Below are 323,916 nucleotides of genomic sequence, written 5' to 3'. Positions count from 1 at the left end.
TGTGTCCGCTTGATTTCTATGCAACGGCCCGGGGCATGGCTATTATGCGGGCCTCATTGTGAGGCGATACCTGCATGCTGACGTTGTTGAATCTACTGAAGGATGGACGATTCCATTCCGGACAGGACCTGGGCGTTGCCCTGGGAATAAGCCGAAGTGCTGTATGGAAGCAGCTACAACAGCTTGAAGCTGAACTTGGTCTGTCGATCCATAAAGTTCGCGGTCGCGGATATCAATTGTCGACGCCTCTGACGCTCCTTGATCCTCTGGAAATAACCAGGAAGATGCCTCAATGGCCGGTGCGTGTGTTCGACTCTGTTGACTCGACAAATGCCGAAGCTCTGCGCTCCATCAGTGACGGCGCCGCCGCGCCGTTTTTGGTGCTCGCGGAGCGACAATTGGCAGGCCGTGGTCGTCGAGGTCGTAAGTGGGTAAGCCCATTTGCAGAAAATCTTTATTACAGCCTTGTACTCCGCATCGAAGGCGGCATGCGTCAGCTTGAGGGATTGAGCCTTGTTGTTGGCTTGGCGGTGATGCAGGCCTTGCGAAACACCGGTGTGCCCAATGCCGGTTTGAAGTGGCCCAATGATGTTTTGGTGGGTAACAAGAAAATAGCTGGCATTCTGCTCGAACTCGTCGGCGATCCGGCGGATGTGTGTCATGTTGTATTGGGTATAGGAATCAACGTGAATATGCAGGTTGCCGATGAGGTCGACCAGCAATGGACTTCTATAAAACTGGAGTCAGGCAAAGCCTGCGATCGCAATGCTCTGGTGGTTGAATTGAGTAATCAACTCAAGACTTATATCCATAAACACCAGCTCAACGGGTTCGCGAGTCTGCAGGCAGAATGGGCGGAAAATCATCTGTGGCAGGGGCGCTCCGTGTCGTTGATCGCGGGTAACAGCCGTATCGATGGAGTAGTGCTCGGGATTGATAACCAAGGCGGGTTGCGCTTGATTGTAGATGGTGTCGAAAAGGCCTTTAGTGGCGGAGAGCTCAGCCTGAGGTTGCGTGATGATTCTTGAGCTTGACTGCGGCAATAGCTTTATAAAATGGCGCGTGCTGGATGCGTCGGCGAGCGAGCTGGTCTCGGAAGGAGTTGTAGATTCCAATCAGGCTTTGCTTGAGAGCCTACGCATCATAAAGTCACTCTCGCTGCGCAAGTGTCGTTTGGTAAGCGTCAGGACCAGCGAGGAAACCAGTGCTTTAACCGAAATGCTTGAGCGCGAGTTCAGTATTCCTATCTCGTGTGCGAAGCCCGCTCGCGAGATGTCTGGTGTTCGAAACGGCTACGAAGACTATGAGCGTCTGGGGCTCGATCGCTGGCTGGCGATGCTTGGCGGCTTTCACCTGGCTGCCGGGAGTGCTTGTCTGGTTCTCGACTTCGGTACCGCGGTTACTGCCGATTTTGTGGGGCCTGACGGTGAGCATCTCGGTGGGTTCATTTGTCCAGGCATGCCTTTGATGCGAAACCAGCTTCGCACCCATACCCGTAAAATTCGTTATGGTGATGAGGCGGCAGAGCGCGCCCTTTCCAGTCATGTCCCGGGGCGTACCACCGTGGAAGCGGTGGAGCGCGGTTGTTCTTTGATGCTGAGGGGCTTTGTTCTCACTCAATTAGAGCTGGCTCGAGCGTACTGGGGAGAGCAATTCACCGTCTTTATTACGGGAGGGGATGCCGAGTTGGTTAAAGGCGTCGCGCCTGACGCCAGGGTCGTGCCCGACCTGGTTTTTGTCGGCTTGGCGATGGCGTGTCCCTTGTCCTGAGGTTTATATGCGTTGGTTGTTCCTGCTCCTAGTGGTTCTCAATGTTTTTTACTATGTCTGGCATCAGCAGGAAGCGCCCTTGCGAGCCAAAGATGTAACGCCCCTTAGTCTGTATCGCGGTGCGCAGCAGGATATCCGTCTACTGAGCGAAACTGCTGGTGAAAGCGGGAGAGGGCAGGTGGTGCCGCGTCAACAGTGTCTCTTCGTTGGTGGATTTTCTGAAGAGGATTCAATTGCCAGGTTGCAACAGCGCCTGGTGGCGATGAAGGTCAATGCTCAATCCGTGCCGAAAGCTGCTGCAGGAAGCGGTTACTGGCTTGCAGTTGCGCCGGATGGCCAGCCGTTGTTGGGCGATCAGCAGTTGCAAAACCTTTCCAAGGAATTCAATGGGTTAAAACATAAAATAATGCTGTGCGAAGGGGTTGCACCTGCTCAATAGTTTGCATAGAATGGCGCCCGCTCCACAGCGAACACCTTAAGCGGGATTCGAAGTGAAGCGTGTCAACGCAGCTAACCTCAGGTTTTTAAATGAGAAAATGCTTGACAGGGGTTGGGCATGATATAGAATGCCGGCCTGATTAGGAGGGGTTCCCGAGCGGCCAAAGGGATCAGACTGTAAATCTGACGTCTACGACTTCGAAGGTTCGAATCCTTCTCCCTCCACCAGATTTAAGCGTGAGCTGCAGGCTCCGCGGGTATAGTTTAGTGGTAGAACCTCAGCCTTCCAAGCTGATGATGCGGGTTCGATTCCCGCTACCCGCTCCAAGTTTGCAGGTTGTGCAAAAGGGTTTTGCTCTTGTAGCTCAGTTGGTAGAGCACACCCTTGGTAAGGGTGAGGTCAGCGGTTCAAATCCGCTCAAGAGCTCCATATAACAAGGCAGATATGAAAATATCTGCCTTTGTTTTAATGGTTGATATTGTTTGTCTAATTTCTTCTGTAGAGGGTGATATCGATGGCTAAGGAAAAATTTGATCGTTCCCTGCCCCACGTCAACGTTGGGACCATTGGTCACGTTGACCACGGTAAAACCACTCTGACTGCTGCTCTGACTCGCGTTTGCTCCGAAGTTTTCGGTTCTGCAATCGTTGACTTCGACAAGATCGACAGCGCACCAGAAGAAAAAGCTCGCGGTATCACCATCAACACTGCGCATGTTGAGTACAACTCGAAGATCCGTCACTACGCTCACGTTGACTGCCCAGGTCACGCTGACTACGTGAAGAACATGATCACCGGTGCTGCTCAGATGGACGGCGCTATCCTGGTTTGCTCGGCCGCTGATGGTCCGATGCCGCAAACCCGTGAGCACATCTTGCTGTCCCGTCAGGTTGGCGTTCCGTACATCGTGGTCTTCCTGAACAAGGCTGACCTGGTAGATGACGCTGAGCTGCTGGAACTGGTTGAGATGGAAGTTCGTGACCTGCTGTCGACTTACGACTTCCCGGGCGACGACACTCCGATCATCATCGGTTCGGCTCGTATGGCGCTGGAAGGCAAAGACGACAACGAGATGGGCACCACTGCCGTCAAGAAGCTGGTTGAAACTCTGGATGCCTACATCCCAGAACCAGTTCGTATGATCGATAAGCCATTCCTGATGCCAATCGAAGACGTATTCTCGATCTCGGGTCGCGGTACCGTTGTGACTGGTCGTATCGAGCGCGGTATCGTTCGCGTTCAGGATCCGCTGGAAATCGTTGGTCTGCGTGACACCACCGTTACTACTTGCACCGGTGTTGAAATGTTCCGCAAGCTGCTGGACGAAGGTCGTGCTGGCGAGAACTGCGGCGTTCTGTTGCGTGGTACCAAGCGTGACGACGTTGAGCGTGGCCAGGTTCTGGTCAAGCCAGGTTCGGTCAAGCCGCACACCAAGTTCACTGCAGAAGTTTACGTTCTGAGCAAGGAAGAAGGCGGTCGTCACACTCCGTTCTTCAAAGGCTACCGTCCACAGTTCTACTTCCGTACTACTGACGTGACTGGTAACTGCGAGCTGCCAGAAGGCGTTGAAATGGTAATGCCAGGTGACAACATTCAGATGACTGTTACCCTGATCAAAACCATCGCGATGGAAGACGGTCTGCGTTTCGCTATCCGTGAAGGCGGTCGTACCGTCGGCGCTGGCGTCGTAGCTAAAATCATCGAATAAGCGGTTGTAATGTATTTTTCGGGCCGGCATAATGGTCGGCCTGATTTTGTTTTAGGTCAGTAGCTCAATTGGCAGAGCGACGGTCTCCAAAACCGTAGGTTGGGGGTTCGATTCCCTCCTGACCTGCCAGATTCACTCGGTGTGTCTGGCTTTCTTTTCACAGGATCTTCATAGATGACTCCTAAAGCTGAAGCTCAAGGCTCTCGCTTCGATCTGCTCAAGTGGCTTGTAGTAGTCGCTTTGGTAGTTGTTGGCGTTGTTGGCAATCAGTATTACGCTGCGTCGCCGATCCTGTACCGTGTACTCGCTTTGCTTGCCATTGCTGCTGTAGCTGCCTTTGTAGGCCTGCAGACCGCGAAGGGCAAGTCTTTCTTTGTACTGGTTAAGGAAGCTCGCACCGAGATTCGTAAAGTCGTGTGGCCAACTCGCCAAGAAACCACGCAAACCACGCTGATTGTCGTGGCTGTTGTTCTGGTTATGGCGTTGCTGTTGTGGGGTCTTGATTCCCTGCTCGGCTGGCTTGTTTCCTTGATTGTCGGCTAAGGGTGTCCCGTGGCTAAGCGTTGGTATGTTGTGCATGCTTACTCGGGTTACGAGAAGCATGTGATGCGCTCGCTGATCGAGCGCGTAAAGCTGGCTGGCATGGAAGATGGCTTCGGCGAGATTCTGGTTCCCACTGAAGAAGTGGTAGAGATGCGTAACGGCCAGAAGCGCAAAAGCGAACGGAAGTTCTTCCCGGGCTATGTGCTGGTCCAGATGGATATGAACGAGGGTACTTGGCACTTGGTCAAGGATACTCCTCGGGTGATGGGGTTCATCGGCGGTACTGCCGACAAGCCTGCACCAATTACCGATAAAGAGGCAGAAGCGATTCTGCGTCGCGTTGCTGATGGTAGCGACAAGCCGAAGCCGAAGACGTTGTTCGAGCCGGGCGAGACGGTACGTGTCAATGACGGTCCATTCGCTGATTTCAATGGCGTTGTGGAAGAAGTTAACTACGAAAAGAGCCGGATCCAAGTGGCAGTGCTCATTTTCGGTCGCTCTACTCCGGTGGAGCTCGAGTTCAGTCAGGTCGAGAAGGTCTAACTGGACAAGCAATCCCAACCCCGCAGCCTTAGGCTGTGGGGTTTTGTCGTCACTGGGATAAACGCGCAAGTAACCGGGGAGCCTTTCGAGGCGTTCGAACCCGTAATTGGAGTGCCTCATGGCCAAGAAGATTACCGCTTACATCAAGCTGCAAGTGAAGGCCGCTCAGGCTAACCCAAGTCCACCGGTTGGTCCTGCTCTGGGTCAGCACGGCGTGAACATCATGGAATTCTGCAAGGCTTTCAACGCCCGTACCCAGGGTCTTGAGCCAGGTCTGCCGACTCCAGTGATCATCACTGTCTACAGCGACCGTAGCTTCACTTTCGAAACCAAATCCACCCCTGCTTCGGTTCTGCTGAAGAAGGCGGCCGGTCTGACCAGCGGTTCCGCTCGTCCGAACACCGTTAAGGTTGGCACTGTTACCCGTGCTCAGCTGGAAGAAATCGCGAAAACCAAAAACGCGGATCTGACTGCAGCTGATATGGATGCAGCCGTGCGTACTATCGCCGGTTCTGCTCGTAGCATGGGCCTTAACGTGGAGGGTGTGTAATGGCTAAGCTGACCAAGCGTCAAAAGGCTATCGCCGGCAAAATCGAAGCAGGCAAGGCCTACAACATTGTAGACGCCGCTGCTCTGCTGGCCGAGCTGTCGACTGTCAAGTTCAGCGAGTCGTTCGACGTTGCTGTAAACCTGGGTGTAGACCCGCGTAAATCTGACCAGGTTGTTCGTAGCGCTACTGTGCTGCCACACGGCACTGGCAAGACCGTTCGCGTTGCTGTGTTCACCCAGGGTCCAGCTGCTGAGGCCGCTCTGGCTGCCGGCGCTGACCGTGTAGGTATGGACGACCTGGCTGCCGAAATGAAAGGCGGCGACCTGAACTATGACGTAGTGATCGCATCCCCGGATGCCATGCGCGTTGTAGGTCAGTTGGGTCAGATCCTCGGTCCACGTGGCCTGATGCCTAACCCGAAAGTCGGCACCGTAACTCCAGACGTAGCCAACGCGGTCAAGAACGCCAAAGCTGGTCAGGTTCGTTATCGCACCGACAAAAACGGCATCATCCACACTTCCGTTGGCAAGATGGGCTTCGACGCCGTCAAGCTGAAGGAAAACGTTGAAGCCCTGATCGCTGATCTGAAGCGTATCAAGCCGGCTTCCTCGAAAGGCATTTACGTCAAGCGCGTTACCCTGAGCACCACCATGGGCCCAGGTCTGGTTATCGACCAGAGCTCGCTCGACGCGTAAGACAAAGGTTGGCGCGGTTTGCCGCGCCAATTGAAAGATTGGGGTCCCTGCCTGGCGGGGGCTATCCAAGACCGTAGGCGGCGCAAGCCTTAAACCTCAAGCCTACGCAGATGGTGCTCCCGGTTCCTTACCGAATCAGACACCAAAACGACATTCGGTTCCGATCGAATGAAACGGTAACAAGCAGGAGTTAAACCCGTGGCAATTAATCTCGAAGACAAGAAGGCCATCGTCGCTGAAGTCAACGAGGCTGCCAAAGTCGCTCTGTCCGCTGTCGTGGTTGATGCACGTGGCGTAACAGTAGGCGCAATGACCGGACTCCGTAAAGAGGCTCGTGAAGCTGGCGTTTACGTACGTGTTGTACGTAACACCCTGCTCAAGCGCGCTGTTGCTGACACTCAATACAGTGTCCTCAACGACGTGTTCACCGGCCCGACCCTGATTGCATTCTCGAACGAACATCCGGGCGCTGCTGCCCGTATCTTCAAAGAGTTTGCCAAGGGTCAGGACAAGTTCGAGATCAAGGCAGCTGCGTTCGAGGGCAAGTTCCTCGCAGCTAATCAGATCGACGTACTGGCAACTCTGCCGACCCGTGACGAAGCAATTTCTCAGCTGATGAGCGTGATTCAAGGCGCAACCAGCAAATTGGCTCGTACTCTGGCGGCAATTCGCGACCAGAAAGAAGCTGCCGCAGCCTAAGGCTCGTCACTTCTCGCGTTTTTTGTTTATTTCGATGGTCGCGTAGGCCGTCCCCCAATTCAGGAATTGAGTCATGTCTCTGACTAACGAACAAATCATCGAAGCAATCGGCCAGAAATCCGTAGTGGAAATCGTTGAGCTGATCAAAGCGATGGAAGAAACCTTCGGTGTTACCGCTGCTGCCGCTTCGGCTGGCCCAGCTGTAGCTGCTGCTGCTGTTGAAGAGCAAACCGAGTTCAACGTTGTTCTGCTGGAAGCTGGCGAGAAGAAGGTTAACGTGATCAAGGCAGTTCGTGAACTGACCGGTCTGGGCCTGAAAGAAGCCAAAGAGAAAGTAGACGGCGCTCCTCAGGTTGTAGCTGAAGGCGTTTCGAAAGAAGCGGCTGAAGACGCCAAGAAGAAGCTGGAAGAAGCAGGCGCTAAAGTCGAGCTGAAGTAAGCATCGACTTTGCTCCTCCAGCCCGAGCGTCAAGCGACAGGCTGATGGCTGGTGGCTCTTGCCACCGGCCTTTTTCCGTTATTGGCAGCCGACTGGGTCGGTGCTGATAAAGGCGCTGTAACCACCCGATGCGGTGGCGCAAACCATGGGGTTTGCACGATTTTCTGGCTGCTCCCGTCGGGAGGGGCCAAACAAGCAGGTGACCAAGCTGGGGAACGCTGATGGCTTACTCATATACTGAGAAAAAACGTATCCGCAAGGACTTTAGCAAGTTGCCGGACGTCATGGATGTGCCTTACCTCCTGGCCATCCAGCTGGATTCGTATCGTGAATTCTTGCAAGCGGGAGCGACTAAAGATCAGTTCCGCGACGTGGGCCTGCATGCGGCCTTCAAATCCGTTTTCCCGATCATCAGCTACTCCGGCAATGCTGCGCTGGAGTACGTCGGTTATCGCCTGGGCGAACCGGCATTTGATGTCAAAGAATGCGTATTGCGCGGTGTGACTTTCGCCGTACCTTTGCGGGTAAAAGTGCGCCTGATCATTTTCGACAAAGAATCGTCGAACAAAGCGATCAAGGACATCAAAGAGCAAGAAGTCTACATGGGTGAAATTCCCCTGATGACTGAGAACGGTACCTTCGTAATCAACGGTACCGAGCGTGTTATCGTTTCCCAGCTGCACCGTTCCCCGGGCGTGTTCTTCGACCACGACCGCGGCAAGACGCACAGCTCCGGCAAACTGCTGTACTCGGCTCGCATCATTCCTTACCGCGGTTCGTGGCTGGACTTCGAATTCGACCCGAAAGACTGCGTCTTCGTGCGTATCGACCGTCGTCGCAAACTGCCGGCTTCGGTACTGCTGCGCGCACTCGGTTACACCACCGAAGAAGTGCTGGACGCGTTCTACACCACCAACGTATTCCACCTGAGCGGCGAAACCCTCAGCCTGGAACTGGTGCCGTCGCGCCTGCGTGGTGAAGTTGCGGTTCTGGACATCCAGGACGAGAAGGGCAAGGTCATCGTTGAGCAAGGCCGCCGTATTACCGCGCGCCACATCAACCAGATCGAAAAAGCCGGTATCAAGACGCTGGACGTGCCACTGGACTACGTCCTTGGCCGCACCACCGCCAAGGCTATCGTGCACCCGGCTACCGGAGAAATCCTGGCCGAATGCAACACCGAGCTGAACACTGAAGTCCTGGCAAAAATCGCCAAGGCTCAGGTCGTTCGCATCGAGACCCTGTACACCAACGACATCGACTGCGGTCCGTTCGTCTCCGACACGCTGAAGATCGACTCCACCAGCAACCAATTGGAAGCGCTGGTCGAGATCTATCGCATGATGCGTCCAGGCGAGCCGCCAACCAAAGACGCTGCCGAAACCCTGTTCAACAACCTGTTCTTCAGCCCTGAGCGCTATGACCTGTCTGCGGTCGGCCGGATGAAGTTCAACCGTCGTATCGGTCGTACCGAGATCGAAGGTTCGGGCGTGCTGTGCAAGGAAGACATCGTCGCGGTCCTGAAGACTCTGGTCGACATCCGCAACGGTAAAGGCATCGTCGATGACATCGACCACCTGGGTAACCGTCGTGTTCGCTGCGTAGGCGAAATGGCCGAGAACCAGTTCCGCGTTGGCCTGGTACGTGTTGAGCGTGCGGTCAAAGAGCGTCTGTCGATGGCTGAAAGCGAAGGCCTGATGCCGCAAGACCTGATCAACGCCAAGCCAGTGGCTGCGGCGGTGAAAGAGTTCTTCGGTTCCAGCCAGCTGTCGCAGTTCATGGACCAGAACAACCCGCTGTCCGAGATCACCCACAAGCGTCGTGTCTCTGCACTCGGCCCTGGCGGTCTGACTCGTGAGCGCGCAGGCTTCGAAGTCCGTGACGTACACCCGACTCACTACGGTCGTGTCTGCCCGATTGAAACGCCGGAAGGTCCGAACATCGGCCTGATCAACTCCTTGGCTGCGTACGCTCGCACCAACCAGTACGGCTTCCTGGAAAGCCCGTACCGCGTGGTGAAAGAGGGTGTCGTCACCGACGAGATCGTGTTCCTGTCCGCTATTGAAGAAGCCGATCACGTGATCGCGCAGGCTTCGGCGACCATGAACGAGCAGAAAGTCCTGATCGACGAACTGGTTGCCGTACGTCACCTGAACGAATTCACCGTCAAGGCGCCGGAAGACGTCACCCTGATGGACGTTTCGCCGAAGCAGGTTGTATCGGTTGCAGCGTCGCTGATTCCGTTCCTCGAGCACGACGACGCCAACCGTGCGTTGATGGGTTCGAACATGCAGCGTCAGGCTGTACCGACTCTGCGCGCTGACAAGCCGCTGGTAGGTACCGGCATGGAGCGTAACGTAGCCCGTGACTCCGGCGTTTGCGTCGTGGCTCGTCGTGGTGGCGTGATCGATTCCGTCGATGCCAGCCGTATCGTGGTTCGTGTTGCCGATGACGAAGTTGAAACCGGTGAAGCCGGTGTCGACATCTACAACCTGACCAAGTACACCCGCTCGAACCAGAACACCTGCATCAACCAGCGTCCGCTGGTGCGTAAAGGTGATCGCGTTCAGCGTAGCGACATCATGGCCGACGGCCCGTCCACCGACATGGGTGAACTGGCGCTGGGTCAGAACATGCGCATCGCGTTCATGGCATGGAACGGCTTCAACTTCGAAGACTCCATCTGCCTGTCCGAGCGTGTGGTTCAGGAAGACCGTTTCACCACGATCCACATTCAGGAACTGACCTGTGTGGCCCGTGACACCAAGCTTGGCCCAGAGGAAATCACTGCGGACATCCCGAACGTGGGTGAAGCTGCACTGAACAAGCTGGACGAAGCCGGTATCGTTTACGTAGGTGCTGAAGTAGGCGCAGGCGACATCCTGGTTGGCAAGGTCACTCCGAAAGGCGAGACCCAACTGACTCCGGAAGAAAAACTGCTGCGTGCAATCTTCGGTGAAAAAGCCAGCGACGTTAAAGACACCTCTCTGCGCGTGCCTACCGGCACCAAAGGTACTGTCATCGACGTACAGGTCTTCACCCGTGACGGCGTTGAGCGTGATGCTCGTGCACTGTCGATCGAGAAGTCCCAGCTGGACGAGATCCGCAAGGATCTGAACGAAGAGTTCCGCATCGTTGAAGGCGCGACTTTCGAGCGTCTGCGTTCCGCACTGGTAGGCCACAAGGCCGAAGGCGGCGCCGGCCTGAAGAAAGGTCAGGACATCACCGACGAAGTACTCGACGGTCTTGAGCACGGCCAGTGGTTCAAACTGCGCATGGCTGAAGATGCTCTGAACGAGCAGCTCGAGAAGGCTCAGGCCTACATCGTTGATCGTCGCCGTCTGCTGGACGACAAGTTCGAAGACAAGAAGCGCAAACTGCAGCAGGGCGATGACCTGGCTCCAGGCGTGCTGAAAATCGTCAAGGTTTACCTGGCAATCCGTCGCCGCATCCAGCCGGGCGACAAGATGGCCGGTCGTCACGGTAACAAGGGTGTGGTCTCCGTGATCATGCCGGTTGAAGACATGCCGCACGATGCCAATGGCACCCCGGTCGACGTGGTCCTCAACCCGCTGGGCGTACCTTCGCGTATGAACGTTGGTCAGATCCTCGAAACCCACCTGGGCCTCGCGGCCAAAGGTCTGGGCGAGAAGATCAACCGGATGGTCGAAGAGCAGCGTAAAGTCGCTGAACTGCGCACCTTCCTGGACGAGATCTACAACCAGATCGGCGGTCGTAACGAAGATCTGGACAGCTTCTCCGATCAGGAAATCCTCGATCTGGCGAACAACCTGCGTGGCGGCGTTCCAATGGCCACTCCAGTGTTCGACGGCGCCAAGGAAAGCGAAATCAAGGCCATGCTGAAACTGGCAGACCTGCCGGAAAGCGGCCAGATGCAACTGACCGACGGCCGTACCGGCAACAAGTTCGAGCGTCCAGTTACCGTTGGCTACATGTACATGCTGAAGCTGAACCACTTGGTAGACGACAAGATGCACGCGCGTTCTACCGGTTCTTACAGCCTGGTTACCCAGCAGCCGCTGGGTGGTAAGGCGCAGTTCGGTGGTCAGCGTTTCGGGGAGATGGAGGTCTGGGCACTGGAAGCATACGGTGCTGCTTACACTCTGCAAGAAATGCTCACAGTGAAGTCGGACGATGTGAACGGCCGTACCAAGATGTACAAGAACATCGTGGATGGCGATCACCGTATGGAGCCGGGCATGCCCGAGTCCTTCAACGTGTTGATCAAGGAAATTCGTTCCCTCGGCATCGATATCGATCTGGAAACCGAATAACACGTGACGCGAATCGAGAGCGGGGCAGGAATGCCCGCTCTCTGCTCCGCCAGGAGGAAAGGCCTTGAAAGACCTACTGAATTTGCTGAAAAACCAGGGTCAAGTCGAAGAGTTCGACGCCATCCGCATCGGATTGGCCTCGCCGGAGATGATCCGTTCGTGGTCGTTCGGTGAAGTTAAAAAGCCGGAAACCATCAACTACCGTACGTTCAAACCCGAGCGTGACGGCCTGTTCTGCGCCAAGATCTTTGGTCCGGTAAAGGATTACGAGTGCCTGTGCGGTAAGTACAAGCGCTTGAAACACCGTGGTGTGATCTGCGAGAAGTGCGGCGTTGAAGTTGCACTGGCCAAGGTTCGTCGTGAGCGCATGGCGCACATTGAACTGGCTTCGCCGGTTGCCCACATCTGGTTCCTGAAATCGCTGCCGTCGCGTATCGGCCTGCTGATGGACATGACCCTGCGTGATATCGAACGCGTTCTCTACTTCGAGAGCTATGTCGTTATCGATCCAGGCATGACCACCCTTGAAAAAGGTCAGCTGCTGAACGACGAGCAGTATTTCGAAGCGCTGGAAGAGTTCGGTGACGATTTCGACGCCCGCATGGGTGCCGAAGCTGTCCGTGAACTGCTGCACGCTATCGACCTGGAGCACGAGATTGGCCGTCTGCGCGAAGAGATTCCGCAAACCAACTCGGAAACCAAGATCAAGAAGCTGTCCAAGCGTCTGAAGTTGATGGAAGCCTTCCAGGGTTCCGGCAACCTGCCAGAGTGGATGGTGCTGACCGTTCTGCCGGTTCTGCCGCCAGATCTGCGTCCACTGGTCCCGCTGGATGGCGGTCGTTTCGCGACCTCCGACCTCAACGATCTGTATCGTCGAGTGATCAACCGTAACAACCGTTTGAAGCGCCTGCTGGATCTGTCCGCGCCGGACATCATCGTGCGCAACGAAAAGCGTATGTTGCAGGAAGCGGTCGATGCACTGCTCGACAACGGTCGTCGTGGCCGCGCTATCACTGGTTCCAACAAGCGTCCTCTGAAATCCCTGGCTGACATGATCAAGGGTAAGCAAGGTCGTTTCCGTCAGAACTTGCTCGGTAAGCGTGTTGACTACTCCGGTCGTTCGGTAATTACCGTAGGCCCGACCCTGCGTCTGCACCAGTGCGGTCTGCCGAAGAAGATGGCTCTCGAGCTGTTCAAGCCGTTCATTTTCGGCAAGCTGGAAATGCGTGGTCTGGCGACCACCATCAAAGCGGCCAAGAAAATGGTCGAGCGCGAGTTGCCAGAGGTTTGGGACGTTCTCGCTGAAGTGATTCGCGAACACCCGGTTCTGCTCAACCGTGCACCGACCCTTCACCGTCTGGGTATCCAGGCGTTTGAACCGGTACTGATCGAAGGTAAGGCTATCCAGCTGCACCCTCTGGTCTGCGCCGCGTACAACGCCGACTTCGACGGCGACCAAATGGCCGTGCACGTACCGCTGACGCTGGAAGCCCAGCTCGAAGCGCGTGCGTTGATGATGTCGACCAACAACATTCTATCGCCAGCCAACGGTGAGCCAATCATCGTTCCGTCGCAGGACGTTGTATTGGGTCTGTACTACATGACTCGTGAAGCGATCAACGCCAAGGGCGAAGGCCGTGTGTTCGCGGATCTGCAGGAAGTCGACCGTGTGTTCCGTGCCGGCGAAGCCGCACTGCACGCCAAGGTCAAGGTTCGTATCAACGAAACCGTCAACGACCGTGACGGCAACAGCGTGAGCGGTACCCGTATTGTCGACACCACTGTCGGCCGTGCGCTGCTGTTCCAGGTTGTGCCAAAAGGTCTGTCGTTCGACGTCGTCAACCTGCCGATGAAGAAAAAGGCGATCTCCAAGCTGATCAACCAGTGCTACCGCGTGGTTGGTCTGAAAGAGACCGTGATCTTCGCTGACCAGTTGATGTACACCGGTTTCGCTTACTCGACCATCTCCGGCGTTTCCATCGGTGTTAACGACTTCGTTATCCCGGATGAAAAAGCCCGCATCATCGGTGCAGCCACCGACGAAGTGAAAGAGATCGAGAGCCAGTACGCCTCCGGCCTGGTAACCCAGGGCGAGAAGTACAACAAAGTGATCGACCTCTGGTCGAAAGCGAACGACGAAGTTTCCAAGGCGATGATGGCCAACCTCTCGAAAGAGAAAGTCATCGACCGTCACGGCGACGAAGTCGACCAAGAGTCTTTCAACTCGATGTACATGATGGCCGACTCGGGTGCGCGGGGTTCCGCAGCACAGATTCGTCAGCTGGCCGGTATGCGTGGTCTGATGGCCAAGCCGGACGGTTCCATCATTGAAACGCCGATTACTGCGAACTTCCGTGAAGGTCTGAGCGTACTTCAGTACTTCATCTCGACTCACGGTGCTCGTAAAGGTCTGGCGGATACCGCGTTGAAAACCGCTAACTCCGGTTACCTGACTCGTCGTCTGGTAGACGTGGCGCAGGATCTGGTAGTAACCGAGATCGATTGCGGCACCGAACACGGTCTGCTGATGACTCCGCACATTGAAGGCGGTGACGTTGTAGAACCGTTGGGTGAGCGCGTATTGGGTCGTGTCATTGCCCGTGACGTATTCAAGCCGGGTACCGAGGACGTTATCGTTCCTGCCGGCACTCTGGTTGACGAGAAGTGGGTCGAGTTCATCGAGCTGAACAGCATCGACGAAGTGATCGTGCGTTCGCCGATCAGTTGCGAAACCCGCTACGGCATCTGCGCCAAGTGCTACGGCCGTGATCTGGCTCGTGGTCACCAGGTGAACATCGGTGAAGCGGTCGGCGTTATCGCTGCTCAGTCCATCGGTGAGCCGGGTACCCAGCTGACCATGCGTACGTTCCACATCGGTGGTGCGGCAAGCCGTACTTCCGCAGCCGACAGCGTTCAGGTGAAGAATGGCGGTACCGTCCGTCTGCACAACCTGAAGCACGTTGAGCGAGTGGATGGTCACCTGGTTGCTGTGTCCCGTTCCGGTGAGCTGGCAATTGCGGACGACTTCGGTCGTGAGCGCGAGCGTTACAAGCTGCCGTACGGTGCTGTGATTTCGGTTAAGGAAGGTGACAAGGTCGACGCTGGCGCAATCGTGGCCAAGTGGGATCCGCACACTCACCCGATCGTTACCGAAATGAAAGGTACCGTGACCTACGTGGGCATGGAAGAAGGCATCACGATCAAGCGTCAGACTGACGAATTGACCGGTATGACCAACATTGAAGTACTCGACGCGAAAGATCGTCCAGCTGCCGGCAAGGAAATCCGTCCAGCAGTGAAGATGGTCGACGACAACGGCAAGGATCTGTTGCTGCCAGGCACTGACGTTATCGCTCAGTACTTCCTGCCAGCCAACGCCCTGGTCGGTGTGGCTGACGGTGCGAAGATTGCGATCGGTGACGTTATCGCTCGTATCCCGCAGGAAACTTCGAAGACCCGTGACATCACCGGTGGTCTGCCGCGTGTTGCCGACCTGTTCGAAGCCCGTCGTCCGAAAGAAGCGTCGATTCTGGCTGAAGTCAGCGGCACCATCGCGTTCGGTAAAGAGACCAAAGGCAAGCGCCGTCTGGTCATTACCCCGAACGACGGTAGCGATCCGTACGAAGAGCTGATTCCGAAGTGGCGTCACCTGAACGTCTTCGAAGGCGAACAGGTAAACCGCGGCGAAGTTATCTCCGACGGTCCAAGCGATCCGCACGACATCCTGCGTCTGCTGGGTGTAAGCGCGCTGGCCAAGTACATCGTCAACGAGATCCAGGACGTTTATCGTCTGCAAGGCGTGAAGATCAACGACAAGCACATCGAGACCATCCTGCGTCAGATGCTGCGTAAAGTTGAGATCTCCGAGTCCGGCGATTCCAGCTTCATCAAGGGCGACCAGATGGAACTGACTCACGTTCTGGTAGAGAACGAGCGTCTGAGCGCGGAAGACAAGTTTGTCTCCAAGTTCACTCGCGTTCTGCTGGGTATCACCAAGGCGTCGTTGTCCACCGAATCGTTCATCTCGGCGGCTTCCTTCCAGGAAACCACCCGCGTACTGACCGAAGCGGCAGTCACCGGCAAGCGCGATTACCTGCGCGGCCTGAAAGAAAACGTAGTCGTGGGTCGTCTGATCCCGGCCGGTACCGGTCTTGCCTATCACAGCGAGCGCAAGCGTCGCCGTGATGCCGACAAGCCGTTGCGCGTAAGCGCCAGTGAAGTGGAAGCTGCACTGACCGAAGCGCTGAACTCGAGCGGTAACTGAGTTCTGCGATAAACGAGAGTGAGGCCCTGATCGCTCCGTTCGTCGAATCGAGACATCAAGTCAAGGTTCGATGGGCGGGGAGGTCGGGGCCTTGCCTTGACTGGAATCAAGATCCTCTTTAGACTCTTGATCCCCTAAATTTGGCGGGAATTCGTTCCTGCCATTTTGCTTTTCTTGCAAGACAATAGCGTCGCAAGACAACAGTGGAGCTAGTAGATGGCAACTATCAACCAGCTGGTACGTCAGCCGCGTAAGCGTATCGTCGAGAAATCCGACGTACCTGCGCTGCAGAACTGCCCGCAACGTCGTGGCGTGTGCACCCGTGTGTACACCACCACGCCGAAAAAACCTAACTCGGCACTGCGTAAAGTATGCCGTGTGCGTCTGACCAACGGTTTCGAGGTTTCCTCGTACATCGGTGGTGAAGGCCACAACCTGCAAGAGCACAGCGTGGTACTGATCCGCGGCGGTCGTGTAAAAGACTTGCCAGGTGTTCGTTACCACACCGTTCGCGGCTCCTTGGATACTTCCGGCGTTAAAGGCCGTAACCAGGGTCGTTCGAAGTACGGTACCAAGCGTCCGAAGTAATCGGCCGTTTTGCAGATTTTTATTTTATTGAGTCGATAAGAGTAAGGTCGGGCACGCATCCTCTGGATCTGTCCCGAGCTAACCTGAAGACCGCTTGAGGGCTTATCATGCCAAGACGTCGCGTAGCAGCAAAGCGTGAGATTCTGGACGATCCGAAATACGGAAGCCAGATCCTCGCCAAATTCATGAACCACGTTATGGAAAGCGGCAAGAAAGCCGTTGCCGAGCGTATCGTTTATGGTGCCCTGGAAACCGTTGCGGCCCGTAAGGCTGGCACCGATCCCCTGGAACTCTTCGAAAAAGCACTCGACGCCATCGCTCCGCTGGTCGAAGTGAAGTCGCGCCGCGTTGGTGGTGCTACTTACCAGGTTCCGGTCGAGGTTCGTCCTTCCCGTCGTAACGCTCTGGCAATGCGCTGGTTGGTAGACTTCGCCCGTAAGCGCGGCGAGAAGTCTATGGCTCTGCGTTTGGCTGGCGAACTGCTGGATGCTGCTGAAGGTAAAGGTGCTGCTGTTAAGAAGCGTGAAGACGTGCACCGTATGGCCGAAGCTAACAAAGCTTTCTCGCACTACCGCTTCTAATTTTAGCTTCACTAATTTTGCGAGGGCTTTATGGCTCGTACTACTCCGATTAGCCGCTACCGTAACATCGGTATCGTCGCTCACGTGGATGCTGGTAAAACCACCACCACCGAGCGCGTACTGTTTTACACCGGCAAAAGTCACAAAATGGGCGAGGTGCATGATGGCGCCGCGACCACAGACTGGATGGTTCAGGAGCAGGAGCGTGGTATTACCATTACTTCTGCTGCCATTACCGCCTTCTGGAAAGGTTCCGAGAAGCAGTACTCTCACGAGCACCGTTTCAACGTAATCGATACCCCGGGCCACGTTGACTTCACCATTGAAGTTGAACGTTCCCTGCGCGTACTCGACGGCGCTGTCGTTGTGTTCTGCGGTACTTCGGGTGTTGAGCCGCAGTCGGAAACCGTATGGCGTCAAGCCAACAAATACGGCGTTCCACGTCTTGTTTACGTAAACAAGATGGACCGTGCCGGCGCCAACTTCCTGCGCGTGATCGGTCAGATCAAGCAGCGTCTGGGTCACACTCCGGTGCCGATCCAGTTGGCCATCGGCTCCGAAGACAACTTCCAGGGTCAGATCGATCTGATCAACATGCAAGCTGTCTACTGGAACGACTCCGACAAAGGTATGGTCCCTGTTCGCAAGGACATTCCTGCCGAGCTCCAAGAGCTGGCTGAAGAGTGGCGCAACAACATGGTTGAAGCTGCTGCCGAAGCCAACGAAGAGCTGATGAACAAGTACCTGGAAGGCGAAGAGCTGTCGATCGAAGAGATCAAGGCTGCTTTGCGTCAGCGTACTATCGCCGGCGAAATCGTTCTGGCCGTTTGCGGTTCTTCGTTCAAGAACAAGGGCGTTCCGCTGGTTCTCGACGCCGTTATCGACTACCTGCCTGCTCCGACCGACATTCCTGCTATCAAGGGTTCCAACCCTGATAACGAGGAAGAAGAGATGGAGCGTCATGCAGACGACAACGAGCCTTTCGCGGCTCTGGCGTTCAAGATCGCTACCGACCCATTCGTGGGTACTCTGACCTTCGTCCGCGTTTACTCGGGCGTGTTGAACTCCGGCGACGGCGTGATCAACTCGGTCAAAGGCAAGAAAGAGCGCGTGGGTCGTATGGTGCAAATGCACGCAAACGCCCGTGAAGAGATCAAGGAAGTACGCGCTGGTGACATCGCGGCCCTGATCGGCATGAAGGACGTCACCACTGGTGAAACCCTCTGCAACGCTGACAAGCCAATCATCCTGGTTCGCATGGACTTCCCGGAGCCGGTTATTTCGGTTGCCGTAGAGCCTAAGACCAAGGATGACCAGGAAAAAATGGGTATCGCTCTGGGCAAACTCGCTCAGGAAGACCCGTCTTTCCGCGTTAAAACTGATGAAGAGACTGGTCAGACGATCATCTCCGGCATGGGCGAGCTGCACCTGGACATCCTGGTTGACCGGATGCGCCGTGAGTTCAACGTCGAAGCCAACATCGGCAAGCCTCAGGTTTCGTATCGTGAGCGCATCACGAAGAACTGTGAAATCGAAGGCAAGTTCGTTCGTCAGTCCGGTGGTCGCGGCCAGTTCGGTCACTGCTGGATCCGTTTTGCTCCTGCTGACGAAGGTCAGGAAGGTCTGCAATTCGTGAACGAAGTTGTAGGTGGTGTGGTTCCTAAGGAATACATCCCGGCTATCCAGAAGGGTATCGAAGAGCAGATGAAGAACGGCGTTGTTGCCGGCTATCCGCTGATCGGCCTGAAGGCTACCGTGTTCGATGGTTCTTACCACGACGTCGACTCCAACGAGATGGCGTTTAAAGTGGCTGCTTCCATGGCGACCAAGCAACTGGCCCAGAAGGGTGGTGGTGAGTTGCTCGAGCCGATCATGGCGGTAGAGGTTGTTACGCCTGAAGACTATATGGGTGATGTGATGGGCGACCTTAACCGTCGTCGCGGCATGATCCAGGGTATGGAAGACACAGTGTCCGGCAAGGTTATCCGTGCCGAGGTTCCACTGGGTGAGATGTTCGGTTATGCGACCGACGTTCGTTCCATGTCCCAGGGTCGCGCAAGCTACTCTATGGAATTCAAAAAATACGATACGGCTCCGTCGCACATCGTCGAATCCGTAACCAAAAAACAAGGCTGATTCAGCCCCTTTAGGCTAGGAGTTAATTGTCGTGGCTAAAGAAAAATTTGATCGTTCCCTACCGCACGTCAACGTTGGCACCATTGGTCACGTTGACCACGGTAAAACCACTCTGACTGCTGCTCTGACTCGCGTCTGCTCCGAAGTTTTCGGTTCGGCCGTCGTTGAATTCGACAAGATCGACAGCGCACCAGAAGAAAAAGCTCGCGGTATCACCATCAACACCGCTCACGTTGAGTACAACTCGACTATTCGTCACTACGCTCACGTTGACTGCCCAGGTCACGCTGACTATGTGAAGAACATGATCACCGGTGCTGCCCAGATGGACGGCGCGATCCTGGTTTGCTCGGCCGCTGATGGTCCGATGCCACAAACCCGTGAGCACATCCTGCTGTCCCGTCAGGTAGGCGTTCCGTACATCGTGGTTTTCCTGAACAAGGCTGACCTGGTAGACGACGCTGAGCTGCTGGAACTGGTTGAGATGGAAGTTCGTGACCTGCTGTCGACCTACGACTTCCCAGGCGACGACACTCCGATCATCATCGGTTCGGCTCGTATGGCGCTGGAAGGCAAAGACGACAACGAAATGGGCACCACTGCCGTTCGTAAACTGGTTGAAACTCTGGATACCTACATCCCAGAACCAGTTCGTATGATCGACAAGCCATTCCTGATGCCAATCGAAGACGTATTCTCGATCTCGGGTCGCGGTACTGTTGTGACTGGTCGTATCGAGCGCGGTATCGTTCGCGTTCAGGATGCTCTGGAAATCGTTGGTCTGCGTGACACCACCACCACCACCTGCACCGGTGTTGAGATGTTCCGCAAGCTGCTCGACGAAGGTCGTGCTGGCGAGAACTGCGGCGTTCTGCTGCGTGGTACCAAGCGTGACGACGTTGAGCGTGGCCAGGTTCTGGTCAAGCCAGGTTCGGTCAAGCCGCACACCAAGTTCACCGCAGAAGTTTACGTTCTGAGCAAGGAAGAAGGCGGTCGTCACACTCCGTTCTTCAAAGGCTACCGTCCACAGTTCTACTTCCGTACTACTGACGTGACTGGTAACTGCGAGCTGCCAGAAGGCGTTGAAATGGTAATGCCAGGTGACAACATTCAGATGACTGTTACCCTGATCAAAACCATCGCGATGGAAGACGGTCTGCGTTTCGCTATCCGTGAAGGCGGTCGTACCGTCGGCGCCGGCGTCGTAGCCAAAATCATCGAGTAAGACTTTTAAAGTCAGCTTGATGGATTGAAAAAGCCCCCGCTCAGCGGGGGCTTTTTTATTGGGTTGACACCTATCGGGGGCGTCTATAGAATTGCGCCTCCTTTTAACGGGCGTATTGCGCCCGGTGGGAATAGCAGCCGGAGTCTGAAATCCAATGCAAAATCAGCAAATCCGTATCAGGTTGAAGGCTTTTGACCATCGCCTGATCGACCAATCAACCCAGGAAATCGTGGAAACCGCGAAACGTACTGGTGCTCAAGTGCGTGGTCCAATTCCACTGCCTACCCGTAAAGAGCGGTTCACCGTTCTGGTTTCCCCGCACGTCAACAAAGACGCGCGTGACCAGTACGAGATCCGCACTCATAAGCGTGTTCTGGACATCGTCCAGCCAACGGATAAAACCGTTGATGCGCTGATGAAGCTTGATCTTGCGGCCGGTGTGGAAGTGCAGATCAGCCTCGGCTAAGACTCGGTCTTGGTCGTGTAACGCTCTGAAATGGGCGGCCATAGCGGGTGAAAGCCCCGTACACTCATGAGGTTTACAACATGACTATTGGTGTAGTCGGTCGTAAATGCGGTATGACCCGTATTTTCACCGAAGAAGGTGTCTCCATTCCGGTCACGGTCATTGAGATCGAGCCGAATCGCGTCACCCAGTTCAAAACTGAAGAGACCGATGGCTATCGTGCAGTGCAAGTCACTGTCGGCGAGCGTCGCGCTTCGCGTGTAACAGCAGCTCAGGCTGGCCACTTCGCTAAAGCGAACGTTGCCGCTGGTCGCACCACCATGGAATTCCGCCTTGAAGAAGGCGAGTACCAGGCTGGCGATCTGATCAACGCTGAAATCTTCGCCGCTGGTCAACTGGTTGATGTAACCGGTCAGTCCAAGGGTAAAGGCTTCCAGGGTACGATCAAGCGTTGGAATTTCCGCGGGCAAGATAACACCCACGGTAACTCCGTATCCCACCGCGTCCCAGGCTCTATCGGCCAGTGCCAGACTCCTGGTCGTGTATTCAAGGGCAAAAAAATGTCCGGTCATATGGGCGCTGAGCGCGTGACCGTGCAGTCCCTGGAAGTAGTGCGCGTGGACGCTGAACGCAATCTGTTGTTGGTCAAGGGTGCTGTTCCTGGCGCTACTGGCGGCAACCTGGTTGTACGTCCAGCAGCCAAGGCTCGCGGTTAAGGGGAAGCTGACATGCAATTAAATGTAAATGACGCTCAAGCGATCGAAGTTTCCGAACTGACATTTGGCGGCGAATTCAACGAGACGCTGGTTCACCAAGCAGTCGTGGCCTACATGGCCGGCGGCCGTCAAGGTAGCAAGCAGCAGAAGACCCGTTCCGACGTTCGTGGTGGCGGCAAGCGCCCATGGCGTCAGAAAGGTACTGGCCGTGCTCGTGCCGGTACTATCCGTAGCCCAATCTGGCGTGGCGGCGGTACCACTTTCGCAGCTCGTCCACAGGATCACTCCCAGAAGCTGAACAAGAAGATGTATCGCGCAGCAATGCGTTCCATCCTTGCTGAGCTGGTGCGTACTGATCGTCTGGTCGTGGTTCAGGATTTCGCTGTTGAAACTCCGAAAACCAAAGATCTGCTGGGCAAACTGAACAACATGAGCCTGACCGACGTTCTGATCGTGTCGGACGCTGTTGATCAGAACCTGTACCTGGCTGCTCGCAACCTGCCGCACGTAGATGTACGTGATGTGCAAGGTTCCGATCCAGTTAGTCTGATCGCATACGACAAGGTGTTGATCACCGTGTCGGCCGTGAAGAAATTCGAGGAGCTGCTGGGATGAACCAGGAACGCGTATTTAAAGTTCTGCTTGGCCCGCACGTTTCCGAGAAGGCTACGGTTCTGGCAGACAAGAAAGGCCAGTTCGTTTTCAAGGTTGCTACTGATGCAACCAAGCTGGAAATCAAGAAGGCCGTCGAAAGCCTGTTCAGCGTGAAAGTAGAGCGCGTCACTACCCTGAACGTTCTGGGTAAGAGCAAGCGCACTGCTCGCGGTCTGGGCAAGCGTAATGACTGGAAGAAGGCAGTTATCTCCCTTCAGCCAGGCCAAGATCTCGATTTCAGCAGCAGTGCTGAGTAAGGAAGGGGTGCATCATGGCAATCGTTAAATGCAAACCGACTTCCCCTGGCCGCCGTTTTGTGGTCAAGGTGGTCAACCAGGAGCTGCATAAAGGCGCTCCTCACGCACCGCTGCTCGAGAAAAAATCGAAGTCTGGTGGTCGTAACAACAATGGCCGTATTACCACTCGTCACATCGGTGGTGGTCATAAGCAGCATTACCGTATGGTCGATTTCCGTCGCAACGACAAAGATGGCATCGTCGCCACTGTCGAGCGTATCGAATACGATCCAAACCGTACTGCTCACATCGCACTGCTCTGCTACGCAGACGGCGAGCGCCGCTACATCATCGCCCCTAAAGGCGTGAGTGCTGGCGACCAGCTGATCGCAGGCGCTCTGGCTCCAATCAAGCCAGGCAACGCTCTGCAACTGCGCAACATTCCAGTCGGTTCTACCGTACACGGCATCGAATTGAAGCCAGGTAAAGGTGCACAGATCGCTCGTTCCGCTGGTGCTTCGGCTCAGCTGATCGCTCGTGAAGGTGTCTACGTGACCCTGCGTCTGCGTTCCGGTGAAATGCGTAAAGTCCTGGCTGAATGCCGTGCGACCCTGGGTGAAGTCTCGAACTCCGAGCACAGCCTGCGTTCGCTGGGTAAAGCTGGTGCCAAACGCTGGCGTGGCGTTCGCCCAACCGTTCGTGGTGTTGCCATGAACCCGGTTGACCACCCACATGGTGGTGGTGAAGGTCGTACCTCTGGTGGTCGTCATCCGGTATCGCCATGGGGCTTCCCGACTAAGGGCGCGAAGACTCGTGGTAATAAGCGTACCGACAAAATGATCGTCCGTCGTCGCAAGTAAATAGAGGGATACGACAGTGCCACGTTCTCTGAAAAAAGGTCCTTTTATTGATCTTCACCTACTGAAGAAGATCGAAGTGGCGGCGGAAAAGAACGATCGCAAACCAATTAAAACCTGGTCGCGTCGTTCGATGATCCTGCCACAAATGGTCGGTCTGACCATCGCAGTACACAACGGTCGTCAGCACGTCCCAGTTCTCGTTAACGAAGACATGGTCGGCCACAAACTGGGCGAGTTCGCCGGTACCCGCAACTATCGCGGGCACGTGGCTGACAAGAAAGCCAAGCGTTAAGGGGTAAGGAAATGGAAGTAGCCGCTAAGTTGTCGGGCGCTCGAATCTCCGCCCAGAAAGCCCGCTTGGTCGCCGACCAGATCCGCGGGAAGAAGGTGGGCGAAGCGCTCAACCTGTTGGCTTTCAGCAGTAAGAAAGCCGCCGAGATCATGAAGAAAGTGCTGGAGTCGGCCGTAGCCAACGCCGAGCATAACGAAGGCGCAGACGTTGATGACCTGAAGGTCAGCACCGTTTTCGTCAACGAAGGGCGTTCGCTGAAGCGCATCATGCCACGTGCCAAAGGCCGTGCTGATCGCATCGTCAAGCGGTCTTGCCATATCACTGTCAAGGTTGCTGACAAGTAACGGAGTCGAAGAGATGGGTCAGAAAGTACATCCCATTGGCATTCGCCTGGGAATCGTCAAGGAGCACACCTCCGTCTGGTACGCAGACGGTCGGACTTATGCGGACTACTTGTTCGCAGATCTGAAAGTGCGTGAGTATCTCCAAGACAAACTAAAAAGCGCGTCCGTAAGCCGTATCGATATCCATCGTCCGGCCCAAACTGCACGCATCACCATCCACACCGCTCGTCCAGGTATCGTTATCGGGAAGAAAGGTGAAGATGTTGAGAAACTGCGTCAGGACCTGACCAAGCAAATGGGTGTGCCTGTGCACATCAATATCGAAGAGATCCGCAAGCCGGAGCTCGACGGTATGCTGGTTGCGCAGAGCGTAGCTCAGCAGCTGGAGCGTCGTGTAATGTTCCGTCGCGCTATGAAGCGCGCTGTACAGAACGCCATGCGCATTGGTGCCAAAGGCATCAAAATCCAAGTGAGCGGTCGTCTCGGCGGTGCTGAAATCGCACGTACTGAATGGTATCGCGAAGGTCGTGTGCCACTGCACACCCTGCGTGCCGACATCGACTATGCCAACTACGAAGCTCACACCACTTACGGTGTGATCGGTGTAAAGGTTTGGATCTTCAAAGGCGAAGTTATTGGTGGTCGCCAAGAAGAACTGAAACCACAAGCACCAGCGCCTCGTAAAAAAGCTGCTAAGTAAGGGGTACGCCAAATGTTGCAACCAAAGCGTACGAAGTTCCGCAAGCAGATGACCGGCCACAACCGTGGTCTGGCACTGCGCGGTAGCAAAGTCAGCTTCGGCGAGTTCGCGCTGAAGTCTGTTGCTCGTGGTCGTCTCACCGCTCGTCAGATCGAGTCAGCGCGTCGTGCTCTGACCCGTCACGTAAAACGTGGCGGCAAGATCTGGATCCGTGTATTCCCGGACAAGCCGATCTCCAAGAAACCTCTCGAGGTTCGTATGGGTAAAGGTAAGGGTAACGTGGAGTACTGGGTTGCCCAGATTCAGCCAGGCAAAGTCCTGTATGAAATCGAGGGTGTTTCTGAAGAGCTGGCGCGTGAGGCTTTCGCCCTGGCTGCTGCAAAGCTGCCGCTCGCCACCTCCTTTGTTAAACGGACGGTGATGTGATGAAAGCGAATGAACTTCGTGAAAAATCCGCACAGCAGCTGAACGAGCAACTGCTCGGCTTGCTGCGCGACCAGTTCAATCTGCGCATGCAGAAAGCAACTGGCCAGTTGGGGCAGTCTCATCTGCTCTCGCAAGTTAAGCGTGACATCGCTCGCGTGAAGACTGTGCTCAACCAGCAGGCAGGTAAGTGATCATGGCTGAAGCCGAAAAAACTGTCCGTACGCTGACTGGCCGTGTTGTCAGCGACAAGATGGACAAAACCATCACCGTTCTGATCGAGCGTCGCGTAAAGCACCCGATCTACGGTAAATACGTTAAGCGTTCGACTAAGCTGCACGCGCACGACGAAACCAATCAGTGCCACATCGGCGACAAAGTCACTATTCGTGAAACTCGTCCGATGGCCAAGACCAAGTCTTGGGCGCTGGTTGATGTTCTCGAACGCGCTGTGGAAGTCTAAGGGCTAGGGGTCGGAGAAATTATATGATTCAGACTCAATCCATGCTCGATGTGGCCGATAACAGCGGCGCTCGCCGTGTTATGTGCATCAAGGTGCTGGGTGGCTCCCATCGTCGTTACGCTGGTATCGGTGACATCATCAAAGTTACCGTGAAGGAAGCAATTCCTCGCGGTAAGGTGAAAAAAGGCCAAGTGATGACTGCTGTTGTAGTCCGCACTCGTCACGGCGTACGTCGTGCTGATGGCTCCATTATCCGCTTTGATGGCAACGCTGCTGTTCTTCTGAACAACAAGCAAGAGCCGATCGGCACCCGTATCTTTGGGCCAGTGACCCGTGAACTTCGTACTGAGAAGTTCATGAAGATCGTCTCGCTCGCCCCAGAAGTGCTGTAAGGAGATCCGACATGCAAAAGATTCGTCGTGACGACGAGATCATCGTGATCGCCGGCAAAGACAAAGGTAAGCGCGGTAAGGTGCTGAAGGTTCTTGCTGACAACCGTCTGGTTGTTGGTGGTCTGAACCTGGTCAAGCGTCATACCAAGCCTAACCCGATGTCGGGCGTACAGGGCGGTATCGTCGAGAAAGAAGCGCCACTGCACGCTTCCAACGTCGCCATCTTCAACGGCGAAACCAACAAGGCTGACCGCGTTGGTTTCAAAGTAGAAGACGGTAAGAAAATTCGTGTCTTCAAGTCGACCCAAAAAGCGGTTGATGCTTGAACACTGCTAGGTAGAAGACCATGGCACGACTAAAAGAGATTTACCGGAAGGAAATCGCTCCGAAACTTAAGGAAGAACTTAAGCTTTCGAACGTGATGGAAGTTCCGCGCGTTACCAAAATCACCCTGAACATGGGTCTGGGCGAAGCGATCGGCGACAAAAAAGTCATCGAGCACGCTGTTGCTGACCTGGAAAAGATCACCGGCCAGAAAGTCGTTGTGACCTACGCTCGTAAATCCATCGCTGGCTTCAAAGTCCGCGAAGGATGGCCGATCGGCGTCAAAGTGACCCTGCGCCGTGAGCGTATGTACGAGTTCCTGGATCGTCTGCTGTCGATCTCCCTGCCTCGGGTTCGCGACTTCCGCGGCCTGAATGCCAAGTCCTTCGATGGTCGTGGCAACTACAGCATGGGCGTGAAAGAGCAGATCATCTTCCCGGAAATCGACTACGACAAGATCGATGCTCTCCGCGGTCTGGACATTACCCTGACCACCACTGCCAAGAACGATGATGAAGGCCGCGCTCTGCTGCGTGCTTTCAAATTCCCGTTCCGCAACTGATTGGAGTAGGAAAATGGCCAAGAAGAGCATGAAGAACCGTGAGCTGAAGCGTCAGCTCACCGTTGCCAAGTACGCCACCAAGCGTGCAGCGCTGAAAGCTATCATCGTCGATCTGAACGCAAGTCCAGAAGCGCGTTGGGAAGCTACCGTAGCTCTGCAGAAGCAACCACGTGACGCTAGCGCTTCGCGCATGCGTAACCGTTGCCGCCTGACTGGTCGTCCGCACGGCGTGTACCGCAAGTTCGGCCTCGGCCGTAACATGCTGCGTCAAGCTGCAATGCGTGGTGACGTACCAGGTCTGGTTAAAGCCAGCTGGTAACAGTTGTCAAAGTCTCGATGTTCGGGTTCGCAAGAACCTGACCATCGGTGGCCTTGAATCTGAATCAAGCCCCTTTTGGGGCTTGATTCATTTCTGGGGTGTGTCTAGAATGACCGGCTCGCCTGAGCCCGTGTTTTTCTGCCCGGAAGTTCTCGGCGACAAGTAGTAGCCGCAAGGCTAATTTTTTTGTATTAGGAGCGTCTAGCCCATGAGTATGCAGGACCCGTTAGCGGACATGCTAACTCGAATCCGTAATGCCCAGATGGCTGAAAAGTCTGTCGTAAGCATGCCGTCTTCCACGTTGAAGGCTGCTGTAGCAAAAGTCCTGAAGGACGAAGGTTACATCGCGGATTTTCAGATCACCACCGACGCCAAGCCGTCGCTGTCCATCTCGCTGAAGTACTTCGAAGGCCGTCCGGTTATCGAAGAAGTGAAGCGCGTTAGTCGTCCAGGCCTGCGTCAGTACAAGTCCGTTGAAGATCTGCCGAAAGTTCGTGGCGGTCTTGGCGTGTCTATCGTCTCCACCAACAAAGGTGTGATGACGGATCGTGCTGCGCGCGCTGCCGGTGTCGGCGGCGAAGTTCTTTGCACTGTGTTCTAAGGGGGGATAAGCATGTCTCGCGTCGCTAAGAACCCCGTTAAGCTGCCAGCCGGTGTCGAAGTCAAATTCGCAGGCCAACAGCTTTCGGTGAAGGGTGCCAAGGGTACTCTTGAACTGAACATCCATTCGTCCGTTGAGATCGTTGAAGAAGCTGGTGAGCTGCGTTTCGCTGCTCGCAATGGCGATCAACAAACTCGCGCAATGGCCGGTACCACGCGTGCGTTGGTAAACAACATGGTCCAGGGCGTAAGCCAAGGCTTCGAGCGCAAGCTCCAGCTGGTCGGTGTTGGTTACAAGGCGCAAGCAAAAGGTCAGGTTCTGAACCTGGCTCTTGGCTTCTCGCACCCAGTGGATTACGAACTGCCGGAAGGCATCACCGCTGAGACTCCTAGCCAGACCGATATCCTGATCAAGGGCATCGACAAGCAGCTGGTAGGTCAAGTGGCCGCCGAGATCCGCGACTTCCGTCCACCAGAGCCGTACAAAGGCAAAGGTGTGCGCTACGCGGACGAAGTCGTCCGTCGTAAAGAAGCCAAGAAGAAGTAGGGCATAGCAAATGACCGACAAAAAAGTTACTCGACTGCGTCGCGCTCGCAAAGCACGCCTGAAAATGCACGAACTCGAAGTCGTGCGTCTCTGCGTGTTCCGCTCGTCGCAGCACATCTACGCCCAGGTCATCTCGGCCGACGGCAACAAAGTCCTGGCAAGTGCCTCGACTTTGGATAAAGAACTGCGTGATGGTGCCACTGGCAACATCGACGCGGCCACAAAGGTTGGCCAGCTGGTCGCTACGCGTGCTAAGGCCGCTGGCGTATCGCAAGTGGCTTTCGACCGCTCTGGCTTCAAGTACCACGGCCGCGTTAAAGCGCTGGCTGATGCTGCTCGTGAAGCTGGGCTGGAGTTCTAAGTTATGTCAAATAACGACCAAAAGCGCGACGAAGGCTACATCGAGAAGCTGGTTCAAGTTAACCGCGTAGCCAAAACCGTTAAAGGCGGCCGTATCTTCACTTTCACCGCGTTGACCGTGGTTGGTGATGGTAAAGGGCGTGTTGGCTTCGGCCGTGGCAAGTCGCGTGAAGTGCCTGCTGCGATCCAGAAGGCAATGGAAGCTGCTCGCCGCAACATGATTCAAGTTGACCTGAACGGCACCACTCTGCAGTACGCAATGAAGTCCGCTCACGGCGCTTCGAAGGTGTACATGCAGCCTGCTTCTGAAGGTACCGGTATCATCGCTGGCGGCGCTATGCGTGCTGTCCTCGAAGTTGCTGGCGTTCAGAACGTTCTGGCCAAGTGCTACGGCTCGACTAACCCGGTAAACGTGGTTCACGCCACTTTCAAGGGTCTGAAGGCTATGCAGTCTCCTGAGTCCATCGCTGCCAAGCGTGGCCTGCGTGTTGAGGAGATCAAGTAATCATGGCTACCGTTAAAGTTACGCTGATCAAAAGCATGACCGGCCGCATCCCTAACCACAAACTGTGCGTTAAGGGTCTGGGTCTGCGTCGCATCGGTCACACTGTAGAAGTTCAGGATACTCCCGAGAATCGCGGGATGATCAACAAGGCTTACTACATGCTGCGTGTCGAGGGTTAATCGATGAAACTCAATGATCTGAGTCCAGCGCCGGGTTCCCGTCGCGAAAAGCATCGTCCGGGCCGTGGTATCGGTAGTGGTTTGGGCAAGACTGGTGGCCGTGGTCACAAAGGTCAGACCTCCCGCTCCGGTGGCACCATCGCTCCAGGCTTTGAAGGCGGTCAACAGCCGCTGCATCGTCGCCTGCCTAAGTTCGGTTTCGTTTCCCTGAAAGCCATGGATCGCGCAGAAGTGCGTTTGTCCGAGCTGGCCAAAGTGGAAGGCGACATCGTTACTGTGCAGTCCCTGAAAGATGCCAACGTGATCAACGTCAACGTACAGCGTGTGAAAATCATGCTGTCCGGTGAAGTGACTCGCGCTGTCACTATCGGCAAGGGAATCGGCGCCACCAAAGGTGCGCGTGCGGCTATCGAAGCAGCTGGCGGCAAGTTCGAGGAATAAATGGCTAAGCAAGGTGCTCTCTCTGCGCTCGGCAAAGGCGGTATGTCTGAACTCTGGGCTCGTCTGCGTTTTCTGTTCCTGGCGATTATCGTCTACCGAATAGGCGCACACATCCCGGTTCCAGGTATCAACCCGGACCGACTCGCAGACCTGTTTCGACAGAATGAGGGGACCATTCTTAGCTTGTTCAACATGTTCTCCGGCGGCGCGCTGGAACGGATGAGCATCTTTGCACTGGGGATCATGCCGTACATTTCGGCATCGATCATCATGCAACTGATGACCGCCGTCAGCCCGCAGCTGGAGCAGTTGAAGAAGGAAGGTGAAGCTGGCCGTCGCAAGATTAGCCAGTACACCCGCTACCTCACCGTCGCTCTCGCTCTGGTCCAGGCTATTGGCATGTCCATTGGTCTGGCGGGGCAGGGCGTCGCGTTCACTGGTGACTTTGGCTTCCATTTCGTCGCGGTAACCACATTTGTGGCTGGTGCGATGTTCATGATGTGGCTGGGTGAGCAGATTACTGAGCGTGGTGTTGGCAACGGTATCTCGATGTTGATTTTTTCGGGTATCGTCGCCGGTCTTCCGAGAGCAATCGGGCAGTCTTTCGAGTCTGCGCGTCAGGGTGATATCAACATCTTCGCCCTGGTTGCCATCGGTTTGCTGGCAGTAGCGATTATCGGTTTCGTGGTGTTCATTGAGCGTGGCCAGCGTCGTATCGCTGTTCACTACGCCAAGCGTCAGCAGGGCCGCAAGGTTTTTGCTGCGCAGACAAGCCACTTGCCGCTGAAGGTGAACATGGCCGGTGTTATTCCGGCTATTTTCGCGAGCAGCATCTTGCTGTTTCCGGCTTCGTTGGGTGCCTGGTTCGGTCAGTCTGAAGGTATGGGCTGGTTGCAGGACATCTCGCAGTCGATCGCTCCTGGTCAGCCGTTGAATATTCTGCTGTTTAGTGCAGGGATTATTTTCTTCTGCTTCTTCTATACGGCGTTGATGTTCAATCCGAAAGACGTAGCGGAAAACCTGAAGAAGTCCGGTGCCTTTATTCCGGGCATCCGTCCAGGTGAGCAGTCTGCGCGCTATATTGATGGCGTTCTGACCCGCTTGACCCTGTTCGGTGCTCTTTACATGACGGCCGTGTGCCTGTTGCCCCAATTCCTGGTGGTTGCAGCAAACGTTCCGTTCTACCTTGGCGGGACCTCGTTGCTGATCGTGGTCGTGGTTGTGATGGACTTCATGTCCCAAGTACAATCGCACCTCGTTTCGCACCAGTACGAATCCCTGATGAAGAAAGCCAACCTGAAGGGTTACGGCAGCGGCATGTTGCGCTGAGTACCCATAAGGTTCGAGGAGTTGGTGATGAAAGTTCGTGCATCGGTGAAAAAGCTGTGCCGTAACTGCAAGATTATTCGCCGCGAAGGTGTTGTTCGAGTAATTTGCAGCGCGGAACCGCGTCACAAACAGCGCCAAGGCTGAGTGTGATTGTGCTTCAAGCCCGGTAGCTAGTGCGCTACCGGGTTGATTATTTGTTATTACAGCGATATTATCTCGCGCCCTATTTCTTGGCTTCCGGGGCGTAGGTAGCTGTCAATTGGAGTCCCACTGAATGGCCCGTATTGCAGGCGTTAACATTCCAGATAACAAGCATACTGTTATCTCGCTGACCTACATCTATGGTGTTGGTCGCACTACTGCGCAGAAGATCTGTGCAGTGACTGGGGTAAACCCAGCAGCAAAGATCAAAGATCTGAGCGACGAGCAAATTGAACAGCTGCGTGGCGAAGTGGCGAAGTTCACCACTGAAGGTGATCTGCGTCGCGAAATCAACATGAAAATCAAGCGCTTGATGGACCTCGGTTGCTATCGCGGTCTGCGTCATCGTCGTGGTCTGCCAGTACGCGGTCAGCGTACCAAGACCAACGCGCGTACCCGTAAAGGTCCGCGTAAGCCGATCCGCAAGTAATCGCCCCAGCGAATCGACAGGAATTTAATCATGGCAAAACCTGCTGCTCGTCCTCGTAAAAAAGTTAAAAAGACAGTGGTTGATGGCATCGCCCACATCCATGCATCTTTTAACAACACCATCGTGACCATCACCGACCGTCAAGGTAACGCTCTTTCCTGGGCTACCTCCGGTGGTTCGGGTTTCCGCGGTTCCCGCAAGTCCACCCCGTTCGCTGCTCAAGTAGCTGCTGAGCGTGCTGGTCAAGCTGCGCTGGAATACGGCCTGAAAAACCTCGACGTCAACGTCAAGGGTCCAGGTCCAGGTCGTGAATCCGCAGTCCGCGCTTTGAACGGCTGTGGCTACAAGATCGCCAGCATCACCGACGTGACGCCAATCCCGCACAACGGGTGCCGTCCGCCGAAGAAGCGCCGCGTGTAATCCAGGAGATTGTAAAGAATGGCTCGTTACATTGGTCCAAAATGCAAACTCGCTCGTCGCGAAGGCACCGATCTCTTCCTGAAGAGCGGCGTGCGCGCGATCGAATCGAAGTGCAACATTGAAGCAGCACCTGGTATCCACGGCCAACGCCGCGGTCGCCAGTCCGACTACGGCACCCAACTGCGTGAAAAGCAGAAGGTCCGTCGTATCTACGGCGTTCTCGAGCGTCAGTTCAGCGGCTACTACAAAGAAGCTGCTGGCAAGAAAGGTGCAACCGGTGAAAACCTGCTGCAACTGCTCGAATGCCGTCTGGACAACGTTGTATACCGTATGGGCTTTGGTTCGACTCGTGCCGAATCCCGCCAGCTGGTATCGCACAAGTCGATCAGCGTAAACGGTCAGACCGTAAACGTTCCGTCGTATCAGGTTCGTGCTGGTGACGTGGTTGCAGTTCGCGAGAAAGCAAAAAACCAACTTCGCATTGTCCAAGCTCTCGATCTGTGTGCCCAACGTGGCCGCGTAGAATGGGTAGAAGTAGACACTGAGAAGAAGTCGGGCGTTTTCAAGAACGTTCCTGCTCGCAGTGATCTGTCCGCCGACATCAACGAAAGCCTGATTGTCGAGCTCTACTCCAAGTAAGGGCTAGAAAATAGGTGCATCCATGCAGATTTCGGTAAATGAGTTCCTGACACCCCGCCACATTGATGTGCAGGTTGTCAGTCCAACCCGCGCCAAGATCACTCTCGAGCCTCTCGAGCGTGGTTTTGGCCACACCCTGGGCAACGCGCTGCGCCGCATCCTGTTGTCCTCAATGCCCGGCTGCGCAGTAGTCGAGGCCGAGATTGACGGTGTGCTCCACGAGTACAGCGCCATCGAAGGTGTACAGGAAGACGTAATTGAAATCCTGTTGAACCTTAAAGGTCTGGCCATCAAGCTGCACGGTCGTGACGAAGTTACGCTGACCTTGTCGAAGAAGGGTTCGGGGGTGGTTACCGCTGCCGATATTCAGCTGGATCATGATGTCGAGATCGTTAATCCCGATCACGTAATCGCTAACCTGGCGTCTAACGGCGCCCTGAACATGAAGCTCACCGTAGCTCGTGGTCGTGGTTATGAACCAGCCGACTCGCGTCAGAGCGATGAAGACGAAAGCCGCAGCATCGGTCGCTTGCAGCTTGACTCTTCGTTCAGCCCGGTTCGCCGTATCGCTTACGTGGTGGAAAACGCCCGTGTCGAACAGCGTACCAACCTGGACAAGCTGGTTATTGATCTGGAAACCAACGGTACCCTGGATCCTGAAGAGGCTATCCGTCGCGCTGCAACCATCCTGCAACAGCAGCTGGCTGCGTTCGTCGACCTCAAAGGTGAAAGTGAGCCGCTGGTTGTCGAGCAGGAAGACGAGATCGATCCGATCCTGCTTCGCCCGGTTGACGATCTGGAACTGACTGTACGTTCGGCTAACTGCCTTAAGGCGGAAAACATCTACTACATCGGCGACCTGATTCAGCGTACCGAAGTAGAGCTGTTGAAGACTCCGAACCTGGGCAAGAAATCCTTGACTGAAATCAAGGACGTTCTGGCCTCCCGCGGTCTGTCCCTCGGCATGCGCCTCGACAACTGGCCGCCTGCAAGTCTTAAGAAGGACGACAAGGCGACTGCCTGATCGTCGTAATCACCGAACGTAGTGTTTGGTAAGGAATGAACCATGCGTCATCGTAAAAGTGGTCGTCACCTGAGCCGCACCAGCTCGCACCGCAAGGCCATGTTCCAAAACATGGCGGTGTCGCTGTTCGAGCACGAGCTGATCAAAACTACTCTGCCAAAAGCCAAAGAACTGCGCCGCGTTGCCGAGCCGCTGATCACTCTGGCCAAGACAGACAGCCTGGCTAACCGCCGTCTGGCTTTCGACCGTACTCGTTCGAAAGCTATCGTTGGTAAGCTCTTCAACGACCTGGGCAAGCGTTACGCTACCCGTGAGGGTGGCTACCTGCGCATCCTCAAGTGCGGTTTCCGCGCTGGCGACAACGCGCCTATGGCGTACGTCGAGTTGGTTGATCGTGCTACTGCTGGCGAAGCTGTATCCGCCGAGTAAGACGTCAGTCTGAAACAAAGAACCGGGCCTAGTGCCCGGTTTTTTGTGCCTGTAAGAAATGCGCCGTCCGTACAAGTTTCTGACGTGGTTGAACTGCCACTATGTGCCGGGAAAACATAATTAGTAATTATCTATCGATGCCTGCAAGTTAATGAATTTGTAGCTGTAACGTCGATGATCAATACTTCCCGCCAAGCCCATTAGCCGGCAGTTCAAGACTGACAGAGGAAGAAGACCGCATGAGCCAGACCAAGACGCTTACAACCGCCAGTGGCGCGCCAGTCGCTGACAACCAGAATTCCCGTTCCGCCGGCCCACGCGGTCCGCTGCTTCTCGACGATTTCCATCTGATCGAAAAACTTGCGCACTTCAACCGTGAAAACATTCCAGAACGCCGTGTCCACGCTAAGGGCTCGGGCGCTTACGGTACGTTCACCGTCACCCGTGACATCACCGAATACACCAGTGCAAAGTTGTTCGAATCGGTAGGCAAACAAACGCCAACCTTTCTGCGCTTTTCCACCGTAGGTGGCGAGCGTGGTTCGGCCGACACTGAGCGCGATCCGCGCGGCTTCGCCTTGAAGTTCTACACCGAGGAAGGCAATTGGGACATCGTCGGCAACAACACGCCAGTGTTCTTCATCCGCGATCCTCTGAAATTTCCTGACTTTATCCACACGCAAAAGCGTCTGCCGCAAAGCAACCTGAAAAGCGCGCAGATGATGTGGGATTTCTGGTCGCATTCGCCTGAGGCGCTGCACCAGGTCACCATCCTGTTTTCTGATCGTGGCATCCCTGACGGCTACCGTCACATGCACGGCTTCGGTAGCCACACCTACAGCCTGATCAACGCCAAAGGTGAGCGTCACTGGGTGAAGTGGCACTACAAGACCCAGCAGGGCATCAAGAACCTGGCGCCAGCCGAGGCCGCCCGTTTGGCCGGTACCGACCCGGACTATGCGCAGCGTGACCTGTTCGAGGCCATCGAGCGCGGTGAATTCCCGAAATGGCGCGTGTGCATTCAGATCATGACCGAAGCGCAAGCGGCGGCTCATTACGAGAATCCATTCGACGTGACCAAGACTTGGTCGCAGAAGGAGTTTCCGTTGATCGAAGTTGGTGAGCTGGAGTTGAATCGCAACCCGTTGAACTACTTCGCTGAAGTTGAACAGGCGGCGTTTGGCCCGAGCAACATGGTGCCAGGCGTCGGTCTGTCGCCAGACCGCATGCTGCAAGGCCGTGTATTCGCATACGCTGACGCGCACCGCTACCGTGTGGGCACCAATCACCAGCAATTGCCGGTGAACGCTCCGCGCAGTCCGGTGAATACTTATCAGCGTGACGGCTCCATGGCGTTCGGCAGCAATGGCGGCGCGGCGCCGAACTATGAACCGAACAGCTACGTTGAGTCACCGAAGCAAGCGCCGCATTACGCGGAGCCAGCGCTGGCCTTGAGCGGTGCCGCTGATCGTTATGATCACCGCGAAGACACCGACTACTACAGCCATGCCGGTGCCTTGTTCCGCTTGATGAGCGACGAGCAGAAAGCATTGCTGGTCAGCAACATTGCCGGCGCAATGGCGGGCGTTTCCAGCGACGTCGTCGATCGTCAGTTGCAGCATTTCTACAAAGCCGATCCTGCGTATGGAGAAGCAATCGCAAAGCTGCTCAACTGACAGCTTAACGTAGTCTAAACGAGAAGCAGAACCGCCCTCATTTGGGCGGTTTTTGCGTTATTTGGCCCGCTTTTCTCAGAATATCTTCGCTTTTATTGCGCGCGGTGAGTGACCTTCCGGTCAGGTTGGTTCAAACTACAGACTTTCAGGAAGGGAGATGTAGGGCGATGCAAGGCCACCCAGATGTAATCGATTACCTCAATACGTTGCTGACCGGCGAACTGGCCGCGCGTGACCAATATTTCGTTCATTCGCGGATGTATGAGGACTGGGGGTTCACCAAGCTCTACGAGCGCATCAACCACGAGATGGAAGAAGAAGCCGGCCACGCCGATGCGTTGATGCGGCGGATTCTGATGCTCGAAGGCACGCCGCGCATGCGTCCGGATGATCTGGATGTCGGCACCACGGTGCCTACGATGCTCGAAGCTGATCTGCGCCTCGAATACAAAGTCCGCGCTGCGCTGTGCAAAGGCATCGAACTTTGCGAGCAACACAAGGACTATGTCAGCCGCGAAATTCTGCGGGTTCAGCTCAACGACACCGAAGAAGATCACACCTACTGGCTGGAAAAGCAGCTGGGCCTGATCAAGCTGATCGGTCTCGAGAACTACCTGCAATCCCACGCGTCCTGATTGCACGGCTACAAAAAAGCCCCTGTCACTTCAACGGTGACAGGGGCTTTTTCATGCCTGGCAGTTAAGCCCGATCGCGGATCAGCAGCGGCTTGAGGTAATGGCCGGTGTGAGATTGCTTCATCTCGGCAACTTCCTCCGGCGTACCGGTGGCAATGATCTGCCCGCCCTTGGAACCGCCTTCAGGACCGAGGTCCACCAACCAGTCAGCGGTCTTGATCACATCGAGGTTATGCTCGATCACCACCACGGTGTTGCCGTGATCGCGCAGACGATGCAGAACATCGAGTAACTGCTGGATATCGGCGAAGTGCAGGCCGGTGGTTGGCTCATCGAGGATATACAGGGTTTTGCCCGTATCGCGTTTGGACAGCTCGCGCGACAACTTGACCCGCTGTGCTTCACCGCCGGACAGGGTCGTCGCCGACTGCCCGAGCTTGATGTAGGACAGGCCGACATCCATCAGCGTTTGCAGCTTGCGCGCCAGTGCCGGCACCGCATCGAAGAACTCCCGTGCTTCCTCGATGGTCATTTCGAGGGTTTCATGGATGCTCTTGCCCTTGTATTTGATCTCAAGGGTTTCGCGGTTGTAGCGCTTGCTCTTGCACACATCGCAGGGCACGTAGATGTCCGGCAGGAAGTGCATTTCCACCTTGATCAGGCCATCGCCCTGGCACGCTTCGCAGCGACCGCCCTTGACGTTGAACGAGAAACGCCCCGGGCCGTAACCACGGGAGCGTGACTCGGGCACGCCGGCAAACAGTTCGCGGATCGGCGTGAACAGCCCGGTGTAGGTCGCCGGGTTGGAGCGCGGCGTACGGCCGATGGGGCTCTGGTCGATGTCGACGACTTTGTCGAGATGTTCCAGGCCTTTGATGCTGTCATGCGCAGCCGCTTCCAGCGTGGTCGCGCCATTCAGTGCAGTGGCGCTGAGCGGGAACAGCGTGTTGTTGATCAGGGTCGATTTGCCCGAACCGGATACGCCAGTCACGCAAGTCAGCAGGCCGATCGGGATGTCCAGATCGACGTTGCGCAGGTTGTTGCCACGCGCACCTTTGAGCGACAGGTTGAGCTTCTTGTTGCGCGGCGTGCGTTTGGCCGGCACTTCGATCTTCACCCGGCCGGACAGGTATTTGCCGGTCAGCGAATCCGGGTGCGCCATGACTTCGTCCGGCGTGCCTTCGGCAACGATCCGCCCGCCGTGCACACCGGCGCCCGGGCCGATATCGACGACATAGTCAGCCAGACGAATCGCGTCTTCATCGTGCTCGACCACAATCACCGTGTTGCCGATATCGCGCAAATGCTTGAGCGTGCCAAGCAGCCGATCGTTGTCGCGCTGATGCAGACCAATGGATGGTTCATCGAGGATATACAGAACGCCGACCAGGCCCGCGCCAATCTGGCTGGCCAGACGAATCCGTTGCGCCTCGCCACCGGACAATGTGTCGGCACTGCGATCCAGCGACAGATAGTCGAGACCGACGTTGACCAGAAATTGCAGACGCTCGCGGATTTCCTTGAGGATCTTGTCGGCGATCTCGCCGCGGCGACCGGTCATCTTCAGCGCACCGAAGTATTCGCAGGCATCGCCGATCGGCAGATTGGTCACGGCCGGCAAGGTTTTCTCGCCGACCCAGACGTGCCGTGCTTCGCGGCGCAGACGTGTGCCACGGCAATCCGGGCAGGCCTGATGGCTGAGGAATTTGGCCAGCTCTTCGCGCACGCTCGCCGATTCGGTTTCGCGATAGCGACGCTCAAGATTCGGCACGATGCCTTCGAACGGGTGCGAGCGTTTGACGATGTCGCCACGGTCGTTGAGGTATTTGAAGTCGACGTTCTGCGAGCCGCTGCCATGCAGGATGAACTTCTGCTGCTCGGCGCTCAGCTCGTTGAAGGGCTTGTCCAGGCTGAACTTGTAGTGCGAGGCGAGTGAGCCGAGCATCTGGAAGTAATAGACGTTGCGCCGGTCCCAGCCGCGTATTGCACCTTCGGCCAGGGTCAGCTCGCCATTGACCAGACGCTTGATGTCGAAGAACTGCTTCACACCCAGGCCATCGCAGGTCGGGCAGGCGCCGGCCGGGTTGTTGAAGGAAAACAGCTTGGGCTCCAGTTCGCTGATTGCGTGGCCGCAGATCGGGCAGGCGAAGCGTGCGGAGAAGATCATTTCTTCGCCAGGCTCGTCGTCCATCGGCGCCACCAGGGCAATGCCGTCGGCAAGTTTCAGCGCGGTCTCGAAAGACTCGGCCAGACGTTGCTGCAGATCGGCGCGAACCTTGAAGCGGTCGACGATCACATCGATCGAATGCTTCTTCTGTTTATCCAGCTTCGGCAGCTCGTCGAGCTCGCAAATGCGTCCGTTGACCCGGGCGCGGACGAAACCCTGCGCACGCAATTCTTCGAAGACAGACAGGTGTTCGCCTTTGCGTTCGCGGATCACCGGTGCCAGCAACATCAGTTTGCTGCCTTCCGGCTGCGCCAGCACCAGATCGACCATCTGGCTGACGGTCTGCGCCTCCAGTGGAATGTCGTGATCCGGGCAACGCGGCGTACCCACGCGGGCATAGAGCAAGCGCAGGTAGTCGTAGATTTCGGTGATGGTGCCGACCGTGGAGCGCGGGTTGTGCGAGGTCGACTTCTGTTCGATGGAGATCGCCGGCGACAGGCCTTCGATGGTGTCGACGTCGGGTTTCTCCATCATCGACAGGAACTGCCGGGCATAGGCCGACAGCGATTCGACATAGCGGCGCTGACCTTCGGCATACAGCGTGTCGAACGCCAGGGACGACTTGCCGGATCCGGACAGGCCGGTGATGACGATCAGTTTGTCCCGTGGCAGGGTCAGGTCGATGTTCTTCAGGTTGTGGGTACGGGCCCCACGTATCAGGATCTTGTCCAAAGTGGCCTCGCTTGGCGGGCGTCGAAAACGTAGGAGTATACGGGCAAATACTGGATGGATGCACACTATCAAACGAAGGGCGTTTTGCCGTTCATGAAGAGAGTTTCATCTATACGCGTCATAGCGTCGCGATATACCCCGTCTTCCGATGGGACTGGTAGAATCGCCGCCGGTTCACACGAGGTTTTTCCATGCACGATCCCCACAGCGAACGCATGAGTGGCAGCGAGACCCGCGCGGCGAGCGGTCTGGCCCTGGTGTTCGCCTTCCGTATGCTTGGCATGTTCATGGTGTTGCCGGTGCTGGCGACCTATGGCATGGATCTGGCGGGAGCGACCCCGGCCCTGATCGGGCTGGCGATTGGCGCTTACGGTCTGACCCAGGCAATCTTCCAGATTCCGTTCGGGATCATTTCCGACCGCATCGGTCGCCGGCCGGTGATCTACCTCGGCCTGATCGTCTTCGCTCTCGGCAGTGTTCTGGCTTCCCAGGCCGATTCGATCTGGGGTGTGATCGCCGGGCGGATCCTGCAAGGCGCCGGGGCGATTTCCGCAGCGGTGATGGCGCTGCTTTCCGACCTGACTCGCGAGCAGCATCGGACCAAAGCCATGGCGATGATCGGCATGACCATCGGCCTGTCGTTCGCCGTGGCCATGGTGGTCGGGCCGTTACTGACCAGTGCGTTCGGGCTGTCCGGGCTGTTCCTCGCCACTGGCGCCATGGCGCTGGTCGGCATCCTGATCATCATGTTCATGGTGCCGCAGTCCACCGGGCCGTTGCAGCACCGGGAATCCGGCGTGGCCCGGCAGGCACTGATGCCGACGCTCAAGCACCCGGACCTGCTGCGCCTGGATCTGGGCATCTTTGTGTTACATGCCATGTTGATGTCGAGCTTCGTCGCCTTGCCGCTGGCACTGGTGGAAAAAGCCGGTCTGCCCAAGGAACAGCACTGGTGGGTCTACCTCACCGCGCTGCTGATTTCGTTCTTCGCCATGATCCCGTTCATTATCTACGGCGAGAAGAAACGCAAAATGAAACGAGTTTTGCTCGGCGCCGTCATGACATTGATGCTGACTGAACTATTCTTCTGGCAGTTCGGCGACAGCCTGCGTGCTCTGGTGATCGGTACGGTGGTGTTTTTCACCGCGTTCAATCTGCTCGAGGCATCGTTGCCGTCGCTGATCAGCAAGGTTTCACCGGCAGGCGGCAAGGGCACGGCCATGGGCGTGTACTCCACCAGCCAGTTCCTCGGTTCGGCACTCGGCGGGATACTCGGCGGCTGGTTGTTCCAGCATGGCGGTCTGTCGGTTGTGTTCCTCGGATGCGCCGCGCTGGCTGCACTTTGGCTGGCCTTTGCTGTTACCATGCGCGAACCTCCCTACGTGACGAGCCTGCGCTTGCCGTTGTCGCCCGAAGCGATCCGCGAAGCGGGTCTGGTCGAGCGCCTCAAGGCCCTGGTAGGGGTAACAGATGCAGTGATAGTCGCCGAAGAGGCGGCTGTTTACATCAAACTGGACAAAGAATTAGTGGATCGCAGCACCCTCGAACGCCTGGTCAACAACCCGGCCGGGGCTGCGTGCGACGCTTAGGAGAACGTTATGGCCCGTGGGGTTAACAAAGTCATATTGGTCGGCACTTGCGGCCAGGATCCCGAAGTTCGCTACCTGCCTAACGGTAACGCCGTGACCAACCTGAGTCTGGCCACCAGCGAACAATGGACCGACAAGCAGACCGGTCAGAAGGTCGAGAAGACCGAATGGCACCGCGTATCGATGTTCGGCAAGGTGGCCGAGATCGCCGGTGAATACCTGCGCAAGGGTTCGCAGGTGTACATCGAAGGCAAGCTGCAGACCCGCGAGTGGGAAAAGGACGGTATCAAGCGTTACACCACTGAAATCGTGGTCGACATGCAAGGCACCATGCAACTGCTCGGCGGCCGTCCACAACAGGGCGATCAGCAAGGCGGCGGCAACAACTACCAGCAGCAGGCGCCACGTCAGCAGGCACCGCGCCCGCAGCAGTCGGCTCCACAGCAGCGTTCGGCTCCGGCGCCTCAGCAGGCCGCACCGCAACCAGCTCCGGATTTCGACAGCTTCGATGACGATATTCCGTTCTGATTTACCGCTGTAACCGTCTTAAATGAAAAAGGCCCGTCGCTTAAACGACGGGCCTTTTTTGTTCAGGAAATTCCTGGCTACTCGCAATTTCCTGTGGGAGCGAGCCTGCTCGCGAATGCGTCAGATCAGTCGATGCACCTGTAACTGACAGGACGCTTTCGCGAGCAGGCTCGCTCCCACAAGGTAACTTCGTCTTAATCCAGAATCAGATGCGGCAGGAAGCGACTTGAATCCTTGGTGATCAGACTATTGTCCTCGCGCACACCAATCCCTGCCGCCTCATCACCAATCACCCACGAGCCAATCAGCGTGTAGCTGTCGCCAAACTTCGGCAGCGGCGCGAACTCCTGCAGGATGAACGGCGCATCGGTGTAAGGCCCGTCCTCTTTGACGATCAGACCTTCCGCCGTTTGCAGTTCGATGTTGGCGCCTTCGCGGGAGAAGTACGGCTTGCGCACCCAGCCCTTCGGCACGGCACTCTGCGGATTCGGATCAAGGTGCGCGGCGAGCAGATTCGGATGTCCCTTGTGCATTTCCCACAGCAGCGGCAGCGCACCTTTGTTCGACAGGATCGCCTTCCACGCCGGTTCGAAAAATTGCGTATCGCACTCGGCGATTGCCGCGCCGAACGGTTCGTGGAAGATGAACTCCCAGGCGTGCAGCTTGAACAGGTGCGGGATCCAGCGATCCTGCAGATCGACGAAACGACCCTCAGCCGTCAGGCCGATGTCTTCGATATCGATGTGGCGTGATTCGATGCCGACCTTTTCCGCGATCAGCCGCAGATAGTCGGTGGTGCCTTTGTCCTCGACCGAGTCCTTCATCGAGGCAAAGTAGAACGGCCGCTTCAACTGCAATTCGGCGAAGGCCTGATGCAGCTTGGTGTCGATGCTGTTGAACTGGTCAGCATGCGGCGGCAGCGTGCCACGCTCGATGCATTGCTCCAGCCAGCCCCACTGAAACGCCGCCGCTTCATAGAGGCTGGTCGGCGTGTCGTAGTTGAGCTCCAACAGTTTCGCCGGCCCGTTGCCGCTGTAGGAAAAGTCCATGCGACCGTACAGATGCGGATGACCCTCGCGCCAGGAGGTGCGGATCATGTCGTAGTACGCCGCCGGGATGCTGAGGCGATCGAGCAACTCCTCGCTGTTGACCACGCGATCCACTAGGTCCATGCACATCTCATGCAGTTCGGTGGTCGGGTCTTCCAGATCGTTTTCGATTTGCGCGAGGCTGAACTGGTAGTAGGCGCTTTCGTCCCAGTACGGTTCGTCGTCGATGGTGTGGAACAGGAAACCGAGGCTTTCGGCGGTGTGTTTCCAGTCGGGGCGCTCGGCGCAGTGGATCTTTTTCATGTCAGCTGCTCGAGCGTCCGGAACTGCTGCCCCAGCCACCCCAACCGCTGCGGGCGCTGGACTGGCTGCCGAAGCCGCCGCGCGAAGTCGACGACGCAACATTCACCGGCTTGCTCTTGCTGCTCTCGTAATCCGACTGGCTGCGCGAGGTCGTGTCAGCTCGGCGGTACTGCGTTGAGGTGTTGTACGGCTGGCGCGTTTCGCGATCACGGTAAACGGTGCGTTCGGCGTTGTTGCTCATTGCGTTGCCGATCAGCCAGCCGGTCAGCCAGCCATTGCCGCCGCCACCTGAGCCACCGGAATAGTGCGAGCCGCCGTGGCTTGCGCTGCTGCTAGTGGTGGAGTCGCCCGCCGGCATTTGCGAATTGGCGATGGCATCGAGATCCTGCGGCGTCTCGGCATTGCCCGGCACTTTGAAGCCGCCGAGTTTCGGCACGAAACGGCCATCGGAATTTTTCTGACACCAGCCAGCGGCAAAGTCTGCGTCGCACTTGGCCTTGTCGGTGTAGGGCGGGGCGATGCGCCGGTGTTCGTTCAGGGCGGCGACGTAGGCGCTGGAGCAGAGATCGGCGGCCACTTCGGCGTCGACACACTGTTCAACGCTTTGGAAGTTGCGCGGCTGATCCATCGCCGCTGCTTCACCGGAAATCGCCATCGCCACCGACGCGGCGAGGGACAATTGCACGTATTTGCTGCGTTTCATCGAGAGGCTTCCTGCCGGTCAGTGGGACGGGGTCATGCACGCGGCATTGAGCATGCCGACGCTGATCGCCACGGCGGCGACATAGATGCCGGCGGCGACTTCGCCGTTGGCGATGCGCTGGGAAGTGCCCTTGAGCACCAGCCCGGTAGCGACAAACGCCAGCAATTGCACGACGGCGGCGATGACCGCCCAGAGGACGAAGTCGAGCACGTTGACCGAGTAGGCGATCACGTTGCTCGCCGGAATCGCGAAACCGATGATCGCCCCGGACAGGGCAATGGCGGCGGCAGTGTTGCCGGCACGGATCAGTTCGAATTCCTTGTGCGCGGTAATGCGCGTGTAGACGAATTGAAACAGCATGAACAGCAACACGGCGCCGATCAGGTAGACGACAAAACCGACCAGCGCGGTTTTGTTCAGGGAAACGGCCAAGACTTCCAGCATGAAAAACTTCCTTTTTTAAATGGCGCTCAAATCAGTCGTGTACAGCGAGATGCCCAGCGAGGTGCTCAGGCTGACGGTGCCTTCTTCGTCCTGTTCGACGGAGAACAGCAGCAGTTCGCGGCGATCGGTCAGGCCGGTGTCGCGGGCATACAGCATGGCGTGGTGCTTGATGGTGTAGGACTCGTCCGGGTTGACCACGTGTTCGGTCATTGGCACCAGTTCGGTCTGATGCAGTTCGGTGCCCCATTCGCGGGTGTATTCAACACCGTCGTGGTGGTAGGTCGGCAGACCGATCAGGCTGTTCGGGCCGGCCAGACGCTGCAGTTCGGCGTCACTGTTGACCGTTACGTAGCTGAGGTAATTGAACAGGGTGACCGACTCGACCTGATCGTCGCCGGTGACGTGGATCTGCACCCAGAAATCCTCGTCATTCATGTAATAACGGTGCAGTTTGTTGGACTGACCGAGATCGACCCAACCGGCGCTCCACACCGCTTGATCGAATGGCACCCGCACCGAAGTCGAGCCTTCCAGCAGCAATGCCAGGGTCGTGTCGAAGCGCACGCCTTTGCCTTGTGCCATGCCCAGCGGGCCGCTGGCGCCAGTGCTCGTTGGCGCAGCGGTCTGCCAATTGCTGGTGCCGAGCAAGTCTTTAAACCATCCCATGGGTACGTTCCTTGAAGCGGGTGGAGGTGTTCGGGGGTGAAAAAGTGGCGGTAGTGTACCGGGCGAAGCGGTGAACGAGCAGAGGCAATTACGCCGTGAAACCATGTGGGAGCGAGCCTGCTCGCGAATGGGTTGTGTCAGTCACTCGATTATTTGACTGTCACGACGCTTTCGCGAGCAGGCTCGCTCCCACAAGTTACCGTTCAGTCATTACTGCGCGGACTTCTGCTTCAGCCGCTCAAGGATCGCATTGGCGCTGCCTTCGTTCGGCGTGATGCCGGCGTCGCGCAGTTTGCGTTCCAGATCGTTGCCGGTGGAGGCGTCGGCCAGTTCGTCTGCGGCGTTCAGTTCGGCAGCGCGTTGCTGCTGCTTGGCTTGCAGGCGGTTCAGGGTGCCGACCGCAGTTTCCAGTTTGCCGTTGGCGCCGCCGCTGGCAATCGAGGCGCTGACCTGGGCTTTCTGCACGCTATCGCGGGCCTTGGCCATGTCCACTTGCTGGCGCAGGCTCTTGATCCGCGATTCGGCTTTGCTGATGTCTTTGCGCATGTTGTCGGCGTAGGCGCCGAATTCATCGCTGAGTTTCTTCTCGGCAGCGAGGTCGTTGGTCAGGGTCGAAATCGCTTCGGCCACTTCCAGCGCCAGGTCTTCGCGGCCGGCGTTCAACGCGGCCACAGCCTTGGCTTCGAGGTCCTTGATCTTGGCGTCGTATTCGCTGACGCGGTCGGCGGCCAGTTTGTGCTTGGCCATGATCGTCACCAGTTCGCGGCGGGCATTGGACAGCGCGGTGTCGGCGTCGCGGATTTCCTGATCGAGGATGCGCAGGGCCTGCTGGTCGGCGATGGCTTCGCCGACTTCATTGGCGCCGCCGCGCAGTGCGGTGAACAACTTGCTCCAGATGGACTGAGTCATTGGATATTCCCTGTTGATTACTTGAAGAAGTGTTCGAAGGCTTCGCTGGCGCGCTGCACGTTGTCGACCAGGGTTTTCACCTCGGTGACCACGTTGGTCAGGCTCGAATCAGCACTGAGGGCGCCGAACATGTTGTAGACGGTCTGCCCGTTCGGCATCGACTCGATCCCGATCGACGACAGCGGGAACATCTCGCGGCTGCGCAGCACGGCATCGTTGAACGCCTGGAAGTTGCTGATCGAATCGATGTCCACCAGCACGGTGTCGACGATGATCTGCTGACCGGCCAGGGCGATGTGAATCGGCAGGCCGCCGAATTCGTTCATTTCCAGCTTGATGCTCGGCTCGGAGCTCTGGATCAGGGACAGCGAAATCTCTTGGGAAGCCACCTCTTCCAGCGCCTTGAGGGCATTGAAGAGGCTGTCGATGGTCCAGTTGTTGCCTGCGCTCATGTATTTCTCCGACATGAAAGAGCCAGCCAGAATCGGTTGGCGTAGCTGTTGCTCCATTTGCTTGAGCAAGCTTCGGTTTTCCGGAAGCACCCAAGTTTCGTGTTTCACATAACCGGCGGCGGCCAGGCCTGCGCGCATCTGCTTCATGTAGAAGCTCGATGGTTTTTTCGCCGACGTCTTGCCACGCTCGCCCTTGGGGCTGGCTGCGGCAGTCGTCCGAGTGCGGCTTGTCATGGCTGGAATCCGGTTATGAGCGTCTCACGCGTGGGCCACACTACAACCAATGCAAAGTGCCATCAATGACTCACGCGTGAGATTTTCGTGACAGACGCAAAAAGGCCCGCAACGCGGCGGGCCAGGGGATTGCGCAGTTGTTGCTAGGCGTTGCTGCTGAGGAACTCGTCAGTGGATACCACGCTGGCATAGGCGAAACCCAGCGCGGCCATGAATGCTGCGTGCACATGGGCGGCCGGCACCGTCAGGCCGTTGAATTCCAGATCACGGCTGGCGCAGGCATCGTGAATCACGGTCACGCTGTAACCCATGTCCGCCGCCGCGCGGGTGATGCCATCGACGCACATATGGCTCATGCTGCCGACCACCACCAGGTCGGTGATGCCGTGTTCGTCGAGCACCGCTTTCAGTTCGGTTTCACGGAACGAGTTGACGAAGTGCTTGAGCACCACCGGCTCATCGGCATGGTTGAGCACTTTCGGATGCAGTTTCGCGCCCTCGGAGCCGGGAGTGAAAAACGGTGCCTCGTCGGAAGTGAATTCATGCCGAATGTGCACCACCGGATCGCCCGTTTCGCGAAAGGCTGCGATCAGCCGTGCGGCGTTGTCCGCAGCGGCGTCGGCGCCGACCAGCGGCCACTTGCCTTGGGGGAAGTAGTCGTTCTGGATATCGACTACGATGAGCGCTTGCTTGGCCATGGGATTGTCCTCGAGGCAGTGATTGGGTGTGGCCTCAGTATTGACGCTGGCCGAGGATTCGAGGATTGGCCGCACCGACAATAGACGGGGGAAAACTGACAATGGCTGCACAAAGAGCCGCCACCGCTGAACTGGGCGTGCTGATTTACCCCGGCGCGCAACTGGCGGCGGTGCACGGTCTGACCGACCTGTTCGCGGTGGCCAACCGCATTGCCGCCGAGTATCAGGCTGTGCAATTGCCCTTGCTGCGGGTCAGTCACTGGCAGGTCGAGGGCGAGCAGTTGCCGACGCGGGTTTACGACAGTCATCCCGGCGCCGAAGACGCCTTGCTCGCCGTGCTGATTCCGCCGTCCCTCGGCGGGTTCGATGCGGCGCAGATGACCGCGAGTCTTGCGCAATGGCTGCGCGATCAGCATGCGCGCGGCGCAACCCTTGGTGGTGTTTGTGTGGGCTCGTTGATGCTCGCTGAAAGCGGCTTGCTCGACGGTCGCAGCGCCACCACCCACTGGACCTCGGCCCAGGCGTTTGCCGAGCGTTACCCGAAGATCAAACTCAAGGCCGACACGCCGATTGTCGACGACGGTGACCTGATCACCACGGCCGGGCTGATGGCCTGGTCGGAACTGGGACTGCGCCTGGTCGATCGCTTGCTCGGCCCGAGCATCGCCACCGCGACCGCGCGTTTTCTGGTGATGGAACACAGCGACAGCGCCAGTGAATGCGGGAGCAATTTCGCGCCGATTCTCAGTCATGGCGACGCGGCGATTCTCAAGGTTCAGCACTGGCTGCAAAGCACCGGGGCGACGGATGTTTCGCTGAACGCGATGGCCGAGCGCGCGGGCCTTGAAGAGCGCACTTTCCTGCGCCGATTCCGCGCCGCGACAGGCTTGAAACCGACCGAATATTGCCAGCACCTGCGGGTCGGCAAAGCGCGAGAAATGCTCGAGTTCACCAATGGCACGATCGACCACATTGCCTGGACGGTGGGCTATCAGGATCCGGGCGCGTTTCGTGCGATCTTCAAGAAGATTACCGGGTTGGGGCCGAGTGAGTACCGGGGGCGGTTTGGTCTGACGCGGTAAGCTGAATCAATGAGCTTCCTGTGGGAGCGAGCTTGCTCGCGAATTCAGTGTGTCAGACATATCAGCTTCGATTGACACCCCGCATTCGCGAGCAAGCTCGCTCCCACAATAAACTCTGCAAGGATGAGAGATCGTGCAATTTGCCGGAGTTTTGCGCGCCGTCGTGCAGTTTGAAACAGGCCTCATGCCAGCACATTCACGGCAAACTCCCGATTATCGGGCGGTTCGGCGGGATCGTTGTTTGGCCTGATCTCTGCAATTTCCTTTGAGAACCCATCGACTGATAAAAGGGGAACGCATGACCCCGACACCCAGCAACAAAATCGTCGTGGCCCATTCGGTGCGTGCCGAGGCGCCGCAACATGAAGTCGAGACCAACAAGGCTCTGGCGCGTTGGATGGCGCAGATTCTCGGCTGCAAATTCGGCGGCAGTTACGATCCGGCCAAACATCAGGGCCGCGAGCTGTATCTGCTGCCAACGCAAACCATCGTTGGCGCCGCCCACGCTCAAGCGCTGGGCATCAAAGGCCCCGATGACTTGTGGGGCGGTTACGTCGAATACGATTTCATCTGCACCAAAGCCATCAGCCACGGTTTGCGCAGTCATCTGGCGCACGCGCCGCAGGGCTGGTCGCCGCTGTTTTCGGAGCGGGTGCGCAACGTTGTGCTCGACGGTCTCAGCGTATTTGCCCTGGAAGATGCACGGCCCGCCGCCGAACATCTGCTGTACGCCGGGCCGATTCGCTTGAAGCCGGTTCACGCTTGCGCCGGTCGCGGTCAGGAAGTGATCAAGAGCCTCGACGCGTTCGATGAAATCCTCGCGCGGCCCGAGTCGCAAAATCTGTTCAAGGACGGCGTAGTGCTGGAGCAGGACTTGAGCAACGTCGTCACCCACAGCGTCGGCCAGTCGTTCATCGGCGGCAAAGTGTTGAGCTATTGCGGTGATCAATACTTGACCGAGGACGGCCAGGGCGAAGAGGTCTACGGCGGTTCGAATCTGCTGGTGGTGCAGGGCGGCTATGACCAATTGCTCGCGCTGGATCTGCCTGACGATGTGCGTCTGGCCATTGAGCAGGCACAGGTCTTCGACAGCGCCGCCAACGAAGCCTACCCGCGCTTCTTCGCCTCGCGGCGCAATTACGATATCGCCCAGGGCCTCGACGCCAGCGGTAACCCGCGCAGCGGCGTGCTCGAACAATCCTGGCGCATGGGCGGTGCCAGCAGCGCTGAAGTGGCGGCGCTGCAAAGCTTCGTCAACGATCCACAGATGCGCGCGATTCGCGTGTCGTCGGTGGAAACCTATACCGATCAGGCGCTGCCGGCGGACGCCATCGAAGTCTATCGCGGACCGGCGGAAAACAGCGCATTTCTTCTCAAATATGTGACGGTCCAATCCTATGACGGCTAGAAGCGAAAGCATTCAAATCGACATTGATGACGAACAGATGAGCGGGACTTTTCTCAGTCCCAAATCGAAAGTCCCGGGGGTGTTGTTTGTTCACGGTTGGGGCGGCAGTCAGGAGCGTGATCTGGAACGGGCCAAAGGCATCGCCGGCCTGGGTTGTGTGTGCCTGACCTTCGACCTGCGCGGGCACACCGGCGGCACCGGAATTCCGCTGACCCGGGTGACCCGTGAAGACAATCTGCGTGATTTGCTGGCGGCCTACGATCGCTTGCTGGCGCACCCGGCCCTCGACACTTCGGCAATCGCCGTGGTCGGCACCAGTTATGGCGGTTATCTGGCCTCGATCCTTACGTCACTGCGCCCGGTGCGCTGGCTGGCGCTGCGCGTGCCGGCGCTGTACCGCGACGAGCAATGGCACACGCCTAAACGCGATCTGGACAAGGCCGACCTGCGCGATTATCGCGGCACGCTGGTGCGCGCCGACAGCAATCGCGCCCTGCATGCCTGCTCGCAATTCACTGGCGACGTGCTGTTGGTGGAATCGGAAACCGACGATTTCGTGCCCCACGCGACGATCATGAGTTACCGCGCCGCCTGTCAGCAGACCCACTCGTTGACCCACCGGATCATTGATGGCGCGGATCACGCGTTGAGTGACCCGGTGTCGCAGCAGGCCTACACCTCGATTCTGGTGGACTGGATTACCGAGATGGTGGTGGGGGAGCGGTTGAGCATTATCCAATCCAGATGATCTGTCGCGTGTACCGGCCCCCTTCGCGAGCAGGCTCGCTCCCACAGGTTGAACGCATTTCAAATGTGGGAGCGAGCCTGCTCGCGAAAGGGCCATCAGCAGCAATGCTTGGTCAGGACGGTTTCTTCTCAATCCGCAACGCCTTGGCCTTGGCTTCCACCACCAGATACATCACCACCGTAATCAACAGCGGCAGCAGAAAATAGATCGCCCGATACGCCAGCAATCCCGCGACCAGACTGCCGCGCGATGCCTCGTGCTGCAGCAGCGCCACGAACACTGCCTCAAGCACACCCAGCCCCGCCGGAATGTGCGTGATGACCCCGGCAATCGCGCTGATCAACAGCACGCCGAGCACCAGCGGATAATCCAGTTTGCTCGGCAGCAGAGTGAAGATCACCGCCGCCATCAGCGACCAGTTCAACGCGCCCAAAAGCAATTGCAGCACCGCCATGCGCAGCGATGGCAGGTTGATTTCCACGCCGCGAATCGACCACTCGCGGCGCTTGGAAAACTGACACGCCGCCAGATAGCCGGCGCTGACCAGCAGCAATAACACACCGACCAGTTGCAAGGCCGAACTGCTGAGCTTCCAGCCCGGCGGCATCGTCACCAGACCGCTGCTGAACACTACGCCGGCGATGGTCATGTAGCCGAACCAGTTGGTCGCCAGGCTCAGGCCAAGAATCTTGGCGATGTTGCCTTTGCTTACGCCCAGCCGCGAATACAGGCGATAGCGCATGGCGATGCCGCCGACCCAGGCGCTGAGATTGAGGTTGAAGGCGTAGCTGATGATGCCCACCGGCAGGATCTGCTTCCAGGTCAGGTCCTGACGAATGTAGGTGCGGCCGATCAGGTCGAAACTGGCGTACACCAGAAAACTCAGCAGGGTCAGGCTGGCGGCGATGATCAGCGTGCGCACCTTGAAATCGGCGAGGGTCTCCAGCACCTCGGCCCATTCGATGCGGGTGGCGAACATCGTCAGCAGGACGATCAGCGCGAGGAAAAACAGGATGGTCAGCGGACGTTTCCAGCGGCTCCATTTCGACGGCGCCGCTTGTGCCGAATGGCTATCGGAGTGCACTTCGGAATGACTCATGGACGCGCACCTCGGAAAGGCTTCAGACGCGGTTTATGCGCCGGCAGCCAACCGGCCATGGCCGGAAAGTGCCGCAGGAAGTGGAACACCAGAAAACCCACGGTCATGTGCCAGATGCGCCCACGCGGCAAGAGTTTGGCGTCCATGGCTTTGCAGTGGTTCTGGCTGAGGTCTTCGAGGCGTTCGTACAGGTGCTGATTGAACGCTCGATCGCGGATCAGCACGTTGGCTTCCAGATTCAGCGACAGGCTCAGCGGGTCGAGATTGCTCGAGCCCACGGTGCTCCAGTCATCGTCGACCAGCGCGACCTTGCCGTGCAGCGGGCGCTGGCAGTATTCGTGGATCTGCACGCCGGCACGCAGCAGATAATCGTAGGTCATGCGCGCCGCCAGTTTCGCCACGAGCATGTCCGGCTGGCCCTGCAGGATCAGCCGCACCTCGACGCCACGGCGGGCGGCGTTGCGGATTTCGCGCAGCAAACGGTAGCCGGGAAAGAAGTAGGCGTTGGCTATGATTACCCGGCGCTTGGCCTTGCGCAGCACCTGCAAATACACGTCTTCGATATCGGTGTTGTGTTGATCGTTATCGCGGAACACCAGGCGCACCTGGCCGTCGTGGTCGGTGAAGGCCATTTCCTCCAGACGCTGGCGCCGGCGCTGCCACCAGAACCGCGCGCGTCCGGGACGACCGCTTTGCAGCAGGGCGAAGTGATGGATATCGGCGACCACCGGGCCCTGGATCTCCACCGAGTAATCCTGCTTGGCTTCAGGGCCGAAGTCGGCCAAGTGATCGCCGGAAAAGTTGATCCCGCCGATGAACGCGATCAAGCCGTCGACCACCACGATCTTGCGGTGCAAGCGGCGGAACCAGTTGGTGCGGATGCCCAGGTGCTTGGGCGCCGGATCGAAGATTTGCAAGTGCACGCCGGCATCGCTCAAGGCCGACAGATAGCCGGTGCTCAGCTCGCCACAGCCGAAGCCGTCGAGGCTGACCGTGGTGCGCACGCCACGCTGGGCGGCTTCGATGAGGATTTGCTGCAACTCGGCACCGACCTTGTCTTCGAAAACGATGAAGGTCTCCAGCAGGATTTCGCTCTTGGCTGCGCGCATCGCTTCGAACACGCGGGGGAAATATTCCTCGCCGTTCTCCAGCAGCTCTACGCGGTTGTTGCTGTGCCATTGATACTCGACGTCAACGTGGCCGGGCTCGCGCACGGGCGGGTTCAACGGGACCGGGTCGACGGCAGATTTTTCCAGTGGCGCACTGTTCATAGTTCAATCTCCACCGATAACGGTGCGTGGTCGGAAAGGTGGGACCAGGGCCGGTTGGTCAAAACTTTCGGCCGGCTGGCCTTGAGGTTGCGTACGTAGATGCGGTCGAGTCGTAGCGCTGGCAACCGCGCGGGAAAACTGCGCGCCGGCTTGCCGTACTGCTCGGCGAACACTTCGCGCAGGCCACAGGGCTTGAGCTGCGCATCGGCACGCTGGCGCCAGTCGTTGAAATCGCCAGCGACGATCACCGGGGCGTCGGCGGGCAATTCGGCGAGACGTTGCATCAGCAGATCCAGTTGCGCGTTGCGGTGGCTCTCGCGCAGGCCCAGATGCACGCAGATCGCATGCACTTCGGTGCCGTCGCCAGGCAGGCGCAGCACGCAATGCAACAGGCCGCGGTTTTCATGGCCGCTGATCGACACATCGAGGTTGTCGTGGCGGATGATCTGGAATTTCGACAGCAGCGCATTGCCGTGATCGCCCGCCGGGTACACCGCGTTGCGCCCGTAGGCGAATTGCGGCCAGAGGCTGTCGGCGAGAAATTCGTATTGCGGCATCGTCGGCCAGTTGTCGTAGCGTTTCGGATGCTGCTCGTGCGTGCCGTGGACTTCCTGCAGAAACACCACGTCGGCGGCGACACTGCGCACCGCTTCACGCAGCTCCGGCAGAATGAAACGCCGGTTCAGCGCGGTGAAGCCCTTGTGGGTGTTGACCGTCAGTACGGTGAAGGTGCGCACCGAGGGCGCAACCACGGAGCCTTCGTCGGTAAAACCGACCGGTTCGGGAATGCTCATGACAGAACTCCTTCTGCGGCAACTTGCCCGGGAGTCGTGGCGAGGTCTTTATCGAGGTCGAAGCGCTGCAAGAGGTTGCGTGCGTCGTAGGGCGCGCGGACTTTGATGTCGTTGTCGAAGTAGCAGAACACTTCGCGGGATTTGCGGGCGCGGGGTTTCAGGCGTGGCGCTATCAGGTGTGCATCCTCAGGCTGTTTACCGTGATGCCAGGCGTCGATGCGCTCGGCCCAGCGCTTGAGCGCTTGTTCGGAATAACCGCTGGCGTAGAGCTCTTCAGCGCCGTGCAGGCGTAGATAGACAAAGTCGCTGGTGAGGTCTTCGCGGTACGGCCATTTGCCGGCGGTGTCGGCGACCACCAGCGCGGTGTTATGGCGCTTGAGCAGGCGTACGAACTCCGGGTCGATAAAACTCTCGTGACGAATTTCCACGGCATGGCGCAACGGCTTTTTACTCCAGGCTTTGACGCTGGCGTGGCCGGGCAGATGCGAATCGTGCTGGCGGGCGAGGGCTGCTGCGGCTTGGGTGTCGTGGGGCAGTTGCGCGAGAAACTGGTCGAAACGCTCGGCGTCGAATTTGAAGTTTGGCGGAAACTGCCAGAGGATCGGCCCGAGTTTTTCCTTCAGCTCCAGCACGCCCGAGGCAAAGAAATTCGCCAGCGGTTTTTCGATTTCGCGCAAACGGCGCACGTGGGTGATGAAGCGCGGTGCCTTGACGCTGAAGACGAAGTCATCAGGGGTTTCGGCATACCACTGGGCGTAACGTTCGGGGCGTTGCAGAGCGTAGAACGATCCATTGATTTCAATGCTGTTGACCGCGCGGGAGGCGAACTGCAATTCGCGCTTCTGCGCCAGTCCCTTCGGGTAGAAATCCCCGCGCCACGGGGCGTAGCGCCAGCCTGAAATACCGATGTGAATCGTCGCCATCCCATCCTCCCGTAGAAAGTCCTCGTGTTGCCGATGTTCTGTGATGACTGCGGTGGGGGCGGGAAAGTTTCTGTGGAGTTACGGACGGTCGCGGGTGAAGCGAAGATCAAGAGCTTACCCCCTCACCCCAACCCTCTCCCCCAAGGGGGCGAGGGGGAAGGGAGCAGATCTTCATGGTCTTCAGGACTTGAGTTCGACTCAAGACGTGCAGTTGGTGATTTTGGTCATGCAACTCGGTCGGCTCCCTCTCCTGGGGGAGAGGGCTGGGGTGAGGGGGCTCTTGAACTTGCCGCGCAATTACCGATCAGTTCCTTACCAGGGTCAGCCACGGGAGATCGGAGCTTTGCGCAATTTCAGGATCGCCATTCTGCTGGGAGCGCTGCTGTGCTTGGGCGTCAACACATCGCAAGCCGTTGCGCTGCCGGGCGTTCCGGCTGCCGCCGATACGGCGGAAAAACCTGCCGAACCGGAACCGCTGGTGCAGGGCGGTCTGCTCGGGGCGATCAGTACGAGCATCGACGATGTGCAGGAAAAACTCGATCTCAACGAACACCTGGTCGATGCCTGGCGGCTGCGCGCCGACCGTGCGGCGGATGAGGTCGACAGGCTGGTCAAGCAACCGTCGAACCGCTCGGGCTGGAGCGTGGCCGGGGATTTCCTCACGTTGTCGGGAGTCTGGCTGGGCAGTTTCGCCCTGCTGACCGTGCTCGGCAGTCTGTTGGCCAAGCGTCTGCGTGAGGGCCGCTGGTTGCGCACCCGTCAGCGCAGTCAGGATCTGCTCGGTTACGTGCTGCCTTACACCGTGCCGGCGCTGATCTGCCTGCCGCTGACGCTGTATGTCAGCCACTTTCTGCAAGCTTCGGTGGGGCGCGCGCTGGCGCTGTGTCTGGCCTACGCCACCAGCAGCGGCATTTTTTCCACGTCGATGTTGTTGTGCGTGGTGGTGATGTTCAACGTCGGCCACAAGCGCGCCGCCGCGCGAATCATCCGTGAATACTGCCCGCGACCGCTGTTCCTGATCGGCTTTCTCGCCGCCCTCAGTGATGCCCTGACCAGCCCGCAGATCGCCCGACAATTGGGCGGCAATATCACCAGCAGCATCGCCGTGTTCACCGGGCTGATCGCCTCGGTGATTTTCGGTTTGCTGGTGATTCGCCTGCGCCGGCCGGTGGCACATCTGATCCGCAATCGCCCGCTCAGCCAGCGTTTGAAACAACCGTCGCTGCAGGAGTCGCTGCGGATATTTTCCGGGTTGTGGTACTGGCCGATCGTGCTGATGGTGCTGGTCTCGGCAGTCAGCCTGATCGGCATTGGCGAGGACAATCAGAAAGCCCTGCGCTGCGCCTTGTTCACTACCGTGCTGCTGATCGCCACGGTGTTTCTCAGCACGGTGTTGCAGCACCTGTTCAAGTCGCGCAAGGCCGAGGCGATCCAGCGCAGCAGTGCCTACAAGGAACGTTTTCTCAGCCTGTTGCATGCGTTGCTGCGGATTGTCATGGCGATTGTGTTCATCGATATTCTCGGGCGGATCTGGGGCGTGTCGTTGCTCGATTTCGCCCAGAGCAGCACCGTCGGTCGAGCGATCAGCAATGCCTTGAGCAGCATCGGTCTGATCTTCCTGGTGACGTGGCTGCTGTGGGTGGTGCTCGACACGGCGATTCAGGAAGCGCTGAAACCACCGCTGAGCAAACGCGCGGCACGCCAGCCGAGCACGCGGGTGAAAACCATCCTGCCGCTGCTGCGCAATGCGATCAAAATCATCCTCGTGGTGATCTGCGCGATTACCACCATGGCCAATCTGGGGATCAACGTTGCGCCTCTGTTGGCCGGTGCGGGGGTGGTCGGTCTGGCGATCGGTTTCGGTTCGCAGCAATTGGTGCAGGACGTCATCACCGGGCTGTTCATCATCATCGAAGACACCCTGTCGATCGGCGACTGGGTGGTGCTTGATTCCGGCCACGCCGGCACCGTGGAAGGTTTGACCATCCGCACCCTGCGCCTGCGTGACGGCAAGGGTTTTGTGCACTCGGTGCCGTTCGGCCAGATCAAGGCTGTGACCAACCAATCACGCCAGTTCGCCTTCGCATTCTTCTCGGTGCAGTTCACTTACGACACCGATGTCGACAGAGCCATCGAGCTGATCCGCGAGGCCGGCGATTCGATCCGCGAAGACCCGTTCCTCAAGTACAACCTGCAAGGGCCGCTGGATGTGTTTGGCGTGGACAAAATGGATCTCAACGGCGTGGTCTTGACGGCGCAATTCCGCACGGTGTCCGGTGGGCAATATGCGGTGAGCCGCGCGTTCAACCAGCGCTTGAAGAAGCTTGTGGATAACACACCGAATGTGCATTTTGCGCAGACTTATCCACAGCAGGTGTTATTGCCGAAGCGGCAGGAGGAGGGGGCGGTGGTTGCGGGTGAGGTGCCGCAGGAGTCGCGGACCTGAAGCATGATTTTGGGGTGCAGGGCCGGCCATTCGCGAGCAGGCTCGCTCCCACAGGGGAAACGGGATTGAACTGTGGGAGCGAGCCTGCTCGCGAAGACGCCGGTGCGAACACTCTCAATGCCGGATCAGCTTGGCATGCAGTTGTCCCATGGCTATCGGATCCAGCTCTACCCAAACCTGCTGCTTGCCGGCAATCACCGCCGCCACCGGCACGCCATCGCGATACACCAGCCGATTGCTCACCAGCGCCGGCACTTTCACCCCGGGCAACAACGTCCCGGCCAGATTCAGCGGATCAACCCCACACACCGCCACCAGGCTGCCGTCCTGCGGGCGTCGGCGTACTTCGCGCAGCAAGGGAATGGCTTCGGGCAAGGCAAACTGCTCGCCAGCCAGACCACTGACAAACCGCCCGCCACGAATCTCGCCCCGCGCCTCCAGACGATGAAAGGTGCGCAGCAATTCCCGCCAGCTCGGCAACCAGTCCGCTTCGCGTTCCAGCAGACGCCAGAACACCACGCCGTAGCGGCGCAGCAGGGTCATGGCGACGTGTTCGAGTGTCTCGGCGGCATCGGCTGACGAACCCCGGCGCAGTAATGCCCAGCGCCCGGCATCGTCCATGCCGCCGATAAACGCCCCGCGTCCGCGTCGACTGCTGCGCTGCTGGCGCTTGCTTGCAGGAGTGATTAGCGCACGCAAGCCGGCGAAGCTGTCGGCGTTCACCAAACCTGCGGCGACCAGTTCCTGCAGGGCGATTTCCAGTTCGCTGCGCAGCAGGCGCGCTTCATGAATCAACTCATCGAAAAACAGCGCGCCATGCTGACTCAGCGCCTCAAAGACTTTCTGTGTTTTCGGCGATAACTCGCTCACTGGCGTTCGTTCCGCCAATGCACTCCACAAACCCACCTGGCTACGCGGCAGCAGCACAATCGGTGTACTGCGCAATGCCGAGCCGCTGACCTTCTGCCGCGCATTGATGCGCGTCCACACCAGTTTGCCGTTGCGGCACAGTTCGTCCAGCCAGCTCGGCGAATAGTCCTTGAGGCGCGCCGGCAGGATGTCGCTGTCCCACGCCGAAGCTGCCGCCGGGTAGCCTTCGAACTGGCCGACAATCGCCGGCAGCACCGCACTGCCCTGACCTTGGGTGGCCGGCGTCAGATGCTGCCAGTCGAACAGAAAACGCATGAAGTCCTGCAATGCCACCGGTTCGATTTCCCGACGCAGGCGCTTGACCGTGTAGCGATGGATGCGCGCCAGCAGATGGCGTTCGCACCATTCTTCAATCGCGCTGTTCGGCGTGAACTGGCCGCGCAACACATAGCCTTCGCGTTCCAGTTGCGCGAGGGCCTGATTGACTTGCGCGGCTGGCAGCGCGAGCGGCTCGGCAATGGCGGGCAACGGGAGTGGCCCAAAGGCGCCGAGGCGGGCGCGGATCACTTCGACCAGCGCCTCATCGAATGCCCACGTATCGTCGAATCCGGGCAGCGCCACCGCCTCAGTCAGCAACGTCGCCTGTGGATAAAGTGCTTGCAGGCAACTCAAGCGTTCGCGGGCCAGCCATAACTGATGCTCGGCGTCGATCTGCAACCGGCAGGCGCGCCCGCTGGCCATCAGCGTTTGCAGCCAGTCCGGCCAACCCGCGTTGGCGCGCGCTTCGGTGTCGCTTATGCAGGCGAGGCTCATCAGCGCTTCGTGCATCTCATCCAGGGAGTTGGGCGACGGCCAGGCTTCTTCGCGCACTGCGGTGATCGCATCGGCGTCCAGCGCGCCGAGATCATCGGTCGACTGCGGATCGCTCCAGCGTCGATTGATCACCGCTTGCGTGCGGCGTTCCTCCAGCGGCGCGTCGTCGAGAAACGTGTACGGCCGGGCGCTGAGGATTTCTGCCGCCAGTGGTGACGGAGCAGGCAGATCACGGGCGATCAGGCGCACCTCGCCACGCTCCATGCGCCGCAGCAGGGTCAGCCAGCCTTCGCTGTCCATCGCTTCGTGCAGGCAATCGTCGAGGGTCTGTTCCACCAGCGGATGTTCGGGGACTTCACGCTCGCCGGCGAGGTTTTCCAGGCAGGCGATCTGGTCGGGGAAGACGCTGGCGATGAGGTCTTCGCTCTTCATCCGTTGCAGCTGCGGAGCGACTTTGCGCCCGCCGGTGAAGCGCGGCAACGCCAGCGCCACCCCGGCATTCCAGCGCCAGCGCACGCCGAATAACGGAGCATCAAGCACGGCTTGAATGAGCGTGTGTTCAGCGCTGTTGCTGTGCAGGTAACGCCAGACTTCGTCGAGCTCGAAGCTGTGGCTGGTGGACAGCGACAGCACGATCGCGTCTTCGCTGGCGGCGGCCTGCAATTCGAAGTTGAAGGTGCGGCAGAAACGCTTGCGCAGCGCCAACCCCCAGGCGCGGTTGATGCGGCTGCCGAACGGCGTGTGAATGATCAATTGGGTGCCGCCGGACTCGTCGAAAAACCGCTCCATCAACAGCGTGTCCTGCGAGGGCAGGGCGCCGAGGGTTTGCCGCGCGCGCGCCAGATATTCGACCAGTTGCTCGGCGCTGGCGAGGTTGAGGCCGAGTATGGTGGTCAGCCAGTCGAGCGCCGGTTGCAGATTACCGGGGCTGGCGCTGAGCAATTCGTCCAGCTGCGCTTGCAGGCGCGCGACGGCCGCCGACAGTTCATCACTGCGCCCCGGCGCTTCGCCGAGCCAGAACGGAATGGTCGGCGGCATGCCCTGCGCATCCTCGACGCGCACTTTGCCGCTTTCCACCCGCAGGATGCGGTACGAGGTATTGCCGAGCTGGAACACGTCGCCGGCGATACTTTCCACGGCGAAGTCTTCGTTGACGCTGCCGATGTTCAAACCCTGGGGTTCGAGCAGCACGCTGTAGTCGGCGTTGTCCGGGATGGTGCCGCCACTGGTCACGGCGGTCAGTTGCGCGCCACGCCGGCCACGCAAGGTGCGACTGACGGCATCGCGGTGCAGGTAGGCGCTGCGGATGCCTTGGCGGCCGTTGTAACCCTCGGCGAGCATGCTCAGCAGGGCCTGATAGTGTTTTTCATCGAGGTCGCGATACGGCCAGGCTCGGCGGAACATCGCCAGCAATGCGTCCTCCGACCATTCCTGGCAACTGACCTCGGCAATGATCTGCTGCGCCAGCACGTCCAGCGGTTTTTCCGGAATGTGCAGCGTATCGAGCTCGCCCCGACGCACGCAGTCGAGCAGGGCGGCGCATTCGATCAGATCGTCGCGGGTGGTGGCGAACAAACGCCCCTTGGGCGTGCCGCCGACCTGGTGTCCGGAGCGACCGACCCGTTGCAGAAACGCAGCAATCGAACGCGGCGAACTGATCTGGCAGACCAGGTCGACTTCACCGATATCGATGCCCAGTTCAAGTGATGCCGTGGCGATCAGCACCTGCAGCTCGCCGCGCTTGAGCCGTTGTTCGGCGTCGAGGCGAAACTCCTTGGCCAGGCTGCCATGGTGCGCCGCCACGGCCTGCTTGCCGAGGCGTTCGCTCAGATGCCGGCTGAGGCGCTCGGCAAGGCGTCGGGTGTTGACGAAAATCAGCGTGGTGCGGTGCTCGCGGGCGAGTTTGGCGAGGCGCTCGTACACCAGTTCCCAGACATCGTTGGCCATTACTGCCGACAGCGGCACCGGCGGCACTTCGATGCCGAGGTCTCGTGGACGGGCGTGGCCTATGTCGACGATTTCGCAGGGGCGATCGTGACCGACCAGGAATTGCGCCACGGCTTCTACCGGCTTCTGCGTGGCGGACAGGCCGATGCGGGTCAGCGGTTCGGCGCAGAGTGCTTGCAAACGCTCGAGGCTCAAGGACAGATGACTGCCGCGCTTGCCGGCGGCCATGGCGTGGATTTCGTCAATGATCACCGTGCGCGTGGTGCCGAGCATCCTGCGCCCGGATTCTGAGCCGAGCAGCACGTACAGCGATTCCGGGGTGGTGACCAGAATGTGCGGCGCGCTCTTGCGCATGGCGGCGCGGTCTTTCTGCGGCGTGTCGCCGGTTCGTACGGCGGCAGTGATGGTCAGCTCCGGCAGGCCCATTTCGCGCAATTGCGCGGTAATGCCAGCGAGCGGATTCTGCAGGTTGATCTGAATGTCGTTGGACAGTGCCTTCAGCGGTGAGACATAGACCACCAGGGTTTCGGCGGGCAGACCATCGGGCTGTTCCAGACCTCGATGGACAAGCTCATCAAGCACGACGAGGAACGCGGTCAGGGTTTTGCCCGAGCCAGTGGGCGCGGCGATCAGCGTCGACCGGCGCTGGCGGATCAACGGCCACGCACGGGCCTGAGCGGCGGTGACCGCCGGGAAAGTCTTGTTGAACCAGGCGCTGACGGCGGGGTGGAAACCGGCCAGCGCACTGTTGGCGGGGAGGGGCAGATTCATGACTGAAGTTATGCGGGCGGGGGCGGGAAGATGCAAGTACCACTGGGGATCTTCAGCGACAGTCAGGCCCTTATCGTCGGCAAGCCAACTCCCACAGGATTCATGCCTGGCACAAAACTGTGGGAGCTGGCTTGCCAGCGATGAGGCCGGTTGCCTCAATACTAATCCCCGCATCTACACTTTACGGATGACGGTTGCGCACTAAACCCGCAAAATGCAACGATTCCGGCAATTATCGACGACGGTTCCACGAGAACCGTCGCCAAAGCCATCGTTCCAATCAGACTGGGCCTGCTGACTCTATGCGAATGCGCCTTATGTTACTGGGCGGCGGAAATGCCCTTGGGCAGGCGCTGATTCGCCTCGGTGCGGAAGAAGACATCGGTTTCCTCGCCCCCCGCCCGCCCGAAAACGGCTGGGATGCCGCGAGCCTCACCCAATTGCTCGACGACACCCGTCCCGATGCGTTGATCAACCTCGCCTACTATTTCGACTGGTTCCAGGCCGAGAGCGTCAGCGAAAGCCGCATGAGCGGTCAGGAACGCGCCATCGAGCGTCTGGCCGAACTGTGCCAGCACCACAACATTGTCCTCGTGCAGCCGTCGAGCTATCGCGTGTTCGACGGCTCGCGGGCCACGGCCTACAGCGAAAAAGACGAACCGGTGCCGCTGGGCCTGCGCGGTCAGGCCTTGTGGCGCATCGAGCAAAGCGTGCGCGCGACCTGCCCGCAACATGTACTGCTGCGTTTCGGCTGGCTGCTCGACGACAGCCCGGACGGCACGCTCGGGCGCTTCCTCGCCCGTGCGGAACAACCCGAAGAGTTGCTGCTGGCCGATGATCGGCGCGGCAATCCGACTCCGGTCGATGACGCCGCGCGAGTGATCATCTCCGTGCTCAAGCAACTCGACTGCGCCGCGCCGCTGTGGGGCACTTACCATTACGCCGGCCACGAAGCGACCACACCGCTGGCGCTGGGCCAGGCGATTCTCACCGAAGCACGCAGCCTGCATCCGCTGGCGATCGAAGCACCGACCGCGCAGGCCCACGCCGCGCGCCCGGACGCCGCCGAAGAACCGCAACACGCGGTGCTGGCCTGCAAGAAAATTCTCCACACTTTCGGGATCAAGCCGCGCGCCTGGCGTGCCGCGCTCCCGGGTCTACTGGACAGGTTTTACCGACATGGCTGAAGCAACGGTTCTAATCACCGGCGGAGCAGGATTCATCGGCTCGCACCTGACCGACGCCTTGCTCGCCAAGGGCTATGCGGTACGCGTGCTCGACGATTTGTCGACCGGCAAGCGCAGCAACCTGCCGCTGGACAATCCCAAGGTCGAACTGGTGGTCGGCGATGTCGCCGATGCCGCTTTGGTCGCCCGCGCCATGCAAGGTTGCAACGCTGTCGCGCATCTGGCGGCCGTGGCTTCGGTGCAGGCCTCGGTGGACGATCCGGTGAAAACCCACCAGAGCAATTTCATCGGCACCCTGAATGTCTGCGAAGCCATGCGCCTGGCCGGGGTCAAACGTGTGGTGTACGCCTCCAGCGCGGCGGTGTACGGCAACAATGGCGAGGGCGAGTCGATTGATGAAGACACGCCAAAAGCGCCGCTGACACCCTATGCCTCGGACAAACTGGCCGGTGAGCAGTACTTCGATTTCTACCGTCGCCAGCATGGCCTGGAACCGGCAATTTTTCGCTTCTTCAACATCTTCGGCCCCCGCCAGGATCCGTCCTCGCCGTATTCCGGGGTGATCAGCATTTTCAGCGAGCGCGCCTCGAAGGGTTTGCCGATCACAGTGTTTGGCGATGGCGAGCAGACTCGCGATTTCCTCTATGTCGGTGATCTGGTCGACTTGCTGGTGCAGGCGCTGGAAAAGCCTGAAGTGCAGGAAGGTGCGGTCAATGTCGGCTGGAATCAGGCGATGAGCCTGAAGCAGATGCTCGAAGCATTAAAATCAGTGGTCGGTGAACTGCCGCCCGTGAGCTACGGGCCGGCGCGTTCAGGTGATATCCGCCATTCGCGAGCCGATAACCGACGCTTGCAGCAGCGCTTCGAAATGCCGCCGCAGACGCCGATGAGTGTGGGCTTGGCGCGCTTGCTGGGGCGCTCCTGAGAAGCCCCTCACCCTAGCCCTCTCCCAGGGGAGAGGGAACTGACTGAGGTGTTTGTGAGAAGTACGCCGACTTGCGATACCCAGTCGAACTCAGGTTTTGAACAACACACAAATCGGCTCCCTCTCCCCCGGGAGAGGGCTGGGGTGAGGGGCCCGGGCCTCCAACGCCCCACATGACTCAGCACCAAATGAAAAAGGCGCCTTTTTCAACAGGCGCCTTTTTCACGGCCGGAATATTGCTATCCCTGTGGCGAGGGGATGTTATCCCCCGATCGACTGCGTACGGTCTTCGTCAGGTCTGTGCCTGCCCGCCACCAAGCCTCATTCACCACCACGTGAACGTTCAGTAAAAAATCGACTTAGAACTTATAGCCCAGACCGACCATGTAGATGAACGGATCGACGTCCACATTTACCCGCGCGCGGGTGCCGGGGGCGACGGCGTTGTTCTCGACGGTCGCGCGGGTGTCGATATCGATGTAGCGCACCTGGGCGTTGAGCATGATGTTGTCGGTGATCATGTAGTCGGCGCCGACCTGCCAGGCCAGGCCCCAGGAGTTTTTCGCCTTGAAGTTGCTGAAGCCGTTGGCGCTGGCTTCGCTGCCGACGTGTTCGTCGTAGATCCAGGTGTAGTTGATGCCACCACCCACATACGGCTGGAAGGCCGATTTCGAATCCAGCGGGTAGTAGACCACGCTGAGGGTCGGCGGCAGGTGCTTCAACGTGCCGAGCTTGCCGTTGGCGGCGGGCAGGGCGGTGCCCTTGAGCTTGACGTCATGCTCGAACGGCGTGGCTGCCAGCAGTTCGATACCGATGTTGTTGGTGAGCATGTAGGCGAAGTTCAGGCCCAGTTGGGTGTCGCTGCTCATGGTCGCCTTGCCGCCCAGATTGGTGCCGCTCAGCGGACCCTGGTCGACCTTGACGCTGGAGCTGTCGGCCTTCGGGTTGACGGTGATCGCACCGGCGCGCACGAGGATGTCACCGGCTTCGTGGGCGTGGGCGAGCGGGGCTGCGAGCGCGAGGGCAAACAGCGGGGCGCTGAGCAAGGACTTGTTCATGGGGGCTCCGAAAGGACATAAAAATTCGATGTCCTAGGGTACGAAGCCGTCTGATACGGTGTTTTGACTCAGCTCAATGAAACAGTGAAGGGGCTGGGTTTCTGTGAAACCTTTGAAGTCCTATTCGCGAGCAGGCTCGCTCCCACCTTGGAATGTGATCACCTGTGGGAGCGAGCCTGCTCGCGAAGACGATAGACCAGCCAATACAAAACTACCGGGAATTACTCCGGCAGTTCATACGCATAAATCTTCTCCGCCTCCATCTGATACCCGGCATCGGCCAGCTCACTGCTCGAGGCTTTCACCTGCAACGGTCCTTCAACCCAGTACGGCTGATACAGCTCATCAAGCTTCACGCCCAGTTCGCTTTTCACATGGACGATCTGGTTCGACGGCGGTGGCGGTACGTGGATGCAGGCGCCGAAATACGGCACCAGCAAAAAGTCCGTGGTGCGCCCCTCTTCGCTGACTTCCAGCGGCACGATGTAACCGGGCAGGCGAATGTTCTGCCCGTCGAGGCTCTTCACTACCGGTGCGTTGGGCATGTCCTGCTTGGCCGCCGGCGCGGACTCGGCAGAGAGTGCGTCGCCCATCTTCGACAGGTCGTGCAGCGGGGTCATGTTCGGCACTTCCGGCGCGGCGTCCGGCGGGATCATTTCCGACCAGGTCAGGTCTTTCGGCGCCGCTGCCCACACGGGCAGGGCGACCAGCATCAGCAGCGCAAGCAGGGCGCGGGGCATGGTGAACATCCTCATAAACGGATCGACAGGCCATCGGCCAATGATTGGCGATACGCGCGCCAGGCCGGCACGCTGCCCATCAGCAGCGCGGCCGCCAGAATGCCACCGAGCAGCGTCCATTCATACTCGCTCGGCCATGCCAGCGGCAGATACAAACCGTAATTGGCCTGCACGTACCCTTGCGCAGCGGCGATGCCGATGTACAGCAACGCCAGCCCGGCAATCACCCCGGTCAGCGCCAGGGCGAAAGCTTCCAGCACCAGCAGACTTGCGATGTGCCACGGCCGCGCGCCCACCGAACGCAGAATCGCCATCTCGCGGCGACGTTCGTTGAGGCTGGTGAGAATCGCCGTGAGCATGCCGATCAGCCCGGTCAGCACAACGAACAGCGAGACCACGAACAAGGCTTTCTCGGCCGTGCTCATCAGGCTCCACAATTCCTGCAAGGCCACGCCCGGCAGGATCGCCAGCATCGGTTCGCCACGGTACTCGTTGATCTCGCGCTGCAAGGCAAAGGTGGAAATCTTGCTGTTGAGGCCGAGCATGAACGCGGTGATCGCTTGCGGGGTCAGGTCCATGTTGCGCGCCTGATCAGCGCTGATCCGCCCGTTGCCGCGCGCCGGCACACCGTTGTGCCAGTCGATGTGGATCGCCTCCATGCCGCCGAGGCTGATGTGCAGCGTGCGGTCCACCGGGGTGCCGGTACGCTGGAGAATGCCGACCACGGTGAAGGGTTTGTCGTCGTGCTTGACCAGGCTGATCGCCGCCACGCCGTGGGCCAGTACCAGTTTGTCGCCGAGCTTGTAGCGCAGCGCTTCGGCGACTTCGGCACCGAGCACCACTTCGAAAGGATCGGTGGCAAACGCGCGACCGTCGGCCAGCGCCAGGTGTTGCTGGCGCCCGTACTGGTAGTGCTCGAAGTAGGCTTCGGTGGTGCCCATCACGCGATAGCCGCGATGGGAGTCGCCGAGGGACATGGGGATTGCCCACTTCACTTTCGGGTTGTTGGCGAAGTGTTCAAAGCTGTCCCAACGGATGTTGTTGGTAGCGTTGCCGATGCGGAACACCGAATACAGCAGCAGGTTTACCGACCCCGAACGAGCACCGACGATCAGGTCAGTGCCGCTGATGGTACTGGCGAAACTGGCCTTGGCTTCGGTGCGCACGCGCTCGACAGCGAGCAGCAGGCACACCGAAAGAGCAATGGCGAAAGCGGTGAGCAGTGCGGTGAAGCGGCGGTTGGCCAGGCTGGCCATGGCCAGACGAAACAGATACATCTCAGACCTCGGCGGACGTGGCGGCGCGATTGAGTTCGGCCAGGGACAGATGACGGTCGAACAGCGGCGCCAGGCTCTGGTCGTGGCTGACGAACAACAGACTCGATCCGGCCTCGCGGCACTCGGCAAACAGCAGGCGAATGAAGTTCTCGCGGGCGTCGTAATCCAGTGCCGAGGTCGGTTCGTCGGCGATCACCAACTCCGGTTGGCCGATCAACGCGCGGGCGGCAGCGACCCGTTGTTGCTGGCCGATGGACAAGGAGTCGGCGCGGCGACTGAGCAGGCTTTCGTCCTTCAGACCCAAGTGCGCGAGCAGGGTGGCGGCGGCCTGATCGACGCTGCCGTGGCGCTGTTTCGCCCGTTGCGCACGCAGTTTCGAGAAGTGACACGGCAACTCAACGTTCTCGCGCACCGAGAGAAACGGCAGCAGGTTGAATTGCTGGAAAATGTAACCGGTGTGATCGACGCGAAACGTATCGCGCTTGCCGGCAGAGAGCTCGGTCAGCTCCTGGCCGAGCAGGCGAATGCTGCCGCGACCGGGCTTCTGCACCCCTCCGAGCAGGCCGAGCAGGGTGGTCTTGCCGCTGCCGCTGGGGCCTTTGAGAAACAGGGTTTCGCCGGCTTCCAGACGAAACGCCGGGATGTCCAGCAGCGGCGGGTGACCGGGCCAGTTGAAGCCAAGGTCGGAAAGTTCGATGAGTGCTTGGGTCATGGCACCGATTTTCATGAAGTGAACACATAACCCTGTGGGAGCGAGCCTGCTCGCGAAAGCGCTGGGTCAGATACCCACATGTCAACTGACACGCCGCCTTCGCGAGCAGGCTCGCTCCCACAGGGGATTTCGGTGGATCCTAGAATTTCAGCGCAGCTGACTTGGCCGTCACTTCGGTACCTTGCTGGCCGGTCGCGCTGATCAGTTGTACCTGAATCTTCTGCGTCGCCGGGAAGGTCTTGAAGATGTTCGTCAGGTTCAGCGTGGTCAGTGCCCCCGGTGTGGAGCAGCTGAATTGGTAATGCGCATGGATTTCGCTGTGGTCGTGGTGATGCTCGTGACCGTCCTTGTCCGCTTCATCTTCGTCGTGATTGTCGGCGTCCGGTTTGTCGCCGAACAGCGGGCTTTCCAGTTCCTGACTGACCACCTTGCAGCCGGCCGCAGCGGGCAGGCTGAACAGAGCCAATGGTTTTTCCAGTTGCGCCCGAGCGGCAGCGACTTTGGCCTTGTCGGCATCCGACGTGGCGGCGTGTTCAAAACCGACCAGATTCATCGCCGGGCTTTCCAGCTCCAGCTCCAGGGTCTGACCATCGAGCGCGGCGTTCAGGCGACCCACACCATGTTCGTGAGCGCCGAGGCTGCCGTGCTCATGATCATGATCGTGCTCATCAACCGCATGGGCAGCGGCCAGCGGCAACAGGGCAAACGGCAAAGCGAGCAACAGACGACGCATGACGGACTCCGAGAAAAATGAAAAGTTTGTTATGTAATCTTATAACGAAAGTCCGCAGAGTGTGCCCGTGCGCTTGAGATTGCGCAAGACATGGCTAAGCACTGCCCGGGATGAGTTCGCGGGCGGTGCTGGGATTGGATGTCATGCTTGCAGAATCAGAAGCCTGCGCCGGGATAGTCGAACCAATAGTGTCCCGAAAGAACATCGTTGATCAGATTTGCGTCGAGCACGCTCGGCGCATCGCGACTGAAACGCTGTCGCCAAGCCGGAAGCCACCAGTAGTTGATGGCTGTTCCGCGCGGAAATACCACCAGAGTCAGCACCTCCTTATCCATTTTGCCCTGCGTGTAGAGTTGATGACTGCGATCCATCAGGGCCATGTACTGGTCGATTGGCAGTCTGAACATAAGTGCCATGGTGAAGATTTTTTCACTCTGACTGAACGCCGGACTCTGGAGTACCCGCAATGCTTCGCAAGTGTGTGAATTCGGTTGACTCGCTATGCTCTGGCCTTCGGGGGTTGAAAGTATGTCGAAACGATCATCCATGTCTCGCCAGTCGGTCCGGCTATTGCGCTCAAAGTAATCACGAATAACAAGGGTCAGTGGACCTGCAGTTTCCCCGTCAGCGGGACAAGCCGAAAGATCGGCAGGCAACCAGATGCGCCATGCCACGATGAGCAAGAGTGGGGTCATCAATAGGGCGTAGTAACTTCGTTTCATTACAGGGTGCTGTGAGAAAAAGGACACTGTAGATGAATGCTCGATAACCGCCACACTGGACAACGTCGCTTGGCGTTGCACAAGTCCCATGGGAGCATGCAGGTCAGAAAAATGCAGGAGCGAACTTGATGTTGCGGATACGCGGAACGGTCGGCGAGGTGCCGGTGGATTTGACGGTGGAGCTGGATGACAGCGATTGGGCGAGGCTCGGTTCGGCGCTGAGCGGGCAGGCGCCGATTGCGCAGTCTGAGGCAGTGGCGTCGGCCCCGGCGGCGAAGCCGGTGAATCAGGATGATGCGCTGTGGCAGGTGGCCAAAGACTTGTTGCGCAACGCCGGGCAACTTAGCGGGCCGGATCTGCTCGATCAGTTGGAGGCGCTCACCGGCAGTGCGGTAGCGGGCAAGCGTTTGCTCGTGCGTTTGCGCCACAGTGCCGATGTGAAAGTGGCGAGCGGCGGGGATACGCCGCTCTATAGCTGGATCAGGTGAGGCCTTAATACAGCGCCGCAAACACTTTGCGACGGTAAGCCGTCACCAACGGATGATCATTGCCCAGCAGCTCGAACACCTGCAGCAAGGTCTTGTGCGGCAAGCCTTCGCCGTAGCTGCGGTTGCGGATGAACAGTTTGAGCAAGGCGTCCAGCGCCGCTTCGTATTGCTGGCGCGCCAGTTGCTGGATCGCCAGTTGGTACACCGCTTCATCGTCCTGTGGATTTTGCGCCAGGCGGCTTTTCAGGTCGGCGGCGTCCGGCAGGTCGCGGGCGAGGCCGAGGAACTGGATCTGCGCCTTGGCCCCGGCGAGTGCGGCTTTGTGCTCATCGCTCTTGACCGCGTCGAGCACGGTTTGCGCTTCGCCCAGCTCACCGCGCTCGGTCAGGCAGCGTGCGTAAAGGATCAGCGCTTTGGCGTTGGTATTGTCTTCATTGAGAATGGTCACCAGCACCGCTTCCGCCTCGGCGAAGTGGCCTTCGTCGAACATCGCCTGAGCCTGTTCGAACGGGTCGGCAGCGGCCGGTGGCGGCATCTGCACATGCGGTTCCAGCAGCGCGCGCACGGCGGATTCCGGTTGTGCCCCGGCAAAGCCGTCGACCGGCTGACCGTCCTTGAACAGCACCACGGTCGGCAGGCTGCGAATGCCGAAGCGGGCGACGATGTCCTGCTCGATGTCGCAGTTGACCTTGGCCAGCAGCAACTCGCCCTGATAGCTCTCGGCAATGCCCTGCAGCATCGGCATCAACGCCTTGCACGGCGCACACCATTCGGCCCAGAAATCCACCAGCACCGGTTTGTTGAAGGAGGCTTCGATCACCGACTGGTCGAAATCGGCAGTCGTGGCGTCGAAGATGTACGGCGTTTGCTGACTCATGGGGGATCTCGTCGAAGAAGCTTGGAATGGGGCAACTATACGGCTTGGTGGGGGGGGGCCGGAAGCGGGGCGGGTTTTGAGATATGTGTCGCCTGGAAGGACGCTATCGCGGGCAAGCCCGCTCCCACAGTGTTTTGGGTATTACACAAAATCTGCGGACGACTTCAGACCCTGTGGGAGCGGGCTTGCCCGCGATGCTTTTAGCTAGCGCCGCGCATGGTAGAGGCTGACATGTCTGAATTCCTCAGGCTCGGCCAGATCCGGCAAGGTCATCGCCTCGAGCATTTCAATTCGCTCATACAACGGATGACGAAAATCCCGCACCCGTGAATCCGCCACCAGCGCCTCGCGGCCGCGAGTGAGAAACGCGTCGAGCAGCGGCAGGTTGGCCCGGTCATACAACACGTCCGCCACCAGAATCAGATCGAAGCGATCGGCCTCGGCAAAGAAATGCGTCGAGTAGCTCATCTGCACATCGTTGAGCTCGGCGTTCGCCTTGCACGCGGCGATCGCCAACGGATCGAGATCGCAGGCCACCACTTCCAGCGCCCCGGCCTTCACCGCCGCGATGCCGGCGATCCCGGAGCCGGCGCCGAAATCCAGCACGCGCTTGCCGCGCACCCAGTCGGGAAACTGTGCCAGATAACGCGCCACGGCCAAGCCGCTGGCCCAGCAAAAACTCCAATACGGCGGTTCATGCAGGATGCGCTGGGTTTCTTCCTGGCTGAATTCGCGGGCCATGTTGTCGCCGTCGATCAGCCACAGCTGCAAATCAGTGCCCGGCAACGCACAGGCTTTCAGTCTGGCGTCGCCGAGCAATTCCCCCAAGGCCTGTTGCAGGTCGAGCGGTGCTGTCATGGCGCTTTGACGAATTGCAGCTGGCCCAAAGCCTGAGTGGTCGGTTGAGTGATGGTCTGCGACGGCAGGTGCAGAATCAGTTGCCCGGACTGGCTGGCGCGACCGCGCAGCTCAACCCGTGCGCCGGCCGGAAATGCCTCGGGGTTGAAGCGCAGATGAAACGGCAGGATCTGGTTGTTGCCGATCAGGCTGGAACTGGCGAGCAATTGTTGCGGGCGGTCCTTTTCATCAATCACCAGCAGCGCCAATTCGACTTCGGCGCCGGTTGGCACGCCTTGCAGGGTGCCGCTCAATTCGCGCTGATGGGCTGGCAGCGGGCCGAGTTCGGCGGCCTCTTTGGCTTTTTTCTGCGCCTGTTGCGGCGCGGGGCCCGGCGTCGGCGGTTGCGGCTTGGGTGCGTCGCTGCCACAGGCCACCAGCAGGCTGAAAAGACTGAGCAGAACAAGCGGACGTAACGGCATTGGAGGCTCCGGCAGAATGAATTCCATGGATCAGACGATCATGCCGTTCTGTATACCGCAAAGCCTATGGCTTGTCTTGCCACGGGGATGCGCTACCATGGCCCTCCCATTTTTTGTTGCCAGCCACCATGCACTGTCCCTTCTGCGGTGCCAACGACACCAAGGTCATCGACTCGCGTCTGGTCGCCGAGGGCGAACAGGTGCGCCGCCGGCGTGAATGCCTGGCCTGCGGCGAACGTTTCACGACGTTCGAGACGGCCGAACTGGTGTTGCCGCGCCTGATCAAAACCGACGGCAGCCGCCAACCGTTCGACGAAGAAAAACTCCGCGCCGGCATGCAACGCGCGCTGGAGAAACGTCCGGTCAGCGTCGAGCGCCTCGAATCCTCTCTGGTCCATATCAAGCACAAGCTGCGCGCCACCGGCGAACGCGAGGTCAAATCCCTCGTGGTCGGCGAGCTGGTGATGGCCGAGCTGCAAAAGCTTGATGAAGTCGCCTATATCCGTTTTGCCTCGGTGTACAAGCGCTTCCAGGACCTCAATGAATTCCGCGAAGAGATCGACCGCCTCGCCCGCGAACCGGTGAAAGAATGACCACCGCCGCCGAGCAGGCGATCCTCGACGCGCATTTCATGGCCCGCGCGCTGGAACTGGCGCGCAAAGGCCACTACACCACCCATCCCAATCCGCGAGTCGGTTGCGTGGTGGTGCGTGACGGCCAGATTGTCGGCGAAGGCTGGCATGAGCGCGCCGGCGAACCCCATGCCGAAGTCCACGCCCTGCGCGCCGCTGGCGAGCAGGCCCGGGGCGCAACGGCTTATGTGACCCTCGAACCTTGCAGCCACCACGGGCGCACGCCGCCGTGTGCCGATGCCTTGGTGACCGCTGGCGTTGCCCGGGTCGTGGCGGCGATGCGTGATCCCAATCCGCAAGTCGCCGGGCGCGGTTTGCAGCGCCTGGCCGAGGCCGGTATCGCCACTGAAAGTGGTGTGCTGGAGGGCGAAGCACGCAAGCTCAATCAAGGTTTTCTGAAACGCATGGAGCATGGCTTGCCATTCGTGCGGGTCAAGCTGGCCATGAGCCTCGACGGTCGCACAGCGACGGAAAGCGGCGAGAGCCAATGGATCACCGGCCCGGCGGCGCGTTCAGCGGTACAGCGTTTGCGCGCTGAGGCGGCAGTAGTGCTGACCGGCGCCGACACGGTGCTGGCCGATGGCGCACGCTTGACCGTGCGCGCGGACGAACTCGGTCTGGACAGTGAGCAAACCGCGCTGGCCATGAGTCGCCCGCCATTGCGCGTGTTGATCGACGGCCGCCTGCGGGTGCCGCTGGATGCGCCGTTCTTCAAGGCCGGGCCGGCGCTGGTCGCCACCTGTGTCGCGGTCGAGGAGCAATATGCCAATGGCCCGGAATGCCTGATCGTGCCGGGTGACGACGGCCAGGTCGATCTGCATCAATTGCTCATCGAACTGGCCAGCCGTGGCACCAACGAGGTGCTGGTCGAGGCCGGGCCGCGTCTGGCCGGCGCCTTTGCGCAACTGGGGCTGGTCGACGAATTCGTAATCTTCATTGCCGGCAAATTCCTCGGCTCCACGGCGCGTCCGCTGCTCGACTGGCCGCTGGCGCAGATGAAAGATGCGCCGGAACTGAAAATCACTGAAATCCGAGCGGTGGGCGATGACTGGCGGGTCACTGCGATCCCTGTCCCTTCAGCCCGCGTATAATTCCCGGCCATTGCGTTAGCGCTGGCCTCGTTCTCAAGGAGAACCCCATGTTCACCGGCATCATCGAATCCATCGGCAGTATCCGCGCACTGACCCCAAAGGGCGGTGATGTGCGGGTGCACGTCGCAACCGGCAAGCTCGATCTGAGTGACGTCAAACTCGGCGACAGCATCGCGGTCAACGGCGTTTGCCTGACCGCCGTCGAGTTGCCGGGCGACGGCTTTGCCGCCGACGTCAGCCGCGAAACCCTCGATTGCACCGCCATGAATGACCTGAAAAGCGGCAGCCCGGTCAATCTGGAAAAAGCCCTGACCCCGACCACTCGCCTCGGCGGGCATCTGGTCAGCGGTCATGTCGATGGCGTCGGTGAAGTGGTCTCGCGCAGCGACAATGCCCGCGCCGTGGAATTTCGCATCCGCGCGCCGAAGGAACTGGCCAAGTACATCGCCCACAAAGGCTCGATCACCGTCGACGGCACCAGCCTGACCGTGAACGAAGTCGATGGCGCCGAATTCATGCTGACGATCATTCCGCACACCCTCAGCGAAACCATCATGGCTTCATACAAGCCGGGCCGCCGGGTGAATCTGGAAGTCGACCTGCTGGCGCGTTATCTGGAGCGTCTGCTGCTGGGCGACAAGGCCGCCGAGAAGACCGCCGGCAGCACCATCACCGAAAGCTTTCTGGCCCAAAACGGCTACCTCAAATAATTCAAAAGAAGGGGGTGCCTTGTGGCGCTCAATAGCATCGAAGAACTGGTTGAAGACATCCGCCAAGGCAAGATGGTCATCCTCATGGATGACGAAGACCGCGAGAACGAAGGCGACCTGATCATGGCCGCCGAATGCTGCCAGGCCGAACACATCAACTTCATGGCCAAGCACGCCCGTGGCCTGATCTGCATGCCGATGAGCCGCGAGCGCTGCGAACTGTTGAAGCTGCCACTGATGGCGCCGCGCAACGGTTCCGGTTTCGGCACCAAGTTCACCGTTTCGATCGAAGCTGCCGAAGGCGTGACCACCGGCATCTCCGCCGCTGACCGTGCGCGCACCGTGCAAGCGGCTGCCGCCAAAGACGCCAAGGCTGAAGATATCGTCAGCCCGGGCCACATTTTCCCGCTGATGGCCCAGGCCGGCGGCACCCTCGCTCGCGCCGGCCACACCGAAGCCGCTTGCGACCTGGCGCGCATGGCCGGTTTCGAGCCGAGCGGAGTGATCTGCGAAGTGATGAACGACGACGGCACCATGTCCCGTCGCGCTGAACTCGAAGCATTCGCCGCCGAACACAACATCAAGATCGGCACCATCGCCGACCTGATCCACTACCGGATGATCCACGAACGTACCGTTCAGCGGATTGCCGAGCAGCCGCTGGACAGCGAACTGGGCCAATTCAACCTGGTGACCTATCGTGATTCGGTGGAAGGCGACGTGCACATGGCCCTGACGCTGGGCACTGTCTGCGCTGAAGAACCGACGCTGGTTCGCGTGCACAACATGGACCCGCTGCGCGATCTGCTGATGGTCAAGCAACCGGGCCGCTGGAGCCTGCGCGCCGCCATGGCTGCGGTCGCCGAGGCTGGCAGCGGTGTGGTGCTGCTGCTCGGTCACCCGCTCGATGGCGACGTGCTGCTGGCGCATATCCGTGAAACCGGTGAGCAGGCAGCGCCGAAAAAACCGACCACCTACAGCATTGTCGGTGCCGGTTCGCAGATCCTGCGTGACCTCGGCGTGCGCAAAATGCGCTTGATGTCGGCACCAATGAAATTCAATGCGATATCCGGTTTCGATCTGGAAGTTGTAGAATACGTGCCCTCCGAATAATGACCGGCTGTTTCCGGACTCCGATTCGCGGCAAATAATCACTGAGGGACGCGTAGCAGACGCGTCCCGGCTCTTTAAGAGAACTGACGAATGACCCTGAAGACCATCGAAGGTACCTTCATCGCCCCCAAAGGCCGCTACGCTCTGGTAGTGGGCCGCTTCAACAGCTTCGTGGTTGAAAGCTTGGTCAGCGGTGCCGTTGATGCCCTGGTTCGCCACGGCGTGAGCGAAAGCGACATCACCATCATCCGCGCACCGGGCGCCTTCGAAATCCCGCTGGTTGCGCAGAAAGTTGCCCAGAAAGGCGAGTTCGCAGCCATCATCGCCCTTGGCGCGGTCATTCGTGGCGGTACTCCGCACTTCGAATACGTGGCTGGCGAGTGCACCAAAGGCCTGGCCCAGGTCTCCATGGAATTCGGCGTACCGGTCGCCTTCGGCGTGCTGACCGTCGACTCCATCGAGCAAGCCATCGAACGTTCCGGCACCAAGGCCGGTAACAAAGGTGCCGAAGCTGCCCTGTCCGCTCTGGAAATGGTCAGCCTGCTGGCGCAGTTGGAGGCCAAGTGATTAGCGACGAAAGCGATCGTTTCAACCCACGCGATCCGAAACCTGCGGATGCCGGCAAGCCGTCGAAGAGCGCCAAGCGTCGCGAAGCCCGTCAGCTCGCGACCCAGGCGCTGTACCAGTGGCACATGGCTCGGCAATCGCTGAACGAGATCGAAGCGCAGTTTCGCGTTGATAACGATTTCACCGATGTCGACGGTGCCTACTTCCGTGAAATCCTTCACGGGGTTCCGCAGTTCAAGACCGAAATCGACACTGCCTTGACGCCTTGCCTGGATCTGGCGATCGAAGAGCTCGACCCGGTTGAACTGGCGGTTCTGCGCCTGTCGACCTGGGAACTGCTCAAGCGCGTCGACGTGCCATACCGCGTTGTGATCAACGAAGGTATCGAGCTGGCCAAGGTGTTCGGTTCGACCGACGGCCACAAGTTCGTCAACGGCGTGCTCGACAAGCTGGCCCCGCGCCTGCGTGAAGCTGAAGTGAAGGCGTTCAAGCGCTGATCGGCGCTTGAATACTTTTTCTCGGCCATGGGCGAGTTTGAGCTGATCCGCAATTTCTTCGCCGCCGCGCCTTGTGCGCAGGGCGGCGAAGGCGTTGCTCTGGGGATCGGCGACGACTGCGCCTTGCTGGCGGTTCCCGCTGGGGAACAGTTGGCGGTTTCTACCGATACGCTGGTGGCCGGTGTGCATTTCGCCGACCCCTGCGATCCGTTTCTGCTCGGTCAGCGCTCGCTGGCCGTCGCGGTCAGTGACCTGGCCGCCATGGGCGCCGCGCCCGTTGCCTTTACCCTTGCCCTGACCTTGCCGACGGTGACTGCCGATTGGCTGCAAGCCTATGCCCGGGGTTTGAACCGCATGGCGCAAAGCTGCGGCGTCGCGCTGGTCGGCGGCGATACCACGCGCGGACCGTTGAGCCTGACGGTCACCGTGTTCGGCCGCGTACCCGCTGGCCAGGCCTTGACCCGCAGCGGTGCGCAGGCCGGTGATCTGCTCTGCGTCGGCGGCGAACTGGGCAATGCCGCCGGCGCCTTGCCGCTGGTATTGGCCCAACGTGATGCCGAAGCGCATATCGCCCAGCCGCTGCTCGAGCATTACTGGTCGCCGCAGCCGCAACTGGCCCTCGGTCAGGCGCTGCGCGGCAAGGCTACGGCGGCGCTGGACATCTCCGATGGCCTGCTCGCCGATTGCGGGCATATCGCGCTGGCGTCGAAGGTGCGACTTGAGATTGAACGCGAGCGTGTACCGTTGTCGGATGCTTTAGTCGCGTTTCTCGGTCAGCGCGGTGCCGAGCGCGCGGCATTGAGCGGTGGTGATGATTACGTACTGGCCTTCACCTTGCCGTCCGCCGAGTTGCCGGCACTGTTGGCCGACGGCTGGCCGATCCATGTGATCGGGCGAGTGCTGCCGGGCCAGGGCGTGCTGCTGCTGGACCGCGACGGGCACGACATCACTCCGCAGATTCGCGGCTACCAACATTTTCAGGAGACACCGTGACAGATCACCCGAAACAGGTCCCTGCCGAATTCGTGCCTCCCTCGGTCTGGCGCAATCCGTGGCATTTCCTCGCGTTCGGCTTCGGCTCCGGCACCTTGCCAAAAGCGCCGGGCACGTGGGGCTCGCTGGTGGCGCTGCCGTTCATTCCGCTGTGGCAGATGCTGCCCGACTGGGGTTACTGGCTGATGCTCGGCATCACCATGCTGTTCGGCTTCTGGCTGTGCGGCAAAGTCGCTGACGATTTGCGCGTGCACGACCACGAAGGCATCGTCTGGGACGAAATGGTCGGCATGTGGATCACCCTGTGGCTGGTGCCGGAAGGCTGGTACTGGTTGCTCGCGGGTTTTCTGGTGTTCCGCTTCTTCGATATTCTCAAGCCGTGGCCGATCCGCTGGATCGACAAGCATGTGCATGGCGGCGTCGGCATCATGCTCGACGACGTGCTGGCCGGTGTGTTCGCCTGGCTGGCGATGCAAGGGCTGGTCTGGGTATTCGCCTGATTCGACTCACGTGAGGAAACACGCAATGCTGCGACGCGGGTTGGCGCTGCTGCTTCTGGCTCTGCTGGGCACGTTCGCCCATGCGCAGGCCGCCGCGCCTGTGCCTGGGGTGATCCATCTGGCCAGCGAAGACTGGGAGGATTACACCGCCGCCGATGGTCACGGTCTGGCCTGGGACGTGTTGCGCAAAGTGTTCGAGCCGGCCGGGGTCAAGCTGGATATCCGCACGGTGCCGTACACCCGTTCGATCGGGCTGGTGCAGTTGAAGGAAGTCGACGCGCTGGTCGGCTCCTACCGCGACGAAGCCGAGCACGTGCTGTACCCGCAATCGAAGTTCGATTCTGATCACATCTACGCGCTGGGCCTGGCGAGCAGCCCGCCGCCGACCCAGGCGACCTTGGGCAAATATCGTCTGGCCTGGGTGCGCGGCTATCGCTACGAGAACTACTTGCCGAACATCCAGCGTTTCAACCAGATCGAACGACGTACCGGCATTCTGCTGATGCTCAAGCAGGGCCGGGCGGATTACTACATCGATGCGCTGACCGAGATTGAAGCGGTCGTGCGCGATGCCGCGGATCCAGCGCAGTATCGCTATTCGCATCTGGCTGAGTTGCCGCTGTTTCTCGGTTTCGCCGATACCCCACAGGCTCGCGCGTTGATGGCGCTGTATGACCGGCGCATGGCGGAGCTGGTCAAGAGCGGAGAGTTGAAGCCGGTCTTCGAGAAGTGGCAGCAGCCGTATCCGTTTGATCCAAAATGATCACAGTGTCCTGTGGGAGCGCATGGCAGCTGTCATCAAACTTTTTGATGGTTATGCCCGATAATTCAGCCTAAGCGTCCACAGGAACCTGCTGTTACAATGCCCGCCTGCGAATTTTCAGTCTTCTAGATCAGGAGCACATCGGTGCCTGTCGTCTTCGTCGCCGCTTCCAAGCTGCCAACGCCTTTTGCGCAATTCACCATGCACGGCTTTCTCGATGAGAGCACCGGGCGTGAGCACGTCGTGCTGAGCCTCGGTGAAATTGCCGATGGCGCCCCGGTACTCGGTCGCCTGCATTCCGAATGCCTGACCGGCGATGCCTTGTTCAGCCAGCGTTGCGACTGCGGCTCGCAACTGGAAGCCGCGTTGCAGGCGATTGCCCGCGAAGGCCGTGGCGTGCTGCTGTATCTGCGTCAGGAAGGACGCGGCATCGGTCTGCTGAACAAGATCCGCGCTTACGAGTTGCAGGACGGCGGCGCCGATACCGTCGAAGCCAACGAGCGTCTGGGCTTTGCCGCCGATCAGCGCGACTACGCCATGTGCCTGCCGATGCTTGAGCATCTGGGCGTGAAATCCCTGCGCCTGATGACCAACAACCCGCGCAAGGTCAAAGCGCTGACCGACATGGGCATCGTCGTCGCCGAGCGCGTGCCGCTGCACACCGGCCACAATCCGCACAACAAACTCTACCTGGCGACCAAGGCCAGCAAGCTCGACCACATGATGGGCAACGAGCATCAGGGCGAGGTCGACCGCGCGTGACCCGCGGCCAGGTGCGGCGGCGGTTGTCGGTGGCCTGGTGGCAATACCTGGCGCTGGCGCTGTTGCCGCTGTTCGTGCTCAACGCGCTGTTCGGTGAAGGGCAGGGCCTGCTGCCAGTGCTGGCAATGCCTTTGTTCATCGCCGGCGTCGCCTCGATGTTTGTCAGCCTGAAGTATTTCGCCCGCTACAAACACGCCCTGATCGCCACGCAAAAAGCCCTCGATACCGCCGAAGAACCCGCCGCCTGGATTGCCCTTGCGGCGCGTCGGCGTACGGCGTTGCTGGTAGCGTCCTTGCCGGCCTGGATTGGCGCACTGGCGGTATTCGTCGGCCTCGAAGCCGTGCCGTTGATGTTGCTGGCGCTGTCCACCGCCGTGCTGTTCTACCTCTATCGTATTCCGCGTCAACTCGGTTGATGCCTCGCCTGTGGCTGGCGGTTGTGCTGCTCGTTCTGAGCAGCCCGGTGCTGGCTGCATTGCGGGTGGTCAGCCTCGCCCCCTCACTGTCTGAAATCGTCGTTGAACTGGATTCTGCTGACCTGCTGGTCGGCGTGCTGGATGCGGGCGAGCGGCCGGCTGCCATTGCCGATGTTCCATCTGTGGGCCGCTACGGCCAGCTCGACATGGAGCGCTTGCTCAGCCTGAAACCGGATTTGCTGCTGCTCTGGCCCGGCAGTGTTGGCGCCGGGCAGCGTGATCAGCTCAAGCGCCTGAACATTCCGACCTTCGTCGCCGAACCGCACACGTTGACGCAACTCGCGGCGCAGATCGAAGCCATTGCCGAACAGCTCGGGCGTCCTGAACGCGGGGCGCAACGGGCGGCCGAATTGCGCAAACAACTGGATGACCTTCGTCAGCGTTATCGTCGTGATGTGCCGCTGCGGGTTTTTTATCAAGTCTGGGACAAACCGCTATACACCGTGGGTGGTGGGCAGATCATCAGCGATGCGCTTGAGGTGTGCGGCGCGCGCAATGTCTTCGCCGAGCTGAATCTGCCGGCACCGCAGGTGAGTATCGAGGCGGTGTTGCAGAGTGATCCGGAAGTGATTGTCGCCGGTGATCAGGCGCAGCTAGGGGCGTGGAAAACCTGGCCGCAGGTGGCGGCGGTCAGGCAGGGGAGACTGCTATTGGTCACTGACAAAGGCCTTGAGCGACCGAGCGGGCAGATGATCAGCGCCACCGCCAAACTATGCCAATTGATCGCGCCGGATCGGTAGACCGCATCGCCTGTATTCGCGAGCAGGCTCGCTCCCACACTGGATTTTCGCTGAAAACAAACTGTGTGGCCGCACTCAGTCTACTGTGGGAGCGAGCCTGCTCGCGAAGAGGTCAGCCAGCCAATACAAATCTCAGCTCAGAGTTCAGGGGTCCACGTCACCCCGAACATCCACGCCCGACCTTCCTCACGATAGCCATACTGCGCGTCTTCATAGCTGTAATTCGCCCGGCTGTAGCCCTTGTCCAGCAGGTTATCCACCTTCAGATCCAGCTTGATCTCACGGTTCAGCGCCCAACTGCTGCGCAGCCCGAGCGTGCCGTAGCCACCCAGCGACTGGGTGTTGTTCAAGTCGTCGTAACTGCCGCTGACCAATTGCCAACTGGCGCCGAGTCCCAAGCGATCAAACTGCCGATCCACATCCCAACTGGCCGTGCGCCGCGCCCGCCGTGCCAGTGTGTGCCCGGTATCGCGATCACGTGGATCAATGATTGCCACGCCAAGATTGCTCTGCCAGCCAAACAGCTCCTGCTTCAACGCTGCTTCAAAACCGTTGATGCGCGCTGACGCAACGTTCTGTGGGCGTGAGTTGCTGCCGAAGATGATCGCGTCTTCCAGGTCGGTGCGGTAAATCGAGGCTTCCAGCCGCGCGCTGTCGCTCAACTGGCTGCGCCATTGCAGTTCGTAGCTTTTCGAAGTTTCCGGTTTCAGGTCGGGATTGCTGAAATCCGGGTAGTACAGGTCGTTGAAGGTCGGCGCACGGAACCCTTCGCTGTAGCTCAGCAGCACGTCGTTGTCCGAGTTCAGCGGCAGGGTGAAAGTGCCGCTCCAGGTGTTCTGGCTGCCGAACTGCTGGTTGTCGTCGTGGCGCAGGCCGATCTCGGTGGAGAAGCTGTCGGCCTGATAGCGATGCTGGATGAACGCTGCGCGATTCCAGCGGCTGTCCTCGTCAAACGCAGTGCTGCTGTTGACCCGGTCTTCGTACCAGTCGCCGCCCAGAATCAGGCTGTTGCGAGCGTCCAGCGTCAGGTCGTTCTGCCAGTTCACCGAGTCGCGATAGGTGTTGAACACCGTGCGCTCGTCGCTGAGCTTGTCGAAGGTCTTTTCGCGGTTTTCGCTGTGGCCGAATTCGACGCGGGTTTTCCAGGTTTCGTTGACCCGCGCATCGACATAACTGCTGAGGCTGCTGACATTGAAATCACTGTATGGCTGCTGTTGCACCGACTCGAAAGTGTCCATGTCGAAGCGGCCGAACGGGTTGTCGAATTCGCTCCTGCCACGGTTATCCAGCAGATTGGCGCCGACTTCGACGTCATCGGTCAGCGCGTGGCTGAGGCTCAGGCTCAGGGATTTGTTGCGGTAGGCGTCATGGTCGCTGTCGCTTGGATACGACTCGTGGGTACGGTCGAGCCCGGCCGTTTCGTCGAGGCTGGCGCCGAGGTCGAAGCGGGTTTTGTCGTCGCCGCCGGACAAGCCGAGGCTGCGTTCCCATGTCTGCTGACTGCCGAAGCCCAGATGCAGGCGTGGCTGCAAGCCTTGCTCGGTGCCGCGCCGGGTGAAGATCTGAATCACCCCGCCAATCGCGTCGCTGCCGTAAATCACCGAGCGCGAACCGCGCAGCACTTCAACGCGCTCGATCTGCTCGATGTTCAGATGCTGCAGGTTGCTGTCGCCGGAAGTCGAGTTGCCGATGCGCTGGCCATCGACCAGCACCAGGCTCTGCGCCGATTGCGTGCCGCGAATGTAGACCCCCGGCAGACTGCCGCGCCCGCCGGTCTGCGCCACTTGCACGCCGGGCACGCGCCGCAGCAGATCGGGCACGTCGCTTGGTTGCAGGCGATCGATGTCTTCGCGGGTGAACACGGTGTTGGCGGCGCTGCTGTCGTTGCGCGCCTCGACCTGACGATTGGCGCTGATCAGCGTGTCCGGCAGCTTCAGCGCCTGATCGCGTTCGAATGTATCGGCAAGGGCGCTGGCGGTTGGCAGCAGGAGGAAGGGCAGGGCGAGGCGCGAGAGGTTCATGGACAGTCCAACGGGAGTTTCAGGTGTACACAAATCAAATGTGGGAGCGAGCCTGCTCGCGAAGGCGGTGTATCAGTCAGTTCGTCTTTGACTGACAGTCCGCTTTCGCGAGCAGGCTCGCTCCCACAAGGGTATTGCGTTTATTGGGCGAGCAATGCCAGGCGCTGGCGAATCGACGCTTCGATCCCGGCCTCATCCAGCCCGCACTCGGCAAGCATCTGCGCCGGTTTCGCATGCTCGACGTAAATGTCCGGCAAGCCCAGATGCAGCATCGACTTGAGAATGTTCTCGCGGGCGAGGAATTCGCTGACCGCGCCACCGGCGCCGCCCATGATTGCGTTCTCTTCGATGGTCACCAGCAACTCGTGGCTAGCGGCGATCTCGCGTACCAGCGCTTCATCCAGCGGTTTGACGAAACGCATGTCGACCACGGTGGCATCGAGTTTCTCGGCGACTTTCAAGGCTTCGCTCAGTTGCACGCCGAACACCAGCATGGCGACCTTGCTGCCCTGACGACGGACGATGCCCTTGCCGATTTCGATCGGTTCGAGATCTTTTTCGATGATTGCATTCGGCCCGCTGCCGCGTGGGTAACGCACCGCCGCCGGGCCGTTGTAGAGGTGGCCGGTGGTGAGCATCTTGCGCAGTTCGTTTTCATCGCTCGGGGTCATGATGACCATGCCCGGGATGCAGCGCAGGTACGACAGGTCGTAGCTGCCAGCGTGGGTCGGGCCGTCTTCGCCGACCAGGCCGGCACGGTCGATGGCGAACAGCACGTCGAGGTTCTGCACCGCGACATCGTGTACCAGTTGGTCGTAACCGCGTTGCAGGAATGTCGAATAGATCGCCACCACCGGTTTCGCGCCTTCGCAGGCCATGCCGGCGGCGAACGTTACCGCGTGCTGCTCAGCAATCGCCACGTCGAAATAACGCTCGGGGAAGCGCTCGCTGAACGCCACCAGATCCGAGCCTTCCTTCATCGCCGGGGTAATTCCGACCAGACGAGCGTCAGCCGCCGCCATGTCACACAGCCACTCGCCAAACACCGCCGAATACTTCGGCCCGCTGACGGCTTTCGGCGCAGCGGCGGGAGCGTCCAAAGGTTCGAGTTTGGTGATGGCGTGGTAACCGATCGGGTCGACTTCCGCCGGGGCGAAGCCTTTGCCTTTCTTGGTGACGATGTGCAGGAACTGCGGGCCTTTGAGATCGCGCATGTTGCGCAGCGTGGCGATCAAGGTGGGCAGATCGTGGCCGTCGATCGGGCCGATGTAGTTCCAGCCCAGCTCTTCGAACAGGGTGCCGGGGACCAGCATGCCCTTGGCATATTCTTCGGTGCGACGGGCGATTTCCCACGCGCCGGGCAGGCGCGAAAGGACTTTCTTGCTGCCCTCGCGCATGCTCGCGTAGGTGCGGCTGGACAGGATCTTCGCCAGATAATTCGACAACCCGCCGACGTTGCGCGAGATCGACATATCGTTGTCGTTGAGGATCACCAGCATGTTGGCGTTGACTTCCGGCGCATGGTTGAGCGCCTCGAAAGCCATGCCGGCGGTCAGCGCGCCGTCGCCGATCACGGCGATAGCCTTGCGATCGCTGTCCTGCAGGCGGGCGGCAATGGCCATGCCCAGCGCGGCGCTGATCGAAGTGCTGGAGTGGCCGACGCCAAAGGTGTCGTACTCGCTCTCGGAGCGGCGCGGGAATGCGGCAATGCCGTCCTTTTGACGCAGGCTGGCCATGCGCTCGCGGCGACCGGTGAGGATCTTGTGCGGATACGCCTGATGCCCGACGTCCCACAGCAGACGGTCGTCCGGGGTGTCGAAGACGTAATGCAGCGCGATGGTCAGCTCGATCACGCCCAGGCCGGCACCGAAATGCCCACCGGTCTGGCCGACCGTGTAGAGCAATTCCAGGCGCAACTCATCGGCCAGGGTTTCCAGCTCGGCTTCGCCTAACCGGCGCAGGCCGTCCGGCGTGTTCGCGCGGTCGAGCAGGGGCGTGGTCGGGCGCTTGCGGGGAATCTCATGAAACGTCGTGGGCATCAGGCGAATCGTTATAGGTATAAAAGATGCGGCAGTTTACCTGATGCATCGCCCCCTGCCCACGCGTTGGTCTTTTTTGGCCGATACGCCGTCAGTTGCGCCGCTCGACGATATACCGGGCCAGCTCGCGCAACGGCTCGGCGGCCGCGTCAAACGGTCGCAGCGCCTGCAAGGCCTGATCGCGCAGTTCCAGAGCATAGGCCTTGGCGGCGTCGAGGCCGAGCAGGGCCGGGTAGGTCGGCTTGTCGCGGGCGATATCGGCGCCCTGACGTTTGCCGAGGGTCGCGGTATCGCTTTCCACGTCGAGGATATCGTCCTGCACCTGAAAGGCCAGACCGATGGCCTGTGCATAAGTCTGCAACGCCTGAAGCTGATCAGGCTGGGCGCGGCCGCTGGCCAGGGCGCCGAGCCTGACGCTGACTTCAATCAGCGCGCCGGTCTTGTGCCGGTGCATTTGTTCGAGGGCTGTTTGATCGAGTTTGAGACCGACCGAACCCAGATCGATGGCCTGACCACCGACCATGCCCGCAGGGCCGGCTGCATGGGCCAGCGCAGTGACCATCTGCAGACGGATTTCGCTGCTGCAATCGCTCAGGCGCGGGTCGAGCAGGGCGCTGAAGGCCAGGCTCTGCAAGCCGTCACCGGCGAGGATCGCGCAGGCTTCGTCGAATTTCTTGTGGGTCGTCGGCTGGCCGCGACGCAGATCGTCATCGTCCATCGCCGGCAAATCGTCGTGCACCAGCGAGTAGGCGTGGATCAACTCGACCGCACAGGCCGCGCCGCTGGCCTGTTCAGCCTTTGCGCCGAGGGCTTCGCACGCCGCGTAAGCCAGCAACGGGCGCACGCGCTTGCCGCCGTTCATCACGCTGTAGCGCATCGCTTCGTAGAGCCGCGCCAGTTCCGGCAGCGGCGCGTTGAACAGCGTTTCCAGCGCCGCGTTGACCCGGGCCTGACTGCTCGCCGAATACGCCGCGATCATTCTGGCTCATCCGCGTCGAAGGGTTCCTCGGCGAGCTCGCCATCACGCTCCAGCAGCACCTGCACTTTCTGCTCGGCCTGGGCCAGCGCCGCCTGGCAGTCACGGGTCAGGCCGATGCCCTGCTCGAAAGCGGTCAGCGAGTCTTCCAGCGACAATTCACCGTTCTCCAGACGCTCGACCAGTGTTTGCAGGTCGGCGAGGGATTGTTCGAAATCCAGTGCAGCTTTTTTGCGGGCCATGGCGGCAAATTCCGGTAGACGTTAAACCGGCGCGACACTAGCAGATAGGGGGGGTATGGGCAAATGAGCGGGCCGTCGCCAAGCCTCTCCATAACGGTCGGCGAGTCAATCCGGATAGTTGATTTTGTAACGCGTACTGCGTCCGCCGCCCGGCAGGCGTTGCAGGCAGCCCTTGTCCAGCAACTCCGCCAGATGCCGCGTCGCGGTGGCTTTGGAAACTTTCGCAACCGCTTGATATTGCCCTGCGCTGAGGCCCTGTTCGAAACCGCGCTCACCGCCATCGAGCAAGCGATTGAGCACTTTGATCTGCTCCGCTGAAAGGTCGGATTCGCGGTGCGCCTGCCAGAAGCGAGTCTTGCCCAACACCGAATCTATCCGGGTGATGGCTTGCTGCAGGCTGCGCAGCAGTGTCTGCAAAAACCAGGTCAGCCATTCGGTGATATCGAGCGTGGCCTTTTGGCTCGACTCCAGAATCCGGTAATAACCGGCGCGATCCTCGAGAATGCTTGCGGACATCGCGTAGAAGCGGATCGCCTGCGCTTCGCCTTGCGCCAGCGCCAGATCGGTGATGGTGCGGGTCAGACGACCGTTGCCATCGTCGAAAGGGTGCAGAGTGACAAACCAGAAATGCGCGATGCCAGCGCGTAACAGCGGATCCAGCGAAACCTGATCGCGGCTGGCTTCGAACCAGCTCAAAAAACGCTCAATTTGCTGTTCCAGCCCTAGGCGCGGTGGCGCCTCAAAGTGAACCGTTGGTCGGTCGAGTCGTCCGGACACCACCTGCATCGGTTCGTCGCCGCGCAAGGTACCGACGAGTATTGGCCGCGCGCTGAACATCGCTTCCTCGGCGGGGAAAAGCCAGGTGTGCCATTCCAGCAATCGGGCCAGGGTCAGCGGCTCGTCGAAGCCATGGGTGGCATCGAGCATCAATTGCGCCAAGCCCTCGCTACGCTGGCTGACGCTATCGCGATCAACCCATTCCAGACCCAGGCGCCGGGCCAGAGAAGAGCGCACGGAGCCGACATTCAGTTGCTCACCTTCGATGGCGGAGGAGGTGACGATGTTCTGAAGCAACGCATCAAGCTCGCTCTGTGCGCTCATCGAATCGCCCACTGAGCCGGCCATTCCCAAGAGTCGGCCCTGCGTCTGCACGCACTCGCGCAGCAGCGGGGCGAGGCGCTCGGCTTGCCAGTTGAAGTCGGGCCAATCGGGTTGTTGCCAGATCCAGTGCGCGGTCATTGATCACCTGTCATAGAAGCGTGAGCCGAATAAAAACGCTATTCGGCTCATTTGGTGAGCCGAATATGCCGGCTATTCGGCTCATCGTCTACCCGGATGGCGCGATTCCTACAGCAATCACACATGTATCCGATTGTTAAAAAACTGCCGAATCGCTACTCTTCGCCGCTTCTACGGCCCCGACAGTTGCGGGGCATTCAGACGAAACGCAGTTCACCGCTGTGAAGTACCGAGGATCGGGTGCAAGGTTTCGTTCAAGGCATGGCAGGAGGCGTCACATGCGTTCATTTCTTTTGCTGCTGATCGGCCTCGCCTGCGCGCCTGCGCTGTGGGCCGCGCCGACTGCGCAGTTGTCCGAGCCGGTCGGCGGCTGGCGTTATCACGGCCTGCTCGATCGTTCGGAAAATCCGCAGGTCGCCTACCCGACACCGCCGATCGATCGCGGCATTCAGCGCAATCGCACGATGATCCAGGGCCAGCTCAAAGCCCTCGGGCACATGCGTCCGCCGCACAGCCTCGCCGTCAACGGCAATCCATTGAATCTGTACACCGATGATCAGGGACGTTTTGCCCGGCCCTACGCATTTGGCGCCGGTTCCAACAGCGTCGAAGTGATCAGCGCCGAGGGCCAGTCGCTCAAGCGCGTGCAATTTTATGAAGCAAATAATCTGCGCACGCCGGCGAAGATTCGTCTTGTCTTGGGATGGGACGACCCGAAAGCCGAGCTGGATCTGCATATTGTCACCCCCGACGGTCAGCATGCCTTTTGGGCACGGCCGGCGCTGAGCAATGGCGGCGGCCTCGACCCGGATGGTGTCGACGGCCCCGGCCCGGAAATGTTCACCATGACCGCGCCGCTGCACGGCACGTATCTGGTCTACGTCAACTATTGGGGCAACTACGGCGATGGTGGCTATAACTTCGAGGAAACCAGTAATCAGAACGAGGTGATCACCTCGCAGATCACCCTGGTGCTCAACGAAAACACCGTCGACGAAAAACGCGAAACCTTCATCGTGCCCCTGCGGGCGATCGGTGATCTGCTGCTGGTCAAGACTTTCAACTATTAAGCATCCTGCCACGGATGAACTCGGATGTTGTGAACATGAGCGATAACACTGTGACTCCAGCTGCCGCGACACCGGCGGCCAAACCTTCGCGGCGCTGGCCGCTGGTATTGCTCGGCCTGTGCCTGGTGGCCGGTGTGGCGGGCGGTTTCGGCTGGCTGCTGCTCAAGCCCAAAGCGCCGCCGGCGACACTTGCCAGTGACAAGCTCGGCCTCGGCCGTCCGGATGCCTTGCTCGAAACCCGTTCACTGAGCCAGTTGCCCAAGGACCTGCTGACGGTGCCGTTTCTCAAGGCCACGCTCACCGAGGATTTCGTCTTCTATTACGAAACTCACGCCGACCGCCTCGGCCTGATCGGCAGCCTGCGCCGGATCATCTACGAGCATGACCTCAAATTGCAGGACAGCCTGATCGAGCAGCTTTTTGATCAACCGGCCGATGTGGCGTTGTGGCGCGGTGCGGATGGTCGCTTGAAGGATTTCCTGCTGGTGATGGATCGCGGCGGGTTGGCCAAGCTGATCGAGCCATTGGCGAAAGTGGCGCTGGATGACACTCAGCTCAGCATCTTCGGCACTCTCAAAGTCGGCGGCGATGACGTGCCGCTGTATCAACTCAGCTACAACGCCAGCAAATCACTGCTGTTCGCGTCGCGCGGCGACAAGCTGGTGGTGTTGTCCAATCCAGCCAAGTACTACGACCCCGAGAGCGGCGTCTCGGAAGAGTCGGGCCGCGTTTCCGCGCAAGCGCTGGCGGCGTTGCTCAACGGTGAAAAACTCTTCCCCGAAGCGTTCGGCTTGCCAGCGAAAAGTCCGGAAACCAAGCAGCGTCTGTCGGTCAATTCCAGCGTGCTCGCCATGGGCTATCAGCGCTTCATCCCGAATTTCGCCGGCCTGCGTTTCGACATGGACGACAAGGGTTGGCACAGCTATCTGGCCATGGATGAACTGGAAAACCAGCCGGACTTCGATTTCAAACCGGTCTGGCAGGCGATGCCGTTGGGGGCGAGCGCTTGCGTGACCCTGCCGGTGGCGGCCGAGCCGCAGAAACCGATATTGATCAAACTCGGTGCCGATGAAGCTGTTGCGCAAACGCTGACCGAACACGTCGCTGGCGCGGCCGGCCTGTGCTGGTACGCCGATTCGCGGTTGTACACACCGCTGCTGGTCGCCAGCCTCAAAGACGAGGACAGCAGCAAGCTTGACGGTGATCTGGGCAAACTGTTCGGCTCGATGGTCGGCGCGTTCGAAGCGAATGTCGCCGAAAGCGTATTCCCGGTGATCGACAAGCAGGAAGGCCAGAGCCACGTCTGGCAGCGTCAGGTAAGTTCCAGTTTCGGTCCGTACGCGGCGAAGACCGCTGAAAACCCGGAGGCGATTTCCGGCAAGGCGTTCATGAAAGTCAGCCTCGCCCGTCACGGCTCGACGCTGCTGTTCTCCCTCGACGACAAACTCGTCGACAAAGCCCTCGGCACCCTCGACAAGCGCTTCCCGCCGATGGCCGACGTTTTGCCAAAAGACGTACTGATGCCGATCTACTTCGGCCCGGACGCGATGGCGCAACTGATGCAGCGCGAAACCCTCGACAGCCTGCCCCAGGACATGGAGCCGGTGTTCTACAACGCTGCGCAAACCTACCTGATGCCGAAACTGCGCACCCTTGGCGGTTACGGCAAATATGCCCTGACCCTGCCTGAAGGCAGCGAGCCTGACGGCCACTGGCAATGGCTGCCGCTGGAATGGAAAGCGCTGTGAGCGCACTGATCCGCAGCCTCGGCTTGCTTGCGTTGCTGCTGAGCGCAGGCGCCCGTGCGGTTGAAGCTCCAGCGCTCGACCCGGCGCAATCCCAGGTATTCCGCGCCTGGTTTGTGCGCATCGCTCAAGAGCAGCTCAGCCAAGGCCCGAGCCCGCGCTGGTATCAGCAGGACTGCGCCGGGCTGGTGCGCTTTGCCGCCAACGAAGCGCTGAAAGTCCATGACGACAAATGGCTGCGCAGCAATGGTCTGTCCAATCGCTATCTGCCGCCGGAACTGGCGCTGAGCGACGCGCAACGCAAACTCGCGCAACAGTGGCAGCAGGGCGGCGGCAAGGTCGGGCCGTACGTCAACGCGATCAAACTTATTCAGTTCAACAGCCATCTGGTCGGCCGCGATGTGTCGCAGGCGAGGCCCGGTGACCTGATGTTTTTCGATCAGGGCGACGACCAGCACCTGATGATCTGGATGGGCCGCTACATCGCCTATCACACCGGCACCACCACCCCCACTGACAACGGCATGCGTTCGGCAAGCCTGCAGCAACTCATGACATGGAAGGACACCCGATGGATACCCGACGCAGCCAACCCCAACTTCATCGGCATCTATCGACTGAACTTTCTCTCCCAATGACCGGTGCCCGCATGTTGCGTATCTGTTCGCGAATTTCTTTGTTGTTGGCGTTGGTGCTGCCGTTTTCCTGCGTCAACGCCGAAGACTCGGTGGAGCCGAGCAATTACACGCCGGTGGCGGGTGAGAGTTTCTTCCTGCTCGCCGACAGCAGTTTTGCCAGCGACGAGCCGGCGATGGTCCGCCTCGAAGCCCCGGGTCGTGACTACCGGCGCTTTCGCATGGAGCCGTACGGCGGCGCCGACATTCGCGTATACCGCATCGACAAGCCGCTGGATTTCCTCAAGCGCCAGAAGAACCTGCATCGCGTCGTCAGCGACGGCCAGTTCAAGGGCGAAGGTCTGTCCAACACTCTCGCCTATCTGTGGGACAACTGGTATCGCAAATCCCGGCGGGTGATGCAGCGTGCGTTCTCCTACGAGTCGCGCAAGCAGGTCACCGAAGAAGTGCCGGAGTTGAAAATGGGTGAGGCCATGGCCGCACCGACGCCGTACGACGCGCAGCCGCAATTCGCGCTGATCCCGGGTCTGCCGGTGGTCAGCCAGTTCCGTTATCCACTGTGGCAGGCCAAGCCGATTCAGCCGCCGGCCGGTGTCAATCTGGCCGGATCGTCCAGCGACTTTGTCAGCGTCGCACCAGGCAACGTGTACATCCCGCTGGGCGACCTGAAACCGGGGCTGTATCTGGTTGAAGCGCTGATCGGCAAGTACCGCGCGACCACCATGGTTTTCGTCTCCAACACCGTCGCGGTGAGCAAGATTGCCGGTGACGAATTACTGGTCTGGGCCGCGCGCAAACACGAGGGCAGCTCGGTGCCGAAGGTCAATGTGCTGTGGACCGATGGCCTCGGTGTGATGAGCAGCGGTGCTACCGATGCCGATGGTTTGCTGCGCCTGAAACACGTCAGCCCGGAGCGCTCGTTCGTCATCGGCGAGGACGAAGAGGGCGGCGTGTTCGTCTCGGAAAACTTCTACTACGACAGCGAAATCTACGACACCAAACTTTACGCCTTCACCGACCGGCCGCTGTATCGTCCGGGCGATTGGGTGTCGTTGAAAATCGTCGGTCGCGAGTTCAAGAATGCCCGTGATTCGGTGTTGCCGGGTGCGGCGGATGTCAGTGTCAGCGTGCTTGATGCCACGGGGACCGAATTGCAGACCCTCGATCTGAAGCTTGATTCGAAAGCAGGTACCCAGGGCCGTTTCCAGTTGCCGGATAACGCCGTGGCCGGTGGTTACGAGATCCGTTTCAACTACAAGGATCAGGCCTACAGCAGTGCTTTCCGTGTGGCTGAATACATCAAGCCGCACTTCGAAATCTCGCTGAATCTGGCCAAGCAGGATTACCGTACCGGTGAGCCGGTGAAAGGCAGTCTGGTGTTGCTCTACCCGGACGGCAAACCGGTGGCCAACGCCAAATTGAGCCTGAGCCTGCGCGCCCAGCAACTGTCGATGGTCGACAACGAGCTGCAATACCTCGGGCAATTTCCGGTGGAGCTGACCAGCACCGAACTGACCACCGACAGCAAGGGCAACGCGACCCTCGATCTGCCAGCCGCCGACAAGCCCAGCCGCTACATGCTCACTGTGTTTGCCAGCGACGGCGCGGCTTATCGGGTCAAGACCACCAAGGAAATCCTCATCGACCGTGGCGCGGCGAGTTTCCGCTTGAGCGCGCCGCAGCGGTTCAGCGCGGTCGGTGACAAGGTTGCCTTCAGCTACGCGAATGAGGGTGGCACCGAACAAAGCAAAGCCGTAACGCCGAGCAGCTACGCCTGGGTGCGCCTGGAAGATCAGAGCACCGGCGAAGGCAAACTCGCCGCAACGGACAAAGGCTTCAGCCTCGCCTTCGAACGTCCGGGCACCTACAACCTGACGCTGAAGGATCAACACGGTCGCGTCCTCGGCGCCACCGGCCATTCGGTCACCGGCGACGGTGTGAAAGCGGTGCCGGGTACCGTGGAAATCGTCCTCGACAAGCCCGAGTACAAGGCGGGCGAAGAAGCGCTGGCGCTGATCACCTTCCCTGAGCCGGTCAGCGATGCACTGCTGTCGCTGGAGCGCGACAAGGTCGAGGCCACTGCGCTGCTGGCCAAGGGCGCTGACTGGTTGACGCTGGAAAAACTCAGCGACACTCAGTACCGCGCGCGCATTGCGGTGAAAGACAACTTCACGCCGAACCTGACCTTCTCCGTGCTCTACACCAAGGGCGGTCAGTACAGCTTCCAGAACGCCGGGATCAAAGTGGTCGCGCCGCAAATCGACGTGGCGATCAGCACCGACAAAGCGGTGTATCTGCCGGGCGATACGGTCACCGTCGACCTGACCACGCAGTTCGCCGGTAAAGCGGTTCCGGCGCATCTGACGGTCAGCGTGGTTGACGAAATGGTCTACGCGCTGCAACCGGAAGTCGCGCCGAGCATCGACCAGTTCTTCTATCACCCACGGCGCAACAACGTGCGTACCAGTGCCAGCCTGTCATTCATCAGCTACGACGTGGCATTGCCGGGCAGCCCCGGCGCACCGGGCAAGGCCAATCGCAGCGAGCGCGGCGTGAAAGTGCTTGAGCGTCCGCGCCGTGAAGACGTCGACACCGCTGCATGGCAGCCGGAGTTGTTGACCGGCGCCGACGGCAAAACCCGCTTCACCTTCAAGATGCCGGACTCGCTGACCCGCTGGCGCATCACCGCGCGGGCGATTGCCGATGACGGTCAGGTCGGCCAGAAGAAGCAGTTTGTCCGTTCGGAAAAACCGCTGTACCTCAAGTGGAGCGGGCCGAGCAGATTCCGCAAGGGCGATCAGCCGCAACTGGGCGTGTTCGCTTTCAGTCAGGCAGAGAAACCGGTCAAGGCTGAACTGGTGACTCACTATGCCGGTACCGAACAACGTCTGCCGGTGACTTTGAACAGCGGCATCAACTACCTGCCACTGCCGGCGTTCGCTTTGGCCTCTGGCGAGTGGACGGCGCAGTTGGTGCAGGATGGCAAAGTCGCCGATGCCCTGGCTGTGCGCTTGAGTGCCACCGGTGAAGGCTGGCAGGTCACCCAGACACAAAGCCTCGAAGTGGTCAGCGGCGATACGCCATTGAGTTTGCCGGCGGATGCCACGGATATCCGCCTGCGTCTGGATGACAGTCCGCAAGCGCTGTTCCGTTCCGCCCTCGATGATCTGCTGAGCTACCCGTACGGCGGCGTCGAGCAGACCGCCAGTCGCTTGCTGCCGTTGAGCATCGCCTATCCATTGCTGGCTTCGAACCCGCAGATTCGCGATCGCTTGCGCCTGATCATGCAGAACAGTCGTCTGCGCCTGGTGCAAATGGCCGGGCCGTCGGCGAGCTTCACCTGGTGGGGCTACGACGGCGAGCCGGATGCATTTCTCACCGCCTATGCCTATTACGCCGACTGGAACGCCAGCCGCGTACTCGAGCTGACCCTGCCGCCGGAGCACTGGCAGCGAGTGCTGGAGGTCTATGCCAAGCAAGCGCCGAATACACCATTGCTGCAACGGGCGCTGATTCTGTCGTTCGCCAAACAGATGCAGCTGCCAGTGAACACGCTGCTCAGCGGTTTGATCGACGATCTGGCCAAGGCCGGTGAAGGCGCTGCCGAAACCTTGCTCGACGACGGCCAGGACAGTCTGGTGATGAACGACCCGGATTCGGCACTTGGTCTGGCGACGGCACGGGTACTCACTGCATCGTTGGCCTCGCAGGTGAAAGTTGCTTTGCCGGAGGCATTCAATCGTCAACTGGGCGCAGCGCAACAACGTCTGGCGGTCAGCTCGCAGCCCTTCGTTGAAGCACTGAACCTGTCGCTGCAACCGTTTGATCAGGCTCGTGCGACGGCGTTGTTGCAACGCCTGTTGCCGCAGCAATCGACGCTGGAACGTGCACTGGCGCTGACCTGGCTGCAACGCAGCATCGCTCAGGCTTCGCCGACCATCGGGCTGATGCCGGGTGAGGGCTGGAAGAAAAACCACGGCGCCAGCGGCGAGATGTACTGGACATGGCAAGGTGCGACGCCGCTGCCGAGCGTGCTGAGCGTGTCCGGCACGCAAGAGCGGCCGCTGCGTGCGGCGCTGAGCTTCCAGACCCAACAGCCGCAGGTCGATCCGATGGCCGTGACCATCACCCGGCGCCTGTCGCTGCTGGTGCCGGGCGACGAAGCGTTTACCTTCAAACTCGAGCCGGTCGGTACAAAACCGTTGTCCAGCGACAGCCTGTACCTGGACGAGGTGATCCTCACCAGCAAGGCACCGAAACCGCTGCGCTACGGCATGCTTGAAGTGCCGCTGCCACCGGGCGCGGATGTCGAGCGCACGACGTGGGGCATCAAGTTGCAGGGCAATGATGGCACCGAACCGACCGCGCTGGAGAAGGCGCGTTTCGAACCGGGACAACTGGCATACGCGGTGCCGGTCGACGCGCTGAGTGGCGAGTTGCGCCTGCGTCATCTGGTGCGATTCTCGCAGAAGGGCCAGTTCAACCTGCCGCCGGTACGCTTCAAGCAAGTGTATGCACCGCAGCATCAGGCCCAGGAGGCGAAAGCCGCCCTCGGTCAGGTCACGGTCAACTGACATGCGCCGGCCGCTGTTGTGGCTGCTGATGGGTGTGATGCCTGCGCTGGCGACAGCGCAGGACGAGCCGTTGCGCTTGGCCTATCAGGGCGAGTTGTTGTCGTTGAGTCAGACGCAACTGATCAAGCGCGAACCGTTGCCAGCGTCGCTGGATGCGCCGCTGGGCAGTCTGTGGAAGTTGTTCGTCTACGCGTGGCTGGTGGATACCGGTGCACGGGAACCGGCGTATGAATGTCGCGGGCAGTCCAAAGAAGAAGTTTATTGCTGCTCGGCGGGCGGCAGGATAGAGCGGGATCAGGCGCTGGTGAAATCCTGCGGTCTGTATTTCGAACCGGCCCGGTTGGGCATTGCAGCGACGGATTGGCGAGCGTATTGGCAGGCGCGGCAAGCGCCGTCGTGGTTGCTGGATTTGCCAGCCGTGCAACCGGCAACAAGGGTTTCGGTTGCCGAGTTATTGAGCGTTCTGGCGTTGCTGCCAGCGCAGGAACAGATGCGCCGCGTGCTGCTCGATGTCGTGCTGAACGCGGCGGACGGCAATGTCGTCGGCGAGTTGGGCGGACGCCTGCGGGTGAAAACCTGGAGCTGGCTCGACGACCAGGATGCACAATCGCGCCAGGGTGGATTCGCCGGCTGGAGCGCCGACGGCGCACCGATCTGGGCGGGCGGGCGCGGCACCAGTCAGATGGTCCTGCGTCATTACGGCCAAGCGTTGGCCAGCGTATTGCCGACGGCTTGGCCGGTGGACGCGGGGCGTTGTGTGGAAGTCGGGCTGTTTTCGAAATATCCGGTTTCGAAGGTTCTGGTCGGGGATCGTGTCGCCACGTCCGGGCCATTGCGCGGCGACTACCGCGTCGAATTCGCCAACGGCAACGCGCTGGACATCCACAGCGACGGCGAATTGTTTCTGCTTAACGACAAACTCGTCGCAAGGCTTGATCGCGAAGAATATGTCGCCCGCGTCCTTGAGCGCGAAGCCAAACCGGAACCTGCCGAAGCCGCCAAGGCCCTGGCCGTAGCGATCCGCACTTATCTGCTGCAAAACGCCACACGCAACGGCGATTGCCTGGGCATCGACGACAGCAGCAATCGCCAGCGCGTCGCACCGCGCCCGGCCTCGGCCGAGTCACGCAACATCGCGGCGTGGACGGCGGACCTGGTACTGGCTGGCAGCACCGTCACCTATCACTCCGACCAGCCCGGCCCGGACAAACTCGCCTGGCAGCAAGCCGTCGAGCAAGCGAACGCCGGCCAACGTTACGACGCGATTCTGCTGCACGCCTATCCACGCGCCAGCCTCAGCCGTTGGGACAACCCGGTCGCCTCCTGCGAAGCATTGCCCGCCGCGCAAGACTGGCTGCAAAAGCAGCGACGCGGCTGGCGTCCGAGGCTTGAAAGCGAAACCGGCTACAACGAAGTCAGCACTTTCGCCGTATGCAAACTCGCCTTCGGCCGGCCCTTCGTCGACCGCGAGCGTCAGCGCATTTATGTGCGCGGCGTGCTGAGCCTGCAGGATCGCCTCGATCTGACCCACGAATATCTGCACCTGGCCTTTGAAGCACACCCCAACGGCCAGGATGAAATCTACATCGAAGGGCTCGCCCGTCACCTTTTGCTGGAATAGACCATGACACTCCGTTATCCACAGGTCTTGCTGCTGCTCTGTGCCCTCAACGTACTGCCGCAAGCGTTCGCCGCCGATGGCGTCAAACTCGACACCCCGGTCGGCGGCTGGCGCAGCGGCGCACCGCAAGGCGAGGGCGAGAGCTTTCGCCAGACCGTCAACTACCCGGCCTCGTCGGTCAACACACCGCTTGGCCAGGCCAATACCGCCAGAATCAGCGGCCAGATCAAAGCCGTGCCGAAGAACAACGAACCCGGCCGCCTGATCGTCAACGGCGTCAGCATGCCGCTGAAAATCGACCCCGCCGGCGGCTTCGATCGCCCGTTCTCCTTCCCCAACGGCAGCAACAGCGTCGAAGTGCGCAGCGCCGACGGCCAGCAACGCCACCGCACGCAATTCCTCAACGCCCGCGGCGGCGCCACCCCGGCCAAACTGCGCGTCCTGCTGGCCTGGGACAGCGACGGCACCGACCTCGACCTGCACCTCGTCACCCCCGACGGCGCCCACATCTGGTACGGCAACCGCAGCGCCGCCAACGGCGCCGCCCTCGACGTCGACGTCACCACCGGCTACGGCCCGGAAATCGCCGCCATGCCCGCGCCGATCAAAGGGCAATATCTGGTCTATGTGAATTATTACGGCGGCGGGTATCGCGGAGATGACGAAGGTGGGGATGAAGCGGTTCAGGCGCTGACCACGGCGCAGGTGACGGTGATTACTGAAGAAGGCACGCCGAGCGAGAAGATGGAAACGTTTGTAGTGCCGATGCGGACGGCGGGGGAGCTGACGTTGGTGAAGTCGTTCAGTTATCCGTGACGGAAATTGGGCAGCAGGTTGCTGCCCAATTTTATCGAGCGTCTTTCAGGCCGCTAATCCAGGCCGGAAAGTACTGGATGTCAGGCGCTTGAGCGCAATATCAAGGGCCTGATCATCGAACAGTTTGCTCTTGCGAGCCGCAGCACCGGCGCCACCTTCCCAATGCTTCAATGCTTCGCGTAGCGCTGGAACAGTCGCAGATACCCCTTCCTGGCTCAACAACCAATCGACCGTGGCCAATAACTCCATACCGAATGGCGATTCAAAACCGTCAATCAGTTGCGCCGTACGTTCCAACGCTTGCGAATATGCCTTGGCCTCAGTCTTGAGATACGTTTGTAAAAACGCTTTGCGATCTTGATCAAACCAGATCACATCATTAATGCCTGCGTCGCTGATGCGCTTGTCACAGTGCAGATAGCTGCCATCGAGGTTATCAAGCAGGTGTTCAAGCCGGTTGGCGTATGGGCCATATTTATGTGCGACGAACTTCAGGTTCAGAGGGTTCTCGGTATCTGGCAGCTGCTCGATAGCGCGCTCGAGAAACCAGGCGAGCTTCTGAATCTCCAGCAGACTGCACTCCATGCCTAAAACCCAGTAGCGACGAACCAGTTCGGCGATAAGCGCCCGGGCTGGCGTGAGCTTTTCTACGCCCGCGCGTTTGGCGACATTCAGGTACTGATTGGACGGCTCGAACACCAAGACATCAGCATCGAGATCTCCCAACACTTCGACAATCTGTTCACGGACGTCAGGCCACTTCAAACCGCCGTTACCAGCACCTAACGGTGGAACCGCAACGGATTTCACATCGTTTTCAAGCAGGAACCGCCGCAGGTCATGCAAACCTTCGGTGATCCATGCCATCTGCGACGGCGACCGCCAGTGTCGCTTGGTGGGGAAATTCACGATCCAGCGAGGGCCGTCGAGTTCGTTGGTGGCAGTCACATGCATTTTGCCGGTTTCTACTTCCCCGGCCTTACACGCCGCTGCATACACGCGGTAATTCTGCGCAAAGCGCTCTTTGAACATCAATGCGATGCCCTTGCCCATCACGCCTACGGTATTCACCGTGTTGACGAGGGCTTCTGTTTTGGCTTCCAGCAGGTTGCCTTGGGTGAATCTGATCATTGGAAATACCATTTGGGACGCGCATGGACAGGCAACGTCAGGCCTCTGGCTGCGACGTCTGCTTCTATGCGTACTTTCATTGCATCGGTGTGGCACATGATGCCCAGTAGTCCCGTAATCGGTAAGTGATGGTGGATCAGCGCCTCAGCCTGATAACGCTCCATTTTGCGAGGGTCATCAGGGTCGCGCTTGAAGTCGCGTCGTTGAAGGATAGACCAATCGATCTGGTCGAGATTCGCCAGATCACTGTAATAGTTTGTCCAACTCGGATAGGCATGTGCGTTGGTGAAGACAAACGGCAGGCCAAGCTCTTTAACGCGATACAGGCTTGAGACCAGAATCACGATCTCGTCGTTGCTGCGTTGCTGAACACTCCAGCCGGAGTGAATGTTCTGCATCATCACCGAGAAGGGTGTGAAATAGAAGGGCACGTAATCGGCCAGAACGCCCTCGGGTGCAATAGGCACCTGACGGGAACGGCGCTTGTCGATCAAGTCGACGTTGCCGATATTCACGTACTCAGGCGCCTGTGCTTCCGAGGTTGGGCAATGCAAACCGTTGTCCAGAATCCAGGGCAGGTTATCGCGATGGACGATACGCCAAATCAGAGCTTTCTCTGGATTCAGGCTGGTGTAGTTCATTTATAAGAACATTCCGGGATTCACGCTGATGGGAGTCGCAAGCTTTGCCACGCGCATTTTAGCCTCACAAAGCGAGCTGACTTCATCGTTGGGAGCATAAATCCTGGAAAAGTTTTTCGGGTTTACCACTTCCGGAGATAGGCATTCGGCCATGCAAACGCTTTTGCATTCCGGGTTCTGATAGTCCCGAGTACTCATCAGCTCCCAATTAATTGCTTCAAAACCTGCGTTGTAATCGAGCAGTTGGATCGCATCATCGGCGAGTGGGTGACGCGGAATAATCTTCCAGTCGTTTTGTTTGGCAAATGATCGAAAGACGGAGATGAGGACGAATTTCTCTTTGGGCCGACTGAGCTGTACACGTCCATCAAAAGGATTCGCAGCAAACCAGTGGAATGGAACATAGCGATCAAGATTGAGCGCTTTGCGCTTTTTGAGGATTTCGCTGTCTGCGACGTCGGTGAAATTTTCCAGGATGGCCCGAGGCTTTAGGCCTTCCTTGAAAATTCCATCCAGATTCTCAACGGAGGTGAGGTGGTAAACGAAGTATTTTTCCCTGATGTTTGCGTCCGACATTGTGGTCTCCTTGACCTGTACATCAACGTGAACTGGATTCAGTTCCCGCCTCGCCCCGCGTTGATGAAACCCTCGATCCGTGGGGGTTGGTAGAACAATCGCTGTGACTCTAGTGTGCCATCATTTTTAGCTGCAAGCATAACGGGGTAATTAGTGTTCATTTATCCGCGAGCCCGGCTAATCTGGAAAAACGCCGCAAAGTGCGTTGCCCTGATAACCATGCACAATCGGGCCCAGCATCATGAACGGCCCGCAGGCGTAGAATGGCGACGGCACCGTTTGTTTTGAATAGAGCAGAACAATTTCATTGCCGGACTCGTCACTGCCAAAGGACTGCTCGGAATACGACGTACACACGGGCAATTTCAGCGGAACAGGAATGATCAACGCCCAAACCGTGATGCCACACCATTCACGGGTAGGCGCTGATTGCGCGGTTCGGGTAATCGCTGGCGTGAGCGAACGAGCACTTAGAGCTTTGTACTCGTCAGTTCTGAGTGTGGTTTTCTCAGGCAAAGCCACGATGGCACCGACGCAGCCTGAGAGATAAAAACTCATCGCAGCGATCAGGATGACCGGTCCAAGCAGTGTGAAACGAGGGGCGAATCGCACGTTTTAACTTCCTTGTGAAGCGTTTCGGAACAGTGGTGCCCAGCTTGTTCGATTCCTTCCAAGCGAGAGGCGTAGCCTTTTTGCAGGCATTAAAAAGCCGGCTTGTGGCCGGCTTCTCGGGGACTGGCTTGGTTTATTTTTGGTAAACCGCGCCAGCCTTCAAAACGTACATCCGGATCTGCGTCCGGCTGTGGGACTTGGTCAGGCGTTGGTCTGCCGCGTCGGGCGTCATCCGAGCCGCTGGGCGGGTCGATGCGCGAATGTGGGGCGCAGGATACTGAGTTTTGCTCTGGATTCCCAGCCTCGAGTGCGGTTTAGAGCGACCGAAGCAGTACAAATCCTGGATTTGTACCGGTTATCAGGGCCCTCTTCGCGAGCAGGCTCGCTCCCACAGGGTCGAGTGAACTGTCATAGAAACGGCACCACCGGCCGGCGCTTGCCCAGTGTCGACCACCAGAACACCCAGCCAAGAATGTGAATCCGCTGCTCTTCGATCTGCGCCGGCCGGAAGACCTCGTCGGGGTATTCGGCGCTGTTGTGGCTGCGCATGCGCAGGCCGTTGCCGGGCATGCGGTGCAGGTATTTGATGCGCAGCATGCCGTCGTGCTCTACGGCGTAGATTTCGCCGTCGACGACCTGGGTCAGACCGCGGTCGATGGCGACGATGGAGCCGTCTTCGATGCGATCGGCCATGCTGTTGCCGATCATGTGCGCACAGATGGCGTTGGCGTGCTGGATGTCGAGTTGATCGAGGTGGGCGCGGGGCAGGCGCAGGGATTGGTCGGGATCGAGTATGACGTGGGTTTTGCCGTCGCCGTTGGCGATCGGGGTTTCCTTGAAAAATGCCAGGTCGATGTCGCTGGGGTTGATGACGGTGTAGACGCCGCAGATGGACTGGGCATCGAACGTGTCGCCGTTGCTGGCGGGTGGGTGCAGGCGCGCGACCTCCTTGACGCCTTCCCCGGTTTTCAGCCATTCACTATTGACCGACAACAGGCGTGAGACTTCTTCCATGCGATACGCCGGGACGCCCCGGGTGTACCAGTTATGAACGTTTTGGGCTTCCGTGCCCCAGAACCTTGCGAAATCCGTGGTGCTGATGTTCGCTGCTTCCAGGAGTGCCTTGAATCGTGGACCGCTAGTGTTCTTTCTCATAAACACGGAGTCTACGGCCGGACTAGAGCGGTTTGAATAAACCGGGCGTTCAAAAAAAGCCTGTATTTTGCGACGGGATGTAAGACGTACTTGTGGGAAATTAAACAGATTAAAACTGCATGTAGGAATTTAAACGGTTTGTTTAGTCGGGCTTTTTCAAGAGCCCCTCACCCAACCCTCTCCCGGAGGGAGAGGGGGCCAACCAAGGTGTATTTCGAGTTACATCGACCAGAACAACCGAGTCGATTATGCAGACGCCAATAACAAAAAACCCCGGAAATCCGGGGTTTTTTTCAAGCGTCACGCAAGGCGCAATGGCTTAGCCCTTGTAGGCGGCAACCGACTTGGTGATCGCTTCGCGGGCGGCGTCTGCACCGGCCCAGCCTTCGATCTTGACCCACTTGCCCTTCTCGAGATCCTTGTAGTTCGCGAAGAAGTGCTCGATCTGCTGGATCAGCAGGGGTGGCAGGTCGGTGTATTCCTTCACGTCGACGTACAGCTGCGACAGCTTGTCGTGTGGCACTGCGATGACTTTGGCATCGCCGCCGCCGTCGTCGGTCATGTTCAGGATGCCGACTGGACGCGCGCGGATCACCGAGCCTGGAGCAACCGGGTAAGGGGTCACGACCAGCACGTCGAGGGGATCACCGTCGTCAGCCAGGGTGTTCGGGATGTAACCGTAGTTGGCCGGGTAGAACATTGGGGTGGCCATGAAACGGTCAACGAACAGGCAATCGCTGTCTTTGTCGATTTCGTATTTGATCGGCGCGTGGTTGGCCGGGATCTCGATCGCGACGTAGATGTCGTTCGGCAGGTCTTTGCCAGCCGGAATCTTGCTGTAGCTCATTGGGCGTTGCCCCCGTAGTTGACCAAAAACACTTGGCCGGATTGACCAAAAAGTGGCGGCGATTATAGGCACATTCCTACGCCGACGCCACGTACCAGAAGTCGTGCAGAGCTTAGTCGTGCGCCTGATAGACCGGGTCTGTGGCCTGAAGTTGCCGCAGTCTGCCCAACGGATCCTGCCGGTAGAAAAGCTGCAGTTGCAAGTAGACCTGTGGATAAGCCTCGTGGAGCAGATCCGGGGCGCTGAAGAAGTATTCGCTGGTGACTGCGAAGAACTCCGCCGGGTTCTCGGCGGCGTAGGGATCAATGGCGGTTTCGGCGTCGGGATCGTGGTCGAGCTGGCGGTTGAGGTCGTCGTAGGCGGCCTGCATCACTTCGGCCCAGTCGCTGACGCGCATGTCGGTGTGCAGTGGCGGCAGGCCGTTGGCGTCGCCGTTGAGCATATCGAGCTTGTGCGCCAGTTCGTGGATCACCAGGTTGTAGCCTTCCCAGCCACCGCTGGCCTGTACGCCGGGCCAGGCGAGAATCACCGGCCCCTGCTGCCAGGCCTCACCGCTGTGTTCGCCGTCCCACTCATGCTCGACGCCGCTGGCATCGCGATGACGTTGCGGGCTGAGGAAGTCATCCGGGTACAGCACGATCTCGTGGAAACCCTGATACCAGTTCAGATCACCGAGATGCAGCAACGGCAACTGCGCTTGGGCGGCGAGCAGCAGGCGTTGTTCCTGATGCAGTTCGACGCCGGGCAGGGCGGTCAGGTGTTTGTCGTCGAGAAACAGCACACACGCTTCACGCAACCACTGGTCTTCAGCAGCGCTGATGCCATCGAGGAAGGAGAGTTGATGGCGCACCCGTTGCCACAGGTCGTCGGCAATCGGGTGCCTGGCCAGGAGGCGCCGGCGTCGCCAGGCGCTCAGTGACCACATCGGATCAGTGCGATTGCACTTTGGTGCCGCCGAACCGGCTGCGCACCACGCCGATGATCATCGGCACCAGCGACAGCAGGATGATTGCCACCACCAGCAGAGAGAGGTTTTTCTTGATGAACGGCACGTTGCCGAAGAAGTAACCCAAGGTGACCAGACCGCCAACCCAGAGGATGGTGCCGAGCACGCTGAAGCCGAAGAAACGCGGGTACGGCATCCGCGCCACGCCCGCGACGAACGGCGCGAAGGTGCGGATGATCGGCAGGAAACGCGCCATGGTCACGGTCTTGCCGCCGTGCTTGTCGTAGAAGTCGTGGGTTTTTTGCAGGTAGTCGCGACGGAAGATTTTCGAGTTCGGGTTGCTGAACAGCTTCTCCCCGGCCGTGCGTCCGATCACGTAGTTGGTACTGTCGCCCATGATCGCCGCCAGCATCAGCAGGCCACCGAGCAGCACCGGATCCATGCCGCCGCCGGCCGCCACTGCGCCTGCGATGAACAGCAGCGAGTCACCCGGCAGGAACGGCATCACCACCAGACCGGTTTCACAGAAGATCACCAGAAACAGGATGGCGTAGATCCATGGCCCATAGTTGTTCACCAGCAAATCGAGATACACATCGAGATGCAGGATAAGGTCGAGCGGGTTGAAATCCATGGGGGCACCTGTATGACGGCCCGACTCGGCAGGCCTGTGCGGATGACTTCGTGTAAGCCTACAGCGGGGTGTAGTTTTTCTTACAAGCCGGAAAGATCGGGATTATACGGTCTGAGCGATGAAAAGCGCGTCGGTTTTGTAGCGGGGAGTGTCGCGAAGTGAGCAATTGTCAGGGAAGGGGTGGCCGTGGCGAGGGAGCGAACTCCCTCATCACCGAAGCCGTTGGAGTCAGAGCTCGTCGCTGATTGGCAGTACGTAGTTCTTGAACTCGGTGTCTTCCTTGAAGCCGATTGATTCGTAGGTTTTCTGCGCCACTTCGTTGTTTGCGCTGGTCGATACGCGCATGCGCACGGCCTGGGTTTCCTTGGCCATTTTCTTCGCAGTGCGGATCAGGTTGTCGGCGACCAGTTGCCGGCGCGCATCTTCGGCAACGTAGATATCGTTGAGAATCCACACGCGTTTGAGCGACAGCGACGAAAAGCTCGGATAGAGCTGGCAGAAGCCCATGAGTTTCTTGTCGTCATCGTCGGCCAGGGCCAGATAGATCACCGACTCTTTGCGGCGCAGGCGCTTCTCGAGGAACGCGCGGGAGGAATCCGGGTAAGGCAGGGAGCCGTAGAACTCGCGATATTTGACGAACAAAGGAGTCAGCAAATCCAGATGTTCGAGGGTCGCTTGAATAATCCGCATGATAGGTCTCGTCTTCAAGTGGCTGTCTTCAACTGCTCTGACGGCGATGGGAAACCCGGGCGGCCGTGCGTCGATCCTGCCTGAAAGCAGCGCAGAAAGGCAATGCGGAAACGGTTCAGGCTGGCGGTGGATCGAGCAGGAAGTTGCCTTTCATGTCGACAGCGTCGTCCGCCTCCAATGTGTGCAACTGAGCTTCATCCTTCAGGTTGACCCCCGACAGCTGGCGCCGACACGCCTCGCGCATCAGATACAGCAAGCGATGCGCCGCCATGCCGTAGCTCAAACCTTCAAGCCGAACATTGGAAATGCAGTTGCGATAGGCGTCGGTCAGGCCGACCTTTGGCGCGTAGGTGAAATACAGCCCGAGGCTGTCCGGCGAACTCAAACCCGGGCGCTCGCCGATCAGCATCACCACCATTTTCGCCCCGAGCAGCTGGCCGATCTCGTCACCGATGGCGACGCGGCCCTGTTCCACCAGCACCACCGGCGCCACGGACCAGCCGTCGCCGCTCATCTGTTCTTCCAGGCGCGTCAGGAACGGTAGGGTGTGGCGGTGCACCGCCAGCGCCGACAGGCCATCCGCGACGACAAGCACCAGATCGACGCCGCCCGGGTGTTGGCTGGCGTAGTCGCGCAAGGTCTGCGCCGCTTCATCGCTGAGCTTGCGCCCCAGGTCCGGGCGTTGCAGATAGGTGTGTCGGTCCGGCGCGGCGCTTTGCAGCGCCAGGGTTTCCCGCCCGCGCTCGCTCAGTTGTGCGCTGATTTCGCTGTGATCGAAGGCCAGGTGCACAGCATCGCGGGCCTGGGCGTGGGCAAACTGAAAATCCAGCTGCGCCCGCGTCGGCAGACTGGTGCCGGTGCGGCCCAAGGCAATGCGTGCCGGGGTCAGGCGGCGCAGTTCCAGCCACGGGTTTTGCGGATCGACCGGAGGTTTTTCCATAAGACTCATCCCAAGTGCGCCAAGGCCTGGCGGAAGGCCGGCGGCAGGTTGTTGCCGAAGCGAACCTTGCCGTCCGCCTGGGTGAAGATGCCCATGTTGGCCAGCCATTGCTCGAACTCTGGCGCCGGTTTCAGGCCCAGGGTCTGGCGGGCGTACAAAGCGTCGTGAAACGAAGTGGTCTGGTAATTGAGCATGATGTCGTCGGAGCCGGGGATGCCCATGATGAAGTTGATCCCGGCGACGCCGAGCAACGTCAGCAGGGTGTCCATGTCGTCCTGATCGGCTTCGGCGTGGTTGGTGTAGCAGATGTCGCAGCCCATCGGCACGCCGAGCAACTTGCCGCAGAAGTGGTCTTCGAGGCCGGCGCGGATGATCTGCTTGCCGTTGTAGAGGTATTCCGGGCCGATAAATCCTACGACGGTGTTCACCAGGAACGGCTTGAAATGTCGCGCCACGGCGTAGGCCCTTGTCTCGCAAGTCTGTTGATCGATGCCGTGGTGGGCGTTGGCCGACAGCGCGCTGCCCTGACCGGTTTCGAAATACATCAGGTTCTGCCCGAGGGTGCCGCGCTTGAGGCTGAGCCCGGCGTCGTAGCCTTCCTGCAATACATTGAGGTTGATACCGAAACTGGCGTTGGCCGCCTCAGTGCCGGCAATCGACTGGAACACCAGATCCAGCGGCACGCCACGGTTGATCGCCTCGATCGAAGTGGTGACGTGGGTCAGCACGCAGGCCTGGGTCGGGATGTCGTAGCGCTGGATGATCGCGTCGAGCATTTCCAGCATTGCGCAGATCGAAGCGATGCTGTCGGTGGCCGGGTTGACCCCGATCATTGCGTCACCGTTGCCGTAGAGCAGGCCGTCGAGAATGCTCGCGGCGATGCCGGACGGCTCGTCGGTCGGGTGGTTAGGTTGCAGGCGGGTCGACAGGCGCCCGGGTAAACCGAGGGTGCCGCGAAATTGGGTGACCACGCGGATTTTCTGCGCGACCAGCACCAGATCCTGCACGCGCATGATTTTCGACACGGCGGCGACCATTTCCGGGGTCAGGCCGGGAGCGAGGGCGCGCAGGCTGGTTTCGTCCGCCGCATCACTGAGCAGCCAGTCGCGAAAGCCGCCAACGGTGAGGTGGCTGACCACGGCGAAGGCTTGCTTGTCGTGGGTGTCGATGATCAGCCGAGTGACTTCATCGGCTTCGTAGGGAATCAGCGCTTCTTGCAGGAAGTGGGTGAGCGGGATGTCCGCCAGGGCCATTTGCGCGGCCACCCGTTCGCCGTCGTTGAGCGCGGCGATCTCGGCGAGAAAATCCCCCGAGCGGGCGGGGCTGGCCTTGGCCATGACGTCTTTGAGGCTGTCGAAGCGGTAAGTCTGCGCGCCGACCGTGTGAGCAAAACTGGCCATTCAGCGTTCTCCGTGACGGCGCAGAATGCCTCTGCGCCGTGGTTTTCGACAATCAGTGCAAGGCTTGTTCAGCTTTTTGAATCGCCGCGAATTCTTCTTCCGGCGTGCCCGCTACCAAGTGATGCCGACTGTAGAAAGCAAAGTAAGCAATTAACACTCCATAGATGATCGCCGCGCCGATCACCACCCGTGGATCGACGAGGAAGCCCGCCACCACGGCGATGCACGCCAATACCAGCGCCACACCCGAGGTGAAAATGCCACCCGGCGTGCGGTACGGCCGGTCCATTTTGGGGCGACGGATGCGCAGGGTGATGTGCGCGGCCATCATCAGCACATAGGAAATGGTAGCGCCGAACACCGCGACCAGAATCAGCAGGTCGCCCTGGCCGGTCAGCGACAGACCAAAGCCGATGATGCCGGGAATCACCAGGGCCAGCACCGGCGCCTTGCTTTTGTTGGTCTGCGACAGTTTGCGCGGCAGGTAACCGGCCCGCGACAGCGCGAAGATCTGCCGCGAGTAGGCGTATATGATCGAGAAGAAACTGGCGATCAGTCCCGCCAAGCCGACGAGATTGACGAAGCTGCCCATCCACGTCGAGCCACCGTAGGCCTTGCTCAGTGCTTCGACCAGCGGGTTACCCGACGTCAGCAGCGAATTCGCACCGGCGCCGCCGGGACCGACGATCAGAATCAGCAGGGCAAACATCAGCAGCACCAGCATCGCCCCGATCAGGCCACGCGGCAGGTCGCGCTTGGGGTTTTTGGTTTCTTCGGCGGCCAATGGCACGCCTTCAACGGCAAGGAAAAACCAGATCGCATAGGGAATTGCCGCCCATACGCCGACATAGCCGAACGGCAGAAACGCACTGGCGCCGACCGCAGTGGTCACCGGGATGTCGAGCAGGTTGGCGACGTCGAAGTGCGGCACCATCGCCACCAGAAACACCCCCAGCGCCAGCGCGGCGACGGCGGTGATGATGAACATCAGCTTGAGCGCTTCGCCGACCCCGAAAATATGGATGGCGATGAAGATGATGTAGAACGCCAGATAAATCATCCAGCTGCCAATACCGAACAGCGACTCGCAATACGCACCGATGAACACCGCGATGGCAGCGGGGGCGATGGCGTACTCGATGAGGATCGCGGTGCCGGTGAGAAACCCGCCCCACGGTCCGAAAGCACTGCGGGCGAATCCGTAGCCGCCGCCAGCGGTGGGAATCATCGAGGACAATTCGGCCAGGGAAAAGCACATGCACAGGTACATGGTCGCCATCAGCAGCGTGGCCAGAAACATACCGCCCCAGCCACCCTGGGCGAGGCCGAAATTCCAGCCGGCGTAGTCGCCGGAAATCACATAAGCGACGCCGAGGCCCACCAGCAGCACCCAGCCGGCGGCGCCTTTTTTCAGTTCGCGTTGTTGGAAATAATCGGTGCCGACTTTTTCGAAGTCGACGGAGGAGCCGGTCGCCGGAGCGCCGGCCGGGGATTCGCTTGGCATAGGGTTCACCATTTTTATTGTTTTATTGGCCCGGCTACAGCCAGGCCATTGGGTTGAATGGCACAACGCTTTCGCGAGCAGGCTCGCTCCCACAGGGGGTTGCGTACGACCATGAATCACCTGTGGGAGCGAGCCTGCTCGCGAAGACACTCCAGAGGGCGAAGCAGGAAGCACCTGCCTCACCCCGTCTGGATCAGAAGAATCCCAACGGATTGATGTCGTAGCTCACCAGCAGGTTCTTGGTCTGCTGGTAATGGTCGAGCATCATTTTGTGGGTTTCACGCCCGACGCCGGACTTCTTGTAACCGCCGAACGCGGCATGCGCCGGATAGAGGTGGTAGCAGTTGGTCCATACGCGACCGGCCTTGATCGCCCGGCCCATGCGGTAGGCGCGGTTGATGTCGCGGGTCCACAGGCCGGCGCCGAGACCGAACTCGGTGTCGTTGGCAATCGCCAGGGCTTCGGCTTCGTCCTTGAAAGTGGTGATGCTCACCACCGGGCCGAAGATTTCTTCCTGGAACACGCGCATCTTGTTGGTGCCCTTGAGCAGGGTCGGCTGGATGTAATAACCGGTGGCCAGGCTGCCCTCGAGTTTTTCCACCTTGCCGCCGGTGAGCAGTTCCGCGCCTTCGCCCTTGGCGATTTCCAGGTACGAGAGGATCTTGTCGAATTGCTGCTCCGACGCCTGAGCGCCGACCATGGTATCGGTGTCCAGCGGGTCGCCACGTTTGATCTGGCTGACTTTCTTCATCACGGCCTGCATGAATTCGTCGTAGATCGACTCCTGTACCAGTGCGCGGGAAGGGCAGGTGCACACTTCGCCCTGGTTGAAGAACGCCAGTACCAGGCCTTCGGCGGCTTTTTCGATGAAGCTCGGCTCGGCCTGCATGATGTCTTCGAAGAAGATGTTCGGCGACTTGCCGCCCAGTTCCACGGTGGATGGGATGATGTTTTCCGCCGCGCATTTCATGATGTGCGAGCCGACCGGGGTCGAGCCGGTGAAGGCAATTTTGGCGATGCGCTTGCTGGTCGCCAGCGCTTCGCCGGCTTCTTTGCCGAAGCCTTGCACGACGTTGAGCACGCCCGGCGGCAGCAGGTCGCCGATCAGTTCCATCAGCACGCAGATGCCCAGCGGGGTTTGCTCGGCAGGTTTGAGTACCACGCAGTTACCGGCGGCCAGCGCTGGCGCGAGTTTCCACGCGGCCATCAGCAGCGGGAAGTTCCACGGAATGATCTGGCCGACCACGCCCAGCGGTTCATGAATGTGGTAGGCCACGGTGTTGCCGTCGATTTCCGCAGCGCTGCCTTCCTGAGCGCGCAGGCAACCGGCGAAATAACGGAAATGGTCAGCGGCCAGGGGGATGTCGGCGTTGAGGGTTTCGCGGATGGCTTTGCCGTTGTCCCAGGTTTCGGTGATCGCCAGCAGTTCGAGGTTTTCTTCGATGCGGTCGGCGATTTTCAGCAGGATCAGCGAGCGCGCCTGCACCGAAGTGGCACCCCACGCATCGGCGGCGGCGTGGGCAGCGTCCAGCGCCTTGTCGATGTCTTCGGCGGTGGAGCGGGGGAATTCGGCAATTGGCTGGCCATTGACTGGCGAGGTATTGGTGAAGTACTGACCTTTGACCGGCGCGACGAACTCGCCGCCGATGTAGTTGCCGTACTTGCTCTTGAACGAGACTTTGGCGCCGTCAGTACCGGGGTGGGCGTAACGCATGATGATGTTCTCCTTGGCTTTGTACTTATTAGAGAAACGCGCAAGTGCGCTTGCTATAAGCGTAGAGCAAGGCTCGGGCCACTGCCGTGCAGGTCAGGCAAATCAAGGGCTTGGCCAGTTTGTCTCGGACGAATGGAGTGGCGCTGTGACGGTTTCGGTACAGCACGGGTGACAGTTTGTACCGCTTGCGGCACAGCCCGTGACCGGGCGGTCTTGCCAGCATTGCATTGCCGGAGCCGCTGGAGGATGCTGGGCGTCACCTCATGCTTTGGGCCATCGCGCCCCGGGGAGAACAATAAGAAATGCACGACAACCATTTGAGTCGCCATGCCCGCCAGGTTCTCACCGTCACCCAGGGCAAACCGCACCTGCACGGCCCCGGCGCCGATCCATCGATCGCCCGTTCGTGGCTGCGTTGCCTTGAGGACTATCACCTCGATCCTTCTGTGACCATGGCGCCGACCGTGCTTGAGCATGGCCGGGTGCTGGAAAGTCGCGAACGTCTGCAACAAGTGCTGCAAATTGCCGGCACCGAGATGAGCAGCCTGCATCAGCAACTCTCCGGCGCCGGCCATGCGGTGCTGCTGACTGACGCGCGCGGTGTGATCCTCAATTGCGTCACCGCGCCGGCCGAACGGAAGATTTTCGAGCGCGCCGGGCTCTGGCTCGGCGCTGACTGGAGCGAAGCCTGCGAAGGCACCAACGGCATCGGTACCTGCCTGGTCGAGCGTCAGGCGCTGACCATTCACCAGGACGAACACTTCCGCGGCCGCCACACCGGGCTGACCTGTTCGGCGAGCCCGGTGTTCGATCCCCATGGTGAGTTGCTGGCGGTGCTCGATGTGTCTTCGGCGCGGCCGGACGTCTCGCGGCAGAGCCAGTTCCACACCATGGCGCTGGTCAACCTGTCGGCGAAGATGATCGAGAGCTGCTACTTCCTGCGCTGTTTCGACAATCAGTGGTTGCTGCGTTTTCATCTGCAGGCCGAGTCCGTCGGCCTGTTCAGCGAAGGGCTGCTGGCGTTTGACGGCGAAGGGCGGATCAGCGCAGTCAACCAGAGTGCGCTGAACCTGCTCGGGCATATTCGCGGTGGTTTGCTCGGTAAACCGGTGGAAGCGTTTTTCGATTGTTCGCTGGATGACCTGCTTGGCCGCGCGAGTGCCAACGCCAGCGCCAGTTGGCCGCTGCGCACCCGTGATGGCCGGCATCTGTTCGCGGTGTTGCGCGGCGAATCGCGCAAACCTACTGCCATTGTTCCAGCGCCAATCGCTGCTCCAGCGCCACGCCTGTCCGGCATCTGCCTCGGCGATGAAGCGTTGCAGGCGGGATTTCGCAAAGCCCTGCGCGTGTTTGAGCGCGACGTGCCGCTGTTGATCAACGGCGAAACCGGCTCGGGCAAGGAAGCGTTCGCCAAAGCTGTGCACCAGGCCAGCCAGCGCTGCGGCAATGCTTTCGTCGCACTCAATTGCGCGGCCATTCCGGAAAGCCTGATCGAGAGCGAACTGTTCGGCTATCGCGGCGGCAGCTTCACCGGCGCGCGCAAGGACGGCATGCGCGGCAAGCTGCAACAGGCCGATGGCGGCACCTTGTTCCTCGACGAAATCGGCGACATGCCACTGGCGTTGCAGACGCGCTTGCTGCGTGTGCTGGAAGATCGGCAAGTGGTGCCGATTGGCGGCGAGCCGCAAGCGGTAGACGTGCGCATCATCAGTGCGACGCACCGCAATTTGCTCGAACGAGTCGAGGACGGCAGTTTCCGTGAAGACCTGTATTACCGCTTGAACGGGCTGGAAGTGGCGTTGCCGGCGTTGCGCGAGCGAAGTGATAAATCGCAGTTGCTGGATTTTCTCCTGGCGGAGGAGGCGGGAGGCGAAACGATTCTGATCGACGAAGCGGCGAGGGACGCATTGCTGGCGTTCAACTGGCCGGGCAATGTGCGGCAGTTGCGCAATGTCCTGCGCACGCTGGCGGCGTTGTGTGATGGCGGCCGGGTCGGCGTTGAGGATTTGCCGGTGATGATTCGGCAGGCGCGGCCGGTGGTTGTGGCGGCGCAGCCATTGGAAGATGCCGAACGACTGGCCTTGCTCAATGCGCTTGAGCAGACGCGCTGGCATATGACCCATACCGCTGAACAGCTGGGCGTCAGCCGCAATACGCTGTACAGAAAGCTTCGCAAGCACGGCATCGCCCGCTCTGCCTGACCGACCTGATCGTTCCCACGCTCCGCGTGGTAACGCCTCCCCGGACGCTCCGCGTCCGCTTTGGGACGCAGAGCGTCCCGTGCTGCATTCCCACGCAGAGCGTGGGAACGATCAGGTCGAACAGGCCCGCCCCTCAGCTAAAGAGTGCCATTTCCCCCTCCCTACGCTAACCTGCGGCCATGTTTTACGAGGTCGACTATGCACATTCATATTCTGGGTATCTGCGGGACTTTCATGGGCTCGATGGCGGTGTTGGCCAAAGAGCTGGGCCATCACGTCACGGGCTCCGACGCCAACGTCTATCCGCCGATGAGCACGCAGCTCGAGGCCCAGGGCATTCAGCTGACGCAGGGTTATGACCCGGCGCAGCTCGATCCGGCGCCGGATCTGGTGGTGATCGGCAATGCCATGTCCCGTGGCAACCCGGCGGTGGAATATGTGCTGAACAAAGGCCTGCCGTACGTCTCCGGCCCGCAGTGGCTGGCTGACCATGTGTTGCAAGGTCGCTGGGTGCTTGCCGTTGCCGGTACGCACGGCAAGACCACCACCAGCAGCATGCTTGCCTGGGTGCTGGAACATGCCGGCATGAGCCCGGGTTTCCTCATCGGCGGCGTGCCGCAGAATTTCTCGGTGTCGGCACGCCTGGGCGGTACGCCGTTTTTTGTGATCGAGGCTGACGAATACGACAGCGCGTTCTTCGACAAGCGCTCGAAGTTCGTCCACTACCGTCCGCGCACCGCGATCCTGAATAACCTTGAGTTCGATCACGCAGACATCTTCCCGGATCTGCCGGCCATCGAACGTCAGTTCCACCACTTGGTGCGCACCATTCCGAGCGAAGGTCTGGTCATCCACCCGACCACCGAGCCAGCGTTGCAGCGCGTGATCGAGATGGGTTGCTGGACCCCGGTGCAAACCACCGGCGCTGGCGGTCAGTGGCAGGTCAAACTACTGAGCGAGGACGGCTCGGCGTTCGAAGTGATGTTCGAAGGCGTGTCCCAGGGCACCGTCGAGTGGGAGTTGACCGGTCAACACAACGTCGCCAACGCCTTGGCCGCGCTGGCTGCGGCGCGTCATGTTGGCGTGGTGCCATCGATGGGCATCGCCGGTTTGAGCGCGTTCAAGAACGTCAAACGACGCATGGAGAAAGTCGCCGAGGTGCGCGGCATCACCATTTACGACGACTTTGCCCATCACCCGACCGCCATCGCTACTACCCTCGACGGCCTGCGCAAACGCATCGGCGACGCGCCGCTGATTGCGATCATCGAGCCGCGCTCCAATTCGATGAAGCTCGGCGCCCACCGTGACGGTCTGCCGGACAGCGTGGTCGATGCCGATCAGGTGATCTGGTATGCCCCGGCCAACCTCGGTTGGGACCTCGGCGCCACCGCAGCGTTATGCACCGTGCCGTCCATCGTCAGCGATTCTCTGGAAGGCATCATCGAGCGCGTGAAGAGCCAGGCGCAGCCCGGTACTCACGTGGTGATCATGAGCAACGGCGGCTTCGGCGGCCTGCACGGCAAGCTCGCCGAGGCACTGCAATGAACACTTTTTCCCAGGCCGGCGGCCCGGAACGCATCACCCTGGCGATGACCGGTGCTTCGGGCGCGCAGTACGGCTTGCGCCTGCTCGATTGCCTGGTGCGCGAGGATCGCGAAGTGCACTTTCTGATCTCCAAGGCCGCGCAACTGGTGATGGCCACCGAGACCGATGTGTCCCTGCCGAACAAACCGCAGATGATGCAGGCTTTTCTGACCGAATACACCGGCGCCGCTGCCGGGCAGATTCGCGTGTATGGCAAGGAAGACTGGATGTCGCCGGTAGCCTCCGGCTCCGGCGCGCCGGCAGCCATGGTGGTGGTGCCGTGTTCGACCGGCACGCTGTCGGCGATTGCCACCGGCGCATGCAACAACCTGATCGAACGCGCGGCGGACGTTACGCTGAAAGAGCGCCGCCAGTTGATTCTGGTGCCGCGCGAGGCGCCGTACTCGAGCATTCATCTGGAGCACATGCTCAAGCTGTCGAATCTGGGCGTGACGATTCTGCCGGCCTCGCCGGGCTTCTATCACCAGCCGCAGACTATCGATGACCTGATCGACTTCGTTGTGGCGCGGATTCTTAACCTGCTCGGCATCCCGCAGGACATGCTGCCGCGTTGGGGCGAGCATCACTTGAGCAGCGATGAATAAGCTGCTGGTGCTCGTGCTGGCGCTGCAAATGGGCGCGTGCGCCACCGTGCGCACGCTGGATGCGGCCAAACCCGGCGCACCGGTGGTGTACGCCGGGACGCGCCTGGATTTGTATGCGTTGAACGGCGGCTGCTGCGCCATGGACCGGTTCGGTGCCGAGGCGCCCAGCTATCCGGGAGTGGACCTGCCGGCCAGCGCGTTGCTCGATACGCTGTTGTTGCCGTTGTCGTTGCTCACCGTGATTGGCGTAGGTTTTCAAGCGACTGGTGGATTGTAGGGGGGGCGCACAACCTCTGTGGCGAGGGGATTTATCCCCGCTGGGGTGCGAAGCGCCCCCCAAAAAAATATAAAAGCGACGACTGCTGCGCAGCCGAACGGGGATAAATCCCCTCACCACAAAGTCCCGGAGTTATTTGCCTAACTTCCTCAGTTCATCCGACTCGATCACCCGCACCCCATCCTGTTCTTCCAGCGCCAGGCGCCACATCGCTCGCGCCAACTGGCACGCTTCGATGCCGTGGTATTTGCCCGGAATCAGCTTTGACAACGGCCCGGCGAGTTGCTCGACCAGACGCGGTTCGGTGCGTTCGCCAAGCAACAGCGAAGGTCGGCAAATGGTCAGCTGCGGCCAGTTCTGCGCGCGCAGCGCCTGTTCCATTTCACCCTTGACCCGGTTGTAGAACACCGAGGAATTCGGATCGGCGCCAATCGCACTGATCACGATCAGGTGCCGCGCGCCCATCTCCCGCGCGCGCTTGGCAAACGCCACGACCATGTCCAGATCCACCGCGCGAAAGGCTTCTTCGGAGCCGGCCTGCTTGATCGTCGTGCCGAGGCAGCAGTAGGCGATATCGACCCGGCCACTGAGCTGCGGCAGAAACGCCTGCGGGTCACCGACCGGGTTTTCCAGATGCGGATGCTCGGCCAGCGGCCGGCGCGAAGGGGCGAGGACACGGGTAATGGTTGGCTCGTTGAGCAAACGGTCGAGCAGATGTTCACCGGTCAGTCCGGTAGCTCCGGCAAGCAATACGTGCTGAGGCGTCAAGTACATAGTGTCTCTCCCTTGATACTGTTCAGCTTAGTTGCCTTTTTTCGCCGCGTCGTTCAATGCGCTGCTGTGCAAAGCTTTGCGCGCTTGCTGTTTTCGCAGCAGTTGCCAGTGCGACAGCACGGTTTTCGGCGCCCAGATCTGCGGCTCCGAGGCTTCGAAGCCGTCGGCCAGCTCACGTTCGGCGACGGTGGCCTTGGCCAGTTTGAATGCCTGTTCGAGGTCGTCGGTCTGGTTCAGCGCCTGGGCGAACAGCGCGTCGCCGAAGTAGGTGAAGTTGGCTTCTTCCGAGCAACCGAACGACACCCGATCGGCGCGCGAGGCGGTCATGATCAGCGTGCGTTCGTCTTTCAGCGCCGGGATGAAACCGCCGGAATAGCAGGAGGAAATCACGATGACCTTGTCGCGATGCTTCAGCGGCGCGAGCACGGCGGCGAGCTCATCGGCGGGCAGGTCGGCCAGTTCCATGCGCGGCTGATCGAGCACCAGTTCGTGCTCGGCGGTGCCGTGGCTGGTCAGATAAATGAACAGCAGATCTTCCGGCCCGATGCGTTCGGCAAGGGCTTGCGCGGCGCGGCGCAGGTTTTCCCGGGTGGCCATCGGCCGGTCGCCGAGATGATCGCGATGATTGACCAGACGAATCTGGCCGAAGGCGCCGAAGCGCGTATTGAGCATGTTGGCGACATAGTCTGATTCACGCAGGAACACGCTTTGCTTGCCGTCGCCGCCGAGGGTCAGGGTGTACAACTCGACTGCCGGAGTCGAAGCGGGGATCGCCGCCAGTGCGTCGTCCAGCAACCGACCCTGGGCGAGCAAACCGAGCTCGAGGGTGTCGGGGAGCAATTTGCCGTCGGCGTCGCGCACGCGTTGGCCGTTGATCCAGGTGCCGCTGAGCACGCTGCCATCGGTCAGCACCAGCGTGCCGCGTCCTGAATAGCTGTCGTTGTCGAAGCCGCCGATGTAGAAGCTGCCATCGGCGAGGTTCAAACGGCCCTGGCCGGTAAAACGCCAGTCATTGAACACACCGATGTAATGGCTGCCATCCGCGCCGATCAATTCGCCCTTGCCGGTCAGCGCACCTTCCTTGAACTGGCCGAGCCAGACGTCGCCGTCGGCGTTCTCGTAGCGGCCCTTGCCGTGCAGTTGATTGTTCTTGAAACCGCCGACGTAGATATCGCCGTCGGCGCTGTTGTAGGTGCCGTTGCCTTCCAGTTGGCCGTTGACGAAATGCCCGCTGAACGAATTGCCGCTGGCATCGCCGCGCTGGCCTTCGCCGTTGGGTTTGCCGTGGGCGAACTGGCCTTGATAGGAGCTGCCGTCGTCCATTTCCAGACGGCCGAGGCCGGAATACTGGTCAGCCTTGAACTCGCCGCGATAGGTCATGCCGTTTTCTTTCAGCGTGCCTTCGCCATCGCGCCGGCCCTGCTTGAAGCCACCGGTGTAACTGCTGGCGTTGGTGCTCAGGCTGCCCTGACCATCGAACAGACCTTGCTGAAACTGGCCGCGATAGACCTCGCCGTTGCTGCCATGCCATTCGCCCTGCCCGTGCCACTGACCCTTGTCGAACTCCCCGGCGTACCAGCTGCCGTTGGGGTAGTCGACGCGGCCCTGACCTTGCAGCAAGCCGTCGACCAGTTCACCGCGATAGCGACCGCCATCGGGCAGGCGCGCATCCGGCGGCAACAGCGATTCGCCGTCGCCGCAAGCGGTGAGCATCAGGGTCAGGGCAAGGGGTGCAAGTCGAGCGATTGAGCGCATAGCGGGATCCGGGCAATTAGGCGACCGAGTATGCCGCAGCTATGCGTCGCATATATACAGACGTGACGCGAAACAGCGTGCGCTGCTTCGCATCCGGGATGATCAGACGAAGCAGAGTGACAGCGGCTCGGCGATGTAGGCCGGTTTGTCCGAGCCTTCTATCTCCAGTGTCGCGGTAGCCTTGAGCAACCACTGGCCGGGTTTTTTCTCGGTGACTTCGACCATGTCGACCTTCAGTCGGACTTTCGAGTTGACCTTGACCGGCTGGATGAAACGCACGCTGTCCAGGCCATAGTTGACGACCATCTTCACGCCTTCGGGCAGCACGAGGATGTCTTCCATCAGTTTCGGCATCAGCGACAGCGACAGGAAACCATGGGCAATCGTGCTGCCAAACGGCGTTTGCGCAGCCTTGACCGGATCGACGTGAATGAACTGAAAATCACCGGTGGCTTCGGCGAACAGGTTGATGCGCTCCTGATCGATGGTGAGCCATTCGGAACGTCCAAGTTCCTTGCCGACATAGTCTTTGAGCTCTGCAACGGGAACATAGGGCATTGAGACTCTCCTTGGGTTCATCGGTTTTATAGTTTTTCAGGGGGCGGATTTGACCGGCCTGCGAACCACTGTAGATCATCATGGCGATTTGCTCAGGTCAACCGACCATGCTTTTGGCGAATGCCGGTCCATAGCGCCGGCATGCTTATAATGCCGAGCCCCTGCTGGCTGAAAATGTAAGACGGAGATGTCGGATGTTGTTACGTGGCCTGACCCTGCTGGTGCTGTTCCAATTGCTTGGCACCGCGCTCAATCACTTGCTGTTGCCGATATTGCCGGGGCCGATCATCGGGCTGCTGCTGTTGCTGGTGTTCCTGATCATTCGCGGTGAAGTCGGCGAGCCGTTGAATCAGGCAGCGGGCAGTCTGCTGCGTTATCTGCCGTTGCTGCTGGTGCCGCCGGCGGTGGGCGTGATGGTGTATGCCACGGCGATTGCTGCGGATTTCTGGGCGATTGTCGGCGCGCTGGTGGTCTCGCTGATCCTGTCGATGGCCTTTGCCGGCGTGCTCATGCAGCGGCTGGTCAAACGTCACGCGCCACCGGCGGAGGAGTCCTGATGCTGTTTGACTGGCAAGGCGCGTGGGCGTCGGTGATTCATCATCCGCTGTTCGGCATCGGCATCACCCTCGGCGCCTATCAACTGGTGCTGGCGGCGTTCGAGAAAACCCGCTGGATCTTTCTGCAACCTGTGCTGGTCTCCATGTTGTTGGTGATCGGTGTGCTGGTCGGCTGCGGCCTGACCTACGCGGAGTACCGCAAGAGCACCGAGATCCTCAGCATTCTGCTGGGGCCGGCCACGGTGGCGCTGGCGGTGCCGCTGTATTTGAATCTGCGGCGCATTCGCCAATTGTTCTGGCCGATTTTTACTACGCTGGTGATAGGCGGGGTGGTCGCAACGGGCATGGGCGTGGCGCTGGGCTGGTGGTTCGGTGCCGATCACATGATCCTGATGACCATGGCGCCGAAATCGGTGACCTCGCCGATCGCCATGCTGGTCGCCGAGCAGATCGGCGGCGTGGCGGCGCTGGCCGCGGTGTTCGTGCTGATCACCGGGGTGATTGGCGCGATCTTCGGCCCGGCGCTGCTGACCCGCCTCGGTGTGCACAGTCCCGAAGCGCGCGGCATGGCGCTGGGCATGACCGCGCATGCGGTCGGCACGGCGGTGGCGATGCAGGAAAACGATGAGTGCGGCGCGTTCGCCGCGCTGGCAATGAGTCTGATGGGCGTGGCCACGGCGGTGTTCCTGCCGTTGGCGGTGTCGATGGTGGTGTAAGGAAATGTCTATGAGTCTGCCGCTTTTTCCGCTGAACACGGTGCTGTTCCCCGGCTGCAACCTCGATCTGCAGATCTTCGAGGCGCGCTACCTCGACATGATCGGCCGCTGCACGAAACAGGGCGTCGGTTTCGGTGTGGTATGCATTCTGGAGGGCAGCGAAGTCGGTGTGGCACCAGTAGGTTTCGCAATGGTCGGCTGCGAGGCGCGGATCACCGATTTCGATCAACAGGACAACGGCCTGCTCGGCATTCGCGTGCAAGGCGGGCGGCGTTTCACGGTGTTGCGCACCGAAGTGCAGCGCGATCAGTTGATTGTCGCTGACGTCGAATGGCTGGACGATGAGCCCGAGCAACCGTTGCAGGACGAGGACGCCGACCTGGTCGCGCTGCTCAAGGCGCTGGCCGAACACCCGATGGTCGAGGCGTTGAACATGGGCACCGAAGCCGCCGGGCAACAGGCGCTGGCCAATCAGCTTGCCTATCTGTTGCCTTTTGCCGAAGAGGACAAGATCGATCTGCTGCAACTCGACGACCCACAGCAACGGCTGGATGCGATCCAGGCATTACTCGATGAACTGCAGGGCGAACTGTTCGCCTAGTTTCACTTTGAATCAACTCAAGCTGCCTGCCAGTATTGTTTCGCTTTTGTCTTTGTCTTAATTTCAAGTTGCTCGCAGGATGCGAACAACTTGAAAACAACAAGGATAAATCATGACTTTATATGAAGATGAACGGGCATTCTGGGACGATATTGCTGGCAAGTATATCTTGAAGCATGCCGGTACTGATCATAACGTTGGCCACGTCATTGAGGCGGCAGCGATTTATGCGGATCGCATGGTAATGGCCCGGCGGAAACGAAAAACCGAAAACATTCCGGATGGCGATGTTCTGCGGATGTCGGCAACAGCCACAGTCGCTATCTGATCCTTTTCCTTTTTCAACTTTTCTGTCGCTGTCTTGAACATGACAGCAGAGTGTTTACCAATGGGTAGTTCTATGTCTTTGGCAAAAGTAAACAATGAAAGCTTCAGTGCCAATCTTTATCTGGACGGTCTTCCGGTAGTTCTTAATCAGCAACGCCTGCAACAGACCCTGCGCCACAAGCGCATAACTCAAGGCGAAAAACTCGATGCTGAAGTGGGGTTGGCCGACTCGCGGACATCCGCCCTTATCACCCTGGCTGACAATGAGGACGATGCTCCGTTACTGTTGAAGTTTGTTCCTGAAGGTAACTTTTACGCAATCCAAGTGATCCATCCGGGCGTGTTTGACGGAGCGCGATTATTCATCGAAGACAAGACACACAATTTGCTGGTCAGCACCAGTGCTCCGGCACAACTCTATTCAATCAGTACCTACGGCGTGGCCAAGGCTTCTTTAAGCAATATCGCATCCGGCCCGGCTTATATCGAATTGAACAGCGAGCCGAAAGATAAACCGCTGTATCGTCAGGTAAGCGATGGCATGAGCAAATTCCTCGACGCGAACCCCAACGGGACAGGGCATAACGCCTTCAATCCAAAACCTGCAAGGTTTGTGATCAGCGTGCTCAAATAGCGCAACGCCGCCATTGAAGGACAGACGCCATTCGTTATCGAATGGCGTCTGGATTTCACGGCCGATAATGTTCAGCAACGGGCCAGACTATATCGTTGGAACATGTTTTCCTGCCCTTGGGCAACCTCACTATGGGGCCCTTGGAGGCAGCTACGCGATCGATCAACTGGTCGTATGAATTGTTGTGATTGCCCCCGGCCCAAGTGTGCTCCTCGATATCCGCGGCATCGCCTCCGGCCTTCCTGAAAACATCCTCGACTCTTGCCGCCCGACTCAGGTCCGAGCGCACCAGCCATATCCGCTCGGCACTGATGCCCCGCGTGGGCATGGAAATACGTCCTTCGTGGCTGTCGCCATCAAAATCCCTGTTGTTCAGGTAAAGGTTTTCCACCCGTGGGACCACTTCGATGCCGCGGGTGTCGATGACATACAGGAAACCATGTGTCTGTTTGCGTCGCAGCAACGGATAATCGCGCGAATTATCCATTTCAAATGAGGTGTCTGACTCTTCACCCGAACTGTGTCGATTTCCGCTGGATGAGTCACTGTCGGAAAAATGCCCCGGATAGCGATTGGCCTGGCTGTTGTAGTGCCGAGGGTTGGAGTAGTAATCAAAACGCAGGTATTGAATGCCGTTGCCCAATGAAAACGTCGAGCTCAAGGCATGCCGGGTTGTCGAGTCGGAAGGGTTGCCCCGCAACTTCACCAAACGTTTGTCCCGCGCCAGTTCGAAGGGCGTGCGCAAATCGGCGCGGAACATTGCCGGAATATCCGTACGGTAAAGATAATCATGCTTGTTGCGCATGTAGCCGGCATGTTCCAGATAGCTTTGCAGAAAGTCTGCTTCGTAACGCTGTTGGACAGGCGGCAAGTCACCCTCAATGCTTTCACCTTCTTGCCGCAGTCTGAGACTGATGGGGCCAAGCTCTTCGGCAATCTGTTCGAAGCGTCTGGCATCCTGCACATTTCGGGTCAGGCTTTTGTGCTGTTCGGCCCATGCGGGAAAGCCGTTTTCCATGTCCGGACGCAAGCGTTTTTGTTGCGCGGTGCTGAGATTGTAGGTGCGCAAAAGCTCGGCGCACTCACTGCGAGTCTTTTGCGGGTGGGACCATTTCATGGAATCCAGAAGGAATTTGTAGTGACTTTTGATATCTCTGCGTCTTGCCCAGCCCGGCGGGCCCCCGATGGCCTCGGCCTCGGTACGAAAGGCAAGAATTTCTGCGCCGCGCAGGCTGTACACATCCCATAGTTCGCCATCGGTCCAGTGCGCCAGCTTCAGCGGCAAGGCGGCATCCGCGCGTGCTTCGTTCGGGTCTGCCTTGATCAGGCGGCCGTATTTGCCCTTGAATGCGAAGCCGACATTCAGCCGTGTAATCACTTGCCCTTCATAGGGATTTTCCGCCCATTCGTGTACCGCGTAATAACCTTGTTCGTTCGGCACCGGCTCGGAACGCGGCTTGGCCAACTCATACAGGGTGTAGCGGTCGGGCGGGTACTCTTCGATGGGCTTGTTCAAACTCCACAAATCAGTGTCCGCGACTCGATAAACAGGCGGTCCCGATGGCGTCCGTTCACTGGGCAATCTGGCGCGCCAGGCTTTGATCAGATCGTGGTACGCCACCATCACCGTCTGCCCTGCGGCCGATCCGTCGTCGTTGGCGATGTCTGCGAACTTGCGCCCCTTGTATTCTTTCAGGCCGTCTGCATCCGGGCGTAGAGTCCCGTCGATGTCTTGCAGGTAAGGCTCCAGCGGCGACATGGCAGACCGCTGAGTAGGCCTCTGCGCATCAAGGATCCGGCTCACCGTTATCACGGGTTCCGGGCTGGCGTGACTGCCGTGAGGACCGCGGGCGAGAATGTCCGGCGATGTGAGCGAGCCGTCCGGCCTGACGCGGCCAGGCAAGCGTGCATCAAGATCGATGGGACGATCCAGGCTGATCGGGCGGGAGGTCGAGGTGCCCGGCGTTTCCGGTGTCGGTAATGGGCGAAGTGTCCCGGGTTTCTGGCGCATAAAGGTCATTCCATGTAGTGAACCCGGCCAGTCATTGGCCGAGGTGATCAAGTGCCGGAATGGAGCTCAGGTCCATCCCGGCACGTTGTTGAAACCGGCAGCGCGCGGTCAGTTGATGTTGACGGGGATGAACAGGTCTTCGCGTTTGACGCGTGTCTGCCGATCAGTCAGCAGGCTCCAGTGGCTGTTTACCGAGTTGTAAACCAGCGTGCCCACTGTGTCGGGCTGGTAGCCGATGTGAGTCACGTAGACCCGCGCTGCCAACTCGTTGCGCTGCCGGTGTTGCTCGATATCGGCCAACAGCGCATCGACGCTGGCGTAGCCTTGGGCATTGATCACGTACAGCTGCAAGATCTCGAACAGCAGCGAGACTTGATAGAGATTGCCGGCGGTGGTCGCCACGCTGACCGATTCCACCGGTGTGTCATCGCCGATATCCGGCAATTGGACAGTCACGCTGGCGATGCGCAAGCGGTTGTCCTGCAATTGGATTTCGTCGCGAGTGACGGTTTCGTCCATTGTCCTGGTGTACAGATTCCAGCTTGAGGCGTTGGCCGTTTTTGCCGCAGCCCCAGGTGTGGCCAGGCGCACGATGCAGTTGCTGGCCAGGTAGATGTCGTATGTGGCGCTGTGACCCTCAAGCAGATAAATGCCGGTATGCGCCCGGGATTCGATGACGATTTTGCTGGGGCGATCGGTCAGCAGCGGCTTCTCACTGATGGCGGGCCGGGTGAACGGGTATTTGCCGTTGCGCCGTTTCAGCCAGCTTCGAGTGCTGACCTGCCGTGCGCCGGGGTTGTTGGCGTCCTCTTCGTAGTCCAGGTGCGGCAGTTGCAGGCGATAGGACACTCCGTCCCGCATGACCACAACGATGTCTTGCGCCAATTGCGGCGTGGTGACTTTGAGGCTGTTGCGCCCGCTGTACCCGGTGGCGGCAGCGATCGGTTGGATCACGCCCTTGAATGCCAGCACTTTTGCCGGCAACCGCAGCGACAGGCAGAAGTCTTTGTAGGTCAGGTGAGTATTGCCCGAAACGCCTTTGCGCACCTGGACGGCATAGCTGAGCTCGACGTCGATGATTTCGTCGTCGCCGTAGTCCAGAAAAACGCTGCGCGGCCTGGTGGCGCTGCGTGCGATGACGAACTCGACCTCGCGCTGAGTACGGGTGACAAAATGTCGGCCCAGGCTCTGATTGTCGATCGTCACCGTACCGCCATTGACGATCGCCGGGGCAGGGGCGGGCTGACCAATGACGGTCACGGCGACATCGATGTCCTGACTCAGCGCTGGACCTGGTTCCTGAGGGAGCTGAGCCAGCAGTTCGTAGCCATCCTGGGTGCGGAACAGCCATCGATCGTTATGCAACCGACGCTGGCCGTCGACCATTCGATAGACGTTTTCCAGGGTCAGCACGTGGTCTGGGTCGTCGCCGTCCTTGCCGCGCAAGGAATTGATCACCAGCGAGGTGCCGATGATCTGCCAGCGCTGAATCACCGCGTGCGGCCAGCCCATTTCGATCACGCTCGAATGCGCGCTGTCCTCGGTGATTGTCGTGCGTGCGTTGGTGTGAGCGATGTAATAGCGATCGACGCCGCTACCGCCGTCCACGTGACATTCGAGGCCGTAGATGGCAATCGTGTCGTTGCCGGCACCGGCGCTGACGCGATCATGGCCATGGGCGGAGATCTGGTTGGCCTCGGAACTGCCGATGACGTGGCTGCTGCCTTTGCGCAGCGTCGAAACGTTCTCGAACGATGTCAGGTGCGCGACTTCAATGCCTGGGCCTTCCGGGTCCAGACCACGCAGCGTGACCTTGCCGCTCGGCAGGTCAATCCGATGGCCGATGTATCGTGTATCAGTGGCCGGCCGCTGGCCTTCAAACGCAAACGTATCGCTACCGTCGCCGCCATCCAGCACATTGATGTGCGGTGGTTTGGTCAGCCGATCCAGTTCCTCGTCAGCGACCTGCTGATAGAACGCATCGTTTTTGTCGCCACCGCTGAGCGCCTTGTGTCCCTGGCGGTAGGTAAACAGGTTGGGCTGCGCCTTGACGCCAGTGACACGGTCATTGCCGTCGCCCAGGCGCCAGAACACGCCTTTGCCTTCGCCTGCACTGCCGTTGACAACGCCCTTGAGGTTGTCGGGTAATCCATGGCTTGCATCGATGATATCGTCGCCGCCAACGATCACCGCCTGGCTGTCGAGTCTGAACGGCAGCTGCCCGACGTTTTCGTCCCACTGGTAACGCCATAGTTCGACAGGGCGCAATTCGGCGCGAAACGCGCCATTGACCACTTGGGCGATGGAGTCGCTGTAAGCGCCGGCAAGCATGTCTTTGGCCGACAGTTCGAGCTGTTTTTCGTAGTCACTGGAAAGCCTGGACAGCTTGAAGCGATCCATCACTTCGGCGTCCAGTTCCTTGCCGGTAAAAGCGAACCATCCCGAGCGCAGACGCTCGAGTGTTGTCAGTTCGATGTAATCATCGATCTGGTCGACGACCCTGGCGGCTTGATAGATCAATGAACCGGAGATGAGCAGTGCGGCAGCCGCGAGGCCGAGCGGGCCGGCAACACTGCCGAAACCGGCCAGCGCGGCGACGCCCAGCACCAGGCTGATGCCAGCGCCCGCTACACTCAGGGCAGCGCTGAAATAATGGTCCTGAGCTTCTTTGCCCGATGACGCGGCGGCGGCGTTGAACGATTTGATCGCGTCGACAATGTCGAACGGCAAGGTGATCGCGCTGGCGAACATTCCCGCGCCACGGCTCATGTATTTGCCGATCGTGGTCAGCGCAAAGCCCCTCAGTACATTGCTGCCCTGAGTCAGCATCGCCTGGCCTGTTCTGGCCAGACCCCGCTCAATGATCAGCGAGCCGAGTTCTGCCGCGATGGATCCGCCGTAGTAGAGCATTTCCAGCGCCTCGCCTTTTTTGATCGCATCGGTCAGGGCCATGTAGCCGCTGTAGATGCCGAAGGCTTGCATGCCGACTCCTGCGCCGCTCATCAAATAGCTTTTGGTCTTGTTGATCCAGCCGGGCGCGTGTTCGATCGCGTCCGCCCGGTGGATTTCCAGCTTTTGCGCAGCCTTGCCCAATTTGTTGAGACGATCCATGGCGCTGCCCGAAACCAGCGGCGTATCACTGACGAACAATGGGCCGGCATCGACCGAGCGCTTGCAGGCAATCTCATAGAACAGCAGTGCCGCCATGTCATTGTCGGGAAAGTCCACAGCTTGCAAGCGGGACTGCACCTTTGCGGACTCGAAATGGAGTCCGTCCAGAAAAGCCTGATCCACGCGCTTCATGTTGGCATTCGCCGGACTGACAGGTTGACCGTCGACGGTCGCCCCCAGCGCTTGCAACTCGACCCGACTGATCACGACCTCGCCGATACGCAGTGGGCCCAGGTGTTTGTCGATTGCCTTCAGAGTCTGGCGAAGGGATGGGGGGCTGTCAGGCACCCCGCCTGGCACGTCCGCTCGATCGGCCATGGGTGGGGACGGCGTATGGGCATTGGCCGAGGCGTCTATGGGGGTAACTTGAAGCGCGCGCACGTGGGCGACATGAGCCGCGGGAACGATGAGTTTCGACACGTATTAATCCTTTAATGGTGTGCATGAGGAGCCGGTTTCCCTGGCGGCTTTACTTGAGCATTTGAAGTTCGGGCCAGGCGATGTCATGGGCAAACTCGTCCTTGTTGCCTGAGAGCCTGAGTATCGGCAGGCCCGCCGCCTCCACCTGGTCGATCAACTGGTCGTATTCGAACCGGTTGGAGTGCCCGGCATGGGTGGCCGCTTCGATGCGATCAGCGTTTGCCCCAGCCTGCTCTTTGATGTCTTCGACCCTGGCGCCCTTGGTCAGGTCTGTGTTCAGTAACCAGACACGCTCGGCTGAAACTCCGCTGCGCGTGACCGAGATCAGCCCTTCGAAATCGTCGGAGGGGAACCAGGTCGGCGGGGTGTCACGCGCAGCGGAATTGAACATCATGTTTTCTTCGTGGGGGACGACCTCCAGATCGCGCGTGTCGAGTGCGTAGAGAAACATTTCCGTCTGCCGCGTGCGCGTGGACCGGTAGCCGCGCTCGTGATCCCATGCCACAGGGCTGTCAGGATCCGACCAGTCTGACGAGGAGTCACTCGGTGTCTCACTGGCGTCGCTTGCGCCGCTTTCCGAACCGCTGTCGCCCGTGTCGCGTCCCGGGTATTTATGGGTCTGGCTGTTGAAACGCAGGTATTCGGGATCGGGGGTGCGGGCATATCCCTGTCCTGCCTGGAGACTGAACGTCGCGCTGATCGGCTTGTGTGTGGTCGCGCCGGGTTCGTGGTGATAGCGCGGCAGCATGGTGCCGTCGTTCGCCAGCTCGAACGGCGTGCGCTCGTCACCGCGAAACAGCGCCGGAATGTCCGTGCGGTACAGGCAGTTGTTCTTGTTGCGCAGATAACCGAGCTGTTTCAACAGCGCTTCGCGCACCTCGGGGGTCAGGCTGTTTTCTGCGTCATACCAGTCGTGGCGGGCATTGCGCTTGAGGTTGAGCTGCTCGAGCGCATCGGCGGCAAACTGGTCGAAGCGTTGCGGGTTGCTGACGTCCTCCAGCAAGCGCTTGTGCGCCAGTGCCCACGCCGGGAGCGTCAGATGGCTGGCCATTTCCTGCTGCAAACGCGACAGTTGCCTGGGCAGCAGATTGAACGATTGCAGAAAGGCTTCGCGCTCGGCAAAGCCCATCTGCGGGTGCAGCCAGCGCAACGAGTCGCGCAGCAGATCGGTCCGCGGATTTTCCGTGGTTGTGGGGTGTGCCCACTGTGGCGGCGTGCCGGTGGCCTGGGCTTGGACACGAAAGCGCGCGATGTCCTCGCCCTGTACCCCATATAGCTGCCATATCTCATGATCGGTCCACTGTTTGAGGTGGAGCGGCGACGCTGCGAATCCACCCGCTGGAGGATCAACCGCTATGTAATTGCCATATGAATCCCGGAAGGCGAACAGCATGTTGTCTTTGCGTGAGCCAAATAGCGGATTCATTTCGTAATAGCCCTGAGCATCCGGCGAACGCCAGGATGGGCTGTAACGACTTTGATTGATGGGTGTTGTCACGGGGGCGAGGCGCGGTCGCTTTGGCGCGGGTTGTTCGGTCAGGCGCCAGGTGGGGCTGTCTGCGTTTTTGTACAGGCGCGGTCCGGAGGGAACGCGCTCGGTGAGTAACTTGCTGCGCAATGCGCCGGTTTCATCCTCACCCACATGCGTGGTTTGCACAGCTCCCTGATATTCGACGTCTGCGAACTTTCTGCCAACGATCCAGCGAAATCCATCATTGTCGGCAGGCTGCATTCCACGCACAAAGGTCTCCGATAACCAGTAATCGTTTATTGAAGTGGAATGTTCCGAGCGATAGGCGCTGTGTGCCGGTAACTGAAAGATTTCAACCGCTGGTAACCGCGGATTTGCATCGGCAAGGGCGCTGTCGAAGTTGCTACTGTGCAGCGCAAGATCGGGGATGCCGGCTCTTGGCGATATTTCAATGCTGCTGACATCAAACATGGGCCGATGTGGCGTTGGCACGTTTGCATCAGTTTGATGCGTGGTTGTGACTGACGTCTTGCGGGGTATTTTTGGACTCATGAAAGACTCGATAAGAAATGGATTGTTGTATGACTCGGCAGAACTTCAATGCGTGGTTTGAATAAATATGGATAGCCAGCAAATGTCCGAGTCGGGCCCATCAATCTAACGGTTTTTCAAAAGCGCGAAACACTGAGCAGGCATGTTTCAACTTGAATATGTAACGCTAGTTTTGCGTCGATCGAGAATGCGGAAATGTCGGTTTTATAACCAGGAAAGTTAACCGGGAGGGAGGAAGTTTGCGTAGGTTGCAAGCGCCGCTCTTGTCGGAATGTTCCGAAAGAGCGGCGTATAAGAAATGTCGCTTGTAAATTGCCTGTTTTAGTAGGCGTAACGCAACAATGTATGTGGCAAGTGGCGCATAACGAAGAATCCGAACAGCGCGACCATGGACGGCAGGATCAGCCACCAGATCTTGAAAGGCATGGCGTTGAGCGGCGCCTGCCGCTGGTTTGACCACAGCATCGCGGCGCAGACGCAACTGGCAAGCATTGCACCGGCCAATATGTCGGTTGGCCAGTGCGCGCCGAGATAGACCCGCGACAAAGCAATGGAGAATGCCGGGATGCAGGCAATCAGCAGCCAGGTCAGGCGCATGCGTGGCGGCTGCCCGCGTCCGGCCAGGACACCCAGCGTCAGGAACAGGGCGAATGCGCCAGAAGCATGGCCGCTGGGCATGCTGTAGGTGGTCAATGGATCGCTGAGCACTTCCGGACGTACCCGGGCGAAAAAATACTTGGTGCCGGTGTTGGCCATGGCGGTGATCAGCATGGTGGCGCCCGCGAACACTGCCTGGCGCCACTGCTTGCACAGCAACAGCAAAATGACGAGCAGGGCGCTGAACAGCAGCATGTTGCGGAATTCGCCGATCAGGGTCAGCGTCACGGCGATTTCGTCCAGCGCTGGCTGGCGATGTTCCTGCACCAGAGTCATCACACCGTTGTCGAGCGCGCTGAGGTATGGATAGCCGATAAACAGCCCGATCAGGATCAACAGGCTCATGCCGCCGATCCAGATCGTCGCCCGACGATGGCGGCGCACGCTGCTGTTGACGCTCAGGCCGACCATCACCGCGATGCTGGCCGCGACAATTCCGGCTTCGAGCCAGAAACCTTCAGGCAACGGCAGGCGGAACGCCGCGCCCGTGGCCCAGCCCGGCAACAGATAAGCCAGGCTCCAGCCAGCAGCGGCCAGCAGGCTGACGGCGAAGAAACGCGGGAAGGGCATGTCGCACATCCCGGCGACCATCGGCAGCATCGGCCGCAGCGGGCCGATGAAACGCCCGACCAGCAGGCTGGCGATGCCATAGCGCTGGAAGTACGACTCGGCGCCGGCCATCCATTCCGGATGATGGCGTAGCCCGGGGAGGCGGCGGATGTTCTGGTGGAAATGGCGGCCGAGGAAGTAGGAAATCAGGTCGCCAAGAATGCCGCCAAGAAAGCCCAGCAGCAGCGTTTCGCTCAATGACAGCGCGCCGCTGCCGGCCAGCACCGCCACGGCAAACAGCAACACCGTGCCCGGCACGATCAGCCCGGCAATCGCCAGACATTCCACGCACGCCACGATGAACACCGCTGCGGCCAGCCACTGCGGATTGGCGCCGAGCCATCCGGTGATGCTATCGAGCCATGGGCCCATACAGAAAAACTCCATTCATTCTTTAAGTAATTGTTACGCGGTGGACTGCTGACCTGTGGGAGCGAGCCTGCTCGCGAATGACGCTGTGTCAGACGATAGAAGCGTTGGCTGGCACGACCCCTTCGCGAGCAGGCTCGCTTCCACAGGGGAGGTCATCATTCATTGACAGATGCGGCGTCGGTTACGGGAAGCAAAATATAATCCCGGCCTTCGACCTGACCCCGTCGCAGCGGGTTCCGCGTGCACCATTGCGCATACGCAGCGTCAACGAAGCGATACATCAGGTGTTCATCACGGCCCAGCGGAATGCCCAGCCGGGTGGTTTGAATAATCTGCGAAGGTGCCGGCCCCGTATCTTCGACCAGCAACAATTCATGGTCGAAACGCTTGGCGTCCCACATCGGTACTTTCAAACCCAATGCCTTGCACAACAACGTCTGCCCGGCGCACAACTTCTGCGTCGGCCGCGGTCGGCCCTGGGCATCGGGATTGTTCAGCAGCATCTGCGCCAGACTCGCCGGGCCGCTGACCTCGTCGACCCACGGATAGGCGGATTTGATCAGCACGGCATTGCCCGGACCTTGCGCACTGAAGTTCAGCGAATCACCGCCGCGTGCGTAGTACATATAGATGTGGCCGCCATCCAGAAACAAAGCCTTACGCTTTTCTGTGTAACCGAGCGAGGCATGACTGCCTTTTTCCGCGAAGTAATAGGCTTCAGTCTCGATGATTCGCGCACTCAGCCACAGGTCGCCGATGCGATGGCGGATGACTTTGCCGAGCAGGGCCTGCGCCAGCACCTGGGCGTCGCGGTCGAAAAAACTGTCCGGCAGGCCCACGGGCAGGCGTGCGGACTCGGGGCAAAGGGGCACGTTGGTCATGACGGGCAAGGTTTATCCAGGCTCAAGAGGTCGTGATCATAACAACGCTGAGCTTAATTACGTCTGAACGCCGGCCAAACGCAGCTCATTTCGACCATCCGCCCGTCACCGCTGTTAGTCCCGGGACGCGACAGCTATAATCTGCCGCTTTCCCCTTTGCCAAGACCCCAGCAGACCATGACTGAGTCCGTTCTTGACTACATGACCCGATTGGGTCGCGCCGCCCGCGCTGCCTCCAAGGTCATCGGTCGCGCCAGCACCGCGCAGAAAAACCGCGCCCTGCAGGCTGCCGCCAATGCTCTGGACGCTGCGCGCGCCGAGCTGGCCGCTGCCAATGAGCTGGATCTGGCTGCCGGTCGCGCCAACGGTCTGGAGCCGGCGCTGCTGGAACGTCTGGAACTGACCCCGGCACGCATCGACGGCATGATCGTCGGCTTGCGTCAGGTCGCTGCACTGGCGGATCCGGTCGGCGCGATCCGCGACATGAGCTTCCGTCCGTCGGGCATTCAGGTCGGCAAGATGCGCGTGCCGCTGGGCGTGATCGGGATCATCTACGAATCCCGTCCGAACGTGACCATCGATGCCGCCAGCCTGTGCCTGAAGTCCGGCAACGCGACCATCCTGCGCGGCGGCTCCGAGGCGATTCATTCCAATCGCGCGATTGCCGCGTGCATTCAGCGCGGTCTGGCCGAAGCCGAACTGCCCGCCGCCGTGGTGCAAGTGGTCGAAACCACTGACCGTGCCGCTGTCGGCGCGCTGATCAGCATGCCGGAATACGTCGACGTCATCGTGCCTCGTGGCGGTCGTGGCCTGATCGAACGCATCAGCCGCGATGCCCGCGTGCCGGTGATCAAGCATCTGGACGGCATCTGCCACGTTTACGTCAGCGAACACGCCGATCTGGCCAAAGCCCAGCGCATCGCTTTCAACGCCAAGACCTATCGTTATGGCATCTGCGGCGCGATGGAAACCCTGCTGGTCGATCAGGCTGTTGCCAGGGATTTCCTGCCGTCGATGGCTGCGCAGTTCCGCGGAAAAGGCGTTGAACTGCGCGGTTGCGAGCGCACCCGGGCGATCATCGAAGCGGTCGCGGCCAGCGAAGACGACTGGCACACCGAGTACTTGGCGCCGATTCTGTCGATCCGCGTGGTCGACGGTCTGGAGCAGGCGATCGAACACATCAACCATTACGGCTCCCATCATACCGACTCGATCGTCAGCGAAAACCTCGCCGACACCCGGCGGTTCGTGGCGGAAGTCGACTCGGCCTCGGTGATGATCAACACGCCGACCTGCTTTGCCGATGGATTTGAATACGGATTGGGTGCCGAGATCGGCATTTCTACTGATAAGCTGCACGCCCGCGGCCCGGTCGGGCTCGAGGGGCTGACCTGCGAGAAGTACATCGTTGTCGGTGATGGCCAGTTGCGCGGCCAGGCGACGGTCTGACTTGACCGACCTCGACCTGACAGCGCCGCACACCGGCAGCGAGTCGCGCCCGCAACGCATTGGCGTGCTGGGCGGTACGTTCGACCCGGTGCACATCGGCCATTTGCGTGGCGCGCTGGAAGTTGTCGAAGCGCTGGCGCTGGATGAGTTGCGCCTGATGCCGAACGCGCGCCCGCCACATCGCGGGACGCCGCAGGTGTCGGCGCAGGATCGGCTGGCGATGGTCGAGTGCGCGGTGGCCGGATTGCCGCCGCTGGTGGTGGACGCCCGCGAATTGCAGCGGGACAAACCGTCCTGGACCATCGATACCCTGGAGTCGCTGCGCGCAGAGATGCCCGCCGAGACCCAGGTTTTTCTGCTTTTGGGCTGGGACGCATTTTGCGGCCTGCCCACTTGGCACCGCTGGGAAGAGTTGCTCCAGCATTGCCACATCCTGGTGCTACAGCGCCCGGACGCCGACAGCGAACCGCCGGATGCCTTGCGCAACCTGCTGGCAGCGCGTTCGGTGAGCGACCCGCTGGCCCTGAAAGGGCCGAGCGGACAGATTGCATTCGTCTGGCAGACACCGCTCGCGGTTTCCGCCACCCAGATCCGTCAACTGCTGGCCAGCGGTAAGTCGGTACGTTTCCTGGTGCCCGACGCGGTCCTGGCCTACATCGATGCGCACGGTCTGTATCGTGCGTCGAACTGAACAAGGCGTGCTTCACTGATACGAATCACCGTATCCCCAAGCCGCCGAATACATGAGCAAAACGAGTTACATATGACTGATAAAGATCTACCGAAAGTAAAGCGCAAAGGCACGTTCAAGAGCGCACCACTGCCGGAAGCCGTCAACACCAACGAGCCGCTCAAGGGCGACGAACTGGTCAAGATTGCCGTCGCTGCGCTGGAAGACGTCAAGGCCCAGGACATCCAGATCATTGATGTGCGCGACAAGCAGAGCATCACTGACTACATGATCATCGCCACCGGTACCTCCAATCGCCAGATCAACGCGATGCTGGACAAGGTCCGCGAGGAAGTGAAGAAGCAGGGCGCCAAGCCACTGGGCGAAGAAGGCAAGGGCGACAGCGACTGGGTTCTGCTCGACCTCGATCTGGTGATCGTGCACATGATGACTGCCTCGGCGCGTCAGTTCTACGACCTGGAGCGCCTGTGGGCCGGTGCCGAGCAAAGCCGTGCGGCCGATGCCAAGCACCACAGCCCGGAAAACACCCACGAGCACTTCACCAAGCTCAACAAAGACCAGTTCTAAGGGATCGCTGTGCGACTGCGCCTGATCGCCGTCGGTTCACGCATGCCCAAGTGGGTGGAAGAAGGCTGGCTTGAATATGCCAAGCGTCTTCCGTCCGAGCTGGCGCTGGAACTGGTGGAAATTCCGCTCAATACCCGTGGCAAGAATGCCGACGTGGCCCGTTTCATCCGCCAGGAAGGCGAAGCCATGCTGGCCAAGGTCGGGCACAACGAGCGGATCGTCACGCTGGAGGTTCACGGCAAGCCGTGGAGCACCGAGCAACTGGCGGTCGAACTCGATCGCTGGCGCCTGGATTCGCGCACGGTCAACTTCATGGTCGGCGGCCCGGAAGGGCTGGCACCGGAAGTCTGTGCCCGCGCTGACCAGCGCTGGTCATTGTCGCCGCTGACCTTGCCGCACCCGCTGGTGCGGATCCTGATCGGCGAACAGTTGTACCGTGCCTGGACCGTGTTGTCCGGCCACCCTTACCACAAGTAAGCCTGCCCTCATGTCTCAGCCGATCCGCATCAAGGACCACGAAAAGGACGCCCGTCTGGTGCGCAGCCGTGTCGTGTTCGGTGCGATCGTGATCGTGGCGCTGATCTGTGTGTTGATCGCGCGTCTGTATTACCTGCAGGTGATCCAGTACGAGTACCACTCGACCCTGTCGGAAAACAACCGCGTCCATGTGCAGCCGATTCCGCCGACGCGCGGGCTGATTTTCGACCGCAACGGCGTAGTCGTGGCCGACAACCGGCCGAGCTTCAGTCTGAGCATGACCCGCGAGCGCTCCGGCGATTGGCAACAGGTGCTCGACGTCATCGTCGAGGTGCTGGAGCTGACGCCCGAGGACCGGGTGATCTTCGAGAAACGCATGCGTCAGGGGCGCCGGCCGTTCGAGCCGGTGCCAATACTGTTCGAGCTGACCGAAGAGCAGATCGCCCGGATTGCGGTGAACCAGTTCCGCCTGCCCGGCGTGGAAGTGGTCGCGCAGCTGGTCCGGCATTACCCGCAGGGCGCGCATTTTGCGCACTCGGTGGGCTACATGGGGCGGATCAACGAGAAAGAGCTGAAGTCGCTGGATCCGGTCAACTACAGCGGCACCCACCACATCGGCAAGACCGGCATCGAGCGGTTCTACGAGCCGGAATTGCACGGTCAGGTCGGTTACGAGGAAGTCGAGACCAACGCCCGTGGCCGCGTGTTGCGGGTGCTCAAGCGCACCGATCCGATTCCCGGCAAGGACATCGTCCTGAGCCTCGACATCAAGTTGCAGGAAGCCGCCGAGGCCGCGCTGGGCGGGCGCCGTGGCGCGGTGGTGGCGCTCGATCCGAAGACCGGCGAAGTGCTGGCGATGGTCAGTCAGCCGAGTTTCGACCCCAACCTGTTCGTCACCGGCATCAGCTTCAAGGCCTACGCCGAGTTGCGTGATTCCATCGACCGGCCGTTGTTCAACCGCGTGCTGCGCGGTCTGTACCCGCCGGGCTCGACGATCAAACCGGCGGTAGCGATTGCCGGTCTTGACGCCGGCGTGGTCACGGCTTCGAGCCGGGTGTTCGACCCGGGCTATTACATGCTGCCCAACTACGACCACAAGTATCGCAACTGGAACCGTACCGGTGACGGCTTCGTCGACCTCGACACGGCGATCATGCGGTCCAACGACACCTACTTCTATGACCTGGCGCACAAGCTCGGCATCGATCGGCTGTCGACCTATATGAACAAGTTCGGCATCGGCCAGAAGGTCTCGCTGGACATGTTCGAAGAATCCCCCGGCCTGATGCCGTCGCGCGAATGGAAACGGGCGACGCGCAAACAGGCGTGGTTCCCCGGCGAAACCCTGATTCTCGGGATCGGCCAGGGCTACATGCAGTCGACGCCACTGCAACTGGCCCAGGCCACGGCGCTGGTGGCCAACAAAGGCATCTGGAACCGTCCGCACCTGGCCAAGTCCCTCGACGGGGTGAAGCCGGTGGATGAAAACCCGATGCCGAACATCGTCCTGCGCGACCCGTCCGACTGGAACAAGGTCAACCACGGCATGCAGCAGGTGATGCACGGTGCCCGTGGCACCGCGCGCAAAGCGGCGATCGGCGCGCAATACCGCATCGCCGGCAAGTCCGGTACCGCGCAGGTGGTGGCGATCAAGCAGGGCGAGAAATACGACCGCTCCAAGGTCCAGGAACGCCACCGCGACCACGCCCTGTTCGTCGGCTTCGCCCCGGCCGATGATCCGAAAATCGTCGTGTCGGTGATGGTCGAGAACGGTGAGTCCGGTTCCGGCGTTGCCGCGCCGGTGGTGCGCCAGGTCATGGACGCCTGGCTGCTCGACCAGGATGGCCACCTGAAAGCCGAGTACGCCAGCCCAATCACTGCGGAGGCCCCGGCCCGTGATGAATAATTTCGATCGCATGCTCTCCAGCGAGGATGTGATGCGTCGCCGCGCGACGTTGCTGCAAAGACTGCATATCGATGGCCCGCTGTTGATCCTGTTGCTGATTCTCGCCGCCGGCAGCCTGTTCGTGCTGTATTCGGCCAGCGGCAAGAGCTGGGAGCTGCTCGGCAAGCAGGCCACATCCTTCGGCATCGGCCTGGTGGCGATGATTGTCATCGCCCAGTTCGAGCCGCGTTTCATGGCGCGTTGGGTGCCGCTCGGTTACGTGATCGGCGTGGTCTTGCTGATCGTCGTCGACATCATGGGCCACAACGCCATGGGCGCCACGCGCTGGATCAACATCCCCGGGGTGATCCGCTTCCAGCCCTCGGAATTCATGAAGATCCTGATGCCGGCGACCATCGCCTGGTATCTGTCCAAACGCACCTTGCCGCCGCAGCTCAAGCACGTCGGCATCAGCCTGATGCTGATCGGCGTGCCGTTCATTCTGATCGTGCGCCAGCCCGATCTCGGTACCTCGCTGCTGATTCTCGCCGGTGGCGCCTTCGTGCTGTTCATGGGCGGCCTGCGCTGGCGCTGGATTCTCAGCGTGCTGGCGGCGGCGGTGCCGGTGTCGGTGGCGATGTGGTTCTTCGTCATGCACGACTATCAGAAGCAGCGTGTCCTGACTTTCCTCGACCCGGAAAGCGATCCGCTCGGTACCGGCTGGAACATCATCCAGTCCAAAGCCGCGATCGGTTCCGGTGGCGTATTCGGCAAAGGCTGGCTGCTCGGCACCCAGTCACACCTGGACTTTCTCCCGGAAAGCCACACCGACTTCATCATTGCTGTGCTTGGCGAAGAGTTCGGTCTGGTGGGGATTTGCGCGCTGCTGCTGATCTATCTGTTGTTGATCGGTCGCGGGCTGGTGATCACCGCCCAGGCGCAAACGCTGTTCGGCAAATTGCTCGCCGGCGCGTTGACCATGACTTTTTTTGTTTACGTTTTCGTCAACATCGGTATGGTCAGTGGCCTGTTGCCGGTCGTGGGGGTGCCGTTGCCGTTCATTAGCTACGGAGGAACTTCGCTGGTGACGCTGCTGTCAGCGTTTGGGGTTTTGATGTCGATCCATACCCATCGCAAGTGGATCGCACAGGTTTGAATAAGGTGAAGAGTGCAATGCAAGTAATGCGTGGCTGGGCGACTCGATGCGCGCCGCTGGTTGGCCTGATGGGCCTGCTGGGGAGCGTGCAGGAAGCGCTGGCCGGCGACTATGAAGGCTCGCCGCAGGTGGCCGAATTCGTCGGCGAAATGACCCGCGACTACGGTTTCGCCGGTGAACAACTGATGGGTGTGTTCCGCGAGGCGCAACGCAAGCAGTCGATTCTCGACGCCATCTCCAAACCCGCCGAACGGGTCAAGCAGTGGAATGAATATCGCCCGATGTTCATCACTGACGCGCGCATCGCCCGGGGTGTCGATTTCTGGCGTCAGCACGAGGCGACCCTGGCCCGTGCCGAGCAGGAATACGGCGTGCCGGCACAAGTGATCGTGTCGATCATCGGCGTCGAGACCTTTTTCGGACGTAATACCGGTAATTTCCGCGTGATCGATGCTTTATCGACCCTCGGCTTCGACTATCCTCCCCGTGCCGAATTTTTCCGCAAGGAATTGCGTGAGTTCCTCCTGCTGGCCCGTGAAGAGCAGGTCGACCCGCTGACCCTCAAAGGCTCGTACGCCGGGGCCATGGGGCTGCCGCAGTTCATGCCGAGCAGCTTTCGTGCCTACGCGGTGGATTTCGACGGTGACGGCCACATCAATATCTGGAACAACCCGGACGACGCCATTGGCAGCGTCGCCAGCTACTTCAAGCGTCACGGCTGGGTCGCCGGTGAGCCGGTGGTCAGCCGCGCCGATGTGCGGGGCGAGCAGGCCGATGAAGGCCTGACCACCGGTATCGAGCCGGTGAAGACGGTCGCAGAGTTGCGGGCGCTGGGCTGGTCAAGTCATGATGCGCTGCGCGATGATATGCCGGTTACCGCATTTCGCCTCGAAGGCGACAACGGCCCTGAATACTGGATGGGCCTGCAGAATTTCTACGCGATCACGCGTTATAACCGCAGCGTGATGTACGCCATGGCCGTACATCAACTGTCTGAACAGCTGGTACAAGCACGGGGCGTCAAGTAATGCAGGCATTGCCTAACAATAAACCCCTGAAGCTGGTGGCTTTCGCTGCGTTGGCAGTCCTGGTCGCCAGTTGCACGACCAGCCGTACGCCGACGCAGAAAACCCCGTCCACCGCTGTCCGCGCCCAACCGGGCCTGGACATCAACCGCGCGCACAAAGACGGCGCGCCGTGGTGGGATGTCGATGTTTCGCGCATCCCGGATGCGACACCGACCCTGCACACCGGCCCGTACAAGGCCAACCCGTACACCGTGCTGGGCAAGACCTATTTTCCGTTGCAGGAATCCAAGACCTACGTGGCTTCGGGCACAGCGTCCTGGTACGGCACCAAGTTCCATGGCCAGAACACCGCCAACGGCGAAGTGTATGACCTGTACGGCATGAGTGCGGCGCACAAGACCTTGCCGCTGCCAAGTTACGTTCGGGTGACCAACCTGGACAACAACAAGACGGTGATCCTGCGCGTCAACGACCGTGGGCCGTTCTACTCCGATCGCATCATCGACTTGTCCTACGCAGCGGCGAAGAAGCTCGGCTATGCCGAAACCGGCACCGCGCGGGTCAAGGTCGAAGGCATCGATCCGCAGCAGTGGTGGGCGGCCAAGGGCCGTCCGGCGCCGCTGATGCTCAATGAGCCGCAAGTGGCGCAGAATAGCGCGCCAGTGATCACGGCGTCGGCCGGCACCGTCGAGCAATGGACACCGCCGCCGCAGCAACACGCCGCGGCCGTGGTGCCCGTGCAGATCGATGCAAAAAAAAACGCTTCTGCACCAGCGTCTGGCCAGTATCTGCAGGTGGGCGCGTTCGCCAACCCGGACGCTGCCGAACTGCTGAGGTCGAAGCTCAGCGGGATGGTGAGCGCGCCGGTGTTCATCAGCTCGATCGTGCGCAATCAGCAGACCCTGCACCGGGTACGCCTGGGGCCGATCGGCTCGCCGGGTGAGATCGCCCAGGTGCAGAACAGTGTGCGGCTGGCCAATCTGGGTTCGCCCAGCGTGGTCACCGAGTAACACGTAGACCTTGATTGACGGTTCACTTGCGGTATTCGGGGGGTGAACCAGGTTGTTGGCTCGTCGAAGAACAAAAGCCCGGCAAGGGTGACTGGAGTGAGCAACTGAACACGCGATGGCCCGTTAGAAGGCTGTCTGAATAAGTTTTGCCTTCGGGCAAGTTTCCATTAGCGATTTCGAGAGACGGATGAACATCACCACCTTTGCCAAACGCCTGTGTCTGCTAGTCCCGCTGCTCCTCTCGCCAGCCGCCTTCGCGGCCGAGATGATGCCGTCGCCACCACAACTGGCCGCCAAGGCCTATGTTCTGATGGACGCCAGCAGCGGCAACGTGCTGGTCGAAAACAACGGCGACCAGCGTCTGCCACCGGCCAGCCTGACCAAGCTGATGACCGCGTACATCGCGACCCTGGAAATCCGTCGCGGTCAGATCGGTGAAAACGATCCGGTGACCGTCAGCGAAAACGCCTGGCGCACCGGCGGTTCGCGGATGTTCATCAAGGTCGGTTCGCAGGTCACTGTCAGCGACCTGCTGCACGGCATCATCATCCAGTCCGGTAACGACGCCAGCGTCGCCCTGGCCGAGCACATCGCCGGCAGCGAAGACGCCTTCGCCGACCTGATGAACAAGACCGTCACCGAACTGGGCATGACCAATACCCACTTCATGAACCCGACCGGTCTGCCAAACCCTGAACACTACTCGTCGGCGCACGACATGGCGATTCTGGCCCGTGCGATCATTCACGAAGACCCGGCTCACTATGCGATCTACTCGCAGAAAGAGTTCTTCTGGAACGGCATCAAACAGCCTAACCGCAACCTGCTGCTGTGGCGCGACAAGACCGTTGACGGTCTGAAAACCGGCCACACCGATGAAGCCGGCTACTGCATGGTGTCTTCGGCTGTACGTGATGGCCAGCGCCTGATCGCCGTGGTGTTCGGCACCAACAGCGAAGTGGCCCGCGCGGCTGAAACCCAGAAGCTGCTGACCTACGGTTTCCGCTTCTTCGAAACCCAGACCTTCTACCAGAAGGGCACCGAACTGGCGCAGGCGCCGGTATGGAAAGGCACCACCAGCCAGGTCAAGGCCGGCCTGGCGCAAGACCTGACCATGACTCTGCCAAAAGGCCAGCTGAAGAAGCTCGCTGCCAGCATGACCATGAACCCGCAACTGGTTGCGCCAATCGCCAAGGGCGACGTGATCGGTAAAGTCGAAGTCAAACTGGAAGACAAGGTAGTGCACAGCGCCGACCTGATCGCTCTGGACGGCGTCGAGGAGGGTGGTATCTTCCGCCGCATGTGGGATAGCATCCGTCTATTCTTCTACGGCTTGTTCAACTGATTTTGTGTTGACCTGCATGGCCCCGCCCCGATCCGGTGCGGGGCCATGTGCGTTACCACGGCTTGCACTCTAGAGGCCGTTACGCCATGACCGATACCGAAGTAAAGGCGCCAAAGATCGAATTTCCCCAGACCGATTATCCGATCAAGGTGATCAGTGATACGGGTGTTGGCAACAAGGACAAGATCATCGCGATCGTCCTGAAACACGCGACCATCAATGATGAGCGCATCGACGAGCGTCAAAGCAGCAACGGCAAATACACCACCATCCAGTTGCACATCGTCGCCACCGACCAGGATCAGCTGTACAACATCAACAGCGAACTGCGGGCTTCCGGCATCGTGCACATGGTGTTGTGATGCACGGCACGCTGGGCTTTCGCGAGCTGGGCCAGATGGCTTACGAGCCGGTCTGGCATGCCATGCAACGCTTTACCAACGAACGCGGCAATACTGCCGCCGACGAAATCTGGCTCGTCGAACACCCGCCGGTGTTCACCCAGGGCCAGGCCGGCAAGGCTGAACACCTGTTGCTGCCGGGAGATATTCCGGTGGTGCAGGTCGATCGTGGCGGCCAAGTGACTTATCATGGCCCCGGGCAACTGGTGGCTTATCTGTTACTGGATGTACGCAAGCTGGGTTTCGGCGTGCGTGATCTGGTCAGCCGCATGGAAGCCTGCCTGATCGAACTGCTGGCCAGCTACGGCGTCACCGCCGCCGCCAAGCCAGATGCTCCCGGCGTATACGTCGATGGAGCGAAAATCGCTTCTCTGGGTTTGCGCATTCGCCACGGTTGTTCCTTTCATGGCCTGGCCCTGAACGTGGATATGAACCTGGAACCGTTTCGACGGATTAATCCCTGCGGTTACGCCGGGCTGGCCATGACCCAGCTGAGCGATCACGCAGGATCGATTGAATTTGCCGAGGTAAGTGCCCGGCTGCGCGCGCAGCTCGTCAAACACCTCGACTACGCTGAGCAGACGACCCTCACGGGCGGAATCGACTGATATGACTACTGATGCAGTGCAAACCATGATCCCGACGCTCGACGTGACCGAGCGCCCGGCCCCGCGTCCCAAGGTTGAAGCCGGCGTCAAGCTGCGCGGCGCCGAGAAGGTTGCACGCATCCCGGTCAAGATCATTCCGACCACCGAACTGCCGAAGAAACCCGACTGGATCCGCGTGCGCATCCCGGTTTCGCCGGAAGTCGACCGCATCAAGAGCCTGCTGCGCAAGCACAAGCTGCACAGTGTCTGCGAAGAAGCGTCGTGCCCGAACCTCGGCGAATGCTTCTCCGGCGGCACCGCAACCTTCATGATCATGGGCGACATCTGCACCCGTCGCTGCCCGTTCTGCGACGTTGGCCACGGTCGTCCGAAACCACTGGACGTCAACGAGCCGGAAAGCCTGGCCATCGCCATCGCCGACCTCAAGCTCAAATACGTGGTGATCACCTCGGTTGACCGTGACGACCTGCGTGACGGCGGTGCCCAGCACTTTGCCGACTGCATCCGCGAAATCCGCAAACTGTCGCCAAACGTGCAGCTCGAGACCCTGGTTCCGGACTACCGTGGCCGCATGGACATCGCCCTGGAAATCACCGCCGCCGAGCCGCCGGATGTGTTCAACCACAACCTGGAAACCGTGCCGCGCCTGTACAAGGCTGCGCGTCCGGGCTCGGATTACCAGTGGTCGCTGACCCTGCTGCAACGCTTCAAGCAGATGATGCCGCATATCCCGACCAAGTCCGGCCTGATGCTGGGTCTGGGCGAGACCGACGAGGAAGTCATCGAAGTCATGAAGCGCATGCGCGAACACGACATCGACATGCTGACCCTCGGTCAATACCTGCAACCGTCGCGCAGCCACTTGCCGGTGCAGCGTTTCGTGCACCCGGACACCTTCGCCTGGTTCGCCGAAGAAGGTTACAAGATGGGCTTCAAGAACGTCGCTTCGGGCCCGCTGGTACGTTCCTCGTACCATGCCGACGAGCAAGCGAAGCTGGTCAAGGCCGAGCTGCTGGGTTCCTGATTCACTGCTGATGTAAAAATGCCCGCCGAGGACGGTTCCTCGGCGGGCATTTTTTTGCCTGAGACAAGGGGCTTTTGTTTGTCTCTTCAGCTGACTACTGTGTGTGCATGACTTTACCGCTGGAGCCCAAGGATGACCGTTCGACCGAGCCACACCCTGATTGCCCACCGAGCCGTACCGGCGCTGCCCTCCGAAGGGACGATCGGCGTCATCGCGCCTGCAGGCCCCGGCGCCCTCGACACTGAAAAAGCGCTGCAATGGATGCGCGCGCGCGGCTATGGGCTGAAGGTGTTTCCAGGTGTCTATGAGAAGGACGGCTATCTGGCTGGCAGTGATGACGTACGCCTGCGCGATCTGCACGCGGCGTTCGCTGACCCCGAAGTCGACGCGATCATTTGCCTGCGCGGCGGCTACGGCACCCCGCGTCTGCTGGACCGAATCGATTACGACCTGCTCAGCCGGCATGCCAAGCCGTTTGTCGGCTATAGCGACATCACCGCGCTGCACTTGGCCATCAGTCGCTACGCCGGGTTTGTGACCTTTCACGGCCCGCTGCTCAATGCCGACCTGCTCGGCGACAAGGAGCCGCCGACCGTCACGTCATTCTTCGCCATGCTGCGCGGGCAACTGAAGTCAGGGAGTGTACTGAGCCATCCGGCGGCTTATCCGTTATCAACCGTCGAACCGGGCATCGCTCACGGGCGTTTGCTCGGCGGCAATCTGGCGATGATTGCTGCAACCCTCGGCACGCCCTACGAGATTGATGTCGAAGGCGCAGTTCTGTTCATCGAGGACATCAACGAGCCGCTGTATCGCATTGATCGCCTGCTGACCCAGATGCGTCTGGCCGGCAAGCTGGCCCGACTGCGCGGTGTGCTGGTCGGTGATATCGCCGGGGTGGAGGTCGACGCGCTGAATCGCCTGCTCAAGCAAACCTTTGAGCCGTTGCGGATTCCGGTGCTGTCGGGCTGGCGCAGTGGCCATTGCGACCCGAACCTGACGCTGCCGTTGGGCGCGCTGGTGCGCCTGGATGCAGGGAAGCAGGAGTTGCTGCTGGAGCAGGATGTGGTGATCAAAGTCTAGAAATTGGTCGCGTGATATTCAGTCATCGCGGGCAAGCCCGCTCCCACAGGTTTTGAGTCGAATACACAATTGTGTTTCAACCAGAACCCCTGTGGGAGCGGGCTTGCCCGCGATGCTTTTATTGAGCGCGCAGGCTCTCAAGCAACTTGTGCGTCGGATAGCCATCCGCCGGCCAGCCCAGCGCCTGCTGGGCACTGCGAATGGCCTTGCGGGTATTGGCGCCGATAATCCCGTCCGCTGTGCCGGCGTCGTAATTACGCGCGCTCAATAGCGTCTGCAGTTCGATGCGCTCGGTGCGGCTCAGCGGCAGATCATCTTTCGGCCAGTCGCCATTGATCAGGCCCGCGCCTTCAAAGCGCTCGGACAACAGGCTCACCGCCAGCGCATACGACGACGAATTGTTGTACTTGAGAATCGCCCGGAAGTTGTCGAGGATCAGGAACGCCGGGCCGCGATAACCGGCCGGCAGCAGCAGGGCGGCGGACAGTTGTTCGGAACCGGCCGGCACCTGCGCGCCATTGGGCAGGTTCACGCCCAGTTGCCGCCATTCGGCGACGCTTTTGCGAATCGCGCCATCGGCCAGCGTGTAGTTGAAACCGCTCGGCAATTGCACTTCGAAACCCCACGGCTGGCCGCGTTGCCAGCCCGAGCTTTGCAGGTAATGCGCGGTCGAGGCCAGCGCATCGGCGGGGCTGCCCCAGATGTCGCGGCGACCGTCACCATCAAAGTCCACGGCGTGGGTGTTGTAAGTGGTCGGAATGAACTGGGTCTGGCCCATCGCGCCGGCCCAGGAACCGAGCATCTTCTCCGGGGTGATATCGCCCTGTTGCAGAATCTGCAGGGCGGCGATCAGTTGCGCGTGAGCAAAGCCCGGACGACGGCCTTCGTAGGCAAGGGTGGCCAGCGAGTTGATCACCGACTTGCTGCCCTGAAACTGACCGAAATTGCTTTCCATGCCCCACACCGACACCAGTGCCTGGCGATCAACGCCATAACGCTGCTCGATGCTTTGCAGAATGTCGGCGTACTGATTGATCAACGCCTGGCCCTTGCGGACGCGCAATGGCGACAGCGCACCATCGAGGTATTCCCACACCGGGCGGGAAAACTCCGGCTGACTGCGATCGGCACGGATCACGCTGGCATCGAAGCTGATATTGGCAAATGCCTGATCGAACAGCTCGGGGCGAATCCCGGCGGCGAGGGCGTCCTTGCGGAAGCCCGCCTGCCATTCGGCAAAGGTCTGGGTCGGTTGAATATCGAGCGGGTCGGCGGACGGCACTACCGGCGGAATAATCGCTGGGGCCGTGGTAACCGGGGCGGCTTGAAGCGGTTGTGCATCGGCGGCGGTGGGTTTTTCCGCGCAGGCGACAAGCAGGATGAAGCTGGAGGCAGCGATCAATTGGCGCACGGGCCAACGACGGGAAAGACTTGGGGGCATGCACAGTTCCAGGGAAACGAATCAGGTGCAGACCTTAACATGAGCGAGGGGTAGTGCGCTTCAGGCAGCCAGAAAGTAAAAAGCCTCCCGGTTGTCAGACCGGAAGGCTTCGCGGCGGTAGCTGCCTTTGCCCTTGGCTGGTCGTTCCTGGCGGCTGCGGAACAAGGGCTGGGCGACGATGGATTTGGCCTTGTTGGGGCCATGCTTTGCTGGCTTTTTGCTCATGAGGGTTCTCTGGATTGAGTGGGTTTGGCGCGGCAAATAATCTGCCGATGTTGGGCGTCTGTCCAGTGCCTGTTGTGTAGGAATGTTCTGGCGCTTTCGCGAGCAAGCTCGCTCCCACATTTGGAATGCATTTCAATGTGGGAGCGAGCTTGCTCGCGAATGGCCGTTATGCGGGAAACAGGTTATTCGGCAGGAAGTGCCAGGCGCTGGCCTGCCATCAACAACGCCAGACGACTCAAGCTCATCCACGGCGAACCCGCCGCCTGGCCCTTGATCTGCGCGTCGATACGCTGCGCTTCAAGCAGCAATTGCGCCCAGCGTTGCGCCGAGTAGCGTTGCAAAGCCTTGCTCATCAGCGGCTTGCGCTTGTCCCAGACCGGCGGTTTCGACTGGCTGAAACACTTGTCCAGTGGCGTGCCCTGGCTGTATTGCAGGGAAATGTTGGCCAACAGGCGCAACTCCCGCGCCAGTGCCCAGAGGATCACCGGCGGTTCGACGCCTTCGCCGCGCAAACCCTCAAGCATGCGCAAGGCGTGGGCCGGTTCGCCGTTGAGTACCGCGTCGGTCAGGCCGAACACGTCAAACCGGGCACTGTCGGCCACGGCGGCCTGCACGGTTTCAACGGTGATCTGCCCACCTTCGGCCATCAGTTTGAGCTTTTCGATTTCCTGGGCGGCGGCGAGCAGGTTGCCTTCGACACGCGCGGCAATCAATTCGACGGCGTCCTGACAGGCCGACAAGCCTGCCTGGGACAGGCGCTGACGAATCCAGCTCGGCAGCTGATTGGCATCCACCGGCCAGATCTGCACAAACTGGGTCTGTTGGCCTTCGACCAGTGCCTTGCCCCACTTGGTTTTCTGCGCGCTGCCATCGAGCTTCGGCAAGCTGATCAGCAGGACAGTGTCTTCAGCGGGGCGTGAGCAGTATTCGATCAGCGCAGCGGCGCCTTTGTCGCCAGGTTTACCGGACGGCAGGCGCAGTTCCAGCAGGCGTTTTTCGGCGAACAGCGACATGCTTGCGCCGGCCTGCAGCAACGTCCCCCAATCGAAATTGGCGTCGGCGGCGAAGACCTGACGTTCGTCGAAACCTTGCTGACGGGCAGCGGTGCGGATGGCGTCGGCGGCTTCCTGACACAGCAACGGATCATCGCCGCTGATGATGTAGACCGGCGCGAGTGCGCCTTGCAGGTGTTTGCCGAGTTGCGCGGGAGCGAGCTTCATAAAGAAGGGCGAGCGGGGCGCCTGAGCGCCCCGACCGTCTTACTGCTGCGGGATTTCGAGCGGCGACTGACGCGGAGTTTCCGCTTCAGCCTTTTGCGCCGCTTCCAGCGCATCGGCTTCAGCCTTGGCGCGGTCGTTGGCGGTTTGCTGCAGTTGCTGCAACTGGCCCGGGGTCAGCTGCGACAGGCGCAGCATCATGCGTTGCACCAGCTCGCGACGGATTTCATGACGGGCGTCGTTGGCTTCCTGATCGGAGCCGACGAGGTTGTTGCCGTCGTGAATGAACACCTTCTGCACTTCGAGCTTGTCGCTAAGCAGGGACAGGTCTTTGTCGCCGCGGATGTCATAGCTCAGCACAGTGTTGACCTGATACTCGCCTGTGCGCCCGGCACCGGCATAGCTGAGAATGCGCTGGCTTTCCTGTTCGTCAGCCAGATACAGCTTGTACGGCGCGCCTGTGTAGACCTTGACGCCGCTGGACTCCAGCGTCTGACGCAGCTGTCTTACGGTTTCGCCATAAGCGTTACGCGCGCTCAGGTCGATTTCCTTGATCGACAGTTCGTTGGTGCCGGTACCACGCAACTGGAAACCGCAGGCGCTCAGCAGAACGGCGAGGCCCATCACCAGCAGATTGCGTTTGATCATTGTGTTGCTCCCCTTGAAACCAGGTGAGCCGACTCTGCGGCCCGAAAGGTTTTACTGGCTGCCAGGCGAGCCTGGCAGCCGATCCAATTTAGCTGGCGACGATGTTGACCAGTTTGCCCGGTACCACGATCACTTTGCGAATGGTCAGGCCGTCGACGAAACGCAGCACGTTTTCGTTGATGCGTGCAGCGGCTTCGATCTCTTCGCGGGTGGCGCTGGCCGGCATTTCGAGCTGCCCGCGCAGCTTGCCGTTGACCTGAATGACCAGGGTCAGGTTGTCCTGCACCAAGGCACTTTCGTCCACGGCCGGCCAGCCTGCATCGATCACCGCATCGGCGTGACCCAACTGCTTCCACAGTTCGTGGCTGATGTGCGGGGTGATCGGTGCCAGCAGCAGGGTCACCGCTTCCAGACCTTCGTGCAGCAGCGCGCGGTCCTGTTCGGTGCCTTGGGCGGCTTTTTCCAGCACGTTCATCAGCGTCATCACCTGAGCGATGGCGGTGTTGAATTTTTGGTTCTGGCCGACGTCATGGCTGGCCTGCTTGATCGCCAGGTGAATCGCACGACGCACGGTTTTCTGTTCGTCGTTCAGCGCGGCGATATCCAGCTTGCCCGGCAAGCCCTGGGTCACGTGGGCTTGCGCCAGACGCCAGACGCGCTTGAGGAAACGGTGCGAACCTTCAACGCCGGAATCGGACCATTCCGCGCTCATGTCAGGCGGCGAGGCGAACATCATGAACAGGCGGCAGGTGTCGGCGCCGAACTGGTCGATCATCGACTGCGGGTCGACGCCGTTGTTCTTCGACTTGGCCATCTTCTCGGTACCGCCGATTTCCACCGGCAGGCCGTCGGACTTCAGCTTGGCGCTGATGACCTTGGCTTTGCTGTCACGCTCAAGTTCCACGTCTGCCGGGTTGAACCAGGTGTAGGCACCGTTGGCTTCGCGACGATAGTAGGTCTCGGCGATCACCATGCCCTGGGTCAGCAGGTTCTTGAACGGCTCGTTGGAGCTGACCAGACCTTCGTCGCGCATCAACTTGTGGAAGAAGCGCGCGTAGAGCAGGTGCAGAATGGCGTGTTCGATACCACCGATGTACTGATCCACCGGTAGCCAGTGGTCGGCGGCGGATTTTTCTACCAGGCCACCTTCAAAGTGCGGCGAGGCGTAGCGGGCGTAGTACCACGACGACTCGACGAAGGTGTCCATGGTGTCGGTTTCACGTTTGGCCGGCGCGCCGCATTTCGGGCAGCTGCATTCGTAGAACTCGGGCATGCGCGCCAGCGGCGAACCGGCGCCGTCCGGCACCACGTCTTCCGGCAGAACGACAGGCAGTTGATCTTCCGGCACCGGCACGTCGCCGCACGTTGCGCAGTGGATGATCGGGATCGGGCAGCCCCAGTAGCGCTGGCGGCTGATGCCCCAGTCGCGCAGGCGGAACTGGGTGCGCGAGGCGCCGAGTTGTTTCTTGATCAGGGCCACTTCCATGGCGTCGAACGCGCCGGCGAAGTCGAGGCCGTCGAACTCACCGGAGTTGATCAGCGTGCCGTGCTCGCCATAGGCGTCCTGCCATGGCGCCGGGTTGGTATCACCGGAGCTGGTGCGCACCACCGATTTCACCGGCAGGTTGTACTTGTGCGCGAATTCGAAATCGCGCTCGTCGTGCGCCGGCACCGCCATGACTGCGCCGTCGCCGTAGTGCATCAGCACGTAGTTGGCGACCCACACCGGCAGCTTCTCGCCGGTCAGCGGGTGCTCGACGAACAGGCCGGTCGGCAGGCCTTTCTTTTCCTGGGTGGCGACATCGGCTTCAGCGACGCTGCCGCCCTTGCATTCAGCGATGAACGCTTGCAGCTCGGGATTGTTCTGCGCGGCCAGGGTGGCCAGCGGGTGCTCGGCAGCGACGGCGACGTAGGTCGCACCCATCAGGGTGTCCGGACGGGTGGTGAAGACTTTCAGGGTGCCGGCTTCGCCGATCGAATCGACGTTGTACGGGAACTGCACTTCCATGCCACGGGACTTGCCGATCCAGTTGCGCTGCATGGTCTTGACCTGTTCCGGCCAACCAGTCAGTTCGTCGAGGCTTTCCAGCAGCTCGTCGGCGTAAGCGGTGATCTTGAAGTAGTACATCGGGATTTCGCGCTTTTCGATCAGCGCGCCGGAGCGCCAGCCACGGCCGTCGATGACTTGCTCGTTGGCCAGTACGGTCTGGTCGACCGGGTCCCAGTTCACGGTGCCGTTTTTACGGTAGATCACGCCTTTTTCGAACAGGCGGGTGAACAGCCATTGTTCCCAGCGGTAGTAGTCCGGCTTGCAGGTGGTCACTTCACGGGACCAGTCCACCGCGAGGCCGAGGCTGCGCAACTGCGACTTCATGTAGGCGATGTTCTCGTAGGTCCACTTGGCGGGCGCTACGTTGTTTTTCATTGCGGCGTTTTCCGCCGGCATGCCGAACGCATCCCAACCCATGGGCTGCAGAACATTCTTGCCCTGCATGCGCTGGTAGCGCGAAATCACGTCGCCAATGGTGTAGTTGCGCACGTGGCCCATGTGCAGCTTGCCGCTGGGGTAAGGGAACATCGACAGGCAGTAGTAGGTTTCCTTGCCTGGCTGTTCACTGACTTCAAAGGACTTTTGCTCATCCCAGAACGACTGGGCGGCGGCTTCGATCTCACGTGGCTGATATTGTTCGTGCATGGCTACTTTTGTACTGGATAGGGGTGGCCTAATCCTCTTCGACGGCGGCATCCGGGATGGCCCGGGTGCGCTGGAAGTGGAATGACAGGAAGCGCCGTAGCATACATGACCGCGCTTGGCCGAGGGAAACCCTGATTACAGCTGTTTGCCCGAGCTTTTGGGCGACGAGGGCCGTTGGTCGCGGCGTGTAGCCGGTTCGTGCAGCGAAGCTAAGCTCTAATTGGGGAGTGAGTCTTATCTTCAATGAGGTGAGGGATGGTGGAGCAACGGAAAAAGAACGTAACGAAACCCGAGTTGTATGAAAGGTTGATCGATCGTCTGGGCATGGCGCTGGACGCCGTGAAAACCGCTGACCGGCTGCGCGACGAGCGCCCCCTGGAACTGGAATTGCGTGGCTTGAGTCCCGCCGAGTTCAAACTGGTCAAGGCCTATCTGGATCGCAGTGAACGTGAAACGCAGGGATGCCTGTCTCAAGCAGTGAAGCAGCTCGATGCAGCACATTCGGCCAAGGTCATCTGGCTCAAGGACAAGGCGCCGCGCAGAGACACCGGCAAGGTGCGTTCTGTGCAGGCCAAGTAAGCGCATGGCAGGTCATGAAACGGATCTTTTGCAACCGGATCCGGCCTACTGGTTGTAACGCGTAATCAACACTCTTAGGCTTCGGGCATCTTTGGAGATGCCCGATGCCCCTTCGCTATTTCATCAAACAACTTTTACTGCCGCCCGGCATTCTTTTGCTGCTGTTGCTGGCCGCCTGGTGGCTGCGCCGCTCGCGGCCGCGTCTGGCGGGTGTGTGTTTTGCCCTCGGTTTTGGCGGCCTGTGGCTGATGAGCCTGCCGGTGGTCGTGCAGTGGAGCGCCAAGGCGCTGGAACGAGAGCCGCCGCTGGCGCGGCAGGAATGGGCAACGCTGGCGCAACGCGCCGATGCGATTGTGGTGCTGGGCTCGGGGCGTGAGCGCGGTGATCTGGCCTGGGGCGAAGACCAGCCGACCGGCGTCGGCCTTGAGCGCCAGCGTTACGCCGCACGCTTGGCCAAGGCCTCGGGCCTGCCGATTCTGACCAGCGGCGGCCTGCATTACGGCACGCCCCCGACCGAGGCGAAGTTGATGGCGGATTCGTTGCGTGATGACTTCGACGTGAGCGTGCGCTGGCAGGAAGGCGAGAGCCGCACCACATGGGAGAACGCGAAGATGACGGCAGATATTCTCTTGCCGCAGGGGATCAAGCGCGTCGTCGTGGTGACGCAGGCGTGGCACATGCCGCGTGCGGTGTGGAGCTTTGAGCAGGCGGGTTTTGAGGTGGTGCCGGCACCGGTGGGTTTCCTCGGTACCGATAACGCACGGCCATTTGGCGGCTGGCTGCCGGAGTTCAAGTCGATCTGGCAGAGCGGGCAGTTGCTCAATGAAGCGGTGGGGCAGGTGGGGTATTCGTTGTTTTACCGCTGAAGATCATTGTGGCGAGGGGATTTATCCCCGATGGCGCGCGTAGCGGCCCCTCTCTTACCTTCAGAAGAGGGGACTGCTGCGCACTCCAGCGGGGATAAATCCCCTCGCCACATTTCTCAGAGGGTCTTCGACATGCGGCTGGCCATCAGCGCCCAGCCAAACAGCAGCAGGCACAACACGATCAGCGGCCACGAACGCCATTGCAGATATGGCGTCAGGTCGTGCATCGGCACCACTTCGCCATACAACACGCCTTGTTCGAACTGCGGAATCTGTTCGGTGATCTGCCCGAACGGATTGATCAGGCCGGTAACGCCGTTGTTGGTCGCGCGGATCATCCAGCGTCCGGCTTCCAGCGCGCGCATCTGCGCCATCTGCAAATGCTGCAGCGGGCCGATGGACGTGCCGAACCAGGTGTCGTTGCTGATCGTCAGCAACAGATCACTGCGTGCCGACAGGCCAGCGGCGAATTCCGGATAGACCACTTCGTAGCAGATAAACGGTGCGATCTGGTAACCCTTGGCTTGCAAGAGCGCTTGATCCGACGGGCCGCGCGCGAAGTCCGACATCGGCAGGTCGAAGAACGCGATCAAACCGCGCAACACATCCTGCAACGGCACGTATTCGCCGAACGGCACCAGTTTCTGCTTCAGGTAAGTGCCGTCGCCTTCGCCGACCACGGTGATGCCGTTGAAGAAGCGCCGTTCGTGATGCACGGTCTGGCGGATCGGCACACCGGTGATCAACGCTGATTTACGCTCGGCGGCGAAGTTGCCCATCATCGTCAGGTAGCCCTCGGCGGACTCCTTCAACACCGGCACGGCGGTTTCCGGCCAGATCAGCAGATCGACCGGTTTGGAGCGGAAACTCAGATCACGGTACAGCGCCAGTTGCGCGTTGAGCTCGGCCGGGTCCCATTTCATGCTCTGCGCGACGTTGCCCTGAATTGCGGCCACGGTCAGCGGTGCGCCGGACGGGCTGGTCCACGCGTGGCCTTTGAGGGCGATGCCTGCTACCCAAGGCCCCGCCAGAAGTACCACACCGGCCGCGATGAAACCCTTGCGTCGCGCCTGCAACAAGCGCGACGCGTTGTAGATCAGCGCTGCGGTAAGTGCCAGAACAAACGATACCAGCCACATGCCGCCCACCGGAGCGAGCCCGGCCAGCGGGCCGTCGAGCTGGCTGTAACCGGAATAAAGCCACGGGAAACCGGTAAGGAACCAGCCGCGAAACGCTTCCTGGCCGACCCACAGCGCAGCAAAGGCCAAGGCATCTGCCAGCGGTGCTTCGTTACGCCGCAACCAGCGCGCCCACAGCCACGCGGGCAGGGCGAAGAACCAGGCAATCGCCGCGGTGAACAGCAGCATCAGGAACCCGGCGAGCAACACCGAAGCGCCACCAAAGTGGTGGATGCTGTAATAGATCCAACTGGTGCCGGCACCGAACAGGCCGAAGCCGAAGCACCAGCCACGGCCGAGCGCCTGACGCGGGCTCAGCTCACGCAAACCGGCGTAGAACAAACCGACCGCGAGCAAAGCCAGCGGCCAGATGTTGAAAGGTGCCAGAGCGAAGGTGGTAATTGCACCGGCCGCCACGGCCAGCAGGTTACCGGGCCAGCCGGGGCGGGTTGTCCAGCGCATTTCAGTCCTTAGAATTAACGAGCGATAGGCGTCAGTCGCAGCAAATGAATCCGACGGCTGTCGGCGTTCAGGATGCGGAAACGATAAGCGCCGATTTCAGTGGTTTCGTTGCGTTTTGGCAAGTGGCCGAACGCGCTCATCACCAGACCGCCGACGGTGTCGAACTCGTCGTCGGAGAACTCGCTGTCGAAGAACTCATTGAAGTTCTCGATCGGCGTCAGCGCCTTGATCAGGAAGTCACCGCTGGGCAGCGGCTTGATGTAGCTGTCTTCTTCGACGTCGTGCTCGTCCTCGATGTCGCCGACGATCTGCTCGAGCACGTCTTCGATGGTCACTAGACCGGCGACGCCGCCGTACTCGTCGATGACGATCGCCATGTGGTTGTGGTTGGCGCGGAATTCACGCAGCAACACGTTCAGACGCTTGGACTCCGGCACGAAGGTGGCCGGGCGCAGCAGGTCCTTGATGTTGAAGCTGTCGCCGTTCTCCTTGAGGATCAGCGGCAGCAGATCCTTGGCCAGCAGCACGCCCATCACGTCGTCGTGGCTTTCGCCGATGACCGGATAGCGCGAGTGGGCCGAGTCGACCACGGCAGGGAGGAATTCGCGGGGTGTCTGGGTCGCCTTGATGCTGATCATCTGCGAGCGCGGCACCATGATGTCGCGCACTTGCAGGTCAGCCACCTGGATGGCGCCTTCGACGATGGCCAGCGCTTCGCTGTCCAGCAGTTTGTTCTGATGTGCATCACGCAGCAGCTCGAGGAGCTCCTGACGGTTCTTCGGCTCGTGGGCAAAAGCCTGGGTCAGTTTACCCAGCCATGACTTCTGCCCGTTGCTCGATCGATCTTCGCTCATAGCGATTACTCTGAATCCTTTGTTGTAACGATGGGGGAGTGTTCGGTTTCGTCATCCGCGTACGGATCGGGATAGCCCAGTTCAGCAAGCAACTCGCGTTCCAGTGCTTCCATTTCTTCGGCTTCGTCGTCATCTATATGGTCGTAACCGAGCAGATGCAAGCAACCGTGAATGACCAGATGTGCCCAGTGGGCCTTTAGTTCCTTGCCCTGCTCGGCGGCTTCGCGTTCGACCACGGCCACGCAGATCACCAGATCGCCGAGCAGCGGAATATCGAGAAACTCGTCAGGCACTTCCGCCGGGAACGACAACACATTGGTCGCGTAGTCCTTGTGGCGCCAGGTGTGATTGAGCTCGCGGCCTTCTTCCTCGTCGACCAGACGAATGGTCATTTCCGAATCAGCGCTGCGCTGGCGCAGGGCCAGTTCGCACCACTGGCGGAACTCGGCTTCACTCGGCGCGCTGGCCTCGGTGGCGATTTGCAGATCCAGCTCAAGCATCGCGCGAGGCTTCCTTCGCAGCTTCGGCACGGGTCTCGAAGCGCTCGTAGGCCTCGACGATCCGCTGCACCAACGGGTGGCGCACGACGTCTTTGGGCTGGAAATGGGTGAAGCTGATGCCCGGCACGTCTTTGAGCACTTCGATCACATGGTGCAGGCCGGACTTGGTGCCGCGCGGCAGGTCGACCTGAGTGATGTCGCCGGTGATCACGGCGGTGGAGCCGAAGCCGATGCGCGTGAGGAACATCTTCATCTGCTCGACGGTGGTGTTCTGGCTCTCGTCGAGAATGATGAAGCTGTTGTTCAGCGTACGACCGCGCATGTAGGCCAGCGGCGCGACTTCGATCACCTGTTTCTCGATCAGCTTGGCGACGTATTCGAAACCGAGCATTTCGTACAGCGCGTCGTAGAGCGGGCGCAGGTACGGGTCGATCTTCTGCGACAGGTCGCCGGGCAGGAAGCCGAGTTTTTCCCCCGCTTCGACCGCCGGACGCACCAGCAGGATGCGGCGGATCTGCTCGCGCTCCAGCGCATCTACCGCGCAGGCCACGGCCAGATAGGTCTTGCCGGTACCGGCCGGGCCGATGCCGAAATTGATGTCGTTGCCGAGGATTTCCTTCACGTAGCGCTGCTGATTCAAGCCGCGTGGGCGAATCATGCCTTTCTTGGTGCGCAGGGCGACGGTCGCTTCGGCAGGGGCCGGGTTGTCGATATCTGCTGATTCCTGAATGAACAGGTGCACCAGGTCTGGCGACAGCTCGGTACCCTTAGTTTCGCGGTACAGGCGGCGCAGCAGGTTTTCCGCGGACGTGGTGAGTTTTGGATCGCCAATCAACTCGAACTGGTTTCCGCGATTGCGGATCTCGATGGCCAGGCGCTGTTCGATCAAGCGCAAATGCTCGTCGAATTGCCCGCACAGATTGGCGAAGCGGCGAGCCTCAAAAGGCTCGAGGAGAAAACGATGTGGTTCGATGGGTGCGTTCAAGGTCGTATTTAGCCGCCCTGGGGCAATTAGGATGAAATCAAGGATAACGCCAGTGGCGTGGGTGCGAAAGCTCTTAAATATCTCAGCCGATCAGCGCCGCTGCGCTTTACCTGTGGGAGCGAGCCTGCTCGCGAAGGCGGCGACACATTCAAAATTGATGTGTCTGACAGACCGCCTTCGCGAGCAGGCTCGCTCCCACAGGAGAAATGCGGCGTTATTGAATTAAAGAACCACGCAGTGAGTGCGGTTGCGCGGCGTCGATGTGCACGTCGGCGAACTGGCCGATCAGAGTAGGATTGTCGCAGCGAAAGTTGACGATACGGTTATTCTCGGTGCGGCCCTGCAGCTCGCCCGGGTCTTTCTTCGAGTAATCGGTCACCAGAATGCGCTGGATCGAACCGACCATTTGTCGGCTGATTTCGAAGCCCTGCTGATTCAAACGATGTTGCAGCGCGTTCAGACGTTCTTTCTTCAATTCTTCCGGGGTGTCGTCGGCCAGATCGGCAGCGGGCGTGCCCGGGCGCTGGCTGTAGACGAACGAGTAGGAGAAATCGAAGCCGACATCGGCAATCAGCTTCATGGTCTGCTCGAAGTCTTTCTCGGTCTCGCCCGGGAAGCCGACGATGAAGTCCGAACTGATGCAGATCCCCGGTACGGCGGCGCGCAATTTGCGCAGCTTGGATTTGTACTCCAGCGCCGTGTGGTTGCGCTTCATCGCCGCGAGAATTCGGTCCGAGCCCGACTGCACTGGCAAGTGCAAGTGCTTGACCAGTTCCGGCACTTCGGCGTGGGCCTGAATCAGGCTGTCGGAGAACTCCAGCGGGTGCGACGTGGTGTAGCGGATGCGGTCGATGCCATCGACAGCGGCGACCACGCGAATCAGCTCGGCCAGGTCGGCCAGGCGACCGTCGTGGGTCTGGCCGCGATAGCCGTTGACGTTCTGCCCGAGCAAGGTCACTTCACGCACGCCGTGTTCGGCCAGGTGAATGATTTCCGCGATCACGTCGTCGAACGGTCGGCTGACCTCTTCGCCACGGGTATACGGCACCACGCAGAACGTGCAGTACTTGCTGCAACCTTCCATCACTGACACATAAGCGCTCGGGCCGTCGATACGCGGCTCCGGCAGGTGGTCGAATTTTTCGATTTCCGGGAACGACACGTCGACCTGCGGCAGCTTGCTGCTGCGCGCGGCGTCGATCATTTCCGGCAGACGGTGCAGGGTCTGCGGGCCGAACACCACGTCAACGTACGGAGCGCGATCGCGGATCGCCGCCCCTTCCTGACTGGCCACGCAACCGCCGACGGCGATGACCATATCGGGGTTGGCCAGCTTCAGTTCGCGCCAGCGGCCGAGTTGCGAATACACGCGGTCTTGCGCGCGTTCGCGGATCGAGCAGGTATTGAGCAGAATCACGTCGGCGTCTTCCGCGCGAGCGGTGACTTCCAGGGCCTGATGTTCGCCCAGCAGATCGACCATGCGCGAGCTGTCGTACTCGTTCATCTGGCAACCGTGGGTTTCGATGTAAAGCTTCTTGGCCATGGATTCGGGTCGTCACGTGATTCAAAGAACCGCGCATTATAGGGAACAAGCCATCAGGTTCCTACCGCTGTGCGTCCGGTGGCTATGCTATAGTTCGCGCCCTCATTTTTACCCCGATGTTATCCGCCCGCCATGACCAAACGCGAAGCTCCAATCTACAAGGTGATTTTCCTCAACCAGGGCCAGGTGTTCGAAATGTACGCCAAGCAGATCTATCAAAGTGATCTGTGGGGTTTCCTGGAAGTTGAAGAATTCGTCTTTGGCGAGCGTACGCAAATGGTCGTCGATCCGAGTGAAGAGAAGCTCAAGGCGCAATTCGAAGGCGTGGTGCGCAGCTTTGTACCGATGCATTCGATCGTGCGCATCGACGAAGTGGAACGTCTGGGCACGCCGAAAATCAGCGAGGCCCGGGGCGCGGTCGGCAATGTCATGCCGTTTCCGATGCCGATGCCTGAGAAGTAAGCACAGCTTTGGATTTGGAATGATGTTGTGGCGAGGGGATTTAGCGAAACGTCGCACCGCCCCGCTCGGCTGCGAAGCAGTCGCAATCCATCCAGCAATATGTGTCAGACAGAACCGGGTTGCAGGGTTTGGGGCTGCTTCGCAGCCCAACGGGGATGAATCCCCTCGCCACAGGTCATCTCCCCAGCCTTTAGGGCAGTGGGGAGAATGGCGTGCGCCCGTCGGCGTTCTGCAGTTCCATCAGGTATTTGCGGAAAATCTGCCCGAGCACCTGAGTGGCGGTTTCGAGATCTTCGCGGGACATTTTTTCCGAGACTTCGTCAGCCGTGTCCAATGCCTCTTCAGCACCGTTGACCGCTGCCATCTTCAGCACGATGTAGGCCTGGATATTGTTGGCCTGCACGCCTTCGCCGTGGAAGAACATGCTGCCGAGCTTGAATTGCGCCTGGGCGTGGCCTTGCAGCGAGGCCTTTTCGAAATAGCTCAGGGCTTGATTGAGGTCGCGCGGCGCGTTCTTGCCGTCGTAGTAGAACTCACCCAACTCGTACTGCGCTTGCGCGTCCCCTTCGTCCGCCGCTTTCTGGCAGGCGGCCAATGCCTGCGTGACGTCTTGCGGCTGAGTATTGAGGGTGCAACGACCCATCGCCGGGATCAACAACGAGTTGCCGCCTGCTTGTGCATGCGCGAGCAGGGGCTGAAGGAGCAACAGGCAGCCCAATGCAAGGGTGCGGCCGGTGCGGTTCATGGGAATCGACTTACCTCTGAAGGGCACGCGGACCCGTCGAGGGATCCAATAAGCGCGCATTATGAAATAAGCAGGGCCAACCTTACAAAGTCTTTACTCGTTTTTCTGCTGCGTGGGGAATATATCGCCCGATTCAGGCAGGATTTTCGCAGACGCGTCGGAAAAACCGAGCGGATGTAGGCGAAAGCTGACGCTGGCGATAGCCAACGTCAGCGGTACGGCGATTATTTCAATGCGGCGAAGGCACGCTCGGCGGCGTCCAGCGTCAGTTGCAATTCGGCTTCGCCATGGGCGATCGAGGTGAAACCGGCTTCGAAAGCGCTCGGCGCCAGGTACACGCCACCTTCCAGCATCAGGTGGAAGAAGCGACCGAACATTGCTGCGTCGCTGGCCATCACGTCGTCGAAGGTGACGATGTCGTCGGCGCCGCTGAAGTACAGACCGAACATGCCGCCGGCCTGAGTGGTCACGAACGGGATGCCCGCAGCATCGGCACGCTGTTGCAGACCGTCGAGCATGCGCGCGGTGTAGTCGGTCAGTTCGGCGTGGAAGCCCGGGCGGCTGATCAGACGCAGGGTCGTCAGGCCGGCAGCCATCGCCAGCGGATTACCCGACAACGTACCGGCCTGATACACCGGGCCCAGTGGGGCGATGCGCTGCATGATCTCGCGCTTGCCGCCGAAGCAGCCCACCGGCATGCCGCCGCCGATGATCTTGCCAAATGTGGTCAGGTCCGGCGTCACACCGTAGTGCGCCTGGGCACCGCCGAGGGCGACGCGGAAACCGGTCATCACTTCGTCGAAAATCAACACCACGCCGTGCTTGTCACACAGCGAACGCAGGCCTTCGAGAAAGCCCGGCGCTGGCGGCACGCAGTTCATGTTGCCGGCGACCGGTTCGACGATGATGCACGCCACGTCCTCGCCCACTTCGGCGAGCATCGCTTCAACCGCGTCGATGTCGTTGAACGGCAGGGTCAGGGTGTGTTTGGCGAACGCTGCCGGCACGCCGGCCGAGCTCGGTACGCCCTGGGTCAGAGCGCCGGAACCGGCCTTGACCAGCAGGCTGTCGGAGTGGCCGTGGTAGCAGCCTTCGAATTTGATGATGCTGTCGCGACCGGTGTAACCACGGGCCAATCGGATCGCGCTCATGGTCGCTTCGGTGCCGGAGCTGACCATGCGCACCATGTCCATCGACGGCACCAGCGAGCAGACCAGATCGGCCATCTCGGTTTCCATCGACGTCGGCGCGCCGTAGGACAGGCCGTGTTGCAGCTGATTGCGCACCGCGTCGAGCACGTCCGGATGGCTGTGGCCGAGGATCATCGGCCCCCACGAACCCACGTAATCGACATAACGCTTGTCATCTTCGTCGGTGACGTAAGCGCCTTCGGCGTGTTTGAAGAACAGCGGGGTGCCGCCGACGCTCTTGAACGCGCGCACCGGCGAGTTGACGCCGCCGGGGATGTGTTTCTGAGCATTGGCAAACAGGGTTTCGGAACGAGACATGATCGGGCTCTCAAATCAGATTTTCAGAAGTTCGTTGAAGGCGCGGGCGCGGCGGGTCACTTCGGCGCTGCTCTCGGCGCCGAACAAACCGTGGATCACGGCGAGCAGATCGACACCGTGCTCGACCAGCGGCGCGGCGTTATCGAGGGTGATGCCGCCAATCGCGCAGACCGGCAAGTGCAGCGTGCGTTTGGCTTCGTCGAGCAAGTCGAGGCTGCAACTCGGCGCACCGGGTTTGGTGGTGGAATTGAAGAAGCGGCCGAAGGCGACATAACTCGCACCTTCTTTGGCGGCTTGTTCGGCCAGAGCTATTTGCCCATGGCAGGTCGAACCGATGATGGCTTTCGAACCGAGCAGGGCGCGGGTCGGCGACAGCGGGCCGTCGGTCTGGCCCAAGTGCACGCCGACGTTGAGGCGTGCGGCCAGCTCGGCGTCATCGTTGATGATCAGCTGCGTCTTGTAGCGCTCGCACAGGTTGCGCAACGCCTCGGCCTCGCGCAGACGGCGGGCCTCGTCGCTGCTCTTGTCGCGGTATTGCAGCAGGGTGACGCCGCCGTCGAGCGCCGCCTCGACGTAAGACAGAAACTTGCCGGCCAGCAACTGGCTGTCGGTAATGGCATACAGGCCACGGAGTTTCATCGGGCAGACCTCACGACGTTACGAGCAGAAATCCAGCGGCAGGCGACGCGGCACGAACTGGCCTTTGCCCAGTTGTTCGGCATCGCGCAAAGTGCGCCAGGTGTAATCCAGCGCACTGCGCACGGCACTGGCCAGGTGTTCGCCCTGAGCGAGTCGCCCGGCCAAAGCGCTGGCCAGCGTGCAACCGGAGCCGTGATAGCTGCCCGGCAGGCGTTGGCAGATAAAGGTTTCGCGCAGGCCGTCGCGGCTGTACACGCGGTTGTGGATTTCAGTTTCGTCGCCATGGCCGCCGGTAATCAGCAGGTTTTTGACGAATGGCAGGAGTTTTTCCGCGCACTCGTCGGCCGTGCCTTCGGGCAGTTCGGCGAGGATGCGCGCTTCAGGAAGATTGGGCGTGGCAATGATCGACAGCGGCAGCAGACGTTCGCGCATCGCGTAGCCGACCTCGTCCTTGCCCAGGCGTCCGCCGCCGCCGGCACGCAGCACCGGGTCGCAGACCACTGGCAGGTGCGGGTGCGCCGAGAGCAGTTCGACCACGGTGTCGACCATCTCCAGCGAACCGAGCATGCCCAGTTTCACTGCGGCGACTTCGGAGTCGTTGAGCACGGCGTTGGCCTGGGCCAGTACCCACTCACGGTCGAGGACGCGGAAGTCAGTGACATTGACGGTGTCTTGCACGGTCAGGGCGGTGACGGCCGGAGCCGCATGGCAACCCTGCGCGAGCAGGGCTTCGATATCTGCCTGCAAGCCGGCGCCACCACTGGGATCGTGGCCGGAGAGACAGAGGACAACGGGGCGGGAGCTGTAGATATTCATGGTGCGCGAGCTTACCACCAAAGCTGATTTTGGGGTGTGGGTGGCAGAGCAAGATAAATGCAGGAGCTGCCGGAGGCTGCGATCTTTGACGTTCCTGACCATTCCAACAGCTCTATCTCGGTGCTTTGCCCTGGAACGCCCGTTCTAGAGCTGTTGTAGGAAAAATTTCCATGGTGCTCAATGGCCATCAACGGCTATGCTAGGCTGGATCCAAACAATCACAGGTAATACCGGTTTTACGTCTACTCAAAGGGAATGGGGGGCTTCCTGACACAACCGGACGAGCCACGCTGGGGCTTCAATGCGCTATTTGCTGATGTTGCTGTTCTGCTTGCCCCTTATGGCGAGCGCCGTCGAATTCGACGAATTCACCCAGAGCCTGCCACTGGGCCGATCGCTGCAAGTGTTCGAAGACCCGAGCGGTCAGGCGACGATTGCCGACGTCCGTGCGCAAGACGCCGCCGGCCAGTTCAAAGCCCACGACAAAGCCACGCTCAATGCCGGTTACTCGCGTTCGGCGTTCTGGCTGAAGATCGACCTGCATTACCGCCCGAGCAACCCGGCCGCCCAGCGCACCTGGCTACTGGAACTGGCCTATCCGCCGCTTGATCACCTCGACCTTTACTTGCCCGACGCCAGTGGCGCCTACCGACTGGTGCGCCAGACCGGCGATGCCTTGCCTTTCGCCAGTCGCGAGATCCGCCAGAACAATTACCTGTTCGACTTGCCGTTCAAACCGGATCAACAGCAGACGCTGTACCTGCGACTGGCCAGCGAAGGCTCGATCCAGGCGCCGGTGACGTTGTGGTCGAGCACCGCGTACCTCGAAGACCAACCGGTGCGCCTGTATGTGCTCGGCATCATTTATGGCGTGCTGCTGGGGATGCTGGTCTACAACCTGTTCATCTACCTGAGCGTGCGCGACACCAGTTACCTCTATTACATCTTCTATATCGGCTCGTTCGGCCTCTATCAATTGTCGGTGAATGGCGCGGCGGTCGAGTATTTCTGGCCGGACAACCCATGGTGGGCCAACGCCGCGACGCCATTCTTCATCGGTTGCGCCGGGCTGTTCGGCAGTCAGTTCGCCCGCAGTTTCCTGCAGACCAAGACCCACAGCCCCTGGCTGGATCGTTTGCTGATCGGCCTGATTGCCTTCAGTGCGCTGGTGATCAGCCTGTCGCTGATGACCAGTTACGCCCTGGCCCTGCGCCTGGCGACCACACTGGCGCTGACCTTCACCGTGGTGATCTTTGCCGCCGGGATTCTTGCCTGGTGGCGCGGCCTGCGCGTGGCGCGTTACTTCATCATCGCCTGGTCGGCGTTCCTGCTCGGCGGCATCGTCAACACGCTGATGGTGCTGGGGCTGCTGCCCAACGTGTTCCTGACCATGTACGCCAGCCAGATCGGCTCGGCGATCGAGGTGGCGCTGCTGTCGCTGGCGCTGGCCGATCGCATCAACGCCATGCGCGAACAACAGGCGCAGACCTTGTTCGACGCCGGGCAGAAACTTGAAGTGCTCAACCAGCAACTGGCCCACAGCAACAAGCTCAAGGATGAATTCCTCGCCACGCTGACCCACGAACTGCGCACGCCGATGAACGGCGTGATCGGTTCGCTGGAGCTGATGCAGACCGTCGACCTCGATCCCGAGCTTGAGCAATATCAACAGACCGCCGCCGGTTCCGCCCGCGACATGATGCGCATGGTCAATGGCATCCTCACGCTCACTGAGTTGCAGGCCGGCAAGCTCAAGGCGACGCCGGGCAGTTTCAGCCTGCGCGCAGTGGTCGAGGCGTTGCGCGTGCAGTTCGAAGGTAATGCAGCGAGCAAGTCGCTGGACTTCAAGGTAGAGGTGCTGCCGACCCTGCCGGATCGCTTGCTCGGCGACAGCGCGAAACTGGCGCAGTGCCTGGAATGCCTGCTGGACAATGCGATCAAGTTCACCCGCGTCGGCGGGTTGGCGCTGCGCGTCACCGGGCGGCCGTCGGCGGATGAGCGCATGGCGCTGTCGTTTGCGGTGATCGACACCGGTATCGGTTTCACTGATCTGGGCGAGGCGACCCTGTATCAGCGTTTCTTCCAACTCGATGGTTCGATGACTCGCGAATACGGCGGCCTCGGTGTTGGTCTGGCGATCTGTCGGCAACTGGTCGAATTGCTCGGCGGCAAACTCACCCATCGCTCCGAGCCGGGACGCGGCAGCCGCTTCCAGCTTGATGTCGAATTCGAACTGCCGGTGATCGAAGCGCCTGCGGATCAGCCGACCCGCGATTGCATTCGTGCGCCGCAGGACTGCACGGTGCTGCTGGTGGACGACAACAGCGTCAACCAACTGGTGATGCGTGGCATGTTGCTCAAGCTCGGTTTCCGCGTGCGCAGCGCTGATAACGGCGCCGCGGCGCTGGACTGCCTGCAACGGGAAAGCTTCGATGCGGTGCTGATCGATTGCCAGTTGCCCAGCCACGAAGGCGCATCGCTGTGCTGCCAGATCCATGCATTGCCAGGCTGCGCGCATTTGCCAGTGTTCATGTTGGCGCTGAGCGCTGACCGCGAGCAATGCGCCCCGGGCGCGCCTATCGACTATCTGCACAAACCGGTGAAATTCGAGGATCTGCAGGCTGCGTTGCAGCGCCGCGTGCTCAGTTGCTGATGGGGTAAAAGCGCCGCAAAAACGGCGCCTATGACACTTTGTTCAAAAAAGCACCAGTGCTTAACTGGTGCCATTGCTGAACACGGAGCGCCGTCATGAACCTGCATCAGTTCGCCGAAACCCACGAAGTCACCAATCAGCCGCCGTCGCTGGACGGCAGCAACCTGTACCGCATCGACCTGCCGCTGCGGGAGTGGTCGCGGCGTTTTGGTGCCGGTTGGGCCGAGTCGCGCATCGATGCCTATGGCGCACTCGCGGGTGGGCCTTTGATGGAGGCGGGGTTTCTCGCCAACCAGAACAAACCGGTGTTTGCCAGCCATGATCGCTACGGCCATCGCATCGATCTGGTCGAGTTTCACCCGGCTTACCACGAGCTGATGCGCACGGCGATCGAACATGGCCTGACCTCGCTGCCTTGGGCACACCCGCAGGACGGCGCGCATGTCGCCCGCGCTTCGATGACCTATCTGCACAGCCAGGCCGAGGCCGGCAGTGGTTGCCCGCTGACCATGACCTTCGCCAGCGTGCCGGCCCTGCGCTTGCAGCCGGAGCTGGCTGAGCAGTGGCTGCCGAAAGTCCTCGCCACCGAATACGATCCGCGCAACGTCGGCATGGCGCACAAGGCCGGCGTGACCATCGGCATGGCGATGACCGAGAAGCAGGGCGGCACCGACGTTCGCGCCAACACCACCAAAGCCTATCCGGTCGGCGCCAGCGGCCCGGGTCAGGCCTATGAACTGGTCGGGCACAAGTGGTTCTGTTCGGCGCCGATGTGCGACGCCTTCCTGACATTGGCGCAAACCGACAAGGGTTTGAGTTGCTTCCTGCTGCCGCGACATCGCCCGGACGACACGCGCAATCAGTTCTACATCCAGCGTCTGAAAAACAAACTCGGCAACCAGTCCAACGCCTCCAGCGAAGTGGAGTTTCGAGGGGCGCTGGCGTGGATGATCGGCGAAGAAGGGCGCGGCGTGCCGACCATTATCGAGATGGTGGCGATGACCCGTTTCGATTGCATGGTCGGCTCCAGCTCGCTGATGCGCCAGGCACTGACCCAGGCCAGCCATCACTGCGCGCACCGCAAGGTCGGCGGCAAACTGCTCAGCGAGCAGCCGCTGATGCAAAACGTACTCGCCGATCTGGCGCTGGAGAGCGAAGCGGCGTTGGCGCTGAGTCTGCGCATGGGCAAGGCGCTCGATCATCTGAATGATCGCCACGAAGCGCAGTTCGCGCGGCTGGTGACGGCAGTGGGCAAATACTGGATCTGCAAGCGCGCGCCAGGAATGATCAACGAAGCCGCCGAATGCATGGGCGGTGCTGGATATGTCGAGGACAGCATCCTGCCGCGCCTGTACCGGGAAGCGCCGGTGAATTCGACGTGGGAAGGGTCGGGGAATGTGCAATGTCTGGATGTGCTGCGCGCATTATCGAAGGAGCCGGGTGTGTTGGATGTGCTGTTCAGCGAATTGGGCGATGGCCATGGCGACAAGCGTCTCGCCGCACATATCCAGCAGTTGCAGGCGCAGTTCAAGGACACCAGTGACATTCAGTATCGGGCGCGGCAGTTGACCGAAGACATTGCCCTTGGATTGCAGGCCAAACTGTTGCTGGAGGCTGGGAATTCCGTGGTCAGCGATGCCTTCATTGCCAGCCGTCTGAGCGGTAGCGGTCGCGTCTACGGCGCGTTGCCGCGTGGGCTGGACGTTGAAGCGATCGTCGCCCGCTCGACTCCACAGCTTTTCTGACCCACCTCAAATCTCCCCCTGTGGGAGCGAGCCTGCTCGCGAAAGCGGTGTGTCAGTCGACATCTTTATTGGATGATCCACCGCATTCGCGAGCAGGCTCGCTCCCACAGGGGACATCATTGGTCTGCAGATTTAAGTATCGCCACAACGCCACTGTTCCCGTGCGTCCACGATGCAGGCAAGATGAAGCTCTGCAAGTCAGAACACAGGAAGCTGATCGTGACCGAAGCGTTTATTGTCGTTCAAACCGCTGAACAAGCCGTGGATCGTCTGGCCGAGCTGCATGAGCGGGCCACCACTGCGCTGAATTCTGCCCTCAAGCGTTACCTCAAGGACCGCGTCGAACCCGACGCCGAACAGCGTGCTCTGTTTCGTTATCCCGAACTGCGTCTGACCTACCACTGCCAGGGCGAAGTGCCGCAGACCACCCGCGCTTACGCCAAGGTGCAGTTGCCGGGCACTTACAGCGTCACCGTCACCCACCCGGCGGCGTTTCGCAAATACCTGCTCGAACAACTGACGCCGTTGATGCACGACTTCACCGTGACCGTCGAAGTCGGCGTCAGCCAGCAGAACATTCCGTATCCGTATGTGGTCGAGCAGGGCGATGAACTGGCCGGTTCCGGCGTCACTGCAGCGGTGCTGGCGCGGGTGTTCCCGAGTACTGACCTGTCCGCCGCCACCGATGGCATTGCCGACGGCCTCTACGACTGGGAAAACACCGATCCGCTGCCACTGGCGCTGTTTGATGCGGCGCGCGTGGATTTCTCGCTGCGCCGGCTGGTGCATTACACCGGCAGTGACTGGCGCCATGTGCAGCCGTGGATTCTGCTGACCAACTATCACCGCTACGTCGATCAGTTCATCGTTCATGGTCTGGAGCAGTTGCGCCGCGACCCGCGGTTCGTGCGCATGGTCCTGCCGGGCAACGTGATCATCGAGAAGAGCATGGACCACGGCGAAGCCTCGGCGATTGCCGCCGGTGTGGTCTGGCACCGTTACCAGATGCCGGCCTATCACCTGATCGCCAGCGATGGCCACGGCGTGACGCTGGTCAACATCGGTGTCGGCCCGTCCAACGCCAAGAACATCACCGATCACCTGGCCGTGCTGCGCCCGCATTGCTGGCTGATGATCGGCCACTGCGGCGGCCTGCGTCAGTCGCAGACCATCGGCGACTACGTGCTGGCTCACGCCTACATGCGTCGCGACGGCATTCTTGATCGTGTGGTGCCGCCGAATATTCCCATCCCGGCACTGGCCGAAGTGCAGCTTGCTCTGCAGCAGGCGGCGGCGAATGTCACCGGCGAGAAGGGCGACGATCTGAAGAAGCGCCTGCGCACCGGCACGGTTCTGACCTACGACGACCGTAACTGGGAACTGCGCTGGGCTCAGGAGCGGCCGCTGATCAACCTGTCCCGCGCGGTGGCGGTGGACATGGAAAGCGGCACGATTGCAGCGCAAGGTTATCGCCTGCGTGTGCCTTACGGCACGTTGCTCTGCGTTTCGGACAAGCCGCTGCACAGCGAAATCAAACTGCCGGGCTCGGCCAACGCCTTCTATGAGCGTGCGGTCAGCCAGCATTTGAAAATCGGCATCGAAGCGGTGGATCTGCTGCGTACCGAACTCAACTCGCTGCACTCGCGCAAACTGCGCAGCTTCGACGAGCCGCCGTTCCGTTAACGGTTAGTCGTGGTCATTTGGCGGTCGGGGCACTAGCATTGTCAGCCCTGATCGCTAAATGTTCTGTCTCTTATGTCCCGTCCCCCGCGTCCACCTTCCCGCCGTCCCGGCGTGAAGCCTCAGTCTTCTGCCCCGCGCCGTGTTGCCAAGGCACCACCGGCCGAGCCGAAACTGATCCTGTTCAACAAACCCTTCGATGTGCTGACGCAATTCAGCGACGGTGAAGGGCGGGCGACACTCAAGGATTACATCGATGTGCCGGGGATTTACCCGGCCGGACGTCTGGATCGCGACAGCGAAGGCTTGTTGCTGCTGACCAACGACGGCCAGTTACAGGCGCGCATCGCCGATCCGAAACACAAACTGGCCAAGACCTATTGGGTGCAGGTGGAGGGCGAGCCGACGGCCGAGCAGTTGCAGCGCCTGCGCGATGGCGTCGAGTTGAATGACGGCATGACCCTGCCCGCCGAAGCGCGGCAACTGGCTGAGCCGCAGTTATGGCCGCGCAATCCGCCGGTACGCTTTCGCGCGACCATACCGACTTCGTGGCTGGAACTGGTAATTCGCGAAGGGCGCAACCGGCAGGTGCGGCGCATGACGGCAGCGGTCGGATTGCCGACGTTGCGTCTGGTGCGGGTCAGGATTGGTGACTGGACGATTGAAGGGCTGGATCAGGGCCAGTGGCAGGAAGTACCAGCGCGCTTATAAGGCGCCGGATTCGATCAGGCCGATCACCACACTCTTGATGATGAACGCGGCTACGCCCAGGCCCAGCACGAAAAACAGAATGAACGAGCCGAACCGCCCGGCCTTGGACTTCTTCGCCAGATCCCAGACGATGAAACCCATGAAAATGATCAGGATGCTGACCAGACCGGTCATCATCCACTCTTCGAACAGTGCTGGATCCATTGGCGATCTCCGGCGCGGACAGGGCTGAAAGGGCGGCGGCGAGTATACGCCATGGTCGGATGGCGGGGCATTGATCTGCGTCGCCTGTGCCGGCCCCTTCGCGAGCAGGCTCGCTCCCACAGGTTGAAATGCATTCCCCTGTGGGAGCGAGCCTGCTCGCGAAGCGATTTCAGCTACGCAAATGAGTCAGCGGCAGTTCGGTGCTGTTGAGCACCTGGTTCAGCACAAAACTCGACCGCACGCTGGTGACCCCCTCGATCCGGGTCAGATGCCCCAGCAGCAATTTCTGGTAGTGATCCATATCCGGCACCACCACTTTCAACTGGTAGTCAGCATCCACTCCGGTCACCAGACTGCACTCCAGCACTTGCGGCAATGTGCGGATCGCCGCTTCGAAATTCTCGAAGCGTTCCGGCGTGTGCCGGTCCATGCCGATCAGCACATACGCGGTCAGGCTCAAGCCGAGCATCTTGCGATCGAGCAGCGCCACCTGGCGCGAGATATAGCCATCGTCTTCCAGTTGCTTGACCCGGCGCGAGCAAGGCGAGGGCGACAGACCGATACGCTCGGCCAGTTCCTGGTTGGAGATACGGGCGTCGCGCTGCAATTCCGCCAAAATACTCAGGTCATACCGGTCGAGTTTGCTCATCAATCTGTCCTTGGTCGTAACTATTGCGGCGGATTATCTATCCAGGGTTAAAAATTGCGCAAGCAGTGTTTAATTGAGCAATTTTCGCAATCCTCTGTCGCGGCTTCAGGCCTATTCTTATCACCAGAATCACTGCTCGGTAACACAGTCCACGCGGCCCGCCCAATCAGGCCCGCCGCGGCCGCCACCCCCACCGGGGATGTGCCGGCCCCCGAGCTGCACACTGTCCAGAAGACGGGGTGAAGTGAGCCGACGTCAAAAGCGTCGAGCCAGGACGAAGTTCTCCAGAAGGGAGGCCGACGGGTCTCCCTTTTTTCTTGCCTGCGATTTCATGTTGGCGCCTCAATAAATAAGTCGCGCGACTGATAACCTGTTGCAGAACCCGGTGGGGCTGTTTCGAGTCTCAGCAACAAGCCCTGCCAACGACAGGCTCCCGCAGTGAGGAAAAGCATGAATTCGCGCATCTGGCGTCTGGCCGGTGTTGGTTTGCTGTGTGTGGGTGTCGGTGCGCAAGCGCTGGCCGATGAGCCGCAGATTCGTGGGCCGGGCAACGGGCCGCAGAACGACGGGATCATCCGTGGCGACAACAGCCGTCAGTTCGAGCACAACGGCCAGCCGCATAACAATGACGGTCAATGGCAGAACCGCAACCGTGCCGATGAGCGTCCGCAACCGCCTCGCCAGCCCGGTAATAACCTGCCGATCCAGCCGCGACCCGACGCCGTGCGCCAGACCCAGGAACCGCGTCAGGGTTACTACCGCGACGAGCGCCCGCAGAACGGTTACCACAATCAGCAATGGCAGACGCAGCCGCGTCCCGATGACAACCGCTGGCCGGGACGGCCGAACGGTCATGGCAATGGCTGGGGTCCTGGCCCGCAGTATCGTCCGGGCCATGTGATCGACCGTTTCCCGGATCGTGATTACCGCGTGCCGTATCGCGGTCAGGATTACTTCTATTCCGGCGGCTACTGGTATCGCCCGCAAGGCCCGCGCTACATCGTCGTGCAACCACCGCGCGGGATCCGCATTCAGTATTTGCCGGATTACGCCCGTGAAGTGTGGATCGGCGGCTCGCTGTTGTTCCTCGCTGCCGGCTCGTATTACGCCTATCAAGAGGCGACGCAGGATTACGTGGTGGTCGAGCCGCCGCTGCAGCAACCGCCGCAACCGCAAGCTCCGGGCTATGACGTCGAAGCCTATCCGGCCAACGGCCAGTCACCGCAGCAGGTGCAGCAGGACGGTTACCAGTGCTCGCAGTACGCGGTGCAGCAAAGCGGTTTCGACCCGCGCGCCGCGACCTATCAACCGGCACCCGAAGTGGTTCAGGCCTATCGCCAGGCGCAGGGCAACTGCCTGAGCAGTCGCGGTTATCAGGTCAATTACTGAGTGCGGGCGGCGAGCACTACTTCCTGTGGGTCAGCGTGCACCAGCACTTCGGCCTTCGGATAGGCCTTGTGAATCGCCGCCGCCGCTTGGTCGCTGATGCCATGGGCGACTGACAGGGTCAGTTCGCCCGGCAATTCCAGGTGCAATTGCACGAACCAGTGGTTGCCGGAAATCCTCGTGCGCAGGTCATGTGCACCGAGCACCCCCGGCACGCTGCACGCCAGTTCGAGCATGTGCTGGCTGACATCGGTCGGCAGTTCCTCGTCCATCAGCACCGAAAAACTTTCCCGGGCGATCTGGATCGCACTCCAGAAAATGTACACGGCGACTCCCAGCCCGAACCACGCGTCCAGTTGCGCAAAACCCATCGCGGCCAACACCAGCGCGATCAGGATGCTGCCGTTGAGCAGCAGGTCCGAACGGTAATGCAGTGAGTCGGCACGCACGGCGTTGGAGCCGGTCTGCTTGATCACCCGGTGCTGCAACATCAGCAGCGCGGCCGTCAGCAGCAGGGAAAACACGATCACACCGATGCTCAGCCACGGTGCGCCAAGCGGTTCCGGTGTCTGCAAGCGTTGGTAGGCCTGAAACGCGATCAACACCGCGCTGCCACCGATGAACAACGCCTGGGCCATGCCCGCCAGCGATTCGGCTTTGCCGTGGCCATAACGGTGATCATCATCCGCCGGGCGCAAGGCGTAATGCACTGCCAGCAGATTGAGCATTGAAGTGACGCCATCCAGCGCCGAGTCGGTGAGGCCGGCGAGCATGCTCACCGATCCGCTGAGCCACCAGGCAATCGCCTTGGCGACGATCAGCGTGCAGGCGACCGCCACCGAGGCGCGGGTCGCCAGCCGCAGCAGGCGGGCGTGTTCGGGGCTGGAGGTCATTGAACGTCCTTATTCAAGCGGCCGGTTGCAGGCCGAACATCGCCAGTTGCTGAGTGCTGCCCTTGTGCTGGATCAGGCGCGGATCATCCAGAGGGAAATCTCGGCCCAGCTCGCTCTCGAGAATCGCCTGCAACTTTTGATTGTCGACCCGTCCATCCGGGCCAATGGCTTGCTTGAGCTTGGCCGGATCGATCTGCGCGGTGTGGCCCGGTTCGAAATAGATCGCCCCGGTGGCGAAGTCGACGGCAAACGCGATCAGCCCGGGAATGATGTAGAACAGCAGGCCGACGGCATCGAGCACGGCAATCGCCGGGTCGATCTTGCCGTCGATCTGGCCACGCCGGTCTGGGTAGAAAATCGAACCGCACGCCGACAGTTGCGTGAGCAGAGTGGCAACCAGAACACCGCCGATCAGGCGAGAGGGTAAGCGCATGGAAATGTCTCCTGAGTCATCAAATAACGAAGCTTCGTCTTGTGAAGTTAAGACCCTGACGAACGCCCGGCAGTTCGCCGTTATACTCGGCCCTCTGTTTGGGAGCCAGCATGATTTCTTTGCCGATCGACGATGTTTTACCCGCCCTGCGTGAAGCCCTCGCGTCACGCCACGAAGCCGTGCTCGAAGCACCGCCCGGCGCCGGTAAAACCACCCGCGTGCCCTTGGCCTTGCTCAACGAAGCCTGGCTGGCCGGGCAGACCATCGTCATGCTCGAACCCCGACGTCTGGCTGCGCGGGCGGCGGCGGAGCGTTTGGCCAGCGAGCTCGGCGAGCAGGTCGGTGAAACCGTCGGCTATCGCATCCGCCTCGACAGCAAGGTCGGCCCGAAGACGCGTATCGAGGTGGTCACCGAAGGCATCCTCACCCGGCGCTTGCAGGACGACCCGGCGCTGGAAGGCGTGGGCCTGCTGATCTTCGACGAATTTCATGAACGCAGTCTCGACGCCGATCTGGCGCTGGCCCTCAGTCTGAACGGTCGCGAGCTGTTTCGCGCTGAACAGCCGCTGAAGATTCTGCTGATGTCGGCCACCCTCGAAGGCGAACGCCTGGCGGGCTTGCTCGATGACGCGCCGATCCTGCGCAGTGAAGGGCGCATGTATCCGGTGACGATGCGCTGGGGCCGGCCGTTCCAACCGGGTGAATACATCGACCAGCGCGTTACCCAAACCGTACTCGAAGCGCTGCACGACGAGACCGGCAGCCTGTTGGTGTTCCTGCCGGGACAGGCGGAGATCCGTCGCGTACATCAGCAACTGGTCGACGCAATCGGCGAGCGCAAAGACGTTCTGCTGTGCCCGTTGCACGGCGAACTCGACCTCAATGCGCAACGTGCAGCGATCGATCCGGCGCCGCCCGGTCAGCGCAAAGTGGTGCTGGCAACCAACATCGCCGAGACCAGCCTGACCATCAACGGCGTGCGCGTGGTCATCGATGCCGGATTGGCGCGGGTGCCGCGCTTCGACCCGGGCAGCGGCATGACCCGCCTCGACACCCAACGCATCTCCAAGGCCAGCGCCACCCAGCGTGCCGGCCGCGCCGGGCGACTGGAGCCGGGCGTGTGTTATCGCTTGTGGTCACAGGATCAGCACGAACAACTGGCGGCTTATGGCAGCGCGGAAATTCTCTCGGCGGATCTGGCCAGCCTCGCTTTGCAACTCGGGCGCTGGGGCGTGACGCCGGGCGAACTGGTCTGGCTCGACGTGCCACCCGCCGCCGCGTATGCCCAAGCGCAGGATCTGCTGCAACGCCTCGGCGCCTTGCACGGCGACACGCTGACGGCCCACGGCCAGGCCATGGCCGAACTGCCGGCGCATCCGCGCATCGCGCATTTGCTGTTGCGCGGTCAGGCATTGGGGCTGGCGGCGATGGCCTGCGATGTGGCGGCGCTGCTCGGCGAGCGCGATATCCTGCGCGGCGCTGGCGCGGATCTGCACAGCCGGTTGGTCCTGCTTTCCGGCGAAGAACGTGCCGGTCGTGGCGCGCAGGGCGGGGTGCAACGCGCCCGGCAATTGGCTCGGCAGTATCGCGGCTACTTGCGCGGCAAGCCGAGCGAACCGGTAAACGATCCCGAGCATCCGCGCTGGCTCGGCGCGCTGCTGGCGCTGGCCTACCCGGATCGCGTCGCCCAGCAACGGCGTGCCGGTGGGGCCGAATACCGTTTGGCCAACGGTCGCGCGGCGCTGTTCGCTGAGGCCGATAGCCTGATGAAGCACGAGTGGATTGTTATTGCCGACCTCGGCAGCCGTCAGGGCCAGCGCGAAGAACGCATCTATCTGGCGGCGGATTTCGATCCGGCGCTGTTCGATTCGGTGCTCGCCGAGCAAGTGCGCAGCGTCGATCAACTCGATTGGGATGAACGCGAGGGCGTGCTGCGTGCCGAGCGCCAGCGCAAGGTCGGCGAGCTGATTCTCAGTCGCGAACCGTTGACCGGTCTGGATGAAAACGCGCGCAGTCAGGCGCTGGTCAATCTGGTGCGGCGCAAAGGTCTTGAGTTGTTGCCGTGGACGCCGGAACTGCGCCAGTGGCAGGCGCGGGTGGCGCTGTTGCGTCAGCTCGATCTGAACACTCAGGACGACAGCCAATGGCCGGATGTCAGCGATGCGGCATTGTTGAATACCCTGGAAGACTGGCTGATGCCGTATCTGGGCAAGGTCTCGCGGCTCAGCCATTTCGCCAACCTCGACCTGTCGAGCATCGTGCGTAATCTGCTGCCGTGGCCGCTGCCGCAGAAGCTCGACGAACTGGCGCCGCATCATTTGAGCGTGCCGTCGGGGTCATCGATTCGTCTGGATTACAGCGAACATCCGCCGATTCTCGCGGTGCGTTTGCAAGAGCTGTTTGGTCTGGCCGATACGCCACGAATCGCCGGCGGCCGGCAAGTGGTCAAGCTGCATCTGCTGTCGCCAGCGCGGCGGCCGGTGCAGGTCACGCAGGACCTGGCCAACTTCTGGCGCAGCACCTATGCCGAGGTGAAGAAGGATCTCAAGGGGCGATATCCCAAGCATTATTGGCCGGACGATCCCTTGGTCGCCGAAGCCACGGCGCGGGCGAAACCACGCGGCACCTGACCCGCAATGGCTGCGCGCCATTAGCCCATCCGTGCTAATTGCCCTTGGTTGTTCCGGCTCGCAAAATCGCCGCCTGAACAATAACAGCCTTGTTGCCTGGCAACTTGCGCCCAAGGAACGGAACTGCCCATGACCACTTTTTTCAAGCTGAAGAAGTTGATCTTCTTGTCGGCTGCGCTATTGGCCGCCTCCAGTTCGGCCATGGCCGAAGAGCCCGATCCGATTGGCGACTGGTGGATTATCTACGGCAACGGCGTGCCCCAGAAAAACATCATGTACGTCGCCGATGCGACGTCGGTGGTGCCTTCGCAGAAAACCAAAGGCGCGACCATGGTCGCGGTGACGCTGGTGTATGAAGAACCCGGCAAACCGATGATCGACGTCTACAACCTCGAAGCCCAATGCTCTACGGGCAAGGTGCGTTTTATCAATGGCCAGTCCATCGAGCGTCTCGCCTACACCATGCGTCATCTTAAAGTTGCCAACCAATGGCAGACCCCGAAAGAGTTCTGGGTCCAGCAAGCGCTGAAGTTTGCCTGCGCCCCTGGCAGTCGCGCGAAAAACGACATGGCCGCCGTGGGCAAGATGGAATACCTGCAGATGATCGAGATGCTGCAGCAGATGTTTTTCAAGCTCGCGCCGATCCAGCAAAAGAGCCAGATGATGGACAACATCGACAGCCTGCTCGAACTGAAGAAATAAGCCGAGGCATCCAATGACTTACACACGTTTATGGCTGGCAACCCTGCTGGCAGGATTGCTCTTGAGCGGCTGTTCCACTATCGCGCAAAGCCGCTGGGAAGGCCGTGATATGCAGGAAGCACTGGACCTGTTCGGCACGCCCGACTCGATGGCAAAGGAAACCGGCCCGAACGGCGAACCCTTGGCCGTACTGACCTGGCACAAGTCCGCGAGCTGGACCTCCACCGAAGCGGCCGGCACTTCGATGACCCATACCGGCAATGGCATGGTGTACACCGAGCACTACCAACAGGTCGGCCACAGTTCTACCTGCAAGTTGCAGGCGAAGATCAATCAACAGAAGAAGATCGCCCAGTTCCTGATTGAAGACGGGCGAATACTGCATGGCAAGTGCGCCAATGTCCGCTATGTTCCGGGCTACGTTCCGCCCGGCTTATAAGGGCAAAGCGCTCAGGGCGCAGCGGGCAGGAGGAACCGCGCAATCACCGGCAAGTGATCGGAGATGCGCAGGGTATCGTCCTGCCGCACCTGCGCTTGCAGGCGTTTGAGCTTCGGGCTGTAGAACAGATAATCCACTGTGCGATCCGGGCCGTTGAGGCCGGGGTCGTTGGGGTAATGGGTCAGCCATTTGGCCCGATCGATACCGCCGGCCTCGTTGTTGGTCGGGATCATCGGGTACTTGTCCCACAGCAGATGCAGTTCGCTGTCGGCAGAGTAGGGCGTGCGGCGCTCGACCGGCAGGCGTCGATACTGGCCCAGCGGCAGCAGATTGAAGTCGCCACCGATCAGCCACGGCAGGCCTTGGCTTTCATACTTGTCGAGCACCTTGGCCACGGCAGCCACTTGCGCCTGCACGTTGCCGTCCGCCTGGCTGGCGCGCTGCAAGTGGGTGTTGAACACGGTCAGTTGTCCGCCATCGCTGAGCGGCAGTTTGACTGCGAGCAAAGCGTCTTTGGGCTGGAACTGGCGGCTGATGAAGTTGCTCGGGGCCACGGGCAGTTGCAGGCGTTCGGCGTGTTCGATGCGATAGCGGCTCAGCGTGGCCAACTGGCGGCCGACGCTGCCGTAGATATGTGGCTCGGGGACGAAATCGGCTTTCCAGTCGAAGGCGCTGGCACTGCACGGATACAGGTCGGCGACGCGTTCCTGCAACAGCTTTAGCTGATTCTGGTAGTCACTGGCCTTGGCGCCGTCGTCGAGCTCCTGCAACAGCACCACATCCGGTTGTTCGTCACGGATCACCCGCGCTACTTCGTCGAGGCTGAAGGCCATGTCTTCGGCGGTCGGCGCTTCATCGTCGCCTTCAGCCAGATCATTCCAGAACACGTAGCGCTTGCCGGCGAGGAACTGCACGTTCCAGGTCATGACTTTCAGTGCTTGCCCGGGCACCAGTGTCGGCGCGGTGGTGCCGCAACTGACCGGCAGGGTTTCGCGGGCATCGGGGCGCCAGGTCAGGCTGAACAGCAGCACACCGCACAGGACGACGGCGAGGATGACGAGGAGCAGGGTGTAGCGCAGCAGACGGGTCATGGCTCGGCTTATAGCGTTACAGAAAGTGGCCCCGAGCATACCTGACGGCAGCGGCGAAGCCCAAGCACGGCGCGGTCAGACTGCGCCGTTACGTTTGTCAGGCAATTCGCTGATCAGCATGAACAGACGGAACAGCACCACACTGGTGAACAGTTGCAGAAAGCTGTGAGCGCTGTCGATCAGCCCGGCAATCAGCGGATTCTGCGGCTCGGGGTACACCGCCAGCGTCGCGCCCTTGAGCAGCCACAACGGTGTCATCACGCAGAGAATGCACAGCAGGATGCGCCAGAAGTGCCCACGGGTCAGGCGCAGACTTTCCTTCATCGCCTGCAACGGTCCGAGGCCGCGCAGCACCAGCAGGTATTCGGCGAAGGCGAGCATGACCATCAGCATCAGGCCAGGCAGGAAGTACAGCGACAGGCCGAGCAGGATCAGCAAGGTATTGAGCGCGGTCAGCACGGCGAAGCGCGGCCACAGGGTGGCGGCCATCGCCAGCAGGTCACGGTTGCGCGGCGACTCGCCACGGCTGCGTGCATCGAGAAACAGGATCAGCGCGGCGGTGTACAGCGGATACACCAGCAGGCCGACGATGATGCTGACGCCGGCGAAGGTGTCCGGCCCGGTGGCGTGATCGACCGCCTGCTGCAAGAAAGCTTCGACAATCACCAGCGGCAGGCACAACTGCACGATGCTGCCCAGATGGCGTTTGAAAAAATACAAAGAGTCGCGCAGTACTTCGAGGGCATTCATCAGTCGGTATCGCAGGTTGAAAACAGTGGCTCACTTTAACCGATGCAACGCGGGCCGACACAAACGTAAACATTCGGTAAAGGCCATTGAAACGTTTTGTCACTGTCTCCATTACAGGAGAGCATCGCGCTCAGAGTGGGCGCGGGCACGTTATTACCGGCAATCTACGAGGTCGCCATGAACAGCGAAGAGCAAACCCTGATCGATGGACTGTTTTCCCGGCTGCAACAGGCCGAGATGGAGGCAGCCCCGCGCGACGCCCAGGCCGAGGCGCGGATCAAGGAACACCTGACGCGCCAACCGGCGGCAGGCTATTTCATGACCCAGGCGATTCTGGTGCAAGAGGCCGCGCTGAAAAGCCTCGATGAGCAGAACAAGCAACTGACTCAGCAAGTCCAGCGTCTGCAGGCCGAACTGCAATCGGCCAAGGCCCAGAGCGGCGCACCGGCATCCAGCGGTGGCGGTGGCTTCCTGTCGAGTATCTTTGGCGGCGGCAATTCACGTCCGGCGCCGAGCCAGAGCGCCGCACCGTCGTCCTCCGGCGGCTGGCGTGAACCGGCACCGCAGCAGAGCTACCAGACTCCGGCACCGCAACAGAACTTCGGCGCCGCGCCGCCCAACTATGCGCAGCAGGCAGCCCCGGCGGCGGGCAACAGCTTCCTCGGCGGCGCGCTGAAAACCGCTGCGGGCGTAGCCGGCGGTGTGATGCTGGCGCAGGGCATCAGCAGCCTGTTCCACCACAATCAGCAACCGGAAGAAATCGTCGAGGTCATCAAGGAAGAACCGGCGCAGGTCGCCGACCAGAGCAACAACGGCTGGGGCGATGATCAGCGGGTGGCGGACAACGGCTTCTCGGGCAATGACCAGGGCGGTTTCAGCGACGCCGATTACAGCAGCGACAATTCGTCGTTCTTCGATGACGACGACTCCTTTGTCTGACATCGCCTCTGAAGGCTGACATGTACACTGTGGCGAGGGGATTTATCCCCGCTGGGCTGCGCAGCAGCCCCGCTTTTCCTGATTGGAGCGAGGACTGCTGCGCAGCCCAACGGGGATGAATCCCTTCGCCACACTCACCACTCGTCAGCAGCACCTTTGCGCCTGTGGCCGATTATTCGCGGAACCCTCCTTCGGGCTGGCATACTGAGCGCCTTTTTCAGGCCTGATCGCCTGACCCCGCTTCGTGCGCTTGCGCGCTCACAGGAACTCCGGTGAAAAAAATCGCAGTGTTCGCCGATGTGCAGAACCTCTACTACACCGTGCGTCAGGCCTATGGTTGCCACTTCAACTACGCCGCATTGTGGGCCGACATCAGCAAGAACGGGCAGATCGTCGAGGCTTACGCCTACGCGATCGACCGTGGCGACAGCAAGCAGCAGCAGTTTCAGCAGATCCTGCGCAACCTCGGTTTCACCGTGAAGCTCAAGCCCTACATCCAGCGCAGCGACGGCTCGGCCAAGGGCGACTGGGATGTCGGCATTACCCTGGACATCATGGACGCCGCCGACCATGTCGACGAAGTGGTGCTGGCCTCCGGTGACGGCGATTTCGACATGCTGCTCGAACGCATCATCAACAAGCACGGCGTGCAAGCGGTGGCCTACGGCGTCCCCGGCCTGACCGCCAACTCGCTGATCCGCGCCGCCAGCCGCTACGTGCCGATCGAAGGCGCGCTGCTGCTCAAGAGCTGAGCTGAACAACAGATTTGAACGGAGTACACCCCGGTTTGGAACGCATTGCAGTCATCGACTTTGAAACCACCGGCCTGTCGCCGAACAGCAGCTGCCGCGCCACGGAAATCGCCGTGGTCATGCTGGAAAACGGCCGCATCGTCGAGCGTTACCAGAGCCTGATGAACGCCGGCGTGCGCGTCCCCGCGTTCATCGAGCAACTGACCGGCATCAGCAACGCCATGCTGCGCACCGCGCCGCCGGCCGAGCGGGTGATGGAAGAGGTCAACGAGTTCGTCGGTTGTACGCCGCTGTTGGCGCACAACGCCTCGTTCGACCAGAAGTTCTGGGATTTCGAACTGGGGCGGATCAAACGCACCCGCCTGCAGAATTTCGCCTGTTCACTGCTGCTGGCGCGGCGCCTGATGCCGGCGGCGCCGAATCACAAGCTCGGCACGCTCACCACTTTCGCGCGGCTACCGCATACCGGTCAGGCTCACCGGGCCATGGCCGACGCCGAGATGGCGGCCAATCTGATGGCGCATCTGGCGCAAGAGTTGCGGGGCAAGCACGGGGTGCGCGAGTTGAATCACGACCTGTTGTGCAAGTTGCAGAAAGTCCCTGCGGCGAAAGTCGGCGAGCATTTGCAGCGTTATCGCTGATTCCAGGCACTCCGACTGATCGTTCCCACGCTCTGCGTGGGAATGAAGTCCAGGACGCTCGGCGTCCCTTTCAAAGCCGAACGCAGAGCGTCCGTTGAGGCATTCCCACGCGGAGCGTGGGAACGATCCAAGATGGATGTCTGCTGATGCACCGCCTTCGCGAGCAAGCTCGCTCCCACAAGGACCTTGTCGGTCTCAGCTGCTTTCATGCAAAAGTGTACCGGCGCGAAAAACAGGTTTTGTAACTTATTTTTGCGCGGCGGTCTTTCTAGAATGACCGGTCCACAGAAGTCTGACTGTCGAGCTGCCCATGCCTGCCTTGCGCCGTTTTTCCCTGCCATTGATCGCTGCGTTTTTTGCGTTGTACGTGATTTGGGGGTCGACCTATCTGGTGATCCGCATCGGCGTCGAATACTGGCCGCCGCTGTTGCTGGCCGGGGTGCGCTTTGTCATTGCCGGCAGCTTGATGTATGCCTGGCTGCGCTGGCGCGGGGCTGCGGCGCCGACCTGGGCGCAGTGGAAAGCGGCGGGGCTGGTCGGCATTCTGCTGCTCAGTTTTGGTAATGGCGCGGTCAGCGTGGCCGAGCACACTGGTGTGGCTTCCGGCGTCGCCGCGCTGGCGGTGGCGACGGTGCCACTGTTCACCTTGTTGTTCGGCTACTTCTGGGGCGCGCGCAATACGCGGCTGGAGTGGGCCGGTGTGGCGTTGGGGATTATTGGCATCGCCATGCTCAACATGGGTTCCAACCTGCAATCGAGCCCGCTCGGCGCGATGTTGCTGATCTTCGCGGCGGCGAGCTGGGCGTTCGGTTCGGTTTGGAGCAAGCATCTGCCGCTGCCAGCAGGGGCGATGGCCAGCGCTGTGGAAATGCTCGTCGGCGGCGTGGTCTTGCTGATCGGCAGTGCGCTGAGCGGCGAGCACCTGCAAGCCATGCCGCCGCTCGAAGGGTGGCTGGCGCTGGCCTATCTGATCTTCTTTGGCTCGATCATCGCCTTCAATTCCTACATGTATCTGCTCAAACACGTGCGCCCGGCGGCAGCGACCAGTTATGCCTACGTCAACCCGGCGGTGGCGGTGTTGCTCGGTGTGGTGTTTGTCGGCGAGACCATCGGCATCGAAGAAGCGCTGGCGATGCTGGTGATCATCAGCGCGGTGCTGCTGATCAGCCTGCCGCAGTGGCGTCGACCTGCGCAGCCACCCGTGGAAGAGGCGAAAGCCGTTCCGACGGAAGCGCGTACGAATTAGGGTAAACTGCGCGGCATTGCATCCCCGCGTCATTTTTTCCTACGGTACTCCCATGACTTTCGCCTCCCTTGGCCTGATCGAACCCTTGCTGCGCTCCCTCGAGACGCTCGGCTACCAGACCCCGACGCCGGTGCAGGCGCAAGCCATTCCGGCGGTGCTGGCCGGTCGCGACCTGATGGCAGCCGCCCAGACCGGCACCGGTAAAACTGCCGGTTTCGCCTTGCCGCTGTTGCAGTTGCTGGCCATGGAAGGGCCGAAAGTCACCGCCAACTCGGCGCGTGCGCTGATTCTGGTGCCGACCCGCGAGTTGGCCGAGCAGGTCCACGAAGCCGTGCGCCAGTACGCGGAAAATCTGCCGCTGCGTACTTACGCGGTGTATGGCGGTGTCAGCATCAACCCGCAGATGATGAAGCTGCGCGGCGGCGTCGATGTGCTGGTCGCCACACCCGGTCGCTTGATCGACCTGTTCCGCCAGAACGCGCTGAAGCTCAATCAGCTGCAAACGCTGGTGCTGGATGAAGCCGACCGTATGCTCGACCTGGGCTTCTCGGAAGAACTGGCGAACATTTACCGCATGCTGCCGAAAAAGCGCCAGACCCTGCTGTTCTCAGCGACCTTTTCCGATGACATCCGCCTGCTTGCCGGGCAGATGCTCAACGATCCTTTGAGCGTCGAAGTCAGCCCGCGCAACGTCGCTGCCAACACGGTCAAGCAGTGGATCGTCACCGTAGACAAGAAGCGCAAGGCCGAACTGTTCGTGCACCTGATGCGCAAGAACAAGTGGAAACAGGTGCTGGTGTTCGCCAAGACGCGCAACGGCGTCGATGCGCTGGTGGAAAAGCTTCAGGGCCTTGGTGTGAATGCTGACGGCATCCATGGCGACAAACCGCAGGCTACGCGCCAGCGCGCGCTGGACCGGTTCAAGCTCAGCGAAGTGCAGATTCTGGTCGCGACCGACGTCGCCGCTCGTGGTCTGGACATCGAAGACCTGCCGCTGGTGGTCAACTTCGATCTGCCGATCGTCGCCGAGGATTACATTCACCGCATCGGCCGGACTGGTCGCGCGGGTGCCACCGGTGAGGCGATTTCGCTGGTGTGTGCGGACGAAGTGAACATGTTGTCGGCAATCGAGATGCTGACGCGGCAGAACCTGAAGCGCCAGAACGAACCGGATTTCGAACCCGAGCACCGCGTGCCAGACACCGATGCCAGCGGTCAGGTGATCAAGAAGCCGAAAAAACCGAAGAAGCCGAAAGCGTCGGGCGGTGGCGGTGGTAAGCGTAATCTGGGCAAGTGGGTCGACAGCGGCGAGACCTCGGCACCGGAGCCATCGATCAAGCCGGTGCGCAAAGTGCCGGTGTTCAATACTGGACCGCGTAAGCGCAAGCCTTGAGATCAAAGATCAAAAGCCCTTCACCCTAACCCTCTCCCGGAGGGAGAGGGGACTGATTGGGGAATGCTTGAGAGTTACGTCGACGTGATATATCAGTTGTGAATCCCTAATCGACACGATCGTTCAGGTCGTGCATGACGTCAGACACCTCGGTCGGCTCCCTCTCCTAGGGGAGAGTTCTGGGGTGAGGGGCGAGGGCGACTCAGTTCCCGCGCCCTAACCAGCTCAACATCCCCAACCCAGCCGCCCGCCCGCTGGCAAAACACCCGGTCAGCAAATACCCTCCGGTCGGCGCTTCCCAGTCGAGCATCTCGCCCGCACAAAACACCCCCGGCAGGGCCTTGAGCATCAAGCGCTCATCCATCGCTTCGAACCTTACGCCACCGGCACTGCTGATCGCTTCGTCCAGCGGACGGGTTTTCACCAGAGTCAGCGGCAACGCTTTGATCGCTCGCGCCAACAGCACCGGATCGGCGAACGTTTCGGCGTCGGTCAGCTCGCGCAACAACGCGGCTTTAACCCCATCAATCCCCACCTGACTGTGCAGATGCTTGGCCATTGAGCGCGAACCACGTGGTTTGCTCAGCGCCGCCTGCAATTTATCCACAGGCCGGCCGGGCAGCAGGTCGATGTGGATAACCGCTGCGCCGTAGCGATTGATTTCCTCGCGTATCGGCGCCGACAGCGCATAGATCAGGCTGCCTTCAATGCCGGTGGCGGTGATCACGCATTCGCCCAGACGCGGGATATCGTCGTTTAACCCGATGGCGATGTTTTTCAGCGGTGCGCCGGCGAATTTGCTCACCATCAGCTCGCTCCAGGCTTGCACCTCGAAGCCGCAATTGCTTGGCTGCAACGGCGCCAGATCCACGCCGCGCTGCTCCAGCGGCAACATCCACGCGCCATCCGAGCCCAGGCGCGACCAACTGCCGCCGCCGAGGGCAAGCAGGGTGGCGTCGGGGTTTACGCTGATTTCGCCTTGCGGGCTGGCGATGCGCAGTGCACCGCTTGCGTCCCAGCCGAGCCAGCGATGGCGGGTGTGGATAACTACGCCGCTGTCGCGCAGGCGCTTGAGCCAGGCGCGCAACAGTGGCGCGGCTTTCATGTCGGTGGGGAACACGCGGCCGGAGCTGCCGATGAAGGTTTCGATGCCCAGTTCATTAATCCACTGGCACAGCGCATCGGCATCGAATGCGCGCAGCAGCGGGGCGATCTGCGGTGCGCGTTCGGCGTAACGGGAGAGGAACGCCGGGTAGGCTTCGGAATGGGTGATGTTCATGCCGCCGACCCCGGCCAGCAGGAACTTGCGCCCGACCGAGGGCATGCCGTCGTACACGTCGACGCGGATTCCGGCCTGGCTCAGCACTTCGGCGGCCATCAGGCCGGCGGGGCCACCGCCGATGATGGCGACGTGGGTGTTGGCGGGGGCGGAATTCTGGGTCATGGGCGTGCGCTGCGGTATGGCGGGACAAGGCGCGCATTCTAACAGCGCTGAACTCTGTGGGAGACACCATGTGGGAGCGAGCCTGCTCGCGAACGCGGTCTGTCAGTCAATTAGATGGTGTGGGTGCTAAAGCTTTCGCGAGCAGGTCGCTCCCACCGGGGCTGCGGTGTATTTCGAGGCTGGTTAAAAAATAAACAGTGCGCTGGGCGCCTTGGCCAGCATGGCCTGCAGTCCCTTTCACTCAGGTTATCCACAGGCAGTTCCACAGCGATTGTGGGTAACGCAGCACGTTTCAATGACAGCCGTGTGAATCCCACACTCGTTGCGCGCTGTGATGGAGGATGCCGTGGCGGCGGGCGAGGGCGTGGCGATCCTTGCTGTAGCCGCCGCCGATCACCCCGACCACCGGAATGTCGCGGCCCAGGCAATGGCGCATCACCCGTTCATCGCGCTCGCCTACGCCCTCGTCGGTCAGTTGCAGATAACCAAGGGCATCGTCCTTGTGCACATCGACGCCGGCGTCGTAGAGCACCAGATCCGGTTGATACAGCGGCAACAGGTAATTGAGCGTGTCATCGACCACCTGCAGATAGTCGGCATCGCCCATGCCTTTGGGCAGCGGAATATCCCAGTCACTTTCGGCTTTGCGTGCGGGAAAATTCTTCTCGCAGTGCAGGGAAACGGTAATCGCCTCCGGCGTGTCGTGCAGAATCCGCGCGGTGCCGTCGCCCTGATGCACGTCGCAATCGAAGATCAGCACGCGATTGACCCGGCCGCTCTGCAACAGGTACTGGCTGATGATCGCCAGGTCATTGAAGATGCAGAAGCCGGCAGGGTAATCGTAGTGAGCGTGATGGGTGCCGCCGGCCAGATGACAGGCGAGGCCATGCTCAAGGGCTTGCTCTGCCGCCAGGATCGAGCCGCCCACCGCGCGCACCGTGCGTCGCGCCAGCGCTTCGTTCCACGGCAGGCCGAGGCGCCGTTGGTCTTCGCGGGACAACTCGCCGCTCATGTAGCGTTCGATATAGCTGCGGTCATGGGCGAGGGCGAGGATGTCGTTGGGACAGATCTGCGGGCGCAGCAGGTCGGCGTCGCGGGTCAGGCCGCTGTCGACCAGGTGATCGCGCAGCAGCCGGAACTTGTCCATGGGAAAGCGGTGATCCGCGGGAAACTCGGGGCTGTAGTCTTCGTGATAGATCAACGGCAAGGGCATGGCTTGTTTCGCGCAGAACCAGGGAAAGAATGAACGATCCTACCAGCGATGTAGACTCAACGGCATGGAAATGGAGGGGACGATGGAGCCGATACTGGAGCTGCAAAGCGCGCGTTTGTTGATGCGTCAGTGGCAGGACGAGGATTTGCCGGCATTCGCCGCGATGTGCGCCGATCCACAGGTGATGCGCTACTTTCCAGCGCCGTTGACCCGGCTCGAAAGTGCCGCGCTGATCGGTCGCGTGCGCGGGCATTTTGCCGAGCATGGCTTTGGCCTGTGGGCGCTGGAGCGCAAAGACACGGGCGAGTTCATCGGTTTCACCGGGTTGGGCGTGGTCGGTTTCGATGCGCCGTTTACCCCGGCGGTGGAGATCGGCTGGCGTCTGGCCAAGGAACACTGGGGCCTGGGTTACGCCAGCGAAGCGGCGTGGACCGCACTGCGCGCGGGTTTCGACCAGTTGAAGCTGGAGGAAATCGTCTCGTTTACCGCCGGGCAGAATGCGCAGTCGGAGAAGGTCATGCAAGCGATCGGCATGCATCACGATCCGCAGGATGATTTCGATCACCCCAGGCTTGCGCTCGATCACCCGTTGCGCCGCCATGTCCTGTATCGCATCAGCCGCGAACAATGGCTGCAAACCTTGCATGAATAAGCCGACACGGACGTTTACAATGGCCGCCATCGTATTTGGCCCGTGCCAGAACCTGAATCGTCCGCCGCAGCCAAGACTGCGCGGCCATTGCTTTGTGTGAGGAGAGTCTGAATGAGCCAAGTGCTGGAAGATCTGGTCGATCTGCTGACCCTGGAACCGATCGAAGAAAACCTGTTCCGTGGTCGTAGTCAGGATCTGGGGTTCCGCCAGTTGTTCGGCGGTCAGGTGCTCGGCCAGTCGCTGTCGGCGGCCAGTCAGACGGTGGAAGAGGCGCGCCATGTGCACTCGCTGCACGGTTATTTCCTGCGCCCGGGCGATGCCAAGTTGCCGGTGGTCTATTCGGTTGATCGCGTGCGTGATGGCGGCAGCTTCAGCACCCGCCGCGTGACGGCGATCCAGAAGGGCCACCCGATCTTCACGTGCAGCGCTTCGTTCCAGTACGACGAAAAAGGCTTCGAGCATCAGGGCCAGATGCCGGCGGTGGTCGGCCCGGAAAACCTGCCCTCGGAGCTGGAACTGATCCAGCAGCGTGCGCATCTGATTCCCGAGCACATGCGTGAAAAACTGCTGTGCCCGAAACCGATCGAAGTACGCCCGGTCACCGAAAAGGATCCGTACAACCCGCAACCGGCCGATCCGATCAAATATGTGTGGTTTCGCGCCGACGGCGCCCTCGCCGATATTCCTGCGCTGCACAAATACCTGCTGGCCTACGCCTCGGACTTCGGCCTGCTGACCACGTCGATGCTGCCCCACGGCAAGTCGGTCTGGCAGAAGGACATGCAGGTCGCCAGCCTCGATCACGCGCTGTGGTTCCACAACGACCTGCGCGCCGATGACTGGTTGCTCTACGCGATGGACAGCCCGTGGGCCGGCAACTCCCGTGGTTTTTCCCGTGGCAGCGTGTTCAACCGCGCCGGGCAACTGGTCGCTTCGGTGACTCAGGAAGGCCTGATCCGCCATCGCAAGGACTGGGCATGAGCCTGACCGAGGTTCGTCATTGGGTGTTCGATATGGACGGCACGCTGACTGTCGCCGTGCATGATTTCGCGGCGATTCGTGTGGCGCTGGCGATTCCGCCAGAGGACGACATCCTCACCCATCTCGCTGCATTGCCAGCGGATGAAGCAGCGGCCAAGCATGCCTGGTTGCTCGAGCACGAACGCGATCTGGCGCTGGGCTCGAGCCCGGCCACCGGCGCGGTTGAGCTGGTGCGCGACCTGCATGCGCGCGGTTATCGCCTCGGCATTCTCACGCGCAATGCGCGTGAGCTGGCGCACGTGACGCTGGAGGCGATCGGCCTGGCCGACTGCTTTGCGGTCGAGGATGTGCTGGGTCGCGACGAAGCACCGCCGAAGCCGCATCCCGGCGGTTTGCTGAAACTGGCCGAAGCCTGGCAAGTGCCGGCCAGTAACATGGTGATGGTCGGCGATTACCGCTTTGATCTGGATTGCGGCCGAGCAGCGGGGGCGCGGACGGTGTTGGTGAATCTGCCGGATAACCCGTGGCCGGAGTTGACGGATTGGCATGCGAAGGATTGTGTTGAGTTGCGGCGGATGCTGTTTGCCTGACATCTTCGTCGCCTGAGCCGGCCCCTTCGCGAGCAAGCTCGCTCCCACATTGGATCTTCAGTGCACACATATTTTGTGCATGTCATAGAGCTATGTGGGAGCGAGCTTGCTCGCGAAGGGGGCGGTGGATTCAGAAAAAAACCTACTGATCAAACAACGCCTTCTGCCCCTCCGCCGACGTCAGCATGCCATCCCCGTCATGCCCGACTCCCGGCACTTCCACCAGCCGCTGATTGACCCCCTCGGGATGCCGGCGCAGTAAGTAGCCGAAATACATTTTTCCGCGCATCAACCGGTAAGCCCCTTGCGCCTCGGCCGCACAGCTCTTGTCCAGCGCCGGGTGTTCCGGATCGACGTCCTGCTGCCCGAGCAGATAAATCACCTCACGTTTGACGTAAGCGCTCTCGACCTGCAACGGCGTTTGCCCGCCGGCATACACCGGCATGTCCGCCAGGCCGTACTTCCAGCGATTGAAACCAGGACATTGCGCGTGATCGAACGCCACTGGCCGCTGCTCGTTGAAGTACGCATAAGAAGAAGGATTGGCTACCACATAGCGCAAGCGAATGCCGTTGGCCTTGAGCGCTGGCTGATCCTTGGCCAGCAGGGCGTAACGCTGCACCACCTGGCCCCCGCCAGAGTGGCCGAAGATCACGATCTGCTTCACGTCCGGAAACTGTTTGCGATCGCTGACCCGCGCGACGATTTCATCCAGCGCCGCGTAGGAACTCAGCGGATTCGGCCCGGTGGACAAGCCGCCGCCCATCCACTCGTTGCCCTGCCAGCGCAGCACTGTCGGCGGCAAGGAATACAGGGTGACGTCACTTTCATTGAGAAACTGCGGAGCGATCACCAGCGTGTGCGCAGTTTGCCCGGCGAGTTCGGCGGCACTTTCCGCGCTTTTGCGGTAGGTCTCGGCGTTGCGCAGGCGACCGTGAATGACGATCAGCACCCGCTCGATCTTTTCCGGTGCCGGGCCGATGCCCACTGCCATTTCCCCGGCCTTGAGTTGCAGGCGACCGGGGCTGATCGCATCGACGCCGGCCGCTTGCGCGGTGCCGACGATGAACAGTAACGCCACAAGCCATTTATGCATTTACAGGGTTTTCGCCGCGAAGGTGTCGCACTGGCTTACCTGGCCTTGCGCGAATCCGGTTTTGAACCAGCGCACCCTTTGCGCTGACGTACCGTGGGTAAACGAGTCCGGCACCACACGGCCCTGACCCTGTTGCTGCAAGCGATCATCGCCGATGGCGTTGGCGGCGTTCAAGGCTTCCTCGATGTCGCCCGGTTCCAGCCAGTTCAGGCGTTTCTGCGCGTTATACGCCCAGACGCCGGCGAGACAGTCGGCCTGCAATTCCTGGCGAACCAGCAAGCCGCCGTCGCCCTCCATCTGCCGGCCTTGCTGACGCGCCGCCTGCATCTTCGCCGAGACGCCCAGCAGCGTCTGCACATGGTGGCCGACTTCGTGCGCAATCACGTAAGCCTGAGCGAAATCGCCAGCGGCTTTGAAGCGCTGCGACATCTCCTGAAAGAAGGCCATGTCCAGATAGACCTTCTGGTCGGCCGGGCAGTAGAACGGGCCGGTGGCAGAAGTGGCCATGCCGCACGCGGAGTTCACCCGATTGCTGAACAGCACCAGTGTCGGGTCTTTGTATTGGCGTCCGGCCTGCTGGAAGATCGGACCCCAGGTGTCTTCGGTGTCGCCGAGGATAGAGCGGACGAATTCAGCCTGTTCATCGTTGGCCGGCGGTGCCTGACGGGTTTGCGAGGTGGGCGCCGGTTGTTCCATCTGCCCGGTCAACTGGCCGAGAATCTGCATCGGGTCCTGGCCGGTGAGCCAGCCGATGCCGACGATCAGCACAATAGCGGTCAGGCTCAGGCCCTTGCCGCCACCGAAGCGCATGCCGCCGCCACCGCCGGCATCATCACCCCGGGCGTCGACGACGTTGTCACTGCGTCGGCCTTTTTTCCATAGCATGTGGGAATCCTCTTTCTATTGCCGGTGATGAATCTGCTGGTGATGAGTGTTGCCGCTGTGTGAGTGTGGCGCCAGTCCGGTCGTCCGTCCATGCACACGCGCCCACATGGTGCGGGCCTGGTATTGACGGTCGAGCGGGCCGTGAATTCAATCCCGAGTGGAATTTCTTCCGTCGAATTCATGAACCCGCTGTTTCGACGGCAGTCTGTGATGTTGCACACTGGCCGGGCGCCGAAGTGGCGGGAATCTTGCGTCACGGTTTTGCTCAACGGCGGTTTCCCGGCGAAGAAGAGTGCAACCTGTGCGGTTGCTGAAAGCTCAGCCGACTATGATTGCCACAACGATTGCCGCCAGCGCGAACGCTCGCCCGGATTTTTTTCAGAGATTGCCAATGACCGTCAGCACCCCGCTCTCCGGTGTCAACCAGCCCTTCAAGGGGATTCTGCTGATTGTCGTGGCGACGTTCCTGTTTTCCAGCCACGACGCGTTGTCGAAATACCTCTCCGGTTTTTATCCGATCGTGATGGTGGTGTGGGCGCGCTATGTGGTGCACACCTTGTTGATGGCGGGGATTTTCCTGCCGCAGTCGGGTTTGCGCGTGCTGCGCACCAAGAAACCGTTATGGCAGCTCGCCCGTGCCCTGTGCCTGCTCGGCACCAGCCTGTTTTTCACCACGGCGTTGCTGTACATCCCGCTGGCCGAAGCCACGGCGGTCAACTTTCTCGCGCCGGTATTGGTGACGGCGTTATCGGTGCCGTTGCTCAAGGAACGGGTGACGCGCGGGCAGTGGATCGCGGTGATCTGCGGCTTCATCGGCGTGCTGATCATCGTCCACCCGGGCGGCGAACTGTTTACCCCGGCGATCCTGCTGCCGTTCTGTTCGGCGCTGTTCTTCTGCTTCTACCAACTGCTGACGCGCAAACTCGCCGAAGTGGACAGCCCGACCACCAGCAACTTCTTTGCCGGGCTGTGCAATACCCTGGTGATGAGCGCGCTGGTGCCGTTCTTCTGGCAGGTGCCGACGTGGACTCACGCCGCGCTGATGCTCGCGCTGGGCAGTTGCGGGATGACGGCGCATCTGTTCCTGACCCAGGCCTTCCGTCACGCCGCACCAGCCTTGCTGGCGCCGTTCGGCTATTGCCAGATCGTCTTTGCCGGGTTGTTGGGCTGGCTGCTGTTCAATCACACCCCGAGCGGGTTGACGGTGATTGGTATTGCGGTGATCTGTTGCAGCGGATTGGCGGCAGCGTGGCAGCAGAGCCGGCGCTGAGGAGCGGATCCCGGTACAACTTGTGGGAGCGAGCCTGCTCGCGAAAGCGGTGGGTCAGTCGCCATATTCAGCGGCTGACGTGACGCCTTCGCGAGCAGGCTCGCTCCCACAATGGGATGTATGCAGGCAGGTTATTCGACGGTCGGAATCTTGCGCGGTGCCATGAAGTACATCCACGTCAGTGCGAGGAAGTACATCGCCGGAATCAGCGTGAACAGCACCGTGTAGTTGTTGTTGGTGACGGTGAGGATGTGGCCGACGATCTGGGTCATGAACATCCCGCCGATCGCCGCGCACATGCCGCCGAAGCCGAACACCGTGCTCATCATGTGCTTGGGCGTGTAGTCCATCACCAGGCTCCAGATGTTCGCCGTCCAGGCCTGATGCGCGCCGATCGCCAGCGAGATCGCCGCCACCGCCACCCACAGGTTCGCCGAGCCGGCAGCCATCACCACGCCAATGATGCAGCAGGCAAACAGCAACATCGACAGCAGCCGCGCCTTGATCGAGTTCATCCCGCGACCGATCAGGAACGAGGACAGAATCCCGCCGCCGACACTGCCGAAGTCAGCCGTGACATAAATGATGATCAGTGGAATACCCATCTGCGTCACGTTGATGCCGAGGTTGTATTGCTGATTGAGAAACGGCGGCAGCCAGTACAGATAGAACCAGAACACCGGCGCGGTCAGCGAGTAGGCGAGGGCGAAGGCCCAGGTGCCGCGCATGCGCAGGATCTTCGAGAACGGCACGCGCGCCTGTTCCGGTTCGACTTGCTGCTGGATGTAATCAAGCTCCGACTGTTTCACCGTTGGGTGATCTTCCGGATTGAAGTACTTCAAGCCCCAGAACAACAGCCAGATGCCACCCAGTGCCGCCATGCACAGAAACGCGGCTTGCCAGCCCCACACATGCAGGACCAGTGGCAGCAGCATCGGCGTGAACATCGCGCCGACGTTGGTGCCGGCGTTGAAAATGCCGGTAGCGACTGCACGTTCACCGGCCGGGAACCACAGGCGCGTGGTCTTCACACAGGCCGGGTAGTTGGCCGCTTCCGTCAGGCCGAGGATAAAGCGGCAGACCATGAAGCCGACCGCCGAGGTCGCCAGGCCATGGGCGCCGGTCGCCAGGCTCCAGAGCAGCACGGCGCAAAAGAACACGCGCTTGACGCCGACCCGGTCGATCAGGCGTCCCTGCAGGACAAAACCGATCGCGTAGCCGACCTGAAACCAGAAGTTGATGTTGGCGTAATCCATCGCCGTCCAGCTCATTTCCTTGGCGAGGATCGGCTGCATGACGCCGAGGGCGGCGCGGTCGATGTAGTTGAGGGTGGTGGCGAAAAACACCAGCGCCAGCATGCCCCAGCGGGTCTTGCCGACAGCCATGGCGCCGCGGATCTTGTCGCCTATGCCACCCGTGGCAGTGCTCATGGCCGGAGCCATGCGGGAAGTCTGTGAAGGAATCATGTGTTCCACCCGTTTTTGGATTTGTTATTTGGTGTTCTTTTCTGTCGAACACCTTGCCCGGTGGTTAGTGGCCGGACTCGATGTGCAACCGATGTTGGGCAGTGAACAAAAAATCGTCAATTCGCCAAATCGCCTTAGTGTTCGATAATCGCACGCAAAACTAACCGGGTAGTACACTTTAAATTGCTGCGCGCAGGGATGCAGCCAATAATTTGCTCATCCTATAAAAGCGGCGCGGCTCACGCAGCCGCCGTCTCCAAACGGGAGTTGAAACATGCAGCGTTCCATTGCCACCGTTTCCTTGAGCGGCACCCTGCCGGAAAAACTCGAAGCCATTGCCGCCGCCGGGTTCGACGGCGTGGAGATTTTCGAAAACGACCTCCTGTACTACGACGGCAGCCCCCGGGAAATTAAACAGATATGCGCCGATCTGGGGATCGCCATCACCCTGTTCCAGCCGTTCCGTGACTTCGAAGGCTGCCGCCGCGATCGCCTGGCGCGCAACCTCGAGCGTGCCGAGCGCAAGTTCGATCTGATGCAGGAACTTGGCACCGACCTGGTGCTGGTCTGCAGCAACGCCTCGCCGGACAGTGTCGGCGATCAACAAATCCTCGTCGATGACTTGCGCCTGCTGGCCGAACGCGCCGGCGCCCGTGGCTTGCGCATCGGTTACGAAGCGCTGGCGTGGGGCCGTCACGTCAATACTTATCAACAGGTCTGGGACATCGTTCGTCAGGCTGATCACCCCAACCTTGGCGTGCTGCTCGACAGCTTTCACACCCTGTCGCTGAAGGGCGATCCCAGCGCGATCGCCGACATTCCCGGCGAGAAGATCTTCTTCGTGCAAATGGCCGACGCGCCGATCCTGGCCATGGACGTGCTGGAGTGGAGCCGGCATTTCCGCTGTTTCCCGGGGCAGGGCGAATTCGATCTGCCGGGTTTCCTCGCGCCGATCATCAAGAGTGGTTATACCGGACCGTTGTCGCTGGAAATCTTCAACGACGGCTTCCGCGCCGCGCCCCCGCGAGCCAACGCCGCCGACGGCTTGCGCTCGCTGCTGTATCTGGAAGAGAAGACCCGTCAGCGTCTCGAGCAGGAAGCGCCGCCGGTGGCCAACCGTGAAATTCTTTTCGAAACGCCGCCGGCCAGCCAATACAACGGCGTTGAATTTCTCGAGTTTGCCGTCGACGAAGCGCTGGGCGCGAAGCTCAGTCACTGGCTGCAACGCCTCGGTTTTGCCAAGGCCGGGCAGCATCGCTCCAAGAGTGTCAGCCTGCTGCGTCAGGGCGATATCAACCTGATCCTCAACTCGGAGCCGTATTCGTTCGCCCACAGCTTTTTCGAAGCCCACGGCCCGTCGCTGTGCGCCACGGCGGTGCGGGTCAAGGACAGCGCCAGTGCGCTGGCACGGGCGGTCGCTTACAAGGGGCAGCCCTATCGCGGGCTGGTCGGGCCGAATGAACTGGAGCTGGCGGCGGTGCGCGCACCGGACGGCAGCCTGATTTATCTGGTCGATGCGGACGCCGACGTGTACGGCACCGATTTCAATCTGTTGCCGGACGCGCAGACCGGCGGCGGCCTCAAGCGTATCGATCACATGGCCATGGCCCTGCCTGCCGACAGCCTCGACAGTTGGGTGCTGTTTTACAAAAGCCTGCTGGATTTCGAAGCCGACGATGAGGTGGTCTTGCCCGATCCGTACGGTCTGGTGAAGAGCCGCGCACTGCGCAGTCGCGACAGCTCGATCCGGCTGCCGCTGAACATCTCCGAGAACCGCAACACTGCCATTTCGCATGCGCTATCGAGTTATCGCGGTTCCGGTGTGCACCACATCGCCTTCGATTGTGACGACATCTTCGCCCAGGTCAGTCGCGCCAAAGAGGCCGGCGTGCCGCTGCTGGACATCCCACTGAATTACTACGACGACCTTGCGGCGCGTTTCGATTTCGACGATGAATTCCTCAGCGAACTGGCCTATTACAACGTGCTCTACGACCGTGATGCCCAGGGCGGCGAGTTGTTTCATGTCTACACCGAGCCGTTCGAGGGGCGGTTCTTCTTCGAGATCATCCAGCGCAAGAATGGCTATGCCGGCTACGGCGCGGCCAACGTCGCGGTGCGGCTGGCGGCGATGGCCAAATCCCGCAGTGGTGCGGTGCGTCAGGCGAAGTTGTAGGGAATTCGTAAACGCGGGATCAAACACCGGCTGCGCGGCTTCCTTCACTGTCCCGCGCGGCCCATAATCGCCGCTTGTGCAGTGATGGCCGTGAGCCCGCGATGACCATGAATTCAGAACTTTCCGCCGCTGCTGTCGAGTCAGAGGCAGTGCCGCGCAAGAGTCGCAAGAACAATCCGGAAAAGACCCGCGAGAACATTCTGCAGGAGGCGATCGTCGAGTTCGTCCAGCAGGGCTTGTCCGGCGCCCGCGTCGACGCGATCGCCGAGCGCATCCACACCTCCAAGCGCATGATCTATTACTACTTCGGCAGCAAGGAGCAGTTGTACGTCGAGGTGCTGGAGAAGCTTTACGGCGATATCCGCAGCACGGAAAACCGCCTGCACCTGGACGAACTGCCGCCCGAGCTGGCGATCCGTCGGTTGGTGGAGTTCACCTTCGATCACCATGACCACAACGTCGATTTCGTGCGCATTGTCAGCATCGAAAACATCCACAACGCCGAGTACGTAAAGCGTTCCGATGCGATCAAGGCGCTGAACAACACGATCCTCGATACCTTGGGCGGGATTTTGCAACGAGGCGCGGACGAGGGTTTGTTCCGGCGTGGCATCGATGCGCTGGACGCGCATCTGCTGATCAGTTCGTTCTGCTTCTATCGCGTGTCGAACCGCCACACGCTGGGAGAAATCTTCCAGATCGACCTGCCGGACGAAACCATCAAGCAGCGCCACCGCGAGATGATCTGCGAATCGGTGTTGCGCTACCTGAAGGCCTGAATCGATCTTCCCTGTGGGAGCGAGCCTGTTGTTCAGCCATTCATGCTCTGAAAATGCTCGAGCATGCGCTGCGCATCCGGCACCACGCCGCTGAACAGTTCAAACGCCTTCACCGCCTGAAACACCGCCATGTTGCCGCCATCCAGCGTGCGGCAACCCAAGGCGCGTGCGTCGCGCAGCAGTTCGGTTTCCAGCGGGAAATACACAATCTCCGCGACCCACATTGCCTTGCGCAGCAACCCGGCCGGCACCGGAGAGCCCGGCAGCTTGGCCATGCCCATCGGCGTGGTGTTGACCAGACCATCGGCCTGCGCCAGCGCCCTGGGCAAATCCGCTCCGGCCTGTGCGCGACTGGGGCCGAAATGTTGATTCAGATTGTTTGCCAGGCTCTCGGCACGCTCGCGGTCGACATCAAAAATCGTCAATTGCCGTACGCCTTCGCTGAGCAGCGCGTGGGCCACTGCCGCGCCAGCGCCACCGGCGCCCATCTGGACTACACGTTCTCGGGCAGCGTCTGTCAGACCCCGGCGAAAACCCTCGGCGAAACCGAGGCAATCGGTGTTGTGGCCGACACGCTTGCCGTCCTTCAGCACCACGGTGTTGACCGCGCCGATACCGCGTGCTTCCGGGGACAATTCGTCGAGCAGCGGGATGACGGCCTGTTTGCACGGGAAAGTGATGTTCAGTCCGGTGTAATTCATCCGCTCCGCCGCTTGCAGCAAGTCGGGCAGAGCCGTGCTGTCGAGGCGCAATTGATCGAGGTCGATGAGCTGGTACAGATACCGCAGGCCCTGCGCATCACCTTCGTGCTCGTGCAGTGCCGGCGTGCGTGAAGCCTGAATCCCGGCGCCGATCAGCCCGGCGAGTATCACCTTGGAACGCGACATGGTTCTTACCTCTGCAACCGCTGGCTGAAATGCTCCAGCGCCAGGCGATAGCCATGGCTGCCGAACCCGCACATCACCGCCGTGGCAATGCCGGAAACAAATGAATGATGACGAAACGGCTCACGGGCGTGGACATTGGACAGGTGCACCTCGATCACCGGCAATTCACTCGCGACCAGCGCATCGCGAATCGCCACGGACGTATGCGTCCACGCCGCCGGATTGATCACGATCCCGGCACAACGACCGCGCGCGGCGTGAATCCAGTCGAGTAACTCGCCTTCATGATTGGTCTGGCGAAATTCCACGGTCAGACCGAACTCGTCAGCCGCGCGACCACACAGCGCGGAAATATCCGCCAGGGTTTCATGACCATAAGTCGCCGGCTCGCGGGTGCCGAGCAGGTTCAGGTTCGGGCCGTTAAGCACCAGAACGGTAGGGGACATGGGGTAACTCCACTTCTTGTTTTTGGCATCGGCCGAGAGGTTCCGGCCTGTGGAGATAAAATGTACTAGATGGTTACATCGGTCAATTGCCGAGAAATGACCAAGGCGTTTTGTGTTCGGTGATCGCACAGGCGCGCAATCAGGCGAGCCGTGAGAACTTTGCTTACTCTTTTTCTGCTCCTGCCGCTGTTCCGGAACGGATGACCACGCTAGCCTTCGGCGCGCTATGACCCCGACGAAGACAAGGTGCTGCTGTCCTTGATCGGCAAGTTGGAAGGAGTTGAGATCGAATTATGAAAGTCATCAAGGCAAAACCGTCGGTGCATCGCCCCCTGACGGAAGAGATGCTCAATGCCGCCATCACACTTGGCGAAGCACGACAGGCCAATAGTTTGCAGGCCGTGTCAGTGAGCTTCGAAGAATCCTCTTTGGTCATTCGTTTCGAGGACGGCAGCGGTGTGTTGCTTCCGGTGAAGCTGTATCCCGAATTCGCGGGGTTTGAAGCGGCCGATTATGCAAGCCTGACGATCGGCTTCGCCGGCACTGCGCTGTGCCATGAGGGCAAGGATCTGGATATTTCCATTGCCGGCATGATTTCAGCGAGCCCGCCGCTTATGCGGATGGCCGCGTCGGTCGTCGCCTCGCGCAACGGGCGTCAAAGCAGCGCTGCGAAATCTGCGGCAGCGCGAGCCAATGGCAAAAAAGGCGGGCGTCCACGCAAAACTGATATCGCGCCATAGCACCCAAAAAAAAGCCGTCAATCACGACGGCTTTTCCGTATCAGCTACAGGAATCAACGCCGGGTCAGCAGCACACCGGATTCCATGTGATGGGTCCACGGGAACTGGTCAAACATCGCGCACTTGGTAATGCGGTGGGTGTCATGCAACTGGGCGATGTTGGCCGCCAGGGTGTCCGGGTTGCAAGAGATGTAGAGGATATTGTCGAAGCGCCGGGTCAGTTCGCAGGTGTCCGGGTCCATGCCGGCGCGTGGTGGGTCGACGAAGACGCTGCCGAATTCGTAGCTCTTCAGATCGATGCCGTGCAGGCGACGGAACGGGCGCACTTCGTTGAGCGCTTCGGTCAGTTCCTCGGCGGACAAGCGCACCAGCGTGACGTTATCCACAGCGTTTTCGCTGAGATTGCTCAGGGCCGCGTTGACCGAAGTCTTGCTGATTTCGGTAGCGAGCACTTTGCGCACGCGAGTTGCCAGCGGCAGGGTGAAGTTACCGTTGCCGCAGTACAGCTCGAGCAGATCGTCGCTGCGATCGCCCAAGGCTTCGTATGCCCAATTGAGCATCTTCTGGTTCACCGTGCCGTTGGGTTGGGTGAACGCGCCTTCGGGCTGGCGATAGCTGAAGGTGCGGCCGCCGACTTCGAGTTTCTCGACGACATAGTCCTGACCGAGCACTTCGCGCTTGCCTTTGGAGCGGCCGATGATGCTCACGCCCAGATCCGCCGACAACTGAGTGGCTGCCGCATGCCAGTGCTCGTCCAGCGGACGGTGATAGCACAGGGTGATCATCGCGTCGCCGGCCAGCGTGGTCAGAAATTCGACCTGGAACAGCTTGTGGCTCAGCGCCGAACTGGCTTGCCACGCGGCCTTCAACTGCGGCATCAACTGGTTGATGCGCAGGCTGGCAATCGGGAATTCTTCGATGAGTATCGGCGTGCGCTTGTCGTCCTGAGAGAACATCGCGTAATGCCGCTCGCCGCCCTCGCGCCACAGGCGGAATTCGGCGCGCAGGCGGAAGTTCTGCAGAGGCGAGTCAAACACCGTCGGCTCGGGTGCATCGAACGATGCCAGCAGATCACGCAAGCGCGTGACCTTGGCCTCGAGTTGTTCGGCGTAGGCTTGGGAATCGAAACTCATGCGTTGAACCAACCCAACTTGATCACAAACAGAATCGACAGAATCACCAGAGCCGGGTTCAGCTCACGGGCACGGCCGGACAGCAGCTTGATGGCGGTCCAGGCGATGAAGCCGAAGGCGATGCCGTTGGCGATCGAATAGGTGAACGGCATGGCCAGTGCGGTGACCACAACCGGCGCCGCCACGGTGATGTCGTCCCAGTCTATTTCCGCCAGGCCCGAAGTCATCAGCACGGCGACGAACAGCAGCGCTGGCGCGGTGGCGAAGGCCGGAACGCTGGCCGCCAGTGGCGAGAAGAACAGCGCCAGCAGGAACAGGATTGCCACGACGATGGCGGTCAGGCCCGTGCGGCCACCGGCACTGACGCCGGCAGCGGATTCGATGTAACTGGTCGTGGTCGAAGTACCCAGCAGCGAGCCGGCCATGGCCGCCGTACTGTCGGCGATCAGCGCACGGCCCATTTTCGGCATGTGGCCGTCCTTGCCCATCAGGCCGGCGCGCTTGGCGACGCCGATCAGGGTCCCGGAGTTGTCGAACAGGTCGACGAACAGGAAGGCGAAAATCACGCTGACCAGACCGATGTCCAGTGCGCCTTTGATGTCCAGTTGCAGGAAGGTTGGCGCCAGCGACGGCGGCATTGACATGATGCCGCCGAACTCGGTGACGTTCAGTACGATCGAGGCGATGGTTACGGCGAGAATGCCGATCAGCACCGCGCCGCGCACTTTCAGTGCTTCGAGGGCGACGATCACGGCAAAGCCGACGGTGGCCAGAATCGGCGCCGGTTTGGTCAGATCGCCGAGGCCGACCATGGTCGCCGGGTTGCTGACCACGATACCGGCGTTGTGCAGGGCGATCAGCGCCAGGAACAGGCCGATACCGGCGGCAATCGCCGAGCGCAGTGGCAGCGGAATGGCGTTGATGATCCATTCGCGGATGCGGAAGATCGACAGCAGGAAAAACAGCACGGCGGAAATGAACACCGCACCCAGCGCCACCTGCCAGGTGTGGCCCATGTGCAGCACCACGGTGTAGGTAAAGAAGGCGTTCAGGCCCATGCCCGGAGCGAGGGCGATCGGGTAGTTGGCGATCAGGCCCATCACGGTCGAGCCGATGGCGGCCGCCAGACAGGTGGCGACGAAAATTGCGCCCTTGTCCATGCCGGTCTCGCCGAGGATGCTCGGGTTGACGAACAGAATGTAAGCCATGGCCAGGAAAGTCGTGACGCCCGCAAGAATTTCGGTGCGCACGTTGGTGTTGTGTGCCTTGAGTTGAAACAGCCTTTCCAGCATGTCTGCTCCCCGTGGCGCGCGTGGCGCCGTGAATGTATCGACCTCAACAGCAAAGCACAGACCGTCGCAAGCGCCTGGGAAATTGTCGTGGGTCGGAAAAAGCCGCGCATCATACCAGCCGCGTGAGGAATTTGGCGGATGTTGGTGTCGATCGTCGGCGAAGTTTTGCGCAGCCGACAACTGCGCCATACTGCGCGCTGATTTTTTGGAGTGGGCAGGCATGCGCAACGGCGGGATCAGGATTTTCGGATGGATTGCAGCACTGCTGCTGACAGCTCCAGCGTTCGCGGCATCGGCGCCGCCGTTGACCGAGGTGAAGGTGATCAAAGTGCAGTCATCGTCCTGCGGCCTGGAAGATATTGCCGATAACCAGCCGCAAACCCAATGCAATCACAGCGGGCCGAATATCAAAGTCTATGTGCTGGAAGTCGGCTATGGCCAGAACCAGCCACACGTGACTTTGGATGGCTTCGAGGTCAACGGCACCCGAGGTCCGGTGTGCGCCTTCGATAATGGCAATCTCACTGAATGCACCCCTGGCAGCAAAACCGTCGGTTCTCTTTATACCTTCGATCTGGCCGGCAAACAGCAAGGCACCTTCAACTTCAGCAACACCTCGATCAACGCTCCGCGCAACACGCTTTCGACTCAGCTTTACATCAAGTAACGGCTGTCTGCGAACAAGGTGGGACAAAGCTGACTACGCTTGACTGACTACCCAGCGGAAAGCGCCCATGACTTCCAGAGCCCTGATTGCCCTCGCCGAAGGCATCGACGATTTGCAAAGCGTGACCTTGATCGACGTGCTGCGCCGCGCCGGCATCGAAGTGGTCGCCGCCAGCATCGAAGGCCGGCGCATGCTGACCTGCGCACGCGGCACCCGGCTGACCGCCGACGGCATGCTCGTCGATGTACTGGCACAGACTTTTGACCTGATTGTCCTGCCGGGCGGTGTCGTCGGTTCCCTTCATCTGGCGGCGCATCAGCCCTTGCAGCAGTTGCTCAAGGACCAAGCCAGCGCCGGCCGCCTGTTCGCCGCCATCGGCGAAGCCCCAGCCACCGCCCTCCAGGTATCAGGCGTGCTGCGCCAGCGACGCATGACCTGCCTGCCCGGCGCCAGCCATCAGTTGTCCGGCTGTACGTTTGTTGATCAACCGGTGGTGGTCGACGGCAACTGCATCACCGCCCAAGGCTCGGGCGCGGCGCTGGAATTTGCCCTAACCCTGGTTGAGCAGCTTGGCGGCAAGGCGTTGCGGGCGAGGGTGGCGGGGGAGTTGATGGCCTGACGGGTCAGCCGTGGGCTGCGAGGGGTTCTATCATGGGTTGCTCACGGTGCTCCGCTTGCCAAAGATCGTAGTCGGTTTGGACGCCTAGCCAAACGCGCGCCTTGCCGATCCCTGCACGCTCAAGTCGTACTGCCAGATCCGGGCTGATTGGCGCATGTCCGTGCAGTACGCGTGAAAGATGCGGGCGTGCAAAGCCAAGGTGCCGGGCCAATTCGCTCACGCTGATACCAAGCTCGGGCAAGACATCCAGCAGCAGGGTTTCACCGGGGTGTGGCGGGTTGTGCATGGGCATGAGCCTGCCTCCTGTCAGTGGTAGTCCAGATAATCGACCAATTCGATATCCGAACCGACAAAACGAAAGATCACTCGCCAGTTGCCTGAAACGCTGAGCGACCAGTATTCACTCAGCTCGCCTTTCAACGGATGCAGGCGCCAGCCCGGCAAGTCCAGATCGCCGGGAAGTGTTGCTCGATCCATGAACTGCAACATGCGCGACAGCCGTTTTGCATGGTCGGCACGAATTCCACGAGTCGTACCTGTTTCATAGAAGCCACGAAGGCCTTTGTGCTGAAAGGATTTGATCATGGCGGCGAGTGTAAGGCGATACATTACACTCAGTGCGGTAACTATGTACCGCACGTTGTCGCTTGATATGTGCTGAGCAGGTGAGTTTTTTCCAAAAACCTCAGACCTTCTCTTCCACCGGCACATGCATCCGGTCCCGATTCGCCAACGTCGGAAACAGTTTGATCCACGTCCCCGTCACCACCAGGGTGCCGATCCCGCCCATAACCACCGCCGGCACGGTGCCGAACCAGTGGGCGGTGAGGCCGGATTCGAATTCGCCCAGCTGGTTCGAAGCACCGATGAACAAGCCGTTGACTGCGCTGACCCGGCCGCGCATTTCGTCTGGGGTTTCCAATTGTACGAACGAGGCACGGATGACCATGCTGATCATGTCCGCTGCGCCGAGCACCACCAGCACCGCCAGGGAGAACCAGAACGAGGTCGACAAACCAAACGCGATAGTGGCGACGCCGAAGATGCCGACGGCGGTGAACATCACCCGGCCGACATTGCGTTCCACGGCAAATCGCGCCAGAAACAGTGACATCAGCAACGCACCCACCGCCGGCGCCGAGCGCAACAGGCCAAGGCCCCACGGGCCGGTCAGCAGAATGTCCTTGGCGAACACCGGCAGCAACGCCGTGGCGCCACCGAGCAACACGGCGAACAGGTCCAGCGAGATCGCGCCGAGGATGTCCGGGCGGCTGCGGATGAAGCGAATCCCCGCCAGCAGCGAGTCCAGCGTGGCTTTGCCTTTATTCAATGGCGTCTGGCGTGCCGGCAGGTTGAGCATCAGCGAACAGGCGATCACATACAGCAGCACGGTCGGGCCGTAGACCCAGACGCTGCCGAATGCATAGAGCAAACCGCCGAGGGCCGGGGCGACGATGGTGGCCGACTGTTGCGCCGATTGCGCGGCGGCAACTGCGCGGGGGAAAAGCGCACTGGGGACGATGCTCGGCAGCAGCGCCTGAGTCGTCGGCATCTCGAACGAACGGGCGGCGCCGAGCAGGAAGGCGAGGATGAAAATCATCTCGCGGGTGACGTGATCGGTTGCGCTGCCGATGGCCAGTGCCAAGGCAATCAACGCCTGCAACGACTGGCAAAGCGCGGCGACCTTGCGCCGATCGTAGCGATCAGCGACATGCCCGGTGTGCAGCATGAACAGCACCCGTGGGGCGAATTCGACCAGACCGACCAGGCCCAGATCCAGCACGTTGCCGGTCAGTTGATACAGGTTCCAGCCGATCGCCACGGTGAGCATCTGGAACCCGCTGGCGGTGAAAATCCGCGCCAGCCAGAAAGCCATGAACGGACGATGGTGACGTAACAGCAGGGGCTCTTGTGTGGGCATCTGAAGGCAGGTCTTGGACGAGTGAACGGCGAGATTATCACCAGTCTGTAACAGGAAGTTGCTACGAGAAACAATTCAGTTAGCCAGACATCGATCTTTCATGCTGACAATCAGCCCTGTGGTGAGGGGATTTATCCCCGTTGGGTCGCGCAGCGGCCCCAAAATCTCGAAACGACGACTGCTGCGCAGCCGGACGGGGATAAATCCCCTCGCCACAGGGGAGTGAGGCAACTTGTCACGCGGCAAACCACCACGCAGTTCATTGGCAAAAATGGGACTACTCTTTCAACGTTGCTTGATCCAGATCAAGACCCCGACCGGAACTGATCTGGCGGCCATTTGGCCAGACTCCCTGCGTTGCGATGGTTGCAAAAAAAGAACGAATCCGAATTCGCCGCACTCCATATCCGTGGGGGCAGTGGTGCAGGCCTCCGGGCCAGCTACCCGTATTACCTGACAGAGGAAGCCATATGTTCGGTTTAGAGGCTCTCGATCTCGCCCGAATTCAGTTCGCGTTCACCATCTCGTTCCACATTCTGTTCCCGGCCATCACCATCGGCCTGGCGAGTTACCTGGCAGTGCTCGAAGGTTTGTGGCTGAAGACCCGCAACGACACCTACCGCGATCTCTACCATTTCTGGTCGAAGATTTTTGCCGTCAACTTCGGCATGGGCGTGGTTTCCGGGCTGGTCATGGCTTATCAGTTCGGCACCAACTGGAGTCGTTTCTCCGACTTCGCCGGTGCCGTCACCGGGCCGTTGCTGACCTATGAAGTGCTTACGGCGTTCTTCCTTGAGGCCGGTTTCCTCGGCGTGATGCTGTTCGGCTGGAACAAGGTCGGGCGCGGCCTGCACTTCTTCTCGACGGTGATGGTAGCGATCGGCACGCTGATTTCGACCTTCTGGATTCTCGCCTCCAACAGTTGGATGCAGACCCCGCAAGGCTTTGAAATCGTCAACGGTCAGGTGATCCCCACCGACTGGCTGGCAATCATCTTCAACCCGTCATTCCCTTACCGGCTGATGCACATGGCCACGGCGGCGTTCGTCGCCACTGCCTTCTTCGTCGGCTCGTCGGCGGCCTGGCATCTGCTGCGCGGCAGAGACAACCCGGCGATCCGCACCATGCTGTCGATGGCCATGTGGATGGCATTGATCGTCGCGCCGATTCAAGCGGTGATCGGCGACTTCCACGGCCTCAATACGCTCAAGCATCAGCCGGCAAAAATCGCTGCGATCGAAGGCCACTGGGAAAACCATGGCGACGAAGCGACGCCGCTGATCCTGTTCGGCTGGCCGGACATGAAAGAAGAGCGCACCAAGTTCGCTGTGGAGATTCCCTACCTCGGCAGCCTGATCCTCACCCACTCGCTGGATAAACAAGTACCGGCGCTGAAGGAATTTCCACCGGAAGACCGGCCGAATTCGACCATCGTGTTCTGGTCGTTCCGGATCATGGTCGGCCTCGGTTTCCTGATGATCTTCACCGGGTTGTGGAGCCTGTGGCTGCGCAAGCGTGACTCGCTGTATACCTCGCGGCCGTTCTTGCATCTGGCGTTGTGGATGGGGCCGTCCGGCCTGATCGCGATTCTCGCCGGCTGGTTCACCACGGAAATCGGCCGTCAACCGTGGGTGGTCTACGGCCTGATGCGCACTGCCGATGCTTCGTCGAACCACAGCTTCATGCAGATGAGCATCACCCTGATCATGTTCGTCGTGGTCTATTTCGCCCTGTTCGGCGCCGGTCTCGGCTACATGATGCGCCTGGTGCGCAAAGGGCCGAAGATCAGCGAAGGCAGCGAAACACCGGACGGTGGTCCAGGCAAAAAACGCACCCCGGCGCGTCCGTTGTCCGCAGCCGACGATCCGGCCGAGGGCGAGCACGAAGACAACACTCGCTTGACCAAGGAGATTTGACTCATGGGTATTGATCTTCCGCTGATCTGGGCCGTGATCATCATCTTCGGCATCATGATGTACGTGGTCATGGACGGCTTCGACCTGGGCATCGGCATTCTCTTCCCGTTCGTACCCGGCAAGACCGATCGCGACGTGATGATGAACACCGTCGCCCCGGTCTGGGACGGCAACGAAACCTGGCTGGTGCTGGGTGGCGCGGCGTTGTTCGGCGCCTTCCCGCTGGCCTATTCGGTGGTGTTGTCGGCGCTGTACCTGCCGCTGATCTTCATGCTCATGGGCTTGATTTTCCGTGGCGTGGCTTTCGAATTCCGCTTCAAGGCCAAGGATGAAAAGCGTCACCTGTGGGACAAGGCATTTATCGGTGGTTCGATCGCGGCGACGTTCTTTCAGGGCGTTGCGCTGGGTGCGTTCATCGATGGTCTGCCGGTGGTCAATCGCCAGTTCGCCGGTGGTTCACTGGACTGGCTGACGCCGTTCACGCTGTTCTGCGGTGCGGCGCTGGTGGTGGCCTATGCCTTGCTCGGCTGTACTTGGCTGATCATGAAAACCGAAGGCAAGTTGCAGGAGCAGATGCATGACCTGGCGCGACCGCTGGCGTTTGTCCTGTTGGCGGTGATAGGTATCGTCAGCCTGTGGACGCCTCTGTCGCATCCGGAAATCGCCTCGCGCTGGTTCAGCATGCCGAATCTGTTCTGGTTCATGCCGGTGCCGATTCTGGTGCTCGTCACCTTGTACGGCCTGATCCGCGCGGTGGCACGCAATGCCAACTACACGCCGTTCCTGCTGACCCTGGTGCTGATCTTCCTCGGCTACAGCGGCTTGGGCATCAGCCTGTGGCCGAACATCGTGCCGCCGTCGATATCGATCTGGGACGCCGCCGCGCCGCCGCAAAGTCAGGGCTTCATGCTGGTCGGCACGCTGTTCATCATTCCGTTCATCCTGGGGTATACCTTCTGGAGCTACTACGTGTTCCGCGGCAAGGTCACCCACGAAGACGGTTACCACTAAGCGAAACCCTGTGGGAGCGGGCTTGCCCGCGATGGCGTCGCCAGCGGCGCCATCAATTTTGAAGAGGTTTGAAGAAAATGACCGGCAAACATTCCCTGCACGACATTGAAGAAGCCGAAAAAAAGCCGCTGTGGCAGCGGCTCGGCTGGTTGGCCCTGATCTGGGTTGGCAGTGTCGGCGTGTTGTTCATCGCCGCCAGCCTGATGCGCATGTTCATGAATGCCGCAGGTTTGACCACCCACTGAAACATCCCGTCCCGGCGCCTTCGGGTATGGACTTGCGACCCTCCTCACGGAGGGTTTTTTTATGCCGCAGATTTATTTGCGCGCCTTGAGGATGACGAATTTCGGCGTTGCCGCCACTTGCTCGACACCGCGGAACAGGCGCGCCAGTTTGCTGTGATAGCCCAGATGCCGATTGCCGACAATGTACAGCGCACCGCCGACCACCAGTGCCTCGCGCGCCTGCTGGAACATGCGCCAGGCGAGGAAATCGCCGACCACCTGCTGCTGATGGAACGGTGGGTTGCACAGCACCACGTCCAGCGACTGCGGTGCCTGCCCGGCCAGACCATCGCCAGCGCGCACGATCACTTCGCGATCGCCCAATGCCCCGCGCCAGTTTTCGGCAGCCGACTGCACTGCCATGAACGATTCGTCGACCAGCGTGTAGTGCGCATCCGGGTTCTGCAGGGCGCTGGCAATTGCCAGAACACCGTTGCCGCAACCCAGGTCCGCGACCCGTGCGTTGCCAAGGTTTTTCGGTAGATGCGGCAGAAACGCGCGAGTGCCGATGTCGAGGCCTTCGCGGCAGAACACATTGGCGTGGTTAAGCAATTCGATCGCCGGTTCGTCGAGGCGATAGCGAGTGGGGTAGGGCGATGTGGCGGGCGCTTTGCTTTCAGGTGTGGCGATCAGCAATCGCGCCTTTTTCACTGCCAGCGATGCCTGCACAGGACCAACGTAGCGCTCCAGCAAGTCGCCGGCAGCGCGCGGCAGATGCTTGACCATGGCGGCGGCGATCACTTGCGCGCCGGGAGCGAGTTGTCCTTGCAGGCGGATCAGCTGTTCTTCCAATAGCGCCAGAGTTTTGGGGACGCGGATCAGCACCCGGTCAAACGGCCCGACCAAGGGCTCACTGGCCGGAATCGGACGAATCGCATCGAACGCCTGACCATTGCGCAGCAGATTCTTTTCCAGCCCGACGAAACCCAGGAACGAGTCGCCGCTGCTGCTCACCTCGACCTTGCCCAGCAGGCTGATTGCCAAGGCGCCAAAGCTGTCATTGAGCACCAGCACGCGGGTGCTGCTCGCAGGTTGTTCGCTGGCGAGATGATTGAGCAGGTATTCGTCCGCCGCATCGAAGGCTTGCAGTGGTTCATTCTGCTGTTCAGGCTGGCGGATCAGGTCGAGCTGGGCGAAAGGCGTTTCGAGCAAAGGCATGGGGCGGGGACTCAGGATATTCGGCAGATATCCCGTTGCCGGCAGATGGTGCGACGGGATCCGATCGAGTGGACTGCGATGCAAGCAGGTTGCGTCATCACTCGGAAAGGCCTGAATGGTACGTTTTTTTGCGCCTAAATACTCGCAGGATTACCGCGCGATAACGCTCAGCTGTCAGATAATGCCGGCACGAGCGGCGGCAATCACTGCGGAAATCTTGTTGCAGACGTTGAATTTTTCGATGACGTTTTGTACGTGATAGTTAACGGTGCGTTCGCTCAGGCTGAGGATTCTCGAGATATCGTGAGCGGTCTTGCCTAAGGCGGACAGTTTCATGATTTCCAGCTCCCGGGACGATAGCCTGGGCTTGCTGGGCTTGGCCGGTGTGGGAACGGTGCGGGCATACAGGTCACTGAAGTGTCGGTTGGCAAAAAACAGATAACCGTAATGCTCGTACAGCTCGAGCGGGCTGATCGGGCAGTGGGTGCGCGCCAGGCTGATGATGCTGCACAAACCACTGGTGTCGTCATGAAAGGCCTGCGACCAGCCATGCTGCAGTCCATTTTGCTTTAACGCCAGCCACAATTCTGGCGCATCGGTGAACACTCTTTCTTCCCAGACGATCGGCAATACCGAATGATTGCAATGCGCTATTACCGGATCAATATTGCGGTAGTTCTCTTTGTTGTACTGAATGTTCCATTCTTTCGGATAGTTATTGATTTGCAAGGCATTCAAATGGACATCGCGATGGGGGGAGGTGACCGCTATCGCACAATAGTTAAAGCCCAGATTCTCGGCAAATCTCAGCAGTATCGGGTATGCCACCTCAATGCCTTTGGCAAATGTCAGTTGTTTCAATTGTGATTCCTTCCACGTTTCCATGAACTTTGCCTCCATCCTGATATAGGGGCGCCAAATGGATCCAAAAAATCCGGCACGAATCGAAGTGTAGGATCTTTCCTGCGAAACGCCTTACATTTTTTCGAGATTGAAACTTTGATGTTTTTTATAAAGTGTTCTTAGCAATACAGGCTGTTATATTTTAATTGGCATCTTAAAGTTATTGCTCTAGATTCAGCATTGCCAGCAAAACGAATGTCTAGCGCTGATCCCGTCAATACCATTACCAATCACGAGTGTTTGGCAGCGCGATTTTGCGGGACACTGTGGGCAATCGTTTCAAGGAGTGCCTCATGACTGCCAGTGCCGAGAAGTACACCACCCAGACCTTGCTCGATGTGCAACCGTTGACGCCGAACCTGTTCACGCTGCGCACCAGCCGTGATCCCGGCTTTCGCTTCCGTGCCGGCCAGTTCGCCCGGTTGGGCGTCACCAAGGCCGATGGCAGCACGGTCTGGCGCGCCTATTCGATGGTGTCGTCGCCGTTCGACGAGTTTCTCGAGTTCTTTTCCATCGTCGTGCCGGGCGGCGAATTCACCAGTGAGCTGAGCCGGCTACAGATCGGCGACACTTTGATGGTCGAGCGCCAAGCGTTCGGCTACCTGACGCTGGATCGTTTTGTCGACGGCCGAGACCTGTGGTTATTGTCGACCGGCACCGGGGTGGCGCCCTTTCTGTCGATCCTGCAGGACTTCGAGGTCTGGGAGAAATTCGAGCGGATCATTCTGGTTTACAGCGTGCGGGAGGCGCGGGAACTGGCCTATCAAGAGTTGATCGCCGGGTTGACGCAACGTGACTATCTGAGTGAATACGCCCACAAGCTGCAATTCATCCCCACTGTCACCCGCCAAGCCCACCCAGGCGCGTTGCAGGGCCGGATTACCACATTGATCGAAAACGGCGAACTGGAGCGAGCGGCAGGGGTTGAGCTCTCGCCAGAGCATTCGCGTGTGATGTTGTGCGGCAACCCGCAGATGATCGACGACACCCGCGCCTTGCTCAAACAGCGCGATATGCGCCTGAGCCTGACGCGCAAGCCGGGGCAGGTTGCGGTGGAGAATTACTGGTAACGAAAACGGCACCCGCGGGTGCCGTTTTGATGTGTAGCGAATGCCTCAGGGCCGCTCGTTCTGCGCCTTGAGCAGGTCGCGGATTTCGCCCAGCAGTTGCTCTTCCTTGCTCGGGATCGGCGGCGCGGTCGGCGCCACGGCTTCTTCGCGCTTGAGGCGGTTGATGGCTTTGACGCCCATGAAGATCGCGAATGCGACGATCACGAAATCCAGCACCGTCTGCAGGAATTTGCCGTAAGCCAGCACCACGGCGGGCGCATCGCCCTGGGCGGCTTTGAGCGTGACGGCCAGATCGCTGAAGTCCACCCCACCGATCAACAGGCCAATCGGCGGCATGATCACGTCGCCGACAAACGACGAAACGATCTTGCCGAACGCCGCGCCGATGATGATACCGACGGCCATGTCGACCACATTGCCTTTGACCGCGAAGGCCTTGAACTCGCTAAGCACGCCCATAGTTATTTCCTTGTTACAGATGAGTTTGGTGTAGGCAGTGTAAATCAGCGAAACGCCTCCTGCGCGAAACACCTTCTTACAATGCCCGTTTTTATCGACACATCAATTGACGATTAGTTTGCAAAATGCCAGCAATCGCGCGCGGAATACGCGCTAACCCGCTGACGGGAAAGCCAATTTCTTCAATCATCGCGTTACGTTCTTTCTATTTATGTTCCTCGGCACGGGCCTCTAGCCTTGCTGTGGCGCACCTGGATGCGCTCAATAAAACCAGAGGAACCTGATATGACTTCCGCTCTTGGACTGGGGGCTTTTCCCCATCGCCGCACTCTCGGCGTTTTCACCGCCAGCCTGCTGACCTTCTCGGTCAACGCCGCTCCGCTGACCCGCGACAACGGCGCTGCTGTCGGTGACAATCAGAACTCGCAAACCGCCGGCGCCACCGGCCCGGTGCTGCTACAAGATGTGCAACTGATCCAGAAGCTGCAACGCTTCGACCGTGAACGTATTCCCGAGCGCGTGGTACATGCACGCGGCACCGGCGCTCATGGCACCTTCACCGTGACCGATGACCTCAGCGACCTGAGCAAGGCCAAGGTGTTCGCCGCAGGCCAGAGCACGCCGGTATTCGTGCGGTTCTCGGCGGTGGTGCATGGCAACCATTCCCCGGAAACCCTGCGCGACCCGCGTGGTTTCGCCACCAAGTTCTACACCGCTGACGGCAATTGGGATCTGGTCGGCAACAACTTCCCGACCTTCTTCATCCGCGATGCGATCAAATTCCCGGACATGGTCCACGCCTTCAAGCCCGATCCGCGCACCAACCTCGACGACGATTCGCGCCGGTTCGATTTCTTCTCCCATGTACCGGAAGCCACCCGCACACTGACCGAGTTGTATTCCAACTACGGCACTCCGGCCAGTTATCGGGAGATGGATGGCAATGGTGTTCATGCCTATAAGCTGATCAATGCCAAGAATGAAGTTCACTACGTTAAGTTTCACTGGAAGAGTCTTCAAGGCATCAAGAACCTTACGCCAAAACAAGTCAGCGAAGTTCAAGGTCAGGATTACAGTCATATGACCAAAGACTTGGTGAGTAATATCAACAAGGGCAACTTTCCGAAGTGGGACTTGTACGTGCAAGTTCTCAAGCCGCAGGATTTGTCCAAGTTTGATTTCGATCCACTGGATGCAACCAAGATCTGGCCGGGTATTGCCGAGCGCAAAGTTGGACAAATGGTCTTGAACCGTAATCCGGCCAATGTCTTCCAGGAAACTGAACAAGTTGCCATGGCACCGGCCAACGTAGTTCCGGGTATCGAGCCTTCGGAAGATCGTTTGTTGCAGGGCCGAGTGTTCTCTTACGCCGATACGCAGATGTATCGCCTCGGTGCCAACGCTTTGCAATTGCCGATCAACGCTCCGAAAACCGCAGTGAACAATGGCAATCAGGATGGCGCGATGAATTTTGGCGCCAGCCAGTCCGGCGTCAACTACCAGCCAAGCCGCCTGCAACCGCGTGAAGAAACGCCAGCGGCGCGTTACAGCCAGTCGGCGCTGGCGGGCAGCACGCAGCAGGCGAAGATCCAGCGTGAGCAGAACTTCAAGCAGGCCGGTGATCTGTATCGCTCGTACAGCAAGCAGGAACGCCGCGACCTGATCGACAGCTTCGGCGGCTCGCTGGCCACCACCGATGACGAGAGCAAGCACATCATCCTGTCCTTCCTGTACAAGGCCGACCCTGAGTACGGCAGCGGTGTAACCGAAGTGGCCAAGGGCGATCTCAGCCGTGTGAAAGCACTGGCGGCCAAACTGACCGACTGATAGCGATGCGGCGCACGCGAGGGTCTGTCTTGCCTCGCGTGCGTTCAAGGAGAGTGCTCGATGCGTATTTTTCTTTTATGCCTGGCCGGGTGCCTGTCGTTCACCGCGTGGGCGGCACCGGTCGAGCAAAGCCCCGAGGCAATCAAGGCGCAGTTGCAGGATTACTACTTCGACGCCGCACGGCGTGGCGACGTGCCGATGCTCGAGACCTTTATCGAGTCCGGCTATTCCCTGGATACCCGCGACAGCAAGGGTTACACCGCGCTGATTCTGGCGGCCTATCACGGTCAGGCGCCGGCGGTTGAGCGACTGTTGGCAGCGGGCGCGGATGCCTGTGCTCAGGATCAACGCGGCAACACGGCGCTGATGGGCGCGATTTTCAAAGGCGAGTTGCAGATCGCCCGGCGCCTGATGGCCACCGATTGCAGCCCCGACCAACGTAACGGCGCCGGACAGACAGCGGCGATGTACGCCGGGCTGTTCAAGCGTCTGGAATTGCTTGATGCGTTGAAAGCCAAGGGCGCCGACCTCAATGCCGAGGATCCGCTGGGTAACAGTGCCGCGCGTCTGGCCAGCGGCGAAATCCGTACCGCTGCGCCGCGCTGATCGGCGATGGCTGCGTTATCATCGCGTCTTTTGTTCCGGGGGTTCTGATGGCCAAGGCCAAGCGCATGTACGGCTGCACCGAGTGCGGCGCAACCTTTCCCAAGTGGGCCGGGCAGTGCGGCGAGTGCGGTGCCTGGAACACCCTGACCGAAACCATGATCGAAAGCGGCGGCGCCACGGCTCCCACCGGGCGCACCGGTTGGGCTGGCCAGCAGGCACAGATCAAGACTCTCGCCGAAGTCAGCATCGAAGAGATTCCACGTTTTTCCACCGCGTCCGGTGAGCTCGACCGCGTGCTCGGCGGCGGGCTGGTCGATGGCTCGGTGGTGCTGATCGGCGGTGATCCGGGGATCGGCAAGTCGACAATCCTGCTCCAGACCCTGTGCAATCTGGCCAAAAGCATGCCGGCGCTGTACGTCACCGGCGAAGAATCCCAGCAGCAGGTGGCGATGCGCGCTCGCCGTCTCGGCCTGCCGCAGGATCAACTGCGGGTGATGACCGAAACCTGCATCGAAACCATCATCGCCACCGCCCGCCAGGAAAAGCCCAAGGTGATGGTGATCGACTCGATCCAGACCATTTTTACCGAACAACTGCAATCGGCCCCGGGCGGCGTGTCGCAGGTGCGCGAGAGCGCGGCGTTGCTGGTGCGCTACGCCAAGCAGAGCGGCACGGCGATTTTCCTCGTCGGCCACGTCACTAAAGAAGGTGCGCTGGCCGGGCCGCGTGTTCTGGAACACATGGTCGACACGGTGCTGTATTTCGAAGGTGAATCCGATGGTCGACTGCGTCTGCTGCGGGCGGTGAAAAACCGTTTCGGCGCGGTCAACGAGTTGGGCGTGTTCGGCATGACCGACAAGGGCCTGAAAGAAGTCTCCAACCCGTCGGCGATTTTTCTTACCCGTGCTCAGGAAGAAGTCCCGGGCAGTGTGGTCATGGCGACGTGGGAGGGCACCCGACCGATGCTGGTGGAAGTGCAGGCCCTGGTCGATGACAGCCATCTGGCCAACCCGCGTCGGGTGACGTTGGGGCTGGATCAGAACCGATTGGCGATGTTGCTCGCGGTGTTGCACCGTCATGGTGGAATCCCGACCCACGATCAGGACGTGTTCCTCAACGTGGTAGGCGGCGTGAAGGTGCTGGAGACGGCGTCGGATCTGGCGTTGATGGCGGCGGTGATGTCGAGTTTGCGCAACCGGCCGCTGCCCCATGATCTGCTGGTGTTCGGTGAGGTGGGCTTGTCCGGCGAGGTACGCCCGGTGCCGAGCGGGCAGGAGCGGTTGAAAGAAGCGGCCAAGCACGGCTTCAAACGCGCGATCGTGCCGAAGGGTAATGCTCCGAAGGAATCGCCTCCCGGCTTGCAGATCATCGCCGTGACCCGTCTCGAACAAGCACTTGACGCATTGTTTGAGTGAACGCCGGACCTCTGTGGTGAGGGGATTTATCCCCGTTGTGGCGCGTAGCGGCCCTGAAAAAACGGGTCTGCTGCGCAGCCCAACGGGGATAAATCCCCTCGCCACATCAATCCCCTCGCCACATAAATCCTCTCACCCCATAAATCCCCTCACCCTATAGATCCCCTCCCCACAGGAGCATTCCGAATCGGGATTGGGGGGGGCTAGATTTCGATCAGGGCACCCAGTTCGCGCTCCAGCTCGGCCTCATCCGCCAGATTCAGTTCGATGAAGCGGCGCAGGCGCTGGATCGATTCCAGGCTGATGTGCCGGCAGATGAACCCCAAGTGGCCGTTTTCCTCATGGGCCAGATGCACGTCCATTTTGATATCGACGTCTTCGCTCAGATGAATGTCGACGAAGAAGTCCTGCTCTTTATCTCCAAGCCACGGCTCCGGTCGCTCGATCAGCAGGCCCTTGAGCGACAGGTCGATCAGTTTGACCGGCCAGATGTACTCGCCCTGTTTCAGCTCGGTTCGGGCATCGAACGCAATACGTTTGAAACGACGTCGATTGGCGGGGTGCTCGCTCATGGCGCAATCCTCATGAAGGTTCGCTGACTATAGACCGCGAATGCGGGCGCCAGCCAATCGCTCAAGCGTCTAGACCTATGTCGGGGTATGGCCTTTGGCGCCGTAAGCGCTAAACTCGGGGTGGCTGTCTTTCTTGTCCACCCTGGCTGGAATAATAAAATGAAAAATAATAATAGCCTGCTGCGCCACTTACCCTGGCTCGTGCTGGCAATCGTAGGAGCGTGCGCCCTTGGCGTAGTGGCATTGCGCCGCGGCGAGGCGATCAACGCCTTGTGGATTGTGGTCGCTGCCGTGGCCATTTATCTGGTTGCGTACCGTTACTACAGTCTGTTCATCGCCAACAACGTGATGCAACTGGATCCGCGTCGGGCCACCCCCGCCGTGCTCAACAACGATGGTCTGGACTATGTGCCGACCAACAAACACATTCTTTTCGGTCACCACTTCGCGGCCATCGCTGGCGCGGGGCCACTGGTCGGTCCGGTGCTGGCGGCGCAGATGGGGTATCTGCCCGGCACACTTTGGCTGATTGCCGGTGTGGTGCTGGCGGGCGCGGTGCAGGACTTCATGGTCCTGTTCATGTCGACCCGACGCAACGGCCGTTCCCTGGGCGATATGGTGCGTGAAGAAATGGGCCGGATTCCTGGAACCATTGCACTGTTCGGCTGCTTCCTGATCATGATCATCATCCTCGCGGTGCTGGCGCTGATCGTGGTCAAGGCCCTCGCCGAGAGCCCGTGGGGCATCTTCACCGTGATGGCGACCATCCCGATCGCGATGTTCATGGGCATCTACATGCGCTACATCCGCCCGGGCCGCATCGGCGAAATCTCCGTGGTCGGTGTATTGCTGCTGCTCGGTTCGATCTGGCTGGGCGGGCAGATCGCTGCCGATCCGGTATGGGCCAAAGCCTTTACCTTCACCGGTGTGCAGATTACCTGGATGCTGGTCGGCTATGGTTTCGTCGCTGCATCGCTGCCGGTCTGGCTGATCCTCGCGCCACGCGACTACCTGTCGACCTTCCTCAAGATCGGCACCATCGTCGCCCTGGCGATCGGCATCCTGATCACCATGCCCGAGCTGAAAATGCCGGCGCTGACCCAGTTCGTCGACGGCACCGGGCCGGTGTGGAAGGGCGGTCTGTTCCCGTTCCTGTTCATCACCATCGCCTGCGGCGCGGTATCGGGTTTCCACGCACTGATCTCGTCGGGCACAACGCCTAAGCTGCTGGATAACGAAACCAACGCCCGCTACATCGGTTACGGCGGCATGCTGATGGAATCGTTCGTGGCGATCATGGCCATGGTTGCCGCTTCGGTGATCGAGCCGGGTGTGTACTTCGCCATGAACAGCCCGGCCGCAGTCGTCGGCAGTGACGTCGCTTCGGTGGCGCAGGTTGTCACCAGCTGGGGCTTTGCGATCACACCGGAAGCGCTGCAAGCGGTTGCCCATGACATCGGCGAAACCACCATTCTGGCTCGCGCCGGTGGTGCGCCGACTCTGGCGGTCGGTATCGCGCAGATCCTGCACAGTGTCCTGCCGGGTGAAAACACCATGGCGTTCTGGTACCACTTCGCGATCCTGTTCGAAGCGCTGTTCATCCTCACCGCTGTGGACGCCGGCACCCGTGCCGGGCGTTTCATGCTGCAGGACCTGCTCGGTTCCTTCGTACCAGCGCTCAAACGCACCGAATCGTGGGGCGCCAACCTGATCGCCACCGCCGGTTGTGTGGCGATGTGGGGCTGGTTGCTGTATCAGGGCGTGATCGATCCACTGGGCGGCATCAACACCTTGTGGCCATTGTTCGGCATCTCCAACCAGATGCTCGCCGGTATTGCGCTGATGCTCGGCACCGTGGTCCTGATCAAGATGAAGCGCCAGCGCTACATCTGGGTCACCCTGTTGCCGGCCACCTGGCTGTTGATCTGCACCACCACTGCTGGCTTCATCAAGCTGTTCGACGCCAACCCGGCGATCGGCTTCCTGTCCCTGGCCAAGAAGTACAGCGATGCGCTGGCCAACGGTCAGGTGCTGGCGCCGGCGAAAAGCGTCGAGCAGATGCAGCACGTGATCTTCAACGCCTACACCAACGCCACACTCACCGCGCTGTTCCTGTTCGTGGTGTTCAGCATTCTGTTCTATGCGCTCAAGGTCGGCATCGCCGCCTGGGGCAAAAAAGAGCGTACGGATAAAGAATCGCCATTCCAGGCCCTGCCGGATGCGTAACCAGAGGATTGCAGCATGTTCAATGACCTGAGTCGCCTCGGTAAATACCTCGGTCAGGCCGCGCGCCTGATGGTCGGCATGCCCGACTACGACACCTACGTCGAGCATATGCAAACCAAACACCCGGACAAACCGGTGATGAGCTACGAGATGTTCTTTCGCGAACGTCAGGAAGCCCGTTACGGTGGCAAGGGTGGGCCGAAGTGCTGTTGAGCTGACAGCATCAGGTTGAGGTAATCCCTGTGGGAGCGAGCCTGCTCGCGAATACGGAGTGTCAGTTGATGAATGATTTGACTGACACACCGCTTTCGCGAGCAGGCTCGCTCCCACATTTGTTTTTGTGTTCTTTTCAGGAGATCGGGTTTTGTCTTCTCCCATTCCGGTAACGGTCCTCAGCGGTTTCCTCGGCGCCGGCAAGACCACCTTGCTGCGCCATTTATTGAAAGCCGAGCACGGCCTGAAAATCGCCGTGATCGAAAACGAATTCAGCGACGCCGGCATCGACACTCAGTTGCTGGGTGACGAGCCGGTGCAAGTCATGACCCTGGCCAACGGCTGCGTCTGCTGCACCATTCACACCGACCTGACCAAGGCGCTGTACTTGCTGCTCGAGCGCCTGGACAGCGGCGAGATCGCCTTCGATCGTCTGGTGATCGAGTGCACCGGTCTCGCCGATCCGGCACCGGTGGCGCAGACCTTTTTCATCGACGAAGAGCTGCGCGAGCGTTATCTGCTCGACGGCATCATCACCCTGGTCGACGCCGCTCACGCTGACGTGCACCTGACCCAGACCATCGCCCAGGCGCAGATCGGTTTCGCCGATCGCTTGCTGGTGAGCAAGACCGATCTGGTCGATGAACCGACGTTCACTGCGCTGAGCGAGCGCCTTACGCGAATCAACCGCCGCGCGCCGATCCGCGTGGTCGAGCATGGCAATATCGATCTGGCTGAACTGCTGGATGTGCGTGGTTTCAACCTCAATGCTGACCTGGGCGGCGGTCTGAGCCTGCGTCCGGTGAGCAAGGCGCCGTCGATCGATCGCATCTCCAGCCTGGTGTTGCGCACCGATCAGGCGCTGGATATCGATCAGCTCAGCGAGTTCATGAACGAACTGCTGGAAGAGCACGGCAAGCAGTTGCTGCGCTACAAAGGCGTGCTGAACATTGCCGGCGAAGATCGGCGGTTGGTGTTTCAGGGTGTGCTGAAACTCTATGGTTTCGACTGGGACACCGAATGGGCCGAGGGCGAGGCGCGCGAGAGTGTGATCGTGTTTATTGCCGATGACTTGCCGGAAGAGAAGATTCGGGTGGGGTTTGCCAGGGTTGCAGCGCAACAAGCCTGATAATTTCAACAGCTCAAAAGGCCTCTTCGCGAGCAGGCTCGCTCCCACAGTAGAACGCATTCTGTCAGGAGGAATGCAATCCACTGTGGGAGCGAGCCTGCTCGCGAAGGCGGTCTAACCGACAGCACAATGCTCAAGGTCTGGACCGAGCAGTTTCTGCTCAAGATGATCCAGATGCCGATTCATCAACATGCCGGCCTTGGAAACATCACCTCGCTCCACAACCTCAACCAGCGCCAAATGCTCCTGCCATGCGCAACAGCTTCGCGTCGAAGCCTCACTCCGCGCAATCGCCAACGACGTCAAGGGCACCAGACTGCGCAGAAAATGCGCCAGCGGCAGATTTCCCGCCATCCGTGCCAATTGCAGATGAAACTCCCCCGACAACCGAATCGCCGCCCCGCGCCGAGCCTGCTCGATGGCGCGCTTCTCGCGCTCTATCAACGTGCGCAAACATTTCAGATCGTCTGGCTGCGGACGCTGACAGGCCAACCGCACCAAGGTGTGCTCAGCCAGCCGTCGCGCATGCAAGGTCTGCCGGATCAGCTCCCGATCAGGCGCGGCCACTCGTGGTCGATGATTGGCGCGCAATACCACGATCTGCTCGTGGGACAACTGCGTCAGCACCCGTCGTACATCGGCGCGGCTGGCGCTGAACATCGCCTTCAGGCTGTCTTCGGTGAATCGACTGGCTTCATCAATTCGCTGTTCGAGAATCGCGTCGAACAGTCGCGGATACAGGTCTTCCGTCGGCGTGCCCAGGCGAGAGACGGGCAGGGCGGTCGAATTGGCATGCGAGGCTGAAGCAAAACTGTTCATGGCCGTTCTCCTGGCAAATCAGGTGGGCAGGTTGTCGTCCGGGATGTTCAGCTCAACGCCCATGCGCTGGCCTTCGCGCAGAATGTGCCGACGCATTTCGGCGCTGGCCTGAGCGCTGTTCTTGCTGCGGATCGCGCGGACTACCGCTTCGTTTTCTTCCAGGCGTTCGGCCAGATGTTCCGGGGAATTGCGCAATACCTCGGCGCTTTGCTTGAGGGCGTTGCTGGTCTGCTGTACCACGCTCTGGAAAATCGGGTTCGAGGTCAGCGTGAACAGTTCTTCGTGGAAAGCGATGTAGGCACTGACTCCGGCCTCACTGTCACCGGCCTCGAGGGCTTCGCGCATGTCCATCAGGGTCAGGCGCAATTGGCCGACTTCCTTGCTGCTGATCGATTGCGCGACCAGCCCGACGATGAACGGCTCAAGGGTGTAGCGCAGTTGCAGCACGTCTTCGAGACTGGCGCTGGCCACCGCGCTATCGTGGCTCTGGCTCTGGCTCTGGCTGTCGCTGAGTTGTGCGTCGAGGACGACTACGCCTTTGCCCGGCATCGAGCGCACCAGGCCGAGGGTTTCGAGGACGATCACCGCTTCGCGCAGGCTCGGTCGGCTGATGCCCAGCTGTTCGGCCAGTTCGCGCTGGCCCGGCAGCATGTCGCCGGAGCGCCATTGCCCTCGAGCCAACGCGGCGCGGAGTTTTTCCACCACTGAATTGACGACGGTTGAAGTTGTAATCACGTATTGGCTCCCTGCGCCGTGCCTGCATATTGGCAGGCACGGCACTCATTCAGAATTCTTTCGCCGCCGCCTGAGCGACGGTTTTTCGCGGTTGAAAGTTATAGCCCTGCTCACCGTTGAGCACCTTGTTCGCGCGCTGTACATCGATGTCCTTTTCCCAGCGGGCGATGGCCACGGTGGCGACGCAGTTGCCGATCAGATTGGTCAGCGCGCGACCGATGCCCATGAACCAGTCCACGGCCAACACCAGCACCAGACCAACCACGGGAATCGCCGGGATCGCCGTCAGCGTCGCGGCGAGAATCACCAGCGCCGAACCGGGAATGCCGTGGGCGCCTTTGGAGGTGATCAGCGACACCAGCAGAATGGTCAGCAAATCGGTCATCGCCAGTGGCGTGCCGGTGGCGTTGGCGATGAACACGATGGCCAGGGTCAGGTAGATCGAGAAACCGTCGAGGTTGAACGAGTACCCGGTCGGGATCACCAGACCGACCGTCGAGCTGCCGATACCGAGGTGTTCGAGCTTGCGCATGATCTGCGGCAGTACGGCGTCGGAAGAGGCGGTGCCCATGACGATCAGCAGTTCTTCCCGCAGGTACTTGAGCAGCGGCCACATGCGCAGACCGGAAACGCGCATCACCAGACCGAGGATCAGCGCGACGAAGGCGACGCAGGTCAGGTAGAACAGACCGACCAGACTGCCCAGGTGCTGCAACGAATCCAGGCCGTATTTGCTGGTGGTGAAGGCGATGGCGCCGAACACGCCGATCGGCGCCAGACGCACGATCATGCCCATGATGCGGAAGATCACGTGGCTGAGTTCGTTGATCAATCGCGAAATCCCGGAAGCCGCTTCGCCAACCAGATTCAGCGCACTGCCGAACAGCACCGAGAACAGCAGCACTTGCAGAATATTGTTGTCAGCGAAGGCACCGATCACCGAGGTCGGGATCAGGTCCATCAGAAATTGGGTGGTGGTGTGCATGTGCTGGCCGCGCTCGGCGAGGTCGCCCATGTCGGCGCTGGAGAGTTGCTCCAGATGAATGTTCGCGCCGCTGCCAATGCCGGTGCTGAAGGCGAACACCAGACCGATCACCAAGGCGATGGTGGTCAGCACTTCGAAATAGATCACCGACTTGAGGCCGATGCGCCCGACCTTCTTCAGATCGCCCGCGCCGCTGATGCCGCTGACCACCACACAGAACACGATCAGGCCAATGAGCATCTTGATCAGTTTGATGAAGCCATCGCCGAGCGGTTTCAGCTGGGCGGAGTATTCAGGAAGGGTCAGCCCGCAGACGATGCCGAGCATCAGTCCGAGAACCACTTGAAGGAAGATTGAACGCGAGCACCATCTGAGCATGGGAGGAATCCTGGGTCGGTGTCCTGGCTGCCGTACGCGTGGCGCAGCGGATTCAGGACTTAATTATTGTGGTCTTACCGGTATGTCCAGTGCAGGCGCAGTCTAGGCGCAGGTTTTCCCGGATCGCAAGGGAAAATTAGAAAATTGGCATGACCGGTCTTACCAGTTGTCTGGATGGCCCGGTCTTGAGCATTTGAGAGAAAAATTGGCGGCTACGCCTTTTTTCGTGGGCGGGGTGTGAGTCACGTTTTGATGACTGGTACATGCCTTTCGACGATGCTCAGGATGAAAGTGATCTTTGAACGTTCTTCGGTTTTGCCCAGATAGACGTAAGGCAGACTTGTGATTTTTATACCGCCCAGATAGGCATGATTTTTCAGTTTGAGAGAAACAGCTGTATGTACACCCGTTAAGTTGTCCAGCGTAATAGCGGTGCCGCTATGGTCGACGAGAATAAACGTAGTCAAGTTGTCAGTGTCTGGCTTGACGGCCTCGACGGTGTCCAGCCAGTGATTGCTGATCACCTGATTGAAATAGTTGCCCTGGTTTTTCACGGTGAGGATGTAGCCGTCAGGGGTATGACCGAAATGCAGCTTCAGCGGTTTCATCCGGCCGCTCTGCTCGTTGCTCCGGATGCCGAGCAGGTGGGACTGATCCCGTGTTTGCGGGCGTCCGGTATAGAAACCGCCGCTGAACAGACTGATGGTAGCCATCGCCGGTTTGCCGTACAGCTGTTCAAGAAAGCCGACCCTGTGGTCGAACATTCTCAGCGTTGCGATGAAAGATTTTTCGATATTGCTCGTCATGATGAAATCCATTTATCAAGTCGGGTTTCAGACTAAGCGGTTTTCATTTATGGCGGTTTGCATGTGTGTTGCAAGAGTTTGGTTTGAACAACGAGATGAACAATCCTGCTGGACGGGATTAGCAGGTTGCTGCTTTATTCGGGTGGTATTTTTTTATTGAATTCATGGCAATAAAAAACCGGCCATCGTGGCCGGTTTTTTATTGCGGATTAACGAGGCATCAAGCGCCGTACACCGGCAGTTTCTTGCAGATGGCTTTGACTTTCTCGCGAACGGCGTCGATCACCGCTTCGTTGTTCAGGTCAGCCAGGATGTCGCAGATCCAGCCGGCCAGCTCTTTGCACTCGGCCTCTTTGAAACCGCGAGTGGTCACAGCCGGAGTACCGAAGCGCAGGCCGGAGGTGACGAACGGCGAGCGTGGATCGTTAGGCACGGAGTTCTTGTTCACGGTGATGAACGCTTTGCCCAGAGCGGCGTCAGCGTCTTTGCCGGAGATGTCCTGCTTGATCAGCGACAGCAGGAACAGGTGGTTTTCAGTACCGCCCGAAACCACGTCGAAACCGCGTGCGATGAACACTTCGGCCATGGCCTTGGCGTTCTTCACCACTTGTTGCTGGTAAGCCTTGAACTCAGGCTGCAGCGCTTCCTTGAAGCAGATCGCCTTGGCCGCGATCACGTGCTCCAGCGGGCCACCCTGGGCGCCCGGGAATACTGCGGAGTTGAGCTTCTTCTCGATCTCGGCGTTGGCACGGGCCAGGATCAGACCGCCACGTGGACCGCGCAGGGTCTTGTGGGTGGTGGTGGTCACGACGTCGGCGAACGGCACCGGGTTCGGGTACACACCCGCGGCAACCAGACCGGCGACGTGAGCCATGTCGACGAACAGGTAAGCGCCAACCTTGTCAGCGATTTCGCGGAAGCGCGGGAAGTCGAGGATCTGCGAGTAGGCCGAGAAACCGGCAACGATCATTTTCGGCTTGTGCTCGACCGCCAGGCGCTCGACTTCGTCGTAGTCGATCAGGCCGTTGGCATCGATACCGTATTGAACGGCGTTGTACAGCTTGCCCGAGGAGGAAACGCTGGCGCCGTGGGTCAGGTGACCACCATGGGCCAGGCTCATGCCCAGAATGGTGTCGCCACCTTGCAGCAGAGCCAGGTAAACAGCGGCGTTGGCCTGGGAACCGGCGTGCGGCTGAACGTTGGCGTAATCGGCGCCGAACAGTTCCTTGGCGCGGTCGATGGCCAGTTGTTCAACCACGTCCACGTATTCGCAACCACCGTAGTAACGCTTGCCCGGATAGCCTTCGGCGTACTTGTTGGTCAGGACCGAGCCTTGAGCTTCCATCACCGCTGGGCTGGTGTAGTTTTCCGAAGCGATCAGCTCAATGTGTTCTTCCTGACGCTGAGCTTCTTGCTCCATGGCGGCAAAAAGGTCGGCGTCGTACTTGGCAATAGTCAAATCACGGCTGAACATGGCGGTCCTCAAGGATCGGGGGCAGAAAAGGGGGGCATTCTAACCCAACCGCTTTTGGATGACATATGAAACGACGTCATGTCGCAGACAAGTGGCGTTCATGACAGATGTGCGGTGCTTTTGCCGGCCCCTTCGCGAGCAGAGGGGCATTGATCGTTCCCACGCTCTGCGTGGGAATGCAGCCCGTGACGCTCCGCGTCAACTGCCGAAGCGGACGCAGAGCGTCCAGTGAGGCATTCCCACGCGGAGCGTGGGAACGATCGAAGGCTGCGATCTTTTCGGGCGCGCCGCAGATCGTCAGTCGAACATGAACAGCGCGTCGTTACAGAACTGCGCTTCAAACCGTCCCGCCGGCATCGGCCGGCCGAACAGATATCCCTGCACCTCATCGCAGCCATGCTCACGCAGGAAGTCCAGTTGCTCATGGGTTTCCACACCCTCGGCGATCACCGCCAGGTTCAGGCTGTGGGCCATGGCGATGATCGCCCGGGCGATCTGCGCGTCCTGTTCCCCGGACGGCAGGCCGTCGACGAAGGTGCGGTCGATCTTCAGCACGTCGATCGGGAATTGCTTGAGGTAGTTCAGCGATGAATAACCGGTGCCGAAGTCGTCGACCGCGATGCTCAGGCCGAGGTTTTTCAGCCCGGCAAGAATCTGCATCGCCTCGCTGACTTCGCGCATCAGGATGCTTTCGGTCAGTTCCAGCTCCAGACACGCCGGCGGCAGGCCGGTTTCGCGCAGGATCGTCGCGATTCGCGTGCCCAACTGGCCGTCGGAGAACTGCCGTGCGGAAATGTTCACCGACACCTTCGGCACCCGCACCCGTTGCTGGTGCCAGGTTTTCAGCTGTCGACAGGCCTCGCTGATGACCCAGTCGCCAACGTCCACCACCAGACCGAGCTCTTCCAGCACCGGAATGAAATCCCCCGGCGGCACCAGCCCACGACGCGGATGGCGCCAGCGCAGCAGCGCTTCGGCGCCGGTCAGGCGCTTGCCGTCGCCACTGAACTGCGGCTGGTAATACAGGACGAATTCGTTCTGCTCCAGCGCATGGCGCAGATCGCTTTCCAGTTCCAGACGCTCCAGCGCACTGGCGTTCATGTCGGCCTGATAGAACTGGAAGTTGTTCTTGCCGCGCTCCTTGGCGTGGTACATCGCCGTGTCGGCGTTCTTCATCAACTGGCTGAGTTCGTTGCCGTCCTGCGGACTCAGGGCGATGCCGATACTGGCGGTGACGAAGAACTCGCGGCCCTCGAGCACGAACGGACGCACCAGGCTGGCGAGAATCTGCTCGGCGACATGAATCGCCCGGTTCAGCGCCAGTTCGCGGTTGGAGCGATGCTGCAGCAGCAAGGTGAATTCGTCGCCGCCCATGCGCGCCACGGTGTCATCGTCATCGACGCAGGCCAGCAGGCGCGTGGCCATGTCCTTGAGCATGCGGTCACCGGCGGCGTGGCCGAGGGAGTCGTTGATCGGTTTGAAACGGTCGAGGTCGAGGAACATCAGCACCACCCACGACTTCTGCCGTTCGGCCGCTTGCAGCGCGGTGTGCAGACGATCCTGGAACAGCGTGCGGTTTGGCAGGTGGGTGAGGGCGTCGTAATAGGCGAGGCGGTGGATGCGCTGCTCGCTGGCCTTGCGCTCGCTGATGTCGCTGAAGAAACACACGTAACTGGCCAGATCGCCCTCATCGTCGAGCACGGCAGTAATGCCGACCCACGCCGGGTAGTGCTCGCCGTTACGGCGCTTCATCCATACTTCGCCTTCCCAGGTGCTGTGCTCGTGCAACTGCTTGAGCACGTAGCGCAAGTGCGCGTCCTGCTGCTCGTCGACGGTGAGCATGTTCGGCAACTGGTCGAGCACTTCGCCGACGCTGTAGCCGCTGACCCGACTGAAGGCTTCGTTGGCCTGAACGATATAACCGGCCGGGTCGGTGATCAGGATCGCCGAGGTAGAGTGCTCGAATACCGTGGCGGCCATGCGCAAATCTTTTTCGGCACGGCGCTGCTGGCTGATATCGCGGCCGACGCCGAGCACGCCTTCGAACGCGCCGTGTTCGTCCCAAACCAGCACCAGGCGCAGTTCGATCGGAATCTTGCGGCCATCGGCACGCAGGCAATCGAAGAGGAACAGCTGCGTTTGCACCTGGCTGCGCAGCAATGCCAGTTGCTCGGGCTTGTCCAGCGCCTTGCTGACGCGGTCCATCAGCACATGAATGCCGTTCAGTTGCCCGGGATTGGCGATGATCGATTGCCAGCCGTTCTGGAAGATCCATTCGGCGTTGTAGCCGAGCACGGCCTGCACCGAAGGGCTGACGTAGTTCAGCGAGAGCTTGCTGTCGGTGGAGAAAATCACGTCGCTGATGCTTTCGGCGAGCATGCGGTAGCGCTGCTCGCTGTCACGCAGCGATTCGCTCGCCTCAATCTGTTCGGTGATGTCCTTGGCCACGCCGATGATCCGCGTGACCTGATCATGCTTGTCCCGCGCCAGCGCCTGTTCACGGATGTCGAAGCGCCGCCACTTGCCGTCGCGATGGCGGAAGCGCAATTGGCATTGCAACAACTGGCTGTAACCGGCGTGACGCTGCAACTGCCGCGAGCGATGGTAATAGTCGGCGTCTTCCGGATGCAGAAGGATTTCCCAGAAGTATTCGCCCATCTGATGCAGTTCAGTGCGGTTGTAGCCCAGGGTCTGGCCGAGGTGGTGGTTGCTGAAAATCATCCGCTGGCTGATCACGTCCTGCACATACAGATGATCGGGCACGGTGCGCACCACGTCCGACCAGAAGCCTTCACGCTCCAGCAGCGACAGCTCGATCAGCTTGCGGCTGGTGATGTCGTTGATGCTGAGAATCACCGCTTTATAGTCGTGCTGCTCGCTCGGCAGGCGCAGGACCATCCACAGGTGCTGGTCGCGGCCATTGCTGTTGGGCAGTTTGATCTCCAGTTCCAGCTGCTTCTGCTGCTGCAGGACGGCGTCGAGGATCTGCTGACCGATCGCGCACTGCGGATGGCGCTGGCCATCGATCAGCAGTTGCCAGGCATCGTCACAGGAGTGCACATCGAGCAGTTGCAGGGCGACCTGATTGACCTCGGTGACGCGCATTTCCGCGAGCAACTGCTGGCGCTGCTGCGGTTGGTCGAGCCAGGCCTTGAGCTGGTCGCTGGTCTGGATCTGCGCCTTGTCGAACGTCTGCTTGAGGCCGGACAGGTCGAGTACGCACAAGGCCACGCCGGTGCCTTCGAAAATATCCTGATAACGCCGCCGGCCTTCATGCACCTGGCGCTGACGCCGACGCATGTTCAGCAGCGCGATCACCGGCAACATCGAGAACGCCAGGCCGAGCAGGCATTTGCCGATGAACGCCGGCAGCAACTCTTCCAGTACGCGCTGGCGGTCGAACAGCCCGCGCAATTGCCAGTCGCTGCTGCTCAGCGGCACGGTCAGCACGGTATTGGCGACATCGTCGGGCGTCAGCCCACCAGCCTTGACCGAGGGCAGCCCGGCGTCGCGGCTGATGATCTGGTGATTGAGGCGGTTTTCCACCAGCCACAACGGGCGCAGGGCGGTGGCGTCCTGTTTGGTCAGCGAGTCGAAGAAGGTTGGCGTCAAACGCAAGGCCCAGTAACCGCGACTGCTGCCGCTGGCCTGATGCAGTAGCAGATGCACCACCGAGCCGTCATCGGCATTGCTGAAGTAATGCGCCTGGGCACGGCTGCGGCGCACCAGTTCAGTCAGGTAATCGGCGTCGGAGCTGTCGGTGGCGCTGTCGCTGATGATCCGGCCGGAGGGCGAGAGCAGGGCCATGCTGCGTAGATCTGGCAGCGAGCGTTGCAGTTTGCGCAGGAGCATCTGCTGTTCGTCGGCGGTTTGCGGTTGTTCGACGATCGGTAGCAGATTGAGGGCGATTTGCGCGTTCAGCGCCATGTTCAGGCTGACCTGGGCGGCGAGGTCGGCGGTGTAGTCGATGGTGTATTGGCGCTGATTTTTCTGAGTTTCGCGCAATTGATCGAGCAGTTGCCAGAACAGCAACGCGAGCAATAACAGCACGAGGGTGGCCAGCGCACCCTTTAATGTTCCGCGCAGGGGCGAGCCGGGCGCCGGTGGGGTGCTGCTCACAGAGGCTGGCGGAGTGACATTGGTCAAGCTGTGATCCTGCGATTTGGCTGGACTGGCGCGACGTGCACTATAAGCCGGACGCCCGAAGGGCGGCTAGCATGCCTTGACTCGTGGCGAAGTGCCAGCCCCTCTCGGCTGGACTGCCTTCCAGCATTAAGGTAGCTTTGCCGGTTAGACCGGGGGCGTTCCAGCCCCTACAATCAGACTTTTTCCAGCGCGCACGCATTGATTGCGATCAAGTGAACGACGCGCACAGTCTGGCCAGGCATCGCCTGCGCTCCAATCATTCATCTGTCACTGACCCAAGGTTCTCCATGGCTCAATACGTCTTCACCATGCATCGGCTGGGCAAAGTTGTTCCGCCGAAGCGGGAAATCCTCAAGAACATTTCGCTGTCCTTCTTCCCCGGCGCCAAGATCGGCGTGCTCGGCCTCAACGGTTCGGGTAAATCCACGCTGCTGAAAATCATGGCCGGCGTCGACACCGAGTTCGAAGGCGAAGCCCGTCCGATGCCGGACCTGAACATCGGTTACCTGCCGCAAGAGCCGCAGCTCGACCCTGCCAAGACCGTGCGTGAAGTGGTCGAGGAAGCGGTCAGCGTGATCAAGGATGCGCAAGCGCGTCTGGACGAGGTCTACGCGGCCTACGCCGACCCGGATGCCGACTTCGACAAGCTTGCCGCTGAACAGGCCAAGCTCGAAGCGATCCTGCAGGCCAGCGATGGCCACAACCTCGAGCGCCAGCTGGAAGTCGCCGCCGATGCGCTGCGTCTGCCGGCCTGGGACGCGAAAGTCGAACACCTGTCCGGTGGTGAAAAGCGCCGTGTCGCCCTGTGCCGTCTGCTGCTGTCCGCGCCGGACATGCTGCTGCTCGACGAACCGACCAACCACCTGGACGCCGATTCGGTGGCGTGGCTGGAGCATTTCCTCCACGACTTCCCGGGCACCGTGGTCGCGATCACGCACGACCGTTACTTCCTCGACAACGTCGCCGGCTGGATTCTGGAACTCGACCGCGGCGCGGGCATTCCTTACGAGGGCAACTATTCGGGCTGGCTCGAAGCCAAGTCCGATCGTCTGGCCCAGGAATCCAAGCAGCAGTCGGCTCATGAAAAAGCCATGAAGGAAGAACTGGAGTGGGTGCGCAAAGGCGCCAAGGCCCGCCAGTCGAAATCCAAGGCACGTCTGCAACGCTTCGAAGAAATGCAATCGCAGGAATTCCAGAAGCGCAGCGAGACCAACGAGATCTACATCCCGGCCGGTCCACGCCTGGGTGACAAGGTCATCGAGTTCAAGAACGTCACCAAGGGCTACGGCGATCGCGTGCTGATCGACAACCTGTCGTTCTCCATGCCGAAGGGCGCCATCGTCGGCGTGATCGGCGGTAACGGTGCCGGTAAATCGACGCTGTTCCGCATGCTGATGGGCAAGGAAACCCCGGATTCGGGCAGCATCGAAATCGGTGAAACCGTGCAGTTGGCCTGCGTCGACCAGAGCCGCGAAGACCTCGATGGCAGCAAGACCGTGTTCCAGCAGATTTCCGACGGTTCCGACCAGATCCGCATCGGCAACTACGAGATCCCGTCGCGTACCTACGTCGGTCGCTTCAACTTCAAGGGCGGCGATCAGCAGAAGTTCGTCAAGGATCTGTCCGGCGGTGAGCGCGGTCGTCTGCACCTGGCGCTGACCCTGAAGGAGGGCGGCAACGTCCTGCTGCTCGACGAACCGTCCAACGACCTCGACGTGGAAACCCTGCGTTCGCTGGAAGAAGCCCTGCTGGACTTCCCGGGCGCGGCGATTGTGATCTCCCACGATCGGTGGTTCCTTGACCGTGTCGCCACACACATCCTGGCGTACGAAGACGACTCACAAGCGGTGTTCTTCGAAGGCAACTACACCGAGTACGAAGCCGACCGCAAAAAGCGCCTCGGCGAAGCAGCGGCCCAGCCACACCGGGTACGTCACAAGAAACTGGCCTGATTCGGGTTGGTTGCACAAGAGCGGAGCCTTCGGGCTCCGTTTTTTTGCCCTGGGTTTTTCCTGATAAACCGAGTTGCGGCTTTCGCGAGCAAGCTCGCTCCCACAGGAGAATGCATTTCAAATGTGGGAGCGAGCTTGCTCGCGAAGACGGTGTAACTGTTGGTGCAAGTCTTGGATCTGAACTCCCCACTCAGGTGCAAAAACGGATCAAAAACCCCTTGGATTTATATCCTGTGCACCATTTAATTTCATAACTGCGACATCTTGCTCTGTTCCTGTGCGCAATTCGTTTGTTACAGTCCGGCCCAATCTCCTCCAACGACAATAAATTTGCCGAGACTTTGCCCATGATCGAATCCGTCGAATCCTTCCTAGCGCGCCTGAAAAAACGCGACCCGGACCAACCCGAATTCCACCAGGCTGTCGAAGAAGTCCTGCGCAGTCTTTGGCCGTTTCTCGAAGCCAATCCGCATTACCTGACTTCAGGCATTCTCGAGCGTATCTGCGAGCCGGAGCGCACGCTGGTTTTCCGGGTGTCGTGGGTCGACGATCAGGGCAAGGTCCAGGTCAATCGCGGCTTCCGTATCCAGATGAACAGCGCCATCGGCCCGTACAAGGGCGGCTTGCGTTTTCATCCGTCGGTGAACCTCGGCGTGTTGAAATTCCTCGCCTTCGAGCAGACCTTCAAGAACTCGCTGACCTCCCTGCCCATGGGCGGCGGCAAGGGCGGTTCCGACTTCGATCCGAAGGGCAAGAGCGATGCTGAAGTCATGCGCTTCTGCCAGGCGTTCATGAGCGAGCTGTATCGCCACATCGGTGCCGACGTTGATGTGCCGGCCGGTGACATCGGCGTCGGTGCGCGGGAGATCGGTTTCCTTTTCGGCCAGTACAAGCGCCTGAGCAACCAGTTCACCAGCGTCCTCACCGGCAAGGGCATAACCTACGGCGGCAGCCTGATTCGCCCGGAAGCCACCGGTTTCGGCTGCGTGTACTTCGCCGAAGAAATGCTCAAACGCCGCGGGCAGAGCGTGGAAGGCAAGCGCGTGGCGATTTCCGGTTCCGGCAACGTCGCGCAGTACGCGGCGCGCAAAGTGATGGACCTGGGCGGCAAAGTGATTTCCCTCTCCGATTCCGAAGGCACGCTGTACTGCGAAGCAGGACTGAGCGAAGCACAGTGGCTGGCGCTGCTGGAGCTGAAAAACATCAAGCGCGGGCGCATCAGCGAACTGGCAAGCGCCCATGGTCTGGAATTCCGCGCCGGCCAACATCCGTGGTCGCTGCCGTGCGACATCGCGCTGCCCTGCGCGACGCAGAACGAACTCGACGCCGAAGCCGCGCGCACGCTGCTGCGTAACGGCTGCGTCTGCGTGGCTGAAGGCGCGAACATGCCGACCACGCTGGCGGCTGTGGATATCTTTATCGAGGCCGGCATTCTGTTCGCACCGGGCAAGGCGTCGAATGCCGGCGGTGTTGCCGTGAGTGGTCTGGAAATGTCGCAGAACGCCATGCGCCTGCTGTGGACCGCGGGCGAGGTCGACAGCAAGCTGCACGCGATCATGCAGTCGATCCACCACGCCTGCGTGCATTACGGCGAAGACAACGGTCAGATCAATTACGTCAAGGGCGCGAACATTGCCGGCTTCGTCAAAGTCGCCGATGCGATGTTGGCGCAAGGCGTGGTTTAAGCCGGTTCGATGCGGATCACTTCGATCAGTTGATCGCCGGCAGGTCGCTGCCATAGCACTTCATCGTTGAGCCGGGCGCCGAGCAGGGCCCGGCCCAGCGGTGAGGCCCAGTTGATCAGGCCCTGACTGGCGTTGGCCTGATCCTCGCCGACCAGTTGCACGCGGTGTTCAGTGTCGTGTTCATCGGCAAAAGTCACCCAGCTACCGATCTGCACCTTGTCGGTGGAGGTCGCAGCGACTGCGACTTGGGCACTGCTCAGGCGTTGAGTGAAATAGCGCAGATCCCGTTGCAGATCGGCCAGACGTTGCTTGTCGGCTTGCTCGCCCTTGGCCGTTTGCTCGGCGTGCAGGCTCTGCAACTCGGCGACTTTCGCCTGCAACTGCGCCAGACCTTGCGGGGTGACGTAGTTGGGCTGCGTGCTGACCTGACGTTCGACCGGCTGATCGGCCTGCGCGGCGGCGTTGTCTTCGTTGACGAATGCGCGACTCATGAAGTCCTCCTGTTAAAGGATTTGGGCCATGGTTGCCGGCATTTGGTTTCAACGGATGTCTGCAAGCGACCTATTGCGAGCGATAGGCCCGCCCGATGTCCTGGTCCTTCTGCTGCTGCCAGGCGCGTTCGCGTTCGTCCCAATGCTCGTTGCGATATTGCTCGCGATCCCTGTTTTCGAGCATCGCCTGACATTGGCGGAAGCCGTCGACCCAGCCGTCGGCGTATTGCTGATCCTTGAGATAGCGCGGCACGTTCTTGCGAAACTCGCCGCTGATCGAGCCCGCCGCTTGCCGGCCGCTGACGCAACCGTCATCGAAACCGTCGGCGAAGGCCGGTGGATAACCCTTGGCGATCAAGTCTTCATGGGTGGTCTGGCAACCGCCCAGCGCCAATACAACGGCCAACAATCCCACGCACCGCCACATCGCACTCTCCCGCGCCGGTTTTCGGCTGATACGGGAAGTCTAGAAGGCGATTCATGAGGCGGCTGTCGAAGGCCTGTGAAAAATCCATTGCACACCACAAAGCACCTGTGGGAGCGAGCCTGCTCGCGAAGGCGTCGTGTCAGGCAACACTACTATTGACTGAACCACCGCTTTCGCGAGCAGGCTCGCTCCCACAGGAAGATTTACACAGGCTCGGGATCAGTAGTGATACCACTTCACTTCCAGCATGACTTCCGTTTCCGGGCTGGCGAGCTGGCTGAATTCGCGCTGCGCGCTCAGGCGCAAACCGAGGTTGCGCGACAGTTCCCACTGCTGATTCAGGCTCAGGCTGCGGCGCACTTCACCGTTGAAGAAGTAGTCGCCCTTGGCTTCCAGGCTCAGATTGCCCAGCGGGTTTTTCCATAGCACGCCGGTGTTGAAGCCACCGGCCGGGGAAACAAACTCGGCGAAGTCGTTGTTATGTTCCACGCGCACCGTGCCCAGCGCAAAGCCGAGCACGTCTTCGCCCAACTGCCACGTGCCGCCGCCGCCACCGTTGACATGGCTGACCAGCGTTTCGTCGTCATGCTTGCCCGGCACGCGCTCAAGGCCACCGGTGACTTGCCACGACAATGGTTGCAGCAGCTCGTTGCGCGGGGTCAGCGAACGAATGGTCGCCAGGTCCAGTTGCTGCAACTGCCAGTCATTGCCTTCGTATTGGCGCAGCTTCAGTTGCAGGATCTCGATCTGCGCGCCGAGAGGAAAGCTTTCGGCGTTGTCATTGAGGTCGTGATAAGCCATGCGCAGGCCATATTCGCCGAACGCGCGATCGCCGCGCGTACCGAGGCCGGCCTGCCAGGTGCGGGACTCGTGGCCATCTTCGGGCAGACCGGGTTGCGGTATTTCCAGCTCCGGCGCCGGGTTCTTGTTGATCGCCCGCAGCAATTCGAAACTGCGCTGCGCTCGTTGCGGGTCGCGCTCCTGACCGTTGGCGCGGTAGCGCTCCAGACGATAGGCGGCGTCAACGATCAACGCCTGACGTGCGCGCGGCAGCGCTTTGAACGTTGGCTCTTGCAGGACTTTTTGATCGGCGCTGACCTTGAGCACCCATTGTTGTTCGTCATCGCTCAACGGTTCGGCGCGGCTGAGCAGTTCACGTTCGCGGGATGGGCGATATTCGATTTGTTCGACCAGCCCGGCCTCTTTCACCGCTTTGACGGTGTCGGTGGGGATTGCGGTCAGCGGGAATTGCTCGGTCAGGCGCAGGCTCGGCCGCGCGACTTGCAGCAACTCGAGCAAGCGATAGGAGCAGTTTTCGTCGAAGAAGAAATAATCGAACTGGATCTGCTTGAGCTCCCACACATGTTCGACCATGCGTGCGGTTTCTTCCTGAGTCAGGTTGAGGCGGTATTCCCACAGATCGCGGTTTTCCAGGCTGCGGTATTCCGACAGTTTTTCCTGATACGGCACCAGCGCGAACAGCCCCGGGTAGCCGCCCATCAAGCCTTTCCAGGCATACAGAATGCTGTTGTCCGAGCCTTCGATGTAGGCACCGAAGTTGATCGCGTAGCTGAGCAGCGAAGTCTTGTCGGCCTGAACGTCCGCCTGATCGATGCGCAGCAGGGTGTGGCCGAACATCGACGACGGGCTGTTGAGATACGCCGCCGGGAAAATCATCACCGCACTGTGCGGCGAGACGTCCTTGAACCATTGCTTGTATTCGGCGCATTCCGGCGCTGGCAGGTCAGCGAGATTGAGCTGCGCTTTCAGCCAGCGCGTGCGCGCGGGGTATACGCATTGTGCGTGTTGCTCGCCGAGGCTGGCCGGGGCGTACAGCGCCTGCACGGTGGCGGCCAGTTCGCGGTCCGGATGCTCGTTGCCGTCGGGGGCGAGAAAGAACTTCTTGTCGCTGACATAGCTGCGCCAGCCGCCGAGTTTGGCGGTTTCGTAATGACCGAGGGAAATCCAGAAGCGGTCGTTGGCCAGTTGCTGCAAACGTTGAGGATCGATGTGAGGCGCGGCGGACAGCGGGGCGCAGACACAGAGCGCCAGCCAGGCAAGGCGTTTGAGCATAGGTGGCAACTTAAGTCGAAAGAAAACAAATCCCGGATCGGGGGTAATCACACACCCTGTGGCGAGGGGATTTATCCCCGCTGGGCTGCGAAGCGGCCCCATAAGCTGTGTCACCAATGCATCGGATACATCGCATGCACAGGTTTTACGACTGCTTCGCAGCCGAACGGGGATAAATCCCCTCGCTACAGACCGTATTCAAAATAAAACCCGCTTCCCGAAGGAAGCGGGTGGGGTCGAGCTTAAGCCTGAGTTGCGTACTTGGCCAGACGTGGGTCCGATTTCAGTACTGCCAGGGTGTTGGTATGCACGTCTTCAGCGGTCACGTCAGCTTTGCTGAAGATCTGCTGGAAGTGCTCGTGGGTCACTTGCGCGAAGTGCGCGCGATCTTCCGGTGCTACGCCCAGGACCACGGCATAGGTGGTCAGCGCTTCGCCGTTGCCTTTGGCCATGTCTTCGGACAGCTCGTTCATCATGCCATTCATGGCGAACCAGGATTTGCCGCCATAAGTCAGGGACGCGTTGGTCGAGCAGCCGTTGGTGCCGGAGGTCATACCGAAGGTAGCGTTACCGGAAGTGCCGTTGGTGGTGGAAGCAAGGAAGTGCGCCGGGGTGCCACGCTGACCTTCGAACAGCATGTTGCCCCAACCGCAATCCGGGCCGCCCGGGGCTTGCGCCATTGCGTTGATGGATACAGCGGTGAAGAGAGTACCGAGAAGAATCCGTTTCATAGCTTTGTTCTCTTTATGTGCATACCAATGGACAGGGTTCTGGCCCTTCGCGCTCTGCCCGAGGACAAAGCCGAAAGTGTCAGTGGGCCGGTATTAGTTCCAGCCGCGCAGTTTGGAGTTTAGGCACGTTCCAGCGGTTCCGTGACTTTTTGCAAAATATTTGGAATAAACCTCTGATTTATCGGGACGCGTCGGCCGGCCGCGCGCTTGTCTATGCTTTGTCATGTGGCGCGCCTTGCCAGTGGGGCACGGGCAGCGCCAGAATGCCGCTACCTGCCCCGCCTGATTGTTAAGGAAGCCCGATGCCTGATCCTGTTGCTGCCAGCCTGCGTCTTGCGCCCGAAGCGCTGACTCGTCCGTTTTCCGCTGAACAGTTCAGCTTCACTAGCACCAATGATCTGGAGCCCTTTCGCGGTGTGCTCGGCCAGGAACGCGCGGTCGAAGCCTTGCAGTTCGGTGTGGCGATGCCACGCCCCGGTTACAACGTATTTGTCATGGGCGAGCCCGGCACCGGCCGTTTCTCGTTCGTCAAACGCTACCTGAAAGCCGAAGGCAAGCGCCTGCAGACCCCGGCGGACTGGGTCTACGTCAACAACTTCGATGAGCCGCGCGAACCGCGCGCACTGGAGCTGCCATCGGGCACGGCGGCCTCGTTCATCGGCGACATCAACGGCCTGATCGATAACCTGCTGGCGACTTTTCCAGCAGTTTTCGAACACCCGTCCTACCAGCAGAAAAAAAGCGCCATCGACCGCGCCTTCAATCAGCGCTACGACAAGGCGCTGGACATCATCGAGCGCCTGGCCCTGGAAAAAGACGTCGCCCTGTACCGCGACAGCAGCAATATCGCCTTCACCCCGATGCTCGACGGCAAGGCCCTGGACGAAGCCGAATTCGCGCAGTTGCCGGAAGCCGAGCGCGAGCGTTTTCACGATGACATTTCCGGCCTCGAAGAGCGCCTGAACGAAGAACTCGCCAGCCTGCCGCAGTGGAAGCGCGAGTCGAACAATCAACTGCGTTCGCTCAACGAAGAAACCATCACCCTGGCCTTGCAGCCGTTGCTGGCGCCGCTGTCGGAGAAGTACGCGGAGAACGCCGGGGTCTGCGGTTACCTGCAAGCGATGCAGGTCTACCTGCTGAAAACCGTGGTCGAACAACTGGTCGACGACAGCAAGACTGACGCCGTCGCGCGCAAGTTGCTGGAAGAACAATACGCACCGAGCCTGGTGGTCGGGCATCCGGCCAGCGGCGGTGCACCGGTGGTATTCGAGCCACATCCGACCTACGAAAACCTGTTCGGCCGCATCGAGTACACCACCGATCAGGGCGCGCTCTACACCACTTACCGGCAGTTGCGTCCGGGTGCGCTGCACCGCGCCAATGGCGGTTTCCTGATTCTTGAAGCGGAAAAAATGCTCAGCGAGCCGTTCGTGTGGGATGCACTCAAACGCGCCCTGCAATCGCGCAAACTGAAAATGGAATCGCCGCTGGGCGAGATGGGCCGCTTCGCCACCATGACCCTGAATCCGCAGCACATCCCGTTGCAGGTCAAAGTCATCATCATCGGTGCGCGGCAGCTGTATTACACGCTGCAGGATCTCGATCCGGACTTCCAGGAGATGTTCCGCGTTCTGGTCGACTTCGACGAAGACATCCCGATGGTCGACGAAAGCCTCGAGCAGTTCGCCCAGCTCCTGAAAACCCGTACTTCGGAAGAAGGCATGGCGCCGCTGACCGCCGATGCGGTGGCACGACTGGCGACCTACAGCGCACGGCTGGCCGAGCATCAGGGGCGCTTGTCGGCGCGCATTGGCGATCTGTTCCAACTGGTCAGCGAGGCGGATTTCATTCGCCATCTGGCCGGCGATGAAATGACCGACGCCGGCCATATCGAACGCGCCCTGAAAGCCAAGGCCACCCGCACCGGGCGGGTCTCGGCGCGGATTCTCGACGACATGCTCGCCGGAATCATCCTCATCGACACTGACGGTGCGGCGGTCGGCAAGTGCAACGGGCTCACGGTGCTCGAGGTCGGCGACTCGGCGTTCGGCGTGCCGGCGCGGATTTCCGCCACGGTGTACCCGGGCGGCAGCGGCATCGTCGACATCGAGCGTGAGGTCAATCTCGGCCAGCCGATTCACTCCAAAGGCGTGATGATCCTCACCGGTTATCTGGGCAGCCGTTACGCCCAGGAATTTCCGCTGGCGATCTCGGCGAGCATTGCGCTGGAGCAGTCGTACGGTTACGTCGACGGCGACAGCGCATCGCTGGGCGAGGCGTGCACGCTGATTTCGGCGCTGTCGAAAACCCCGCTCAAGCAATGTTTTGCCATCACCGGTTCGATCAACCAGTTCGGTGAGGTGCAGGCTGTCGGCGGGGTCAACGAGAAGATCGAAGGCTTCTTCCGCCTCTGCGAAGCACGCGGCCTGACCGGCGAGCAGGGCGCAATCATTCCCCAGGCCAACGTCGCCACGCTGATGCTCGATGAAAAAGTCCTCGCCGCCGTGCGCGCCGGCCAGTTCCACGTATATGCGGTGCGTCAGGCCGATGAGGCGCTGAGCCTGCTGGTGGGCGAGCCGGCCGGGGAGCCGAACGCCGATGGCGAATTCCCCGAAGGCAGCATCAATGCGCGAGTGGTCGAGCGCCTGCGCGATATCGCCGAGATGATCAGCGAAGAGGACCTGAAAGAGGCTGAGAAGGAACTGGCGCAGGAGGCTCTCGCCGAAGCCAAACCGGCCTGATCAGTTCACGCCAGACCCTGTGGGAGCGAGCCTGCTCGCGAAAGCGCTGTATCAGTCGACGAATGAGTTGGCTGATCCATCGTCTTCGCGAGCAGGCTCGCTCCCACAGTGCTTTTCCAGATTGATCTCTGCGGGGATCTTCGGGGAATGTGCCACTACTCTGACGCCAATATTCACACAATGACCATTCGGCGCCTTCTGGTTCCATTTGGCTTGCGCGGGACACTTTTCTTCTATTCTCAGGTCAAGGATATCGACAGTATCACTGGATCGAGCCAGTCCTCCCGTGGGGGCTGAATACCGGCTTTACCGAGGGTCGCCGCCATGTCGCGCAACCTCTGTCTCACCCGTCAATGCCTGGGTCTGGTGACCCGGATCGAATGCGCCGTCAAGCCGCTGGCCGGCGACAACGGCATGTGGACGCTGCTCTTCGCGGCCGGCATGGCCGGCGAACAACCTTCCGCGATCAAAGCCCAAGGCCCGTTCCACGGCCCGGTGGCGGCCGAGTCGATTCTCGACACCATCGTTGAAAGCCTGACCTTGCATGGTTACGAACTGGCCGATGATCCGCAGATCTGGAGCTTGCATCTGCAAGCGCAGTTGCGGCAGATCAACGGCGGCCGTGGGCGCAGTCTCAACGGTTAAGGCGCTGTCTGGTCCACCTGCGCCTTGTCGAGCTTGACCTCAAAGCCGTATTGCACGGTCGCGAGGTCGGTGCGCTGATAGGTCTCCACGCGAGTCGGGCGACCATAAAAGTAGTGCACGCCGAGTAGCGCGGGGCCTTCGGTGCTGGCGTCGTGGCTGACCGAAAGAATCTGCTTGAGGTAGTGGCCACTGTCGTCCTTGACGAAGAAACGCCATTCGTTGGCCGGGAAGGTTTTCAGGTCGACTACCAGCGTGTTGTCCTTGATCGCCAGGCCTTTGGGCAATGACTGGGCGTCGTAGGATTGCTTGGCCACCGTGGCCAGAAACAACGGCATCGAGCCCACGGCAATCGCCGGGGTTTCCGGAAACAAGTTCAGATCATAAGTAATCGTCGCTTGCAGCGGATCGACCTGGTACGCCTCGGGCGGCAGTTCGATCGGCTCGTCGAGTTTGCCGCCGCGCTTTTCCGTGAAGAAGGTCACGGGACTGACGCCGGGGTTGAGTTCGTCGCCAAGCAATTCGTCATTGAAGGTGCGGCGGTGGGAAAACTCGATACGCGCCGCGCTCGGCTCTTCCACCGATTGATGAATGCGCACGCCGGCCTTCAATTGTTGCTCAGTCAGGTCCGCGCCTTTGAGCCAGTTGGCGGCGAGATCGTCATACACCACCACGGGCAGGTCCAGCGGCTGCACGGCTTTGGCCGTGGTGTGCGGATTGAAGGTGCGCACCGGCAGATCCAGGGATTTGCGCGTCACCGTCGCCGAGGAGAAGTCGAGCACGCTGACTTCCAGTGTCTCGATCGGGCCGTGGAAATACACCTTGTTGTAGCGACGCGGGTGGTCTTTCTCGAAGGCTTGCTGGTCGTCGCTGAGCTGTTTTTCCAGGGTGTCGCTCCAGCTCTTCTGCTTCTGTAACTGCGTGAGTTGTTTCTGGTAAAACGCGACCTGCTCCGGGCTTTCGTTGATCGAACCAGCGCGCACCAGGTATTGGCCGCTGGCGTCGCGGGCCTGGACGATCAGCGGATTGATCCGGGTTTCGGCGACTTCCGCTGCCAGCGGCAGGCTGTTGCTGACTTCGACCTCGGCATAGTTCTTTTCCAGCTTGAGCAATTTGACGCTGAGGTTGTCGTTCGTGCGAGTCTGGCCGACGTCTTTCTGCGTCAGGTCGAAGCTGTACAGCCGCCGGGGCGCGATGACTTCGACCTGGCCTTGCAGGCTGACCGGTTGCGGCAGGCTTTTTTTGTCGACATTGAGGCCATCGATGAACGGGTAGGTCACCGTCAGGTCATCGGGGTTGGTCACGTTGGAGCTGGACGGGCTGAGCTGAATGCCCGGATCGGTTTCCGACCACTCCGGCTGCCAGGCGATCACGCGTTTGTTGCTCAGCGTCACCGAATGCCATTCGATGCCGTGCGGAAACAGGAACCCGCCGGGAATGTTCAGGTTGAACGGGAATACCGGTTGCAGATCGGTCAGGTAATCCGAGCTGGCGTCCTTGTGCAGCACGAACAGACCGTTGATGAAGGTATCGACCAGCGCTTGCGGGGTAGGGTAGTGCTTGAGCACGGCGAGGGCGTCGGCACCGTATTCGGTGTGCGGCGCGATGTCGTCGAGCTTGAGCCGGGCGCGTTCGAGCAACAGCAGCGAGCCGCCGAGTTCGGTGATGGCGTCCTTGAGCTTGGGATCGCTGATCGTGTCCAGTGACTGTTCGAAGGTGGCGGTCTTTTCGTCGAGGTTGGCGACTTGTTTTTCATCGCCGGGCGAGCAACCGCCGATGAGCAAGGCGAGGCAGATTCCGGCAGTCGTCAAGGCTGATCGCACATCCATTTCCACGCGTCCTGTCCACTGTCATTGGGCTGTCAATGCTTTGGACACTAGCAGAAAAACTTTGTCACACACACGCAGGTGGCGGATTTTCCGGCGGTTTCTGGCTGTCACAGCGGGCTGTTATACTCGCCGCCATTTCCAGCCCCTTGTGTGAGAGTCAATGGAACGCTTTATCGAAAATGCAATGTACGCCACCCGCTGGCTGCTGGCGCCGATCTACATCGGCCTGTCCCTCGGTCTGCTGGCGCTGGCATTGAAGTTCTTCCAGGAAATCATCCATATCCTGCCCAACGTCTTCGCCATGGCTGAATCGGATCTGATTCTGGTGCTGCTGTCGCTGATCGACATGGCGCTGGTGGGTGGTCTGCTGGTGATGGTGATGATTTCCGGCTACGAGAACTTCGTCTCGCAACTGGACATCGACGAAGGCAAAGAGAAGCTCAGCTGGCTGGGCACCATGGACTCGTCGTCGCTGAAAATGAAAGTCGCGGCGTCGATCGTGGCGATTTCTTCGATCCACCTGCTGCGCATCTTCATGGATGCCAAGAACGTCGATCCCGAGCATCTGATGTGGTACGTGATCATTCACATGACTTTTGTGGTGTCCGCGTTTGCCATGGGTTACCTGGACAAGGTCACCAAGCACTGATCAGCCGATCAAGGCAAAAAAACCGCCCGTCTGTTGCGAAACAGACGGGCGGTTTCGTTTGTGGCTTGTGCTTTCAAGCGCAGCGGCCTATGCCTGTAACGGTGCGATTCGCCACGGTGTGAGGTGCTTCCATGAACCTGCAAGAGTTGAACGCGTTTGCTGTTGCCAAAAAGGTCGACGAGTTGAACCTGATCTCCATGGAAGGAGGCATTTACCTGTTGGAAGCGAGGATGCATGGGACGGCGTATCCGTTGAGCGATCTCAAGGGCAATATGCTGACGCTGCGCTCAGTGGAGCACGCGCGGGATCTGCTGCATGCTTTCCCGGTACTGCCCTTCAATCTTGTGCACACCTCGGTCCACGACGAAATGTGTGGCCTGGTCGGTGACCTCGATGAAAGCCTGAAAGTGCCGCTCGCCTGGCGCTCGGCCCTGTAGCCTCGGCCCCAAGTCCGGGGTATCTGTGCTAGTCTGCTCGCCCTTTTGGTTCCGGGCGCGCCGGGACGCGCTGTGCACGCACGGCAAGTCCTGTGGCCGTCCGCACAGCGGAGCAGTGTCATGTCCGAAGTAAATCTGTCCACCGACGAAACCCGCGTCAGCTACGGTATCGGCCGTCAACTCGGCGACCAGCTGCGCGACAACCCGCCACCGGGTGTCAGCCTGGACGCGATCCTGGCCGGTCTGACCGACGCTTTCGCCGGCAAGCCAAGCCGTGTTGGCCAGGAAGAAATGTCCGCCAGCTTCAAAGTGATCCGCGAGATCATGCAAGCCGAAGCAGCTGCCAAGGCTGAAGCCGCGGCTGGCGAAGGCCTGGCCTTCCTCGCCGAAAACGCCAAGCGTGACGGCATCACCACCCTGGCTTCCGGCCTGCAATTCGAAGTACTGACTCAGGGCGATGGCGCCAAGCCGACCCGTGAAGACCAGGTGCGTACGCATTACCACGGCACGCTGATCGACGGCACTGTGTTCGACAGCTCCTACGAGCGCGGCCAGCCTGCAGAATTCCCGGTTGGCGGCGTGATCGCTGGCTGGACCGAAGCCCTGCAACTGATGAATGCCGGCAGCAAATGGCGCCTGTACGTGCCGAGCGAACTGGCTTACGGCGCGCAAGGCGTGGGCAGCATCCCGCCGCACAGCGTTCTGGTGTTCGACGTCGAGCTGCTGGACGTTCTGTAAAACCGAGCCTGCCTTGATGGCGGGCTGAAAAATGTGGGAGCGAGCTCGCTCGCGAAGGCGGTTTTTCAGTCGACTCATTCGTTGACTGATTTATCGCTTTCGCGAGCAAGCTCGCTCCCACAGGTTTTTTTAATGCTGCTCATATTTCGATCTTGTTGTGCAGCTCATTGGTCGGGCGCAACGCCCGGGCATAGCAGAACAGGAACAGATTGCGCACCAGCTCCTTGAGCACCAGCGGCTCGCTGGAATTGAGGCTGCTGACGTCCAGATCGCCTTGATCCTGCAGCTCATGCAACGCTTCTTCTTCAAGCACCGCACAGACTTCGCCGGTTTCCCGATGGAGGATTCTGAGGTACGGGTGTGGGCGATCCAGCCAGGCGTCGATCAAATAAGTCATGGGGTTCATCTCCTTGAAAGGTTTCAATGAGAATAATTCTTATTCATCAAATAGCAAGTGCCTATTGGCGGATCGTGGAGTTTTCCGGGTAAAGGTTGTGTCAGGTCAAAATGGCTGGCTGATGGCCATGCGCGGATTCATTGAGCTGAAGCGGGGAGGGCAAAGCTCCATCCCACGGCTGGCGCAGGATGGATGACGCAAGGCTCAGACTTTTCTGACGAACTCGGATTTGAGCTTCATTGGGCCGATGCCGTCGATCTTGCAGTCGATGTCGTGGTCGCCATCGCACAGGCGGATGTTCTTGACCTTGGTGCCGACCTTGACCACCAGCGATGTGCCCTTGACCTTGAGGTCCTTGATCACGGTGATGGTGTCGCCGTCCTGCAGGACGTTGCCGACCGAATCTTTCTTCACGGCATCATCGGCCGCCACTTCGGCTTCGCCGCTGGCAGACCACTCGTGGGCGCACTCGGGGCAGACCAGTTGGGTGCCGTCTTCGTAGGTGTATTCGGAATTGCATTTCGGGCAGGGTGGCAACGTGCTCACTAAGGTTCCTTGGGTATCAGGAGGACTAAAGGGCGCACATTGTATAGGGTTTTACGCGGAGGAGGGCATAGCGCAGAAACTACTGTGGGAGCGAGCCTGCTCGCGAAAGCGCTGTGTCAGTCAACATTGAGTCGATTGGCAGATTGCTTTCGCGAGCAGGCTCGCTCCCACAGGGGATGAATCAGTGCGTGCGGGCTACCGCGAACTCGCTCAGTTCCACCAGCGCATCGCGGTATTCGCTGGCCGGCAGCGCCTCGAGGCACTTGATCGCACGGGCCACGTAATCGCGGGCCAGTTGCGCGGTGTACTCCAGCGAGCCGGACGCTTCGACGGCGATGCGGATGCTTTCGAGGTCTTCGATCCCGCCTTTCTGGATCGCCTGACGCACCAGTGCCGCCTGTTCGGCCGTGCCTTCGCGCATGGTGTAGATCAGCGGCAGGGTCGGTTTGCCTTCGGCCAGATCGTCGCCGACGTTCTTGCCCAGGGTTTCCGCGTCGCCTTTATAGTCGAGCAGGTCATCAACCAGCTGGAACGCCACACCCAAGTGATCGCCGAACGTGCGCAGGGCTTCGCTCTGCTCGGCGGTCGCGCCGGCGAGCGCGGCGGCGCTGTGGGTCGAGGCTTCGAAGAGCATCGCGGTCTTGCCGCGGATGACTTCCATGTAGGTTTCTTCGCTGGTGCTGGCGTCACGCACCTTGGACAGCTGCAACACTTCACCTTCAGCGATGATGCGTGTGGCCTGGGAGAGAATCTTCATCACCGGCATCGAGCCCAGTTCGACCATCATTTCGAACGAGCGCGAGTACAGGAAGTCGCCGACCAGCACGCTCGGGGCATTGCCCCACATGGCGTTGGCGGTCGAGCGGCCACGACGCATGCCGGACATGTCGACGACGTCGTCATGCAGCAGGGTCGCGGTGTGCAGGAATTCGATGGTGGCGGCCAGCAGGCGCATGTCGTCGCCTTCGCGACCCAGGGCCTTGCCACACAGCAACACTAATAAAGGACGCAGGCGTTTGCCGCCGGCCGACGTGATGTAATCGCCGATTTTCGATACCAGCGGCACTCGAGACGTCAGCTGCTTCTTGATGATGCCGTCGACGGCGCTAAAATCGTCCGCCACCGCGCGGTAGAAAGCTTGGGGTTGCATCAGCGAGAGTCGCTCCAGAAGGGTTGCGCGGCATGCTAGGACCCCCGTCCAGACCTGTCAAGGCGCGATGGACGGCCACTTGCGCGAGGCAGATTGCTTGCGTACAATCGCGCACCCTGAACTTCCTGGGCAGCACCTGCCTTACGCAATTGCACTTGGGCCGTTCCAGCCCCATGCAGCCATGCCAGCCAATACCTCTTCTTATAAAGAGCTGGGTGAGCAGGATTATCGGAGAAATACCATGTACGCAGTAATCGTTACCGGCGGTAAGCAATACAAGGTCGCTGAAGGTGAATACCTGAAGATCGAAAAACTGGAAATCGCTACTGGCGAATCCGTGACTTTTGATCGCGTTCTGCTGGTCGCCAACGGCGACGACGTGAACATCGGCGCACCAGTTGTTGCTGGCGCAACCGTCAAGGCTGAAGTGATCTCCCAAGGTCGTCACGATAAAGTCCGCATCATCAAGTTCCGTCGCCGTAAGCACCACATGAAGCGTATGGGCCACCGCCAGTGGTTCACCGAGATCAAAATCACCGGTATTCAGGCTTAATTACAGCCTAATTCCTCACTAGGAGAATTGAACTCATGGCACACAAAAAAGCTGGTGGTAGTACCCGTAACGGTCGCGACTCAGAAGCCAAACGCCTTGGCGTGAAGATGTATGGCGGCCAGGTCATCAAGGCCGGCAACATCATCGTGCGTCAGCGCGGCACCCAATTCCACGCTGGCTACGGCGTTGGCATGGGCAAGGATCACACTCTCTTCGCTAAAATCGAAGGCGTGATCAAGTTCGAAGTAAAGGGCGCCTTCGGTCGTCGTTACGTGAGCGTAATCGCGGCTTAATCGCGAGATCGCTGGAGAAGCCCTGTCTTGCGACGGGGCTTTTTCGTTTGTGGGGTGAGTCTCTTGCAAAGCTGTTTGTATGGGCTGTCGGCGTGCGATGCAGGTCGTGTCTTGGGGTCGCTGCGCTCATTTTTGCAAGAGTCTTATGTCTTGATTGTTTTTCGGCTCGTCCGTACGGCGAGAGGCGTTGGTTATGAAGTTTGTTGATGAAGTATCGATTCGCGTAAAGGCCGGTGACGGTGGCAACGGTGCCATGAGTTTCCGCCGGGAAAAATTCATTGAAAACGGCGGCCCGAACGGCGGTGATGGCGGTGACGGCGGTTCCATCTACATGATGGCCGACGAAAACCTCAACACCCTGGTCGACTACCGTTACACCCGTCACTTCGATGCCGAGCGTGGCTCCAATGGTGGCAGCACCGACTGCACCGGCAAGAAGGGCGAAGACCTGATCCTGCGCGTGCCGGTCGGCACCACCGTGATCGACTCTGCCACTCAGGAAGTCATCGGCGACCTGACCAAGGCCGGTCAGAAACTGATGGTAGTGCAGGGCGGCTGGCACGGTCTGGGCAACACCCGCTTCAAATCCAGTACCAACCGTGCACCGCGTCAGACCACGCCAGGCAAGCCGGGCGAGCAGCGCGATCTGAAACTGGAAATGAAAGTGCTGGCCGACGTCGGTCTGCTCGGCTTGCCGAACGCCGGTAAAAGTACCTTTATCCGTTCGGTCTCGGCCGCCAAGCCGAAAGTCGCCGACTACCCGTTCACCACGCTGGTGCCGAACCTGGGTGTGGTCAGCGTCGATCGCTGGAAGAGCTTCGTCATTGCCGACATTCCGGGTCTGATCGAAGGCGCTTCCGACGGTGCTGGCCTGGGCATTCGCTTCCTCAAGCACCTGGCGCGTACGCGTCTGCTGCTGCACCTCGTCGACATGGCGCCGCTGGATGATTCCAGTGCTCCGGACGCAGCTGAAGTGATCGTCAACGAGCTGATCAAATTCAGTCCGTCGCTGGCCGAGCGTGATCGCTGGCTGGTGTTGAACAAGTGCGACCAGATCCTTGAAGAAGAGCACGATGCTCGCGTCAAGGAAATCGTCGATCGTCTGGAGTGGACCGGTCCGGTGTACGTGATCTCGGCCATCGCCAAGATCGGTACCGAGCGTCTGTGCCACGACATCATGCGTTACATGGAAGACCGTGCCGATCGCCTCGCCGCAGATCCTGCGTACAAGGAAGAGCTGGCCGATCTCGATCAGCGCATCGAAGACGAAGCCCGTGCGCAGTTGCAGGCGCTGGACGACAAGCGTGCCTTGCGTCGCAGTGGCGTGAAGTCGGTCCATGACATCGGCGACGATGACTGGGACGAAGAAGATGTGGATGACGAAGACGGTCCGGAAATCATTTACGTGCGTGACTGATCCGTTGCGATAAACTTGAACGCCGCTCAATCGAGCGGCGTTTTAGTATCCGGAAATCGATCGTTGGTCAGCAATCGCCACGATTAACGTCACGGGCAGCGCCAGGTCGCGCTGCCCTCAAGCTAAGGTTGAAGATGATGCGGAGCAAGGTGACAGGTGCGCAGCGTTGGGTCGTGAAGATCGGCAGCGCTTTGCTGACAGCTGACGGCAAAGGGCTGGATCGCGCGGCGATGAGTGTCTGGGTCGAGCAGATGGTGGCGTTGCATGAAGCGGGCGTCGAGCTGGTGCTGGTGTCCTCCGGGGCGGTGGCGGCCGGCATGAGTCGCTTGGGCTGGACCGCACGACCCAGTGCCATGCACGAGCTCCAGGCGGCCGCTGCAATCGGTCAGATGGGGCTGGTGCAGGCTTGGGAGTCGAGCTTCGCCGAGCATGGCCGGCACACTGCGCAGATTCTCCTGACCCACGACGACCTCTCCGACCGCAAGCGCTACCTCAACGCCCGCAGTACCTTGCGTGCGCTGGTCGAGCTGAAAGTCATTCCGGTGATCAACGAAAACGACACTGTGGTCACCGATGAAATCCGTTTCGGCGACAACGACACGCTGGCGGCGCTGGTGGCCAATCTGGTCGAGGCCGATCTGCTGGTGATCCTCACTGATCGCGACGGCATGTTCGACGCCGATCCGCGCAACAATCCCGATGCGCAGCTGATTTATGAAGCACGCGCCGATGATCCGACGCTGGATGCGGTTGCCGGTGGTACCGGTGGTGCGCTGGGGCGCGGCGGCATGCAGACCAAGTTGCGTGCGGCACGCCTGGCAGCGCGTTCCGGTGCGCACACCATCATCGTCGGCGGGCGCCTTGAGCGTGTGCTCGATCGCCTGAAGGCGGGCGAGCGCATTGGCACGCTGCTATCGCCGGAGCGTGGCATGCTCGCGGCGCGCAAGCAGTGGCTGGCCGGTCACCTGCAAACCCGTGGCACTCTGGTGCTGGATGAGGGGGCGGTGTCGGCGTTGTCCAAGGGCAACAAAAGTCTGCTGCCGGTGGGTGTGAAACTGGTTCAAGGCAGTTTCCGTCGCGGTGAGATGGTCGTCTGTGTGGCGCCGGACGGTCGGGAGATCGCTCGGGGTCTGGCCAATTACAGCGCTCTGGAAGCGCAAAAAATCATCGGTCAGTCGTCGGATGCGATTGTCGGTTTGCTCGGTTACATGGCGGAACCGGAACTGGTTCACCGTGACAACCTGATTCTGGTCTAAGGAAAATTCGATGCGTGTAGCGAAAGGATTGTTGGGCCTGCTGATGGCCATGCCATTGCTGGCCTCGGCCGAGGAAATCGGTCAGGTGTCGACGGTGTTCAAGTTTGTCGGGCCGAATGACCGGATCGTGGTCGAGGCCTTCGACGATCCGAAAGTCGAGGGCGTGACCTGCTACCTGTCGCGCGCCAAGACTGGTGGAGTGAAGGGTGGTCTCGGTCTGGCCGAGGATCGTGCTGAGGCGTCGATCGCTTGTCGTCAGGTCGGGCCGATCAAGTTCAAGGGTGAGTTGAAGGACGGCGACGAGGTGTTCAAGGAGCGCACCTCGCTGGTGTTCAAGACCATGCAGGTGGTGCGTTTCCTCGACAAGAAGCGCAACACGCTGGTGTACCTGGTCTACAGCGATCGCTTGATCGAGGGCAGTCCGCAGAATGCGGTCACGGCCATCCCGATCCTGCCGTGGGTGCCGGTCCAGCAATAAGCGCCACCAATCCGAACTGTGGGAGCGAGCCTGCTCGCGAAGAGGTCATGTCGGTCGATAGAAATACCAACTGGCAGATCGCATTCGCGAGCAGGCTCGCTCCCACATTTTTTTGCCTGTAGCTTGTTAAATCACAGGCAATAAAAAACCGACCCTGAGGTCGGTTTTTTAATGACTACGTCGATTAAGCGGCTTCTTTCAGCGCTTTGACGTGGCCATTCAGACGGCTCTTATGACGAGCAGCCTTGTTCTTGTGGATGATGCCTTTATCGGCCATACGGTCGATAACTGGCACAGCCAGAACGTATGCAGCTTGAGCTTTTTCAGCGTCTTTTGCGTCGATGGCCTTAACTACATTCTTGATGTAGGTACGAACCATGGAACGCAGGCTGGCGTTGTGGCTGCGACGCTTCTCAGCCTGTTTTGCACGTTTTTTGGCGGAAGGTGAGTTGGCCACCGTCGAGCTCCTCGAAAGACTTTTTAGGAAATAGCAAACAAAATAGGCCGCGAATCATGCCGATGAAGACTTGTCTTGTCAAGGGCACTTGAATCGTTCCGCTAAGTGGTAGGTATAAAGAGGCGGGATATTTATTTCCGGCGCTTGACCTGTAAACTCGCGAGCTTTGGCTCTGTGCTGTTGCGGCGCGGAGTATCGCACAAGTAGGCGCATTGTTCGCCTGCTGTTTATCGACAGGCACAAACTCTCTCAATGAATCTGCTCAAATCGTTGGCCGCCGTCAGCTCTATCACGATGCTTTCCCGGATTCTGGGTTTTGTTCGTGACACGCTGATCGCGCGGACATTCGGCGCCGGGATGGCCACGGATGCCTTCTTTATTGCGTTCAAACTGCCCAACCTGCTGCGGCGCATCTTTGCCGAAGGGGCTTTCTCCCAGGCTTTCGTGCCGATTCTGGCTGAATATAAAAGCCAGCAGGGCGAAGAGGCGACGCGCACCTTTATTGCCTATGTGTCGGGCCTGCTGACGCTGGTATTGGCGGTGGTGACGGCGCTGGGCATGATCGCCGCCCCTTGGGTGATCTGGGCCACAGCGCCCGGTTTTACCGATACCCCGGAGAAATTCCAGCTCACCTCCGATCTGTTGCGGGTGACCTTTCCTTATATATTGCTGATCTCGCTGTCGTCGCTGGCCGGCGCGATCCTCAACACTTGGAACCGCTTCTCGGTGCCGGCCTTCGTGCCGACTCTGCTCAACGTCAGCATGATCGTGTTTTCGCTGTTCCTCACGCCGTACTTCGATCCACCGGTCATGGCCCTTGGCTGGGCGGTGCTGGTCGGCGGTCTGGCGCAGTTGCTGTATCAGCTGCCGCACCTGAAAAAGATCGGCATGCTCGTGCTGCCACGCCTGAACCTGCGCGACAGCGGCGTGTGGCGGGTGATGAAGCAGATGCTGCCGGCGATTCTCGGCGTGTCGGTCAGCCAGATTTCATTGATCATCAACACCATCTTCGCCTCGTTTCTGGTTGCAGGTTCGGTGTCGTGGATGTATTACGCCGACCGCTTGATGGAATTGCCGTCGGGTGTGTTGGGTGTGGCTCTCGGGACGATTCTGCTGCCGACACTGGCCAAGACCTATGCCAGCAAGGATCGTCACGAATACTCGCGAATCCTCGATTGGGGGCTGCGCCTGTGCTTTGTGCTGGTGCTGCCGTGCGCATTGGCGCTGGGAATTCTTGCTGAGCCGCTGACTGTTTCGCTGTTCCAGTACGGCCAGTTCAGTGGCTTTGATGCCGAGATGACCCAGCGTGCGCTGATTGCCTATTCGGTCGGCCTGCTCGGGATTATCGTGATCAAAGTGCTGGCGCCGGGCTTTTATGCGCAACAGAACATTCGCACCCCGGTGAAAATCGCGATTTTCACGCTGGTCTGCACGCAGTTGTTCAACCTGGCGTTGATCGGGCCGCTGGCCCACGCCGGCCTTGCCTTGGCGATCAGTGCCGGTGCTTGCCTGAACGCCGGGCTGCTGTTCTACCAACTGCGCAAGCAAAAGATGTATCAACCGCAACCGGGCTGGGGCAAATTCGGCTTCAAGCTGGTCGTTGCGGTGACCGTGATGTCGGCGGTCTTGCTGGCCGGCATGCATTTCATGCCCGCCTGGGATGAGGGCCATATGCTTGAGCGCTTCTTGCGCCTGGGCGCGCTGGTGGTTGCTGGCGTGGTGGCGTATTTCGGTATGTTGCTGCTGTTGGGTTTCCGCCTGCGCGACTTCAATCGCAAGGCCTTGAGCTGAGGTTTCAGCCTTCATGAGCAGGCATGGGCCGGCGGTTTTGTCGGCTCGTTCACTTTGCGTTACGGTGTTGCCTGTCGTCGGCCGTCGGGTGTGGTTATAATCGACCACTTTATGAGCAAGAAGCGCGTTATGCAGCTGGTTCGAGGCCTCCACAACTTGCGCCCCCAGCATCGGGGCTGCGTCGCCACTATTGGCAACTTTGACGGTGTTCACCGTGGTCACCAGGCTATCCTGGCCCGGCTGCGTGAGCGTGCGCTCGAGTTGGGCGTACCCAGCTGCGTGGTGATTTTCGAGCCGCAGCCGCGGGAGTTCTTTGCTCCCGACACCGCACCGGCACGTCTGGCGCGGTTGCGCGACAAGCTGCAGTTACTGGCCGCTGAAGGCGTCGACCGGGTGTTGTGCCTGGCTTTCAACCAGCGGCTGAGCAAGCTCAGCGCCAGTGAGTTCGTCGATACCATTCTGGTCGATGGCCTCGGCGTGCAGCATCTGGAGGTCGGTGATGATTTCCGTTTCGGTTGCGACCGCCTCGGCGATTTCGATTTTCTCATGCAGGCCGGGCAGGTTCACGGTTTCACCGTCGAAGCGGCGCAAACCGTCGAGCTGGACGGCATTCGCGTCAGCAGCACGCAGGTGCGCAACGCCTTGGCTGCGGCCGATTTTGCCTTGGCCGAACGCTTGCTCGGCCGTCCGTACCGCATCGCCGGTCGCGTGCTGCATGGTCAGAAACTGGCCCGGCAACTGGGCACGCCCACTGCCAACATTCAACTCAAGCGTCGTCGCGTGCCGTTTACCGGGGTGTATCTGGTGAATGTCGACATCGACGGCAAGACCTGGCCCGGCGTCGCCAATATCGGCGTGCGCCCTACGGTGCAAGGGGATGGCAAAGCCCACCTCGAGGTCCATCTGTTAGATTTTGCCGGCGATCTGTATGACCGGCGTTTGACGGTGGTTTTCCACCAAAAGCTGCGTGAAGAGCAGCGCTTCGCCTCTCTGGAGGCATTGAAAACGGCGATCAATGCGGATGTCGCCACCGCCCGTGCACTAGCCGCACCTAGCGCCCATCGCTAATGAAGAGCCTTAAATGACCGACTATAAAGCCACGCTAAACCTTCCGGACACCGCCTTCCCAATGAAGGCCGGCCTGCCACAGCGCGAACCGCAGATCCTGCAGCGCTGGGACAGTATTGGCCTGTACGGAAAGTTGCGCGAGATTGGCAAGGATCGTCCGAAGTTCGTCCTGCACGACGGCCCTCCGTACGCCAACGGCACGATCCACATCGGTCACGCACTGAACAAGATTCTCAAGGACATGATCATCCGCTCGAAAACCCTGTCGGGTTTCGACGCGCCGTATGTCCCGGGCTGGGATTGCCATGGCCTGCCGATCGAGCACAAGGTTGAAGTGACCCACGGCAAGAACCTCGGCGCGGATAAAACCCGCGAGCTGTGCCGTGCCTACGCCACCGAGCAGATCGAAGGGCAGAAGTCCGAGTTCATCCGTCTCGGCGTGCTGGGCGACTTCGCCAACCCGTACAAGACCATGGATTTCAAGAACGAGGCCGGTGAAATCCGCGCCCTCGCCGAAATCGTCAAGGGCGGTTTCGTCTTCAAGGGCCTCAAGCCGGTGAACTGGTGCTTCGATTGCGGTTCGGCTCTGGCTGAAGCGGAAGTCGAGTACGAGAACAAAAAGTCCTCGACCATCGACGTTGCGTTCCCGATCGCTGACGAGGCCAAACTGGCTGCCGCGTTCGGTCTGGCCTCGCTGAGCAAACCTGCTGCGATCGTGATCTGGACCACCACCCCGTGGACCATCCCGGCCAACCAGGCGCTGAACGTGCACCCGGAATTCAACTACGCCCTGGTCGATATCGGCGACAAGCTGCTGGTGCTGGCTGAAGAGCTGGTCGAAGCCTGCCTGGCGCGCTATGGCGTGGAAGGTTCGGTCATCGCCACCACCACCGGTAAAGAGCTGGAGCTGATCAACTTCCGTCACCCGTTCTACGATCGTCTGTCGCCGGTGTACCTGGCTGACTACGTTGAGCTGGGCGCTGGCACCGGCGTGGTTCACTCCGCCCCGGCCTATGGCGTGGACGACTTCGTGACCTGCAAGAAATACGGCATGGTCAACGACGACATCCTCAACCCGGTACAGAGCAACGGCGTATACGTGCCGTCGCTGGAATTCTTCGGCGGCCAGTTCATCTGGAAGGCCAACCCGGCCATCGTCGAAAAACTGACCGAAGTCGGTGCGCTGATGCACACCACCGTCATCGAACACAGCTACATGCACTGCTGGCGCCACAAGACCCCGCTGATCTACCGCGCCACCGCGCAGTGGTTCATCGGCATGGACAAGGAGCCAACCAGTGGCGACACCCTGCGCGTGCGCTCGCTCAAAGCCATCGAAGACACCAAGTTCGTTCCGGCCTGGGGCCAGGCGCGCCTGCACTCGATGATCGCCAATCGTCCGGACTGGTGCATCTCGCGTCAGCGCAACTGGGGCGTGCCGATCCCGTTCTTCCTCAACAAGGAAAGCGGCGAGCTGCACCCGCGTACCGTCGAGCTGATGGAAGAAGTCGCCAAACGCGTTGAAGTCGAAGGCATCGAAGCCTGGTTCAAACTCGACGCTGCCGAACTGCTGGGCGATGAAGCGCCGCAGTACGACAAGATCAGCGACACCCTCGACGTCTGGTTCGACTCGGGCACCACGCACTGGCACGTTCTGCGCGGTTCGCACCCGATGGGCCACGAGAGCGGCCCGCGTGCCGACCTCTACCTGGAAGGTTCCGACCAGCACCGTGGCTGGTTCCACTCGTCCCTTCTGACCGGTTGCGCCATCGACAACCACGCGCCGTACCGCGAACTGCTGACGCACGGCTTCACCGTCGACGAGTCCGGCCGCAAGATGTCCAAATCGCTGGGCAACGTGATCGCGCCGCAGAAGGTCAACGACACCCTGGGCGCCGACATCATGCGTCTGTGGGTCGCTTCGACCGACTACTCCGGCGAAATGGCGGTGTCCGAGCAGATCCTGCAGCGCAGCGCTGATGCCTATCGTCGTATCCGTAACACCGCGCGCTTCCTGCTTTCCAACCTGACCGGTTTCAACCCGGCCACCGACCTGCTGCCGGCCGAAGACATGCTGGCGCTGGATCGCTGGGCGGTGGATCGCACGCTGCTGCTGCAACGCGAGTTGCAAGAGCACTACGGCGAATACCGTTTCTGGAACGTCTACTCGAAGATCCACAACTTCTGCGTGCAGGAGCTGGGCGGTTTCTACCTCGACATCATCAAGGATCGCCAGTACACCACCGGTGCCGACAGCAAGGCCCGGCGCTCGTGCCAGACTGCGCTGTTCCACATCTCTGAAGCGCTGGTGCGCTGGATCGCGCCGATCCTCGCCTTCACTGCTGACGAACTGTGGCAATACCTGCCGGGCGAGCGTAACGAGTCGGTCATGCTCAACACCTGGTACGAAGGCCTCACCGAGCTGCCGGAAGGCTTCGAGCTGGGTCGCGCCTACTGGGATCGCATCATGGAAGTGAAAGTCGCGGTCAACAAAGAGATGGAAATCCAGCGTGCGGCGAAAGCCGTCGGTGGCAACCTGCAGGCCGAAGTGACGCTGTTTGCCGAAGAGGCGCTGAGCGCCGATCTGGCCAAGCTGAGCAATGAGCTGCGCTTCGTCCTGATCACCTCGACTGCCAGCGTTGCACCATTCGTGCAGGCTCCGGCCGATGCAGTGGCCACCGAAGTCAGCGGTCTGAAACTGAAGATCGTCAAATCGGCGTTCCCGAAATGCGCGCGTTGCTGGCATTGCCGCGAAGACGTCGGCGTGAACCCGGAGCATCCGGAAATCTGCGGGCGTTGCGTCGACAACATCAGCGGTGCTGGCGAGGTTCGTCACTATGCCTGATGCCATTGGCCGTTTCGGACGGCTGAGCTGGCTGTGGTTGAGCTTGCTGGTTCTGGTCATTGACCAGGCCAGCAAGTTCTACTTCGAAGCCAAGCTTGAAATGTTCCAGCAGATCGTGATCATTCCCGATCTGTTCAGCTGGACGCTGGCCTACAACACTGGCGCTGCCTTCAGCTTCCTCGCGGACAGCTCCGGCTGGCAGCGCTGGCTGTTTGCCCTGATCGCCATTGTCGTCAGTGCCGTGCTGGTGGTCTGGCTCAAGCGTCTGGGCCGCAACGACACATGGCTGGCCGTCGCCCTGGCGTTGGTGCTGGGTGGCGCGCTGGGCAACCTGTATGACCGCATTGCCCTGGGCCATGTGATCGACTTCATTCTGGTGCACTGGCAGAACCGCTGGTATTTCCCGGCGTTCAACATTGCCGACAGCGCGATTACCGTTGGCGCGATCATGCTGGCACTGGACATGTTCAAATCGAAGAAAACCGAAGAGGCCGCTCATGACTGAACCGCTATCGACTGAGCAACGCATCGGCCAGAACACCGAAGTCACCCTGCACTTTGCCTTGCGCCTGGAAAACGGTGACACCGTCGACAGTACCTTCGACAAGGCCCCGGCGACGTTCAAGGTCGGCGATGGCAACCTGCTGCCGGGCTTCGAAGCCGCACTGTTCGGCTTCAAGGCCGGCGACAAGCGCACCCTGACCGTCGAGCCGGAAAACGCTTTTGGTCAGCCGAACCCGCAGAACGTGCAGACCATCCCGCGTTCGCAGTTCACCGACATGGAGTTGTCGCCGGGTCTGCTGGTGATCTTCAATGATGCGGCCAATACTGAATTGCCAGGAGTGGTGAAGGAATTCGATGACACGCAAGTGACCGTTGACTTCAACCACCCGCTGGCGGGCAAGACGCTGACCTTTGACGTGGAAATCATTTCCGTCAAAGCGATCTAAAAATGCAGGAGTGAGCTTCTGTGGCGAGGGGATTTATCCCCGCTGGGGTGCGAAGCGCCCCAGACCAGTCAACGGATTCTGAGATAAGTCCGTTGACGGTCTACGACTGCTAAGCAGCCGAGCGGGGATGAATCCCCTCGCCACAACAAGCAGGTCTCCACAGTCTGTTTTCCATTGTTTTCGCGCGCAAGACACGAGGCACAGCATGCAAATCAAACTCGCCAACCCCCGTGGCTTCTGCGCCGGTGTGGACCGGGCGATCGAAATCGTCAACCGCGCCCTGGAAGTCTTCGGGCCGCCGATCTATGTGCGTCACGAAGTGGTGCACAACAAGTTCGTCGTCGAAGACCTGCGCAGCCGTGGCGCGATTTTCGTCGAAGAGCTCGATCAGGTACCCGATGACGTCATCGTCATCTTCAGCGCCCACGGTGTTTCCCAAGCCGTGCGCAACGAAGCTGCCGGTCGTGGCCTGAAAGTATTCGATGCAACCTGCCCGCTGGTGACGAAGGTGCACATCGAAGTCGCCAAATACAGCCGCGACGGTCGCGAGTGCATCCTGATTGGCCACGCCGGTCACCCGGAAGTCGAAGGCACCATGGGCCAGTACGACGCCAGCAATGGCGGCGCGATCTACCTCGTTGAAGACGAAAAGGACGTGGCCGCACTGCAGGTGCGCGATCCGGAAAGACTCGCTTTCGTCACCCAGACAACCTTGTCGATGGACGACACCAGCCGCGTTATCGATGCCCTGCGCACGCGCTTCCCGGCGATTGGTGGCCCGCGCAAGGACGATATCTGCTACGCCACACAAAACCGCCAGGACGCCGTCAAGCAACTGGCCGACGAGTGCGACGTGGTGCTGGTGGTCGGCAGCCCGAACAGTTCCAACTCCAACCGTCTGCGCGAATTGGCTGAGCGCATGGCGACTCCGGCGTACCTGATCGACGGTGCCGAGGATCTGCAACAGAGCTGGTTCGACGGCGTCGAGCGCATTGGCATTACCGCTGGCGCCTCGGCACCGGAAGTGCTGGTCCGGGGCGTGATCCAGCAATTGCAGGCCTGGGGCGCAACCGGTGCCGACGAGCTGGCTGGCCGTGAGGAGAACATCACGTTCTCGATGCCGAAAGAGCTGCGCGTCCGTTCGATCTGACGCTTCTGCGTTTGTCGCACAGCGCCTGTTCGGTCTCCTGACTGCTCAGGCGCACGCGACCGGTCGCCGCCAGCACGATCTGCCGCTGGCTGACCGGTTCGCGCGGCGAGCAGACGTGTATTGTCCCTGCCTGAAACCGCCTTCCCGGCATCAGCGGTTGCCCCAAATGACTGAACCGCACATAGCGGCTCACCCACCAGTTGCCGACAATCGGCACTTTCGCCTCACTGGCGCGTTCAACCAGCAGCGGATTGCTGCTGTCCTCCGGCCCCCTGCCGCTTCGATCCAGAATGATCCGCCAACCCTGACTCCAGTCACCGTCGATGCCATGGATCACCACGCTCTGATTGTGCGTAATCGCCAGTGTGCGAGCGTGGCGGATGCCTTCGAGCAGCGACTGCGCCGCGTGGTCGCGTTGAGTCGCCTGTTTGAGTGCGGCGAACGCCGGGCTGACCAGCAGCAGAACAATTGCGCCAATCGCCAGTCCCATAAGCAGTTCAATCAGGCTGAAACCGTGTTGCGGCATGAAAAATCCCTCCGTGGAATGGTATGAGCAGCGCAATCCGTGCGCCGCGCAGGGCAAATCAGTCGGCGCGTGCCGAGCGAATGTTCTAGCGTGTAAAAGCAGGTATAGCCGACGGCAACGGAGGGCATCGATGGATCTTCGTACAAAAGGTTTCACGCTGGTCGAGTTGCTGGTCGCCATTGCGGTGTTCCTGATACTGATCACGCTGGCGGTGCCGGCCTTTACCCGTACGATCCAGAGCAGCAAGGCGGATACCGAAGTCGGCGACTTGCAGCGCGCGATCAATTTCGCTCGCCTCGAGGCAATCAATCGCGGCGTGACCACGCGTCTGCGTCCGACCGCCGGCGGCAGTGTCTGGACCGGTGAGCTGGCGGTCTACGACAGTACTGGCAATCCGGCCAATGTGTTGCGGGTTGTTCCAGCGATGAGCAGCGGCGCAACTCTGACGCTACCCTCAGGAGTGACCGCACTGGATTTCAACAATCTTGGTGGTCTGGCGGCACCGTCGACGGCGGTAGTCATCGGTTACACGCTGGGCACGCAAAGCAGGACGCTGAACGTGTGTTTGAACGGACGCATTCAACTGGGTGGAAATTGCGGATGAGGGCAGGGAGCAAAAACGCACAGGAGGGCATGACGCTGATCGAAGTGCTGGTCGCGCTGCTGATTCTCACCGTCGGGCTGCTGGGCGCAGCGGCGGTGCAGCTCAATGCGCTGAAGTACACCGACAGTTCGCGGATGACCAGTCAGGCCAGCTTCATCGCCTATGACATGATGGATCGCATCCGCGCCAATTCCGGCGCCAACTACACCGTCACGCCACCGACCTCGGGCAATCTCAGTAATGCGCGGGATCAGGATCTCTACGATTTCACCACCAATATCGCCAACTTCGGCGGCCCGACCGCGACGGGCAGTATCACCCTCAACCAGCGGGTCTACACCATCACCATTACCTGGAGCGACGCGCGCGCGGCCAACGCTGCCAGTGCCCAGCGCAGTTTCGTCCTGACCAGCCGGGCGGCGGTCGATCCGGTGGCCACGCCATGAAGCGTGCCAGCCGTGGTTTCGGCCTGATCGAATTGCTGATTGCTCTGGCTTTGGGGCTGATCGTCGTGCTTGGTGTGGTACAGATTTTCATCGCCGCAAAAAACACCTACGTCAGCCAGAACAGCGCCGCAGCGATGCAGGAAGATGCGCGCTTCGTCCTCAGCAAGATGATTCAGGAAATTCGTATGGTCGGCATGTTCGGCTGCCTCGGCACCATCGTCGACTCCAGTTCGGCAGGGGACTTCAACGCTGCGCAACTCATCCCGATCAACTGGGATAACGCCAGTCTCAAGCTGACCCTGGTCACCGCCGATGTCGGCAGCGGCGGGGGGACGCCGACCTGGACGGTGATTTCCGATTGCCGCAACAGCGCGGTCGCCTACAGCGGATTGCGCAACCCGACCACGGGCCAGATCGCGTTCCCGATCCGGCGCCTGATCTACAGCTTCAGCAATAACCAGATCCTCATGGGCACCGGCAGCGGCAATCCGGCGCAGCAAGTGCTGGTCAACAATGTCAGCGCCTTCAACGTCACCTTCGGCCTGGCCAGTTCGGCGACCGACGTCGCAGCCTCGACCTACAGCAGCAACCCTGGCGATCCGGCGCGCATCCGCAGCGTGCGCCTGAGCCTGACCCTCACCGACCCGAACAATCGGGTGCGCAATCAAACCTTCAACGTGGTTGCGGCATTGCGCAACCGCTTGCCATGAGGGGGCGGCGATGAGGATTTCCTTGCAACAACGTCAGGCCCAGCGCGGCATGGTCCTGTTGGTGAGCCTGGTGTTTCTGCTGTTGCTGACATTGATCGGTTTGTCCTCGATGCAGAGCGCCAACCTGCAAGAGAAAATGGCCGGCAGCGTCAGCCTGCGCAATCAATCGTTTCAGGCGGCCGAAGCGGCATTGCGTGTCGGCGAAAGCGCAGTGCAACTGGACAGTTACTCGTTGGCGGTGTGCGGCGGCGCGAGCCAATGTCTGCCGCCGGCGGAATCGTCATCGGTCAGCTCGGCAGGTTTCAATTCGACCTCCGGGGTGGCATGGATCGCCGCCGGTAATGGCTTTTATGGCGTGCAGAACATCGGCACGACCCTGACGGCGGTGAACGTGCCGAGTAACACTTCGGCGACGTTGTATCGAGTCACTGCGGTCGGCATCGCCGGCAATTCGCGTAGCGTGGTGGAGAGTGTCTATGCGAAGTATTGAGCGCGGCGTGTCGCTGCTGATCGGCATGCTCCTGAGTTGTTACCTGGCGGCACCGGCCTGGGCGTTCACGCCTTCCGATTCGCCATTGCTGAGCGCGGCTGCGGTGGCGCCCAACGTGATGCTGCTGATCGACGACTCCGGCAGTATGAACAGCATCATCTACGCCGCCGGATTCGACCCGAACGTCAACCGCACTCCCGCCCGGCAGTGCAATGCCTTCCTCGGATTGTGCTCTGCACTCAATGCGCCGCAGATTACAGGCGACACGGTGTTTCTATCGAGCCTGCCGACTTCCGGGTGCTCGGGAGGCGCCTATGCGTTCTACAACAACAGCGTGGCGCCGTTGTGCCTGAAACTGCCCGACCCCGTGGGAAACGAGAACACTCGGTATTCCGCCGATTACATTTCCTACATAGTCAGCCTGGCCAACAGCAACGGCACCCGCGACTTCACCACGGGGGCGATTCCCAACGATTACCGGATGAACGTGGCGCGCAACGTTTCCACCGCACTGGTGAGCAGCAACCGCACCTTGCGCATGGGCCTGTCGACGTTCAACCCGGCCATCAGCAGCAACCCGGGCAACGGCGGTTTCATCGCCCGCTCGATCACCGATTTGTCACCCGTCGCGGGCAGCGTCACCCAGGCCCAGGCAGACACCAACTACAACGCGCTGATCTCATCGATCAACGGCTTGAACGCCGTGGCCAACACGCCATTGGCCGAGAGCTATTACGAAGTCACCCGCTACATGCGTGGCTTGGCGCCTTACTACAACGGCACGCCGGCGACCTATACCAGTCCGATTCAATACCGCTGCCAGAAAAACTACGGCGTGGTGATTACCGATGGCTTGCCGACCTATGACCGTACCTTCCCGACCAACGATCCGCTGGCAGGCAGTCGCTTACCGAACTGGGATGGCGTGAATAACGATGGCGACAACCTCAACGGTGACGGCGAAGGCGACACGCTTTATCTGGATGACATCGCCAAATTCGCCTTCGACATCGACATGCGTTCGACCGGCACCGACGCCGCCGGCAAGAGCTGGAACGCGGTGGATTTTCCCCGGCAGAACATGAACACCTACACCGTGGGTTTCGCGGCGGATAACGATATGTTGTCCGACGCCGCCAGTTACGGGCAGGGCAGGTATTACCAGGCGACCGACAGCTCCGGGCTCAATGCGGCGTTATCGTCGGCACTGAGCGATATCACTTCCAAGGCCGGCTCCGGTGGTGCCGGTGTTGCCAGCAGCAGTACGTTGACCAGCGGCAGCAGTTTCTACCAGACCACTTACGATCCCAAGGATTGGCGCGGCACGATCAGGTCGTTCGGCTTTACCTCGACCGGCACGGTAAATACCTCGACGGCGCAATGGTCGACCGACACCACCATCGTGCCCTCTGCTACAGCGCCGACTTTCCAGTCATGGAACACCTTGAGCAACACGCCCATTGCTCTGGCATTCGGCGGCTTTTCCCCAGCCCAGCAGAACACGCTGAATCAGGGCCTGCCCACCGGTGTCAGCGGCACTGAACTGGTGGAGTGGAGCAAAGGGACCAACAGGGCCGGGCTCAAAGTGCGCACTGCGCTGCTGGGCGACATCATCAATTCGCCGCTGGTGCTCGCGTCGCCTTCGGACAAGACCGCATCCGACTTGACGGGTGACAGCAGTTACACCAACTACCTGACCACCAAGGCTGCGAACATGAATGCCAGTCTGGTAGTGAACGCCAACGACGGTTTCGTCAATGTGATCAATTCGACGAACGGCACCCGCCGTTATGCCTACATGCCCTCCAGCGTGCTGCCCTCGTTGCGGCTGATTGCGGATACCAATTACGTCAACGGCGTCAGCCACAAGTTTCTCGTGGACGGTCAGGTCGGCGTGTTCGATGCGCAGGCTGGCACCACCTGGAGAACGCTGGCCATTGGCGGAACGGGGGCTGGTGGCAAAACCTTCTATGGGCTGCAACTGTTCGATGCCTCGGCGGGCAATGTCATCAGGGCATTGTGGGAGGTCAGTGCGCCGGTCACTGCCAATACGTCGAACGCTTTCAATGACCTGGGTTACGCTTACGCCCGTCCGGAAGTGGCACGCTTGGCCAATGGTCGCTGGGCGACATTCATCGCCAATGGTTACGGCAGCAATTCAGGGGTTGCGGCTTTGTATGTACTGGATGCAATGGATGGTTCGCTGATCAGGAAAATCGTCATCGACAGCACGGAAACCACTAACGGTCTGTCTTCGGTAAAAATCAGGGTCAATTCTTCGAACGTGGTGCAGGCTGCCTACGCTGGTGACCTGAAGGGGCGTATGTGGAAATTCGACTTGAGCGCACCCGGGGCAGAAAGCTGGGGGGTTGCGTTTGCCGGCAAGCCATTGTTCACCGCCCCGGGCGGGGCAACGCAGCCGATCACCGCGCAACCGCTGCTGGCGGACAACCCACAGGGCGGCAAGCAAGTGTTCTTTGGCACCGGCAAGTTCAACGAGACTGCCGACAAGACCAACAAGGATCTGCAAGCGTTCTATTCAATCTGGGATGCAGAGGGTGGGGCCGGACAAATCACCGTCAGCAGTTTGCAGGCACAGGCGATTACCGGTTCGTTCTCCGGCAGTTCCGGGCAGTTTCTGACCACCAGCCAGAATGAAACGACCTATCCGGCAGAGAAAGGCTGGTATCTGCCGCTGGTGTATAACAACGTGCTGACCGGCGAGCGAGTGATCAACCAGGCCAGCATCGTGCTGGGGCGAGTCGTTTTTACCACCGCCAGCGTCGATACCACTGACCCTTGTTCGAGCTTTGGTACGGGCAGGTTGGTCGAACTCGATGCGTTCAACGGTAAGATGCTCAACTATGCCGTGATCGACACCACCGGCGACCGTTTGGTCGATGGCACTGACACGATATCAAGTGGCGTGGTATTCACCGGTGGCATTCCGACCCTTAACGTCATTTCAGCCGGTGGTACGGGAAAGGTCGTGACCGACACCAGTGGCGTCATCACCACCATTGTAGAGAAGGGTGGCGGCGGCAGCCGTCGTATCATGTGGCGACAAATCCAGTAAGCGAGAATTTGAGGCATGCGCAGATCCAGCCGAGGTTTTACCCTGATCGAGATCATGATCGTCATCGCGATTATCGGGATCATCCTCACCATCAGCATTCCCAGCTACAACGAGTACGTGAAGAAGGGCCGTCGCGCCGAAGTGGTCTCGCTGCTCTCGGAGCAGGCGCAGACCCTCGAACGCTTCTATACCCGCAACAACGTCTACACCGGCGTCACCGGACTGAGCACGGGCAATGATTTCTACACCATCACCCCGACGCTGACCGACCAGACCTTTGTGCTGACCGCAACGCGTAAAACCGGCTCGGCCATGGCCACCGACAAGTGCGGGGATTTCACCCTGACCAACACCGGCGTACGAAGCATGAACAACGCGACCACCGGAGTGACCGCCAAGGATTGCTGGGGCCGCTGACGCATTCTTTTTCGGGCGCCTTTTGCGCCCACTGTCTTTTTACGGTTGGATCAAACATGACCAGGCAACAGCAAGTGGTGATTGTCGGCGGCGGGGTGATTGGCCTGCTCACTGCCTACAATCTCGCCTCCGAAGTGCGCAGCGTGGTGCTGCTGGATCGCTCGAATGTCGGCCAGGAATCGTCCTGGGCTGGCGGCGGCATCGTCTCGCCGCTATACCCGTGGCGCTACAGTCCGGCAGTCACCGCGCTGGCGCATTGGTCGCAGGACTTTTATCCACAGCTCGGCCAGCGCTTGTTTGCCGACACGGGGGTTGATCCTGAGGTGCACACCACTGGTCTGTATTGGCTGGATCTGGACGATGAAGCCGCAGCCCTGGCCTGGGCCGAGCGGGAAAACCGGCCGCTGCGGGCTGTGGATATCTCGGCGGCACATGACGCGGTGCCGGTGCTCGGCAGCGGTTTCAGCCGAGCGATCTACATGGCCGATGTCGCCAACGTGCGCAATCCACGGCTGGTCAAATCGCTGAAAGCCGCGCTGCTGGCGCTGCCGAATGTGACGATTCATGAGCAATGCGAAGTCAGTGGCTTCGTCCGCGAGGGCGAACGCGTGGTCGGCGTGCAGACTCCGACGGGCGTGATCAACGGCGACCAGATTGTGCTGACGGCGGGGGCGTGGAGCGGTGATCTGCTCAAGACGCTGAACCTGACGCTGCCGGTCGAACCGGTCAAAGGCCAGATGATTCTCTATAAGTGCGCGGCTGATTTCCTGCCGAGCATGGTGCTGGCCAAGGGGCGTTATGCGATCCCGCGTCGCGACGGTCACATTCTGATTGGCAGCACGCTGGAGCACGAAGGTTACGACAAGACCCCGACCGATGTAGCGCTGCAAAGCCTCAAGGCCTCGGCGATCGAATTGTTGCCGGCGCTGGCGGATGCCGAGGTGGTCGGGCATTGGGCCGGGCTGCGGCCGGGGTCGCCGGAAGGGGTTCCGTTTATTGGCCGGGTGCCGGGGTTCGAGGGGTTGTGGCTGAACTGCGGGCATTACCGCAACGGGCTGGTGCTGGCGCCGGCATCGTGTCAGTTGTTTGCTGACGTGATGCTGGGGCGGGCGCCGATTATTGATCCGGCGCCGTATGCGCCTGAGGGCCGGATTTAGTCAGAGGCGGGTAGACCGCCTTCGCGAGCTGGCTCGCTCCCACAGGAGTACTCATTCCAAATGTGGGAGCGAGCCTGCTCGCGAAGGGGCCTTTAATCCAGGCCCAATTTCTTCAGCCGATAACGCATCGACCTGAACGACAGACTCAACCGCTGCGCCGCCGCCGTGCGGTTCCAGCGGGTTTCCTCCAGCGCCTGCAAAATCAGCTTCCTCTCGACGCTCTCCAGATAATCCTCAAGATTGTCGACCTGCGTCAGATCGGCCATCGCCCCGTCCGCCGTGCAATTGCCTTCGCTCAAACGCAGATCCTGCGCTTCGATCGTGCGGTTTTCACACAGGGTGTGCGCGCGTTCGAGAACGTTCTCCAGTTCGCGCACATTGCCGGGGAAGCGATAGTTCTTTAGCGCCTCCAGCGCTTGCGGGTGCAGGCGCGCTTCGGGTTGTCCGGTGTCTTTGGCCAGGCGCTTGAGCACGTGCATGGCAAGCGCCTCGATGTCGTCACGGCGTTCGCGCAGGGACGGCACACGCAGTTCGATGACGTTGAGCCGGTAATACAGATCCTGGCGGAAGCGTTCGGCTGAAACTTCGGCTTCAAGGTCTTTGTGCGTGGCACAAAGGATGCGTACGTCGACCACCGTTTCCTGCTGGCCGCCGACGCTGCGCACGGCTTTTTCCTGAATCGCCCGCAGCAGCTTCACCTGCATCGACAGTGGCAGGTCGGCGACTTCATCGAGAAACAGAGTGCCGCCATGGGCCGCTTGAAACAGCCCCGGCTTGTCTTCGACGGCTCCAGTGAAACTGCCTTTGCGGTGGCCGAAAAATTCGCTTTCCATCAGCTCTGACGGAATCGCCCCGCAGTTCACCGGCACAAACGGCTGGCTGGCGCGCGGACCTTGTTCGTGGATCAGACGCGCGACCAGTTCTTTGCCGCTGCCGGATTCACCACTGATGTACACCGGTGCCTGACTGCGTGCGAGCTTGTCGATCTGCCTGCGCAGATTGGCCATCGGCGGCGAGTCGCCCAGCAAGCGTCGCTCGATTGCCGTGCTCAAGCCGCCCGCTGTCGGCAGGCGCAGCGCCGAGCTGACCAGTTCGCGCAAGCGCGGCAGTTCCACCGGTTTGGTGAGGAAGTCGAACGCCCCGGCCTTCAGCGCATTGATCGCAGTTTCCAGGCTTCCGTACGCCGTAATCATCGCTACCGGCAGGTGTGGATCGCGTTGCTGAATGTGTTGCACCAGCTCCAGCCCGGTGCCGTCGGGCAGGCGCATGTCGGTCAGGCACAGGTCAAAGTGCTCGCGCTGCAACAGCGCCTGAGCCTCGCTCAGATTGCGGGCGCTGAAGGTCTCGAGTTTCATCCGTCCCAGGGTGATTTCCAGGAGCTCGCGGATATCCGGTTCGTCGTCGACGATTAGAATTTTTTGCCGTGGGCTTGTATTCAACTTTGTTTCCGTCCGTGAGCAAAAGTGATGCAAAAGCAGCCGCCGCCTTGGCGTGATTTGAAGTCTAGGCGTGCCTGGTTGCTTTCGCACAGCTCACGGGACAGATAAAGGCCAAGACCGGTGCCCTGGCTGCTGGTAGTGAAAAACGGCTCAAACAGATGCGCCTGTTCCTCGGCCGACACGCCGGGGCCGTTGTCCTGGACCTCAAGCACCGCCAACTGGCTGTCCGGGTCGACGAACAGTGCCAGCCAGACGTCGGCCTGCTCGTGCAGTTGCGCACTGTGACGCCAGGCGTTGCGTATCAGATTGTCGAGAATCTGCCGCAATTGGTTGGGGTCCATCAGCGTGGTGAAATCGCCGGAATTGATCCGCAGATGAATGTGCTGGCGCTCGTTGGCCTGCTCGCGGATTTCGCCGACGAAGTCTTCCAGCCACGGCTTGAGGTCCAGCCGTTGCGGCGCGCTTTGCTGGCGGCGGGACAGTTGCAGGACGTTTTCGATGACTCGGTTCATGCGCTGGGAGTGGTCTTGAATAATCTGCGTCAGACGCCGATCTGCGCTATCGAGTTCCTCGGACTCGGCCAACAGCTGCGCGGCATGACTGATCGCGCCCAGTGGATTGCGAATTTCATGGGAGATGCCGGCGGTCAAACGCCCGAGCGCAGCGAGCTTGAGTTGCTGCGCCTGTTGGGTGATTTGCGCCAGGTCTTCGAGAAACACCAGCGTCTGCTGGTTCGGACTCTGCTCAAGGGCGATGAAGCTGGGCTGCAGCTCAAGGCCATTGCCGGGGATTTTCAGGCTCTGCGGGCGCAGGGTCGGGTTGTTGCGCCACAGTTGCAGACGCTCGACCAGTGCTGGCGAATATTCGTCGATCATATGACCTTGCAGGTGACTGTGGCCGAGCAGACTCTGCGCGCTGTGATTGGCCAGTTGCACCCGACGTTGCTCGTCGAGCACCAGAATCCCCGTGCGCATGCGTTGCAGGATCAACGCGTTCAGCGCCTCCAGGCTGACCACTTCGCTGGCGCGCTGTTCGGCCAGGGTCTCGCTGACTTCGAGGCGGCGGATCAACCCTTGCACCAGCAGCGATGCGGCAAAGCACAGCGCACCGAGGGTGCCGGCTTGCAAGTAGGCGTTGGCGCTCAAGGGGCGGCTGAGCCCCAGCAGAAAGCTCAGGCCGACAATGCCGATCGCCGCAATGGCGGCAATCAGCAGGCCGATGCGTCGGCGCAGCAGGGTGTTGCTGATCGCCACCGAGACCACCAGCAAATTGCCCAGCGCACTGGCCACGCCGCCCGCCGCGTAGAACAGGCCGCACAACAGCAGCACATCGACGAGCGCCAGGGTGAACAACTGCGCCGGGCGCCGGGTGTTTTCAAGGAACACCACCAGCAGCATGTTGATGATCAGGTACAGCCAGCTGCCGCCGCGCAGCAGGTCGTCGTTGGCCGACGTCAGCAGGCGGTTGTCCATGTTGCTGGAGATCAGCAGCACCAGAGTGATGCCGACACTTAAACGGTACAGGTGATAAAGGCGCAGCAGACGCTGCGCCTGTTTCTGATCGGCGTTGGCGACCTCAGCGACCACTGGCGCCCGGGCCTTGCTCGAGATGAGCCTGGCTGCAATACCACAGTTGCTGGTTGCCCAGCGCGCGGTCGCGCGGCAGGTGCACGCCGCAGTGGGCGCAGCGCACCATCGGCGGCGCGTCCTGTTCGCGCGGCGGTCGGGTGGACGAGGCGGGGGCCTTGAATTTGCGCCAGAGCCAGATGGCGGCGAAGATCAGGGCAATCCAGAACAATAAACGAAGCATGATGAGCGGCTTTTCGACTGATGATCCGGCAGTTTAGCCAAGGACCCGATCAGCGCACAGCCTATTAAAGCGCGGCAATAAAAAAGGGAGATCTGCAGATCTCCCTTTTTCGTACAGCCGGTGTGATCAGTCGAACACGCCGAAGGTCATGTAGCTGAACCACGAGCGATCGGTGTCGCTGGATTCCGGCTCTGGCTCTTCGATCACGTCGCCGTTTTCGTCCTTAGGCTTGAGCTCGTTCGGGATCGCATCTTTCGCGTCCTGGAACTGCTTCTGCACGTCCTGGTTGGCGCGGGTTTCGCCCGGCGGCAGCGGTGGACGCGATTCGATCAGGCCCAAAGTTGCCTTGCTCAGGAACGAACGGTTGTCGGCCTCGGCTACACGTGGCACGAACTGGCCATCTTGCAGGCTCGGGTGATCCGGGTAGTTGAGCTTCAGGGTTTCCAGGCTGGTGGCGGCCAGATCGTCGAGGTGCAGACGCTGGTAGGCTTCGGTCATCACCGCCAGGCCGTCGCCGACCGATGGGGTTTCCTGGAAGTTTTCCACGACATACTTGCCACGGTTGGCAGCGGCTACGTAAGCCTGACGGGTCAGGTAGTAGTCAGCAACGTGGATTTCGTAGGCCGCCAGCAGGTTGCGCAGATAGATCATGCGCTGCTTGGCGTCCGGCGCGTAGCGGCTGTTCGGGTAGCGGCTGGTCAGCTGCGCGAACTCGTTGTACGAGTCACGGGCGGCGCCCGGGTCGCGCTTGGTCATGTCCAGCGGCAGGAAGCGCGCCAGCAGGCCGACGTCCTGGTCGAACGAGGTCAGACCCTTGAGGTAGTACGCGTAATCCACGTTCGGATGCTGCGGATGCAAACGAATGAAACGCTCGGCGGCAGACTTTGCAGCTTCCGGCTCGGCGTTCTTGTAGTTGGCGTAGATCAACTCCAGCTGAGCCTGATCGGCGTAGCGACCGAACGGATAACGCGACTCCAGAGCCTTCAGCTTGGCTGTGGCGCTGGTGTAGCTGTTGTTGTCCAGATCAGTCTGAGCCTGCTGATACAGCTCGGCTTCGCTGAGGTTTTCGTCTACGACTTCCTTCGATGAGCAAGCAGCGGTCAATGCGAGGATGGCGATCAGCAGCAGGTGTTTCACTTGCATGGCGGCTTGCGTCCCTATGACGGCCGCTGTCTTGGGCGGGGCCGTCCTGTTATGATGAGCGCCCCGTTGAAAAGCCTCGGGGCAAAAGACGCCGTATTTAACCACAAGCGCGCAGCCGAAACCAAAGGCTGTGCCGACGCCCAGTCCGAGCATGTCCGATAAAATTGAACTTCGCGCAGAGGTGCCGTCCGAATTGGGCGGCCAACGCCTCGATCAAGTCGCCGCCCAACTCTTCGCTGAGCACTCACGCTCGCGCCTTTCCGCCTGGATCAAAGAAGGTCGCCTGACTGTGGACGGGGCGGTGATCCGCCCGCGCGACATTGTGCATGGCGGTGCCGTCCTTGAGCTGACTGCCGAGCAGGAAGCCCAGGGCGAGTGGATCGCCCAGGACATCGAGCTCGACATCGTCTATGAAGACGACGACATCCTGGTGATCAACAAGCCTGCCGGCCTGGTGGTGCACCCGGCTGCCGGTCACGCCGATGGCACCCTGCTCAATGCTTTGTTGCACCATGTGCCGGACATCATCAATGTCCCGCGTGCCGGTATCGTGCATCGTCTGGACAAGGACACCACCGGTCTGATGGTGGTGGCCAAGACCATTCAGGCGCAGACCAAGCTGGTCGCACAATTGCAGAGCCGCAGCGTCAGCCGTATCTACGAGTGCATCGTGATCGGCGTGGTCACCGCCGGTGGCAAGATCAATGCGCCGATCGGTCGTCACGGCCAGCAACGCCAGCGCATGGCAGTGATGGAAGGCGGCAAGCCTGCCGTCAGCCATTACCGCGTGCTCGAGCGTTTCCGTTCGCACACCCACGTGCGGGTGAAGCTGGAAACCGGTCGGACCCACCAGATCCGCGTGCACATGGCGCACATCAACTTCCCGTTGGTCGGCGATCCGGCCTACGGCGGGCGTTTCCGCATTCCGCCTGCGGCCAACCCGACCATGGTGGAATCGCTCAAGCACTTCCCGCGTCAGGCGCTGCACGCGCGCTTCCTTGAACTCGATCACCCGACGAGCGGTGAGCGCATGAGCTGGGAATCGCCGCTGCCGGAAGATTTCGTCTGGCTGCTGACCCTGCTCAAGCAGGATCGCGAGGCCTTCGTCGGATGAACTGGCTGACGCCGGACTGGCCTGCGCCGGCCAGCGTCAGGGCCTGTGTCACCACCCGCGAGGGTGGTGTCAGCGAGGCGCCGTTCGACAGCCTGAATCTGGGTGATCACGTCGATGATCGTCCTGAAGCCGTCGCCGAGAACCGTCGGCGTCTGACCGAGCACTTCTCTATACAGCCTGCCTGGTTGCAGCAAGTACACGGGATCACCGTTGCCCATGCTGATCCGGGCATCGTTGCGACTGCAGATGCCAGCTGGACCGCAACGCCGGGCATTGCCTGCGCAGCGATGACGGCGGACTGCCTGCCGGCGTTGTTCTGCGATCGTGCGGGCACTCGCGTAGCGGCGGCCCATGCCGGTTGGCGTGGTTTGGCGGTGGGGGTGCTTGAAGCGACCCTCGATAGCCTCAATGTTGCGCCTGAAGAGATTCTGGTCTGGCTCGGCCCGGCGATTGGCCCAAAGGCTTTCGAGGTCGGTCCGGAAGTTCGCGAAGTCTTCATCAATCAATTGCCGGAAGCGGCGACAGCCTTCATGCCGAGCCACAATCCCGGCAAGTTCATGGCCGACATCTATCAACTGGCGCGCCTGCGTCTGGCTGAGCGTGGTGTCACAGCAGTTTATGGTGGCGGTTTATGCACCGTGACCGATCCGCGCTTCTTCTCCTATCGCCGTGCGTCGCGCACTGGGCGCTTCGCCTCTCTCGTTTGGATCACCCGCTAGACTTGCCTGATCTGCATCAACCCTCCGACGCTTGAATCTTGCAGAATCGACCGCATCTATAGCGGTATCTGGCAGGTTTCTTTATTCAGGATGGTTTCTTAGGTCCGGCCTGCTCAAAAGGAAGGTGACCCATGCGTATTGACCGTTTAACCAGTAAATTACAGTTGGCCCTGTCCGACGCCCAGTCGTTGGCGGTTGGCCACGATCATCCGGCCATTGAGCCGGCGCACTTGATGCAGGCCATGCTTGAACAGCAGGGCGGTTCGATCAAGCCGCTGCTGATGCAGGTAGGCTTCGACGTCAACAGCTTGCGTAAAGAGCTGACCAAAGAGCTCGATCAACTACCGAAAATCCAGAACCCGACCGGCGACGTCAACATGTCGCAGGATCTGGCGCGTCTGCTCAATCAGGCTGACCGTCTGGCTCAGCAGAAGGGCGACCAGTTCATTTCCAGCGAACTGGTGCTGCTCGCCGCGATGGACGAGAACAGCAAGCTTGGCAAGTTGCTGCTCGGCCAAGGCGTGAGCAAAAAAGCCCTGGAAAACGCGATCAACAACCTGCGTGGTGGCGAAGCGGTAAACGACGCCAACCACGAAGAGTCGCGGCAGGCCTTGGACAAATACACCGTCGACCTGACCAAGCGCGCCGAAGACGGCAAGCTTGACCCGGTGATCGGCCGTGACGACGAGATCCGCCGCACCATTCAGGTTCTGCAACGCCGCACCAAGAACAACCCGGTGCTGATCGGTGAGCCTGGCGTGGGTAAAACCGCGATCGCCGAAGGCTTGGCCCAGCGCATCATCAACGGCGAAGTGCCGGACGGCCTTAAAGGCAAGCGCCTGCTGTCGCTGGACATGGGCGCGCTGATCGCCGGCGCCAAGTATCGCGGCGAGTTCGAAGAGCGCCTGAAAGGCTTGCTCAACGAGCTGTCGAAGCAGGAAGGGCAGATCATTCTGTTCATCGACGAACTGCACACCATGGTCGGCGCCGGTAAGGGCGAAGGCTCGATGGACGCCGGCAACATGCTCAAGCCTGCGCTGGCTCGCGGCGAGTTGCACTGCGTCGGCGCGACCACGCTCAACGAGTATCGCCAATATATAGAGAAGGACGCGGCGCTCGAGCGGCGTTTCCAGAAAGTCCTGGTGGACGAGCCGAGCGAAGAAGACACCATCGCGATTCTGCGTGGCCTTAAAGAGCGTTACGAGGTTCACCACAAGGTGGCGATCACCGACGGCGCGATCATTGCCGCGGCGAAACTCAGCCATCGCTACATCACGGATCGGCAGTTGCCGGACAAGGCCATCGACTTGATCGATGAGGCCGCCAGCCGTATCCGCATGGAGATCGACTCCAAGCCGGAAGTGCTCGATCGTCTGGAGCGGCGCCTGATTCAGTTGAAAGTGGAATCCCAGGCCCTGAAGAAAGAAAGCGACGACGCAGCGAAGAAACGCCTGGAAAAACTCCAGGAAGAAATCGAGCGTCACGAGCGTGAGTACTCGGATCTGGAAGAAATCTGGAACTCGGAAAAAGCCGAGGTGCAGGGTTCTGCGCAGATCCAGCAGAAGATCGAACAGTCGCGCCAGGAACTGGAAGCCGCACGCCGCAAAGGCGACCTGAATCGCATGGCCGAGTTGCAGTACGGGGTGATCCCCGATCTGGAGCGCAGCCTGCAAATGGTCGACCAGCACGGCAAGAGCGAAAACCAGTTGCTGCGCAGCAAGGTAACTGAGGAAGAGATTGCCGAAGTCGTGTCGAAGTGGACCGGCATCCCGGTGTCGAAGATGCTCGAAGGCGAGCGCGACAAGCTGATGAAGATGGAGAGCCTGTTGCACAAACGGGTGATCGGTCAGGAAGAAGCGGTCGTTGCAGTGGCCAACGCCGTACGGCGTTCCCGCGCCGGGTTGTCCGACCCGAATCGTCCGAGCGGCTCGTTCATGTTCCTCGGCCCTACCGGTGTTGGTAAAACCGAGCTGTGCAAGGCCTTGGCCGAATTCCTTTTCGATACCGAAGAGGCGATGGTGCGGATCGACATGTCGGAGTTCATGGAGAAACACTCCGTGGCTCGTCTGATTGGTGCGCCACCGGGCTACGTCGGCTATGAAGAGGGCGGTTATCTGACCGAAGCGGTGCGGCGCAAGCCGTACTCGGTGATCCTCATGGACGAAGTCGAGAAGGCGCACCCGGATGTGTTCAACATCCTTCTGCAAGTGCTTGAGGATGGCCGGCTGACCGACAGTCACGGGCGTACGGTGGACTTCCGCAACACGGTGATCGTGATGACCTCCAACCTCGGGTCGATGCAGATCCAGGAGCTGGTCGGTGATCGCGAGGCGCAGCGCGCTGCTGTGATGGACGCGCTGACGTCGCACTTCCGTCCGGAGTTCATCAACCGGGTCGACGAGGTGGTGATCTTCGAGCCGTTGGCGCGGGATCAGATCGCCGGGATTACCGAGATCCAGTTGGGTCGCCTGCGCAGCCGTCTGGCTGAGCGCGAGCTGAAGCTGGAGCTGAGCCCGGAAGCGATGGACAAGCTGATCGCCGTCGGTTACGACCCGGTGTATGGCGCACGTCCTTTGAAACGGGCGATCCAGCGCTGGATCGAAAACCCGCTGGCACAGTTGATCCTGTCGGGTCATTTCATGCCGGGCGACACCGCCACCGGCAAGGTCGAGAACGACGAAATCGTTTTCGGCTAAGCCTCAGCGGCAATGAAACCGGGAAGGCCTCGCATTGCGAGGCCTTTTTTTCGCCAGGCTGTTGAACTCAAAGGAAAAGGCTTGTAAAGTGCGCCCCGCAGTCAGTCACCGGCAGCGTTTCAACCCACCGGGTTGGAATCTGAAATAAGTTGCAAATCATTAACTTGAAAGCAATTTAGGGGGTTGACAGAGGTGTTCTAGGTTGTAGAATAGCGCGCCTCAGACACACGAACGCAGCGATGCGAACGGGTGGCGAGATGCAACAAAGCTTCACCGTTGTAAATTGAAATATATAGTTCCGTGATAGCTCAGTCGGTAGAGCAAATGACTGTTAATCATTGGGTCCCAGGTTCGAGTCCTGGTCACGGAGCCAATTTCAAACCGGGGTATAGCGCAGTCCGGTAGCGCGCCTGCTTTGGGAGCAGGATGTCAGGAGTTCGAATCCCCTTACCCCGACCATATTTGGGTCGTTAGCTCAGTTGGTAGAGCAGTTGGCTTTTAACCAATTGGTCGTAGGTTCGAATCCCACACGACCCACCATTTTTGAAACCAGTTTGCGCTGGGATCGAATCTTAAGATCAGAGGCCAAAAGCGCTGATCGAAGAAGGCGATCTTTGAAAGGTCGCCTTTTTTTTACCGGGGTATAGCGCAGTCCGGTAGCGCGCCTGCTTTGGGAGCAGGATGTCAGGAGTTCGAATCCCCTTACCCCGACCATATTGAAAATCCTCGTATCGAAAGATACGGGGATTTTTTTTGCCTGCCGAAAGCTGAATCCCTTCAAGTCGTCATACAACCTGCCGATAGCCCGCTAACACGAGGGGACTGCCAACGCTTCGCCCCTTGATCTGGCCATTACAAGAATAAGGGCGTTCGTCATGTTGCTTCGTCAGTTGAATATTGCTCCCCGGGCTGCCTTGGGATTTGCCCTGATCGCGGTGTTGGTGGCCTTGCTCGGCGTGTTTGCGCTGGGGCAGATGTCGAGCATTCGCGACAGTGAGGTGGCGGTGGAGAACCGCTGGTTGCCGAGCATCCGTGGCGGCGACGAGATCCGCGAACTGATGCTGCGCATCCGCACCATCTCCCTGCGCATGGCGCTCGATCAAGATCCGGCCAATATCGCCACCTATCGCGGCCAGATGGACACCCGCGACAAGGAACTGAGCGAGAAGATCGCCGCCTACGACAAACTGGTCGACACTGCCGAAGGCCAGCAGCTGTATGACCAGTTCAAGAAAACCTTCGCCGCCTATCGCACCGGCATTGCCCAGTCGTTCACCCTCGCTGAGCAAGGCAAGCGTGACGAGCTGACCAAATTGTTGCTGGTTGACATGAAGACCGTGGTCGACGGCTCCGGCAAACAGCTCAATGATCTCGCCGATCTGTTCGCCCGCCAGGTCGCCGCCGAAAGCGAGAAGTCCGCCGCGCATTATGAAACCTCGCGGACCATCGTCAGCCTGTTCATTGGTCTGGCAGCGCTGGCCACGGTGGCGCTGGCGATGTTGCTTACGCGCAGTATCGTGCGCCCGCTGAGCAGCGCTGTGGATGCCGCTGAAAGTGTCGCCAAGGGCGATCTCACGCGGCCGATCGAAACCCATGGCAACGACGAAGTCAGCCGCTTGCTCAAAGCCTTGGCGACGATGCAACAGAACCTGCGCGAGACCCTGCAGGGTATCAGCGGCTCAGCCACACAACTGGCCACCGCCGCGGATGAACTGAGCGCCGTCACCGTCGACAGCACCCAAGGCCTGCAAGAGCAGAACAACGAAATCGAACAAGCTGCCACTGCGGTCAACGAGATGACCGCTGCGGTGGAGGAGGTCGCGCGCAACGCGGTGTCGACGTCCGATGCCACGCGCCAGTCCAGTCAGTCGGCGCAATTGGGCCAGGAGCGCGTCAGCGAAACCGCCAGCGCGATCAATGCGCTGGCCAGTGATGTGCAGAACACCGGTGAACTGGTGCAGTCGCTGGCCAATCAGTCGCAGGACATCGGCAAGGTTCTGGACGTGATTCGCGCCATCGCCGAGCAGACCAATCTGCTGGCGCTCAACGCTGCCATCGAAGCAGCGCGTGCGGGCGAAAGCGGTCGAGGTTTTGCGGTGGTGGCCGACGAGGTGCGCGCGCTGGCGTATCGCACCCAGCAATCGACGCAGGAAATCGAACAGATGGTGCAAGGCATGCGCAGCGGTTCGAGCCAGGCGCTGGAGTCAATGCAGGCCAGCGCATCTCGTGCGGCGAGCACGCTGATTCTGGCAGAGCGGGCGGGTGAGGCGTTGGTGACGATCACGGCGTCGGTGCACGAGATTCACGAGCGCAACCTGGTGATCGCCAGCGCTGCCGAGGAGCAGGCGCAGGTGGCGCGGGAAGTGGATCGCAATCTGGTGAATATTCGCGACCTGTCGGTGCGTTCGGCTGCGGGGGCTGATCAGACCAGCGCATCGAGCCATGAGCTGTCGCAACTGGCCAATGCGCTGCAGGGCATGGTGCGACGCTTTCAGCTCTGATGAACAGAGATCAATTGCAGGCCTTCGCCTGCTGATTTGCGCACAACACGAAACAATGTGGGAGCGAGCTTGCTCGCGAAGGGGGCGAATCATTCAACGACAGTGTTGACTGACCCACCGCTTTCGCGAGCAGGCTCGCTCCCACAGATGTTGGCCTTAGTGCAGTTTCAGACGCGGCTCGGTGCCACGACCAATCTTGCTCCCCAGCATCAGCATCGCCGTGCGGAACGGGCCGTACAGTGCCATCTGGTGCATACGGTACAGCGACACATAGAACATCCGCGCCAGCCAGCCTTCGAGCATCACGCTGCCGGTCAGGTTACCCATCAAGTTACCCACAGCAGAAAAACGCGACAGCGAGATCAGCGAGCCGTAGTCGGTATACTTGTACTCCGGCAGGGTCTTGCCTTCGATGCGCAATTTCAGCGACTTGGCCAGCAGCGACGCCTGTTGATGCGCCGCTTGTGCACGCGGCGGCACGTTGCGATCAGTGCCCGGTTGCGGACAGGCCGCGCAGTCACCGAAGGCAAAGATGTTTTCGTCGCGCGTGGTTTGCAGAGTCGGCAGCACTTGCAGCTGATTGATGCGGTTGGTTTCCAGACCGTCGATGTCCTTGAGGAAACCCGGTGCGCGAATGCCGGCAGCCCAGACTTTCAGGCTGGCCTTGATCTCGTTGCCATCGGCGGTGATCAGGCTGTCGGCAGTCACTTCGCTGACTGCTGCGTTGGTCATCACATTGACCCCGAGCTTTTCCAGGGTCTTGTGCACCGGCCCGCTGATGCGCTCCGGCAGGGCAGGCAGCACCCGTGGGCCGGCTTCGATCAGCGTGATGTGCATGTTTTCCGGTTTGATCCGGTCCAGACCATACGCGGCCAATTCATGGGCGGCGTTGTGCAGCTCTGCCGCCAGTTCGACGCCAGTGGCGCCAGCGCCGACGATGGCCACGCTGATCTGCTCGACCACATCGGTCTGCCCGGCGTGGGCGCGCAGATAGTGATTGAGCAATTGCTGGTGGAAGCGCTCAGCCTGTTTGCGCGTATCGAGGAACAGGCAATGCTGCGCCGCGCCCTGGGTGCCGAAATCGTTGGTGGTGCTGCCGACGCTGATCACCAGCGAGTCATAAGCCACTTCACGCGCCGGTACCAGCTCGACGCCGTTTTCGTCATAGGTCGCGGCCAACTGGATTTTCTTCTGCGCACGATCAAGCCCGCTCATGCGCCCAAGCTGGAACTCGAAGTGGTTCCATTTCGCCTGGGCGACATAGTTGAGTTCGTCTTCGGAGGAGTTCAGGGAACCGGCGGCCACTTCGTGCAGCAGCGGTTTCCAGATGTGGGTCAGGTTCGCGTCGACCAGCATCACGCTGGCCGTGCCGCGCTTGCCCAGAGTCTTACCCAGACGGGTAGCCAACTCCAGACCGCCGGCGCCGCCGCCGACAATGACAATACGATGGGACATAGGGATAACTCGCAAGGTTTTTAAAGGAAATCGGTGCGGTTACCCGAGGGAGCGCAAGGCAGCTCATAACGTCAGGTAACTGATAAATCGGCTCAAAAGGCCCAGACCAATGGTCACTGCCAGCACCAGCACCAGGAGCATCCACGGCCGGAAAGGCCGGCGCTCGACACGGTGTTGGGACAGTTGCAGGTACTCTTCGACATGCTTTTGGTCTTCGGGGTTCAGGCGGCTGGTCATATTTGCCTCGTCAGGTAGACGTTACTGAATGAGCACAGGCTACAGCGGTTTTCAGCCCGGATTGAACGCAGCGTAGCCACTGTCCGGAACCGGTTCGACGCACACGCTATCGTCGAGGCGAATGATGCCGCTTTGTAACACCCGGGCGGTGATCCCGCCATGCCCGCGCACGGCTTGAAAAGTGCCCGGGCCGAGATTGTTCTGCAAGCGTGCACAGGGCTGACACCAGCCAGTGGTTTCGAGTATCGCCTGCCCGATGCGAAAGCGCCGCCCCTTCAGGCTAAACAAATTGATTCCGCTTATAACGAGATTGCGCCGCAGATCTTCAGGCCGGACCGGCTCGTCATCGGGACGGCCCATCAATGCGTTGATTACCGCCAGGTGCTCCCACTGAATCAGCGTCACCTGTCGCGCATTGCGAATGCCCGGGCGGGCGTGGTCGCCGGTGAGCCCGGCTTCCAGCCGCGCCTCGACCGCGTCGAGCTCAAGCATCGGCCCACGGGATTCTGGACGCACACCGATCCAGCGCACACGACCGGTTTGCGGAACCTCGGCGATCAACTGCTGCAGCGGCGTCACAGGCTGATACCCACGTCGAACACAATGCTGCGGCCGAGGTTACTGCGCAGAAAGTCCGGCGCGTCGGGATGAGCAAACAGCACCCTTGCGAATGTCGGGCCGACCAGCGATAGCGATCGCCAGCCCTGACGCAGGTATTCGGTCGGTGGCGGGAAGTGGCTGTTGAGATCCAGCACTTCGCGTTTGAGGCTGGCGAAGGCGATGATGTCCAGCTCACCCAGATCCATGCCGCGTTCCTTGTAGTTGTGCGCCTTCTTGCGCAGGGTTGGCGCCAGACGCAGGAGAAATTCATTGGCCGGGATGCGCTTGGGTTTGGCTTCGCGGCGCACCAGTTGGCTCAGGGAAAACGCGCTGCGCCGACGCTGCAATTCGTCGCGCCACTCGTCATTGAGACGGCGGCCTTCATCGAGGACGAAAAAAACTTCGAAATTGGCATCGCGGAACAACACGTCCGGCGGCTCACCGGCCGGGGCGAATTCGTCGGCGCGGTAGGGGATGTTCAGACCTTGCAGCAGGCGCTGGCAGACCCAACGCTCACGCTCCCATTTGCGGGCATTGGACAGGAACGCATTGGCCTGCTCGGCCGCGATGGTCAGCAGGCGTAAATAATCTGAATCATCCATAAGCCCAAGCTTAGCGTCCAAATGCGACAAGCAGATAGCTTTGCATCGGCCCACATAGAAACGTCGTGCAATTTCGCCCTTGTAGGAGCTGCCGAAGGCTGCGATCTTTTGCTCTTGTTCTTTCAAAGCCAGAAGATCGCAGCCTTCGGCAGCTCCTACAGAGGACGTGTCGTTGGAAAGGTGAAGGGTCATGATTGGAACTGAACTGCTGTCCTCGGCAAGCCTGACGCTCGGCTGGCTGATTTATCTGCCAGCGCTGCTCTGGGCGATCATGCGTGCGCCATGGGTCGAGCTGTTCAGCGACAGTCGCCGGCAGCACTTGCTGTTCGGCACGGTGTTCGCGCTGTTTCTGCTGTGGCTGGTGCGCAGGGATTTCGACACCGGCGTGTCTTATCACTTCCTCGGCATGACCGCGGTGACGCTGCTGCTCGATTGGCCGCTGGCGATCGTCGGCGGGCTGGTTGCGCAGATGGGGCTGGTGCTGCTGGGGCGTCAGGACCTGGCTGCGGTGGGTGTCAATGGCGCGTTGCTGATTCTGCTGCCAGTGCTGATCACCGAATGCGTGGCAATCCTCGTGGAGCGTGCGCAGCCACGAAATCCGTTCGTTTACATCTTCTGTTCCGGTTTCTTCGCCGCTGCGTTGTCAGGCCTGTTGTGCCTGATCCTCAGCCTGACACTGCTGTGGTACGACGGCCTCTTCGCCATGCCGGAATGGCTGGAAGATTTCGTCGGCTACCTGTGGTTGCTGCTGTTTCCCGAGGCCTTTATCAACGGCATGGTTGTCAGCGCGTTGGTGGTGTTCTGCCCGGAATGGCTGGAGACCTTCAACCGCACCCGTTACCTTTCAGCGCCGTGGAAGGACGACGATCCGAAGTCTTGATCCACATCAAACCGGCCATGCCGCAGAGATTTCATGCTCACGCAAATCCCTTCAGGAGCAGTGGCATGGGCGTGTACGAATGGGCGCGGCAGGAAACCCGGCAGAGTCTGGAGCTGGCGCAGGAAGTGGGCTTTGACCCGGGCCTGAGTTTGCGCGCCCTGCTCAGCGCCGTGGTGCAGCAGAGCAAGGCCGTGCGCAATGCCGAAGACCTGGCCGACGAGTTGCGCTTTCTTGCGGAGAACCTCGACGACAGTCAGGACTACGGCTTTATGCGGCCCTGATCAGCGATCAGTGACGCGGATCGAAATCGCCGGAAAACAGCTCGTCTTCGGCATCCGGGGCGACCGGAATCTTGTGCTCTTCCGAGGCCCAGGCGCCGAGGTCGATCAGTTTGCAGCGATCGGAGCAGAACGGACGGAATTTGTTCGCCGGGGTGAATTCGACGGGGGCGCCGCAGGTTGGGCATTCAACGGTTGGAATCTGGCTCATGCTTGGCCTCCGGATAAAGTCAGATAAAAGTGATGCAGACGCTCGACCTCGCTGTGCAGCCAGGCGAGGTCGCGGTCGTTGACGATCACATCGTCGGCACGGCTCACGCGGTCTTCACGGCTCGATTGCGCCTTGAGGATCGCCTGCACTTGTTGTTCGCTGGTCTGGTCACGCTGCAAGGTGCGTTCGATCTGCAGTTGTTGCGGCGCATCGATGACCAGAATGCGCTGGGTCATCGCGTATTGCCCGGACTCGATCAGCAACGGTGACACCAGAATCGCGTAAGGCGATTTTGCCTGCGCCAGATGATGAGCGATTTCCTCGCCGATCAACGGATGCAGCAGCGCTTCAAGCCAACGCCGCTGTTCAGGGTCTTCAAAAATCAGTTTGCGCAGGGCGGCGCGGTCCAGCGTGCCGTCGGCCTGCAACACGGCGGAACCGAAATGCTCGGCGATTTTCGCCAGCGCCGGACGCCCCGGTTCGACTACCCAGCGCGCCGCATGGTCGGCATCCACCACATGCACGCCGAGGTCGATGAAGTGCTGCGCCGCCGCGCTTTTGCCGCTGCCGATGCCGCCGGTCAGGCCGAGGATCCAGGGTTTTTCCACAGGGGTATTCATTTCAAACCGACAGACTGCCAATAGAAGTCGGTTATTTGACCACCCCAGAGCAAGGCAATCCAGCCGGCAATTGCCAGAAAGGGTCCGAAGGGGATCGGCGTCGAGGTTTCCTGGGCGCGCAGGCGCAGCATGACGACGCCCAAAATCGCCCCCACCAAGGATGACAACAGAATCGTCAGCGGCAGAATCTGCCAGCCACCCCAAGCGCCAAGCAAGGCCAGCAGCTTGAAATCACCATGACCGATGCCGTCCTTGCCGGTGAGCAGTTTGAACAGCCAGAACACCGACCACAGCGCCAGATAACCCGCGACTGCGCCCCACAATGCATCGGGCAACGCCACGAACACGCCGAAGCTGTTGACGATCAGCCCCAGCCACAGCAGCGGCAGCACCAGCACATCGGGCAGCAACTGATGTTCGCAGTCGATCAGACTCATCGCCAGCAAGCCCCACGTCAGCAAAATCAGCAAGCCCGCCGGCCAGCCGAAGCCCAGATGCCAGGCGATGAATGCCGACAGCAGGCCGCAGGCCAGTTCGGTCAGCGGGTAACGTTTACTGATCGGCGCCGAACAAGCCGAGCAGCGCCCGCGCAGGCACAGATAACTGAGCAGCGGAATATTCTCCCACGGGCGGATCCGATGTCCGCAATGCGGGCACGCGGAGTGCGGCAGCATCAGGTTGTAGGTCGGCACGGGCGTTTCAGTGGGCAGGCCGAGCACATCATGGGCCTGCTGGCGCCAGTCGCGCTCGAGCATTTTCGGCAAGCGCCAGACCACAACATTGAGGAAGCTGCCGACCACCAGCCCGAGCAGCAGCGCGCTGACCACAAAGGCCAGCGGATACACGGCAAACAGTTCATCGATAGGCATGTCAGATCGCTGAGCCGAGTTGGAAGATCGGCAGGTACATGGCCACCACCAGTCCACCGACGATGACCCCCAGCACCACCATGATGAACGGCTCCATCAGGCTGGTGAGGTTGTCGACCATGTTATCGACTTCCGCTTCATAAAAACCGGCGACCTTGTCGAGCATGTCATCCAGTGCCCCGGACTCCTCGCCGATGGCGGTCATCTGCACCGCCATGTTCGGAAACACACCGGTGCTGCGCATGGAGAAATTGAGCTGCATGCCGGTCGAGACGTCCTGCCGCACGCGCAGCACCGCGCGCTTGAACACCACGTTGCCGGTGGCGCCGGCGACCGAATCCAGCGCTTCCACCAATGGCACCCCGGCGGCGAAAGTGGTCGACAGGGTGCGGGCAAAGCGGGCAACGGCGGACTTGTACATCAAGGTGCCCACCAGTGGCAGCTTCAGCAGCCAGGCATCGCGCCGGTCGCGCAGGGCCTGCGAAGTCTTCAACGCGTGGCGAGTGCCGAAAAACGCTGCCACCAGCGCAAAAAGAATCGCCCACCACCACTGCTGCATGAATTCCGACAGGCTGATGATCATCAGGGTGAAGCCCGGCAGTTCGGCGCCGAACCCGGAGAATACCGACTGGAACTGCGGCACCACCTTGACCAGCAGAATGCCGGTCACCACCGCCGCCACCAGCACCACGGCGGTGGGGTAGGTCATGGCCTTCTTGATCTTGGCCTTGAGCGCTTCGCTTTTTTCCTTATAGGTCGCCACTCGTTCGAGCAACGTGTCGAGGGCACCGGACTGTTCGCCGGCGTCGACCAGGTTGCAGTACAACTCGTCGAAGTATTGCGGCTTCTTGCGCAGGGCCGTGGCGAAGCTGTTACCGGCCGCGACCTCCTGTTTGACCTCGTCGACCAGTTTGCGCATGGCCGGGTTTTCGAAGCCTTCGCCGATGATGTCGAAGGACTGCAACAGCGGCACGCCGGCCTTCATCATGGTCGCCATCTGCCGGGTGAACAGGGCGATGTCCTGCGGTTTGATGCGTTTGCCGAAGGTCAGCAGGGACGCGGATTTCTTGCGCACCTTGCCCGGGTTTATCCCCTGTTTGCGCAGTTGCGCCTTGATCAGTGCGGGGTTCTGTCCGCTAAGTTCGCCGCTGACTTTGCTGCCTTTGCGGTCGGTGCCTTCCCAGGCGTAAATGCTGACTTTTGCTGCCTTGACCGCCATGTTCAATCCTTGGTGACCCGGTTGATTTCCTCAAGGCTGGTGATGCCTTGCATGGCCTTGTGCAGCCCGGAAGTGCGCAGATCGGCGAAACCGTCGTGGCGCATCTGAATGTCGATTTCCAGCGAATTGCCTTCGGCCATGATCAACCGTTGCAGGTCCGGTGTGTTCTTTACCACTTCATAAATCCCCACGCGTCCTTTGTATCCGCCGTTGCAGTGATCGCAACCGACCGGCTCGTAGATCGTGAAATGACCGATGCGTTCCTCGGGGAAGCCTTCCTTGAGCAAGGTTTCGTGCGGGATTTCCAGCGGCCGCTTGCAGTGCGCGCACAATTTGCGCGCCAGACGCTGGGCGATGATCAGGCTGACCGAGGTGGCGATATTGAAACCGGGAATGCCCATGTTGTGCAGGCGCGTGAGGGTTTCCGCTGCGCTGTTGGTGTGCAGGGTCGACAGCACCAGGTGGCCGGTCTGCGCGGCCTTGATCGCGATCTCGGCGGTTTCCAGATCGCGGATCTCGCCGACCATGATCACGTCCGGGTCCTGACGCAGAAATGAGCGCAGCGCCTGGGCGAAGTCCAGCCCTTGGCGGGGATTGACGTTGACCTGGTTGATGCCTTCCATGTTGATTTCCACCGGGTCTTCGGCGGTGGAAATATTGATGTCGACGGTGTTGAGGATGTTCAGCCCGGTGTACAGCGACACGGTTTTACCGGAGCCGGTGGGGCCGGTGACCAGAATCATCCCTTGCGGCTGTTTCAGTGCGGCCAGGTACAAAGCCTTTTGCTCGGCCTCGTAGCCCAGCGCATCGATGCCCATTTGTGCACTGGACGGGTCGAGAATCCGGATCACCACTTTTTCGCCCCAAAGGGTCGGCAAGGTGTTGACGCGAAAATCGATGGATTTGCTTTTCGACAGGCGCATCTTGATCCGCCCGTCCTGGGGTTTGCGTCGTTCGGAAATATCCAGACTGGCCATGACCTTCAAACGTGCGGCAATACGCCCGGCCAACTGGATCGGCGGCTTGGCCACCTCGCGCAGCATGCCGTCGGTGCGCATGCGCACCCGGTAGTTTTTTTCGTACGGCTCGAAATGCAGGTCGGAAGAGCCACTCTTGATCGCATCGAGCAGCATCTTGTGCACGAAGCGCACGACCGGGGCGTCGTCGGCATCGAGGCCGCCGATCACGTCCTGTTTGTTGTCATCAATGGACTCGACGTCGAGGCCGTCGAGATCGACATCGGCCATTTCCTCCAGGCCCGAGGCGTGGCTGTCGAAGAACTTGTCGATGGCGTCGCTGAGCTTGTCGTCCTCGACCAGAATCGCTTCGGTACTCAGGCCGGTGCTGAACTGGATGTCGCTGATCGCCTGCTGATTGCTCGGGTCGGAAAGGCCCACGAACAATTTGTTGCCGCGCCGCCACAAGGGCAGGGCGCAGTGCTGACGAACCAGTTTTTCACTGACCAGGCCCCTGGGCTGAGTCTCCTTGTCGAGGCAGCTGAGATCGAGCAGGGCCATGCCGAAATGTTCCGAGGCGATCTCGGCGATCTGCCGGCTGTTGACCAGTTTGTTGTGTACCAGGTAATTGACCAGCGACACGCGATTGCGCTGGGCCTGCGCCCAGGATTGCCGGGCGCTTGTTTCCGTGAGCAGTTCGGCCTGGACCAATTGCTTGGCCAGACCGCTCAGAGCGATGTCATTCATGGGGATTCCGCACACTTGCCGTTCATGACTTATAGCCTAGTCAAGTGACAGCGCCAAACACGGCCGGTGCAGGTGACAAAAAGTGTCAGATAGTGCGGTTGCCGGTTGTAGGAAACGGCGCAGGGGATTGCGCACGTCCAGCAGGCCGGGCCTGAAAGGCGTTGGCATGGGCTGTGCTGAGCCTTGTTCAGATCATGAGATTTCGACTCATGCATGGAGCGTGTCTATGAAAAAACAACAAGGTTTCACATTGATCGAGCTGCTGATCGTTGTGGCGATCATCGGCATTCTGGCGACTATCGCCCTGCCTCAGTATTCGAAGTATCAGGCGCGGTCGAAGGTGACGGCGGGGTTGGCGGAGATCAGCGCGATGAAAGTGCCGTTTGAAGATCTGATCAATCAGGGTACAAATCCAACCTTGGCGGCGGTGAAAGGCGATAACGTCACCACGACCTCCAACTGCGCTCTGACTGCCTCAGGTACCGCTGCAGACGGAGCTGGAACGATTGTATGTACGTTGGCCAACGCGCCAGCGCCTGTAGTGGGAAAAACCATCACGCTGACTCGTACGGCGGCCGGCGGTTGGAGTTGTGGCACTACGGTCGCTCCTGACTACTCGCCAAAAGGCTGCGCTGCCAGCGGGACTTGATCCATCTGCTGCACCCAGAATGCCCCGCAGCGCGGGGCATTTTCATATCCCGGCACTTCACAAAAGCTCCAATAATTTCAGCAGCTTATGAACTTTCCAAAAAACCGCAACTTGCATGTGATTTTCACGCCCGTCATGCATTTTGCATGAAAACGAAAATAGCCTGCTTTCGTAACCCGTTGTTTTTAAACGATTTTGCATGCCAGAAAAAGTTGGCACAGCGTTCGCAATATCTCCGGTAACCCTGCTGACAAGCGTTACAGCAGACTTCCAGTAAAAACAGGAGTTACTCGTATGAAGAAGTTCGCTATCACTGCCGCTGCTACCGCTCTGACCCTGACCATGGCTGGTGGCGCTTTCGCCCAGTCCGCTCAGGCTACCCAAGCGCCAATGGTTCTGGCTGCCGGTGAAGTTACCGAAATGAAACAAGATACCAGCGACACCTGGATCACCACCAAGGTCAAAGCTGACCTGGTTACCGAAAAAGGCATTCCAGGCACCGACATCAAAGTCGAAACCAACAAGGGTGTAGTTTCCCTGTCGTCGACCACTGCGGTAACCGAGTCGCAGAAAGAAGTCGCCGTAAACATTGCCAAGAAAATCAAAGGCGTTAAAGCGGTCTCCGCTGACGGCCTGAAAGCCGAGTAAGGCAAGACTTCTCGCCTGAACCGGGAGAAGACGCGACAGACGGGCCGAGCAATACGTCTGCCGCAACTTTAGAGTTCATGCGAACGGTCACACGGATGTGACCATTACAGGCCCCGGCACTTGTGTCGGGGCCTGTTCTATTTGGAGAATCAAAAGATCGCAGCCTTCGGCAGCTCCTACAGGGAAATGCATTCCAAATGTAGGAGCTGCCGAAGGCTGCGATCTTTTGCTCTTCTCAGTTACCGCGTTTGCTGTTGATCTGCCGCAGGCGATTGCCTTCGAAGCGCAGGTATTGATACATGCCGTTGTTCGGGCCGTAGGTCCATTCCTCGACCTGAAACTCTTCGCGGCGATTGGCACTGCGCTTATAGCCAAGCACATCGCGACTGACCGGCTCGCCGCATTTCTGCAGCACTTCGCTGGCGCGATCGCCGAGGCTGATCAACTGGCTGCCGCAGCGCAATGTATCCGAAGCCGACGCGTGGCCGGCGGCGCAGGTCAGAGCGAGCACAGCCAGCCTGTTACGCACGGTCATTCGGCATCCAGGTGCATTTGCGTCACCACGCGGCCGTCGCTTTCGGCCTCGCCGAGGTTGGCGTCGATGAAGTACACGCGGTCATCTTCCAGCTTGCCCTTGTCGACCAGGTAATCCTTGATGGTGCTGGCGCGATCCTGGCCCAACTGTCGCAACAGCACCTCGCTGCCGCTCCAGAACGCGATCACGCCCTGGCGCATCTTCGCCGTGCGTTCTTCTTTGCCGAGGTCTTTCCATTCTGCCGGTGGCTGGGTTTTCAGGCGGGTGCGGTAAATCCCTTCGAGCAATGCGCCTTTCTCGCCTTCGGGCACTTGCAGCAGCGAGGCCTGGGCCGGGACCTTGTCGCCACGGCGCTGGAGCATCTTGTAGTAGTTGTATTGGTATTCGCGTTCCAGACGTTGCTCGGCCAGCAGTGGCCCATCGCTACTCTTCGCGGCAGTGCCTTCGATTTCCAGGCGCAGCGCCGGACGTTCCTTGAGCGCTTGCGACAGTTTCACCAGCGCCGCTTCGGCGTCTTTGCTCAGATCGCTGGAGCCCGGCGCGAAGGACACCGTGCCGAGGTCTTCGGAGCCGCCGCCACTGACCAGCCCGCCGATCATCTTGAACGGCGCGGCGGCCGCTTTGACGATCAAATTGCGCAGGGTCTGCCAGACGATCGGCATCACGCTGAACTGTGGATTATTCAGGTCGCCGGTCACCGGCAATTCGATGGAGATCTTGCCGTCGACGTCCTTGAGCAGGGCGATCGCCAGTTTCAGCGGCAGACTCACTGCATCAGGGCTGTCGACCTTCTCGCCCAGTTGCAGTTGCTCGACGACGACTTTGTTCTCGGCTTTCAGTTGGCCTTTGGTGATCAAGTAGTGCAGATCAAGGTTGAGCCGGCCCTTGCGGATGCGGTAGCCGGCGAACTTGCCGGAGTAGGGCGTCAGGGTGGTTAGCTCGACGCGCTTGAAACTGGTGGCGATGTCGAGGCTGGCCATCGGGTCGAACGGATTGACCGCCCCCTTGATGGTCACCGGCGCATAACGGTCGACCTTGCCTTTGATGTCGACGCTGGCCGGTTTTGCCTGACGGCTGTCGATGGTGCCGATCTGACCGTTGAGCTGCTGCACGGCGGTGGCGAAATTCGGCGTCAGGCTGAAGTCGGCAAAGTTGGCCGAGCCGTCGTTGATCGCAATCGCACCGATGTGAATGCCCAGTGGTTTGTCCTTGCCGGCCGGTTTGGCTGCGGTGCTTTTTGCACCGCTGTCGGCCGGTTGCGGGATCAGCAGGTCGTCGACGTTGGTGGTGCGATCGTCGTTGATCATGAAGCGCACATACGGCTGCAACAGGTTGACCTTGTCGATCGACAGGCTGTCGCCGTGCTGATAATTGATGCCGTCGACCACGACTTGCTGCCATTTGAGGAAGTCGCGGGTCTTCAGCGTATCGAGGGTGTGCAGTTGATTGATCTGCGCGCGGCCGGTGACGCTGAGGGCCAGCGGCTCGGTGCTTTTCAGATTGACCTTGAGGTCACTGCCGAGCATGCCGCTGCGCAGTTCCAGGCGAATGAACGGGTTGATGTAGGACTGCGCGACACGCAGGTCGACGTCCTCGGTTTTCACGTTGAGCTGCGCGTTGACCGGGGCCAGATTGACCGTGCCGTCGGCGCTGATCTTGCCTTGCTTGCCTAGGCCACTGTCGAGCTTGAGCTTGAAAGGCGAGCCGTTGAGGCTGTCGAAATCCTGCAGGTCGACGTTCAACGGAGTGATGTCCAGCGCCACCGCCGGTTGCGCCGAGCGGTCAGCGAGATGGACCGTGTAGTTGCGCAGTTGCACATCCTTGACCAGCACCTGCCATGGCTTGCTCGGGGCGCTTGGCTCAGGTTTCGGCGAGTCGGCGGCGGCCGGTGTACCCGTAGGTTCGGCAGCGGCTTTGGCCGCCGGTTTCGACGGTTGGCTGGCGAACAGCTTCTGCCAGTCCAACTGGCCGTCGGCTTCCAGCGCCGCCCAGGTTTCCAGTTTGTTGCTGCGGATCTTGCCGACCACCACTTGCTGCTTGGCCAGGTCCAGCGAGGTTTCGCTGACGTCGAGGCGTTCAAGCCTGGCCAGCGGACGTCCGTCCGGAGCCTTGATGGCGAATGGCGCAATGCTCACCGCGACGTTGTTCAGCAGCAGTTCGGTCTGTTTCGACAGGTTGAGTTTGTACTCGGTGCTGAGGCTGACCACGCCGTTTTCCAGCACTAGCGGCACGGCGTCGCGCACGTAGGGCCAGAAGGATTTCATCTGGCCATCGGTGACTTTCAGGGTGCCTTCGGAGGTGAACGGGATCAGGCTGAAATTGCCGGTCCAGTCGATCCGCCCGCCAGCGGGGCCGATGGCGACGAGGGTCATGTCGGCGCTGTCCTCGGGCAGGGTGCTGAGGTTTTTCAGCTCGAAACTGAGGTCGTCGTAAAGAAATTCGATCGGCTCGCTGGGCCGCATATCCTCGAAATGCACCACGCCGCCGGCCAGTTTGATGTTGTCGATACGCAGCGGGAATGGCTTGGCGTCGGGATCGGCGGGCGTCGGCTCGCTCGGCGGCAGGTTGAACAGGCCCAGCAGGTTGAGCTTGCCGTCCTTGGCGAAGAGGATTTCGCTTTTGGGTTTGTCCAGTTCGATGTCGGACAGATGCAGCGCTTTGGTCCACAGGCTGTCGATTTGCAGGTTGGCATAGAGGCGATCGAAGCCGACCTGCTCCTTGCCCGGTTCGCCGATGATCAGGCCCCACAGGGTGACCTCAAGGCTGAAGGGGTTCAGTTCGATACGCTGCAGATGCGCCGGCACCGTGGCGTAGTTGGCCAGTTGCTGGTTGGCCACGCGCAAGGCAATGCCCGGCAGGATCAGAAACCCCAGCAGGCTGTAGAGGGCCAGGGCTGTCAGCAGTGCGCCAATCGCGCGAATCAATCCTTTGGGCATGTGCGGCTTCATCTGTCTGAATCGGAGTGCCTTGGAGTATGGCACGCGATTCTGGTTCCGAAGTGCTTGATGTGGGACAGGATTGTTCAGAAATTTCTGTAGGAACAGATCTCCCTTGTGGGAGCGAGCCTGCTCGCGAATGCGGTGGTTCAGTGAAAAACAAGTCGACTGACACTGCGCTTTCGCGAGCAGGCTCGCTCCCACAGGGGAATGTAATCGCTCATGCCTGAGGGATCACAGCTGCAAGATCAGCGTCTTCAAGGGTGGCTGCTGGTCCCGCGAGGGGAAGTCGGCGCCCGGGGTCATCACGCTCCATTCGCGCACCGGGCGGCCGGCCTTTTCGGCGCAGCGCAACACTTGTTCGCGCCAGTCGTCCATGCTGACTTTCGCCAGGTTGTTGCAGCAGATCAGCACGCCGTTGTCAGCCGTGGTCAGCAGGGCCGGTTTGAGCAGGCTCTGATAATCGCGCAGCAAATCGACGGTGCCGAATGCGCTTTTGGCCCACGCCGGCGGATCGAGCAGGACCAGATCGTATTGGCGCTGTTCGAGGCGCTGATAGCTCGGCAGCTTCTGCCCGCGCCGCTGACTGATCGGCAGGCCGGCGAGCTGGCGGATTGCCGGGAAGTAATCGGACTGAATGAATTGCATCTCCGGCAGTTGCGGGTTGAGCAAACCATTCTCGCGACCGACCGCCAGATTGCCCTCGGCAAAATCGAGGTTGCACACCTCGCGCGCACCGCCTGCCGCAGCACTGAGACCAACGCCACAGGTGTAGGCGAACAGGTTGAGCACACTTTTGCCTTGCGCGTGATCCTTGACCCAGCCACGGGTGTTGCGCAGGTCGAGGAACAGCAGCGGATCCTGTCCGGCATGACGCCCGCGCACGCGGTAGTTCAGGCCCCATTCATGCCCGACCAGATCCGCCAGTGCGGCGTCATCGGCTTTATAGACGCTGTCCTCGCGATCGATCCGCGAATTGCCACGGGAGCGGTCGTTGTAGACCAGCAGGCTGTCGAAGCCCAGGGTCTGGTTGACCATGGCGTGCAGTTGCAGCAGGTCGTCACGTTCGAGCGTCTGGTGAAAACTCTGCACCAGCAGTTGCGGGCCGTAGCGGTCGATGGTCAGGCCGCCGGCGCCTTCCTGGCTGCCATGGAACAGCCGATAGCAATCGGTGCCCTGGCTGTCCAGCACAGCGAGCAGGTCCTGGCGTTGATCGAGGGCGGCGCGCAGCGCCTGATTCAAGGAAGACATGCGGGCGCCTTGCTGAAAAAACGCGAAGCTTAGCAGTCGGGGAGCTACAAGCGGCAAGTTTCTAGCTGCAAGCTAAAAGCGAAAAGCTGCGCGGACCGCTTTAGCTTGCAGCTTGTAGCTAGAAACTTGCAGCTCTCAAGTATTGAGCCGCTTGTCGACGAGGTCCTGCACCACACTCGGATCAGCCAGGGTCGAAGTATCGCCGAGGCTGTCGAGCTCATTGCAGGCAATCTTGCGCAGAATCCGCCGCATGATCTTGCCCGAACGGGTCTTCGGCAATGCCGGCGCCCACTGGATCAGGTCCGGTTTGGCGAAGCTGCCGATCTCCTTGCTGACATGCGCCAGCAGGTCTTTCTTCAGCTCTTCGTTGGCCTCGGTGCCGTTCATTGGCGTGACGAACGCGTAGATGCCCTGGCCTTTGACGTCGTGGGGATAACCGACCACGGCGGCTTCGGCGATGCTGTCGTGCAGCACCAGGGCGCTCTCCACTTCGGCGGTGCCGATGCGGTGGCCGGAGACGTTGATCACATCGTCGATGCGTCCGGTAATCCAGTAATCGCCGTCCTCGTCGCGGCGGGCGCCGTCGCCGGTGAAGTAATAGCCGGGGTAGGGTTTGAAGTAGGTGTCGATCATCCGCTGCGGATCGCCGTAGACGCTGCGAATCTGCGCCGGCCAGCTCGATTTGATCGCCAGCACGCCACTGCCGGCGCCTTTGATTTCCTTGCCGACTTCGTCAAGCAACACCGGTTGCACGCCAAACATCGGTTGCGTCGCGCAGCCCGGTTTGATCCGTTGCGCGCTGACCAGCGGGCTGAGCATGATGCCGCCGGTTTCGGTCTGCCACCAGGTGTCGACGATCGGGCAGCGCTGTTCACCGACAGCATTGAAATACCATTCCCACGCCTCCGGGTTGATCGGCTCACCGACGCTGCCGAGCAATCTGAGGCTGGCGCGCGACGTTTCCTTCAACGGTCCGGTGCCTTCGCGCATCAGCGCGCGCAGGGCGGTGGGTGCTGTGTAGAAAATGTTCACCTTGTGCTTGTCGATGACCTGCCAGAAGCGCGAACTGCTCGGGTAGCTCGGCACGCCTTCGAACATCAGTGTGGTCGCACCGTTGGCCAGCGGCCCGTAGACGATGTAACTGTGGCCGGTGACCCAGCCGACGTCGGCGGTGCACCAGAACACTTCGCCGTCGCGGTAGTCGAGCACATATTTGAAGGTCATCGCCGCTTGCAGCAGGTAGCCGCCGGTGGTGTGCAGCACGCCTTTGGGTTTGCCGGTGCTGCCGGAGGTGTAGAGGATGAACAGCGGGTCTTCAGCGTCCATCGGTTCCGGCGGGCAGTCGTCGCTGACCTCGCGCACCGCGTGGTGATACCACAGGTCGCGGCCCTCGACCCAATCGACCTGGCCCTGAGTGCGCTCGACCACCACCACGGTGCTGACGTTCGGGCAACTTTGCAGGGCTTTGTCGACGTTGTTTTTCAGCGGCACGAAGCGGCCGCCGCGCACGCCTTCATCGGCGGTGATCACGGTGCGGCAATCGGCGTCGAGGATTCGATCACGCAGGGAATCCGGGGAAAATCCGCCGAACACCACCGAATGAATTGCGCCGATTCGCGCGCAGGCGAGCATGGCGTAGGCGGCTTCGGGGATCATCGGCATGTAGATGCACACCCGGTCGCCTTTCTTCACGCCACGACTTTTCAGCACGTTGGCCAGACGGCAGACGTGGTGATGGAGTTTGTTGTAAGTGATCTGCGCCGATTCGGCAGGATCGTCGCCTTCCCAGAGCAGGGCGGTCTGCTCGCCACGGAGCTTGAGGTGACGGTCGATGCAGTTGTAGCTGACGTTGAGCTTGCCGCCGGCAAACCAGGCCGCTTCACCGGTTTTCAGGTCATAGCGCTGCACGGTCTGCCACGGCGTGCTCCAATCGAGGAAGCGCGTGGCCTGCTCGGCCCAGAAGGCACTGGGGTGTTCAATCGATTCGCGGTACAGGCGCCGATACTCGTCCTGGCTCAACTGAGCGGCCTGGCGCACGGCATCGGCTTTGGGGAACGTGCTGATATCGAACATGACGGTTCCTTATTCTTGTGGTGCGACACGAATAAAGATGCGCCGAGCGCTGCACAGGTTCAAGTCATGCGCCAAAACAACTGTGGGAGCGAGCTTGCTCGCGAAGGCGGCGGATCAGTCAACACAGTGTTGAATGACGCACCGATTTCGCGAGCAGGCTCGCTCCCACAGGGGAACAGCGTTGTGCCCGAAGGCTTTTATCAGCCGCGATGACGCCCGCGGAAGTAGTTGATCAGGCCTTGAGTCGAGGCATCGTCAGCCACGGTCTCGTCGCTGCCGACCAGGCGGTTGTAGACGCCTTTGCCCAATTCCTTGCCCAGTTCCACACCCCACTGGTCGAAGGCGTTGATGCCCCAGACCACGCTTTGCACGAACACTTTGTGCTCATACATCGCAACCAGCGCGCCGAGGCGACGCGGGCTGATGCGTTCGACCACCAGGGTGTTGCTCGGACGATTGCCCGGGATCACCTTGTGCGGCGCAAGTTTGCGTACGTCGTCTTCGCCCATGCCTTTGTCGCGCAGTTCGGCTTCGGCTTCCGGCAGGGTCTTGCCGAGCATCAGCGCCTGGCTCTGCGACAGGCAGTTGGCGTACAGCCACTGGTGATGGTCGGAAACCGGGTTGAAGCTGACGATCGGCACGATGAAGTCGGCCGGGATCAATTGGGTGCCCTGGTGCAGCAACTGGTGATAAGCGTGCTGACCGTTGCAGCCGACGCCGCCCCAGATCACCGGGCCGGTATCGGTCGACACCGAGGTGCCGTCCTGACGCACGCTCTTGCCGTTGGACTCCATGTCCAGCTGTTGCAAGTGCTTGGTGATGTTGCGCAGGTAGTGGTCGTACGGCAGGATCGCGTGGCTCTGGGCACCCCAGAAGTTGCCATACCAGACGCCGAGCAGGGCCAGCAGCACCGGCATGTTCTGTTCGAACGGCGCGGTCTGGAAATGCTGGTCCATGGTGTAGGCACCGGACAGCAGTTCCTTGAAGTTGGACATGCCGATGGCCAGCGCAATCGGCAAACCGATCGCCGACCACAGCGAGTAGCGCCCGCCGACCCAGTCCCACATCGGGAAGATGTTTTCTTCGCGGATGCCGAAAGCCACAGCGGCGGCGTTATTGCTCGACACAGCGATGAAGTGGCGATACAGCTCGGCTTCCGAGCCGCCCTGCGCCAGGTACCAGGCGCGTGCGGCCTGCGCGTTTTTCAACGTTTCGAGAGTGTTGAACGACTTCGACGAAACGATGAACAGCGTGGTCTCGGCGCGCAGTTTCTGCGTCAGCTCGTGGAATTCGCTGCCGTCGATGTTCGCCAGATAGTGGCAACGCACACCTTTCTGCGCGTAGGACAGCAGTGCTTCGGAGACCAGCTCAGGACCGAGGAACGAACCACCGATACCGATATTGACCACGTCAGTGATCGGCTTCTCGGTGTAGCCACGCCACAAGCCATCGTGAATGCGGCCGACCAGATCGGTGATCTGGTTCAGCACCTTGTGCACTTCCGGCATCACGTTGACGCCGTTGACCGACAACTTGTCGCCGACCGGGCGGCGCAGGGCGGTGTGCAGTGCCGGGCGGCCTTCGGAGGCGTTGACGATTTCGCCGTCGAACAGCGCTTTGATCGCGCCCTTCAGATCGACTTCATTGGCCAGGCCCACGAGCAGGTTGCGGGTCTCGGCGTTGATCAAATTCTTCGAATAGTCGAGAAACAGACCGCAGCTACTAAGGGTGAACTGATTGAAACGCTGCGGATCGGCGTTGAAGGCTTCGCGCATGCTGAAATCCTGCATGGCTTGGCGGTGATCTTTCAACGCTTGCCAGGCGGGCAGAGCGGTAACGTCGTGAGGAGTGCGGTAGTACGCCATCGCTGCGGTTTTCCTTTTTACTTGAACGGCCTTTTGAACACGGTACAGATCAACCACGAGTTTTAGCGCATGGGATCAACTGCGTCGATACGAGATCTGGACACAGGGCGAATACAGTAAACCTCGCGCTGCGTTCTGTCTTGACTTTGTCTGACCAGATCCCTGTACTTTTTTAACATCCGTTGAGGAATCTGGCCGACAAACGGAGGTGCCCGGAACACTTTCGCCCAACCGGCATGCACCGAAAACACCTGTGGGAGCGAGCCTGCTCGCGAAGGCGTGGTGTCAGGCAACTTATAAGTCGCTGATACACCGCCTTCGCGAGCAAGCTCGCTCCCACAGGGAAATTCGTTGCTGCTTAAATCGGGCTATCGAGATTCAGGTGCAGGTTGTCGATCAGCCGCGTGGTGCCGAGGAACGCCGCTGCCAGAATCACCAGATCGCGGTCTTCCGCCGTCGCCGGGCGCAACGTCAGGCCATGACGGATTTCCAGATAGTCCGGACGCAGCCCCGCCGCTTCCAGCACCTGCAACTGCGCAGTGATCAGCGCCGGGTAATCGCGCTCACCTTGCTTGATCGCTTCGGCAATGCTGCTCAGCACGCGATACACCACCGGTGCCACGGCGCGCTGGTCTTCATTGAGGAAGCCGTTGCGCGACGACAGCGCCAGACCGTCGGCAGCACGCACGGTCGGCTCGCCGATGATCTGGATCGGCATGTTCAGGTCATGCACCAGTGCGCGGATCACCGCCAGTTGCTGGTAATCCTTCTGGCCGAAGATCGCCAGATCCGGCTGGACCATGTTGAACAGCTTGCTGACCACCGTCGCCACACCTTCAAAGTGCCCCGGACGGCTGGCGCCACACAGGCCTTCGGACAATTGCGGCACGCTGACCCGGGTTTGTCCGGCCATGCCGTCCGGGTACATCTCTTCAACCGTCGGCGCAAACAGCAGGTCGCAACCGGCTTCGAGGAGTTTTTCCTGATCGGCAGCGAGGGTGCGCGGGTATTTGTCGAGGTCTTCGCCGGCGCCGAATTGCAGCGGGTTGACGAAAATACTCGCAACCACGAAATCGACTCGCTGGGTAGCTTTGGTGATCAGGGCGACGTGGCCGCTGTGCAGGTTGCCCATGGTCGGCACGAAGCCGATGCGCTTGCCTTCACTGCGCGCGCGGGCGACGGCGGCGCGCAGTTCGCGTACGGTTTTGACGGTGTTCATGCAGAGAATCCGTGTTCGATGCCGGGGAACGTGGTGGCTTTGACTTCGCTGACGTAAGCCTTCAGCGCGGACTGGATGCTGTCCTGACCTTGCATGAAGTTCTTGACGAACTTGGGTACGCGGCCGGTGATCGACAGGCCGAGCAGGTCGTGCAATACCAGTACCTGGCCGTCGGTGGCGTTGCCGGCACCGATACCGATCACCGGAATGCCCACGGCCTGGCTGATTTCTGCTGCCAGTTCGCTCGGCACGCACTCAAGCAGCAGCATGGCCGCACCGGCCTGCTCCAGCGCGATCGCATCGGCACGCATCTGCCGCGCCTGATTCTCGTTGCGGCCCTGCACCTTATAGCCACCGAGAATGTTCACTGCTTGCGGCGTCAGGCCCATGTGGGCGCAAACCGGCACACCGCGCTCGGCGAGCAGACGGATCGACTCCGCCAGCCACAGCTGACCTTCGACCTTGACCATGTGCGCGCCGGCCTGCATCAGCATGGCGCTGTTGGTCATGGTCTGTTCGAGGGTGGCGTTGGCCATGAACGGCAAGTCGGCGAGGATCAGGGCATCGCCATTGCCACGCTTGACGCTGGCGACGTGATAGGCCATTTCCGCCGTGGTCACCGGCAGGGTGCTGTCATGACCCTGCAGAACCATGCCGAGGGAGTCGCCGACCAGCAGCACTTCGACACCGGCCTCGTTGCAGGCGTGGGCGAAGGTCGCGTCATAGCAGGTCAGCATGGTGATTTTTTCACCTTTCTGCTTGAGGCTCTGGAGCGTGGTCAGGGTGATGGCTGGCATGTAAAAAATCCTCGTTCAGGCGCTCTGGAAACTGCTGCGAGTCACGCGCGTGATTCTTCATCTACTCAGGCGCACGGTCTTGTGTCGTGCTTTGAAAGGCCTGGATTGCGCCCGTTCATACCGGGTTGGCGGCAGCGGGACGCCTATAGTCGTGATGAGCCAACAGGAAGTCAATTGCGTGTGTTACCGCATTGTTACGCGGGCGGTGTTACCGGCGTTACTGATGCGATTCAGCGGCGCGGCGGGCCTGATTCGGGGGATTTTTGTCTGACAAAAACTGGAGATTGGCAGGTGACCTGTGGCGAGGGGATTTATCCCCGCTGGGTCGCGGAGCGGCCCCATGTTTGTATACGGCTTGGTCAGATTTGGGCCTGCTTCGCAGTCCAACGGGGATAAATCCCCTCGCCACATAACCACATTTCACAGAAGATTTTTGTCAGGGCTGGGAGAGGCGTTCAAGGCCGACGAACGGGCAGGCGGCCAGCAGGCCTGTCAGCGTGCGGCCATCGGCAAGACGCAGATCCTGCGGTGCCAGTTCAGCGAGGGGATAAAGAACGAACGCCCGCTCCTGAATCTGGTAATGCGGGATCTTCAGCCGTGGCTCATCGATCAGGCGATCGCCGAACAGCAGAATATCCAGATCCAGCGTGCGAGGCCCCCAGCGCTCAAGACGCTCGCGGCCCTGAGCGTTTTCGATCGCTTGCAAGGCGTCGAGCAGCTTGATCGGTGCGAGCGAGCTGTCGATCGCGGCGACGGCGTTGGTGTAACGCGGCTGGCCCGGCAGCAGCGAATCGCTTTGATAAAAGGCTGAAACGCCGGCAAGACTCGTCTGCGGCAATTGCCCCAGCGCCGCGATGGCGCTGCGCAACTGGTCGGCCGGGTCAGCGAGGTTGCTGCCCAGGCCGATGTAGATGCGTTCCATCGCTTACTCGCCCGTCGCGCTCGAAGCACCGGCGCGCTTGCGCTTGGAACCGCCGCTGCGGCGCCGTTTGCGCGGTGCGCCGCTGGCATCGTCACCCTTGCCGCTGAGGTCGCGGATCATGTCGCGACGCTCGCTGTCATTGGCGTCCTGATAATCGGTCCACCACTCGCCGAGGCCATCGGTCTCCTCACCGGCGCTTTCACGCAGCAGGAGGAAATCGTAACCGGCACGGAAGCGCGGGTTGTCCAGCAACAGATCGGCGCGTTTGCCGCTGCGCCGTGGCAGGCGTTCCTGCATGTCCCAGATTTCGCGGATCGGCATGGTGAAGCGCTTCGGAATCGCGATGCGCTGGCACTGTTCGGCGATCAGCTCATGAGCGGCTTCCTGCATCGCCGGAATCGGCGGCATGCCACGTTCCTGCAGACGCAACACTCGCGCCGGCAGCGCCGGCCAGAGCAGGGCGGCAAAGAGGAACGCCGGGGTTACCGGTTTGTTCTGCTTGATGCGCAGGTCGGTGTTGGTCAGTGCTTCGCTGATCAGCGTGTGGGTGTATTCCGGGTTGTATTCCAGCGCCTCGGCACTGGCCGGGAACAGCGGGGCGAACAGTTGCAGATCGACCAGCATTTCAAAGGTGATCGCGCCGTGCCCGGAGAGGAACAGCTTGAGCACTTCTTCGAACAGTCGCGCCGACGGAATCTCGCGCAGCATCGGCGCCAGCTCACGGATCGGCTGCACGGTGTGCTTCTCGATGCCGAAGTTGAGCTTGGCGGCGAAACGCACGGCCCGCAGCATGCGTACCGGGTCTTCCTGGTAACGCTGCTTGGGGTCGCCGATCAGGCGGATCAGGTGATTGCGGATGTCGTGCACACCATTGGCGTAATCGAGAATGCGCTCGCTGACCGGGTCGTAATACAGGGCGTTGATGGTGAAGTCGCGGCGTTGCGCGTCTTCTTCCAGGGTGCCGTAGACGTTGTCGCGCAGAATGCGCCCGCTCTCGTTGCGCGAAGACTGGTTGCTGTCTTCGTCGTCTTCGTTGACCGGGTGATTGGCGCGGAAGGTCGCGACTTCAATGATTTCGCGACCGAAATGGATGTGCACCAGCTTGAACCGGCGGCCGATGATTCGCGCATTGCGGAATTCGGCACGCACCTGCTCGGGGGTGGCACTGGTGGCGACGTCGAAGTCCTTGGGCGTGATGCCCAGCAGCATGTCACGCACGCAACCACCGACCAGATAAGCCTGGTAACCGGCACCTTGCAGGCGTTCGACGATATTCACCGCATAGCGGCTGAACTGCGTTTTCTGCAGCGAATGTTGGCCGCTGTTGAGCACTTCAGGTGTGCTGCGGATGTGTTGCGTACGACGCACGGGAGTTCGGAATGACTGGAACAGCTTCTTCAGCATGGGATGCACTGTTTGAAGGAATGTTCGGCCATACCAAAAGAATGACCGCATGATGGGCGCAGATTCTAGCATTTAGTCGGGGGATGGTGTAGGACGCAGCAGATATGAGCTGCAAGCCGCAAGCTGCAAGGGTCGAACGAGGGAAACAGGGGGATTTCAGCGGGGAGAGAAACTACAAGGGGAGCCGAAGCTCCCCAAGAAGTAGTTGCGTGCTCTTTTTATTATTGATTCGGGCTTCTTGTTTTTGTTGAGTGCCCTCGCCACGAAGTGTTCCTTCGTGACCCTCCCAATCGGGAGCCAAGAGCAAACGGATTGCTTTGGTCGCTGAATTGCAGTGATCTGTCGATCCAACCAGTACAGGCTCTGTCTTAGGACAGTTTTTGTTGTTCTCGGCCTGGTCGTGGGGCAAGCCCCAAATACAACGCCTCTCCAAAAGAATCAGTTAGCTGCGCCTCTCGCCGTCTTGTTTTTATTGTGCGTGAGTCGATTCGTCTTATTTTTATTGTCTTGTGCATTGCTTGTTATTATTCTTGTACCAAACATATAGCAGGGTGCGTGCCAACTTTTGTCTCGCCCAGTAAAACAAGGGGTTAGGTCGATATAACCGTTTTGCAGGGGCGAAAAAAAGCCGGGGTTTCGTTACCGATAACCCCGGCTTCTGTTACGTGAATCGACTGCGGTAACAGTTTTTTCACATCGTCATGCGTTACCCGCGCACGCGGTGGGTAACGCTCAGCTCTCGCTGGCGACCCCGGTCTTGCGCCGTGGAATGCCCAGACGCTGGCGGCGTTCCCACAGGCATTTGCGGCTGACGCCGAGTTTGCGTGCCAGTTCGGTTTCGGTCATGTGGTCCTGATGCTCGAGGACGAAGTGCTGGAAGTAATCCTCCAGCGACAGATCCTCGGTCGGCTCATGGCTGCTGTTGCTGGCGTTACCGCCGGTTTGCGGCGGCAGGCCGATGAACTCGTCGTCTTCCAGATCGCTCAGCTCGATGTCGATGCCCAGCAGGTCGGCCGAGATCTCCGGGCTTTCGCTGAGAATCACCGCGCGCTCGACAGCGTTTTCCAGCTCACGCACGTTACCTGGCCAGGAATAGTGCCGGATCGCCTGTTCGGCATCGGCGGCGAATTTCAGGTCGGTGCGATTGATCCGCGCGCTCTGGCGAGCGAGGAAGGCATTGGCGATTTCGTTGACGTCGGCGCCACGCTCGCGCAGCGGCGGCAGCTTCAGGGCAATCACGTGCAGACGGTAATAAAGGTCTTCACGGAACTGGCCGATTTTCGCCAGGCTCTTCAGATCGCGGTGAGTTGCAGCGATCAGGCGCACATCGACTTTCTGTGACTGCACCGAACCTACGCGGCGAATTTCGCCCTCCTGCAGAACCCGCAGCAAGCGAGCCTGGGCTTCGAGGGGCAGTTCGCCGATCTCATCGAGAAACAAGGTGCCGCCGTCCGCCGCTTCAACCAGACCGGCACGACCGGCGCTGGCGCCGGTGAACGCGCCTTTCTCGTGGCCGAACAGTTCTGATTCGATCAGGCTTTCCGGAATCGCCGCGCAGTTCACCGAAATCATCGGCGCCTTGGCGCGTTTCGACAGATTGTGCAGGGCGCGGGCCACCAGCTCTTTACCGGTGCCGGACTCACCCTGAATCAATACGTTGGAATCGGTTGGCGCGACTTTGCGGATCTTGCTGTACAGGTCCTGCATCGGTGGGCAGGAGCCGATGATGCCAATTTCACCATTGCTGTTATCCACAGCAGCTTTGCCATTGCCAGCGGCAGGCTTGCTCGCCGTAGCTTCGCCGGCAGCCGGCGCCGACTGGCGATCGCGCAGGATCCGCGCAACCGCCTGGAGCATTTCATCGTGGTCGAACGGCTTGGCGATGTAATCGACCGCGCCCATTTTCATCGAGTCGACCGCCGAGCGCAGGCTGGCGTAACTGGTCATGATCAGCACCGGCGTGCCTTGCCCTAGCTTGATCAGCTCGGTGCCCGGAGCGCCCGGCAGGCGCAGGTCGCTGACGATCAGATCGAACGTAGGAATGGTGAAGCGTTCTTGTGCTTCCTGCACTGATCCGGCTTCGCTGACCTGGTACTGGTTGCGTTCCAGCAGGCGGCGCAAGGCGGAGCGGATAATGGTTTCGTCTTCGACGATCAAAATGTGCGGCATTGATTCGATACTCTCGACGGTCTCAGTTCACAGCGGACGTCGCTTCGACATGACGCGGTAAGGTCACCCGGATACGGGTGCCGCGTTGGCTTTGTACATCAGCCGGGCTGTCGATGGTGATTTGTCCATAATGCTCTTCAACGATGGAATAGACCAGTGCAAGGCCCAGACCGGTGCCTTCACCCGGATCCTTGGTGGTGAAGAAAGGTTCGAACAATCGGTCCATGATGCTCGACGGAATGCCACTGCCTTCGTCTTCGACGATCAGATCGACCGTGTGTTCGCCGGCTTCGCTCTTGACCCGTACCGCACTGTGCGGCGGCGAGGCGTCGCGGGCGTTGGAGAGCAGATTGATCAGCACCTGGGCAAGCCGTTGCGGGTCGCCTTCGACCCAATGATCGGGATCGCACAGGTTGTAGAACTGCACTTCGAAATTGCGCCGGTTCAGCGCCAGCAGGCCGATGGCGTCCTGCGCGACTTCGGCCAGACACACCGGTTCGTCGTTGTGCTGATGACTGCCGGCATGGGCGAAGCTCATCAGCGACTGGACGATGCGCGAGACGCGTTTGGTCTGCTCGAGAATCTGCCCGCTGATTTCCGTCAGCTCGCCGTCGTCTTCGCGCTCTTCGCGCAGGTTCTGCGCCAGGCAGGCGATGCCGGTGATCGGGTTGCCGATTTCGTGGGCCACACCCGCTGCGAGTCTGCCGATGCTGGCCAGCCGTTCGGAATGCACCAGTTTGTCTTCGAGCATCTGCGTTTCGGTCAGATCCTCGACCAGTAACACCAGGCCACTGTTACCCGGGGCCAACGGCTCGTCGATTGCCGCTTTGTGCAGATTCAGCCAGCGGGTCTGACCATCGAGGGCTAGATGCTGTTTGTGCAAATGCTCGTCGGGCAGGTTGATGAAGCCTTGCAGCAGTTCTTTCCACGGGTTGGCGATAGTGCTCAGGCGCGAACCGACCACTCGCTGTGCGGCGATGCCGGTCAGCTCTTCCATGGCCTTGTTCCACATCAGGATCTCCTGATCCTTGGCCAGCGAGCAGACGCCCATCGGCAGTTCCTGCAAGGTCTGGCGGTGGTAGCGGCGCAGGGCGTCGAGCTCGGCGGCCAGGCCGGTGAGGCGCGAGTGGTAATCCTCGAGACGGCTTTCGATGAAGTGAATGTCTTCGGTGACGTAGTTTTCGCCGCCAGCCTTATAGGGCAGGAAGGTTTCCACCATATCCTGCGCAACGCTCGGGCCCATCAGGCCGGACAGGTTGGCCTCAATGCGGTCGCGCAACCTGCGCAAGGCATACGGACGGCGTTCATCGAAGGGCAGATACAAGTCGCGCAGCGCTTGCTCGACTTCTTTCTGCGCTGCCTTGGCGCCGAGCGGTTTGGCCAGTTGCGTGGCGAATTCCTGCGGCGAGGCGGCGTGCAGCTCGCGGCGTTGCGGGCGGCGCACGTTGTCCACCGCACAGGCTTCGGCGGCGCTGGCTTCTTCCGGGCTGGCGTTGGTGAACAGCGAGATCAAAGTGAACATCAGCACGTTGGCCGCCAGCGAGGCGATGGCCGCCATGTGCCAACTGGTGTCGTCGAGCACGTAGATCATGTTCAGCAGCGGAATATAGAAACCCTGCAGATTGCCGACCAGCGGCAGCAGCATGGTCACCACCCAGACCGTGATCCCCGCCAGCAGACCGGCAATGAAGCCGCGGCGGTTGGCGGTGGGCCAGTACAACACCGACAACACCCCGGGCAGAAATTGCAGGGTCGCCACGAACGCGACGATGCCGAGGTTGGCCAGATCCTGCTCGACGCCGAGCATCAGGTAGAAACCGAAACCGGCCATGATGATCGCCACGATCAGCGCCCGGCGGGTCCATTTCAGCCAGCGGTAGATATTGCCCTCGGCCGGCGGCTGATAGAGCGGCAGCACCAGATGGTTCAGCGCCATGCCCGACAAGGCCAGGGTGGTGACGATGATCAGGCCACTGGCGGCGGACAGGCCACCGACGTAGGCGAGCAAGGCCAGCGGTTTGCTGTTGGCGGCAATGCCGATGCCGAGGGTGAAATATTCCGGGTCGGTGGTGGCGCCGAGTTTCAGGCCTGCCCAGAGAATCAGCGGTACGGCAAGACTCATCAACAGCAGAAACAACGGCAGGCCCCAACTGGCGCTGACCAGCGAGCGCGGGTTGAGGTTTTCCGTAAAGGTCATGTGATACATGTGCGGCATCACGATCGCCGAGGCAAAGAACACCAGCAGCAGCGTGCGCCACGGACCTTCCTGCAACGGCGTGTGCAGGGCGGCGAGGGCGGTCTGGTTTTGCAGCAGCCACAGTTCGAGCTGTTGCGGGCCGTCGAACACACCATACAGCGCGTACAGGCCAACGCCGCCGAGAGCGATCAGTTTGATGATCGATTCGAAGGCAATCGCGAACACCAGCCCTTCATGTTTCTCGCGCGTGGCGATGTGCCGGGAACCGAAGAAAATCGTGAACAGAATGATCAGCGCACAGAACGCCAGCGCCACGCGGCTCTGCACACGTTCGCCGGTGAGAATGCCGATCGAGTCGGCCACTGCCTGAATCTGCAGGGCAAGCAATGGCAAGACGCCAATCAGCATGAAAATCGTGGTCAGCGCGCCGGCCCAGGTGCTGCGAAAGCGGAAGGCAAACAGATCGGCCAGCGACGACAGTTGATAGGTGCGGGTGATCTTCAGGATCGGATAGAGCAGCACCGGCGCCAGCAGGAATGCGCCGGACACGCCGAGATAGCTGGACAGAAAGCCGTAACCGTACTGATAGGCCAGGCCCACCGTGCCGTAGAACGCCCAGGCACTGGCGTAAACCCCCAGCGACAGGGTGTAGGTCAACGGGTGGCGAATGATCGCGCGCGGGATCATGCCCCGTTCGCTGACCCAGGCAACGCCGAACAACGCCGCCAGGTACGCGGCGCTGATCAGGATCATCTGGGTCAGGCTAAAGCTCATCGGCATCTTTTTGGCTCTGCAGGATGAAGGTCACGACAATCAGGATCAGCCAGAGCAGATAAGGGCGATACCAGGCGCCCGTCGCGTCGATCCACCAATCCATGATGGCGGGGGAGAACAGGTAGATCCCGACGACCAGAAGCAGGACCAAGCGATAGATGTACATCCCGGCCTCTCTTTTTTATGCGCGTGCCCGAAAACGTGCGGCGATGGTAACGGATGGGCGCGCGACTGCAAGTGTCGTCATTGCAGTTGCGCTTCGGGCAGGGTCAGTGTGCGCGGGATCCTTTCGGCATCCCAGTGCGCGCAGCCCCAGGCCAGCAGTTCGCGCGGCGAAGCGTGAGCCAGTTCGGTGCCGGGATTCTGCCCCAGCGCGCGCAAGGCCCGCAGCAGCAACGGCGTGGCCTGATCGGCTTCGAGCGGCGGCGAGCGGTAGGACTTGCCGAGTTTGTTGCCGTCCGGCTGGGTGATCAGCGGCAGGTGCAGATAGCGCGGCTGTTTCAGACCGAGCAGTTCTTGCAGGTACAGCTGACGCGGCGTCGAATCGAGCAGGTCGGCGCCACGCACAATATCGGTAATGCCTTGCCAAGCGTCGTCGAGCACCACCGCCAATTGATAAGCGTAGAGACCATCGCGCCGACGGATGACGAAGTCGCCTACGTCGCGGCCCAGGTGCTGGCGGTATTCGCCCTGCACGCGATCAATGAAGTGGTATTCCAGCTCCGGCACGCGCAGGCGGATCGCGGCGTCGTGCTGTTCATGCCCGGCATTGCGGCAAAACCCCGGATAAATCCCGTGATACGGCTCCAGTTGTTTGCGCGAGCAGGTGCAGGCGTAGGCAAGGCCATGGTTGAACAGGCTGTCGAGCACTTCGGCATAAGCCGCGTGTCGATCGCTTTGGCGGACCATTTCGCCGTCCCATTCGAAACCGTAGCTTTCCAGCGCCTTGAGAATCGCCGCTTGTGCACCGGGCTCTTCGCGCGGCGGATCGAGATCTTCCATGCGCACCAGCCAGCGCCCACCGACGGAGCGGGCGTCGAGGTAAGACGCCAACGCAGCGACCAGCGAACCGAAGTGCAGGTGGCCACTGGGGGTGGGGGCGAAGCGGCCGATGTAGGCGGGGGATTTGGCAGTCATGGAGGCGATAAAGGCTATTCAGAATTTAAGCAGGTTACCCCTGTGGGAGCGAGCCTGCTCGCGAAAGCGCTGTGTCAGTCAATAATGAGCTGTCTGAAGGGACGCTTTCGCGAGCAGGCTCGCTCTCACAGGTTCCGTGGGCAAAACACAGAAACAAAAACGGAGCGTTCGCACGCTCCGTTTTTCGTTCAGGTCGAGATTACTTGCCGACCTGCTTTTCCTTGATTTCCGCCAGGGTCTTGCAGTCGATGCACAGATCCGCTGTCGGGCGGGCTTCGAGGCGCTTGACGCCGATCTCGATGCCGCAGGACTCGCACCAGCCGTACTCTTCGTCTTCGATCAGTTGCAGCGTCTTGTCGATTTTCTTGATCAGCTTGCGCTCGCGGTCGCGGGCGCGCAGTTCGAGGGCGAACTCTTCTTCCTGGCTGGCACGGTCGGCCGGGTCAGGGAAATTGGCCGCTTCGTCTTTCATGTGATCAACCGTGCGGTCGACTTCCTGCATCAAGTCCAGTTTCCACTTGTTCAGGATCTTGGTGAAGTGCGCGCGCATTGGAGCGCCCATGTACTCTTCACCCGCCTTCGAAACGTAAGGTTCGAAGCCGCTGATCGTGTCTTTCTGCTGTTGCTTTGCTTGGGTGGACATGAAATAGACCGCCTCTACTCTTGTAATCCATTGCGCAGGATTGCTCCATCACCGACACCTGCCGGCCCTGCGGCTGCAAGCGGGCGAACTTACCAGATCAAACCAGCCTGCGCTACTCCCGGATGTCGAGCCCCCGGCGGGTGGCGCTTGCAGATGTCTGACAAGCCGTGTCTGTGGGAAGGGAGACCTGTTCAATCACTGATTTTAGTCAATCCTGGAGCGTACGTTCAGATCGTTACAGTCCAGCGTTCTTGAGGCTGTGACCTCCACGGGTTCTCGCTCGTTCCGGCAGACAGGTAGAATCGTCTCTTTTTTCCGTCGAAGGCATTCCAATGGGCCCCTACAGTGCGCGCAGTCGTGCGATCGAACCGTTCCATGTGATGGCGCTGCTGGCGCGGGCCAATGAATTGCAGGCCGAAGGCCACGACGTGATCCATCTGGAAATCGGCGAGCCGGACTTCACCACCGCCGAGCCGATCATCCGCGCCGGGCAAGCTGCGTTGAGCGCCGGCAAGACCCGTTACACCGCCGCCCGTGGCATTCCCGAACTGCGCGAGGCGATCGCCGGTTTCTACCAATCGCGGTACGGCCTGAATATCGACCCACGGCGGATTCTGATCACGCCGGGCGGCTCCGGCGCGCTGTTGCTGGCCAGTGCCCTGTTGGTCGATCCGGGTAAACACTGGCTGTTGGCAGACCCCGGCTACCCGTGCAATCGGCATTTCTTGCGGCTGGTCGAAGGCGCGGCGCAACTGGTGCCGGTCGGGCCGGAGGTGCGTTATCAACTGACCCCGGATCTGGTCGAGCGGCATTGGGATCACGACAGTGTCGGCGCCCTTGTCGCTTCGCCGGCCAACCCGACGGGCACTTTGCTGACCCGCGATGAACTGGGCGGATTATCCACAGCGATCAAGGCCAGGCACGGGCACTTGGTGGTGGATGAGATCTACCACGGCCTGACTTACGGCACCGATGCCGCCAGTGTGCTGGAAGTTGATGACAGCGCTTTTGTCCTCAACAGTTTCTCCAAGTATTTCGGCATGACCGGTTGGCGCCTGGGCTGGTTGGTGGCGCCAGAAGCGGCAGTCAGCGAACTGGAAAAACTCGCGCAGAACCTCTACATCAGCGCGCCAAGCATGGCGCAATACGCGGCACTGGCCTGTTTCGAGCCGGCCACCATTGCGATTCTCGAAGAACGCCGCGCCGAGTTTGCGCGCCGTCGCGACTTCCTCCTGCCGGCGCTGCGTGAACTCGGTTTCAACATCGCCGTTGAGCCGGAAGGCGCGTTTTATCTGTACGCCGATATCAGCCGTTTCGGCGGTGATGCCTTCGCGTTCTGCCGGCATTTCCTCGAAACCGAGCACGTTGCCTTTACGCCGGGACTGGATTTCGGTCGTTATCAGGCCAGCCATCACGTGCGCTTCGCTTACACACAAAACCTCGCACGTTTACAGGAAGCGGTTGAGCGCATTGCGCGCGGCTTGAAGAGCTGGCAAGGCTGATGCGCTTTTATCCTGCTCTGGAAGAAGCGCGACTGATTCGCCGATACAAGCGGTTTCTCGCCGATATCGAGACCGTTAGCGGGGAGTTGCTGACCATTCACTGCCCTAACACCGGTTCGATGCTCAATTGCCAGGTCGAGGGCGGGCAGGTCTGGTTCAGTCGCTCCAATGACCCGAAACGCAAATTGCCCGGCACTTGGGAAATTGGCGAAACCCCGCAGGGCCGGCTGTTTTGCGTCAACACCGGGCGCGCCAACGGCTTGGTTGAGGAAGCCTTGCAGGCGGGCGTGATCACCGAGTTGAACGGTTTTACCGCATTGAAGCGTGAGGTTGCCTACGGACAGGAAAAAAGCCGCATCGACTTCCGCCTCGAATACCCCAGCGGCCCGGCGTATGTCGAAGTCAAAAGCGTCACCCTCGGCTTCGACGGCACGGCGGTGGCGGCGTTTCCCGATGCGGTGACCCAGCGCGGCGCCAAACATCTGCGCGAGCTGGCGCATCTGGCGCGCGACGGCATTCGGGCGGTGCAGTTGTACTGCGTGAACCTCACCGGCATCGATGCCGTGCGCCCGGCCGAGGAAATCGATTGGGCTTACGCCGAGGCGCTGCGTGAAGCGGTCGCCTGCGGTGTTGAGGTGTTGGCCTACGGTGTGCGCCTTGACCACGAAGAAATGGTCATCGACCGCCGACTCGACGTGCGGCTAAACGGTTAAACGTCGACCCACACGCCTTGTGTATCTTCCCGGCATTCAATTGCCGTGAGCGACTGCCCGGCGCAGGGGCCTGCGACGCATTCGCCGTCCTCGATCAGAAACAGTGCGCCATGGGTAGCGCACTGGATCAGGCTATTGCTCGGATCGAGAAACTGGTCGGGCTGCCATTCCAGCCCGACGCCCCGGTGCGGGCAGCGATTGAAATAGACAAACACCTTGCCGCCACGACGCACGGCAAACAGCTTTTTGCCTTCGATTTCGAAACCGCGACTGCCACCTTCGGCCAGCTCACTGTCGGCGCAGAGAAACTTCATGGCTATCCTCAAATGTCCGCTCGTGTCTGGATATGTCCGAGCTTGACGTTCAAATGCAAACAATTATCAAATGGCGACCTTCTCCCACAGGGAGTCTGGCCGTTGCCGAGGATACTTGGCTCGCTGCGCCGATGCCCGGGAAACCTTGTTCAAGGAAGCTGCGTATGCGCCTGAAAACCCGCGTTGCCGTACTGTGCGTCGGCCTTTTTCTCAGCCATCAGGCGATCGCAGCGGATTTACCGCAACGCTGGGTCAGCGCCGGCGGTGCGCTGTCGGAATGGGTCAGCGCACTGGGCGGCGAATCGAAGCTGGTAGGGGTCGACACCACCAGTCAGCATCCCCAATCGTTGCAGGCGCTGCCGAGTATTGGTTATCAGCGCAGCCTGTCGGCCGAAGGCATCTTGAGCCTGCGCCCGGACATTCTTGTCGGTACCGAAGAAATGGGGCCGCCGCCGGTTCTGGCGCAAGTCAAAGCCGCCAAAGTGAACGTCGAGCTGTTCTCGGCACAGGCTGATCTGCCGACGCTGGAAAAGAATGTCACTCGTTTGGGCCAGTTGCTCGGCGCACAAAGCCAGGCAGCGCAGCTGCTGCAGAGTTATCAACAGCAGCTCCAGGCGCAGACAGTGCGAGTTACCCAAGTGCAAACCACACAGAAAGCCCCCGGTGTGTTGCTGCTGCTCGGGCACGCCGGCGGCAAGCCGTTGATCGCCGGCAAGGACACTGCCGCCGATTGGCTGCTGCAACAGGCCGGCGGGCACAACCTTGCTACTCATACCGGCTACAAACCGTTTTCTGTCGAATCCCTCGCCAGCCTCGATCCCGAAGTGCTGGTGTTCGCTGACCGAGCGTTGACCGGTGAGGCGGCAAAAGCCGCGTTGTTCAAGGAAAACCCCATCCTCAATTCCAGCCGCGCGGCCAAGAGCGGGCGGGTGATGGAGCTGGACCCGACGCTGCTGGTTGGCGGTCTCGGGCCACGGTTGCCGGCTGCTTTGCAAACCCTGACTGACGGCTTCTACCCGGCCAAGGGCGGCCAATGACCACACTGGTCAAACCCCGTGGCTTGTTTATCGGCCTGACATTGCTGTGTCTGCTCGCGATCTGGCTGTCGCTGGCGCTGGGGCCGGTGAGCCTGCCGCTGTTCGATACCTTGCGCGCGGCGCTGCGTCTGATCGGCGTGCCGTTGGCGCCGCAAGGGTTGGAGCAGGCTGAGCTGATTCTCGGCCAGATCCGCCTGCCGCGAACCTTGCTCGGCTTGGCGGTCGGCGGAGTGCTGGCGCTATCCGGGGTAGCGATGCAGGGCTTGTTTCGTAATCCGCTGGCCGATCCGGGGCTGGTCGGGGTGTCCAGTGGCGCGGCGCTTGGCGCGGCGATTGCGATTGTCGGCGGTTCGTTATTCGGCGGCCTGCCGGAGTGGTTCGGGCCGTATCTGTTGTCGGTGTGTGCGTTTCTTGGCGGGCTCGGGGTGACGGCGCTGGTCTACCGGCTGGGCCGGCGCAACGGTCAGACGCATGTGGCGACCATGTTGCTGGCCGGTATCGCTTTGACGGCGCTGGCCAGTTCGGCGGTCGGTCTGTTCACCTATCTGGCCGATGACGCCACGCTGCGCACCCTGACCTTCTGGAATCTGGGCAGCCTCAACGGCGCCAGTTACGCGCGGCTGTGGCCACTGCTGATCATCACCATCGGCGTGGCGCTGTGGCTGCCGCGTCGGGCCAAGGCATTGAATGCCTTGTTGCTCGGTGAATCCGAGGCCGGTCATCTGGGCATCGATGTCGAACGGCTCAAGCGCGAACTGGTGTTCTGCACCGCGCTGGGTGTCGGCGCGGCGGTGGCGGCGGCGGGCATGATCGGTTTTGTCGGGCTGGTGGTGCCGCATCTGGTGCGCCTGCTGGCCGGCCCCGATCACAAAGTTCTGTTGCCAGCCTCGGTTTTGGCGGGTGCGAGCCTGTTATTGCTCGCCGATCTGGTGGCGCGCCTGGCGCTGGCGCCGGCGGAGTTGCCGATCGGCATTGTCACGGCGTTTATCGGCGCGCCGTTCTTCCTTTATCTGCTGCTGCGAGGGCGTGCCTGATGTTGTCTGCGCACAATCTGCATGTCCGCCGTGGCCGCAAAGCAGTGCTCAGTGGGGTTACGCTCGGGCTCGAACCCGGCGAGGTGCTTGGCGTGCTGGGGCCGAACGGCGCCGGGAAAAGTACGTTGCTTGGCGCATTGTGTGGTGAGTTGCCCGCCAGCGACGGCAATGTCTCGCTCGATGGTCAGACGTTGAGCCACTGGAGCGGAACGCAGCGGGCACAACGACTGGCGGTGTTGCCGCAGGTGTCGACGCTGGATTTTGCCTTCGCCGTGGAAGAGGTCGTCGGCATGGGCCGCTTGCCTTACCAGACCGGGCGCGTACGTGATGACGAAATCGTCGCGGCAGCGCTGGCCGCCGCCGATGCCGGGCACCTGAGTGGGCGCAGTTATCTGGCGTTGTCCGGTGGCGAGCGTCAGCGCGTGCATCTGGCGCGGGTGCTGGCGCAACTCTGGCCGGGTCAGGCCGGGCAAACCCTGTTGCTCGACGAACCGACGTCGATGCTCGATCCGCTGCATCAGCACACCACCTTGCAGGCGGTGCGCGAGTTCGCCGATCGCGGTGCGGCGGTGCTGGTGATCCTGCATGATCTGAATCTGGCGGCACGCTATTGTGATCGTGTGCTGTTGCTGGAGGAGGGGCGCCCGGTTGCGCTGGATACTCCGCAGCAGGTGCTGCGTCCGGATACGCTTAAAGCAGTGTTCGGCCTGGAGGTTTTGGTGCAACCGCACCCGGAGCGTGGGCATCCGCTGATCATCGCCCGCTGAATCATCATCGAGGTGTCGCATGCGTGGATTGTGGTTGTTGGCGCTGGTGTTGCTCGCGGGCTGTCAGCACGTGGCGGCTCCGCCGGTGGGCGCTGATATCCGCGATCTGCGCAGCGGCGAGGTACTTACGGCGCAGCAATTGCTGACGCGTCTGGCTGAGCCTGAGCGTTTGATCATCGGTGAGCAGCACGACAACGCCGATCACCATGCCGCACAGTTGTGGCTGTTGCAGTCGCTCGGCGAGCAGCGAGCGCAAGGCAGTCTGCTGCTGGAAATGCTCTCGCCGGTTCAACAAGCGAAAGTCGATGCGGCGCGCCAGCCGAAATCCGTTCCGGCAGATCTGCCCGCGGCATTGGCCTGGCAAGAGGGCTGGGACTGGAACCTTTACGGGCCGATCGTGCGCTTTGCCCTGTCGCAGCCGTATCCGCTGCTGGCGGCCAATCTCGATGACAGCGAAATCCGCGCGTTCTACCGCAATCCACCTGCTCTGAACGGTCCGCGCAGCAATTCGCTGTCGGTTAAAAAAACTTTGCTTGGGCAAATCAGTGAATCCCACTGCGGCTTGCTGCCCGAATCACAGATGCCAGCAATGCTGGCGATTCAGCAACAGCGTGATCGACGCATGGCCGAACGCATGCTGGCGGCGCCGATGCCTTCGATTCTGCTGGCCGGTGCCTGGCATGCGCGCAAGGATGTCGGCGTGCCGCTGCATCTGTCGGATCTCGGCGCTGGCAAGGCGCCGATCGTATTGATGCTGGCCGAGCAGGGCGCTGCGGTATCGGCGGCGATGGCCGATTACGTCTGGTACACGCCTGCCACGCCGAAGCCGGATTACTGCGAGCAGATGCGCCAGCAATTCGCTAAATGACTTTTCCACAGGCAAAAAAAGACCCGGTAAAAAACCGGGTCAAATAACCGTGATTAGCCTGATGAGGAGATAATCTGAGAGTCCGAACCAAGGGCTTTTCAGAATATCGACTGATCTCGCGACCAGTTGTGATAATCATAGCGATTCTCATTACCGCGTCAACCGCTGATTTTGCAAATCTGTAATTTTGTTTTGCGAGCGGTGGTGAGGCCCTGTGAATAAAGGGCTTTGCGCTAGATGCGCTGCGTCGTCAACTGCGTGATCCTGCGATTCAACTGGCCGATGCGTCGAGCCATGCCCTCAATCAGGCTATGGGCGATCTTCGGATTGCTGCGGGTCATGCTCAAAAATTGATCACCGGGAATCAACATCAACGTGCTCGGCTCGGACGTCACCACCGAAGCGTTGCGCGGCTCGCCGGTAAACAACGCCATGGCGCCGAAAATCTCGTCCTTGGCCACGTCACCGACCTTGTACCCGTCCACAAATGCCTCGGCGTGCCCGTCGATGATCACGAAGACATGATCCGCTGCATCGCCCTGTTGAATCAGCACGGCGCCCGCCTCAACGCGTTTGAAGCCGTTGGTGCTGCGGAACTCTCGGGGTTTCAGCTCGGCCACGGCATGGGCGAGCAGCGCCATTTGCCCGAGCAGATAGCTCAGCAACTGCTCCGATCGATCAGGATCGGCATACAGATGCTGCAAAACCTCAGCGCGCCCATAGGGCACCAGGCGCACAGCGCTGTCGCTGCAAATGCGGCAATCGCTCCATTGCTCGCCACGTTGCAGGCCGAGCAGATCACCTTCCTGCCAGTAGAACAGCGCACGGCCCGCGATGCAGCCATGTACCACGCCCTCGCTCAGCAGAAACAACTGATCGCTCGGCACCTGTGCAAACAGATCGTCCGTTGCCTCCAGCTCGATGACCGGCGCGCACGGCGACAAATCCTGCAACCACTGCCCGGGAAGACTCTGCAAGCGATTGATCAATGCGTCGGCGTGGGCCGATTGTTCCCCCAGTAAATACATGGCGTCAGCGCCTGTTCAGTTCTTGTGGCGCGCGGAAATGGCTTCGAGCTGTTTGTTCAAGGCGTCCTTGCGCTCGGCGGGGATATCGTTCCAGTGCACGTCCATCAACGCGCCCTCGATCGCATACAACAACACCTTCGATGCGCGAAACCCCCGAGTACGCACAGCCCGGTAGGCATCCACTGCACCGAGGCGACGCAAGTCCGAGGCGCTGTGGATGCCCACGGCATGCAGCCATTGCGCCGATGTCTTGCCAAGATTTTTCAGGTGTTGCAGTTCATCATTCATCAAGCCTCCTTGCGACGGCCGAATGGTGCGTGGGCGAGCTTCTCAGCAGTGTAGCCATCAGTAGGAAAAGCGTGGTTGTTTGGTCGGATTCGACGCAAACGCTTCTAAGAAAGGGGGTAAAGGACCTGCGAACGCAGAGGGAAGCGAGTTAGGCGGTTAACAATGTGAGAGCGAGCCTGCTCGCGAAGAGGGCGTATCAGACACAATCGATATCAGCTGACACTACGCCTTCGCGAGCAGGCTCGCTCCGACAGGGGAAAGGCGTGGCGTCAGGAAGATTTCCAGATTTCAGCGGGTGCGATAGCGCAACCGCGTGCCGAAATTCATCGACATCAGAATCTCGTCAGCACTCAGCTCCGGCGGAAAGTACGCCCCGGAAATCTGCGCATGGGCCAGGCTGGCGCCTTCGAGCGAAGCCTTGCGGAAGTCGATGCCGCGCAGGTCGGCGGAGCGGAAGTACGCATCGCGGAAATCCACGCCGTCGGCGTTCAGCTCGCGCAGGTCGAGACCACGGAAATCGCCGCCGACCATGTCGATCGGGCCATCCTGTGGACGTTCTTTGTTGAAGCCTGCAACGTCATCTTTGTGCAGCAGGGCGTAAAGCGGAGTGTCGAGCAGTTTAGGCTGGCTCATGTCAGATCACCTGTTGGTTTTATGACGCCAGTATAGTGCCACTATTTGCCGGCCGTGAAGCGAGCGAGGGCTTCACGGCCGAAATAGTTTTTTACAGACCCGGCAGGCGCTGACGGATCTGCGCGACCACGGTGTCCAGCGTGCCGGATTCATTGGTCTGCACGCGTTTGCTGCGCAGAATCTCCTCCGGGGTCAGCGCTTCGCGATTGGCCTGCTGCGCTTCGATCACTGCCAGGGTGGCGTCGGACGGATCCTTCTGGTCGGCCTGACGCATCGCCAGCCAGCTCTCGATTACCGCTTGCGGGGCGTTGCAGTCGAGGATCAGGAACGGCGTGCCGGTGGCTTCGGCAATCTTCGCCGCGTTGTCGCGCTGTTCACGCTTGAGGTAAGTCGCGTCGATGACCACCGGGAACCCGGCGTGCAGGATCACCTCGGCGATTTCATGCAGGCGCGCGTAGGTCGCGGTGCTGGCATCGGCGCTGTAAATGCCGGCCTGCACATCGTTGGCAACGGTCTGCTCACCAAACAGGCGCTTGCGCTCGACATCGGAACGCAGGCGAATCGCGCCCAGCGCTTCGACCAGGCGCATGGCCACATGGCTCTTGCCGACTGCGGAAACACCGTGGGTAATGGCCATGAAGCGCGAAGGAATGGTGCTGTAGCTTTCCGCCAGGTTGGCGTAGTTGCGGTACTGGCGCAGGGTGGTGGCGCGCTGCACCGCAGTCGCGTCGGCCGGCATGCTGAACAATGCCACCTTGGCCCGCACCAGCGCGCGGTAGGCTTTATAGAAGTTCAGCACTTCCAGGCCCTCATAGTCGCCGGTCAGTTCCAAGTACTGGCTGATGAGGCGACGCGCCAACGATTTCAGGCCACGGTCTTCCAGGTCCATGGCGAGGAAGCCGGTGTCGGCCCAGACGTCAGTGAAACGGAATGGCTCGTTGAACTCGATGCAGTCGAAGATCACCACATTGCCGTCGATGACCGTGGCGTTGCCCAAATGGATGTCGCCGTGGCATTCACGGGTGAAACCTTGCGCCTTGCGCTGGGCGAACAGGGGCTTGAGGCGCTCGAAGCTGCTTTCGGCCCAGGCTTTCAGGGCCTCAAGTTGCAGCAAATCGTTTTTGTCGCTGAGGAACGGCAGGATCTGCTCGAAGTTTTGCGCGACCGGCGCCATCACGCTGTCCGGCGTGCCGGCGTCGTGTTCGGCCGGGACTTTCGGGGCGTTGAGATGGAAATGGGCGATCTGTTCGGCCAACGCATCGATGTGCTGAGTGGTCAGTTCGCCATTGGCTTGCAGGGTGCTGAGCAAGCCGCTCTGGGGGAACTGGCGCATTTTCAGCACGTATTCGATAGCCGGGCCGTCGCCGCCCAATTGCGGTGCCTCGACGCTGCCGGTGATTGGCAACACGTCCAGATACAAATCAGCGGTCAGACGCTGGTTCAGACGCAGCTCTTCAGCGCAGAAATGCGCACGGGCGTCGAGGCTGGTGAAGTCGAGGAAGCCGAAATTCACCGGCTTCTTCACTTTATAGGCAAAGGGGCCGGTGAGAATCACCCACGAAATGTGGGTTTCGATGACCTGAAACCCTTCGACGGGATGCGGGTAGAGGGCCGGGTTTTGCAGGGCAGCGATCAGGGACTGGCTCACGGGCGATCCTTCAGAGGCGGGGGAATTCGAGGCGGCCATTATGGCTGCTTGCCCGCCTGACGCAAACCTCCGCGCGTGCCTGTTGAGGATCGATAAAGTGCGTATAATCCGCCGCCATGACTCGATCCCGATCCCCCCGTACCAAGAAAAAACCACCAGCCAAGGGCCTCAGCCCATGGTTGAGCTGGGCCATTAAACTCAGCCTGGTCGGCCTTGTAGTGCTGGCCGGCTTCGCCGTTTACCTCGATGCCGTGGTGCAGGAGAAGTTCTCCGGCAAGCGCTGGACCATCCCGGCCAAGGTATACGCGCGCCCGCTCGAGCTGTTCGTCGGACAGAAGCTCAGCAAGGACGATTTCCTCACCGAACTCGATGCCCTCGGCTATCGCCGCGAAGCCGTGAGCAATGGCCCCGGCGCCGCCGCCGTCAGCGGCAATACGGTTGACCTGAACACCCGTGGCTTCCAGTTCTATGAAGGCCTGGAAAAGCCGCAGCCGGTGCGCGTGCGCTTCTCCGGCGATTACGTTGCCGAGCTGTCCGCGACCAACGGTTCGAAACTGTCGGTGGTGCGCCTCGAGCCGCTGATGATCGGCGGCATTTACCCGAAAAATCTTGAAGACCGCATCCTGATCAAACTCGATCAGGTGCCGCCGTACCTGCTCGAAACCTTGATCGCTGTGGAAGACCGCGACTTCTACAGTCACTGGGGTGTGTCGCCGAAATCGATCGCCCGCGCCGTGTGGATCAACACCTCCGGCGGCAAGATGACCCAGGGCGGCAGTACGCTGACCCAGCAGTTGGTGAAGAACTTCTACCTGACCAGCGAACGCAGCCTGACCCGCAAGCTCACCGAAGCGATGATGGCGTTGCTGCTCGAACTGCATTACGACAAGAAGGAAATCCTTGAGGCCTACCTCAACGAAGTCTTTGTCGGCCAGGACGGTCAGCGTGCGGTGCACGGTTTCGGTCTGGCCAGCCAGTTCTTCTTCGGCCAGCCATTGTCCGAGCTGAAACTGCATCAAGTGGCGTTGCTGGTCGGCATGGTCAAGGGGCCGTCCTACTACAACCCGCGTCGTAACCCGGAGCGCGCGCTGGAGCGGCGTGATCTGGTCCTCGACGTGCTGGCGCAGCAAGGCGTGGCAACCGCCGAGCAGGTCGAAGCGGCGAAGAAAATGCCGCTCGGCGTGACGACTCGCGGCAAGCTCGCCGACAGCTCGTTCCCGGGCTTTATCGATCTGGTCAAACGTCAGTTGCGCGAAGACTACCGCGACGAAGACTTGACCGAAGAAGGCCTGCGCATCTTCACCAGTTTCGACCCGATTCTGCAGATGAAAGCCGAAGCCTCGGTCAACGACACGTTCAAGCGTCTGGCTGGGCGCAAGGGCTCGGATGACGTCGAAGCGGCGATGGTCGTGACCAACCCGGAAACCGGTGAAGTCCAGGCGATGATCGGCAGCCGTCAGGCCAGCTATGCCGGCTTCAACCGCGCGCTGGATGCGGTGCGCCCGATCGGCTCGCTGATCAAACCGGCGGTGTATCTGACCGCGCTCGAGAAGCCGAGCCAGTACACGCTGACCAGTTGGCTGTCGGACGATCCGCTGTCGGTCAAGGGCGCCAACGGTCAGGTGTGGAAGCCGCAGAACTACGATCGCCGCTCCCACGGTACGGTGTTCCTCTATCAGGGCCTGGCGCATTCCTACAACCTGTCGACCTCGCGTCTGGGCCTGGAAGTCGGTGTGCCTAACGTGCTCAAGACCGTGGGTCGCCTGGGCGTCACTCGTGAGTTCCCGGCGTTCCCGTCGATGCTGCTCGGTGCCGGCGGCATGACGCCGATCGAAGTGGCGACCATGTATCAGACGCTGGCCAACGGTGGTTTCAATACGCCGATGCGCGGCATCCGCAGCGTGTTGACCGCCGAGGGCGAGCCGCTCAAGCGCTATCCGTTCCAGATCGAACAGCGCTTCGACCCTGCCTCGATTTACCTGATCCAGAACGCGATGCAGCGGGTGATGCGTGAAGGTACCGGCAGTTCGGTTTATAACGTGCTGCCCAAGACCCTGACACTGGCGGGCAAGACCGGTACCAGTAACGATTCGCGCGACAGCTGGTTCGCCGGTTTCAGTCAGGATCTGCTGGCAGTGGTCTGGCTCGGCCGCGATGACAACGGCAAGACGCCGTTCACCGGGGCCACCGGTGCGCTGCAGGTCTGGACCAGTTTCATGCGCAAGGCCGATCCGCTGCCGCTGGACATGCCGCAGCCGGACAACGTCGTGCAGGCCTGGGTCGATTCGCGCACCGGCCAGGGTTCGGATGCCAACTGCCCCGGCGCGGTACAGATGCCGTATATTCGCGGCAGCGAACCGCCACCCGGCGCCGCGTGTGCAAGCGAAACACCTGCCTCGCCGGAGTCGGTGATGGACTGGGTCAAGGGCTGGATGAATTAAGCAAAGAGGGTTTCAAGTGAACAAGTGGTTGATTCCAGCGGTGACCGCCGTGGCTTTGCTCAGCGGCTGCTCCACCGTACAGCGTGGTTCGATTCCTGTGGTGGATTCGGGCACCGCCGTGTCCAACAGCGAGCGCATCGGCGCCAATGGCGGTTTCCGCCAGACCACGGTCAAGCGCCCGGTGCAGGGCCAGACTCAGGCGATTCCGCAAGGCGATACCGGCGTAGTGGTGATGGTGCCGGGTGGTGGTGCGGCGGTGTCGACACCGATCAGCTCTTCGCCGATCGTCCCGGGGCCGGCATCCGGAGGCATCACGTCGGGGCCTTACAACCCGTCGGCGGTTGAGTCGGCGCCGATCAACTCCGGCAGCTACAGCATGCCGTCGACGCCAAGTGGCATTCCTTCGGCCAGCAGTGGCGGTGGCCTGTCGGCGGATGAGCAACTGGACGGCCCGGTACTCGCCTTGCTGACCACCGCGCAACAGCAACAGGCCGGTGGCGACCTCAATGGTGCTTCTTCCAGCCTGGAGCGGGCGCAACGTGTCGCCCCCCGTGAGCCACAAGTGCTGTACCGTTTGGCGCAAGTACGTATGGCCCAGGGCGATGCGCCGCAAGCCGAGCAATTTGCCCGTCGTGCGCTGACCATGGCCAACGGTCGTCCGGATCTGCAAGCCAGCCTGTGGGAAATCATCGCTCAGTCTCGTGAGAAACAAGGCGATTCCGCCGGCGCCGCACTGGCCCGTCAGAAGGCCAAGGTTTCCCTGTGATGGATGTGCGCTTCCCGAAAATCGCCGATCAGCTGTTGCTGATCGAACGAGAGCTGCGCACCCAGGGCTGGTGGGATGAGGTTGAGCCGTCCGCCGAAGCGCTGAGCAGTGTCGAGCCGTTTTCCGTCGACACGCTGGACTTCGAGCAATGGCTGCAATGGATCTTCCTGCCGCGCATGAAGATGATCCTCGAACAGGATCTGCCGCTGCCGAACGCCTCGGGCATTCAGGAAATGGCGGAAATGGTCTTTGCCCAGCGCAACCTTGGCGGAAAGGATCGGCAGTTGCAGGTGCTGCTCAAAGAGTTTGACCTGCTGATCACTGCGTCCCGCTGAACTAAACTGGGAACTGCCAGGCCTACTGGCAGTTCTCGGCAATCTGCTTCTTCGCTTCGACGATGCGTTCCTGACGCTGTGTATCGTCGAGCCTGCGCACATCCCCCTCGACCTCCTCACGCAAACGCGGATTGTTCTGCAGTTGCGCCAGGTTCGTGCGTGCCTGTTCGCAAAATGCCTTGAGCTGCGCCTGATGCTCGGCGACCTGTTTCTTCACCTTGGCATCAATGGCTTTCTGATCGCCAAGTACGCCGCCGCCCGGCATCGGCGCAGCTTTCGGTGCGGGTGAGGAGGGCGTCTGTACGGTCGTCGACGGTTGGCCCTGCGGCGGCTGTGCATCGAAATGCGTGACGCCTTGGGCATCGACCCATTTGTAGATTTGAGCGGCCGAGCACCATGGGCTGAGACCGATCAGCAGAGTGAGGAGGAGCGTTCGCATGCTGATTCCTTGGCAAAAATGCGCAATTGACGCTAACAGAGTAGCGCTTTTCAGGTTTTTTCTTGCGTTCTCATGTGCTTACCCACAATTAACCACACAGACGACTTGACTTGCAGAGGGCGAAACAGAAGAATCCAAAGTCCGCTGTAGAGGGACTGCCAGAAGCAGACCCACTCGGTAGATCATGAGGCGCACATCCGCGCCGACCTGTTACACCCGCAACGCGTTACCTCGCGCTGGGTGGGAAAGGCCCGCAACACTTGGGACGATCCCAATACTTGCTCAGTCAGTGCTGACGTAGTCGGCGACCACCGTCGCTCATGCTCTGCCGAGAAGTAAACCTATTAAGACCCGCCCCTTTTTTGTGGACGGTATTCTGGCGTTTTAGAGGTGAACAACGTGGAGCTTTTATCTGGCGGTGAGATGCTCGTCCGCTTTTTGCGTGACGAAGGCGTCAAATATATCTACGGGTACCCGGGTGGTGCTCTCCTGCATGTTTACGATGCCCTGTTCAAAGAACCGGAAGTGACCCACATCCTGGTTCGTCACGAACAAGCGGCGACCCATATGGCTGACGGCTACGCCCGTGCCACCGGTAAAGCCGGCGTGGTATTGGTGACTTCCGGTCCAGGCGCCACAAACGCCATTACCGGTATCGCCACCGCCTACATGGACTCGATTCCGATGGTGATCATTTCCGGTCAGGTGCCAAGCACCATGGTCGGCACCGACGCGTTCCAGGAAACCGACATGATCGGTATCTCCCGGCCGATCGTGAAGCACAGCTTCATGATCAAGCACGCTTCGGAAATCCCGGAAGTCATGAAGAAGGCCTTCTACCTGGCGCAATCCGGTCGTCCGGGCCCGGTCGTGGTCGACATCCCGAAAGACATGACCAACCCGGCCGAAAAGTTCGAATACGTTTTTCCGAAAAAGGCCAAGCTGCGCTCCTACAGCCCGGCCGTTCGCGGTCACTCCGGGCAGATCCGCAAAGCAGCAGAAATGTTGTTGGCGGCCAAGCGCCCGGTGCTGTACTCCGGCGGCGGCGTGATTCTCGGCAATGGCTCCGCGCAACTGACCGAACTGGCGAAAATGCTCAACCTGCCGGTGACCAACACGTTGATGGGTCTGGGCGCTTTCCCAGGCACTGACCGTCAGTTCATCGGCATGCTCGGCATGCACGGCAGCTATACCGCGAACCTGGCGATGCACCATGCCGATGTGATCCTCGCCGTCGGCGCGCGCTTCGACGATCGGGTGATCAACGGCCCGGCGAAATTCTGCCCGAACGCCAAGATCATCCACATCGACATCGACCCGGCGTCGATTTCCAAGACCATCAAGGCCGACGTGCCAATCGTGGGTCCGGTCGAGAGCGTCCTGACCGAAATGGTCGCGATTCTCAAGGAAATCGGCGAGACCCCGAACAAGGAGTCCGTAGCCAGCTGGTGGAAGCAGGTCGATGAATGGCGCGGTGATCGCGGCCTGTTCCCTTATGAAAAGGGCGACGGCAGCAAGATCAAGCCGCAGACCGTGATCGAAACCCTCTGCGAAGTGACCAAGGGCGACGCCTTTGTGACCTCCGACGTTGGTCAGCACCAGATGTTTGCCGCGCAGTACTACACGTTCAACAAGCCGAACCGCTGGATCAACTCCGGTGGTCTGGGCACGATGGGCTTCGGTCTGCCAGCAGCGATGGGCATCAAACTGAGCTTCCCGGACGATGACGTTGCCTGCGTCACCGGCGAAGGCAGTATCCAGATGAACATCCAGGAGCTGTCGACCTGCCTGCAATACGGCTTGCCGGTGAAGATCGTCATCCTCAACAACGGTGTGCTGGGCATGGTTCGCCAGTGGCAGGACATGAGCTACGGCAGCCGTCACTCGCACTCCTACATGGAATCGCTGCCCGACTTCATCAAGCTGGCTGAAGCCTACGGCCACGTTGGCGTACGCATCACCGAATCGAAAGACTTGAAGTCGAAGATGGCCGAAGCGTTTGCCATGAAGGATCGCCTGGTGATCATCGATGTTGCGGTCGACACCAGCGAGCACGTCTACCCGATGCAGATCAAAGACGGCTCCATGCGCGATATGTGGCTGAGCAAGACGGAGCGTACTTAATCATGCGGCACATTATTTCCCTGCTTCTGGAAAACGAACCCGGCGCTCTGTCTCGCGTAGTCGGCCTGTTCTCGCAGCGCAACTACAACATCGAAAGCCTGACCGTGGCCCCGACCGAAGACCCGACCCTGTCGCGTCTGACGCTGACCACCGTGGGCCACGATGAAGTGATCGAGCAGATCACCAAAAACCTGAACAAGCTGATCGAAGTGGTCAAGCTGGTGGACCTGTCGGAAAGCGCTCACATCGAGCGTGAACTGATGCTGGTCAAGGTCAAGGCCACTGGCGCCCAGCGCGCCGAGATCAAACGCACCACCGATATCTACCGTGGGCAGATCGTCGACGTCAGCGCCAGCGTGTATACCGTTCAATTGACCGGTACCAGCGACAAGCTCGACAGCTTCATTCAGTCCATCGGCACCGCATCGATTCTGGAAACCGTCCGTAGCGGCGTGACCGGCATTGCTCGCGGCGACAAAGTACTCAGCATCTAAACCAAATTAGCGCATGGCCTGAACGGCCGGATATAAGGGGAAATTCATGAAAGTTTTCTACGATAAAGACTGCGACCTGTCGATCATCCAGGGCAAGAAAGTTGCCATCATCGGTTACGGCTCCCAGGGCCACGCTCAGGCGTGCAACCTGAAAGACTCCGGTGTCGACGTTACCGTCGGTCTGCGTAAAGGTTCGGCCACCGTTGCCAAAGCCGAAGCTCACGGCCTGAAAGTGACCGACGTTGCTTCCGCTGTTGCCGCTGCCGACCTGGTCATGATCCTGACCCCGGACGAGTTCCAGTCCTCGCTGTACAAGAACGAAATCGAGCCGAACATCAAGAAAGGCGCCACTCTGGCCTTCTCCCACGGCTTCGCGATTCACTACAACCAGGTTGTTCCGCGTGCCGACCTCGACGTAATCATGATCGCGCCGAAAGCCCCGGGCCACACCGTGCGTTCCGAGTTCGTCAAAGGCGGCGGTATCCCTGACCTGATCGCGATCTACCAGGACGCCTCGGGCAACGCCAAGAACGTTGCACTGTCCTATGCCGCTGGCGTTGGTGGCGGTCGTACCGGCATCATCGAAACAACCTTCAAGGACGAGACCGAAACCGACCTGTTCGGCGAACAAGCCGTTCTGTGCGGCGGTACCGTTGAACTGGTGAAAGCCGGTTTCGAAACCCTGGTTGAAGCTGGCTACGCGCCGGAAATGGCCTACTTCGAGTGCCTGCACGAACTGAAGCTGATCGTTGACCTCATGTACGAAGGCGGTATCGCCAACATGAACTACTCGATCTCCAACAACGCCGAATACGGCGAGTACGTGACTGGCCCGGAAGTGATCAACGCCGAATCCCGTCAGGCCATGCGCAACGCCCTGAAACGTATTCAGGACGGCGAATACGCCAAAATGTTCATCAGCGAAGGCGCAACCGGCTACCCTTCGATGACCGCCAAGCGTCGTAACAACGCCGCTCACGGCATCGAAATCATCGGCGAGCAACTGCGCTCCATGATGCCGTGGATCGGTGCCAACAAGATCGTCGACAAAGCCAAGAACTGAGTCGTCGTTCCTTGTACGAAAAACGCGGCCTCGGCCGCGTTTTTTCGTTTGGGCCGGTGCTTCTGGTATAAAGCTGCATCGTTTGTGGCCGAACTGTCGTCCTCAAGCCTCTGTCGAATTTTTTCCAAACCGTTGCAAGGTAATGTCCATGAGCGAACGTCCCGAAGAGCCGAACAAGGCTTCCGACGCCGAAAGCCTGCTGCCCATCGATGAACACATCGAAGAAGGGCACGACGCAGAAGGTCGTAAAGTCCGGCATCGTGGTATCTATCTGCTGCCGAACCTGTTCACCACTGCCAACCTGTTCGCAGGCTTCTATTCCATCATCAACTCGATGAGCGCCCAGGCCGCGTTGAGCGCCGGCGACTCGGTGAATGCGAGCAAGTACTTCGCTTTCGCTGCGATCGCGATTTTCGTCGCGATGGTGCTCGACGGCCTCGATGGTCGCGTGGCGCGCATGACCAATACGCAAAGTGCCTTCGGCGCCGAGTACGACTCGCTGTCGGACATGGTCGCCTTCGGCGTCGCGCCGGCATTGCTGGCCTTCGGCTGGGCGCTGGGAGACATGGGCAAGGTCGGCTGGATGGTCGCCTTCATATATGTAGCGGGTGCGGCGTTGCGTCTGGCGCGTTTCAACACCCAGGTCGGCACGGCGGACAAACGCTACTTCATCGGTCTGGCCAGCCCGGCGGCGGCAGGTGTGGTGGCCGGTATTGTCTGGGCGTTCAGCGATTACGGCATCCAGGGTTCGAAGATGTCGTTCCTGGTGGCCTTGATGGTGGCGGCGGCCGGCATGCTGATGGTCAGCAACATCAAGTACAACAGCTTCAAGGAGCTGGATCTCAAAGGTCGCGTGCCGTTCGTGGCGATCCTCGCGGTGGTGCTGGTATTCGCTGTCGTGTTCAGTGATCCGCCGCGCATTCTGCTGCTGGTGTTCCTCGCCTATGCGGCGTCCGGTCCGGTGCAATATCTGTTGCGTCTTCGTCGTCACAAAAACGCCGAGTGATGTAATTTCCCGCATACTCCGCAGTCTATGGGTGCACCTGTCCTCCAAAGCTGCGGAGTTGTCATGTTGATCAAGATCCCCAAAGCATCCGACTGCCATGAGTCGGATGTCACGCCTGAAGCCATTTATCTCTCCCGTCGCCAATTGCTCGGCGCCACTGCTGCCGGTATTGCCGTGAGCAGCCTGCCGCGCTGGGCCAGCGCAGCTGATGCCCCGCGTTACTCTGAAGTCGAATCCGGCAAGGCTCCGGCCTGGTTTGCCGAAAAGCTTCCTTCTACTCAATGGGGGGCGGTCAACGTCAAGGACGAGGCGATCACGCCTTATAAAGACGCGACGAACTACAACAACTTTTATGAGTTCGGTACCGGCAAGGGAGATCCCGCGAGGAACGCTGGCGACCTGAAAACCGAACCCTGGAGCGTGGTGATTGACGGGGAGGTGGGTAAGCCGGGGCGTTATGCGCTGGAAGACTTCATGAAACCGTATCAGTTGGAGGAGCGTATTTATCGTCTGCGCTGCGTCGAGGCGTGGTCGATGGTCATTCCCTGGATCGGCTTTCCCATCTCGGCCTTGCTCAAACAGGTCGAACCGACTTCCAAAGCCAAATACATCCGCTTCGAAACCTTGCAGGATCCCAAGAGCATGCCCGGCCAGCGTTCCGGTTTTGCCTTGATCGACTGGCCGTATGTCGAAGGCTTGCGTCTCGATGAGGCGATGAGTCCTTTGGCGATCCTGGCGGTGGGCATGTATGGCCGCGAACTGCCGAACCAGAACGGCGCGCCTCTGCGTCTGGTGGTGCCGTGGAAGTACGGCTTTAAAAGCGTGAAGTCCATTGTGCGCATCAGTCTGGTCAGTGAGCAGCCGAAGACCACCTGGCAAAGCATTGCTGCCGATGAATATGGCTTCTACGCGAATGTGAATCCTACCGTCGACCATCCACGCTGGACCCAGGCGCGCGAGCGGCGCCTGCCGAACAGTCTGTTCAAACCGAATGTGCGCGATACGCAGATGTTCAACGGCTACTCCGATGAAGTCGCTTCTTTATATACAGGGCTCGATCTGCGGAAGAACTACTGATGCGTTATCCGTTCTGGCGAGTGGGCGTTTTCATTGCTGCGGCGGTCTGGCCATTGCTGTGGTTCTATCAAGCGTTCGCCGATCTGCTCGGGCCTGATCCGGGCAAGGTGCTGGTTGATCGTCTCGGGCTTGGCACGCTGGTGTTGCTGTTGATTACGCTGAGCATGACGCCGTTGCAAAAGCTGAGTGGCTGGGCGGGGTGGATTGCAGTGCGCCGGCAGTTAGGGCTTTGGTGTTTTGCTTATGTGACGCTGCATCTGTTCAGCTATATGGCGTTTATCCTCGGGTTCGATTGGTCACAGTTGGGCGTTGAGCTACGCAAGCGTCCTTACATTATTGTCGGTGCGCTGGGCTTTCTCGGATTGCTGATACTGGCGGTGACGTCCAATCGTTATAGTCAGCGTCGTTTGGGAGCTCGCTGGAAGAAGCTGCATCGCCTGGTTTACCTGATTCTCGGACTGGGTTTGCTGCATATGCTGTGGATCGTGCGGGCCGATCTGGAAGAGTGGACCATTTATGCCTTTATAGGTGGCGTGCTTTTGCTGCTTCGTCTGCCGCCGGTGATGAAGCGAATCCCGCGTTTACTGGGTAAAAAGCAAAATCTGCAAGAAAAGCGAAGTTAACGGTTGACGGCAGATTCCAGAGGTCTATAATTCGCCCCACTTCCGGCGCAGTCGAAACGGAAAACTCCTTGAGATTCAAAGAGTTAAGCAGTTTTCGACAGCGGCTTGCTTCAGATCATCGAAGCCTGGAAGGAGTTGAAGGAG

Annotated in this window: 311 protein-coding genes, 8 tRNA genes and 1 pseudogene; 187 read left to right on the top strand and 133 right to left on the bottom strand. The window is 60.2% G+C overall.

The window, feature by feature from the left end:
* Positions 1–74 precede the first annotated feature (74 nt).
* From birA to bfr, 50 genes are all read left to right on the top strand, one after another.
* Positions 75–1,028 (top strand): bifunctional biotin--[acetyl-CoA-carboxylase] ligase/biotin operon repressor BirA, encoded by a 954-nt coding sequence (gene birA / locus ACYSTU_RS22260; RefSeq protein ID WP_016772932.1) that lies wholly within the window; start codon positions 75–77, stop codon positions 1,026–1,028.
* On the top strand, positions 1,018–1,770 hold the full coding sequence (locus ACYSTU_RS22255; RefSeq protein WP_136494125.1) for a pantothenate kinase: 753 nt from the start codon (positions 1,018–1,020) through the stop codon (positions 1,768–1,770). Before birA ends, ACYSTU_RS22255 begins: the two co-directional genes overlap by 11 nt.
* A gap of 7 nt (positions 1,771–1,777) precedes the next feature.
* On the top strand, positions 1,778–2,209 hold the full coding sequence (locus ACYSTU_RS22250; protein WP_136494124.1) for a hypothetical protein: 432 nt from the start codon (positions 1,778–1,780) through the stop codon (positions 2,207–2,209).
* A gap of 142 nt (positions 2,210–2,351) precedes the next feature.
* A tRNA-Tyr gene (locus tag ACYSTU_RS22245) sits at positions 2,352–2,436 on the top strand.
* 25 nt (positions 2,437–2,461) lie between these two features.
* Positions 2,462–2,535: transfer RNA gene (locus tag ACYSTU_RS22240), tRNA-Gly, on the top strand.
* Between the two features lie 27 nt (positions 2,536–2,562).
* A tRNA-Thr gene (locus ACYSTU_RS22235) sits at positions 2,563–2,638 on the top strand.
* 85 nt (positions 2,639–2,723) lie between these two features.
* Entirely contained in the window at positions 2,724–3,917 is a 1,194-nt protein-coding gene (gene tuf / locus ACYSTU_RS22230; protein ID WP_064361246.1) for an elongation factor Tu, read from the top strand.
* A 53-nt stretch (positions 3,918–3,970) separates the two neighbouring features.
* Positions 3,971–4,046: transfer RNA gene (locus ACYSTU_RS22225), tRNA-Trp, on the top strand.
* A 45-nt stretch (positions 4,047–4,091) separates the two neighbouring features.
* Entirely contained in the window at positions 4,092–4,460 is a 369-nt protein-coding gene (gene secE / locus ACYSTU_RS22220; protein WP_016772937.1) for a preprotein translocase subunit SecE, read from the top strand.
* A gap of 9 nt (positions 4,461–4,469) precedes the next feature.
* Positions 4,470–5,003, top strand: coding sequence for a transcription termination/antitermination protein NusG (gene nusG, locus ACYSTU_RS22215; RefSeq protein ID WP_007957598.1), 534 nt, complete (start codon positions 4,470–4,472; stop codon positions 5,001–5,003).
* 118 nt (positions 5,004–5,121) lie between these two features.
* A complete protein-coding gene (rplK, locus tag ACYSTU_RS22210; RefSeq protein WP_003176435.1) occupies positions 5,122–5,553 on the top strand; it encodes a 50S ribosomal protein L11 in 432 nt (143 codons plus the stop codon).
* Positions 5,553–6,248 carry a 50S ribosomal protein L1 gene (gene rplA, locus ACYSTU_RS22205; RefSeq protein ID WP_016772938.1) on the top strand — a complete coding sequence of 232 codons (696 nt, stop codon included), beginning with the start codon at positions 5,553–5,555 and terminating at the stop codon, positions 6,246–6,248. Before rplK ends, rplA begins: the two co-directional genes overlap by 1 nt.
* Before the next feature lie 198 nt (positions 6,249–6,446).
* Positions 6,447–6,947 carry a 50S ribosomal protein L10 gene (gene rplJ, locus ACYSTU_RS22200; RefSeq protein WP_008081912.1) on the top strand — a complete coding sequence of 167 codons (501 nt, stop codon included), beginning with the start codon at positions 6,447–6,449 and terminating at the stop codon, positions 6,945–6,947.
* A 73-nt stretch (positions 6,948–7,020) separates the two neighbouring features.
* On the top strand, positions 7,021–7,386 hold the full coding sequence (rplL, locus tag ACYSTU_RS22195) for a 50S ribosomal protein L7/L12 (protein WP_007962228.1): 366 nt from the start codon (positions 7,021–7,023) through the stop codon (positions 7,384–7,386).
* 221 nt (positions 7,387–7,607) lie between these two features.
* Entirely contained in the window at positions 7,608–11,681 is a 4,074-nt protein-coding gene (gene rpoB / locus ACYSTU_RS22190) for a DNA-directed RNA polymerase subunit beta (protein WP_016772939.1), read from the top strand.
* 64 nt (positions 11,682–11,745) lie between these two features.
* Complete coding sequence (gene rpoC, locus ACYSTU_RS22185) at positions 11,746–15,945, top strand: DNA-directed RNA polymerase subunit beta' (RefSeq protein ID WP_016772940.1); 4,200 nt, start codon at positions 11,746–11,748, stop codon at positions 15,943–15,945.
* Between the two features lie 216 nt (positions 15,946–16,161).
* On the top strand, positions 16,162–16,533 hold the full coding sequence (gene rpsL / locus ACYSTU_RS22180; protein WP_003186084.1) for a 30S ribosomal protein S12: 372 nt from the start codon (positions 16,162–16,164) through the stop codon (positions 16,531–16,533).
* A 107-nt stretch (positions 16,534–16,640) separates the two neighbouring features.
* Positions 16,641–17,114, top strand: coding sequence for a 30S ribosomal protein S7 (gene rpsG / locus ACYSTU_RS22175; protein ID WP_016772941.1), 474 nt, complete (start codon positions 16,641–16,643; stop codon positions 17,112–17,114).
* A gap of 30 nt (positions 17,115–17,144) precedes the next feature.
* Complete coding sequence (gene fusA / locus ACYSTU_RS22170) at positions 17,145–19,250, top strand: elongation factor G (protein ID WP_016772942.1); 2,106 nt, start codon at positions 17,145–17,147, stop codon at positions 19,248–19,250.
* A gap of 31 nt (positions 19,251–19,281) precedes the next feature.
* Positions 19,282–20,475 (top strand): elongation factor Tu, encoded by a 1,194-nt coding sequence (gene tuf / locus ACYSTU_RS22165; protein ID WP_024014521.1) that lies wholly within the window; start codon positions 19,282–19,284, stop codon positions 20,473–20,475.
* A 154-nt stretch (positions 20,476–20,629) separates the two neighbouring features.
* On the top strand, positions 20,630–20,941 hold the full coding sequence (gene rpsJ / locus ACYSTU_RS22160) for a 30S ribosomal protein S10 (protein ID WP_003186070.1): 312 nt from the start codon (positions 20,630–20,632) through the stop codon (positions 20,939–20,941).
* Between the two features lie 80 nt (positions 20,942–21,021).
* Complete coding sequence (gene rplC / locus ACYSTU_RS22155; protein ID WP_003228738.1) at positions 21,022–21,657, top strand: 50S ribosomal protein L3; 636 nt, start codon at positions 21,022–21,024, stop codon at positions 21,655–21,657.
* A gap of 12 nt (positions 21,658–21,669) precedes the next feature.
* Entirely contained in the window at positions 21,670–22,272 is a 603-nt protein-coding gene (gene rplD, locus ACYSTU_RS22150) for a 50S ribosomal protein L4 (protein ID WP_003228735.1), read from the top strand.
* Positions 22,269–22,568 (top strand): 50S ribosomal protein L23, encoded by a 300-nt coding sequence (gene rplW, locus ACYSTU_RS22145; RefSeq protein WP_002555488.1) that lies wholly within the window; start codon positions 22,269–22,271, stop codon positions 22,566–22,568. The genes rplD and rplW overlap by 4 nt, the downstream gene beginning before the upstream one ends.
* 14 nt (positions 22,569–22,582) lie before the next feature.
* Positions 22,583–23,407, top strand: coding sequence for a 50S ribosomal protein L2 (gene rplB / locus ACYSTU_RS22140; RefSeq protein WP_016772943.1), 825 nt, complete (start codon positions 22,583–22,585; stop codon positions 23,405–23,407).
* Between the two features lie 16 nt (positions 23,408–23,423).
* Positions 23,424–23,699 (top strand): 30S ribosomal protein S19, encoded by a 276-nt coding sequence (rpsS, locus tag ACYSTU_RS22135; protein WP_011336172.1) that lies wholly within the window; start codon positions 23,424–23,426, stop codon positions 23,697–23,699.
* 11 nt (positions 23,700–23,710) lie between these two features.
* A complete protein-coding gene (rplV, locus tag ACYSTU_RS22130) occupies positions 23,711–24,043 on the top strand; it encodes a 50S ribosomal protein L22 (protein ID WP_003103908.1) in 333 nt (110 codons plus the stop codon).
* A gap of 13 nt (positions 24,044–24,056) precedes the next feature.
* Positions 24,057–24,743, top strand: a complete 687-nt coding sequence (rpsC, locus tag ACYSTU_RS22125) for a 30S ribosomal protein S3 (protein ID WP_003176422.1) — start codon at positions 24,057–24,059, stop codon at positions 24,741–24,743.
* Between the two features lie 12 nt (positions 24,744–24,755).
* Positions 24,756–25,169 (top strand): 50S ribosomal protein L16, encoded by a 414-nt coding sequence (gene rplP / locus ACYSTU_RS22120; protein ID WP_003228729.1) that lies wholly within the window; start codon positions 24,756–24,758, stop codon positions 25,167–25,169.
* A complete protein-coding gene (gene rpmC, locus ACYSTU_RS22115) occupies positions 25,169–25,360 on the top strand; it encodes a 50S ribosomal protein L29 (protein WP_002555481.1) in 192 nt (63 codons plus the stop codon). The genes rplP and rpmC overlap by 1 nt, the downstream gene beginning before the upstream one ends.
* Before the next feature lie 2 nt (positions 25,361–25,362).
* A complete protein-coding gene (rpsQ, locus tag ACYSTU_RS22110) occupies positions 25,363–25,629 on the top strand; it encodes a 30S ribosomal protein S17 (RefSeq protein ID WP_003194644.1) in 267 nt (88 codons plus the stop codon).
* Positions 25,630–25,652: 23 nt separating this feature from the next.
* Positions 25,653–26,021, top strand: coding sequence for a 50S ribosomal protein L14 (rplN, locus tag ACYSTU_RS22105; protein WP_002555479.1), 369 nt, complete (start codon positions 25,653–25,655; stop codon positions 26,019–26,021).
* 11 nt (positions 26,022–26,032) lie between these two features.
* Positions 26,033–26,347 (top strand): 50S ribosomal protein L24, encoded by a 315-nt coding sequence (gene rplX, locus ACYSTU_RS22100; RefSeq protein ID WP_003186046.1) that lies wholly within the window; start codon positions 26,033–26,035, stop codon positions 26,345–26,347.
* Positions 26,348–26,367: 20 nt separating this feature from the next.
* Positions 26,368–26,907 (top strand): 50S ribosomal protein L5, encoded by a 540-nt coding sequence (gene rplE / locus ACYSTU_RS22095; protein ID WP_003210069.1) that lies wholly within the window; start codon positions 26,368–26,370, stop codon positions 26,905–26,907.
* Between the two features lie 13 nt (positions 26,908–26,920).
* Positions 26,921–27,226, top strand: coding sequence for a 30S ribosomal protein S14 (rpsN, locus tag ACYSTU_RS22090; RefSeq protein WP_003186042.1), 306 nt, complete (start codon positions 26,921–26,923; stop codon positions 27,224–27,226).
* A 208-nt stretch (positions 27,227–27,434) separates the two neighbouring features.
* The gene (gene rpsH / locus ACYSTU_RS22085; RefSeq protein ID WP_016772944.1) at positions 27,435–27,827 is read left to right on the top strand and encodes a 30S ribosomal protein S8; all 393 of its coding nucleotides are present in this window, start codon (positions 27,435–27,437) and stop codon (positions 27,825–27,827) included.
* Positions 27,828–27,839: 12 nt separating this feature from the next.
* Positions 27,840–28,373, top strand: a complete 534-nt coding sequence (gene rplF, locus ACYSTU_RS22080; RefSeq protein WP_003228722.1) for a 50S ribosomal protein L6 — start codon at positions 27,840–27,842, stop codon at positions 28,371–28,373.
* A gap of 10 nt (positions 28,374–28,383) precedes the next feature.
* The gene (gene rplR, locus ACYSTU_RS22075; RefSeq protein WP_003186037.1) at positions 28,384–28,734 is read left to right on the top strand and encodes a 50S ribosomal protein L18; all 351 of its coding nucleotides are present in this window, start codon (positions 28,384–28,386) and stop codon (positions 28,732–28,734) included.
* A 3-nt stretch (positions 28,735–28,737) separates the two neighbouring features.
* Positions 28,738–29,238, top strand: coding sequence for a 30S ribosomal protein S5 (gene rpsE, locus ACYSTU_RS22070; RefSeq protein WP_007955637.1), 501 nt, complete (start codon positions 28,738–28,740; stop codon positions 29,236–29,238).
* Between the two features lie 2 nt (positions 29,239–29,240).
* Positions 29,241–29,417 carry a 50S ribosomal protein L30 gene (gene rpmD / locus ACYSTU_RS22065; protein ID WP_003176408.1) on the top strand — a complete coding sequence of 59 codons (177 nt, stop codon included), beginning with the start codon at positions 29,241–29,243 and terminating at the stop codon, positions 29,415–29,417.
* Positions 29,418–29,420: 3 nt separating this feature from the next.
* Positions 29,421–29,858 (top strand): 50S ribosomal protein L15, encoded by a 438-nt coding sequence (rplO, locus tag ACYSTU_RS22060; RefSeq protein WP_003228720.1) that lies wholly within the window; start codon positions 29,421–29,423, stop codon positions 29,856–29,858.
* Complete coding sequence (gene secY / locus ACYSTU_RS22055; RefSeq protein WP_016772945.1) at positions 29,859–31,187, top strand: preprotein translocase subunit SecY; 1,329 nt, start codon at positions 29,859–29,861, stop codon at positions 31,185–31,187.
* A 27-nt stretch (positions 31,188–31,214) separates the two neighbouring features.
* Complete coding sequence (gene rpmJ, locus ACYSTU_RS22050) at positions 31,215–31,331, top strand: 50S ribosomal protein L36 (protein WP_002555468.1); 117 nt, start codon at positions 31,215–31,217, stop codon at positions 31,329–31,331.
* Positions 31,332–31,461: 130 nt separating this feature from the next.
* Entirely contained in the window at positions 31,462–31,818 is a 357-nt protein-coding gene (gene rpsM, locus ACYSTU_RS22045) for a 30S ribosomal protein S13 (RefSeq protein ID WP_003186020.1), read from the top strand.
* A 30-nt stretch (positions 31,819–31,848) separates the two neighbouring features.
* On the top strand, positions 31,849–32,238 hold the full coding sequence (gene rpsK / locus ACYSTU_RS22040; protein WP_002555466.1) for a 30S ribosomal protein S11: 390 nt from the start codon (positions 31,849–31,851) through the stop codon (positions 32,236–32,238).
* An 18-nt stretch (positions 32,239–32,256) separates the two neighbouring features.
* Positions 32,257–32,877 carry a 30S ribosomal protein S4 gene (gene rpsD, locus ACYSTU_RS22035; protein WP_003176404.1) on the top strand — a complete coding sequence of 207 codons (621 nt, stop codon included), beginning with the start codon at positions 32,257–32,259 and terminating at the stop codon, positions 32,875–32,877.
* 22 nt (positions 32,878–32,899) lie between these two features.
* Positions 32,900–33,901, top strand: coding sequence for a DNA-directed RNA polymerase subunit alpha (locus tag ACYSTU_RS22030; protein WP_016772946.1), 1,002 nt, complete (start codon positions 32,900–32,902; stop codon positions 33,899–33,901).
* A 42-nt stretch (positions 33,902–33,943) separates the two neighbouring features.
* Complete coding sequence (gene rplQ, locus ACYSTU_RS22025) at positions 33,944–34,330, top strand: 50S ribosomal protein L17 (protein WP_003176402.1); 387 nt, start codon at positions 33,944–33,946, stop codon at positions 34,328–34,330.
* A gap of 239 nt (positions 34,331–34,569) precedes the next feature.
* The gene (locus tag ACYSTU_RS22020; RefSeq protein ID WP_024014520.1) at positions 34,570–36,006 is read left to right on the top strand and encodes a catalase; all 1,437 of its coding nucleotides are present in this window, start codon (positions 34,570–34,572) and stop codon (positions 36,004–36,006) included.
* Between the two features lie 167 nt (positions 36,007–36,173).
* Positions 36,174–36,641, top strand: coding sequence for a bacterioferritin (gene bfr / locus ACYSTU_RS22015; protein WP_016772947.1), 468 nt, complete (start codon positions 36,174–36,176; stop codon positions 36,639–36,641).
* Positions 36,642–36,705: 64 nt separating this feature from the next.
* Here bfr and uvrA read toward each other — a convergent pair whose 3' ends face one another.
* On the bottom strand, positions 36,706–39,540 hold the full coding sequence (gene uvrA / locus ACYSTU_RS22010; protein ID WP_016772948.1) for an excinuclease ABC subunit UvrA: 2,835 nt from the start codon (positions 39,538–39,540) through the stop codon (positions 36,706–36,708).
* Positions 39,541–39,731: 191 nt separating this feature from the next.
* Between uvrA and ACYSTU_RS22005 the strand changes: the two genes are divergently transcribed.
* Both ACYSTU_RS22005 and ACYSTU_RS22000 read left to right on the top strand, forming a co-directional pair.
* Positions 39,732–41,129, top strand: a complete 1,398-nt coding sequence (locus ACYSTU_RS22005) for an MFS transporter (RefSeq protein WP_122747494.1) — start codon at positions 39,732–39,734, stop codon at positions 41,127–41,129.
* Positions 41,130–41,138: 9 nt separating this feature from the next.
* Positions 41,139–41,657 carry a single-stranded DNA-binding protein gene (locus ACYSTU_RS22000; RefSeq protein ID WP_003228709.1) on the top strand — a complete coding sequence of 173 codons (519 nt, stop codon included), beginning with the start codon at positions 41,139–41,141 and terminating at the stop codon, positions 41,655–41,657.
* Between the two features lie 194 nt (positions 41,658–41,851).
* Here the strand turns inward: ACYSTU_RS22000 and ACYSTU_RS21995 are convergent, their stop codons facing one another.
* The 7 genes from ACYSTU_RS21995 to ACYSTU_RS21965 all read right to left on the bottom strand — a co-directional run bounded on the left by ACYSTU_RS21995 (position 41,852) and on the right by ACYSTU_RS21965 (position 47,115).
* Positions 41,852–43,009: a glutathionylspermidine synthase family protein gene (locus ACYSTU_RS21995; protein WP_499001594.1), complete on the bottom strand. Its 1,158-nt coding sequence runs from the start codon at positions 43,007–43,009 to the stop codon at positions 41,852–41,854.
* Between the two features lies 1 nt (position 43,010).
* Positions 43,011–43,712: a DUF1190 domain-containing protein gene (locus tag ACYSTU_RS21990; protein ID WP_499001592.1), complete on the bottom strand. Its 702-nt coding sequence runs from the start codon at positions 43,710–43,712 to the stop codon at positions 43,011–43,013.
* Positions 43,713–43,730: 18 nt separating this feature from the next.
* Positions 43,731–44,156 carry a DUF350 domain-containing protein gene (locus ACYSTU_RS21985; RefSeq protein WP_016772952.1) on the bottom strand — a complete coding sequence of 142 codons (426 nt, stop codon included), beginning with the start codon at positions 44,154–44,156 and terminating at the stop codon, positions 43,731–43,733.
* A gap of 15 nt (positions 44,157–44,171) precedes the next feature.
* Positions 44,172–44,822 carry a DUF2491 family protein gene (locus ACYSTU_RS21980; RefSeq protein WP_024014515.1) on the bottom strand — a complete coding sequence of 217 codons (651 nt, stop codon included), beginning with the start codon at positions 44,820–44,822 and terminating at the stop codon, positions 44,172–44,174.
* A 210-nt stretch (positions 44,823–45,032) separates the two neighbouring features.
* Complete coding sequence (locus tag ACYSTU_RS21975) at positions 45,033–45,731, bottom strand: PspA/IM30 family protein (protein ID WP_016772954.1); 699 nt, start codon at positions 45,729–45,731, stop codon at positions 45,033–45,035.
* Positions 45,732–45,748: 17 nt separating this feature from the next.
* Positions 45,749–46,330, bottom strand: coding sequence for a YjfI family protein (locus ACYSTU_RS21970; protein WP_499001629.1), 582 nt, complete (start codon positions 46,328–46,330; stop codon positions 45,749–45,751).
* Between the two features lie 230 nt (positions 46,331–46,560).
* Positions 46,561–47,115 (bottom strand): cysteine hydrolase family protein, encoded by a 555-nt coding sequence (locus tag ACYSTU_RS21965; RefSeq protein WP_123443237.1) that lies wholly within the window; start codon positions 47,113–47,115, stop codon positions 46,561–46,563.
* Between the two features lie 101 nt (positions 47,116–47,216).
* On the opposite strand from ACYSTU_RS21965, the gene ACYSTU_RS21960 reads away from it, so the two are divergent.
* The 3 genes from ACYSTU_RS21960 (at position 47,217) to ACYSTU_RS21950 (ending at position 50,353) form a co-directional block, all read left to right on the top strand.
* Positions 47,217–48,197 (top strand): GlxA family transcriptional regulator, encoded by a 981-nt coding sequence (locus tag ACYSTU_RS21960; protein WP_273528457.1) that lies wholly within the window; start codon positions 47,217–47,219, stop codon positions 48,195–48,197.
* 298 nt (positions 48,198–48,495) lie between these two features.
* Positions 48,496–49,605 carry a DUF3182 family protein gene (locus ACYSTU_RS21955; RefSeq protein ID WP_499001586.1) on the top strand — a complete coding sequence of 370 codons (1,110 nt, stop codon included), beginning with the start codon at positions 48,496–48,498 and terminating at the stop codon, positions 49,603–49,605.
* Positions 49,595–50,353, top strand: a complete 759-nt coding sequence (locus tag ACYSTU_RS21950; protein WP_016772959.1) for an alpha/beta hydrolase family protein — start codon at positions 49,595–49,597, stop codon at positions 50,351–50,353. Before ACYSTU_RS21955 ends, ACYSTU_RS21950 begins: the two co-directional genes overlap by 11 nt.
* Before the next feature lie 112 nt (positions 50,354–50,465).
* On the opposite strand, the gene ACYSTU_RS21945 is transcribed toward ACYSTU_RS21950, so the two are convergent.
* Genes ACYSTU_RS21945 through ACYSTU_RS21930 form a run of 4 tightly spaced genes read right to left on the bottom strand, consistent with a single transcriptional unit; the run spans position 50,466 to position 54,440 of the window.
* Complete coding sequence (locus ACYSTU_RS21945) at positions 50,466–51,452, bottom strand: lysylphosphatidylglycerol synthase domain-containing protein (protein ID WP_024014510.1); 987 nt, start codon at positions 51,450–51,452, stop codon at positions 50,466–50,468.
* Positions 51,449–52,723, bottom strand: coding sequence for a cardiolipin synthase ClsB (gene clsB, locus ACYSTU_RS21940; RefSeq protein ID WP_016772961.1), 1,275 nt, complete (start codon positions 52,721–52,723; stop codon positions 51,449–51,451). The genes ACYSTU_RS21945 and clsB overlap by 4 nt, the downstream gene beginning before the upstream one ends.
* Positions 52,720–53,517, bottom strand: a complete 798-nt coding sequence (locus ACYSTU_RS21935) for an endonuclease/exonuclease/phosphatase family protein (RefSeq protein WP_056790768.1) — start codon at positions 53,515–53,517, stop codon at positions 52,720–52,722. The genes clsB and ACYSTU_RS21935 overlap by 4 nt, the downstream gene beginning before the upstream one ends.
* Positions 53,514–54,440, bottom strand: a complete 927-nt coding sequence (locus ACYSTU_RS21930) for a DUF72 domain-containing protein (RefSeq protein WP_281875807.1) — start codon at positions 54,438–54,440, stop codon at positions 53,514–53,516. The genes ACYSTU_RS21935 and ACYSTU_RS21930 overlap by 4 nt, the downstream gene beginning before the upstream one ends.
* A gap of 343 nt (positions 54,441–54,783) precedes the next feature.
* Here ACYSTU_RS21930 and ACYSTU_RS21925 point away from each other — a divergent pair, with 343 nt between their 5' ends.
* Positions 54,784–56,886: a mechanosensitive ion channel domain-containing protein gene (locus ACYSTU_RS21925; protein WP_499001580.1), complete on the top strand. Its 2,103-nt coding sequence runs from the start codon at positions 54,784–54,786 to the stop codon at positions 56,884–56,886.
* Between the two features lie 114 nt (positions 56,887–57,000).
* Here the strand turns inward: ACYSTU_RS21925 and ACYSTU_RS21920 are convergent, their stop codons facing one another.
* Positions 57,001–61,287, bottom strand: a complete 4,287-nt coding sequence (locus ACYSTU_RS21920; RefSeq protein ID WP_499001576.1) for a DEAD/DEAH box helicase — start codon at positions 61,285–61,287, stop codon at positions 57,001–57,003.
* Positions 61,288–61,589: 302 nt separating this feature from the next.
* On the opposite strand from ACYSTU_RS21920, the gene ACYSTU_RS21915 reads away from it, so the two are divergent.
* Both ACYSTU_RS21915 and ACYSTU_RS21910 read left to right on the top strand, forming a co-directional pair.
* Positions 61,590–62,474: a sugar nucleotide-binding protein gene (locus ACYSTU_RS21915; RefSeq protein ID WP_038860943.1), complete on the top strand. Its 885-nt coding sequence runs from the start codon at positions 61,590–61,592 to the stop codon at positions 62,472–62,474.
* Positions 62,467–63,399 (top strand): NAD-dependent epimerase/dehydratase family protein, encoded by a 933-nt coding sequence (locus tag ACYSTU_RS21910; protein ID WP_499001573.1) that lies wholly within the window; start codon positions 62,467–62,469, stop codon positions 63,397–63,399. Before ACYSTU_RS21915 ends, ACYSTU_RS21910 begins: the two co-directional genes overlap by 8 nt.
* Before the next feature lie 359 nt (positions 63,400–63,758).
* Here the strand turns inward: ACYSTU_RS21910 and ACYSTU_RS21905 are convergent, their stop codons facing one another.
* From ACYSTU_RS21905 to ACYSTU_RS21880, 6 genes are all read right to left on the bottom strand, one after another.
* Complete coding sequence (locus ACYSTU_RS21905) at positions 63,759–64,457, bottom strand: OmpW/AlkL family protein (RefSeq protein WP_024014503.1); 699 nt, start codon at positions 64,455–64,457, stop codon at positions 63,759–63,761.
* A 221-nt stretch (positions 64,458–64,678) separates the two neighbouring features.
* Positions 64,679–65,197, bottom strand: coding sequence for a DUF3299 domain-containing protein (locus ACYSTU_RS21900; RefSeq protein ID WP_024014502.1), 519 nt, complete (start codon positions 65,195–65,197; stop codon positions 64,679–64,681).
* 11 nt (positions 65,198–65,208) lie between these two features.
* Positions 65,209–66,474: an ABC transporter permease gene (locus tag ACYSTU_RS21895; RefSeq protein WP_499001570.1), complete on the bottom strand. Its 1,266-nt coding sequence runs from the start codon at positions 66,472–66,474 to the stop codon at positions 65,209–65,211.
* Between the two features lies 1 nt (position 66,475).
* Positions 66,476–67,186 carry an ABC transporter ATP-binding protein gene (locus ACYSTU_RS21890; protein ID WP_038861205.1) on the bottom strand — a complete coding sequence of 237 codons (711 nt, stop codon included), beginning with the start codon at positions 67,184–67,186 and terminating at the stop codon, positions 66,476–66,478.
* 139 nt (positions 67,187–67,325) lie between these two features.
* Positions 67,326–67,919: a DUF2796 domain-containing protein gene (locus ACYSTU_RS21885; RefSeq protein WP_499001566.1), complete on the bottom strand. Its 594-nt coding sequence runs from the start codon at positions 67,917–67,919 to the stop codon at positions 67,326–67,328.
* 155 nt (positions 67,920–68,074) lie between these two features.
* Entirely contained in the window at positions 68,075–68,641 is a 567-nt protein-coding gene (locus ACYSTU_RS21880; protein WP_071173727.1) for a hypothetical protein, read from the bottom strand.
* A gap of 128 nt (positions 68,642–68,769) precedes the next feature.
* On the opposite strand from ACYSTU_RS21880, the gene ACYSTU_RS21875 reads away from it, so the two are divergent.
* Positions 68,770–69,129, top strand: coding sequence for a hypothetical protein (locus ACYSTU_RS21875; RefSeq protein ID WP_499001563.1), 360 nt, complete (start codon positions 68,770–68,772; stop codon positions 69,127–69,129).
* A 4-nt stretch (positions 69,130–69,133) separates the two neighbouring features.
* On the opposite strand, the gene trxA is transcribed toward ACYSTU_RS21875, so the two are convergent.
* The 3 genes from trxA to ACYSTU_RS21860 all read right to left on the bottom strand — a co-directional run bounded on the left by trxA (position 69,134) and on the right by ACYSTU_RS21860 (position 71,325).
* Positions 69,134–70,006: a thioredoxin gene (trxA, locus tag ACYSTU_RS21870; protein ID WP_016772977.1), complete on the bottom strand. Its 873-nt coding sequence runs from the start codon at positions 70,004–70,006 to the stop codon at positions 69,134–69,136.
* A gap of 204 nt (positions 70,007–70,210) precedes the next feature.
* Entirely contained in the window at positions 70,211–70,864 is a 654-nt protein-coding gene (locus tag ACYSTU_RS21865) for a class I SAM-dependent methyltransferase (protein WP_499001560.1), read from the bottom strand.
* Positions 70,861–71,325 (bottom strand): YbaY family lipoprotein, encoded by a 465-nt coding sequence (locus ACYSTU_RS21860; RefSeq protein WP_071173724.1) that lies wholly within the window; start codon positions 71,323–71,325, stop codon positions 70,861–70,863. Before ACYSTU_RS21860 ends, ACYSTU_RS21865 begins: the two co-directional genes overlap by 4 nt.
* Before the next feature lie 128 nt (positions 71,326–71,453).
* Between ACYSTU_RS21860 and nrdR the strand changes: the two genes are divergently transcribed.
* The 12 genes from nrdR (at position 71,454) to ACYSTU_RS21800 (ending at position 80,169) form a co-directional block, all read left to right on the top strand.
* Positions 71,454–71,918: a transcriptional regulator NrdR gene (nrdR, locus tag ACYSTU_RS21855; RefSeq protein WP_007910946.1), complete on the top strand. Its 465-nt coding sequence runs from the start codon at positions 71,454–71,456 to the stop codon at positions 71,916–71,918.
* On the top strand, positions 71,915–73,048 hold the full coding sequence (gene ribD / locus ACYSTU_RS21850; protein WP_499001556.1) for a bifunctional diaminohydroxyphosphoribosylaminopyrimidine deaminase/5-amino-6-(5-phosphoribosylamino)uracil reductase RibD: 1,134 nt from the start codon (positions 71,915–71,917) through the stop codon (positions 73,046–73,048). Before nrdR ends, ribD begins: the two co-directional genes overlap by 4 nt.
* Positions 73,049–73,095: 47 nt before the next feature.
* Positions 73,096–73,758 carry a riboflavin synthase gene (locus ACYSTU_RS21845; protein ID WP_016772981.1) on the top strand — a complete coding sequence of 221 codons (663 nt, stop codon included), beginning with the start codon at positions 73,096–73,098 and terminating at the stop codon, positions 73,756–73,758.
* Positions 73,759–73,779: 21 nt separating this feature from the next.
* Positions 73,780–74,871 carry a bifunctional 3,4-dihydroxy-2-butanone-4-phosphate synthase/GTP cyclohydrolase II gene (ribBA, locus tag ACYSTU_RS21840; RefSeq protein WP_039761895.1) on the top strand — a complete coding sequence of 364 codons (1,092 nt, stop codon included), beginning with the start codon at positions 73,780–73,782 and terminating at the stop codon, positions 74,869–74,871.
* 90 nt (positions 74,872–74,961) lie between these two features.
* Positions 74,962–75,438, top strand: coding sequence for a 6,7-dimethyl-8-ribityllumazine synthase (ribH, locus tag ACYSTU_RS21835; RefSeq protein WP_003228649.1), 477 nt, complete (start codon positions 74,962–74,964; stop codon positions 75,436–75,438).
* A complete protein-coding gene (gene nusB, locus ACYSTU_RS21830; protein WP_024014489.1) occupies positions 75,435–75,935 on the top strand; it encodes a transcription antitermination factor NusB in 501 nt (166 codons plus the stop codon). The genes ribH and nusB overlap by 4 nt, the downstream gene beginning before the upstream one ends.
* Before the next feature lie 27 nt (positions 75,936–75,962).
* On the top strand, positions 75,963–76,928 hold the full coding sequence (gene thiL / locus ACYSTU_RS21825; protein WP_110646078.1) for a thiamine-phosphate kinase: 966 nt from the start codon (positions 75,963–75,965) through the stop codon (positions 76,926–76,928).
* A complete protein-coding gene (locus ACYSTU_RS21820) occupies positions 76,925–77,428 on the top strand; it encodes a phosphatidylglycerophosphatase A family protein (protein ID WP_039761886.1) in 504 nt (167 codons plus the stop codon). Before thiL ends, ACYSTU_RS21820 begins: the two co-directional genes overlap by 4 nt.
* A gap of 25 nt (positions 77,429–77,453) precedes the next feature.
* Positions 77,454–78,191 (top strand): substrate-binding periplasmic protein, encoded by a 738-nt coding sequence (locus ACYSTU_RS21815; protein WP_024014486.1) that lies wholly within the window; start codon positions 77,454–77,456, stop codon positions 78,189–78,191.
* 144 nt (positions 78,192–78,335) lie between these two features.
* Positions 78,336–78,953, top strand: a complete 618-nt coding sequence (ribA, locus tag ACYSTU_RS21810) for a GTP cyclohydrolase II (RefSeq protein ID WP_024014485.1) — start codon at positions 78,336–78,338, stop codon at positions 78,951–78,953.
* Positions 78,950–79,369 (top strand): MFS transporter, encoded by a 420-nt coding sequence (locus ACYSTU_RS21805; RefSeq protein WP_073475718.1) that lies wholly within the window; start codon positions 78,950–78,952, stop codon positions 79,367–79,369. Before ribA ends, ACYSTU_RS21805 begins: the two co-directional genes overlap by 4 nt.
* On the top strand, positions 79,369–80,169 hold the full coding sequence (locus ACYSTU_RS21800; protein WP_136494097.1) for a cobalamin-binding protein: 801 nt from the start codon (positions 79,369–79,371) through the stop codon (positions 80,167–80,169). The genes ACYSTU_RS21805 and ACYSTU_RS21800 overlap by 1 nt, the downstream gene beginning before the upstream one ends.
* 137 nt (positions 80,170–80,306) lie before the next feature.
* Here the strand turns inward: ACYSTU_RS21800 and ACYSTU_RS21795 are convergent, their stop codons facing one another.
* The 5 genes from ACYSTU_RS21795 to ACYSTU_RS21775 all read right to left on the bottom strand — a co-directional run bounded on the left by ACYSTU_RS21795 (position 80,307) and on the right by ACYSTU_RS21775 (position 86,686).
* Positions 80,307–82,190, bottom strand: a complete 1,884-nt coding sequence (locus ACYSTU_RS21795) for a TonB-dependent receptor domain-containing protein (RefSeq protein ID WP_499001548.1) — start codon at positions 82,188–82,190, stop codon at positions 80,307–80,309.
* A gap of 140 nt (positions 82,191–82,330) precedes the next feature.
* The gene (gene dxs, locus ACYSTU_RS21790; protein WP_217878890.1) at positions 82,331–84,229 is read right to left on the bottom strand and encodes a 1-deoxy-D-xylulose-5-phosphate synthase; all 1,899 of its coding nucleotides are present in this window, start codon (positions 84,227–84,229) and stop codon (positions 82,331–82,333) included.
* A gap of 91 nt (positions 84,230–84,320) precedes the next feature.
* Complete coding sequence (gene ispA, locus ACYSTU_RS21785; protein WP_122610993.1) at positions 84,321–85,208, bottom strand: (2E,6E)-farnesyl diphosphate synthase; 888 nt, start codon at positions 85,206–85,208, stop codon at positions 84,321–84,323.
* A complete protein-coding gene (locus ACYSTU_RS21780; RefSeq protein ID WP_016772991.1) occupies positions 85,205–85,447 on the bottom strand; it encodes an exodeoxyribonuclease VII small subunit in 243 nt (80 codons plus the stop codon). Before ACYSTU_RS21780 ends, ispA begins: the two co-directional genes overlap by 4 nt.
* Positions 85,448–85,552: 105 nt before the next feature.
* Entirely contained in the window at positions 85,553–86,686 is a 1,134-nt protein-coding gene (locus tag ACYSTU_RS21775) for a Fic family protein (protein ID WP_499001543.1), read from the bottom strand.
* Between the two features lie 278 nt (positions 86,687–86,964).
* Between ACYSTU_RS21775 and ACYSTU_RS21770 the strand changes: the two genes are divergently transcribed.
* Genes ACYSTU_RS21770 through ACYSTU_RS21745 form a run of 6 tightly spaced genes read left to right on the top strand, consistent with a single transcriptional unit; the run spans position 86,965 to position 97,147 of the window.
* Positions 86,965–87,756: a YfaP family protein gene (locus ACYSTU_RS21770; protein ID WP_024014479.1), complete on the top strand. Its 792-nt coding sequence runs from the start codon at positions 86,965–86,967 to the stop codon at positions 87,754–87,756.
* A 35-nt stretch (positions 87,757–87,791) separates the two neighbouring features.
* Positions 87,792–89,504: a DUF2138 domain-containing protein gene (locus tag ACYSTU_RS21765; RefSeq protein ID WP_217878888.1), complete on the top strand. Its 1,713-nt coding sequence runs from the start codon at positions 87,792–87,794 to the stop codon at positions 89,502–89,504.
* Entirely contained in the window at positions 89,489–90,139 is a 651-nt protein-coding gene (locus ACYSTU_RS21760; protein ID WP_217878887.1) for a DUF1175 domain-containing protein, read from the top strand. Before ACYSTU_RS21765 ends, ACYSTU_RS21760 begins: the two co-directional genes overlap by 16 nt.
* A complete protein-coding gene (locus ACYSTU_RS21755) occupies positions 90,136–94,710 on the top strand; it encodes an alpha-2-macroglobulin family protein (RefSeq protein ID WP_499001539.1) in 4,575 nt (1,524 codons plus the stop codon). Before ACYSTU_RS21760 ends, ACYSTU_RS21755 begins: the two co-directional genes overlap by 4 nt.
* Before the next feature lies 1 nt (position 94,711).
* Positions 94,712–96,331 (top strand): DUF2300 domain-containing protein, encoded by a 1,620-nt coding sequence (locus tag ACYSTU_RS21750; RefSeq protein WP_217878885.1) that lies wholly within the window; start codon positions 94,712–94,714, stop codon positions 96,329–96,331.
* Between the two features lie 3 nt (positions 96,332–96,334).
* Positions 96,335–97,147 carry a YfaP family protein gene (locus ACYSTU_RS21745; RefSeq protein ID WP_110602926.1) on the top strand — a complete coding sequence of 271 codons (813 nt, stop codon included), beginning with the start codon at positions 96,335–96,337 and terminating at the stop codon, positions 97,145–97,147.
* A 45-nt stretch (positions 97,148–97,192) separates the two neighbouring features.
* Here ACYSTU_RS21745 and darG read toward each other — a convergent pair whose 3' ends face one another.
* The 13 genes from darG to exaC all read right to left on the bottom strand — a co-directional run bounded on the left by darG (position 97,193) and on the right by exaC (position 109,937).
* On the bottom strand, positions 97,193–98,278 hold the full coding sequence (gene darG / locus ACYSTU_RS21740) for a type II toxin-antitoxin system antitoxin DNA ADP-ribosyl glycohydrolase DarG (protein WP_125918227.1): 1,086 nt from the start codon (positions 98,276–98,278) through the stop codon (positions 97,193–97,195).
* Positions 98,275–98,919, bottom strand: coding sequence for a type II toxin-antitoxin system toxin DNA ADP-ribosyl transferase DarT (gene darT / locus ACYSTU_RS21735; protein ID WP_217878884.1), 645 nt, complete (start codon positions 98,917–98,919; stop codon positions 98,275–98,277). The genes darG and darT overlap by 4 nt, the downstream gene beginning before the upstream one ends.
* A complete protein-coding gene (locus ACYSTU_RS21730) occupies positions 98,920–99,495 on the bottom strand; it encodes a DarT ssDNA thymidine ADP-ribosyltransferase family protein (RefSeq protein WP_024014471.1) in 576 nt (191 codons plus the stop codon).
* 177 nt (positions 99,496–99,672) lie between these two features.
* Entirely contained in the window at positions 99,673–100,107 is a 435-nt protein-coding gene (locus tag ACYSTU_RS21725; protein WP_225914394.1) for a hypothetical protein, read from the bottom strand.
* Between the two features lie 408 nt (positions 100,108–100,515).
* The gene (locus ACYSTU_RS21720; RefSeq protein WP_073475694.1) at positions 100,516–101,262 is read right to left on the bottom strand and encodes a S24 family peptidase; all 747 of its coding nucleotides are present in this window, start codon (positions 101,260–101,262) and stop codon (positions 100,516–100,518) included.
* A gap of 319 nt (positions 101,263–101,581) precedes the next feature.
* A complete protein-coding gene (ppa, locus tag ACYSTU_RS21715) occupies positions 101,582–102,109 on the bottom strand; it encodes an inorganic diphosphatase (RefSeq protein ID WP_003205933.1) in 528 nt (175 codons plus the stop codon).
* A gap of 112 nt (positions 102,110–102,221) precedes the next feature.
* On the bottom strand, positions 102,222–103,034 hold the full coding sequence (locus ACYSTU_RS21710) for a M90 family metallopeptidase (protein ID WP_016773000.1): 813 nt from the start codon (positions 103,032–103,034) through the stop codon (positions 102,222–102,224).
* 4 nt (positions 103,035–103,038) lie between these two features.
* A complete protein-coding gene (locus ACYSTU_RS21705; protein WP_016773001.1) occupies positions 103,039–103,689 on the bottom strand; it encodes a DedA family protein in 651 nt (216 codons plus the stop codon).
* A 228-nt stretch (positions 103,690–103,917) separates the two neighbouring features.
* Entirely contained in the window at positions 103,918–104,379 is a 462-nt protein-coding gene (locus ACYSTU_RS21700) for a GNAT family N-acetyltransferase (protein WP_016773002.1), read from the bottom strand.
* 115 nt (positions 104,380–104,494) lie between these two features.
* Positions 104,495–105,319 carry an ethanolamine ammonia-lyase subunit EutC gene (gene eutC, locus ACYSTU_RS21695; RefSeq protein WP_071173710.1) on the bottom strand — a complete coding sequence of 275 codons (825 nt, stop codon included), beginning with the start codon at positions 105,317–105,319 and terminating at the stop codon, positions 104,495–104,497.
* A gap of 5 nt (positions 105,320–105,324) precedes the next feature.
* The gene (locus ACYSTU_RS21690) at positions 105,325–106,719 is read right to left on the bottom strand and encodes an ethanolamine ammonia-lyase subunit EutB (protein WP_136494090.1); all 1,395 of its coding nucleotides are present in this window, start codon (positions 106,717–106,719) and stop codon (positions 105,325–105,327) included.
* 52 nt (positions 106,720–106,771) lie between these two features.
* A complete protein-coding gene (gene eat / locus ACYSTU_RS21685) occupies positions 106,772–108,223 on the bottom strand; it encodes an ethanolamine permease (protein ID WP_136494089.1) in 1,452 nt (483 codons plus the stop codon).
* A gap of 193 nt (positions 108,224–108,416) precedes the next feature.
* On the bottom strand, positions 108,417–109,937 hold the full coding sequence (exaC, locus tag ACYSTU_RS21680; RefSeq protein WP_024014465.1) for an acetaldehyde dehydrogenase ExaC: 1,521 nt from the start codon (positions 109,935–109,937) through the stop codon (positions 108,417–108,419).
* A 302-nt stretch (positions 109,938–110,239) separates the two neighbouring features.
* Between exaC and ACYSTU_RS21675 the strand changes: the two genes are divergently transcribed.
* From ACYSTU_RS21675 to ACYSTU_RS21660, 4 genes are all read left to right on the top strand, one after another.
* The gene (locus ACYSTU_RS21675; RefSeq protein ID WP_499001527.1) at positions 110,240–112,138 is read left to right on the top strand and encodes a sigma-54-dependent Fis family transcriptional regulator; all 1,899 of its coding nucleotides are present in this window, start codon (positions 110,240–110,242) and stop codon (positions 112,136–112,138) included.
* A 198-nt stretch (positions 112,139–112,336) separates the two neighbouring features.
* Positions 112,337–113,686 carry a UDP-N-acetylmuramate:L-alanyl-gamma-D-glutamyl-meso-diaminopimelate ligase gene (gene mpl, locus ACYSTU_RS21670; protein WP_016773007.1) on the top strand — a complete coding sequence of 450 codons (1,350 nt, stop codon included), beginning with the start codon at positions 112,337–112,339 and terminating at the stop codon, positions 113,684–113,686.
* On the top strand, positions 113,683–114,330 hold the full coding sequence (gene ubiX / locus ACYSTU_RS21665) for a flavin prenyltransferase UbiX (protein WP_024014462.1): 648 nt from the start codon (positions 113,683–113,685) through the stop codon (positions 114,328–114,330). Before mpl ends, ubiX begins: the two co-directional genes overlap by 4 nt.
* Positions 114,323–114,607, top strand: a complete 285-nt coding sequence (locus ACYSTU_RS21660; RefSeq protein ID WP_499001526.1) for a YceK/YidQ family lipoprotein — start codon at positions 114,323–114,325, stop codon at positions 114,605–114,607. The genes ubiX and ACYSTU_RS21660 overlap by 8 nt, the downstream gene beginning before the upstream one ends.
* 132 nt (positions 114,608–114,739) lie before the next feature.
* Here ACYSTU_RS21660 and ACYSTU_RS21655 read toward each other — a convergent pair whose 3' ends face one another.
* The 3 genes from ACYSTU_RS21655 to ACYSTU_RS21645 all read right to left on the bottom strand — a co-directional run bounded on the left by ACYSTU_RS21655 (position 114,740) and on the right by ACYSTU_RS21645 (position 117,694).
* Positions 114,740–115,381, bottom strand: coding sequence for an oxidoreductase (locus ACYSTU_RS21655; RefSeq protein WP_016773010.1), 642 nt, complete (start codon positions 115,379–115,381; stop codon positions 114,740–114,742).
* Positions 115,382–115,408: 27 nt separating this feature from the next.
* The gene (locus ACYSTU_RS21650; RefSeq protein ID WP_499001522.1) at positions 115,409–117,136 is read right to left on the bottom strand and encodes a C13 family peptidase; all 1,728 of its coding nucleotides are present in this window, start codon (positions 117,134–117,136) and stop codon (positions 115,409–115,411) included.
* A gap of 102 nt (positions 117,137–117,238) precedes the next feature.
* The gene (locus ACYSTU_RS21645; RefSeq protein WP_016773011.1) at positions 117,239–117,694 is read right to left on the bottom strand and encodes a MaoC family dehydratase; all 456 of its coding nucleotides are present in this window, start codon (positions 117,692–117,694) and stop codon (positions 117,239–117,241) included.
* Between the two features lie 194 nt (positions 117,695–117,888).
* Here ACYSTU_RS21645 and ACYSTU_RS21640 point away from each other — a divergent pair, with 194 nt between their 5' ends.
* From ACYSTU_RS21640 to ACYSTU_RS21620, 5 genes are all read left to right on the top strand, one after another.
* Complete coding sequence (locus ACYSTU_RS21640) at positions 117,889–118,251, top strand: CidA/LrgA family protein (protein WP_016773012.1); 363 nt, start codon at positions 117,889–117,891, stop codon at positions 118,249–118,251.
* On the top strand, positions 118,251–118,967 hold the full coding sequence (locus ACYSTU_RS21635) for an LrgB family protein (RefSeq protein WP_016773013.1): 717 nt from the start codon (positions 118,251–118,253) through the stop codon (positions 118,965–118,967). Before ACYSTU_RS21640 ends, ACYSTU_RS21635 begins: the two co-directional genes overlap by 1 nt.
* Before the next feature lie 10 nt (positions 118,968–118,977).
* Complete coding sequence (locus tag ACYSTU_RS21630) at positions 118,978–119,568, top strand: LON peptidase substrate-binding domain-containing protein (protein WP_499001519.1); 591 nt, start codon at positions 118,978–118,980, stop codon at positions 119,566–119,568.
* Positions 119,569–119,680: 112 nt separating this feature from the next.
* Positions 119,681–119,896 carry a hypothetical protein gene (locus ACYSTU_RS21625; protein ID WP_016773015.1) on the top strand — a complete coding sequence of 72 codons (216 nt, stop codon included), beginning with the start codon at positions 119,681–119,683 and terminating at the stop codon, positions 119,894–119,896.
* Positions 119,897–119,968: 72 nt separating this feature from the next.
* Positions 119,969–120,529: a hypothetical protein gene (locus ACYSTU_RS21620; protein WP_122881753.1), complete on the top strand. Its 561-nt coding sequence runs from the start codon at positions 119,969–119,971 to the stop codon at positions 120,527–120,529.
* Positions 120,530–120,584: 55 nt separating this feature from the next.
* On the opposite strand, the gene ACYSTU_RS21615 is transcribed toward ACYSTU_RS21620, so the two are convergent.
* From ACYSTU_RS21615 to ACYSTU_RS21595, 5 genes are all read right to left on the bottom strand, one after another.
* A complete protein-coding gene (locus ACYSTU_RS21615; RefSeq protein WP_499001515.1) occupies positions 120,585–122,540 on the bottom strand; it encodes a hypothetical protein in 1,956 nt (651 codons plus the stop codon).
* Between the two features lie 108 nt (positions 122,541–122,648).
* Positions 122,649–125,999 carry a calcium-binding protein gene (locus ACYSTU_RS21610; RefSeq protein ID WP_499001513.1) on the bottom strand — a complete coding sequence of 1,117 codons (3,351 nt, stop codon included), beginning with the start codon at positions 125,997–125,999 and terminating at the stop codon, positions 122,649–122,651.
* A gap of 181 nt (positions 126,000–126,180) precedes the next feature.
* Positions 126,181–128,073: a hypothetical protein gene (locus ACYSTU_RS21605; RefSeq protein ID WP_499001510.1), complete on the bottom strand. Its 1,893-nt coding sequence runs from the start codon at positions 128,071–128,073 to the stop codon at positions 126,181–126,183.
* Between the two features lie 402 nt (positions 128,074–128,475).
* Positions 128,476–129,792 carry a bifunctional DedA family/phosphatase PAP2 family protein gene (locus ACYSTU_RS21600; protein WP_336342521.1) on the bottom strand — a complete coding sequence of 439 codons (1,317 nt, stop codon included), beginning with the start codon at positions 129,790–129,792 and terminating at the stop codon, positions 128,476–128,478.
* Between the two features lie 155 nt (positions 129,793–129,947).
* Complete coding sequence (locus tag ACYSTU_RS21595; RefSeq protein WP_425645734.1) at positions 129,948–130,673, bottom strand: DNA-3-methyladenine glycosylase; 726 nt, start codon at positions 130,671–130,673, stop codon at positions 129,948–129,950.
* 177 nt (positions 130,674–130,850) lie between these two features.
* Between ACYSTU_RS21595 and ACYSTU_RS21590 the strand changes: the two genes are divergently transcribed.
* From ACYSTU_RS21590 to ACYSTU_RS21530, 13 genes are all read left to right on the top strand, one after another.
* On the top strand, positions 130,851–132,122 hold the full coding sequence (locus ACYSTU_RS21590; protein ID WP_425645644.1) for a glutamate-5-semialdehyde dehydrogenase: 1,272 nt from the start codon (positions 130,851–130,853) through the stop codon (positions 132,120–132,122).
* Positions 132,091–132,813, top strand: a complete 723-nt coding sequence (gene nadD / locus ACYSTU_RS21585; RefSeq protein ID WP_024014451.1) for a nicotinate-nucleotide adenylyltransferase — start codon at positions 132,091–132,093, stop codon at positions 132,811–132,813. Before ACYSTU_RS21590 ends, nadD begins: the two co-directional genes overlap by 32 nt.
* A gap of 72 nt (positions 132,814–132,885) precedes the next feature.
* Positions 132,886–133,380 carry a ribosome silencing factor gene (gene rsfS, locus ACYSTU_RS21580; RefSeq protein ID WP_016773024.1) on the top strand — a complete coding sequence of 165 codons (495 nt, stop codon included), beginning with the start codon at positions 132,886–132,888 and terminating at the stop codon, positions 133,378–133,380.
* 9 nt (positions 133,381–133,389) lie between these two features.
* The gene (gene rlmH / locus ACYSTU_RS21575) at positions 133,390–133,857 is read left to right on the top strand and encodes a 23S rRNA (pseudouridine(1915)-N(3))-methyltransferase RlmH (RefSeq protein ID WP_024014450.1); all 468 of its coding nucleotides are present in this window, start codon (positions 133,390–133,392) and stop codon (positions 133,855–133,857) included.
* Between the two features lie 10 nt (positions 133,858–133,867).
* Positions 133,868–135,763 (top strand): penicillin-binding protein 2, encoded by a 1,896-nt coding sequence (gene mrdA, locus ACYSTU_RS21570; RefSeq protein ID WP_071173699.1) that lies wholly within the window; start codon positions 133,868–133,870, stop codon positions 135,761–135,763.
* A gap of 31 nt (positions 135,764–135,794) precedes the next feature.
* Positions 135,795–136,898: a rod shape-determining protein RodA gene (gene rodA / locus ACYSTU_RS21565; RefSeq protein ID WP_168772712.1), complete on the top strand. Its 1,104-nt coding sequence runs from the start codon at positions 135,795–135,797 to the stop codon at positions 136,896–136,898.
* A gap of 17 nt (positions 136,899–136,915) precedes the next feature.
* Positions 136,916–137,926, top strand: a complete 1,011-nt coding sequence (gene mltB / locus ACYSTU_RS21560; protein WP_110602899.1) for a lytic murein transglycosylase B — start codon at positions 136,916–136,918, stop codon at positions 137,924–137,926.
* Complete coding sequence (locus ACYSTU_RS21555; protein WP_016773027.1) at positions 137,926–138,936, top strand: septal ring lytic transglycosylase RlpA family protein; 1,011 nt, start codon at positions 137,926–137,928, stop codon at positions 138,934–138,936. The genes mltB and ACYSTU_RS21555 overlap by 1 nt, the downstream gene beginning before the upstream one ends.
* A 187-nt stretch (positions 138,937–139,123) precedes the next feature.
* A complete protein-coding gene (locus ACYSTU_RS21550) occupies positions 139,124–140,281 on the top strand; it encodes a D-alanyl-D-alanine carboxypeptidase family protein (protein ID WP_016773028.1) in 1,158 nt (385 codons plus the stop codon).
* An 86-nt stretch (positions 140,282–140,367) separates the two neighbouring features.
* Positions 140,368–140,643: a DUF493 domain-containing protein gene (locus ACYSTU_RS21545; RefSeq protein WP_024014446.1), complete on the top strand. Its 276-nt coding sequence runs from the start codon at positions 140,368–140,370 to the stop codon at positions 140,641–140,643.
* The gene (gene lipB / locus ACYSTU_RS21540; RefSeq protein WP_071173697.1) at positions 140,643–141,290 is read left to right on the top strand and encodes a lipoyl(octanoyl) transferase LipB; all 648 of its coding nucleotides are present in this window, start codon (positions 140,643–140,645) and stop codon (positions 141,288–141,290) included. Before ACYSTU_RS21545 ends, lipB begins: the two co-directional genes overlap by 1 nt.
* A gap of 25 nt (positions 141,291–141,315) precedes the next feature.
* The gene (gene lipA, locus ACYSTU_RS21535; protein WP_160768663.1) at positions 141,316–142,314 is read left to right on the top strand and encodes a lipoyl synthase; all 999 of its coding nucleotides are present in this window, start codon (positions 141,316–141,318) and stop codon (positions 142,312–142,314) included.
* A 132-nt stretch (positions 142,315–142,446) separates the two neighbouring features.
* Positions 142,447–143,397 carry a S66 peptidase family protein gene (locus ACYSTU_RS21530; protein ID WP_024014444.1) on the top strand — a complete coding sequence of 317 codons (951 nt, stop codon included), beginning with the start codon at positions 142,447–142,449 and terminating at the stop codon, positions 143,395–143,397.
* Between the two features lie 118 nt (positions 143,398–143,515).
* On the opposite strand, the gene ACYSTU_RS21525 is transcribed toward ACYSTU_RS21530, so the two are convergent.
* The 5 genes from ACYSTU_RS21525 to leuS form a co-directional block, all read right to left on the bottom strand.
* Positions 143,516–144,838 (bottom strand): lytic murein transglycosylase, encoded by a 1,323-nt coding sequence (locus ACYSTU_RS21525; protein WP_016773034.1) that lies wholly within the window; start codon positions 144,836–144,838, stop codon positions 143,516–143,518.
* Between the two features lie 60 nt (positions 144,839–144,898).
* Positions 144,899–145,063 carry an alternative ribosome rescue factor ArfA gene (arfA, locus tag ACYSTU_RS21520; RefSeq protein WP_016773035.1) on the bottom strand — a complete coding sequence of 55 codons (165 nt, stop codon included), beginning with the start codon at positions 145,061–145,063 and terminating at the stop codon, positions 144,899–144,901.
* A 182-nt stretch (positions 145,064–145,245) separates the two neighbouring features.
* Positions 145,246–146,283 (bottom strand): DNA polymerase III subunit delta, encoded by a 1,038-nt coding sequence (gene holA, locus ACYSTU_RS21515; protein ID WP_499001497.1) that lies wholly within the window; start codon positions 146,281–146,283, stop codon positions 145,246–145,248.
* 39 nt (positions 146,284–146,322) lie between these two features.
* A complete protein-coding gene (locus ACYSTU_RS21510) occupies positions 146,323–146,928 on the bottom strand; it encodes an LPS-assembly lipoprotein LptE (protein WP_016773037.1) in 606 nt (201 codons plus the stop codon).
* Positions 146,929–147,016: 88 nt separating this feature from the next.
* The gene (leuS, locus tag ACYSTU_RS21505) at positions 147,017–149,623 is read right to left on the bottom strand and encodes a leucine--tRNA ligase (RefSeq protein ID WP_499001493.1); all 2,607 of its coding nucleotides are present in this window, start codon (positions 149,621–149,623) and stop codon (positions 147,017–147,019) included.
* Between the two features lie 255 nt (positions 149,624–149,878).
* Here leuS and ACYSTU_RS21500 point away from each other — a divergent pair, with 255 nt between their 5' ends.
* Together ACYSTU_RS21500 and ACYSTU_RS21495 are read left to right on the top strand one after the other, a co-directional pair.
* On the top strand, positions 149,879–150,202 hold the full coding sequence (locus tag ACYSTU_RS21500; RefSeq protein WP_024014441.1) for a hypothetical protein: 324 nt from the start codon (positions 149,879–149,881) through the stop codon (positions 150,200–150,202).
* A 104-nt stretch (positions 150,203–150,306) separates the two neighbouring features.
* On the top strand, positions 150,307–151,068 hold the full coding sequence (locus ACYSTU_RS21495; protein WP_123443277.1) for a YdcF family protein: 762 nt from the start codon (positions 150,307–150,309) through the stop codon (positions 151,066–151,068).
* 116 nt (positions 151,069–151,184) lie between these two features.
* Here the strand turns inward: ACYSTU_RS21495 and lnt are convergent, their stop codons facing one another.
* The 5 genes from lnt to miaB all read right to left on the bottom strand — a co-directional run bounded on the left by lnt (position 151,185) and on the right by miaB (position 156,590).
* Entirely contained in the window at positions 151,185–152,708 is a 1,524-nt protein-coding gene (gene lnt / locus ACYSTU_RS21490) for an apolipoprotein N-acyltransferase (protein ID WP_016773040.1), read from the bottom strand.
* Positions 152,709–152,722: 14 nt separating this feature from the next.
* Positions 152,723–153,562, bottom strand: a complete 840-nt coding sequence (locus ACYSTU_RS21485) for a CorC family transporter (protein WP_122610970.1) — start codon at positions 153,560–153,562, stop codon at positions 152,723–152,725.
* 5 nt (positions 153,563–153,567) lie between these two features.
* Positions 153,568–154,062, bottom strand: a complete 495-nt coding sequence (gene ybeY / locus ACYSTU_RS21480) for an rRNA maturation RNase YbeY (RefSeq protein WP_016773042.1) — start codon at positions 154,060–154,062, stop codon at positions 153,568–153,570.
* On the bottom strand, positions 154,055–155,047 hold the full coding sequence (locus ACYSTU_RS21475; protein ID WP_016773043.1) for a PhoH family protein: 993 nt from the start codon (positions 155,045–155,047) through the stop codon (positions 154,055–154,057). The genes ybeY and ACYSTU_RS21475 overlap by 8 nt, the downstream gene beginning before the upstream one ends.
* Before the next feature lie 214 nt (positions 155,048–155,261).
* Complete coding sequence (miaB, locus tag ACYSTU_RS21470) at positions 155,262–156,590, bottom strand: tRNA (N6-isopentenyl adenosine(37)-C2)-methylthiotransferase MiaB (RefSeq protein ID WP_016773044.1); 1,329 nt, start codon at positions 156,588–156,590, stop codon at positions 155,262–155,264.
* A gap of 132 nt (positions 156,591–156,722) precedes the next feature.
* On the opposite strand from miaB, the gene ACYSTU_RS21465 reads away from it, so the two are divergent.
* Positions 156,723–157,052: a DUF1820 family protein gene (locus tag ACYSTU_RS21465; protein ID WP_016773045.1), complete on the top strand. Its 330-nt coding sequence runs from the start codon at positions 156,723–156,725 to the stop codon at positions 157,050–157,052.
* Positions 157,053–157,242: 190 nt separating this feature from the next.
* Here ACYSTU_RS21465 and ACYSTU_RS21460 read toward each other — a convergent pair whose 3' ends face one another.
* The 4 genes from ACYSTU_RS21460 to ACYSTU_RS21445 all read right to left on the bottom strand — a co-directional run bounded on the left by ACYSTU_RS21460 (position 157,243) and on the right by ACYSTU_RS21445 (position 160,760).
* The gene (locus ACYSTU_RS21460) at positions 157,243–157,797 is read right to left on the bottom strand and encodes a tetratricopeptide repeat protein (protein WP_016773046.1); all 555 of its coding nucleotides are present in this window, start codon (positions 157,795–157,797) and stop codon (positions 157,243–157,245) included.
* A gap of 224 nt (positions 157,798–158,021) precedes the next feature.
* Entirely contained in the window at positions 158,022–159,305 is a 1,284-nt protein-coding gene (gene hemL / locus ACYSTU_RS21455; protein WP_016773047.1) for a glutamate-1-semialdehyde 2,1-aminomutase, read from the bottom strand.
* 15 nt (positions 159,306–159,320) lie between these two features.
* Positions 159,321–159,944 (bottom strand): thiamine phosphate synthase, encoded by a 624-nt coding sequence (gene thiE, locus ACYSTU_RS21450; protein WP_024014437.1) that lies wholly within the window; start codon positions 159,942–159,944, stop codon positions 159,321–159,323.
* A gap of 18 nt (positions 159,945–159,962) precedes the next feature.
* Positions 159,963–160,760 (bottom strand): hydroxymethylpyrimidine/phosphomethylpyrimidine kinase, encoded by a 798-nt coding sequence (locus ACYSTU_RS21445; protein ID WP_007909650.1) that lies wholly within the window; start codon positions 160,758–160,760, stop codon positions 159,963–159,965.
* A 301-nt stretch (positions 160,761–161,061) separates the two neighbouring features.
* Here ACYSTU_RS21445 and ACYSTU_RS21440 point away from each other — a divergent pair, with 301 nt between their 5' ends.
* The 4 genes from ACYSTU_RS21440 (at position 161,062) to ACYSTU_RS21425 (ending at position 167,549) form a co-directional block, all read left to right on the top strand.
* Entirely contained in the window at positions 161,062–163,413 is a 2,352-nt protein-coding gene (locus ACYSTU_RS21440) for a 7TM diverse intracellular signaling domain-containing protein (protein ID WP_499001484.1), read from the top strand.
* A 95-nt stretch (positions 163,414–163,508) separates the two neighbouring features.
* Entirely contained in the window at positions 163,509–165,158 is a 1,650-nt protein-coding gene (locus ACYSTU_RS21435) for an acyl-CoA dehydrogenase family protein (RefSeq protein WP_499001482.1), read from the top strand.
* Between the two features lie 183 nt (positions 165,159–165,341).
* Positions 165,342–166,841: an AMP nucleosidase gene (gene amn / locus ACYSTU_RS21430; RefSeq protein ID WP_016773051.1), complete on the top strand. Its 1,500-nt coding sequence runs from the start codon at positions 165,342–165,344 to the stop codon at positions 166,839–166,841.
* 72 nt (positions 166,842–166,913) lie between these two features.
* Complete coding sequence (locus ACYSTU_RS21425; RefSeq protein ID WP_016773052.1) at positions 166,914–167,549, top strand: pseudouridine synthase; 636 nt, start codon at positions 166,914–166,916, stop codon at positions 167,547–167,549.
* Here the strand turns inward: ACYSTU_RS21425 and ACYSTU_RS21420 are convergent.
* Together ACYSTU_RS21420 and ACYSTU_RS21415 are read right to left on the bottom strand one after the other, a co-directional pair.
* Entirely contained in the window at positions 167,544–167,753 is a 210-nt protein-coding gene (locus tag ACYSTU_RS21420; protein ID WP_016773053.1) for a DUF2788 domain-containing protein, read from the bottom strand. The genes ACYSTU_RS21425 and ACYSTU_RS21420 overlap by 6 nt on opposite strands.
* 169 nt (positions 167,754–167,922) lie before the next feature.
* The gene (locus tag ACYSTU_RS21415; protein WP_007909658.1) at positions 167,923–168,402 is read right to left on the bottom strand and encodes an Lrp/AsnC family transcriptional regulator; all 480 of its coding nucleotides are present in this window, start codon (positions 168,400–168,402) and stop codon (positions 167,923–167,925) included.
* Between the two features lie 450 nt (positions 168,403–168,852).
* Between ACYSTU_RS21415 and ACYSTU_RS21410 the strand changes: the two genes are divergently transcribed.
* The gene (locus ACYSTU_RS21410) at positions 168,853–169,791 is read left to right on the top strand and encodes a DUF6515 family protein (protein ID WP_281875970.1); all 939 of its coding nucleotides are present in this window, start codon (positions 168,853–168,855) and stop codon (positions 169,789–169,791) included.
* Here the strand turns inward: ACYSTU_RS21410 and ACYSTU_RS21405 are convergent.
* Both ACYSTU_RS21405 and pmcY read right to left on the bottom strand, forming a co-directional pair.
* Complete coding sequence (locus ACYSTU_RS21405; protein ID WP_499001477.1) at positions 169,785–170,681, bottom strand: cation diffusion facilitator family transporter; 897 nt, start codon at positions 170,679–170,681, stop codon at positions 169,785–169,787. The genes ACYSTU_RS21410 and ACYSTU_RS21405 overlap by 7 nt on opposite strands.
* Before the next feature lie 13 nt (positions 170,682–170,694).
* Complete coding sequence (gene pmcY, locus ACYSTU_RS21400) at positions 170,695–171,114, bottom strand: periplasmic Zn2+ metallochaperone PmcY (protein WP_217878869.1); 420 nt, start codon at positions 171,112–171,114, stop codon at positions 170,695–170,697.
* Between the two features lie 110 nt (positions 171,115–171,224).
* Here pmcY and hrpB point away from each other — a divergent pair, with 110 nt between their 5' ends.
* From hrpB to ACYSTU_RS21385, 3 genes are all read left to right on the top strand, one after another.
* Complete coding sequence (hrpB, locus tag ACYSTU_RS21395; RefSeq protein WP_499001473.1) at positions 171,225–173,744, top strand: ATP-dependent helicase HrpB; 2,520 nt, start codon at positions 171,225–171,227, stop codon at positions 173,742–173,744.
* 129 nt (positions 173,745–173,873) lie between these two features.
* Positions 173,874–174,446: a hypothetical protein gene (locus ACYSTU_RS21390; RefSeq protein ID WP_207808211.1), complete on the top strand. Its 573-nt coding sequence runs from the start codon at positions 173,874–173,876 to the stop codon at positions 174,444–174,446.
* Between the two features lie 13 nt (positions 174,447–174,459).
* On the top strand, positions 174,460–174,885 hold the full coding sequence (locus ACYSTU_RS21385; protein WP_016773059.1) for a hypothetical protein: 426 nt from the start codon (positions 174,460–174,462) through the stop codon (positions 174,883–174,885).
* 11 nt (positions 174,886–174,896) lie between these two features.
* Here the strand turns inward: ACYSTU_RS21385 and ACYSTU_RS21380 are convergent, their stop codons facing one another.
* Both ACYSTU_RS21380 and ACYSTU_RS21375 read right to left on the bottom strand, forming a co-directional pair.
* Positions 174,897–175,976 carry an endonuclease/exonuclease/phosphatase family protein gene (locus tag ACYSTU_RS21380; RefSeq protein WP_499001468.1) on the bottom strand — a complete coding sequence of 360 codons (1,080 nt, stop codon included), beginning with the start codon at positions 175,974–175,976 and terminating at the stop codon, positions 174,897–174,899.
* Between the two features lie 75 nt (positions 175,977–176,051).
* Entirely contained in the window at positions 176,052–176,726 is a 675-nt protein-coding gene (locus ACYSTU_RS21375) for a YciC family protein (protein WP_016773061.1), read from the bottom strand.
* A 177-nt stretch (positions 176,727–176,903) separates the two neighbouring features.
* Between ACYSTU_RS21375 and ACYSTU_RS21370 the strand changes: the two genes are divergently transcribed.
* The 5 genes from ACYSTU_RS21370 (at position 176,904) to rhlE1 (ending at position 181,697) form a co-directional block, all read left to right on the top strand.
* The gene (locus ACYSTU_RS21370; RefSeq protein WP_499001464.1) at positions 176,904–177,665 is read left to right on the top strand and encodes a DUF2076 domain-containing protein; all 762 of its coding nucleotides are present in this window, start codon (positions 176,904–176,906) and stop codon (positions 177,663–177,665) included.
* A gap of 272 nt (positions 177,666–177,937) precedes the next feature.
* Entirely contained in the window at positions 177,938–178,417 is a 480-nt protein-coding gene (locus tag ACYSTU_RS21365; protein ID WP_056790604.1) for a LabA-like NYN domain-containing protein, read from the top strand.
* Positions 178,418–178,452: 35 nt separating this feature from the next.
* Complete coding sequence (locus tag ACYSTU_RS21360; RefSeq protein ID WP_076564198.1) at positions 178,453–179,058, top strand: 3'-5' exonuclease; 606 nt, start codon at positions 178,453–178,455, stop codon at positions 179,056–179,058.
* Between the two features lie 310 nt (positions 179,059–179,368).
* A complete protein-coding gene (yedA, locus tag ACYSTU_RS21355) occupies positions 179,369–180,304 on the top strand; it encodes a drug/metabolite exporter YedA (protein ID WP_041477748.1) in 936 nt (311 codons plus the stop codon).
* A 52-nt stretch (positions 180,305–180,356) separates the two neighbouring features.
* Positions 180,357–181,697 (top strand): RNA helicase RhlE1, encoded by a 1,341-nt coding sequence (gene rhlE1 / locus ACYSTU_RS21350; protein ID WP_024014423.1) that lies wholly within the window; start codon positions 180,357–180,359, stop codon positions 181,695–181,697.
* Positions 181,698–181,899: 202 nt separating this feature from the next.
* Here rhlE1 and ACYSTU_RS21345 read toward each other — a convergent pair whose 3' ends face one another.
* The gene (locus ACYSTU_RS21345; protein ID WP_499001459.1) at positions 181,900–183,141 is read right to left on the bottom strand and encodes a TIGR03862 family flavoprotein; all 1,242 of its coding nucleotides are present in this window, start codon (positions 183,139–183,141) and stop codon (positions 181,900–181,902) included.
* Between the two features lie 292 nt (positions 183,142–183,433).
* Positions 183,434–184,354: a histone deacetylase family protein gene (locus ACYSTU_RS21340; RefSeq protein ID WP_499001456.1), complete on the bottom strand. Its 921-nt coding sequence runs from the start codon at positions 184,352–184,354 to the stop codon at positions 183,434–183,436.
* Positions 184,355–184,436: 82 nt separating this feature from the next.
* Between ACYSTU_RS21340 and ACYSTU_RS21335 the strand changes: the two genes are divergently transcribed.
* The 3 genes from ACYSTU_RS21335 (at position 184,437) to ACYSTU_RS21325 (ending at position 186,577) form a co-directional block, all read left to right on the top strand.
* Positions 184,437–185,006 (top strand): GNAT family N-acetyltransferase, encoded by a 570-nt coding sequence (locus ACYSTU_RS21335; protein WP_110603105.1) that lies wholly within the window; start codon positions 184,437–184,439, stop codon positions 185,004–185,006.
* Positions 185,007–185,117: 111 nt separating this feature from the next.
* Positions 185,118–185,987, top strand: coding sequence for an acyl-CoA thioesterase II (gene tesB, locus ACYSTU_RS21330; protein WP_016773073.1), 870 nt, complete (start codon positions 185,118–185,120; stop codon positions 185,985–185,987).
* Positions 185,984–186,577, top strand: coding sequence for an HAD family hydrolase (locus ACYSTU_RS21325; RefSeq protein ID WP_499001452.1), 594 nt, complete (start codon positions 185,984–185,986; stop codon positions 186,575–186,577). The genes tesB and ACYSTU_RS21325 overlap by 4 nt, the downstream gene beginning before the upstream one ends.
* Positions 186,578–186,719: 142 nt before the next feature.
* On the opposite strand, the gene ACYSTU_RS21320 is transcribed toward ACYSTU_RS21325, so the two are convergent.
* Both ACYSTU_RS21320 and ypfJ read right to left on the bottom strand, forming a co-directional pair.
* Positions 186,720–187,673: an alpha/beta fold hydrolase gene (locus ACYSTU_RS21320; RefSeq protein WP_130887736.1), complete on the bottom strand. Its 954-nt coding sequence runs from the start codon at positions 187,671–187,673 to the stop codon at positions 186,720–186,722.
* Positions 187,674–188,558, bottom strand: coding sequence for a KPN_02809 family neutral zinc metallopeptidase (ypfJ, locus tag ACYSTU_RS21315; protein WP_016773076.1), 885 nt, complete (start codon positions 188,556–188,558; stop codon positions 187,674–187,676).
* A 391-nt stretch (positions 188,559–188,949) separates the two neighbouring features.
* Between ypfJ and ACYSTU_RS21310 the strand changes: the two genes are divergently transcribed.
* A complete protein-coding gene (locus tag ACYSTU_RS21310) occupies positions 188,950–189,828 on the top strand; it encodes a DMT family transporter (protein ID WP_016773077.1) in 879 nt (292 codons plus the stop codon).
* Positions 189,829–189,959: 131 nt separating this feature from the next.
* On the opposite strand, the gene ACYSTU_RS21305 is transcribed toward ACYSTU_RS21310, so the two are convergent.
* Positions 189,960–191,294, bottom strand: coding sequence for an MFS transporter (locus ACYSTU_RS21305; protein ID WP_041477757.1), 1,335 nt, complete (start codon positions 191,292–191,294; stop codon positions 189,960–189,962).
* A 274-nt stretch (positions 191,295–191,568) separates the two neighbouring features.
* Here ACYSTU_RS21305 and quiC point away from each other — a divergent pair, with 274 nt between their 5' ends.
* Entirely contained in the window at positions 191,569–193,470 is a 1,902-nt protein-coding gene (gene quiC / locus ACYSTU_RS21300) for a 3-dehydroshikimate dehydratase QuiC (protein ID WP_499001446.1), read from the top strand.
* Between the two features lie 101 nt (positions 193,471–193,571).
* Complete coding sequence (locus tag ACYSTU_RS21295; RefSeq protein WP_499001443.1) at positions 193,572–194,249, top strand: TetR/AcrR family transcriptional regulator; 678 nt, start codon at positions 193,572–193,574, stop codon at positions 194,247–194,249.
* Positions 194,250–194,281: 32 nt separating this feature from the next.
* Here the strand turns inward: ACYSTU_RS21295 and ACYSTU_RS21290 are convergent, their stop codons facing one another.
* Positions 194,282–195,136 carry a shikimate dehydrogenase gene (locus ACYSTU_RS21290; protein WP_122693068.1) on the bottom strand — a complete coding sequence of 285 codons (855 nt, stop codon included), beginning with the start codon at positions 195,134–195,136 and terminating at the stop codon, positions 194,282–194,284.
* A 5-nt stretch (positions 195,137–195,141) separates the two neighbouring features.
* Positions 195,142–195,582, bottom strand: coding sequence for a type II 3-dehydroquinate dehydratase (aroQ, locus tag ACYSTU_RS21285; RefSeq protein WP_016773081.1), 441 nt, complete (start codon positions 195,580–195,582; stop codon positions 195,142–195,144).
* Positions 195,583–195,875: 293 nt separating this feature from the next.
* On the opposite strand from aroQ, the gene ACYSTU_RS21280 reads away from it, so the two are divergent.
* Positions 195,876–196,322, top strand: a complete 447-nt coding sequence (locus ACYSTU_RS21280; RefSeq protein WP_499001441.1) for a DUF2442 domain-containing protein — start codon at positions 195,876–195,878, stop codon at positions 196,320–196,322.
* 53 nt (positions 196,323–196,375) lie between these two features.
* Here the strand turns inward: ACYSTU_RS21280 and trmA are convergent, their stop codons facing one another.
* The gene (trmA, locus tag ACYSTU_RS21275) at positions 196,376–197,455 is read right to left on the bottom strand and encodes a tRNA (uridine(54)-C5)-methyltransferase TrmA (RefSeq protein WP_123443299.1); all 1,080 of its coding nucleotides are present in this window, start codon (positions 197,453–197,455) and stop codon (positions 196,376–196,378) included.
* Positions 197,452–198,747, bottom strand: a complete 1,296-nt coding sequence (locus ACYSTU_RS21270; RefSeq protein WP_016773083.1) for an NCS2 family permease — start codon at positions 198,745–198,747, stop codon at positions 197,452–197,454. Before ACYSTU_RS21270 ends, trmA begins: the two co-directional genes overlap by 4 nt.
* Before the next feature lie 220 nt (positions 198,748–198,967).
* Here ACYSTU_RS21270 and ACYSTU_RS21265 point away from each other — a divergent pair, with 220 nt between their 5' ends.
* Both ACYSTU_RS21265 and ACYSTU_RS21260 read left to right on the top strand, forming a co-directional pair.
* Positions 198,968–199,414: a DUF4879 domain-containing protein gene (locus tag ACYSTU_RS21265; RefSeq protein ID WP_130900881.1), complete on the top strand. Its 447-nt coding sequence runs from the start codon at positions 198,968–198,970 to the stop codon at positions 199,412–199,414.
* 67 nt (positions 199,415–199,481) lie between these two features.
* The gene (locus ACYSTU_RS21260) at positions 199,482–200,033 is read left to right on the top strand and encodes a DJ-1 family glyoxalase III (protein ID WP_341639235.1); all 552 of its coding nucleotides are present in this window, start codon (positions 199,482–199,484) and stop codon (positions 200,031–200,033) included.
* Between the two features lie 4 nt (positions 200,034–200,037).
* On the opposite strand, the gene ACYSTU_RS21255 is transcribed toward ACYSTU_RS21260, so the two are convergent.
* The 3 genes from ACYSTU_RS21255 to ACYSTU_RS21245 all read right to left on the bottom strand — a co-directional run bounded on the left by ACYSTU_RS21255 (position 200,038) and on the right by ACYSTU_RS21245 (position 201,954).
* Positions 200,038–200,325 carry a HigA family addiction module antitoxin gene (locus ACYSTU_RS21255; protein ID WP_016773085.1) on the bottom strand — a complete coding sequence of 96 codons (288 nt, stop codon included), beginning with the start codon at positions 200,323–200,325 and terminating at the stop codon, positions 200,038–200,040.
* Between the two features lie 14 nt (positions 200,326–200,339).
* Entirely contained in the window at positions 200,340–200,618 is a 279-nt protein-coding gene (locus ACYSTU_RS21250) for a type II toxin-antitoxin system RelE/ParE family toxin (protein ID WP_038861219.1), read from the bottom strand.
* Between the two features lie 100 nt (positions 200,619–200,718).
* Positions 200,719–201,954, bottom strand: a complete 1,236-nt coding sequence (locus ACYSTU_RS21245; protein ID WP_016773087.1) for an MFS transporter — start codon at positions 201,952–201,954, stop codon at positions 200,719–200,721.
* Between the two features lie 470 nt (positions 201,955–202,424).
* Here ACYSTU_RS21245 and ACYSTU_RS21240 point away from each other — a divergent pair, with 470 nt between their 5' ends.
* From ACYSTU_RS21240 to ACYSTU_RS21230, 3 genes are all read left to right on the top strand, one after another.
* Positions 202,425–203,870, top strand: a complete 1,446-nt coding sequence (locus ACYSTU_RS21240; protein ID WP_024014409.1) for a cytochrome ubiquinol oxidase subunit I — start codon at positions 202,425–202,427, stop codon at positions 203,868–203,870.
* Between the two features lie 3 nt (positions 203,871–203,873).
* Complete coding sequence (gene cydB / locus ACYSTU_RS21235) at positions 203,874–204,881, top strand: cytochrome d ubiquinol oxidase subunit II (RefSeq protein WP_016773089.1); 1,008 nt, start codon at positions 203,874–203,876, stop codon at positions 204,879–204,881.
* A 77-nt stretch (positions 204,882–204,958) separates the two neighbouring features.
* A complete protein-coding gene (locus tag ACYSTU_RS21230) occupies positions 204,959–205,126 on the top strand; it encodes a DUF2474 domain-containing protein (protein ID WP_016773090.1) in 168 nt (55 codons plus the stop codon).
* 72 nt (positions 205,127–205,198) lie between these two features.
* On the opposite strand, the gene ACYSTU_RS21225 is transcribed toward ACYSTU_RS21230, so the two are convergent.
* Together ACYSTU_RS21225 and ACYSTU_RS21220 are read right to left on the bottom strand one after the other, a co-directional pair.
* Positions 205,199–206,323 carry a methyltransferase gene (locus ACYSTU_RS21225; protein WP_122506659.1) on the bottom strand — a complete coding sequence of 375 codons (1,125 nt, stop codon included), beginning with the start codon at positions 206,321–206,323 and terminating at the stop codon, positions 205,199–205,201.
* 174 nt (positions 206,324–206,497) lie between these two features.
* On the bottom strand, positions 206,498–207,208 hold the full coding sequence (locus ACYSTU_RS21220) for an autoinducer binding domain-containing protein (protein ID WP_499001432.1): 711 nt from the start codon (positions 207,206–207,208) through the stop codon (positions 206,498–206,500).
* Positions 207,209–207,519: 311 nt separating this feature from the next.
* On the opposite strand from ACYSTU_RS21220, the gene ACYSTU_RS21215 reads away from it, so the two are divergent.
* Positions 207,520–208,296 (top strand): ferredoxin--NADP reductase, encoded by a 777-nt coding sequence (locus tag ACYSTU_RS21215; protein WP_499001429.1) that lies wholly within the window; start codon positions 207,520–207,522, stop codon positions 208,294–208,296.
* Positions 208,297–208,341: 45 nt separating this feature from the next.
* Here the strand turns inward: ACYSTU_RS21215 and mscL are convergent, their stop codons facing one another.
* The gene (mscL, locus tag ACYSTU_RS21210) at positions 208,342–208,755 is read right to left on the bottom strand and encodes a large-conductance mechanosensitive channel protein MscL (RefSeq protein WP_024014404.1); all 414 of its coding nucleotides are present in this window, start codon (positions 208,753–208,755) and stop codon (positions 208,342–208,344) included.
* Positions 208,756–209,040: 285 nt separating this feature from the next.
* Between mscL and katB the strand changes: the two genes are divergently transcribed.
* The 3 genes from katB to radA are packed head-to-tail and all read left to right on the top strand — an operon-like array spanning position 209,041 to position 212,603.
* The gene (katB, locus tag ACYSTU_RS21205) at positions 209,041–210,582 is read left to right on the top strand and encodes a catalase KatB (protein WP_499001426.1); all 1,542 of its coding nucleotides are present in this window, start codon (positions 209,041–209,043) and stop codon (positions 210,580–210,582) included.
* Positions 210,583–210,642: 60 nt separating this feature from the next.
* A complete protein-coding gene (locus ACYSTU_RS21200; RefSeq protein WP_122698518.1) occupies positions 210,643–211,188 on the top strand; it encodes an ankyrin repeat domain-containing protein in 546 nt (181 codons plus the stop codon).
* A gap of 47 nt (positions 211,189–211,235) precedes the next feature.
* Positions 211,236–212,603 carry a DNA repair protein RadA gene (gene radA / locus ACYSTU_RS21195; RefSeq protein WP_007909773.1) on the top strand — a complete coding sequence of 456 codons (1,368 nt, stop codon included), beginning with the start codon at positions 211,236–211,238 and terminating at the stop codon, positions 212,601–212,603.
* A gap of 203 nt (positions 212,604–212,806) precedes the next feature.
* Here radA and ACYSTU_RS21190 read toward each other — a convergent pair whose 3' ends face one another.
* On the bottom strand, positions 212,807–213,175 hold the full coding sequence (locus ACYSTU_RS21190; RefSeq protein ID WP_024014402.1) for a PilZ domain-containing protein: 369 nt from the start codon (positions 213,173–213,175) through the stop codon (positions 212,807–212,809).
* A 159-nt stretch (positions 213,176–213,334) separates the two neighbouring features.
* Between ACYSTU_RS21190 and ACYSTU_RS21185 the strand changes: the two genes are divergently transcribed.
* From ACYSTU_RS21185 to yjiA, 3 genes are all read left to right on the top strand, one after another.
* Entirely contained in the window at positions 213,335–215,401 is a 2,067-nt protein-coding gene (locus tag ACYSTU_RS21185; protein ID WP_016773099.1) for a carbon starvation CstA family protein, read from the top strand.
* Positions 215,402–215,416: 15 nt separating this feature from the next.
* On the top strand, positions 215,417–215,614 hold the full coding sequence (locus ACYSTU_RS21180; RefSeq protein ID WP_003228401.1) for a YbdD/YjiX family protein: 198 nt from the start codon (positions 215,417–215,419) through the stop codon (positions 215,612–215,614).
* A 151-nt stretch (positions 215,615–215,765) separates the two neighbouring features.
* Entirely contained in the window at positions 215,766–216,743 is a 978-nt protein-coding gene (yjiA, locus tag ACYSTU_RS21175) for a GTPase (protein ID WP_122610942.1), read from the top strand.
* 114 nt (positions 216,744–216,857) lie between these two features.
* Here the strand turns inward: yjiA and ACYSTU_RS21170 are convergent, their stop codons facing one another.
* From ACYSTU_RS21170 to morA, 6 genes are all read right to left on the bottom strand, one after another.
* Positions 216,858–217,562 (bottom strand): GntR family transcriptional regulator, encoded by a 705-nt coding sequence (locus ACYSTU_RS21170; RefSeq protein WP_499001420.1) that lies wholly within the window; start codon positions 217,560–217,562, stop codon positions 216,858–216,860.
* Between the two features lie 18 nt (positions 217,563–217,580).
* Positions 217,581–218,297, bottom strand: coding sequence for a FadR/GntR family transcriptional regulator (locus ACYSTU_RS21165; RefSeq protein ID WP_258717374.1), 717 nt, complete (start codon positions 218,295–218,297; stop codon positions 217,581–217,583).
* 49 nt (positions 218,298–218,346) lie between these two features.
* Positions 218,347–219,660, bottom strand: coding sequence for a C4-dicarboxylate transporter DctA (locus tag ACYSTU_RS21160; protein WP_110603140.1), 1,314 nt, complete (start codon positions 219,658–219,660; stop codon positions 218,347–218,349).
* Between the two features lie 242 nt (positions 219,661–219,902).
* Positions 219,903–220,466 carry a hypothetical protein gene (locus ACYSTU_RS21155; RefSeq protein ID WP_366300587.1) on the bottom strand — a complete coding sequence of 188 codons (564 nt, stop codon included), beginning with the start codon at positions 220,464–220,466 and terminating at the stop codon, positions 219,903–219,905.
* Between the two features lie 220 nt (positions 220,467–220,686).
* Entirely contained in the window at positions 220,687–221,940 is a 1,254-nt protein-coding gene (glyA, locus tag ACYSTU_RS21150; RefSeq protein WP_016773106.1) for a serine hydroxymethyltransferase, read from the bottom strand.
* Between the two features lie 297 nt (positions 221,941–222,237).
* A complete protein-coding gene (gene morA / locus ACYSTU_RS21145) occupies positions 222,238–226,086 on the bottom strand; it encodes a cyclic di-GMP receptor MorA (RefSeq protein ID WP_122881721.1) in 3,849 nt (1,282 codons plus the stop codon).
* Between the two features lie 287 nt (positions 226,087–226,373).
* Here morA and ettA point away from each other — a divergent pair, with 287 nt between their 5' ends.
* Both ettA and gdhA read left to right on the top strand, forming a co-directional pair.
* Positions 226,374–228,038 carry an energy-dependent translational throttle protein EttA gene (ettA, locus tag ACYSTU_RS21140; RefSeq protein ID WP_016773108.1) on the top strand — a complete coding sequence of 555 codons (1,665 nt, stop codon included), beginning with the start codon at positions 226,374–226,376 and terminating at the stop codon, positions 228,036–228,038.
* Between the two features lie 347 nt (positions 228,039–228,385).
* Complete coding sequence (gene gdhA, locus ACYSTU_RS21135; RefSeq protein ID WP_136494053.1) at positions 228,386–229,723, top strand: NADP-specific glutamate dehydrogenase; 1,338 nt, start codon at positions 228,386–228,388, stop codon at positions 229,721–229,723.
* Here the strand turns inward: gdhA and ACYSTU_RS21130 are convergent.
* From ACYSTU_RS21130 to ACYSTU_RS21115, 4 genes are all read right to left on the bottom strand, one after another.
* Positions 229,720–230,214 carry a GreA/GreB family elongation factor gene (locus tag ACYSTU_RS21130; RefSeq protein WP_136494052.1) on the bottom strand — a complete coding sequence of 165 codons (495 nt, stop codon included), beginning with the start codon at positions 230,212–230,214 and terminating at the stop codon, positions 229,720–229,722. The genes gdhA and ACYSTU_RS21130 overlap by 4 nt on opposite strands.
* 70 nt (positions 230,215–230,284) lie before the next feature.
* Complete coding sequence (locus ACYSTU_RS21125; RefSeq protein ID WP_499001413.1) at positions 230,285–230,641, bottom strand: hypothetical protein; 357 nt, start codon at positions 230,639–230,641, stop codon at positions 230,285–230,287.
* A gap of 219 nt (positions 230,642–230,860) precedes the next feature.
* Complete coding sequence (locus tag ACYSTU_RS21120; RefSeq protein ID WP_499001410.1) at positions 230,861–232,714, bottom strand: Lnb N-terminal periplasmic domain-containing protein; 1,854 nt, start codon at positions 232,712–232,714, stop codon at positions 230,861–230,863.
* Between the two features lie 242 nt (positions 232,715–232,956).
* Complete coding sequence (locus ACYSTU_RS21115; RefSeq protein ID WP_016773112.1) at positions 232,957–233,445, bottom strand: DUF3015 domain-containing protein; 489 nt, start codon at positions 233,443–233,445, stop codon at positions 232,957–232,959.
* 302 nt (positions 233,446–233,747) lie between these two features.
* Between ACYSTU_RS21115 and ACYSTU_RS21110 the strand changes: the two genes are divergently transcribed.
* Positions 233,748–236,186, top strand: a complete 2,439-nt coding sequence (locus ACYSTU_RS21110) for a Lon protease family protein (RefSeq protein WP_024014367.1) — start codon at positions 233,748–233,750, stop codon at positions 236,184–236,186.
* A gap of 324 nt (positions 236,187–236,510) precedes the next feature.
* Complete coding sequence (locus tag ACYSTU_RS21105; protein WP_016773114.1) at positions 236,511–236,831, top strand: PA4575 family protein; 321 nt, start codon at positions 236,511–236,513, stop codon at positions 236,829–236,831.
* Here the strand turns inward: ACYSTU_RS21105 and ACYSTU_RS21100 are convergent.
* Positions 236,828–238,657, bottom strand: coding sequence for a hypothetical protein (locus ACYSTU_RS21100; protein WP_499001405.1), 1,830 nt, complete (start codon positions 238,655–238,657; stop codon positions 236,828–236,830). The two genes, ACYSTU_RS21105 and ACYSTU_RS21100, sit on opposite strands and share 4 nt — an antisense overlap.
* A 160-nt stretch (positions 238,658–238,817) precedes the next feature.
* Here ACYSTU_RS21100 and ACYSTU_RS21095 point away from each other — a divergent pair, with 160 nt between their 5' ends.
* From ACYSTU_RS21095 to bamJ, 3 genes are all read left to right on the top strand, one after another.
* Positions 238,818–239,306, top strand: coding sequence for a TIGR00645 family protein (locus tag ACYSTU_RS21095; RefSeq protein WP_016773116.1), 489 nt, complete (start codon positions 238,818–238,820; stop codon positions 239,304–239,306).
* Between the two features lie 131 nt (positions 239,307–239,437).
* Positions 239,438–239,743 carry a DUF6482 family protein gene (locus ACYSTU_RS21090; protein ID WP_125918159.1) on the top strand — a complete coding sequence of 102 codons (306 nt, stop codon included), beginning with the start codon at positions 239,438–239,440 and terminating at the stop codon, positions 239,741–239,743.
* A gap of 120 nt (positions 239,744–239,863) precedes the next feature.
* Positions 239,864–240,481, top strand: coding sequence for a BamJ family beta-barrel-assembly machinery protein (gene bamJ, locus ACYSTU_RS21085; protein WP_016773117.1), 618 nt, complete (start codon positions 239,864–239,866; stop codon positions 240,479–240,481).
* A gap of 139 nt (positions 240,482–240,620) precedes the next feature.
* On the opposite strand, the gene ACYSTU_RS21080 is transcribed toward bamJ, so the two are convergent.
* The 3 genes from ACYSTU_RS21080 to ACYSTU_RS21070 form a co-directional block, all read right to left on the bottom strand.
* Entirely contained in the window at positions 240,621–240,878 is a 258-nt protein-coding gene (locus ACYSTU_RS21080; protein WP_016773118.1) for a PA4570 family protein, read from the bottom strand.
* Positions 240,879–241,082: 204 nt separating this feature from the next.
* The gene (locus ACYSTU_RS21075; RefSeq protein WP_016773119.1) at positions 241,083–241,424 is read right to left on the bottom strand and encodes a zinc ribbon domain-containing protein YjdM; all 342 of its coding nucleotides are present in this window, start codon (positions 241,422–241,424) and stop codon (positions 241,083–241,085) included.
* A gap of 181 nt (positions 241,425–241,605) precedes the next feature.
* Entirely contained in the window at positions 241,606–242,574 is a 969-nt protein-coding gene (locus ACYSTU_RS21070; RefSeq protein ID WP_016773120.1) for a polyprenyl synthetase family protein, read from the bottom strand.
* A 241-nt stretch (positions 242,575–242,815) separates the two neighbouring features.
* Here ACYSTU_RS21070 and rplU point away from each other — a divergent pair, with 241 nt between their 5' ends.
* The 5 genes from rplU to ACYSTU_RS21045 all read left to right on the top strand — a co-directional run bounded on the left by rplU (position 242,816) and on the right by ACYSTU_RS21045 (position 246,571).
* Positions 242,816–243,127, top strand: coding sequence for a 50S ribosomal protein L21 (gene rplU / locus ACYSTU_RS21065; RefSeq protein WP_007924746.1), 312 nt, complete (start codon positions 242,816–242,818; stop codon positions 243,125–243,127).
* A 35-nt stretch (positions 243,128–243,162) separates the two neighbouring features.
* On the top strand, positions 243,163–243,420 hold the full coding sequence (gene rpmA / locus ACYSTU_RS21060) for a 50S ribosomal protein L27 (protein WP_016773121.1): 258 nt from the start codon (positions 243,163–243,165) through the stop codon (positions 243,418–243,420).
* 193 nt (positions 243,421–243,613) lie between these two features.
* Positions 243,614–244,837, top strand: a complete 1,224-nt coding sequence (gene cgtA / locus ACYSTU_RS21055; RefSeq protein ID WP_016773122.1) for an Obg family GTPase CgtA — start codon at positions 243,614–243,616, stop codon at positions 244,835–244,837.
* 137 nt (positions 244,838–244,974) lie between these two features.
* Positions 244,975–246,093 carry a glutamate 5-kinase gene (proB, locus tag ACYSTU_RS21050; RefSeq protein WP_039761700.1) on the top strand — a complete coding sequence of 373 codons (1,119 nt, stop codon included), beginning with the start codon at positions 244,975–244,977 and terminating at the stop codon, positions 246,091–246,093.
* 10 nt (positions 246,094–246,103) lie between these two features.
* A complete protein-coding gene (locus ACYSTU_RS21045; protein WP_039761698.1) occupies positions 246,104–246,571 on the top strand; it encodes a CreA family protein in 468 nt (155 codons plus the stop codon).
* A gap of 184 nt (positions 246,572–246,755) precedes the next feature.
* Here ACYSTU_RS21045 and rpsT read toward each other — a convergent pair whose 3' ends face one another.
* Entirely contained in the window at positions 246,756–247,028 is a 273-nt protein-coding gene (gene rpsT / locus ACYSTU_RS21040; protein ID WP_003228351.1) for a 30S ribosomal protein S20, read from the bottom strand.
* Between the two features lie 252 nt (positions 247,029–247,280).
* Here rpsT and murJ point away from each other — a divergent pair, with 252 nt between their 5' ends.
* From murJ to ispH, 6 genes are all read left to right on the top strand, one after another.
* Positions 247,281–248,819: a murein biosynthesis integral membrane protein MurJ gene (gene murJ / locus ACYSTU_RS21035; RefSeq protein ID WP_016773124.1), complete on the top strand. Its 1,539-nt coding sequence runs from the start codon at positions 247,281–247,283 to the stop codon at positions 248,817–248,819.
* Between the two features lie 129 nt (positions 248,820–248,948).
* A complete protein-coding gene (gene ribF, locus ACYSTU_RS21030) occupies positions 248,949–249,887 on the top strand; it encodes a bifunctional riboflavin kinase/FAD synthetase (RefSeq protein WP_016773125.1) in 939 nt (312 codons plus the stop codon).
* A gap of 13 nt (positions 249,888–249,900) precedes the next feature.
* Positions 249,901–252,732, top strand: a complete 2,832-nt coding sequence (gene ileS / locus ACYSTU_RS21025; protein WP_073475512.1) for an isoleucine--tRNA ligase — start codon at positions 249,901–249,903, stop codon at positions 252,730–252,732.
* Entirely contained in the window at positions 252,725–253,237 is a 513-nt protein-coding gene (lspA, locus tag ACYSTU_RS21020; protein ID WP_024014359.1) for a signal peptidase II, read from the top strand. The genes ileS and lspA overlap by 8 nt, the downstream gene beginning before the upstream one ends.
* Positions 253,230–253,682 (top strand): FKBP-type peptidyl-prolyl cis-trans isomerase, encoded by a 453-nt coding sequence (gene fkpB, locus ACYSTU_RS21015; RefSeq protein WP_016773128.1) that lies wholly within the window; start codon positions 253,230–253,232, stop codon positions 253,680–253,682. Before lspA ends, fkpB begins: the two co-directional genes overlap by 8 nt.
* 205 nt (positions 253,683–253,887) lie before the next feature.
* Positions 253,888–254,832, top strand: a complete 945-nt coding sequence (gene ispH, locus ACYSTU_RS21010; protein WP_016773129.1) for a 4-hydroxy-3-methylbut-2-enyl diphosphate reductase — start codon at positions 253,888–253,890, stop codon at positions 254,830–254,832.
* On the opposite strand, the gene ACYSTU_RS21005 is transcribed toward ispH, so the two are convergent.
* Complete coding sequence (locus ACYSTU_RS21005) at positions 254,789–255,358, bottom strand: GspH/FimT family pseudopilin (RefSeq protein ID WP_499001395.1); 570 nt, start codon at positions 255,356–255,358, stop codon at positions 254,789–254,791. The two genes, ispH and ACYSTU_RS21005, sit on opposite strands and share 44 nt — an antisense overlap.
* A 130-nt stretch (positions 255,359–255,488) precedes the next feature.
* On the opposite strand from ACYSTU_RS21005, the gene ACYSTU_RS21000 reads away from it, so the two are divergent.
* Genes ACYSTU_RS21000 through thiO form a run of 7 tightly spaced genes read left to right on the top strand, consistent with a single transcriptional unit; the run spans position 255,489 to position 262,258 of the window.
* Complete coding sequence (locus tag ACYSTU_RS21000) at positions 255,489–255,962, top strand: GspH/FimT family pseudopilin (RefSeq protein ID WP_041477800.1); 474 nt, start codon at positions 255,489–255,491, stop codon at positions 255,960–255,962.
* The gene (gene pilV, locus ACYSTU_RS20995) at positions 255,959–256,408 is read left to right on the top strand and encodes a type IV pilus modification protein PilV (protein ID WP_016773132.1); all 450 of its coding nucleotides are present in this window, start codon (positions 255,959–255,961) and stop codon (positions 256,406–256,408) included. Before ACYSTU_RS21000 ends, pilV begins: the two co-directional genes overlap by 4 nt.
* Positions 256,405–257,118: a PilW family protein gene (locus ACYSTU_RS20990; RefSeq protein ID WP_016773133.1), complete on the top strand. Its 714-nt coding sequence runs from the start codon at positions 256,405–256,407 to the stop codon at positions 257,116–257,118. The genes pilV and ACYSTU_RS20990 overlap by 4 nt, the downstream gene beginning before the upstream one ends.
* A gap of 10 nt (positions 257,119–257,128) precedes the next feature.
* Complete coding sequence (locus tag ACYSTU_RS20985; RefSeq protein ID WP_499001390.1) at positions 257,129–257,608, top strand: pilus assembly PilX family protein; 480 nt, start codon at positions 257,129–257,131, stop codon at positions 257,606–257,608.
* The gene (locus tag ACYSTU_RS20980; RefSeq protein WP_499001387.1) at positions 257,595–260,684 is read left to right on the top strand and encodes a pilus assembly protein; all 3,090 of its coding nucleotides are present in this window, start codon (positions 257,595–257,597) and stop codon (positions 260,682–260,684) included. Before ACYSTU_RS20985 ends, ACYSTU_RS20980 begins: the two co-directional genes overlap by 14 nt.
* A gap of 15 nt (positions 260,685–260,699) precedes the next feature.
* Positions 260,700–261,101 (top strand): type IV pilin protein, encoded by a 402-nt coding sequence (locus ACYSTU_RS20975; protein ID WP_039761672.1) that lies wholly within the window; start codon positions 260,700–260,702, stop codon positions 261,099–261,101.
* 56 nt (positions 261,102–261,157) lie between these two features.
* Positions 261,158–262,258, top strand: coding sequence for a glycine oxidase ThiO (gene thiO, locus ACYSTU_RS20970; RefSeq protein ID WP_499001383.1), 1,101 nt, complete (start codon positions 261,158–261,160; stop codon positions 262,256–262,258).
* 92 nt (positions 262,259–262,350) lie between these two features.
* Here thiO and ACYSTU_RS20965 read toward each other — a convergent pair whose 3' ends face one another.
* From ACYSTU_RS20965 to ACYSTU_RS20950, 4 genes are all read right to left on the bottom strand, one after another.
* Positions 262,351–263,697 (bottom strand): sigma-54-dependent transcriptional regulator, encoded by a 1,347-nt coding sequence (locus tag ACYSTU_RS20965; protein WP_125925980.1) that lies wholly within the window; start codon positions 263,695–263,697, stop codon positions 262,351–262,353.
* The gene (locus ACYSTU_RS20960; protein WP_499001380.1) at positions 263,694–265,283 is read right to left on the bottom strand and encodes a sensor histidine kinase; all 1,590 of its coding nucleotides are present in this window, start codon (positions 265,281–265,283) and stop codon (positions 263,694–263,696) included. The genes ACYSTU_RS20965 and ACYSTU_RS20960 overlap by 4 nt, the downstream gene beginning before the upstream one ends.
* Positions 265,273–265,506, bottom strand: a complete 234-nt coding sequence (locus tag ACYSTU_RS20955; RefSeq protein WP_024014349.1) for a PP0621 family protein — start codon at positions 265,504–265,506, stop codon at positions 265,273–265,275. The genes ACYSTU_RS20960 and ACYSTU_RS20955 overlap by 11 nt, the downstream gene beginning before the upstream one ends.
* Before the next feature lie 126 nt (positions 265,507–265,632).
* Entirely contained in the window at positions 265,633–266,649 is a 1,017-nt protein-coding gene (locus tag ACYSTU_RS20950) for an outer membrane protein assembly factor BamD (protein ID WP_016773139.1), read from the bottom strand.
* A gap of 151 nt (positions 266,650–266,800) precedes the next feature.
* Between ACYSTU_RS20950 and rluD the strand changes: the two genes are divergently transcribed.
* The 9 genes and pseudogenes from rluD (at position 266,801) to ACYSTU_RS20905 (ending at position 273,679) form a co-directional block, all read left to right on the top strand.
* Positions 266,801–267,763 (top strand): 23S rRNA pseudouridine(1911/1915/1917) synthase RluD, encoded by a 963-nt coding sequence (gene rluD / locus ACYSTU_RS20945; protein WP_016773140.1) that lies wholly within the window; start codon positions 266,801–266,803, stop codon positions 267,761–267,763.
* On the top strand, positions 267,760–268,482 hold the full coding sequence (gene pgeF / locus ACYSTU_RS20940) for a peptidoglycan editing factor PgeF (RefSeq protein ID WP_499001375.1): 723 nt from the start codon (positions 267,760–267,762) through the stop codon (positions 268,480–268,482). Before rluD ends, pgeF begins: the two co-directional genes overlap by 4 nt.
* Positions 268,483–268,613: 131 nt before the next feature.
* Complete coding sequence (clpB, locus tag ACYSTU_RS20935) at positions 268,614–271,178, top strand: ATP-dependent chaperone ClpB (protein ID WP_016773142.1); 2,565 nt, start codon at positions 268,614–268,616, stop codon at positions 271,176–271,178.
* A gap of 297 nt (positions 271,179–271,475) precedes the next feature.
* A tRNA-Asn gene (locus ACYSTU_RS20930) sits at positions 271,476–271,551 on the top strand.
* Positions 271,552–271,560: 9 nt separating this feature from the next.
* Positions 271,561–271,637 (top strand) — tRNA-Pro (locus ACYSTU_RS20925).
* Between the two features lie 5 nt (positions 271,638–271,642).
* Positions 271,643–271,718, top strand: a tRNA-Lys gene (locus ACYSTU_RS20920).
* A gap of 97 nt (positions 271,719–271,815) precedes the next feature.
* Positions 271,816–271,892, top strand: a tRNA-Pro gene (locus ACYSTU_RS20915).
* Between the two features lie 161 nt (positions 271,893–272,053).
* A pseudogene (locus tag ACYSTU_RS20910) lies at positions 272,054–272,824 on the top strand (MCP four helix bundle domain-containing protein); the annotation flags it as partial.
* Positions 272,816–273,679 carry a methyl-accepting chemotaxis protein gene (locus ACYSTU_RS20905; RefSeq protein WP_499001620.1) on the top strand — a complete coding sequence of 288 codons (864 nt, stop codon included), beginning with the start codon at positions 272,816–272,818 and terminating at the stop codon, positions 273,677–273,679. The pseudogene ACYSTU_RS20910 and the gene ACYSTU_RS20905, both read left to right, overlap by 9 nt.
* Before the next feature lie 156 nt (positions 273,680–273,835).
* On the opposite strand, the gene ACYSTU_RS20900 is transcribed toward ACYSTU_RS20905, so the two are convergent.
* The 4 genes from ACYSTU_RS20900 to ACYSTU_RS20885 all read right to left on the bottom strand — a co-directional run bounded on the left by ACYSTU_RS20900 (position 273,836) and on the right by ACYSTU_RS20885 (position 276,573).
* Positions 273,836–275,134: an NAD(P)/FAD-dependent oxidoreductase gene (locus tag ACYSTU_RS20900; protein ID WP_016773144.1), complete on the bottom strand. Its 1,299-nt coding sequence runs from the start codon at positions 275,132–275,134 to the stop codon at positions 273,836–273,838.
* Between the two features lie 63 nt (positions 275,135–275,197).
* Entirely contained in the window at positions 275,198–275,371 is a 174-nt protein-coding gene (locus tag ACYSTU_RS20895) for a DUF3094 domain-containing protein (protein WP_007909875.1), read from the bottom strand.
* Positions 275,372–275,422: 51 nt separating this feature from the next.
* Positions 275,423–275,950, bottom strand: coding sequence for an MOSC domain-containing protein (locus ACYSTU_RS20890; protein ID WP_460059207.1), 528 nt, complete (start codon positions 275,948–275,950; stop codon positions 275,423–275,425).
* Positions 275,947–276,573, bottom strand: coding sequence for a DUF1780 domain-containing protein (locus ACYSTU_RS20885; RefSeq protein ID WP_007909887.1), 627 nt, complete (start codon positions 276,571–276,573; stop codon positions 275,947–275,949). Before ACYSTU_RS20885 ends, ACYSTU_RS20890 begins: the two co-directional genes overlap by 4 nt.
* 190 nt (positions 276,574–276,763) lie before the next feature.
* Between ACYSTU_RS20885 and ACYSTU_RS20880 the strand changes: the two genes are divergently transcribed.
* Positions 276,764–277,453 carry an energy-coupling factor ABC transporter permease gene (locus ACYSTU_RS20880; RefSeq protein ID WP_499001370.1) on the top strand — a complete coding sequence of 230 codons (690 nt, stop codon included), beginning with the start codon at positions 276,764–276,766 and terminating at the stop codon, positions 277,451–277,453.
* A gap of 65 nt (positions 277,454–277,518) precedes the next feature.
* Complete coding sequence (locus ACYSTU_RS20875; protein ID WP_016773148.1) at positions 277,519–277,734, top strand: hypothetical protein; 216 nt, start codon at positions 277,519–277,521, stop codon at positions 277,732–277,734.
* Between the two features lie 7 nt (positions 277,735–277,741).
* Here ACYSTU_RS20875 and yacG read toward each other — a convergent pair whose 3' ends face one another.
* The 5 genes from yacG to pilB are packed head-to-tail and all read right to left on the bottom strand — an operon-like array spanning position 277,742 to position 282,353.
* Positions 277,742–277,942: a DNA gyrase inhibitor YacG gene (yacG, locus tag ACYSTU_RS20870; protein ID WP_016773149.1), complete on the bottom strand. Its 201-nt coding sequence runs from the start codon at positions 277,940–277,942 to the stop codon at positions 277,742–277,744.
* Positions 277,939–278,562, bottom strand: coding sequence for a dephospho-CoA kinase (coaE, locus tag ACYSTU_RS20865; protein ID WP_499001367.1), 624 nt, complete (start codon positions 278,560–278,562; stop codon positions 277,939–277,941). The genes yacG and coaE overlap by 4 nt, the downstream gene beginning before the upstream one ends.
* Positions 278,559–279,431 carry a prepilin peptidase gene (locus tag ACYSTU_RS20860; RefSeq protein WP_217878832.1) on the bottom strand — a complete coding sequence of 291 codons (873 nt, stop codon included), beginning with the start codon at positions 279,429–279,431 and terminating at the stop codon, positions 278,559–278,561. Before ACYSTU_RS20860 ends, coaE begins: the two co-directional genes overlap by 4 nt.
* A gap of 1 nt (position 279,432) precedes the next feature.
* A complete protein-coding gene (locus ACYSTU_RS20855) occupies positions 279,433–280,650 on the bottom strand; it encodes a type II secretion system F family protein (protein WP_150638505.1) in 1,218 nt (405 codons plus the stop codon).
* 2 nt (positions 280,651–280,652) lie between these two features.
* Positions 280,653–282,353, bottom strand: a complete 1,701-nt coding sequence (pilB, locus tag ACYSTU_RS20850; protein ID WP_499001362.1) for a type IV-A pilus assembly ATPase PilB — start codon at positions 282,351–282,353, stop codon at positions 280,653–280,655.
* Between the two features lie 226 nt (positions 282,354–282,579).
* Between pilB and ACYSTU_RS20845 the strand changes: the two genes are divergently transcribed.
* Together ACYSTU_RS20845 and ACYSTU_RS20840 are read left to right on the top strand one after the other, a co-directional pair.
* The gene (locus ACYSTU_RS20845; protein WP_499001359.1) at positions 282,580–283,002 is read left to right on the top strand and encodes a pilin; all 423 of its coding nucleotides are present in this window, start codon (positions 282,580–282,582) and stop codon (positions 283,000–283,002) included.
* Positions 283,003–283,296: 294 nt separating this feature from the next.
* Positions 283,297–283,650: a BON domain-containing protein gene (locus ACYSTU_RS20840; protein ID WP_136494035.1), complete on the top strand. Its 354-nt coding sequence runs from the start codon at positions 283,297–283,299 to the stop codon at positions 283,648–283,650.
* Positions 283,651–283,885: 235 nt separating this feature from the next.
* Here ACYSTU_RS20840 and ACYSTU_RS20835 read toward each other — a convergent pair whose 3' ends face one another.
* The 14 genes from ACYSTU_RS20835 to dksA all read right to left on the bottom strand — a co-directional run bounded on the left by ACYSTU_RS20835 (position 283,886) and on the right by dksA (position 303,572).
* Positions 283,886–284,185, bottom strand: a complete 300-nt coding sequence (locus ACYSTU_RS20835; protein ID WP_499001356.1) for a DUF2845 domain-containing protein — start codon at positions 284,183–284,185, stop codon at positions 283,886–283,888.
* Positions 284,182–287,133, bottom strand: a complete 2,952-nt coding sequence (locus ACYSTU_RS20830) for a DUF748 domain-containing protein (protein WP_499001353.1) — start codon at positions 287,131–287,133, stop codon at positions 284,182–284,184. The genes ACYSTU_RS20835 and ACYSTU_RS20830 overlap by 4 nt, the downstream gene beginning before the upstream one ends.
* Before the next feature lie 222 nt (positions 287,134–287,355).
* On the bottom strand, positions 287,356–288,372 hold the full coding sequence (locus tag ACYSTU_RS20825; protein WP_499001351.1) for a class I SAM-dependent rRNA methyltransferase: 1,017 nt from the start codon (positions 288,370–288,372) through the stop codon (positions 287,356–287,358).
* Between the two features lie 135 nt (positions 288,373–288,507).
* Positions 288,508–290,445, bottom strand: a complete 1,938-nt coding sequence (acs, locus tag ACYSTU_RS20820) for an acetate--CoA ligase (protein ID WP_123443324.1) — start codon at positions 290,443–290,445, stop codon at positions 288,508–288,510.
* A 200-nt stretch (positions 290,446–290,645) separates the two neighbouring features.
* Positions 290,646–292,310: a glucose-6-phosphate isomerase gene (gene pgi / locus ACYSTU_RS20815; RefSeq protein ID WP_016773160.1), complete on the bottom strand. Its 1,665-nt coding sequence runs from the start codon at positions 292,308–292,310 to the stop codon at positions 290,646–290,648.
* A gap of 358 nt (positions 292,311–292,668) precedes the next feature.
* Positions 292,669–293,529 carry a pantoate--beta-alanine ligase gene (gene panC, locus ACYSTU_RS20810; RefSeq protein WP_016773161.1) on the bottom strand — a complete coding sequence of 287 codons (861 nt, stop codon included), beginning with the start codon at positions 293,527–293,529 and terminating at the stop codon, positions 292,669–292,671.
* The gene (panB, locus tag ACYSTU_RS20805) at positions 293,526–294,326 is read right to left on the bottom strand and encodes a 3-methyl-2-oxobutanoate hydroxymethyltransferase (protein ID WP_136494032.1); all 801 of its coding nucleotides are present in this window, start codon (positions 294,324–294,326) and stop codon (positions 293,526–293,528) included. The genes panC and panB overlap by 4 nt, the downstream gene beginning before the upstream one ends.
* A gap of 436 nt (positions 294,327–294,762) precedes the next feature.
* Entirely contained in the window at positions 294,763–295,248 is a 486-nt protein-coding gene (gene folK / locus ACYSTU_RS20800) for a 2-amino-4-hydroxy-6-hydroxymethyldihydropteridine diphosphokinase (RefSeq protein ID WP_499001347.1), read from the bottom strand.
* A 3-nt stretch (positions 295,249–295,251) separates the two neighbouring features.
* Entirely contained in the window at positions 295,252–296,652 is a 1,401-nt protein-coding gene (locus tag ACYSTU_RS20795; RefSeq protein ID WP_016773164.1) for a polynucleotide adenylyltransferase PcnB, read from the bottom strand.
* Between the two features lie 732 nt (positions 296,653–297,384).
* Positions 297,385–298,821 (bottom strand): sigma-54-dependent transcriptional regulator, encoded by a 1,437-nt coding sequence (locus tag ACYSTU_RS20790; RefSeq protein WP_039761623.1) that lies wholly within the window; start codon positions 298,819–298,821, stop codon positions 297,385–297,387.
* A gap of 22 nt (positions 298,822–298,843) precedes the next feature.
* A complete protein-coding gene (locus ACYSTU_RS20785) occupies positions 298,844–301,798 on the bottom strand; it encodes a sensor histidine kinase (RefSeq protein WP_024014332.1) in 2,955 nt (984 codons plus the stop codon).
* Positions 301,782–301,958, bottom strand: coding sequence for a hypothetical protein (locus ACYSTU_RS20780; protein ID WP_003176118.1), 177 nt, complete (start codon positions 301,956–301,958; stop codon positions 301,782–301,784). Before ACYSTU_RS20780 ends, ACYSTU_RS20785 begins: the two co-directional genes overlap by 17 nt.
* A 77-nt stretch (positions 301,959–302,035) precedes the next feature.
* Positions 302,036–302,929, bottom strand: a complete 894-nt coding sequence (gene gluQRS / locus ACYSTU_RS20775) for a tRNA glutamyl-Q(34) synthetase GluQRS (protein ID WP_186569361.1) — start codon at positions 302,927–302,929, stop codon at positions 302,036–302,038.
* A gap of 199 nt (positions 302,930–303,128) precedes the next feature.
* Complete coding sequence (dksA, locus tag ACYSTU_RS20770) at positions 303,129–303,572, bottom strand: RNA polymerase-binding protein DksA (RefSeq protein ID WP_016773167.1); 444 nt, start codon at positions 303,570–303,572, stop codon at positions 303,129–303,131.
* A 332-nt stretch (positions 303,573–303,904) separates the two neighbouring features.
* On the opposite strand from dksA, the gene ACYSTU_RS20765 reads away from it, so the two are divergent.
* Positions 303,905–305,074: a pyridoxal phosphate-dependent aminotransferase gene (locus ACYSTU_RS20765; RefSeq protein ID WP_016773168.1), complete on the top strand. Its 1,170-nt coding sequence runs from the start codon at positions 303,905–303,907 to the stop codon at positions 305,072–305,074.
* Positions 305,074–305,787, top strand: coding sequence for a DNA/RNA nuclease SfsA (gene sfsA / locus ACYSTU_RS20760; RefSeq protein WP_024014329.1), 714 nt, complete (start codon positions 305,074–305,076; stop codon positions 305,785–305,787). The genes ACYSTU_RS20765 and sfsA overlap by 1 nt, the downstream gene beginning before the upstream one ends.
* On the opposite strand, the gene ACYSTU_RS20755 is transcribed toward sfsA, so the two are convergent.
* Entirely contained in the window at positions 305,784–306,101 is a 318-nt protein-coding gene (locus ACYSTU_RS20755; protein ID WP_024014328.1) for a Rieske (2Fe-2S) protein, read from the bottom strand. The genes sfsA and ACYSTU_RS20755 overlap by 4 nt on opposite strands.
* Before the next feature lie 164 nt (positions 306,102–306,265).
* Here ACYSTU_RS20755 and ACYSTU_RS20750 point away from each other — a divergent pair, with 164 nt between their 5' ends.
* The 4 genes from ACYSTU_RS20750 to ACYSTU_RS20735 are packed head-to-tail and all read left to right on the top strand — an operon-like array spanning position 306,266 to position 309,807.
* Complete coding sequence (locus ACYSTU_RS20750; protein WP_130900974.1) at positions 306,266–307,138, top strand: heme/hemin ABC transporter substrate-binding protein; 873 nt, start codon at positions 306,266–306,268, stop codon at positions 307,136–307,138.
* 50 nt (positions 307,139–307,188) lie between these two features.
* Positions 307,189–308,172, top strand: a complete 984-nt coding sequence (locus ACYSTU_RS20745; protein ID WP_167333571.1) for a FecCD family ABC transporter permease — start codon at positions 307,189–307,191, stop codon at positions 308,170–308,172.
* A complete protein-coding gene (locus ACYSTU_RS20740; RefSeq protein WP_264365774.1) occupies positions 308,172–308,939 on the top strand; it encodes a heme ABC transporter ATP-binding protein in 768 nt (255 codons plus the stop codon). The genes ACYSTU_RS20745 and ACYSTU_RS20740 overlap by 1 nt, the downstream gene beginning before the upstream one ends.
* 19 nt (positions 308,940–308,958) lie before the next feature.
* Positions 308,959–309,807: a ChaN family lipoprotein gene (locus ACYSTU_RS20735; protein ID WP_264365773.1), complete on the top strand. Its 849-nt coding sequence runs from the start codon at positions 308,959–308,961 to the stop codon at positions 309,805–309,807.
* A gap of 233 nt (positions 309,808–310,040) precedes the next feature.
* Here ACYSTU_RS20735 and ACYSTU_RS20730 read toward each other — a convergent pair whose 3' ends face one another.
* The 4 genes from ACYSTU_RS20730 to ACYSTU_RS20715 form a co-directional block, all read right to left on the bottom strand.
* Entirely contained in the window at positions 310,041–310,835 is a 795-nt protein-coding gene (locus ACYSTU_RS20730; protein ID WP_264365772.1) for a Crp/Fnr family transcriptional regulator, read from the bottom strand.
* A gap of 15 nt (positions 310,836–310,850) precedes the next feature.
* The gene (locus ACYSTU_RS20725; RefSeq protein ID WP_016773175.1) at positions 310,851–311,123 is read right to left on the bottom strand and encodes a TfoX/Sxy family protein; all 273 of its coding nucleotides are present in this window, start codon (positions 311,121–311,123) and stop codon (positions 310,851–310,853) included.
* Positions 311,124–311,411: 288 nt separating this feature from the next.
* Positions 311,412–311,756 (bottom strand): pentapeptide repeat-containing protein, encoded by a 345-nt coding sequence (locus ACYSTU_RS20720; RefSeq protein ID WP_039761605.1) that lies wholly within the window; start codon positions 311,754–311,756, stop codon positions 311,412–311,414.
* Between the two features lie 91 nt (positions 311,757–311,847).
* On the bottom strand, positions 311,848–313,404 hold the full coding sequence (locus tag ACYSTU_RS20715) for a bifunctional aminoglycoside phosphotransferase/ATP-binding protein (protein ID WP_122881691.1): 1,557 nt from the start codon (positions 313,402–313,404) through the stop codon (positions 311,848–311,850).
* A gap of 116 nt (positions 313,405–313,520) precedes the next feature.
* Between ACYSTU_RS20715 and mrcB the strand changes: the two genes are divergently transcribed.
* The 3 genes from mrcB to ACYSTU_RS20700 are packed head-to-tail and all read left to right on the top strand — an operon-like array spanning position 313,521 to position 316,946.
* On the top strand, positions 313,521–315,845 hold the full coding sequence (gene mrcB / locus ACYSTU_RS20710) for a penicillin-binding protein 1B (protein WP_499001333.1): 2,325 nt from the start codon (positions 313,521–313,523) through the stop codon (positions 315,843–315,845).
* 16 nt (positions 315,846–315,861) lie between these two features.
* Positions 315,862–316,611: a tetratricopeptide repeat protein gene (locus tag ACYSTU_RS20705; protein WP_016773179.1), complete on the top strand. Its 750-nt coding sequence runs from the start codon at positions 315,862–315,864 to the stop codon at positions 316,609–316,611.
* Positions 316,611–316,946 carry a YqcC family protein gene (locus ACYSTU_RS20700; RefSeq protein ID WP_016773180.1) on the top strand — a complete coding sequence of 112 codons (336 nt, stop codon included), beginning with the start codon at positions 316,611–316,613 and terminating at the stop codon, positions 316,944–316,946. Before ACYSTU_RS20705 ends, ACYSTU_RS20700 begins: the two co-directional genes overlap by 1 nt.
* Positions 316,947–316,968: 22 nt before the next feature.
* On the opposite strand, the gene ACYSTU_RS20695 is transcribed toward ACYSTU_RS20700, so the two are convergent.
* Positions 316,969–317,385: a DUF4124 domain-containing protein gene (locus ACYSTU_RS20695; RefSeq protein ID WP_264365770.1), complete on the bottom strand. Its 417-nt coding sequence runs from the start codon at positions 317,383–317,385 to the stop codon at positions 316,969–316,971.
* A 399-nt stretch (positions 317,386–317,784) separates the two neighbouring features.
* On the opposite strand from ACYSTU_RS20695, the gene ACYSTU_RS20690 reads away from it, so the two are divergent.
* From ACYSTU_RS20690 to msrQ, 6 genes are all read left to right on the top strand, one after another.
* Positions 317,785–319,509, top strand: coding sequence for an acetolactate synthase 3 large subunit (locus ACYSTU_RS20690; protein WP_039761986.1), 1,725 nt, complete (start codon positions 317,785–317,787; stop codon positions 319,507–319,509).
* 2 nt (positions 319,510–319,511) lie between these two features.
* Positions 319,512–320,003 (top strand): acetolactate synthase small subunit, encoded by a 492-nt coding sequence (gene ilvN, locus ACYSTU_RS20685; RefSeq protein WP_003176102.1) that lies wholly within the window; start codon positions 319,512–319,514, stop codon positions 320,001–320,003.
* Positions 320,004–320,049: 46 nt separating this feature from the next.
* Complete coding sequence (ilvC, locus tag ACYSTU_RS20680; RefSeq protein ID WP_003228216.1) at positions 320,050–321,066, top strand: ketol-acid reductoisomerase; 1,017 nt, start codon at positions 320,050–320,052, stop codon at positions 321,064–321,066.
* A 148-nt stretch (positions 321,067–321,214) separates the two neighbouring features.
* Positions 321,215–322,072: a CDP-diacylglycerol--serine O-phosphatidyltransferase gene (pssA, locus tag ACYSTU_RS20675; RefSeq protein WP_016773182.1), complete on the top strand. Its 858-nt coding sequence runs from the start codon at positions 321,215–321,217 to the stop codon at positions 322,070–322,072.
* Between the two features lie 63 nt (positions 322,073–322,135).
* Positions 322,136–323,149, top strand: coding sequence for a protein-methionine-sulfoxide reductase catalytic subunit MsrP (gene msrP / locus ACYSTU_RS20670; protein WP_136494025.1), 1,014 nt, complete (start codon positions 322,136–322,138; stop codon positions 323,147–323,149).
* Complete coding sequence (gene msrQ / locus ACYSTU_RS20665; protein ID WP_136494024.1) at positions 323,149–323,772, top strand: protein-methionine-sulfoxide reductase heme-binding subunit MsrQ; 624 nt, start codon at positions 323,149–323,151, stop codon at positions 323,770–323,772. The genes msrP and msrQ overlap by 1 nt, the downstream gene beginning before the upstream one ends.
* Positions 323,773–323,916 lie beyond the last annotated feature (144 nt).

This window comes from Pseudomonas glycinis (genome assembly GCF_054871425.1).
Note: the sequence above shows the minus strand (reverse complement) of the source record. Positions and strands in the feature narration are given on the sequence as shown.

What these genes read in the sequence shown, in the direction of transcription:
- birA (WP_016772932.1), top strand. Translation starts at nt 75, where the DNA reads ATGCTGACGTTGTTGAATCTACTGAAGGATGGACGATTCCATTCCGGA.
- ACYSTU_RS22255 (WP_136494125.1), top strand. Translation starts at nt 1,018, where the DNA reads ATGATTCTTGAGCTTGACTGCGGCAATAGCTTTATAAAATGGCGCGTG.
- ACYSTU_RS22250 (WP_136494124.1), top strand. Translation starts at nt 1,778, where the DNA reads ATGCGTTGGTTGTTCCTGCTCCTAGTGGTTCTCAATGTTTTTTACTAT.
- tuf (WP_064361246.1), top strand. Translation starts at nt 2,724, where the DNA reads ATGGCTAAGGAAAAATTTGATCGTTCCCTGCCCCACGTCAACGTTGGG.
- secE (WP_016772937.1), top strand. Translation starts at nt 4,092, where the DNA reads ATGACTCCTAAAGCTGAAGCTCAAGGCTCTCGCTTCGATCTGCTCAAG.
- rplK (WP_003176435.1), top strand. Translation starts at nt 5,122, where the DNA reads ATGGCCAAGAAGATTACCGCTTACATCAAGCTGCAAGTGAAGGCCGCT.
- rplA (WP_016772938.1), top strand. Translation starts at nt 5,553, where the DNA reads ATGGCTAAGCTGACCAAGCGTCAAAAGGCTATCGCCGGCAAAATCGAA.
- rplL (WP_007962228.1), top strand. Translation starts at nt 7,021, where the DNA reads ATGTCTCTGACTAACGAACAAATCATCGAAGCAATCGGCCAGAAATCC.
- rpoB (WP_016772939.1), top strand. Translation starts at nt 7,608, where the DNA reads ATGGCTTACTCATATACTGAGAAAAAACGTATCCGCAAGGACTTTAGC.
- rpsL (WP_003186084.1), top strand. Translation starts at nt 16,162, where the DNA reads ATGGCAACTATCAACCAGCTGGTACGTCAGCCGCGTAAGCGTATCGTC.
- rpsG (WP_016772941.1), top strand. Translation starts at nt 16,641, where the DNA reads ATGCCAAGACGTCGCGTAGCAGCAAAGCGTGAGATTCTGGACGATCCG.
- fusA (WP_016772942.1), top strand. Translation starts at nt 17,145, where the DNA reads ATGGCTCGTACTACTCCGATTAGCCGCTACCGTAACATCGGTATCGTC.
- rpsJ (WP_003186070.1), top strand. Translation starts at nt 20,630, where the DNA reads ATGCAAAATCAGCAAATCCGTATCAGGTTGAAGGCTTTTGACCATCGC.
- rplC (WP_003228738.1), top strand. Translation starts at nt 21,022, where the DNA reads ATGACTATTGGTGTAGTCGGTCGTAAATGCGGTATGACCCGTATTTTC.
- rplD (WP_003228735.1), top strand. Translation starts at nt 21,670, where the DNA reads ATGCAATTAAATGTAAATGACGCTCAAGCGATCGAAGTTTCCGAACTG.
- rplW (WP_002555488.1), top strand. Translation starts at nt 22,269, where the DNA reads ATGAACCAGGAACGCGTATTTAAAGTTCTGCTTGGCCCGCACGTTTCC.
- rplB (WP_016772943.1), top strand. Translation starts at nt 22,583, where the DNA reads ATGGCAATCGTTAAATGCAAACCGACTTCCCCTGGCCGCCGTTTTGTG.
- rplV (WP_003103908.1), top strand. Translation starts at nt 23,711, where the DNA reads ATGGAAGTAGCCGCTAAGTTGTCGGGCGCTCGAATCTCCGCCCAGAAA.
- rpsC (WP_003176422.1), top strand. Translation starts at nt 24,057, where the DNA reads ATGGGTCAGAAAGTACATCCCATTGGCATTCGCCTGGGAATCGTCAAG.
- rplP (WP_003228729.1), top strand. Translation starts at nt 24,756, where the DNA reads ATGTTGCAACCAAAGCGTACGAAGTTCCGCAAGCAGATGACCGGCCAC.
- rpmC (WP_002555481.1), top strand. Translation starts at nt 25,169, where the DNA reads ATGAAAGCGAATGAACTTCGTGAAAAATCCGCACAGCAGCTGAACGAG.
- rpsQ (WP_003194644.1), top strand. Translation starts at nt 25,363, where the DNA reads ATGGCTGAAGCCGAAAAAACTGTCCGTACGCTGACTGGCCGTGTTGTC.
- rplN (WP_002555479.1), top strand. Translation starts at nt 25,653, where the DNA reads ATGATTCAGACTCAATCCATGCTCGATGTGGCCGATAACAGCGGCGCT.
- rplX (WP_003186046.1), top strand. Translation starts at nt 26,033, where the DNA reads ATGCAAAAGATTCGTCGTGACGACGAGATCATCGTGATCGCCGGCAAA.
- rplE (WP_003210069.1), top strand. Translation starts at nt 26,368, where the DNA reads ATGGCACGACTAAAAGAGATTTACCGGAAGGAAATCGCTCCGAAACTT.
- rpsN (WP_003186042.1), top strand. Translation starts at nt 26,921, where the DNA reads ATGGCCAAGAAGAGCATGAAGAACCGTGAGCTGAAGCGTCAGCTCACC.
- rpsH (WP_016772944.1), top strand. Translation starts at nt 27,435, where the DNA reads ATGAGTATGCAGGACCCGTTAGCGGACATGCTAACTCGAATCCGTAAT.
- rplF (WP_003228722.1), top strand. Translation starts at nt 27,840, where the DNA reads ATGTCTCGCGTCGCTAAGAACCCCGTTAAGCTGCCAGCCGGTGTCGAA.
- rplR (WP_003186037.1), top strand. Translation starts at nt 28,384, where the DNA reads ATGACCGACAAAAAAGTTACTCGACTGCGTCGCGCTCGCAAAGCACGC.
- rpsE (WP_007955637.1), top strand. Translation starts at nt 28,738, where the DNA reads ATGTCAAATAACGACCAAAAGCGCGACGAAGGCTACATCGAGAAGCTG.
- rpmD (WP_003176408.1), top strand. Translation starts at nt 29,241, where the DNA reads ATGGCTACCGTTAAAGTTACGCTGATCAAAAGCATGACCGGCCGCATC.
- rplO (WP_003228720.1), top strand. Translation starts at nt 29,421, where the DNA reads ATGAAACTCAATGATCTGAGTCCAGCGCCGGGTTCCCGTCGCGAAAAG.
- secY (WP_016772945.1), top strand. Translation starts at nt 29,859, where the DNA reads ATGGCTAAGCAAGGTGCTCTCTCTGCGCTCGGCAAAGGCGGTATGTCT.
- rpmJ (WP_002555468.1), top strand. Translation starts at nt 31,215, where the DNA reads ATGAAAGTTCGTGCATCGGTGAAAAAGCTGTGCCGTAACTGCAAGATT.
- rpsM (WP_003186020.1), top strand. Translation starts at nt 31,462, where the DNA reads ATGGCCCGTATTGCAGGCGTTAACATTCCAGATAACAAGCATACTGTT.
- rpsK (WP_002555466.1), top strand. Translation starts at nt 31,849, where the DNA reads ATGGCAAAACCTGCTGCTCGTCCTCGTAAAAAAGTTAAAAAGACAGTG.
- rpsD (WP_003176404.1), top strand. Translation starts at nt 32,257, where the DNA reads ATGGCTCGTTACATTGGTCCAAAATGCAAACTCGCTCGTCGCGAAGGC.
- ACYSTU_RS22030 (WP_016772946.1), top strand. Translation starts at nt 32,900, where the DNA reads ATGCAGATTTCGGTAAATGAGTTCCTGACACCCCGCCACATTGATGTG.
- rplQ (WP_003176402.1), top strand. Translation starts at nt 33,944, where the DNA reads ATGCGTCATCGTAAAAGTGGTCGTCACCTGAGCCGCACCAGCTCGCAC.
- ACYSTU_RS22020 (WP_024014520.1), top strand. Translation starts at nt 34,570, where the DNA reads ATGAGCCAGACCAAGACGCTTACAACCGCCAGTGGCGCGCCAGTCGCT.
- bfr (WP_016772947.1), top strand. Translation starts at nt 36,174, where the DNA reads ATGCAAGGCCACCCAGATGTAATCGATTACCTCAATACGTTGCTGACC.
- ACYSTU_RS22005 (WP_122747494.1), top strand. Translation starts at nt 39,732, where the DNA reads ATGCACGATCCCCACAGCGAACGCATGAGTGGCAGCGAGACCCGCGCG.
- ACYSTU_RS22000 (WP_003228709.1), top strand. Translation starts at nt 41,139, where the DNA reads ATGGCCCGTGGGGTTAACAAAGTCATATTGGTCGGCACTTGCGGCCAG.
- ACYSTU_RS21995 (WP_499001594.1), bottom strand. Translation starts at nt 43,009, where the DNA reads ATGAAAAAGATCCACTGCGCCGAGCGCCCCGACTGGAAACACACCGCC.
- ACYSTU_RS21990 (WP_499001592.1), bottom strand. Translation starts at nt 43,712, where the DNA reads ATGAAACGCAGCAAATACGTGCAATTGTCCCTCGCCGCGTCGGTGGCG.
- ACYSTU_RS21985 (WP_016772952.1), bottom strand. Translation starts at nt 44,156, where the DNA reads ATGCTGGAAGTCTTGGCCGTTTCCCTGAACAAAACCGCGCTGGTCGGT.
- ACYSTU_RS21980 (WP_024014515.1), bottom strand. Translation starts at nt 44,822, where the DNA reads ATGGGATGGTTTAAAGACTTGCTCGGCACCAGCAATTGGCAGACCGCT.
- ACYSTU_RS21975 (WP_016772954.1), bottom strand. Translation starts at nt 45,731, where the DNA reads ATGACTCAGTCCATCTGGAGCAAGTTGTTCACCGCACTGCGCGGCGGC.
- ACYSTU_RS21970 (WP_499001629.1), bottom strand. Translation starts at nt 46,330, where the DNA reads ATGAAGCAGATGCGCGCAGGCCTGGCCGCCGCCGGTTATGTGAAACAC.
- ACYSTU_RS21965 (WP_123443237.1), bottom strand. Translation starts at nt 47,115, where the DNA reads ATGGCCAAGCAAGCGCTCATCGTAGTCGATATCCAGAACGACTACTTC.
- ACYSTU_RS21960 (WP_273528457.1), top strand. Translation starts at nt 47,217, where the DNA reads ATGGCTGCACAAAGAGCCGCCACCGCTGAACTGGGCGTGCTGATTTAC.
- ACYSTU_RS21955 (WP_499001586.1), top strand. Translation starts at nt 48,496, where the DNA reads ATGACCCCGACACCCAGCAACAAAATCGTCGTGGCCCATTCGGTGCGT.
- ACYSTU_RS21950 (WP_016772959.1), top strand. Translation starts at nt 49,595, where the DNA reads ATGACGGCTAGAAGCGAAAGCATTCAAATCGACATTGATGACGAACAG.
- ACYSTU_RS21945 (WP_024014510.1), bottom strand. Translation starts at nt 51,452, where the DNA reads ATGAGTCATTCCGAAGTGCACTCCGATAGCCATTCGGCACAAGCGGCG.
- clsB (WP_016772961.1), bottom strand. Translation starts at nt 52,723, where the DNA reads ATGAACAGTGCGCCACTGGAAAAATCTGCCGTCGACCCGGTCCCGTTG.
- ACYSTU_RS21935 (WP_056790768.1), bottom strand. Translation starts at nt 53,517, where the DNA reads ATGAGCATTCCCGAACCGGTCGGTTTTACCGACGAAGGCTCCGTGGTT.
- ACYSTU_RS21930 (WP_281875807.1), bottom strand. Translation starts at nt 54,440, where the DNA reads ATGGCGACGATTCACATCGGTATTTCAGGCTGGCGCTACGCCCCGTGG.
- ACYSTU_RS21920 (WP_499001576.1), bottom strand. Translation starts at nt 61,287, where the DNA reads ATGAATCTGCCCCTCCCCGCCAACAGTGCGCTGGCCGGTTTCCACCCC.
- ACYSTU_RS21915 (WP_038860943.1), top strand. Translation starts at nt 61,590, where the DNA reads ATGCGAATGCGCCTTATGTTACTGGGCGGCGGAAATGCCCTTGGGCAG.
- ACYSTU_RS21910 (WP_499001573.1), top strand. Translation starts at nt 62,467, where the DNA reads ATGGCTGAAGCAACGGTTCTAATCACCGGCGGAGCAGGATTCATCGGC.
- ACYSTU_RS21905 (WP_024014503.1), bottom strand. Translation starts at nt 64,457, where the DNA reads ATGAACAAGTCCTTGCTCAGCGCCCCGCTGTTTGCCCTCGCGCTCGCA.
- ACYSTU_RS21900 (WP_024014502.1), bottom strand. Translation starts at nt 65,197, where the DNA reads ATGCCCCGCGCCCTGCTTGCGCTGCTGATGCTGGTCGCCCTGCCCGTG.
- ACYSTU_RS21895 (WP_499001570.1), bottom strand. Translation starts at nt 66,474, where the DNA reads ATGTATCTGTTTCGTCTGGCCATGGCCAGCCTGGCCAACCGCCGCTTC.
- ACYSTU_RS21890 (WP_038861205.1), bottom strand. Translation starts at nt 67,186, where the DNA reads ATGACCCAAGCACTCATCGAACTTTCCGACCTTGGCTTCAACTGGCCC.
- ACYSTU_RS21885 (WP_499001566.1), bottom strand. Translation starts at nt 67,919, where the DNA reads ATGCGTCGTCTGTTGCTCGCTTTGCCGTTTGCCCTGTTGCCGCTGGCC.
- ACYSTU_RS21880 (WP_071173727.1), bottom strand. Translation starts at nt 68,641, where the DNA reads ATGAAACGAAGTTACTACGCCCTATTGATGACCCCACTCTTGCTCATC.
- ACYSTU_RS21875 (WP_499001563.1), top strand. Translation starts at nt 68,770, where the DNA reads ATGTTGCGGATACGCGGAACGGTCGGCGAGGTGCCGGTGGATTTGACG.
- trxA (WP_016772977.1), bottom strand. Translation starts at nt 70,006, where the DNA reads ATGAGTCAGCAAACGCCGTACATCTTCGACGCCACGACTGCCGATTTC.
- ACYSTU_RS21865 (WP_499001560.1), bottom strand. Translation starts at nt 70,864, where the DNA reads ATGACAGCACCGCTCGACCTGCAACAGGCCTTGGGGGAATTGCTCGGC.
- ACYSTU_RS21860 (WP_071173724.1), bottom strand. Translation starts at nt 71,325, where the DNA reads ATGCCGTTACGTCCGCTTGTTCTGCTCAGTCTTTTCAGCCTGCTGGTG.
- nrdR (WP_007910946.1), top strand. Translation starts at nt 71,454, where the DNA reads ATGCACTGTCCCTTCTGCGGTGCCAACGACACCAAGGTCATCGACTCG.
- ribD (WP_499001556.1), top strand. Translation starts at nt 71,915, where the DNA reads ATGACCACCGCCGCCGAGCAGGCGATCCTCGACGCGCATTTCATGGCC.
- ACYSTU_RS21845 (WP_016772981.1), top strand. Translation starts at nt 73,096, where the DNA reads ATGTTCACCGGCATCATCGAATCCATCGGCAGTATCCGCGCACTGACC.
- ribH (WP_003228649.1), top strand. Translation starts at nt 74,962, where the DNA reads ATGACCCTGAAGACCATCGAAGGTACCTTCATCGCCCCCAAAGGCCGC.
- thiL (WP_110646078.1), top strand. Translation starts at nt 75,963, where the DNA reads ATGGGCGAGTTTGAGCTGATCCGCAATTTCTTCGCCGCCGCGCCTTGT.
- ACYSTU_RS21815 (WP_024014486.1), top strand. Translation starts at nt 77,454, where the DNA reads ATGCTGCGACGCGGGTTGGCGCTGCTGCTTCTGGCTCTGCTGGGCACG.
- ACYSTU_RS21800 (WP_136494097.1), top strand. Translation starts at nt 79,369, where the DNA reads ATGCCTCGCCTGTGGCTGGCGGTTGTGCTGCTCGTTCTGAGCAGCCCG.
- ACYSTU_RS21795 (WP_499001548.1), bottom strand. Translation starts at nt 82,190, where the DNA reads ATGAACCTCTCGCGCCTCGCCCTGCCCTTCCTCCTGCTGCCAACCGCC.
- dxs (WP_217878890.1), bottom strand. Translation starts at nt 84,229, where the DNA reads ATGCCCACGACGTTTCATGAGATTCCCCGCAAGCGCCCGACCACGCCC.
- ispA (WP_122610993.1), bottom strand. Translation starts at nt 85,208, where the DNA reads ATGATCGCGGCGTATTCGGCGAGCAGTCAGGCCCGGGTCAACGCGGCG.
- ACYSTU_RS21780 (WP_016772991.1), bottom strand. Translation starts at nt 85,447, where the DNA reads ATGGCCCGCAAAAAAGCTGCACTGGATTTCGAACAATCCCTCGCCGAC.
- ACYSTU_RS21775 (WP_499001543.1), bottom strand. Translation starts at nt 86,686, where the DNA reads ATGACCGCGCACTGGATCTGGCAACAACCCGATTGGCCCGACTTCAAC.
- ACYSTU_RS21770 (WP_024014479.1), top strand. Translation starts at nt 86,965, where the DNA reads ATGCGTTCATTTCTTTTGCTGCTGATCGGCCTCGCCTGCGCGCCTGCG.
- ACYSTU_RS21765 (WP_217878888.1), top strand. Translation starts at nt 87,792, where the DNA reads ATGAGCGATAACACTGTGACTCCAGCTGCCGCGACACCGGCGGCCAAA.
- ACYSTU_RS21760 (WP_217878887.1), top strand. Translation starts at nt 89,489, where the DNA reads ATGGAAAGCGCTGTGAGCGCACTGATCCGCAGCCTCGGCTTGCTTGCG.
- ACYSTU_RS21755 (WP_499001539.1), top strand. Translation starts at nt 90,136, where the DNA reads ATGACCGGTGCCCGCATGTTGCGTATCTGTTCGCGAATTTCTTTGTTG.
- ACYSTU_RS21750 (WP_217878885.1), top strand. Translation starts at nt 94,712, where the DNA reads ATGCGCCGGCCGCTGTTGTGGCTGCTGATGGGTGTGATGCCTGCGCTG.
- ACYSTU_RS21745 (WP_110602926.1), top strand. Translation starts at nt 96,335, where the DNA reads ATGACACTCCGTTATCCACAGGTCTTGCTGCTGCTCTGTGCCCTCAAC.
- darG (WP_125918227.1), bottom strand. Translation starts at nt 98,278, where the DNA reads ATGATCAGATTCACCCAAGGCAACCTGCTGGAAGCCAAAACAGAAGCC.
- darT (WP_217878884.1), bottom strand. Translation starts at nt 98,919, where the DNA reads ATGAACTACACCAGCCTGAATCCAGAGAAAGCTCTGATTTGGCGTATC.
- ACYSTU_RS21730 (WP_024014471.1), bottom strand. Translation starts at nt 99,495, where the DNA reads ATGTCGGACGCAAACATCAGGGAAAAATACTTCGTTTACCACCTCACC.
- ACYSTU_RS21720 (WP_073475694.1), bottom strand. Translation starts at nt 101,262, where the DNA reads ATGAGAAAGAACACTAGCGGTCCACGATTCAAGGCACTCCTGGAAGCA.
- ppa (WP_003205933.1), bottom strand. Translation starts at nt 102,109, where the DNA reads ATGAGCTACAGCAAGATTCCGGCTGGCAAAGACCTGCCGAACGACATC.
- ACYSTU_RS21710 (WP_016773000.1), bottom strand. Translation starts at nt 103,034, where the DNA reads ATGTGGTCACTGAGCGCCTGGCGACGCCGGCGCCTCCTGGCCAGGCAC.
- ACYSTU_RS21705 (WP_016773001.1), bottom strand. Translation starts at nt 103,689, where the DNA reads ATGGATTTCAACCCGCTCGACCTTATCCTGCATCTCGATGTGTATCTC.
- ACYSTU_RS21700 (WP_016773002.1), bottom strand. Translation starts at nt 104,379, where the DNA reads ATGCGGATTATTCAAGCGACCCTCGAACATCTGGATTTGCTGACTCCT.
- eutC (WP_071173710.1), bottom strand. Translation starts at nt 105,319, where the DNA reads ATGGAAAAACCTCCGGTCGATCCGCAAAACCCGTGGCTGGAACTGCGC.
- ACYSTU_RS21690 (WP_136494090.1), bottom strand. Translation starts at nt 106,719, where the DNA reads ATGGCCAGTTTTGCTCACACGGTCGGCGCGCAGACTTACCGCTTCGAC.
- eat (WP_136494089.1), bottom strand. Translation starts at nt 108,223, where the DNA reads ATGCCAAGCGAATCCCCGGCCGGCGCTCCGGCGACCGGCTCCTCCGTC.
- exaC (WP_024014465.1), bottom strand. Translation starts at nt 109,937, where the DNA reads ATGCGTTACGCCCACCCCGGTACTGACGGCGCCAAAGTCTCGTTCAAG.
- ACYSTU_RS21675 (WP_499001527.1), top strand. Translation starts at nt 110,240, where the DNA reads ATGCACGACAACCATTTGAGTCGCCATGCCCGCCAGGTTCTCACCGTC.
- mpl (WP_016773007.1), top strand. Translation starts at nt 112,337, where the DNA reads ATGCACATTCATATTCTGGGTATCTGCGGGACTTTCATGGGCTCGATG.
- ubiX (WP_024014462.1), top strand. Translation starts at nt 113,683, where the DNA reads ATGAACACTTTTTCCCAGGCCGGCGGCCCGGAACGCATCACCCTGGCG.
- ACYSTU_RS21660 (WP_499001526.1), top strand. Translation starts at nt 114,323, where the DNA reads ATGAATAAGCTGCTGGTGCTCGTGCTGGCGCTGCAAATGGGCGCGTGC.
- ACYSTU_RS21655 (WP_016773010.1), bottom strand. Translation starts at nt 115,381, where the DNA reads ATGTACTTGACGCCTCAGCACGTATTGCTTGCCGGAGCTACCGGACTG.
- ACYSTU_RS21650 (WP_499001522.1), bottom strand. Translation starts at nt 117,136, where the DNA reads ATGCGCTCAATCGCTCGACTTGCACCCCTTGCCCTGACCCTGATGCTC.
- ACYSTU_RS21645 (WP_016773011.1), bottom strand. Translation starts at nt 117,694, where the DNA reads ATGCCCTATGTTCCCGTTGCAGAGCTCAAAGACTATGTCGGCAAGGAA.
- ACYSTU_RS21640 (WP_016773012.1), top strand. Translation starts at nt 117,889, where the DNA reads ATGTTGTTACGTGGCCTGACCCTGCTGGTGCTGTTCCAATTGCTTGGC.
- ACYSTU_RS21635 (WP_016773013.1), top strand. Translation starts at nt 118,251, where the DNA reads ATGCTGTTTGACTGGCAAGGCGCGTGGGCGTCGGTGATTCATCATCCG.
- ACYSTU_RS21630 (WP_499001519.1), top strand. Translation starts at nt 118,978, where the DNA reads ATGAGTCTGCCGCTTTTTCCGCTGAACACGGTGCTGTTCCCCGGCTGC.
- ACYSTU_RS21625 (WP_016773015.1), top strand. Translation starts at nt 119,681, where the DNA reads ATGACTTTATATGAAGATGAACGGGCATTCTGGGACGATATTGCTGGC.
- ACYSTU_RS21620 (WP_122881753.1), top strand. Translation starts at nt 119,969, where the DNA reads ATGTCTTTGGCAAAAGTAAACAATGAAAGCTTCAGTGCCAATCTTTAT.
- ACYSTU_RS21615 (WP_499001515.1), bottom strand. Translation starts at nt 122,540, where the DNA reads ATGCGCCAGAAACCCGGGACACTTCGCCCATTACCGACACCGGAAACG.
- ACYSTU_RS21605 (WP_499001510.1), bottom strand. Translation starts at nt 128,073, where the DNA reads ATGTTTGATGTCAGCAGCATTGAAATATCGCCAAGAGCCGGCATCCCC.
- ACYSTU_RS21600 (WP_336342521.1), bottom strand. Translation starts at nt 129,792, where the DNA reads ATGGGCCCATGGCTCGATAGCATCACCGGATGGCTCGGCGCCAATCCG.
- ACYSTU_RS21595 (WP_425645734.1), bottom strand. Translation starts at nt 130,673, where the DNA reads ATGACCAACGTGCCCCTTTGCCCCGAGTCCGCACGCCTGCCCGTGGGC.
- ACYSTU_RS21590 (WP_425645644.1), top strand. Translation starts at nt 130,851, where the DNA reads ATGACTGAGTCCGTTCTTGACTACATGACCCGATTGGGTCGCGCCGCC.
- nadD (WP_024014451.1), top strand. Translation starts at nt 132,091, where the DNA reads ATGGCCAGTTGCGCGGCCAGGCGACGGTCTGACTTGACCGACCTCGAC.
- rsfS (WP_016773024.1), top strand. Translation starts at nt 132,886, where the DNA reads ATGACTGATAAAGATCTACCGAAAGTAAAGCGCAAAGGCACGTTCAAG.
- mrdA (WP_071173699.1), top strand. Translation starts at nt 133,868, where the DNA reads ATGTCTCAGCCGATCCGCATCAAGGACCACGAAAAGGACGCCCGTCTG.
- rodA (WP_168772712.1), top strand. Translation starts at nt 135,795, where the DNA reads ATGCGTCGCCGCGCGACGTTGCTGCAAAGACTGCATATCGATGGCCCG.
- mltB (WP_110602899.1), top strand. Translation starts at nt 136,916, where the DNA reads ATGCAAGTAATGCGTGGCTGGGCGACTCGATGCGCGCCGCTGGTTGGC.
- ACYSTU_RS21555 (WP_016773027.1), top strand. Translation starts at nt 137,926, where the DNA reads ATGCAGGCATTGCCTAACAATAAACCCCTGAAGCTGGTGGCTTTCGCT.
- ACYSTU_RS21550 (WP_016773028.1), top strand. Translation starts at nt 139,124, where the DNA reads ATGAACATCACCACCTTTGCCAAACGCCTGTGTCTGCTAGTCCCGCTG.
- ACYSTU_RS21545 (WP_024014446.1), top strand. Translation starts at nt 140,368, where the DNA reads ATGACCGATACCGAAGTAAAGGCGCCAAAGATCGAATTTCCCCAGACC.
- lipB (WP_071173697.1), top strand. Translation starts at nt 140,643, where the DNA reads ATGCACGGCACGCTGGGCTTTCGCGAGCTGGGCCAGATGGCTTACGAG.
- lipA (WP_160768663.1), top strand. Translation starts at nt 141,316, where the DNA reads ATGATCCCGACGCTCGACGTGACCGAGCGCCCGGCCCCGCGTCCCAAG.
- ACYSTU_RS21530 (WP_024014444.1), top strand. Translation starts at nt 142,447, where the DNA reads ATGACCGTTCGACCGAGCCACACCCTGATTGCCCACCGAGCCGTACCG.
- ACYSTU_RS21525 (WP_016773034.1), bottom strand. Translation starts at nt 144,838, where the DNA reads ATGCCCCCAAGTCTTTCCCGTCGTTGGCCCGTGCGCCAATTGATCGCT.
- arfA (WP_016773035.1), bottom strand. Translation starts at nt 145,063, where the DNA reads ATGAGCAAAAAGCCAGCAAAGCATGGCCCCAACAAGGCCAAATCCATC.
- holA (WP_499001497.1), bottom strand. Translation starts at nt 146,283, where the DNA reads ATGAAGCTCGCTCCCGCGCAACTCGGCAAACACCTGCAAGGCGCACTC.
- ACYSTU_RS21510 (WP_016773037.1), bottom strand. Translation starts at nt 146,928, where the DNA reads ATGATCAAACGCAATCTGCTGGTGATGGGCCTCGCCGTTCTGCTGAGC.
- leuS (WP_499001493.1), bottom strand. Translation starts at nt 149,623, where the DNA reads ATGCACGAACAATATCAGCCACGTGAGATCGAAGCCGCCGCCCAGTCG.
- ACYSTU_RS21500 (WP_024014441.1), top strand. Translation starts at nt 149,879, where the DNA reads ATGGTGGAGCAACGGAAAAAGAACGTAACGAAACCCGAGTTGTATGAA.
- ACYSTU_RS21495 (WP_123443277.1), top strand. Translation starts at nt 150,307, where the DNA reads ATGCCCCTTCGCTATTTCATCAAACAACTTTTACTGCCGCCCGGCATT.
- lnt (WP_016773040.1), bottom strand. Translation starts at nt 152,708, where the DNA reads ATGCGCTGGACAACCCGCCCCGGCTGGCCCGGTAACCTGCTGGCCGTG.
- ACYSTU_RS21485 (WP_122610970.1), bottom strand. Translation starts at nt 153,562, where the DNA reads ATGAGCGAAGATCGATCGAGCAACGGGCAGAAGTCATGGCTGGGTAAA.
- ybeY (WP_016773042.1), bottom strand. Translation starts at nt 154,062, where the DNA reads ATGCTTGAGCTGGATCTGCAAATCGCCACCGAGGCCAGCGCGCCGAGT.
- miaB (WP_016773044.1), bottom strand. Translation starts at nt 156,590, where the DNA reads ATGGCCAAGAAGCTTTACATCGAAACCCACGGTTGCCAGATGAACGAG.
- ACYSTU_RS21465 (WP_016773045.1), top strand. Translation starts at nt 156,723, where the DNA reads ATGACCAAACGCGAAGCTCCAATCTACAAGGTGATTTTCCTCAACCAG.
- ACYSTU_RS21460 (WP_016773046.1), bottom strand. Translation starts at nt 157,797, where the DNA reads ATGAACCGCACCGGCCGCACCCTTGCATTGGGCTGCCTGTTGCTCCTT.
- hemL (WP_016773047.1), bottom strand. Translation starts at nt 159,305, where the DNA reads ATGTCTCGTTCCGAAACCCTGTTTGCCAATGCTCAGAAACACATCCCC.
- thiE (WP_024014437.1), bottom strand. Translation starts at nt 159,944, where the DNA reads ATGAAACTCCGTGGCCTGTATGCCATTACCGACAGCCAGTTGCTGGCC.
- ACYSTU_RS21445 (WP_007909650.1), bottom strand. Translation starts at nt 160,760, where the DNA reads ATGAATATCTACAGCTCCCGCCCCGTTGTCCTCTGTCTCTCCGGCCAC.
- ACYSTU_RS21440 (WP_499001484.1), top strand. Translation starts at nt 161,062, where the DNA reads ATGCGCTATTTGCTGATGTTGCTGTTCTGCTTGCCCCTTATGGCGAGC.
- ACYSTU_RS21435 (WP_499001482.1), top strand. Translation starts at nt 163,509, where the DNA reads ATGAACCTGCATCAGTTCGCCGAAACCCACGAAGTCACCAATCAGCCG.
- amn (WP_016773051.1), top strand. Translation starts at nt 165,342, where the DNA reads ATGAAGCTCTGCAAGTCAGAACACAGGAAGCTGATCGTGACCGAAGCG.
- ACYSTU_RS21425 (WP_016773052.1), top strand. Translation starts at nt 166,914, where the DNA reads ATGTCCCGTCCCCCGCGTCCACCTTCCCGCCGTCCCGGCGTGAAGCCT.
- ACYSTU_RS21420 (WP_016773053.1), bottom strand. Translation starts at nt 167,753, where the DNA reads ATGGATCCAGCACTGTTCGAAGAGTGGATGATGACCGGTCTGGTCAGC.
- ACYSTU_RS21415 (WP_007909658.1), bottom strand. Translation starts at nt 168,402, where the DNA reads ATGAGCAAACTCGACCGGTATGACCTGAGTATTTTGGCGGAATTGCAG.
- ACYSTU_RS21410 (WP_281875970.1), top strand. Translation starts at nt 168,853, where the DNA reads ATGAATTCGCGCATCTGGCGTCTGGCCGGTGTTGGTTTGCTGTGTGTG.
- ACYSTU_RS21405 (WP_499001477.1), bottom strand. Translation starts at nt 170,681, where the DNA reads ATGACCTCCAGCCCCGAACACGCCCGCCTGCTGCGGCTGGCGACCCGC.
- pmcY (WP_217878869.1), bottom strand. Translation starts at nt 171,114, where the DNA reads ATGCGCTTACCCTCTCGCCTGATCGGCGGTGTTCTGGTTGCCACTCTG.
- hrpB (WP_499001473.1), top strand. Translation starts at nt 171,225, where the DNA reads ATGATTTCTTTGCCGATCGACGATGTTTTACCCGCCCTGCGTGAAGCC.
- ACYSTU_RS21390 (WP_207808211.1), top strand. Translation starts at nt 173,874, where the DNA reads ATGACCACTTTTTTCAAGCTGAAGAAGTTGATCTTCTTGTCGGCTGCG.
- ACYSTU_RS21385 (WP_016773059.1), top strand. Translation starts at nt 174,460, where the DNA reads ATGACTTACACACGTTTATGGCTGGCAACCCTGCTGGCAGGATTGCTC.
- ACYSTU_RS21380 (WP_499001468.1), bottom strand. Translation starts at nt 175,976, where the DNA reads ATGACCCGTCTGCTGCGCTACACCCTGCTCCTCGTCATCCTCGCCGTC.
- ACYSTU_RS21375 (WP_016773061.1), bottom strand. Translation starts at nt 176,726, where the DNA reads ATGAATGCCCTCGAAGTACTGCGCGACTCTTTGTATTTTTTCAAACGC.
- ACYSTU_RS21370 (WP_499001464.1), top strand. Translation starts at nt 176,904, where the DNA reads ATGAACAGCGAAGAGCAAACCCTGATCGATGGACTGTTTTCCCGGCTG.
- yedA (WP_041477748.1), top strand. Translation starts at nt 179,369, where the DNA reads ATGCCTGCCTTGCGCCGTTTTTCCCTGCCATTGATCGCTGCGTTTTTT.
- rhlE1 (WP_024014423.1), top strand. Translation starts at nt 180,357, where the DNA reads ATGACTTTCGCCTCCCTTGGCCTGATCGAACCCTTGCTGCGCTCCCTC.
- ACYSTU_RS21345 (WP_499001459.1), bottom strand. Translation starts at nt 183,141, where the DNA reads ATGACCCAGAATTCCGCCCCCGCCAACACCCACGTCGCCATCATCGGC.
- ACYSTU_RS21340 (WP_499001456.1), bottom strand. Translation starts at nt 184,354, where the DNA reads ATGCCCTTGCCGTTGATCTATCACGAAGACTACAGCCCCGAGTTTCCC.
- ACYSTU_RS21335 (WP_110603105.1), top strand. Translation starts at nt 184,437, where the DNA reads ATGGAGCCGATACTGGAGCTGCAAAGCGCGCGTTTGTTGATGCGTCAG.
- tesB (WP_016773073.1), top strand. Translation starts at nt 185,118, where the DNA reads ATGAGCCAAGTGCTGGAAGATCTGGTCGATCTGCTGACCCTGGAACCG.
- ACYSTU_RS21325 (WP_499001452.1), top strand. Translation starts at nt 185,984, where the DNA reads ATGAGCCTGACCGAGGTTCGTCATTGGGTGTTCGATATGGACGGCACG.
- ACYSTU_RS21320 (WP_130887736.1), bottom strand. Translation starts at nt 187,673, where the DNA reads ATGCATAAATGGCTTGTGGCGTTACTGTTCATCGTCGGCACCGCGCAA.
- ypfJ (WP_016773076.1), bottom strand. Translation starts at nt 188,558, where the DNA reads ATGCTATGGAAAAAAGGCCGACGCAGTGACAACGTCGTCGACGCCCGG.
- ACYSTU_RS21310 (WP_016773077.1), top strand. Translation starts at nt 188,950, where the DNA reads ATGACCGTCAGCACCCCGCTCTCCGGTGTCAACCAGCCCTTCAAGGGG.
- ACYSTU_RS21305 (WP_041477757.1), bottom strand. Translation starts at nt 191,294, where the DNA reads ATGATTCCTTCACAGACTTCCCGCATGGCTCCGGCCATGAGCACTGCC.
- quiC (WP_499001446.1), top strand. Translation starts at nt 191,569, where the DNA reads ATGCAGCGTTCCATTGCCACCGTTTCCTTGAGCGGCACCCTGCCGGAA.
- ACYSTU_RS21295 (WP_499001443.1), top strand. Translation starts at nt 193,572, where the DNA reads ATGACCATGAATTCAGAACTTTCCGCCGCTGCTGTCGAGTCAGAGGCA.
- ACYSTU_RS21290 (WP_122693068.1), bottom strand. Translation starts at nt 195,136, where the DNA reads ATGTCGCGTTCCAAGGTGATACTCGCCGGGCTGATCGGCGCCGGGATT.
- aroQ (WP_016773081.1), bottom strand. Translation starts at nt 195,582, where the DNA reads ATGTCCCCTACCGTTCTGGTGCTTAACGGCCCGAACCTGAACCTGCTC.
- ACYSTU_RS21280 (WP_499001441.1), top strand. Translation starts at nt 195,876, where the DNA reads ATGAAAGTCATCAAGGCAAAACCGTCGGTGCATCGCCCCCTGACGGAA.
- trmA (WP_123443299.1), bottom strand. Translation starts at nt 197,455, where the DNA reads ATGAGTTTCGATTCCCAAGCCTACGCCGAACAACTCGAGGCCAAGGTC.
- ACYSTU_RS21270 (WP_016773083.1), bottom strand. Translation starts at nt 198,747, where the DNA reads ATGCTGGAAAGGCTGTTTCAACTCAAGGCACACAACACCAACGTGCGC.
- ACYSTU_RS21265 (WP_130900881.1), top strand. Translation starts at nt 198,968, where the DNA reads ATGCGCAACGGCGGGATCAGGATTTTCGGATGGATTGCAGCACTGCTG.
- ACYSTU_RS21260 (WP_341639235.1), top strand. Translation starts at nt 199,482, where the DNA reads ATGACTTCCAGAGCCCTGATTGCCCTCGCCGAAGGCATCGACGATTTG.
- ACYSTU_RS21255 (WP_016773085.1), bottom strand. Translation starts at nt 200,325, where the DNA reads ATGCCCATGCACAACCCGCCACACCCCGGTGAAACCCTGCTGCTGGAT.
- ACYSTU_RS21250 (WP_038861219.1), bottom strand. Translation starts at nt 200,618, where the DNA reads ATGATCAAATCCTTTCAGCACAAAGGCCTTCGTGGCTTCTATGAAACA.
- ACYSTU_RS21245 (WP_016773087.1), bottom strand. Translation starts at nt 201,954, where the DNA reads ATGCCCACACAAGAGCCCCTGCTGTTACGTCACCATCGTCCGTTCATG.
- ACYSTU_RS21240 (WP_024014409.1), top strand. Translation starts at nt 202,425, where the DNA reads ATGTTCGGTTTAGAGGCTCTCGATCTCGCCCGAATTCAGTTCGCGTTC.
- cydB (WP_016773089.1), top strand. Translation starts at nt 203,874, where the DNA reads ATGGGTATTGATCTTCCGCTGATCTGGGCCGTGATCATCATCTTCGGC.
- ACYSTU_RS21230 (WP_016773090.1), top strand. Translation starts at nt 204,959, where the DNA reads ATGACCGGCAAACATTCCCTGCACGACATTGAAGAAGCCGAAAAAAAG.
- ACYSTU_RS21225 (WP_122506659.1), bottom strand. Translation starts at nt 206,323, where the DNA reads ATGCCTTTGCTCGAAACGCCTTTCGCCCAGCTCGACCTGATCCGCCAG.
- ACYSTU_RS21220 (WP_499001432.1), bottom strand. Translation starts at nt 207,208, where the DNA reads ATGGAAACGTGGAAGGAATCACAATTGAAACAACTGACATTTGCCAAA.
- ACYSTU_RS21215 (WP_499001429.1), top strand. Translation starts at nt 207,520, where the DNA reads ATGACTGCCAGTGCCGAGAAGTACACCACCCAGACCTTGCTCGATGTG.
- mscL (WP_024014404.1), bottom strand. Translation starts at nt 208,755, where the DNA reads ATGGGCGTGCTTAGCGAGTTCAAGGCCTTCGCGGTCAAAGGCAATGTG.
- katB (WP_499001426.1), top strand. Translation starts at nt 209,041, where the DNA reads ATGACTTCCGCTCTTGGACTGGGGGCTTTTCCCCATCGCCGCACTCTC.
- ACYSTU_RS21200 (WP_122698518.1), top strand. Translation starts at nt 210,643, where the DNA reads ATGCGTATTTTTCTTTTATGCCTGGCCGGGTGCCTGTCGTTCACCGCG.
- radA (WP_007909773.1), top strand. Translation starts at nt 211,236, where the DNA reads ATGGCCAAGGCCAAGCGCATGTACGGCTGCACCGAGTGCGGCGCAACC.
- ACYSTU_RS21190 (WP_024014402.1), bottom strand. Translation starts at nt 213,175, where the DNA reads ATGAGCGAGCACCCCGCCAATCGACGTCGTTTCAAACGTATTGCGTTC.
- ACYSTU_RS21185 (WP_016773099.1), top strand. Translation starts at nt 213,335, where the DNA reads ATGAAAAATAATAATAGCCTGCTGCGCCACTTACCCTGGCTCGTGCTG.
- ACYSTU_RS21180 (WP_003228401.1), top strand. Translation starts at nt 215,417, where the DNA reads ATGTTCAATGACCTGAGTCGCCTCGGTAAATACCTCGGTCAGGCCGCG.
- ACYSTU_RS21170 (WP_499001420.1), bottom strand. Translation starts at nt 217,562, where the DNA reads ATGAACAGTTTTGCTTCAGCCTCGCATGCCAATTCGACCGCCCTGCCC.
- ACYSTU_RS21160 (WP_110603140.1), bottom strand. Translation starts at nt 219,660, where the DNA reads ATGCTCAGATGGTGCTCGCGTTCAATCTTCCTTCAAGTGGTTCTCGGA.
- ACYSTU_RS21155 (WP_366300587.1), bottom strand. Translation starts at nt 220,466, where the DNA reads ATGACGAGCAATATCGAAAAATCTTTCATCGCAACGCTGAGAATGTTC.
- glyA (WP_016773106.1), bottom strand. Translation starts at nt 221,940, where the DNA reads ATGTTCAGCCGTGATTTGACTATTGCCAAGTACGACGCCGACCTTTTT.
- ettA (WP_016773108.1), top strand. Translation starts at nt 226,374, where the DNA reads ATGGCTCAATACGTCTTCACCATGCATCGGCTGGGCAAAGTTGTTCCG.
- gdhA (WP_136494053.1), top strand. Translation starts at nt 228,386, where the DNA reads ATGATCGAATCCGTCGAATCCTTCCTAGCGCGCCTGAAAAAACGCGAC.
- ACYSTU_RS21130 (WP_136494052.1), bottom strand. Translation starts at nt 230,214, where the DNA reads ATGAGTCGCGCATTCGTCAACGAAGACAACGCCGCCGCGCAGGCCGAT.
- ACYSTU_RS21125 (WP_499001413.1), bottom strand. Translation starts at nt 230,641, where the DNA reads ATGTGGCGGTGCGTGGGATTGTTGGCCGTTGTATTGGCGCTGGGCGGT.
- ACYSTU_RS21120 (WP_499001410.1), bottom strand. Translation starts at nt 232,714, where the DNA reads ATGCTCAAACGCCTTGCCTGGCTGGCGCTCTGTGTCTGCGCCCCGCTG.
- ACYSTU_RS21115 (WP_016773112.1), bottom strand. Translation starts at nt 233,445, where the DNA reads ATGAAACGGATTCTTCTCGGTACTCTCTTCACCGCTGTATCCATCAAC.
- ACYSTU_RS21110 (WP_024014367.1), top strand. Translation starts at nt 233,748, where the DNA reads ATGCCTGATCCTGTTGCTGCCAGCCTGCGTCTTGCGCCCGAAGCGCTG.
- ACYSTU_RS21105 (WP_016773114.1), top strand. Translation starts at nt 236,511, where the DNA reads ATGTCGCGCAACCTCTGTCTCACCCGTCAATGCCTGGGTCTGGTGACC.
- ACYSTU_RS21100 (WP_499001405.1), bottom strand. Translation starts at nt 238,657, where the DNA reads ATGGATGTGCGATCAGCCTTGACGACTGCCGGAATCTGCCTCGCCTTG.
- ACYSTU_RS21095 (WP_016773116.1), top strand. Translation starts at nt 238,818, where the DNA reads ATGGAACGCTTTATCGAAAATGCAATGTACGCCACCCGCTGGCTGCTG.
- ACYSTU_RS21090 (WP_125918159.1), top strand. Translation starts at nt 239,438, where the DNA reads ATGAACCTGCAAGAGTTGAACGCGTTTGCTGTTGCCAAAAAGGTCGAC.
- bamJ (WP_016773117.1), top strand. Translation starts at nt 239,864, where the DNA reads ATGTCCGAAGTAAATCTGTCCACCGACGAAACCCGCGTCAGCTACGGT.
- ACYSTU_RS21080 (WP_016773118.1), bottom strand. Translation starts at nt 240,878, where the DNA reads ATGACTTATTTGATCGACGCCTGGCTGGATCGCCCACACCCGTACCTC.
- ACYSTU_RS21070 (WP_016773120.1), bottom strand. Translation starts at nt 242,574, where the DNA reads ATGCAACCCCAAGCTTTCTACCGCGCGGTGGCGGACGATTTTAGCGCC.
- rplU (WP_007924746.1), top strand. Translation starts at nt 242,816, where the DNA reads ATGTACGCAGTAATCGTTACCGGCGGTAAGCAATACAAGGTCGCTGAA.
- rpmA (WP_016773121.1), top strand. Translation starts at nt 243,163, where the DNA reads ATGGCACACAAAAAAGCTGGTGGTAGTACCCGTAACGGTCGCGACTCA.
- cgtA (WP_016773122.1), top strand. Translation starts at nt 243,614, where the DNA reads ATGAAGTTTGTTGATGAAGTATCGATTCGCGTAAAGGCCGGTGACGGT.
- proB (WP_039761700.1), top strand. Translation starts at nt 244,975, where the DNA reads ATGCGGAGCAAGGTGACAGGTGCGCAGCGTTGGGTCGTGAAGATCGGC.
- ACYSTU_RS21045 (WP_039761698.1), top strand. Translation starts at nt 246,104, where the DNA reads ATGCGTGTAGCGAAAGGATTGTTGGGCCTGCTGATGGCCATGCCATTG.
- murJ (WP_016773124.1), top strand. Translation starts at nt 247,281, where the DNA reads ATGAATCTGCTCAAATCGTTGGCCGCCGTCAGCTCTATCACGATGCTT.
- ribF (WP_016773125.1), top strand. Translation starts at nt 248,949, where the DNA reads ATGCAGCTGGTTCGAGGCCTCCACAACTTGCGCCCCCAGCATCGGGGC.
- ileS (WP_073475512.1), top strand. Translation starts at nt 249,901, where the DNA reads ATGACCGACTATAAAGCCACGCTAAACCTTCCGGACACCGCCTTCCCA.
- lspA (WP_024014359.1), top strand. Translation starts at nt 252,725, where the DNA reads ATGCCTGATGCCATTGGCCGTTTCGGACGGCTGAGCTGGCTGTGGTTG.
- fkpB (WP_016773128.1), top strand. Translation starts at nt 253,230, where the DNA reads ATGACTGAACCGCTATCGACTGAGCAACGCATCGGCCAGAACACCGAA.
- ispH (WP_016773129.1), top strand. Translation starts at nt 253,888, where the DNA reads ATGCAAATCAAACTCGCCAACCCCCGTGGCTTCTGCGCCGGTGTGGAC.
- ACYSTU_RS21005 (WP_499001395.1), bottom strand. Translation starts at nt 255,358, where the DNA reads ATGCCGCAACACGGTTTCAGCCTGATTGAACTGCTTATGGGACTGGCG.
- ACYSTU_RS21000 (WP_041477800.1), top strand. Translation starts at nt 255,489, where the DNA reads ATGGATCTTCGTACAAAAGGTTTCACGCTGGTCGAGTTGCTGGTCGCC.
- pilV (WP_016773132.1), top strand. Translation starts at nt 255,959, where the DNA reads ATGAGGGCAGGGAGCAAAAACGCACAGGAGGGCATGACGCTGATCGAA.
- ACYSTU_RS20990 (WP_016773133.1), top strand. Translation starts at nt 256,405, where the DNA reads ATGAAGCGTGCCAGCCGTGGTTTCGGCCTGATCGAATTGCTGATTGCT.
- ACYSTU_RS20985 (WP_499001390.1), top strand. Translation starts at nt 257,129, where the DNA reads ATGAGGATTTCCTTGCAACAACGTCAGGCCCAGCGCGGCATGGTCCTG.
- ACYSTU_RS20980 (WP_499001387.1), top strand. Translation starts at nt 257,595, where the DNA reads ATGCGAAGTATTGAGCGCGGCGTGTCGCTGCTGATCGGCATGCTCCTG.
- ACYSTU_RS20975 (WP_039761672.1), top strand. Translation starts at nt 260,700, where the DNA reads ATGCGCAGATCCAGCCGAGGTTTTACCCTGATCGAGATCATGATCGTC.
- thiO (WP_499001383.1), top strand. Translation starts at nt 261,158, where the DNA reads ATGACCAGGCAACAGCAAGTGGTGATTGTCGGCGGCGGGGTGATTGGC.
- ACYSTU_RS20955 (WP_024014349.1), bottom strand. Translation starts at nt 265,506, where the DNA reads ATGCTTCGTTTATTGTTCTGGATTGCCCTGATCTTCGCCGCCATCTGG.
- ACYSTU_RS20950 (WP_016773139.1), bottom strand. Translation starts at nt 266,649, where the DNA reads ATGCAAGTGAAACACCTGCTGCTGATCGCCATCCTCGCATTGACCGCT.
- rluD (WP_016773140.1), top strand. Translation starts at nt 266,801, where the DNA reads ATGTCCGATAAAATTGAACTTCGCGCAGAGGTGCCGTCCGAATTGGGC.
- pgeF (WP_499001375.1), top strand. Translation starts at nt 267,760, where the DNA reads ATGAACTGGCTGACGCCGGACTGGCCTGCGCCGGCCAGCGTCAGGGCC.
- clpB (WP_016773142.1), top strand. Translation starts at nt 268,614, where the DNA reads ATGCGTATTGACCGTTTAACCAGTAAATTACAGTTGGCCCTGTCCGAC.
- ACYSTU_RS20905 (WP_499001620.1), top strand. Translation starts at nt 272,816, where the DNA reads ATGCAACAGAACCTGCGCGAGACCCTGCAGGGTATCAGCGGCTCAGCC.
- ACYSTU_RS20900 (WP_016773144.1), bottom strand. Translation starts at nt 275,134, where the DNA reads ATGTCCCATCGTATTGTCATTGTCGGCGGCGGCGCCGGCGGTCTGGAG.
- ACYSTU_RS20895 (WP_007909875.1), bottom strand. Translation starts at nt 275,371, where the DNA reads ATGACCAGCCGCCTGAACCCCGAAGACCAAAAGCATGTCGAAGAGTAC.
- ACYSTU_RS20885 (WP_007909887.1), bottom strand. Translation starts at nt 276,573, where the DNA reads ATGGATGATTCAGATTATTTACGCCTGCTGACCATCGCGGCCGAGCAG.
- ACYSTU_RS20880 (WP_499001370.1), top strand. Translation starts at nt 276,764, where the DNA reads ATGATTGGAACTGAACTGCTGTCCTCGGCAAGCCTGACGCTCGGCTGG.
- ACYSTU_RS20875 (WP_016773148.1), top strand. Translation starts at nt 277,519, where the DNA reads ATGGGCGTGTACGAATGGGCGCGGCAGGAAACCCGGCAGAGTCTGGAG.
- yacG (WP_016773149.1), bottom strand. Translation starts at nt 277,942, where the DNA reads ATGAGCCAGATTCCAACCGTTGAATGCCCAACCTGCGGCGCCCCCGTC.
- coaE (WP_499001367.1), bottom strand. Translation starts at nt 278,562, where the DNA reads ATGAATACCCCTGTGGAAAAACCCTGGATCCTCGGCCTGACCGGCGGC.
- ACYSTU_RS20860 (WP_217878832.1), bottom strand. Translation starts at nt 279,431, where the DNA reads ATGCCTATCGATGAACTGTTTGCCGTGTATCCGCTGGCCTTTGTGGTC.
- ACYSTU_RS20855 (WP_150638505.1), bottom strand. Translation starts at nt 280,650, where the DNA reads ATGGCGGTCAAGGCAGCAAAAGTCAGCATTTACGCCTGGGAAGGCACC.
- pilB (WP_499001362.1), bottom strand. Translation starts at nt 282,353, where the DNA reads ATGAATGACATCGCTCTGAGCGGTCTGGCCAAGCAATTGGTCCAGGCC.
- ACYSTU_RS20845 (WP_499001359.1), top strand. Translation starts at nt 282,580, where the DNA reads ATGAAAAAACAACAAGGTTTCACATTGATCGAGCTGCTGATCGTTGTG.
- ACYSTU_RS20840 (WP_136494035.1), top strand. Translation starts at nt 283,297, where the DNA reads ATGAAGAAGTTCGCTATCACTGCCGCTGCTACCGCTCTGACCCTGACC.
- ACYSTU_RS20835 (WP_499001356.1), bottom strand. Translation starts at nt 284,185, where the DNA reads ATGACCGTGCGTAACAGGCTGGCTGTGCTCGCTCTGACCTGCGCCGCC.
- ACYSTU_RS20830 (WP_499001353.1), bottom strand. Translation starts at nt 287,133, where the DNA reads ATGAAGCCGCACATGCCCAAAGGATTGATTCGCGCGATTGGCGCACTG.
- ACYSTU_RS20825 (WP_499001351.1), bottom strand. Translation starts at nt 288,372, where the DNA reads ATGTCTTCCTTGAATCAGGCGCTGCGCGCCGCCCTCGATCAACGCCAG.
- acs (WP_123443324.1), bottom strand. Translation starts at nt 290,445, where the DNA reads ATGTTCGATATCAGCACGTTCCCCAAAGCCGATGCCGTGCGCCAGGCC.
- pgi (WP_016773160.1), bottom strand. Translation starts at nt 292,310, where the DNA reads ATGGCGTACTACCGCACTCCTCACGACGTTACCGCTCTGCCCGCCTGG.
- panC (WP_016773161.1), bottom strand. Translation starts at nt 293,529, where the DNA reads ATGAACACCGTCAAAACCGTACGCGAACTGCGCGCCGCCGTCGCCCGC.
- panB (WP_136494032.1), bottom strand. Translation starts at nt 294,326, where the DNA reads ATGCCAGCCATCACCCTGACCACGCTCCAGAGCCTCAAGCAGAAAGGT.
- folK (WP_499001347.1), bottom strand. Translation starts at nt 295,248, where the DNA reads ATGGAACGCATCTACATCGGCCTGGGCAGCAACCTCGCTGACCCGGCC.
- ACYSTU_RS20795 (WP_016773164.1), bottom strand. Translation starts at nt 296,652, where the DNA reads ATGCTGAAGAAGCTGTTCCAGTCATTCCGAACTCCCGTGCGTCGTACG.
- ACYSTU_RS20790 (WP_039761623.1), bottom strand. Translation starts at nt 298,821, where the DNA reads ATGCCGCACATTTTGATCGTCGAAGACGAAACCATTATCCGCTCCGCC.
- ACYSTU_RS20785 (WP_024014332.1), bottom strand. Translation starts at nt 301,798, where the DNA reads ATGCCGATGAGCTTTAGCCTGACCCAGATGATCCTGATCAGCGCCGCG.
- ACYSTU_RS20780 (WP_003176118.1), bottom strand. Translation starts at nt 301,958, where the DNA reads ATGTACATCTATCGCTTGGTCCTGCTTCTGGTCGTCGGGATCTACCTG.
- gluQRS (WP_186569361.1), bottom strand. Translation starts at nt 302,929, where the DNA reads ATGACTGCCAAATCCCCCGCCTACATCGGCCGCTTCGCCCCCACCCCC.
- dksA (WP_016773167.1), bottom strand. Translation starts at nt 303,572, where the DNA reads ATGTCCACCCAAGCAAAGCAACAGCAGAAAGACACGATCAGCGGCTTC.
- ACYSTU_RS20765 (WP_016773168.1), top strand. Translation starts at nt 303,905, where the DNA reads ATGGGCCCCTACAGTGCGCGCAGTCGTGCGATCGAACCGTTCCATGTG.
- sfsA (WP_024014329.1), top strand. Translation starts at nt 305,074, where the DNA reads ATGCGCTTTTATCCTGCTCTGGAAGAAGCGCGACTGATTCGCCGATAC.
- ACYSTU_RS20755 (WP_024014328.1), bottom strand. Translation starts at nt 306,101, where the DNA reads ATGAAGTTTCTCTGCGCCGACAGTGAGCTGGCCGAAGGTGGCAGTCGC.
- ACYSTU_RS20750 (WP_130900974.1), top strand. Translation starts at nt 306,266, where the DNA reads ATGCGCCTGAAAACCCGCGTTGCCGTACTGTGCGTCGGCCTTTTTCTC.
- ACYSTU_RS20740 (WP_264365774.1), top strand. Translation starts at nt 308,172, where the DNA reads ATGTTGTCTGCGCACAATCTGCATGTCCGCCGTGGCCGCAAAGCAGTG.
- ACYSTU_RS20735 (WP_264365773.1), top strand. Translation starts at nt 308,959, where the DNA reads ATGCGTGGATTGTGGTTGTTGGCGCTGGTGTTGCTCGCGGGCTGTCAG.
- ACYSTU_RS20730 (WP_264365772.1), bottom strand. Translation starts at nt 310,835, where the DNA reads ATGTATTTACTGGGGGAACAATCGGCCCACGCCGACGCATTGATCAAT.
- ACYSTU_RS20725 (WP_016773175.1), bottom strand. Translation starts at nt 311,123, where the DNA reads ATGAATGATGAACTGCAACACCTGAAAAATCTTGGCAAGACATCGGCG.
- ACYSTU_RS20720 (WP_039761605.1), bottom strand. Translation starts at nt 311,756, where the DNA reads ATGAGCCAGCCTAAACTGCTCGACACTCCGCTTTACGCCCTGCTGCAC.
- mrcB (WP_499001333.1), top strand. Translation starts at nt 313,521, where the DNA reads ATGACTCGATCCCGATCCCCCCGTACCAAGAAAAAACCACCAGCCAAG.
- ACYSTU_RS20700 (WP_016773180.1), top strand. Translation starts at nt 316,611, where the DNA reads ATGGATGTGCGCTTCCCGAAAATCGCCGATCAGCTGTTGCTGATCGAA.
- ACYSTU_RS20695 (WP_264365770.1), bottom strand. Translation starts at nt 317,385, where the DNA reads ATGCGAACGCTCCTCCTCACTCTGCTGATCGGTCTCAGCCCATGGTGC.
- ilvN (WP_003176102.1), top strand. Translation starts at nt 319,512, where the DNA reads ATGCGGCACATTATTTCCCTGCTTCTGGAAAACGAACCCGGCGCTCTG.
- ilvC (WP_003228216.1), top strand. Translation starts at nt 320,050, where the DNA reads ATGAAAGTTTTCTACGATAAAGACTGCGACCTGTCGATCATCCAGGGC.
- pssA (WP_016773182.1), top strand. Translation starts at nt 321,215, where the DNA reads ATGAGCGAACGTCCCGAAGAGCCGAACAAGGCTTCCGACGCCGAAAGC.
- msrP (WP_136494025.1), top strand. Translation starts at nt 322,136, where the DNA reads ATGTTGATCAAGATCCCCAAAGCATCCGACTGCCATGAGTCGGATGTC.
- msrQ (WP_136494024.1), top strand. Translation starts at nt 323,149, where the DNA reads ATGCGTTATCCGTTCTGGCGAGTGGGCGTTTTCATTGCTGCGGCGGTC.